Consider the following 461,373-nt stretch of genomic DNA (forward strand, 5'->3'; position numbering starts at 1 on the left):
CTTCGGGTGCGTTGATATCAATATTATTTGTCTGGTTGAGGTAATACTGATAGGTGTAAAAAGGATCATTAGAAGTTTTGATCAGTTGAGAAATGAAATCCGGATGACTAAATTCTACCAGTCCAGATTCATATAATTTGTTTGCCACTGTGAGTATATTTTCAATATTGGATACTTCTGCAGTGTACACCTCATAGTTGACTGTATCACTAATATTAACCTGATCACCGATCAATTGCTTGATTTTAGGCAATTCAGCATCAGATTTAGGTTTGAACACTATTTTTCCATTCGGCTTAAAAGGAATCTCCTGCACTTTGAAAGATGGAATTTTGGCTATAATATGCGATTTTTCAACTTTGGAAATTACATTATCAGCATCGAGATCCGTCTTACTGATCAAAATTCTTGATGTCGAGAGTACCGAGACTTTTTTGCCCCCCGCTTTGGCAACTTTTGAGACATTTGCGCTTGGCGCAAGCTGTAGGAGGTAAACACTACTATCAGGCGATAGTGCAATCTTTTGTCCGTTGGACCAAAAGTATGATCCTGCTTTGATCAATTGCTCGTCTTGTTTAGCATGGTCAATAGTCTCATTAAAGATTGTTTTCTGGCAACCTATTAGGGTAGCTAGTAATAGAAATAGGAGGATTCTTTTCATATGTTTATTACAGTTAAATAGCTTGTTTAATTTTTATCAGCCGTAATCAGTTGATTTTAATTGGCGGTTATTATATCTGTCAAATTTAATTGAGCAGTATATCAGTAAATTTAATTTAGTTAAAGTTTTAATTACTTGCTCTTAATGTTTCTAAATACTACCCAAAAGTGTCTATTTGCCAATCCATAGTTTATTAAAAACTACGCTTTCCCATAAATAACCCTACATCCAAACAAATACCTTAGCCCTGCAATTTGTAAATCTTGAAAGTTAATAGATGTAAGCATATAAAAAATTTGAACCCTAAATATCTTTACCATATACAATATTACTAATATTATTAGTAATATTGTAAAATGAAACCACTAGAGATCTTTTGCCGAAATCGGGTAATGCACGCTCAAATTACCGTGCATGATAAAAGCATGGGCATGAAAGACTATCATCTCTATAACAAAAACGGTCTTGCTTTTTATGTTTTCAGGAAATTTCAGGGCGTGTGGCAATTGGCATACGGTGTACTTGCCGATGACATCAAGGAAGCGTGCATTGACGCGCTTATACTTCGCTTTGATACGGATGTGCCTGAGTTGTTTTATCACAATGGAAAACGGCAGGTAGTGGAAGTTCGGGCCAAGGAATACAGCCTTTGGCATATTTATCTTAATAATGCTTATGTAGGAAGTATTCAATATTACAGCTTCACTAAGCAGTTCAATTACCACCTTGACGACAATTGCTTATTGACCGATGATCACGTGCAAAAGTATATTGCCATGATCCAGCGCGGGGAATTAAAGTGGATAAAGGATGATATTAGATGAAAAAGGATATAAAAGGAATAAAAAAACCTTGAGTCTGGGAGGATCTCAAGGTTTACCAATTACTACCTAAATTACTACCTATTTTTGAAAAGTACTATTAATACAATATCGAATCCTGTTTGGTTTTTAAAAAAAATTATTCCTTGATGTTGAGAATGAAGTACTAGCTGTCAAAAAGTTTTCTGTTACCGGATTTCTAACAATAGATGATCTAAGCACCAAAAATATTTTACGTTGACAGATCAGGTGTGGGTTATAATAGATAAGCTTTTTGATAAAAGACGGTTGTCATGTCGACGAGTGGGTTGATCTGGAATTTTCTTAAGACAGATAATAATATTTGATGAAGTGAAATAGCCTTTTGGAATGGAATTAATATTAGGAAGGAATTTTTGAACAACATTTTATAAGGAATGAACAACAATTATCTCAACTAATCTCGCGATCTTTACACTAGATGAATGCCCAAAGCCGGTTAACATCTAGCTCAAGCGGACATCTAGCCAAAAAAGCCTCCCTTAACGGTTATAAGGGAGGCTTTTTTTAAATTTTTACCTTCTTAAAATTGTTGAATAAATTAGCTACGTTAAGCATGCCAACATTACTCCCTTGGTCAAATATGCAATTACTGGTTGGAAATTTCATATTTTCTTCAAAGGAGTTCCCTATATGATCTAATTCTTCGCTTGTCTTAATCGCTGTATAAAATGCCAATTAAAAAATCTATTTTATTAAATTAAACCGTGCTTTTCTGCATATTCTTTGAGCCTCGCTAGTTGATGTCGATTATAATTTTCATTTGATATTTTCCTGTATTCGACTCTGGCTTTATCCAGGAGCTTTATCTCTGCGAAAAACGTCATTTTAGCGGCGGTGTGTAGTAAGGTTTCAGAAGCTTCCAGTTCGTTGATAAGCTTTTGTACTGTGTTTAACTTTTCAAAGAACGGTAAAATAAAGCCTAAAATATTATATTTCATTTCAGCAACTAGTTCGTCAGCATCTGTCGTCGTTGTTTACGGTGAAACGGATATCATCTTTGGTACTATATATACTTTTTTGAATATTAATGATGTGACCAATTTTCTCAAGCGGCAGATAAAAGTTTTTTTTGGCCTTCTTTTTAAAACCAAGCGGTTTTAAGATTTCAATAAAGCTTTCTTTTATGATTCTGTCAAATTTTTCTTGGGTTTCTGTTCTCATAAATCACTGTGTTACCATTATAATTATTCAATTTTTGAAAAGCGGAAGGCTTCAAAAATGGTAAGTCTTCAAACCCACCTTAGCATCCTCCGTAATTTACATATCTATTATGTTATTAAAGTAATATAAGCGTTTCAAGTCACAAACTGGTTTTGGATTATCGGATACGGTTTGGACGATTTCTATGTTTACAGTAGCGTTATTAATCCATTTGCTTATGATTTGGAGACGCAATATGCCAACATTCGGCCTGGTAGCAGTTTGGGCTTTAATGGCTATTGCAGTCGCAAATACAAAAAACAATAACCTTGTTTTCTTATCCGCTATTATCGCGGCTGTTATTATCTTTCTAAACGTGGTTACATATTATATTCGATTTAGAAAGGAGAAGGTTGCTTACTCTTGATCTTTTCACTGAAATTTACCGACGTTTTCTAAAATTTTGCTTGTTCATATTGTGACAACAGTTATAAAACATTACAATGGAAGCTACACTATGACGATCTTTTGTATTGACCGGAAATTACTTTACCACAAAAGCATATAATTTAGTACATTTAATTATCTTTTACTCATACATATAGTTATGCACCTTCCATTAGAAAAGCATTATGTTAATCGTGTGGGTTGGCTTCGTGCTGCGGTATTAGGCGCCAATGATGGACTGTTATCGACTACAAGTATTGTTATTGGAGTTGCGGCCGCTAATCCTGATCGGAATACCATTGTATTGGCTGCGTTGGCAGGTTTGATTGCAGGAGCAATGTCTATGGCTGCGGGGGAATACGTTTCGGTAAGCTCGCAGGAAGATACTGAAAAAGCAGATCTATTGCGTGAGCAAAAAGAGCTCGAAGAAATGCCAGAGCTAGAGTTGCAGGAGTTGGCGAAGGTCTATGAGAAGAGAGGAGTAAGTCCGGAGACAGCACAGCAAGTTGCGCGAGAACTCACCGCGCACGATGCATTAGGGGCTCATGCTCATGATGAATTGGGGATAAATGAAATAACGCAAGCCAAGCCTCTGTTGGCGGCAATAGCATCATTTGGCTCTTTTGCTCTCGGAGCCGTGCTTCCATTTATGGTATCATTATTTGCACCAATTGAGCTGATGGTCTATTTACAATATGGTTTTACGATTAATTTTTTAATGATTCTTGGGGCAATTTCTGCAAAAACAGGGGGCTCAAATATAGGCGTTGCTGTGGGCAGGATCTGTTTTTGGGGTGCCATAGCAATGGGTGTGACTGCATTAATAGGTCATCTTTTTGGAGTAAATATCGCTTAGTTCATTAACTATAAATTCTTTCAGTACTTGTTGCAGTTTCGATTACAGCATTTTTTGTATTCAGTCTTTCATATGCCGGTATAAAGTACCGAGACTTTATAGTGTGTTTTTACACAAAAAAAGCTTTACTTGCTTTTTCGGATTTTTATAGAACCCTTTTGAAAAATTTGCGTGTATTTTTGAACTACTTTGATCTTAGGTTGTTTGTCTAATCAAAAGATTGAAAATTATAATTATGAAAGACAAAAAAATATTAGTTTCGGGTGCTAGCATCGCCGGTCCTACATTGGCTTACTGGCTGGATAGGTACGGCTTCGAGGTTACCGTGATAGAGCGTGCAGCAGTCTTGAGACTGGGTGGACAGAATATAGACGTGAAAGGACCAGCAAAAGAAATTGCGCTTAAGATGGGTATTTTAGAAGAGATCCGCGCACATAATACCACCGAGATTGGGCTACGCTTCGTTAGTTCCGACAATCATACAATAGCAGAATTTCCATCTGATAGTTCAATGAGCATGACTCAGGAACTTGAGATCCTACGTGGCGATCTGGTTAAGATACTGTACGATCTCACCGCGAAGCGTGTAGAATATATTTTTGGTGATCACATCATTGATTTGATAGAAAGTGAAAATGAGGTCAAGGTGGATTTTGCAAGTGGAAAGAAGGGTGTCTTTGATATTGTGGTTATAGCTGAAGGTATCGGTTCTGCAACGCGTGATCTTGCCTTTGGCGGTCGTCCTCGTTTTAACTATTTAGGTTTATATACCGCTTATCTTACTATCCTTCGAAATAATAGCGACAGTCGATGGGCACGTTGGTATAATGCGCCAAAGGGCATTGTATTTATGTTGAGGCCTGATAATTATGGAAAGACAAGGGCTTCGGTAACTTTTCTGGCAAAAGAGAACGCGTATAAAGACCTAAGTGAAGCAGATCAGAAAAGAGCGCTTATTGATCGTATACAAGGTGCAGGCTGGGAATCTGAACGATTAGTTAATGAGATAAAAGAGAGTGAAGATCTTTATTTTGAGAGGGTCAGCCAAGTCAAGACTGATAAATGGACTAAGGGAAGGGTTGTCATTACAGGTGATGCCGCTTGGTGTGCTACACCAATTGCAGGAAAAGGTACAGACCTTGCCTTGGCAGGAGCCTATATCCTTGCTGGAGAGCTTTATAGAGCAGGTAATTATGAAGAGGCTTTCCGTAACTACGAAAAAATAATGAAACCCTACGTTCAAGAGTGTCAAAAGCTGCCTCCGGGTATTCCTCGTATAGTATATCCGGAGTCGAGAGTCGGAGTTGCACTCCTAAATCAATTGATAGCCATTGTTGGAAGCAAACCTGTAAAATGGTTGATGCGCGTTTTTTCAGGAGATAAAAAAGACAATAAGAAGAATAGAAAGAAAGAAATTATACTACCAGATTACGAATAGGTAACACTTAGCCGGAACCAGTTCAGTGTATCCATCTACAATTGACTGAATAAACAGATATAACCGTCATTCATCGGGAAATCGTTTTTTCTAACAAACCAGGTCAGACAGGTTAAATACATTTTTGGCGGAATTGGCATAATATGTTTAAAATGTCAAAATATACTTTTTGGTATATTTATGGCGTAAATAATAAAACAGATGTTGACAAAAGCAGAAAAAACAAAACAATTTATTCTTGAAACCGCCAGCCCGCTTTACAATGAGAAAGGGATATCGGGTGTGAGCATTGACGATGTTTTGGAAGCTACCAAGTTAACCAAGGGCTGTCTTTATGGACATTTCAATGGAAAAGAGGATCTTTCGGAACAGGTTGTAGATTATTTCCTAAAAAAAATAACCGAAAGAGTGGCATCTATTGTATCAAAAGGTAAAACTGCGAAAGAGAAAATCTTTTTATATCTTGATTTTTATAAGAACCCGATCGATACATATATAGCAGGAGGATGTCCCATCTTTAACACCCAAACAGGTAAGTCTACCTTATCATTTAAACATTACTTTAATTTGTGACTACCTAAATGATCTAAACCGTCAAGATATTGATGAAAAAAAATTAAATTTGTGTAAACTATTAAAATTAAGAGTTATGTCCGAACATGGTGATATTATATGGCAAGTACATACTTTAAGAGGTCTTGGGCCGATCAAATTTTCCATGTCGCGTTCGCAGGTCGATAGATTTAGTGCAGACATTGGCTCAATTCAGGCTGAAAGAAGTGATACAGTTGAAAGTCAACAAGCTGGACTGGAGGATCTTTATAAAGTTTTTCCCGATCTTTTTAATGACGAAGATTTTAAAACAGTTTCAGAAGCGATCGTAGAGTTTGGTCCTGCAATGGATGACAGGGTTGTGGAATTCAGGACAAACGGTTTATCTTTTGAATATACATCTGGCCGACTTACAGAAATCTTCGTTGATGAAAACTGTAAAAAGCTAACTTTTATGAATATTCCGGTTTTTCTGGAGGATCCTGTTACCATAATAAAGAAATTAAGCCGCAGTTTGAAGGAGCAGCCGCTCATATACGAACAGGAAGTGATATTTCCGGAACATAAAATCTATTTATTCTCATTTGTAGAGGAGATAGGTAGCTCCGGTCAATATCAGGCCGGACCGTCCTGTCATAGAAGTATGAGCTGGCGAGAAAGTGTCAGGCCAAATTCTGTCGAACTATCGGAATACCATCTCCTGGATTTGGATAGATTAGTTCCATAAGGAACGTATTATTCTAAACAATATCATATTGTAAAATTTTGCTGTAGGCTATCATGGTATTTGAAATGGATTCGTAAAAAATAAGAATATTTTGGCAGAATACTGACTCTTAATTGCCGTACTAAAACTTTTTGAAAGAAACTTTATGACGGGCCTTAGATATATTATGAAGAATAAGTTCTGGAATAAAATTATGGTTAACGGCTTGTCAGTGCTATTTTAATCCCCCATGCAACGCTAAATGGTTTATTTTTTGTATTGTTAAAAGACCTATTTTATCCCAAAAAGTTTATTAACGAATGATTCAACAGGTATTAAAATATGAATTCTTATTTAACTGGACGGAATTGGATAATGTCGAAACCTATAAACTATTTATTGAATTTGTCAAAGTAAGGATGAGTAAAGAATCATTTGATTCTATAGCTGAGTTAGAATTGGCAATATACAATAGTTGGATTAATAGAAATCGGAAATAAAAATATGATTTAGCTATTGGACTGAACAAACTGCATAGGTTTCAGTGTCGATTTAATTCAATTACATGAATTTCACATTTTATATAATCAATGTAACTTAAAAACTAGCTATGTCTAAGACATCGGAAATAAACTGGCAAGACTACGAGGCCATTACTAAATACGTATATGAGTCCCTTGGTTCGCAATATGGTATCAAGGTCTTAGGTTACGGCAATACATGTAAGTTGAGAGGTAAATCTGGTGTATTGCATCAGATTGATGTCTTGACTGAGCAATTAGATGGTACGAAAAGCATGCGCACTGCGATTGAATGTAAATACTGCAAAGAGAAAGCTAATAAGGATATTGTAATGAAACTATCTGAAACTATGCTTGACTTGGGTATAGAAAAAGGAATAATTGTATGCAAATCAGGATTTACCAAAGACACCGTATTGTATGCTGAACACAAAGGTATAAAGCTAGTTAAGCTCTGGGAAGCCGGAGAGAGTGATGTGGATTACAAAAAGGAAATAGAATTTGGAACTCTGGATATTCGTCTAAACATTACACGCACTCGTGCTAATATAACCAGTATAACCTTTGTAGATAAAACTATTCATTTTGATCCTTTGATAGGTGCGGCCTATTTATTTAATCTTCGTGATGCTTGTGGAAGAGAAGTTAACTTAAAACCGTATCTGCTAAAATTTGCTTCTGAGGTTACCAAAAGGAGAGAGGTTCTAAAGAATATTACACTTGATTATTCAACGGATAGAAAATTATTCCTGGATGTTGAAAACGGAGTACTAGCCATCGAAAAATTTTCTGTTACCGGATTTCTAACTATAGATGATCTAAGCACCAAAAAATATTTTACATTGACGGATCAGGTGTGGATGATCATGGAAGAACTTTTTGATAAACGGCGGTTTTCATTATCGAAGAGTGGGTTGATCTGGAGTGATCGTGAAAATGATAATAATATTTGATGAAGTGAAATAGCCTTTTGGAATTAAATTATTATTAGGATATAATTTTTGAACAACATTTTCAGCGAAATGAACAACTATCATCTCAAAATAATTTGCGATCTTTACAGTAGATGTATGCCCAAAGCCGGTTAACATCTAGCTCAAGCGGACATCTAGCCAAAACTGCCCCCCTTAATGGTTATAAGGGGGGCTTTTTTGTTTATTTTATTGCCTTATTAAAACGGTCGAATAAATCAGTTACGGTTTCCCGTAACCATAACTTCTTTCAAACTCATACCTTAGCCTTACAAATTGTAATCATATTGAAAATTAATATCTGTAAACATCTTAATTTACCATAAATAATGTATATTAGACTTGGTGTAATCGGTAAATCAGTATACACAACTTTTGGCAATTTAGAGTGCAGCAAAAATGGCAATAACGGTGCAGCGTTTTTGGCAATAAGGAATGCAGCATAATTGGCACTAATCAATACATAGTTCATCTTTTGGGACGCGGTGTCCCAAAAGAAAAAACAAGCTTTGTCGGAGCAAAAGACAAAGTTATTTATGAACTATTATTTAAGTAAACTTATGACCTATCATGAGGTTCACAGAATGCATCGGGAAGGCAGTTCGATTCGCAGGATTTCCGAACATCTCGGCCTGAACTGGCGTACTGTAAAAAAGCTTCTGAGCAAAGACGACCGAAGTTACCAAAAAGAACTGGAAGCGCCCCCTTCCAAGAAAAAGTTACTGGATCCCTACCGTGATTTCGTAAATGAAAAGCTGTCGCTGTATAACGATACCTCAGCGGCCCAGATGCATGACTGGCTCAGGGAGCATTACCCTGACTTTCCGCAAGTCAGCCCCAAGACCGTATTCAACTTTGTTCAGGATATCCGGGCGGAGTTCAACATCCCCAAAGAAGTGAGCACCCGCGATTTCCAGATGGTCGCGGAGCTTCCCTATGGTGAGCAGGCGCAGGTTGACTTTGGTTTTTACAACATGACCACTACGCGCGGTAAGCAGAAAAAAGTACAGTTCTTTACCTTCATCCTCTCACGGAGCCGCTATAAGTTTGTTGTTTTCAGCGATGTGCCCTTTACCACGGCTATGGTGATCGCTGCCCATGAAGAGGCCTTTCGGTTTATCGGTGGACTGCCCCGTGAGATCGTCTATGATCAGGACAGGTTATTTATGGTATCGGAAAACCTCGGTGACATCGTCCTGACCTCCGAGTTTTCCAGCTATGTACGCGATCGTGGCATCAAACTTCATTTCTGCCGTAAAGCCGATCCCCAGAGCAAAGGGAAAGTGGAGAATGTGGTCAAATACGTAAAGCAGAACTTTCTCTACAATAGGCCTTACCGTGACCTGGATACGCTCAACGATGAATGCCGGGCCTGGCTTTTCCGTACGGCCAACAATCTGCCCCATGGTACGACGAAACTTATCCCACTGGAAGAACTGCACCGCGAACAGCTATTGCTGGAAATGTGGTATGAAATAGCCCCGCAGACTCCGGTAAAAAAGCTTTACGCTGTCCATAAAGACAACAAAGTGTCGTATAAGGGCAATTTCTATAGTGTCCCCATCGGCACCTACAACGCGGGAACCATTAAAGTGCAGCTGAGCGAACTTGCGGGTAAGCTGCTCATCCGGGATCTCTGTGGAAAAGAAATATGCACGCACGATATATCCAGCCTTAAGGGCAAAAAGATCATACTGCGCAGCCATGGCCGGAACATGGAGCCTAAAATAGCAGAAATAGTTGATCGGATCTCCAATCTGTTCGAAGATCCGGTTAAGGCAAAGCAGTGGATACTGGCCATAAAACTTCACAAAAAGCGGTATATACGGGATCAGTTGCAGATGGTCGAGCGTACTGTAAAGGATAACAGTGCTGCACAGATATCGCGCGCGCTGGATTATGTACATGCCAACAACATCCTGAGCGCTACGGATTTTAAAGCCTATCTGGAATACATCCGCTCGGAAAAAAAGCAGGAGCCTGAGCTGGATACCAAGATCATACGGCTGAACCCTCTGAATGGAAACAGCAGTACACAACTGGATATTGAACCCCAGAAAAGTCACTTAGATGATTACGAGGCGCTTTTCGGCTGCAACTAAAACAATCACTCCCTGTCGTTGCTTCGACAGGGATATATAAATCTTATCAGGCAATAACTATGGACAATCAAAAACAACAGGTAAAACAACTCTGCGCCGACTTCAGGCTTTCAGCGATAGCTGCCGGCCTGGATGATATCTTATCGGGGGCAGAAAATGAGCAGATAGGCTATCTGGAGCTACTCTCCCGTCTTTTCAGAGCCGAGCAGCAGCACCGCCGGCAAAGGGATGAGAGCAGACGGATGAAATCTGCTTCTCTGCCAAAAAACAACGACCTATCGCTCTACGAAGCCAAATGTAACGGGCTTACCGACAAACGGCTCGCTGCACTACGGGAACTTAACTGGATTGACCAGCTGTTTAATCTCGTGCTGATGGGACCCAGTGGAACTGGAAAAACAATGCTTGCAGCAGGCCTGGCAAGAGACGCTGTCAAGGCAGGCTATCATGTGTATTTCAGGACGATGGAAGAGATCGTTTCTACCTTAAAGACAAGGGACTTTGTACGTTCACAGGCTGCTGAATACAAAAAAATGCTGCGGGCGAGCCTCATCGTTATTGATGATGTCATGCTGTTTCCTCTGGAAAAAAATGTCGCAGTCGCTTTCTTCAATTTCATCAACCAGATCTACGAATCTACCTCCATCATTGTAACGACAAACAAGAAGCCGACAGAATGGGCTAAAATGCTGGAGGATGAAGTTATTGCAACGGCACTTTTAGATCGGATATTGTTCCGATGCGAAGTGATAAACCTCACAGGAGAAAGCTATAGAATGCAGAATAGAAAAACGTTCTTGGACAAGTAAATTTTATAGCATACTTTTGGAATGGATTGTGTATTTATTAGTGCCGAAAATGCTGCACTCCAAATTACCAATTATGCTGCATTCTTATTTACCATTTACACTTGGGTATTAACCTTACCCTATTGAAAAGTGACAAACCATGATAGTAACCACAACCAATTCCATCGAAGGGAGAGAGATTTCACGATATAATGATCCAATAGCAGCCAATGTTGTCATCGTCACCACTGTCTTTAGCGATATAGGAGCGAGCTATGTAGATTTCTTTGGAGGTCGCTCTACCAGCTATGAGAAGAAGATGCAGGAGATGTACAAACGTGTTACCGAAACGCTCAAGCAGCGTGTACAGGCTATTCGTGCTGATGCTATTATTGGGCTTAGCGTAGATATCGACGAAATCTCAGGAAAGGGGAGTCAGATGTTTATGATTACTGCAGTGGGAACACCAGTACATCTCAAAGAGGTTACCCGCGTTCCTGTGGATATGCAGGATGATCTATTGGATGGTGAACTGATTCAGCAAAAGGTCCGAGCAGATATTATTCTGGAGAATTATAAATCGGTAGAGTCTATCAATAAGGACACCGTCGAATTTATCGCTACATCGGGCCTAAGGGAATTTGAGCCGCTTGTATTCAAAGCAATGAATGAGGATTATGGTATAGAACAAACTCCAAAAGAAAAGCTGGAAATGCTATTCCGTTATTTTGATTACTTACCAGATGAGGAAGCCATTGCTATTCTTTATGATGCTTTATCAGAAGGCAATTTGACAACCTTACAAGTAAAACGTATCAATGCGATTATCACTTCATCCAATTTTATAGATTACACAAGAGCTATTAACCTCTTAAATAGTAATATACATGCTAGACGTATTGCACTGAAAATATTCTCTTTAGACAAAGATTGGTATTCAAAGGAAGATGTCGCTATTCTGAAAAGTTTAGAACGAAATGCTTTAGCCAAGTTCTTCCCCGAAATTGTACAAGTTGAAGAATCTAAGGGGATGTTTTCAAGTGGAAAAGAAGTGTGGCGATGTGAATGTGGTCATACAAATAAGCTCGATAACTCAGACTGTAGTTCATGCACACGGGATAAGAGAGGTTTTGGTGAGAAAAGTTTGAAACCGGAAGAAGTGCAGGAAATAGTTGATAGGAAGATTCGGGTAATTAATAAGGAAGCTCTTTAACGCATATATTATGGATAGAAAAAAAATCAACAAAAAAACTCTCATCTTATATTTTGGCATAGGAATCGGTGTTGTTTTAGCTTTTTTTGCTATTGGTTTTGCCATATATTCTCATTGGAAAGGCATAATAGTTGATAATGAAAATGGATATAACGGCATTAACTCAGTGATTGCATTAATGGCTTTATTAATGAACATTATTACCGTAATATTCGTATTTGCAACCTACGATTCCCAAAGCAAACAAATATCCCAAAATAAAAGGGATACAGACTACAATAGAGCATTAGATTTAATATTCAGGCAGTTGGAACATACTAAGGCTAAATTGTCATTAGATAATAGTAATGCCTTGGCAGAGTTCATAAATAAAAATTCGGATCTTAATCGAGTTGCCTTAAATCTGGATCTTCGTTTTTTTGAATACGATAATTTTCGAATTTACTCAAGGGCTTTAAATTTTTTAGCTATCGAATTTGAGATTTATTACAATGTAATCGTCAATACAACTTTAAATAATGATGATAAGAGGTATTTATTAAGTATAGCTCCTCACAATATTAATTCAAAATTGATTCAAAGTCTGAACATTTTTCAAAATCACTATCAATTGTTTCAAGCCTCAGACGAATATCAAAAGTTCAATTCGAACCTTAAGAATAATATTGAAAATGATTTATTTCTCATTTTGGGATATTTAAGAATACCACAAGTTCAAGGTTTAGAGCTAACGGACGAATAGTTTTTGACCTTGCTAAATACTATTTTATATGGATATAGAAGAAATTAAAAGGAGATTCGATGTTGCACTCAACAATTTTCTTGAAAGCGACAATTATTTGTTGATCAGTAACATTAGTGAGCGAGCTATCGCTCATAAGTTAGCTGAAAAATTACAGATACAGTTTACTGAATATGATGTTGATTGTGAATACAATGGGGATGTAGATAATCACGATAATAAAAAACATATACATATTTTAAGAGATAGGATCGTTGAAATAAATGGATTGAAAGAAGCGGAGAGGGACTTAAACGAAGTAGAGGTATTATCTCGCTCAGTTTATCCAGACATTATTGTACATAGGCGAGGATCAAATGACTTCAATATCTTAATCATTGAAATTAAAAAAAATAATTCCTATTACGGTAAAAGCTATGACGATTTAAAATTGAAATCTTACACTTCTGAGGAACATGGAAATACGCTAAAATATTGCTTGGGGATTTTTATCGAATTTAATATCGGACACGGCGGTATAAATGGATTGTCTTTTTATCAAGAAGGAGCAGAAACTGAATAACTACAAATTTTAGTGAAATATTAAAATGGTAAATCTTCTTTTAAACAATACAAGTTCCGTTGCCTATGATGAGAAGGATGAAAACAATATCAAAGTATTTATCGACGGTAAAGAACATGATTTTGGCGAAAGTACAGAAAATAGGATTGATTATGCTCAAGCTACTAAAAGGAACAAGTATGCTTATACTCTAAATAATCAATTTGAGAATTTATTATTATTAACTGGCGCTGGATCTTCAATAGGATGGGGAAAAGGTGTAAAGAAAGGCAAATCAATGGTCGACCTCTGGAACGATGCTGAGGCGTTATTGACTCCTGCTATTTTCGATAAATTGCTTAAAACTATAAATTATAATGATCGCTGGGAGGATGGTACAATTATTAAAAATCTTGAAAGAGTTCTTTCAATGGCTACACCGGCTATTCCGTTTATACCCAAAGACGAAATAGATATTGAGGATTGTGTTAACAAGATAAAAGACTTTATAAAAGGCGCTTGTCAGTTAATTCTTCCGGACAATTCTCCACATACATTGTTGCTTAATAAAATGACCAAACGTAAGGTAACTTTACCTCGGTTTAAACTCTTTACACTTAATTATGATATGATGTTTGAACAGGCAGCATGTGAAAGCAATTTTGTAATCATAGACGGTTTCTCATATTCGTATCCGAGAACGTTCAGTGGACGAAATTATGATTATGATATAGTATCACGTAATCTTAGTCGTGTTAAGGAAGAAGATAACTTTATTCAAAAAGTTTTTCACCTATATAAATTACACGGATCGGTCAATTGGGAAAGAGAAGACGGTAGAATTCTCCAAAAGGAAGTGCCTGATAATCCCATCATGATCTATCCTCACCAATCAAAATATGAAAGCTCTTATGAGCAACCATATTTTGAAATGATGTCGAGATTTCAATCCTCCTTGCGTAAAGAGAATGTATTCCTTATCACAATAGGGTTTAGCTTCGGCGACAAGCATATAGTAACTTCAATTATCGAAGCATTGGAGCAGAATCCTAGTTTTCAACTTATGATTATTAATCGAGGCATTGATGATTCAAATGTCAATCTGGCCCCCTTTATAGAAGCTGCTAGAAAATATTCGAACATATCAATCATATCCGAAACCTTTGAAGATTTTGCAAAAAATTATCCGGATCTTAAATCATATAACCAAGATACTTCGAAGCAAATAATCATAAATATTCCAAATAGCTAAATATGGGTAATAGTCCTTTTGATCATAGTCATTTCTTAGGATATGTAAATTTTGTTTCTCCACTTTATATTAAAGTTCATTTTCCATCATCTATTTTGATGAAAACATTTATTCACCACTCAGAATCTTTACGCGGTGGGCTCGTTGGAAATTATATCGTAATCGAAGGTGAGGACCGTGGATTTTTAGGTAAATTGTTAGAGGTTGCCCTTCCTGAAAAGGAAAGGTTGGAACTCAGTGAGAGAACTTTTTCTACCAAGGAATTTCATCCAGTTGGGAGAATAGAAGTATTATTATCTTTCGATTTATTTGATCCTACAAAGATTGAAAAAGGAATAAATAGCCTTCCCTTAATAGGATCAAAGGTTTTTATATGTTCTTCAGAATTTCTTTCAACACATTTTAAGACTTTTGGAATAAAAGCTGAGAACATAGAGGATTCTCCGATATTTAGATTAGGGAGTTTAATATACGATAAATCCGTTCCAGTTGACATCTCTTTGCAGGCAATATTTAGTCGCCATTGCGCCGTCGTAGGAACAACGGGAGGTGGAAAGAGTTATACTATTAGCAAGTTTATCGAAGGAGGCATTGAAACTGGAGCTAAGGCAATTATATTTGATCCTACTGGCGAGTATTCAACTTTTGACAATCATCCTAAAGTTGAGCACGCTGTATTAATTTCAGAAAGTCATTTTCCATATAGAAATTTAACAGTCAATGATCTTTTTGTTCTCTTCAGACCATCTGGTCAGGTTCAACAGCCAATACTATTGGAGGCCATAAAATCTTTAAAAGTTGCTGAGTGCTTAATGAGCAGTATTCCAAATGCTGTACATTCTAATGATGGCGTTAACGACATTTTCACTTACAAAAATCAACCGGTAGTGATAAATAAAGGAACAATTGTCAAACAAGGAAATTTTACAGCGGCTTATAATAACGCCTACTTTTTGCATAAAGATATTATAGAGGATTTTTCAACTAACAGTTTCAATATTCAATGTCTTCATAAACAAATTGGAAACGAATGCTATCAGATCGCAAACGATAAATGGGTTAATAATAGGGACGAGAGAAATTATGGTAACGCTACCAGTCTAATTATGCGCATTAATAACGTTATTAATGATAGTAATTATTCCGGAATGTTTGGTTTCAATGAACCCAAAACAAATAACTTAATTTCTACAATTAATGAGTTTATAGATGACCCGAAATTAAATGTGTTAAGAATTGGATTTGAAAATGTACCTTATGATTTTCAGGTTAGAGAGATTGTGGCAAATTCAATAGGAAGATACTTGTTGAATTTAGCTAGGACAAAGATATTTCGAGAAAATCCATTAATATTATTTGTGGATGAAGCCCATCAATTCTTAAATAAAAAAATAAAAGATGAATATTTTGAAAGTACTGAATTAAATGCTTTCGATAATATCGCTAAAGAAAGTAGGAAATATGGCTTGTTCCTTTGCATATCTACTCAAATGCCAAGAGATATTCCAACAGGAACTTTGAGCCAAATGGGCACATTTATTACACATCGTTTAATAAATTATCAGGATAGAGAAGCGATTGCGAGCGCTTGTTCTACAGCTAATAAAGAAACTTTATCTTTTCTTCCGTCATTAGGGGCAGGAGAAGCAATTCTAATGGGGGTGGATTTTCCCATGCCAATTTCTGTGAAAATTGAATTCCCTAAGATTAGACCTATATTTGATACACCAAAATTTCGGAAAAAGAATTTATTGCCATGAAGATATTGATTTTAGCTATCGGCTTCTCTAATACTTTCTCTGAGCAGAGATTTTACACTATTCAATCTTATAAATAAGTCGCTAACACTATCATCCCTAATAAAGTGTTATTCGGATTTACAATTTAAATTATGGAACAAAATAAATTTACATATGAAGAGGTGTTTTTAGCTTATAAAAAGCTTAAGAATTACTATTATAATGACAACACTTCATTATTTATAAAGCAACGAATAGCTGAATTTGAAGAAGAAATCGAATACGGTGAAAATTTTGAAAGATCATTATCAATCAAATTCAAAAGTGTTCTCAAGATATTAAATTCTTCGAATTCCAAAATCTGTAACTATTTAAGGGAAGTAATAGGTTGCAAAGTAACGCCAAAATCTTTATTAGGTAAGAAGGGGAATCTTCTTACTAATAGAACCAATTCAGAAGATATATTATTAGATCGTATAAACTACTTTATTGATGCACCTGTAGAGGTTCATCTTATTTCTGTGTTGTGGATTACAAAGATTGGGGTACATCTTAATAAGTTGATTGATGAGGATAATTATGCTTACAAACTTGAGATAATAGAGGATGATGATGAAAAGGAAAGTCTAGTAAATGGATTCAGAATTTTTAAACCGTATTATCTCCAATACCAATCTTGGAGAGATAATGCTATTGGTGCTGCTGAAAAGATACTCTCGGAGAAGAAAGATGCAGTAATATTAAGTTTAGACGTTAAAGATTATTTTCATTCAGTGAGAATGAATTTTGACAAACTAGAAGAAGATCTATCGAAATCAGGAATTGAAGTTAGATCATCACCAAAGCTTTCGAAACTATTTGACCTGGTTCCTATGATAAATGAGGTTTATACCGATTGTCTCAATGGATTGTCAAATGATAGCTTCGATTTTCCAATATTACCGATTGGATTACTTTCGTCAGGGGTACTAGCTAATTACTATCTTAATGATTTTGATAAAAAAATAAAGAAAACATTAAATCCAGTATACTATGGTAGGTATGTAGATGATATAATGATAGTTCTAACAAATACACGAGTTTCTCAAAAAAGCATTTCTCCCGTCAATAGATTTTTAAATGATTACTTTGTAAAAAGACGTCTATTAAGTTTTGATTTGTCTGAAATTATGGATAATTTTTTCTTTAAAGATACCAATGAGACAAATGTACCTTTCTTTGTTGATGTGTCTGTTTCTGATATCGATCCGGAAAATGTCGATTATTACGTATTCTTACATCATGCTAATCAGATCAAATTTAAAATTAAGGGATATGATTCATTAAGGATACAAAGCTCTAAAGTTATGCTACAGGATTTTCATTATAATGAATCTCCTGCGTTGATAAATAAGTTTAAAAAAAATATTGAGAAAAATCGTAGCGAATTTAGGTATCTACCAAACGAAGACGAAATAGATAAAGAATTTGACGAAGAGGCATTTTCAATGCAATATAATGATTCGATAAATAAGCTTAGGAGCGTTAAAGAATTTAGGGAGGATAAATACGGAGCATCAAAGTATCTAGCGGCAAAAATTTTTACATCTAGTTTAACCGAAAAGAGTAAAAAGAATAAAAAAGATAATAATCAGATACTGACTTTTTTTAAAGGAGAAATTGGAATTGATTTTCATACTCTATGGGAAAAAGTAGCAACATTCTTTGTTGTCAATAATGAACATGAATCGTTATTTAAGTTCTTTAATAAAACACGAATCGCTATAAATAATATCAGGTATAAAAATTCTCCGAATAGTGATCTTGAACGGAAAATTCGCCAAGATTTACTTGAATATTTAAAAATATCAATTGCAATTTCAATTGCCTATCACTTGAAATTTAACCTCTTTAAATTTTCAAAAATTAATAATTGTGATGTCGATATTAGAATTTTGGCAGAAAGTTTTAGAAAGGCAAATTTGTTTAGAAATACGTGGGTGTCAATACCTGCTTTGAACTATACCAAATATTTATCAACAGAGGATTTTGGCTCCAATCTTCTAGAACGCGAAAGGAGTAAGATCAATAAGGATTTTATTGATGGTAATTTGGATCTATGCACAAGGTCAATCAAATTAGCACCTAGATATGTCCAATTTCACGAGATAAACATTTTGAAAATTTATCAAACCTTAAGTTCTATCAAAAATACAACCGATAGAGTCTCAAGTGATATAGTCGAGATTCCTAATGCTGCTTTTAATGATTACTGGCGAATAAACTTCCAATGGAAATGTATAGATTATGATCAAGTAAAAGTCGATGCTTTAAGAAAATTATATTTTGAAATTAAGGGTGATAAATTAAGGGATGAAAACAAAACTGTTCGAGTTTTTTCCACTACAGGAAAAGAAACAAAGGATAAAAAGATTGCTTTAGCAAATGTTAAAATGAATCCTCAAGATATTGAGCTTTCTTTTCGTAATAAAGCAAATGTAAAAAAGGAACGAAGAGAACAGTTGTTCAGACTAATGAATGAGGTTGAGAAAGAAGAAGCTGATATCTTTGTTTTACCTGAAGTATCTATTCCATGTGAATGGGTTACTCTCTTGTGCCATCAATCTAAGAAAAGTAATACCTGTATAATTGCAGGATTAGAGCACTGGGTAAATGATGCGAAGATTGCATTTAATTTGATGGCAGTTGTATTACCTATTGAAAAAGGACCTTATAGAACGTGTCTTATCAACTTAAGGCTGAAAAATCATTATTCACCAGAGGAGAATAAGTTGTTAAAAGGAAATCGATTATTGGTTCCGCGGGATATTTCAAAAGACTACAAAAAAGTGTATACATTGTTTAATTGGAGGGGAGTATATTTTTCGACTTATAATTGCTTTGAACTTGCCGATATTCATGATAGGGCATTGTTTAAGTCTAAAGTTGATTTTATCGTTGCTTCTGAATATAATAGAGATATTTATTATTTTTCTGATATAGCAGGATCGTGGGTTAGGGATTTACATTGCTATTTTATCCAAGTAAACTCTTCTGATTTTGGGGATTCGAGAGTATTACAACCTTCCTCATCTATAGATAGAAATATACTTCAAATTAAAGGTGGAGAAAATTCGTCTATCATCATTGGAAAGCTTAAAATTGATAAACTAAGAGAATTTCAACGAAAAGACCACTATCTACAAAAAGAAGATGGAACATTTAAACCTACCCCGCCTGATTTTGAAGTAGATAATGTTGAGAAAAGAATAAATAATGAATGTATTATTGCTTAAATAATATCATAGACAATTTATAAAAATGAGGAGTCAGTAATAAGATTGGGTTACTTACAATTATTTAAGGACGATTTGATCTTAAGAATAAAGCGAAATAATGAAACAACAGATTTTAAAACCTGAAAATTGGCAAGATTTTGAAGAATTATGTAAAGTTCTATGGGGAGAAATTTGGGATTGTTCAGAAATAAAGAAAAATGGACGGGCCGGACAAACTCAAAATGGTGTAGATATTTATGGGATTCCTAGAAATGAATCAAAGTATTTTGGAATACAATGTAAAGGTAAAGATGAATATACAAAGTCAAAGCTAACTGAAAATGAAATATGTTCTGAAATTAATAAGGCTAAAGAGTTCAAGCCAAATTTAGAAAAACTATATTTTGCGACGACAGCAAATAAAGATGAAAAAATAGAAGAATTTGTTCGGATTAAAAATGTTGAAAACCTAAAACAGGGTTTTTTTGAAGTTCATCTTTTTTGTTGGGAAGACATTGTTTATCTCATTGAGCAAAATAAAAGAGCAAACGATTGGTATGTTAAAAAACAAAATTTCAAGACTAATTTTCGAGTTGATGTAACATTATGTAATAATAAAATTCATGAAACTTTCAGTCCAATTTTAATTAAAAACCACATTCACTATAAATTTGTAGAGGAAAAAATCATTAGCAATGGGAATTTTAGAATTATTTTAAATCCGAAAGAAAAAAGAAAACAAAGACGATATATTGATACTGAAGCACAACCTGTCAGATATTTTATAACGGGAAAAAGCATCAATAAAAGTTCCTGCACATTTTCGATTAAATTAAAAAATATTGGAGATTTACAATTAGAAAATTTTAAATTATATCTTTCTTTTAGCGATGATTGTTTTAGAACAGAAATTGTTTCAAAACAAATGAAATTCCTAGATTCATCCAAGTATGAATATAACTTGAGATGGAATCAAAGTACAAGCGATTTAGAGTTCACAAATAGTAATCAAATTTTAGTTCCAAATGATGAAATAATTTCTGATAAAATATGTTTACGCCCAGATATTGAATTTCCGTTTTGTTTGGTTATTCCTTGGAAATTAGTTTCAAAAGATTTTATGAAAACAGGACTACTATATTTGGAGATGAATTCTAGGATTGAAGAGAAAGAAAGTGTTGAAACTTATTCTTCCAATTTTGAAGATGAGATCATCTTAGAAAATTATACAGTGAGTGAAGAATAATGTTGACCAAAAAGACCAGAAAATAATAGACACAATTATTATACTGGAAGCCAAGGAAAAATTAAGATCTGGAGTTAGCTAAGGGAAGATTACATAAGGATCAGACAGAAAATTATTTAAATCATTTGTTTTTATTATGAGATATAATCTTGAAGTTCTTAATGACAAAGAATTTGAGGACTTAGCAAAAGACTTACTTGAAGCAAGATTGAGTAAAGAATTTGAAATTTTTAAAGCAGGTAAGGACGGTGGAATTGATTTAAGGTATAGTGGCAAGTATTCAAACGAAATAATAGTGCAAGTTAAGCACTACATAGGGTCGAAATTTTCGGATTTAAAAAATCAATTGGTGAAGGAAAAAGAAAATTTGGATAAGTTGTCAGACAAGCCTAAAAGATACATTGTCTTTACATCAATGGCACTGAACCCACAGGAAGCAGACGAAATTAAAAAAATTCTTAAGCCTTATGTAAAAAAGACTGGAGATATTTATAATCGAAGGATAGTTGAAAACCTGATTTCAAAAAATCCGGAAATTGAGAAGAAATATTTCAAACTTTGGTTAACAAGTACAAATATTATGGAGCGAATTCTGCACAATGCAGAGATTATAAGTTCCGAATTCCAAGAAGAAAAGATCAAAAAACGCTCTAAATTTTATATTCAAACTACCCATTTGGGAAAATCATTTGAAATTCTAAATAAAAACAAATTTATCATAATTTCAGGTGAACCAGGTGTTGGCAAAACAACTTTGGCTTATATGCTTGTTTACGAATTACTAGGGAATGGGTTTAAGCTTATATATAGTGATCGTGCAATTAGAGACGCTGAGCAAATTTTATCAAAAAAAAATGAAGATAAACAAGTTATATTTATTGATGATTTTTTAGGTTCGAATTTGGCAGATTTCTATTCGCCAATTAATCCTGAATCCACAATCATAAGATTTATAGAACAAATACAATCATCAGTCAATAAATATTTAATTTTTACTTCTAGGACTACTTTACTAAAAGAAGCTAATCAACGTTTTGAACATTTTGAAAGAGAAAGAATAAAGGATATTTCTAATTATGAAATTAAAGTTGTGGCATATACAAAATTGGAAAAAGCCAAAATTTTATATAATCATCTATATCATTTTAGTATGTCGGAGGAATTTAGGGAGGTTTTCTTTACGAACAAGAATTATTTAAGAATAATTGAACATACTAATTATTACCCCCGTTTAATTGAATTTTTAACACAAGAAGGTAATTTCAACCACTCCGGATTTAGCTCGGTGGAAAAATATCTATTTGCCAATCTAGACAATCCGGAGAAAATTTGGAAAATGGCTTTTGAAAATCAGCTAAGCAGACATGATCAAATTTTTTTAGAAACTGTTTTCACGTTTGGTGATAAGGGAGTAGACTCCGAAATATTACAACACGCTTTTGATAATAGAATTGAAGTGCAGAATAGATCGAGAAAGTTGGTTGATGACGTAAATACTTTTAACAATTGTCTAATTAAGCTTCAGGATGGTTTTCTAAAAACAGAAAAAGATGCGAAAACGCGCAAGTTGCTAATTTCTTTTATTAATCCATCTATAACAGATTTTTTGCTTGATTATTTAAAGGACAATCATTCAGAAAGGAAGTTAATTTGGTTATCCAACATATATATAGAGCAATTTGAGAAACGATTTGGAAAAGATGGAAATAGATATCTTACATGTCAGGAATATGAAAAAGATATATATATAAATTATTTACTGGATAGTTCAACGTCATTACGTTCAGTTTTTGGAAACCAAAACTGTGCTTATAGGATTTTAAAAATATTTTTCAACATGTTTCCATTCCACATTAAACAAAAGCAAGAGCAGGTCATTGAACTTTTACACAGCGTTATAGAAAATAGGGCTAGGGTAGACTGGGCATTTTATTCTATTTTAGTAGATATTTCACTTGAACAATTAGATGAGTGCTTGATTTTTATTGAAGATAATTGGGATCATTTTATAGACCTCATGCTCGAAAATATTGATTCAGCCGACGAGATACGATATGTGATTGACATCCATAAGATCTATCAAAGAAATTTACAGGATTATTTGAGTGTTAATCATCATCAATTTATTTTTAATGAAGCAGTTCAAAAGGTTTTTCAAGAGATATTAGATGATCAAGATTTAACAGACTGTGTAATTTTTGATCCTGAAGGGAACTTGTATGAAGATCATTCCGAACAAAGTATAAAAGATAAAGCCTGGGATATATATCAAGGTTTTTTGGAAGATGAAGAATTATTAGATTTCGTTCCAGAAGGTGAAGAACTTTATAACGTTGATATTCAGAAAATTGTTCAACAGTATATAGATAATCATAATTACTATTACGACAATATATCTCATAGTGGAAGAACAAATGAGCAGATTTCTGCGAAAAATATTGATAATGAAATAGAGAGAATCTTCCAAAGATAGCATGACTGTATCCGCCCTATGAACTACATGTCAGGGGAGCGTAACACCAACTGTGTTATGGGATTAAAAATTTAATAACCTCTTTTCAGTTTGGGAGTGTAAATTAAACCGGGTCTAATACGGTTCTTACTTTACAGATGGATAATTAACCAAAATCTAAAAGCCTCTGTAAAGTTTGAGCCTATCCTCAAATTTAGAGAAGCGCTAAGATTAAAGTATTCGAGGCTTTAAACAACATGAAAGCCTAGTTACTAGAATCGTAAAAAATGGATGATCATTCCTCAATTATTAATCAATACGTTGAATATATAGCCGCATTTTATTCCGTATCTTTCAAATAAAAATATGGCAAATCAATTTCTTATCAAAAATACAGTACAAGATCTTCGAGCATTGTCCTCGATGGAAATATCAGATCTACAATCAGGAGTTTATGAAGGAGTGATGTTATTGGGATACTATGCTAAAGGTGATACGCCGGGTCCAATTGAATATTATATCTCTAACACTACTGATCCTGATAACGAAGGTAGCATTATAGTGTTAGATAGTATATCACTAAGGTATCAGTCTAACGGAGAATGTGATGTCAGGTACTATGGGGCTTTAAAAGGCACAGATAGTACTATCCAGATTAACAGGTGTCTTGAAAACGAGCGGATATCTGTAATATCAGAGGATTATTTTGTCGACCCTAGAGGTAGGGCTGATGGTAATTATACAGGAGGTATTAAACCTCAAAGTAATTCCACATTGATTTTTAGAAATAATTCTAAACTTAAATCTATCACAAACAGCGATGCAAGCACAGCTATACTTAATCTTACGAAGGTTAATAATGTTATAATAAATGATGCATATGTAGAAGGTGATATTGAGACCCATACTGGCACTACGGGAGAATATGGACACGGAATAGTTGTGTATGGGTGTGAAAATGTAACACTGACAAATCCAAGGGCTGATAAATGCTGGGGAGATGGTTTCGCTATAGCAACTTCACGTAACGGTGATGGGTCTATTGTTGTTCAAAATAAAAATGTAAATATATACGGAACATTATCTACTTACTACAACAGGCGGAACGGAATTTCAATTATAAGCTGTGATGCTCTCTATATTCAAAATATAGATTCAAGATACACTGGAATTATAAAGGGTACTGCTCCAATGTATGGTGTTGACATAGAGCCGAACCCAACTGGGGTGGATATCATCAATGTTGTTATAGATAATATTTATACTGCTTATAATAGGAATGGCGGAGTTGAATTTGTTCCTGCATATATGCAAAATGCAGCCTACAACAACAATGGCGTGTTTAATTGCAAAGTTAAGACAATAGTATCTGAATATGACGGGGACACATCTAATCCTAACACTGGTGGATCTGGAGCGATTAGGTTTCCTTTTGTCGATGTAACTTCTGATGGGGCCGTTGAGACAAATAGAATAATTGGGAAAATACAAATTGAAATTATAACAATAAACAACCCAGTTAAACAGGGCATTGTTTTCTCTAGAGTTGCAGACACCGGATTAACTATAAATATTGATAGCATATCGATAGCTAATCCTCAAAGTGCTACAGAATCATCAAACAGACAGGTTAAAAATGCAATCTCATTTGTCCAGCAAGCAGTTCAATCAACTTATGGGCATATCAATATAAATAATGTTTATATAAATGACTATAATAACAACCTTATAACAGGCATATATCTTGAGCCCATTAACTCGTCTACAAATAAATACAAAAACGTTAAAATAAATAGTTACACGCATATAGGAACTTGGTCAGAGCCTATTGATGCTCCTGTTTATTGCTCTGGGAGTGAAAAATCTGTAGACATAAGAATGTCAACTCCCGTAACGCTTAATGTCACTACCGCTGGCTTAACTTTATCAAATCAGACCTGTGTATCCGAATATCTAATAAATTTAAAAAATAGCTCAATAATAACTCTACCTAGTTTAGCAGTTAATGCGTGTAAGCGAATTAGTATTTATTCAGAGACTCCAAGAAAAACAGCGAGTACGGTTAACGGGAGGACTGTAGATCAGTATATTAATTTATTTCCTAGAAACAATCAAAGTATAAATATACTCGGTGAATCAGAGGTTAATCTAGAGTCTTATAGCGGTATATGGAAAGTAAATTCCAAGAAAGGTAATGTATACGCTCAAGGTTTTCCTATAAATGGAACGACTGCTTCAAGACCTGTGCTGACAACTGAATTTTCAGGGTTTCAATATTATGATACCACATTAGGTAAGCCAGTATGGTGGAGCGGGACATCTTGGGTAGAAAATCTTCAAGTTAATGCCACAACTGTAACAAAAGGTATAGTGAATCAATCCGCACCATCATCTGATAAAGCCACTAGTCCTTCCCCAACCTACACTCAATCTGAAGTGAAGGAAATTTTAACTGAACTGAGAGATTTAAAAACAAAACTACGCGCAGCAGGTATACTAGCAACTTAATTATGAAAACCAAAAGCCTAGACAAAAATTCTAGGCTTTCCCTTATTTACACGTTGGGATAATTTTACTGGGACTTCACCATATCCCAACTTTACATTAAATTTGAGGATAGGCTCAAACTTGATAGAGGCTTTTAGATTTTGGTTAATTATCCAATGACACAGTTTGAGTTATACTCCCGGCAGGGGGGCAATTAATCTTTACAACTGCCAGCATCACAATGTTGAATAAGCCCCGGTATATCCCCGAGATTTCGACCAGCCCACAATGTGCTCAGCAGTATATCGGGATCTTCTTCCATACGCTTTTTGATTTAGGGAAAGAACTTCTCCTGCGGATTACACGGCTCTGCGATATTCAGGGCTTAATTTATCATATAAAATGAATTTGTATGGGATTTTGTATGTTACAATTTTATATTTGATTCAAACATTTGTACAATTCTTTTTGTCCAAAAATATCGAATTTCATTCCTCAACAAGCAGAATGCCTCTATAATTTTACCATTATTGTTCTCTTCATTTAAATCAGGTTGCAAAATTTTATAAACTACAATGCAACGGACCTTTTTCTCACCGAAACTATTAATGTATGTTATATTATATAAATGATTTACTTTAAAATCAAACTCATACGGATAAATAAATTTATTTTGAACTAATTTAGGATGTTTGTTGAAAAAGTAATCACTAAACAATTTAGAAGGCTTACTTATTATTGGCCTCGCCTCCTCAATTAGTAATTCAATCTCCTTATTTAAAAGAATATCAAATATTACAATAATTATTGATAAGTGGTTGTATCGTACATCTACTATTCTAAAAATAGAATTCTCAATTTTCAAGTTTTTAGACTTATCAACAATAATTTTTGGCAACTCATATTCATAAATATATTTGTTATCAATTGCTTCGATAATCGCCTTCTCATCCTCATTATCTGATACTTTAGCAAGAATGCTTTTAGGCAAAATATCTTCTGAAAATAGATTAGTTTTTGGATTAAACCACTTAACTTTAAAACCTTCGTCGGAAAAGTCTTTTAATTTCTTGTTCCCTTCAATTTCAATTTCCTTTTGTTCCAATATTAAAAAAACTGGAGGAAGATGGTTTAAAGTCGAGCTTGAAGAAGATTTAGAACTACCATTATCCACTTGATAAATTGACTTTAATTTCTTTAATTCATCAACTGTTGATCGTAACGTGTATTTTGAAAAAAGTGCGAATTCATCTTGCATACAATCATCGCTTCCTTTAAATAATACTAATTCATCGACATTAAACCATAATTTTTCAAACTTATTTATGTTAGAGTTATAAAAAACGCCTCTTATTTTAGTAATGTCGGTCTTTGTATAATCCCTGTACGCAATTTCAATTACATTAATTATTGGAGAAATAAATAGAGCATTTGCACTAATTTTTATAGGGTCAATATTATGGACATATGGATGTGTTTTAAAAAGCAATAAATCACCTAACTTGATTTTTTTCATAAAAATTATTATATATTTGATAAATAAGGGGGGCGGGGTATGTCACCTGATTGGATCATCAATTACAAACGTTTTTTAAAGTAATTACTTGGTTAACTTAAGTTAGCATCGGTTAGACATTTCAATGTACTCCTCTTCGCGAAGAGTCGTACATCGTATGTAAAGATAATCAATAATATTATATGTATCCAATTCATGTTCATAAGAATTTGTGTTGTTAAGTATTCTATGATTGTAATCTTAATATATTTCGGAAATTATGCAGTGACTCAGAAGTGGGTTTCGATCCAAATTAATTGTTATGACCATCCCTAAATTACTGCTATTGCCCCCCTTTTTAAACTATATTATATGACCTTAATTAATTCTAATGAAAAACCAGATTGGTTGAAATCAAAAGGCTATATACACCTTACTCCAAGCATAAGTTTAAAAAACTGGAAATCAATTCCTAAAAAAGCTTCAAAATGAAGACTATATCAACAACTATAAGTTTTTTCCATTAATTCATCGGTTATTAAGGGAAAGAAAATATAAAAAAGTTGATTTAGAAAATCATGAACCTATAGAGTCAAAAATAAAAAAAGATCCTAACGGAGTAATTACCAAGCTTTATTGCGCACATAAACATTTTAATAAAATAGAAAAAAAAATTGAGAGAACTAGAAAGGATAGACATTTATTTTATGCTACACATTTTGATGCACTTATTTATGCATTTTACTCTCATTTAATTAATAATCTGTATATAAAAGAGTTAGAAAAAGACGAAGTTCTAAACAAAAGTATAATCGCATACAGAAAAATTCTATTAAAAGATGGTGATAATCCCAATGGACCAGGTAAAAGTACAATTCATTTTTCGAAAGAAGTTTTTGATCAGATACAACATTATTCATCAAAATTTGATGAGGTTGGAGTATTAGCTTTTGATATTAAGAATTTTTTTCCTACAATCGACCATAAAATTTTAAAAACCGCATGGACTAAGCTTGTCGGTATTGAAAGATTTTCTGCATCTCATAATAAGGTTTTCGAGGCATGTACAAACTATAGATATATTAATTACAATAATTTAAAATCTATTGAAAGTAATGATAAATGGTTTAATGAAAGTCGATTAAACGAAATTAGAAGGAATAAAGGGTACAAGTGCATATTTAAAGGCTATGACGAGTTTAGAGAATCGTTAAAACAAAAGAAACTCCGTGTGTATAATCCGTATCCGGCCTATGAACTACAGGTCTGCTGATTTTTTGAAGTTCTGAGGATATAGATCCTTTAAGTTTTTATGGTTTATTGACATGATGTTTTCCAAGGTATGCTTTAACCACTGGAAAGGGTTCACCTCATGCTTTTTACAGCTAGCAAAGAATGAGTAGATCATCGCCGCACGCTGTGCTGCTTCATGGCTTCCTGCGAAGAGGTAGTTTTTTCGTCCCAGTGCAACGGGGCGAATGGCATTCTCGATAAGATTATTGTCTATGTGCAGATTTCCATCATACAGGTATGCTGATAGCGCATCCCATCTAGCGTATGCATACGCCATAGCTTTACCGATCTGACTTTTAGGCAATGTGCTTTTTATCTCTTCAAAGATCCATTTGCCCAGCTCGTTAATAATAGGTAAGGATTCGGTCAATCGAAGTTCTTTGATCTGCTCTGCGCTTAGATTTTCGTGTTTGGCTTTCCGCTCAATGGCATAAAGCTTCTGGATCATTAGCAATGCCTTTTCAGCTCTTGCTTTATCATTATCCAATGCTTTTTCAAACTCACGGCGTGCGTGCGCCCAACAGGCCAAGTGCGTCACTTCCTTCTTTTTGCCATACTTTTCGTATACAGTATAGCCATCGGTCTGGAGATAACCCTTAAAGTTTCCAAGCATAGGCACAGCGGCAATGCCACCACGGGTAGGGCTATAATCAAACAGCACGGTTCCCTCCAATGGAGCGTGGTACACCCAATAATAGCCTTGATGGGCAGCGCCTTTTTTATCGCTGTCCAATACTTTTATTGGGGTTTCATCAACCTGTAAATAACCCTGTGATTTGGTCTGGAAGACGAGTTGTTCATAGAGTGGTTCCAGTTTCTCCAAGGCTTGTCTGGCCCATCCTTCGATTGTTGAGGAAGCTATCTGTATATTTTCTCTGGCAAAGATCTGTTTCTGTCGGTATAGCGGGAGATGATCTTGATATTTACCGGTAAGGATCATCGCAAGCAGGCTCGGCCCAGGGATTCCTTTGTCGATTACACGCTCGGGAAGCTCGGCAATGGCCACGGCAGATTTATCTTTGGCAGCATATTTATAACGGATGTAACGTTTGATATAGAACCTTGCAGGTTCGCATTCCAATTCTTCCGTAATTTCTTTACCGATATAAACCATTTGGGATAGATCACCTTCGGGATGGATTTCAACCTCTTCTACAGGGAGGTGGGCAGGTAATTTAGCACGTCCTTTATGATTAGGTCGTTTACGTACATACTCGATCTTTTCTTTGATTTCCTCCTGTTGCTGTATAACTTCGGCCGGCGCTGCTTCAAAGGGAAGCATGGTCTGATTTGGATCGCCTTCGAATCGCTCACGCTTCTGCCCGAACTGCATACGCTTGTACATAGCGAGTTGGGACTCTAGGTAATCTATCTTTTCATCTCTTTCAACAAGGGCTTGGTCACGACTGGAAATGACCTTGATAAGGTCTTCTTTTGAGAGATTTTCCAGTGCTGTTTCCATACCCTAAAGATACGGAATTACCCGCGCTCATGCAATTAAATGCCGCTTTTAAGGCAAAGTAAAACGTCTTTTTTGAATACTTTTTACGACCTGTATCCCCTCAATCATCAGCACCAGATCACTCCATGACAACTCTCCGTTTTTTATACTGGGCGGTACGAAAGTACCGCTCTCCAGCCGTTTGTAATACAGCACAAAGCCACCCTTCTCCCAATGTAACAGCTTCACGTGCGTACGGCTACGGTTTAGGAACACAAAAACCTCCCCACTGGTAGCTTGCCGCTGCATTCCTGAACTGATCAGTCCACAAAGTCCATCAAAAGACTTCCTCATATCGCAAAAACCATCATAAAGATAAAACCTATGCGATGAGCCTAGCGCAAACATCAGTACAGACGGATCAATTGAGAGAGAAGTCCAAGATCATTTTCTACCTTTATACGTACACCATTGGGATAAATTACCTCAACTTCACTTTTTCTGCAGGCCTTGTCGATGGATATAAAACTCCCCGCAGACGAAACGTTTTCTTTACTGCGCGAATACCAATAATAAAAGGTGGCCTCATTTATCCCTTTTTCTGCGCAGTATCGTTTCTTGCTTATACCGCTTTGTTGCCAGTCTGCTATCAGGGCAAACATCTGTATTCTTTTTTCTTCTTTGCTCATTTAGCAAAGCTCCGCATTATACATCGCTCAGAAAATATGTACTTGGTAGGGCGGATACTATAATCCTAATTATAAAAGAAAAGGAATAATAAAAGGAATACCACAGGGATTACCTATAAGTGCTACTCTCGCAAATTTATATTTACTTGAATTTGATAAAACCATTATTAAAGATCTTATAATTGGTAAAAGTGCTTTCTATCGTCGATACTCTGATGACATCATTATAATCTGTCCTATTGATGAAATAGCACATTATGAAGCAACAATCATGAGTTTGATTGAGAATGTTAATTTAGAAATTAGCAAACAGAAAACAGATCGGTACATATTCAAATATGTTGGTAATAATAAAAAGACTAGATTAGAATGTTTTAAGCTAGATGAGGAATATAATATTATTAAAAAAGACAGACTTATTTATCTAGGGTTTGAATATTATGGATATCAGACTTTAATAAAATCAACGAATCTAGCAAAATATTACCGTAGATTAATTAAGACGGTTGAAAGACGAGCAAAACGAATTAATAATGCCATAATTAATGAACCAACTATTCCGAAGGCAATATTTTATAGTCAAATAAAGAAAGTAATAAACAGACCCATAAAAGATGATCTTGACAAGGCTGATAGTAAAGTTCATTATAAAAATACTATAAATATCTTAATCAAAGACCCTTCTACAGGTCAATTTAAAATGAAAAAGATTCAACCAAACTCAAATAATGAAACATATAAGAAATCAACTTATATGGGGTATGTAAACAGATGTGTTACAATACACAATTCAAAGACATTTCTTCATCAGCTAAGAAAAAGAAAATATATTTTAAATACTGCAATAAAAAATAAATTAAAAAAATTCACAACCTAAGAGTAACAAACCTTGACCTGTAAAATTTTTTGAATATATTCTTTGTCCATAAATAAGGAGCTTTGAAATTATAAGTTCATTTCATCAAAAACTACATTCCAGAAATCTTCGCAAGAATTACTTTGTGTCTTATTTATAAAGACTCCTTCCTCATTGACCCCAAAATCCTCAAGTTGATCACAAATTCCTATATCTATAATTTCACAAAGGAGCGTTTTACTAGCTTCAAATATCGATGGCGATAATTTCCTAAAACCGTTTATTTCTTTTGAATAATCCATATTAGTATTACAATCACCTAATATTGAGAATAGATTACCTAAATATCCATCTATATTATTGGGGCTTACACTACGATGAAATAAATGGAAGTTATTTCCCTTCCTCAGGTAAAAATCAGATACAAATTGTTCTGACTCACCACCAATTTCAAGGTATAAATCAAAAAATAATTTATGCTCTATACAATTGGAAATATGTTGTAGGCAGTTTCTTGTAATATAATTATTTAGTTCATAGGGCATTCTCAATTTAAGAGTAGGAAAAATACCCCCGAAGACTTGATTTATATAGACGTGACATAATTCATGATTGAATGAATTTATATTCAAGCTATTCAATCGAAATTCTGTTGTATAATCGTCTGAGAAAAGTTCAGAAAAATTGTTATCCCAAATAATGATATTGATATTATCTTTATTTTCAATCTTTTCCCATAAGGGATTATTTTTTTGTGTCAAAAGTTTCTGTAAATACTTTTCTTTCATAAAATAAATTTAGCTTAACTAAATTACTAAAAATATTAGAAAAACAAAATTCCCTAGCATCGAGCTATTTTTAGGGAGATTACACTTTTATTCATCGTCCAAATTTTAAGGACGGTTTTACCAATTAAGGGAAGAAGGATCGCTAATTTTACACATTTTATTTTTTTAGGGATGAAGTTGCTATTTTGTTGCTATGGGGTTATATTTGGGTTTAACTTAATTTTATGGAATTTATCGAACCTAAGAATTCTTTGAACTTGCAGAGGTATTAACTAATGTTTTTACCGGAGCTGTGGCTGTTGTGGGGTTATTAATTGCCCTTAAAACATATGAGGTAGCAACCAAAGCATTAGGGGAGTGGAAGAATCAAAAAATTTTTGAAATCGATATTGATGGATATGCTAATACATTAGAAGCATTAAAAGTTTTAGAAGATCTAAGATTCGAACAGTACAACCCTGATTTGGTCCAAAGTCATAGTAAAGAAATACTTACGGATATTTTTAATGCAGGTGAGAAAGACGTTTACAAATCTTATATAAACTTATATTCTTACATAGGTTACTATTCTGATTTAAAGCCCAAAATATTTGAAGTTAGAAAAAAGGCAATAATTATATTTAATCAATCGGAAGATAAAGATTTGATTGATTTTTATGATCATTTCATGTCTTTTGAAGCTAATATTTTCTCTATACATCATAACTATCACACATCTATAATAAACAGATTTATAGATAAATATGAGTACAATACCATCGTAAAAGAAAGTCCAGCAGTAAACTTATACTTTAACGCTATAAAACTCGAAAATCCTAATATCGAAGATTTTGAAATTTACAAACTACTATATGAGAAATTCTTCTTACTACACGATGGAGACTGGTTAGAAAGCTTAAGGGCAAAACATACTTCATTTTTTTATAGAAATTTCAAAAGAAATGTGAATTAGAGAAAAGCCACCGACGGTAGTGTAAAGTAACATGTGTCAATGATTTCCAATTGATATTTTATGGCGCTACGGGAGTGTAACTCAAACTCATTAGAATAAAATCTTAAAAACCTCTTTCTAATTTGAGTCTTTTCCCAAATCTAATATAAAGTTGGGATATAGTCAAGCCCCAATTGTGTATCGGCATCGTCCATTTTTTTGCGATATCCTTTATGATCAGATACAACATCAATTTTATGAGCGCCTGCTCAGAGCTGAAAGCTCCTTCAGACTTAATAATTTTTCGTATCTGACGGTGCATTCCCTCGATCGGATTTGTGGTGTATATAATCTTGCGAACCTGATCCTCGTACTCAAAGAAATTAGAAATATAGGTCCAGTTATCCATCCATCCAGGAAAGACAACAGTATTATTTTTTAAGGTTTTACATTTACAAAGCTATCAAATGAAACAGATTCGCCAAAATTTTGGACTTGGAATTCAATAGTCAATTTGTTGAATTCTTTTTCAATTTTATCAGCATTTTGCTGTCTAATAACTCGCATTTTTAAACCCTTGTATTCAAAATCCTCAAAGTAGTTTTCAAACTTTTCATTAATTTGATTAATGGAAACAAAACCACTTTCTTTTACTTCTTTAAAGAGTTTTCTATATTCTTTTTGGACAATTATAAAATCAGTTGGAGGTAATATTATTGGTATATGTTTTGGCCAAACGCAAACTCTGTAAATTTGGTTATCATTTTTATTTTTTAGTAGAAAATAGCCAGGCACAAATATATCTTCGTCCAGATTTTCTTGTAAATCATTTCTATTAAAAGAATACTTCCAAACAAAGTCAGATTTATCTTTATCGTAATATTCAACGTTAAATTCAGAAAAATTTTGAATAATTAATCCTTCGTTATGTTTTATCCATTGCCTTTCTAAATAACCCTTTTCAAACCTTTGAGGATTGTTATCGTCAATTTCGTCTTGGGGATTTAATATGTAAATATCTAAATCTGAAATTATCTTTTCTAGTATTGGAAATACTTCATAGCCGAAAAAGTTGGGACGAATAAAATTTATCGTAAAATTAAAGTTTAGATTTTCAAAATCGGTGAAATTGTCCCAAATTTCAATATCTTCTGCTTCAATATTTGGTTCGTTCAAATCAATCCCAAAGTACACACCGGTTTCTTCATTAAAATAACTCCATTGTGTTTCATTTTCTTCGGTAGTTAAATATTCAGAACTATTTAGATAATTAATAATATCCTTTTCAGATTGATTACTTGATTTCTTTTTATAAAAGTATAAATCGTAACTCATAATTTTTTACGTGAGATGGGTTTTGCTAATGCCTTGGTGAAGGAGCGCAGCTGTATCTAAGATACGAAAGTGGAGCTGTTTTGCCAAGTCGGTAGTTGTAAGGCTATGTGATTTACGGTTGAATGGAGTTTAAATGTAATTCTTCGTCGCACAATCCAATTATTTGAAATTTAAAAATATCAAAATTATTTAGATTTATAGACATTTACTTCATTGCCATCAACTATCACAGTACCTGCGACAACAATGTATTTACTATTTCTTGTCATAGAGCTAGATATATATGAGCTAGAATAATTCCATCCTAAAGATTCAAAAAACTTTTTGATTTTATCAACGATCATACCTTTTGAACAAAATTCTTTATTACTCAATAGGTGAAAGGTTATTGCATAGGTAATACTTGGTCGTTTCTCTAACAAGTTAGAATACGCAACATTATTTTTATGGATGTGTTTTAGCTTATTACGTGAATCATTTTCAATCACGATCTCTTGTTCATTAAGCTCTATTAACGATTTGTCGAAAAATGAGCTTGCCACATTAATTGCATCTATATTAAATAATGACTGTCCTTTCCTTATCCTAGATAAAGTTCTAGTTGATTTCTCAATAAGATGGGCAAAATCATTATCTTCAATCCCATTACTGTCAATTAGCTTCAGGATATTTGCAGTAATTACTTCTCTATTTATACTGGTCATAAGTCAAAGATGGAACTCGACCGAATTACAAAAAGTGACATTTAATTCTTTTTTTGTAATTTGTTTATTATCTTTGTATAGGAAGAGAGCAGATGCTTTCGGAGAAAAACTTAGGTATTTAAAACAAAGAGTCTTGCGGCTACATTTTCTGACGCCGTAACGCAAGGCAGTAGTTATGAATACCCATGTCTATTCTTATATAAAAGCTTTTATTATATTTGCTTGATAAGATAGATATGGGGCTACTGTTAGTCTGTGTTACGTTAGGCGTCAGAAACTTAATTTGTGGCCACAGCATGTAGCCCTTTATCTATCAGAGCTGCTCTATGCCCCAAGACTCGTTAACCAATAACGAGTTATGATTTTAAAAAACAAACATCCGAACAATTCAATTCCCCCTTAACTTTTGAGGCATGGGGTCATTATGACCATATCCGAAGCTTGTCAGTGTATCTATATCATCTGCTGTGTAACCAATTATTAGACAACTAACTCGGAGCATTTTTTTTAAACTATTTTATGAACCCGAGCGCGTACGCGCGCGCGGGATAGGATGAGTATTGCCTTAATTTTTCGCGGTACTGATCATTTTAATGCCTCAAAAATGAACCAAAAATCAAACAATATGCTACCCTTTGAGCTAGCATGTTATGAAATATACGACAATGGATACGATCCATTAAATACCATTCGGGAGTTCTGGTCCCAACATAAAATCACCGACTGTCAGGAAAGCCTGTGGACACTCTTTGAAAACTATAGAAAGTGTGCAGTGCAGGAAGATGCTGCCGACGTAAAGCAGATGCATACCTTTTTGATGAAAGTGTGCCGTGTGCTGATCGCTTATTTCCTTGTGCACTTTCGCAAGATCGAAATCGATGCGGTACCATTTGCCTTTGCAGAATCTGTCGAAGCTATAACAGCTGATCTGGAAGCGAAGCAAAAGATCCACAGTTTCTTTAACCGTATCGCAGAATAATACCTAATCCATAAGCAGATGATAAAAAGATCAAATCTATCCACTGCCTTATTGGATAAGGTAGTCAATATTCCAGTTATACAGATTACATTTCTTGTAATCGTGTTCCTCTTAGTTTCTATGTTTAGTTTATCAGCTCAGACGCCCCGCAAGGACAGTGGGGCCGATGGGCTTCTTACTGTATCAGGGATAGTCTTATCAGCAATGGACGGTAAACCAATAGCAGGTGTATCGGTCACCATAGCCGATGAAAAGGGGAGAGCATCAACCAAAAACGATGGCTCCTTTACCATTAAAGTAATAGCTGAAAAGGGCAAGATCATATTCTCCCATCTAGGATACAATGCCCAGTCCTTGAGTTATACTGTAGGGGTATCAATGGACGTTCGGTTGATACCTATTGATAATAAACTGGATGAGGTGGAGGTATTCAATACGGGTTATCAGCGTATTTCAAAGGAAAGGACGGTAGGGAGTGTCGATGTGTTGGACCAAAAGCTGATCGACAGGTCAGTTTCTTCTAACATACTGTCGCGAATAAATGGGCTTACCACTGGGCTGCAACTGCCCAAGATCAATAGCAACGAGGGGGGCAATCAGCCCGAATTTACGATCCGGGGCAAAAGTACTTTATTTGCGAACGCGGAGCCACTAATCGTTGTAGATGGCTTTCCTTATGACGGTGGATTAAGTAGCCTCAATCCTGCAGATATTGCATCGATCTCTATCTTAAAGGATGCCGCTGCGGCTTCAATATGGGGGGCTCGCTCGGGCAATGGTGTTGTTGTTATCAGTACCAAACAGGGGAGTAAAGACCGACTTTCCTTGTCGGCCGAAGTGACCCAGAGCATCGCCGATAAACCTGATCTTTATTATAACAAATCCATATCGAGCAGTGACTTTATTGACGTGGAGAAGTTTCTCTATAAAAAGGGCGCTTATAATGCTCGATTGAAGACTGGCTATCAGCCGGTTTCACCAGTGGTGGAGCTATTGGATAAAATGAGCAAAGGTGAATTGGCAGAAGAATTAGGGAATGAAATGATTGATGCTTACCGCTTAAAAGACAGTCGTGTCCAGCGTTTGAAATACTTCTATCAGATACCGCTCGAACAACAGTATAATCTGGCGATTTCAAGACCTTTCAAGGATGGGAGTTTTTATATTTCGGGCGGTCTTAACCGACAGGATCAGGCAACTAAATATTCTAAAAATGAGCGCAAGACACTCTTGATGAAATACGACCAGCGATTTCTGAAGGATCGGCTCAACTTTTCATTTCAGACCAATTTAACAGATACAAGAGTGCAGAGTGCACAGAACAGCCCATCAATGTACCCCTATGAGGAATTGGTTACTGCTGATGGTTCGCCAGTGGCAGTAACTGGTGGTATGCGCAATAGCTATGTGGATACCGTCGGCAATGGCAACTTGCTTGACTGGTACTATAATCCATTGACCGATCTTGGTAAAGGAATGTCTACCAATTCGCTGTTCAACCTGCGATTGAATGGTACTATAGATGCCAAGATCTTTCCATTCATCACGGCCAGTGTAAAATATCAATATACAAAATCAATTGGTGACGACCTCATGCGCTATGCGGACGATTCCTATTATGTGCGCAATTTGGTGAATATCTACACGAGATATGATAAAGCTACAGGCAAGTATGTAAAGCAGATACCAGCTGGCGAACACCGGATAATCAATCGCTTACGCGGCGCATCGTATTTATGGCGAGGGCAACTGGCTTTGGATAAGAGGGTCAACAAAGATCATCATATAACAGCGCTCATGGCAATGGAACTGTCGGATGCAAGGAGTGAAGTGGATAAGAAGCAGCTGTTTGGCTATGATCCCTCCACTGCAACAGCAGCAACAATAGACCATATCAATGCCTTGCCGCGTATTTATGGGGGGAGTCAGGTCATCAATAACGGAAACTATCAGGATTGGCATGTAGACCGATACCGTTCGTATCTGTTGAATGCAGCGTATAGCTACAGAAGTATTTATAATGTATATGGAAGCATCCGTAGGGATGAATCTAATCTATTCGGTGTAGCAACCAACCAAAAGGGAGTGCCTCTATGGTCGATCGGTGGTGCTTATAACCTAAAGGTAGATTTGTTGCCAGCCGTAAATTGGCTATCCGACGTCAGGCTCCGTGCCTCCTATGGTGTACAGGGAAACGTCGACAAAACTATGTCAGCATGGCTGACAGCAAGGTATCCGACATCCAAAAACGGGTATCAGAATTTATATGCTACAATTCTTAACCCACCAAATCCGTCTTTACGTTGGGAAAAGAACAAAGTGACAAATATCGGGTTTGATATCGGTCTGTTCAACCAGAGGATAGTTATGCAGGTAGATCGCTATTGGAAAAAGGGCAATGATCTTATCGGAAATGGACCTATTGCACCGCAGACCGGGCTTACCCAATATAAAGGTAATGTGGCGGATACCGAAATTGAAGGATTTGATCTATCCCTGACCACTAAAAATAGTTTGGGTAAGCTGCAATGGCAAACGGTACTTAATTTTTCAAAAGCTAAAGACAAGGTTGTTCGTTATCTGGTCAAACAAGCAAGCAATTTTAGCTATATGACCACAAATTATCTCAACCCGTATGAGGGATTTCCACAATCGGCATTGTTTAGCTTTCCTTATGCTGGGTTGGACGGTGATGGCAATCCCATCGGCTATATGAATGGTGTAGAGAGTAAAGATTATAGTGCCATCCTCAATAATAAGGACCTGGAGAACATCCAATTCCATGGACCCCGTATACCGCCTTTTTTCGGTTCATTTAGGAATGATTTCAGCTATGGCCGTTTGTATGCTAGTTTTAATATCATGTATCAGTTTGGTGGATATTTTAGGCGCTTATCCTTAAGCAATGCAGACCTTTATAGTGCGACTACAATGGGGGCTGCGATATACGATTACGATAAGCGTTGGCAACTGCCGGGGGATGAGGCGTGGACAAATGTACCTGCACTAATCTATCCTTCAAACTCGTCGCGGAGCAATCTGTTTGCTTACAGTAATGCTCTGGTTGAAAAGTCTGACATAGTCCGTCTGCGGGATATACAGATTGGCTGGCGTTTAGTAGACTATTTCCGATGGATAAAGGCATTGGACCTCACTTTTGTAGTCGATAATGTAGGTATTCTCTGGCGGGCCAATAAACAGGGTTTGGATCCAAATGTATTCCAATCGGCCTATCCCGTTCCAAGGGAATTTAGCCTACGGCTTAAAACAAATTTTTAATGTATAAAGGATACTAACATGAAAAAACAATTTTATATATATGTATTGCCCTTTTTACTCTGCATGGGCTGTGCAAAGTCTTTTTTGGAAGAGAAACCAGATGCGAGTATAGTAAATCCAAAGACTTTAAACGATTGCCGACGACTTTTGGATAACGATGGTCAGCTGGGGCAGGGCTTAAACTATTGGTTTCCGTCTTTGGGCCAATTAGCTTCTGATGAATATTACTATAATAAGGCCACATGGGAGTCGACAGTATTCGTACAGGAGCGAAATGCCTATATCTGGGAGGATGATATCTACGAAGGTAATCCGCAGATCGGCGAATGGAACAATAGTTACTACGCTATCTATGTATGCAATGTTGTCCTCGATGTATTGAATAACATCGAGGTTACTGCCGCGAATAGGGATGAATATAATGATATCAAAGGTACGGCATTATTTTTCAGGGCAATGTGGAATTTCGCGCTTGCCGAAACCTTTTGTCTGCCATATGATGAGAAGACTGCTGCAAATGAAATGGGAATTCCGTTGCGCTACTCGCCTAATATCGATCAGTTGGAGAAGAGAGCAACACTTGAGGCCACCTATAGTAGTATCGTGCAGGATATGGAGCAGTCTGCCAAACTCTTGCAAAACAAAACTCCATCTGTTTTTAGGAATAGACCTTGTACTGCTGCTGCAGAGGCTATGCTGGCTAGGATTTATTTGGTTATGGGAAATTATGAAAAGGCTCTGCAGTATAGTGAGAATTCGTACACGACATACAATGTCCTATTGGATTATAATAAACTTACCTTAGACGGAGATGCAATTTTCGATAGGAATAACGCGGAGATTTTAGTGATGTGCACCCAGCAAGGGTACCTCTCAACTGCTGTTGGAAGATTTGCGCCCAACAGTTTTGTGGATTCGACCTTAATTGCGCTCTATCACCCCAAAGACCTGCGGTTAAAAGCATATTTCACCTTTACCCAAGATGGAAAAGCAAATAGAAAGAATCTGTATACCACAGGGCTGAATGGAACAAATTGTTTTAATGGTGCGGCTACCGACGAGGTTTTGCTGATACTCGCCGAATGTAAAGCAAGAGCTGGGGATCTTGATGGGACAAAAATATTGTTGGACAATCTCTACAAAAATCGTTTCGCCGCAGAAAACTTACCACAGCTCAATTTTAATAATAGTAACGATGCTATTCAACAGGTGTTGGATGAGCGAGGTAAAGAACTTCTTTTTCGGGGGATGCGCTGGTCGGATGTCCGTCGATTAAATGTAGAGGGAAGGGATATAAGTTTTAAAAGAATATTGGGCGAAAAGGAATATATACTACCGCCTAAAAGTTTAAAATATGCCTTTTTATTACCAATACAGGAAATTCAATTCAGTGGATTAATACAAAACAAAAGATAGCATATGAAAACAAACAAACGCAGATTATTTATGCTAGGCATAGTGATTTTTTTGAAATCGTTTACATGTCAAAATGTAACTGCAAATATAAGATTTATTGCTCCAAAGCCTGATAGTTCGATGGCTTATCCCTTTGAGTTGAAGGACAGAGATGGAAAACTTATACGCATGGCAGATTTTAAAGGTAAGGTAGTGGTAATTGATTTTTGGGTAAATCGGTGTGCACCATGTTTGGCTTTGTCAGAACCGTTAGCCAAAATAAGAAAATACTATGAATCCAATAAAGACGTCGTTTTCATTGACATCAATCTGGATGATGATGCCGATGTATGGAAAAATTGTTTAGATAATGGTGATGTTCAAAAAAATCGAACTATTTACTATACCGACTCCTTATCAATTTCTTTAAGCACAGCTCCAGAAGGTTTTTATCATCCGATCACAAGTTACTATAGCATGAAAGGAGTACCTCGGTGGATCATAATCGGCAAAGAGGGGGAAATCATAGCAAGAAATCCCCCTAGGCCGTTGCCTGAAAAGAATGGGATAGAATCCGCCGGATCGCTGAGATTTAAAGCGCTTATCAACGAATATTTACTATCCCATTCAAAAAAAGCTAAGGTGCGGTAGCAAAATCACCGTTAAATTCTCCTTGACTGACAGGCTGCGGTGAGGGAGCCTGATTTTGAGGAATTGTCAATTGGTCACTCTCAATTCTCCAGAGACAGGTGTTCGGTGTCGTAGGCTGACACTCACCGCTAGTTTCGTCTACCATACGGTATTCATTGCCTACTAATTTGTAAAGATGGGTATCCGCTTTTTTGAAGCTATTGAACCCAAAGAATGATGCGACTGCAATGGCCACAGCTACTGTGGCTTTTGCATTAAATTTGAATTGTTTCATAACATCGTTTATGAATGATAATAATTTAATAGTTGGCTCTGTTTTAAATCCTAATGGAGCGAAAGGTAAGCCAATCCTTTACATGTCTTTTGGCAGACGCGCCCTTCCACCAGGCCAGCCTAGGGCTCAGTTTCCGCTGTAGCGATTAGCACTAATATCTTTCAGGTTACCCGGGTATTAGCTCGTTTCCTTATACTATCTAATAGCAATCCGGCAATAGCAAATACAGCGATAATTCCATTAATCCAGAGATGTCCTTTCCAATCGGTAGGGAACTCCAGCGTACAATAGCATGGAATAAATCCCCACGTTCTTTTTAACACAAGCGTGATATACCAGGAGAAAGCGATCATAAGCAAGATCGTTAACAAGAATCCATACCGCCGTGTTTTTTCGAAAATAAAGAGTACAGCTGTACTAAGCTGAATTAGGGGTAAGAGGTACGACAATACAACTCCATAATTATCTTCGAACGGCTGATCTAGCATAGCTTGTCGAAACGCAGTATAGTCAAATATCTTTCTTGAGCCGACAACAATCCACAGGATTAAGAGCAAGTAAGTAAAGGATTGTACCACAAACGCGCGGGGATGATTTTTACCGAAATAGATCAGTTCAAAAAATTTTGCTTTTAAAAGTGCCAATGCTACCCAGTGCCCTCTTCCCCGGTTTGGTGCCGGAGCTGTTTGCTCAATATGATTATTAACTTTATCCATTGTATTAATGATTTACTTTCTGTATATACTTATTTCTACTCTACATAGGCGGTTTTGTTATATGCTTATCCACTACCATCCCGTCAACCATCTTATACCAAAGTTCGCCAGTAAAAATTAGGTGGGATATACAGAATCTGGACTCTCGTATATACAGAATCTGGATAATGGATGCCAATAGCTATAAAATGTATAATAGGGGCGTGTCCAATCATGGGTTAATGCGCTTAAAATATGCCGTTGGCGTCATGCCCGTTTGATTTTTAAAAAAGCGGACAAAGCTGCTGGGCGATGTGTAGCCGAGCTCGTAGGCAATTTCGTCGGTATGCATGCCATCCGCTATATACTTCTTGGCAAGGCGTAGCATAAACGCTATTTTCAGCTCCTGGGGACTCTGTCCGTAATAGCTATGTATAAGTTGATGCAGGTAGTCCTTACTGATTCCAAACCGGTCGGCAATATCTTCCAGTTTAAAATCCTGTCCATGCGCTGCCACAGCCTGTTTGATGGCTGAATAGGCCGCTTTGGACTGTGCTTGCGATTGCGATATCTTCTCGTATTCTTCAAAAATCTTTTCCTTCGATAGCTGGATCAGTTTCTTGATGGCCCAGAGGATATTGACCTCGCTATCCAGATCGCCTTTTTTGATTTTTGCCGCAATGGACTTCATCAATGAAATGGTTCGGGGGCCCACCCGAAAATCAATGCTGCAGCAGGATCGCTTGTCTCCATTTCGATAGGCATCGACCAGGTGATGCAAGAACTGGAAGGGGCGCTCGTTGCCATCCCGGAAAATACTGCCGCGGAAATAAAAGTTGACAAGCGTACAGCTGCCTGCGGGAATGTATATTTCATAATCGCCTCTGGTTAAGTAGAAATAACGACCGCGATTGCAAGCGATGCTGTAATTGGTCTGCTGGCCGATATCCTTGATCTGAATTGCAGAGTCGTCACTCAAAACATAGATGATATGCATATCGGAGCGCTTTACCCTTACCGGGATGACGATATCGCTTGATACCGCAACATCCAGCAGGTTGATGTAGCCGAGCAGCCCATCAAACTCCTGCAGGCAAGCTTGGCCAGAGGGGTGTCGGTAGTGACTGATCTTTCCATTGGATAGTGCTATTTGTGGCTGAATAGTCGATTCAGCAAGTGGGCAGGACGCGCCAAAGACAGATTCAAGATGGAGATGTAATGCTTTTTTCATTCGCTTTAGGCGTATAAGTTTCCCCCGGCCAGGATTGCGGGATGATCATGGGGAGTGATTTTTCGATAAGGTCCAATTGCTTTCCTACTGTTTTAAATTTTTATTTATCTGATTACTATTTAGTATAAATATGGCGTTTATTTGGTCACGGATGCAAGTGTAGTGTCCTAACCTCCGCTATTTTGGAGGATAATTTTCCTTTTAAAAGCCGTAAATCAGTTTTTAGTAAATTTTGTTTAGTAAATTGGGTGATTAAATAATAACATAATAACAACCTAAACCAATTAAGGGAATTTGAATGAGCTTATGAAGGGATTAAAACTAATTGCGCTGAGCCTGCTTATTGCCGTGCTTTTTAATTTGATCGGAACGAACGAAATCGGGCTAAAGCCTTTTTGGCCGCCCATGTCTTGGACCTATGTATTCCAATTTACCCTATCCATCCTCTTGCCAGTGCTGCTCACACAGGCGCTCCTGAAAGTTTTTTGGACCTATTGGCAGAAGCAATATCCCGATCTGAACCTGCTCGATAACGGCAAGATTAAGACCGAGAGCTTACCCTACACTAAGCGCATCAGGGCGATCTTATATACCGCCGCGGGGACTATATCCATCCACCTGGGTTGCATGTATGTGTTGTTTGATCGCATCGACGGTCAGGATAAGCTGTTTAGCATGTATTGCTTGTATTATTTGCCCTGGGTGAGTACGGGGTTGGTCGCAAATGTAATCGTCGTTTTCCGTCAAGGCAGGCTGTGGTGGCTAACGTCAGAAAACGTATTGGTCTTATTTGAGAAGGAGATTATGGCAAAGCAACCTACCGTTGAAAATAGACCTGAAAGCGCAGGACGCGCACAGCTGCCGACGGTATCGGATGCGTATATCGTACCCGGTTTTCTCTTTGACGTGCTCTATAATAGCAGCCCCTTCAATATCGAAAACTTGCAAAAAGATGCGGTACGGATGTTTGATGTACCCTTCTATTTTTCGCAGAAAAGAAAAAAGGAGATCATTCTGATCGACGGCAGCCGTGTGGACGGCAGTCATTTTGTGCAGGAGCTGGAACGGCTGGGGCTCGACAAATGGTATTTCCGTATCAGTAAAACGTGCCGGGTGAATATGATGCTCGTACGTTATCCTGTAGATCCGTATGCAACGCATCTCGAGTTTAGAAAAGAGGTGTTCGATTATCTGCATACAAAGATGTCGGAACTGGAAATCATGAGCCTACTGCTCGTCACGGAATGGATGCGTAAAGAAAAAAAACTAAAGGATTTTATCGATAACCTACATACACTGCGGCATGAGCACTGGGATCGCCTTATACCGCTAAACTGATGTATCCCGGAATTGTAAACTGAGATAGACCAAGCGCGGCAGCCAGCCATTGCCCAACCTTATTGGCACTTTCTCCCAACCAACTCCTGCCTTGTACAACAATCTTGCTCGTATTGGGCTCGGCTTTTCCTCGGAATAAATTCGAGCAGCGCCCGATGCCGTCCCGATGAAATCCCGATGAAAGCTGGGAGTTGATAGGGAATTGATTGCGTGTTGGCTTTGCAATGCTATCAATTTTTTTGTGCTAGAAAACTTAACGTTGAGACAAATTCGGTCTGTAATCGGTTAGATTTCTGATCCTCTTCGGTCAGCTGTAAGTCTTTAGGTGATTTGCTTTTTGTTGTTGATTTAAAGTTTTTTATCTTTTTTTAATTTCCGAAAACAACCTATCCACATCTTTCTTGGCAAACAGTCCGGTTCCCTCTGCCATCGTAGTCGCCGAGCCGCAAGCGATGCCCATTTGAAGGACCTGTTTGAGATCGCCTTGTTGGGCCAACACAGACACCATGCCGGCGACCATACTGTCACCAGCGCCCACAGTACTGCGTACTTTTACCACTGGGGAAGATAGCTGAATTCGTTCTGTTTCGGAATACAAGATAGCGCCCTGTGCACCTAGCGAGACTACGATAAGCGTTGCTTTACCCTCCGATATGAGCTGCTGGGCTGCCATGTCCAGATCAGCATGCCCCAATTCCTCTTTCCCCACAAGCGCAGCAAGCTCCCCGGCATTTGGTTTGATCAAAAACAAACCTTCCTCCAATGCGACGCGAAGTGATTCGCCAGAGGTGTCAACAATTATTTTACTGCCCTTGGTTTTGTACGTATGGATCAGTGACCGTATAAACTCAGGCGGTACACCAGCCGGCATACTACCGCTGATCACGACAAAATCCGGAATATACTTCAGTTCCGCAATCGAGGCCATGATCCCCTCCAGCTCTTTGGATTCAACGTGTTCTCCTGGAAAGCCGAATCGATATTGCTGATTGGTTGAACGTTCAACCACAATAAAATTTTCGCGGGTTTCGCCATTCACCCGGATAGGATCGACGGCAATATCTTCCAGCTTCAATAAGCTTTCGAGTAGACCGCCAGTCTTTCCACCGGAGGTAAAAAGGGCAGTAGAAGCCAAACCAAGTCTCTTCAAGGCGCGCGATACGTTAATACCGCCGCCACCTGGTTGGTATATCGGCTGTTCACAGCGCAATTTCTTTTCGGGAACGATATGCTGTACGCTGCTACTCTTGTCTACGGATGGATTCAGGGTGATTGTTAAAATAGATTTTGCCATTTTTTTACGTTATAATTGCGATTCAGAGATAAAATAGTTCATTGTCGAAATGCACTAGCCGATAATTTAAATAAAGCTACTGATTATTGTTGATAGTGTGCGGCCTTATCCACCGAACTTAAAACGAGCAGCTGACGTAAGCCGGATCTTCATTGCCGTACTCTGCGAATAATCTGCGCCAACTTTCTTGCCAGCGATAAAGCTAACAACAAACATCAACGCAAAGTAAATCACCAATGGAACAGCAATGCGCAGTACGTCGAAAGGAAGCTGGAGGATCATTTCCCCTTTAAGGCTGAACATGACGACAATGGTGAAAAGCAAAGCAATCAGCCCATACCTACGTGCCGGTCAAGAAATTTAAGTTTCGAATGCATGGGCTTAGAGTCTAATGGTATGGAAAACATAGAACATCGCTGTTGCGATCTGAAGACTCCGCTGTTCGTAAACCTGAGTCTGCTGCGGCGTTCCGTCTGATACCTTGGGATCTTCAAAAGGAAGAGGTATGCGCTTGTCTGCACCGGCAATAAAAGGACAGCCACCGTCAGCCTGGGAGCAGGTCATAATTGCCGCAAATTCAGTTGATGGGTTGAACGGACTGTCATACTTTTTTGAAAATCCGATCATGGGCACCGCATTGTCGCTGTGCTTTATAGCATATACCGGATTATCGCCCTCCGCAATCGTAAAGATCTGAAAGCCCTGGGCTGTCAACGTTTCTGCAACCTGTGGGAAAAGCGCCGTTTCTTCTGTACCACCGGAGTAGCAGCAGACATAGGGTATCTTGAAATAAGTGGCGGCAGTTTGCGCCCACACCTGCGCTAAATGACTCCGGCGCGAGTTGTGGGTACAGATAAAGTTCAGGTTTACGGGCTGCCCGGCAGTGACCTTCTGCTGGATAAAATCTATCAGGAGCTGTGAGGCGGCTTTGCGCTCTTCACCAGCGAACTGGTCCCATTTCAACTGTGCGATCGTATCGGATAATCTAGGGTACATCACGATAGTTTATGGTTTAACAGCATCCCGAACCCGGAGTGCAGCAGGATGATTGATTGACCGATAGCTCAATAAGCTTCTTTTTTTGTTTTTCAACGGGAATACCGCAGGCATCCTCAGCAAGACAGGCAGTTGTGCGGCTTTTTAAAACAAAAGTCTTCCCATTGAAATCAAGTCCATATTTACCGATGGTATCAAGCTGATATTCTACTTCGATCTCCGCATCTTCCATTCCCAACTTTTCTTCCGAAAGGTTAATAATATGGAGCAGCTTGGCTGGTTTCAGGCGGTGATCATAATCGTCGGCATTCCAAAGCTGAAAGTTTACCGTTTTCTCCTGACGGACAACACCGCCACAGTCAATAAAATTTTTTGTGATCTGGCCCACTTCGGTTACGTGGAAGTGCTCGGGAACCAATGTTCCGTTATCCAATTGGAATTCAATAGTTTCCAATGTTGGTAGGATTTCTTTGATTTCGGATAGTCTCATGGTATTGAATTTAAATTAGTATAATTATATATTGCAATATTACGATATTATTAATTAAAAAAAAGCGCTACGGACAGCAGCTATTTACTTTTACTTCCTGGTTGAAAAACGTATTGAAATTGCGCTGCACCGACTTCCATACCGCTTCGTCAATACAATAGCAAACAGACTTTCCTTCAATAGTGCCCTGAATAATACCTGTAGCTTTGAGTTCCTTTAGATGCTGCGAAATGGTTGCCTGGGCAAGTCCCAGTTCATCCACAAGATCATTGCAGATACAAGCTTTCTTATCTATAATGTACTGAAGTATGGCAATTCTTGCAGGATGGCCCAATACTTTGAACGCTGAAGCCACTTTATTCTGCTCGTCCGTAAAAATCTCTGTCTTCGTAAGTCCCATAGTGAAGCTTATTTAATATTGCAATATTACGATATTAATAGGTGAAATACAAACTGATATAAAAAATGTCACTTAATTCGGTTCGCTCGGTTTTGCCATTATTTCGCCAAAATATTCAAAAAATAGGTCCGCAAGGTATCTCAACCCAAAAGTACTGGCTCATTTTTTTTCTTGTGGTATCTCTTCTACCAGAATTTCATTTCCGGCCGCATCGTAATACGTGCAGGTCATCTTGTCGAGAAAGACCGTCCATTTTTCGATACCGCATGTCGCACACATCGCTATAAAAGTGGCGTAATCTGTTTTGCCCTGTTGATGCTCTTTTAGCGCTTTCTTAAACTGTTGCGCATCGACAGTAAGACCAAGTATTAATGGCTCATGGCTAGCTGCTGAGCTGGTTTTGAAATGATTATCCCCATAATAATCGGAATGGCCATCCGCAACAAAAACGTCGTAAGCGGTAACACCCAATTTTTTGATGTCCCGGATATAGGCCGGGAAGTCCGCGCCTGATTTTACCTTGCTATGAGCAGCATTTAGTTGTTCTATTGTAAACATGTTTTCTTAATTGTGTGCGTTAAAGACCTGTGAAATATCCTCCCATTCAGTTGTGAAGTAATGAAACGAAAGCATCAAATCGCCAAAACGGTGTTGTTGAGGTTATGTTATTTTTTAGTAACTTGATCGAACTAAAGATAAGGAAAACAGACTTAAAATAATGCTTGAACAGTTTAAAAAACACCTGGATAAATTTATAAAAATTTCCGATGATGAATTTGTCGATATCACCCAATATGTTGAGCTGCAACGCTTAAAGAAGAAAGAAAACATACTGACCGAAGGACAGATCTGCAAAGCCAATTATTTTGTGCTGGACGGAATTCTGCGAAAATTTTTCATTAACGAAAAGGGGGTGCAGCAGACCACTGAATTTGCGATCGAGAACTGGTGGATGACAGAGACCTTCTCTTATATCAATCAGACAGCCACAGAGTTTTACATCCAGGCCGTACATCCAACGCAGCTTCTGGTCATTCGCCAGCAAGCCTATGATGAACTGCTCGAGAAGCATCCGGCCCTGGAAAAGTATTTTCGCATGGTGTACCAAAAAGCGTATGCCGCAGCGCAGATGCGTATCAAGTTCCTTTATGAATACTCTAGGGAAGAGCTATACCTTCATTTTCTCAAAGACCAGCCGGCCTTTCTCCAGCGCGTACCGCAATATCTTGTGGCATCCTATCTGGGCTTTACTCCCGAATATCTCAGCGAAATACGCAAAAAAAATCTTTCTTAAACCCGTTTAAGTTTTTCCGGCTTTTCATTTCCCAATTTTGTAGAAGCAAAACAAAAAATAAGAAACATGGAAAAACGAATCAACATCAGTACGTCAGAACCACAGGGCTATAAAGCCATGTTGGGATTGGAAGGTTATCTTTCCAAAATTTACATTTCAAAAACGCTTAAAGAGCTCGTCAAAATCCGTGCATCGCAGATCAACAACTGTGCATATTGTATCAACATGCACACCAAGGATGCCATTAAAAACGGTGAAAGACCAGAGCGTATCTTTATATTGAGTGCCTGGCGGGAGGCGACCAAATTTTTTACCGAAGAGGAGCAGGCCATACTGGCAATGACAGAGGAAATAACCCTTATACACCAACAGGGATTAACTGAAGAAACCTACAGCAAGGCGGTGCAGTTTTTTACTGAGAACCAGATCGCTCAGATCATTATGCTCATCGTAACCATCAATGCCTGGAACCGTATTGCCGTGAGTACGCATCTACAAATAGAGGATTAAAGATCAGAAAAACAGGGAGCTGTAGCAATAATCGAGAAGCATTGCTTTAGCTCCCTTTATTTAATTTTGAATACACCACGGTGTCAATAAATTTTCCCTTATAAAATTCGTTCTCTTTGAAATAAGCTTCTCTTACAAAACCGCATTTTTCGAGTACGGCGCAGGAAGCTATGTTCTCCGGATCGACTAACGCTTCGATGGAATGAAGTCCCATCGCTTCAAAGCCGTAGTTGACTACCGCCGCAATTGCTTCAGTGACATAGCCCTTCCCCTGAAACTCCGGAAGCAGCATATAGCCAATCTCTGCGCGATAATGCTCAGGCTTAATGTGATAGAAGCCTATTGTGCCAATCAGGGTAGAGTCACCATTGATGCTGATCTTCCAATTGATCATTTCATTGCTGGCTATTTTCTCATCCGTCAGGCGCAGAAACTCGGCGATCTCGTCTGGCGCAGTTGCCACAGGGCGCGGAATGTACTTCATGATCTGTTCGTCAGAACGCAAGCGGTAGAGCTGCGGTATATCCGTTGCATCTGCCCGCCTGAGGGTTAGCCTTTCGGTGTGTAGCGCAGGAAATGGGGAGAAATTCAGTGTTAACATGGCTAGTTTTTTATTATAATGTTGTGCTATGCTCTAATACTTTAGACAATAGCTGATTCAACTGCAATGATAATAAAAACAGTATTAAATCCAGCTGTTAATTTAAATTTTAAAATAACTAAGCGGCCTTCTGCGCTTCTTTTTTTGAAGGCAAGCCCCTTAAATTGCTGCCGTCACTCGGACTAATTTTGAAATACTCGATTAACGATAGCATCGATAAAACGGCTATTAACTGCAGCGCCAAACTAAAATCGCGCATCTGATAAACCGTATCCTGGTAGTAACTGCTTGCCAGGTGCAGCGTCACTGCGCCCAGTGCGATACCCATACCGAGCGCCATTTGCTGCGCCGTATTGTACAGGGTATTGGCATTGCTCATCTTTTCATTCGGTACGTCAGCGTAAGCCAACGTGTTGAGACTCGTAAATTGAAGCGAGCGTGTCAGTCCGGAAAAAAAGAATACGATGGCCACCAGCCAAATCGGTGTCTGTATGGATAGCAGCGAGAGCCCGGCAGTGACGAGCGTCAGGATAATACCATTGCCGATTAAGACTTTTCGGAAATCATATTTCCGTGTGATCCACATGGCTACAGGCTTCATGCTCATACTGCCCAGCATGTTGGCCATGTAGAGCAGACCGGCATGAAATGGGCTCAGTCCAAAACCAAGCTGCAACATCAGGGGCAATATAAAGGGCGCCACATTGATCACCATCCGCGTGATCGAACCCGAATACACCGTAATCCGGAAGGTCTTTACTTTAAGGATACTGTAATCGATCAGCGGATATTTGATGTGTCTGGAGTGCCATACGGCGACGGCCATAAGCGCAAAACTTGCAACAATGGTCACAAGCGGTTTTGTATAATTGCCGGTGGCAGCACCGATCATTTCGGTCCCCAGCATAATGCCGGCTAGACCGATACCGCTGATAAAAAAGCCGACGATATCAAGCGGACGGCTACTTTCTGAATCCATCGCCGGGATAAATTGATGCACTGCCCACAGCGCAAATACGCCGACGGGTACATTGATAAAGAAAATCCAATGCCAGGTAAAATAGGAGGTGAAAAATCCGCCCAGTACAGGACCAATAATAGGGCCTAATAGTCCGGCCCAGGCAATATAACCGATCGCTTCAACCAGATCTTTCTTTTGGGTGTGCTTCAGTACGATGAGACGCCCCACAGGCACCATCAGTGCGCCGGCAGTACCTTGGCAGATGCGTGCCAGGACAAAGGCTGTTAAGCTGGTACTGAGCCCACAGGCGATCGACGACAGGATAAACCCTATAATCGCCATATTGAACACTTTTTTTGCGCCATAGCGGTCCGCAATCCAGCCACTGATCGGAATAAATACAGCCAACATAACGGTATAAGACGTAATACCCGCGCTGAGGTGCACTACATTTGTCTCAAAATCATGAGCCATTTTGGGTAAGGCCGTGGATATCGCTGTGGTGTCGAGCATCTCCATAAGCAGCGTTCCCCCGACAATGAGCGATATGATGCGTGATTCTTTCTTCATTTTGCTCTTCTTCAATCCCGAACGGGAAATATTTGCCACAAAAGTAAGCGTATCGCATCAAACAAAAGTCATGTAAAGGCTATTTTTATCCGATAGCAATGGGGTTACTTTCTCGCAGCAATCAGTTGGAAGGAATTTGGATTTTAGATTTTTATAATGATTTTTGATATTTATTGAAAAAAGTTTAAATTTATGTCACTTTACTATTACTAATCTATCTGTAGACTTGAAAACAATATCGATCACTGGTGAGGAGGATCTATTACAGAAATTACGGCGTGGCGATAGGAAAGCATTTAAAGAACTTTACGATTTATACCACCGCCGTTTAACCTTAAAGCTTGTTTACCTGCTCAAATCCGAGGAGTTAGCGCAGGATGTGCTTCAGGATATTTTTGTAAAAATATGGGAAATCCGTGAAACCATAGACCCAAGCGGTAACTTTGGAGGCTTATTGTATAAAATGGCTGCTAATTTGGCGAAAAATGTGTTTCGCAAGAGCATCTACGATCAGCTTATGCGCAGCGAGTTTGCCAAAAACGACAGCTATTCGCCTTTTGAGGATTTGGACGATGCATCCAATGCAAAGACCATTTTAAACATCGCCCTCGATAGGTTAACGCCGAGGCAGCGCGAGGTGTACTGCCTGCACAAGATTGAAGGCTTGAGCTACCGCGAAATAAGCAAATTGTTAAGCATCAGTGATTCGGCCATTAACCATCACATCCAGCAGGCCAATAAACTGCTTAAAGAAATTCTAAAGACAGATCGTTTATCAATCATGCTATTAATTTCCTTTTTTGATAGCTTTTGATGTGTTGTACGGCCGTTTTTGTTGATAATAACGGTAGACTGTCCATAATATGCAGCTCTTTCATCCGTTTTCAGCGCTAAAAAGCTGCATTTTTAAATTTTGTTTTAATTTTTTTAAAATATTTTCACTTCGGAGTGCTATTTTTCTTTTGTGGCGTGTATTCATTGTATAAGAGCCCTGGAATAGGGCTTCGAAAATAACAAGAACACCACAAATGAGAAACCTATTTCTGAAATATCTTAATAATACAATCAGTGCAGAGGAACTAAAGACCCTCTGCCACTATTGTCAGTTAGATGAAAATGATGCAGAAATTGATATCCTTCTAAAGGAATATTTCCAAGCCCAATCTTTTGCGGATGATGCAGCAGTTTATCGCAATTTGGAAAAACAACGCGAGGACTCTTGGGAAAGCATAGAAAAACGGCTGAATGATGACCGGGCTCCAAAGCGGCTGACGCGTTCCTTCAAGTTGAAATTGAGTATCGCCGCCAGTGTATTGATTTTGGGCTCTTTTTCTTTTTACATGATCGGCCGGCTAAAAGCCGACAGAACACAGGTAATCGAACTGCAGGACCTGCAGTCGAATCGGCAGCAGGCAAAACTTATTGTTTCGGATGGCACCGTTTACGATTTGAATGGAAAAAACCACGAGGTCATTTCCGATAAGAGCGGTATACGCTATAAAAATGGGGATACGCTCGCCAAGGTCACTTCCAGCAAATTGGTAACGTTATTGACGCCTAGCGGCGGGAACTATACGCTGACATTGGACGATGGTACGCGTGTATGGCTAAACGCGCAGTCGTCCTTGCGGTACCCTACATCCTTCAGTGGTGGAAAGGAACGCGTCGTCGAACTCAAAGGTGAAGCTTATTTTGAAGTTGCCCACAACAGCAAACAGCCCTTTATCGTCAATACGGCTATACAGAAAGTGAAGGTGCTGGGCACATCTTTTAACATCAATGCCTATGCAAATGAAAATAGGACCATTACGACCTTAGTAACTGGGCGTGTTCAAATCAACGATAAATCGGATCGTAAACTGCACATATTGACCCCGCAGCAACAAGCGAGCAACGACGGTACATCGGTAGCGGTGGAAAATGTGGATACCGATCTTTACACGGCCTGGAAAGAAGGGACTTTCAGGTTCAGGTCAACGCCCTTGCCAGTCGCGCTGCGACAGATTGAGCGATGGTACGATCTGGAAATTGATTATAAAGATATCCCCGAAAATATTAGAATACATGCGTCCATTTCCCGGGATAGCAATCTGTCAACCGTATTGCATGCATTGGAAAAAATCACAGGTTTAAAGTTTAATGTAAAGGGAAGGAGTGTGCGTATGATGAAATAAAGGACTATACTTCTAAAATCGGTTCTTATAAAGAATAGTTGATGGTGTGGGGACACCACCAACATAGAGATCCGATATCTGACGATATTGAAAAAACTATCAAACTATCTAATCATTACAAAATTATGAATTATTTCCTTTTCCACAAGGGTAAGGGGAGCTGTGTATTGCCTCGGAGGTATGATCAACTAGCCATTCCATATACATTTTCAAAAATTCTCACGAGAACACTGTTTATATTCATCCTATTAATGGGTGGGCTATGCGCATCACAGGCGCAGACGGTGTCGCTCAATTTAAAAAATGCCTCATTTGTAGAGGCTACAGAAACGATCAGTAAACAGACAAGATATGACTTCTCTTATAATGATCAGATCTTAAAAAAAGCAAAGCCGGTAACCTTAAAGGTCGTCAACGAACCTTTAAACAATGTGTTAAAAAAACTATTCGCGCAGCAGCCTTTAAGTTATGAGATCAAAGACCGGATGATCATTATTTTTGAAAAAAGTCCAACCGTTCCCACACGGGGCGGGTCCGTTTTATCGGTCACGCCGGTCAATGGTCGGGTAACCAATGAATCGGGCAATCCATTGATTGGTGCCACCATCAAAGTCAAGAATGAGGCGTTCTCTACACGAACGGATAAGTTTGGCAACTTTGTAATTCCGGCCCAATATGTCGACGCTATACTCGAAATACACCATTTGGGGTATGCCAAGCTGGAGGTAAATGCACAGCGGGCCCGAACGGTGACCTTACAAATGACGGCCGCTAAGCTGAGCGAGGTAAACGTTGTTGTCAATACGGGATACCAAAAAATTGATAAACGGCATCTTACCAGTGCGGTAACAACACTAAAAATGGATGATATCCTTACGCCGGGCATCAATACCATTGACAAGCTGCTGGAAGGAAGGGTACCCGGCTTGGTCTTTATGCAAAATTCGGGTCAGGTAGGGGCCGCACCTAAATTGAGAATACGCGGAACATCAACCATCTTGGGCAACAGAGAACCATTGTGGGTGCTCGACGGAATAGTGTTGACCGACCCCGTCAATGTAGACCCCCAGCAGATCAACGACCTTGATTTTGTTAATCTGTTGGGAAATGCCATTGCAGGTTTGAATCCGGAGGATATCGAACAGATTGATGTGCTCAAGGATGCCTCGGCAACCGCCTTATATGGCGCGAAAGCAGGCAACGGCGTTATCGTTATTACCACAAAGAAGGGAAAACCCGGAAAGCCAACCGTTACTTACTCGACCACGGGTACGTATACCAGAAGACCGCGCTATTCGGATCGAAATATGTATATGATGAACTCGCAGGAGCGCATGGACGTGTCGAAAGAGATGATCGATAGGGGTATGCATTATAATAATGTAACGGAATGGGCGGGCTATGAAAAAGCGCTTCAGGATTATTACAAAGGAAAGATTGATTATGCTGAGTTTAAAAGGCAGAGCGATTACTATGCCAATGTCAATACGGATTGGCTCGGATTGCTGACCAAAGATTCTTATTCACACAATCATACGCTAAGTCTCTCCGGAGGTGCGCAGGATGTACGATATTATTCATCAATCGGCTATCAGGATGAGCGCGGCGTTATTAAAGGAGAGGTCGGAAAGCGTTATTCGGCCATGATGAACATTACGGCAGATTACAAAAAGTTCATGGCACAGCTTTCTTTTAATGGCAATTATTCAAAGAGGGACTATTCTCCCACAGACCTGGGTGTAATGAACTATGCTTATAACACAAGCAGAACAGTGCCTGCCTATAATCCGGATGGAAGTCTGTTTTTTTATCCAAGAACGGATAATTCTCAAGTATATAACTACAATATATTGAAGGAACAGGAGAATAGCGGCGACGAGACAAACCTCATGGCGGCCAACATCAAGGCTTTGCTTAAGTATAAGATTTTACGTGGGCTTGATGTGGAAGGAACATTTGCCTATGGTATCAGCAACAATACCAGAGAATTATACTATACCAAAGACACTTATTACATCCATAAACTGCGCGCTGATCGATCTTTTCGTAATGACCTGAGCCCGGTCGGTGGGGAGCTGCAACGTGGCGAGTCGCGCAACAACAACTATACCGCACGCTTGCAGGCCAATTATGTCACATCGTTGGGAGCAGAAAAAAAGCATCTCTTATCTGCGACATCTGGTATAGAGATTAAGTCCAATGAATACAATGAATTTAATATTACCCGAAGAGGATATTTTAAGGAGATGGGCGGATATTTTGATATTGTACCTACAAGTTATACCGCCTATTATCAGCAATGGATGAGCACAAAACCGGCATTGGGCTACTACGGCAGGCAATTGACCAATGAGCTTGCCTGGTATGGCACTGCAGGATACTCCTGGAACGACCGCTATATATTCAATGTGCATGTACGCGGTGAACAGTCTAATCTGTTCGGAAGACGTTCCAACAATAAATTTATGCCCATATGGGCGCTGTCCGGAAGGTGGAACATGAAAGAAGATCTGCTCAGTAAGGTCGAGTGGGTCAATGATCTTGCCATGAAGGCCTCGTGGGGATGGCAGGGAAATATGCTCCCGGGCCAGTCTGCTTACATGATCATCCGGCAGTCTTTAAATACCGATCCCTATTACAATTCGACATTTTCAAATATTGTAAATTACCCGAATCCTGATTTGAAATGGGAGCGTACCTCGTCGTCCAATGTGGGTGTGGATTTCTCCCTTTTCGGAAATAAAGTAAAGGGTACGCTATCTTACTTTTACAAGAAAACGAAAGACGCTTTCCTCAATAAAACAGTATCGGAGATCAACGGATTGGAGTCTTATGTCATCAATAGCGGCACACTCGAAAATAAGGGTGTTGAAGTGGCATTAAGTATCACGGCTATCGATAATGCTGGTCTGGACAAGTCCCGCCGCGGTTTTGTGTGGCGTTTTGACCCGCAGTTGGGGCAGGTGCTCAACAAGGTATTAAACCGGGCCATAAACAACCGAAATAATGTGCTCATCGATAATCTGACCTATAATAATTTTCTGAATGGAAGTGTGCAACTGGCGGGTAAACCCATCAATACGTTTTACTCCTATAAGTTCAAAGGGCTAAGTGCTGTGGATGGATCCCCAATTTTCTATGGAACCGAAGCTGAACAGGCCGCTGCATACGAGGAGAAATATTCCCAAATGGAAAAAGAAGATGTATACCTCGAAGTGATGGATGAATCGGGGCGTCGTGAACCCTTTATACAGGGCGGACTATCGAATTACTTTGGCTGGCGCAACTTTGGATTCTCGTTCAATCTGACCTATTCTTTAGGAAACAAAATCCGTTTAATGAAAATTGCTTCGGGTTATGCATCCACCAATGTCTATCCACAACAGAATATGCGCAAAGAATTTGTCAGAAGATGGCGCCAACCGGGCGACGAAGCCTATACCGATATCCCTGGCCTGCAGGTTTCCAACAGCATCAACATGTCCTGGTGGCAGCTGTATCCGGCAACAGAATATGATTTAGGCGGCAGTGCGTATGAAATGTATGATAACTCGGATGTACGCCTGGTGAGCGCAGATCATCTGAAGCTGCAATCGGCCTCGTTGCGGTACAATTTTGCGGAGAAAATGACCAAGAAACTGGGGCTGAGCGCTGCTTATGTCAGTATTACCGGCACCAATCTGTTTATGCTCAGCAGTAAAAAACTCAAAGGCCAAGATCCGACGCAATCGGGTTCAACCCCCAATATTAATCTTTCAGTAAGGCCCACATTTTCGGGAAGCCTTAATGTATCCTTTTAAATCGAGTCTATTATGAAATTTATGTATTTAATTTTACCATTGGTTTGCCTCACAGCTTCATGTGGCAAATTTCTGGAAGAGTACTCAACAGATCAGAAATATGTCGAAACCACAGCAGATCTCAAGAGTCTGATGATCGGCGAGGCGTATATAAATAACCTGACATTTTCGATCTATAATCAGGCAACCATGGGCACATTAACCTCAGAGACGGGCATTACGGCACCCTGGTTACACGTGATGGATGATGACAGTGAACCTTTTTTAGTCGATTATGTAGCGACCGATCAAGTGACGCCATTTTATATGTTATCGAGTTTTCACAATTGGAGTCAGGAACCTGCACGCAGTATCCTTAACATGGAATGGACAGACGTGTTTTGGCGGAAGCTCTACAAACGCATCGGTGCGCTCAACGCCATTCTTTTTCAGGCGGAAAGCCTAGCGGAAAAGACGCCCGGTGACGACGAACTGAAGCACCTGCGCGGTGAGGCTTATTTTCTGCGGGCTTATTATTACTTCCTGTTGCAAAATACGTATGGTTCACCGTATCGCAAGTCCACCGCTGCTGCTGACGAAGGGGTGCCCTTAAAGGTCAGTGAAAAGGTGGAAGACCGGTATTTTAAACGCGATAAGAATGAAGCGATTTATAAGCAGATGGTAGCAGATCTCGAACAAGCTGCAAACTACCTCAGCAATTATAATCCTGTTTCCAAATTACAGGTGGGCATTGCGGCCGTCAAAATCTTACAGAGCAGGGTGTATCTGTATATGGAAGATTACGATAAGGTTGTAGCTTCGCTGGATGGCTTCGAATCGTTGGGATATGCGGTGTCCGACCTGAACCAATATGTGCAGAATTCCAGCTTTAGCGCCCGCAGTTCCAGTGAGACCGTGTTTACGATGGGTACAAATATGATTCCTACGGTTTTTTTAAACGATTCAATGGGTGCGTATGGCGGCGATGACCGCCGTGCATCGGCGTTCAAAAGTTCAGATAACCTGATGCAAACCTATGAGCAGGAGGATTTAAGACCAGCAGCTTTCTTTATGCGTTCGACAAAGAATAAAGCCTGGTTGCCTGCCAAATACCGTACATGGAAAACCTACAACGATCCTGAACAGGTGTCTTGTCTTTTTTCATTCCGCGCCGCTGAGGTTGTATTGAACCGGGCCGAGGCGATGGCCATGCTTGGCTCAGATGTACAGGCACGAAATGAGCTGCAGACGCTTCGTCAAAAGCGCTTAAAAAATGCAACAGCGGCTGCAATACCGCAGTCCAACGCCGCGCTGGTTGATTTTATCCGGCAGGAGCGCCGTCGTGAGCTGTGTTTCGAAGGCCACCGTTGGTTTGACCTGAGACGATATGCAGTAAATTCCAGATATCCGCTGCCAGCTTCATTTACCATTAAACACCCGACATACAATTACGATGCGCAATCCAATGCGTTCACACGCGCAGGGTATTATGTGCTCCAAGGTGTCCAGCAGGATGCTGCTTGTTGGCAGGTGCCTATACCGAAGTATGCTATAGAGTTTAACCGTGGCGATCTAACCAATCCTGTGCGTCCGGAACGTGCTGTTCAACCCTTGTAATTCCGTCGTTATGAAAAATATACTTTATATGATTTCGCTCATCGTTCTTGCACTGACAGGGGGATGCAGCAAAGAGGAGACCACCGTCTTTAATGACTACGATAAAAATTGGTTGGTGGTAGAAGATGATGCCAATGATGCTTCGACCCATGCGAGATATCTTTTCTTTAAAGAAACGGGCATACCGGTATTTGCAAATGACACGATTGGTTCGCAGCAGCGCATCGATGTTTTCGGAAAGGAGTATACCCATTATGAAAAGCTATCCATGAGTTATTCGCTGGGTGGGGTGCAGACTGGTGCTCCGCCGCTGGTACAGTCATTTTCCTATTGCAACAAAGCCGATGTGGTGGCGGCACTTACCTTTCTCCGGGAAGAAATAATTCCTGTGTTGCCCCAAGGAGTGCATGTGCCGAGCATTCTCTTGGTGGATAATATGACGAGCAATGCTTTTGGATCGTATGCTTTTAAGGGGTTCAATACCGTAGTGATCGCACAGGTATCTAAAATTACGGGTATGGATGCGGCTACCCGGGCAAACTACAAAGGGGCAATTTTAAGGGCAATACTGACCAATACCATTCTGGACAGCAGATTCAACAGCTCGCTGGACAAATTTTATGCAGTATCCAGAAAATATGTGCCCAACATGGATGCTTATGGCCTTTATATCTATTCATTAACCGCCACCAACGTGAAGGGACTTCCTGATGGCGTGCCCATCACATTACAAGCAATAGGCTTTTTGGGCACTGATCCCCGAAATCCCTATTATACGCCCATGTCGACATGGATGGATGTGTGTATGTACCTCGAGGCGGCTGTGGCCAATACGCAAGCGCAGTTTAAACAGAAATATGGCGATAATCAGCGCATCATGGATAAGTATGCCATCATGCGCCAGATCATGGATCAGGTAAATCTAAAACAATAAGGAAGTCTAATTACATAAAACGATAGTTAAGCAATTTTTAAAATGAATAAACAAATAAATAAAATGAGAAATATAGTAATGTTAATGTTGGGTGTTACGTTCTCGACATCGCTCGCTGCGCAGACAACAATCCGGGGGAAGTTTAGTAAAATATTGCCGAATGGTGTAGATGTTGATCGGGTATTTTTTTCCAAACCAGATGATGGTGGTCCGATTGTCGTTGAAGAAATACTAAAATCAAAGTCAGATCAAACTTTCCAGGCGACACTTAAGCCAGCTGATCTGAACGTGATCCGATATATTGGCGTTTTCGATGAGCAATATCCTGTGTATATACGCCCTGGCGAAAAATTGTCTATTGAAGCTGGTGATGGTAAAATAAGTTATTCGGGCAACGTGAGCAAAGAAAACCAGGTTTTTGCCGCTTGGTACAAGCTCATTGCGCCTTTAAGAAATTACGGCTATACAAAAAAAGGGTATACCCTTCCTACTGATCGTTATGTTTCCCTGCTTGATTCGTTGGAGAAACCGGTACAGGATTTTGTGAAAAATATTCGTACAGGCAACGATAGCTTCGATAAGCAGGTCAAATATTTACTGCCGTACAGCTATAAGTTTGACCTATTGATGCCGTTGGCTACAGGTCTTTCCTTTAGATCCAAAAACGAATATCCTGTCCAGGTAGCTAAATTGATCGAAGAAGAAAAATTTGCCGATGCGAATCTGTGGTCGCTGCCCTTGGCATATAATTATATGTCCAATTTCAGTTTCGTAAAATACATTCTTTATAATAATAAGCAAGGGATTGCCGGCGAAATGCTCGTGCCCGAAATTGCAGACGACCAGCTGCGGGCGAAATTTATATTAGCGCACGCGCAGCGCGGAGTGACACAGAGTCTAGTCAAATTTTTGGAAGGTAATCGTAAATACATGAGGGATGATGCGCAGAAAAAAGAACTAGCTTTATTGCTCCGTCGTGCCAATTTACAGATTGCCGGTGGATCGTGGATTGATTTCTCCTATCCTGATGTCAATGGTAAGATGCATAGTCTTTCCGAAAACCTCGGAAAGGTGGTGTTGCTGGATCTATGGGCAACATGGTGCGCCCCTTGTCTGGCTGAAATACCCGCATTAGAAAAATTAGAGAAAGAACTTGAAGGAAAAGATGTGGTTTTTATTAGTCTATCGCTGGATACCGATAAGGCAAAATGGCAGAATATGGTCAAACAAAAGCAATTGTCTGGTGTTCAGCTTTTTTCAAACAGCGAGCCGCGCTTTATGCAGGATTATGAAGTCACTGAAATTCCGCGTTACATTGTGTTTGACAAGAACGGTAAAACGGTCAATTTTAATGCGCCGAGGCCTTCTGATCCAAAATTGAAAACACTAATTGAGTCAAATCTTTAAAATTAGCTTAAACACAATAAAATGAATAAAATTTATACAGCGTTTCTATTCGCGTGCTTTTTATTATGGCAGGTGACTGTATCCGCACAGGGGATTAATTTTGAGCACATCACCTTAAACGAGGCCATTTCCAAAGCGGGGAATCCTGCTGAACCGAAGCTGATTTTGGTCGATTGTTATACGTCGTGGTGTATTCCGTGCATCGAAATGGCTTCGACGGAATTTCCCAAAAAGGTGGCCGGTGATTATTTCAATCCCAAATTTGTATCCGTAAAATTTGATATGGAGAAGGGGGAAGGAAAAGAGATCGCACAAAAGTACAATGTTAAAGCGTATCCAACTTTTCTACTGCTCAATGCGAAAGGGCAAGAAATTAATAGGGTGGTCGGCAAATCTACGGCGGAAGAATTTATCGAAAAGGTGACTACTGCCCTTGACCCTAAAAATTCGCTTCCTGGCCTGAAGGCCGCTTATGAGGAAAAAAAGGGTATGGATACGGGAATGCCCTATGCTTTGGCGTTATACCAAAATTCCCAAGATCCGGTTCCGGTGCTGGACGAGTTATTTGAAAACTCCCAAGATTTTGAGCGTTTTAGCAAAAACTACCTCGAACTGGCCCTGGGTACCACCAAATTTGGCAGCCCGTTCTTCAGGAAATTGATGCTGGAAAAAGTGCGGATAGACCAGGCAATAGGTTCCGAAGTGGCCAATAGAATCATCTTTGATAAAGTCAGAAAGGACATGTATTTTATTGCCAATGAAAACGGTGCGCGCTTCAATATAGCTTATACCCCAAAAGAAGTGGAGGAGGTTGCCTATACCCTCTCGCTCTTAAAGTTGGATCCCAGTGTGCCTGAACACCATATGCCCAAGGTAGCGCTATATGTCGCAAACAATGACCTGGATGGGATGATCCGCTACTACAACCGATACATCGGTCGATTGCGTTCCGATGATGTTTTTAAAGGGATGTATGACGGCATTCTGCATAGTAAGCTGACGAAGGCTTCTCCAGAGCAGCGTGCGGCTATCAAAGCCTATTTTCAGAACCTGGCTAACCGACTCAAAAAGGAATCGATGCAATATCAAGAATATACAGATAATATCAAATAGACCAGCTCCGCGCAGCTGCTGCGCGGAGAATCAAAAGCATATAGAAAATGAGTAACATAAACATTGGAAAATATCTGATTGCGGTTATTGTCGCTGCTGGATTGACCGTTGGAAAAGGGAAAGCGCAGGTTTTTACAGATGATGCAAAAATACTGGCCGGGTATGAACGTTCGATAGATTCGTTGCTGGCATCAGGCGGCTCGTTGACCAGCGAGCTGGCACAAAATCAGCTGAAGGAAGGCGGAGGTAGCGTTAAAATTAATGGTGTAAAACCTTTAAAGCGAATGCTAAAGGCTAATGCGCTTTACAAATTAGCGAAGCAGGCCACTGTCATGACAGGCTGTGCCTATCTTTGTCCCAAGTGTGATAAGGTGCACCTTAGCGAATCTTCGGGGTATATCATTGATCCGAAAGGCATCGTTGTCACAAATTATCACGTGATGGCGACCTATGCTTTTATGAAAGATGGAAACAAGCCCAAAGGGTTCTTTGTACGCCTCTCTAGTGGAAAAACGTATCGCGTAAAATCTATACTAGGTTCTTCGAAAATAGACGATCTTGCGATTTTGCAATTGGATACCCAAGGTGAAGAGCTACCCGCCCTGCCCTTGGCAGAACGTGCGGAAGTAGGGGATAAGGTTTACGTGCTGGGGCACCCGAAAGGTATGCACTACTATTTTTCACAGGGCTATGTCAATAACAAATATATGGAACAGACCGGCGAACCGAACAATAGGACGTACCGCGAAATGATGGCTATTTCGGCCGACTATGCAACGGGCTCGAGTGGCGGTCCGGTCTTGGATATCTATGGCAATGTCGTCGGAACCGTTTCCAATACAAACATGTTGTTGCACAGCGACATGAATCCGAGTGTACAGATGGTCGTCAAAAACACGGTCCCCGTAGAGTCGCTGCGGAAAATAGTGTCACCGCTGTAATTATTGAGGGGCTACGTAGAATACGTTGGCCCCTTTTATCCATACCGGCGTTGTATCAAATCAATAAACCGCTAAATCAGGGCTTCGCATAGGGCAGCCGTTCAATCCGGTTGGTGGTATGGTAGCTGTCGAGCCCGCTGCTGGTTACTGTGCCTGCTTCTTCGATATCAATATAGCCATCTTCCTTGACAAAAGTCTCCGGCACCAGCACGGTGGTGATCTGCCCAATGACCAAGGTCGTACCGTTGAGTTCAATGGCTGTCTGCTGCACAAATTTGCAGGCAAATTTTAGGGTACTTTCGCGCACAAAAGGAGCCGGGATGTTTTCCAGGTATTCGGGGCTGAGTCCAACCTGTTCAAATTCGCTCACCCCTTTTGGATATTTGGCGCTGCATTGATGCGCCTGTTTTACGAAAGCCGGTGAAACATGATTGATGGTATAATACTGCTGTTCAATAATATTATCCAATGTACTGCTAAAGGTAGTGGCCGGCCGAAGGATAAAACCACAAAGTGCAGGATCTGCGCCCAGGTGGAATAAGCTACTGAACGTAGCTAAATTTTCACTTCCGTCGCTGTTCTTGGTACCTATGAGAACCAGGCTTTTAAACCCGCCCAGTGAATTGATAAAATTGGCCCTATATCTTCTCTCAAATGCGTCGATTGCGTTTTTAGTATAAATCATCGTGTATAAATGCTTCTGTTCGATTGTTAGCGATCCTGTCTAGCAGCCCCTGCACAGGAAGCTACAGCAACCTGGTATGGCATAAGATTGCTACCTTTTGGCTGTAACAGGTCATCACCTTTAAATTGATGCATAAATATACTAAAACATCGATTGCAACATCATGTTTACAAAAACATTTTGTGGATATCAAAGAGGGGGTATCCACACATGATTCGACCGAAGTTTTTGGAAAGCTGAATAGAAGTGATCAGATCTTACTGCACGCCAATGATGAAATTAAAGAGGGAGTCAAACTGCCTTTGGAAGAGTAAGCATCAGCCACTGGCTGATCCGTATGAAAGGCCTCCACGGGGCCTTTCTATCTTTTGAAAATATAAATTGGCGCTAGCGTGTAGGAATGGGCATTTGGTTAATTTGTGACTTAAATCATACGCGCCCTGTCTATTATTTTCATACCTTTAACGTCGTTAAGATTTCTAATGATGATTCAATTTCCCTCGGCATTGGGCACCGATGCTCTCCTCAATATACTACAGCAATCCGGTGATCCGACCGCAATATATACAGGTGAGGACTTCTGCCTCCAGTTTGCAAACGACGCAATGCTCAAAATATGGGATAAAGATGAATCAATAGGTGGGAAAAAATTCGAGGAGATATTCCCTGGGCTGAAGCAAAATTCCATAGTAACACAGCTGCGCGAAAGCTGGCATTCGGGTAAGGAAGTGGTGGATGGCAAGCCCGGCACCTTGCAGTATAGCTATCAGCCTATCGTCGATAAGACCGGCAAGGTCTGCTGTATACTCCAGCGGGTGAATAAGCCGAGTTTTGATGGCATTACGCAGCTGGAGCAAACGATTCAAGCGAATGAATCGCTTGAAAACAGTCTGCGGGAGAGCGAGCAGCGGCTTAGGTCTATTTTGGAAACAATGGCAGAGGGGGTCGGTGTTACTGACGCCTCCGGACAGATGGTCTATGCCAATCCGATGGCTCAGCGCATTTTGGGATTGAAAGAAAAAGACATTAAAAAGCGTACCTACGATGATCCACAATGGCAGAATCTGCGTATCGACGGAACGCCGCTCCCCTCCGAGGAGCATCCAATGTCAATCATGATGCAGACCCAAAAGCCGGTCACCGATCACGAGATTGCCGTAAAACCGCCAGATGGAGATATCATATATCTTTCGATCAATGCTGCACCCATGTTCGATGAGAAAGGGGTGCTCACTGGGGGGATAGGAACCTTTATGGACGTGACCGAAAGACGGCTCGTCACGCAAAGTAAAGACGATTTTATCAGTATAGCCAGTCACGAACTCAAAACCCCCGTCACTGCACTCAAGGGGTCATTATATATGCTTCAAAAGAAAAGCATGGATTTGTCTGAAGAAATTAAAGTTAAACTTGTTGATCAATCGGTGCAAAGCCTCAATAGACTAACGGTTCTCATCGACGAGCTGCTAGACACAAGAAGACTGGAAAAGGGGCATCTTAAATTAGATAAAAAGCCTTTTGTACTTTCCGATTTGTTCGAACAGTGCCGTGCTAATTTTAATCATCAACTAGCAAAAAAAATCACCTTCGGAGGCGATCTACATGAACGTGTTACTGCTGATATGCAGCAGATCGGACAGGTTATGGTTAATTTGATCAATAATGCTATTAAGTATGCACCAGAATCAGATATCGCTATCAAAGCGAATAAGCTCGATGAGAAGGAGATGATGATAAGTGTTAAGGATGATGGACCCGGTATACCCGAGCAAAAACGCGCTCAACTCTTCGAGAGATACTATCGGGCAGACTATCAAGGACAAAAATTTTCAGGTCTTGGCTTGGGGCTTTATATCTGCGCAGATATTATCAAGAATCATGGTGGCACCATCGGTGTGGATAGTGAGTTGGGTCAGGGAGCGACATTCTGGTTTACTTTGCCGTTCTAGCATTTTTGGCGCTCTATTGCTTTAAGCCTCTGTTGCTTTAAACTTCTATTACTTTAAGCTTCTGGGAATTTTGGCTACACTCCTTAGGCGGACGCCTAATCAATCATTTTTATAATAATTCTGAGCACTTTTGGCACGATTATTTATCGATATTCAAACGTTAATCGCATTCGTTTGGTCGTAATGGCTATGGTTTAAAATTTTTAGAAGATTTATATTTATGCAAGGCACAATAGACAGGATAGACAGCGAGCATCACCGTTCGCAGGTGTTCCGTTTAACCTACAAAGGACAGGATTACCAGTTGGTATTGTTAAAAAAGTCTTTATCAAAGCTCGATACGGAGCTGCCAATTTTGCTGGATGGAATTGACCAAAAATTAGTTAAAAAAGGCGACAGCTGGTTTTTTGAAAATATGCATTCCGATCAGCACTTTGCTACCGAGATCTGGCGTAACCTATCGCTTCGGTACCGCCTTTAAACCCATATTTAATCGTGCCTCATCTTTCTGTAGACAATAAAGGAATTGTGCCATTTGGCCAACCTTGAGGCAATTTGTTGTAATTGTTTGATTTTCGTTATCTATTGTTTCTATTTAGTTACTACCGCCGTTAATCGATGTGCTAACTTTGTCCTGTAATTAAATTGATATGGAGACAAATAAAGTATGGTTTATAACGGGAGGGTCCAAAGGTATCGGACTGTCGTTGGTAAAAAAACTGGTTGAAAAGGGCTATCGCGTAGCAGCAACAAGTCGAAAATTGCAGGCATTAATCGACGCAGTAGGACGTGTTGACGTGGCGCATTTTTTACCTCTGGAAGTGGATTTGACACGTGAGAAAGCGATCCGTGAAGCTGTCGCACGTACCGTTACTCACTTTGGTAAAATTGACGTTTTGGTGAATAATGCAGGCTACGGCATCGGGGGAGCGGTTGAAGAAATAGATCAGGATGAAATCAAAGATAGTTTTGACATTAACGTCATGGCTGTCATCAAAACGATGCAGTCCGTTATGCCTTACTTTAGGCAGCAGCGGTCGGGCAACATCATTAATGTTTCTTCTATTGCGGGTTTTGCCCCGGGAACTGGCTGGGCAATGTATGCTGCCACAAAATATGCGGTAACAGGACTATCAGAAGTCATGGCAGAAGATGTAAAGGAGTTTGGCGTGAAGGTGACGCTGGTGGCGCCGGGAGCTTTCCGCACCGAGTTTCTGCAAGATAGTTCACTTGTTTTGGCCCAAAAGAAAATTGATGGCTACAGCGCGGTGAGGACCTCGCATCAGAGATATGCAGCGATGAACGGGACACAGATCGGCAATCCCGAACTGCTGGCTCAGGTTTTTATTGATCTGGCAGCGCATCCCAATCCTCCTGTGCGCCTCTACCTGGGAAGCGATGCCTACAAAAGGGCAACGGAAAAAATCAAGTTACTTTCGGAAGAGCTGGAAAATAATAAGCTTATTTCTTATGCGACTGATTTTAACGAAATCTCTTAAGCGACAATTAGAGACGTTGTCATTATCAGTGACCACATCTTATTTGATTTTCGTATCTTCAACACATGGAAAAATTGCAGTCGCTGGAGGAATTTTACCAATCTAAATTTGAACGTATTCCGGAGGATATCCAGCATGGGGTAGGGCATTTCAATGTCTTTACAATTGATGAATATATAGGGAAGCATACGAAGCCAGTGGTGTATAGTCGAAAAGATTATTATAAGATCACCCTAATTGTTGGTAAAAACAGGATACATTATGCCGACAAGGTGATTGAAATAAAAAAGCAGGCCTTGTTTTTTACCAATCCGCAGATCCCTTACAAATTTGAATGGATTGACGATTATAAATCGGGATTCTTTTGTGTGTTTACGGCATCGTTCTTTCATCATTTTGGTAACCTCAACGACTACGAAGTGTTTAAACCCAACGCCTTACCCGTATTTGAGCTGACGGATGGACAACTGGAAGATATTAAGCAGGTGTATAGGAAGATGCAGGATGCCTTATATTCGGAGTATGTACATAAATACGATCTGCTGAGAAATCTTGTGTTTGATCTGCTTCATTATACGCACGGCATGCAGACGGCGTCTAAAGTGGCAAAGAAGCAAGCAAATGCATCTCAACGGATAACCCATATGTTTCTGGAACTCTTAGCGCGTCAGTTTCCGATTGAGGATGCGCGCCAACGGATCGGTTTTCGCTCGCCCTCGGAATTTGCAGCACAGCTCGCCGTCCATGTTAATCACCTAAACCGCGCCGTCAAGGAAACCACCGAAAAAACAACCTCCACGATTATTGCCGACCGTCTGCTGCAGGAGGCCAAAATATTGCTGCGGCATACGGAATGGAATGTTTCCGAAATCGCTTATTCGTTAGGTTTAAAGAGGCTACTCATTTCAGAGGCTACTCGCCTTGCATTTCAGTTATTTCTTCAAAAAAAAGATGCAGATCACCGCTCCGCTTTCGGGAAATGGATTGATTATTTGTTGAGTAGTTCCAGTGCTTTTAGGATTTTCTTGTCTCTCTTGAGATTTTCAAAATTATCGCCTTGCAAAACTTCAACATCAGGCAGGATATTTCCGGTGTAAATCTTTGAATTTCTGTCAACGACATAGTCGGTGGAAAGATTTATTCCAGCTTCCTTGCTGATCGTGAAGCCCTGCACAGCGGTCGTATAGTCAGCCGTTGGTTCACCAACGATATACGTGTTTTTTCTTCCGATTAACGATATAGCCGTCATTTCACCAGCGCTGGCGGTGTAGCAACTCGTAAGGATAATCAGGGGAATATCTTTTTTTAATGGTTTTTTTAATTGTACCTGCCTAAGCAATTTAATGCCGTCAATCCGCATGTTTCCATCCCTGATTTCCCATTGCCCGGATGATAAGCCCTGTGCATTTCTAAAACCTCCGAAAACCATGTTATCACCGATAAACTCTTGCAAACCCAAGAAAATAGGATACATATTGCCACCGGTATTTGTTCTTAAGTCGATGATCCATGCCTTTATCTTTGCAGTGGATACTTTGTTGATATGGGCTGTGATATCATTGGCAATGCTGTCGACTTTCTTAAATGCAAAGTCATGATTGCCGGGTATCCTGAGGTACGCTGTTCTACGATCAATGATCTGGCTGACTACCGCCTTTTCAGTTTTTAACCTCCCTTTTAGATAAGTGTTTTCAGGTCGCTCAGCCTTGTCCCAGCCGTAGGTTCTATCCTTGTATTTAAGTGATCCGTGATGATCCCTGAGCAGGCGAAAGACCTCAGTATATAGTGGAGCTAGGTCAGATACTGTATCCAGATTTTTTGCTTTGCTATATAAGATGCTTTCAATCAGGTTGATGTTGGTCGTATCAACGGCGTTTGATCTGATGAGGTTAATGGAGTTGTCCACAAATGATTTGACGCTGTCACTTTTAAACGTTTGCGAAAAAGACGAAAGACAGAGAAATAGCAAAATTTGGAATAGAGGATACTTGATCACTTGCATCAATTAAATTAGACGATAATGATATAAAGATAAGTATTTCGCGGCAACTATTATGTTGCGCCTTCCAGAGGTGATTCCATTGCCAGTTATTTTCTGTTAACACTCGAACGCAATCGATTTATGGCTATCAAGCGCGCATAGCCTCAAATGACTAGAACGAAACGATCTCGTGATTCGATTGAACTATTTGTGGTCCTCTTGTGTTCTCTAAAGAACTGTAGATAAATTGTAACGATAAATTTAAAAACATAACTAGCAAGATATGAATGGATTGAATAAAAATATGCTGGGCGGATTGTTCGGTGCGCTCGTACTTAATATAGTCCATAGTGCTGCCAAAAGGTTCGACTCCAAAGCTCCTGAAGTGGATAAAGTGGGTGAGGAGGCGATGAAAAAAACAGTGCGCTTTGCGGGTTTTAAACCGCCAAAAGGTAATACTTTAGTCGCAGCTACATTTGGTGCGGATGTCGCTTCAAATGCGATGCTGTATACGCTTATCGGATATGGTAGTCAGAATAACCTGCTGCTCAAAGGGGCACTCCTGGGTACTTTGGTGGGGGTAGCTACATTGACTATCCCAGAGCAGGCCGGACTGGATGCCGAGCCAATAAAAAAGACCGATCGTACCAAATTAATGACCGTAGCATGGTACGTAATTGGCGGTATTGCAGCTGGAATGGCGATAAAGGCTATGGGAAAAAAATAATAAACAGTTTCATCGCTTTATGCACAGGGGAAGTACCCTGCGCGTAAAGCGATGAGTTGATAAACAGTTTTATGTGCTGGCGAAGGGGCAAAGCGTAGGCATTAGTCTAAAATAAAATTTTCCTGATCTTTCGTGAGTATAATCGGATCTGTCATTATTTTTTGCACATCACTGAAACTGGCATTCCGGAATTTCGCAACAAATTTGGCAAGGTGAAAGGGATTTTCGGGTAAAAAAGATAAGGCATTATTCTTCGCATTGTCCTGAAACTTGGTGATAACAGGCTGCATCAGGTGGTTGTATTTCTGGCAGGCGATACCCAGATCGTCTGTATTTGAAGCGATGAAATGGGCCAAAGCTTTTGCTCCGTAAATAGACAATGAAGCGCCCATGCCGGATAGCGCTGTAGGACAGTAGCCTGCATCGCCCAGCAACACCATCCTGCCATTGACCAGGTTTGACGTATGTACCATGCCCATCTTGTCAATGAAAAATAAACCTTCATCCAAAAGACTGCCAAGTAACTGATTTACTTCAGCATTGTAATTGCCAAAAGCATTTTTAAGAATGGACGCTGCGCAGTTTCTTAAACTATTCAGGTTCTCAAAACTACGTATGTAACATTGGATGGCAATCTCATCTTCTGCGATGGGATAGATCGACAGCATTTTGTCTACATCGATATAGATTTTGAAAGCACCTACTTTCTTGTGGTGATAGCGCTTCAATCTGCCGCCTACGTACAGCATATTGAAGTCCTCAAATTGAACGTCTTTAAAATACTGCTGCCGAGTAGCAGAACGTAGTCCTTCCGACACGATAATCAAATCGACACACAGGGTCTTCCCGTTTGAAAGCTTTACTTCTGCGTAATCTCCCTTTTCGTTGACTTGTACCAGCGTGGTGTCAAAAAGGATTTCGACATCGCTCTTAATGGCGTCGTGTAATACCTCGTGCAATCCGCCCCGCGATATCAAAACCGAGCGTTCGATGTTTTCATTCATTTTGTCATAAGCGATGCTTTGGATGATGGTCTCGTCGGTTTCCACAAAATCAACGGTCTCGGAAGGGGATGACGCTGCCTTGAGGGCTTGGGTAAGTCCGAGCTCGTCCATGATTTTCACACCGAAGCTTTTTAAAGATATAAGGAATCCTGCCTTGCTGAATGAGGACGAGCGATCAACGAGCGTGACACGATGGCCTTGTTGCGCCAGGAAGTTTGCTGCGGCTAAGCCGGCAATGCCGGCACCAGTAATTAAAATATGTTTTTTCATTGCACTATTTTTAAGAATTTATGCAAACTTATGTATATTTTTGAGGCTAAAATAGTTCAATAAAAAGCAAAATTAGTCCAATAAAATGAGTGGTGTCCGTAAAAATGAAGAAATGAGCTACTGGGCCGATCGCCTGGGCGTTTCGCTATCGCCCGACAGACACGAATTGGAAATGCTCGAACTGAATGAGCTCAAGATGGTCGATCTGTTGCCCGAAATGTTGCTTATGATTCGTTCGGTGATGGCCAGGCAAACCTTCTGCTTTCGGAGGGAGCCGATCAAAATTATTGAACATGGTGTATCCATTTCGTTTCAGAATATCATTCATTCGACCTCAACTCCGCAGGCACAACCCCATGTCCGCATCGTACCCCTGCACGTGGCAACCGAGTTGACATTTCCAAAAGCCGTCAATATCCAGCAGGTAACTATTCTCGTGAACCTCGATTATTTAAAAAGTTTCATTGGAAAAGCACACCGGACATTCGATTATCTGTTTGATAACGATAAAACGCTTTGGATTGAGGAATTTATGTCGCCAGAAATAGCGGCAATCGCCAATGAGCTAGCAAATTCTAGTGATAGGGCTCCGCTTTCTGATGCTTTTTATAGGTTGAAATCACTTGAGTTACTTTTTCATCTGTTTAAAAACCTTTCCGCAAGAACGCAGGTGACGCATCAGCAATTGACAAAATATGAACTCGAATCGATCTATCGGGTGCGGGATCAGCTCGCAAACTACATGGACCGGCCATTTCTGCAGGAAGAATTGGTAAAGATAAGCGGTATGAATGTCATTAAACTTCGTAAGCTGTTTACACAGGTTTTTGGAATGGGAATGTATCCTTACTACCAGCGTCTGCGTATGCAGGAGGCTGGACGGCTTTTAAAGGAAGAATTATTGTCTGTTTCTGAAACTGGCTACCGCTTAGGATTTAGCAATTTAAGTTATTTTGGCCGATTATTCGAGAGCCATTTCGGATCTAAACCGAAAAAATGGATGCAGCTTCACAAGCATGTTTCTTCCGGATCTAAAAAATTCCGCGATACATTCTGAGTCTATTTTGACATGGCTTCCAACACTTTTAAATGCGATCTAAAAGCAGTCCCAAAGCTGCGGAATTCGTTGTACTGTATTTTATATTCGCTACACGTCTGCTTGACAATCCGGTTGAGTGCTGGATAATGGACGTGGCTGATCTTTGGAAAAAGATGATGCTCCACCTGAAAATTGAGTCCGCCAAGCAACCAGGTTAGTACCTTGTTGCGGGTAGCAAAATTTGCGGTGGACTGGATCTGGTGGATCATCCATTCTTCTTCGACCTTAGACTGGTCAATGGTTTTGAATTCGGTCTCCTCAACCACATGTGCCAGTTGAAATACAGTGGCCAGACTCATCCCACATACCGCACCTGAAATTAGCAATCCGATAAGGGTGGGCAGCCACCCCACGAAGATGACCGGAATAATGACAAATAAGCTGATGTGAACAAGCTTACTGACCCAGAAAATAATACGCTCGCTGAGCGGAAAATGAAACCGCTCAATTTTATCACCCATACGGCCACGAAAATACTTCTCATAATCCTGGTAAAAGATCCATGCTAAATAGGAAATCCCATAAAGCAACGGAAAGTAAAACCGTTGATAGCGGTGGTGCTTACGCAGTTTCTGGTCGTGATGTATACGCATAAACTTGACCTCGATATCGTGGTCTTCGCCATCGATGTTGGTGTAGGTATGGTGGGCGATATTATGTTTGAGTTTCCAAAAGTAGATATTACCGCCCAATAGATTGAGCGAGTAGGAAAGTAAAGTATTGAGGCGTTTGTTGTCTGAAAAAGAATTGTGCCCCGCATCGTGCATGATATTAAAACCAATGGCAGCCAGGTTGATGCCAAAAATCAGGCATAATACGATGGCAACGCTCCAGTGCAGGGGGGCGAATACGAGCAGGCTATATAACACAATGAAGCTGATAAGCAGGATAGCCGCTTTCAGATAAATTTTACGATTCCCTGTTTTGGGTTGTAGTGAACTTTGAAAATACGTATTGATTTTTTGTTTTAGCGTTTTAGAGAACAATGTATTTACATTGCTGAATTTTACAGACTGGGACATTTGACTTTTTACGGGAGAGATATGCTTTCTTTTTTTACGATTCGATCTTGAGTGATTGAATTGGTGTAAAGGTACGCTAATTTATTCGTACGACGATCATAATAAAGTTAAAGATTGTTAAAGCCTATCGTTCTCCTAAATTCACGGGGTGAAACCGATGTCTTCTTTTTAAATAACCGATTGAGGGACTGTGGCTGTTCAAATCCAAGCTGATAGGCGATTTCGGCGACAGAAAGTTGAGAACGTGAAAGCAGATCTTTTGCTTTTTCGATCGTTCTGATCTGCTGCTTTTCCTTTTCGGATAGGAAAAGTGCTTCATTGACTTCATAGTCGAAAAAACTATAGCTACCGATGTTGTTTGCCAGATCATAGGTGCGGATAAAATCTGGATGGAAAACAACCGAATAGCCAACTTTGACATCGGAGCTCGTCGGATCTACAGTAATGGCCTGACCGGGCTTAAAGAATGTCATTAGGCCCTCCCGAAAGTCGTAGTTATGGGGGCCATAGCGCAACACGCACTGCGCATCTTCTTTGACGGAAATACAGTACAGATTGAGCAACTAAGGCATCTCGTTGATGGATAGGCAGAACGAGGCGACCGCATGGCAGCGAATGTCGGTACAGCGGCGACGAATTGTAAACGCCCGCAGTTAAATATTAAATCGCTGAACAAATCGATCATAAAAACGCTTAAATTACATCAAAATTGAGCGCATGATAGGCTTCAATGGATAATTTAAATAATCATGATGAGAAAATATTGTTGTATACTGCTTCTTCTAGCAGCGTTAGTCGGAAATGTAGAGGCGCAAATAGTAACGACTAAACTGCTCCCGCAGCGCATACCCGCAGGTTTTGACCGTGTGAGGGAAGCGGTTTCCGACATATCCGGCAGGAACGGAGATAGCAAAATACAGGTCACACCGCTTGCAGCAACCGAGACGACGGCTACCTTTGAAATTGAAGAACAGGGTTTAAGTATCGAAACTGTGGTGGACGACGAAAAGAAGTTTAATAAACTAGTCGCTGAAGCCGCAAAGGACGTTTCCAAACCGAGTATTCATATCTTGCATACCTATACGTTGAAGGATAAAAAATTCAAAGTGCCACCCCCAAGAAAGATCTTTTTCTCTCCGGAGTACGGGGTAACCTGGACGTTGACCCTAAAAAAAATAGCAGACAAGGAAACGGAGCTCGTACTTAACTATAAATCGATAGCGCCCGCATTTGCCAAGAAGATTGAGCTTGAATTTGAAAGTGATACCTATTACAACAATAAGATCGTTAAAATTGCTGTCGATGATATCCGGATGCGTCATCTGATCCGTGAAATTTTAATCAATCAAATGCATGTCGACCGGGATTACCCTGCACCGACATATCCGGCGTCTAACTAAAAGGATTTGCTCAGCAATTTGCTAGATAAAATAATGGCCGAACCCCAGGTTCGGCTTTTTTAGTATAGGCTATTTTACATTGGAACACGACCCACTTTGCTCGTGGCAGTAGCTAATTAAGATGGTCGTCAAAGCCCGATAAAGTTGCCAACTTTTGTAGGAATTCATCTGTTACAAAAATTGTAATACTAATAATATTATAAATGTGTACCTTTACCACGGTTCATAAGAGCCGCTAACTTTAATCAACTGTATGATTAACTTGTATGGTGCGGATTCTACTTTTACAGTATCGCAAAAACATCTTGCTCAGGCGCTTGAACAAGCCCGTATGGGCTTTTGGGAAGTAAGTCTCGTAGAACAGAATTATATGTCTTGCACCGATCAGTGCAAAAGAAATTTTGGGTGGGACACGACCAAGGAATTTAGTTACAGTGATATGCTGGGCTGTATTGTCGCAGAAGACCTCGAGGCGATGCAAGCTTGCGTGGCACGATCTATCGAACTTCAAATTCCCTATAATGCACAATATCGTGTACGTCACAACGATAATAGCATACATTGGATTGAAGCCCGTGGATGGGTCACCTATGACAACGCCGGTTATCCGCAAGTTATATCGGGGACAACGCTCGATATCACAGAAAAGAAAGAACTGGAGATTTTGCGCGATGAAATGTTGAGCATTGCCATGCATGAAATCAAGACTCCGCTGTCATCTGTGAAAGGAACACTGCAAATGCTGGAAAGGAAATTGGAAGTGCAGGAAAACACACTATCGAACAAGCTGGTTCAGAATGCGCTTAAAGCTACCGAGCGTATCAACCGGTTGCTCAATGAAATGGTTGCACCCGTGATGGTTATGGCCAGGGGAATTACTTTGGATAAGACCGAAATAAATCTCTCGCAACTCATACTCGAAATAAGTCAAAACGCTGGGCTGGTGTTCCCTGAAAGTGATATACAAGTCCATGTACCTAGTCAAGATGTCTTTTTAGAGGCCGATGGATACCGTATCGGACAGGTCATCACCAATCTGATCAATAATGCGATTAAGTATAGCGATGGAAAATCGCCCATAAACATCAAGATGGTAGTCCTTCAAGATGAAGTATCCATTGTTGTGAGCGATCTGGGGATGGGCATAAAATCAGAGGATCGGAAAAAAGTATTTGAGAAGTTTTATCGGGCCAATCGTGAGGGGCATATCGAAGGACTTGGTATTGGACTTTTTCTATGCGCCGACATCATATTGCGGCACGGTGGTCAGATCAAGATCCTTGAAAAGGAGGGACCGGGTACGGATATCTCTTTTACACTTCCTTACAATAATTAAGGCCGAAACTCTTCAATAAAACACCCGCTATATATACACCTGACTTTTGATAAGTAATGAAGTTTTACAATCAACTTTAACGTAGCGTGTAAAGACGGAATATCTATTTTCATTTATTTAAAACTATTGTTGTTGAATGCAAGTTCTGATTTAAATGATCGGAACAATAAATTGCTTTTTTCTGTTCATTTAAAGATGGAAAAAGATGAAAAGAAAAATAGTGGTTTGCGATGAAAGCTCAATGGTATTGGAAGCTCTTTCATTGGTTTTAACGGATAAGTATGAGGTGTATACCATTTCCCAGTCAAAAAAGCTGATAGGTGCAGTGGAAAGCATTTATCCCGATATCGTGCTTATGAGTGCTGAAATGCATTGGCAGTTTGACGGCAATCAAATTGTAAAAAGTCTTTTTGCTAAAACCTTCAAAACTATTCCGGTGATCATGATGTCTGCCAATCCGGCGGATAGTGAGTCAGCAAAAGCATGGGGTGCTGATAGCTTTTTACCAAAACCTTTGGACTTAAATGAGCTATACTATCAGCTTGAGAAATGTACAAAAATGACATGCCGATCGACTGCTTAATGCGCAGCAAATGCAGGTACAGCCGTCACTTTTTTGTATGAGAAACGTGCAGCATATTTGATGGATTAAAATCCATGGGGTATGGTAAACCAAAAGTCACTGCCTTCGCCCGGTGTGCTGTCAACGCCGATTTCACCGCCATGCCGACGCACGATTTCAGCAGAAATATACAGCCCTAGCCCAAGACCAGAGTATTTCTTTCCGTCCGGATAGACGCGGTAATAGCGTTCGAAAATTTGATGCTGCAGTTCGGGGGCAATGCCTTCGCCATAATCCCTGACGTGTATTTTGATACAGTCAGCATTATTTTCGATCCGCACATCAATTTTATAGGATTCGGGGCCATATTTGATCGCATTATTGATCAAATTTGAAATAACTTGTTCAATACGCTGCTCATCGGCATTGATCAGAGCGTCGAGATCACCGACCAAGTTGAGCTGATGCTTTCCAATTATATTGATATCCTGGAAGCAAGAGTTGATCAATTTAGCCGCTGAAATAGGTATTCTATTCAGTTTTAGTTGCCCCAAACTGATACGGTGCATATTGAGCAGATCATCTACAAGCGCTGTTATTTTTTTGATACTGACGCCCGACATGTCGATCAATTTGCTGATGGTAGCATCTGCAGATTTATGTTTGAGCATTTCCAGCATCTGTATTGTACCACGTAAACTTGTAATGGGAGTTTTGAGCTCATGGCTGGCGATACTGAGAAAATCCTCTTTCTGAGCTTCGTAATTTTTGCGTTTGGTCACATCTACGGTCACGCCGATCAAGTCTAACGGTTTTCCTTCGGCGTCATAACGGGTCAACCCTGACGAATTGATCCAATGTAGCGAGCCATCGGGCCAACGGGTAAGATATTCAGCCTGATAGGTTATATTTTTAGCAATGGCTTCCTGAACTTTTTGTTCTACCGCCTCACGATGCTCTGGAACAATGGCATGTATAAAGTCTTTAAATGCAAAGTCTTCTGCTGGTGGAAGACCAAAATGACTTTTGCAGGTGGATGATGCGTTGTTTTTCCAGGTTTGGATATCCAGGTGATAGGTACCCAATTCTCCCGCTTTTAATGCGATTTCCAACTGCTGGTTGAGCCCCTCAAGATGTTCTTTCTGCAGTATACGCTCGGTTACCTCATTGGCGATGACAATGATCGATTCTGTGTTTCCATCTTCGCCCTTAACGGGTTCGTATATAAAATCAAAATAATGTTGACTAATCACTCCTTCATAATCAAACAGCACTGGCGCTGTATCACCAATGTAGGTTTCGCCACGCATAAATACGTTATCGAGGATTCCAAGGTAGGGCTGATCGTGTAATTCTGGCAATGCAATGGCCAGCGGCTTCCCGATTACAGCAGTTGTTTTTCCCCAGATTTTGAGCACCATATCATTGGCCACTTCAATGGTCATTTCCCGGCCTGTTAAAATGGCGAAAGCAATCGGTGCTTTGGTAATAAATGATTTTAAACGCTGCTCGCTCCTTTTTAGATTCTTATTGAGCAATAAGGTGGTGTCGTAGGATTTATACAGCTTGCTGTTGCTGAGTGTGAGCTGTTCATTGGTAGCCTCCAGCTCGCTGTTAAGGTCGAGCAGCCGCTGCTGCATATTGGCGAGGTTGGTGTTGGTGGAAGCCATTTCTTGTACGTTTTCAATGGCTGTATAACGTAGATCGACCTGATCCATTGCAGTACGGGCAAAGGACGCCAGCATGCGCACTTCGGAAGCACTAAATTCGCGATGTTGATAATCAGCAATACTGAATGTACCGATATGAAATCCATCGGAAGTGATCAATGGCGCGGCAGCATAGAAGCGCAGTCCGTGTACCTCGCCAAAATTAGCCTCTGGTCTGACCAGCACTTCGCCTTGCTGGATGATGTGCGATAGCAGGCTATCCGTACGGCTAACCTGTATAGGATCGATGCCGATGGCTGACTTAACAAAGATACGTTCTGCGTCAATAAAGGATAGCAGCAGTACCGGCGTCTGGAAAACCTGGGCCGCAATTTCCAATAGGCCATCAAAAATGCTTTCGGAAGGGCTATCCATAATTTCGTAACGCTGCAGTGCGGCAATCCTTTCAATTTCCCTGCGTGGTGTAGCCGCTTCGCTGAATACATCTTCTGTCATATGACCTGATTATCTTTACGTAAAGATAATTCAATCTTAGCAGATATGCTATGCCGATGCCATAAAATTAATTTTTGTGTTAATAAAGCTGTTCAAAGTTGTCAGTTAGCTATGCTGGTACATTAATGAATATGGTTTAATACTTCCACCTGCTGAAATGTGAAACCTACGCGTATGGCTTTCAAACCTATCAGACCTTGTAGGTCTTCCACCTCAAACTGTTCGATATCAGCCTCAAGCAAGCCTTTGTGCTGAAGCAGTTTTATATAGCCCAGATATTCGGTTTCTTCGTGAATGGTGGAATATACTATGACCAGTTTTCCTTTTTGGGTAATGCGTTCCGATTTTCCTTTAATCTTCGCCTTGTCAATACGTTTCTTGGCAATTTCATACCGTACATTGTAGGAACCATCGATATCAAACTGTTTTTCGTCCATCCGGAAACGGATAGAAATAGGTGTTGCAAAGACCAGTACAAGGGAGGTCACCTCCAGTTGATGTGGAAGTGAGGGCTGCAGCAACTTAAATTCGTGTTCCATTGCACACATGACCTGCAGTTGCCATAAGCGTAAGTTGCGCAGGTAATACAGCTCAAAATTGCGATCGGGCGCAATGGATGCACCGATATACATATTGTGCTCGATACCATCGGTTTTGTAGCGTTCGTAATAATGAGGGAAATATTCCTGGGCTTCGACCTGTTTTTCGTCCAACAAGGCCACGAGCTTTTTGTTGATCAGCGTGATGGAACTGTCATAATCGCGACGTGCCTCATAAAAACCGCCGATTGCGGCGTTGATACGTTCAAAATACCGATCAATTGCATCGACAATGTGGGCATCTCGGGTGCTTTTACGGAAATTCTCCAGTATAGGATGGATGTCAGCATGAAAATAATCGAGCATCTGTTGTTCGGTATCCGTCAGCAACGCATGCTGAAGTGCCGCCAGATTTCTTTCCAGATCGAAAATCTTCTGCTCAAACAAGGGTAATTTTTGTGTTTGATTGACGGCTGTGAATAGGGTGATCAGTTCGTTGTTTTGGTTGAACAGATCCTGCCGTATAGCTTGGTTGCGCGATTCTGACGAGCCCTGTACGTCGATCTGTCCGTAAAGCGGATAGACATGATCGAAGACAATCTCCTGCAGGGCATAGTCTTTTCCGAAAGCGCGGTCGTTCAGAAAACGGACAGCTTCTTCCTGAAACCGCCATTTGACACTCGGGTGGATGGAGGTATATTCCTTTTGAATCACGGCCTCGATCTGATTTTCCGTTTCAGAAAATGCTTTCGACACTTTATCTTTGATAAACGGCAAAACAAAGTTCAGCTTGTTGGCATTGACCGAATTGAGTTCGCGTACCCGAGAAGATGACATCTCGAGCAGTCCCAAAACTTTTCCACCTTCGATAAGGGGCACAAAAATAAAGCTCTTGACCTGCTGTTGTTTCAGCTTATGGATAAAATAAGCCTGTTTCGGATCAGTGATGGGCATCTTATCGATATCGGGCACGACAAGATATTCATCTTTTGTAAGCATACTCTCGAGGGTATCGCTGCAGAGCATCTCTTCACACTCGGTGATGGTGGAATCGTAGAGCAGATGACTGTAAAGCTGTTTTTCGACAATGCGTAAGTTGTATTCGTTTCTGACCTTTTCAAATGAGGTGAGCCCGATGCGCAGGTCACTAATTTTGTAGATAGACCTAAAAATAGTTTCAATTTCTGCCAGCTGGATTGCACTCTTCTCGCGGAGTAGATTACTCTTAAAGCTCGATACCGCATTTTCAATGGTGGCGTCAAAAAGAGTCATTATGGCAAAGCCTTTTAAGATCCAGCTCCGTTCTGGGAATTTGGATTTCCATAAGGCAATATCCGAAAAATTGTCGATCAGTTCAACAATATCTTCTTCTGAAAGGTGTACAGCACGTTCAGTGGGGATGATATCCATAAAATCCGCATTGAACAATACGCGGTAATGATGGATAATATTATTTTTATCTGGAATATCCAAAAATTGGGGTGCATCCATGGCGTCTACCTTAAAGCCATAATACTGGCTGATAATAACGCAGCAATTGAGAATATAGTAGGTTTCGGCAGAGATGTCGCGAAGACTGAATTCAAAGTGATCGCCAGCATCGTTTAAGATTTTTTCGAGCCTTGCGGTGTGATTGAACGTGTAGAGATGAAAGGGAATAGTAACGGCCTTGATCTCATTGTGTGTTAGTGAACTTGGGAACAGATCGGCCAGCAGTACCCTGATGATAGGTTCGTAACCCAACAGCTCGTCAGTGTTCTCCACACCTTCGATCAGTTGGGGATACTTCTTGATTTCGTCCAGTAACGCCCGTGCGTAAACGGCCTGAAAATCGACCGGCGATAAGGCGGCCTTTTCAAAGGCGGGTATAATCTTGTGAAAAGCGATCAGGGTTTTGAACGGACTGGAATCAAAGGAGAAGTTATACTGCATAATGGTTGTTCCTGACTAAATTAGATGACTGCTGGAAGATGTACAAAATTAAAAAATAATCGGCGATTGCGGGATGGATTTTTAATACATTTTTCCGTAAAACCATCAAACTGTATGGTCATGCGCTTGTTCTATACGTAAAAAAGCTTAAGCTGTCGTAACAGATCGGAGCGAATGGATGACATGAAATCGCTTAAAGCAGTGTTATACTTTAGCTTATCGATCGGAAAACGCAGATAGGGGTCCAACGGATGCTACAGCAACAAGAATATAACAACGTAAATGAAAATTAAAAACTAATACCATGGAAGAGAGAACTACTTTTACCGGGATTCCCGTGACCAACGACCAAGGAACAGAAAAATATTTTGATTTTGAAGTTGGTCAGGAGGAAGGCCAAAACGAATATGCACGCATTACAATGGATGGCTGCCAGCTCATCTTGGATGAACAACTTGCTTATCTCAGCGGTGATTTGCCGGAAGAATGGCACAGGCCAGCGATCGATAAACTACTCTTTCTATTGTCTGTAGACCGTAATACTGATAATAGTGCGGAGGCGTAATAGGTGAAAGAGCGCAAATTTATGATGGATTTGTCTTGACGAATAGATTTTTTTGGAAAGAAACTTGAAGGTAAAAAGATCATGCAATGGGGTGGAAAGCAGCATAGAAGCACGATTTAAAGCGGAAGCAAAAAAATGTTTCATTCTTAGCTTGAAAACCGTATACTTGCTGAACTACCAATTGAAGGATCTAAATGACAAAGAGATATGTCCGTTGTATCGTTATCATTACCTTACTTTACAGTTTTATCGCATTTTCCGTGTGGTCGCAGCCCCACTTTGGAAGTCTAACTTACGATAAAGGTCTGTCCAATAGTACGGTGTTGAGTATATGCCGCGATCAAGCTGGTTTTCTCTGGATCGGCACCCGGGATGGGCTGAACCGATATGACGGACATCAGGTGAAACAATACCGTTCAGATAATCGGGATATCCATACGATATCGACCAATAATTATATCTATGCTATTGCCGAACATCCTCAACTAAAAATGCTATGGATAGGCACACAGCAGGGATTGAACCTCTATGATCCAAAGCGAGACCGATTTCAGCGGATCAGGCACCTGGAGCGCGTTCCTAAAAATGGGAATCACTTTGCTGTGTTAACGATCCAATTTACGCCGTCTGGCGCTTTGTTGGGCACCAACAATGGGCTGATGGTAATTCAGGATGCAAATAAGCCATCAATAGTGGGAGCTGATGTACTGCAGGGACTTGAGATCTTTTCCCTATTGCAGCTAGGCAATGATATACTCATAGGTAGTAATAAAGGATTGTACTTGTGGCGTGACCAGAAGCACGTGCTGCCGATTGCGCTTGGTCCTATGGGTGCCGCAATCAAAGATATCCGGCGCGTAGCTGCGGGTAAAATCTGGATCGCTACCGATGGGCAGGGCATTTTTGAGATTGACGACAGCTATAGGCTCAGTGCGCATTACGGTACTAAGACCGGGCTGACAAGCGACTACGTACGCGCCATCGCTGTCGAAAGCACAGCAACGATTTGGATTGGGACGATGGATGGGGGCAGTTTGCTGCAACCCGATGGTCACATCTTGCAACAGATCCGCTCTAGCGCAAGTCATCCATTCAGTATTAACGACAACTCGATCAAAACTATCTATATCGACCGGCAAGGTATCGTCTGGATGGGAACCAACTTTGGCGGGGTCAATTATCACCATCCTGCTGCGTATCCTTTTCGTGTCGATCTGGCAGATGGTCATTACAAGCATCTTAGTGGAAATCTTGTCAGCGCCATTGCCATGGACAGCGATGGCAATACCTGGGTGGGGACGGAACGTGATGGTCTTAATCTACGACGGAAAGGGAGCGAGGAATACGAGAAGATTCCGCTGCGTTCCAATACCATCAAATGCATACTGACCGATAAAAAATACATCTACGTGGGAACATTTGGTGCGGGGCTGGCACGGATAAACCGCCGTAACATCAAGGATATCATTTACTACAATAGCAGTGGCGAACACGGTCTCACGTTGCTGCAGAATTATATTGGGAGCATCAGTCAGGACCGGCAAGGTCAGCTATGGATCGGTACGGGAAATCGTGGCGTGCAGCGCATAAACAGCCAGTTTAGCGAAGCCATGCAACCCCGTGTGGCCTTCACAAAAAATACAGCCAACAATTACGTAAAAGATATCTTGGTCACTAAGGTCGGTACTGTATTTATTGGTACAGCCCAAGGACTGGGCGAGCTACAGCGGCGTAGTCGGCAGCCTGGCCGGCGCAACAGTAGGGAAGCTCATGGTAGTAGGCAAACAGATGGCTACGGCAGTGCAAGGGATCCTGATGGAGGCAAGCTAGGTCAAGATAGTCCGCGCTCAGACGACAGTAATAGCGCAACAGATAACAGTTTAAAGGACAATACATGGAGTGAGCTAGATACGGAACGAGGGGATGACTATATTTCGCGCGATATTTTGAGAGATCATTATGTCAATACGCTCTTGGAGGATGAGTCGGGGACAATCTGGATTGGAACGCAGGAAAAGGGCCTTTTCAGCTATCATCCGCAGACGGCAAAGCTCACCCGTATCGAGCTGTTCCCTAGCCGCAGCTATTATCATGTGCTCGGCATAGCCGAAAACAAACACAATGAAATTATTGTCAGCACCAACAATGGCTTGGTCTTTTACCATACGATTACGGGAAAAAAGCGGTATATGAATATTGAGGACGGTTTTCCGACGAATGAGTTTTTGCCCAATGCCATGCTCAGCTACGATGGACAGCTGCTTGTAGGTTCACATAAAGGTCTGATTACCCTTAACCTATCGCGCCAGGGGGCCAATACCGGTATGCCCAATGTGCTGATCTCAGGTTTCACCATCAATGGGCAGGATCGGGCAAGTACCGATCAGATCCTGGGTCTTAAAAATCCAAACTACTTGACAACGATCGATCTGAATTATGATCAAAATACTTTTACCATCGATTTTAGTTCAGACAACCTTATTAATCCGCAGAAAAACACTTATGCGTATCAGATCGAGGAGATCGATCAAGACTGGAACCTGACAGACAGGCCCAACATTACTTATACCAACTTAAGCCCGGGCAAGTATACCCTGAAACTTAAAACAGCCAATGACGATGGTGTATGGAGCACGGTGGTCAGATCTCTTGAGATTCGTATCGCGCCGCCCTTTTACAAGTCGATCGGCGCATATACGCTGTATGCTGTGCTACTGATTGCCGGCATCTTATATGTTTATCGGTATAATCTGGAAAAAAAGCAATTGAAAACCAAGTTGTACTACGAAGAAAAACACCACCAGGATCAAGCGGCTCTGATGCAGTCCAAGCTTGATTTCTTTACCAAGATTAGTCATGAAATCCGTACACCGCTAACCTTGATACATGCTCCGGTGGAAAAAATACTGGAGGAGAGCAAGCTTGATAATCAACTGGGTGAGCAGCTGCAACAGGTCCGGCGTAATATCAAGCGGCTGCTCCAGTTGACTCAGGAGCTGCTGACCTTCAATAAAATGGATGCCCGTAAGCTTAGCCTTGACAAGCAGGTCATCGACTCGTCGAGATATTTTGAACCGATATATCGCTCTTTTGATCCGATAGCCCGTAATCTAGGTATTGACTACAGACTAGAAAACCGCTTTGAAGGCCACTTTCTGGCCGATCCTCAGCAATTGGAGAAAGTGTTGCTCAATTTGCTTTCCAACGCATTTAAGTTCAGGAGAGAGCACAACGCCTCGATAAGGATATTGGTGCTTCGGAACAACAGCGATCTGCTGATCCATGTGATCGACAATGGTCTAGGGATCAAACCTGATGAGCGGGATCGTATATTTGATACTTTTTACCAGGGGGATGAAGGGCATACCAAGGAAGGCTGGGGGATCGGCCTGGCCTTCGCCAAAGAACTGGTCGAGCTGCATCAGGGACGTCTCTATCTAGACGATGCGCAGGCTTTTTCCGAAAGAAAGGATACTGTCTTTACAATCGCCCTTCCGCTTGGTATCATTCCGTCGGAGCAGCAGGTAGGCAGCGGCGTGCTGCAACCCCCTGACGACACGACCGATGGCCGTCCTGTCTATAAAGTGTCAGAGCCAACGCGCGACTTTCATATACTAGTCGTGGAGGACAATGCTGAGCTACGTTCCTTTTTGGTGGGGCACCTGCAACGACGATATCGAGTCAGCGCAGCGGCCCACGGCAAGGCGGCACTTGTCGTGGTGGCAGAATGTATGCCCGATCTGATCATAACCGATATTGCCATGCCCTATATGGACGGCTATACCCTTGTGAGGGCGCTCAAAGCTGATGCGGATACAGCGCATATTCCGGTGATTATGCTCACGGCAAAAAGCGAGGAGCAGGATAGTGTGTCTGGTTACCAGACTGGTATCATAAATTATGTGACAAAGCCGTTTAACCTGCAGGTGCTCGATATGCAGATATTCAATACAGTATCTGCACTGGAGCAGGCCAAAGAGCGCAACCGTAGCTACCTGCTGTTGTCCAAGCGCGACGAGATCATATCCGGTGCCGAAACGGCATACCTAGATAAGCTGCGGTCTACAGTGGAAGCATATATGGCAGATCCGATATTCTCCGTAACAATGCTGGCTGATAAGATGGGACAGAGCCAAAGCGCATTACTGAAGAAGGTCAAAGGACTGACAGGACTCAGCGCTACTGAACTGATCAAAGATATTCGGCTCAACGAAGCCGCCAATCTGCTTATTCAGTCGGATCAGGTAGCATCAGTTGCCTATGCCGTCGGATTTAATGACCGGAAGTATTTCAGTAAAGAGTTTAAAAAGAAATTTGGGGTAAATCCGACACAATATAGAGAAAACAAGAGCAGGTAAAGGATTTTACCCCTAAATTTACGTTTTTTTACCCCTATTGGGTCCCATGAGTTCTACATATTTGTGAAGCTATTTGCTCGATCGCTAACACAACAGCTTCGCTGTGTCCTGCGGTCGTTAGACAGTACCAATATAAATGCCAACAATATGAATAGACTCCTATTAATTCTTATTATGCCGCTACTGTGCGTGCAGTCCTTTGCTCAGGCTGATTTTCCTTTTGGAACGATCAGCAGACGGGTGGTGGACGATGAGCTTGCTCAGCTATCTACGAAAGATCATCTGCTCAAAACATACAGAAGTACCCTGGGCAAAGATGGTGCCTGGCCCGACATAGACTATACTGACCGTGCGGTTACCGAATGGAAGCCTACCGCACATCTGGATCGGGTCAGACAGCTGATCGGCGCATATGTGCACGAGGATAGCCCGCTCTACCAAAATAGGGCACTATATACGCAGATTATCAGCGCCCTGAATTATTGGGCACAGCATAATTTTACCAGCACCAACTGGTGGCACAATGAGATCGCTACACCCAAAGCTATTGGGGTGGCCCTGATCTTGATGAAGACTGGTAAAGAACAGGTTCCGAAGCAGCTGGAAGATGCCTTGGTTTTGAAAATGACTAAGGGTGATCCATACAAGATGACAGGAGCCAATAAGAGCGACATCGCTATCCATTACTTTTATCGCGCGCTGATAACGCAGGACAAGCATCTGCTGACTTCTTCGCTGGAACAGCTCTTTTATCCCGTTCAACTTGTTGATGGCAAGGAGGGTTTACAGTATGATTTTTCTTATCTGCAACATGGCCCGCAGCTGTATATTGCCGGCTATGGGGAGGAATTTTTAAAAGGTATATCTACTATCATGTATTATGTACGCGATACGCCCTATGCAATTTCTGAGGAGAAGAAGCAGCTTTTTATACGCTTTCTGAAAGAAAGCTACTTGCCCATCATCCGTGGCGGCTACATCGATTTTAATGTGCAGGGGCGTGGTATATCCCGGCCAAACATACTGAAAAAGAACGCGGGTGTAACGATGTTGCAGCATATGCTGGCGATCGATCCCCAGCAGCGGCAGATGTGGATGCATGAAATCGCCAAACTGGACAGCACGAGTCCATACGATACGCCCAGATCTCCATTACATAGACATTACTGGAAGGGCGACTACAGTACACATATCCGCGAAGGCTACCAGGTCAATGTGCGCATAGCAAGCGCACGAACGAATCGATCTGAATCGGGAAATGGCGAAAATATATATGGAAAGTATATGACGGATGGGGTGACCAATATCCAGGTATTCGGACCTGAATATATGAACATTATGCCGATTTGGGAGTGGGATAAAATTCCGGGTACCACGACGCAGGATAGAACAGCCGACCCTGTGCTCACAGCGCAGTGGGGCGAGTTGGCTAGCAACCAATTTGCAGGTGGTGTATCGGATGGCCAATATGGCTGTACAGCCATGGTGCTCGACTATGATAGCATTAAGGCTCATAAAGCCTGGTTTTTCTTTGACAAGCAGGTGGTCTGCCTTGGTGCTGGCATAACCTCCAACAGCAACGCGCCAGTGGTGACAACGCTCAATCAGACCTGGAAAAAAGGTAAGGTAAAATGGGGTGGGAAGGCCATGCCTGCAGTCGATTCTTTGGAGCGCACGGTAAACCCGGGCGAGTACGTCAGCCATAATCAGGTGGCCTACCTGTTTAACGATCGTGCAGGGGTCACCTTGACGAACAAAAAGCAGACGGGATCATGGTATCACATCAATCGCTCACGATCTAAGGAAAGTATAACAGGTATGGTGTTTAAGCTATGGATCAACCACGGCGTCAGACCAGTGGATGCAACTTACGCTTACAGTCTATATCCTGGAACCGAATCACCAAACAAACTTGAAGCTGAAAAAGTCAGGATCATTACAAACACCAAGGCGGTACAAGCCGTAGAACACCGTGGGCTAGACTGCATACAGGCTGTATTTTATCAGGCAGGTCAGCTAGAAACGGATCAACTGTTTGTTGAAGTTGATCAACCTATTATTTTGCAGATCAATAAAGAAGCTTCCGGCTATACGCTATGTGTAGCAGATCCCAATCAGCAGATTGATGCTGTGCGGGTCAATGTGCGCGACAAGCGGTCTGGTCAGTCGAAAGAGGTTCGGATCGCACTGCCACAAGGAGCCTATCGGGGAGCAACAGCAAAGTCTGCTATACGTTGACGGCTCGCAGCAGAACCTGTACATGGGGAAATTCTGCCATAGCACCGATATATTGTCGATGCTATGGCAGAATTGGACAAAGCAAAGAACGAAATCCTAAAATCAATTAATCAATCATTATGATACCTTATGTAAAAACAATTGTCTTGGGGGCCACCTGTATGATGTATGGGACGCAGCTCTATGCACAACAGCGGCAGATGACAGGCGTCGTAACCGATGCGACCACGGGTAAACCGCTGCCAGGCGTAAGCATCTCGCAGAAGGGGGGCGGCACAAAAGGCGCGACGGATGTGAATGGCCGTTTCTCGATCAAGATCGCGGCAACGACGGGAACGCTCATCTTTAAATTTATCGGTTATGATGAACAAGAAGTTGCATTAAGTGATAGTAAATTATTAGCTATAAAGCTATTACCTAAAAGTAAATCGTTGGATGAGGTTGTCGTAATCGGTTACGGTGAGGTGCAACGCAAAGATCTGACCGGATCGGTAGGGTCGGTGAATATGCAGGATATTAAGAAAGCGCCTGTTGGTTCAGCCCTGGAAGCTTTGGCCGGTCGTGTGGCCGGGGTGCAGGTGACCTCCGAAAGTGGTAAGCCAGGCAGTGAGATGAATATCGTCATCCGTGGTGCCAACTCCCTCACACAAGACAATTCACCGCTGTATGTCATCGACGGCTTTCCGATCGAAAATGCCAATAGCAATGTGCTCAATCCGGACGAGATTGCTTCTATCGAAGTACTCAAAGATGCTTCAGCAACGGCGATATATGGTGCGCGGGGTGCGAATGGGGTCATCCTGATCACCACCAAGAAAGGGGAGAGCGGCGCCCCACAGATCAGTTATACAGGCTATGTGGGGTCGCAGCAGATCATCAACAGCATGCAGTTGATGAATGGGTATGAATTTGTCAAGCTACAGGCAGAGCGCGATCCAGTCGGTTCGCAGCTGACTTATTTTAGCGATGGCAAAACGCTGGAGGATTACAAATCCATCCCCAGCCACGACTGGCAAGATGATATCTTCCGTGATGGCGTTATGCACAATCATAGCCTTTCCATTATGGGGGGCAACAACAATACCAAGTATGCTGTTTCGGGCAATATTTTCGGGCAGCAAGGGATCATTATCAACTCGGGCTTCAACCGTAAGCAAGGGAAAATTGCCTTGGATCAGAGTTTTCAAAAACTAAAAGTCGGCATCAACACCATATATACAGGGACACTAACCGATGGTAGTAATCCTGCTGCCCCAGAATCGGCCTTTTCGGCTATGAACTACCTGATGTATAGTGTATGGGGATACCGCCCTATTGCTTTTCCAGATGAGGATCTGCTGAACGATCCGACAGACGATCTGGCCAATCCGACTAACGACTATCGTTTTAACCCTATCTTGTCAGCACAGAATGAACTGCGCGAAAGTTATAACAATCGTCTTATTGCCAATGGTTATGCCGAATACGCGTTTTCACCCGCGCTTAAATTACGTATCAATGGCGGTATCAACAATTCGGATACACGGCTGGATGTCTTTAACAACTCCCGCACACGTTACGGATTTGCGGGCAGTACCAACGGTGTGAACGGATCGGTCTTATATACACAGAGCAACACCTGGCTAAATGAAAATCTCTTGACCTACGCTAAAAAAATCAAGAATCATACGCTTAATGTGGTCGCAGGTATCACCTTTCAGGGTAACAAATACCACCGATACGGTATGTCGGCCATTCGGCTGCCCAATGAGATTAAAGGTCTGGCGGGCCTGAGCGAAGGTATTCCTCAGCCCGTCACATCGGTGAAATCCGAATGGACCATGCTCTCCTACCTAGCTCGCGTAAACTATAATTACAAGAGCCGCTATCTCTTGACGGCATCATTTCGTGCGGATGGCTCTTCCAAGTTTACGGGTACGAACAGGTACGGCTATTTCCCCTCGGCAGCATTTGCATGGCGACTGATTAATGAATCGTTTATGAAAAAGCAAAGCTTGTTTTCGGATGCGAAAGTTAGGCTGGGCTATGGTATAACGGGCAATAACAGGGTAAACGAGTACGCATCTTTTTCACCGGTTTATTTTGAGAATACCAGTGTGAGCACCAATGGTTATTACTCCTGGGGCAATAATCTGCTGCAAGGCATGTTTTTGGGCATAGGTACGCCCGACCTGCGCTGGGAAAGTACAGCGCAGAGCAATGCGGGTATTGATCTGGGACTCTTTAAAAACAGGCTATTGCTGACAGCAGATTATTACCACAAACGCACGTATGACCTGCTGCTCTATGCGGCACTGCCTTCGACCACTGGCTATAGCAACGCATTTAAGAATATTGGCGAAACGAGCAATAAGGGGATCGAACTTACGGTGGCCGGCGATATCATTCAAAAGCCTAATTTTAGCTGGAACAGTTCTTTCAACATCTCTTTTAACCGCAATAAAGTGATTGAGCTTACCGAAAATCAGGAGAGCCTCACCACGGCGCTGGCCTGGGATCAGGATTATCGAACCACACCGTTGTATATTGCTAAGATTAATCAACCGCTGGGGCAGATGTACGGTTACCTTTGGGAAGGGGTTTATCCATACGAAGACTTTGACCAACAGCCTGACGGTAGCTATCTGTTGAAGCAGACGGTTGCCACCAATGGCAATACGCGCAGTTCCATCCGCCCCGGTGATGTCAAGTACAAGGATCTCAATGGCGATATGGTGGTGGATAATCTGGACAGAACGGTGATCGGTCGGGGATATCCCGTCCATCAGGGGGGATTGGCCAATACGTTTAAGTATAAGAACTTTTATCTGCACCTGTTTTTGCAATGGTCCTATGGCAATGATATCGTCAATGCCAACAGGTTGCTGTTTGAAAACGGTAGCAAGGCTCACCTTAATCAGTTTGCCAGCTTTGCGGACCGCTGGACTCCGGAAAATACATTATCGAACATGCCGCGAGTCGCTGGACAGGGACCCAATGTCTATTCGAGCCGAATCATTGAGGATGGATCATATCTGCGGCTGAAAACGGGTTCGATCGGCTATACTTTTGATCGGGCGCTACTGGCCAAATGGAAGGTCAAGAGCCTGCGTGTATATGCTTCGGTGCAGAATATATGGACATTGACTAGCTACTCGGGCTACGATCCGGAGGTGGCGGTGTATTACTCGGCGCTGACCCCAGGGTTTGATTATTCCTCATACCCAAGACCCAAGACCTTTGTGTTTGGTATTAACCTCAATCTGTAACCCTATTACGAAAACAAGATGAAACAATTAGTAACAATATATAGCAGCGGACTACGGCTAGCGGCCTTCTTGGCATCCATGACGCTGCTAGGGGGTTGCTCCAGCTTTTTGGACAGGCAACCTTACGATGTGGTCAAGGAAAACTATTATCAGAATGAAAAAGAGTTGATGACAGGGTTGGTGGGCGTGTACGATATATTGGGTAGGGAAGATTTTTACGGGTCGACATACTCCACGTATTTAACCTTGGGTGATGAGGGAGCCTACTTTCGCTCTTCGTACCTCGCCGGACCGGAAATCTACAGCTATGACGCCTCGAATCCTAAAATCAATGATATCTGGCGATTTTTGTATGAAGGGATCGAGCGGGCTAACTTTTTACTGAGCAAAGTCGACGCCGTATCAATGAACGATGCGGATAAGCAGTCGGTCAAAGGGGAAGTAAAATTTTTGCGGGCCTACTACTATTTTATACTGGTTAGTAACTGGGGCGCTGTACCCTTGAAAACGGAGCCGACAAGCTCTGTCAATAATGTGAATATCGTGCGTACGCCGGAGGCTGATGTCTATGCCTTTATCGTGCAGGAGATGGAAGCTGCGGAAGCCATGGTCAAAGATATTCAGTCCTATGGCCATGCGGGCCGCGTCAGCAGATCTGCGGTGCGTGGTATACTGGCCCGTGTATACCTCAAGATGGCTGGTGCTCCGCTCCATGCTGTGTCCAACTACCAGAAAGCACTAGAATGGTCCAGTAAACTGGTCTTTCCGCAAGACGGAGACTACAGCCACAGCCTAATGGGCAGCTATACGAAGATCTTTACAGATATGGCGGCAGACCGCTACAACATCGGTGAGAGCATTTGGGAAGCAGAATTTTATGGTAATCGTACTGGCGATTTTGAAGCCGGCCGTATCGGCAACCAGAGCGGTATTCAGACCAGTGATGAAAGCAAGGGCTTTAGTTATGGTCTGCTGGCAGCTACGCGCAAGCTGTTTGAATCGTACGAGGCTACTGATCAGCGTAGGGACTGGAACATCGCAGGATACCGATACAACCATGTCAACAATCTGGTCACAGATTCGGTATTCTACACATCGGCGGAAATCGAGCGCCGGCATGTCGCCAAGTTCCGCCGCGATTATGAAATCCTAAAACCCAAGAACAGAAATTATACACCCATTAATTTTCCGCTGCTGCGCTATGCCGATGTGCTGCTGATGTTTGCCGAAGCGGAAAATGAGGTGAATGGCCCGACAGCCCGAGCTAAAAATGCACTGCAGCAGGTCCGCGATCGTGCAAAAGCGTCCAATCGAAACAACCTGATAAGCAATGAAAGCGAAATGCGGACGGCTATACGCGAGGAGCGATTTCGGGAACTTTGCTACGAGGGTCTCAGAAAATTTGACCTCGTGCGCTATGGTACCTTTGTCGCGGAGATGAAGTTAGTCGCCCAGCAATATACACAGCTGGCTCCATCCGACTACCGCTACTTAGCGCTGGCATTCAACAATGTGAGTGAACGGGATATTTATTTACCCATCCCGATTAGCGAACTATCACTCAATAACCTAATGACGCAGAACCCCGGATGGTAACTACATTTAATACGTAAACATGATGAAAAGATCGATCAAATTATTTCTATTTCTTGCCCTATATAGCTTACAGTCCTGCGAAAAAAAGGAGGTCACCCCTTTACACCTCGAAATCAGCACGGCCAAGAGCAGCTACAAAGTGAACGAACCGGTGGTGTTCCAGATCGGTGGCAACCCCGACCAGCTTACGTTTTACTCAGGAGAGGAGGGGCATAAATACAGCTACCGCGAGCGTACCAAGGCAGTGCCAATGGCGGTGACGGTAGAGTTTGCCAGCAATCGTCGCTATGGTACCGATGCACAGCAGCCACGCTCGCTTCGACTGCTCGTATCGCAACGTTTTTCGGGCGTCTATCAGGCCGATGCAATTGTCGAGAGTGAATGGGTGGATATCACTCCGGCGTTTAGCTTATCCGGTATCCAGTCGAGTGATGCCGTATACGTGCCCTCCGGCCAGGTAGACCTCTCCAAATTGAGCAACCTCGGTTTTACATTAGACCCCAATGCACTGGTTTACTTTGCTTTTAAATATACAGGAAGTACGGGCTCCACGCAGCCCCGCTGGTGGATCAATCTTTTTAACCTGAATACCATGACGACTGAAGGTATTACCTTGCCTATCGCAACGCTACAGGGGGCGGAATGGCGATCGATCGGGCTACAAGGTTCGTCCGTCTCTTGGCTGCTCAGCAGCAGTGGTCTGCGTTTTCAGGGAGGTGGTGCAGCTACATCCTCCAATCTGGTGTGGGCTGTGTCCAAACCGCTCGATCTAACCAGCGTAACGCCAGACAAAGGGGTAGCCTTAAAGAATATGAGCACCCGCATAAATTTCTACGCCTACACTTTTCGGACGCCGGGAACTTATGAGGTCACCTTTGTCGGTAATAATGTAAACGCCTATGGCGAAAACCTGGTAACGAAAACAATACCATTAACGATTACGGAATAGAACAACACAATAACTTAATTAAAATAGTCTAGTAAATTATACAATATGAAGCAGATACAGTGTGCATTTGATCTTAAAATTATTTTTTTATTTCTAGTGGTAACGCTTTTTTCTTGTCAGCAGAATAACGCCCAGAATCAGGTGGCATCTTCAGATTTTGTCGCATCAGACTTTGCCTTGGCGAAAGACCAATACCAGCTGCTGCTTGGCAGCCGTGATTTTCCACGCACTTTGGATACGGCAGGCCGGCTTGTGGGTACGGATGAATGGGACTGGACGGGAGGATTTTTTCCTGGCGCATTGTGGTATATCTACGAATATACGAAAGACCCAGGGGTGAAGGCCAATGCCACGGTATGGACCCAAAAGCTTGAAAAAGCAAAAGACCTTACCCAACATCACGATATCGGTTTTGTAATGTATTGTGCCTACGGCAATGCCCTGCGCCTGGAAACTAACCCGGATAAAATAAAGCAGTATCAGCAGATTTTGATTCATTCGGCCCAATCTGCCCTAAAAAGGTTTGACCCGAAGGTAGGGCTGATTAAATCGTGGAATGAGAAAGCTTCTTGGGACGGTAAGACGGTCTGGAAATATCCGGTCATCATCGATAATATGATGAACCTTGAGCTGCTGTTTTTTGCTTCCGAGCTGACTGGTGATCCGAAGTACAAGCAGGTAGCCATTAGCCATGCCGATCACACTTTGAAAAATCACTTCAGATCCGACTATAGTACGTACCATGTTGTGGACTACGATCCTAACACGGGCGCAGTTGCTCATCAGCAGACCAATCAAGGTTATGCGGACAATTCAACTTGGTCTAGGGGGCAAGGATGGGCCATCTATGGCTACACTTTACTATACAGGGAGACCAGGGAAGCCAAATACCTTAAAGCGGCAAAGAAAGCCGCTGATTTCTACATGAATCATCCCAACCTGCCGCAAGATAGGGTTCCCTATTGGGATTTTAATGCCGGGCAGCAGGGATATTGGCCAGACGTAGATTATTCAAATCGAAAGCTGAAGGAGATACCAAGGGACGCATCGGCAGCGGCAGTGGTATCTTCAGCCTTGCTGGAGCTTTCCACCTACACTTCGGGAGCGGATGCAAAGCGCTATTTCGACTTTGCTGAAGGTACGTTAAAGACGCTTTCTTCCAGCGAATACTTAGCAAAACGCGGTACCAATGGGGGCTTTATCCTCAAGCATTCGGTCGGAAGCATGCCACATCAAAGTGAAGTGGATGTGCCGCTGATCTACGCGGATTATTACTTTTTGGAAGCCCTATTGCGCTACAGAAAATTAGCTAAAGCGCTATAACAGCATAATAATAGTGCTTAAATAACATACAAAAACTCCACACCGATGAGAAGAATAGTATATCTGTGCTTTTTGCTCGTTCTTACGACAACTGCACTGTGTCAGCAACTACAGCATCGAAGTCATACTGTCACGGATAAATTAGCCTGGTGGTCGGCAGCCCGATTTGGGCTGTTTATCCATTGGGGATTATACGCCCAGACTGCAGGTGACTGGAATGGCAGACCTACGCGCGGGGGTGAACATTTTATGTTGTATGAGAAGATTCCGCTCCACAGTTACGCACAGATTGCCAAAGATTTTAACCCGACTTCTTTTGATGCCGATAGCTGGGTAAAAGCAGCAAAAGACGCAGGCATGAAATACATAGTCATTACGGCCAAGCACCACGACGGATTTGCCATGTTCCGTTCCCCAAGTAGTGACTATAATATCGTGCAGCAAACGCCCTGGCAAAGGGATCCGATGCAGGATCTGGCTGCGGCCTGCAAAAAATATGATATAAAATTGGGCTTCTACTATTCGCTGGGCCGTGACTGGGCCGACCCAGATGTGCCAACCAACTGGCCGACCAGAGGGGGCAGAAGCAACTCATGGGATTATCCGGACGAGGATGCAAAGGATTTGACGAAATATATAGCGCGTAAAGTAAAACCTCAGTTGCGCGAACTACTGACGCAATATGGCCCTATTGGTCTCATCTGGTTTGACACGCCTGAACTGTTCAGCAAAAGACAGAGCGAGGACATTCGACGTTTTATAAATGATCTACAACCGCAATGTATCGTGAATAGCCGGATCGGGAATAATTTAGGTGACTATACGGTGGTGGAGCAGTCATTGGTCAGTAAAACACCTGAAAACTGGGAAGCCTGTATTACCATGAGCGCCAATTGGGGGTATAATCGGCATGATACGATCTGGAAAAGCCCGGAGATATTGGTGCGAAACCTGGTTGAAGTGGTGAGTAAAGGAGGGAACTTACTCTTGAACGTGGGACCAAAAGGTGATGGTACCTTTCCGCCAGAAAGCATAGCGCGGTTACGGAACATCGGCGATTGGATGGTTATGAATGGGGAAGCGATCTACGGATCCCGGGCGTGGAAGGTCAGCGGCGAAGGAAACCTGCTTCTTGGTGAACAGGAACAGCTTCTTACAGGGCAAACTGCTGGAAAACAAGTTGATGGTAAAGAGAATATCAAAGATGCTGTAAATGATGCAACCTCGAAAGAGGTGGTCCCCGATATCCGCTTCACAGCAAAAGATAATTGTGTCTATGTATTTATTAGAAGTCCAAACAAACGGTTTGCGATGATCAAGAGCCTGGCCGCAGGGCAGGCTAAAATCGATAAAATCTCCTTGCTGGGCAGTCGGGAAAATATACCATGGACACAGCATGCTGCAGCACTGCAGCTGCCCATACCTCAGGCGAACAATGGAAATATACCAGTGTATGTATATAAGGTTGCACTAGTAAACTAAACCTCTTGTATTATGTAAATAATCTAACGATAAACTGATGAAAAAAAACTTTTTAAACGGATTTATTCTTGCTTTGATCGTAAGCTCCTGCTCCAGTCCCTTGGAGGATCCTGCGCTTGACCCTGTAGGTAAAAATATAAATAAGCGTGCGGCAATAGGCAAAGCCAGCCTCGCGGGATCAGCTATGGTGACTGCAGGCATGACACTGGCCCAGATCAATGCAGTGATTGCAGGGACAACTGCTGGCGATACGGTATGGGTGGAAGCCGGGACCTATCACATCGATGGAGTGCTGGCCATGAAGCCGGGCATCACGATGATGAAAAGCGGAACGGTCAATCCCGTATTTGATGCGCGCTCATCGACGGCGCAGCTGTTTCGGCAAAACTACAGTGCGGCGGCAATTGCTAATTGTACTTTTTCGGGAATCACATTCTGGAACCTGACCTTCTACATCAATAATGCTTCGAACGTAACTTTCAAATGGTGTATCTTTGACTATGGTGTCAAGAAAGCAGGTAGCAACAAGTCAAATGATCTGCACGACGCTTATATACGCCTGCTTGGAACAGATCAAGCTACTATCAGCAATTGTGTGTTTGCCCGCAGGCAGGGTCATAGTGGCAGAGCAGTATGGAATGGATCAGGCAGTACAAACAGCAAGATAATCAATAACACATTTGGCAATGGTGGCACCACAGGGTACTTTATTACGGCTATAAACGACAATTCGAAAAGTAATAGCCTGATTGCCGGTAATACCATCATGCGAAATGAATCTTTTAATAGTGAAGATGCCAATACCGACCATGGTATTTATGCGCATAGTTTCAATGGCCTTACCATACAGCACAATGTAATTAAAGGCTGGCCGGCCAACGGCAGTGGAGGGGCTATTAAAGCGAGAAATGGGCAGAACTTAGTGATTAATGCCAATCAAATGCATACCTCGGGTGTATTATTGTATATCTATATCGAACCTTCTGCTTACCAGTTCCTCAAAAATGTACAGGTTACCAATAATAAAATCTATATGGATACACTGGTCGGTGGAATGTATGGTGGAATTGGATATTGGCGGCAGGCCAGCGTAACAGGCCAGGAGGAATCCTTGCTGATTTCGGATAACGTGATGCCCAACGGGTCGATCAGCATATCGGGTTCGAATGGATTTAGCAGCGCACAGTTTAACATGGGGGGCGGGGGCGTCTTTAATAATGATCTGCAGATGCCATTTTTGTCCCTGGCAGCGGGGATCAATCAGTCCGGCAACTATTAGTCTTTTTTATTTTTATCGCCGTCCTTATCTGTCTCATAAAATTCGCGTGCTTTTTTGAGACCGGTTGCGATAGCGATACCCTCGTCTGTCCCTTCGGCCAATATCGCATTAGCGATTTCGATGGCTTTCTTGCGGATTTTGGCTGGCTGATTTTTATAAGATGTTGGGTAATCTCTGCTGTTCCAGGGCATAGTTCCTCCTTTTTTAGGACGGAACAATTGTGGGTAATGGATCGTTTGATGAAGGTAGTGGTTTAAGGCTGTAAAAGCTGATTCCTTTTTACGTAGGGGAAGAGCTTTGCGTTTTGTTTTTTGGATAAGGGGCGAAATACATCATAAACAAAAAAAGCTCATCGTATGATGAGCTTTTTTTGTACCTAGGGCGGGAATCGAACCCGCACTCCCTTAACGGGAACAGGATTTTAAGTCCTGCGTGTCTACCAGTTCCACCACCTAGGCAGGTGAGCGAAAAACGAGATTCGAACTCGCGACCCCAACCTTGGCAAGGTTGTGCTCTACCAGCTGAGCTATTTTCGCATTGGAATTATTATTCTTTCAATCTGTCAGAACCTTGCGTTCTTCTTTTTCGGTGGTGCCAGCTGGATTCGAACCAGCGACACAAGGATTTTCAGTCCTTTGCTCTACCAACTGAGCTATGGCACCTTTTCAATTGAGCTGTCTGCCTTATTGATGATGCAAATATAGACGGATTATTTGAATTACAAAAGTCAAAAGCGCTTTTTTTTGCGTTTAAACGCCAACCTGCTGATTTTTAAGGAAAAAAAATAAGGGGCTATTCGTATGGAATAGCCCCTGTATAGTTTGTTAATGCTGTTGATTACGACAATTTGCCAACTTCTAAGACCAAGTCAACGATTTTGTTTGAATAACCCCACTCGTTGTCGTACCAAGATACCACTTTAACGAAGTTGTCATTCAATGAAATTCCAGCTTTAGCATCAAAGATCGATGTACGTGCATCACCTAAGAAATCGGAAGAAACAACTTCGTCTTCTGTATAACCCAAGATACCTTTCAATTCGCCTTCAGAAGCTTCTTTCATTGCAGCTTTGATATCTTCGTATGAAGCACCTTTGTTCAAACGTACTGTTAAGTCAACAACCGAAACGTCTGCTGTAGGAACACGCAATGACATACCAGTCAATTTACCTTTCAATTCTGGAAGAACCAAACCTACTGCTTTAGCAGCACCTGTAGATGAAGGGATGATGTTTTGGTATGCACCACGGCCACCTCTCCAGTCTTTTACTGAAGGACCATCCACTGTCTTTTGTGTTGCCGTTACCGCGTGAACTGTAGTCATCAAACCTTCAACGATACCGAATTTATCATTCAATACTTTAGCGATAGGCGCTAAACAGTTTGTTGTACATGAAGCGTTTGACACGATGTTCTGATCAGCTTTTAATTCTTTATGGTTTACACCCATTACAAAAGTAGGGGTGTCGTCTTTTGCTGGAGCAGACATCACCACTTTCTTAGCACCTGCATCGATATGTTTTTGAGCCAACTCTTGAGTCAAGAAGAAACCTGTAGATTCGATGATCACCTCAGCACCTACTTCATTCCATTTCAAGTTTGCTGGATCTTTCTCAGCTGTAACGCGAATAGTTTTTCCGTTAACAACCAAATTACCGTCTTTTACTTCTACAGAACCGTCAAATTTGCCATGTGTTGAATCATATTTCAACATATAAGCCATATAGTCTGGTTCAACTAAGTCATTGATACCAACAATTTCAATTTCTGGACGATTGATTGCTGCTCTGAATGCTAAACGACCAATACGGCCAAATCCGTTAATTCCAATTTTCATATTCTTAATTTTTATTGATATAATATTTAATTAAATTGTGTATTGGTTCTTTAACTACAGTTCCAATACTGATATTAAATTCTTCTGTGGCAACTTCCCGGAGGATGTTCTCATAATTGAACGCTACTGAACCCGTAAAGTTTACATCATTGTCGGGATATTCTTTCATGAGCGGTTTGATGTAAGTTTTTATAAACGTGCGAAGCCCGTTTTTAACCAATTGATTGATGAATAAATGATCTTTGTTGTCAAGGACAAAATCGGTGAAGGAATTCAGAAAATTTGTCGGTTGAGGCGCAAAATACACCCGCTCCAAAATCATCTTCTTATCGATATTAAATTGTCTTTCCAATTTGTCCCGAAGATCAATAGGAAGAGACTCCGTCATATAATGTTTGAGCAGCTGTTGGCTGTTCCAATTTGTCGCCCCCTCATCGGCTAGGATGTAACCTAGACCATAGTTATTATCAATGATTTTTTTTCCTGTATAATAAGCTGCATTCGATCCACTGCCTATAATCCCAATGATGCCTCTTTCGTCTCCAAATGTAGAAATCGCCGAAGCGATTACATCATGGTCTACGCGCACACGAGCGTTGACAAAAAAACGTTCCAGGACATTCTTTATTTTATCCTTACGCTCCTTGGACGATGACCCCGCACCGAAAAAATAAATCCGCTTTATTTTCTCTGCATTGTTGATCAGATTGGTGTTCTTGTGCAGGTGCTGTAGTATGGAACGCTCATCTTGAAGATAGGGATTGATCCCGTTCATGCGGAAACCAGTGGTTATACGGCCTTTATCGGCCAATCTCCAGTCCGAAAATCGCGATCCACTATATACTACTGCTATCATGTCTGTTCAATTTATGATTATAAAATCTCAGCCATTTCCAATAAATCAGGGCTAAGTTTGATTTCCTTATTGCTGATTGCTTCTTCAATTGGAGTTGTTTGGATTTCATTGCCACGGAGTCCAACAGTAACGCGTGTATTCCCTGCCAACAATTCATTGACAGCAGCAAAGCCCAATCGACTAGCAAGCACGCGGTCGAAACTCGTTGGAGCACCACCACGCTGCAAATGCCCTAATATACTAACTTTCGTGTCGTAATGATCAAACTTTTCTTTTACTTTTTTTGCTACATAATAGGCGCCACCGTTTTGGTCGCCCTCAGCAACAATAACGATAGAGGAGGATTTCTTCTTAATTGCGCCATCTTCCAGGTGGCGGATCAGATCGTCGATAGCCGTTTCTTTTTCAGGAAGTAAAATGGCTTCGGCTCCGCCTGCAATACCAGCATTTAAAGCGATGCAGCCTGAATCTCTACCCATCACCTCCACAAAGAAAAGACGTTCATGTGAAGCAGCCGTATCTCTGATTTTGTCAATTGCTTCGATAACGGTATTATTGGCTGTATCATACCCAATGGTATAATCCGAACCATACAAATCGTTGTCTATCGTTCCAGGTATGCCGACAACAGGAATGTCGAATTCTTTGGAAAAAAAGTTTGCACCGGTAAAGGATCCATCACCGCCGATCACCACCAAAGCGTCAATACCGGCAGCTTTCAGATTGTCGTAGCCTTTTTGACGACCTTCTGGAGTTTTGAACTCCATGCAACGCGCCGTTTTCAATATTGTACCGCCACGTTGGATGATATTGCTGACCGAGCGCGTATCCATTTCTATAAAATTGGCATCGATCAGGCCTTGATAACCTTGGTAAATACCAGTTACTTCCAATCCTTTATGTAATGCTGTACGAACTACAGCACGTATACAGGCATTCATGCCCGGAGCATCACCTCCAGATGTTAAAACGCCTATTTTTTTAATTTCTTTTATCACACGCAATATTTTAGGTGATACGAATATAAGATTTTTATAGTGTATATTCTACACTTTGAGTAAATTTTTCAATATTTTTTTGCGCATCACGTTTAGGAAGCGTATAATTGTTACAGATAACCCAAAGATTAGTAACCGCTAAATTTAGCTCAGTATATTGCACATAAATTGATTTAGAAGTTTTGTATAGTAATTTTACCGTAGACTGTGTCATATTAGGCTTTCACGAAGGAGAATTAAAAGTTCTTCTGGCCGAAAGAAATGAATATCCTTTTAAGGATTGGTGGGCATTGCCAGGCTTTTTCGTGGACAACGATGAAGAGATGGAAGATGCTGTAAAGCGGATTTTGTATGAAAATACAGGGTTGAAAGATGTGTTTATGGATCAGCTCCATTCCTTTGCAGGTTTAAAAAGGCACCCAAAAGGAAGAATTTTGACCGTGGCTTATTACGCACTCATTCAATTGGACAGTACCAAACTAAAAACTAAGCCTGTTACAAATTACATGAAACAGGCCAAATGGTTTCCTGTGCGTAATGTACCCGAACTGGCCTTTGACCACAAGCAGATCTTGGACCTCTGTCTGGAAAGATTGCAGCGTCGACTTGCTTATAAGCCGATCGCTTTTGAATTGCTTCCCGAAAAATTTACCCTCACGCAACTGCAGCTGGTCTATGAGGGGATATTAAATAAACAACTCGACAAACGCAATTTTAGAAAGAAAATGCAAAACTATGGGTTCCTAAAAGAACTCGACGAGGTACAGACCGGGGTGGCGTATCGCGCAGCAAGGCTCTATAAATTGGACAAAAGGAAGTTTCTAAAACATTTCCAAAATACGGTCGCATTTTGATCGCACGGTTTATAATATTAAAGGCAAACTTATAAAGTTTGCCTTTTTTGTTGTCAGCCCAATATCAAAATTATTACAATTTCAAAATATATTTTGTACAGCATGTTACTTTTTATATTTTTGAACAATTTCTGATAAAAGTCAGAAAGTTGAAAGGAGTTTTTTGAAGAATGGAAGATAGAAAAGATCAAATCATCGAGGCGGCGATACGGCGCTTTATGCATTACGGTTTTAGTAAGACTACGATGAATGAAATTGCGGAGGATATAAAAATTACTAAAGCGAATTTGTATTACTATTATTCAGAGAAGAATGCACTGATACGCGATGTGATTGTGCGTTTGACAGATGAGTATAGGGAAATGGAGGAAAGGGTGGCGGATGCACATGAAGGTACAACGTACGAACTGATCATCAAGATTTTGGAGCTGCGTGATGCATTTGTGCGGAAATACTATATGTTGCACATGAACGAAAATCTGGAATGGATAAAGGGTCTTTCGATGCAGGATTTTTTTCAGTGCCTGCATGACCGGGATGTGAAAGCGTTGTTTGAGATTTTGCAGGTAGGTGCAGAAAAGGGCGAAATCGATGGGGAACACCTCTATGAAACTGCCGAAATATATGTGGAATTGATGAAGAGTCTCTCGCTGATGTGCAATATTTCGGATATCATTTCGGGCATACCAAACCAGGACCGTTTTGATGAAGTATTACAAAAGCAAAAGTTGGCTACCAAGCTTTTTTTTAATGGTATAGGTAAAAAGTAGATATAAAATTAGGATAAACAAATTAGGAATGAAAACAATCAGAATACTAGCCAGCCTTTTATTAGGTACGATGGTTTTCCAAAGTCATGCACAACAACAGTTAACCTTAAGTGATGCCATTAAATTTGCATTACAAAATAAGGCGGATGCAAAAAAGGCAGGTCTTGATGTCGTCAATGCCGAGCATAAAATTGCGGAAGTTAAGTCGGGAGCATTACCACAGGTGAATTTTAACGGTGGAATTACCTATAACCCGATGATCCAAAAGGTTGCTTTACCCGGAGAGCTTGTTAATCAGCCCGGAACAACGGTGATGGCGGCTTTTGGACAAAAATGGCAATCTACCAATACCATCAGTTTAAACCAACAGCTATTTAACCAAACGGTGTTTACAGGATTGAAAGCCGCGAAAACTACACGCGAATTTTATGTGATCAATAAGACTTTGACCGATGAACAATTAATTGAAAAGGTCGCAAATAGTTATTATGATGTTTACCAGTCTAAACTGCAGTTGAAAACCGTAGATAATAACCTGGAAAGTACGACCAAGACAAGGGATGTCATTGAAGGGTTGGTGAAAAACGGATTAGCGAAGAAAATTGATCTTGATCGTACCAATGTATCCGTAACCAACTTGAAAGCGTCCAGACAACAGCTGATCAATGCGGTGGAACTGAAAGAAAATGCCTTGAAATTTGTAATCGGCATGCCGATGTCCGAGCAAATTACAATGCCTAGTTCAACTTTTGAAACCGTTGCGCTGGATGCGATATATGACCCGCTTGATGTGTCGAGTAGAACAGAAATTCAGGTGCTCTCAAAACAGAATGAATTGCTTGAACTAAATAAAAAGGCAGAGATCTCCAAATATTATCCGACGCTTTCTCTGACAGCGAACTATGGAAGACAGGGATTGGGACCTGTATTTCCGATATTTTCTAAGGCACAGGGGGTAAATTGGTCTGGCTTTTCTGGTATCGGACTGAACCTTACCGTTCCTATTTTTAACGGTTTCCTTACACGCTCCAAAGTGCGTCAGGCGCAGATTGATATCGATAAATTGCAGATCGATATTGCCGACACCAAGCTGGCATTGAATATGGCAGCTGAGAATTCACGGGTACAGATCAAAAACTCATTATTGACAATCGAATCGAACCGTAAAAATGTGGATCTGGCAAAATCAGTCTTAGATGATACCAACAACAATTATAAAAATGGCCTAGCGACATTGACTGATCTGCTGGATGCTGAAAATGCGTATGCAGATGCGCAAAATAATTTAAATACTTCTTTGCTGGATTATAAAATTGCAGAGGTGCAGCTGATCAAAGCGAATGGAAAACTTAAATCATTGATTAACGAATAATTGACTAATACAATATGAAACGCGGAATTATTACCCTACTTATTATTGCTGCTGGTTTAGCAGGAATATTTTTTGTGTTAAATAAAAATAAAAAGAAAAATGAAGCCGAAACAGCGGAGGTTGCCAAAAAGAATGCAGCAATCGCTGTACGTATCGATACAGCGAAAGTGTCTTCCATGGATTTACGCTATACCGCAAATGGCACATTCTCGCCCAAACAGGAAGTAACCGTTTCGGCTCAAACTGCCGGCAGAGTTGTGAGAGTATTGGTGGATGAAGGTTCCCGTGTGAGCGCCGGGCAGACCTTGGCGATCATTGAAGGCGATAAGCTGAATGTCAATGTAGCCAATGCCCAAGCCGCATATACCAATGCGCAGGCCGATCTGCAACGCTTTGAAAGTGCTTACTCAACAGGGGGGGTGACCAAACAACAGTTGGATCAGGTAAAATTACAGTTCGAGAATGCGAAGAATAATCTACAGGCATCCAAATTGAATGCAGGCGACGTAACCATCAAAACATCGGTGTCGGGTATTGTCAATGCGCGTAAAATCGAACCAGGTACTTACCTGAATATTGGAGCTCCGGCCTTTGATATCGTCAATGTGGCTACGTTGAAATTGCGCGTTAACGTCGATGAAAAGAACGTTGCAACGTTAAAGATCGGTCAGTCTGTGGACGTGAGTGCAAGTGTGTATGCCGATCAGCGATTTACAGGGAAGATAACGTTTATTGCCCCTAAATCGGACGGTAGTTTAAATTTTCCTGTAGAGATAGAGGTCAATAATGCATCCAATAAACTGCGCGCGGGTATGTACGGTACAGCGATCTTTGGTGAAGGCGTAGCCAGCAATACCTTGATCGTGCCGCGCAATGCTTTTGTCGGTAGTGTGAGCGACAATAAGATTTTCGTGCTCAAAAATGGTAAAGCAATCGAAACAACAGTCAAATCGGGTAGAAACTTTGGTGATAACATCGAGATTTTAGGTGGTTTGCAAGATGGTGATCAGGTGATTGTATCGGGTCAGATCAATCTATTTGACCAAAGCCCTGTAGAAATTATTAAATAGAGAATACTGTAATCAATAGCCGATGAAACGCTGTCTTTGTACGGCTATTTAAAATAAAATATTCTAATGAAAATTACCGAAATATCGATAAAACGCCCCAGTATCATTATCGTATTATTTATAATACTGACATTGGGTGGGTTGTTTTCTTATACGCAATTGGGCTACGAGCTTGTCCCTAAGTTTGAAATTAACGTAATCACGGTGCAAACAGTCTACCCGGGGGCGTCGCCTGCGGAAGTGGAAAGTTCGGTCACCAAGAAGATAGAAGATGCAATTTCTTCGTTGGAAAGTATTAAAAAGGTGGAGTCGACCTCGCTCGAAGGGGTTTCGATTGTGATGGTTACCCTCAATAACGGTGCAGATGTCAACTTCCTCCTTACAGACGCCCAACGAAAAATCAACGCTGTTGTCAACGATTTGCCGGACGATGTGAAGACGCCTTCGCTCTCCAAATTCTCATTTGATGACGTGGCAATCATGAGTCTGGCCGTTACATCCAACTTGTCAGAGAAAGAGCTTTACGACTTATTGGACAATAAAATCCAACCGGTCTTTGCCCGTATCAACGGGGTTGCCAAGGTGGACATGATCGGTGGGGAGGAACGCGAAATACAGATTTCCGTAGATCCCAAAAAAATTGAAGGTTATGGACTCACAATTTCGCAGGTGCAACAGACAATTGCATCGTCCAACCTGGATTTTCCTACAGGTAACGTCAGTACCCGCGACAACCGTACAACGATTCGTCTTGCAGGTAAAGTAACCTCTATCGAAGAGTTGCGCAATCTGCCTATCACTACACCTGCAGGCGTGCAGATCTATCTGCGCGATATCGCCGATGTGCAGGATGGAATCAAAGAGATTGAAAAGGTGGCACGTTTGGACCGCCAAAACACGATTTTGCTCCAGGTATTTAAACAGTCTGATGCGAATGCCGTGGCTGTGTCTGAGGCTGTAAAGAAAGTGATCGCTGTACATGATAAAGATGGAAAAGTGATTAGTGGGGTAGAGAAAGATTATGCGGCACAGAATATTAAAATTCTGGTGGCCAATGACTCTTCTGATTTTACATTGAATGCGGCTGATAACGTTATCCACGATTTGATGATCGCCATTGCTTTGGTGGGTTTTATCATGCTGTTCTTCCTGCAAAGTTTGCGTAATGCTGCCATTACCATGGTGGCGATCCCGCTCTCCTTGATTGCAACTTTTATCGGTTTGCTACTGATGGGGTATACTTTAAACCTCATGTCCTTACTGGGACTGTCATTGGTGGTAGGTATCTTGGTGGATGATGCGATCGTAGTGATCGAAAATATTCACCGCCATATGGAGATGGGAAAAAATAAAGTACGCGCAGCGTATGATGGGGCGTCTGAAATTGGATTTACGGTAACGGCAATCACCTTGGTCATTGTCGTCGTGTTCCTTCCAATCGCCATGTCAACGGGATTGGTGGCCAATATCCTTGCACAGTTCTGTGTGACTGTCATCATCTCGACGCTATTGTCCTTATTGGTATCCTTTACGGTCGTACCTTGGTTGTATTCACGCTTCGGTAAATTGGAGCATCTGAGCAAGAAGTCGCTGTTTGGTCGTGTTATCCATGGTTTTGAAAGTGGTCTGAACAGCTTTACACATTGGGTTGCCGGTTTGTTAACCTGGTCATTGAAGAATGTCAAAACCAAATTGGCCACCTTAGGTTTGGCAATCGGTTTACTTATTGCATCATTTGCACTCGTGGTTAAAGGTTATATCGGTTCGGATTTCTTTCCGAGTGTAGACCGAAAAGAATTTTTTATCCAGCTGGAACTCGATAAGGATGCTTCTTTGGAAAAGACGAACTTGTTAACGCAGAAAGCCGAGGCATATATCACGGCGAAGCCAGACGTCAAGGAAATCATTACCACAGTAGGTCAGTCCTCCGATGGAATGGCGTCGACAACAGGCTCGCGTTATAAATCGGAGATCCATGTAATTCTCGACAAAGAAAATTTTGAAGGCAACTCGCAGGTGTATTCGGCGACCTTAAAACGCGAACTGGAAAATAAGCTGATCGGTGCCAAAATCAAAACGGTAAACGTGGGTATCATGGGAGCGGAACAAGCGCCATTGAAATTGACCATCATTGGTGCCTCAGTCGAAGATGCGCAGGAATTTGCTGAGAAAGCAGCAGATCTATTGCGTAAAATTCCAGGATCTGCCGGGGTTAAGTTGACTTCCGAAGCGGGTAATCCGGAGATCAATGTGAAGATAGACCGCGATAAAATGACTTCGTTGGGATTGAACGTATCTACCGTAGGTATGACTATGCAGACAGCATTCTCCGGTAATACGGATAATAAATATAGAGCAGGGGATAACGAGTACGACATCAATATACGCTATAACGAAAGTGGTCGTGCAACGATCGACAACGTGCGAGGCCTTAAATTTATCAACGATAAAGGTGCTTCCATTTCATTGGATCAATTTGCTGAGGTGACTTATGGTTCGGGGCCTACTTTGTTAGAACGACGCGACAAATCGCCAGCCGTATCTATCCAGGGACAGGCTATCGGTAGACCAATGGGTACTGTCGCTCAAGAGTGGCAGGCGCAGTTTGAGAAATTGCCGCGTAAACCGGGAATTGTATTTGTATGGGGTGGTAATATGGAAAACCAAAGCGAAGGTTTCGGTACATTGGGAATTGCTTTGTTAGCATCCATCATCTTGGTATACCTTGTGATGGTCGCACTGTACGACAGTTTTATCACGCCGTTTGTCGTGTTATTCTCGATCCCATTGTCGTTTATTGGTGCATTGTTGTTCCTGGCATTAGGAAATCAGACCTTGAACATCTTTACTATTTTGGGTATTATCATGTTGATTGGTCTAGTTGCTAAAAATGCGATCATGCTGGTCGATTTTGCCAATCACCGTAAGGAAGCCGGCGATAATACACATGACGCTTTGGTGGCTGCCAACCATGCGCGTCTTCGTCCGATCCTGATGACGACAATTGCGATGGTTTTCGGTATGATCCCTATTGCAATCGCTACAGGCGATGGTGCAGATATGAACAGAGGGCTCGCTATTGTCATCATCGGTGGTCTATTGTCCTCCCTATTCTTGACGTTAGTTGTAGTACCCGTGGTGTACTCAATTTTTGATAGTCTTCAACGTCGTTTTGGAAAGAAAGAGAAGACTGACTATGAAGCCTTGATAAAGGAAGATTATGACCATGTGGACGTGGCAGAACATTAAAAAATAAGTAAATGTAATAGCCAAAAAAGGCGGTAAACATATGTTAACCGCCTTTTTTGTATTAATTTTAGGTTAATCAATCGATTGCATAAATATTTTTTATTACATTGCGTCGCATTAACAAAATATACACTTAAAATTGAGACAAGCATGTGTGGAATTGTAGGATACACAGGTTATCGTCAGGCGTACGGTATCGTCATTGACGGATTGAAAAAGTTAGAATACCGTGGATATGACAGTGCTGGGGTGGCATTGCATAAAGGTGATCAGATCGATGTTTACAAAAAGACAGGTAAGGTCGCAAACCTAGAAGAATTTGTGTTTGGTCATGATCTCCAATCCACTACAGCTATCGGCCATACACGTTGGGCAACACACGGTGAGCCTTCGGACAGAAATGCACACCCCCATTATTCTAATAGTGGACGCATAGCCATGATCCATAACGGGATTATCGAAAACTACGCTTCTTTGAAGTCGGAGTTGATCAACAAAGGATACACATTTAAGAGCGATACGGATACAGAGGTGCTCGTCAATTTTATTGAAGAGATTCAATCTCAGAACGAATGCTCGCTAGAAGAAGCTATTCGTATTGCCTTGAAACGGGTAGTAGGCGCTTATGTGATCCTCGTATTGGAGGCGGGTCATCCAGATCGTATTATTGCAGCGCGCAAAGGAAGTCCTTTAGTTATCGGTATCGGTAAAAATGAGCATTTTTTGGGTTCAGATGCTTCGCCGATGCTGGCCTATACCAAAGAGGTGGTATACATCAACGATTACGAATTGGCGATCATTACGCCAGATGAGCTGATCTTAAAAAATCTGGGTAACGAGCGCATCACACCTTACGTTCAAAAATTAGATTTGGAATTGTCAGCGATAGAGAAAGGCGGTTATGACCACTTTATGCTAAAAGAAATATTCGAACAACCCGATACTATTTTTGACTCCATGCGTGGTCGCCTAGACCTGCAGTCACATCAGATTACCCTGAGCGGTATCGAAAAGTTTGCAAATGAAATCAGTAATACCAACCGCATTGTGATTGTCGCTTGTGGAACAAGCTGGCACGCCGGACTTATCGCAGAATATATTATTGAGGAACTGTGCCGAATTAATGTGGAGGTCGAATATGCCTCGGAATTCCGCTACCGTAATCCGGTTATCCATCCTGGAGATGTAATTTTGGCCATCTCACAAAGTGGGGAGACTGCTGATACGTTAGTCGCTTTGGAAAATGCCAAAAAACAAGGTGCTATTATTTTAGGTGTTGTCAATGTGGTGGGTTCTTCTATTGCCCGTCTTTCGGATGCTGGTGCCTATACCCACGCAGGACCTGAAATCGGCGTGGCAAGTACCAAAGCGTTTACGGCACAACTAACAGTACTAAACCTCATTGCTCTAAAAATAGCTTCATTAAAGGGATCAATCAGCGACGAACGTTATCAGATACTTGCTCAGGAATTAAATGAAGTTCCGAAGAAAGTAGAATGGATCTTAGATACGCAGGTGGAGAAAATCAAGCAGATTGCCAACAAGTACAAAGATGCCCGCGACTTCCTATTCTTAGGTAGGGGATATAACTTTCCGGTTGCCCTCGAAGGTGCCCTGAAGTTGAAGGAAATTTCATATATCCATGCCGAAGGTTATCCGGCAGCAGAAATGAAACACGGTCCTATCGCCTTGGTCGATGAAAACTTACCAGTTGTATTTATTGCCACTAAAGATGCTTATCACGAAAAGATTGTATCGAATATCCAGGAGATCAAAGCACGTAAGGGCAAAATTATCTCGGTTGTCACCCAAGGCGATACTGTCTCTGAGAACTTATCGGATGATTTTATGGAAATACCAGCAGCCGATGAAATCATTGCACCATTGATTTCTGTTGTGCCATTGCAACTCCTATCGTATTATATTGGCGTAGAACTCGGGTTGGATGTGGATAAACCACGTAACTTGGCTAAGTCCGTAACTGTAGAGTAAGGAGGCTGATGAGTATATTGAAGAAAAAACCTTTGGAACAGTTGGGATATGGATTTATCCCGGCTGAATTTATTCCAGCAGGACAGGACGAATATACCCTTCGTTTTCAACAAAATCCGCGTAATGACTTTCGGGATCTGACCGATGAAGAGGTTCAGCAGCTAATCAAAAACGGCAACTGGTCCAGCGACTGGTCCAAAGTTAAAGTATCGGCGGTCTTTGATCCAAATCAGATCCAGCATTGTAAATTCTATGGTCTGGTCCGTATCGGAAATCTGAGCCCAAGTTACCTGGACTACCGCAATTTGAAATTGCCTATAGGCCTGTATCATTCGACGATTGTAAGTTCGGATTTTGGCGACGATGTTGCTGTCCACCACGTGGGTTTTCTGTCTTACTTTATCGTTGGTAATGAGGTGCTGTTAAGCCAGATTAAGGAAATGGAAACAGGCAGTACAGCGAAATTTGGCAATGGTATTCTCCGCGATGGCGAAGAGCCCGAAAAGCGCATACAACTGGAGCTCTGCAATGAAAATGGTGCCCGCTCGGTCTATCCTTTTGATGGCATGCAGTCTGCAGACGTGTACCTCTGGACCCGCAATCGACAGGATGTTGCGCTGCAAAAGCGCTTTGGAGAATTAACTGATCAAAAGTTTGGCAGTCAACGTGGCTTTTACAGTCAGATCGGCGACCGTTGTGTCATCAAAAATACCTTCACGATCAAAAATGTAAAGATCGGAACCGATGCTTACATCAAAGGGGTCAGCAAACTGAAAAATGTGACGGTAAATTCCTCGCAGGAATCGTATACGCAGATTGGCGAAGGCTGTGAGCTTGTCAATGGTATCATAGGCTACGGCTGCCGCATATTTTACGGTGTTAAAGCCGTACGTTTTATCTTGGCTTCCTATTCGCAGTTAAAGTACGGCGCCCGTCTGATCAACTCTTATCTGGGAGACAACTCCACGATTTCCTGTTGTGAAGTATTAAATTCTTTGATCTTCCCAGCACATGAGCAGCACCATAATAATTCTTTTTTATGTGCGGCGCTTGTAATGGGCCAAAGTAATATGGCTGCAGGAGCTACGGTAGGATCCAATCACAACTCCAGAGCAGCGGACGGTGAAATTATTGCGGGACGTGGTTTTTGGCCCGGACTCTGTGTCAGTTTAAAACACAACTCCAGATTTGCATCGTATTGTCTCATTGTCAAAGGAGATTTTCTGCACGAATTGGACATTAGATTGCCTTTTACGTTGGTGAGCAATGATGTGCAGCATGATCAGCTGGTGTTGATTCCGGGCTATTGGTTTATGTACAATATGTACGCGCTGGTGCGTAATGCCAATAAATATGAGGCTAGGGATAACCGACATTTCAAAAACCAATATTTTGAATACGATATGTTGGCACCGGATACGGTGAATGAAATGTTTGAAGGAATGGATCTGTTGGCTTTGGCTGTTGCAGATAGTCTTCATACCGCAGCAGGTAAGGATGTGCAAGAACGTATTATTGCCGGTCGTGCACTGCTCGCCAACAATATGGATCTTAAGAATCAGACCATCGTGCTCCAAGGAGCAGAGAATTCCCGAAGACCTACCGTGATTCAGAAAGTTGGTGAGGCGTATCATCTGTATCGTTCTTTTATCAAATATTACGGTGTGTTGCATCTGATGGATGCATTGGAGGACGGTCTTTCGCTACAGGACATCATTGAATCCTTAGCGGATAAGGCGCGTACAAGCTGGCAGAATATTGGTGGACAGTTGATCGAAAGCAATGCGTTGCAAGCTTTTCTGAATGATATTAAGTCTAAAAAAATAGATTCTTGGGATGAAGTCCACGAATTCTATCATGATAAAAGTAAAACTTATGCCTTGGATAAACGTGAACATGCGCTCTTGTCTTTAATGGAGATTCTAAATTTAGAAGGGATGGCTTTATCAGCAGATAAAATTGTATCTTTGTTGGATCAGGCACTCGGACACCGAATCTGGATTGGTGACCAGATTTACAAATCGCGCGCTAAAGACTATAAAAATCCATTCAAAAACATGGTGTATGCCAATGATGAAGAACGGGATATTGTGGTCGGAAAGCTGGAGGAGAACTCCTTTATCAATCAACAACAAAAAGAATTAGAGACATTTAAGATAAGGGTTGCTAATTTGAAAGGGCAATTTTAAAAGAAAGGCTTCCGCTCGGAAGCCTTTTCTTTTTGAAACTCCACACTGCCTGAAGAAGCTCCACACCGCCCGAAAATCCAAACTGCTCCCGAGCGTGCGTTACAGTTCTTTAATCATTAATCTTATCAAGAGGTTTGCGTTTATTCTCTTTGATCTGTTTAAAGTGACTCGGTGTAAGTCCGGTAACCTTTTTAAATTGATTACTTAAATAGGCAACACTGGAGTAATTGAGTTTGTAAGCAATTTCACTCAGCGTGAGTTCGTCATAAACCAATAACTCTTTGACATATTCAATTTTTTGGCCAATGAAATATTTTTCGATGGTCATGCCTTCCACTTCTGAAAAAAGATTGGAGATGTAGTTGTAGTCGTGATGTACTTCCTTGCTAATAATTTCGGAAAGATTGAGGTTAGTATCATTATGCTGGTTGCGGATGAGATCCAATACAAGATGTTTGACCTGCTCGATGATGACCGTCCTTTTATCGTCAATCAGTTCAAAGCCAAGGCTGGAAAAGGTCGTAGCAAGTTGCTCGGTCTCCGCTTTGGTTAGTTCTTCATCGATTTCAACCTGACCCAAGGAAATATGTTTGATATGGAGATTGAGCTTGGCCAATTCATTTTCAACGACCATAATGCACCGATTGCACACCATATTCTTTATCGCAAGTTTCATATGTAAATTATTTTAAATACAAGTTACCAATGTAAACCCAAAAATCGATAATTTATTGGACATGGGGTTGTAAGATTTAGAGATTATCTTGTAGTATTTTTTAAAGCGTTACGGTTTGATTTCAATTGGAGTGCCAATTGGAACTGCTTTAAAAAGTTCATCAATCTCCGCGTTCGTTAGCGCCATACAACCTAAAGTCCAGTCCATGTGCCGCTGCAACTTGCCAATAAAGCCCATACCATTTCTAAGGCCGTGTATCTTAATGTCGCCGCCGGCTTCCTTTCCTAAGCCTTTAGCATGGACTACCTCTGCTTGATTGGGATAGGAGACCCCAAGGTTTTTGTGGTAGTCGCTATATCGATTTTTATCATTGATCGTATATAGACCCTCAGGTGTTTTTAAATCGCCTTCAAACTTTTTGGCACCGATAGGTTGCCTACCCAATGAAATCCGGTAAGTTTTTAAAAGCCTTCCATCACTATACGCTAATAGGGACCTTTTTGATTTGTAGACGACAAGCTTATCAACTTTAGCGTTGTTCCCTAATGTAGGTTCCGGATAGCTGTTGTAGCCCAACAGCGCCACAACAAGAAGGATAAAGATAGCGATAACCGTTTTTAATACTATTTTACGTTTTTTATGTCGCTTCATCTTTGTAGCATTTTAAAAGTGTGTAAATGAGTAAACGAAGTGCCAGGCAGTGCGCTGGCACTCGGTTTATTTTTATGCTTTCGTTTTCCGGAAGATAAAGTATAATCCGACTAATATAAAAGGTATACTCAATAACTGACCCATGTTTAAAGCCATACTCTGCTCGAAAGCTTCCTGGTCGATTTTAAAATGTTCCAGAACCATACGCGCGCCGAACAACAAGACCATAAAAATGCCGAATAGCTGACCTCGCTGACGGTTGGGATTTGACTTGAATAGGGAACCGATGATGATAAAGATCAAAATATAAGCGATAGCCTCATAAAGCTGCCCTGGATGACGGGGTATATTGTCTACACGTTCGAAAACAATAGCCCAAGGGAGATCGCTAGGGGTTCCAATGATTTCGGAATTAAAGAAATTCCCAATACGGATAAGTGCGCCGGCAATAGGGACAACGACGACGAGTCTGTCTGCAAGCCACAGAAAATCGGTTTTCGTCTTTCTGCAAAATAAATAAAGAGCGACAAGAATCCCCATGGCGCCACCATGGGAAGCTAAGCCTGCAAAGCCCGTGATATGAAACCCTGTATTATCCCACTTGAACGGTAGGAAAATCTCCAGGATATGATCTTTATAATACTCAAAATCGTAAAACAGGCAGTGTCCCAATCGTGCGCCGATCAATGTGCCCAGAAAAATATAAATTGATAGTTGATCTAGCTGCTCCTGTGTACGGCCTTCTTTTTTGAAAATACGCAACATGATGACGTACGAAACAAAAAATGCCAATAGCCAGCACAACGCATAATAACGCAGGGCAAAGGCGCCGAAGTTGAACATTTCAGGGTCAATATTCCAATGTATTGCACTTAATATTGAATTCATAAATTTATAGCTGTTTAAATTACTTTGGAGTAAAGATAAGCTTTAATCTCATTTTTTTGGGGTATAATTTACTTAAACAAGAGCAACATGATCATGGCATTTGTTATTTCAGGTAGGCAGGCCTTCTTTCTACTATAATTTTCCAAAAAACATTTTTACTTTTGCAATTCATTGAAATTTTCATATTTTGACGAAAGTAAATAGAAAAGGAAAAGATGGCAGAAAAAAACAAGAAAAAAGAGCCGAAACACAATACGATTGTGACTAAAGATTCGCTTTCATTTTTTGAAAAATATATCAACAACGCTTCTCCGACAGGATTTGAGTGGGATGGACAGCGTTTATGGCTGGATTATTTAAAGCCTTATGTCGACGAAACGTTTGTAGACAACTACGGTACTGCCGTGGGTGTAATTAACCCCAAGGCGGAGTACAAAGTGGTGATAGAGGCTCATGCTGATGAGATTTCTTGGTTTGTCAATTATATAACAAAAGACGGGCTGATCTATGTGATCCGCAACGGTGGTTCGGATCACCAGATAGCGCCCTCTAAGCGCGTGAATATTCATACCGAAAACGGTATCGTTAAAGCCGTATTCGGCTGGCCGGCTATTCATACTCGTTCGGGCGAGAAAGAAGAGAACCCAACATTAAAAAATATCTTTTTGGATTGCGGTTGCAGCACCAAAGAAGAGGTTGAGGCCTTGGGTATCCATGTCGGTTGTGTGATCACTTACGAAGATACATTCTCTATCCTGAATGACCGTTACTATGTCGGACGTGCGATGGACAATAGGGCAGGTGGATTTATGATCGCTGAGGTGGCACGCTTGCTAAAAGAGAATAAAAAGAAATTGCCATTTGGATTATATATCGTAAATTCGGTGCAGGAAGAAATTGGTTTACGTGGAGCAGAAATGATTGCAGACCGGATCAAACCAAATGTAGCTATCGTTACCGATGTAACGCATGATACGCAGACTCCGATGATTAATAAGATCACGCAAGGAGACCTGTTCTCAGGAAAAGGCCCGGTATTGTCGTATGCACCAGCAGTGCAGATCAATCTGAATAAGCTGTTGGTGAAGGTTGCTGAAAAGAATAATATACCTTTCCAGCGTCAGGCTTCTTCCCGTTTTACTGGAACTGACACGGACGCATTCGCCTATAGTAATGGTGGTGTACCCTCGGCGCTGATTTCTTTGCCACTGCGCTATATGCATACGACAGTAGAGATGGTCCATAAGGAGGATGTCGACAACGTGATCAGACTGATCTATGAGACATTATTGAATATAGAGAATGGACAAGATTTTAGAACATTTACAAAGTAGAATTTAGAATATATTAACTTATCATTAGAATTATTATGGAAAATAACCAAAATCAAAACGAATTGAGCATCGAGTTGACAGAAGAAGTAGCAGAAGGAATCTACTCAAATCTTGCGATTATCACTCACTCTAATACTGAATTTGTGGTTGACTTTATCCGTGTGATGCCAGGAGTGCCAAAAGCAAAAGTGAAATCAAGAATCGTTTTGACTCCGGAGCATGCTAAACGCTTGTTAGGTGCATTGGTTGATAACGTGAATCGTTTCGAAGCGTTGAACGGACCGATTAAAATGGATGTAGGCGCTGTTGAACAACCTCAACAAGGTGGTGACCCTACTGTAGCATTTCCTTTCGGAACTCCACAAGGTCAAGCATAGTTGATAAAAGCGATCCCTAAGATATAAAAAGCGTCAATGATCCCATTGACGCTTTTTTTTGTCCTTAATTTAACAATTACTGTTGTTTCGCCCTTAAGAACGAGCTTCAAAATGTACTATAGCAACGTTTTATCGCGCCTTCTGAAATCCTATCGTACCTAATCTTTTCGGATTTTCTCCATATAAACGAACTTATGTACTCAAAAGTTGTTATCTATGGATGCTGGCCATTTTAGTGCATGCGACATACTCGGATATTACCTATGGATAGCCCTTGTACCAGGCCTTTACTTTTACTAAATTTAGATAACTAATTTCAAAAAGGAGAATGATATGGATATTCAAGTGCGGAACTTGACAAAGAAGGATTATGTTGATTTGAAAAAATCGATGGAACAGGCATATGATGGTGTAGGTGAAACCTGGTCGAAAGAAAATATTCAAGACCTGATCGATTTATTTCCAGAAGGACAATTATGTGTGGAGATTGATGGGCATGTTGTCGCTTGTGCCCTGTCCATTATTCTGAATTCAAAAAAGAATAATATCTACGATAGCTATTATGAGATTATTGATAATGGCAAGTTTACCAAGCATAGTGATGATGGCGATACCCTCTATGGGATAGAAGTTTTTGTGCATCCCAGTCATCGGGCTCTTCGACTTGGACGCCGGCTTTATGATGCACGTAAGGAGCTGTGCGAACAGATGAACCTCAAAGGTATCATTGCTGGCGGTCGGATACCCAATTACCATAATTATGCAGATAAAATGAGTCCGCGGGTGTATATTGAAAAGGTCAAGCGCAAAGAAATTTTTGACCCCACTTTAACGTTTCAGCTTTCAAACGATTTTCACGTCAAGAAAATCCTCAAGCATTATCTTCCTGAAGATGCTGAATCGATGGAGTTTGCTACGCTCCTCGAGTGGAACAATATTTATTATGAGGCCGAGACGCGATCGATTTCGACAACAAAGCAAACCATCCGTCTGGGATTGGTGCAATGGCAGATGCGCTTATTTGATAATCTGGACGCATTTTACGATCAGATTGAATTCTTTGTGGATACCGTAAGTGATTATGGAACCGATTTTATTATGTTTCCCGAGTTTTTCAATACGCCGCTCATGAGCCCGTACAATGATCTTCCGGAACGCTTGGCAATGGAAAGGCTTGCGCAGCACACTGCGGAGATTATTGATCGCATTCAGCAATTTGCCGTTTCCTATAACGTGAACATTATTGCCGGCTCTATGCCTCTGGTAGAAAATAAAAAACTCTACAATGTTTCTTACCTCTGCCATCGCAATGGTAAACTGGATCAGTTTAAGAAAATCCATATTACACCGAACGAATTTAAATACTATGGTATGGTTGGGGGAAGTGAAGTGAAGGTTTTTGATACCGACTGTGGTAAGGTAGGGTTGTTAATCTGCTACGATGTCGAATTCCCTGAGTTGAGCCGAATTTTGGCAGACCAGGGCATGCAGATTCTCTTTGTCCCTTTTATGACTGATACACAAAATGGTTATATCCGTGTGCGTACCTGTGCGCAGGCCAGAGCGATAGAAAATGAATGTTACGTAGCTATCGCTGGTTCTGTGGGCAATTTGCCGCGTGTGAACAATATGGATATTCAATATTCGCAGTCTGCTGTCTTTACGCCCTCAGACTTTGCCTTTCCAAATAATGCCATAAAAGCGGAGGCAACACCAAATGCCGAAATGGTACTGATCGCCGACGTTGATCTGTATGCGCTTCGGGATCTACATGAATATGGTACGGTTAAAATCAAGAAGGATCGGCGCAAGGATCTGTATGAAGTAAAACTGCTAAAGTAATTTTATATATGCTTTTAATTTATTAAAATATGATACAAAAAGTCAAGTGGGGAACGCTGTCGATGGTTTTCATGATGATGTCATGTCAGTCAAATAAGAAAAGCGATACAGCTCAAGAGATCCGGACCAGTTTTTTTGACGTTTCGGGAATGGATACCACGGCGCATCCAGGGGATAATTTTTTTGAGTATGCGAATGGAGCCTGGATGAAAAATACCCAGATCCCGGCATCAGAAACAGGATGGGGGTCATTTTACATTCTCGAGAATGAAAATTTGGAGAAGCTCAGATCTGTTTTGAAAAACGCAGCAAAATCAGCTGACAAGAAGGGATCCGATCAGCAAAAGGCAGGCGATTTCTATGCCAGTGGCATGGATACCGTGACCATCGACAAATTGGGAGCAAAGCCGATCGAAGGAGCAATCCAGAAAATCAATGGGTTGAAAAGCATCGAAGAACTGATCGCTTATGCTGCAGATGGATTTAAGGAGGGTGATGGAGACCTCTTTACATTTTATGTCGCTGCGGATGATCGGATCAGTACGAAAAATGCATTGCAATTTTTTCAGGGCGGACTTAATCTACCTGAAGCAAGTTATTACCTCGATCAGGATGATAAAGCAAAGAAAATCAGAAAGGCTTATGTGGCCTATCTGGTTAAATTGTTTGGACTGATCGGAGAGGGTGCCAACGCACAAAGATTGGCAGAGGAAGTACTTCAACTGGAAACCGCTATCGCCAAATCTCATGCGACTCCGGTAGAATTGCGTGATCCCGTTAAAAATTATCATAAATTTGCGGTGCAGGATTTCCAAAAACAGACGCCAAATCTTAACTGGAGGGATATCCTAAGTCGTTTGGATATCAAAACCGATACCATGCTCGTGCAGCAACCTAAGTTCTATCTTGCTTTAAATAATCTGTTGAAATCACAATCGCTAGCGACCTGGAAGACAAAGCTCAAAGCAGATTTAGCAAATGCATCGGCTAACGCTTTGAGCAAGGAATTTCGAGAAGCTAAATTTGAGTTGTTTGGAAAAATATTGAATGGTCAGCAGCAGGAGAAAGAACGTTGGAAATTAATGGTGAGCTCCGCAGATCAAAACTTGGGGGAGATTGTGGGAAAGTTATATGTGGATGAATATTTCAAACCTGAAGCAAAGAAACGAATGCTTCAACTGGTCGACAACCTACAAAAGGTGTATAAAAGCCGCATCGAGAAATTAGACTGGATGACACCGGAGACCAAGAAGAAAGCGATCGAAAAATTGGAGGCCTTCACCAAGAAAATCGGTTACCCTGAAAAATGGAAAGATTATAAAGACGTGGAAGTGTCCAAAGATGCCTACTATGCCAATTTACAGTCTGCAGCCAAGCATGCTTATAAAGAAATGGTAGGAAAAATCGGTAAACCGGTTGACAAGTCGGAATGGCTGATGACAACACCTACGGTAAATGCATACTATAATCCGCCTTACAACGAAATTGTATTTCCAGCCGGGATATTGCAATTTCCATTTTTTGATGTGAACGCAGACGACGCCATAAATTATGGCGCTATTGGCGCCGTTATCGGTCACGAGATGACCCACGGCTTTGATGATCAGGGACGTCAATATGATAAAGATGGTAATTTGACAGATTGGTGGACTGCGGTGGATGCAAAGCAGTTTACAGAAAGGGCCAATCAGGTAGCAAAGTTATATAGTAGTTTCACATTGTTGGACAATCAACATGTGAATGGTGAGCTCACGTTGGGCGAAAATCTCGCTGATATCGGAGGACTCAATATTGCCTATGACGCCTTTAAATTGACCAAGCAAGGGCAGGGGCAAGAGAAAATCGATGGTTTTACACCGGATCAACGCTTCTTCCTGAGTTTCGCGCAGGTGTGGCGCGTAAAGAGTAGCGATGAAAGAATGCGGTTGCGTTTAAAAGTCGATCCGCATAGCCCCGAACAATTTCGCGTAAATGGCCCCGTGTATAATATGGTGGCTTTCTACAAGGCATTTAATATACAGCCCACGGCAAAAATGTATGTAGCACCCGAGAAGAGAGTTTTGGTTTGGTAATAACTTTTGGGGACGAATGGTATTGTCTTGATGCTCCTTAGGGCAATACTATGCAAAAAATAACGTTTAAGTAGAAATGAAAATATAAATTTGTCTTTGAATTGTGAGAAAAACTGATTACTTTTGCCCTTCATTTAATAACACATTTAATTAATTAACAATGTACGCAATAGTAAATATAGCAGGACAGCAATTTAAAGTTGCAAAAGACCAGTTCCTTTTTGTACACCGTTTACAAGGAGATGAAGGCGCTAGTATTGAATTTGACAATGTATTGTTAGCAGAAGACGGTGGTAAATTTACCATTGGTACACCTAGCGTTGCTGGTGCAAAAGTTTCGGCTAAAATTTTGTCTCATTTAAAAGGCGATAAAGTTATCGTTTTCAAGAAAAAACGTCGTAAAGGCTACAAAAAGAAAAACGGTCACCGTCAACAATTTTCTAAAATCCAGATCACTGGTATTACGTTATAATTGAATTTTTAATCAGACAAACAGTCTTAAATTAAGATAAAGAAATGGCACACAAAAAAGGTGCGGGTAGTTCGAAGAACGGCCGTGAGTCACATAGCAAGCGTTTAGGTATCAAAATCTTCGGTGGTCAACAAGCAATCGCTGGTAACATCATCGTACGCCAACGCGGTACACAACACAATCCCGACACAAATGTTGGTATTGGTAAAGACCACACATTGTTCGCTTTAGTAGACGGTAAAGTAGTTTTCCGTAAAAAAGCTAACAATAAATCTTATGTATCTGTAGTTCCTACAGAACAAGCATAAGGTTTTGCAACAATATTGGAAGAGGCATCAAGAAATTGATGCCTTTTTTCTTTTTACTACTTATCTGCTTATCCTTCATGCCTGCGGCTGCAACTCGCCGGCTCTACCGCTGTCGCAATAGTGCATTAACACCATCTTAAAACGTTTGGTTGCAGCATCGCGCTATTCAAATGTCTCATCCCGCTGTAGGCTATATCGTCTGGCTTGATAATGAACAGTTTAAATTATTAAACAGATTTAAATTGTTATTTTCTGTTAAATGTAACTGCTTTGGTACAATTTTTATAAACTATTAGTGTTTTTAAAATATACGCCCATTGACAGGATATCGACACAGATTAAATAGAAATTTACAAGCAGTAGCAGCGAAGCCCGCTTGGTTTATATATGTGGATACGATATGCGTGTGTAGACGAGATGATATAGCTATCGATATAAGAGCGTAATATGATGCATTCATGTGTCCATATCATGCAGACAAGAACGAATAAATACTTACATATGAAATACAATAAGTTGGGATATGCTATGTGCGCTGGATTATTTGCCTGTTCATTCTATTCCTGTAGTTCCATTTATATGCCCAATGTGCCATCCGCGCCAATGTTTACAGAAGCGGGGGAAGTGTATGTTTCGGGTAATATTAATACCAAAGCTAATGTATCGGCCAACCTCGGTGTAGCGGTCACAGGTCACGTGGCGGTGATTGCCAATGGTTCTTATGTGGACAATAAATCCAATATCAAAGACTATGCGCAAAAAATGGGAGAAGCGGGAATAGGTTATTATACACGTTTTGGCCGTAAAAATAACCGCGTATTTGAGGTTTATGGCGGTTATGGGGTGGGAAATACGAACGTAATAGATAAGCGTTCATCGACCATGGGACAGGCTATTGTAGAAACGAAGGATATGGATTTTGACAAAATATTTGTGCAGGTCAATTTTTCATCAGAAAAAAAGGATGCCCTGAAACTATTTGGTTACCGGCATGACATCGATTATGGTACCATTATCCGTCTCAGTAATATGCGCATGAAAAGTTTTGCTATCGATGGCCTTCCGGCAGAAAAAGAAGAAAATATGCTGGTCGAACCTGTATTTTATACCCGGGTGGGGCTTGGAAAAGGGTGGAAGCTGCAATATACAAATGGTATGGTCTTCGGTCTCAAAAGTAATACCTATTTAAAAGCAGGATATCCATTGTTTACGTTGGGAGTTTTATATAAATTTGGAGGAAAATAGCGGCTATGAACAAGAAAATATTATTAGTGTTTTTTGTGGTGCTGGGTTTGTTTATTTCCAGCTGTGGGGTAAATCGACAAAAAGCGCAGATCGAGAACTTGGCGAAATGTAAGTTCGATGTAGAATCGGTGGATAGTATCCGCTTGGCAGGGACATCGCTGCAACGACTGATCAGAAATAATCAGATTGACTTAGGGGCAGCACCAAGCTTAGCATTGGCGTATTTGCGGAAGGATATCCCCTTAGACGCCGTAATCCGGCTTAAGATAGATAATCCGACGCTTAAGAAAGCTTCTATTAATAAATTTCAATATATCATTCTTTATGGTGGGCAGCAGCTTGTTGAGGGTATTGTCAATCAATCCTTACAAATAGAACCCGGAGAATCTACGGTCGCTAATGTACGTATAGCAACCAATATCTACGATTTGTTGAAAAATTCGGATCTACAGGATTTTTTAATGTCAAGCGATGAAAATAAAAAAGGAATATTCACGTTAAAAGTGAAACCTTCAATCAATATCGCCGGTCAATCTGTTTTCTATCCAGGCTATATTACCATAGATAAAGCGGTAAGCCGTAAGATCTTGCTTTAGCGCATAATCGTAAGCAATAAGATAAAAAGATTTTTCACGAAAGTGGAAAACCTTTTTTGTTTATTCGGCGGGCAACGGATCGGTCAGAGGCAGTTTAACGGTTGCTTTCAATACTGTGGGCCTAGTTCAAATTGGGAAGATTTTAGGTGATAATTTTTTCATTATTGCGATTTTTAGCTTGTAGTGAGCGATTTTGCTAAACCGGTATTATAAATCGACTAGTATATGAAGAATTAAACTGTAATAAAAAAGTTATAGTGCCAAAGTGTAAAGTATACACCTTATTTTATATTTTAGTCCTCAATTACAAACCTAAATATGTTTAAAAAAATCTTTATTCCTATTCTATTATTTACTGGCGTGCATGCTATGGCGCAAAAGTCCTTTGAGCCTTACGAGCAGTCTATTGAAGGAACTAATTTGACATTCAAAATGCTCGCCATCCCAGGTGGTAGCTTTAAAATGGGAAGCACGAGTGGAGGTAAGGAGGATGAAAAGCCTGCACATGAAGTGAAGTTGGATCCGTTTTGGATGGGTCAGTATGAAGTAACATGGGATCTGTTTGAGCCATTTCTGTATAAAGACTATGAGATTGCAAAGAGCAAGGACGGCCAAATAAGTAAAGAAATCGATGCTGTTACCCGACCAACCAAACCGTACTTGGATATGACTTTTGGTTTTGGGAAAGAAGGACATCCAGCTTTGGCAATGACGCATTACAATGCCATCCAATTCTGTAAATGGCTATATGTGCGCACTGGAGTGTTTTATCGTTTGCCCACAGAGGCGGAGTGGGAGTATGCTGCCAGAGCAGGTTCCAAGACGGCGTATTTTTTCGGTGATCAAGCAACGCAACTAGCAGATTACGCTTGGTTTAAGGAAAATGCGGAAGAGAAAACGCATGTGGTCGGACAAAAGAAGCCAAACCCCTGGGGGCTTTATGATATTTATGGCAATGTAGCCGAGTGGACTTATGACCAATATAAAGCCGATAGCTACAGCGAAGGTGCGGGAAAGGCGTTGACCAACCCGGTAGTGGTGCCGACTACCCTTTATCCACATGTCGTCCGTGGTGGTGCATTCGATAGCGCGGCTGATGACCTTCGTTCGGCGGCTCGGGGAGCATCAGACCCAGTATGGAAGCAACTGGATCCACAAGTACCAAAAAGTAACTGGTGGTTTCCAGAAGCACCTTTCGTCGGATTGAGATTGGTCAGACCAGCTAATCCGCCTAGCCATGAAGAGATTATGGCGTATTATGATAAAAAACCAATTAAAGATTTTTAAAAATAAAATAATCAATATAAAACTGTTATGGAGAATCTAGAAAGAAGAGATTTTATTAAAACTTCTGCTGTAGTGGCCGGTGGTGCAATGTTGAGCTCGTTACCGCTATCGGGTGCATATGCCGCAGGTTCAGATGTCATCAAGGTTGCCTTAGTCGGCTGCGGGGGCCGGGGAACAGGAGCTACTTTCGATGCACTGAGCTCGGGAATGAACATTAAGGTTGTGGCGTTGGCCGATGCCTTTAAAGATAATTTAGATAGTACATATAATACACTCAAAGAGAAATGGCAAGATAAGATCGATGTGAGCGACAACCATAAATTTGTCGGATTCGACGCTTATAAAGATGCGATTCAATTGGCAGATGTGGTTATCTTAGCCACGCCGCCGGGATTTAGACCGGCACATTTCGAAGAGGCAGTCCGTCAGGGTAAGCATGTTTTCATGGAAAAACCCGTCGCCGTCGACATCCCGGGGGTGCAGCAGGTGTTGCGGGCAGCGGCAGAAGCCAAGCGCAAAAAACTGAATGTTGTTGTGGGGTTGCAACGCCGTTATCAAACAAATTACCGGGAGGCTATCAAACGTATCCAAGAAGGTGCCATCGGTGATGTGACATCGGGACAAGTGTATTGGAACTCGGGCGGTGTATGGGTGCGTCCACGCAAACCGGAACAGACAGAAATGGAATATCAAATGCGTAACTGGTATTATTTCAACTGGTTGTGCGGTGACCATATTGTCGAACAGCATGTGCACAATATAGATATTGCCAACTGGGTAAAAGGAGCATATCCGGTATCGATTCAAGGCACAGGAAGTAGGGCCCATCGTACCGGTAAAGAGTATGGCGAAATATACGACAATTTCGCGTTAGAGTTGACCTACGCGGATAACAGTGTAGTCTATAGCCAGTGTAGACACTTTGAAGGCATTCATAACCGGGTTGACGAACAATTTCAGGCAACCAAAGGACGTGCTTATCTCTCTGCTGGTGGACAGGCTGTATTGTATGACTGGAAAGGAAAAGAAATCTATCGGCATGATGCTAAAGGGAATCCAAACCCCTACCAACAAGAACATAAAGAACTTTTTGCGGCCATTTCTAAAGGCGAATATAAATTTGATAATGCTGAATACGGTGCTTACAGTACATTGACCGGTATTATTGGACGTATTGCTTGTTACACGGGTAAGGTAATCAAGTGGGACGAAGCATTGAAATCGACGATTAAACTGGGTCCGGATGTACTCGCGTGGGATGCTAAACCAAAATTACTTCCAGATGCCGAGGGCTTTTATCCAGTCGCAGTGCCCGGCCAAAATACAAACCTTTATATTTAAGCTTTTGGGCTGATGGGATTAAAGTGGTATGTGCGTCTCCTATTCTTTAGTATCGTTTGTCGCATGCACGTACAGGCGCAAACTCCATCGCCTGAATTACACAAAATTAGGCTGGAAGGTCCCGCACAGGGGACACAATTCCATATCACTTATTTTGCTTCCGACAGTCTTTTGCGACGGTCGGAAGTTGATAGTATATTAACGGCGATCGATTTTTCGATGTCAATATATCGCAAAGACTCGAAAATATCTCAGTTCAATACCGATTCGGTTAAGTCTATTGTCATGGATAACCACATGGCGAAGGTGATAAAAGCTTCTTTTAAGTATCATAAATTATCACATGGTCAATTTGATATTACGATTGCCCCGTTGGTCAACCTTTGGGGCTTTGGTGCCGATAAGAGTCCGGTAGCTCCAGATTCGGCGACGGTATTGAAAGTGAAGGAACTTGTTGGCATGCAGTATTTGAAGGTGAGCGGGAATCGGCTGATCAAGAAGAAAAAGGGCGTTAAAATCGATGTCAATGGTATTGCACAGGGCTATACGGTAGATGTTTTGGCGGACTATCTTGAGCGAAAGGGAATTGCGAATTATATCGTCGAGGTCGGTGGTGAAATCAGGGCTTCGGGTACGCCGCCTTCGGGACAGGGATTTTCCATTGGCATTGTTCAGCCAGATGATGCTGGCGGTGAAGAATTGATTACTGCTGTGGCGCAGCTGAGAGCAGGAGCGCTGACCACGGCAGGTAGTTTCGAAAAGTATATTCAATATAAAGGGAAAAAATTGGGACACCATATCGATCCCGTTTCAGGTTTTCCATATACGAGCGATATCCTAAGTGTCAGCGTCTATGCAAAAACTGCTATGGAAGCAGATGCACTGGATAATTATTTTATGGGCATGGAACCCGATAAAGTGATGACAGAAGCCAAAAAATTAAAAGGTGTGGCAGTATTTGTCATTTTTAAAAATAAAAATCAAACCATTCAAGCGATTTATTCGGAGGGATTTGGTAAATTATTTAAAAATTAATCAATTATAAAATAAAATGAAGAGATCGGATTTTATTAAAGGTAGTCTTTTGGCCGCTGGAGCCGGACTGGCTGGTCAGACTTTTGCGTCAACAACTCAACATACAGCAAATACGATGGATAAAGGTAAAACATTCAACCTAAATTATGCCCCGCATCAGGGGATGTTTAAAAACCATGCTGGGGACAATTTTCTCGATGAAATTCGTTATATGCATGATTTGGGTTTTCGTGGTATAGAAGATAATGGTTTTTTAGGGAGAACATTGGATGAGCAGAAAAAGATCGGTGATTTGTTGGCTAAGTTAGGCATGACCATGGGGGTATTTGTGGTGGACGGCGGCCAAAACTGGATGCCATCATTGGCGACCGGCAAACAAGAGTATGTGGACAAGTTCGTCGAAACCTGCAAGAAGTCTGTTGAAGCTGCCAAATATTGCCATGCAAAATGGGTCACTGTAGTGCCCGGATTTTATGAACGTAAACTTCCCTGGGGCAATCAGTTTAGCAATATCCTAACAGCGATGCGCAAGGGTGCAGAGATCTTTGAGCCGCATGGTTTGGTGATGGTATTGGAAACCTTAAGTGATACACCAGATTTGTTTTTGCAGCAAACACATGAGACGTATGCCTTATGTAAGGCTGTGAACAGTCCGTCCTGTAAAATTTTATATGATATCTATCATATGCAACGTACTGAAGGTGATTTAATTGCCAATATGAATCGTTGTTGGGACGAAATTGCCTACATACAGATTGGTGATAACCCGGGAAGAAAAGAGCCAACTACGGGCGAAATTAATTACAAAAACGTATTTAAACATATTCACAGTAAGGGATATAAGGGGATTATGGGGATGGAACATGGTATATCCATGCCAGGTAAAGAAGGCGAGGATCGTTTGGTGGCAGCGTATCGCGAGGTGGATAGCTTTTTGTAATATTTTAATAGTGTACTATTGACAATTAGATTTAATTTCTTAAATTGAGCAGGTAAAACCAATTAGTAGTATTGTAAAACACCATTTTTTTTATGATTTCATCAACAATAAAATTTAAACTATCCTTCATGATGTTCCTCGAATTTTTTATTTGGGGGGGATGGTTTGTCACATTAGGTACTTTCTTGAGCAAAAATCTACATGCAACGGACTTTGAAATGGCCAATGTATTTTCAACACAATCATTGGGAGCAATTATCGCCCCTTTTATTGTCGGAATGATTGCCGACCGCTATTTTAATGCGGAGCGTATTTTGGGTGTTTTACACTTGGTGGGCGCAGTATTAATGTACCAAATGTATGGTGCTGCAGACATGGCTACTTTTTATCCGTATGTATTGGCTTATATGGTGCTTTATATGCCAACATTGGCTTTGGCTAGTTCAGTTTCCTTTAGGCAATTGACCAATCCGGAAAAGCAATTCTCAGGTATACGTATCTGGGGAACAATTGGTTGGATCGTAGCAGGCTTAGCAATCAGTTATATCTTTAGATGGGATGCAGCAGCATCAGAGGGTGCTTTGAAAAATACATTTTTAATGTCAGGGGTTGCTTCATTGGTACTTGGGGTATTCTCGTTTGCATTGCCTAAAACGCCTCCGGTTAAATTGGATGAAGGCGAAAAACCTTCGTTTGCATCAATCATTGGCCTGGATGCGATTAAATTATTGAAAGACAGAAACTTTTTTATATTTTTCATTTCTTCGGTATTGATCTGTATTCCATTGGCCTTTTATTACTCAAATGCAAATTTATTCCTTTCGGAGATAGGTTTGGAAAATCCAACGGGTAAGATGACTATCGGTCAGGCATCGGAAGTATTGTTCTTATTGGCTTTGCCAATTTTCTTTACGCGATTTGGCTTTAAGAAAACAATCCTTGTGGGGATGCTTGCTTGGGTAATCCGCTACCTGTTATTTGCTTATGGCAATGCGGGCGAGTTATCGTTCATGTTGTTGATCGGTATTGCATTGCACGGTATCTGTTATGACTTTTTCTTTGTTTCCGGTCAGATTTATACAGATAGCAAAGCGGGTGTTAAATACAAATCGGCTGCTCAGGGCTTAATTACTTTGGCAACGTACGGTGTTGGACAGCTGATCGGTTTCTGGGTTGCTAGTTATGTCGGAGACAAGTACAAAGATTTGAAGGCAACTGACCTGGCGGCATTTTGGAATCATACCTGGGTCGTACCAGCAATTATCGCAGCGGTGGTATTCTTTATCTTTCTAGCCCTTTTTAAGGACGAAAAGATTGATAGTACAAATGCTGCACACTAAACAGAAAAATAACTATTTAAAAAAACAAATAATTAGAAGAGAGATGGCAACAAATACTTATGACGCAATTGTAATCGGTTCGGGGATAAGTGGTGGATGGGCTGCGAAAGAATTGACAGAGAAAGGGCTGAAAACAATTATGCTGGAGCGTGGTCGTAACATCGAACACATCAAAGATTATACTGCGCCAAATAAAAATCCATGGGAATGGCCACATGCTGGCGGTCGTACGCAAAAAATGATCGAAGAGTATCCGGTTTTGCGTAGAGATTACCCATTGAACGAAAAAAACCTGGATTTTTGGGTAAATGAAAAGGAAAGCCCTTATACCGAAGTCAAACGTTTTGATTGGTACCGTGGGTATCATGTCGGCGGTAGATCGCTGATGTGGGGAAGACAATCTTATCGTTTAGGCGATTTAGATTTCGAAGCGAATTTAAAAGACGGTCACGGTGTGGATTGGCCGATTCGTTATAATGAAATTGCCCCTTGGTATAGTTATGCTGAAAAATTTGCTGGTATCTCGGGTAATCGTGACGGTGTACCATCTTTGCCAGATGGAGATTATATGCCTGCAATGGCGATGAATATTGTTGAAAAAGACTTGGCGGAGCGTTTGAAAAAACAATACGGCGGTCAACGTCATTTCATTATGGGTAGAACAGCAAACATTACTGTTCCGCATCACGACCGTGTAAATTGTCAATATCAAAATCAATGTTGGTTGGGGTGTAACTTCGGTGCCTACTTCAGTACACAATCGGCGACTCTTCCAGCAGCGAAAAAAACAAATAACTTGACCTTACGCCCTTTTTCCATCGTAACTAAGATTATCTACGATAAAAACACGAAAAAGGCAAAAGGTGTAGAAATTGTCGACGCTGAAACAAATCAAACCTATGAATTCTTCGCGAAGGTCATCTTCGTTTGTGCATCTGCATTGAACTCCACATGGGTGTTGATGAATTCGGCCACCGATGTATGGGAAGGCGGTCTTGGTAGCAGCAGCGGTGAATTGGGCCACAATTTGATGGATCACCATTTCCGTTGTGGTGCTGGTGGTAAAATAGATGGTTATTTGGATAGCTATGTGTATGGCCGCAGACCGACAGGTTTGTATGTACCTCGTTTTGTAAACGTAGAAGGTGATACCAAAAAGCGTGATTATGTCCGTGGATTCGGATATCAGGGTGCTGCAGGTCGTGGACGTTGGTCTGGTGCTGTTGCCGAGATGGAAGTGGGTGGTGCATGGAAAGATGCCATCTGTGAGCCAGGTGACTGGACCGTAGGTTTTACCGCTTTCGGAGAAACACTGCCTTATCACGAAAATAAAGTTACGCTCGATAAAAGCAAAAAAGATAAATGGGGATTACCTGTATTATCATTTGACGCGGAGATCAAGGATAATGAATTGAAGATGCGTGGTGACATGCAGAACGAAATGAAAGAAATGTTGGAAAAAGTTGGCGTGAAAGATATCTATACCTACGATAATGTATATGGCTTCGGTCAAGGTATCCACGAAATGGGAACCGCTCGTATGGGACGTGATCCAAAAACTTCCGTTTTAAATGGTAACAACCAAGTGTGGGATGCATTGAACGTCTTTGTGACTGATGGTGCTTGTATGACTTCTGCAGGTTGTGTCAACCCTTCATTAACGTACATGGCCCTTACTGCTCGTGCAGTTGACTTTGCAGTAAGTGAATTGAAAAAAGGTAACATCTAATAGCTAAAGATTCATAACAATGGAAAATAACGCAAATAAGACGAGTAGAAGAGGTTTTATAAAGAGTGCTGCAACCGCTGCGGCGGCTTTTATGATCGTCCCTCGCCATGTATTGGGCGGAAATGGCTTTACAGCTCCAAGTGACAAATTACAAGTAGCAGGTATCGGTGTAGGAGGCAAAGGTTTTAGCGACATCAACGCGTTTCATGATTCAGGGAAGGCAGATTTGGCTTTCTTGTGTGATGTGGACGACCGTCGTGCAGCCGGTGCATTAAAACGTTACCCGAAGGCAAAATATTATAAAGACTATCGTGAGATGTTGGATAAGGAGCACAAACGCATTGAAGCTGTTTCTGTTTCGACTCCAGATCATCAACATGCAATTCAGGCGCTTGCAGCTATGCAGTTGGGTAAGCACGTGTACGTTCAAAAACCGCTGACACACGATGTTTGGGAAGCCAGAGCTTTGACGCATGCCGCTAAGAAATATAAAGTAGTGACCCAAATGGGAAATCAAGGGGCATCGAATGATGGACCACGTTTTGTGCGTGAATGGTACGAAGCTGGTCTTATTGGTGATGTACATACTGTATATTGTTGGACAGACCGTCCGGTATGGCCTTCGGGTATTGCTTGGCCTACAGGTAAAGCTGAGATTCCGAAAGAATTGGATTGGGATCTTTGGTTAGGGACTGCACCTTACAAAGAATATGTCGACAAATTGGTGCCTTTCAACTGGCGTGGCTGGTGGGATTATGGTACCGGTGCATTGGGCGATATGGGCTGTCATTTGTTGGAAGTGCCTTTCAGTACCTTAGGGCTCACCTATGTACAAGATGTACAAGCTACTGTAGGTTCTGTATATGTGGATGAGTTCAAACGCGGATATTTTCCGGAAAGCTGTCCGCCATCAAGCCACGCAACATTAACATTCCCGAAAACACCGCGTACTAATGGCCCTGTCACATTACACTGGATGGACGGTGGTATTCAGCCCGCTCGTCCGGATGAATTAGGTCCAAACGAAATTTTTGGTGATGGTGGTAACGGAATCTTACTTGTCGGTACAAAGGGAAAAATCCTTGCTGATACTTACGGACAGAATGCACGTTTATTACCAACGTCGAGAAAAGAACAAATTGCCCAAAAGTATGCGCGTGTACCCGGACAAGAAAGTGGACACTATGCACAATGGGTAGAAGCTTGTCAGGCTGGATACGGTAAGAAAGAGGTGAGTTCGCCATTTGAAATCGCCGGTCCATTGACTGAAGCTTTATTGATGGCTAATTTGGCAATCAGAGGAGCTGATTTACGTATCGATGGCAAATATCCTGGACGTAACCTGAAATTGCTGTGGGATAACAATAATATGCGCGTTACAAACTTCGATCATGTCAATCAGTATGTAAAACGTAATTACAGACAAGGTTGGGAAATGAAATATAATTTCTAAAATTAAGATATTTAGTAGTATGAATAGAAGAGAAGCATTACAACGAGTTGCCTTAATTTTAGGAGGTACCGTTATTGGCGCTAATTTATTTTTGGAAGGTTGTACACGTTCAGCAACGAAAGATGTGCAAGCATTATTTGAAGCGAAAACGACCGACTTGCTAGGTGATCTAGCGGAGGCTATTTTACCTAAAACTGCTACTCCGGGGGCGAAAGAAGCAGGGGTAGGAAGTTTTATCCCTGTCATGGTGCGTGACTGCTATACAGAGAAGCAGCAAAAAGCATTTTTAGATGGTTTGGGCAGTTTGGACGACAAATCGAAAGAAGTGAAAGGGAAACCATTCCTGGAACTTTCGGCGGAAGATAGAACGGCTGTCGCTGCGGCTTTGGATAAAGAAGCGAACGAGTTCAACAAAAAACAGGCTGAAGATCAGAAAGATAGTCGCGAGAAAAATAGAGAGAAACAGAATGAATTGTACAATTATGTGGATAATGATCCACCTCATTGGTTCACCATGTTTAAGCAGTTAACGTTGACCGGTTTCTTTAACTCTGAACTGGGCTGCACAAAGGCATTACGCTATGTGAAGATTCCTGGAAAATTTGATGGTAATCTTCCATACAAAAAAGGAGACAAAGCATTTGCTTAACAAAGCTTGCAAAAGTAAAGATAAAAAGGAGACCAAGGTCTCCTTTTTATTTTGTCTCGATTGCCAGAGCAAAATGGATCCGCTGTTGTTTAGTAACGGTCATAAAATATCCCTGATCGGTAGAATCACCATTAATTTCTACGGTATCATTATAGCGCAGTTCACGAAGGTAGTTCATCTCCAACGACCGGATCTGATTAGTTAATACGAGCTCCATAGGCAATCTGTCCATACACCAGTCGAGATATTTAACATTGTTGGCGTGGTTGACAATATCCAGATCGGAGAGTTTTACACTATATTCATCCCTATTTTTGACCGGACTGGTGATATCGAGTTTCGAAAAAGGCCGCTGGGTGGCTGGACGGTCGGGATATGTCACAAAATCTTCGGTCGAAATGGCCAGTGTTTCGGAACTTCTTTTTACTGTATTGATGACGGCCCAATAACTGCTTGCTGTCACATAAGGCTGCCCATTCACTGTAATTTCAAAATTTCTGGTCGAGCGTGCGCCTGCCAATTCCTGCACCCAGGTTTTCACCTTGACAATATCCATCCATTTGGGTAATCTCGTAATCTCAATTCGTATACGGCTTAGTACCCACGTTTGGTTATGTTTGGCCATTTCTTTAAATCCAAAACCCGCTACATTGGCATGCTCTCCAGCGGTGAGCTGCAAGATATTAGATAAATCGGAGAAGCGGATGCGACCATTGGAGTAGCACTGTGTGAAATTAATTTCCCACTCTTTTTCGAAAACAGATGGTTCCATATAGTATATATTTTCCGCAAAAATAGAGAATAAGAATCATTTGTGCCATCCCCACAAGCTGAAATGACACGCTATTCAGATAACGTGGAATCTTCCTAAGGTACAAACGTTTTTTTATTGTAAAATAAATGATAGTTTTTAATTATTGTATTGATTATTATACGTGGAATTGGTAGATTTAGATAAGCCAATGGCAGAGGAAGATAAAATAAGATTGGCTTAAAAGCGTTATTGATTATGTAACGCAAACACTATTGTTAAACATTAAATGCTCGTATTATGGTTGGACAACTAATAGCTAAAGAGGAAATTCCTCAATTTAAATTTATCCCGGCGATTGAAGATAAGACAGCGACCTTTATGGATAAATTGAAAGGTGCACTTCGGTTGGGAAATGAGTTTAAATCCAAAACCGAAATTGCCTTTCAGACAGATTCCGGACCAAAACGTATCGAAACCACGGTGTGGTCGTTGACCGATAGATATATTCAGATTAAAAGTGGCGTTTTAATACCATTAAAGTCTATTATTGCAATTGATTATTAAATAGACAAAGAAAGGCTCCTCATGTAGTTAAGGAGCCTTTCGCTTTTAATGATAGATGCTGTTAAATGATAGATGCTGTTAAATGATAGATGCTGTTAAGAAGCGCATCAGTACTGTTTCCCTTTCCAAGAGGACCTCTTGCAAAAAGAAATTTCTAATACGTTTCGCCTGTTAATTCTTTTAGGCGTATCTCGGATACCTTCGCATCGTATTGTGCAGTATAGCTACGTGTCATTGCATTGATGTAATTTAGCTGCGCTGTTCTTACTTCCAACGTGGTGATGGTACCTATCCGGAATTTATCCATGGTGATGTTTAAATTTTCTTTTGCCAGTTCCTCGTTTTGCCGTTCTACATTGGCCAATTCGATGTTGGTAATGTAGGTTTGAAACAAAGTCCTTACCTGAGCCTGTATATCCTGTTTTTGCTGTTTGATCTGTATTTCAGCACTCTTAATCTGAAATTTCGCAATACGTTCGTTTCTATTTTGCAAAAAGCCGTTGAATATGTTAAGGGATGCCGATACACCGTAGGTGAGTCCTCTATTTTTGTTTTCTGTAGAGAAACCAAGAGAGGAGTGAGATTCGTTCCAATTATACCCGCTATTTAAACCAATTTTGGGATAACGTTCGGCTTTGACTGTCTTTAGGTTAAGTTCGGCGACACGGTTGTTGATGATGGCAAGCTGAATTTGAGGATTTTGTTGATCAGCAATTTCGATGAGATTACCCAGTTTAAGATCCGTATCCAGTTTCATTTCATCTTCAACGTCAAAGTTTAGACTCAAATCTCTTGTCATCAATTGGTTGAGGTAAGTTTTGGTGTTTTTAAAGCTTTCGAGCTGCCTAAGCAGGTTTGTCTGATCGGTATTTAGATCGACTTTAGCATTTAGTAGATCGAGCTTGGAACCTTTTCCGATCTGCAGGCGATTTTCCGCCAGAGTAACCCGATATTGAGAAAGTGTAATGGTTGTATCTAATGCGTTGATCAATCGTTTTTGCTGCACAAGATTATAATAGGTAGCCATGACTTCACTGAGTTGCGTAATGACCTCATATCTAATCTCAGCCTCGCCCTGACGCTGTATCTCTTTAAATCGATCCCTACGCGCAAACATACCCAGTCCGTCAAATATCGTCCAGTTTAAGTTAACACCATACGACATATTGTCATTTTTTGCATTGGAAACCTGCTGTACCTGTCCATCGGCCCTAACCTGTCTTGAATTCTGGACCGAATTACTTCTGCTAAATGTACCGGTTACTGCGGGAAGCATACCTGCGCTGCCTAAACTGGTATACTCGATATCAATGTTGTTGTCATTTTTAGCCAAAAGAATATTGAAGTTATTGCTCAACGTTGTTTTTAGCGCATCTTCCAAGGTCAATATCTCTTGGGCACGAGCTTGAAACATGATGGAGCAAAGCCATAGTAGTAGGGTGAAATTTCTCTTCATGTTTTAATTATTCGTAGCTTTTAATGTTATCAAATTCTGGTCTATGTTTTTTTTGTCGTGACCACATATAATAGATGGCCGGGATGATGAATAACGTCAGAATAAGGGAAAATATGGTGCCTCCGACGATTACTACCCCCATCCCAATTCTGCTGGTCGAAGCAGCACCGAGCGACATGGCAATCGGCAAAGCGCCTAACGCAATGGCCAAACTGGTCATTAAGATCGGTCTAAGCCGCGATTCAGAAGCATGCATAATGGCCTCCAATTTTTCCATTCCCTCTTCCCGCATCTGGTTGGCAAATTCAACAATCAGGATACCATTTTTGGTGACGAGGCCGATCAGCATAATCGTTCCGATCTGGCTGAAGATATTCCAGGTCTGATCAAATAACCATAAACTGATCAGCGCACCGGCTACAGCCATGGGAACAGTCAGAATGATGATAAAAGGATCAAGGAAGCTTTCAAATTGAGCCGCTAAGATCAAGTAGATTAGTAATAGAGCCAAACCAAATGCAAATAGGGTGTTGGAGCTACTTTCAACAAAATCACGCGATTCTCCGCTTAGATCGGTCGTAAAGCTCTGATCGAGCACTTTTTCCTTTATCCGATCCATTGCAGCAATACCATCGCTCATACTCATCCCAGGAGCCAGGCCGGCGGAAACGGTAGCGGACATATAACGGTTGTTGTGATAGAGTTGGGGCGGACTGCTTTCTTCTTTCACGCTAACAACGTTGTCCAATTGGATAAGCTGCCCCATGTTATTACGTACATAGATGGAAGAAAGATCCGTTGGAGTCGCCCGACGGTCATTCTCAACCTGTCCAATAACTTGATATTGTTTTCCGTCGCGCATAAAGTACGCAAAACGTTGACCGCTCAGCAACAGTTGTAAGGATTGCGATACATCCAGTACAGAAACGCCTAGGCTTAGCGCCTTTAGCCGGTCAATTTCAACATGAAGTTCTGGTTTGTTGAACTTGAGGTTGATATCTGTTGTGGAGAACGTAGGGTCGCTGTTGACCTCACTCATAAATTGCGGTATTTTTTCCTGAAGCTTTTCAAAATTCTGCGCCTGGATAATATATTGAACGGGCAATCCACCTCTACGATTCATGGATATTGTGGGCGACTGTGATACATTGACCCGAACAGCATCGTATTGTTTAGTCCATTTGGTCAGTTCCTTCGCAATATCATCCTGGGATTTCTGGCGTTCGCTTGGGTCAACCAACGTCATCCGGATGCGTCCGGAATTGACAGACGCGGCTCCGAAGCCAGGTGAAGTGATGTTAAGACTGATTTTATTCTCCGGAATCGAATCATACACCAGTTTGTCCAGTTCCTGCATGTAACGATCCATATATTCGTAGGTAGCACCTTCTGGACCTGTTACATTGACAGAGATATTGCTTCGGTCGTCGTACGGTGCAGTTTCTTTTTTAATGGATGAAAAAAGGATTCCAATAACCACAAAGCAGATGATTAGGATCGGAAAACTGATCCATTTAAATTTCATGAATTTGTCAAGGGCATTGGCATACCCCTTGTTCATCTTGACAAACATGGGTTCGGTCCAATTATAAAATTTTGTTTTTTTGTGTCCACCACCTTTAATTAGGTAGGCATTGAGCATAGGGGTGAGGGTCAGCGAAACAAATGCAGAAACTAATACGGCCGAAGCGATAACGACTCCAAATTCGCGGAACAACCGGCCTACAAAGCCTTGAAGAAATATGACAGGTAAGAATACCGCTGCAAGTGTGATTGAAATCGAGATAACGGCAAAGAAGATTTCCTTCGAGCCCTTCAAAGCAGCCTCTATGGGAGACATACCTTCTTCCACTTTCTTAAAGATATTTTCCGTCACTACAATCCCATCGTCGACGACAAGGCCTGTCGCGAGTACGATGGCGAGCAGCGTAAGTACATTAATTGAAAATCCGAAAATGTACATAATAAAAAAGGTTGCAATCAGTGAGACGGGAATATCCAGAAGAGGCCGCAATGCGATACCCCAGTCGCGGAAGAAAAAGTAAATGATCAAGGTAACCAAGATAATTGAAATCAGCAGTGTCTCGGCGACTTCCTCCACCGATTTTTTAATAAATGTGGTGTTGTCAGAAGCAATGTTAAGGATAATATCTTCGGGTAGATCTTCCTTGATCTGATCGAGCATTTTATAAAAATTATTGGCAATTTCGAGGTAGTTTGTTCCGGGTTGAGGGATAACCGCTATACCAACCAATTGCTTTCCATTGCTGACCATTTTTGTTTCCAGATTTTCCGCATCTATCTCTGCCCGGCCAATGTCGATGAATTTGACAATACGGCTACTATCGGATTTCAGAATGATATCATTAAACTGCTCGGGTGTAGAAAGGTTTCCTACGGTTTTTACAGTGAGTTCGGTGGTATTTCCAACAATTTTTCCAGAAGGCAATTCAACGTTTTGATTATCCAGAGCCGCGCGGATATCAGAAGCGGTGATCCCGTAAGCAGCCATGCGGTCGGGGTTGAGCCACAACCGCATGGCGTAGCGCTTTTGACCGTAAATTTGGGTACTGCTGACACCTGGAATTGTCTGAAGTCTTTCTGAGATCACATTTTCGGCGTAGTCGCTCAGCGAAAGTTTATCGCGCGTTTCACTTTGCAGCGTCAACGTGATAATAGGATCGGAGTCGGCATCTGCTTTAGAAACCACTGGCGGAGCATCGATATCCTGAGGCAAGCTACGGATGGCCTGAGAGACCTTATCACGGACATCATTTGCCGCTTCTTCAAGGTTTTTCTGCAGACCAAACTCGATGGTGATGTTACTGGACCCCTGGTTACTGGAGGATGATATATTCCGGATGCCATCGATGGAGTTGATGGCTTTTTCCAACGGTTCGGTAATCTGAGATTCAATGATATCTGGATTTGCACCGGCATAGTTTGTTCTTACAGAAACAATAGCCGGGTCAATGGAGGGGTATTCGCGGACGCCCAAAAAACTAAAACCAATGTAGCCAAATAATATAATGGTTATATTGACGACAATAGTTAGCACCGGACGTTTGATAAAAATAGCTGATAAATTCATGTACAGTTAGTTAGCTAATGATACCTTAACTTTTGATCCATCTTTTAACGACAGCACACCTGTGGTTAAGACGGTGTCACCAACACTGATTCCAGATAAAACGACAATATCTTTGTCCGTACGTGCACCAGTTTCAACCTTCACTTCTTTGGCTAGGCCATGCTGTAATACAAACACCTTCTTTCCGTCCTGAACAGGTACGATGGCTTCAGTTGGGATCGATATGGCATCGTTTTCTACCTCGATTGGAACGCTAACGTTGACAAATGATCCTACTTTCAATTTTCCCTGCTCATTCGTTGCGCGGGCTCTGACTGTCAGTGTTCGGGTGTTAAGTGATACTTGAGGTTCTATAGCGTAGATAGTTGCTTTCATGACGGTTGGATCATTGGCAACACTAAACTCGATCGGCATATTGATTTTAACGATACTGCTGTATTTTTCGGGGACTGCAAAGGTGATTTTTACCAGGTTGTCCTTGACCAGATTTGTGATCAGCGTGGTGGGTGAGACAATGGCTCCTACAGATATATTCCGTAATCCGATCATTCCACTAAATGGCGCTCTTATAGTGGTCTTTGATATTTGTGCCTGGATCAACTGGATCTGTGCGGCAGATGTTTTTAAGGCCGCGCTGGCAATATCAAACTCTTCCTGACTGATAGCACCTTTTTGCAACAGCAATTTTGCCCGACGTTCATTTTCTGCATTGAGCTGATTGGTCGTTTGGGATTGTCTTAATTGCGCCTGCAGTTCTATATCATCAATCTTGATTAAAGGTTCGCCCTGCCTGACACGCTGCCCTTCTGCAAAATATATTTTGGTAATTCGACCACTGACTTCACTTCTGACCTCGACCTGCTCTTCTGCGTCAATGCTTCCCGAAAGATTGATCGATCTATCGGCAACAGAAGATTTGGCAATGATCGCCTGTGCCGGAACAGGCACATCTTTTTTCTCCTTTGGCTTATCGGTGCCCACTTTGTCTTTTCTAGCGGTCAACAGAAAGTATGCACCTCCAAAAACAGCGCAGGCCAAAAGAAGGTAAATGATCGATTTTTTATTCATGTGGTATAGTATCTTATGTACTTCTTACTTTTAACGGGTAAATATAGGTTTATTATAATGCGGATACGGGTTGTCAAAAGGATTTTACAATATGCACGGAACTTAAGCAAGAAACTGCACTGCGCGTTACATGGAGCGAAGGGAGATAAAAAAAGCTAGAAATAATTTTCTAGCTTTGCGTCTACTATTTTTTTGATTTTGTCTTTTGTTCCACTTCTTTTGGAGCCTCATCGTTAATTTTCGGCTTGATTGCAGCTCTTGATAAATGCGGTCTTCTTTTTCCAAAAGAACCATTTGATATTTTTCCTCTTCTGGTTTTGATGTCACCTTTTCCCATAGTGTAAAATATTTTGGTTTTAAAAATGATATATAACCTAAATATAGGGATTTGTTTTGAAAGATTCAACTGCTTTGTATTCAAATGATGGGAAAAATACGTTTTTGGACATCAATTTTGAAGTTTTTGGTAATGGTATCAAAAAACAAATTGTTGACCGGTTTGTTTTCAGCAACCAAGTAGGGGATTTCCAATATGTTATTTTTTAATTTAATACGGTAATAACCATACAATAATCCTCTAGTCGTCTGAATCGATTCGATTTTCTGCACGGCTTCGATATCCTTAAAAAGGTTAAAGCTATAATTTTCTCCTTTTAATTGTTCAATAAAAACTTCATCAGTTTTGGCATTATACCATATTTGCTGGCTTTTTACCTTGCTAAAATGGTTGTTGAATAAAAAGAGGTAACCCAAAAGAAAGATTGCAATTGGAAGTAAGAACAGTACGATTTTTATCTTTATGAAAAGCAATACGACAATCAGAATCAGGATAACCCCCATAACGACATTGGAAATGGTTTTTTTTAAATTCGCCTGAATGACTGCGGGGGAAGCCTCAATCAATTGAAAGCCTGTTCTTAAATACTTGGATACATCGGAAGCAAACCCAAAAAAATTTAATTTCTTGCGTATCACCAGATAAGCAATAAGAAGGATAAGTCCAATGATCAGAAACCGCATATTTTCTATTTAGTATTGTTCGTCTTCGTTTGGGTATTTTACTGCTTTCACTTCAGCCACATAGTCGCTTACTGCGGTGATAATTTGCTCATGCAAGTTAGCAAAATGACGCATAAATTTAGGTTTGAAATCTGCATTCATGCCCAGCATATCGTTAATGACAAGTACCTGCCCGTCGCAATCCGCACCAGCACCGATACCTACGGTAGGAATTGTCAATGTTTCGGTTACTGCCTTGGCCAATTTTGCAGGTATCTTTTCCAACACAATGGCAAAACAGCCGGCGTCCTGTAAAGCAAGCGCATCTTCGATTAGTTTAGCTGCCTCTTGCTCTTCCTTCGCGCGGACACCAAAATTACCAAATTTGTTGATAGATTGGGGAGTGAGGCCCAGGTGACCACATACGGGAATACCTCCCGAAATGATTTTTTTAATGTTCGCTATGATTTCAAGTCCACCTTCCAGCTTCAGTGCGTGTGCACCAGATTCCTTCATCATACGGACGGCTGCGTTATAGGCCTCATCGGCAGATCCCTGATAAGATCCAAACGGCAAGTCTGCCAGCACCATGGCGCGCTGCGTGCCCCTTGCAACAGACGCCGCATGGTAAATCATATGATCAAGGGTAATAGGCAAGGTAGTTTCGTATCCAGCAAATACATTGGCGGCAGAATCTCCAATCAAAATAACATCAACACCAGCCTGATCGACCATTTTAGCCATGGAATAATCGTAGCTGGTCAGCATAGAAATCTTTTCCTGACGGTCTTTCATGGCTTGTAGCATGGCGGTGCTAACGCGTTTCATTTCTTTGTTTACAGACATCTTAACTTTTATTTTGTGTCCAAAAGTAAGCTTTTTATCATACATTGACCAATATTCTGCCTGGTGTTTTGTATTTTTGCCAAATGATACAAAATGAGAATCGTCTATTTAAATTTCCCAAATTTTCAGAATTAATCATTCATGAGGATGAAAATTTGATTGTTATCAATAAACCACCGTTTGTAGCTTCTTTGGATGAACGTGAGGGCGGAGAGGTCAATATCCTTCGATTGGCGAAAAAATACCATCCGGATGCGCAGGTGTGCCACCGTTTGGACAAAGAGACTTCGGGTATTTTATTAATTGCCAAAAACCCCGAAACGTATCGTTCAATTTCTATTGCATTTGAAAAAAGAAGAGTGAATAAGACCTACCATGCGATCATAGGCGGTACGCATACTTTTCAGAATTTACTGGTTGATTTACCGATCTTGAACCAGGGTAATAAAAATGTATCTATTGACCGTGCCAATGGCAAAGCAGCAGAAACCATTTTCAATTCGATCAAATATTACAAGAATTATACATTAGTGGAATGTAAACCCATTACCGGACGGATGCATCAAATCCGTATTCACCTCGCGACACAACATGCAGCAATTGTTGGCGACGATATGTATCGCGGCAAACCGGTCTATTTATCCCAAATCAAAAAACGAGGCTATACGTTGTCGAAAGATGAAGAAGAACAGCCTATCATGAAGCGTTTTGCGCTACATGCCAAACATATCGAATTCGAACTGAATGGAGTTAAAATGGTTTTCGATGCGCCCTATCCAAAGGATTTTGCGACATTATTGAAACTGTTAGATAAGTTTGATTCATAAATAGCCCGGTTACAGATGAATCCGAAGACAAAAAAAATAGTCGGAAACGTTGTATTTGTACTGGTTATTGGCTTGCTGATTTGGCCAACAAGTCGAAGTTATTTTCAGCAAGCCCTAATGAAAATAGGCTTCTTTAAACTAAAGTTAGAAGTTACGCCGGACGCTAAAAAATCTTTTGCGACTTCGCCCAGGTTAGGCACTGAGGTATCTTTTATAAACCAGCAAGGCGTGCCTGTAAAGGTGGCTGATCTCAGAGGAAAAGTGATTTTTATCAATTTTTGGGCAACTTGGTGTGCCCCTTGCCGGGCCGAAATGCCCTCGATTAACAAACTTTATAATACGTATAAGGATAACGCCCATGTTGTGTTTTTGATTGTTGAGGTAGAGGGTGATCGAGCGAAGGCCGAAGCGTTTATTAAGGGAGAGGGTTTGAACTTACCACTAAGCTTTCCAAACAGTGATATTCCAAAGGAGTGGCTTTCTGGGCCTATTCCAACAACGCTCATATTGGATAAGGAAGGAAATCTTGCCGCACGGCATGAAGGACTGGCTGACTATTCCACTCCAGAGGTGACCACATTTATTCAAGATTTAATCAATAAATAATTTTTTAAGATTTCTAAAATAAGCATGACAAGAGCAGAACTTATTCATCAAATAAAAGCGAAACGCTCATTTCTATGTGTCGGACTGGACACAGACCTAGCCAAAATCCCTGATCATCTTTTAGACGATGAGGATCCGATCTATAGCTTTAACAAAGCCATAATAGAAGCAACAGCTGATCTTTGTGTAGCCTACAAACCGAATATAGCATTTTATGAATGTTATGGAATAAAAGGTTGGCAATCGCTTCAAAAAACCTGGGCCGCCTTGCCAAAGGACTGTTTTAGTATTGCTGACGCAAAAAGAGGGGATATCGGTAATACATCCGGGCGTTACGCAATGGCATTTTTTGATGAAAAAGCTTCTGGTCTCGGATTCGATAGTATCACCATTGCCCCGTATATGGGCAAGGACTCGGTAACGCCGTTTTTGGAGTTTAAAGACAAATGGGCTATCGTGCTTGCTTTGACATCAAATGCGGGCAGCTTAGACTTTCAGAATTTTGAGAATAAAGAAGGGCTGCAATTGTTCGAACAAGTGATTGACAAAGTCAACACCTGGGGCACGCCAGAAAATATCATGTATGTGGTAGGAGCAACCCGAGGTGAAGGATTTATCAAAATTAGGGAGCATGCGCCAGATCATTTTTTATTGGTTCCGGGAGTGGGTGCTCAGGGGGGCTCGCTCGAAGATGTTTGTAAATTCGGTATGAACAAAGATTGTGGACTTTTGGTAAACAGCACAAGGGGCATTATCTATGCTTCGAAAGGGACTGATTTCGCTGAAAGAGCACGGCAGGAAGCCTTAATTCTTCAAAAAGAAATGGAAGTAGAGCTGTTAAAAGCGGGTATTATTTCCTGATTTGACATTTAATAATTCATTCGTAATACTTACCTTTGCAGCATGCCAGAAAAAATTATAATTCTAGACTTCGGGTCTCAATACACACAGTTGATCGCAAGACGTGTCAGAGAGCTAAATGTGTATTGTGAGATACACCCGTTCAATAAATTGCCAGATTTTGACGACACCGTAAAAGGTGTTATCTTTTCGGGCAGCCCTTATTCTGTTAGACAAGAAGATGCGCCACAAATTGATTTTGTCGCTATTCAGGATCGTTTCCCACTCTTAGGCGTATGTTACGGAGCCCAATACATTGCTCAAAAATCAGGCGGTGAAGTGTTACCTTCTGAAATTCGTGAATATGGTCGTGCAAATCTGCAGTTTGTCAATAGTGAGAATGAATTATTGGCAGGCATACCCACGCAGTCACAGGTATGGATGTCTCATGGCGATACCATTAAAGAAGTACCTGCAAATTTTGAAATTATAGCGAGTACAGATAAAGTTCGCGTAGCAGCGTATCAAGTGAAAGGTTCCCGTACCTACGGTATACAATTTCATCCAGAAGTAACCCATAGTACAGACGGTGCTATCGTATTAAAAAACTTTGTTGTCAATATCTGTGGTTGTGCACAGGAATGGACACCAGACGCTTTTGTAGAAACAACAGTATCTTCTTTGAAAGAGCAACTAGGTGATGATCATGTTATTATGGCTTTATCTGGCGGGGTAGATTCGACAGTTGCAGCGGTGTTATTGCATCAGGCAATCGGAAAGAAACTCCATTGTATCTTTGTGGATCATGGTTTGCTTCGTAAGGACGAATATGAGCAAGTATTGGATTCTTACAAAAATATGGGCTTAAATATCAAAGGAATCAATGCGAAAGATTTATTTTATGGTCGATTAGCTGGAGTTTCCGAGCCAGAAGAAAAACGCAAGATCATTGGTAATTCGTTTATTGATGTCTTCGATGAAGCAGCAAAAGAGATTCAAAAGGAATTGCCTGAAGGCATTGAAGCGAAGTGGTTAGGGCAAGGGACAATTTACCCTGATATCATCGAATCAGTTTCAGTGAAAGGGCCTTCGGCGACTATCAAATCACACCATAACGTTGGAGGCTTACCTGATTTTATGAAGCTGAAAGTTGTGGAACCACTTAAAACGTTGTTTAAAGATGAAGTCAGAAGAGTAGGGAAAGCGCTGGAAGTTGATCAGTCAATTTTGGGCAGGCATCCATTTCCTGGTCCGGGCTTGGCAATTCGTATTTTGGGTGATATTACACCCGAGCGTGTACGTATTGTGCAAGAGGCTGATGCGATCTTCATCAATAATCTGAAAGAATCCGGTTGGTATGACAAAGTATGGCAGGCAGGCACAATTTTCTTACCCGTCCGTTCAGTAGGCGTAATGGGTGATGAGCGCACTTACGAGCACGTCGTTAGTTTGCGCGCGGTGGGTTCGCTAGATGGAATGACTGCGGATTGGATACATTTACCATATGATCTGTTGGCAAAGATTTCAAATGAAATTATCAACCATGTGAAAGGAATAAACAGAGTTGTGTATGATATCAGTTCAAAACCACCCGCTACAATTGAGTGGGAATAAAATATGGGTTGCGGCGCTTGTAGCGTTATGCCTTGCCAGCTGTACAACCAAAAAAAGCACAGTATTGCGTTCGCCGTCCTCTGGTCATGGCGAACAGCAAACTGCTGTTACTAAACCTCCTGTTGACAAAGAAAGTACCATTACCAAGATGGGCGATACCCAACGTGTCAATGGCTATGCTGTGAAAAATAATCGCATCGCACTGCTGTTGCCGTTCGAGTTAAGTAATATTGCAGGTACAGTTAAGAAGGAAGACGTGGAGCGCTCTTCCTTGGCGCTGGATTTTTATCAGGGATTTCAGTTAGGTCTTGACAAAATTGCGAAGGAAGGTGCCTTGTTCGATTTGCAGGTGATTGATTCCCGAGACAATGTTGCGTATAATGCAACATTGGGTACAGCGGTCAATGTCAAAGATGCTGTGCTCGTGGTGGGACCCGTATATCCGCGTGAGATTAAGAGCTTTGGGCAGACCTTTGCAAACAAGAACGTTCTACAGGTTTCTCCATTAGCAGCAACCATGGCTTCTGAATTTAGCCTCCCCAATTTGGTTTCGATAACACCATCTATTCGTACACACGCCGAAACATTGGCGAAGTATGTTGCAGAGCAATATTATAATGGGGATCAGATTGTTATTTATGATGCTGGGGATGATGACAGCAAACAGTTTTTGATCAATTTTGCAAACGAGATTACCAAAGCTAACCCGCAGGCTAAAGTAAAAACGGTTATGAGCATCAATGAGCTTAATAACAGTCTTGTGTTGGCAGGCACCAATCATATCATTTCAGGGACTGCCAATAAAAATTTAGTAAAGGGCCTTTTGGATGCTATGGATGAACGCTTTCTGAATCCAGGTAATCAGTTTAAATTATATGGACACCCCAACATGGCCAAGCTTTCGTTTGAGAATTTCGAAAACATGGATTTTTACGCATTGACCATTACTTCTTCCAACTTGGTCGATGAGACGGATGGAGATACCAAAAAGTTTATTGGAAATTACAAGGCTGCTTATAAAGTTGATCCGTCCGAGTTTTCTTACAAAGGGTATGACGCGGCATTGTATTTTGGTCGATTGATACATCAGTATGGAGTGGATTATGTCAGCCGAATGACGCAGGAAAAGTTTTCGGGATTGAATAGCGATTACAGATTTGAATTTTACCCAAAATGGGGCTATGCAAACAGATCGTTGGGCATGTTGGTCTATCACGATAAAAAATTTGAAAGAAAATAATCTTTGAATGGCTGAATTCAGTGAAAAACGTGTTCATCAGCAAATACGTAATTTTGAGCGAGCAATGGATGGTTTTGAAGCTGATCAACCATTTTCACGTTATTTAACAACTTTTTTTAAGCTAAATAGACAAATGGGATCTTCAGACCGAAAGGCCGTCTCCCGTTTGTGCTATAATTATTTCCGTCTAGGGACTGCAGCTCCGCAGTTATCGCAACAACGTAGGTTGGTACTCGCCGAATTTTTATGCGAACAGGAAAGCCCCTTGGTGGCGGTTCTTGAACCTGCTTACGCCGATAAACTCCATCTTTCAATCCGTGACAAAATTACATTTTTGGAGTCCGAAGGCTTTTTTAAATTGGAAGACCTATTTCCTTTTACGGAGCATATTTCTGAAAAAGTGAATTTAACTGCCTTTTTGGAAAGTCAGTGTATTCAGCCCTATTTATATATTCGGGTAAAACGAGGAAAGACAAATTTCGTGCGCGCCATTTTAGATGGTAGTCAGATTCCCTATACCACTATCGGCGAGCAGACCATTGCCTTAAATAATGGTACTTCCTTACAGCGATTTGATGCCTTAGATGGCATTATTGAAGTACAAGATCTTTACTCGCAACGTACGTTAGCGTATATGGAGCCAGGAGAAAATGAATCCTGGTGGGATACATGTGCAGCTTCAGGTGGCAAATCTCTTTTATTGATGGATGCTTGTCCCACCGTAAATTTGTTGGTGTCGGATATTCGTATGAGCATTCTTCGGAATCTCGATGAGCGTTTTGATCGTGCTGGAATAAAGCATTATCGCAAGAAAATAATTGATCTTGCCAAAGATACTTTTCCGCTCCTTGGAAGCGAACGATTTGATGGAGTATTATTGGACGCACCGTGTAGTGGATCGGGGACTTGGGGGCGTACACCCGAAATGATTCGGCATTTTAGGGCTGATAAGATTGGCGAATTCAATGCACTACAAAAAAATATTGCAAGTAATGTAGTAGGACATGTTAAAGTGGGAAAGCCTTTGATTTATATAACCTGCTCCATTTTTAAAGCGGAAAATGAAGATGTGGTCAATTACATTGTGGATAATTTTGGTTTTGAAATAGCACGCATGGATTATCTGGAAGGGTATACCGAAAAGGCCGATAGCATGTTTGTCGCGCGTTTGATAAAAACGTAATTTCTGATCGTAGAAAGCATATAGGCTATTTTTTCCAAACGGAAAAAATAGCCTTTTTCATGACTATAAATGTTTTTTTGTTGTATTCGTCAGTCACATTTACTGGGGATCACCAGCACCGGGCATGTGGATTTACGAATAACCGATTCAGAGACAGAACCAGATATAAAATGATCAAAACCGGTCCGCCCGTTAGACCCCATGATAATCAGATCGGCAGACCATTCGTGCGATGCAGCCAGAATTTCTTCTTTAATAGATCCTATTCGATTAAACAAATAGACCTCACCAGCACCAGTAAACTCGCGGCTTATCTTCTCAAGATACTTTTGCGCATTGTCCTGTTCCATTTCCGAAACCTCCGGAACGATGATAGGCTGCTGCCCCAATAAGGGATCTGCGCCAAAATTGGCAGGAGAAGTAGGGGGGATAACGGTGACAAGTGCTACGGAGGCTCCAAATACTTGGGCCATTTCTTTCGCATAATGTATTGCCTTTTCAGCGCATGGCTCGTCGTCAACAGCGACTAATATCCTTTTGAATTTTGAATTTGTATTCTCCATATCTGCTATTATTAATTTATCTTCGTCATATAATATATAATCATAGATTGGACGATTTTGTTTTATTAGCATATGAAATATGGTATTTGTACACTTGCTCTCGTACCGTTACGTCTAGAACAGGCACATCGTAGCGAGATGGTTTCTCAGGTATTGTTTGGAGAGCTTTTTGAAATCGTGGACGAGCAGGCGGATTGGACATCAATACGCTTATTGGAAACGGATTATTTGGGTTGGATTCAAAACGGGCAGTTTCAGCAACTCACCGACTTGGATAGGCAACATTATCTGAATGGAGAACCTACTATCGTTGGCCGTGAGGGTGGAGTTCTTTTTAACGATACAACACAATTGCAGCTCTGTCATGGCACCAAGCTTTATCTTAATGCAGGGAACCGGATTAATCTGCCACTATTGGACTTGACTTATCAGGGTAGCATAAATTTATTTTCGAAGGAATTAGTCGAAAGTGAGCTCCAGCAACTCGCTTTGAGTTACAAAGATGTACCATATTTGTGGGGCGGCCGTTCGGAGTGGGGAATTGACTGCTCGGGTTTCTCGCAATTGATTTATAGGTGTTTCGATTTATCTTTACCACGGGATGCTTACCAGCAGGCAGAGATAGGGCAGACTGTAGACTTTGTTTCGGAAATACAGGTAGGGGATTTGGCATTTTTTGACAATGCGCAAGGTAGGATTACTCACGTAGGCATTATGCTGGATCGCGATACGATTATCCATGCTTCTGCAAAAGTCCGCGTGGACCGGATGGATTCAGCAGGTATTTTTAATGCAGAACTGAATTGCTATACACACAAACTCCGCATTGTTAAACGGTATAATTAGCATAACAAAGGGCGATAAAATAGTTTATCGCCCTTCTTTTTCTATGTTTTTCGTTGAGACTAGAATTTGAATGTCAAACCAAATTTAGCAGTATCAAAGAAGTTATTAAAGCTATTGATGTTTGCATTAAATTCATTAGATGATTTAGCACCATCAACATCAACTTTTGAAGTTTTGAACGACAATAAGTCAGTTAGACCAAAATTGATCGCAATCTTAGGTGTCACAAAATAGTTGATCCCCAAACCAGCGTTCGCACCGAAACCTTTTGTTTTAGCGATATCAGTTGTGGTAGTTCCATTATTGATTTTTCCATCTTCTTGCGCATAACCAGCACCAAGTTGTGCATACGTTTTGAATCTTGAACCTAACTCAAGGAAGTAGTAACGTCCAAATGCACCTATACCGAATTGGTTGTTTTTTACATAGGATTCATTCGACTGATCTACGTTCTTTGTAGCTTTTTCATTACCAACGTTCACATCTAAACCAACAGCGATCTTGTCAGAAACAAAGTAACCAACAGAAGGGTTGAAGTTAAATGAATTTGTCTTTGTTTGATTAGTCTTGTCGTTTGAAGTATTAGCGGATAGGTTACCTTCAACAATAACATCGCTCTTTTTGAATCCGAATTCTTGTGCTTGTGAAGCCAATGTCAAACCAGCTACAGCTGCTAATGTTAGTAAAACTTTTTTCATGTCTTTTTTATTTAAAAGTTGTTTTAATATGTCAGTGTTTAATTCCTGACTTTTTAAATTTGTTAGTCAAATATCGAAATCCTATTCCATAGTTTTGTCACTGGATTGTCTATATATTTGTTATAATCGTAAATTATAGTGGATCAATGCCTTAAAATTTGTTATAATTTTATTTTTACTGTTTCTATTTAACGATAATGATATTAATCTGACTTTTTGTTTTTAATTGTCAATTTTAAGTAAGAAGATAAAAAAAAGCCATTTGTCAAGTACTGACAAATGGCTTTTTTTCATTATAAAATTAAATTTTATTCGAAATATTCTTTAATTCGTTCGAAGAATGATTTTTCACTTTTACCTGGTTGAGGTTTGAAGTTTGGTGATTCTTTCAGTTTGTTCAGTAATTCTTTTTCTTCAGTAGACACAGCTTTTGGCGTCCAAATATTAACATATACAAGCTGGTCTCCCTTATGGTAAGAATTAACTTCAGGAATACCTTTTCCTTTTAACCGTAAAATTTTACCACCTTGTGTGCCGGGTTCAATTTTGATTTTCGCTTTTCCGTCTATTGTCGGAACTTCCACGCTGGTCCCTAACGTAGCATCTACAAAATTAATATAGAGATCATAGATGACATTGAGTCCGTCGCGTTTTAAACTCTCGTGTGCAATTTCTTCAATCAATATAATTAAATCTCCTGGTACACCACCACGTGGGGCTGCATTTCCCTTTCCGCTCATGGATAGTTGCATGCCTTCACTTACGCCTGCCGGGATATTGATGGAGATTGTTTCCTCGCCACGTTCAAGACCTTCACCTCGACACGTTGTACATTTTGCTGTAATTTCTACACCTTCACCATTACAGGTAGGACAGGTGCTTGTAGTTTGCATTTGTCCTAAAATCGTATTGGTAACTCGTCTAACTGATCCCGATCCACCACAGGTTTTACAGGTATGGAAAGAAGATTTATCTTTGGCACCCGATCCGTCACAGGTATGACAGACGACTTGTTTGTTGACTTTTACCTTTTTCTCAACGCCTTTGGCGATTTCCTCAAGTGTTAACTTGACTTTTATGCGTAAGTTGCTTCCTCTTGCTACACGGCGTCCGCCACGCTGGCCACCGCCACCGCCAAAGAAACTTTCAAAGGGATGTCCTCCACCGAAGATATCACCAAATTGACTGAATATGTCATCCATATTCATGCCACCGCCACCGCCGAAACCACCACTGGCAGAATTACCAGCATGGCCAAACTGGTCATAACGTTGACGTTTCTGTGGATTGCTCAAGATATCGTATGCCTCAGCAGCTTCCTTAAACTTTTCCTCAGCCTCATGGTCACCAGGATTTTTGTCCGGGTGATACTTTATCGCTAGCTTGCGATACGCTGATTTAATCTCCTTCTCGTCCGCTGATCGCGAGACACCAAGTATATCGTAATAATCTCTTTTTGACATCGTCTTAATATTATTGACCTATAACTACCTTTGCGTGACGGATAACTTTGTCACCTAAGTAGTAACCTTTTTCGATCACGTCCACCACTTTATTCTTTAATTCTTCTGTAGCGGCAGGTATTGCTGTGATAGCCTCTTGTAATTCAGGATCGAAATCTTGGTCTTTAACGTCCATTTCCTTTAATCCTAATTGCGATAATGTTTGTCTGAATTTATTGTTGACAATATCCATTCCCGTTTTGACCGATTCAACATCAGTTGCAGTTTGCATGGCTGTTAATGCTCTGTCAAAATCATCCAATGTAGGTAACAGCTTGCTGATGACATCTTTTCCAGCTGATTGAATCAATTCAACACGTTCTTTGCTTGTACGTTTTCTATAATTGTCAAATTCGGCAGATAGACGAATGTACTTATCCTTTGCCTCTGCCAATTCTGCAGCCAGTTTATCTTCAGTAGACAGTTCTTCTGCTAGATTATCAGCAGGTAGTTCTTGTTGTTCAGAAGAATTCGTTTCTACTGGATCTTGGCTTTCATCGTAATAATTATCTTGCTCATTCATATCTTCAATGCTAAAATTAGATTCAAAAATTTACTCTATGCTTCGTTTGTCAAAGTTTTTGCCAAACAATAAAATTCCGACAGCTTGTCAGAATTTATTAAAAAAGCCTAACAATTTGTCGGAATCGGTATTTTTATATGTCAGTTTTCCGCCTAGATACTGACATTGTCCTGTAATATACCATCGCCGGTTTTAATGATACGCGAAGGCATATTGCGGATAATGGTATAATCGTGTGTCGCCATCAATATAGCTGTTCCTGAGCTGGCAATGTCTCTTAGCAATAAGACAATTTCTTCAGACGTTGCAGGGTCTAGGTTACCTGTTGGCTCATCTGCTAAAATAATTTCTGGATTATTTAACAAGGCACGGGCAATCACAATACGTTGCTGTTCACCGCCGGAAAGTTCATGAGGCATTTTCTTTAATTTGGAGCGAAGTCCAACTTTTTCCAAAACGTCCAATATACGGCTATCGATCATTTTTTTGTCCTTCCAACCTGTTGCTTTAAGGGCAAATTCGAGGTTTTTCTCGATACTTCGATCCGATAAAAGATGAAAGTCCTGAAAAACGATTCCCAGTTTTCTACGCAGGTAAGGTACATCATTTTCGTGCAGTTTTTTTAAATCAAAACCAGCGATCATGCCCTCTCCATTCCCGATGTATAAGTCGCCGTAAATTATCTTTAACAAGCTACTCTTTCCACTACCGGACTGACCGATAAGGTAGATAAACTCGCCTTTGCCGATATTTAAATTTACATTAGACAATACCAAATGTTTCTGTTGGAAGATGTCAACGTTTTTTAATGTAATAACTTTATTTTCAATCATGGAAGCTAAAATTCTAATTTTTTAATTTGTCCAAAAGGCATTTCTCTAACCAGTTGCATGATATACGCTGCCTTTTCTCCTAATCCGATCTTATCAAGTGATTTGTCCGGTCGGTCGACTCTAAAATATGCAAGCAAGGTGAAGGCATCATCTCTTAGTTGTACATAATCAGGGATTTTGGCGACACCTTTTACTTTAATGATATACATAGATTCAAAGTTAGTATTTTTAATGCAATTTCTTTACTACGAATTTAAAGGAAGCTTAACGGTTGGCAAATAGAAAATCGAGCGTATTCACCCCATCAGCGTAATCGTCCAGCGATGGACACTGGCTTTCGCCAAAATGAAATAGGGGAGACGGCACTGTTAATGCCATTTCGGATACAATGCATTGAATGTTTTCTTGCGCTAATGTGAGTTTATTTTCGACTTCAGCAACTGTTTCATAGGTTTCATAATAAACCACGGCGAGGGGAGAAGCTGTTTTCTCGTCTTCTTTGAGCAATAAAAATCCATTATCAAAATGCTTGTCGCCATTGATCAGATAGATGGATTTGTTGTAATCGTAATTGTTGGTATATTTAAAATGCGCTGTCACATCATTGAATACCGATATACCCTCAAAAAAATGCGCTATTGGGTAATCTTTTGGTATAAATAGTTTGGATATAGAGCGGCAACCCAGTCCAAAATAATCGAAAATATCATGACCGAGGGCTTCTAGCTGGCTAGGAGATTCCGCTCCCCCCAACACAGCAACACTATTTCGATTACGGCGGATAATATGTGGCTTGGTACCAAAGTAGTAATCGAAATAGCGGGCGCTATTGTTGGATCCCGTTGCGATGACCAAGTCGAAATCTTTTAATCGGTCAACAATTTCAAAAGCATCGCCAAAATACGGGTCAATTTTATGCAGCAGACCCAGTACATAGGCCGTCAGTCCCGCATCGTCAGATGATACTTTTATCTTGGCTTTAAAGCCACTGATCAAAACAGCGAGGATATCATGGAATCCGACTAAAGGTATATTGCCGGCAAGAATTAATCCTACAGTTTTTGTTGAATGTATATCTGGGTATGGCGCCAGCCAATGCGTAAGTTTCTCTATGGTAAGATTTTGTGCAATTGCCTGCAGCGCGCGTTCAACATTTTGTGGGGTATACCAGGGGTTTTTATGTTGGGCAGATTGGATGATCTGACTGGATTCTTCAGATGGCAGTTGAAGCTGCTCGCCTAATTTTACAAATGCATTTATTCGTTGTTCCTTTGTCAAAATATTAAAATTTTAAAAGATGAATACACAAATTTGTGTTATATTTGTGCTGTTAACATTAATCAACGTGAATCAACTAGCCTTATTGTACAATTCGACTTTGTTTCATATTGATAATGCAAAAATAGTTTATTTATCATAATTGTGAGGTTATAAATGGCGATTAAAATTACAGACGAATGCATTAACTGTGGTGCTTGCGAACCGGAATGCCCAAATAATGCAATATACGATGCTGGTGTAACTTGGAAATTCTCAGATGGGACGGCTTTGGACGGGATTATTGATTTTGGCGACGGTGTTACACTCGATGCCAATGAGTCTCAGGAAGCAATCTCAAATGAAGTCTATTATATTGTTTCGGACAAATGTACAGAATGTGTAGGTTTCCATGATGAGCCTCAATGTGCAGCGGTTTGCCCTGTAGATTGTTGTGTGGATGACGAAGATGTGCGTGAATCTAACGACGAGCTTTTAGCAAAAAAATCTTGGTTACACGCGGAATAAGTTTATTGCTCCGTAAAAAATATTGGGCAGGAGAAGAAATTTTCCTGCCTTTTTTTGTGGGCTCGAATTTAGAGGATTCGATATTTTGTTGCGAAACATGGCTATTTGGAATAATAATATTTGCAAAAGCATAGTATTTTTTTATTTTTGTTCTTTTGACCATTAAAATCTTTTAAATGTTAAAAACCAAAATAGGGTTGATGACCCTAATCACAGTTACATTAGCTTGTATCATTGCTGTATTATACGAATTTGATGTTGTAGGCTTTTCCCATGAATTTCTGATGGCTGTCCGTTGGATAGTTGCTACCGTTTTGGTTGTCAATGCGCTCTTTAAGAAAAATTTGACTACCTGGATTTTGACCTGTATGATTATCGGGATCTTCGTTGGGTTGGATTTTCCAAATCTGGCAATTTCCTTGCAACCTTTAAGTAAAGGATTTATCAAATTGGTCAAGACAATTGTTGGACCGATTCTCTTTGCTACCCTTGTTTATGGAATTGCAGGACATTCCGATTTGAAGCAAGTGGGACGTATGGCATGGAAATCTATGTTGTATTTCTTCTGTGCAACAACCTGCGCTATTTTTATCGGTTTAGGTGCTATTAATCTGACTCGGGCAGGCGTGGGGGTTGATGTTGCCCATATGCCGCATGAAGAACTTCCTGCTCCCAAAGAAAGTATGGATGAGCATATTCTCAAAACACTTCCTGACCATGTGCATCCCGTTTATAAATTCACTTCTTTTATACGTGACCTGTTTCCAGAAAACATTGTAAAATCTGTGGCTGATAATCAGGTTTTGCAGATTGTAGTCTTTTCGGTTTTATTCGGTATCGGATTAGCGATGGTGGATGAAAAGAAGCGTAAACCTTTGGTAGATTTTACCGAGAGCATGTCTGAAGCGATGTTTAAATTTACAAACATCATTATGTATTTTGCCCCAATAGGGGTTGGGGCGGCTATGGCCTATACCGTAGGGCATCTTGGTGTCGATATCTTGAAGAATCTCTTCATGTTATTGGCTACGCTTTATTTCGCTTTGATCTGCTTTTTATGTCTGGTACTTCTCCCTGTCGCGCTTTACTTGAAAATCCCTGTCAAACGGTTTATCAATGCAATTAAAGAACCTGTTTCAATTGCATTTGCGACAACGAGTTCAGATGCTGCGTTACCGAAAGCAATGAGTGCGATGGAAAAATTTGGTGTCCCCCGTAAAATTGTGTCATTTGTCATTCCTACCGGATATAGCTTTAATCTGGATGGCACATCCCTTTACCTGTCATTGGCAGCAATTTTCGTGGCCCAGGCTGCAGGGATACATTTGTCGTTTGGCCATCAACTAATGATTGCCTTTACATTGATGATCACATCAAAGGGCGTTGCCGCCGTTCCAAGAGCTTCATTAATTATTTTGATTGCTACAGCTGATCAGTTTGGATTGCCTACATTTGTTATTGCTGCAATTTTGGGTATTGATGAATTGATGGACATGGCCCGCACCTCGGTAAATGTTGTGGGAAACTGTCTTGCAACGGTTGTTGTGGCTAAATGGGAAGGAGAGTTTGATGAAGAAGCCCCTTATCGCGAAGATACAGAAGAACTGGTCTAGAAAAGTATAGGGACTGGTAAACTAGTCTACTACTAAAAAAGGCAGTTTTAACCTTAGTTAAAACTGCCTTTTTTAGTATTTCACTGTGCCCTCTACATAATACCAGAGGTCACCTTGTTTTTTGAAGGTAGACTTTTCATGGTGAACTTGCACTTGCATCTGTGCATCGAGATAATGTGCTTCGAACTCAACGGTATGGAGCGTAGATTTAAGAATATGAAGCTGCATCCATTTGTTCTCCACTGCCCATTGTCCGATGGCCTGTTTATTTTGGAACCTCCTTGTTGAGGGATGAAATGTATGGTATAAAAAATCGATTTCTTTTTTTACAAACGCACTATAACGAGCGCGCATTAACGCCTCTGCCGTATTGGCCTTGGCATGGAAACGATGTACTTGTTGGCAGCATTCAGCATAGGTAATGCCCGTTCCACAGGGGCATAAATCGACTGATTCCATCACTTTTTTAAATTTTACCAGCCTTTAATCGCACCATTTTTAAATACCTTTTTAGCCGTTGCTTCTACTTCGGGCGACTGATAAGCTTGAATAAACTGTTGTATCTTCTCATCGTTTTTATTGTCTGCGCGGGCAACAATCAGATTCACATAAGGAGATTCCTTGTCTTCTGTAAACAAACCCTGTTTTTCTGGATCCAGTCCAGCTTGAGCGGCAAAACTATTGTTGATGATGGCAACCGTCACTTGCGGATCATCAAGAACGCGGGGCAGCTGCGGAGCTTCCATTTCGATGATTTTAATCTGTTTGGGGTTGCTCACGATATCGGTTACTTTAGGCTGTATACCTACATTTTCTTTTAGACCGATAATGCCTTCTCGTTGGAGAAGCAACAGTGAGCGTCCGCCATTGGTGGGATCATTAGGGATAGCTATAACTGCACCAGGCTGTAAAGCAGTGATCGTTTTTATTTTGTTTGAATAGGCAACTATGGGAAATACAAAGGTATTTCCAACGATGGTTAGTTTAGTGAAACCGCGTTGTTTGGATTGCTCCTGTAAGTAGGGCTGATGCTGAAATACGTTCACATCGATATCACCCTGATTTAATGCCTCATTCGGAACCACATAGTCATTGAATGCCACCAACTCCACATCGAGATTAAACTTTTCTTTCGCAACCTTCTTAGCCGTTTCTGCAAGCTCTTTTTCCGGTCCTGACACCACACCCACTTTAAGGATATGTTCTTTTTTTTCTTTGTTATTGCATGCCACAACCGTGAGGAGACTGAGGGCTAAGATTACAAATGCATAGTTCAATTTTTTCATATCATCCAATTTATGTTATCGATGGTTTACTTTTTTTGAGATGTAATCTCCTGTGTATTGCAACAGGAATACGATTAAAATTAATAAAATTAAAACAGAATTCATGATAAAAGTATCGTATCCGACATAACCATACTGATAACCAATCTGTCCCAGTCCACCAGCACCTACAGCGCCACCCATTGCCGAGTAACCAACAAGAGTGATCAACGTAATTGTTGCATTGTTTACCAGCGATGGTAGAGCCTCGGGAAGCAAAACTTTAAAAATCACCTGTTTTGCGTTTGCGCCCATTGCTCTTGCGGCCTCAATCAGGCCATTCGGAATTTCAAGTAGACTATTTTCCACAAGTCGTGCAATAAAAGGCGCCGCACCTATACTCAATGGAACCAGTGCCGCGGACATCCCGATTGATGTCCCTACGATATGACGTGTAAACGGAATCATCCATACAATAAGTATGATGAATGGGATAGACCTAAAAATATTCACGAACAAGGATATGAGTTGGTGCATACCTTTGTTTTCGAGCAACTGATGTTCTCGGGTTAAGAAAAGATATATTCCAAGTGGTAGCCCTAGTAAAAACCCAAAGAAGCCCGACAGAAAAGTCATGGCTAAGGTCTCTAAAGTACCTGATAACAGCAGTGTAAATACCTGATCAGACATAGCCTAATATTTTTGTTTGTGCGTGTTTTTCTTTTAAGAAAGATAGACTGTTTGTTATATTTTCTTGTTCTCCGGATAGTTCAGCCAATATAACACCAAATTTTAGTTCACCAATATAGTCGATTTGTGCCGTAATAATATTTGTTTTAACGCCAAATTTGTGTTCCAGCTGCGCTATAAAAGAGATGGATTCTTCATTTGAAGTGAGGTAGATTTCTACCAGTGGATTCCCCATAGTTTTCAATCGTTCCTGAAAACTCAGCGGAATTTCCACTTCAAGTGAAGATTGAATAAAATTCTTGGTGGTCATTTCTTTTGGATTGGCAAATATTGCCTCTACCGGGCCTGTTTCGATCAGTCTTCCCTGGTCTAATACGGCCACCTGATCACAGACACTTTTTATAACATCCATTTCGTGTGTAATCAGCAATATTGTCAGGTCAAGTTGCTTATTTATTTTTTTTAGCAGCTTGAGGATGGATTTTGTTGTCGCTGGATCGAGCGCGCTTGTGGCCTCGTCGCAAAGAAGGATGTAGGGGTCGTTGGCTAAGGCTCTTGCAATGGCAACGCGCTGCTTTTGACCGCCTGAAAGATTCGCAGGATAAACCTCGGCCTTGTCTTCCAATCCTACCAAGTGCAGTAGTTCTAGCACCTTTTGACGGATAAAATCTTTTGATTTTCCCTCCAGTTCAAGTGGAAATGATATGTTTTCATATACCGTTCTTGAAGATAAGAGATTGAAATGCTGAAAAATCATTCCAATTTTTCTCCTTTTTAGCATAAGACTACTGGCTGATAGCGACATCAAGTCTTCCTTTTCTATCATTACTTGACCACAATCTGGTCTTTCCAGCAGGTTGACACAGCGGATTAATGTACTTTTTCCAGCCCCAGAGGCACCTATAACGCCGAAAATTTCCCCCTTGCCAATAGACAGTGAGACATCTTTTAAGGCATCAATACGCGCGGCTTTTACTTCAAACGATTTGGATATGTTGTTTAGTTGAATCATTGACTCTGTCAGGAGTTAAATGTTTTATTTGGACAAATGTATGATGATGCCATAAATGTACACAAATGCCACGGATAAAAAAGAACCCATTACACCCTTTTTTATATCGTTTTGTAGGCCGAAATTACTTGCTTTGCCGATCCGAGTCCATCAATGCCGTATTCGATAATATCACCATCTCGAAGGAATCTTTGCGGCGATTTTCCCATTCCAGATCCTGCAGGCGATCCTGTAGAAATAATATCACCTGGAAGTAAGCTCATAAATTGACTTAAATAGGAAATTAACTTGGGAACGCGATAGATAAAATCGCTGGTATTGCCATCTTGCATAAGCTCACCATTGAGCTTAAGCCATATCCTTAAATGATCAACATCCTTTATTTCGTCTTTTGTTGCTATAAACGGACCGATCGGTGCGAAGGTGTCACATCCTTTACCTTTATCCCAGGTTCCGCCGCGTTCGATCTGAAACTCACGCTCCGTAACATCGTTGTGCAGCACGTAGCCAAATACATGATCCAGTGCCTCTTCCTCCGTCACATAGGAGGCCTTTTTTCCTATAACAATGGCAAGTTCAGTTTCCCAATCTGATTTCACAGAGGATCTAGGAAGAGTAATTCCATCAAAAGGACCGTTGAACGCCGATACAGATTTCATAAAGACAATCGGTTCTGAAGCTTGCTCCAATTTCGTCTCTTTCACGTGATCATCAAAATTAAGTCCCACGCAGAGAATTTTGGAAGGGACTTCCAATGGTGTTCCGATACGCTCGTCATCTGCTATCTCCTTAAGCTTGTCGCTATTCTCAAGGACATAGGTTTGTAGTCTTTCCAAATTCGAGACATCCGCAAAGAAATCGCGGTTATATTGGAAATTTCCTACTGAAACATCGTATCTCTTTTCGTTTAAAATGACTCCCGCCTTTTCGGAGCCCTTTGCGCCATATCTAAAAATCTTCATAAGCCGCAAATATACGGATTTTGTCCCAAAAAGGGCGGAAAGTAACAGCAATTAACCATTAATCGATATGTAAATTGTCTATACAATTATTATCCAAAAGCGGATATTTAAACGGAAATTTCTCCTGAACAATCTTTTTGTTACTTACCCATGTGCCATCAAGCACCATTTCTTGTCCTTTTTTACCAAGCATCCACCTGATCAAAAATGACGGGGTAGGCAGCCTTAGGTAGAAAGGACCATATTTACGCCTGGCGATTCTTTTGGTAAATTCGGCAAGGGGAAGCGGTTCAGATGAGCAAGCATTGTAAATGCCTGCGAGGTTATTATTTTGTATGCCAAATAACAACATACGACAGAGATCATCCATATGGATCCAACTGAGCATCTGTTTACCCGAACCCAATATTGGAATTGAACGGAAGGGGAGGAAGCGGCCGACCTCCTTTAACAATCCCTGGTCCTTGCTGATCACAACTCCAAAGCGGAATACAACAAGTCTTTTTCCCAACGTTTCAATAGGCTTAACACTGCCTTCCCAAAGGTTGCAAACCCAGGATAGAAAATTGCCGCCTTGGGGGTCTCCTTCTATAAAAGGCCTCTTCTGGTACGGGTCGTCTGCTCCATACCAACCAATAGCGGAAGCGGATAGGACAGCTTTAACACGATTTGGCAGCTTTTTTAAAGTTTGATAAAGCAACTGCCCACTTTCTACGCGGCTGGCAATAATTTCTTGCTGATACGCTTTTGTCCACCGCTTGGCGTTGAGGTTTGCACCAGCCAGATTGATGATATAGTCAGCTTCTTGAATCGATTTGACATCTACCTCCTGTTTTTTAGGATCCCAATGTACATACTTAACCTTGGCTTGCGCAGGATACGACTTGGGATTTCTGGTAAAAATAATCACGTCATAGTGATTGGCAACCAATAGCTTTGTTAAATGGAGACCAATAGCTCCAGTACCACCCGTAATAACCACTTTCTCCATGAATCGAACGTTGATTTTAATAAATTAATTTGATCATTTCACTCCTCCCTTTACTACTGATACTAAATATACTGTTTTGGTTTATAAAAATCATGAATTGACGTGTAATCATCAAAAAAAGGTTTATTTCTTTACGAGATAAACCTTTATAAAACAGTTATAAGTTTTACTAAAACGATGCAATATGTTAAAGCGTGTGAATCGTGCTGCCGCATAAAATGCTAGTTGGATGTCGGAACCTTTTGAAAACTTGTACCACGCCATTGGAACTCTTCCTGCTTTTTTGTGATTTTAAAATTTGGATTTTTTGCATTTTCGTCCAAAGCTTCCCCTTCTTCGATGTACTTATAGATAGTCTGATTGTTTTTGCCATGTTCAGAAGGAAATAGCATCTTTTCATCGTAATAATAAATACCCGCATCAGCGACCGAATACCGACTCGGTAGATCGATAAGTTGCTTTCCTGTCCAGGCCATATAGTAATATTCCGATGGTATGCCGCAGGCTTCACCCAAGAACTCCATACGCAGAATTTGCTTGACGTTTTGCAGACCCATTGCCGGAAGCAATTTACTTTGAGCGAAGGTTTGCCCAGAGTAAGTGAAAGGATAGGTATGTTCTGCTAGAAAGTCTCCATTTGCATCGAGAATTTTGACACCTGTTGAGAAATGATTCTGTTCGTCGCTAATTTCGGTTAAACGTTCAAAACCGTATATGTATTGCGAGCCATCTGAGGCACTTTGTTTTCCAAGCGCCAAGAGCCCCAGCCAAATAAAGCCAGTTTTTTTGATGCCATCTTTAGTATAGGTTATTTCATGCCAAGGCGCATAAAAATTTTTTATGGTATTTCCTTTAAATGGTGGACTAGTTATCGTAACGACATTTCCAACAGATAGCGAATCTACCATGGCAGCTTTAAGATTAGGTTGTTTGCGCACGTAAGCTTTTGCCGCAAAGACGGTGGCCTGCTGACCAGCCCGAACATTCCATAAGTTGAAGTTATCGTCGAATTTTAAATTTTCCTGCGCTTTTGTGTAAATTGGCTCTACAAATAGTATAACTAAACAGTATCCAATTAATTTTCTCATATTTCACCGTTCTTTATTGCAAAAATAGACCAATTGGTCCTAAACTTGATCACTGGTTTCAGGTATTTTTTAGCAGTCGTAGGGCCAATTTTTATCTATTCCACAACTTCAGCTATGCTATCGTTCTATTAACTCTTCTCAAACTTTTATGCTCCCCAAGTGCAAACTATCTGTATTACCTTCGCCATAGCTTTCTAAAAAGAAGATAAACATTTCATAGGTCACTTCATTTTTATTTTTCTTGATCTTAATGTTTTGTTTTCCAGAAGATAAGGTACTCTCTAAGTCATTGGTTAACATCTGAAAGGGCACTCCTTCATCTGCCGCACTATACAAAACTAAGAAGGAGTTGTAGTGCTGGGTTTTAAATTTTTCTTCCAGATAAGTGTCATATTCCCAAGTAACTTCAAGTACTTGATTTTCCTGATCATATTCGATGCTATAAGAACTGATGGGATTTGGACTTCCTTTCGCGATCATAAACTTCTGCCAGTCAATCGCAAAGCCATCATCTTGGCGAATAAGAGCTTCTTTCAAATTATACGACATCGCGGCGTCGTATGGCCTTTTAGGAGCGCTATATGTCTTATACCCCAATTTGATTATCGGATTGAGCATAATGATATGTGATCTCACCATTTTGAAACGTGTTCTATAAAGCAACTGACCAGCACTGGGCTTTCGCTTTTTTACGCGAGGAAGAGAGCGTACATAATTTCCTGCTTTAGTCAAAACAAATACAACAGAACCTGCCTTTCCCGAGACCGATCCATTGACGCCATTTTTAATGATTGCCATAATTGCTTTATTAAGTTTATAAACATTTAATATAAGCATTAAAGCTGGAAAAACCTAATACCAATTTATCCCTATAAACAAAATTTATTCATTTTTTAGCCAGTAATTAGTCACTACTTCGTCACTACTGACTGAATGATGACTGAGTAATCACTGAACGAGCACTGAACAAGCACTGTCTAAACGGAAAATTTGGTTAGCAATTGATAAGGTTTTGCTGGCCTTAGAAATTAGCAGATTAAAAGTTTGGATGAGCTATGCCTTTGTAACAAAAATTTCGTCAAATCATAGCTGATAGTTATGTCGTTGCTTTGTTGATAAAAATGGATTTTACTTTTTTGTAAATATACTACTAAGTATATAGATTTTATTGTGAAATAGTTTTATATTTGGGTAGTCGTTAACGATTGGCGTTGGCAACGATTATAAAATTATCTCATTAAATATTTTACAAGTATGAAAAACGACTACTTTTTCCATCGAGAGAGCAATTGCTTCATTACATCTAATTACTATCTATTTATTGGTCGAATGCGCATGTGCTGAAGAGCACACCTTCCTTCTGCTTATTGTTCAATAAGCATTCCATCTTATTTATAACAAGCGTACAAATGGCGTTGGCACTTGTTTGCATTTTCACATTAAATAGAATTTACGATGAAAAAACACAGAGTACTTTGGTATTCTCTTTTAGTGGCGCTTTTTCTGTACGCAATTGGAAGTGTACAGGCACAAGAACCCAGACCAATTATTAATGCATCGTTAATCGGTAAAGTTATCGATGCGAAGACCCAAGAACCCCTTACAGGCGTTACGGTACAATTGGAAGCTGTAACACATAGTGTACAAACGGATAACCAAGGTAATTTCCAGTTTGTGACAGGGCAGAAGCTCCCTTTTACGCTAATCGTCAGTTTTGTAGGCTATGAGAAAAAACAGGTGGTTGTCAATTCTTCACCGACTGTAATAGCGCTATCGCCCGTCTCAACAGACTTGGATGAGGTTGTGGTCTTGGGTACGGAACCCAGAACGTCGCGATCTCACTGGGGCTGTGGCGACCTTGCCTGAGAAGCTTCTGAGACAGCCCGTATCCTCGCTTGATCAGGCGTTGAAAGGAGGAATCTCGGGCGTTCAGGTTACGCAAACTTCGGGACAACCCGGCGGAGGTGTGAGTATTCGAATTCGCGGTGGAGCATCCATACAAGGGGGAAATGAACCCCTCTATGTGATTGACGGATTCCCGGTATATAATCAAACTGAAAGCACAGGAGTAGGGAGCGGTACACCAGTTAACCCATTAGCAAGCATCAGCCCAACTGATATTGAAAGTATTGAAGTTTTAAAAGACGCTGCTGCAACTGCGATCTACGGATCCAGAGGTGCTAATGGGGTAATTTTGGTAACAACAAAAAAAGGTAAAGCAGGACAGGTACAATTAAACTATGATGGGAGTTTTGGCGCACAAAATGTATTGAAGCAAATCGAGGTACTGAATGCTCACGATTTTGCAATCTTAAGAAACGAGGCTTTGTACGATGCGAATCCCAATCTCGGAGCTTTTCAATACCGCAGTCAAACTGAAATCGATCAGCTGGGTGTTGGTACAAATTGGCAAACAGAAGCATTTCGTACTGGGAAGATTTATAATCAGCAGCTCTCTTTATCGGGAGGAGCTGAAAAGGTGAAATACTATTTAGGAGCAAATTATTTTGATCAGCAGGGTGTCATTGTCAACACGAATTTCAAGCGTGTAGGATTCAGATCAAATATCGACGCAAATCCTTTCGACCGGTTACAGGTTGGTGCAAATTTATCCATCAACAAAACTTATGCGCAAATAGCGCCTACAGGAATTGTCAACGCTCTGCTTATAATGCCTTCGACGGCAACTGTGTATGACGTCAACGGTGCTTATACATTACGAAATCCTTTTGAAAACATCTTTGCCAACCCAATAGCGACCTTAAAAGAAACGACAAATTCATCCAATGGACTACGGATACTGGGAACTTCTTTTGGACAATATCGTATTTTAAAAGGTCTACAAGCGAAGGTATTGGTTGGCGTTGACCTAAATGGCCGAAATGATAAGTTTTATTTGCCATCCTATATCTATGAAGGGGCAGGTTCAAAGGGGAAAGCAAGCTTAGGGAATTGGGATGGAACCTCATGGCTGAATGAAAACACATTAAACTATTTGGCGAACACAGGAAAACATACGTTCAATGCTTTACTTGGATTTACGCAGCAAGAATCCAAAAATACGATCTTCAATGCTGGAGCAGAAAATTTTGTGACCGACGACTTACTGTTCAATAACCTACAGAGTGGATCCTTCATTGTACGTCCGTCTTCTGACAGCTACGCATGGGTATTGCACTCTTATCTTGCCAGGGTAAATTACAATTACGCAAATAAATATTATATTTCGGCAAGTCTCCGTCGTGACGGTAGTTCCCGCTTTGGGGCAGACAACAAATGGGGGAATTTTCCGTCGATAGCACTTTCTTGGCGCGCTGGCAATGAGTCTTTTTTTAAGGAAGTATTTCCTGGAGTAGATGATTTTAAGATTCGTACAAGCTTTGGAACCACAGGTAATCAAGAAATCGGGCAATATCAATCATTATCTACCTTATATAGCCTAAATTATCTGTTTGGAAACAACGTGGCCACTGGTTTTGCCCCGCAACGTATTCCCAACAAAAACCTCGGTTGGGAAAGCACTGTACAATATGATGGCGGGTTTGATATCAGTTTATTTAATAACCGTATTCAATTTACAGTTGATTATTATTATAAAAAGACAAAGGATCTCCTGCTTAATGTGGAAATACCTTGGACCTCCGGTTATGCCTCTTCCCTTCAGAATTTTGGGTCTGTATCAAATAAAGGAGTTGAATGGGGGTTGAAATCGCGGAATATTGAGGGATTGTTCAGCTGGAGCACAGATGTAAACTTTTCCCTGAATCGCAACACCGTACTGAAGATTGGTGACGGCGCCAGTTCTTATATTTTTGGAAATTATATCATTAAAGCTGGAGAGTCTTTAGGCACCTTCTATGGTAATGTTACCGACGGTATTCTGCAGTCGGGAGAGGAGGTTATTAAGGGTAAGTTTACAGGGAATGCGAGTCCTAAAGCGGGTGACCGTCTTTACAAAGATATCGATGGTGATGGACAATTTACGACTGCAAATGATAGAACGATTCTAGGTAATGCACAGCCGGATTTTATTTTTGGATTGACCAATAGTATGTCCTATAAAGGTTTTGATCTTTCGTTTCTTATCCAGGGCACCGTCGGGAATGATCTTCTGAATATCAACAGGCAGAATTTGGAGATGTTTACCGGTCAACAGAATGCATCAATTGAGGCATTGGAGCGCTGGACTTCCTCAAACCCGAGTCATTCTTATCCCCGGGCGAAGTTGGATCCGGCTCCTGTATTTTCGGACCAGTTTGTAGAAAGCGGCTCTTTTGTACGGCTAAAATCATTGCATTTCGGGTACAGTCTTCCTAAAGAGTGGCTTCAACACGCTAAAATAAAGGGACTGAATCTCTATCTAACAGCTCAAAATGTTTTAACCTGGACCAAATATACTGGTTTTGATCCGGAGGTTACTTCGGGCAGTAATGTACAAATAGGTACCGATCTGGGCATTTATCCTGCCTCCAGGTCTTTTTCTGCAGGAGTTTCATTGACCTTTTAATAGCTCGCTAAATAGGAATAGTGAGAAGTACTGAGTTTAGCTCATGATCAATAAAAAGCAATTTATTCAAATGAAAAAAATACATGTTTTATTCACTGTCATTCTGATTTTTCTAACGGCAATTTCCTGCTCGAAATTGGAGGAGGATCCAGCAAGCGCTTTGGTTTCGGAGCAATATTATCTAAATCAAGATCAAGCCATAGCTGCAGTGACAGGAACTTACAGGAAGTTATATGAAACTGGGCAGTCTTTGTACAACAGCTTGCTCCAGATTGGTGTCGAAATGGCCACAGATGATTATGAAGCAGGGCCGAGGGCTAGAAATGCACATGTTAGAGCGCTGAGCAATCTAACCCATGATGCATCCAATGACCGTATGGAACAGCTCTGGAAGCAGAGCTACGATGCGATCAATGCATCAAATGTCAATATTGCTAAAATAAGTGTGCTGTCTGCAAGCCAGATCGATCCAACTCTCCAACAACGTCTGATCAACGAAGTAAAATTTTTGAGGGCACTCCATTATTTTAATTTAGTGCGTTGGTTTGGACCAGTTCCACTGGTAACGAGCCCAGTAGAGTCTTTATCTCCTCAAGAACTCTATGTGGCCAAAGCGACAGAGGATGCGGTGTATGGATTGATAATAGCAGATTTAAAATCTGCTTCGGCGCTGCCTAACTATAAGTATTATTCGGAATCAGATAAAGGACGCGCCACTGCTGGAGCAGCCAAAAGTCTTTTGGCTAAAGTCTATCTGACGCGAGGGGATTGGGCCAATGCAAAATTATTAGCCAAGGAAGTTATCGATAAAGAAGGTTATGCGCTTTTCCAAGATTTTGCCGATGTCTTTAATATTGGGAAGAAAAATGGTGTTGAACATATATTTTCAGCTCAATTTAAAGGCAACAGTGGCTATCAGGGAAATTCTTTGGCCAGTAGGTCTGCGCCAGCCGATATTCCAGGCATAAACGGGGATTACGCAGATGCGCTTCATAGCGAGGGTGGTTTGTATAAAAGCTTTGCGGTAAATGACAAACGGCTGCCCGTGACCTTTACAACGGGGATGGTGTCGCCAACAGATAATAAATACTATGCCCTAAACAAACCGCAATTCAGTAAATATTATGATGAAACGGTTGTAGGAAATCAGGGACAGTCTTCCAAGAATACGCCGATCATCCGTTATGCGGAGGTATTGTTAATTTTTGCAGAGGCCGAAAACGAGTTGAACGGGCCGACTTTAGAAGCGCGTAATGCGATTAACGCGGTACGTCGTCGTGCAGGAATAGACGAAGTATCCGTTATGGAAACGAAGGATGCTTTTAGAGAATTGGTTTTTGAGGAGCGCAGAAAGGAGCTTGTTTACGAATATCAACGATGGTTTGATCTGGTTCGCAGGGGAGCTACCTACTATGTTGCTAAGCTGAAAGCTGCCGGCAAGACGAATGCATCAGCCCGCCATATTCATTTTCCGACGCCACAACGGGAACTGAATCTCAATCCTAATCTCTCGCAACACCCCGATTGGATCAATCGATAATGTATTAATTAAATTTTAAATAGATGAAAACGACATACTTATTAATTACACTTTGCCTAACCATCTTACCAAGGATAAGCTGGGGACAGGATAATCGGCCAAATATCGTATTGATTTTGGTTGATGATCTGGGTTTTTCGGATATAGAGCCCTATGGAGGAACGGACTTACAGACCCCCAATTTGACTGCCTTGGCCAAAGAAGGAACGAGATTTCAGGAATTTTATAACAATTCCATTTGTGCCCCTACGCGTGCTTCTTTATTGACTGGGCAGTATGCGCATCGCGCAGGTGTAGGTTATTTTAACGTGAATCTTGGACTGCCTGCTTATCAAGGTTTTTTAAATCGGGAGTCACGGACGCTGGCTGAGGTATTGAAACAGGCTGGATACTCCACTATTATATCGGGGAAATGGCATGTGGGTGATGATTACGATCAGTGGCCGGCACAGCGTGGGTTTGAGCGGTCTTTCAATTTTGTTGGTGGGGCGTCCAATTTTTATGAAGTAAGTGGGCCTGAACAGCCAATAGTACCGCTCTTCCGGAATAATAAACCCTTTTATTTGCCAAAGGGGCGTTATCTGACAGATGAGATTACGGATCAAGCCATCGGCTTTCTAAAAGAACAGCAGAAAGATAAAAAGCCTTTTTTCTTGTATTTGGCATTTAATGCCCCGCATTGGCCCCTGCAGGCACCGGAAGAAGAAACTCAAAAATATAATGGAGTGTATCGTGAGGGATGGGATAGTCTGCGTACGCAGCGTTATGAAAATGCGCAGCAAAAAGGTGTGTTCTCGCTAGGGCAGGGCATTGCAAAAAAAGGACTCGACCGTACAAAACTGGGATAAATTGACCTATGATGAGCAGCAGTATTGGCAACGTCGGCAACAGGTCTTTGCCGGCATGATTGATCGCATGGATCAGAGTATCGGCCGCATAAGAAAAACGTTAAAAGAGCTAAAAAAAGATAAGAATACACTAATCATTTTTTTGTCGGATAACGGTGCCCAGGGCGGGGATCGTACACGCGTGTATACGGCAAGGAATACAGAGACTGTCGGATTACCAGGTTCCTATGATGTGCAAAACAGCAATTGGTCCCAAACCGGAAACTCACCTTTGAGAAGTTACAAAGATAATCCGTATGAAGGTGGCATTGGTGCCCCCTTCATTGTGTGGTATCCAAAAGAGGTGCGGGCAAACGTGATTAAGAAGGGGGTAGGCCATCTTATTGATATCGCTCCCACCTTGTATGACTTTGCAGGTGCCACCTATCCGGAACATGTCGGCGACACGGCGATAAATACACTTCCGGGGCTGAGTTTGAGACCGCTCTTGCGTTCAGATAGCAATCAGGTCGATCGGCATGTTCCGCTGTTTTGGGAACGTGCAGGCAATCGTGCCGTGCGATATGGTAAGTGGAAATTAGTTTCTTTATTTAAGGATGGTAACAAACCCGAATTATACAATATCGATGAGGACCGGGGCGAAAATAACAATCTCGCCAGTCGTTATCCAGCTATCGTGAAAGATCTCGAGGCAAGGTATAAAGCCTGGGCTGAAGAGAATTCTGTTGTGGATTACAAGCGTTTAAAAACAACCAATCAATTTCGTTAGGAGTGAAAAAGAAAAGATATGAAGAAGATAATTTTGACATTATACTTTGTGGTTGCTACACTAATAGGTTATGCACAACAAAGAAAGCCAAACATCATTTTGATTTTGGCCGATGATTTAGGCTATTCCGATATTGGAGCATACGGTTCGGAAATTTCTACACCCAATTTGGATCGTTTAGCCAACGAAGGGCTAAAGCTGACGCAATTTTATAACAATTCGATATGTGCGCCGACCAGGGCCTCCCTAATCACAGGGCAATATCAACACAAAGCTGGCGTTGGGTATTTTTCCAACGATCTTGGACTGCCTGCCTATCAGGGTTATATTAATTCGGAATCACTGACCATTGCCGAAGTCCTCCGGTTGAATGGTTATATCACGGCAACCTCGGGTAAATGGCATGTGTCTGGAAAAGGGAAAAGTTTGCCATGGGAGCGCGGTTTTGATTTGGTATTTCCAAGAGTGGAAAAAAATGCAGATTCAGGCGCGCCGACTTTTCAAGAACAAACCGATTCTGAAGGCTATCCTTTGGAAGGTTCATTTTCGACAGAGGTAATCAATCGTCAAGCTGAGGCGTTTTTGGATCAGATCAAAACGCAGGATAAACCTTTTTTTCTCTATTTGGCACATACAGCCCCACATTGGCCATTAGTAGCGTTGCCGCAAGATATCGCCAAATATAAAGGTCGGTATGACAGTGGGTGGGAGGCGATACGTCAAGAGCGCTTTGAACGCCAGAAACAATTAGGACTGGTGTCCCAAGCGACCCAACCATCGCTTGTTGATGCGGATATTTACGATTGGTCACGATTATCATTTGATCAAAAAAAACTGTGGTCAAAAAAAATGGAAGTGTTTGCGGCTATGGTCGACAGATTGGATCAGACTATAGGAAAATTGCTAGATAAGCTAAAAGACAATGGACAATTGGACAATACACTGATTGTTTTCTTGTCAGACAACGGTGCGCCGGCTGAAGATCTTGTTCGCTGGTATCATGGCGCCCGGATAAATAAAGGACCGGTTGGGACACTGTGTTCTTATGAATCGCAGGGTAAAAATTGGTCATATGCCTCCAATACACCTTTTAAAGCATTTAAAGATTATACCTATGAAGGTGGGATTAATACCCCATTTATAGCTTGGTTTCCCGGTAAAATCGCGAAAGGCGTCAAACAGGGTACTGGTCACGTCATTGATCTGGCACCGACTTTCTACGATTTGGTTGGCGCAGTATACCCAAAAGAATATGGGGGGCATAAGGCGAATGCTTTACCAGGAAAAAGTTTGCTTCAGGTTTTATTCCAGGATCAAGATACCGTTCGGAGACAAGAAGGCTTATTTTGGGAGCGTGCCGGTAATCGTGCTGCCCGTATTGGAAAATGGAAACTGTTATCGACCTGGCCGTCCTATAAATGGGAACTTTACGATCTTGAACAAGATCCTACTGAACGGAACGATGTTGCCGGACAGCATCACGAAGTTGTGTCCCGTTTGTCTATTGCTTATTTCCGGTGGGCAAAAGAAAACGGGGTTGTGGATTTTGCAGAATTGGAAGCTAAGGAACCCAAAAGTATGAAGGATTTTAGGGAAAGTAAAGTGCAGGAAATTCCGGTGCCGCGCAATTTTTAACTGCTTAAATGTAAAAAAGCTTTCTGATTTATCAGAAAGCTTTTTTTGTCTTTGGCGGAAGAGGCGGGATTCGAATTTCACGTTTCTTCATAAAATTGTCCTATATTTTATATGAATACATTTTTTAGCGGAAGCATTAGCGGTTTTCTTGCGCATATTCTGCAAGTTGCGACGCCTCCTCAGTAGAAAATAATAGAATCTAAAATAAGACGGGTCACCCATATTATTTTTAACGCTTTCTCTATACTTTAACTGCCGATCTGATCTGTTTGAATAGAATCTCTTTGAAATCAGCATGCGAATGATTTGTAAGTATCTGAGCTGTATTAAAAACATTTGTATGGCACAACGTTCAGGCGAATTCATTGAAAGATTGGCCACTAATTGTTATTTTATCCCATATAACTATACTAGACGCGAAAATATATAAATAGGGCTTATATTAAAAAAGCTACCTTGATTATTTAACGATAATAAATTAATAGAAATATGGTGAATATTGGTAGAAAATAGATTATATTATAATAGGATATTAATTTCTGCGTCAATATGTTTCAGATATGGTATGAATAGATCTATAAAATTTAATCTAGGTTCATTAGAAATTTACAAAAGTAGTAAGTCATTCACAGATAATAATACATTCAAAATTCCATTTGCCGATTCGCTATATCATGAATTTGTTGGCGGAAAAGCTGTGTTTCAATGTTACAGTAATTTTTTATATTTCATGGAGCTTATCGAATTCAGTTCTGAAAATCAGCACACAATATATTCTGAGGTACTGGAGCCCTCCCTGTTTATGTTCTTCATATTTGAGGGTGAGGCTGAATTCAGTAGCCCTGAAGGAAACATTCTATCCTGTCCAGCGCGGGGAACATATTATGCAACTTTCTGCGATCAAGGTATTTATAAGAAAACGTTTAAGCCGGGTTGCAATATTATTCTTTACATATCCCTGCGCATAGAATGGATACAGCGAAAGGCATCTGCTCTACCTAACCTTTCTAAATTTTTATCTTTTTGCCTAAAAAGTAATGTTTCAGTATCGTATATGGAGAAGCTTTTCATGAGTCGATCACTTGCAAAAGAACTTATCAAGATATGGCATTTACCTATACTGGACAATATTGATCTCGAAACGACTCTCCTTCCGATGATCAAGAAAATTTTAAGGATCTATGATCGGGCTCAAGATTACCGGATCCATCTCTCTGAAATGTCCAACTCCGAAAAAATACATGAAATAAAAGAGTATCTAAAATCAGGTTGCCTTTCTACGGAGATAACCGATATTGAGGCTCTATGTAAACGTTACTTCATAATAGAGCGAACGCTGAGAAGACTGTTTTTCAAACTTGAAAAAAAGACAATCATCGATTTCGTTACAGATCACCGTCTTGAACATTCAAAGCTCCTTCTTACCAAAAGGATATTGTCTGTTAAAGAGATTTCAGAACAGTGTGGTTTTGCTAGTCCCAGTTATTTCTGTAGGCTGTTCAAGAAAAAATACGCTATGACCCCAAAAAGATACAGTTTAAAAGGATTATAATAGATCTTTTTCACCTGTTAACTAACTGTTTTTATAATAAAACTCACTTGTCTTCTTTGTGTAGCACAATTCGGCCAAATGCTGTATAAAAAATATTTTTTTGTCTGAATAGTGATATAATTTGAAGTTAATTTAGATTATAACATTCTCATAGTTTTTTGCGGATAAATCTTTCCGCGTATGCGGATTCTTTGAGAACATAAATCAATAAATTATGAAAAAGAAGTCTATTATCAATATCAGTCTGTCTTGGGGATCATGGAGTTTCATCATTTTCTTTCTTGTTTCCATTTCGATGACATTTTCTACGCATGCATTCTCACAAAAACTCACCTTCACTTTCGATGCGTCTGGAAATCAAACAAAAAGGTTATGGATATGTATTAATTGCCCCACGGTCAGTGTTTTAAATTCTGATAGCATTGCCTTTGGAGACAGGTTAAAACCTGATATAATAGAAATTGGGAATGGTTATAGCCTCTACCATAATAGAAAAGAAAAAGTAATAAAGATCTATTCAGCTGATCTAATTAAAAATGCTTTTCCAATTCTCTCACTAGTGAATTTCGGAGATAAAAATAAAGTGGCTATTGAATCCTATAAAAAGGAAGATTCCGTTGAATTTTCTACAGATCAACTTATGGCGGGAACCTATCTCCTTCGTATTTCGGTTGGAGATGATAAGTGGGTAGAGCTAATTATAGAAAAAGTAAAGGAGGCCTAACATGAAAAGATTGATATTTTTAGTGTCATTATTTTGTGCGATCAGTATTGATTGTATTTCACAGAACAGAATCCAGACCGATACAATAGGTTTAAATAAAAGTAATTCGTCAAATTGGAGCTTATTGGATTCGATTGTCAAGGTTAACGCAACTTTTCCTTCAACGTTCTCAATAGATACCCTTAAAACGGCAGTGTCAGATTCGTCTTCATCTACAAAGGCTTCAAAATCAAGACTACAAGTTTTAGCTGCGACTTTAAGTCCGGGAAGAACAGAAGTTAATTTGGATGTGTCTGCAACTGGATCGACAAATTACACTATTCCCTTTATAATACCTCCAGGTATTGATGGGTTTGTACCAGAACTAGGCTTAATCTACAATAGTCAGAGTAGCCGGGGAACCGCTGGATACGGATGGAATGTTTTTGGACTATCGTCCATATCTAGGGTTGGTGCCGCCATGTACTCTGACGACCGGGTTGGAGGTGTTAACTTTGACCTTAATGATCGATTTTCATTGGATGGTCAGCGGCTTCTTTTAAAGAGCGGATCTTATGGTGGAGACGGCGCTGAATATCAGACCGAGCAGTATTCCAATATAAAGATAGTTTCAAGAGGGGTGTCTTCTTTTGGAGCTTCATTTGGACCAGCATATTTCGAGGTGTTTTATCCAAACGGCACAAAGGCTTTTTATGGACAAAATACTAATTCAAGATCCAGATTACAATACGGGCTCACCTATATAGAAAATTCACAGGGAGTCCGTATCAGTTACGAGTATACAACCTTTAATAATAATCTTTTTATAAGCAAAGTCTTATATGGACGTCGGGGAACGGGAACTGCCCTAAATAGGGTAGAATTTAGCTACGGTGCGGCTAGCAGGGCTGAACAGAATTATGTTGCTGGCACAGGTTTTTATTCAGATAAAAGGATCAGTAAGATCAGCGTTGTTGCAAATGGTACGAATTATAGGCATTATATCCCAACTTATTCTACAGTGAGTACCCTCGATTATGATCGAATGACGGAGATCCAGGAATTTGACGGTACTGAAACCAATGCTTTTGCACCAGTTAGGTTTGAATATCATAACACAACAAATATGCTTACTTCATCCGTTATCTCAAATTTAAGCCTAACGGGAATTGCAAGTAATAATTCGCAGGTTCTCTCCGCAGACTTTACCGGAAATGGAAGCATGGATTTTATATTATATCCGACAGGCAAGAACAAATTCTATGCTTTTTACGATCTTGATCCAGGTTCACCATATATACAATTGGGCTATGAAGTAAACAGTGGGAACTTTTTAGATATTTTTCCGGTAACATGGCTATCCAGTACAAGCAAAATCCTGCCAGGTCAAGGAATGCTACTTAGCAAGCGATACGGATTAAATGGGTTTAAATTTGATGTCTATTCATCGGGTACTGTAACCCCGGTTTATTACCAATATACCAAACTCTGGGAGAATCCGCCCGAAAACCAAACTTATTTTTCTGAATGCGATATGATGATGCATTCTAACGGACCTCGTGCTTACAAAATAGTATCGGGAGATTTTAACGGTGATGGGTTAAGTGATGTAGTAGCATTAAGTTATAATGAAACAATCGTTTCATACGAATGGGCAAATCCCTGTACCAAACAGTTTCAGGAATCTGGTTCAATTGGAATATTCATTGATATGGACCGCAGAAAGACGACCGACTATATTTCTCCGATGAGTTATCTTCAAAAACCGATCAATACCTATGATAAAATATATACATCAGATTTTAACGGCGACGGAAAAACGGATATTCTCGTTGTCAAAGAAGGAAGTATGGACGTGTATTCACTGAATGAACAATCGCTCCAGCTTAGTTTTACAATTTCTGATACCAGGATAACAAACAATAGTGCTCGTCCCACATTATTGGGGGATTTTAACGGAGATGGCAAAATGGATGTTATGTTTGCTACTGGCTATAACAACCTGTTTGCAACATTTATGTCTACTGGTAAAGGCTTTATTAAACATGAAAAAAACGAACCTTTTTCCCATGTGCAGAACACATGGGATGGTTCAAATACCATGAAGCAATATGTATTGATTCCAACTGATGTAAATGGTGATGGGAAAACGGATATCATATACAGTGCTACAACTACTTATAATTCTACCGCGACAGGAAACATTGCTGTCACAATTTACCATAACATTGGAATAGACGTTAGTAATAGGCCAATTTATGGAAATTCGGTTTCCAGTAACAGGAGTACAACAGTACGCCATAATCCTATTCCGATCTTTTTGAACCCGGACCAGCAGAATCCTAATCTTGAATATGGTTATATAAGTGATAATTCAATTTCATTGTTCCGCTCTGACAAGGATATGATGAAGGAGGGACATCTAACGACTATTTTTCACGATGGCGTAAATCATTACATTGACTACGCAAGATTAATGGAAGGTGCAAATGGGAACGGATTGCCACTTTATAATTCTTCATACGATCAGACATTCCCTTATATAGACATTCACTTTGCTCCCCAGTTATATGTTACCAGTGCGATTGCAAGAGATGCCGCAGGACAGATCGGTTTACAGACTTTTGGTTATGCGAATGCAGTCACAAATGCTGACGGTCTGGGATTTCTTGGATTCGGTGAAAATATCCGGAGCAATGTGCATACAGGTGCATCTGACGTTAACCGTACATACACCATCGGCATTCAGAGTCCACAATTGCGCGGAGCAAATCTCCGTACCTTTGTCTCCAAGAATAGCTATATAAACAATACGATTAAGAATATGTCTGTATCTAATCCTCCTCCTGCGGGCGGTGCTCCTGATGGGGCTACGCTCAGCGATTATATCAGCCGGGAAGACCATATCTATCAGACAAGCATATTGACTAACAAAACTTTTGTCAATGTACCTATTGCCTTCTCATTGAAGGACAAACTTTTAGGGACTTATAGGAATCAACGCTTCACTTATGATGGATATTACAACGTGACATATCATAAAACTGATGTTAATGGTCAGGGATCAGATAGGTCAGCCCAAACGTATTTAAATAGTACTGGAACAACTTATTATATCGGGCGGCTGACTAATCGAAAAGACACAACACAGGTTGGCACAGAGATCTATACAGCAGAAAAACAGCTTGTATATACCGGTTATCTCCCAACACAGGTAAAAAACAAAGGACATAACACATCGTTTATTACTCAGGCTTTAACTTATGATGCCTTTGGTAATATAATAAAACGTATTACAACTACTCCGGCAGACGGTTCACGTACCGAAACTATGGTGTATGAAGCAACAGGAAGATTTAAGACAAAATATACTGATCCAGATGGATTATTTGAGAGCTTTGTAAATAGTTCTGTCTCTGGGATGCTAACTTCATATATCGACAAATATAATAGAAATACCGCTTACACTTTCGATAGCTGGAACAGGATCAAAACCACAACTGATTACTTAGGAAAAGTTAAAACAAATACGTATACCAAGGATATGTTTAACACTATCATTACAGCGACAGGAGATGACGGTTCTTCATCCGTTACCACGATAGATCAGCTTGGCCAGAAATTAGAACAGCGTGATAAAACTGTCCTTGGGACTTTTGAGGGCCGGTCTTGGAAATATGATGTATATGGAAGAGAATATCAGGTTAGTGAACTTTCGCAGCCAGGTAATTATACCCTTTGGAACACATTGTCATTTGATAGTTATGGACGCATCTATCAATCTACAAAATATACGGGAAGGGTTCAAACATATAGTTATAATGGACTGAATATGACCGTTAATGATGGCATAAAAGCTGTTACAACTTCCCGGAATGCATTCGATATGGTCACAAGCCTACAAGATCCAGGTGGAACAGTTACCTATACTTATTTTGCAAACGGCAATCTCAAAACTGCTGATTTTGGTGGTAGTATCCAAACAATCGAACAGGATGGTTGGGGACAAAAAACAAAACTAATAGATCCAAGTGCGGGGACTTACCAATATACTTATGATGGATGGGGACAGGTGAAACAGGAAACCTCTCCAATTGGCCAATCGCAATTTGTATATGACCAGGCTGGGAAACTGTCGACCAGAAATTTTACCGGTACCGGAACGAATATGCAATGGACATATACGTATGACCCTACTTCGAAATTGCTTGCCCAAGTAGCATTGGTAAATGAAGATGGCAATAATTCGACTGATGCTTATGTTTATGACACGTACAAACGCCTTTTCTCTCAGACCGAAGATAATTCCTATGCGCAGTTCAGCAGAACATTTCTATATGATGCTTTTGGAAGAATAAATAATTCGAAGATTAAGGCCACACATAAACCGACATCTACATCGGTTGAAAAGTCAGTATTGACACAATATCAGAACGGTCTTAGACGACAGCTGAATCTTCCGGCAACACCCGACGGGGGACACATTTTATGGCGAGTGGACTCGCTTAGTCTTCGCGGAGAGTTGGCAGCTGCTACCCAGGGAGTTTCGAGAACCTCATTAAAATATGACACTTATGGATTTCCACAGCAACGTAGATTATATCGTACCTCTGGGACTCCAACTACTCTTATGACCTTAGGAACAACATTTAATGTCCAGAGAGAGTTCCCTACGAGTAGGACCAATAGTTCATTTAACTGGTCCGAATCTTTTGGGTATGACAATTTAGATAGATTGACGACATTCAATGACAATAATGGTAGCCAGAGTCAACAGTATGATGCTAGGGGGAGAATTACTCAAAATACCAGACAAGGTACATATAGCTATAGCGGAGTCAGTTATAAACAACAGGATCTGACATTAAATACATCAGCAAGCGCATACTATCAAACCAGAACTCCACAGGATGTCAGCTTCAATGCATTTAAATCGCCTATTGAAATCAGTGAAACTGGAATTGATCGAATAAGTTTTCAGTATAATTCTTCACTTGGAAGGGCCAATATGTTCTATGGTGGTGTTCAAGCTGATAAAATGTTGAGAAGATTTCGGAAGCATTATGCCGGTGATGGCAGTTCGGAGATAATCCATGATACCCAGACAGGTCAGGTCTCCTTTATCCTATACCTTGGTGGCGATGCTTACTCAGCACCAGCTATCTGGAAAGAGTCTAAAGGAAGTCTACCCGTAGCCGGGGCTTTATATTACCTGCACCGTGATTATTTGGGAAGTATTGTCATGATAACAAACCAAAGCGGAGGAATCGTTGAAAAAAGGCAATTTGATGCGTGGGGAAATATTGTGAAAATTACTGATGGCAGCAACAATAATCTTACTAAGTTTGGAATCTTAGACAGAGGATTTACTGGACACGAACACCTTTTAACCGTTGGACTGATCCATATGAACGGTAGACTATATGATTCAAGAATGGCGCGGTTCCTTTCTCCGGATGGTAATGTGCAAGATCCTTTCAACACACAGAACTACAACAGGTTTGCCTATGCATTGAATAACCCGCTGATCTATGTTGATCCTAATGGAGAAGTTCTTTTTGGTATTCCTATACTCGCAGGTATTATTTGGGGAGCTATAATTGGAGCCGGCGTTGGCGCAGCTGCATATTCAATAAATGCAGCAATAACCGGTGACTGGAGCTGGAGCGGATTTGGAAGTTCGATTGCTATGGGGGCAATTGGCGGCGCCATCGGTGGAGGTGTAAGTGCGATTGGCTCATCCGGCCTTTTGGGATCTTTTGGTAATACATTTGGTTATAATATGCTTTCTCAGACAGTGAGCTCCGTGGTAACAACATCTATGTACGGAGGAGAAATAAATCTTGCCTCAGTTGCGGGAATGGTTGCCGGTGGCCTAGTTGGTTCAGCCATACCTAAATTCAATCCAATAAAAGGGTCAGGCTTTGGAACTGGTGTTAAGAATTCACTTTTGGAATTGTCTTATTCAGCGGGAAAAGGAGCATTGACAGGAGCAACTTCAGGAGCTGTTCAAAAAGTTTTGGGAAATGACGATAAAAACATAATTTTGAATAGCGCTATAGGGGGCGCAATTGGCGGATTTTCAAACACTTTGTTCAATATCGGGATGATGGGGCCTGCAATGAGCTTTGACGACAGTTATATTCCTCATGGGAACGATAGACCTATTCATAGAGGGGGTGGACTGGCTGACTTATTTAATGGAACAGGGGTGTCTTTAGGTAGAAATGCTTATGGTAGTTTTTTAGAGGGGCCTGATACACGGATTGAGGAAAGCTTTCATTATTTTCAGCAGAAACAATTGGGATTTGCTCGATTTTACGGAAGAATTATTTCGGAAGCTTTACGTTTTGGATTCGCGGGAGCATATTTTACAAAAGGAACCTTAGAAAATGATGCTCAAATTGTCAGAGGGAATTATAATAATAGATCTCCCTTTCCCTTTTAAACTTAAATAACCAGATTTAATATGTTAATGGTCAGATTTATTTATGTTAGTAATTAACAAACCTTATAATTAAGTGATATGAAAGTTTTAAGAATATTGGCATTTATGTCCCTAATTGTTTTAATTTCCTGTGATCCTATATGGTCTGTATCCATAAATGGCAAAAAAGAGCTAATTCTGAAAAAAGATGTGGGCTGTAATGCAAAATTGATAGTTGAAAACTCTCACGGTACTCGATTTAGATTCATATTTTTAAATGAAAACTCTTTTATCAAGGTCGAGAATGTAAAGTATCTTATTTCGGTCCTTGAGGCAAATAACAATTCCTTTTCTGACTTTTTCCCATTCTATAGAGATAAAGACACTGTAATGTTGGATGATAAAGGAAGATTTTTATTTCAGGCTCAATTGAAAGATAACAATGATCTTAAAAAAGATGTTGAATTTATAATCCCCCCAAATAAATATCTGCTTTGCAAGGATTTACCGTTGATTTCAGATACTGTAAAGATCATTTTGAATGTTGGGAAAGTTAAAGTGGGGCCAAGAAGTTATTAAGAATAAATACAATTTTATTGAATGATTTCAATGGCTGAACGTTTTCAGAAACTTAAATTGAGGGGAAATCATATAATAGAAACATTCGAATAACAATTTCAAAAATATTTTTGCGATTATAGTGAGAGACGGCCTTTAATCCAACTCCTTTAAGATAATAAACAAGATAACTAGCCATGAAAGATAGATTATTGATATTTAAAGTCATCTCTATTTTAATCTTTATAACATTGCTTTCGTGTGAAGCTAATAAATCTGTCCTTATTAATGGTGAACGTAGTATTCTATTAGATACTAATTCAGAATGTAAGCTGGAGATAGGGTCACATTTTATAAGAGAGGCGTTCCTTATTTTTGAATTAAGTCCTAAAGGATGTAATCTTGAAATAAACAATGTTGATGAGTGGATAGATAATTTAACAAGAGCCAATGGATTGGATTCTGGGGCAATTCAATTAAGTAGTAAGATTGTGGTATCAAATCGTAAAGTTTCAATTTCGAAAGGTCAAATTTACGATTTGACCTTGTAAAAACTTCAAGCACCTGGGATAGAGGAAGACTAAACTTTATTTTTCCAAAAGATTGTAGTATGCTAGTCAATGGAAGTCCTTTTTTTTCAGAAACAAAAACATTATCCTTAGAAATTGGCAAGATGAGGTTTATCTTTTAGCTCTCTTTCTGTTTTTATTAGGCGTGCCTAATGGATCACGACTTGAATAATAAAAATTAATAAATATGAGTACTCGACAATTAATTCTGTTTACCTACTTCATTGTTTACTCATCAATTATTTTATCATGTGAACCATATCGATATATTAATATTAATGGAAAGAAAAAATTCTTGGCTACTCCTAATCATAATTGTGAAATAGAAATTAGTGCTGGAATTTTGCAGATAAATAATGTGGATTTTAAGATAATTTCAAATATTCTAAACGCTGGTCCTTGATTATTTCGCAGCCTTGTTTTAGGTAAAAGTTTAGTGGTGACACGTAAGGTTTACCATTCACTTTAATGTCTTTGTCATGGTCAATCACCCAGCCATATAGTAAGGATTAGTGAGCTTTAATATGATCGATCAACTTTAAACCGATGTATTGTCCATTTATGGAACTAGAAAGGATTATGACAAACCATTTTTCTCGATCTCTAATGAATTTTGTTGCCCATCTAACAATTTCATTATTTAATCTAACAAGAATATGTATCGGGCTATCCATTCCATTCAGATAGTTGTCAAAATTCTCTGCCTTATCATAGCTACTTTTGCTTACGAGTTCGGCACATTCATTTGCGTCCTTTTCATTGTCACAAAAGTAATAGGACTGTGGCGTTTTTAAACCGCTATATTCGGGAATTTTATTTTGAAATTCTTTCCAAAAACTATCTATCATATTTCTCTGATTAACCTATAAGCTATTGCAATTTACATAATAAACTTAGGAAATATGTGACCATATTCATCCAATACCGTCATTTGGTATCCCCATTTTTTTAGGATGGCTTTATTATCCCCATTTTTAACTTGTAAACAATGGCTAGCGGCAGCAAAGGTGAGATTAAAAGTGCGTGTGATTTGGCAAGACGATCAGGTATTATTAAATTGAAGAATGCTATCGGTGATATTAACTTTTACAAAAGCAGAGATGGCTATTTGGCTAAACAAAAAGGAGGCATTGATAAGGAATGCTTCCATAACGATCAGAAGTTTCAAGGGACTAGGGAAAATTCCGCGGAGTTAGCACGAGGTGGCAAAGCCAGCAAGGTATTGTGTACTGTGATCCGACTTATCTTGAACAAAACTCAGGATTCGCCCATGATCCTGTATATTTCTTGTAGATGCAATTTATAAAATTCCGGTGCCGCGCAATTTCTAACTGCTTAAATGTAAAAAAGCTTTCTGATTTATCAGAAAGCTTTTTTTGTCTTTGGCGGAAGAGGCGGGATTCGAATTTCACGTTTCTTCATAATATGCCTTTATTTTGTTTAAATCTATTTTTCAGCACTAGTATTAGCGAATATTTTGCGCAAATTTGGTGCTGTTTTGGGTGCTGTTTTTATGTTTAATTTCAATTTAAGCATTTACTTTCAAAGTTCCAAAATGAAAAGAATATTAAGCTTATCAGTAGAAGGGAAGGCTAGTTATATAACCTATTGGATAAACAGTCCATTTTTTTATGCTTAGTTGTAACAAAGTATACCAATGTGTATACTAAAAAATAGCTTAATGCTATTATTCAGCGGACGGAGTATACCCGGAGGATACTCAGAAATTTATTTGCAACGCATGAGGCAAGAGGAGTAGGGGTCTGCCCAACTTCTGCTTGCTCTAATGCTTGCTCTAATGCTTGTAATCCATTGGGGCTGAGGGATTTACCTCAGCGCCAGCTGCCAGGTCTCCTGGACTTTGCCCCGGCTTTTGAGCAGCTCCAACTGTTCGCCCGTGGCCGCTGCCAGTAGCTTGGGCAGGCTGCTGTACTTGTCAAATTCGGGCGGGTACTTTTCGAGCACCCGGAAGCCCTGATCGTAAAAGAACTGCCCGGCCTGGTCGAAAGACTCGAAGTAGTTGGCGTGCACATTGTTTTTCCGGAAGAAATCGCTCCATTGTCCGTCTCTGTCGCTGCCCACGGCCCGGGTCTCATGCCGGATATAAATATCGGCGGTGGTCCAGGTGCCGCCCTGCCGCTCGAGCAGCCTGCGGATATGTTGCAGGATCTGTTTTTTGGCCGCGTCGTCGAAATACAGCAGCAGCCCCTCATTGATGATGGCGAGTTCGCTGCTGCTCTCCGGATAGCTTTCGGTGTGTAGCACGTCGAGCGGCTTCAATTGCAGGTTTTGCGGGACAGCCTGCTGCATGGTACGCAGCATTTCACTCTTCTGGCTGATGATGGCCGGCAGGTCCGTGTCGATGTAGCTGGCGTCGGGGTGCTTGCGGGCGTAGTCCAGACCACGCAACGAGAAGCCTGCGGAGAGCTCGAGTACGGTAGGTGCTGCGGTCTTTTCCAGAAAATAATCCAGGGAGCGGTACCGCATTTCGAAGTGCAGCACGCTGGCCCAGAAACCAAAATCCTGTTGTGGAGCGGCAAGGCTTTCGATGCCGAAATAGGCGGCTACCTCCTCCGCAAAGGGAATGGAGCCTGCGGCCGCTTTGAAGGCCAGCAAGGCGCTGGCGGTATCTGTTACGTGTTTTAATCGCATGATTGTGTGTTTTTTTCTGCAAAGTAACAGCACCCCGGGATGGCAAAATAGGAAAAAGTAGACCTATCGTTTTTTGTTGAAGGCATTGCCCAGCTGGTTTGGGGCGCGCATAAACTGCCGTGGCCGCTGTGTGAATACCTTGCGGAAGTCTTGCAGGAAGTGGGATTCGTCATAGTAAAGGTCATACAGATGGTCTTTGTTTTCCCTTTGCTGATCACGGATATAGAGGTTGTACATCGCCTGCAGGCGCACGATGGAAGCATATTCTTTCGGTGTCAAGCCGACCTGCTCCTTGAACAGCTTATTGAGATGCCGCTGCGAGCCGGGAATATTTTCGAAGACCTCCCGGATGCGGATATTGCCCTGATGCTGGTCGATGGCATCCACTGCGCTGATGACGCGCCCATCGGCTGCAAACTGTATCCGCTCGGCCAGCAGCTGCAGCAGCGAACCGATACTGTCCGCAGGCACCCCAGTGCAGGAGTCCAGTACCATGCTGCCGTCCTGCTTCAGGCGGGAGATGGACGCTACTTCGTTGACTAATGTGGGCATGGCAGCACCTGCGATGGCATAATAGCCATAGGGTCTGAAGGTGATGCCGATGGAGCTGACCGGGGCAGAACCGCTGAGAGCAATATTTTTGTTGTGAGGGCCCACCAGATGCAGGTCGTACAGCGGATGATGGAACACTTTGTCCTCCACGACATGCTCGTAAGTACTTTTATAGTTCCACAGCAATACGCATTTACCGGTCGGGATCACCAGGGCCTGCTCACGCTCCGGGAGCTGCTCTGGGCTTTCGAACGACCAGATGGATTCAATCAATGGAGATAAACTGTGAGGTACGGGATAATACTGCATGCTGGCATGTAAAAAAGCAAATATCGGAATAATGGGCCAATCGCGCAACAGGGGTTTCGTGAATTCTGATATCGGTACGTTAACTTATTTTTTCCAACCTTTTTGTGTACAGGAGATGTTCAGACCGTAGCAATCATTCCCGACAGGGATTAATATCTCGCTTCTTCGGCAAAATTTTTAATGTCAGTTGACAAAAAGATGAACTGAAAAAAACATGTAAACGAAGAAAGGTAAGAATGGTGTATGTAACCCCGCATCATCATTATCCCACAACAGTTTCACTACGTATTGACCGAAGATTGGAATTATTACGTTTAGCCAATGAATATGGTTTTATAATTTTTGAAGATGACTATGACTTTGATTTTCATTACAATCATCGTCCATTATCTCCACTTGAAAGAGCAGACGAAAACGGAATGGTAATTTACTGCGGTTCTTTCAGTAAAAGTTTTTCCCCAGCATTTCGCATGGGGTATCTGGCTGCTTCCGAAAATGTAATTGAGCACCTTGCTAATGTTCGGGTATTGCTTGATAGACAAGGTGACCACATTTTAGACTGTGCCATGGCGGAACTGCTAAACGACGGCACTATACAGCTTTACCTTAGAAAAACTTTGTCTATTTATGAAGAAAAAAGAAATCATTTTTGTGACCCATTGCATGATAAGTTAGGCAATGCTGTGAATTTTTCTGTTCCTGATGGTGGTATGACAGTATGGACTGAATTTGACAAATCCATTAATCTTGAAACCTTGTCTCAAAAAGCCTACTCCAAAGGACTATATATATATCAGATGGCAAGGTGCATCAATATCCTGATTATAATGAAAACGGTATTAGGTTAGGTTTTGCTTCTTGTTCTATGGATGACTTAACAAAAAGTGTAGATATCCTGAAGAGAATTTTATAATAACTCTTTGATTGCCTTTCGATCTTTTGAGAACAGGATTACATAAAAGATTCATACTACTTTTTGCATTTAGGATGGCTTCATAATCTTCAATAAGGTCAGACTTTCCTCAACTGCACTCTATTAAACAGATGAACCTCGTTAATTAATTATTTTTATTTCGAAAAGGAGGCTTTTTGGTCTATCCTGACTTGAATTTAACGTCTAAATTCCTTATCTTTAATTGATAAAAGCAATTGCAGCTAAAACGTATGTCAAACCAGTGAGCGATTCGGTGAGTAGGGAAATCGAGGGTTTGTAAAATTCTGATAAAGAGACTGATGTCAAAAGGGTGTTATTCCCCTACGGAATTTATATGTTGAATTTATGAGTATAAAGATTCAGGAATACACTCATTCGTACATGAAAAAAAGAAATAAATTGTGAAAGAAATTTTCAGATCAACGCCTCCAATAAATTCTTCAAATCTTGCTCAAAATGATGTAAAAAAATATGCTGACAACACTTTAGATTCCACATATTTTTTTGGTTGTTGCTGCGCGAACAGTTTTTTTCCCTCTGGTCGGGGATCTGATATTCGAAAATTACTCTTCGGTCTCAATCTGTGGTTTTGACGGTCCGTGCGTCCTTGAATTTCTTAGACCTCATAAAGCGCCTTTGGCTGGATTTTAAATTGGTGCTGTTTTTGGTGCTATTTTCCACCTAAAATGAGAAAACGCCTACTGATTTCTCAAAAACGTTTTTGTCGTGTCAGAAGAGGCGGGAGACGAATTTCACGTTTCTTCATGATATTGCCTTTATATTATCTTAATGCACTTTTCAACCTGTGAATTAGTCGGTTTCTTGTCGAAATTTGGTGCTGTTTTTGGTGCTGCTATTTATTTATTGAAATTCTAATTTAAGAATTTATTTACAAGTTTCCTAAATCAAAATATCGTATATATAAGCCAAGGTAATCTAAAATACTTTCGCTTCTAATCTCCTGCTGGAACTTCGTGATAATGGGTTGTTTGCCAAAAGTTTTGCTTACCTTAATAAAGTTCTCAAACCTTTTGCAAACGATATCATTTATTATCCCATAAATGGAACAAATCAAGGAACCATTTCATTGGATTTAGTCTCAGCTGATGAGCAGTACTTGGGCGGAAAAAGAACGATAATTAAAGAAATTCACCTGAATGCCAAAAATATGACGGACAACATCACAGCCGTAACAGGCACTTCAATAGAGTCTCCCGATCGTTTTAAACAAGCGTTAACTGCATTAAACATCCCAATATCACTCATCAGCCTTAACTCGCTAATAGAATTAAAGGATTTAAATATAAGGCAGCATCCGAACACAGAGGTTTCTAGTGACTTTTAATTAAATTGAACTGGCTACCCTAAATTCGTTGGAAGGCTCATGCAACTATAGGAAATAATTTGAGTAGTACGAACTCTCAATATAATACTCAAACCGTTTTCTCAGTACCTCTTTTGGAACGCCCAAGTGTTTTAGAATAAGATAATTGATCAAAGCACGGCAGGCTAATGTCAATGCCTCCAATTCCTCTCCGGCAGCTGCTTTAGCTTTCAAATTGGGATTATAATGGGTGTAATAGTTTCTGGATTGCTTCACTTTCCGCTTAAATGTCTCATCATAGGTATAGTCAAAACCAAGCTTACCATTTTCTACTTCTGAAAACAGCTTCGTTAGTCTTTGATCTAGGTTAAGCTCGTTTTTAAAAGCAAGGTGCTCTTTAACCTCTTTTTTATGCGCATCCGGCACACCTGCAATAATCTCACCCAATTTGATCTTGAAATCGGTATCCGGCATCAGCTTTCCCGGAAACATATAAATATGGTATATCTCCAGGACCCGGATCAAATTCAGGAAATTATTTTCGTCAAAGGCCCCGCGAAAAAAGTAGTCAAGGAATATCAATTTAAGGATATGCTGCCCTTCTGCGGCGAAACTAAACCATTTACCAAAAAAAGCTTCTAGACCATCATCCACATCGGCCCTGCTGACCAGGTATTTCCGGTGACGGTCCTGCAACGGATACTCAAACTTGTTGAACGGTACTCCACCATAGACCATTGTTCCCAGAAACTTATTTCTGGTATACTGCTCAACAGAAGTATATACACGGGCGGCGGAAACATTTGCGCCATCCTTCGACAAAAAAGAAACAAGTTGCTGAAAATACAGCAGGTATTTCATAAATTCCGAAATATGAATGCCTTCCGCATCCTTCGCGATGAAGTTGACAAGGGCAAATTCATGCAGGGTAATTTTATTGCGGTTTTCGGTAGATGGTTGGAAACACTCAAAATCGATATTGATATCTAAACTATCGCTGAGTGCCATTTTTAACTTCTCAGGTGCGGTATATTCAATCGAAAATCCAGCACTTTTGTAGCTATTTTTAAAAAAAAAACTGTCGCTGCTAATCCAGCCATCGAACGTGGGTATATGAACGCCTAGAATTTTAAATTTTTGCTCATTGAATGCGCTGTAATATTCATCGCCATATAGCATCAATTTGGCGTTGAAGATATCTATAACGCCGGAACAATCGTAAAGTGTAATTTTTTCACCATAATTTCCCAGGCCATATATCACCGGGTATCTCAGCTCTTCATTAACGCTTGCCGCTTCTTCTTCAGAAAGTTTGCGGTTATTGGGATCTGTCAGGTGAAGTTCGATAATAAAATCGGTCACAGTCAGGTGCCCCATGACTGTAATTTGGCTATTTGGTAAAAACCATATGCCGTGATAAGTTTCTTCTTTGGTCTCTACCATTTCTTAACTAAAAAGCGATTATCAAAAGTCAGGAAAAAAACAATCAAAAAGAAATTGATCTCAATAGCCGGTCTTATAAAACACTTATGCAACGCCAAAATCATATTGCAGGCTCCAAAGCTGCATTCTTCGATATTATGATAGATTTAGCAGAAAAGGAATATAAAATTGATGTAAGAAAAAACTCTTTACCCGCACAGTCGATACTTTTAAGAAAGAAAAACAAGAAAGCCTAAGTTTTACTTGTTGGATTGTTCGAGGTGGATAGGCAACTTTATTATAGAGGGATTCACTGTGTGAAACAGCGTTGAAACATTGCACAGCAAGTGGTAAAACTTGTGGCAAATATACTTGTTCGCCAAAAACGAATAGGTACACGAAAGCTTTATTATCTATTACAAAATGAGCTCCAGGTAATAAAAGTAGGAAAAGATAAGTTCTTTGACATACTACGTGCAAATCATTTGTTAATCATTCCCAAACGCAGTTACCAAACAACCTCAATGTCACATCATCGGTTTAGAAAATATCCAAATTTGATTAAGAATCTGACAATCAATCATCCTAATCAAGTCTGGGTGAGCGATATTACTTACATCGGTAAACGAGAAAAACCTTGTTATCTAAGTTTGATTACAGATGCTTACTCTAAAAAGATTGTTGGTTTTCAGGTATTAAATACGATGTGTGCTAATCATATGGTTAAAGCACTAAAGATGGCCCAAAATCAAAGAAATACAAAAGAAGCTCTAATTCACCATTCTGATAGAGGGGTTCAATATTGTTCGGATGAATATCAAGAGTATTTGAAAAAGTATAACATAACTTGCAGTATGACAGAAAATGCTGACCCTTATGAAAATGCTATTGCTGAATGAATTAACGGAATTCTAAAACAAGAATTTATGATTGACACCTATCATTTAGAACTAGCAATAATGAAGGAAGTAGTAAAAAAAGCTATTCGAATTTACAGCGATGAAAGACCACATTGGTCTAACCACATGTTTACTCCTTCAGAAATGCATACAAAACCATTAATGAATTACAGAAACTATAAAACAAAAAATAGCAGCAACCTAGTGGTTACTACTGTATAATTTTATGTATTTTTATCTCTGAAAATCTATATCACTACTTCAGGACTAGTCAACTATGCAGAGTTTGAAAAGAACCACGCAGTGATCATTTCATAGCTAAAAGAAATGCGTTTTTTTATCAGTATACAGGCAATTAATTATATATTTTATCTAAACGACACAAAATATGTTTAGTAGACTGGGTGTTTTAAGTTCCGATGCTTTAAATCGAGACGGGTATGTAATTGCTTTCGAGACATTGGAACAAATGATTGCAAAAAATGCACTTATTGGTTTACCACAGTTAATCGATCACGATTTCCACAGACCTTTGGGCTGGATTATGCCTTATGGTATCCTGATAGAACCCAAGATCAGCAAAACCGTAGGCAAGTTTTATTTCTGCGATACCGATGAAGATCGGGAAAACATCCACCCGAAAATACAGAGCCATTGGCAACGACATAACTACGAAGCGTGTAAGCCTTATGTAGATGACTTCAAACGACTTTTGCAATCAGAGTTTTCTGATAAAGGCAGATTTTATGAAAAAGGGGCGGTAGCCTATCATCTGGATGACATTGTTACCAAGTTATATCCAAAACTCTTCAGCAACACCGATAAATCAGGACTGATCTATCTCCAGGATATATTAGATGATTTTGACTATGCGGGTTCGGGCATTTTCAAAGATAAAAAATCGGAGTTATGTATCTTCTGTCATCAATTTTTTAATCGGAGCTTATCACTGTTCAACAATTTCAACACCTACTTCATTGATGAGTTTATCCGTTTAAACTCGAGAACCGACATCACCTTACGGATTGCTATTGACCCTAATTTGATTGGTCTATCCAAAACGATGAAAGGCTTCCTGGAACTGGATTATTGGTGGGGACCTAAATTTGACGACGATATTTCCAATCTTCCTGATCAGGTCACTAGATATGAATGCAATGATGAACAAAAAATGTTCAGCAATGTCACGGGCACGGAATTTTGGTGGAAATCTGATGGAAACGAGAAAAGTCTAGAAATTGAAGAAATCAGAGAAAGACCTTCATTTGGTGTTGGTGCAGACGCCTATGGATGCCGGTATATTCATTCCATTTACGATAAGCAAAAGGAAGAGTTTATGCATTTTGATGGTGCAGTACGCATGTACACCGAAGAGCAAATACTTGAAAGATGGGATGTAAACATCAATAAGGCCGGAAAAAACACTGATTACACTAAACTGTTCAGGATTGACGGTAAGCTTGGATTGGACGATTGGAAGAAACTGTGCATTCTGTACTATAAAGGCAACCCGCTTTTATTTGAATATTTCGGGGCAAAGGAAGAATATGATAAGCTGAAAAATTCTACCATAGAACAAACCCCTGGTGCAGATTTTTTACCAAACAAGATCACATCAGAAGATGGCATCAGGATATTTGTATCCTATTTTCAAAAGAGTGGAGACTATCATTCTTTCGAGCGAAAAGCCATCAATCCGGACATTATTTAGTTCCGTAATGGAGAGATCATAAATGTCCTCGAATACGATATCATAGAACTTGAAAAATTTCTTAAGAGAAAAGGCGGAGTACTGAAGTACCCTGATGAAGTTCAGTTTGTTAAGCCCTTCGATTTTTACACGAATTATCCTATAATTATACACGGTTCAAACAATACCGAGCAGCTGGTAAGCGACACACTGAGTTCCTACCGGTCGATATTTGAAATTCAGAATAAGAAACTTAATAAGACCCTCAGTATGACTATTGGTTGGGAGATGGCCGATTTCGAAGTTAGATTTTCAATTTTTGGTAAATCAAGCGAAATTACCAAATGGCTGAATATCAATAAACAAATTCCGATTGAGTATGCATCCTTTAAAGACTGGTTGGTAAAACAAAGAAAGTGGATATGCGGGAATTATCAGTATAAGGAAAGGGATTTCATGCATTTGGTGAAAGATGATGGCATGTTTTATATGAAACGCACCGCAATTACGCCAGAAATGATTTCATTCCCTGATGAAGAGGACCACAATTATTACGAGATAGATGTCCGTGGCGATAAGTCGTTGATCAAATTACTGGATGAAAATGCTGTCTACCCATCTCAATTGGGACTAATACAGAAAATTACCTGTACAAAGACAGGTGAAAACTACCTCACTTCTTACACTTCCAAATATCTCGATGATGATGTAGCGATGGCGATCGAGAAAATAGACGTGATCGGATTTTTTTGGACTGATGAGCAATACCATTGATTTATTTACAGGTAATAACGAGACTTAATATGTAAAAATACAAGTAAATGCCTGGTATTCTGGTAAGCTTAGTAATCCTGGTATGGCTAGTAATCACCCTAATGCTATTAGGAGGTGGTTCGAAAATAGGTCATGGACAGGCGATGCTGGTGCAGATCAAAGAGCAATACAGAATGGACTGAATGATTCAGGAAGTTATTGGAAGTTAAAAAAAAGAACACTTAATAAACTATGGGAATGAAGATTTGGATATTAATAGTATTATCATTAACGATGTTTAGTTGCAATCAAAAGACTCTTAATGAAGATGAATTATGCCGTGCGTTCCACACTTTAAATAAAAGTGGCAAATTTGATTTTCTGTATAATGTTAGCATAGGAAAAGGTCGCGTGGAAAACGTGTGTAATGATAAACTTAAGTAATATGAGTTACGCTTCAAAAGTTTAGATGTTTATGACTCTGAATTGAAGAGATATATTAATCTGCCTGTTTATAATATTGTCGCGACTTTAAATAATAAATAGTTGATGTTTGAGAAAAGAGATCTGGATGTGAAAAATTATATTTCAAGAAAAGTTAGCTCATCTGATCAGATCAAACTTTTCGATTTAATATTTCTCATTTTTTTATCTTATTGATATCCTTATGAATTTCTGGATTTAAGTTTTTTCCAGCTAAACGATTTACATATGAAGAACTATTATATTTGTTGGAATTTTACTTAAGGGTTTGAAAAGTAAGTTTTTTTTAGCAAAAATGCTATCAGATCCAAATTAGTTGATAAAAAACCATATTAAATTAAACTTATTCTTTGCAAGCTATCAAATATAAATTTTATGAATAAAATTGATATTAATGAAAAACTCCAAAAATTCCCTATACGCGTTAATCATCAAGTACAATTAAATAGTCCGAATCAAGAGGTTGAAATTTGGAACGGACGGTTCAACTTATATTTTAAGGAAGTGAGTTTAACTATAAACGGGGAAATCTATTATTCTTGGTTTCCTGATTCTGGGGTAAAATTTAAAGGAGAAATCCAAAATAGAACTTCTTATGTCAAAGACTTGTTTACAGAACAATACATAGTTAAAGTAGATGATCAAAAGGTAGGTAGCGGATATCTTCAAGGAGTAATTCTAGAAGAAGAAATTAATGTATGTGAGGGGAGTTTAAATGAATTCTGGAAGGGGAATATTGAGATTCCAGTTGAAGAGATTAGATTTTGTTTACCTAATATGCGCTCTTTTGTTGGTGAAATTATAAGATCTAACAGCAAAAACAAACTTCCTTACCATGGAAGACTGACTTTTATAAGTAAACCATATGAACTCTATTTGGATCAGATCGAAAATTATAATTACTTGCTTTTTGAATTGAGGAAAAAAGGAGGATATGCTATTTTTTATGAAGGTAAAATTTTTAAAGAAGGCGGTCTGATAAGTTTGTCAGAATTTTTGAACTGGCATAATCGATTTCATACTTTTCTTACACTCTTAAATGGAAGAATTGTAGCACCTTTATTTTATTCGGGATTTAAAAATAATAAAAATTTATGGTCTCATTATACAGATTATTATAAAAGTCAATTCAGAGATGTGAATTCTTGGTCTGAAGGGCTTGATTTTAAAGATATTAATAACTTATGGATGGAATTTGATAATTTATGGCAGGACGAGAATGACCGAGATTTTATTAGTACTTTAACCCATTGGTATGTCGAAGCTAATTCAAAAGCGGGGAAAATTGAGGGTGCTATCATCCTTATTCAAACTGCATTAGAGTTACTGTTTAATTGGTTAATAATCGAAAAAAACAAAGAAATTACTCGTTCTAAAACTCGTAAAATGAATGCCATAGAAAAATTAGAAAAACTGATTGATAAATTACAAATTGACACTAAAATTCCTGAAAATTTAGATAACTTAAAAAAGTTTAATGATAATGGTCCAATGGCTATTGTTAATATTAGAAATGCTCTTGTGCACGGAGATAAAAAAGGTCGAACTACATTAAATAGAATTTCTGAGGAAGTTATGGATGAAGTTCTACAATTGGGAATTTGGTATGTCGAACTCTCTTTCTTAAAAATATTCAAATACTCTGGAAGATATTATAATCGTACTAGCGGGAGGAAAAATGAAATGATACCATGGAAGGATATCTAAATTTTTAAGGATTAAACATAACAGAGAATTATGAACGATTAGAAAAAATGGATGTGGGGTTGGTAGTTCAAAAATAAGTTTTTCAAGAATACTTTTTATTATATTAAGTCTAGCTAATAAAAACAATAATAATACATTAGTTTTAATTAACAATTCTGATTTCAAACAGATCTTATAAGCCAAAATTTTGTTATTATTTGATAATACCTATTTTTGAATGAGTCTATTCGTTCATATTATAACAAAATTTAAAAATGCAGTTTCAATTACCTAAAATTAGAAAAGATTTTATCTTAGTTGTGAATTATGATAAACCTGATCTTGTTGCTGCAATATTATCCTACTTATATGTTGAAAATGAATATCTTCCAATATTTAGTTTTCACAATGTAAGCATTGCGAAAACTACTCCTGTTATTAGGCATGACCCTTATGTAATCCAGAGAAGGAATGCAAATCAATTCAATAAGTTCCTTGAAGATGCAATCGAAGGAAATGGTGGCTGCGATACTCTTATTTATGTTGGTTTAACCCCTAATCAATTATCATTTCTCAATGTGCATAATATATATCCAACAATAGAATTAGATGATATGGGGGATATTCCTACTTATTTAGGTGGTTACGGAATTGATAAAACTGGAGAATTGATCTGTTCAGAAGGACAGTTGGGGAATGGTCTAATTCATGCTTTAACAGATAACCAGATTTTGTCTGTAGATAATATTGCAGTTGTTATTGATAATATTTCTCAGGAAGGATTTGAAGGTGTTGTTTTAATTGAAGATTATCCTAATTCTGATAAAGTTGTTGCTATAAATTACGCACTATCTGTCAATGCCTGGCCATTACTTATTGCTCCATTAGAAGATAGAGAAGATGAAGAAATTCTATATCTATTAGAACAATGGAACAGTACAAAAGCTTCCGGTCGAGACATTTTATTAGATAAAATAAGTAGGAGAATCAATCACATTGATTTTTCAAATTTGAGCTTTGCAACTTTTTTTACTAGAGGTTTGCCTTATCCGCTTTTGGTTACTGAAATTCCGGCATCTATGGTTAATTTAATTATGCGTCCAGATTTCTTTATATTCAATGCGCTAATTGCTGAAACTAAGACACAACTTGGATCTGCAGCAATCTTTTCTCCTTCAATATTTAAGGATGAAGAGACTGATGATCTTATTAACCTATTGGAATTTGAAAATTATTATCAACGAAAAATGATTGGAAAAAGCGCAACAACTTATAATCTTAAAAATACAATTGAATCTTATCCTTTTGGATTGATGCATATATGTAGCCATGGAGGAAATGTAAAAGGAAGGGATTGTGAGTTAGTTTTTCGGGGGATTGACGGAATTGTGCACAAGATTGAATTTAAGCTTGTATTAAGTATTGCGTTTTCACCGTTTGAAGATTCTCATCACGTTGAGACGGTATATTATTTCAGGAAATTGGATAATCTTTTCTGGCGGAGTGATGAATTGAAAGCAAAAGGATATTCTCATGAATTTTATGCAAGTCTTTCCACGATAATTTCACAAGCTTTCGATAAAAAATTAGTTGTCCAGTCCAAGGAAAAGGTAGATGTACCAAATTCAAGATCTATTCAATGTTATAATAACTGGAACTATCTTGCAAATTTTAATCAGTTTTCATCCCCTTTAATTTACCCATTCATTTTTAATAATACCTGTTGGTCCTGGTCGAAGGTTTCCACTAGCTTTTTAGTTTGTGGCTGTAGAGCATATATCGGTACATTAAAAGAAGTAAAGAATACTTTTGCAGTAAAATTTGCTCAAATATTTTATGATAATGTGTTTTCTACTAACATTATTAATGCATTTCATCTTGCAAACCAAGCATATTTGGCGTATAATGACTATTCGGTCTATATATTTTGGGGACTTCATTTATCTACATTGAAAAATAGACAACCAGTGAACACTAATAAGACCGCGGTTTTAAAACATATCTCCGGAAACTTTAATTATTTGAAAAGAAAACTTGAAGAAGTTCGTTTTTATAAAGATAAGAGTGATCTTAAAGACATCAGTTGGTTATTAATGGATGTTTTAAAATCGGATACGAATCATATCCCAAGATCATCTCCCTAAAAGTATATTCACTTTGGACTAGCAAATATCCTATGTGTATTAAATTTTAAATTTCAATTCGAATTGTTTTAAAGTCTGTATATTTAGTAACATTCGGAAGCAGAAAAAGTGAGCTAATTAAGAATAGCTATCCGAAGGATGAATATTTAGTTTAGAGTGCCATATTATGAAAGATATTAATAAAACGACAGGAAAAGATGTGGGATATGCTGCAATTAAAGCATTGGTAGGTTTAGTTCCAGTGTTGGGGGGTGCTGCCTCCGAGTTATTCGGGTTGATAGTGACACCGCCTCTGGAAAAAAGACGTCAGCAGTGGATGGAAGAGATTGCTGGCAAGTTAGCGGAGTTGGAACAGCAGGGGAGGATTGATTTCAGTAAATTAAGCGATAATGAAGAATTTATAGATGTGGTGTTACAAGCTACAAGTTTGGCAATCAAAACGAGTGAAACAGAAAAATTGATAGCCCTGAAAAATGCAGTCATTAATACGGGAATTAATGAGGGCCCGGGAAAGACCAAAAGCCATATCTTCTTGGATTTGGTCAATGAGTTCACGATATGGCACTTAAAAATACTTACATTATATGATGACCCCAAAGGATGGTTTGATGCCAATGGGAAAACCTTTCCAAAACCTATGATGGGAGGTTTGTCATCAGTGCTTAAGGAAGCTTATCCTGAAATTGCTTCAGAAGGTGAGCTGGTGAAACTAATTTGGAAGAAGCTTTACGATGCCGGGTTTCACAATTCAGCTGAGCTGAGTACTATGATGTCGGGAGACGGAATGCTTTCCTCTAGGACAACCCGCCTTGGAAAGGAATTTCTGGAGTTCATAAGAGAGCATTCATAGATATATCACATTCAATATAAAAAAAATCTGATCAGTGAAATTCAAAACATGTCTATGAGCTTTTGATTGCTTCATCAAACCATGTTGTTTTCTTTTGATTATATCCAAATTTGACGGCAGTACGATATAAAAATTTATTAAAAGATATAATTTCATCAAAATTATTTTTTGTTTTAAAATTGATGAAATCGTCAATAACTGTGTTTAATTTTACACGATTACTTTTGAAAAAGTCTTCAAGAAGGATCAACGTGTTAATATTGACCATAACGAAATCTTTTAAGCAATATCTTGGTAATAATGTAATTCTTCCTTTAATGCCAGATAACGTTGATTCAAAAGATGATTGATCCCATCAATGTCGAAGTTATTATCAGTATACACTAGTATGGGGTAGATCTGTAATTTGTTGTATGATGTTTTATCTATTTTTTCGTGTATAATAGGCAGTTTAGTCGATATTACGTTTAAAAGTTGCTTTACTGCCTTCTTTTGTGGAGGTATCTTTTTTCCTGTCGTTTTATTTATAGTGGATTCTACAAAGAGTTCGTTGATATCTTCCTTAATTTTTGAAATATCTCTAGAGTATTTAGTTTTGCTCGTTAAGATTGAATCTTTACATTCAAATAAAAGTACACAATCATCAATCCGAATATAATAATCTGGTTCTCCATCTTTTATTTCTGGTTTAAATGATTCCCCATCAATCATGGAATCAGATTGCCCTTTGAAGCATCGAGCTATAATTTCATAAAACAAATATTTTTCGGTAAACTGTTTGCCAAGGATTTTTTTTAATGAAGGAAAACCATCTATGCTTGATTCTTTGCTTGAAGAAAGTATCCTTGAAAAGTCAAATAAAAAGCTAGAAAATAGTTTATCTATAAAAAACTTAATAAATAAAACAACAAATCGATTCTCAGAAACTTTAAGAATAGGTTTTTCTCTTATAAATCTAAAATCCTCGGAACTTTTATATTCGTTTATATCGAATGACAAAATATCCATAAAACTTTTTATGGCGTCATCATTATCACTGTAAACAATTGGTGACATTCCATTTTCATTTGTTGTAATTAATAAGTATAACTTTAAAAGTCTTTTGAAGTAATCATTTGCCGTAATACCGTAATATGATTCGAAAATGAGCATATTTTTAGAAAAACTAGGATCATTCTTGCAAAAGTTAATGAAATTATAAATCTTAATAAATTCTACACGGTAATCTTTTGGATAGTATATATCATTAAGTGGAAGTTGGCTTGGAATGTATGTTTCAATAAATTGTTCATTATTCTGGATATTTGGTATACTTGAGTTAACAAACTCATTAGATAATACCCAATAAGCTTTCATTAAATTTTTATAATTCTCACTATCCAAGGGTGTGGTGGATTCATTATAATTTATAAGAAGCTTCTCCGTTAATAGTAATAAAGGATAAGCGTCTAAAAATATATATTCATTTATAGGAATAGAATTGAGGTATTTAAAGACCGGAAGTAAGACATCTTTTTTTAATTTAAAAAGGATTGGTGAAAAAATATCAAAATTACTTTCGCTCGTGATTTTATAACAAAGTTTTAAATTATAGTATGATATAAATTCAATTGCTTCTATTGTAGAAATTTTATCTAAATAGCTTTCAATTTTATCAGGAGTCTGTTCAGGAAAAATACACGAAAAGGTCATCATTCTTTTGCATTGCATATAGCTCTTTTTCATACGTTAGTTTTGATTTTTGCATGTATCTATTAAGATCTTAATAAAATTAATGCTTTGTTTCCAGTTAAACACACTATTAACTTTTTTATCTTTTGATAGTTTTCTAAAAAGCATCATCTTGTCAATTGTATTTATAGGGTTAATAGCTGATGTTTATGTTTAAAATTTCAGAAGCTATTTAGCTTTCATAGACTACTTTCCCTTGAAATTTATCGACGGGTGCTATTTTGTCTGTTGAAAGTGGAATTCAAACTATGAATATGCAACCAAAAAATTATTTTGCGACCAAGTGAGTTACAAGTGTATTGAAACACAAATTTTAGAAATATGAATGATTATAGCGAAAAAATACGGAAGATCCTTGAGAAAGAAAGGGGTGGGAATGTTTCTGAGATGGAAGTGGAAGAGTGCGAAAACTTCTTAAAGCTTCTTTCCGAAATAACAATGAACAACTTAGAAACAGAGATGGAATGGGAACTAAAACTGAAGCAGTTTCCGGAAGGATTTCAGCTCGATGGCGATGGACGTAACTGCGGCATCTGTAATCAACCTATGGGAAAAGGAAAAGGCTGGTATGACAGATATGGCCTGAAATGCATTGTATGCCAAAAAGCTCTGACGGATCACGTCATACCTGCATCATTACTCAAGAATAAGGATAGTTTCTATACTGAGACAGAGCTGAATATATTCTTTAATATGAAAAGGAGGGTGTTAGACTGCTGGATCAAAAAAGGAATTGTAAGCGTTCGTGTTATAAAAGACATAGATAGTAGGATACATATGCGACTATTTCTGCTAAGAGACAACAAAAATTTTTTTCCACCCAAAAAGCTATTGCGGGGAGGCATGCATATTGAAGAAAAAGAGGGACGGCAGTTTTACGTTTTTGGCCCGTGGTATGACTATTGTGATCCCCTTGAGGTAATAGGAAAATATGGCATTGCCGTATCCGCCCTACGAACTACATGTCAGTTGATTTCTTGAAGTTTTGGGGATAAAGGTCTTTTATATCCTTATGGTTTATCGATTCTATATTTATTAAAGTATGCCTTAACCACTTAAAAGGATTTACTTCATGCTTTTTGCAGATAGCGAAGAAAGAATATATCATTGCCGCACGCCCGGCGGCTTCATGACTGCCGGCGAAGAGCCAGTTCTTGCGACCGAGCGCTACGGGTCTGATAGCATTTTCCACCAGATTGTTGTCTATCTGTAGGTTTCCATCATGCATATAAGCCGAAAGCGCATCCCAACGTGCATAGGTATAGGCCATAGCCTTTCCGATCTGGCTTTTAGGGAGTATATTTTTTATCTCTTCGAATATCCATTTACCCATATCGTTGATAACCGGCAGCGACTCTTTCAGCCGTAGCTCCTTGACCTTATCAGGCAATAACTTTTCTTCCTTAGCTTTTCGTTCAACTTTATAAAGATCCTGTATCATCAGTAAAGCCTTTTTGGCTCTTTGCGGGTCATTTTGTAGGGCTCTCAAATAACGTTTTTTCTGTATACTCTTCACAACATGTATACCCTCTACCATCAGTACCAGATCGCTCCAGGACAGCTCACCTTTCTTAAGTTCAGATGCACCAAAGGTTCCCTGCTCCAGACGTTTGTAGTAAAGTACAAAACCACCACTTTCCCAGTGTAATAGTTTTATATGCGTGCGGCTACGGTTTAGAAATACAAAGACCTCTCCGTTGGTAGGCTGGCGTTGCATCACAGAAAGCACCAGTCCGCAAAGTCCATCAAAACTTTTTCGCATATCGCAGTAGCCGTCGTAAAGATAGAATCTGTGAGAAGACCCAAGCGAAAACATATTAGTAAAGACGGATCAGCTGGGACAGAAGACCCAGATCGCTTTCCACTTTCAGAACAACCCCGTTAGGATAGATGATCTCTATCTCCTTACGCACAGATCTGTCAATCGGTGTGAAACTTCCACTAGCACCATCTTGCTCCCTGCTCCGAGAAAACCAATAATAAAACTTCGCCTCATTGATCCGTATCCGCCCTACCAAGTACATATTTTCTGAGCGATGTATAATGCGGAGCTTTGCTAAATGAGCAAAGAAGAAAAAAGAATACAGATGTTTGCCCTGATAGCAGACTGGCAACAAAGCGGTATAAGCAAGAAACGATACTGCGCAGAAAAAGGGATAAATGAGGCCACCTTTTATTATTGGTATTCGCGCAGTAAAGAAAACGTTTCGTCTGCGGGGAGTTTTATATCCATCGACAAGGCCTGCAGAAAAAGTGAAGTTGAGGTAATTTATCCCAATGGTGTACGTATAAAGGTAGAAAATGATCTTGGACTTCTCTCTCAATTGATCCGTCTGTACTGATGTTTGCGCTAGGCTCATCGCATAGGTTTTATCTTTATGATGGTTTTTGCGATATGAGGAAGTCTTTTGATGGACTTTGTGGACTGATCAGTTCAGGAATGCAGCGGCAAGCTACCAGTGGGGAGGTTTTTGTGTTCCTAAACCGTAGCCGTACGCACGTGAAGCTGTTACATTGGGAGAAGGGTGGCTTTGTGCTGTATTACAAACGGCTGGAGAGCGGTACTTTCGTACCGCCCAGTATAAAAAACGGAGAGTTGTCATGGAGTGATCTGGTGCTGATGATTGAGGGGATACAGGTCGTAAAAAGTATTCAAAAAAGACGTTTTACTTTGCCTTAAAAGCGGCATTTAATTGCATGAGCGCGGGTAATTCCGTATCTTTAGGGTATGGAAACAGCACTGGAAAATCTCTCAAAAGAAGACCTTATCAAGGTCATTTCCAGTCGTGACCAAGCCCTTGTTGAAAGAGATGAAAAGATAGATTACCTAGAGTCCCAACTCGCTATGTACAAGCGTATGCAGTTCGGGCAGAAGCGTGAGCGATTCGAAGGCGATCCAAATCAGACCATGCTTCCCTTTGAAGCAGCGCCGGCCGAAGTTATACAGCAACAGGAGGAAATCAAAGAAAAGATCGAGTATGTACGTAAACGACCTAATCATAAAGGACGTGCTAAATTACCTGCCCACCTCCCTGTAGAAGAGGTTGAAATCCATCCCGAAGGTGATCTATCCCAAATGGTTTATATCGGTAAAGAAATTACGGAAGAATTGGAATGCGAACCTGCAAGGTTCTATATCAAACGTTACATCCGTTATAAATATGCTGCCAAAGATAAATCTGCCGTGGCCATTGCCGAGCTTCCCGAGCGTGTAATCGACAAAGGAATCCCTGGGCCGAGCCTGCTTGCGATGATCCTTACCGGTAAATATCAAGATCATCTCCCGCTATACCGACAGAAACAGATCTTTGCCAGAGAAAATATACAGATAGCTTCCTCAACAATCGAAGGATGGGCCAGACAAGCCTTGGAGAAACTGGAACCACTCTATGAACAACTCGTCTTCCAGACCAAATCACAGGGTTATTTACAGGTTGATGAAACCCCAATAAAAGTATTGGACAGCGATAAAAAAGGCGCTGCCCATCAAGGCTATTATTGGGTGTACCACGCTCCATTGGAGGGAACCGTGCTGTTTGATTATAGCCCTACCCGTGGTGGCATTGCCGCTGTGCCTATGCTTGGAAACTTTAAGGGTTATCTCCAGACCGATGGCTATACTGTATACGAAAAGTATGGCAAAAAGAAGGAAGTGACGCACTTGGCCTGTTGGGCGCACGCACGCCGTGAGTTTGAAAAAGCATTGGATAATGATAAAGCAAGAGCTGAAAAGGCATTGCTAATGATCCAGAAGCTTTATGCCATTGAGCGGAAAGCCAAACACGAAAATCTAAGCGCAGAGCAGATCAAAGAACTTCGATTGACCGAATCCTTACCTATTATTAACGAGCTGGGCAAATGGATCTTTGAAGAGATAAAAAGCACATTGCCTAAAAGTCAGATCGGTAAAGCTATGGCGTATGCATACGCTAGATGGGATGCGCTATCAGCATACCTGTATGATGGAAATCTGCACATAGACAATAATCTTATCGAGAATGCCATTCGCCCCGTTGCACTGGGACGAAAAAACTACCTCTTCGCAGGAAGCCATGAAGCAGCACAGCGTGCGGCGATGATCTACTCATTCTTTGCTAGCTGTAAAAAGCATGAGGTGAACCCTTTCCAGTGGTTAAAGCATACCTTGGAAAACATCATGTCAATAAACCATAAAAACTTAAAGGATCTATATCCTCAGAACTTCAAAAAATCAGCAGACCTGTAGTTCATAGGCCGGATACATTGATCCCCCTTGAATCACAGTACTGCTTCTTGCTCATACCGCTCTGCTGCCAATCTGCTATCATCGACAGCATCTGATCTCTTTTTTCCTTTGAACTCATTAAGCAAACCTCGGAATTATAAAACGTTCATAAAATATGCACTTGGTCGGGCGGATACATCTATTCAGATATAGTGGTGGATTTTATAACCTATTTGAAACAATAGAGGTAATTAATTCAAAAAAATTAGACGACACAATTGAAGCGTTTTTATTAAGAAAATTTGAAAACGAACCTTATATCTATAATCTTCCTAAAATTTGTAAAGAGTCGTTGGTTTATCTTGTACGAAAGCGCCCCGAATTCCTCGAAAGGATTATCTCACTGGAGACGTTTTTAAACTCTAATGATGAAATAATTAGATTACTGGCTAAGCACTTAGACCTTAAGAATTTTAAGATGATAGAAAAATTCTTGGAGGATCATAGAAGTAGTTGGAGAATGGAAAGGATGATTAGCTTAAGTAAACTGGAGCTTGAAAATGATAAGAAGAATCCTATTTATATTTATATTAACAAGAATTATCCTGTTAAAACTCCCAAAGTTCTCAAATCATCCAAATCAATAATACAAAAAAGCAAATTAGAAGAATTTCGACGATTCTATTTGGACTATGAAGATTATTACTCCCCAGAATTGATCCCATTTTTAGTTCATAACTTTGAGGAACTTGAGCGTCAACTTATAGAGAGCGATTTAAAGTATGTAAAGCATGTTTTAGTTATGATTCTTGAAAACTATAATCCGGATAATTTCAGGATAATTATTGATGAAGTTAGTAAAAACCGAATCACTTTTAGTTTAAATCAAGAAACCTGGTTCCAAATTGAACTGTATTTTAATGCAGCATATCTTATTGGTGAAACAGGTCTGATAATGCAACATAGAGATAAGCTGCTTAAAACACTTCCAAGAATCGATGTTTCTGAATATCAACAAAAGGATGTACTACAAAATATAATCAGACTAATTGCCCCTATAACCACGGAGGATGAAGGAATCATTTATAATTTCTGTATTAAAAGAACAGATGATATGCTAGCATTGAGCTCTCATACCTTAGCAGAGGTAGCTATACATTTTAAACTACATCTACTCAATCCAGTACTTCTAATGCTTATAGAGAATCAGAAGATCCAAATTTTTGAAAAAGAAGAAGTATTGAGAGCATTTGGCTCCCTTTCTAAGGGAGAAAATGATTATAACGCTTTAAAACGTATTGTTAAATTGCGAAAATATGATTCCAGTCTTAAAGATATTGCTAATGCTGCATTAATCACTAATTACCAAGACCGAAATGCAATTATTTGGCGATTTAATGAATTACAAAAGAGGTTGAGGCCTTTTGACATGGATTTCAGATATAATGGTGCAAGACCTGTAAGTGAATTTGAGAGAGAAATGGATCGTCCTGAATTTCCTAAATGTTTTTATGGAATCATAAATGACTTAATCTATAATAATATGCTTAACCTTCTGACATTTTCATTCTCTATAAGAAATGATAAATTAAAAGTCAGATACAGTAATTATTTACAACAGATAGTATATAATTATTTTAAAACGTTTATAAATACTAAAGTACTCGCTGATCTAAAAAAGACAGTATCTCAATTTCCTGAAGTTTCACAAACATATTCCTTTAATTTCCATATAGATGAATTAATCAAGGATTTCTCTAGTCAAAGTAAGAAGCAAGAACCATTTATCACTGCAGTGCATAGCTTAAATCATATTTTGAAAAAGATCTACTTACCAGTAAATAGTAATGCAGAACTGCGAGAAATAATTTTAAACGTTGTTAATACGGATATCAAAAATCTTATAGAAAATGAGGGGTTTTATAAATTGGCAGGAGAAGTTAATGAAAAAAAAGTAGGAGAGGTGACTATCCAAAAAACTTTGAAGATAGCTTTAGAGAAGGCTTTGATGGATAGGGGGCTAAGAAAGTCAGATATTTTTAGAGAGGTAGAAAGCTATGATGGATTAAAATATGATTATCTTAAGTATAAAGTTAGCCTAACCCTATAGCAACCTCAAACGTGCATAAACCCAATGTGGGAAATTCCGAAAAATCGAGCTTAAGTAAGACAGCAGATACGTTATAAATGCTCAAACCTTGTTGATAATAATATTGAAGGGTAAATTCATCATCAGAATTTGCCATATTTAAATTTGACAGCATATTGGCTTCTTGAGCTGTTTCAGGCAACAACTTGATCAATACTTTGGTGTTTGCGAGTGTTTTATGTTGGTATTTCATATTTTTTACATAAATGTAAGAAATTCAAATTATTTTAACGATTATAATTTGAAGGATGAAAACCTAATCTAGTTTGGCTTTCATTGACTCTTTATTGCCCGAATTTCATTTTCCTATGGAACTCCTAATAAAAATGAAGGGGGTTCTTTTTTTCTATATTGGACCCGAAAAGGTTAACTCTATTATTATTGTTCTGGTTTTAAGATATAATGAAGTGAATAATGTAATAAGTTCTTTAACCTTTTATTTCGGCTTTAGTTGACATAGGATTATATTGCTTATTTATTTCAGTGGTTCAATACCTTTTATTCGATGCCATATAGATTAATTATTGGTATGGATAAACCTTTGTTTTTAAGATGGGGAATGAGTATCTCCTCAGCTTTTACAAAAAATGATTTGACAGAAAACCCTATTAAATTGATTTTATATTTTTCATCAAACCACTTAAGATTCGATTTTATCTATTTAGGTCTTGTATCAGGTGTGTCTAACTTTATCATCAAACTTTCGATTTCCTTTTTCAACCATTTCTCTAAAGTCACGGCTTGGAGACAGATTTTTATATTCAAGGCTGTAAAGTATTTTTTCGTTTTGATAGATGATTATTACATGATAATATATAGGTGTGGGTTTCGACTACCTGAGGCAGATACTAAACACTTCAGGTTTGTTTTAATCCTGCGGGTTATCTTCCAGATATAGTAGCCTGCTTAGTAAAATCATGTGTCTGTTTAATCTTCATGGCGAAATGTCATAGTTTTCAAATCCCTCAGTATTAGTTTCTATACCTTTTTTCCAAAGTGCTAAAATTTAATTGCAACGTCAAAATCATTGCTTGAAAATGGTCTCTCAATAGTTTTGACCGATTTAAATAATTCCGCATTACTTAATGCATCATAAGGTGTATTTTGCTTAAATGAAATAATACCTATGGCATTAATAAAGCCGCCAATTCTAGTGGATTAAATATTGATCTCTTGCGGAAAAACTTCAGCAACATTCCTGGGTGCATCCTTTCTTTGCTCTTCATTACCAGTAGAAAATGCTTTTGGAATGCATCCAAAGAATGTTTGACCTGCCCCTTTATCTTTTTTTTGTGAAATGGAAGCAATATTAAATTAACATCTTCTAGATGTTAATCTATCCAACGATCCGCGGTTAAATGTATTTTTGTGTCAATTAATTCATTTTTTCAACATTATTAAAACCGCACTATTTGGAGATTTCGGCATTATTAATCATTCAGTTTAGAAAATCGGTAACGATTTAATTCGGGTAATATTGACTATTTGAATGTTAAAATGATAAGCCTCAAATCAATTTTTTTTTGTTTTCATGGTTGTGGTCAAAGTGGTCAATTCGCCTTGGATTCGAATAGTCTCAATTCCCGAATTCTCCATCTAAGCATAGATTAGGCATTAAGGAAAAACGAGTTGCCATTTTATATTTAACGTGAACTTTTAAAAGATATTGGGGATTAGACAAACAAATACTCCTCTAATAGCAGAAAATAATTAAATTTACTGTATGATTAGTGTTTTTAAAAATTTTTACGATAGACCTGTTTCTCTTAACATAAAAGAGTTGAATATTTTTTATAAAGACCTTTCGGTATTTATAGAAACAAATCCTACTATGAAACTCAAAGATTTTCCTAATTCCATTGTTAAGAAATACTCTAAGCCAGACGTGAAAAAGGCATTATCTCAACTGTATAATCATAAATGTGCATATTGTGAGCAAAAAACTGATCTAACCATAGAACACTATCGACCAAAGACGAAATATTCATGGTTGTCTTTAGAGTGGAGTAACATGCTCCCCGTATGTTATAACTGCAGCAGAAATCGAACAGATAAGTTTTTGATTAAAGGCAAAGAGATAAATATGGCACAAATTCAATTTGTTGACAATTCTTTGATTGCTAATATGCCAATTTTCAAAAATGAACAACCCTTGCTACTTCATCCTGAAGTTGATTCTCCTGAAAATCACATCTCATTTGACTCAAATGGAAATGCTGTAGGACGTACAGAAAAAGGGCGTTATACAATCGACGTGTACTCTTTAAATCGTGATTTACTTATACAGAAAAGAAGCTCAATCGTTTCTACTTTACAAGATGAATTAAGAGAATTAGTAAAAGATTTTTTTCAGAGCACTTTTGTATTAAATGGTGATTATTTTGTTTCCAAAATTGGTAAAGATTTTGAAAATTTTTATAAAAGACTTTACAAATTGCAGAGTCCTACATCTGAATTCACTTCGCTTTATAGATCTATTTGGGAGAAGGATTTAATTGAAAATGTATCCTTTGTAGATGATCAGGAGTATAATAATCATATATATCACCAATTGCTCATATGGAAGAAGATTTTTGTCCTTAATAGAAATAAACTAATTAAAACTAAATTCAAATCAGCAATAGTGGGATTTGAACTTCAGAATTTTGAAGGTATTAGACATATCTCTTTATCAGAAATTGACGCTTCTACTCGGTGGATATTTCTCACTGGAGAAAATGGCTATGGGAAAACTTCAATTTTAAAAGCAATAGCTGTTGGGTTAGTAGGAAGACAGAAAGCTGATGATGAGGCACGATTTAAAATTGATGTGCTGTCACCTTCCACAGTTCGGTATCGAAAAAGTGTTGATGATAAAGATTATTACGATATTAACCAATTTATTTGGCAAAATGATATGTATAAACCTTATACAAGTCTAGCGGTATATGGCGCAAATAGAACTCAGATGTCGGACAATTATAAAAATCCTAGTGAGGAAAATGTTCTAGATAGTATTTTTGGTGAGAAAACTGAACTTCTCAATGTTGAACGTTTTTTAATTGATACTTATGATAGACCAGAATTAAAAAGAAAATTTGAGTCAATTGTGATTGCATTGAAGAAAGTTGTACCACAGCTTTCCGATATATTTATAGATACTAGCAGGGATATTTTAGAAGTTAAATATAAGGAATGTACAGAAGAGGGAGACAACTTTCTTCCTGTATCATTTAATGAATTAGCAACTGGTATGAAGGCCGTTTTAGCTATGGTGGGTGATATTCTTTGTAGATTTATGATTAATAAACCTATTGATGATACTCGAGATATAAAGGGTATTGTAATTATTGACGAAATTGACATTCATCTCCATCCGAAATGGCAAAAAGCATTGCCTACATTGCTTTCAGATGTATTTCCAGATGTTCAATTTATCGCTTCAACTCATAGCGCAATTCCTTTACTTGGTGCACCAAAAGATAGTGTATTTTTAAAAGTAAATAGGAGTTTAGCTTTTGGAGTCCAATTAGAACGCCTTAGTTGGTTCGAAGAGAATTTACCTAATATGCTTCCTAATGTAAATTTATACATCTGAATTATTTGGCATGGAGAGTATTAGCTCGGTTGCTAATGTTAATGATGTGGATATTATGACACAGGATGATATTAACGATGCAAACGAATTTAAAAAAAATAAAGAGAAATTTAAAGTATCTGATATCGATGACGAAATTTTTCTCAATGAATTAAAATCTCCGCTTCGGAAATGAGAAAAGTGAATAAGAATTTTTTGATTCGACCAAAGAGTTTGGGTGCATTCGGGGCTCCTTATCGAAAAGCATTAGGAATACTCAATCGTAATCGTAGTTGGTCTAATCAATCAACAGCATTGTATTCGTCGCCTTCTATACTTGAAAGTCTTAATAAAATCTATGATGGAAAATGTGCATACTGTGAGTTGATTCCTCAGGGAAGCCCTCTGCAGGTTGAACATTTCCGTCCAAAGGATAAGTTAGCGGAAGATACTAGTCATACGGGTTATTATTGGTTAGCATATGAATGGTCGAATTTATTGTTAGCTTGTTCGAATTGTAATAGTCGCAAAGGAAATCATTTTCCGATTAGATTTGTACCCAATCGAGTTATTACTCCAACATTCAAAAATGGAGAAATTTGCGAAAGGCATAACTATATCTTGAATGAGCCTCTTAAGGTTGAAAGTGGGATGTTATTAAATCCTGAGATTGATGACCCGCAACAACATTTGGTGTATTCACCTGTTGGTAAAATTTTGGATCTTACCGATCGGGGAGGTATAAGTATTGAAATATATGACCTTAACAGAGATGAGCTTTATTTGAACGGAAGAAAAAAGATCATTGATGAAATTTATTCAAAATTATTTAGAGTTCTTAACCGATATTTGAAGAATAATCGACACCCAGAGATTGTGATAGAAGATATTGAAGATATAATAAATGATATGATTGTACAACCAATTGTTGAAAAAAGCTCTTTTACAGCTTTTTTCAAATCATTGTTATTGCGATTTGATTTATATATAATAGATAGGTTTCCTCAACATAATATAAAATTTCTTTTAAGGAGGGCATATCGGAACGTTATAAGTGAATAGCATCGATATATTCTGATCATTAACAATCTATTTCATATCTTTTCTGCTTAACGGCCAGTTCCTTTTCCTTAGAATTTTCGATGTAAATGATAACAGTGAAACATCTTTTGATTTGAACGTTGATCTTATATCTTAGAAAAATACTAGAGAGAATTCGCTTCATGGTGGTAAATTTGAAGTCAGTAATAATGTCTGGGATGTATTTGGTAGTACCGATAAAAAAACTACGCACACATCTATCTCTGATAAAGAGGCGGGGTATCCCGAACCAGTGAAAATGGAGGTAATCTATATACTTGAGGATAATTATGGATTATCTTTTGTTTGTAAGGTAACAACGGATAAACAAAGAGTAATTAATCTGTTCAATCATGCGTATTTTAACCTTAACGGTGCAGAGGATCTTCAATTTAGGATCGTGAACGCAAATTAATGTAAATTTCATAACTGAAGCCGATAATACTTTGATTCCAAGAGTAAAGAAGTTTTCCGTTTGAGGAACAGTATTTGATTTTGGACACCCAAAACTAGTGGGTGCTTGTATTGGAAAAGACAACCCACCGTCAAAGATGGGAGAGGATACGACCGGAATTTTGTCCTCAACAAAAAAGATGGCCTTTAACAAGTTGCTTTGTTGTAGCGGTGAGAAACCTTAGTCGGATTTTTTCAATTTGAACAATAGTGATAAAATAAAGGAATTTGAGGACAATGAATTGAATATCGATAACGTTATGGTAAATATAATATTAATACATAATAATAAGTTGGTGCATAGAATAATAAGTTGGTGCATAGAAATTGAAAGCTAAATTTTTCCATTTTAAAGAACGTTTGAGGTATTCTTTGTAAATTTGAGTGCCTTAAAATTTCTATATCGAATTGTTATTATCTATCTAATAGAATGTTCCATTTCTTTTTCATAAATGAAGAAATGATCGTCGATGTTAAAGTTGATATGCTCATTCAAGAAATGAATTTTTCTTAATTTATCATCTTCCTTTCTTTTTAAATTGTCGATAGTCTTGAGAATAGTCGCTGGGGCATTAGGAAAATATTTAGGAAATTTGAAAAGAAATTCTTTGGTATTAACTAAAAGCTTATAGCGATCTTTAATAAGAAGCCCAATTTGATTCATTTTTGCTTCAATTAATTTTGTTTGCGGTTTTATATCTTTAATTGGTCTGCTAAAGAAATCTAATGGGGGATCATGTAGCAGCATATTTAAGCTTATATTAAACTCTTGTGCGAAGTTAACAAAATCTTTCTCAAGTTTTTTTAGCATGCTAATTAGATCAATGTTAGTAAGAACTTCCTTGTACATGAAATCTTCGTACATCACTTTAACAGAAGCTAGTTTTTTGTTATTTTCAATTTCTTCAAGAAGATTTAGAATGGCCGCAAAATTGCCGATATTTTTTATTTGATGATAACCTTGTCTGATTAATTTGGAGAGTTTACTTATTGGTGTATCCATATCAATACAGATATTCAGTAAATATTCGATGTCTATCAATAGATGGTAGCATTTCTCCTTCGGATTTTCTATTTTACCTGTGTGGGAGAAACTATTTCTAAGATTTGCTAAATTAAACTCATAATAATCCATGGTATAATCGCTATTCTCGTAATAAGTTCTTATTATTTTGGCTTTGTCAGTTAATGAATTTTTCGATTTTTTATTGTCAGTTATTAGGAGCATTTCTGTGAAAATCCCTTCAACCTGTGGTAATGCTAGTGCATAAAGAGAATACCATTTTTTCTGCTTGAGGAGATATTGCATTTCTTTAAAAATTTCTTTACGTTCTTCAATAAGAGGTAGTCCTTTCAAACATTGCAACAACCGCTCAAAGAAATGCCCCGGCTTAATTTTTTTTTCAAAGCCAATATTTATAGTTTGTGTATAATTATGAGAATTAAAGTGCTTTGGATCGATATAGGCTACTTTGTTTCTAAGTGGATTAATTAGTCTATAATCAATCCTTTCAAGATTTAAATCGTAAACTACCTTGTTTGTATGACTAAGTAATTCTGTATAGGGGAAATCTTCATGAAAATCTACTTGCTCAAATATTTTGCTAATGCTTTCTAGCCTTGAAGATCTATTTTTTACAGATTTTTCTTTGGCTCTATATAGTAAACCACGTAAAATATATTCTACAATCTCCTCCTTTTTAGCATTGGCTCTTTTGTAAAATTCCAACTGCATCCTTTCATGATTGTTGCCCGGTTTGACAGGATCAGCTATATATTTTATTATAAATGGTTGCGTTTTGTAAAAGGCAAGAATTTCTTCAACTTTGGAAAGATGTTTACGTGCCTGTTGTTCTAGAATATTTTTAATATTCAGTATTTCCTTGCCAATATCCATAAAAATCAATAGAAAATGAACAATAGCATTATTGGAACTCCTTAAAAACTTTGTTTCAAATAGAATTTTTTGACAATATTTGGTAATTGAGTCCTTATTGTTTTCAAGTTTTCTGAAATTAAAATGCTGTAAAGCTTTGTATGCAAGTTCAGTTGGTGTTAAGCTAAAGCAGTCTTCAATAGGTATTTTTGAATTAAGTATTTTTGAAATTTCCTTTGTATCAATGCGCCCTTGGGAATAATCTTTTAGATTAATCAGTGTGCCTTTCATTCTATTATTATTAAAATGGTTGTCTAATATATTGACGTTTTTTTTGTTAACGCTTTTTATTCCAGATTTTTCCTTTACCATCATTTAGGTGGTCATTGTTATTAAATATTAAAGTTTGATTTAGTTAAATCTTACTTAAAATATCATTTTTAATTATTGGAGACAGATCTAATTGATCTATATTCTGTTTTCTGATCCAGAGTAGGGATTCTTCCCTGTTCATATTTGTATCTGTAATATATTTTGTAAGTTCAACTACTGTATTTCTGGTTAGGCCCAAGGATAGGAGAGATAGATGGGTTTTCTGCGAAACGCCGAACTCTAACCATAGGTTCAATTGAGGAATTTGTTCTACTAGATCATCTCTTTTTATTTCTTTTAAAAAATATCTCAATATATCTATATAACAGCTAGAATCCTTGGCAAATCGGAACCTGGCAAAAGTTTCTACGTTATCCATTACCTCCCGAATAACTACATGTATTGTTTTTTTTGTTGCATATTTTTCCTTTTTTTGATAAGAATTGTACGTTGCTCTTATTATATATGACAAAGGTTTGCCTGCCATCCAGTTAATGAGTAAAATAGCACGGGGACTGTTTAATTGATATTGATAATTAGATATGGTTTTTCCAATTCTCGCCACTAATTTTGTGTATTCGTCAAATGCATTAGCATCCTCTGGATATACAGGAACAAGTTCTTCAATTACGTTTGATTTCGATTTAAAGTAATTTAGTAGATTTTGCTGCGCAATGGGGGAGATGCCCGGATTGTGTAAAATAATTTCATTCGGTAAGTCAATATTTTTTTGAATGCCATCAAAAAGTCTCGAGAGCTGCTTAGTTATTGTTCGTTCCTCGGGTAAACGTTGCGTAATGAACTTGCCATAAAAATAACCAAATGCAAATTCAAGATCTTGTCTTGATTCTGCTAGTTCCCGAGGTGTCCCTTCATCTATGTATTGAATTAATTCATCTATATTCTGTTCGACAACATCCAATGCACGAACAATTTTTTGTTTCTTTTTTTCAGGTGTTGGCGGATTTGGCCAATTAAGAGGTTCTATGCAAATGATATTACCGCTGAATTCCTTTCCCCAACGTCCCGCGCGACCTGCTAAATTCCAAAAATCATTATGGGAAAGCGGTTTATTTCTCCCTCGATTTGGTTTTCTGATAAATATAGACTTTGCAGGTAAGTTTACACCTTCTAAAAGTGTTGACGTACATATTAAATATTTAATTTCCCCTGTTTTAAAAAGTTTCTCAATTTCTTGTCTGATTATTAATGGCATGTTTCCATAATGAAATGCAATTCGACGTTCCAAGACCTTTGCTAATCTATAATCATTATGGACAGTTTTTTTGACTAGATCAATTAAAAGTTTGTTATTAGATAGTATTGGTTGGTTTTCTTCTAAACTATCAAATAGAATCAGGGCAATTTCTTCCGCTTCAGCAGCTCCGTTAGCATATATAATATTTCCCCCTTCATTAGCAGAGAAGGCGATCGAAATAAAAGCCATTTTTTTCATTTCTGTTGTCGGCCGATCAGGTAATTGGATTGTGCCAAGACGGAACTGTTTATTAGAAAATGAAAGCTTTAATTCCCATTGGTTAGACTTCATGGGTACCTGGGTACAAAAAAGAAGATTTTGATTCACAGATATAAACTGCGTATTAATTGGTGCAGATACTTTTGAAGAGGGAAGGTCTTCTAAAAGAATTTCAGGGTTTTCTGTAAAGGGACTTGAAAAATAAACTTTTATAGCTGGATTTCTGATTATTACCTCTTCAATTTTTTGTTGTAAAAGAATTCCTCTGTAAGAATCTTCAATTTTATGCGCTTCGTCAACTATTATCATATGAAGTGGTAGATCTGAATGTTCTATCATGAACCAGTGTAGACGTTCTTGTGTGAATATAAATACGTTCGATTCAGTATTTATAGCATCATACTGTGGAACAGTAGATAAGTTTATATTCTGAAGATCAAATCTTGCAAACAATGATATCAAATCGTCTTCCACCTGCGCGATCAGCGCCCTTGTAGGAACAATGTATACTACGTTTATTTGCCCCTTTAGTAATTCTTCTGCAATTATATTACAAAGGATAAATGATTTACCGGCTGATGTTGGCGCAGATATACTAATTGCATCATTTTCTAAATGGCCATTGTACACTCTACTTTGAAACTTATTTAAAGAAACAAGATTGTTTCCAATGTTTACTGAATGTTCAAATTCAGTCTTGATATTTTGTAATTTAAATGGTAATGGCAAGTGATTTTCAAAGTCGGGAGAAAGGAATTCTCTTTCTATTGCTAATTTAATAGCTGGTCTATTCGTTAGACTTTGTAATATAACTGCTGCTGCTTGCTTTTGTGTTGGAGTGGTAGTACTTTCACTTATCGCAGATTGAGAAATTCTTAAAGCGGCATCTAAATGGTCATTGATATCGGAATAACTAAGCGCACTGGCAATTCCGATAACATTATTCCAATCAATTTGTAGTAATAATTCTTCACGGGGAGTTGACCAGGTCAAGTCATTGATTGTAGTGCTTACACTTAGAATTAGAATTGTATCGTATTGTCTTTGGAAGCTTGTAAGATTGAATAGTTTATCAGCCAACATTACTTTATTGTATTTAAATAAATTTTTCTAAACTCTGCTACAGAAGGAAATGGAAGTAAGAAAACAAGGATTTCTTTTAATTTTAAATTGTCATGCTCTTTTATCTTATTTATTAGCGTTTTATGCCAATTTTCGATATCTTTTTGCAGTTCTTCTATAATGGTTTCGGTTGATTTTATTACTCCTGGTATTGGATAATTACTGATATCAAAACCAATAAAACATAATCCCTTGTAAACGATCTGGTTTGACATGTCGTCATCTTTATCAAAATACCTCACTAAAGCATTTTCAAGTTCTGGGTCATTAACATTTTGCGTTATGTTAGCTGTTATAAGTTGTAGATCTCTTTCTTGTACTGAATTTGCTGAAAGGGGATCCAGAAGATAAGATTTTAGACTTTTCATACATTGGCTCATAGCATCATTCATGTTGCTATACATTTTAGACTCTCCCCAATATAAATTTAGCGTTGATGTTTTATTGTCATATTTAACATGAATACCATCCGCGCCTTGATAATGAAGTTGCCCAGAAGTTTTAAGTGACATTTTGCTTATTAATTGTGGAATTTTTAAAAATTCTTGAACCAATATATATAGTAGAATTTCTCCACCCTCACCAGTTCTCTCCAAATTAGTAAATAATCCTTCTGCCTTTTTTCGAAGTCTCATTATTTTACTTGTTGATCCAGTACATTTAAAATATTCCTTTGCATCATCAATCTCTTTTTTAGGAATTGCGTAGTCTAGGATCTTTTCATCTATAAAATCTACTAAATCATTTACTCTTAGATTATTGTTGGCGTCAACTTTTAAGCAATAACAATGGCACGTCGTTGATGTATCTAAAAGAGATACGTTGGCTTGAACTACGCTTACACGCGAATTTATTTCGCCTCTTGAGGAAATTAAAAGCCTGTCGATAGCGTCTTCAAAACGTTTATTCATAATATGGCAAATTAGTAAATTATAATAAGTAGGTCATATGATTCACTAGCTGGAAATTTAATAATTATACAAGTAAAATCTATCGGTTAAATATAATTAAAAAAGAAGAGGATACAAAGAAACTATTTCTGTCGATAATTAGCTGTTAATTTACAATGACTGCAGATAATTCAAGAGTTGGAAGCTATTTTTTGTTTTCAATTTGTTGATTTAATTTCTTTAGCTCAGTGGTACAAAAATCTTCAATTACTTATTATTAGTGATGTCCCCGTGCTATCGACCCCGAGAATTCTATATTTAGTTTAGACCATTGGATCAGTAAGTCAATCCGATTTGATATATAATTAACGCTAATCATTTTACAAAATTTCTTTTACCACAAAATGATAATTAATCCATTGGGGATATAACGGATTCTAATGCTTTAATATTCATTTGTAATGCAACTTTGGGCCTAAGGAATGATGTTTATTTATTTGATATATGTAAAGCATATGATAAAATTGATTATCTTAAAATATTCAAAGAGCCAATTTATGACAGAATCTGAATTTTTATTGACGAATATTAATAATAGTGTCTTTTTTAAGGAATTTACATTTTCCCAAAATGAATTGCGGCATCCCTCTGGGAATACCAAAGAATTGGCCGATAACGTGGTATGGATAGACGACTTACTGATTGTTTACCAAGTTAAAGGGCGAGAGCGATCTCATATTAGGGATACTAATAGCGAAGAGAAGTGGTTTGAGAAAAAGGTTGAAACGGTGGCAAAAAAGCAAGTGAGAGATACAATTTCTTTTTTCAAAACCTATAATTCTCTTCCGGTTAAGAATGATAGGGGGCAGGAAATTGACATTGCCGAGGCGAAGGTTCATCAACTCATCAAAATGATAGTTTATGATCCTAAAAGTGAGTTGTTGGATCATAAACGAAAACTTAAGTTTTTGGAGAGTCGAACTGTTGGTATGATTCATTTATTTCATATTGACGACTATGCAATGATTTGTAAAAAATTGGTAACGCCTTCTGAATTATCAGAATATTTAGAATTCAGAGAAGAGATGTTTTTGAAACATAAAAGCGCTATTGGAGCAAGGAGGGAGGAGTATTTGTTGGGACATTTTATAACTACTACAAATACTCTTGAGATCAACGATGAATACACTAAAAACATAGATAAAATCTCCCCTTTAACACCATCGTCAGATGTATCTTGGATCTTGAACAATTTTTTTAAGAATCTGGTTACATTTAGCGGTGGAAAGGAAACAGATTATCACCATGTAATTAAAGAAATTGCTAAGCTTAATCGAGAAGAGTTAAAAGCGTTTAACGAACGTTATTATTCAGCTATTGAACAGGTACGTAAAAATGATTTTGGATTTCCATTTAGGTTTACATCTTCAAAAACAGGCTGCGGTTTTGTATTCATCGGTCTTCAATTGACTCAGAAGGCATATTGGGAAAATGCACTTTTTAATTTTACAGAGATATATAAATACAAGCATAAATTGAACAGATGTATCGGGGTTGTGGTATACAAAGACGAAGAATATATCCAGATTAATTGGGCCTTGTTAAGGGGATCTTGGATTTATAATAAAATATTAGAAGAGTATGTGAATAGTGAAAGCGAATATTACCCAAAGAGTGAGATTAATTTTCTGCCTAGATATCCATTAGAACCGTAGGAATAAACAGTTGGCAAATTTTTTGAAAAATAGCTTGTAAATTGTTTAAGTGATCCCATTCAAAATTAGAATTTTGAATGGGAGAGTTTCTAGAAACCTCTCTGATGGAGAATAATTTGGTTGTCTGTTGTTCGAAAAAAGATTTACGAAGAGATAAGATAAAAGAACCAATATTCAAACTAATAATATCGCTGAATTTAATATTAAAGATAGAAAAGCATTTTTTGTAAAGCATTTTATGAGAATCTAGGCGGTTAAATAGTTATTTACATTTTATGATTTGTTTGAGTTTTGTTTTCGTACAAGCGCCACCTCAATTCTTGCATTCTTAGATTTGAAATAATTTTCATTTTTGCAGATTATATTTGGATCTGAATAATGATGGCGGGGCTTATACAACGAGGTTTATTTTTTAATGGATTATATTTCTATTTTCTCTATCTAAGTAATTGATTAACAAAAGAGAGGGATTAAAGAAGCTATTGATTTAATATCATATGTTAAATCAAGCGTAAAATGATTAAATTTAAAGTAGCTAAATATTAAAAAGTGAAAATTTCAATTCAGGTATTTCCCGCAAAAAATGGCGATAGTTTCTTAGTAAGTTATGGAAGTGAAGTTTATAGAAATATTTTGATCGATGCTGGTTATTCCCATACATTTAATCATTGTATTCAAAGGGAATTGGAAAGGTTAGCTGCTCAAAATGAATCGCTGGATTATTTAATAATAACCCATATTGATTCTGACCATATTTTAGGTGCTATAGCATTATTGAAAAGTAATTTCAAAGAGAATTTTATTAATATTAAAAATATATGGCATAATGCATTTCGGCATTTACATAATCTCAACGATCTACCTGAAACTATCGATCATCGATCAAAAGGCTTATTAAATCGTGTCATATCTCGTGGATTCAAAAAATCAGAGGTAGATCATAATAATGGAGAGGTTAGCGCAAAGCAGGGAACGACATTGGCGGCACATATCCTGAAGGGGAAATATCTCTGGAACGCTGAATTTAATGGTAGAGCTGTATGTATTGAAAATTCGAGAAGAATTCAGTTAGACGAAAACTCATCTATTTTTTTACTATCACCGGATTCCACTAAACTTGAAGCATTAAAAAAGTATTGGACAGGGAAGTTAGCAGAGTATGGTATTGATTACTCTCAATCTGCCAAGGAGTTATATGATGATGCTTTTGAAATGCTAATGAGCTGGGAGAAAAAAAAAGGTGTTTCAACTGAGGGACCAAAGTCTTCGACGTCAGAAACAGTTGAAACCTTGTTGCAGGAAATAGATATTTGTGATACTACCCCTACAAATGGTAGTTCTATCGCATTTATAATTAATATCCAAGAAAAAAAACTTCTATTTCTTGCTGATGCTCATCCGGATATCGTTCTTAAATCCTTAAATGAATTTCAATCTGCCGGATTAATTTTATTTGATGTAATCAAAGTAGCCCATCATGGAAGCAGTGCAAATACAAGCAAGGCATTGTTGGAAAAAATAGATGCAAAGAAATATATATTTTCAACCAATGGATATAAAGATAAGCATCCTGATAAAAGTACAATAGCACGTATTATATCTAGACCAACCGGTTTTCGACGAGAACTGATATTTAATTATATTACAGACAATTCAAGATTTTTTGATAATCTCGAATGGAAAGAGAAATACAATTATTCTATAACCTATCTTACAGAAGAACCTTATACACTAAGACTTAATGGAGAAAATTTTTAATTTTAAATCTGCAGAGCACGCAGTTGTTCGAATTTCTTGTGGTGATAAAAACGGAACAGCTTTTTTTATAAATTCTGACGACGAACGTTATCTGCTTTTAACATCATTTCATACAATATCCAACTTCTTAGAAGAAAAGATTTATCTAGAGTTTGATGATGGAATGAAGACCGTTGCTTCTGTGATTACCAATATTAAAGAAAGAGATGTTTCCCTAATTGAAATTTGCAAAGTTCAACAAAAGTTTGAAAGTTTTCCTTTGGAAGGTCGTCTTCTGGCATATAATGCTGATTGGGAAACTTTTGGATATCCAGCAGAACGTATTACCGCTGGAATGAGATTAAGTGGGAAAGTATCACGAATCAATCAAGGTACAAAGTGGGACATTGATTTACAATGTGATCAATACAATAATCTTTCAGATTTTGCTGGAGTATCTGGCGCTCCTTTAATTGTCGATGGTTTTGTCGCTGGTGTAATAGGATATGATATATCTGGAGGGCTTGCAGCGACAAGTATAGAAAGTATTAAAGACGAACTTTTGAAATGTGCTGTCATGCTATCGACAGGGGAACAGGGAGGTATTCCATCTTCGATTGAAGACGAACTGCCTGTCACCACTCCAAATTTAGATGTCGTTGAAAATATTGAAGCTACGATTTTAAACCAAACATCAAGTTCCTATTTTATACTTACTGGTAATCCCGGTTCAGGGAAGACAACAATCGCTGCACAGTTTGGATTCAGAAATTCAACTTATATCATTTGTGACAGGTACTTTATCAAAGTGCCAGAAAGAGAGAATATTCCAACTGAAATCCGAGCTAAGCCCGATTATTTCCTTAGATGGATCGAAGAAGTCTATAACAGGGTACTTTATAACGCACCTCCAGAAAAGTCTAAGGAAAAAGAAGAAGAAAAACCTTATGAAAAACTATTAAAAGTTAAAGAAGGTCTCTCTTTACTTGCGAAATTTTATAGAACAAGAGGAAAAACCGGTTTAATCATAATTGATGGTCTAGATGATATTCCAATGGGTTTAAGAGAAGAATTCTTATCCATATTGCCAGTTAAATTGGATGATGGTTTGAAAATTTTATTTAGTTGTACGTCAAAGCAGATTCTCACATTGACATTTCAGTCAGAAATATCTGTTGATGATGAAATAAGAGTCACACCATTGTCTCTTGAAAAATCCATTTATTTCCTAACAGAGAAACTAGAGGGAAAAGGTATTACTCAATCAAATATCCAGGAGCTTGCAGTTAAATCAGAGGGACATCCATTATATTTACGATATTTAGTAAAATATATTCTTGGCCAGGCCGATATGTCATTTCTGGATAACTGGATAGATTCAATTCCATTGATAGAAGGTGAAATAGAGAAATATTACAATAAAATCTGGCAGCTGATTGAGCATGAGGTTAGCGAGATTTGGGTTGCCGGTACTTTATCTAGGCTTCGGGTTGGTATTGAAAGTGAAGAACTTTATGATTTGGTTCCTGAAGCTACCAAAATTTCTTTTCCAGTAGCCTTAAATAAAATTCGACATCTTCTAAAGGACGATGATAATCTCATTATTTATCATACATCTTTTTCTGATTTTGTAAAGAATAAAACTTCATCGCTGGAGAAAGATATTCATGATAATATAGCGAAATATTGCGAACGAAGTGACGATTCTTTTTTGACAGTATCTGAACTTGTCTTTCATCTTTCCAAGGGTAAAAATAGGAACCAATCGGTTATTAAATGTGACCAAGAATGGGTTGATAAATGTACACTATACGGCATTAGCCCTGATTTAGTCCTTTCGGATATTAGAAGGATAATTTCTATTGCTGCATCGGAAGGCATTGCGCATAAAGTGATTGATCTTTTGCTGTTATCCCAACGGGTTAGTTTTAGATACAATACACTTTTTGATGAAAATGCTACATTTTTGGTTAATGCGTTACTTGCTCTTGGAAAATTTGAAGAAGCTCTTCATTATGTTGTAAGAAATAAAACATTAGTTGTTGCTGATGGCGATGCCCTCTATCTTTTACAGAAGTTCTACGAATATGGTGCCGATCTTCAGGCAGAATCACTATTGCATGCTATAAAAAGAACCTGCATCTCAATTATTGAAAAGGGAATGGATTCTGAGTCTTTTGCCCGGTTTGTCAGACTTAAGTTTCGTTCTCTAACTCTTTCTTACAATAGTGACTTTGATAAAGTTTATAAAGAATTTGAGGAACTTGAAAATAGAACAATTAGAATATTAAGGGATAGTAACCATCCAGAATCAGTAATCCATAATTTTAAAGACGATATTGGTTCATACAATATGGGGTATTGTATATCGCGATTTAAATTTCCTCCTTATACAAAATATTTAGAAGAAAATAACCTTTTCAAATTTAATTCAAAGTCTGCTGGATATACTGCACTATGTATTACGCAAGCCCATATATTTAACGAAATCAGCCCAATAGAAAATTCCAATGATAATATACTTAAATGGGTTTCTGATCTTGAATATCAAATTGATACCTATGGAGTGGATACGAAATATAATTTAATTATTTTGGATGTATTGATTCGTTATTCGAATAGAGTGGACATTCTTGACAGTATTTTCAGTGAATTGTTTAAAGTTGCTCCGACGATTAATTTTAGGAAATCAAATGGCGTGGATTTTAATAAATCATCTGTTGAAGAATTCATGTTATTTTCAGAGACGAACGGATTTTTACATGAAGAATATCCTTTACCAAAGATATTACCGTACAGTTTTATAAACTGGGAAGAAGCAATTGCAAGTCGGTTTGATTGCCTTGGTACGATAAGTGGTAAAGCCAAAAGAGCTTTCGGAAATTTTTCTTTGATTGAGTCACTCAATGCGGATATTAAGAATTTTCTAGCCGTTATTAGTCCTAATTTAATAGATCGGATAGATTGGGAAAGATCTTATGATCTACCAGAAAGCATATTACCTGTGCTATATGATAAAACAATAAAAATTCTTGTCGAATTCTTCCCTGATTTATTAGATCCTTTTATAAATAAAATAGTTGAAAAGAAGAATTATCAATTAGGATTATACACAGAAGGATACATCGATATCCTTTTCTCCATAAGTAATGTGCTAGCTAAAAAATCATTATACGAAGAAAACACTTTCCAGATTTTAAGAATTTTGGAGGATCATGTTATAAGCACTGTAGAAAATCGATGGGAAAGGAATGAATATCTTTTGAGATTGGTCGAACTCTATGCAAAAATAGGAAACATCGGTAAAGCAAATATGATGTTTTCTCAGATGATAAATTATTCTATGGGACCATCTTGGTATAAAGAGGCACAGTTAGGAATAATTAATAGTGCTGTTTCAGCTATGGGTTCAGTTGGGGGAAAGATGGAAGTAATGAAGAAATTCGCTTCACATTTACATCATGCCTCTGGAGAAATGACCTTTCAACGATATGTGAAGCAGCAGCAGGAGCAATTTGTTGGAGATTTGACAAAAGTTGGTCTAATAGCTAAAGCAATTGATTATTTTAGATTCTTACTATTTCCCGATTATAAAACAATAATTGAAAATGCCGAAAGTGGAGTTGTCGATATGCCTGAAAAAGGGGTGGGATATGTTTTAGGTGCTCGGTCTATAGAGGAACAAGCTGGCATTTTGGACATGTTAATGAGTGTGGATCTAAGAAATTCAAATGTTATTTATGCTTTCACGGAACTATTCATGCTCGGAGATGACAGATATATGGATGGATATGTTAAGATCCAATCTCAGATTTTAGACACTACTGCATTATCGGACGATAAGAGAATGCAAGCGGTCGTTAGACGGATGATAAGATTTTACATTGCCGAACTTACGGGAGAATTAAGAACTGCATATGTAAATGCTTTAAAAAAATATGTGAATGAGGAAATCTTGAACGTTTTAAAAGATGAATTTCGATATTTCGGCGTAGAATTAGAATTTAATAAAAAAATAGAACAAGAAAGGTCATATGAACCTACGGATTTCCTTAGCAAACTTCCTCAAGTAAAAAAACAGGTAGAAAGTAAACTTAGAGTAGAAAATAAATCTGCTGCTCGAAGACTAATTGTTGACGCACTTGAAAACGTACAAAAGAATAGGTATCCTATTTGGCCTTCTTATTATTCTTCGACTATTAATGAATTAAGAAATCTGTTAAGCGATTCCTATGACAAGCATGAGGATCTTATAAAAGATATCCAGAACCTGATTGTTAATGAAGCCACGCATGAAGAATGGGTAATTGCAGATCAAATCATTAATCTACTCAGAAGTATGGGTGATAATATTGAGCAGCAGAAAATATTGGAAGTAGTCGAGCACCATATTTCTTTAATGGTTAGGACTCCGTCTGAGGTAGAAAACCAATATAATTTTTTATTGGAGCCACTCGTAAAGGACAAAAGTGAAGAAGAACAGTTATTACAACTTCTAATCTGGTTCCTAAACCACCCATCATTGGTTTTAAAAAGTAGAACAATGGAAATTATTACATGGCTTGCAATTGAAGAACCTAATCTGATTTTAAGAAGTTTAATCGATGAAATACTTTCAGAGGGATTTCAGCTTTCGAAAGAGCTTTCTGCTGCAGTGATTCATCAGATAGCAGATGCTAAACCTGAAGAATTCTATTGTGTTTTCCAACAAATACTTAAGGAAAAAGGGGAGGCCCTTCTTGAGGTTAGACATCTAATGATCCAAAATTCACTTATAGAAGCACTTCAAATTGTGAGGGATCGAACCAGTCTAGATTCTTCAGGTTGGCTAACACGTTTTCAGAATTGTTTCATAGAAAATAGCAATGTAAGCTTTGATATCGAAATTGAGGAGGATTATCTTAGTGCCTTCGAGTCTGAATTATATTCATTGAACGAAATCGGTGTCCTGAACCATCAATTTGAAGCGGATCTAAATGCGCTTATTGACGTATTATGTCCTTTGCCGATAGAGGATTGTCTGACAGCGAATTTTTATATAAACAGGAGCTTTAATAACTTCAATGAAATAGAGTTAGTCTCAGATTTTGAAAATATTGTTAGGTATGCAATAAATACGGTAATTTGTCCAAAGGTACCGAAGTCCTTATTAAGAGATGTTGCAGATGTCCTTCGTTTCTATCAGCCGACTTTTCCTGAAAATAGATTGGATCTTAAGTTGAATGAAAGCAAAAATATAGGTAAACATATTAAATCCCTATTTTCCCCGGATAACGCTTTATTTAGGCAGATTTTTAATGATGAAAACAACATTGTGTTAAGTTATTATGAAAGCCAACATACCGGTCCGAATTTGAATTACCGATATGATCAGGTAGAAATTTCAGCATATCTTGTCCACTTCACTTTGTTCGAAAAAAATAAATATAATTTGCGCCCTGAAATCTATAGAGCGAATGGCTACCCTGAAAATGGAAATTTTATTGATAATAAAGGCGTAATCCCGTTAGTAATTTCAAAAGGATACTCAGATCCTGTACCTGGGAGTGAAGTCGTTCCATCGTACCCGAATATGGCGTTTTTTAGTGGGCTCCATCTGGGTGATGGTGAGATGCCAAGTTGCAGATATTGGCGGTTTGGTAGGATTTGGGAACAGAAAGAACAAGGGTCGTTTCAGAAAAGTGGATATTCTGTTATTGTACCTAAATATGTCCTTGACAAATTTAAAGATGAATATAAGTTGATATGGAAAGTTAGGCACAATATGAAATCAGTCCTAATAGATGTGTTTAATAAAGATATTTTAAAATAATGAAAGCTCCGATTAATCGAATAGAGTACGAAAGAAATATTAATATTTTGCTTGAGAGTATTAAAAAAGGACGATTTCAAACCGATTTTAAACCGCACATAACAAGTTTGATAAATATTAAAAAATCACCTAATCGCCGTTTTGAATTCAAAACGATCGACGAAAATGTAAGATTGCTTGCCAATATGGAAGCTCACTTGAATAGTAAAAATAAGATTTAAATTATGCCAATCAATAGAAATGAATTTGAACATAACATCTGGCTTTTGTCAGCGGTAAAAATCAATGTTACTAGAGAAAGTGTCAAAGTAATGCAAGGACTTAGGGAAGCTAAGTTTGCACCTAATAAAAGAGTTAATTTGCACACTGTCAGTGAATCTGCTCGATTAATGGCAAACAGCATATTTAGTTTGATGATCAATCAGGAGGAAAATAATGCCAAATAGCAGACGAAGCCTCGAACGAAACATGTATCTTCTAAATGAACTTCTTTCTAGAGGTAAAATCAAGATCAATGTAAATGAGCGAAATATCACCCATGGGATCCAAAATGTTAGGCGAGCTCCAAATCGAAGGAGTTATCTCAATTCTATTAGTGAGTCTGCAAATGCTATAGCAAACCAGGGAGTTGCTATGGCCAAACGTTTTGGAGATAAGTTTTATGAGGATGACTAGTACTAACTAGATTTTTTTGATTACATTTCCATTCAATGCCCAATTTCGCAACTATGGATATTAAATTGTATTCATTGAAATTAATAAGAAATAAATGATGACTAAGAACACAAATGAGCACAAAATAATATCAACAAAAGAGGATTTAGATTATTTAATATGTCGAATTGCCTCGAAAGATCCTTTTGCTCATACTTTTAAGTTTGACGTTAGAGCGTTGTTTGTTCAACTAATTAAATCCCTTGGAATTAATTATGAAGATTTTGTCCAACATTATTTTTATTACGATGAGAATAGAAACTTACATATTTCGGAAAGTGAACGTGGTTTCGTATGGATTAGCACCTATGGTTTAGTTGCTAAAGAAAAAACGACAGATAATAGTATGGTAAATGCCTGTGCGGTACAATACTATATTTTATCTCTTCTAATAAATAAAGCTATTGAAGTCATCGAAAAGAAATCCGTTTATGATGTAGACTCATATGATTTTGGACAATTGACTGAATTAACACCAGCGCTTTTCCAGAACATTATATTTTATATTGAAGTATTTTGTAAAGCCTATATTAATCTGAATGGAAAAGTGCCCAAATTTGATCATAAGTTAGCAAATGTATACTCCGATTTAAAACGGATTATGTACGAAAAAAGGCATAACAATACACATTTTCAAGCGAGAATTGTTGACTATTTAGCTAAGATTATTGTATATGTGAACTCCATCCCGGGAGATTTCAAAGAACAATTTGTCAAGTATGATCACAATAAAGAAGATCATACTATTATTAGTTTTAGTCTAGTAAATTTAAAGGAAATGAAATATGTATTTTCTTTATGTGAAGATTTCATTATGGATTTTTACTATGAAAAGGGAAAAAGTCATTATTTAGTATCTGGTCTTTTTGAATCTTTGATAGATATGTGTAAAAATAAAGAACAGGAGGATGCAATAAAAAATTCATATAAACATCTTCTTTATGAGGACATTTGATAAATAATAATATACATTTTTATGTCCTAATAGCTAGTAAATTAATATACTTAATTAGAGTGGATATCTAGACTAAAGCCTCCAACAAATTCTTCAAATCTTGCTCAAAATGATGTGAAAAAAGTATGCTGACCGGCACCATAGGTTACTATTTTGCTGATAGTTTGTTTTATAAGTTCTACGTCTAAAAGTTCTAAACTACACAATTTAAATACATATGTTTTATTCAATTAGTGTAGAAATCGATGAACGGAAATAATAAGAATCTAAAAATTAATTGTCTTTTTCTTCATTACAGTATTGTCGATCACCAATTCTCTCTTATAAGCTTCAAAGCCAGCCCGATCTCTATGACCTGTAAGCGTCATAACCTGATTGTCATCAAACCCTGCAGCTATCAGTGAAACAACTCTTGTATGCTTCCATGAGTACAAGGTATAGTTATAGTCCAATTTGAGAAGATCCTTGATCTTTTGATATCTGCGTCTGAAATAATCCTCATAGACCTGTTCAGGTGCAATATTTTGCCCTTTTCCGAAAACAAAGTAATTGAGATCGGCTCTTTCAATTCTCATTTCCTGTATAAGTTCATGGAGTTCATCACAGATAGGGACAAAGCGGTCACCGGTTTTCCCATTAGGTCCAGGTACCTTGATCTGGCGTGACGATAGGTCAATATCCTGAACTTTCAAACAGCGAATTTCTTTAGGGCGCATACAGGAGTAGAAGATCCATTTGGAATAGTTATAAAGCTCAGGATCTTTTGCAAGTTCCATCTTAACTTTCTCGGCCACTATTGGAGAGTAGTATCTGTTTTTCTCTGCCCGGTCCTTTTTGAAAATCAGGTCCGTCAGGTCAATTTCATATGCGATGTTGCGGTTATGCTTCTTTTCAAGTTTCGCTGCACGGCCAAAAAACTGGCTCATGAACTTGGCGTGGTTGTTATAGGTTCTCGGTGTCCATTCTTCCTCAAAAAAATAATAATCCAAAAATTCCTGAATATGCTGGTCGGTAAGGGCAGAACAGGGGATATGGGGATTATCCATGGATTCGACGTATTTTTTCAGATTGTTCAGAAACGATATATAGGTCCGCACGGTGTTCTCGCTCAGTTCGCATTTTCGGCAGTATTCTAAGAACTTTTCTACAGTTTCCGGCACGGTCCATGGTTTTTGTGCTTTTCGTTCCTTCTCGGCCTTTAAAATGGTCTGCTGTTCATCCATCTGCTGAAATAGGATTTCCTGTGGCAGGAAAGGGTTGAATCCGAAGGACAGTGCGTAATCTATGTCATCCCTGAGCTGCTGCGCGGCCAGTTCCTTTTCCTCAAGGTTGTGGATGTAATTGATTCCGTCCCTGACATAGAATTTTCTGAATTTTCCCGTCTGGCCGGGGATCTGGTATTCATATACCACTCTCCAGTCCCCGTTTGCTGCCCTGACGATCCGCGCGTTCTTGAACTGTCTTGTCCTCATGAACCGCTTTCTGCTGGATTTTAAACATGGTGCTGTTTTTGGTGCTGCTTTCCCACCAGAAACAAAAAAAGCGCTTTCTGATTCCTCTGAAAGCGCTTTTGTCTGCGGAAGAGGCGGGATTCGAACCCGCGGTACCGTTTCCAGTACGACAGTTTAGCAAACTGTTCCTTTCGGCCACTCAGGCACCCTTCCTTGTTTTGACATTGCAAACATAAGGCAATTATTTGATTCTGCAAAGTCTAAATAATAAAAAAAATGCAAAAAAAATGTAACGTTGCAATAAGCGTTTGACAGTCAATTTGTTGTTTGACAATTAAAATTACATTGTTTTTTTGCTTAAATCGTAATCCACCCGAACATGATAGATACTTTTGAGCATGGCCTTAAAAATAACCGCAGATTCGGTGATATCTTTTAAGGTAATGTTACTATTGTTGAACTGTCCACGCATCAATTTGTGTTCAATAATCTTATCGACAAGATTATTGATGGACTCTTCGGATGGCTCTTTTAGTGCGCGGGACGCAGCTTCGACGGAGTCTGCCATCATGAGCACTGCTGTTTCCTTTGAAAAAGGAATGGGGCCTGGATAGGTAAATAACGACTCGTCAACCAATTTATCCGGATTGTTCTTCACGAAAAGGTTATAGAAATAATCTACACGGGTAGTGCCATGGTGGGTGCGGATAAAATCAAGGATAACGTCCGGCAATTGATGTTTTTTAGCAATATCAACACCCTTTATAACGTGCGAAATAATAATCTGCGCGCTTTGCTCAGGGGATAGTTCATCGTGAGGATTCTTTTCTGTCTTTTGATTCTCGATGAAAAATTGAGGATTAGTCAATTTGCCGATATCATGATAGAGTGCTCCGGCACGTACCAGTAGTGGATTTCCACCAATTTTATAAATTGCCGCTTCCGCAAGATTAGCCACCTGTAAAGAGTGCTGAAAGGTGCCCGGGGCTTTGAAAGAAAGTTCTCTTAGCAATTTGGAATTACTGTTGGTAAGCTCCATGAGCGTAAGGTCAGACACAATACCAAACAATTTTTCAAAGGCATAAATCATGGGGTAGGCAAGGAGCGTAATCAATACGCTGACGAAGAATGGAAGGAGGTCGGACCAATAGATCGTGTCAATGGAACCATTTCTGGTCACCACCAATCCAATATAGGCAATCCAGTAGGTTCCCAGAATGATTGCCGATGAAATAAACAATTGCTCTCTTTTAACCAATGTTTTGATACTGTAGATCGCAACTATACCCGCCATAAATTGTAAAAAAACAAATTCAAAGCTATTTGGGACAAATAATCCTGCTAACAAGACCATCAATAGATGGATATTGAGCGCCACACGCGTGTCAAATAGTATACGAATGATAATGGGAACCGCACAAAACGGTATATAATAAAGGTTAGGTATTTTGATTTTAATGGCCCAGGATAACACGGCAAGCATACCGATGATGACGATCATGATAATGACGAGCAGTCTGTTATTAAAGTAGATGTCTTTTCGAAACAGAAATAAGAACACCATCAAAATAGAAAGCGCCAGCGAAATAATCAAAAATTGACCTAAGGTCACATAATTTTGGTTGCCGCTGATCTTGCCTTCATCTTCATATACCTTACGTAATGACTCAAGCTTTTGGTAGGTTTCATTGGAAATTATTTTATCTTTTTCGGCTATGAGTTCCCCTTTTTGGACAACGCCACGCGTAGCTGATATGTTGGCAATTGCGTTTTGTTCCAAAGCCTCTGTCTGCTGGTCATTATAAATGTAGTTAATGGTGATATAGTTTTTTAGTGTCTCCACCAGCCAGCTCTTCTGCTTTATTTTGGTAAGTTTGGGCATGATGTCGTCCATATAACTATAGGAGCTTTCGATCGTATAGCAGTCGGCCGTATTTTTTTGGCTGGCGACTTTGTCTTGAATGAGCGTAAAATTATAATGCTTAGAGGCTGGAGATTTGTCGTTACTACGGTTTTGAAACCGATTATTCAAGGATAGGATACCCTTGCTATAGAGATGATTGAGGATGGCATTACCGGCATTTCTATAATCCGCTATATTTTCATGTGTAGTATCTAATTTGCTGCTCTGCCACTTTTCGGCCAGATCGGTGTTGAATTGGTCAATTTGCTCTTTGCTGGTGGTCGTATTGGCATTGTAGATAGGCTGAATGGTATTTAATATACTTTTCTTGTCCGCGTTTAATTCTTCTTGCGTTTTTAATATGGCAAAATTATAGGGGGATATTAGATTTTCGTGGTTCCATACTTTACCTTTTTGAAATTCATAGCGGAAACGGGGTTGTTTGGGAAGAAATATACAGATCAAAAAGATGGTAATAAGTATCAATCCAATTTTGCGGACAAGGTTTTCCGTTGTATTTAATTCTCTTCTGTATTTTATTTTTAGTCTTCCCACTGCGAGCTTTATTTTTATGTTCTGTAAATATACAAATGTAGTCATAATTTATTTTCTGCAGCTTCTGCCAATTTTCGTTTATGGGTATTAAATAGGGTAAAGGCTGTGATGAACAAAAAATACTTGTTATCTTTGCAGAAAAAATACAACATGTCAACAAAATCACATCTCATTGCACCATCCGTTCTTGCTGCAGACTTTGCAAAATTATACGATGATATCATCATGGTAAACAACAGCGACGCAGATTGGTTTCATATTGATATTATGGACGGTGTTTTCGTTCCGAATATCTCTTTTGGATTTCCAGTTATGCAGGCTATTGCAAAACATGCAACTAAACCGTTGGATGTACATTTGATGATTGTTGATCCAGACCGTTATTTGCAAGTATGTAAAGATTCAGGCGCAGCAATCATTACTGTGCATTACGAGGCCTGTACGCATTTGCATCGTACGCTGGCTGCTATTAAAGAGTTGGGGTGTAAAGCTGGGGTTGCATTGAATCCACACACGCCGGTGGCTCTTCTGAAAGATGTGCTAGCGGATTTAGACTTGGTTTGCATCATGTCGGTCAATCCCGGATTTGGTGGTCAAAAATTCATTAATAATACCTATGCCAAAGTCCAGGAGTTACGAGCGATGGCTGCGGGTGTGAACGATGGCCTGTTGATTGAAATTGACGGAGGAGTGACGACTGCAAATGCAGCGCAGCTATTAAAAGCCGGGGCAGATGTGCTGGTGGCTGGTTCATTTGTGTTTAATGCAACAGATCCTCTGGAAACAGTCAAAACATTGAAGGACATTGATATACATGTAGAAACGATATAAAAAGGATAGGTGGTTTAGTCAAATAAATCACCTATTTTTTTGAAAGTCAGGCAGTATAAATAGCGGATAGGAAAAAAACGGGCATAATTGCAAAAGGCTGTTTAGAACAATTCCAAATTGATTTAAATAGATGTAACGCATGCGTTTAAAGCTGTATTTTCACTATTTTTGTATTTAGTCATAGGAGTTGATTTACGACAAATAAGTTAACTTCAAACATGAAGTGGAAGGGCTAAATTGTGATTTGTTCGGGAAACCGATAGATGGCTTATTAGCTTAATTATATTACAGTCAAGGTGGTTTAGCAAGACATCGTGTCTTTTTGGCTACCCTTAAAATAGAAAGATAGATATCTATGAGTATTTACAACGATTACGTACAAGAGGTTGTAGAACGAGAAGGCCAGGGTTTACATCCTAAGCCAATTGATGGAGCAGAATTACTAAGTGAAGTAATTGCTCAGATTAAGGACTTAAACAACGCTAATAGAGCAGATTCTTTACGATTGTTCATTTATAATACACTGCCGGGCACGACCCCTGCTGCTGGCGTTAAAGCTCAATTTTTGAAGGAAATTATTTTAGGCGAATCTGTTGTTGCTGAAATTACACCTGACTTTGCTTTTGAGTTATTGTCCCATATGAAGGGTGGGCCTTCTATTGCGGTGTTATTAGATTTAGCTTTGGGTGACGATGTAGTGATTGCAAAGCAAGCTGCAGAAGTGCTTAAAACACAAGTTTTCTTATACGACGCAGATACTTCTCGTTTGAAAGAAGCTTTTGAACAAGGCAATGAAGTTGCGAAAGATATTTTAGAAAGCTATGCAAAAGCGGAGTTTTTTACGAAGCTACCTGAGGTGCCGGAAGAAATTGAAGTGGTTACTTTTATTGCGGGTGAGGGCGATATCTCGACAGATTTATTATCTCCGGGAAATCAGGCGCACTCACGTTCGGATCGTGAATTACATGGTAAATGTATGATCACACCTGAAGCGCAACAGCACATTCGTGAATTGCAGGCGCAACATCCAGGTAAAAGTGTCATGTTGATTGCTGAGAAAGGAACGATGGGTGTAGGCTCCTCTCGTATGTCGGGAGTAAATAATGTGGCACTTTGGACAGGTAAACAAGCAAGTCCTTATGTTCCTTTTGTGAATATTGCGCCGATTGTCGGTGGTACGAATGGTATTTCGCCAATTTTCTTGACAACGGTAGATGTGACCGGTGGTATTGGTATCGACTTAAAAAACTGGGTGAAGAAAGTGGATGAGCAGGGGAATGTTGTTCTTAACGAAAAAGGCGAACCCATTCTTGAAGAAGCTTACTCAGTTGCGACGGGCACTGTTTTAACCATTAATACGAAGACAAAGAGATTATATCATGGCGAGCGTGAGCTGATCGATATTTCGAAAGCTTTGACTCCCCAGAAAATGGAATTTATTAAAGCCGGTGGCTCTTATGCGATTGTTTTTGGTAAAAAGATCCAAACATTTGCTGCAGAAACCCTGGGCATTCAAGCGCCTACGGTATTTGCTCCTTCAAAAGAGATTACTATTGAAGGGCAAGGCTTGACAGCAGTAGAGAAAATCTTTAACAAAAATGCGGTCGGTGTTACACCTGGTAAGGTCTTACACGCAGGTTCTGATGTTCGCGTTAAAGTAAACATTGTAGGTTCTCAAGATACAACCGGTTTGATGACCGCACAGGAGTTGGAAGCTATGGCTGCAACAGTCATTTCGCCAACAGTGGATGGTGCTTATCAATCGGGTTGTCATACCGCATCTGTATGGGATAAAAAAGCGCAAGCAAATATTCCCAAATTGATGAAATTTATGAATGACTTTGGGTTGATTACTGCGCGTGATCCACAAGGCGTTTATCATTCCATGACTGATGTTATTCATAAGGTTTTAAACGATATCACTATCGACGAATGGGCCATCATTATTGGTGGGGACTCCCATACGCGGATGTCCAAAGGTGTCGCTTTTGGTGCTGACTCTGGTACGGTTGCATTAGCGTTGGCTACCGGGGAGGCTTCGATGCCAATTCCTGAGTCGGTAAAAGTTACCTTTAAAGGGAATATGAAAGAGCATATGGATTTCCGTGATGTGGTTCACGCTACCCAAGCGCAGATGCTGCAGCAATTTGCTGGAGAGAACGTGTTCCAAGGTAGGATTATAGAGGTCCACATTGGTACGCTTTTGGCTGATCAGGCGTTTACATTTACTGACTGGACAGCAGAAATGAAAGCGAAAGCGTCCATTTGTATTTCTCAAGATGATACGTTAATCGAATCCTTGGAGATCGCGAAAAAGCGTATTCAAATCATGATCGATAAAGGTATGGAAAACAAAAACAATGTTTTGCATGGCTTGATCGAAAAGGCAAATAAACGCATCGAGGAAATCAAAACAGGGGTTAAACCTGCATTAGCTCCAGATACGAATGCGAAATATTATGCTGAGGTGGTGATTGATTTGGATATCATTGAAGAGCCCATGATTGCTGACCCGGATGTAAATAATGTGGATGTTTCTAAACGTTATACGCACGACACCATTCGCGATCTTTCGTACTACGGCGGAAGCAAAAAGGTAGACTTAGGTTTCGTAGGTTCATGTATGGTGCACAAAGACGATCTGAAGATCGTTTCTCAAATGTTGAAGAACATTGAAAAACAAAAAGGCGCAGTTACTTTTGAGGCTCCTTTGGTTGTTGCAGCCCCCACGTATAATATTATTGATGAGTTGAAAGCAGAGGGCGATTGGGAATTCTTGCAAAAATACTCTGGATTTGAATTTAGCGATGCATTACCGAAAAGTACTGCACGTACAGAATATGAGAATATTATGTATCTAGAGCGCCCAGGTTGTAACCTCTGTATGGGTAATCAGGAGAAAGCCGCAAAAGGGGATACGGTCATGGCGACTTCAACACGTTTATTCCAAGGTCGTGTCGTGGAGGACAGAGACGGTAAGAAAGGAGAGTCTTTGTTGGCATCGACTCCTGTCGTTGTGTTATCAGCTATCTTGGGTCGTATTCCGAACATTGACGAATATAAAGCTGCTGTCGAAGGTATTAACTTGACAAAGTTTGCACCTATTCCAACAAAGTAGTAATAATTAGTGTTTAGTAACTTAATTAAACAAATAAATTAGAGAGATATGGCTTTTGATATTGATATGATTAAAAAGGTCTATAGCCGTTATGACGAGCGCATTGCTGCTGCTCGTCAGGTGGTTAATAAACCTTTGACTTTATCTGAGAAAATATTGTATGCACACCTTTGGGATGGCAATGCTACTGAGGATTATAAGCGTGGCGTTTCTTACGTTGACTTCGCACCAGACCGCGTGGCTATGCAGGACGCTACTGCTCAGATGGCATTATTGCAATTTATGCAAGCTGGACGTCCTAAGGTTGCAGTTCCTTCTACCGTTCACTGTGATCACTTGATTCAGGCGAAAGAAGGAGCAGATAAAGATTTAGCGCGAGCTAAAAACGAAAGCTCTGAAGTATTTAACTTTTTGAGTTCTGTGTCCAATAAGTATGGTATCGGTTTTTGGAAACCTGGAGCTGGTATTATTCACCAAGTCGTTTTGGAGAACTATGCGTTTCCAGGCGGAATGATGATCGGTACAGACTCACATACGGTAAATGCCGGTGGATTGGGTATGGTTGCTATTGGTGTCGGCGGGGCTGATGCCTGTGATGTGATGGCTGGATTACCTTGGGAGCTGAAATTCCCGAAATTAATCGGTGTTAAATTGACTGGTAAGTTAAGCGGATGGGCTGCTGCCAAAGATGTTATCCTTAAAGTTGCTGGTATCTTGACCGTCAAAGGTGGAACTGGAGCGATTGTGGAATATTTTGGCGAGGGAGCAGAGTCGCTATCTTGTACAGGTAAGGGAACCATTTGTAACATGGGTGCTGAAATTGGTGCGACAACGTCGACTTTCGGTTATGACGAATCCATGGAGCGCTACCTACGTGCTACGGGACGTGCCGAAGTCGCTGACGCGGCAAATGCGATTAAACAACATTTGACAGCGGATGCTGAAGTTTATGCTAATCCAGAACAGTATTTTGATCAGCTCATAGAGGTTAATCTATCCGAATTAGAACCATCTCTTAACGGTCCTTTTACACCAGACTTGTATACGCCAGTGTCTCGGATGCGTGAAGAGGCTGAAAGAAATTGCTGGCCTTTAAAAGTTGAATGGGGATTGATCGGTTCGTGTACGAACTCGTCCTATGAAGATTTGTCACGTGCTGCCTCTATAGCAAAACAAGCGGTGGATAAAGGTTTAATTACTAAAGCTGAATTTGGTATCAATCCGGGGTCAGAACAAGTTCGTTTTACAGCTGATCGTGATGGTTTGCTGAAAACATTTGAAGACCTGAATGCAACGATATTTACGAATGCCTGTGGTCCATGTATTGGTATGTGGGATCGCGTAGGCGCTGATAAACAAGAGAAGAACACCATCGTTCATTCATTCAATCGTAACTTTGCGAAACGTGCAGATGGTAATCCGAATACCTACGCATTTGTGGCTTCTCCGGAGTTGGTGGCGGCAATTGCGATTTCTGGTGATCTGGGCTTCAACCCAGTGACAGATACGTTAACGAATAGTAAAGGTGAGCAAGTAAAATTGGATCCACCGGTAGGGGACGAATTACCTACCAAAGGATTCGCGGTAGATGATCCGGGTTACCAAGCACCGGCTGTCGACGGTAGTTCCGTCGTCGTTGATGTGGCGCCTACTTCTGACCGTCTTCAATTGTTGCAGCCTTTTGCGGCATGGGAAGGTACTGATTTGAAGGGTTTGAAATTATTGATCAAAGCAAAAGGGAAATGTACGACAGACCATATTTCGATGGCTGGCCCTTGGTTGAAATACCGTGGTCATTTGGATAACATCTCAAACAACATGTTGATCGGTGCGGTGAATTTCTTCAATGAGAAAACAGATAACGTAAAAAATCAATTGACAGGCGAGTATGGCCCTGTGCCAGCAACACAACGTGACTATAAAGCACAGGGTATTGGTTCAATTGTCGTTGGCGACGAAAATTATGGGGAAGGTTCATCCCGTGAGCATGCTGCAATGGAGCCTCGTCATTTGGGTGTTCGAGCAGTATTGGTTAAGTCTTTCGCCCGTATTCACGAGACAAATTTGAAAAAGCAAGGAATGTTGGGATTGACTTTTGCAAATAAGGATGATTACGATAAAATTCAGGAGAACGATACGATCGATATTATCGGTTTGACTGAATTTGCTCCAGGTAAGCCCTTAACGCTGGTATTGCACCACGATGATGGAACACAAGAGGAGATCTTGGCAAATCATACGTACAATGCACAACAGATTGAGTGGTTTAAAGCTGGTGGCGCCTTAAATATAATTCGAAAAAATCAAGCACAATAGTATTGATGACCATACAAAAAAGCCGCTTTCGTATAAAGCGGCTTTTTTATTTTGTTTTGGAATGACATTTCTGTGATCTTCGTCATATTTTACTAATTCTCATTGAATTTATTTGCTTATAAAATAGAATGCCGGTACTTTTGCGCAACGTTTTTAGCACTGATATGAGAAAAATATTTTTAACAATTGGAGCGCTTGCCCTGAGTGCTTCTGCTTTATTTGCACAAGAAAACCCCGAAATAGGAAAGAGTATTTTCAAACCAAAAAATTTGAGAACCGAAAGTAATAAAGGGAAATTCTTTTTCTTTTGGGGGTATAACTTCTCTTCATATGCAAAATCTGATATTCATTTTACAGGTCCCAATTATGATTTTATTCTTCACGATGTAAAAGCTGCTGATCGTCCAACTAAATTTGGTTCGACTTACTTTGATCCAAGTCGATTGACGATCCCGCAATTCAACCTTCATTTTGGTTATTATATCAAAGATAATTATTCCATTTCATTGGGTTGGGACCATATGAAATATGTCGTCGATATACCTCAGCAGGTAAAGATTTCAGGTTTTATTGGTGAAGAGATTTCTAATCCAGGTATTCCGACCGGAAACCGTGCCGGTCAATATAATGGTGAATTGATTACAGTAGATTCCGCGATGCTAACATTTGAACACACCGACGGTTATAATTTTGCTTCGGTAGGCTTGGAGCGTTATGATGATATCATCAATAATCGGAAGGGCCAACAGGTGCTAACCATGGAATCTGGTGTAGATGTAGGATTACTAATTCCGCGTTCGGATGTTCATCTTTTTGGTGAGGGAGCAAACCACTTCTGGAACATTGCAGGTTATGGCGCTTCGGCGAAAGTTGGGTTGCACTACCGTTTTTACAAAGGGCTGTATCTGCAAGGAAATTTTAAAACTGGATGGACTGATCTGACCAACATTCGTACCACTGGAAGGAGAGGGGTGGACAAGGCGTCGCAACAGATCTGGTTTTTTGAAAACTACTGGGCTTTGGGCTTTAGGTTTTAAACTATAAAGGATAACAAACTATATAGAATAACAAACAGGCTACTTTAAGGTAGCCTGTTTGTTTATTTGAGTTTTTATTATTTTCAAGATACACCTTAAATTTCATCCAAATTAAAGATATCTTTTACCCGTATCCCTTTCTCGGTACGTTGTAGTGTGCAGCATTCGTGAACTGAATCGTGTTCGAAAAACAGGATATATTCGTTGTCTACTATTTCGTTCCAGTAGCTATGACGTTCTTCCATAGTAACTAAAGGACGTACATCATATCCCATGACATAGGGAATAGGTATATGGCCTACCGATGGGAGCAAATCAGCCATATACAGTATCGTCTTTCCTTTGTATTCGACCTGTGGCAACATCATGGATTCGGTGTGGCCATTAGCATAGCGCATGCTGATATCGCTTCCGAATGGATTTTTTACATCTTCAACAAATTTTAATTGTCCGCTCTCTTGTATCGGTAGAATATTTTCTTTTAGAAAAGAAGCCTTCTCCCGGGGGTTGGGATTAGTTGCCCAAGACCAATGGTCTGCATTACTCCAAAAATGAGCGTTTTTAAAGGCCGGAACAAGTTGATCACCTTCGCGCGCTATGGCACCGCCACAATGATCGAAATGTAGGTGGGTAAGAATAACATCGGTGATGTCATTTCTGTGAAATCCAATATTTTTTAATGATCTGTCTAATGTTGCATCACCATGAAGATAATAATAGCTAAAGAATTTTTCATTTTGTTTGTCTCCAAGGCCCGTGTCGACTAACATTAATCGATTACTATCCTCGATGAGCAGCAGACGATTTCCCCAGGTACACATATTGTTTGAATCTGCCGGGTTTGTTTTATTCCAGATGCTTTTAGGGACCACACCAAACATAGCACCACCATCGAGTTTAAAGAATCCCGTTTCTATAGCATATAATTTCATCTTCTTATTTTGTATTTACTTTTTGACCAGTACGCATAACCATTGTTTGCTGTTTTGTGTAATCAACGTTTGCTTAAGCTAAAAATTTTCGCTTATTAATATTTGTAAAGAATGGAACAATTTACGAAAAATAAATTATATTTTTTAATTGGCATAAGTTGAGTTGCTAAAAAAATATGCTAAAAAATGTAATTTTTTTTAACCTTGTAAGGTGCTGATAGTTAGCGCTTTGATTACGTGTTTTTTGTACAATAAGCTTGATTTTTAGATAATTATGTTTTGTTTTTAGCGAAAATTGCCTTTAAATTTGAGCACATTTTAAAACAAACAAAAAATATGAAAAAGGGTAACATTGGAAACGCGCCTGATTTGAAATATTTGAAAATTGATAGCACGAAAAGTGTATTTTATCAATTACCCGTTTCTGAATTGGTTCAACATGCTTTGGTAAATCAAGAGGGGAGGCTTTCTGATACAGGAGCGCTTGCTGCTGATACGGGAAGATTTACGGGGAGGTCCCCCAAAGATCGCTTCCTGGTGGAGGACTCTTTAACTAAACACAGTGTATGGTGGGGGGAAGTCAATCAGCGGATGTCTCCAGATCATTTTGAGGCGCTATTTTCGTTGGTAGCCTCGCACCTGGCTGAGCGAAATATCTACATCAGAGATTGCGCTGCGGGTGCCGATCCGATTTATCAGATTGGTATACGTGTTGTTACAGAGACAGCTTATCAAAGTATATTTGCCAACAACTTATTCTTACGTCCGGAGCCCAATCCAGAAGTTCGGCCACCTTGGTCTATCTTGGCTGCTCCGACCTTGTCTATTAAAGAACCACATGCATATGGTATCCTTAACGAAAATTTTGTTGCAATTGATTTTACGAAGAAAATTGTATTGATTGCTGGGACGGGTTATACGGGGGAAATTAAAAAGAGTATTTTTTCGATCTTGAATTTTATTTTACCATTCGAGCATAACGTCCTTTCTATGCACTGTTCGGCCAATACTTCCGACGATGGAGATACTGCACTGTTTTTTGGGCTTTCGGGTACTGGAAAGACGACGCTGTCTGCTGACAAAAACAGGCGGTTAATTGGGGACGATGAGCATGGGTGGAGTGAACGGGGAGTTTTCAATTTTGAAGGAGGTTGTTATGCCAAATGTGTTGGTCTATCAGCTGATAAGGAACCGGAGATCTATCATGCCATTCGTTTTGGTTCGCTGCTGGAAAATGTGGTTTTGGATGAGCAGGATAAACCTGATTACAATGACATCAGTAAAACCGAGAATACGCGCGTGTCTTATCCAATAGATTTCATGGAAAATGCCGAAATAAGCGGTATTGGCAATGAGCCGGCTCATATTTTTTTCTTGACAGCGGATGCTTTTGGTGTACTTCCGCCCATTTCATTGTTGTCTACTGACCAGGCTGTCTATCATTTTGTAAGTGGCTATACCGCAAAGGTTGCGGGTACAGAGGTGGGGGTAAAGGAACCTATGGCTGCATTTTCAACTTGCTTTGGACAGGCATTTTTACCACTGCATCCCGGGAAATATGCGGCGTTACTTCGGTCAAAACTAGAACAGAATCGTAATATTAAAGTCTGGTTGGTGAATACGGGCTGGATTGCAGGTCCTTATGGAATAGGACGGCGGATTAAACTCGCCTATACGAGAGCGTTAATCCGAGCCGCAATGGATGGTTCGTTATTAGAATCTCAATTTAATAGACACGATATCTTTGGGTTAGACTATCCGACCAGTTGCGGAGCGTATGTTCCCGAGCAAATCATGGATCCCCGGGGCTTATGGAATAACGATGAGGCCTATGATATGCAGGCAAAACGCTTGGCGAAACTATTCATAGCAAACTTTGAAAAATTTAATAACGAAATGCCAGCGACCGTTCTCGCGGCAGGCCCTAAAATTGAGCCCACTGTCGTCGTTTAATTCATTTTGCATTCGTACAACAGAAAGAGTGAACATGGGATCTCTCTTTTTGTTGTACGAATTTTTTTGTGGGGATGAAAATCTTTAATCGTGTTTTTTAATGAAAGAATCTACTTGCTCCTGCTCGGTTCCGACAAGGGCATTAATGATAACCTTAAAAGCTGCCAATCGTGCTTTTTTCTTATTGTCTTTAACAATTTCAAACCAGGGTGATTTTTTTGATCCTGTTTGCTTAAAGAGGTTTTCAATATAATCGGTGTAAATATCCCATTTTTCCTGTGCCTGTTGGTCGAGCGTTCCTATTTTCCATCGCTTGAGAATATCTTCCTGACGCTCTTTCAATCTTTCGGCCTGTTCTTCTTTGCTGATGCTCAGAAATAACTTGATGACAATGATGCCATCGTCAATTAATTGTTTTTCAAATTCTGGAACCTGACTCATAAATAATTCATGTTGTTCTTTAGTGCAGAATCCAAATACGGGTTCCACTACAGCACGGTTATACCAGCTTCTATCGAAGATGACAATTTCTCCGGCATTAGGAAGCTGTTTGATATAGCGTTGAAAATACCACTGTCCAGCTTCTTCATCGGTTGGTTTCGGTAAAGCGACAATGCGAACCTTTTTAGGATTTAAATATTGGGCTACGCGGCCTATTGTGCCGCCTTTGCCGGCAGCGTCCCTGCCTTCAAAAATAATGAGCACCCGCTTCCCTTTTTCAATGATTTCGTATTGGAGCTCCAACAACTTGACCTGTAGTCCATAGAGCTCTTTTTCATAATCGTAAACATCGTTGAACTTTTTTATTTCAAGAATGCCCTGTTGCTCCAGGTAATTTAAAACATCTTTGTTTTCGTGGATCTTCTGAAGTTCATTTAAATCGTATTCTGCCATAGGATATTTATTTAAGCGATCGTTTTTATTAAAGTTACTTATTGAATTGTTAAAAAATGTCAAATTTGAAATAAAACTTACGTTTCAAATACTAATATGTGGTTAGATTACGTTTCTTAATCAGAGCACCAAATGGATGTTCAACATAGATTAGACTTTTCATAAATTTAGGTTAATAATTGGTAAGGTTAGCTCGGAGTTCCCCACTTCGAGCTTTATTTTATGCTAACCATTAGGCGGAATATGGGAGACGTAGTGTCTGAACTATCTTGCGGATGCCCTGAATGTTAAAAAATGTTAAACGCATGTTGTGGATATAATGATTAGCGAATAGTAGCGTTTTTACTACAAATACTTTTCATAAATAGGTTAATATATGGCTAACGAAAGCTCAGAGTTCCCCGCTCTGGGCTTTCTATTTTAATTATAACTTATCAATCGCCGCATGATAGCATTGTTGGATATGTTGAGGTATTGCATTGATGGTCCTTTTGAATAGATGCGGGGTGTTAATGCATCTGAAGATTAATAAAAACAAATGGCCAAGATTTATAGTCTCGGCCATCTTTTTAAGCTATTGTTTTGCGTGGTCAGGCCACTTCCCGTAGATCCACAGCCACTACGCGCGATACACCTTGTTCTACCATGGTCACTCCATATATGATATCTGTGCTTGCGATTGTTTTCTTATTGTGCGAGACTACTATAAATTGGGAATTTTTAGAGAAATCCCGGATAATATTGTTGAATTTATCAATGTTGGTATCATCCAAAGGAGCATCCACCTCATCGAATATACAAAATGGCGCTGGCTTAGAAAGATATAGTGAAAACAGCAAGGCTGTAGAAGTCAATGTTTTCTCGCCACCCGATAGCTGATTAATAGACAATGGTCTTTTTCCTTTTGGTCTAGCGATAATATCGATGTCTGAATCCAAAGGATTGCTTGGGTCTGTCAAGATCAGATCACAGCTATCTTCTTCGTTAAATAACGAACGGAATACTTTGACAAAGTTATTTCTCACTGCATCGAATGTAAACATGAACTGCACTTTAGCGGTGTCGTCGATTTCCTTGATCGTCGCCATCAAAGATCCTTTTGCTTCGATCAAATCTGCTTTTTCTTTATTGATGAAATCATAACGTTCGTTCATCTCATCGAAAGCCTCTTTGGCCATCAGATTGATGGTACCGAATTCGTCTAGCTGTTTCTTAAGTTTACTGCATTTTGCCGTCAGTGTAGCTTGGTCTTCTGTAAGCTGAGGAATCTCCTCTCGATCGATTAAGTCTTTAAGTTCAATGTTAAATTCGACGGAAAGACGTTCTTTTAATGCATTCAGGTCAATTTGAAGGCTTGTTTTTTTATCTTTAATTTCGGAAACAAGGAAATCGCTTTGTTCTTTCGAACGCCGTAATTGGGTTAACGAATCTTCCAGGTTATTGATTTTTTGTTTATCTGCATAATAGCTGTCTTCCAATTCTTTGAGTCCATCTTCTAAGGCGATCTTCTGCTCGTACATGGCGATAAGATCTTGATCTTCATCGTCCTCAAATGGAATGGTGGTACGCAATGCAGCTTGCACTTCAATCAGTTCTGCACTATTTTTTTCGATACGGATTTCGTGATCGTCTTTTTGTGTTTCTCTAAATTCCAGATCTTTGGCGATATTGGAAACTTTGTTTAACTGTTGGTGGTAAGCAATATTCTCTTGATTATATCTAGTCGATTCTTCGTTGAGTATTTCAGAGATTTCATGAAATTGGTCTTGCAGTAGCGCTAACTCGATAACGCTCTGTTCCTTTTCTAGTCGTAACTCTTGGATTTGAGGCTCAGCAATTTTTAAATTCGACTCGATAGCAGTAATTTTCTCTTCAATATCTTTTTTGCGTGTTTGGGAGTTGTTGATGAAAGTTTGATATTGCTCTTGCTTTGTTTTGACAGTAATTAATTCGTTATTGAGCCGATTGAACTGAAAACGCAACTCATTGATCAGCTCTTTCTGGGAGTTGCCCCGTAAGGTTTCCAGACGCGCTGTTTCTGCCGTTATTTTATTTTCAAGTTTTCCAATTTCTTGGTTGATCGTCTTGATCTCTTGGGACAACACTTCGAGGTTTTTAGCTCTACCAATACGTTTGCCTTCAAACAGTCCTACAGATCCACCTGACATACCCAAATGATGTTTTGCATACCCTCCGTTTTTTTGCAAAATTACCTGTCCTGATTCGGGAAGTTTCTCATCCAGATCTTTTTCATGCTCCTGTTTAAGGATGAAAACCTGCTGGAGTAGTAAGGTGCACAAAGACTTGTACTTTTCGTCTACTGTAATCACATCCAAGGCCGACATTAAATTATTATTCGGTATAGGAGGTGGGGTAGGAGTCGTCGTTATTGCATCTAGAACAAAGAAATTTGCGCGTCCTTTTGCGGCGTCGCTTAGTAGCTGAATGGCTTGAACAGCATCCTGTTGTGTATCGACAACATAATGGTTCATAATGGGCTCAAGGTAATTCTCGATAGCGACTCGGTAATCTTCCTGACAAAACAATACATCTGAAAGCAGCGGTGGTTGTTTTTTCCAGCCTGCATTTTTCCTCAAAAAACGGATGGAGTCTGGAAAACCTTCCAAATTGTCAACCAGAGATTTTGTCAGATTATATTCGTTTTGTTTGGCATCTACCAGACGAAGATCTTTGGCAAGTTGGGCTTTGAATTCTTCTAAGTTTGCTTGACATTGACTGATCTGCCCCTGGAGCTCTTCTTCCAGTTGATTTGCCGAATCGTACTGTAATTGCTGTGCTTCCACACGCCCTTCCAGCTCTACGACAGCGGAATTGAACTGTTGTAATTCATTTTCTTTCGCTTCGGTATCCTCACTATTGCGAATTAGTTCTTGTAAAAGAGCCTCTTTCTGTATCGTAAATACGGCAAGATCTTTTTCCAATTTATAGATCTTTGCCTGTAAATCGGCATTACTTTTATTAAAAATATCGAGCTTTCCTTTTGCAGATTGTTGCTGCCCTCTTAGTTCTTCAACTTCTGATTTATTCGACTCCAGGTTACTTTTTAATCCGTCCAGTTTATTTTGTTCGTCAAATAACTCTTCGTTTAATCGCTTAATGGTATAGACTACGTGATTAAGTTGTTGTTTGTCGCTGGTAATATCGATGCTTAGACGATTTTCTTTATCTTGGAGATTTTTAACCTTTTCGTTTTTGATCTTTTTTTCAGATTCGTAACCACGAATTTTATTTACGAATTCCTGGGTAGTTTTCTGCTGTACCGACAGGTTTTTTTCCTGCTCTAAGTTTGTTTGACGGAGCGATTGGAGTTCATTTTCCGCATGCAAGATACTCTGTTGTGCATTTTGCGCATCTTTTTGGACTTTAGATTCTTGTGTCTGAAGCCGTTCTAGTTCTGTCGAGAAATCAGCGATTTTATAATAGGCCAGATCGATACTGCTCTGTCGGTATTCTGATTTGAGTAAGGTGTATTTCTCTGCTTTTTTAGCTTGATTTTCTAACGATTTAAGGTTCTTTGTAATTTCAAAAAGCAGGTCGTCCACACGACTAAGATCGGCTTCTGTATCTCTTAATTTCGCTAGGGTCTGTTTTTTACGTACTTTATATTTTGAAATTCCGGATGCTTCTTCAAATAGGTTTCGACGAGAGTTATCTTTATTATTGATGATTTCATCAATCATTTTCAATTCAATAATGGAATAACTATCGGCGCCCACACCAGTATCCAAAAACAAATCAGTAATATCTTTTAAACGACATTTCACATCATTCAATCGATATTCGCTATCGCCGTTTCGGAATAATTTTCGGGTGACAGTAACTGTGGAGAATTCAGTTGGTAAAATATTATTGTTATTATTGAAGGTCAGCGATACCTCTGCAAGATTTGCGGGCTTTCTATTTTTCGTTCCGTTGAAAATAATATTTTCCATTTTATCTGAGCGCAACATCTTCGTACTCTGCTCTCCGAGTACCCAGCGTATTGCATCGACCACATTGGATTTTCCACATCCATTGGGGCCAACAATTGCTGTGACACCGTCATTGAAGTTGATCGTGATTTTATCTCCGAAACTCTTAAATCCTTTAATTTCTAGTTTGGTTAACTGCATTTATACCAAATTTGTTTGTCGTTATAAGCTTGCGAAAATAGTAAAATTAAACAAGATTTTTTTCTTTCTTTATTCACATTTTCCTGTTTCAGGATCACATGAAGGGCCTTCTTCACCTCTTTGTTGCAGCGGAGCAGATTGGCTCGCTAAGCATTCATTTATGGTATTATGAAAAACTTCCATGGGCTGTGCTCCGGGGATGGCATATTTTCGGTCGAATACAAAGAAAGGAACACCTCGCAGTCCTAAATTAACGCCTTCTTGGATATCTTGCGCAACATCGTAAGCAAAATCATCCGATTCGAGCAAGTTTTGAATTTCATGAGCAGGAAGTTCGTATTGAGTCGCAATATGCGTAAGAACTTGGTTGTCATTGATATTTAGGCCGTCGGTGAAATGCGCTTTAAACAACGCTTTCTTAATTGGTGTACCTTTTTGATAGCCTTGGGCAAAATGGATCAGGCGATGCGCTTTTCGTGTATTTACGACAACTGCTTTATCAAAATTCAGGGCAATTCCCAGCTCCCTTCCCTGTGCACTGAGTTGTGATGTCATAGCAACCACATCATCCATACTCATTCCTTTCGTTTGTACAAGATAGTCATAAGTCGGTATCGCCGGCGCATCTTCGGGATAGTCGGGGTTAAGCTGATAAGATTTCCAGATAATTTCAGCCGCAGGCTTATTTGCGGATTCATGAAGTGCCATTTCGAGCTTTGTCAGGCCAATATAACAAAATGGACAAATGATGTCCGACCAAATTTCTATTTTCATATTTCTTTTTTTACTGCGTATATTGTAATCAAAAATACATATAATAACGATGATAATGAGTTTACATTGTTTTTGGAATGTCAACAGATTATTATTTAATGTTTATCCATGTTAGAGAAATCTTTTTTGAATCGTAAAGTTACACTCGTCCTGGGCGGCGGTGGTGCTAGAGGACTGGTACATATTGGCATTATCAGGCGGTTGGAAGAGTTGGGTTTTGAGATCAATGAGGTCGTAGGGTGTTCTATAGGAGCACTCGTTGGCGGAATTTATGCGCAGGGAAAGATGGATCTTTTGGAAGATTGGATGCTTCGCTTGACAAAAAAGTCGGTCTTTAACATGATGGATTTTAGCTGGAGAGGATTGGGCATGATGAAAGGGGTAAAGGTGTTTAACGCATTAAAGTCCGTTATCCCCGATGGTAATATAGAAACATTTCCAATTTTGTTCAAAGCTGTGGCTACGGATCTCAATTACGAAAAGGAAGTCGTACTGGATTTTGGGAGCATGTATGATGCTATTCGCGCTTCTATCGCCATTCCTGCAGTGTTTACGGCGGTGGAGGAAAACAAGCATGTGTATGTTGACGGTGGTGTTTTAAATCCATTACCCATCAATCATGTAACAAGGAAAGAAAACTTGATCATTGCGGTTAACCTTGAGTCGAAACCAGACAAACAATATTCTGTCATCAAAAAACTCGATCCGAAAACGTCGAATTCATTGGATATTCTGCAGGCGTCTTACTATGTGATGCGCAGGAAAATGAGTCAGATGATAGTCGACTTATATCGCCCGGACGTCGTTGTTGACATACCTTATAATATCTGTAACCTATGGGATTATCATCGGACTGAATTTTTGGTTCAAAAAGGAAAGGATTATATAGAGCAGGCACTAAAGGAAACAGCGTCCGGGTAAAATCAATTTTGATCCGGACGTTGTTTATTTGTGAAAATCATCGTGCGCTCAATTTTATCTATTATTTTATGTGAGCAGTTGATCTATTTATTAAAACAAATTTGGGTAATCGCTGATGATGCCATCCACTTTCATCGTTTTTAATTGCGCTATTTCTTCTTTAGTATTGACCGTCCAAGGAATTACTTTAATACCGGCCTTATGACATTGCTTAATATAATCGTTTGTCACGATTGTATACTGTGGGCTTATACTATAGGGTATAAAACCGAGCTCAGCAATTGTTTGTTGGACATCTTTACGTTCTTTTCCATTTATGAGGTAGGACACCCTGATCTGAGGGTAAGCCTTGTGTAAGTATTTAATTGCCCTACTGTCAAATGACTGAATGATTGTCCTTGCTGCGATTTTCTTATCGGTAATAACCTGAATGATGAGGTCGACAAACTCTTCTACTCGAGGATGCAATATGCCATCTTGACCGTCTTTACTTTTAACCTCGATATTGTAGAACATCGGAGCGTTTCTTTTATGTTGAGCATATGCTTCCGTACTATCAATAAGGTCCGACAGTTTTGCGATACGTGTAACTTGTTTTTTCTGCTGCGGAAAGGCTTTATAAAATTTAGAACCAATATCATACTTAATCAAATCACGATAGAGCATGTTATAAACCTTTAAAGATTTATCTTTTTCTGAAATTTCAGCACCATTGGGTTTCAATACAAATTGGGGATTGAGATAGTCATCATGAAAAACGACCACTTTGCGATCTTTGGTGATATGGCAATCCATTTCTAACGTGGTCACTTTGTCGATGTCTATCGCATTTTTCATTGCAGCGATAGACTCTTCAGGATAGAGTCCTCGCCCCCCCCGATGGGCTTCCAAACTCAATTTAGGGAAATTGTCTGAATTTGCTTTCAACGATTCTTTCCTGGCTGAACAAGATAAAAATGGTAATAATGTGCCCAAAATGGCAAATTTGAGAAAACTACTTTTCATTGTCGATCATATTTAAAAAAATAGGGAAGGTTGTTGTATTGCCCTTTCGAAGATGCAAATATACGGATATATCTTATTTTTTGTGTCTTTTGCTTTCAGCGGGATTTGGTGATTATTGCTATGAAATCTATTTTTTTTGTCTTTTTTGCAATAAATTATTGCCATTCCTTTTAGAATTGCCTTTATTTGCACAAATCTCAAATTAGATGGCGAAAAATTTATTGATAGTTGAGTCTCCAGCGAAAGCGAAAACGATAGAAGGATATTTAGGAAAGGATTTTTTGGTGAAGTCGAGTTATGGACATATTCGCGATTTGGTGAAAACCGATGATGCGATTAATACCGAAAATAATTTCGAACAAAAGTATGAAGTTCCGTCCGATAAAAAGGCTGTTGTCAGTGAACTGAAGAAATTGGCTAAAGCTGCTGAAACTGTTTGGCTAGCGTCCGATGAGGACCGCGAAGGAGAAGCGATTTCATGGCATTTATTTGAGACATTAGGATTGAAAGATGAGAGCACGAAAAGGATCGTTTTTCATGAAATTACGAAGCCAGCTATTCTGAAAGCTATTGACAATCCGCGTAAAATAGACTATAACCTTGTTAACGCTCAGCAGGCTCGGCGCGTGTTGGATCGGTTGGTTGGTTTTGAGCTATCTCCGGTGCTTTGGAAGAAAGTTAAACCTTCATTGTCTGCAGGACGAGTACAATCTGTTGCCGTCCGTTTAATCGTAGATCGTGAACGTGAGATTAATAAATTTGAGCCCGAGGCTGCCTTTAAGATTGTAGCGTTCTTTCATACTGGAAAAGTTAAAGATAGTTTCAAAGCTGAGCTTCCACAGCGTTTTGCTACGGAAGCGGAGGCTACCAAATTTTTGGAAGATTGTAAATCAGCCCTGTTTTCTGTTAAAAATTTAGAAACAAAACCTGCCAAACGTTCGCCCTCGGCTCCGTTTACAACGTCAACTTTACAACAGGAAGCCAGTAGAAAACTTGGGTTTTCTGTGGCGCGCACGATGCAGGTCGCTCAAAGACTATACGAATCGGGGCGAATTACCTATATGCGTACCGATTCTGTTAATTTGAGCGATACAGCAATTGAAGCGGCTGAAAAAGAAATTAAATCTGCTTACGGCAACCAATATCATAAGGTCAGAAAATATAAAACGAAGACATCAGGTGCACAGGAGGCGCACGAAGCTATCCGCCCGACGTATTTTTCTGAGCATACCATCGATGGGGATGCTTCTGAAAAGAGGTTGTACGAACTTATTTGGAAAAGAGCGATCGCATCACAAATGAGTGAGGCTGAGTTTGAACGTACGTTGGCAAAGATTGCCATATCGACCCGTTCAGAAGACTTAAGTGCTTCAGGGGAAGTGATGAAGTTTGATGGATTTTTAAAAGTCTATATGGAATCTTTGGATGATGATCAGGAAAATACTGTGGATGAAGATAGTGATAATGCTATCCTTCCACCGTTAACTACTGGTCAACCATTGACTCTGAAAAGTATGTCGGCAACGGAGCGGTTTACACGGCCTCCTGCACGATATACAGAAGCCGCTTTGGTGAAAAAATTAGAGGAATTAGGAATTGGTCGTCCTTCAACCTATGCACCTACGATTTCCACAATTCAGAATCGCGGTTATGTCGTAAAAGAAGAGCGTGAAGGCAAGTCACGTGATTACCGGGTATTGACATTGAAAGATGCTGAATTAACGGCAGTCACAAAAACCGAAATTACGGGTGCTGAGAAAGGAAAAATGTTTCCAACGGATATCGGCGTTGTGGTAAATGATTTTTTGGTCGAACATTTCAATGGTATTGTAGATTTTCACTTTACCGCGAATGTGGAAAAGGAGTTTGACGATATTGCGCATGGTTTGACGGAATGGACAAAAATGTTGCATGATTTCTATGGACCCTTTCATTCTGAGGTAGAGGATACTTTAGAGCATGCTGATCGTGCGAATAATGAGCGCGAACTCGGCATCGATCCGGTTTCGGGAAAACCCGTTTCAGTTCGCATCGGTAAGTTTGGTCCATTGGTACAGATTGGTTCTCCGGATGACGAGGAGAAGCCTCGCTTTGCTTCGTTACGTAAAGGGCAGATGATTGAAACCATCACTTTTGAGGATGCTATGGAGCTCTTTAAATTGCCTAAAAAAGTCGGTTTATTTGAAGATAAGGAGATGACTGTTGCAGTGGGTCGATTTGGCCCTTATATTCGCCACAATTCGGCATTTTATTCTATACCGAAAGGATTGGATCCTTTGGACGTGACTGAAGAAGAGGCAATACAGATCATTAAAGACAAGCGTCAAAAAGATATAGAAAAAGTCATTCGTGTATTTGATGAAAATGAGGAAGCTCAAATTGAACAGGGAAGATGGGGACCATTCATTCGATTTGGTAAGCAAAACCTGAAAATTCCTAAGGGGACGGAAATTGAAAAAATAACGTATGCTGATGTGTTGAAATGGGCTGAGGCTGATGCACCAAAAGGTAAAGCCGCCAAAGCAAAAGCAACAGAAAAGAAAAGCGTAGCGAAAAAGGCTCCCGCAAAGAAGGCTCCGGCTAAGAAAACTACAAAGTCTAAATAAGGATGAAAGCAGATTTGCCTGAAAATATTGTCAAAGACATTATGATCGCCGTTGTTCTGGAAGGCGAGACCATAGAGACAAAAAACTGGACCGTTTATGTCATCAATGATAAGAACATCGCGATTCAGAATGTATTGATCAGCTCAAAAGGCTATGGAGAAAAGGATGGACGTCAGGTTACTACCACTACTTTACGTCATTTTATAGGTAATATAGCCGCTAAATCTTTCGATCGTGTGGAAGCAATAGACGAGCAGGTCTTCGGTCTGACAAACGAATATTGGGTGAGTTTCTACATTGACAACATCATTTACGATAAGAAATACATTTTCTTGCCCGAAAGCATAGTAGATGGCAACCTGATGAAAGTTCCTTTGGTGAATAAGCCGGGTGTAATTATAGGAGGAAACGAATAATGAGTGGGCGTCACAATTTCATTATCGCAATAGATGGATTTTCATCGTGTGGTAAAAGCACATTAGCCAAATCTTTAGCAAAGAAACTGAAATTTGCATTTATTGACAGCGGTGCAATGTATAGAGCCGTTACGCTCTATTTTATCCGTCATAACATTGCCCTGGATGACCAAGAGACTATTGAAAGTGCGCTGAAAGATATCCATATCGACTTTATACCCAATGCATTAAAAACGGAAATTCATTTAAATGATGAGGATATCTCTGAAGAGATTCGTCAGATGTATATTTCGGATAAAGTGAGTGATGTGAGCGCAATTAAAGCTGTTCGCGTGGCGATGGTTGCGCAGCAGCAAAAGCTAGGAAGCAGAAGGAACATTATTATGGATGGCCGCGATATAGGGACTACCGTTTTTCCCGATGCTGATCTCAAGATTTTTATGACAGCTGATCCTAAAGTTCGGGCTGCGAGGCGTTACCTTGAATTAACCGAAAAAGGGGAAGATGTGACTTTAGAAGAAGTCGTTGAAAATTTAGCGACACGTGACCGTATCGACAGTACACGTGCTGAAAGTCCCTTACGACAAGCAGAAGATGCAATTGTATTGGATAATTCCAATTTAACACCTGAGCAGCAATTGCAATTTGTTGAAGAAGAATATTTGAAAGCGAGAGCTGCAAAAACTCAAGCATAGAAGAAAAAAAGCGGGGGAGATTCATAAATCTCCCCCGCTTTTTTTCTTCTATGTGTTTTTAATTTTACTATTTCACACTATTGATTTGCTGTTGTTCTAATAATTTGCTCACATTATTTTTTTCTCCGAATTCCTCTGTTTGTTCTTGAAATGATTCCAGAAGAGCTTTTATAGCATCGGAATTATCTGCTGTACGTTGATAGATATCAGGAATTGTCTTTTCAATATTTTTATCGCCCAGCTCGATGTTATCAACTTCGATTTTGCCTATTTTTTCTAAAACAGCTTGTTGACTATTCCGGACATCTTCTAATTCTCTTGCTATTTTTTCCATCAATTGGAATTTCTTCAATTTATCCATATGCAATATCTTTTAGTTACTACAATAAGAACAAGGTGCTTCAAAAATTTGTTTTGTTTTTTTTAAAAAAGGACACGGGGCATTGTTTTAAAGGAATGGATATATGGCTAAAGGAGAAGGCGGACCCAAACTGGTCCGCCTTTCCTAATTGCTTAATTTCCTTATTAATTTGTTCGTCCTGGATAAACTTCAAGTGCTTTTTCTAAACAAATCAAAGCATTGTTAAGATCAACTTGATTAAGCACGTAGGCGAGTCTCACTTCATTTATACCAGCTCTCTCTGTGCTATAGAAACCCGTAGCTGGAGCCATCATGACTGTTTCATTGTTATACGAAAATTCTTCCAACATCCATTGACAGAATCTGTCTGCATTGTCAATTGGTAGTTTGGCGACGACGTAAAATGCTCCTCCAGGATTTGGGGAATAGATACCTTCAATGGCATTAAGTCCTTTCACGAGGGTATCTCTGCGCGCTGTGTATTCCTTCGACACAGCTTCAAAATAGCTGTCGGGTGTATCGACAGCTGCTTCGCCTGCAATCTGTCCTTCTAAAGAAGGGCTTAAGCGAGCTTGAGCAAATTTAAGTGCGGTTTGGTATAGTTCTTTATTTTTTGTAATGATACATCCAATACGGGCACCGCATGCAGAGTAACGTTTGGATACCGTATCGAAGATAACGACATTATTTTCGAGCCCTTCTAAATGCATTGGAGAAATAAACTCTCTACCGTCATAGCAGAATTCGCGATAAGCTTCATCCGAAAATAGGTAAAGATCATATTTTAAGCAAAGCTCGCGTAAAGCCTCTAATTCTGCTCTGGAATAAAGATAACCCGTAGGGTTATTTGGGTTGCAGATACAGATCGCTTTGGTTTTGGACGTAATTACTTTTTCAAACTCAGCGATAGAAGGGAGGGCAAATCCGCTTTCGATATATGACATGATAGGTTTGATCACCACACCTGAGGAGCAGGCGAAACCGTTATAATTCGCGTAGAATGGTTCTGGAATAATAATTTCTTCGCCTTCATTCAAGCAGGCTTGCATGGCGATTGTAATGGCTTCCGAACCACCGTTTGTTACTAATATATCTGTAGGCTCGACATTATAATTCAGTTTATTATAATATTCAGCTAATTTGTTCCGATAGGAAGCAGTACCTTCAGATGGCGTGTAGGCCCATACTTTGAACTCTATATTTTTCAAAGCATTGAGCATAACTTCAGGCGTCTGGATATCAGGCTGTCCGATATTAAGGTGGTATATCTTCTTACCTTCTTTTTTTGCTTGATCAGCATACGGCGTCAGTTTTCTAATTGGTGACGCAGGCATATTAAGCCCTTTTTCTGATAGTACTGGCATTATAGTTTTTTTAAAATTAGTCGTGCAAATTTAACCAAAATAAAACGAAAAAAGCCACATCATGATGTGGCTTTTTTCGTTTTATATTTCCAATGTTATTATTCTACTATACCCTTAATATAGAGGGTTTTTACAGGAGTCTTGGTGTTTGATTGTACCGTAAAGCTCTTTGTGAATGGAGCTTTGGCAGCTGCGTTATAGGTCACTTTGATGGTGCCACTTTCACCCGGTTTAATCGGGGTTTTTGTGAATTCTGCTACAGAACAACCACAAGTTGGAACAACGTTTGAAATGATAATTGGCTCACTACCAGTATTTGAAAATTTGAAATTATACGAAACGGGTGTGCCTGCTGGTATTTTTCCAAAATCGTGGGTTTCTTTTTCGAACTTAAATTCCCCTTGACCGGCCTGCATAGACGAAAAACCGATAAAGGAAATGATCACTGCTAAAATTGTTATATACTTTTTCATGCTTCTAAGATATTACTTTATGATTGAAATAGAACAACTGATATGCCAAATGTAGTATTTATTGCCCATTAATCTCCTATCTAACAACTTTATTACAGTTATATTATCCCTTCTTTAAGTAGGTCCTGAATATGAATAACGCCGGCATAATAATTTTTGTCGGACACCAATAGCTGCGTAATGTTATTTTCACGCATAATATGAAGAGCATTTGCCGCAAGCTCATTTTTATCAATGATTTTAGGTGATTTTCCCATAATATCTCCGGCGGTAATTCTCGCTAAATCGGTATGTTTTTCCAACATTCGTCGTATATCGCCGTCGGTGATAATGCCAACAATACGATCTTCGTCCAATACAGCCACCGCACCCAGTCTAAACTGTGTAATGGTAATGATAATATCACTGACAGTCGCCTGTTGTTGGACGCTAGGTTTTCCGTTCTGATCAGACAGGTCGCCCACCCTCAAATACAATTTTTTGCCTAATGCTCCTCCAGGATGGTATTTGGCGAAATCTCTGTCCGTGAAATCGCGGCATTCCTGTAATACAACCGCAAGTGCATCACCCATGGCTAATTGCGCCGTTGTACTCGATGTGGGAGCCAGATTGTTGGGACACGCTTCTTTTTCGACCGTGGTGTTCAAGATGTAGTCGGCATTTTTTGCCAAATAGGATGCTGTATTTCCAACCAAAGCAATCAGTACATTCTTTGTTTGCTTTAAAAAGGGAACCAACACTTTAATCTCAGGTGTATTACCGCTTTTGGAGATGGCAATAATTAAATCATTTTGCTGGATGATCCCGAGATCGCCATGAATAGCATCAGCTGCATGCATGAAGATTGATGGTGTTCCGGTCGAATTTAGGGTTGCTACTATCTTCTGTGCAATAATAGCACTTTTACCAATCCCGGTAACGACAACTCTTCCCTGCAGATTTAATATGCGATTAACAATGGTAACAAAATCATCATCAATATATTGGGCTAAGGCAGCTACTGCTTTGGCTTCTTCTTGAATAGCTTGAATAGCTATATTTTTTATTTCGTAGTTGTTTTTCACAAAAAATACTCTTACTTTTATGTATTAGAATAGATTGCAAAAATAGATTATTTTTCAAGATTATTTCTTCATTTATCTATCTTATTTTTGCCCAAGGCGCAATGGAAATAGAAAAATCACTTTTCGACAATTTACAAGATTTTTTTGGTTTTGATACTTTTAAAGGAGATCAAGAGGCTATTATAACGAGTATTCTTCAACGAAGAGACACGTTTGTAATTATGCCGACCGGTGGGGGAAAATCAATTTGCTACCAACTTCCTGCACTCATGAGTGAGGGGACGGCAATAGTTATCTCGCCGCTGATAGCTTTAATGAAAAACCAAGTAGATCAACTTCGTGCATTCGGTGGCGAAGACAGTATCGCTCATTTTTTGAATTCTTCATTAAATAAGAGTGAGATTACCAGGGTTAAGGATGATGTAGTTGCTGGAAAAACCAAGTTGCTGTATGTTGCTCCTGAATCGCTTGCCAAGCAAGAAAATTTGGAGTTTTTACATCAGATAAAAGTATCCTTTGTTGCTGTTGATGAAGCGCATTGTATTTCCGAATGGGGGCACGATTTCAGACCAGAATATCGTAAAATTCGCCAGGTAATTAATGAAATAGGGCCGAATATTCCAATTATTGCGCTCACCGCTACTGCTACACCGAAGGTACAGTCGGATATTCGTAAAAATTTACAGATGAATGATGCTGTTTTATTTAAATCATCGTTTAATCGCAGTAATTTATATTATGAAGTAAGGCCAAAAAAAGATGTGGTCAAAGAGATTGTTCGCTTTATCAAGACAAAATCCGGAAAGACTGGCATCGTTTACTGCTTAAGCCGTAAGAAAGTGGAGGAGATTAGTGAGGTTTTAAACTTAAATGGGATTAAAGCTTTACCTTATCACGCGGGCTTAGATGCTAAAACCAGAGCGGATACGCAAGATAAATTTTTGATGGAGGATGTCGAAGTGATTGTGGCGACAATTGCTTTTGGTATGGGGATTGACAAACCGGATGTTCGCTATGTGATTCATCACGATATTCCTAAATCTATGGAAGGATATTATCAGGAAACTGGGCGTGCCGGACGTGATGGGGGAGATGGTTACTGTTTGGCTTTTTACTCCGAAAAGGACGTGGAAAAACTCACTAAGTTTATGAAAGATAAGCCTGTGGCTGAACGGGAGATTGGTACACAGATCTTGAAAGAAGTTATTGATTATTCCGAGTCTGCCGTTTGCCGCCGTAAACAGATCCTTCATTATTTCGGAGAAAATTTCGATGAGCAGGGGTGTAACAACATGTGCGATAACTGCCGGTCCGCGAAGGAGTATTTTGAGGCTGAGGAATCGTTGCGTGATGTGTTGGGATTTATACAGGAACAGGGAGAGAAGTTTGATGATCATCACGTGATCAACGTAATGATGGGACAAAATAATCAACCCGTGTCTTCCTATAAGCATGATGAGCATCGCTTATTCGGAAAGGGGAAAGACAAAGGTGTTATCTATTGGAAATCGTTGGTTAGACAGGCTGTTCTCGATAATTTTATTGAAAAAGATATTGATCATTATGGTCTTTTAAAACTGACGGATATTGGTAGACATTATATAGCCAATCCTTATCAGCTAAAATTTGTCTTAAACCGTCCAATAGCAGGTGGCGACCCTACAAATTCGGACGATGCGGGACATGGTACAGGAGCATTAGATACCGTGTTGTTGGGTATGTTAAAAGACCTTCGGAAGAAAATAGCAAAAGGAAAAGCTTTACCTCCGTTTGTCATTTTTCAGGATCCTTCGCTCGAAGAAATGTGTACGCATTATCCGATTAGCATAGATGAATTGAAACAGATTCAAGGTGTAGGAAATGGCAAAGCGATTAAATTTGGGCCGCCCTTTATTGCTTTGATTAAAGAGTATGTGGAGGAAAATGAAATTGACAGACCAGTGGACCTTGTCATTAAGAGTACAGCGAATAAATCCGCATTAAAGGTATCTATCATTCAAAATATTGATCGTAAAATAGCTTTGGATGATATTGCTTCGGCTAAGGGTATTACTTACGAGGAAATATTGAAAGAAATTGAGACCATCGTAAATGCGGGTACCAAAATAAATATCAATTATTTTATTGACGAGATTATTGATGAGGATCGTCAGGATGAGGTGTATGACTATTTTAAGACGGCGGAGACTGATTCAATCAATAGTGCATTGAAAGAACTTGGAGGCGATGATTATAGCTATGAGGATCTCCAATTGATGCGGATAAAATTTTTATCAGAGCTTGGCAATTAATTTTTTATAATGATATGATTAACAAATACATTCCTCAAATTAAGAACGGAACATCTCAAAATTTCTTTTTAATGGCGGGACCTTGTGCGATTGAAGGAGAAGAAATCGCTTTGCGTATTGCTGAAAAGATTGTTACTATTACAGATAAACTTCATATTCCCTACATTTTTAAGGGATCTTATCGTAAGGCCAATCGATCTCGCCTTGATTCCTTCATGGGTATTGGTGATGAAAAGGCATTGAAAATTTTGGAAAAGGTTGGTAAAACTTTTGGTATTCCGACTGTAACGGATATTCATGAAAGTCATGACGCAGAAATGGCTGCTGCATATGTTGATGTTCTTCAAATCCCGGCGTTTTTATGCCGGCAAACTGATTTGTTAGTTGCTGCGGCAAAAACAAATAAGGTCGTTAATGTTAAAAAAGGACAATTTTTGAGTGCGGCATCCATGAAATTTGCGGTTGATAAAATTTTGGAATCGGGCAATGAAAAGGTTTTTTTAACTGATCGCGGCAACACATTTGGTTATCAGGATCTTATTGTAGATTATCGTGGAATTCCGGAAATGCGTGCTTTTAATGTGCCGACAGTAATGGACTGCACACACTCTTTGCAACAGCCCAATCAGACTTCTGGTGTAACTGGAGGGAAGCCAGCTTTAATTGAAACAATAGCAAAAGCTGCAATTGCCGTGGGAGCTGACGGTCTATTCATAGAGACCCATCCCGATCCAGCAAATGCAAAGTCTGATGGAGCGAATATGTTGCATTTGGATTTGCTTGAAGGTTTGATGGAAAAACTGATACGAGTAAGACAAGCTATTTTGTAGTATAATAAATAAATCGCAACAAAAGGGAGCCAATAGGCTCCTTTTTTAATAATCAATTACATCAAACTTAAAACTCAATTATTGTATGTTCTCAAGATTAGTGTTGACAGTATTCTTACTGTTATCTTTTTCTGCTATCAAATCGCAGGAAAATTATCGTTGGTTCTCACCGCTTGAAGATAGGCATGTACAGGGTAGATTGGCAAATATGAAACTCTCAGCCTTCAACAGGCTTCCGGATGAATTGGAAAGTCAAGTACGCAAACCTGTATGGGAGTTGGGTAAGAACAGTGCGGGTTTCTATATCGATTTTCAGACATCTGCTCCAGAGATAATTGTTCAGTATCAAGTGGAAGGCGGACTAAATATGCCACACATGCCAACAACTGCTGTCAGCGGCGTCGATCTTTATGCTTTTGATACAGCAAAACAGGAATGGAAATGGGCGTATGGCAACTATGATTTTTCGGACACCGTCTCTTATAAATGGAAGAATATCGGCCGTAATGAAAAATTTAATTATCGGTTATATCTTCCATTATATAATACTGTTAAATGGTTAAAAATTGGTGTTCCAAACACAGCTAAATTCGCATATACGCACACTAGTCCAAAAAAGCCAATTGTCGTCTATGGAACATCAATTGGCCAGGGGGCCTGTACGAGCCGGCCAGGTTTGGCTTGGACCAATCAAGTAGGCCGTGCGTTTGATCACGAAGTAATCAACTTGTGCTTCTCGGGTAATGGCCGATTGGAAAAGCCAATTTTGAATGTGATGAATAGCGTGGATGCTGCCTGTTATGTACTGGATTGTATTCCGAATCTTGCTATTTCGAAATCGTTAACAGAGAAGCAGTTGGATTCTTTGTTGGTCTATGCGGTAACGTTTTTAAGAAAAGAACATCCGGCGACGCCTATTATTTTGACACAGCACAGTTCTGGAAATATTGAACAGGTCTTTAATGAAGATAAAAATGCTGAATATCAGCAAAGCAGCCGGGTTTTGAAAGCCACGTTTAGCAAATTAAAGTCAAAGGGTGTTCGACAGCTTTTTTTGTTATCGAGCCAAGAGCTTAATTTGGATCTGAATTCTACGGTTGACTACGCACATCCAAATGATGAAGGGATGGAAAGAATTGCAAATGCTTATATTAAGTTGTTGAGAAAGGTTTTAAATTACAACTAAAAAGGGAAGTCGAAGCTTCCCTTTTTAGTTGTAATTCTTTTTGAATTTCTATTTCTTTTTCATTTTCATAGTCATTTTCGCTTTTTCACCGCCGCCATAATTAAAGGTTTTGGCATTGCTTTCTTTCTTTTGGTGAAATGCTCCTCCACGAGAAATATCTGTCTGATCTTCTTCTTTATTGACCTTTTTCTTCTTATCGGTGGTGGAATTATATATGGAAACATCCTCGGGTAACGCTAATATGTCCATTCTTTTACCAACGGCCTGTTCGATTTTTTTCACCATAGGTAATTCCAGGTCTGTCGCAAAAGTCAGTATTACAGTTTCTTCATTCTCTTCATGCTTAAGGAGATGATTTAAGAATTGTTCCTTTTCATTTGGTAATTCAAATTGGAAAACGAATGGAATAGCGGAAAGATCAATATCATTTGTATTTTCTCTCGCAATGATCAATACACGTGACAGACTATTGTCTTTGAAGTCTTCAATGTCTTCATAACCGAAATCGTCGTAAAATAATGGATTGAGTACTGCAATTTCTTCTTTATTCTTGCTGAATAAGTGGCTGGCTAATTTCTGGGCCGTAAGTTTGGTGTTTACAAAAATTACTACTTTCTGAAATACTTCTTTATCTAGCAGCAGATGATTTAATAAATTGATTTTCGTTGTAAAATTAGGGACATGGTATACGAACAAATCCAAGGTGTCAACAGTATCGTTTTCGAGTTCGTCTACCTCTATGACGGCATAGTCTTCATTCATGAAATTCTCTATCATGTCATAAAGTTTCTGGTGTTCAACCGTGCTAAATATCATATGTTGCACTTTACCACAGCTTTCTGCCAATTCACGTACGGGTGTTTGCATCCCTTGTTTGATAATCTCCTCCGCATCATCGATAATTAACGTCTGAATTCGATTGAGATTTAGTGCTAGTTTAAGATAAATCGCTCTAGCACGATTTGGTGTAGCTACAACAATATCCTTTCCGTCAACTAATTCCCCGATTTCCTCTTCCATACTGCCTGAAGCGCGTAATCCAATGATGCGAAGGTCTCTATTTTTGCTCAGTTGGTAGAACTTTTCAACAATTTCGTCGATACGTTCTTCATTTGGCGCCAAGATTAAAAACTTTGGAGCTTCATCTGTTGTGAATTTCAACTTCATCAAAGTGGTTAAGACATAAGTTGTGGTTTTGCCAGCTCCTTCAGGAGCGATGGCAATGACATCCTGTCCACCAAGAATTCTGGAAATGCACCGACTCTGAATTTCCTTTGGAGCCAGATAACCGAGCTCAGTCATCGTAGCAGTCAATCTTTTGCTAAGTTTTAGTTTCTCTAACGACACGTATCCTTTAATTTATGTAAGTTACAAAAATACAAATTTAGATCTTACAACAGCTAATGTGTTCCCATTTTTGAAAACAGATTGATAACGATGACTCCAGCGATGATTAAAACCATACCAACAATGGCCGCTGTATCGGGAATCTGTTTAAATAAAAACATACCCACCAAGGTAATCGCTACAATTCCAACTCCTGACCAAATTGCGTAGGATATACCCACAGGTAAGTATTTCAGTGTAATACTCAAAAAATAGAATGCAATGATATACCCGACAATACTGATAATAGTAGGTTTTATCAAGGTAAAGCCTGCAGACTTTTTAAGGAAAGTTGTTGCGAAGATCTCAGCAGCTATAGCAAGAAATAAATAGAAGTACTTCATTGTAGCAAAGGTATGATTTTTTGTTTAGCAAGCTCCGTCATATTTGCATACCGATAGCATTCGTTTAACTTGTATGTACGATAATTTATTGTGTATAAAGCCAAATTTATCTAAGTTTGGACTATTTACATAGCGAGATATAATAATTGATTTTATGGGGTACGTTCAGAATCTTTGGCTTTCTATTCTACTATTTTTTCTTTTTCTATGTCCATGTTTTGCCGTGTTGGCTCAAGAACAGTTGCAGGAGTTAAGGAAATCGTATTACAGTCTTCCTTTGGGAAGCAAAGAGCGGTTTGTACTGACCGGAAAATACGCTCAGGCCCTGTATTTCAATAATGAGAAAGCACTGGCTGGTCAACTACTGCATGACAATATTCAGTTGGCTAGAAACTATCCGGACAAGCAGTATTATGCGTATTTAAATTGCATTGCTGCGATGAATAGCTTTAATGATCATGCTTTTGAAAAATCGAGATTTTATTTGGAACACGCTAAATCTGTGCTCCCGATTGTCAATGAAAACGGAACAAAGGGATATGTACATTACTGTGATGGGTGGATTATGACGCGACAGAATAAAGAAGATGAGGCAGTTGCTCAATTCCATAAAGCGATTTCTTATTTAGAGAAGGCACCGCAGACGGAGGCAAATATCGCTCGTAAATTGGCTGTTTATAAAGAACTCACAGCAATCTACGCCAATCAGCGTAATTATGCTTTTCAAGAAAAGTATACTTCATTATTGTTGGAAACGGCTAAAGCAGGTGGGAATGTCAATAGCTTATTTGATGCGTACATGCAAGCTGGTTATTTGTTTGAAGAAGAGTATAGGTTAAATAGGGGGAATTTTGATCTACTGCGTAAAGCTGAACAACACTATCTTGATGCGTATAGCTTGGTTAACAAGAATGATAAACATCTTATCAATCCGACAGATCTAGCCTATGTTTCCGTTAATCTTGCAAATTTATACCACGAGTTTTATTTGGATAGTGGTGCTAAAAAAGCAATAGCCTACGCTAAACAAGCTTTGGATATCGCTGCTGAAACTGGACAATATGCCATCACAGTCCCCCCTATGGTATCCTCGCGGATGAAGCTTTCAAAGTTGGTAGCCGTGATGAAGGTAAGAAATACCTGCAAAAAGCTTTGGATAACCTTAATAGAGAGCCACATTACGATTATCAGGTGGGATTAAGTCTATTTAGCAGACTGGCTGAAGTAAGTGTTGAAGAAGGAAAATATGAAGAAGCGTTCAACTATCAGAAAAGCTATATAGATGTATTTGAAAAGGCTTTCAACTCGGATAAACTAGATAAGACCAAACAGTTGGAACTGAAGTTTGAGCGCGAATTGCAGAATCAAAAGTTAATGCGTCTTCGTTTGGAGGGGGAGAAAAAGGAACAGCAGATTAAGTTGATGAAAGCGTTGAATGACAGACAGCATCAACTGGTTGAGAATTTGAAATTGAATGAACTGAATCGCACCCAACAGCTCAAAGTATTACAACTTGAAAGAGATAAAAAGGAGCAAGATTTGCACTTAAGCCGACTGGAGAATACACAACGTCTACAAGAACTTGACGTGTCAAAAAAGAAAATTGCTTTTAAGTCGCGTATGAATTCAATTTACATTTGTTTATTTATTAGTTGTTTGGTTGTTATCGTTTTGTTATTCTACGCCTATTGGCAGCGTTCCAATGCATTGAAACAGCGGGAGCATCTGCATCAATTAGAAATCGAAAAAAATAATCAGCAACATGCGATCGAAAGCCTGACAGCAATGCTTGCCGGGGAAGAGAAGGAGCGGACGCGTCTTGCCCGTGACTTACATGATGGCTTGGGTGGTTTACTATCTAGTACGAAGTTAGGTTTGTCGGAGCTTAATAAAGCTACTTTAGAAAAGACATCCGTAAAGGAAGGAATAGATCGAAGCATTGATCTCTTGGATGGGGCGGTAGATGAACTTCGTCGGCTTGCCCATAACCTTATGCCTGATCTCATTGTGAAATATGGTTTGAAGGAGACTTTAAGAGACTATGCAAGTCGTATGAGCCAGGTTACCTGTGTCGTTGAATGCGAATTTCTGCAATTTGAATCAACGTTGAGTACTGAACAGGAAATTTCTTTGTATCGAATTATTCAAGAATTAGTAAATAATGCGTTGAAGCATGCCAGTGCTTCCAATATTTTAATACAGCTTTCTTCACATAATAAGCGTTTACATATCACAATTGAAGATGATGGCAAGGGTTTTGATATAAAAAGTGTCGATTTGCAGCATGCAGCTGGGATGCATAATGTGCGTTCAAGACTTTCATTTTTAAACGGCGAAATGAAGCTCATATCTGATCACGGCTTGGGTACTACGATAGAGTTGGAAATACCCATGGTTTAACTTTTAGAAAAAATGATTAAAATAGCGATTACAGACGATCACCCTTTGTTGCTTGAAGGATTGAAAAATATTATTAACGCGCATGAAGATTTTGACGTTGTCGGGATGTATTCTAGTGCGACAGAGCTGTCTAAGTCTATCGCGGTAGACATGCCAATGGTCCTGCTCCTCGATATTAATCTACCCGACGCCAACGGGATAGATTTAGTTAAAGGACTGAAAGAGAATAATAATGACCTGAAAATAATCGCATTTAGTGTACACAATGAATTTGCTGTCATCAATAGTATTTTAAAAGAGGGTGCCGATGCCTATTTACAGAAAAATGCAAATGGCGATGAAATACTGACTGCTATTTCAGATGTTATTGCTGGAAAGCGCTATATCTGTGAGAAAACCCGTACTATTTTGAACAAGAAGTCGGAAATAGGGCTGAAGCAGGTGCCAAAATTGACACGTCGTGAAAAAGAAGTGCTCAGTTTCGTAGCGAAAGGTATGACAACTCATCAAATTGCTGACGCTCTCTTTATTAGTTCGCACACGGTCGAAAGTCATCGTAAAAATCTAATGGAGAAGTTTCAAACGAAGAGTGTTACTGCCGCTGTCAAATCTGCCCTTGAATATGGTTTAATTCGAGAATCATACATGGAATGACCAATTCCCTGATTTCAGGGGTGAAAAAGGCGCTATTTGGTTGATATTTTTGATCCTGTTATTTTAAATTTCTTTATAGACTGAATCGATATGATAAAAAAGACAATAGTTTGGACGATAGGGATTGTTATACTTTTGATGATTACCGTATGGGGAATTTATATACTCAGGCAGCATGAGTCATACAAATCATTGGTGCATAAAGACAGTAAAGCATTATTAACGGTATCATTGGATGATATTTTATTGAATCAGTTTTTTAATAAATGGCAGCTATCGCAAAAAGAGCATCTGAATTTCGATAAAAGGCTCAGTAAACTTCAAGATAATGGTATTGACATCAAAGCGAATATTTTTCTTTTTGCATTGGAGGAACAACCAAAAAATTTTTATGCTTTTTTTCAGCTAAAGGATAAACAGCAATTTTTATATTTTCTAAAGGAAGTCATACATGTTGATCCTATTGAAAAGGGCGGGGCGTCTGGGATAAGCTATGCGTATGATCCGACGAATAAAATGGCATTTGTGTGTAGAGGAAATGAATTATTGATTGGTGTGGGTTTTGATCTTGATAAGAAGAAGGAAGAGATGCTTCAGCTTATTCAATCAAAAGGCGATATGGTAACTATTAAACAATTTATCGCCGATCCGAGCACACTTACCGGTCAATCGGTGCGCTACAGTGATTTATCAACTAACAATTATATTGAACTGACATTGAAGGGTGATCAAGTTGATATTTATGGTGATTTTACCTCAAAGAATTGGAACTTTCCGAAAGAGTTCCTTGTCAGGGAACTTGAATCGACAAAATATATTGCAACATCTTGGGTCAACATTCCTACCAATCAACTGAAAAATAAACTAAAACAAGCGTTCGAAGAATTTCCGATGATGACAGATTCTCTCATCACACATTTGGACGGTAATTATATTGATATTGAAATATTAAAAAATAAGGTAACTCAGACTGATACTATCATCAATTATGCGGTTGATGAGAATTTCGAAACGGTCGAAGAGAAAACGCTGTACAATACACACGTTCCAGAGGTGAGGGTTACCATGCGGGGAGATAGTAACCTCAACAAGTTTCTGCCAAATAAGCTGTTCTACCAATGGTTTAAAAAACAAGATAGGGGATTCAGTATGTTGTCGACATCAAGGGACGTATATAGATTAAGTGCGAGTTATAAGCATACTGATGAATTATCTCATGTTGCGATTCATTTGGCTGACTGGCCAAATGAATTTAAGATTACGCCCATTTTAGCACTGAAAGCCATTGCTTCAGATATCATTCTTAGTCTAAAGGTCGTAAACCGGGATCGAATGGTTCTGGAAGGCACTCTAAAGGACTATTCGCATTAAAACATATAAAAGACAAACTTTCTCCACTACTTAATGGTTTGTTGTTGAGATAAAATGTAAAAATATGGATATTAGAACTAAGAGTAGCAGTAAAATAAAAACCTATTGGCGAATTTTGAAAAGTACTGTTGCGGGATTTCTCAATGAGGATTCAATGAAGTACAGTGCGTCTCTATCTTATTATACTGTTTTCTCGATCGGTCCAATATTCGTTCTAATCATTGCTTTGGCTGGAATTTTTTATGGAGAGGATGCCATTGAGGGGAGGGTATTTATGGAGTTACGAGGTTTTGTGGGGAATAGTGCTGCCAAGCAGATTCAGGAGGTTATTCAGAATTTACAATTGTCAGGAAAGTCAAATCTGGCATTGCTGGTGAGTAGTGTTACTTTAGTTTTAGCCGCAACAACAGTTTTTGGGGATATCCAAAATTCCATCAACAAGATTTGGCACGTACGTGCGAAGCCAAAGAAAGGATGGCTAAAGTTAGTTCAGGATAGACTTTTGTCTTCATCATTAGTTATAGGATTGGGATTCTTGCTGGTTGTTACACTTATTATTAATGGGGTGATTTTGACCTTGATGGACCAGCTGCAGCGATATTTTCCAGATATGACAGTGATGTTAGTAAACGGAATCAACTTTGGTTTATCCTTTGGAACTATTTTTCTTTTGTTCAGTGTGATATTTAAGATACTGCCAGATGTCAATATTCATTGGCGAACGGTCCGTGCAGGCGCTTTATTTACTTCCATTTTATTTGTGTTAGGCAGGTACTTAATTGGGGTCTATTTGGAACATTCGGCTACACAAGATACTTATGGTGCAGCGGGCTCGTTTGTATTGATCTTGTTATGGGTTTATTATACAGCCGCTATCCTATACTTTGGCGCAATTTATACCAGAGAATACGCGACTGTAATGGGAATTCCAATAGAGCCTTCACCATACGCTGTTCATGTGGAAATTCAGGAAATTGAAAGAGATGTTGATGAAATTCCTCCAGCTCCACTAACACAAGAAGAACAAACTATAGTGATAGAGGAAGCTCCAAATTATCCCAAAAAATGATAGCTATTGAATTGAAGACCTTCTATATAGACCAAGCAAAATCGGACGAAGCGTATATGCAAGAAACTTTATTCAAATGCTGAAAACTATTTATATCTGCTGTGGTAAAAATGCGAATTCGCGAAAAATAGCAACCAATGTGGTGTCTCCTGCCGGCGGAGAAACCACATTGGTTTTTTACTTTATTACCTTAGGAAGTCAGTCCATTTTTGTTCGGACGCTGCCGAAGCAAGTACAGTCTCCAAAAACTTCATGCCCCGGACACTATCAGTTACGGTCGGGAAGTCAGTCTCTTCTTCTGTAGGAACTTTACCTTGCATGGACGCTAAAAGTGTAGTTGCAAAATTTCTATAGATATTGGCAAATGCTTCAATGTATCCTTCTGGGTGGCCAGCTGGTAAGCGTACATTATGTTGTGCGAGTGGCGAAAGGTATGGTTGTCCGGCTCTAAAGAGCTGTGTCGGCTGATCGACAGGTTTGACGATTAGTGTATTGGCATCTTGTTGGTTCCATTCTAAACCGCCTTCTTCACCATATACTCTAATTTTTAAGGCATTTTCCTCTCCGGCAGCGACCTGCGAGGCAGATAGCACTCCCGTTGCACCGTTTTCAAATCGCAGTAAAATATTGCCGTCGTCTTCCAGTTTTCTCCCGTCGACGAAAGTTTGTAAGTCGGCACACATTTTAGTTATTTTCAGGCCTGAGATATATTCTGCTAAATGTGCCGCGTGGGTTCCGATATCACCCATACATCCGCTTTTCCCGCTTTTTTCTGGATCGGTGCGCCAGAATGCTAGCGAGAGACCGTTTTCGATAAGTTTACTGAGCCAACCTTGTGGGTATTCGACCATAATCTTTCTGATTGGACCTAGTCGACCTTCTTTCACCAGTTGACGGGCCTGTTTCACCATAGGATAAGCAGAGTATGTATATGTCACACAAAGGGTTAATCCGGTTTCTTCTACTTTCTCTTGAAGTAAACGCGCTTGTTCAAGTGTGAGAGTCATGGGTTTTTCAAGGACGACATGAAAGCCATGGTCTAAAGCCATCATCGCCGGTTCGAAATGAGCAAAATTAGGGGTGACGATGCTGACGAAGTCCATACGTTCTTGCGCCGGGCGCTTACTTTCTTCTAAGATCATTTCCTGATAACTCCCATAACTTCTGTCTTTTGGAAGTCCTAAAAGTAATCCAGATTCTTTGGCAACAATAGGGTCAGCGCTTAGTGCTCCGCAACATAATTCAATATGGCCGTCGATTCCGGCAGCCATACGGTGAACAGCACCTATAAAAGCATTCTTTCCTCCGCCTATCATACCCATTTTAAGTTTTTTAGTGCTCATAAAGTTAATTTTATAATGATGAGATCTTCTGTTTTACAAACCCAATAGTTTGCGATTGAGGTTATCGTTGGTTTCTACTGCAGCGAAATTATCGAATGCCTTATCGGTAACCCGTATGATATAGTCTTTAATATGCAGGGCACCTTCCCGAGCACCATCTTCAGCATTTTTAAATGCACACTCCCATTCGAGTACCGCCCAACCTTTAAAATCATACTGTGTAAGTTTGGTAAAGATGGCTTTAAAGTCCACTTGTCCATCGCCAATTGATCTAAATCGACCAGCTCTAGCTTGCCAGTTTTGGTAGCCACCATAAACACCCTGACGGCCGGAAGGTGTAAATTCAGCATCTTTAACATGAAACATCTTAATTCGCTCGTGATAAATGTCAATAAATTCGAGGTAATCGAGGCATTGAAGGACAAAATGGGAGGGATCATAAAGGATGTTTGCCCGTTTGTGATTATTGACATTTTCGAGAAACAGGTCGAAAGTAGCACCATCGTGGAGGTCCTCGCCCGGATGTAATTCATAACAGAGATCAACATCATATTGCTCGCATTCATCGAGTATGGGTAACCATAGTTTAGCAAGTTCCGCAAATCCTGTTTCAATCAAGTTGGCTGGCCGTTGTGGCCAAGGGTATATAAATGGCCACAATAATGCGCCACTAAAGGTTGCTAATGCTTTCAGTCCAAGATTGTGCGAGGCCTGTACGGCATATTTTAATTGTTGTATGGCCCACTGTTGCCGTGCTGCGGGATCTTTATGTACGTACTGTGGTGCGAAGGCGTCAAATAGATCATCAAAACTTGGGTTTACAGCAATTAGTTGTCCTTGGAGATGGGTTGAGAGCTCGGTGATTTCCAATCCATAGGACTGTACTTTAGCTTTTAAGCCGAGTGCATAGCTTTTGTCGCATGCCGCTTTTTCTAGATCAATAAAACGGGAATCTAAAGTTGGCAACTGAATGCCTTTATAGCCGAGCGCTGAGGCCCATTGGCAGATATTTTCTAAGGAATTAAACGGAGGTTCATCGCCGATAAATTGTGCGAGAAAGATGGCAGGACCTTTAATTGTTGTCATATTTATTACGTTTTAAAAAGACCATATTTCAGACTGAAAAGATTTATATTCCGATTAGTCTGAAGCAATGATTTGGTCTCTGGTTTATACTGTTATAATCTGGTTATTCAAGTTACGAACTTGCCTTATACAATATTACAAAAATTTGCAACCGGTTGCAATTAAATCAAAAAAAAAGCTTAAACTTGTTTAGGGGATGTATTCTACTTCGGTGTAGAGGTGGATAAGCCCTAGGTGCAGGGTAAGTTTATGGACAAACTTTGCCATGTTTTATGTTGGAAAATAACTTATTTTCATAAGGGAGTTTTGCAACAATTAATAACCAATTAAACCAACTACAACTACATGACTAACAATGTATATGATGCTATTGTCGTCGGGTCTGGAATCACTGGTGGCTGGGCAGCGAAGGAACTAACAGAGCGGGGACTTAAAACCATTATGTTAGAAAGAGGACGCAATATTGAACATATTAAAGATTATCCATCCCCCAACAAAGATCCATGGGATTTTCCGCATGGTGGACGTGTACCGTTGGATATTGCGCAACACTATTTACCATTTGGAATTAAAAATCAATGGATAAACGAAGGAAATATTGATTTCTGGACTAACGAAACTGAAAGTCCATATAAGGAAATAAAACCCTTTAATTGGTTCAGAGGTTATCACGTTGGTGGGCGTTCGCTTATGTGGGGGCGGCAGAGTTATCGTTTGTCAGATATTGATTTTGAGGCTAATAGCAAAGATGGTTACGGTATAGATTGGCCTGTACGTTATCGGGAGATAGCGCCCTGGTACAGTTACGTTGAAAAGTTTGCCGGAATCTCTGGTAATAAAGACGGATTAGCGGTGTTGCCAGACGGTGACTTTATGCCGCCGATGGAAATGAATGTTGTAGAAAAGGATCTTGCTGCACGACTAAAATTGCGTTACCAGGGCAAGCGGCATTTTATCATTGGCCGGGTTGCCAATATAACAGTTCCGCATCATAACCGCATCAATTGCCAATACCAAAATAAATGCTGGCTGGGCTGTAATTTTGGCGCTTACTTTAGCACACAATCTGCCACATTACCTGCTGCGATGAAGACAGGAAAGTTGACGTTACGTCCGTTTTCCATTGTAAAGAATATTATCTATGATCCTGATACGCAGCGAGCTAAAGGAGTTGAAATAGTTGATGCAGAAACGAATCAGACGTATGAATATTTTGCCAAAATTGTTTTTGTTTGTGCGTCGACGTTAAATTCCACCTGGTTATTAATGAATTCCGCTACTGATATATGGGAAAATGGTCTCGGTAGTAGCAGCGGGGAGCTGGGGCATAATTTAATGGATCACATGTTAAATAGTGGTGCCGGCGGAACTGTAGAGGGATTTGAAGATAAATATATTTTTGGACGAAGGGCTAATGGATTATATGTTCCGCGATTCGTTAATGTTCCCGGAGATAATAAGAAGCGAGATTATGTCCGTGGTTTTGGCTATCAGGGCGGTGCTTCACGGCCACAATGGACAGGAGAGGTCGACAATATGAGCGTGGGCGGGGCCTGGAAAGATGCTATTACTGAGCCCGGCGGCTGGAAAATTGGATTCACTGCTTTCGGGGAAATACTGCCATACCACGATAATAGCGTGGTATTGGATTCGTCTATTCGCGATAAATGGGGACTTCCTGTATTAGCAATAGATGCAGCGATCAAGGAGAACGAGCGGAAGATAAGACGTGATGCCAGTAATGAAATGGTGGAAATGTTAACATCAATTGGTGTCAAAGATGTAAAGACCTACGATAATGGGTTCAGTATGGGGCAGGGAATTCACGAAATGGGCACAGCACGAATGGGCAACGATCCAAAAACATCGGTGGTGAACAAATTTAATCAAGTATGGGACGCAAAAAATGTTTTTGTGACAGATGGGGCATTTATGACTTCTTCATCGTGTGTGAATCCATCACTAACGTATATGGCATTTACCGCAAGGGCGGTAGATTTTGCGGTAAATGAGCTAAAAAAAGGTAATCTTTAATATGTTAAAATTTTATCGATGGCGTTGCCCTAATTGACTGCGGGATCAATTAGGGAAGTGGTTAAACTCATAAATTTCAAAAGATTTTTATTATCAAAGATTAGCGTGGTAAAATGCGCTCCCGTTTTCATGGTCAGGCTAGTACCACCAGGGTAAGCGCTTCCATCATCAAGCTTCTTCTGTTTGACTTCGTGACGACTGAATTTTGAGAGCGCGTCCTTTAGGGTTGTTTTATTCATTGCTAGATCGAAAGGTAGCCCCTCGACAACCAAAAACTTATCTTCAGGAATATCAAAAAAAAGTTCATTAACAGTTTTGTCATCGCCGTAATTGCTATACAGTTCTAAACCAGATTCCGTGATCCATTTTGCATATTTTTCCGCATTGGCGTCTTCATAAAAGTCCGTTTTGACATGCAACGCCGCCGCAATCTTATCCACTGTCTGCGGAAATATAAATTCTCGATTTTTATTTAACATTGCCCTTAGATCCACTTTGTTTTGGGCAAAAGCAGTTGTCGCAAGCAGTAGAAGAATTATGTTTAATGCGAAGCCTTTTATTTTTATCATCATCTTGTTGTGTATTTGAAGTTTTGTATTCCAATGTAATTAAAATAATCAAAAGGATAAAAATACACAATAGTATACTATATCTTTTTTTTTAACATCCACTAAACGTTCACCTATGGGCATTCAGATCGCTAAGGAGATTGTATTCTATTATTTTAATGTAACCCCAAAAGTGAATATAGTTGGTCTTTCTTATTGCTGGCGATAGGAATAATTTTTCCATTCGAAAGCTGAACGATATTTCCATTTAACGACTGAATATAATCCGTATTGACGATAAATGCTCTGTGAATTCGAAAGAAACTGGAGTTGTGTAAAATTTCTTCCATGGCTTTCAAGGTAGATAATGTCTGGTTCGTACCGTTAAGCGTGACCATGGTCAAGTAATTGCCCTGAGCCTCGATATAAACAATATCCTTCAGCATTAATCTGATAAACTTGCTTTCACTTTTTATGAAAATGCGTTCTGTTTTTATAGGATTGTTTTTTAGCTTTTTAAGCGTATCAAGTTGTTCCTTTGCTCTATTTACAGCTTTTAAAAACCGATCGAAACGAACGGGTTTAATGAGGTAATCCGCGGCGCCTTTTTCAAATCCGTCAATGGCAAAATGCCGGTGTGCTGTGATAAAAATAAAGATGGGTTGCTGCGCTAGACTTTCCAATAGGTCTAAGCCGGTCAACTTGGGCATTTCAATATCACTAAACACCAAATCAATGGGATTATCTTGCAAGAAGGTCATGGCCTCGATTGGCTTTCCGAATGTTTTTCTCAGTTCCAGAAAGGGTATTTGATTGACGAAATCTGTAATGAGTTCAATTCCTAAAGGCTCGTCGTCGATGACGATGCAGCTATACTTTTCAATCATGCTGTAATGTGATATTTAATACAACTTTAAATTCTCCGCCAGTATCTGTTATTTGGAGATCGCTCTTTGTCGGATAAATGAGATGGAGACGTTTTCTTAAATTTTTAATACCGATACCTTTAGACGGAGCTATTTTTGTGCTATCTAAATTATCATAGTCATTTTTAATTTCAAAAATAAATTGATCTTGGGAAATGCTAATAAAAAGTTGGACAAATGAGTCCTCTTCATTTTTAAGTCCGTATTTAAAAGCGTTTTCGATTAGATTAAATGTCAATAACGGTGCAATTGTGAGGTAAGCAGCATGCTCTCGGCCTTCGATTTTCAATTCAATTTTATAGGTTTTTGGATGTCGCATTTTTTCCAAAGAAAAGTAATTCTCAATAAAATCGAGCTCTTTCCCTAAGGAGACATATTCTGTATCCGAGTCATATAACGTATATCCCATTATTTCGGATAAATTTAAAACAACCTCTGGCGCTGTTGGATCTTTTTTCATGGTCAAACGATAGAGATTATTTAGCGTATTGAATAGAAAATGTGGATTAAGTTGAGCCTTTAGAAAGTCTTTTTCTACTTGGATGTTTTCTAGTGACAGTTTTAACTTCTGCTCTTGAATTCGCATCCTGTCTTTGTTTAATCTCCTCATATCAATTAATATTTTGGTGAAAAAAAAAGGAGACATCGAATAGATGGCAGATAATGCATTCAATGCAATCACCTTGATACTTAAAACAGACCACAGATTTGGAATAAAGTTTTTCTCTTTGCCCATTAATGGGTATAGATTTGATAGGTCATAATCATATCTGTAGGCTAGTACATAAAAAAGATTATTGATAAATAACCAAATAAAAATACATACAGGTGATGCTATAAACGGTAATATCCATAAGTTTGAATTTCGCGCATAGGGTATGATGCAATAGAAAAAGAGATAGAATACCACAAGTGATGAAGCTAAAACGCGGAGCGATAAAAACAAGGATTGGTTCGTCGGGATTCTCAACACATAGTAGTAGTTGCAGAATAGAAGTACCGTAAATATCGACCACATACCAAAATGCAGTATGATGCGCACACTAGGTGTATACAATGTTTTAACGTCCTTTGTTGTGACGAATGGATCTACCTTGGCGATAAATTTGGCAAGCTTATACTTTTTCATAGACCATTATTTATTTTAATTTAGCAGACCGTTGCGCTGCAAAGATAAAAATTGTTAACATTTATAGTCTTCCGTTTTCCTCCATATTACTAGATTCCATTTTTTTCGCCTTAAACGCCGTGCCCTTTTTGAAATTATATATTAAGGAGATGGAGCAAACGCGTGATTGTTCTTGATGACTTATCCAAATTTTAGTGTCGTCGAAATAACTTGTTGCCGTATAGTTATTCGTATAAAATATATCACTGATGCTCGCCTTAGCTACTAATTTATCTTTAATGAATTTTTTCTGGATTCCTAAATCGACCGACCCTATGGCCTTAGTTACAATATTTCCGATTAACATTTGAGGTGTATAGAATGCATTTATATTCATACTATAGCCTTTACCACAGGTTATTTCCTGTTCCGTCTGTACAAGGAAAGAGGCTTTTTTTATATTAAAGTTTGGAGAAGCGGAACGGGTATTTGTGAACAGAACGGTATTCGTGCTTGACCAGAAGGAAAAGAAGTTTACAGGCACGCTGATGGTAGCGGTCCATACCTTTTGGGTACCAACGTTGTCTTTAATGACGGTCAACAGCTCTTCTTGTGCCTGGTTGCGTATGATTTGTGATATGGCGTTTTTTGTCTGTGAATAATTTAATGCGCTATAGTATTTTTCCTTCCACAGCCCCCCAATTTCTATTGAATTTGTAAATTGGGGTATCAAATAGGGATTTCCTGTCTGCACGGAATAATTATCGATATAATATTTATATGGATTTAAATCGAAGTATGAAGGACGTCTAATTCTTCTATTGTAGGAAAAAGTAAGGTAATTGCTTCCTTCCATATTTAGATCTTTCTTTAAAAAGATGCTTGGAAACCAATTGAAATAATGTTGTGAAAGATCTGCCTGCTGTGCTCCCCAAAGTCGCCCCTGAACGATGGATTTCTCTCCTCTAAGCCCGAATTGATAATCAATTTTTGCCCATTTTCCTGCGTAATTTGCATATGTCGCATAAATTCTTTCTTTATAAGCGAATTCGAAATCCAGCGCTGGACTTGGTGTCCAATGTTGATCGAAGACCTGATAATTATTGGTGTTTATGATATCTGTCGCTGTAGACTTTAAACCAATAGACAAATTGTTTCCCTTTTTTACGATCCAGTTGTATTTTGCTTCGCCCGTAAATATTTTTGCTGTACTTGGATAATCCAATCTGAACAACGTATCGCTCATTACGCTACCCGTTGTATTCCAATCCGTGGTGCTGCTGATACTATTTCCAGTTCGTTTATTATGCGTGTAATCGGCGATTATAGTAACTTTAGAGTGCAAACTGTCTGTTTCCCTTGCATAATTTAATCCAAGGTTTTGATAATTGGATTTCGATTCGGAAGGAAAGCTGCCCGCCGAAATGATATTTTTAGCTGGATCTTGGTAGTTCACGGTCGCATGGGCAACGGAGGGACCAGTAAAATTACTGTATTGGCTCGTGTAGGCTAATCCGAAAGATTCCTTCTTTGAACGATCGTATGTCACGGCTGTTCTTATCCGGCTATTGCTGTTTGTTTGTGTATTGTCTGTTGTTTGACTATATAAACCATTATTGGGAAAATTTCTCTGTTGTTTTAGTTCTTCATAGGATTTAGCGTGAGTGTAGGCATAGCTTGCCGTTAAACCAATTTTGCCCTTTCGATAATTTAAAGCGGTGTAAGGATTGTATGCGGCATATTTTCCGAGGCCTATTCCATAGTCATTGCCGATATAACCATTGATTCCTTGCTTATCATTTTTCTTAAAAATAATATTAATTATGCCCCCACTGCCTTCTGCATCAAATTCCGCTGAGGGATGCGCCATAATTTCAATGCTTTGGATCTCACTGGAACGTAATGACTGAAGGTAATTCTTAAGATCACTTCCTGCGAGATTAATACTTTTTCCGTCTACCAGAATGCGTGTGCCCATTATCCCGTTAATTGAAATTTGGCCGTTATTGACAAACACTCCTGGTGCTATTTGAAGTAAATCTAAGGCTGACTTTCCAACAGCATTGGCTGTTTGTCCAACATGCATGATGAGACGGTCGATTTTTCGCTGTATGATCGGTCTGCGATTATTTACCGTCACTTCATCCAAAACGAGGTCAGTTAAGCGTGATTTGGGAACGACCAATGCCATGGTTTCATTCGATTCTTTGATATCGATTTTTTGCTGCGTTTTCAATACTTTTTCAATAAGAACTGAAGCGAGGTAAGTTCCTTTTTCGTAGATGAGCAACTGAAAGTTCCCGTACTCATCAGTTATTTTCACTATTGATGTATCTTTCATCGCATGTAATGGCTGAAAAGAAACGGTGGCGTAGGGGACTGGACTTCCAGATTGATCGGAAACCTTTCCGATGACTGTGCTTTGAGCGAATAGCAAACTGTTAGTAAAAAATATGATCAGAGTGACTACTATTAATTTGTTCATAAGTTTCGAATAATTACCCAAAGCTATATTCGACGATGTTTTTATTCAATTTTTTGGGATATATGTTGGTTTTTTGGGGATGAAAGGAGTAAATTTAGTGATAAGCTATTTTGAAATCTAAACCTTTAGTTTTGATAACAGGGCAAAGGTTTAGAAATAATTGCCTCGAAAACAAATTGGTGTATTGAACAGTTATAAATTAAATGTACTTTCACAGCGTTTATTAATAATGTAAGATATCCATTCTTTATGATCACTACCAAATATTTCAACTATAGGCAAATATTCAATTTAGCTGGGGCACATTTGATATGGCTCACGCTTTGGTGTTCGCTTGTGGCGGTTATCTATTATTTTTTTAACTGGCAATGGATGATAATTCCATGGGTTCCTTTAGCATTGATCGGGACGGCCGAAGCTTTTTACGTTGGTTTTAAAAACAATCAGGCCTATGATCGACTTTGGGAAGCCCGAAAAATTTGGGGTGCAATTGTTAATTCTAGCCGGTCATTCACAGCCATGTTATATGCGTTTAACACCGAAAATGGTGATTCTATCGATCTAGTAGAACGGAGAAAAAGGATCGCTTACCGTCATATTGCCTGGCTGTATACGTTAAGGGAGCAATTGTTGGTCCCAACGGAATGGGAGCACATTAGTTTGAAAAAATATATTGGTTCTATGAATGTGAAAAGAAACAGACTTATAAAGGCTGGCTTTCCTGATTACAGTAGGACATCGATCTTTTTAAATAAATATCTTTCTACAGCGGAATATAATGCACAGCGTGAATACAAGAACTTTGCGACTTATCTGATTTCCCAACAAGCTAGGGAGGTAAATGCCTTGAAAAATGATAAGGTCATCTCTGATTTCAATCAAACTCAATTACAGAACTGTTTAAATCAATTTTATGATTATCAGGGGCAGGCAGAGAGAATTAAAAAATTTCCTTCGCCACGGCAGTTTGCGAGTACGGCATTTGTGTTCAATGTTATTCTTATCATTCTGCTTCCATTAGGTTTAGTGAATGAATTTGCGAAATTGGGAGATTGGGGTATATGGACGAGTATTCCTTTTTGTGTGGTCATAGGATGGATTTATATTGTGATGGAACTGGTGGGTGATTACACGGAAAATCCTTTTGGAGGACTGATGTTTGATATCCCGATGCTATCGATCTGTAGAACCATTGAGATTGATATGTTGCAGATCATGGGAGACGAAGATATTCCAGAACCTATTGCTTCAAAAAATGGAGTTTTAGTTTAAGTTTCTACAGCATGATAGCTATGGTATTCTTGACTTCGGCGATCATAAATGAGCTATGCGTGCTTGCGATATGTTTTAGACTCGTCAATTTCGTTAACATAAAATTGCGATAGTCTGCCATGTCCTGTACACATATTTTTAATATATAGTCGAAATCCCCACTCACATGAAAGCATTCTGTCACTTCCTGGAGGTTCATCACTTCTTTTTCAAAATGTAGGATAAATTCTTTTTTATGTTGCACTAATTTAACGTGGCATAAAACCAAGAAATCTTTCGCTATTTTGTGTTTATCAAGTACTGCAACATATCCTTTAATAATTCCCGTATTTTCGAGTTTACGTACACGTTCGTAGACTGCTGTTGCTGATAAGTTAAGTTTTTGGGATAGCTCTTTGGTTGTTTGTTTAGCGTCTTGCTGTAGGAAGAGCAGTAGTTTTCGGTCAATTTCGTCGAAATGCATAGATTTATTTTTGGTTTAATGATTCTTTTTTTTAAATCAAATAGATTTTTTCACTAATTATTCTTTATATAATAGATTTATACTCTAATATAGCTATAATCTATTGTAATCTAATTTAAAATTTCTCAATTTTAAGGATAAAAACATGGAAGATTTTAACGCAGCAAATGAAATTCAAGATTTGCAATATTTTGGTGAGTTTGGAGGTGTGAATCCGTCGATATCGGACAGTTCTACTTATACATTTCTTTCGGCTAAAACGATGTTTGATACGTTCGAAGGAAATGGGGAAGGATGTTATCTTTATTCGAGACATTCATCTCCAATGAATGTATACTTAGCGCAGGCATTGGCAAAAATGGAAAATACCGCTGCAGCTAATGTAACATCTTCTGGGATGGGCGCCATAACTACGGTTCTCCTACAGCTCTGTAAAAGTGGCGACCATATTATTTCAAGTAGGACAATCTATGGGGGAACGTATGCTTTCCTCAAAAATTTTCTCCCACCTTTCCAAATTGAGACGACATTTTTGGATATTGATGATTTCGAAGCATTAGAAAATTCGATAAGACCCAATACAAAAATTTTGTACTGTGAAAGTGTGAGCAATCCGTTGTTGCGTGTGGCGGATCTGAGGAGGTTATCGACTCTCTGTAAAAAGTATAAGCTAAAATTGATTGTTGACAACACCTTTTCTCCTTTGTCAATTTCACCGATACGGTTGGGTGCTGATATTGTCATTCATAGCTTAACAAAGTTTATCAACGGTAGCAGCGATAGCGTTGGTGGTGTGTATTGTGCAAGTCAGGAATTTATCGACGAAACCAAAAACGTGAATAGCGGAGCTTGCATGTTGCTGGGACCAACAATGGACAGCTTACGCTCGGCGAGTATACTGAAGAATTTACGCACACTTCATATACGGATGAAACAACATAGCTGTAACGCGCTTTATTTAGCCGAGCGGTTTGAGCAAGATGGTTTAAAGGTTTCTTACCCAGGACTGATATCTCACCCCAACCACGAGTTAATGAAGAGCATAATGCATGAAGCGTATGGATTTGGCGGTTTAATGACAGTGGACGTGGAAACGACGGAAAGAGCTAATGAGCTGATGGAGTTGATGCAGGCTGAGAATTTAGGATATCTTGCTGTAAGTTTAGGCTTTTACAAGACATTATTTTCTTGCTCGGGCAGTTCGACGTCATCTGAAATCCCTGAGGAGGAACGTTTAGCGATGGGGATTTCCGATGGATTGATCAGATTCTCTATTGGTTTAGATGACGATATTGAGCGGACTTATCGTAAAATGAGGGCATGTATGCAAAAGGTTGGCATATTGAAATGATTATCAATTTGAAAATAAATTAAGGACATTATGTCATTTTTTGAATAAATTGGAGGAAATTTCGCTATCAAATAGGGCCGAAATAGAATCAATTGTCACGAGCACATCAGTATTTCGAAAGTAAGTTGCTAGCGGTGCAACCTTATATCTTTTGGCATATCATTAGCGGTTTGACATATGTATTTCGTTCAATATGGCAAAAAGACTTCTATTCATTTTATTCCTATTCATTGTAGGGGATTTCTATTTTTTTCAGGCTTTCATTACCGTTGCTAAAAGTTCAGTTTTTCAGAGCATATATTGGTGTTTGGATTTACTGTTGCTTCTGGGCGTTTTCGCTTATATTTTTCTTGCGAAAGGCACGTCATGAGATCCAGCGGTCTGCAACAAGTTTGATTACGGCATTCTTGATTGTTTTTATACCTAAATTGATCGCTATTCCATTTTTACTGCTCGAAGATCTTACACGTATTTTCCGCTCTTTTCCGCCGCGCAGTATTCTTTTGAGCGAGATTGTCCTACTCTTTGCGGCGATTATGGTACTCATTATTTTTTTTGGGCTAACGAGAGGTCGTTATTTTTACAGAGTTCGAGAAGAAATTTTGAGTTTTCCAGATCTCCCCGTGGCATTTAACGGCTTTAAAATTACCCAGCTATCGGATATCCATTCCGGGAGTTTATCCGATAGGAGAAGAGTGCGTAAAGGGATTGAGTTAGCAAATGCTCAGAACAGTGATCTTATATTATTTACTGGCGATTTGGTCAATAATAGGGCTTCTGAAATGGAGCCATGGGTTTCAGAGTTTAATCGATTGCAAGCGCCTTTCGGCAAGTTCTCGGTTCTTGGAAATCACGATTATGGGGATTATGTGCAATGGGATAGTGTCGAATCAAAAATCTCAAACCTAAATAGGCTTAAGGAAATTCACCATGAAATGGGATTTAAATTATTACTAAATGAATCAATAGCAATTGAAAAGCAAGGAGATCGTATTTCTATAATTGGTGTTGAAAATTGGGGTAAGGGTGGTTTCCATCAGTATGGCGATCTTGCTAAGGCTACCATTGGTTTGAACAAGGATGCTTTCAAAATTTTGATGTCTCATGATCCTTCCCATTGGGATCATGTTACCTTGGGTCACGATCAGCATGTGCATTTGACCCTCGCTGGGCATACACATGGTATGCAGTTTGGGATCGAATTATTTGGATTTAAATGGAGCCCAATTCAATATTTTTACAAAGAATGGGCGGGGCTGTATCAAAAGCACGGAAAATATCTTTATGTTAATCGTGGATTTGGGTTTCACGGCTTAAGAGGGCGAATAGGGGTATGGCCTGAAATCACTGTTGTTACCTTGAGAAAAAGCGATTAAACGCAAGAGATGGTCAAAAAAAAAGAATAAGATATGTGTTCTAATTGGCTCATATCTTACTAATGGAAATACTACTGATGACCTCAAAATCTGAAATTCTATAATCGTCGTCAAAGAATAGACCATTTATATATCGTTGTATGGGGTAGAATAAATCTGCTGGAGCGTTACCGAAAAAAGTTTTAAAATCATTCGGAATAGAGTACAATTTATTGTATTGACCTTTCCCTAAACTGATACCACCGATTTTTTTCAAATAGCCGGTTATCTTGTGTTTATGTTTATCAGAAAATATTTCTGTTGTTTCGACAAAATAATCTTCAATATAAAAATTACGGATGTCATGAAGTTTGAGGGCACTTTTTGGGTCTGGTTTAATGCGTCTAGCGTAGGAGACATCCACTAAAGTGCAGCTGGCTTTCTGTACCTTTGAAACATCAATAAAATACCCTTCATCAACCATCAGATGTTTACTATCTTTATATATCCCTAACAACATCTCATTGATCTCTCTGTCGGAGTAATCCGATATATTAGAAGATCTTCCTAACTTCTCAAATGCAAGGCCACTATTACTCCAATTTTTTCTAATTCTATTAAGCTCGTGCTGTTGAAAAGTTTTTATTTTCTCCATAAATACTTTGTATAATTTATCATTAGGAATTTTAAAGATAAATCTAAAACTTCACTTTCGTTAATTTTCGAGTATGTTATGTGTAATTTGAAACAAATCTAATTTAATAGAATTCATGTTCCATACAGTTGAAAAATATTAGCGATCAAATTTTAGTGCCCTTGGAGACCGAAAAGAGTCTTATTAGCAGCTGTTTATTGAGTCGCTCTCCTGCATGAGCTATTTTGTTCCTTTAATCTGTATATCCAATGTGAACTCGTCGTCTATGGCGCGGTTGCCTAAATCGGAGAAGAAACTCGCAGAACGGTACTGTATATCAAAATCCAAACGATTTACTTTTACGCCTACTGCTTCTGCAGCTAGACCATCTGCCGTCGTGGTGACTTTCGCAGGAAATGATATTGATTTTGTTTTATCCTTGATCGTAAGATTCCCTGTTATGATTGGATTTGCTTTACTATTGTCAACTTTACTGATGACAAATTTCGCGGTGGGATAGCTCGGGACATTAAAAAAGTCTTCATTTTTTAAATGTCCTGTCAATTTGGGAGCATCAGTACATGCCATGGAATTCATATCTATTGTAAAGCTACCGGCTATGATTTTTCCTTTATCGGTTTGTACACTACCATCTTGTAGATTTATAATTCCTACATGTCCACCTACGACCTTTTTGGCGCTCCATTTGACTTTCGAGGATTGGGAATTCACTCTATAATTGATTTTTTGGGCAAAAGCCATCGCTGTAAAGCAAAGAATAGCCAGCGTCAAATTGATTCTTTTCATTGAAATGATTTATATGTATTCAAATATACACTGTCCTATGCTTAATCTATATGTTGAAACTTACTTTTTTGTTTGTCGAATGTCAATATTCCGATTCGACTTCTTCATTCATCAGCAATACCTATTAACTTTACGCAAGTTAAAATGAGGATCGAAGTCATTTTCGTATCCAAATGTGGTCTATAAAAAAAGATGATATGATTAAATCGAAAGGTTATGCGGCAAAAGACAGTAGTTCTCCACTTGAATACTGGGAATTTGAAAGAAGGGAGCTGGGTGCGAACGATGTATTAATAGATATCTTGTATAGTGGCATCTGTCATTCAGATATTCATCAAGTGCATGATGAATGGGGCGGTACACACTACCCGATTGTACCAGGGCATGAGATTGTTGGCCGAATTAGTGCAGTTGGTGCTGACGTGACAAAATTTAAAAAAGGTGATCTTGCCGGTGTAGGCTGTATGGTTGCTTCGTGCGGTACTTGCGAAAACTGTAAAGCAGATCAACAGCAGTTTTGTTCTGAAAAGAAGACCGTTTGGACCTATAATAGCAAAGATGTGATGCATGATCACAGCTATACCTTTGGCGGTTACAGCAATAATATTGTGGCGGACGCAAATTTCGTGCTTCATGTGCCAGAATCATTGGATATTAAAAAGGTAGCCCCATTGCTTTGCGCCGGTATTACAACGTATTCTCCATTAAAAAGATGGAATGTCAGCAAAGGTCATAAAGTTGGTGTATTGGGGTTAGGTGGATTAGGGCATATGGCTGTCAAAATTGCGGTAGCAATGGGTGCAGAAGTTACCATGATTAGTCATTCGCCACGTAAAAAAGACGATGCGGCTTTGCTTGGCGCGCATAAGTTTTTAAATACGCATGAGGCCAATGAGATCAACGAGTTTTCATCGTATTTTGATTTTATTATTGATACAGTATCGGCTCCCCATGATTACAACCTCTATTTAGCCCTGCTAAAAACCAAAGGGGTTTACATTTGTGTTGGAATTCCGGCTGCTCCTATGGAGATTAATGGCCGGTCCATTATGGGGGGAAATAAAGTTCTAACGGCATCCAGCATTGGTGGAATACAGGAAACGCAAGATATGCTCGATTTTTGTGCAGCGCATAATATCCTGCCCGAGACAGAAATGATCGATATTGACTATGTCAATGAGGCTTACCAAAGAGTATTGGACAGTGATGTTAAATATCGATTTGTTATAGACATGTCATCCATCGAAAAGTAAGATATAAAAGGGTCGACTTTCATTAAGAGTGGCCCTTTTTGCTACACATCATTCGTTACTCCTTCACGCACAAATATTCATTTTTCACTATATTGTCGAACCATAGACCTCAATGTTGGGGCACTTATTATTTGACTATTAAATCAAATGATTCTTTGATTTTTCTTCCAGAATTACGCTATTTGTAATTCGTTGGAAGATTATATTGCTCGCGGCAGTGCCAGCTTCGCCGACTTCGTTTTATGACAATTTTGTGTGACAGGTTTTTGCGCTAACGCGCTGCTAATAATGTAACTTTAATTTCTATAGAGCGGTTTGATCCTGTTTTAAGAAATGGAACAATACATAAATTAAATGAAAAAGATAGAAATACAACACACAGATTTGCAGATAGCACCCCTAAATTTCGGCGGAAATGTTTTTGGATGGACGTTGGACGAACCACAGTCGTTTGAGATTTTAGACCAATTCGTAGGCGCAGGATTTAATTTTATTGATACGGCGGATACCTATTCTTGGTGGGTAAATGGCATAGGGGGGCAATCCGAGGAAATAATTGGTAAATGGTTGAAGAGCCGCGGCAATCGACAGGATATGGTAATTGCTACCAAAGTTGGCTCAGAGACTCAAGAGCATGGTTACGATATTTCGAAAAAACATATTTTAAAATCTGCTGATGATTCGTTGAGACGATTGGGAGTAGATCATATTGATTTGTATTACACTCATTTTGATGATAAGGTAACACCAGTGGAAGAGACACTATCGGCTTATGATGAACTGATTAAAGCGGGTAAGGTTCGCTACATTGCTGCATCTAATTTGTCGCCAACAAGGTTGATTGAAAGTTTTGATGCTGCCGAGAAGAATGGTTTGCCAAAATATGTGGCCTTGCAACCACATTACAATCTCGTTGAAAGATCAGGTTTTGAAGCGGATTATGCCCCATTGGTTGAAAAGTATGGTTTAAGTGTATTTCCCTATTGGTCACTTGCGGCTGGTTTTTTGACTGGTAAATACCGAACAGAAGCTGACTTCGACAACACTACTCGCGGTGGTGGGATAAAGAAGTATTTCGATAATAAGGGAAAAGCTGTCCTTAAAGCCTTAGATTCGATTGCCGACAAACATGGCGTACAACAGGCTACCGTTGCATTGGCTTGGTTGTTGGCCAAACCTTTGATCACGGCACCAATCGTAAGTGCAACAAGTGCGTCTCAATTGGAAACATTATTTGCTGCTCCAACGCTCAAATTGGATACAGAAGATATTCAATTGTTGAATGAAGTAAGTAAATGATAACAGTTGGCTTATCTTTTATGATCGCCTTTAGTTCCCAAGTAATCTGTTAAAATCTCCATCATCCGTGGAGATTTTTTATTTTTTTTGCTCGGATTGCAAAACATTAATGAGCAGGTTATTTAAAAAAAATATTGCGCTTTGTTTTATTAAACGGTATAACTGACTATAGTTTTATTTAACTTCGTTTTTTGATCTTTGTTATGGATTTTAATGCGCTATTTTCGAAAAAAAATGCACTTGACCGTCTTTCGGAAAGGGATATCTTACAGACCCATGACTATCTTGAGTTTGTAAAAGCTTTTTCGCGGATTACCTATCAAAGTATTTACCTGATAGATTATCAAAGTAAAAGCTTTGAATATGTGTCTGATAATCCCCTTTTTTTAGCGGGTTTGACCGCTAAGGAGGTGATGGAAATGGGATATGCTTTTTATGAGAAATATGTTCCTGCTGACGATTTTCAGATGCTTATCAATATCAACGAAGCAGGGTTTAGCTTTTACGAAAAATTGCCCCTTGAAGAGCGGAAATCATACGTTATATCTTATGATTTTCAAATACAACATGCTTCAAATAGACCGGTTTTGATTAATCACAAGCTGACGCCTGTTTTTTTAACAGAAGAGGGGAAAATTTGGAAAGCCATTTGTATCGTTTCGTTGTCAACCAATGTTTCTTCTGGTAATGTAGTAATCGAAAAACTTCAGGCTGATTTATTATGGGAACTTGATCTGTTGACAGGTAGATGGATATCCCGTAAAAAGATAAATCTCACAGCGCGCGAAATAGAAATATTGCGCTTTTATCATCGTGGACTCAGTATTCAGGAAACGTCCGAACGAATTTTCGTTTCCATCGATACGGTGAAATTTCACCGGCGGAAATTATTTGAAAAGCTAGGGGTAAGTAATATGAATGAGGCACTGGTCATCGCATTGAACAACCGGTTATTGTAATGATGAATGTAGTTGTGATCTCCAAAATAGTTTAATAGTGCCTCATAACGAGGCACTATTAAACTATTTCTTTACCAGTAGCGGCAGATATTTTTCATAGCCTTGTTCTTTCATTTTATCCTTTGGAATAAATCGGAGTGAAGCACTGTTGATACAATATCTTAATCCTCCTTTATCAGCCGGACCATCATTGAAAACGTGTCCAAGATGTGCATCTCCCGTTTTGCTACGGACCTCAGTTCTGCGCATTCCGTAAGAATTGTCAGATAGTTCGTCAATAACACTATCACTGATTGGTTTAGAAAAGCTCGGCCATCCACATCCAGATTCAAATTTATCAGTAGACACAAATAAAGGTTCTCCTGTGGTAATATCTACATAGATACCTTCTCTAAATTCGTCATTATATTCATTATCAAATGCGCGTTCAGTAGCAGCATTTTGTGTTACATTATATTGCAATGGCGTAAGCACTTTCTTTAGCGCCTCTTTATCTGCTTTTTTATAGGGTTTTTCGTTTTCCTGGATCACTTTTTGCGGATTTGCTTTGCGAGCCAGCTCAAATAAATCAGGACTTATGTGGCAGTAACCGCCGGGGTTTTTATCTAGATATTTTTGATGGTAGGCTTCAGCATCATAAAAATTCTGTAAAGGCTCTACTTCTACGACTATTTTTTCGGAATATTGACTTGCAAGTGTGGCTACGCGTTCTTTGATAATAGGGGCGTCACTTGTATTGGTATAATATATACCCGTGCGATATTGTGTGCCAATGTCATTACCCTGTTTATTCAGCGAAGTGGGGTCTATCGTTTTGAAGAAAAGGTCGATTAGTAAGTTGAGATTTACGATGTGAGGATCGTAAATCACCTTAACGGTTTCAGTAAAGCCAGTTGTTCCAGTGGAAACTTGTGTATAAGAAGGATTTTGAAGGTTTCCATTGGCGTAGCCAACCTCGGTTGCGGTGACCCCGCGGATCTGTTTAAAAAAATGTTCGGTTCCCCAAAAACAACCTCCGGCGAAATAAATTACGTGATCTTTTTGATTTATAGTATTCATAGTTTTTTGTTTTGTCGATTTTAGATCATTCCCCTTTTGCGAAAAACACACCTTAACAATTAGAAATAGACCAAAGGCTATCGTAAGGAGTATGATGAAGTTTTTCATAAATATGAATCTTTAGCTGTGAAACAACATTGTTTGTTATTTATAGTGAACAAAGACCGTACCTCTATGAAGTAGGATATTGTTGGATTTTCATTTGTATAGATTCTATAGGATCTTTTTACAATTGTAAGACTAAGCGTATCAGGTCACGCTAAAATCTGACAAAATGATAGTAAAGAATAGATTCACTCGCAGCGCAGTTGGCAGGTCATTTCAATTACATCTTCGATGTTGGTTGTTATCGACGTTCGAAGTGTATGATGTATTCCCTTATAAACAGTTAGTTTTTCTACTAACAGCATGAGGGTAATTCTACCTTAGTTTGGGTAATATGAGCTGGAGAGGAGGGTAGTCCAACGCTAAAAATAGATCCCTTATTGGGTGTGCTTTGAATGTTTACAATGCCCTTATTTCTCTCAATCAGATCCTTGCACAATACGAGTCCAACACCCGATCCAGGTTCATGTTCGGTTCCAAAGGACTTTTGCTGAACTTCATTAAATAGGGCGGCAGATTTTAATGGATTTATACCTATACCTTCATCCTGAATATGAATATGTGTATAGAGCTCGTCCACACTGACATAAATGTTGATATTGCCATTGACATAACTAAATTTTATCGCATTACTGATTAAGTTTCGCAAAATGATTGTCATATGATCTCTATTGGCAATTATTTGTGTATCAGGCGGTATATCCAGATTGATTTTGAGTTGTTTAGATTGCGCATTATCGTTGAAGCTTTTAATAATGTGTTGGATAATGGGTTTAATCAATAGTTTTGATGTGCTACAATTCATTCCTTGCATATTGCTGCTGCCCCATTGCAGTAGGTCATCTAACGCCTGATTCTGTTGCGCAATCTGTTGATAGATTTGTTGAATATATTCCTGTGACGTGGTACTGTTTAGCATTTGGTTACGGAACATAAACACCAGCGCTTCAAGGTTGGCAAAAGGACTTTTAATGTCGTGAGCAATAATTGAAAATATTTTTTCCTTGTCGCGATTCATAGATTCTAAATTAAGGCGCTGCTGCTCGATCTTTTTCATATTCTTATAGATGATATCAAGAAAGAAGTTGACCGCAACGACGATAAAAGCAAGCGCATTAATAATATTGAACACCGATCTTGACCGCGGAACTTGCTGGCTTGGTGGCAGTATATCGGGTAGCAGATATAAAAGTGAAATTAGAAAAGCTATCGTAATACAAAGAACTATATGAATCTTTCGGTTTTCATACATCAACATCGCGACGATCAATGTGCACAATAAAAAATATTCTCCACCATTTCTATAAAGCAGAGCACCTGCAAAGAAAAATACAGAATTACTTGTTAACAACGTGGCCTTAGCGATGTTGTATTTCCCGTAATATTGAAGAACAAGCACTGTAAAGGCACATGTTGAATTGGAAAAATTGATAGCAGATAAAATATAACGTTGATCGATAAGATTAAGGATTGCAAAAAATATTGTTGGAAATAAACATAACAATGCAATCAGATTGATCATGTACACGCGTTTGAAATCGATGTATGACATGCCAGGATGTGCACCAATATGGGAAAATAGTTTCCAATATTTACGAAATTTATTCATAAAGACGCGTCGGATTATCTTATAATGTCTTATTATTCAAAATTAACATAAATCAGGAGTTCAACAATGATTTTTCAATATTTCATTGTTTCTATATTACGCTATTTGTTTCCCATATTGATTGCAGATAATCCTTAATCTAGCCGCTGTTGATAATTAATCTTGTGATGGTAATTTTTCAGCCATTCTTAATACGCCCCAAAATCAGCAAGATGCGAATAGAAGAAATCGCCCCAAGAGCTGGTAGATTCTATTTTAAGATAACGCGTGCTAATGGATGCGTTGAGATCGACATTAATCCAAGAACCTGAAACTTTTGTCAATTGTGCCGTTTTGATTAGGGTCCAGCTCGTACCGTTTGCACTTGAATAGATATTGACATCTTTCATTGCTCCATTTAAATTATCGCGATTACGAAATGCAAGCCCCTTAATGGTGCGTAGATCTCCCATATTCACGGAGAAGAAATGTGGTTGAGGTGTTTGTGTTGATGACCATGGCGTATGCCAGACAGTGCTTCGGTTCATATCCAGGACATTACTTGCTGTTGATCCAGGCTCATTGCTATCACTTCCGACGATGGACCAGCCTGTCGTCGGCAATAGTTTGTAAGTAACAACTTTGGATAGATCGGGGATATTGTTGTTAAAGTTATAGGCGTAACGTATGGTTGTACGAACACCGTTGATGTGCATAAAGCCAATTCTCATTTCATAATTTCCTGTGAGGTCATAAAAATCAGCGAGTGGACATTCGAATCTAAAGCTATCCTGACCGATGATTTTTGTTGCCCACTGCACGGCATCATAATCGTTGTTTCCACCGAAGGGTTCTCTATCATGCCAAACAACAATATCATTGACAGGCTTGTTCGCTGTAAATTTTCCGGATATGATAATTGTATTGTTTGTAAAGCTCGAAGACAAAGATATAATTTCTGCTGATGCAGATGCATACCAATCACTTCTAGTCACAGAACTGAATACTTGACTATTATTAAATGTCGCCGCAGTGCTGCTTGTGAGGGAGGTTGTTGAGATTCCATAAGTGGAATTTCCTGATCCCATTAAAGCTGTACCTAAAGTTGGTGCCAATGTCTTATTCATTCTGTTGTGGCTGGCATTCAAGCCATGACCCAATTCGTGAATCATACCACCAATCCATACCGTTGCCTTCCACCCAATATCGCCGCCAATTCCCAAATTTTTAGCGTCAAGATTCACATAGTCCAATGCATAACAACTGGTGCCGGTACCGTAGAATGGCGGGCCGCCAGGATTTGCAGGATCGGTGTTGTAAGTCGGAATAATAATGAGGTTATGCTCGCTTTTCTTTCATTGCTATTTGCAATTATTCCTTTTCGCTGAAGTCTGTTGAAAGTTTTGAAGTCGAGTCGTTCAGCAAATTCTAGCCCTATCTTTTTTATTAGGATCATACCGAAAGTTTGGGGGGGTAATCATTTTTAAGCATACAATTTCATTACCCTATATAGGAAAAATGTGGTGTCTCTTACGCCGCGGAATACGCTCCTGAAAGCTTTGAGTTTTGCATTGAAGGACTCTGCGGATGCATTGGTGCTTCTATTGTCAAAGTAGTGAAGAATGTATTGATGATGCGCTGCAATGGATCTTGCGACACTCTCGAATGAAGCAATACCCGCGTTCTAAACCTGGTTGTGCCACAATCCTAACTTTGTGAAAGCAACTTTTTTATCGCTGCATTTATTGAAGATATCACCTAAGGCAATTCCAAGATCATAAGCCTGTTTTAACTTGGGGAACCTGATAAACAGCAGTTCTGCACGGCGTTTTTGGCTTTCTGACCATCGGCTTGAATGCTGGAACAGCAGGTATCTCGATCTAGCTAATAGCTGTTTGAGCGTATCACCATTAGGTAACAACTCGGGCTCATATGGAATACCTCGTTTTCGCAATTCCATTATTTTCTTGCTTTCTGCATCCAAGACTTCCCATCGATATTTGATACGGAGTTCCTGCACGGCATCATATGCAAGCTTTTGGACATGGAAGCGATCGACTACACGTCTAGCATTCCTGAAACATCTACGGATTGCCTTAGCCATGTTCGGCGCCATATCCATGGTCACTTCTTTTACCTTATTCCTTGAGCGCAGGGGAATCCATTCAAGAACAGTGATAATATCTTCGGCCTTTGTTCCCTTGATAGTTGCCAGAATAGTCCCTTTTCGGCCTTTAGCCGACTTACTGCTTATGATCGTGTAAAGTTCACCGTTACTAAAGCTGGTCTCATCAATGCTTAGCTGTTCGGAGATGTTTTCTGCAAACAATGTCCAGCTCTCGGCATGCGCCTTCTGGTTCCAGTCATGGAAATCACTGAGATGGTTCTTGTATTGATCCTGTAGCTGTTTACCGTCCATCTGGAAGAATAATCCTACCAGTTGGGCACTTACAGGATGGTTATCCAAATATCTTCTTTAAAAAAAGCCCGAATTCCGTAGTCATTCGAGCACCCTCACGTACTAGGTTCCAATTTCTTGTGATGATCTCTCCGGTATCAAGGACTGTCCATCGACGGCGGCGGATATGTAGCGTAACTTTCTGACCTCGAATGGGAAAGTCTGAAATCTCAGTGGAAGGAATGAAGCCCTTTGACTCCAACTTGCTGTTCTCATAGCCTGTCGGTGCAATATTAAGCTCATCTAAATAAATGTGGAGCTGATTGTCAACCTGATCGACTGCTAAAATCTGAAAGTATTCCAAAAGCCCTTCGGGCATCAATAGAGACAGTAATTTACGTTCCGCTTCTTCCAAGAGATATCTGTATTAAAAACGCTAAACTAAGAAATTTTTGACATTCCCCCCAAACTTTCAACTTGATCCTTTTATTATTCCAACCCGACCGACTTAAATTTCGAGTGTTTAAGTATTGAAACAACAAAAGCTAATCGAAAGATTAGCTTTTGTCTGTGATCCCGCTGGGATTCGAACCCAGGACCCATACATTAAAAGTGTATTGCTCTACCAGCTGAGCTACGGAATCGTACTTCGTTTTAGAACTATTGTTCGTTGTTTGAAGTGATGCAAAAGTAGGGCTTTAATCCTATTCCTGCAAATATTTTTGGCTTAAAATCACGTTTAAACAGATAATAACCTGATTTTAAGTCGAAAAAATTAATCGTTTTCCAAATCCATGATTTCTTCTGCCAACTGTTCCCAGCTTTCCTGAAATTGTATCAATAATGCTTTCGCCGAGTTGTATGAGCGCGTAGTGTCCTGTAATTTAGCGGCATCCGAATAAACAGCTTCATCGGCAAGCTTTGACTCTAACGTTTTGACTAAAATTTCCTGTTCTTCTATTTTTTGTTCAAATGATGTAAGTTCTTTATTCTTTTTGCTTAATAAACGCGTTTTATCTTCCGTAAGCGGTTGCTTTTCTTTCTTTGCTTTCGGTTCTTCCTTTGCTTTCTTTTCCGTCTTACCGTCAGGTTTGACAATCCGTTTTGCCGCCCATTCTTCATATTCCTGGTACGTTCCGGGGTATTCTTTGATTTGTTTATCTTCTATGTACCAGATTTTATTCGCGACATTATCCAAGAAATAACGGTCGTGGGATACGACAATAAAGGTTCCTTCGTATTGTTGTAAAGCCTGGATCAGAATGTTGACCGACTGCATATCCAAATGGTTGGTGGGCTCATCGAGTGCCAAGAAGTTGGCATCTGCCGTTAATGCTTTAGCAAGCGCAACACGTGATTTTTCGCCTCCAGAAAGGACTTTAATTTTCTTGAAGGCATCATCCCCTGTAAAAAGGAAGCATCCTAGGATAGAACGTAATTCAGTCTCTGTATGTTTTGGTGCAAAGGCTTGTAATTCGGCAAGGATGGAATTCTCCAGGTGTAAGGCCTCAAGCTGGTGTTGCGCAAAAAATGTTTGCGACACATTATGGCCTTGCTCTGCCTTTCCTTCAAACTCGTGATCCGCGTCAGCTACAATGCGTAATAGTGTCGATTTACCTTTACCATTGGCACCAATCAAAGCGATTTTATCACCCTTTTCAATAATTGCTGAGGTGTTTCTCAATATCTCTAGGTTAGGGTAGGATTTGGAGATATTTTCCAAAGTAACGACATGACGGCCGGAAGGTTTTGAAAATTTAAAACTAAAGTTTACCGTTGGATTATCATCATCCACGTCGTCTATTCTTTCCAAGCGATCCAAAGCCTTGATGCGTGACTGAGCCATTTTTGCTTTCGATGCCTTGGCTCGAAAGCGCTCAATTAAGCGTTCTTCCTGTTTTATTTTTGCCTGTTGGTTTTTAAATTGATTCGCCTGAAGTTCATTTCGTAGTTCTTTTTCTTCAAGGTAAAAACTGTAGTTACCCGCATAAAGTGTTAATTTCCCTTTACGCGATTCGACCGTTTTCTTAATGATACGGTCCAGGAAATACCTATCATGGGAAACAATCACAATGGCACCATCGAACGCCTGAAGATAGTTTTCAAGCCATTTAATTGAAGGTAGGTCCATGTGGTTGGTAGGCTCATCGAGCAATAAAATATCCGGAGTCTGTAAAAGGATACGGGCTAGCATGACCCGCATTCGCCAACCCCCGGAGAACGTAGCTAGCGGTCTTTTTTGCTCTGCTTCAGAAAAGCCAAGACCCGCTAGAATTTCATGAGCTTTGAATTCAATGTTATACCCATCTAGCGCTTCGAATTCTACCTGTTTATCACTCAACTTATTTAGAATATCATCGGAGTAGTCTGTTTCTAATTTACCAAGTAACTCTTCGATTTCGGTATGTAATTGATTTTGGCGTTCGAAAGCTTCCATTGCAACATGCAAAATGCTTTTATCAGAATGGTATGATAATAAATCCTGGTTTAAATAGCCAATCTTCAGATCCTTCGCCATAGAAATCGATCCTGATGTCGGTGTGTATTGACCTACAATAAGCCGAAGCAAAGTAGATTTACCTGTACCATTAGCGCCGATCAGGCCAACTTTATCTCCTGGTTTGATATGCCAGTTTGCTTCATCATATAGGGCGCGAGATCCTATTTCAAATGTTAAATTATTTATTGATATCATTTCAACTGCAAAAGTACAAAAGTAATGAATATTTCTTCTTGTTTGAGTAACTTTGCGATTATGTATAAATTAGTCAAGCCAATATTCTTTACAATGAATCCCGAGACGGCTCACCACAAAGTGACCGGAGGATTAAATGTTTTCTCAAAAATTTGGGGTGCAAAACAATTATTGAATGCTTTTTTTACAGTCGAAGATCCACGTTTGGAGCGCGAAGTTTTTGGATTGAAGTTTAAAAATCCAGTAGGTCTTGCAGCAGGATTTGATAAGAATGCGGAGTATATCGCTGATATGGCTAATTTGGGATTTGGTTTTATTGAGATTGGAACAGTAACTCCTAAACCGCAACCCGGTAATGATAAACCTAGAATGTTTCGTCTGGTACCGGACGAGGCGCTGATCAATAGGATGGGATTCAATAATCAGGGGGCTGATGTCGCTGCAAATAGATTAAAAAACTTGACAGATCGTAAGGGGGTATTGATAGGTGGGAATATCGGGAAGAATAAGCTTACGCCTAATGAAGACGCCGTTAATGATTATATCTATTGTTTCAATGCACTATTTGACCATGTGGATTATTTTGTCGTCAACGTCAGTTCTCCCAATACGCCTGGTCTACGCGATTTACAGGAAAAGGAACCGCTAAAACACATCCTGAATACTTTACAGGGATTGAATAATAGCAAATTAACTCCGAAGCCTATTCTACTTAAAATTGCTCCTGATTTAACAAATAGTCAATTGGATGATATCGTGGAGATTGTTATGGAGACGCAGATTGCTGGCGTTATTGCAACCAATACCACCGTCTCAAGAGATGGATTGAAGAGTGCAACGGCATTAACGCAAGAAGCAGGGGGAGTGAGCGGACGTCCTTTGACCAAAAGGTCTACGGAAGTTATTCGGTACCTAAGTCAAAAATCGAATAAGGCTTTTCCAATTATTGGTGTTGGTGGGATTCATTCGGCTAAAGATGCCATTGAAAAATTAGATGCAGGTGCAAGCCTTGTTCAGGTTTACACTGGCTTTATTTATGAAGGGCCTGGTTTGATTGCCAGTATCTGTAAGGGTATACTCCAGACAGGAAGGTAATAATGACGGTAGCAGCTGATTTTGATCTGAAAGATTTTTTGGATAAGAAAGTTGAGGAATATAACCAACCTAATTTTATACCCAATGATCCGATAGTTATTCCACATCAATTTTCTGCCAAGCAGGATATTGAGATCATGGGTTTCCTGGCCTCAATAATGGCTTGGGGCCAAAGGAGGACGATTATCAATAAATGCAAAGAGCTCATCGTTCGAATGGATGGTCAGCCATATGATTACATCATGAATCATCAAGAACAGGATCTAAAAAGTTTATTGGGATTTAAGCATCGCACGTTTAATGACACCGATATTCTATATTTCGTTGCGTTCTTTAACTACCATTATCGTCATTTTGAATCTTTGGAAGATGCTTTTCTGGTAGGTCAGGAGAACAGAAAGGAGATTGATCTGGAACTGGCTCTTAATACCTTTAAAACGTATTTTTTTTCACTGCCAGATTATCCTGCGCGTACACGTAAACATATTAGTAGCCCCGCACAGAAATCCACTGTTAAAAGGATTAATATGTTTTTACGCTGGATGGTTAGACAGGATAACAAAGGTGTGGATTTTGGTATCTGGAATCGCCTTTCACCAAAAGATCTGATCTGCCCTTGCGATGTTCATGTGGAGCGTGTGGCGCGCAAATTTGGTTTAATTACACTTCATAAAGTCAATTGGAAGACAGCGCAGGAGTTAACAGCAAACTTACGTTTACTTGATCCTCTGGATCCCGTCAAATATGATTTTGCCTTATTCGGTCTGGGAGTAGAAAGGGAACTATAATAAAAAAGCCTGTACAAAATACAGGCTTTCTTATTATATGCCACTTCTAATCAAATAAATCAGAATTGCTGTCTTTCATCGCCGTAGCGGAAAGTAGTTCATTTAGGCAAAAGATTTTTCACTTAAATGATCAATCTTAATCAGTAAATCAACCAATCGATTGGAATAACCAAATTCATTATCGTACCAACCTACCACCTTGACCAATCCCCCAACAATAGAAGTGAGCTGGGCATCAAAAACACAGGAATAAGGGTTATTGATGATGTCAACGGAAACGATTGGATCTTCTGTGTAATACAGCACTTCCTTCAATTCATTTTTTGCTGCCCATTGAAAGGCCTTATTAATTTCTTCAACTGTGGTTTGCTTTTCAAGTGTACAGGTGAAGTCAGTTAATGAGCCATTCAGGACAGGAACGCGTATTCCAGCGCCACCGAGCTTATTCTGTAAATGTGGAAAAACGTTGGTGATAGCTTTAGCTGCACCTGTTGTTGTTGGAATGATTGCAGATGACGCCGCCCGCGCTCTCCGTAAATCTTTATGTGGTGCATCATGAAGATTTTGATCGCCTGTCATGGAGTGCACCGTAGTGATATAGCCATCTTTTATGCCCCAATGGTCATCTAAAATTTTTACTAAGGGAGCAACATTATTAGTCGTGCAAGAGGCATTGGATAAAATGGATGCCGAAAGATCGATAGTCTGATCATTAATACCGAGCACTACTGTCGGAATATCCTTGTCTTGTGCCGGTGCCGAGATAATGACTTTCTTTGCACCTGCTTCTAAATGTAAAGCTGACTTGGCACGTGTCGTAAAATGCCCTGTTGATTCTATCACAACATCGATACCTAATTCTCTCCACGGGAGCATCGAAGGATCTTTTTCATTAGTAACGCGGATTGCTCTGCCATTGATAATAATGTGATTTTCATCGTGGCACACAGTGCCATGAAAAGGGCCGTGCACCGAATCATATTTAAATAAATGGGCAAGCGTCTTTGTATCTGTCAAATCATTTATTGCAACGATCTTTATCTCATCAGAAGCTCCGCGAAGAAAAATATTACGCAATGTATTTCTGCCGATACGGCCGAATCCGTTGATTGCTATGTTGAGCATTTCAGATTATTTATGAAATTGGCTTATTGCTTCGTTGATATTTTTTTCGCCCTCCCAATGTGCTTTCAGTTTTCCATCTGCTCCATAAACATAATTCGCAGGGAATTGTGTCGGCACATGGATTTTTTGAATAAATGTCTGATCTTTATCGATCAATACTTCAACATTCGATGCTTTGGATAATTTTGGAGCAAAACTGTCAAAAAAGCCCAATACTAAAGCCGGGTCATTCATGGAGATATAATATATATTGACATCCTTTAAACGATCCATGTTTTTTTCTAACTCGACAGCCTCATGCTGACAATGGCTACAGCCTGGATCAAAAAGGATAAATACCGTATTTTTATCTTTGGCAACATTATCGTTTGTAACTCTTATCCCGGAACGAAGTTGATAAAACGTAAAATTAGGTAGAATTCCAGCTGGTTCGGAAGATTGGGTAGGAGCCTTCTGCCCGTGATCATGTCCCGCATGGTCGTGGTTTTCTGAAGCAACCTCCTGTGTGGGCATTGTTGTACCCTCAGATTTTGATTTGTTATTATCGCCGCATGAGTATAGGATTCCAGCCACGAATACCGCTGTTAATCCTAAGACTATTTTTTTGTTCATAGAATACATTTGCTTTTAAATCAGTATCAATGATTTGATTTTTCTTTCGTTTGCATCCAAAATTAGATTTTTAAATAAAATCAGCAATACTCAAATACATTAACGAACCAAAACTATGAAAAAAAGCGGATTTTATACCTTACAATTTTATTTATGACAGTTTACTGGATATCCAGTTTGATCGTTAGATACATTTCAATAGACCTACTTCAATCGTTTAGACTTGCTTATTCGATGATATTCGGTTTCTCATCTATGGACTCAGGTGCTATTAGGGATGTTGACTGAATAATTTCAGGTGTGCTTTTTCCGAATTCGATACTGTAAACTTTGAGAAGTACACCGACACAGGATAGAATTAAAGGACCAAATATTAGTCCCAGCATACCGAACAAATTTAGACCAAGTAATACACCAAATACCGTAATTAGGGGGTGTACATCACCCAGCTTTTTTAAAATGGTAAAGCGGAGAACATTATCTATACTCCCTATAATAATGATTCCATACAAAGCAAGGCCTATAGCACTTCCGGATTGTCCGTTGGCGAGTAGAAATAGTGCGGCTGGTAAATAGACCACCATTGTTCCCAAGATTGGAATTATTGTGGAGACAGCCGTTAATATTCCTAGGAATATAGGACTTTCGAGTCCAAAAAACCAATAGCCAAGCCCGGCAACAATACCTTGACACATGGCTAAAATTGGAATACCAATAGCATTGGATTTCACCATCATGTCGAACTCTTTCCATAACTCAGCCTTACTTGCTTTGGTAAAAGGAATGGCGTTATAGATTGTTTCTTCCAGCTTCTTGCTGCTTACAAGCATAAAATAAAGTACAAATAATGCAACAAGTAAATTGACGCCAACTTCTGCGACGGAGTTAAGGATATTGGGTATAAATTTAGCAGCTCGCTGGAGTGTTTGCATCAATGCAGAATCTGAAAGGTCAATATTACTGAAGTAGGGACTGGATTTTAAATAGCTCTTTACAGAATCAAATTTCTGCATCAGTTGGTCTTTGTTGCTAACGACATCTGTAACCTGGGGCACCATGTAGTTGATTAGCAGATAAAGCGGGCCAACTAAAAAAACAATTGTCAGTAAGATTAATAGAATACTTGCCGCCGACTTATTCCACCTTTTTTCTTCGGTAAGCTTATAGTTGATTTTTCTAAATAGAATATACAGCGTTATCGCCCCCAAAAAACCTGGTAAATAATAAAATAAGCTCGTAAAGATCAATATGCATATCGCTAGTATGATAAGGATAAGCATAATTTGATTAATGGAATTATTGTTGATTTGTTTGTATTTCATATAGTTGACAAATATACTGTCTTTTTGACCTGTTTTATCGTATGACAATATTTCTTTAGAAAAGTTTTATAATGCTCAATTATACTTTTTTTTGAATCTTAGTTTTGGTTGTGCGGCATAAGAATATCTCTTAAGATCGTCAGGATATCATAGTGCTTGATAAATAGCATGCACTGTTGAATGTTAGGGGAATCGGAACCGCTTCCAGACTGGATAGCATTGCTGTTCGTTTTGCTTCCCTTATGAAAAAAAGGATGAGACCCTTTCCCTTTTTTGCTGTTTGAAAATAAGCCCATAATCTTTGTTTTTTGGTTATTGCGGCCTTTTTGTAACGGATATGACCGCAACAACTAATATACAAAATAACTTTTGATCTTAATTAATAAAAATTTGACTACCGTGCTCTTCATCCCTTTCTATGGAAAGGGATATCGGAATTCTTTCTTTAAGCTCCTCAACATGAGAAATGATTCCTACAATACGATTTTCGCGGCGTAGCTCTAACAGGGTTTCAAAAACAATATTGATTGAAGCGTTGTCTTGTGTGCCAAAACCTTCATCAATAAAGAAAAAGTTTTTGCTTGCTTTCGTACTCGACTGCACGCTCTCCGCGAGCGCGAGCGCCAAGCTTAGCGATACTTGAAAAGCCTGACCTCCGGATAAGGTTTTTACACTACGGCTCTTCCCTTCATTCAAATAATCTATAATCTCAAATTCATTGTTTTCGTTTATCTGCAGACTAAGTTGGTAGTTTTCGCGTCATACGGTGAAAACGGATATTGGCGTGATCGCACAATTGACGTAGATAAATTGAAGAAACATACTGTACAAAACCAGCTCCTTTAAATAGATTGAAAAGCTGTTTCAAATTTTCATTACGTAAGTTTAACTTCATTTGTTGTTGCAGAAGAATTTCTTTTTTATCGTAAGAAATCATCAATTGATTGAGCTCCTGCCTCAGCTTGGCAACATTTTCAGTACTTTCTTTCAATTGTTGAGCGCTTTCTTTCAACGCCTTTTCCTGTTCAATAAAGATTGTTTCCTCGTACACTTGGTCAACGAGCTTATGTTCCAGTTGAGCAATCTGCGCCTTTACAGATTCAAAATCAATTTGAAACTGCTCCAGCTCAAGTCGGATCTGCTGTACAGGCAAGTTTTGGGCGAGTATCTGCTTAACCTCCTCGATCGCATTAAACGGCGAAGCTAAAAGATGCTGCTGCAACGTGTTGTCAACTTCCAGAATTTCAATTTCAATTGTTTGGAGTCGTTCCAAAATGGCATTCACCACACTGTTTTGCCCTGCGAACTGACTCTTTAACTCGCTTAACTTATCGTTTATCGAAACAAACTCTTTTTCTACCGTAACATTTGAGGTTTTGATCGCGTTATATTCTTCTTCTACAGTTTGGGCGTCTTTCGATTGGTAATCGAACCAGCTGAGGAGTTTTAGATTGCCAATATTTTGATTGATCTGTGCTTCCTTGCTTACTTCGTCGCGTTCAAATTGTCCCAGGGCTTTGTTGTATTTCTCCAGATTTTCCTCTACAGACGCTAAAGCAGTCTGATCGTTTGCAAGCTGATTTTCGAGGGCCTGGATTAGGGTGTCAATTTTGGAAAGCTCCTGTTTTTTGGAAGCATAGATCGATTCATCTGTACTGCTATAGCCTGTCCATACAAATTCATTGATATGGGCCGTTTTTATGGACTGATGCAATTGAATTTTTGTATTTAGTTCATGTTTTTGATCTGTCAATGATTGCAAACGAAGAACAAGTTTCTCCACTTGGAATTTTTGATTCTGTTTTAGTTTTAGGAGTTCAGTTGTGTCGGTCATCAATTTTTCATGAGCAAGGATTTCTAGCGAAATATCCTGCCCATGGTTGACCATAGGATGTTCAATTGCACCACATAGGGGGCAAGGCGACCCTTCTTTCAAATTTTTAGCATATTGGGTTAGCCGCTGCTGTAATAGCAGGTGGGCCTTTTCGTCCTGTAGCTTATTGAGTTTTTGTTCCAATTCCTGAACAACATGGGCATGGGTTGATTGAAATTCCTCCAGGTTGCCGCTGAAATTCTGTAATTCTTGTCTGATGTCGCTGGCATTGTTTTCTAAATCGACCAATTGCCTATTAAGATCGTTCTCTTGTTGTTGTATGCCCTGTTGTCTAGTATACCATTGGCCTAATTCCATCAATTCATGCGGCGAAGGTTTAGCACGCTTTAAATTTAAAATCTCACTTTCAGTCCCCTGGATTTTTGCTTTATAATGTGTTTGTTGTTTTTTTGCTTCTGAGACAAAGTGGCGGCCTTTTTCTGCGCGATCTTGCAAGCCTTTAATTTCCTTGGAAAATGTAATCAATTGCTTTATCAATTCAAGATCCAATTCCTGAATACGGCGTTGCGGCAGTAGTTCATATTTCGGTTTTAACACATTTATCCGGGATTGGTGTTGCTGTATAAGCTGTTGTATTTCTGCTTTTTTTACTTCGGCGTTCGCCAATTTTCTTTGCGTTGATCCCTTATCAAGATCTAATTTTTCTTTGGATCTGAGGCTGTGTAAAAATTTGGCTTGCGCCTCCTCAAACTGGCTTAATTGTAGCCTTAAACTCTCCTTTGGTCCTTTCTGTTCAAGTAATTCTTCGTAGCGTAATTTGATCTGGTTCAATTCAAGGAAATCCGCTTTAAGTTTTTGCAGATGCATGAATTTTTCATGCTGTAATTTATGTGAAGATTCTATAGATGCGAAAGACTGAAGTTCAACCTGTAACTTTGCGCTGGTGGCTGATACAAGGTCTGAAGTGATCTCCTCAAATCCAGATAATTGACCATTCAAGTGATCTAATTCGGATTGATTTTTCTTATATAGCGTGGAAACTTTATCCTGTAGGTCGAACCGATGCAATTGAAAAATCTCTTTCATCATATCGGTGCGTTCCCTGGCGCCAAGTTCTATAAATTCCTTGAATTGTCCTTGTGGAATGATGATTGTTCTTTTGAAGTTTTCATAGCTTAGTCCTATAATTCGTTGTGTATTGCTGCTTTCCAATGGAACCCATGTATCATTTAATTTTTCATAGAGCACGACCGTTGGCGATTTTACGTCATCGAAGTTTTTGGAGTTCCGTTTAAATTCGCGAGTAACTCTAAATGTGCGCCCTTCAAAGTTGACAAAATCAAGTTCGATATATGACTTGTTCGACTTCAGATTCATCATGTTATATCCACGTTTGTCGCGTGCATTCAAACGTTCTGTTTCACCATATAACGCATAAGTAATCGCTTCTAATATGGACGATTTACCAGAGCCCACTGCGCCGAAAATACCAAAAAGTCCAGCTTCGAGAAGTGCGGTAAAATCGATCGTCTGGCGATCCTGATAGGAATAGATCCCCTCTAATATGAGCTTTAACGGAATCATGCAATTAAGAATTTAAAATTTCGCGAAATAGATCAAGGATATCATCACTGGGCGCTTGATTAGCATTTCTGGATTTGAAATAATCTTGAAACAATGCCGATATGTCTTGCTTAAGATTGATTTCTTTGGTGTCTATAGATTCGCCATCCGGCTGTTTAACCACTGGGATCAAATAGATTATTCCTGAATGCGCCTGATAGATCCGCTTTCGCTCTTCTGCTTTTAAAAAGGTGTCGGATTTCAATGTCAATTCTACCAAGGCGTCTGGATTTGCTTCTAGCCAGGAAATGCAACTTTCAATATCCTCAAATGTTTTTCTAAATAATGGTTTACCTTGTGTCAGTGGAATTGGGGTGACGGCTGCCTGCGTATTGGGCGATATATCTACTAGCGCTACAAATTTGGTTTTTCCAGCCTCTGAAAAACTATAGCATAGGGGAGATGATGCATAGATAACTGGTTTCTCTGGAGAGCCTATATTTTGATAACCATGTAGATGTCCTAGTGCGGTATATTGGACTTGTTCCGGAATAGCTTGTGAATAGATTAAGTCTGCATTTCCTATTTTGACCGGCTTTTCACCATCCGGTTCTTCCAAAAGTGGACGACCCAACTTATTCATATAAAGATGGGCAATGAGGATATTAATGCCTTTCCCATCGCAATAGGTCTCGGCAATTTTTTTCCATTCGGAAGACAAAACCTCATTTAACTTACTTTCTTTATCTTCGCCTAAATATTGTTTTAAGCGGATCTCATTCGCATAAGCGGTATGAAGGACTCGAATCGGATGCTCATAATGAGGTAATTTTAAGATGATAATACCTTTATCTGCATGTACGACGGCGAAGCCTTCCGTAGCAAAAGGAGAAACGATGGCGCGCGGATGGCCGATTAAGATGATACCGGATGCCCTTGCCAACGGATCAGGAGCATCAACCAAATGTGGTGAGTCATGATTGCCAGCAATAGCAATTACAGGACGCATGCCATCCTTGCTAAGACGTTTGATTGTTTTATAGAACAGCTCAATTGCTTCGACGCCCGGGTTAAAAGCATCAAATAGATCTCCGGCGATGATCACTAGGTCGACATTTTCCTGATCGGCGATCTGAACGATCTCATCCATCACCAGGACCTGTTCTTCTATTCGAGAGAAGCTTTCCAGTCGCTTTCCAAGGTGCCAATCGGCGGTATGTAATATTTTCATGTAAGAGCTTCGATTTGCGTCAACAGTTACAAACTAAGATAAATTTGATCTGAAATCCAATTATAATTGGATGGAATCGTATAAATTACTGCTCGTTCGTGACTTTAGATTTAGCTATTTAGCGATAGTTTGCGTAAACTGCATCGTGCTGAAAATGTTAAAACTTGTTAAATACGGTGGTCAAAAATCATTTAATTGTATTTTTAATGCTCCAAATTAAGCTAAATTTTATATACATCAAGTATGCGAAGAGTTTATTTATACCTATGTTTTTTCTGTATGCTATTGATGCGTGTAAATGCGCAGGAAGTACAGGCGATTAGAGGAGAAACGACCTATCCTTTTTTATTGAAAAATTCTGGACCCGATTCTTCCGATACGGAGAAGCAACCTGTTTTTGTATTTCTTCATGGGAGGAGTCTTTCCGGTACAAATTTGGATCGTGTAAAGCGCTATGGTATCCTTTATGCTATCAATAAGGGGCAGGAAGTTCCAGGGATTATTGTTGCTCCACAGTCAAAGGGTGGCTGGGATGCAGATAAAGTAATGGAAATTGTGGACTATGTCATCGGACATTATAATGCTGATCCGGACCGTATTTATGTATGTGGGATGAGTATGGGGGGATACGGTACTATGGATGTGGCTGGTAAATATCCGGAAAGGGTAGCGGCAGCTGTGGCCATATGTGGTGGTGGATCGAGTGAGTATGCGTCCAACTTGACTCAAGTGCCCATTTGGTTGCACCATGGTACGGCCGATCGGGCGGTTCCAATTTCAGAATCTAAAAAGATTATGCGGGCTATAAAAAAAGAAGATCCAGATGCTAATGTGAGTTTGAATGTAATAAAAGGAGGTACACATGGAAGTGTAGAACGATTATTTCACGACGATGCAATTTACAATTGGATGTTGAAATTTAGGAAAAGGCATAAGTCTTGAGGGACTTGTCAGCCGGCATAACTGCTTTGAATAAAAAAACCTGATGAGTCACCATCAGGTTTTTTTTATTAACCCTCATTGTTAAATGTAGGCTGCCTTTTTTGAAACTGGGCCATCAGCATATTCGGTTGATGGATCAGGTGAGTTTTGCTTAAATAGTCAGCGTTATCTGCGTAAATAAACAATAATGTGCCATCTTTGATGGTATTAATGATAGGGACTGCAAATTCTCTCGGCACGGCAGGACAGCCGTAACTTTTTCCGAGTCTACCTAAACTCGCTATTGTTCCATTGCTACAATAATCTGCACCATGCATCACGACATATCTCGCTTTGGCATTATCATTTATCCCTTTCTCAAGACCATTCAGTACCAATGAATAGCCGTTCTCACCATTGTATGTATTTTCAGTCGTAAAGAAACCTAAGGAACTTTTGAGTGATTCCTGTTGATTTGAAAAATTTACCGCGTAATTCTCGCCGCTATTTTTCCCATGCGACACTAACGTATTAAACAGTACCTTTTTTTGCGCAAGATCTAACACTACTAGCCTCTTTTCAGTGGACGCCAGCGAGAAATCGATGACCGTCATAATATCTTTATTGTGGATAGGAAGGGCTTTCCTACCTTCCATTGCTTGACGAAACGCTTCGTATTGTAATACTTGAGCTAGGTTCATTTCATCGTATAAGGAATCAACTTCTGTACGTTGACGCTCCACGTTTATACGATGCTTGCTGGCTTCTTGTTGTGTTGTTTTTAATTCTTCTTGTGATGAAAGTGCTGTATTCAGTGCCATCAAAAGAAACATAAACGTATTTCCCATTCTACTCCTTTTCTGTATAGATGTTTACAAAAGTAATAATTAAAATTAATACATATTTGATTTACAGAATGTTAAATATTGTTAATCAATAACTATAACGAGTGACGAAAAGTCTTTTGACCGTTTATAGACAAATTGAGCATGAGATGACGCATTTCTGACGCACATGTGTGACTTTGGAATAGTTCCAAGAGTTTCGCTATATTCGATGATATTGCCATTTGGGTCATTTACAGGAATACCGTGTATATATGCACCTGCGGTAAACCGGGTGGCATAAGGCGCAAATCCGCCGTAAATTTTGGTTCCATCTTTGTAATAAAACATCTTCGATTTATGTTCTTGCACCACAAAAAGACCAGTAGGAGTTTCCTGGGCATGCGGAGGCTTATGTCGCCCACTGGTTGCTGGATTCATGCTTCTGACGATCCATTCATATCCAGCTTTTTCCAATGTACAGATATTTTGGTTTTTAATATCTACAATTGTAACGAATTTAAATTCAATCGTGTCGCGAATAATTTTAAGATAACGCTTTGGCACCCTGTATTTCCCTTCAAACGAAATACCTTCGACCGGAATCCTGTCTAGGCTGTCGGGTCCCTGCACACGGACCAGCCAACCATCGCGCCCATAACGCACCGCTTGATTGGTGGTTAGATCATAGAGTGGTGCGGCCTGATAACGCTCCACATTAAAGCTGTCAGAAACCCGTTTATAAGAGTCCCGTTTGTAGCCCTGAATTGTTGGCGCTTCACCTTTCTCATTTTGATAGTTTTGAAGTACAGCGTATAGCGACGGAGTTTGTTGAAAATTCGTAACAAATGCTAAGCGTTCTTTAATTTTGTGCCATTGGAAAGTTCGTGTAGTAGCCTTATAAGGATAGGTATCTTCCAAGGTATATTTTTTATACTGCAGCTCTTTTTTGATAATTATATCTTCGACTGTGATTAGCTTTGGTTTTTCATTTAACTTTTCAGGAACCTCTTTTTTTTGTTGCCTATTGGGCGGTTGCGGCTTTGTTCTATCTTTTTTACCCTGTTGGCATCCAGTCAACAGGAAAATTAGACTTAGTACTAGACATGCTAATCTTGGACTCATATATGGATTTATAAATTATTGCTTTATGGTTTAAACATAGATAAATTGTTGGTGATTTGCAATTTTATTGTGGTTGAATAAGAACACTTTATGTGAATATTGTCAATCATAGGTGTTTTTAAATAACGTGATGGGAACGAATGACTATTGTCTTTTTTGAGTGCTAAATCGACCTGAACCTGTTCAATTGCTGACTTAATGAAAGTCAGGTTAAAGAGATACATGTTTTTCATGAGCAATAAAAACCCTAGTTTTGTAAGTTGAAATACACGATATGGATAAAATTGTTATTTGTTCGGCGGCAATCCTCAATCCGAATGGTGATTTGTTGATGGTTCGAAAAAAAGGCTCCACTTATTTCCAGTTACCCGGAGGTAAGGCAACGCCGGGAGAGAGTCAGGAGGAAACATTGATTCGTGAGCTTCGCGAAGAGCTACGGTTCGATGTCCTTGAAAAGGATTTAGAATTTTTAGGTAGCCATACAGCATGTGCCGTAAATGAGGTAAGTACACTGGTAGAGGGTAATATTTACGTGATTAAATTGATGGCGACTCAGTCTTTTCAAGCTTATGAAGAGCTGGTAGAGGTGGTTTGGATCGAACAGGACAATTGGCAAAGTTTTAAGCTAGCGCACCTGGCGGCAGAGTTTGTTGTTCCCCGTTGGCTGTCTGGAAAGCTGTAAATTTAAAGGAATGATTTAATGTTACATTGTCCATATTTTTGGATAGCTGTCCGGCTAAAATAAAAGAGCGGAGCTCCAGCTGAATTCCGCTCATTTATTTTTTGATGAATATTCTTTTTAGAAACTGTAGACGCAGGCTAATAGAAATTGTCCGGCAGATTTCGTTGGACTTAAATCATTTTTAATGAATCTTTCTGTACTTCCTTTATCAATTCTGATCTCTGGGATAAATTTGAAGCCGTGATAACTGTATTCTGCTGTTAATGTTGTAGCTAGAATATTAGCACTTGGGATACCATTCTCCTCTTCCTTATGTGTTTGGAAAAATTCTTCACGTAATCCTAATCCAAAATTTTCCGAAAAGTGAACTCTTGGATAGAGAGCGACGCCCGAATATCCGCCACCATCTCTCTTTTTATAATTTGTTGCATTTAAACCAAGGAAAAATTTGGGTGTGAAATCATAGTTAGCAACGAGGTCAACCAAAGTTCCTGAACTGTAATTTGTTTTTCCGCCTGCTGAGGATCCAGTGAGAAAGTTAAGATAAAAGCTACTTTTATCATTGGGTGTGTAAGCTAGCTGGGAACCTACGTGCGACACACCGTTCATATCTTGGTAGACGTTCCAGTCGTTGAATATTCCGACCATCAAAGCCACTTTGTCTGAGAAACTATACGTTGCTTTCAGTCCCGCATCTTGAAAAGGTCCTGCACCAAAAAGATAAGATGTTGAATAATGAAAATTGTAGGTGGGAGATATCACTTCAAAGCCTACAAATGTTCCCATAAAACCTGCAGTAAGATTAAGTTTTTCAGTGAGGTCGTAGCCTACATAGAGATTTTGTATGTGAAAGCTATTTTTATCATCACCAGCTTGACCGTCTCCATTCATGATAGAGCGATATTGACCGCGAGGTCCAAAAGATAACTCACCTACAAATGAAGCCTTTTTAAACTTCTTTTTAACAGCTAAATCTACCATTCCGATGGAAACGGAATTGTTGTCTTCTGTAAAATAGGTGTTAATATTTGGTTTGTTTTGGAAGTCATATTTCCAATAGGTGTCGACAGAACCAGATATTTCGATTCCCTTTTCTTTGTTTTCTTCTTGTGATATCGCTGTATTTATAAGAAATACAGATAAAATTACTGTTGTAAGAAGTTTTTTCATGCTTTTGGAGGTTTAAGTTTGATTTGTTTGGTGTTTTTTTCTGTTTTGATTTTATAATTTCTACTTTCTGAGGCTTATAAATTGTTTTTTTTGTGGTTTAATAATGGTTTTTGTCTTTGTTATTGTGAAATTATATAAAAAAAATCATAAAAAATATATTTTCATAGTATTTTTTTAATAAAAAGACTTTATATTTGATAAAAATATAAATGATAATAGGTTTTTGTTTTGTTTTTGTATTTTTTCAACAATTTTATTAAAGTAATAATAAACACTAATCAGTTTAAACACATGAAAAAAATTATTCCACTTATTGTTCTAGTTCTTTTAGGAGTATTAGGACTTGTATTTCCTTCAATTGACTTGTCTGATCTGAATAAGGCAGAATTTGATACAGGGGACACAGCCTGGTTATTAACTTCTTCTGCATTGGTGCTGATTATGACACCGGGACTTGCATTTTTTTATGGTGGTATGGTTAGCAAAAAAAATGTGATATCAACCATGATGCAAAGTTTCATTTGTATGTGCCTGATGACAATTCTTTGGGTCATCGTTGGTTTCAGCTTAGCTTTCGGTGACGATATCGGTGGCATTGTGGGCGATCCACGTACATTTTTTATGATGAAAGGTACATTGGGAAATGTTGCATGGGGAGCGCTACCAACTATACCTTTGGTTTTATTCGCTATGTTCCAGCTGAAATTTGCGATTATCACACCGGCGCTAATCACTGGTGCTTTTGCAGAACGTATTCGCTTCAATTCATTTATGCTATTTATTATTCTTTTTAGCATCTTTATCTATATGCCATTAGCACACGCAACTTGGCATCCAGAGGGAATTTTAGCCAAGTTTGGCGTTCTTGATTTCGCCGGTGGTACTGTCGTGCATATGTCGGCCGGCTGGGCAGCATTAGCGGCAGCAATCTACTTAAAAGGACGCAAAATACAAGTCCATAACCCTGCACGTATCAGTTATGTGATATTAGGTACTGCTTTATTGTGGTTTGGCTGGTTTGGATTCAACGCAGGTTCTGCAGGAGGCGCAAATTCCTTAGCGGCTTATGCTTTTGCGACAACAACTACTGCCTCGGCTATGGCAGCTATGGCGTGGATATTTGTTGATATTATCCGCGGAAAGAAACCTTCTGCAATGGGTGCATGTATCGGTGCTGTGGTTGGGTTGGTAGCGATTACTCCGGCAGCCGGCTTTGTCAGCATCCCACACGCAATGATTATTGGTCTGGTTGGCGCATTGGTCAGCAACCTTGTTGTTTACCTCAGAAGTAAAACGAGTATTGATGATACATTGGATGTATTCCCTTGTCACGGAGTAGGCGGTATGGTGGGTATGGTACTTACAGGTGTATTTGCACATCATAACATCAACCCAGTGGTGGTAGACAACGGACTGTTTTTTGGCGAAACCAAATTATTCTTTGTCCATATGGTCGCTTTATTTGCCGTGTCATTTTTTGCTTTCGTCGGCTCATTGGTTTTATTAAAAATTACTGACCTTATTGCTCCGCTTCGTGTGGAAGAAACGGACGAAGAACTTGGTTTGGATGTGACCCAACATGCCGAAGCCTTGTAATTAAGATACAGTACACCGTTTATATCTTATCCCAAACAATCTTTTGCTTAGCAGCTGTATTGTTTGGGATATTTTTTGCACTTTTGCCCAAATTCACATAAATGCAGTATATCAAGCAAAAATTTCTAAAAGTGAAAGTATGAGCACGGATACGAAAGAAACATTGCGTTCTGATTTTGAAAAAATGATGCGTTATTGCATACAGACAAACGGAGATTTTGGATTCAATCTGTTTGGCGAATATGCAGTATCGGCGTTAAATTTCTACGTTGGGAGTTCTATTCTTACAATAAGTGAAAAGCGTGAGGCAGCTTTGTTTTTGGCTAACCTTTACAACGCAGGAATCAGAAATGTCATCAGTGACAAAGACCTTCAAGAAATTGCAGACGTTATTGCACAGGACGCAACATTAAATTACCAGTTGCTCGCTCCGCTTTTCAATTAGTGTTTTGTCCATACAAGATCACCAGTCTTATAGCCACATTGAAGAGCATAGGTTAAAAACTCATTTCTAACTTTATCTGGAATAACTGTATCTCTGCCTAAAATCCACATATAATCGAGATTTTCTCCAAAGATAAGCGCATATTTGTAATCCGATGTTATTTTCACAACATTATAGCCACTATAAAACGGGCCAAAGAAAGATACCTTAAGTGCTCCTTCATTCGGACTGTTGACAAGTTTAGCTTTTCCGATAGATTGTTTCCATCGTCCTTTCTCTTCGGAATATCCCTGATTGTTTACGCGGATCGTACCATTTTTATTCATACTATACTCGGCGGAAACCTGACTTAAGCCAGTTTCCCAACGAAAGTCTAGCCGGGCTATTTCATACCACTTTCCAAGATATTTATCCAAATCGAATGGATCGACAACATCGGGCCGCGAAATGACCGGTTTCAGGGCATTGTATGCGACTGTTCCTAGTGCTACTGTGGCCAAAAGCAAGAGTGATTTTTTCTTATCCATATTCATTTTTTTCAAAATTATTTGTTAGTAAAACAACAATTTTAATACCAATAAGGTTTAGAGAAACCGGGCTATTTTATTAATTTTGCTGACTTAAAAATTGTATTGGTGTATTCAAGGGAAGAGATAAAACAATTAAAACATTCGTTCTGGACAAAGTTTGGTCAGTTTATGGCATTACATTTATCTTCGGATGGCGAAAAAGCAAATTGGATTAACTACAAAACAGGCGTTAAGCATTTGTATTTTAAAATGGATGCTGATAAAAATGAAGCGAAAATCGCGATACAATGGTCGCAACCGGATGCGGGTATCAGAGCATTGATGGCTGAGCAGTTTCTTCAGTTTAGAGTTTTGCTGCATGATCTGCTCGGAGAGGAGTGGATTTGGGAGATGGATGGAAGAGATGAATATGGAAAGCCAATTTGTCAGATTTATACCACGATGCAAGGACATAGTATTTTTAGAGAAGTGGATTGGGCCGAACTTATTTCTTTTTTTAAGCCCCGAATAATTGCGCTGGATGAATTTTGGTCATCCGCAAAATATGCGTTCGATTTATTTAAATAATTTTAATTTAATTATACAAAGATGGGTTTAATACAAATTCAAATTAACATTTTAAAAATCGGCTAAATTACGCTGGAAGTTAATTTGAGAAGGAAAAACCGCATCATTTAAAACAACTATTCAATGAGAAAAATTATTAAGTGTTTACTCGCGTTGACTTTGTGTTTTCAGCTTTCATCGGTATTTGCTTGGGGAACGATCGGACATCGTGTAGTCGCTGAAATTGCAGAACGTCATTTGACTAAAAAAGCGAAAAAGAATATCGGAAAAATTATTGGTCAGCAAAAGCTTGCTTATTGGGCCAATTGGGGTGACTTCATTAAGTCGGATCCTAATCCCGAATTTAAAAAATTGGGCAATTCACATTTTATCAATTTAAATTCCAATTTACCTTGGGCAGAGTTCCAGTTGGGGCTTGAACACTCTGCCGATGAAAATTTGTATAAGACTGCTATCCGTATCGAACAGTCTTTTGCTGATAAGACTATCGCTATGGATCAGCAGAAGCAAAATCTTTATTTTTTGATCCATATTTTGGGGGATGCGCATCAACCCATGCATGTAAGCCGTGCTGAAGATCAGGGGGGAAATAAGATTGAAGTAAGCTGGTTCGGAAAAAAATCGAATATCCACCGTGTATGGGACAGTGACTTAGTGGATAACGAAAAATATAGCTATACGGAGTACGCAACAGTGCTCGATGTAAATAGTAAAGAGCGAAACGAACAATTGGCTGCTGGAGAGCTTTCAAATTGGCTCTATGAATCCAACCAATTAGCAGAAAAAATTTATGCTGATGTAGCAAATAATGCCAATTTATCCTATTCGTATGTTTATCAAAATAAAGATGTGATGGAACAATGTATGTTGAAAGGTGGCTTACGCTTGGCTAAAGTCTTAAATCGGATCTTTGGTTAAGATATCGCTTATAAATTTTATAGAACAAAGGCTGTATAGTAAACAAATTTCGAGTAGACATCTGAATTGATTTAGCGAGACAGCTTCAACGGATTAATTCCAAAAAAAGACCAAAATCAGCTAGAATTTGGTCTTTTTTTATGTAAGCTTCATAAAACTTAAAAAGTTATTTGTTACCAAGTTGAAGAGATAGACTTTTAATACAGCCTCTTTTTTCTTGGCAAATGCTACCTTTTGAAGCCCGAAAAATGGTTTTTATGTTTAGATTTAAACAATGCCCAAAGATCATTTGTTTTATTGGTAATAAATCAAAGTTTGATGACTATTTCCCAATTGCTTAAAAAAATTGTACCATTTGCCAAACCTTATCGGCGATTGATCTTTTACACCTTACTTTTGACTGTCGTGGGATCTTTTGCAGCGCAAATCAATGCTTTTATCTTACGCTATACCGTCGATCGAATTAACGATTTGATGGTCGCCAAAGAGCCTCTGTCCAAGGGGATGTATATCGTTGGAATGATCAGTATCATTCTGCTGGCTAAAGAGATTATCTACGCGATTGTTCAGTTTGGTCAGAAATTTTATGGTGAGAAACTTCGTATTTATATCGCAAGGGATTTTTCTCAATCTATTGTCAATCGGATCTTGACGTATAAATTAGCATTCTACACCTCTTCAGATAATGAAAGCGGCAAATTGGCCACTCGGATAGATGCGGGAATCAGTTCATTAACGCGGTTGGTACAGAATTTTTTCATTGATATCTTACCATTATTTGCAAATGCAATTATTGCGCTTATCTGTATGTTTTACGCGAACATATATGTAGGTTTGGTTGGGGTTGCTGTTATTCCCTTATACCTGTACATTGGGCAAACCCAGGCATCAAAACTGACCGGATTTAGACGGCAAATGCGGAAATATCGGGAATCCAAAAATAATCGAATTATTAGTTTGATCGATTCGATACTAGTGATCAAATCATTCGTTCGCGAACCGGAAGAGGCCAAGCGGCATGAGACGATCCAATACGAAATGACTGAAAATCAAATGGCCACTCGGAAAACTAGTTTTCTATATGATAGCATTAAGAATTTTGTCGAACAGATTGCAGTTGTTATTATTATTGTTTTAACATCGTATTTAGTGCTTTCGGGGCAGATCACCATTGGGGCAATCATGTTTCATATTATGTTGTTTAACAATGTTTCTGCGCCAATACGTCAGCTTCATCGTATTTATGACGAGGTCAATGATGCATTGATCTATTCGGAGTCTTTTTTTGACATCCTAGAGTCCGATGAGCAGATTGAATCCAGAGGTGACTATAGACCGGCGCAGATTAAAGGGCATTTGGAACTTAGGAATGTGTTTTTTGAGTATCCAAACGGTACCGTGGCTTTGAAAGATGTAAGTTTCGAAATCAAACCGAATGAAATTACAGCTTTGGTCGGTCTAAGTGGAGCCGGGAAGAGCACGATTATCAATTTATTGGATAAATTTTACGAACCTGCTGAAGGACATATTTTTTTAGATGGAGTGGATTTAGCAAAATATGATACCACCTATCTACGTCAACAAATCGGAATGGTATTGCAAAAAAATCACATTTTTAAGGGAACGATTTTGGAGAATATTGAATATGGAAAAATTGGGAGCTCAAAAGATGAAATTATAGAAGCCGCTAAGAAAGCCTATATTCATCAACAGATCATGGAGCTTCCAAAAGGTTATGATTCAGATGCGCAATCTTTATCAGGTGGTCAACAGCAACGTATAGCCATCGCACGGCTGTTCCTAAAAAATCCTCCAATTATCTTTTTGGACGAGCCAACGGCTAATTTAGATGCTATTGCTACCGAGCAAATCAAGAATAGCCTGGATGCCATAAAGAAGGATCGTACAGTAATCATTGTTTCTCATAGTATCTCTCAGATCATTGATTCCAATGCGATTGTTGTGATGGAAAAAGGTCGCGTGGCCGAAAAGGGCAAACACGAGGATCTTTATGCGCATAAAGGCCCGTATCACGCTATTTTTTCTGCGATGGCCAATAGTTTGAATCTGCGTAAAATAAGTAAGACATTGCAGGCTAACGAACGATAAAATCTAAGGTCAGGTTGACCGGCTGTGTAGGATCATTCCCATAACCACCATAACAATGCCAATAGAGGAATAGCCATTTGGAAGCGCTGCATGTAAGATAAGGACTTCGCCAATTAAAGTAAAAATAACTTCCATCGCCTGGGTGGCTTCTACGGCAGCAAGTGCCTTATGGTCGTGATGAACAAGATCGGTCGCTGTAAAAAATAAAAGTGTCGCTATCACGCCCGAACATAGCGCCACTAGGAAGGTTTGTAAAAGCTGACTATCTGTTGGTAAGCCATTTTCTAAATAGCCAAATAAACTAAGCACGATCCAAAAAGGCATGCTACAGATTGTCATCCCTAACGTGCGCTGAAAAGCATCTAGTCTATTCCCTGATATTTTCATCATCTTACGGTTGCCTAAAGGGTAAGCGATTGCGCCAACTAATACTGGAATTGTTCCTAATAGCATGGTATTTAGCGAAGTAGATTGAGCCTCTGCAATTTGCATTAGGACGATGCCGATAAAAATAATAATAGAAAAGAGGAGGGAAGCTTTTGAAATCGCTTTTCGGTGCCCCCTTTTCTCGATTAACGGACCAATGAACATACCTGCAATGATAGTAAACTCAAAGGTACTCGCGACAAGCCAGGAGGGGCCATAACTTGCACCAAAGGTTAGGGTTGCATAAAACAAACCGAAACCAATTGTACTCCACAGCAACCATTGTACTACATTTGATTTTATTTCTTTCAGTAAGCTACTGAGATTTCCTCTTATAGCGACAATAATGAACAGTATGGGTAACATCCAAATAAAACGTAAGGAGGCCGTCCATTGCCAGCTTCCGCCTGACACTGCCATAATGCGATTGAGAACAAAAGTAGTGGCAAAGAAAAGCGCTGCTAAAGTTCCTAGCAGGATGGCGGTCTTTTTATTCTTTTTTAGCGTAAATTGGAAAAGCATAATTAAAGTGAAAAGGATGTATACATCAATTTGTGAAAGTAAGCAAATGCCTCTTTAATTGAAAATGAAACAAAAAGTAATTGATTTTTATCACGATTTTCTCATTTAAAATTCCTTATTTTGCCTAATCAATAAAGCAAGTAGTAAGAAAATTAATCAAGATGATTATACAACCAAGAACTAGAGGTTTTATTTGTTTAACCTCGCATCCACAAGGGGCTGCGCAAAACATTAAAAATCAAATTGAATACGTAAAATCCAAAGGTGAAATCGCGAATGGACCAAAAAAAGTATTGGTAATCGGCGCTTCAACTGGATTTGGTATTGCATCTCGGATTTCGGCAGCATTTGGTTCTGGAGCTGCTACAATCGGTGTATTTTTCGAAAAACCTGCAGCGGAAGGTAAACCAGGTACCGCCGGATGGTACAATTCTGCAGCTTTTGAGAAAGAGGCGCATGAGGCTGGATTATATGCCAAAAGCATTAATGGTGATGCTTTTTCTGATGAAGTGAAAAAGCAAACTATTGAACTTATTAAACAAGATTTAGGACAGGTTGATTTAGTGGTTTACAGTTTGGCTTCACCACGCCGTACTCACCCCAAAACTGGTGTCGCGCACGCTTCTGTTTTGAAACCGATACAAGAGCCATTTACCAATAAGACTGTAGATTTTCATACAGGCGTAATTTCAGATATTACTATCCAACCTGTCGAAAATGGAGAAGATATTGCCAATACAGTAGCAGTAATGGGAGGAGAGGACTGGAAGTTTTGGATTGAAGATCTTAAGGCTGCTGGCGTATTGGCTGAGGGCGCGAAAACCGTCGCCTACTCTTATATAGGACCTGAACTTACTTATCCGATTTATCGTAATGGTACTATTGGCCGTGCCAAAGACGATTTAGAAGGAACTGTGCCTGCAATTAACGCTATTTTGAGCGATATTCATGGTGTTTCTTATGTATCGGTTAACAAGGCCTTGGTTACGCAATCAAGTTCGGCTATTCCCGTTGTTCCTTTGTATATTTCTCTTTTGTATAAAGTGATGAAAGAAAAAGGTATCCACGAAGGCACCATTGAGCAAATGCAACGTTTATTCGCTGAGCGCCTATACACAGCTGACGGAAAAGTTTCCCTCGATGAAAAAGGCCGAATCCGTGTTGACGATTTGGAGATGCGTCCGGATGTCCAGGCAGAAGTTGCAGCATTATGGGAAAAAGCAACTACTGAAAATTTAGCAGAAATTTCAGATATTGAAGGCTATCGCAATGAGTTTTTCAATTTGTTCGGTTTCAATTTCGATGGTATCGATTACAACGCAGATACAAATGAAGTTGTTGGTGTGCCGAGCATTGAAAGCTAAAATGCACGAATTCGCATAAAAAAGGCGGCTGATAAGTGAAAATTCAGCCGCTTTTTTATGAAATCTATCTTCTGTAAACTACCTTTATGAGCCCGTGCTGTCGCTAAATAAGTGCTTTTCTTTTCGTATAGATGAGGTTTCCAACCACCGCAAAACCAATAGCTACCATGATCGAACTAAAAGGATAGATGGCGCCCATTCCCATATTGTTTGCCACAAAACCGATCAGGGGTCCTGTAATTCCCAAAGAAATATCAATAAATAGACCATAGGCTGCTAAAGCCGAACCCTGTTGGCTTTGGTCGACTCTTTTAATCGCTTCAACACCGAGCGCAGGAAAGACGAGTGAAAAACCAAGACCAGTCAATGCTGCTCCCAATAAGGTCCAAATGGGGTTAATAACTGTAGCAATTAGTAATAATCCTAATGATTCAACAAAAAGACTCAGGAGTGCAACTTTTAAACCACCATATTGATCAATAACTTTATTGAATACAAGTCTGGTCAAGATGAAGAAAATTCCAAATACAGTTAAACATGACGCTCCGTTTTGCCAGTCGAAATGCTCATAATAGAGTGTCATGAAAGTCGAGATACTTCCGAAACCAAGTCCACCCAAAGCAAGACAGATTCCAAACGGCGCTACTAAAACTAATACCCGTTTGAAGCTGATTTTTTCCGTCCTTTTTCGAACAATCCGGTAAGGCGTTTTGGAGCGGCAATATACATAGCCAAATATACCAACAACAATTGTTAGCACGCCTAACGCTTCGTAACTGATATGATTTACCATCAGGACACCTAAGGGAGCGCCAATGGCCAACGCGCCATAACTCGCTATACCATTGAACGAGATCGCTTTAGCCGCATGCTCATCACCAAGTTCCATAAGTGCCCAATTTATGGGACTGGCACCGACCATACCCTCTCCAATTCCAGTTAATAATCTGGTGATTAGCAACAGTCCTAAACTGATAAAGGGCTGTGATTTAAATAGGAAAACAAGGAGAAGCAGGATACCAGACATGGCAAAAAATAGCATACTGCGCAAAACAGAAACTTTCGGTCCCTTCGTATCGACTATTTTTCCGGCATAACCGCGAAGTAAAAAAGTAGCAATGTATTGAATGCTAATGACCAGTCCGGCGATAATAGTGTTAAATCCCAAAGTCTGGTGAATAAAAATGGGTAGGGTAGCAAGTGATAGGCCGATAGTGAAATAACCGAGAAAGGTTAAAGAAACGTAGCCTAAAATCTTTTGATTGACCTCCCGAAGAGCAACTGTCATTTTAAAAATTTTAGGCAAAAATACGTCTTAAAGCTTGTTATTTAAAATTAAATCAATAAACAACTGTCTCTTTAACATCACAATTCTTTTCGAGCCATTGCTGATCAAATTGTTTCGGGGAAACTCTTTTACCCTGATAGATGTAATAAATTTTTTCGGACTCGCCTTTTACTGGTGGGCCAGGTATTTTGTTTACTATTTTTTCTTCGGGACAGTCTTGTATTAAAACCTGTTGCTCAAGTCGACGGGTTCTGCAGGAGAAGAGCATAGGTACAACGATAAAAATAAAGGATAGTTTGTTCATGAGTTTAGTTTTAATACGATAGTTAACGTATCAATTGGTGGGAATGCGACATGAATTTGTGAAATGAAATACAACTTTTTGAACAGGCATTTGTTATATAATGGTACCTGAAGGGCTGGAATAGCCGACGAGGTAAATTTATGTTATAGAATTAGTTCAAAAATTATCGTAGAAACATGAAAAGAAAAGCAACAGCCCAATGGAATGGCAATCTTAAAGAAGGAAAAGGTAGTTTGACTACCGATAGTAAAGTGTTAGATCAAACACAGTATTCATATTCAACACGGTTTGAAAATGGTGTCGGAACAAATCCTGAAGAGTTATTGGCTGCAGCGCATGCAGGATGTTTTACGATGCAATTGAGCGCCTATCTTTCGGAAGAAGGTTTTGTTCCTGATGAGTTGACCACTGTATCGACCATTATGATGGAAAATGGGTCAGTTGTACGGTCTGAACTGAAGTTGAAAGCGAAAGTTCCTTCAATAGACGAATCTACTTTTCAAACAATAGCGCAGAAAGCTAAAGAAAACTGCCCCGTAAGTAAGGCATTTACGTTTGAAAAAACGTTAAATGCCGAGCTGTTATAACCGATTTTCTATCATGAACAAAAACGTACTCTTTCTTTTTAAAAAGAACAAAAAGATGTTACTTTGCGTATAAAATCATATTGAATTTAATCAATCAAGTTTTGGTTCAGAAAAAGAAAAACAAGTTAAATGCCACAGAACTGGCAGAGAGAAATATTGAGGCGGGAAAGACATTTTTAGAAAAGCATGCACAGCAAGAAGGTGTAGTTGTATGCCCTTCGGGCCTGCATTATAGGGTATTGACAACAGGCGGCGGGCAGGTACCCAAAAAGTCTGCAAAGGTTATTTGTCATTACAAGGGTGAACTTCTAGACCGCACTGTATTTGATAGTTCCTATAAGCGAAAGCGGCCCGAAACGTTTTACATCAATGAACTGATCGTGGGCTGGCAAGAAGCAATTTCAATGATGCCTGTAGGGTCTATTTGGGAGGTATGCCTTCCACCAAATTTGGCTTATGGAAAAGAGGAGTTGGTTCCTGGAAAAGGAGGGCAATGTACTTTATTATTTCAGATTGAGTTAATTGCCATTTTAGCTTAGCGCAGATAAACATTCATAAAAAAACCGCATCTTATATGCGGTCTTTTTTTATGAATGTTTATTTTTTATTCTACTTCCTTGATTTTAGCATTGATTTCGGCAGTTTTAGCCTCATCCTGCATAAAGATATAATAGTTTTTCAAATTTGTTAATGCATCTACATTTTTAGGCTGCAAAGAAACTGCTTTTTCTAAATAAGGAAGCACTGGCTTTAATTCGGCTTTAATCTTATTTAATTCAGCATCATACTGTGCCTGTGTTAACTTCCTATTATTATTGACAACATTTAATTTTTCACGTGTTTTATTCATCAACGTGATCGCCAAATTTGTATTTGCCTCAAAAAAGTTTGGATCGATTTCCAATGCCTTCTTATATGCTGCAACCGCCGCCTCATCATTCTTTGCAGAAGATTGAGCGATACCTAGGTAATAATTTAAACTTTTATTATTAGGATCTTTTGCTAATTGAGCCGTAATGGCATCGATTGTCTCCTTTTCATGACCTGTAATTAAATTCAGCTCAATATTTTGGGTCATTGCTGCATTGTCGTCAGGATAAGCTTCAGCTGCTTTTTTTGCATATTCCAGTGCAGATGTCGTATCTTGCATCGAGAGATACAATTTAGGTAAGTCTACCATAATTGTCTTATGCGAAGAGAAATCTTTTCTTGGAATCAATTCTTTGTAGCGTTCAATTGCATTTTTATAATCTTTGTTCGATAATGCCGCAACTCCACTGTAGTAAGTTACTAACGTATCGCCAGGAAGATAAGTCAATGCTTTTGTAAAAGAGCTATACGAATCAGCATATTTTTGAGCTTGATATTCTTCTGCACCTAAATTGAAGTTATATTGTCCTAAGATTTGTTCTGCAACCGTAATATTAGCTTTATTAGTACCATCTGTATCCAATTGTTTTGCTTTAGTAATTCCATCTTCAGCCAATTTAGCCAGTTCAGCAGATTTATCAATTGTCGAAAGATTAGCATTTACTAACGCATATACTGTCCACGCCTCGGCGTTATCTTTCGTTTTTTCGTTGACTACAGCAGCATCAATAGCTTCCTTTGCAGATTTCAAGTTGGGCAAACCCAACTGCACCGTTCCAGCATCTTTCAATTCCTGAAATTTTGCCAGGCCAGTTTTCGCCTTTTTTATATTACCGGTTTGCGCAAAGGAAACTGAGGTACATACAGTACCCATTGCGGCTAATAATAATAGAGATTTTAAATTCATATCTATTTAACTGTTAATTGATTCAATAATAAGTTCACCCTGTCTAATTGCGAAGCATCGTCAATGAGCGTATAATATTTAGCCAAGGCTTTGAGCGCATTGACATCATAAGGTTTGATTTCATTCGCTTTCAACAGGTATTCAATAGTTAATTCTTGTATATCCTGATTTGTAGGTTCCTTTAATAAAGTTTCCAGATTGATCAGCCCCAAGGCAAGATTAGACTCGTAATTATTCGGGTCCAATCGCAATACATTATTATAATATTCCTTCGCCTTTTTGATATCATTGGCATTTTCGTACGAATAGCCAGCGATATAGTTCAATTCCACATTTTCTGGCTCCAAACGGATAGCATCAGCGATAACGTTCAGAATTGCATCATAAGAATGATTAGCCGAGTAGACATCAATCAACCTAAAAAGTATCTGCTTATTTTCAGGAAATGCAACATGTCCTTTTTCAAGAACGTTTAAAACATCCTGTTTAGTACCTCCGAGAGAATAAATATGGGCCAGTTCAAGAAAGTAATTGGGCTTAGGTTGCTCACTCTTAATAAGCTCATTATAATATTTGATCGAGTTCATATAATCTTTATTCTTACCCGAAAGTACGGCGAGATTATATTTAAGATCATTATTTTTGAATCCAAGAGAATCTATTCGAAGATATGCTTTATAAGCTTTATCAAATTTACCATCCTTTAAAGCCATGCCCGCTTGATAGGAGATGGCTCCAGCGAGATTTTGACGAACATAATCCATTTCAGCAGGAAAATTTCGGCGTGCTTTTTTTTGATCCAGAAGCTTAAGCGATTTAATGGATATATCAATAGGATCCATCTTATATTGCTGCTTCCTTGTTGAGTCTGCAACTGCCAAGGAACTATACACCAAAGCTCTTAAGAGATTATTGTTGACAGAAGCAGAATCTTTCTTTGACTGAAAAGCCGCGTCTGCAAATTTTCGTGCGTTTTCAAGATTTTTAAATTCGCCGGTTTTGGTATATAAAGCAAAACTGTTGCTGCCCTCTTTTAAATTGGATTGGGCAACAACAGTTAAACTACTTGCAGATATTAAAAATGATATCAGTAAGTTTTTCATTAGTCAATTATTCTTCGTTTGGTTCCGTGCTTTCTTCGGAGTTTGATTCCTTGTTCTCTTCCGATGTAGAATCGTCGTTATCGGTTAACTCTTCAGTTAAGCCAGACTCTTCTAGTTCTTCTTCACGATCGACTTTTGTAATAGAGGCGATCTCATCGTTATCTTTCAAATTAATGAGCCTTACACCCTGCGTGGCTCGACCCATCACCCTTAATCCTTCAACCGCAATACGGATAACGATGCCAGATTTATTGATAATCATTAAATCCTCGGCATCTGTTACGCCCTTTATGGCAACGAGTTCGCCTGTTTTATCAGTAACGTTGATCGTTTTTACGCCTTTACCACCACGATTGGTCACCCGATAATCTTCGATGTCTGTACGTTTTCCATATCCTTTTTCTGAAACGACCAGTACCGTTGTTTCAGAATCATTCACACTAATCATGCCAATCACTTCATCACTTTCAGTTGATAATGTGATACCATGTACCCCAGTCGCAGTTCTTCCCATTGGTCGGACAGTGGACTCGTTAAAACGAATGGCTCTACCAGAACGAAGCGCCATAACGATTTCACTGCTTCCAGTAGTTAAACAAGCTTCGATCAACTGGTCTCCTTCATTGATATTAATGGCGTTGATACCGTTAGCTCGTGGACGAGAATACGCTTCTAAAGATGTCTTTTTGATGGTACCTTTCTTCGTACACATAATGATGAAGTTGTTTTCCAGATATTCTTGGTCTTTCAAATTCTTCACTAATATAAACGCCTTTATTTTCTCCTCTTTTGGAACGTTGATAATATTCTGGAGTGCACGACCTCTCGAGGTGCGGCTTCCTTCCGGAATTTCAAAAGCTCTCAACCAAAAACAACGCCCAGCCTCGGTGAATAGGAGCATATAATTATGTGCAGATGCTGTAATGATGTGCTCCGTAAAATCCTCTTCACGTGTATTCGTACCAATCGATCCACGACCGCCGCGGCCCTGCCGCTTGTATTCGGATAGTGGAGTACGTTTGACGTAACTATTGTGGGAGATTGTAATCACGATTTCTTCGTCATCAATAAAATCTTCCATACGCATATCTTCAGCTGAGTGTACAATCTGTGATCTACGTTCGTCTCCATATTTCTCTTTGATCTCAATCAACTCATCTTTGATAATCTTCATTCGAAGATCTTCATCTTCTAAAACTGACTTTAAATAGTCGATTGTTTTCATCAATTCAGCATATTCTTCTTTGATCTTATCCCGTTCCAGTCCCGTAAGACGGCGTAAAGTCATATCAAGAATTGCACGGGCCTGAAGATCAGAAAGACCAAATTTCTCCATTAATCCAACGCGAGCATCTTCAGGTGTTTCGGAGTTACGGATTAATTTGATTACCTCGTCCAAATGATCCAACGCAATCAAATATCCCTCTAAGATATGCGCACGTTTTTCTGCTTCAGCCAATTCATAGCGTGTACGTCTGACGATAACATCATGTCTATGTTCCACAAATTCATGAATCATATCTTTCAGATTCATGAGGACAGGCCTTCCTTTAACTAGAGCGATGTTATTAACTGAGAACGAGGTTTGTAGTGCAGTATATTTAAACAGGTTGTTTAAAACAACGTTTGCGTTTGCATCACGTTTGATATCATATACAATGCGCATACCTGTCCGGTCAGATTCATCACGGATGGCTGATATACCTTCTAATTTCTTTTCATTCACTAACTCGGCCGTACGCTCGATCATGTTGGCCTTGTTCACCTGATAGGGAATTTCGGTTACAATAATCTGTTCCCGCCCAGATTTAGTTGTTTCTATCTCTGCTTTTGCCCGCATGACAATCCGGCCGCGTCCTGTATTACAGGCATCCTGAACACCCGCATAACCATAGATAAGTGCACCCGTAGGGAAGTCAGGGCCTTTGATATGTTGCATCAGTTCGGCTATCTCGATATCACGGTTCTCAATGAACGCTACCGTACCATCGATAACCTCAGTAAGGTTATGTGGCGCCATATTCGTAGCCATACCGACTGCAATACCAGATGCCCCATTGACGAGCAGATTGGGAATACGAGTAGGGAGAACAGTTGGCTCTTGTAAAGAGTCATCAAAGTTATTTTGAAAATCAACAGTATCTTTGTTGATATCGGATAGCATTTCTTCAGCAATTTTCTTTAATCTTGCTTCGGTATAACGCATAGCCGCAGGAGGATCGCCGTCAATAGAACCGTAGTTACCTTGGCCGTCTACTAACGGATAGCGTAAACTCCAATCTTGAGCCATACGGACCATGGTGTCATAAACGGATGAATCACCATGGGGGTGATACTTACCTAATACGTCACCAACGATACGGGCAGACTTTTTGTAAGGCTTGCCACTGGTAACCCCTAAGTCCAGCATTCCATAAAGAACACGTCTGTGTACTGGCTTCATGCCATCACGTGCATCAGGGAGCGCTCTTGATACAATGACAGACATGGAATAGTCAATGTAAGCAGACTTCATCTGATCCTCGATGTTAATTGGGATAATCCGGTCGTTTGCCGGAACAAGATTGTTGTCGTTTTCTGTTTCTTCAGCCATATGAATTTGGTTTCAATAAAACTAGTAAGCAAGCCCAATAAACTGGCTTGCTACGCATGCGAAGTTACAAAAATTTAACCTCAAAAGCGAAAGTTTGAGACGCTATTATGTATAAAAAAGACAATCAACGATGGAATGTCATGGTACTGATGAACTACCAATTTTATTTCAATTTCTTAAAGCGCAGACGGGCCGAATTGCCGATTACAATTAAGTTCGAAAACGCCATGCTTAGGGCTGCCACCATAGGACCGAGGAAACCAAGGGCAGCGAGAGGGATGGCGACAATATTGTATGCAAAAGCCCAAAAAAGATTTTGTTTAATTGCCAGTAAGGTGTGGTGACCGATCTTGAGTAGCTTTTCAATGGACCGGAGATCACTATTCAGTAGGATGACTTTGGCTGACTGAATCGCAACATGAGTCGAATCCCCGAGAGAAATGCCCACATCTGCTGCAGTAAGTGCGGGCGCATCGTTGATACCATCACCAACCATTGCCGTTGGGCCTTTCTTTTTAAGCTTATGTAAGATTTCTAACTTTTCCTCCGGTGATTTATCCCAATATACGTCGGCAATACCAAGCTTCTGCGCTGTGCGCTCACATTTACTTTGACGATCGCCGCTCAACAGAATAGGGCGTATACCCTTATCTTTGAGATATTGGATTAGTTCTTTTGCGTAAGGTTTTAGTTGATCCTCAAGTACAATACCCGCTATAACCACTTCGTTAATTGTTAATGTAAGGTCATAACGGTTTGAATAATCCTTTGATCCAAGTTTAGCATTGCAAATGGAATAACTATTTCCATTGGTATCTGTGGCAAATATCCCCTTTCCTCGTATCTCATGGACTTCCTTGAAGATAATACGGAAGGGTTTGATTTCCTTCAGCTGCTTTCGGATCGACTTCGCTATAGGGTGGCTAGAATAACTTTCCAACTGTGCTATGATCGATTCGACCTGAGATTGTTCAATACCAAATGTTTGAATTGCTTTGATATTAAAATCGCCAGTTGTTAGTGTGCCAGTTTTGTCAAATACCATTTGTTTGAGTTCGGACATTTCCTCCATAGTGCTTCCACCTCTGATTAGTATACCTTTTTTTGCCGCTCTACCCAATCCGACCATAACAGCCGTAGGAGTTGCTAGTCCCATTGCACAAGGGCACGATACAACCAGGGTGGCTATTGCATTCATCAAAGATTGTTGCATTGGTAGCTGTGCGATAAAATACGTGATAAAAAAAGTGAAGAACGAGATACTGACAACGATCGGTACAAAATAAGCGGCTACCTTATCGCCGAATTTTTGAATAGGAGGTTTTTTACTTTGAGCGTCTTTGATCAACTGGATGATTTGATAGAGCACACTTTTAGATCCCACTTTGGTTGCGACAATTCTGATATTACCCTCGGTCAGCAATGTGCCGCCAATCACAGCATGATACTTCAGTTTTTCAACGGGCATACTTTCTCCTGTTAACATTGACTCGTCTACCCAGCCTTGTCCTTCCAAAATATCGCCGTCGACCGGGATCTGATTTCCTGTGTTCACCTTTAGAATATCACCAGATTTAATTTCTTTGGCCAATATGGTTATTTCCTGATCCCCATCGATCTTAATCGCATCCACGTTCTGGTACTTAATCAGATCTTTGATTGCAGAGGTGGTTTTCTTTACAGCCCGTTTTTCCAATACGTTTCCTAAAAAAACCAATGTAATGATTGTAGCACAGGTTTCGTAAAATTGATAATCGTGCCCAAGATTGTAGCCTGTGCCAATCAGACTATAGATAAAAGCAGCAGTAGATCCGACTAATATGAGCACATCCATATTTGGCATCTTATTCCAAAGGGATCGTAACGCACTGATCCCGAAATAGGAAAAGCCGATAACATATACAGGTATACAGAAACAGAGCTGGATATATGGATCATGGAGTAAAGGATACGCCGTAAACATATGGCTCCATAGCGGTACAGTAAAGATCAAACAACAGAAGAACTTAAATTCAATGGAGTGCCAAAAGCCAGGCTTATCATCCTGATCATCGATTACTTTGTATCCTAAAGACTCAATCCCTTCAATCAGCATAGGTATTTGTTCCTGAGGAATATCGGAAAATTTGACTTCATCAGCGGCAAAATCAACATTGATGTCTTTAGCTCCGTTTTTTTCCAGGTATTTGTGGATTGAAATAGCACAATTTGCGCAGTGCATTCCGGTTACATGTAGTTCAGTATGCACGTTGGATTCCTTCATTTAATCGTCAGTAATGTCTTTACGCAAAGATAGGTATTTCCTCATAATGCTTTTTGCGTAAAGTAAAATTGTTTAGCTTAGCGTGCCGGTTTTATTCCCCTTTTACATAGACAATCTGGTGTGGAAGGTATTGAAGCATCACGTTTTGAAGGATTGAAACCGTTTTAAATTTAGGGTAAAAATGAGCAAGTCAATTTCAATTTCTTTTTTTATACGGACGATATTGCTCGTTGCATTGACGGCATCATTTGTTCAATTTGAAAGCTTCTATAAGCAACGGGAGATTATTCGAAATATCTCATACGGATTAAACACATTTTTAACCGCTAGTGTTTTGATCTCAATTGGGCATTTTATACTTGTAAAATTATACAACAGTAGAAATGAACAACAGATTGTCCGTGGTAATTTTGTACTTGGAATTACACGCGTCGCTACTGTCGGTAATGTGTTTTTCATTATTGTCAGCCTAATGATTGCCGTTGGTATTAATCCCAAAGATTTTATTACCAGCATGACAATCGTTGCCATGGCGATTGCTGTTATATTTAGAGAGTATATCACCAATATGATTTCTGGTTTGATCATCATGTTTTCCGATCAATTTTCGGTGGGAGACCGGATAAAAATAGGCGAGTACCAAGGAAAGATTGTCGATATCACATTGGCCAATCTGGTTGTACGAGATGAAGATGACGACGCAGTAATGATTCCAAATAATTTAGTTTTTACGGCAACGCTGGTCAATAAAACTTCTCAAAAATCAAATAAAATCGTTGTTAAGTTTGAATTACCGATCGATGTTGCTGTCGCTGTAGAAGAATTGGAACGCTATTTAACACCTCTATTTCAGCAGAATCCGAATTTGGACCACGCCCAAGGTTTTATTATTAAGGTGGCCGATCTCGCTAAAGATTACATCAAGTACAAAGTTGAAGTTAGTACAATTTCTTCCAGCAACAAGATACATCAGCAGGTGCAGAGCAGAATATTGAATGAAATTTTGCAATTTCAGCGCGGCAAAGGTTAAATTTTTCTGACTTTGATATTTTTAACGAAGTGATGGCCCCCTTTTTCCAGAATCAGATCTGCGCGATATCTTGTTGGCAGAATATTCTTAATTAAGTTAGGCTTATTGATTTCATTCCAGATACTTACAGCCATAGACTGGCTTTCTTCAGTGGTCATATTTGCATATTTGTGGAAAAATGACGCTGGGTTTTGGAATGCAGTTTCACGGAGGGACTCAAATCGGTTGGTGTACCATTCGATCAAGTTTTTTTCGCTGGCGTGCACGTAAATCGAGTAATCAAAGAAATCGGAAACGAAGACGCTATGACCTTTTCTCGGCCGCTGAGAATTGACTTGTAACACATTAATTCCTTCTACAATGAGAATATCGGGCTGTTCGATGATTTGTTGCTCCTCGTCTGGCAGTACATCATAGATCAAGTGGCTGTAGACAGGGACTGCTATCTTTGGAGAACCGGATTTCACAGCGGAAAGGAAATGGATCAATCTTTTGGCATCATAGCTTTCCGGAAAACCTTTCCGGTTTAGAATACCGAGTTCAATGAGTTGTTTATTTGGGTAAAGAAAGCCATCTGTGGTCACCAGATCTACTTTTGGCTTTGAGGGAAGTAGACTGAGTACACGCTGCAAAACCCTTGCTGTAGTACTTTTGCCCACGGCAACCGATCCGGCGATACCGATGATGTATGGAAGTTTGCTTTCTTCCTTACCAAAGAAACGATTTGTTCGCTGATGAAGACTTTGGAAACGATCAATATGAATTTCAAGGAAATGACTCAACGGGACATAGACTTCTTCTATCTCCTGATTTGTCAGGGGTTCATTCAGTGCATGGAGGGTTTCCAAGTCTTCGACACTGAAGTTGTGCAAGACTTTCCCGTTTAAATTTTTCCAGTCTTCACGTTTGATCGATCGAAAAGGCGAGTCTATTGCTATTTGTGGATCCAATTGCATCGTTTGCTTTATTTTTAATACAAATATCTTTGTTTCAGCATAAGTGACCTTTCCTATTCGATTTTAACGATTTTAAAGGCCGTTTTTGCGCGGGCAAATATAAATACTGTTATTCGTTATCCCAAGAAACGCTACAAATGATTCGACGTTATTATAATAGGATTTGTTACTATTTTATGGACGGGGCACTTCTCAGCAATTTTAAATAGCCGCTGCTTTTGGACTTCGTCTAAATCTCCTTTAAAACTAATATAGCATTGTATATAGGTGGTTTGTTGTTGCTCACTCGTTTGTACTTCATGAGTTAGACGAACCAATACTTCTTCTAGGGGCCAGTCCTTCCTGTCAGCATACATTTTTACGGTAATGGCCTTGCAGCTCCCTAAGGAGGATAGTAGTAAGGGAATGGGATTGATGCCCTCATCTTCACCCCCTAAATCTTTTGGTTCATCCACTGTTAGCTGATGCTTTCCGTAGTGTACTGTGGTTGTATAGGGAATTTTCCCTATTGAAACGATTACTTCATTGTCCATACAATTTATAATTAAGCTTCAGCATCTTCCAATAGGCCTTCAATAATCAGGCTTCCTGTTGCTGGATTTGTTGCCAATGGCACATTATAAAGATCACATACACGCATAAGCATTTGAATATCCGGTTCATGTGCGTGTTTTCCTAGTGGATCGCGAAAGAAAATGATTCCATCAACCTTTCCTTCAGCAGCTAATGCCGCAATCTGTGCATCGCCGCCCATTGGGCCACTTAGTTTCAATTCTACCGGGAGCCCAGTTTGTCTGACATATGAACCCGTAGTTCCCGTGGCGATGATATCGGCGCGTTCTAACAAATCTTGGTGATCTTTGACAAATGCAACCATTTCTGGTTTCTTGCCGTCATGGGCTATCAATGCAATTGTTTTTTTCATCAGTATATATTTATGTGTTAAGCGATTGGCTTATATATGGAAAAGAACCATTCTGATCCTAATTTTCAAGCTATTTAAAAAATATATAGGATATAATGATTGCAGCGATCACTCCCGCCAATTCAGCTAGTAGAGCACATGGAAGCGCATGTCTAGTGCGTTTAATTCCTACGGCTCCAAAATATACTGCAAGGACGTAAAAAGTGGTCTCTGTGGATCCTTGAATAACACATGCAACCCGAGCCGCGAAGTCCATTGGACCTTTTGCATTCATCAAATCAACCATCAGTCCACGTGCGCCAGAGCCACTTAAAGGTTTCATAAAAGCAACAGGTAAGGCATCCACAAAGGATGTATCCAACCCGCATAAGGCAATGCCTTTAGCAATTCCCGCTACCATATAATCCATTGTCCCGGACGCCCTAAAGACGGCAATTCCAACAAGCATGGCAACCAGATAAGGTATTATTTTAACGGAAACCTCAAAGCCTTCTTTGGCGCCTTCAATAAAAGAATCATAGACATTTACCTTACGGAAAAGTGCCAACCCTATAAAAGAAGTAAATAAGCTAAATAAGATAACATTTCCAAATACTTTGCTGAATATTTCGATCTCCGATTGTTGTAGTCCAGAAAAGTAATAAAGCAGGCCTCCGATAAACAGGCACATCGCGCCCAAATATCCCAAAACTACACGATTCAACAGATTGATTTTTTGATAAATAGCCACAAGTATCAATGCAACCAGAGTGGAGAAGAATGTCGCTATTAAAATTGGTAAGAATACATCTGAAGGATCTGGTGCTCCTGCTTCTTTTCGATAGGCCATGATAGAAATTGGCAAGAGTGTCAAACTTGATGCATTGAGCACAATAAACATGATTTGGGCATTGGATGCAGTTTCTTTGTTTGGATTTAATTCCTGTAGTTCTTTCATCGCTTTAAGTCCCAAAGGCGTTGCAGCATTATCTAAACCAAGCGCATTGGCCGAGAAATTCATTAGAATAGAACCAAGTGCAGGGTGATTTTTTGGTATTTCAGGAAATAATTTATGAAAAAAAGGGCCTACGATTTTCGCGAAGATATTAATCATTCCCCCTTTTTCACCAATTTTCATGATGCCAAGGGCAAAACTCATCATGCCGATAAGTCCCAAGGAAATTTCGGCACCTGTCTTCGCACTATCAAAGATTGAGTTTACAATTTGCTGGAAAATTTCAGTATCCCCAAAAAAGATGAGTTTTACAAGGGCTACGGCAAATGTGATTAAAAAAAATGCAACCCAAACGTAGTTTAATGCCATATCGATTTAAAATATGCGTAAAAGTAATCTTTTAGAATTTATCCATCAACCTGCTCCATGGATTTTTCTTCTCCTTTTGATTCTTTTCTTTAATTAAATGAGCAACAATATAATCTAGCGTATCTTCATTCTCACTAATCAATTTATCCGATAAGGAGATCAATTTCTGTATATTATTAGTCGAGGCCGCGTCCAGCGATGCATTGATGCTAGCAAGATTAGCAGGTTCTATGCGGAGATAATTTTGCTGCTTGCCGTTACTTCGAAATAATTGCCTTATAAAAAATTCAGTGCTTTCAGATGACGCACTTGTCATAATGTCCACTAGTGCTGGACCGATTTGAATGGCAAGATTTTTCTTAAAATGCTCGTAGTTATAGGCGGTTTTTGAGACACCTGTTCCCAAAGATACCATAAACATATCATTTATCTGCGTGCTATTAAATGCCTTTAGGACTTCGAGTAAAGCGCATATAGACGGATTTTGGGCAAAGACGCCACCGTCAATCAAAGGGTATCTGGTTTTTGAAAGGGAGTAGATCTCAGCGACAGGGAAAAATGTGGGTGCGGCAGAAGTCGCTCTACAGACATCCCTGAGGTAGAAATCTCTCGCTTCACCATGTGTAATTGCTTTCTGTTGTCTGAAAAAATGATTTTTTCGTAATTCGATATTATATGCTGTGATAATACAGGGCTTGATTAAATGACTCAATCTCGCATTTTGAAAATATTTTTCCAGTACGTTTGATAAAGGAATAGGGGAATATAGCTCACTGACCAATCCAAAACCGCCTAAAAAATGCCGCCATTTGGAAGCGTTGAAAATTTCAGTACCATGATTGACAAATAAATTTAACGCGTCTCGCGCAGAAAATTTTGGTTGGGAGGGATTCCCTTCTTCTGGATAGAGCAGAATACTGGTCAGAATTCCACCGCTACTTGTACCTGCAATGAAGTCAAAATACGAGGCGATACGTGCATTTGTATCCATCGTCTGCTTTTGTAGTTTTTCTTCTAGAGCTACAAGTAGCATTGCGGGAATGATGCCTCTTATACCACCACCGTCAAGCGCGAGAATATTTTTCATACTAAAAGCTGATTTCGTTTATGCTATGTAAATATAATAAATGTATACAATTGGCCGGTCCATTTTCTTGGAGGTAACCAGGCCATTAGCCACTATTCCCAAAAGCTTTATCTGTGTTTTTGGCCATATCCTCTCCATTCATCTTGTCGATGGCTCAATACCAACTCCCAACTTAATAGGGAGTCAATACTACTTTTGTAAGGATATAACAGGGATTTACCCCTGTTATACCCCTGTTAACCCCCTGTAATTCCGCTGTTATTGGCAGAGGTGGTTGCGTGTTGATATTATTATGACCCTATTAAGCATGTGAGCGATATCAAATTAAGTTTTCCAATTCAGGCTGCACATTTGGTAATTCTCTATAAGTTCTTATAAAATAAAAAAAGCTGTCTCAATTTTATTGAGACAGCTTTTTTGTTTAGATTGGATCGATTTAATTGAACCAAGCAAATACCTCGTCTTTTGTGGGCATATTGATATCTAGTTTAAGTTTTTTACGCATACCGCCAAGGTCGTTAAATACCTTATTTGGATTTGCCTCTTTTAAAGCTTCAATGGTTGTAAAACCCATTTTTTGCAGTGCTGGTACCCATACCGCAGGAATACCTAGCTGCTCGTAATCTTGTATTTCGGCCACTCGAGCAACTTTTTCTGGCCGCATTTGTGGAAAGAAAAGAACTTCTTGAATGGAGGCATTGTCTGTCAGGAACATAATCAAACGATCCATTCCAATACCAAGTCCAGAAGTAGGTGGCATACCATATTCGAGTGAACGTAAGAAATCCTGATCAATAAACATTGCTTCGTCATCCCCCTTTTCGGAAAGGCGCAATTGTTCTTCAAAACGTTCACGTTGATCAATCGGATCATTTAACTCCGAATACGCATTGGCGATCTCTTTTCCGCAGACCATCAGCTCAAAACGCTCTGTTAAATCAGGATTATCTCGATGTTTTTTGGTCAAAGGAGACATTTCTTTAGGATAATCCGTGATGAAAGTAGGTTGAATGTAGTTGCCTTCGCACTTCGCACCAAAAATTTCGTCTATTAATTTACCTTTTCCCATCGTTTCATTCACATCAATACCCATTCCTTTAGCAGCGATACGAATTTCATCTTCAGATTTTCCAGTAATATCGAATCCAGTAAATTCTTTGATAGAATCTGTCATCGAGATACGTTTATATGGGGCTTTAAAGTCAATTTTATGGGTACCGAACGTAACTTCAGTTGTTCCGTTGACGGCTGATGCACAGTGTTCCAAAAGACGTTCCGTAAAATCCATCATCCAATTGTAGTCTTTATACGCTACATAAATCTCCATCGCTGTGAATTCGGGATTATGTGTGCGGTCCATTCCTTCGTTGCGGAAGTTTTTAGAAAATTCATACACACCGTCAAATCCTCCTACGATCAATCTTTTTAAATATAACTCGTTAGCAATGCGAAGGTATAATGGAATATCCAACGCATTGTGGTGGGTTATAAATGGACGCGCTGCTGCTCCACCGGGAATAGACTGTAAAACTGGTGTTTCTACTTCCATGTAACCTGCATCGTTAAAGAACTGACGCATTGCATTGAAGAGTTTGGTCCGTTTTATAAATATATCTTTATTACCTGGATTGACAATCAAATCGACATAGCGCATTCTATAGCGTTGTTCAGGATCTGTAAAGGCATCGAAAGTTTTTCCTTCAGCAGATTTGACAACGGGTAGCGGTCGTAGCGATTTGGATAAAACAGTAAGTTGTTCTACGTGCACTGCAATCGCTTCAGTTTGCGTTGTGAAGACATAGCCTTTGATACCGACGATATCACCAATATCCAACAGTTTTTTAAAAACTACGTTGTATAAATCCTTATTCTCGTCCGGGCAAATGTCATCCCGTTTAATATAAGCTTGAATACGGCCAGTAGAATCTTGAATTTCAAAAAATGAAGCACTTCCCATGACGCGACGGCTCATAATGCGACCAGCTAGGGTAATGTTCTTGTAATTCAATTTATCTCTATCGTAATTTTCTAAAATATCAGCAGCATGTGCATTAACGACAAATTCATTCGCTGGAAATGGGTCAATTCCCATGTCCAACAACGATTGCATCGCTTGTCTTCTAAGTTGTTCCTGTTCGGATAATACAGTACTCATTCGGTATGAATAATATTTAAAATGTGAAAATCAAGCAAAAATAGCCATTTTTTTCAATTCTTTTTATTGATTTTTTTATGAAATCGCTGTAGCGAAAATGCTTAGCGTATCGTTAAAGAGTAAAAAATAGTTAGATAGTGATATTACAAGGGGACAATTGGCTATTTAGTTTTAAGTTTTATGATTTTAATTCGGTTATTTCCTCAAAAAAAGATTTTATTTACCGGGGGAAATTTGATGAATTGTCGCATAGGTAATGTAATTCATTGCATATCAAAGGCAATTTGTCTAAGTTTGAAACTTGATAATTAAATAGTTTAAGTGGGTATAATTCGGTCATATTTTTATAACAAGAAGTTATCATCTTTAGATGATGCCTTAGCACGTTGCTTGCTAGATCGCGAGGACGGGAAGGCCTTCGTTTATAAGAAATATTATGGATATCTCATGGCAATTATTATCCGGTACGTAAAACAGGATGTGGATGCTGAAGAACTTGTGAATGAGAGTTTTGTTAGAGTGTTTCGAAAATTAGAGTCTTTTAATCGAAATATAGACGATGAAAATCTTGAAAAATCTTTTCGAGCATGGATAGGTCGAATAGCGGCCAATATTTCCATTGATTTTTTACGAAGTAAGAAGCAACTTTATTCGGTTGAAGATCTGGGAGAAGGTGACATGCACACACCAGCGGTTCAACTGGAAAGTCGTTTGGAAGTCAATGAGATTATGCGGCTGTTGGATCAGCTTCCTGACATCCAAAAAACTATTTTTAATCTCTATGAAATTGAGGGTTATTCACACGATGAAATTGCCCAAATGCTTAATATACCTGATAGTACTTCACGTACTTATCTGACTCGAGCGAAGCAAAAACTTAGGAAATTATACTTGAATTATACAGGCGTAGTTCAAGAAATAAGATAAATATTGTTGTTACGATGAAAGACAATAAGAAAAAGGAATTGATAGATGAGATCATTGGACAATTAAAAGACCATGAACTTCCTTATAAAGAAGGTTCGTGGGAAAAATTTGCTTCATCATATGACTCAATACCGCAGCGTCCGCCGAATTGGAAGTATTGGAGCGCAGCGGCTGCCTTACTCGTGTTTGCTGGTGTTGGCTATTGGGGCATGAATAACGATACGCCTAAGGATGCGCCGGCTGTGGTCATAGTAAAGAATCAGCCAACTGATGTTGTGATCGGAAATAATAAGGATTTGAAAGAGTCCATGCAACGTTCGCTGTCGGATGCTATTCGTGATGATGATTTAGTCAGCGAGAAATTATTCCGAACGACACCGTTTGCCTACGCAGGAGTGGCAAACCATCCAGTTCAACATAGCGACAATAAGCGTGTAATATTAAGTTCTGGACGGCTAATGCCAGCTACTGATTTAACTTTTTCGAAGGAAATTGCCAGCCTACAATCAATCCCGTTAAAGAATAGTAAGTTCTCAGCGAATATTGATTGGGACGAAGATGATGGGGAAGGTGTTGCAGCTCAATCTAATTCGATAGCAATTTCTTCTGGCAATATGACACAGCGTGATGCGGCGAAACTCTCACAGCTATACGCTATGCAACAAGGGAATACAAGAACCAGCATTATCCAGAATGAAACCAGTCGAGAAAAAAAATGGGAGATGGGGGCTTTTGTTTCTCCAGCTTCAACCTCGGAGAGTATAACACTTGGCGGTGGTGTTGCACTGGCTTATAATATTTCGAGCAAAATAAGTCTTCGGTCCGGAGCCTCTATTCAACATTATGGTGCTGTTTCTGGGAATACACCTATTACTCCAGCAATGGCATCAAACTCATTTAGTTTAGATGCTCCAAATTATATTTCGCAGTCAAATAGCAGTAATTCATTTATTACGCGGACTGCGGATGCAAAAGATGCGAAGAGCAATGAGCGAGTATCTGGTAAAATCTTAACAGTGGACATTCCTGTGGATGTGAGGTATGCGATTACGAAGAACTTTTACACGTCTGTGGGCGTGTCTTATGTAGGTGTATTGGATCAGGAGCGCGCAATGATTTATGAGACTAATAATACGGAATATAAACAAAAATCGACAGATAAAAATGTAGATGACAAAGGTGTAAATGGCTTTGTAAATTTTTCAGTTGGTAGGAAACAGAAAATTGGTAAACTATCGATTTCTGTAGAGCCTTATTATAAAGCCCCCATTGGAGGACTAAAATCCTCCGATTTGAACTACAGTAATGGTGGAGTGAAAATAATTACGAGTTTTTAACCCCCACCAAATAATCAAGAGCCGCAATAAGTGTGTAATTTATTGCGGCTTTTTTATCGGATTCAGTTGTATTAAATTTCATCTACCCGAACCCAACCCATTCCTGCAGCTTTAGCACCTTCAACACCCGGAATACCATCTTCATAGACTAAGCATTTTTTGGGATCAATATTTAATTGTGAGGCTGCCAAAAGAAAAGGCTGCGGAGATGGCTTCCCTTCGGGAGTATCGCCTGCACACACTAATGCTTCCAAATCATCCCATACACCAATTGTATTCAATGTCATCGATAAAGTCGATCTCGTTCCTCCAGATACAGCTGCAATATGTTTTTTGCCTTTTTGATATTTTAGATGTTCAACGACATAATCTACCGGCTGGGTTTTAAATACATACTCATCGCGAAATATAGTAGATTTAAGCGTGGAAAATTCTTGATAATCGAAATCCACTTGATAGCGTTTGCTGATTTCTTCTGCAACGGCAACAGTTGGCCATCCAGCAGTTTCGTCGATCAAATTAACATCCAATTCAATTCCATAGTGTTCTGCCGCAGCTTTGTATGCTTGTTTATGCGCGTGCATATTATCTGCCAAAGTACCATCGACATCAAACAATAGCGCATCGTAGGACTCGGCGAGAAGGTTTAGTAATTCAAATTTACGTTGTGATTCAGGTGACATATATTTTCAATAGTGAATGGTAAAAATAAAGAAATATAATTGGACAAGCAAAAAAGAAGCCTTCCCTGAATTTTAGGAAAGGCTTCTTTGCGATTAGCTCGGTATTGATTTTAACACCGGAGGCTACATATAACTAGTGAGCACTTAAATTTTTAGCTTTCTCCGCATCGAAATTAGCTTCCAATTCCGCTAGTTTTTTCTTACCATAAGCCATGCGTGTAATCACGACGAACAGAACGGGAACGATAAATATCGCAAGGAGCGTAGCGGCCGTCATACCGCCAAATACGGTCCAACCAATTGTTTGGCGAGATATAGCACCAGCACCATGGGATAGCATCAATGGAATAATCCCCAGAATAAATGCAAAAGATGTCATAATGATTGGGCGTAAACGCAATTTTACTGCATCTAAAGTTGCCTCATATAGGTTCATTCCAATATCAACCCTTTCCTTGGCAAACTCTACAATCAGAATCGCATTTTTGGCTGCTAGACCAATAATTGTAACCAGACCGATTTGTGCATAGATGTTATTATCCAAGGTTGGAATCAGCGTCAATGTTAGGATTGCTCCAAATACTCCCAAAGGCACAGATAATAAAATAGAAAAAGGTACAGACCAGCTTTCGTACAATGCTGCTAAAAGTAGGAACACAAATAGAATACACAACGCAAAAATTTGAATGGTCTTGGATCCTGATTGCATTTCTTGTAACGATAGACCGGAAAACTGATAGTCAAAACCTTCTGGCAAAGTTTGGGCTGCAACTTCCTGTAAAGCTTTTAGAGCATCCCCTGAAGAATAACCCGGAGCAGAGCTACCGTTGACCTCAATACTTCTAAAGATATTGTAGTGATTGATGATTGAAGGCATTGTCGTCAATTCATAGCTAACCAGGGTACCCATCGGTACGGGGTTTCCTGAGATATTGTTGACATACAACTTATTAATATCTTCAATATTCATGCGGTATGGTATATCGGCCTGTGTAACAACCCGATAACTACGACCATACTTTGTGAAGTCATTGACATAGCTACTACCCAAATAGGACGATATTGTTGAATAGATACTTGAGATCGGCACACCCATACGTTTTGCCTGTTCACGGTTTACCTCCAATTTGTAGTTTGGCGAATTGGTGTTAAACAATGTGTAAGCCATTCCAATTTCCGGACGTTGGTTGGCAGCCATCAAGAATTTACCGACTGTGGCCTCGAAGTCTTTTATGTTGACAGTTTGCAAATCCTGTACCTGCATCGAGAAGCCCCCAGATGTACCTAAACCTGGAATTGCCGGTGGCGTTACCGCCAATACTCTGGCCTTGGTATAGCCTGCATACTTGCCCATAATCATCCCGGCAATATCGTTTGCAGTGCGTGAACGCGTTTCCCAAGGTTTAAGCGAAACGAATACTGTCGCCCCGTTGGATTTAAATGCACGGTTCAGGATATTGATACCGGAGATTGCAGTAACATATTTGATTTCGGGGAAAGTCTTATGTAGATCAGCTTCAATTTCTTTTAGCACTTCATTTGTACGCGCAGAGGAAGAACCTTCGGGCAACGTTATACCTGCAAAAAATGCACCACCATCCTCAGAAGGAATAAATCCAGTGGGTTTGGTTGTAAACATCCAGCCTGTTCCAATAAAAATACATAAGAGAATAATTAACACCAGGGGTGCTTTTTTGATCGCCTGTTTTACACCATTAGCGTATTTTATCGTTACTTTTTCAAACCAAACATTAAATTTATAGAAAAATTTGTTCAATCCTCTTGCGCCTTCATGTACTGCTGTAGGCTTCAATAAAATTGAACATAATGCTGGGGTTAAAGAAAGTGCAATAAATGCAGATAACATGACGGATACGGCAATTGTGATGGCAAATTGTTGGTACAATTTACCGACCATACCTGGTATAAAACCGACTGGTACAAACACGGCTGCTAAAATCAATGCAATTGCAATAACCGGAGCGGTAATATCGCCCATAGCGCGCCGTGTTGCTTCTTTTGCATCCAGCTTATAGTGGTCGATGTAATGCTGTACTGCTTCCACAACAACAATGGCATCATCCACCACAATACCGATAGCCAATACAAAAGCAAGCATCGTCAGGTTGTTGATTGAAAAACCAAACATGAGGAAGAATATGAAGGTACCAACGATGGATACTGGAATGGCCAGTACAGGAATTAATGTTGCCCTCCAACTTTGAAGAAAGAAAAACACCACAACCGTAACTAGGATTAACGCTTCAACTAGCGTGTGTATAACGGAAGAAATTGAGGCATTTACAACGGATACAGTTTCGTAACTGATCGTATAATCGACATCGGTTGGAAAAGATTTCTTCAATTTTTCCAAAGCATTAACAATACCCTCAGCCGACTCGACTGCATTACCGCCAGGCGTCTGGTTGATCATCATGGCCGAGGAGGTCATCCCGTTTACAGTAGACGATGTACCATAATTGAACTGACCCAATTCTACACGTGCAACATCCTTTAAGAGTACAATTGACCCATCCTTATTGGTTTTTACAATGATGTTTTCAAAATCCTCTGGATTGGAAAGGTCACTATCGGTAATCACCGGGTACTCAAATACCGTTGAAGACTCTTGCGGACGTCCACCGACACTACCACCAGGTATACGGGAGTTTTGTTCTGCAATTGCAGTCGATACATCGGCGGGAGTCATGCTCAGGTTGGCCAATTTGTTCGCATCAAGCCATACGCGCATAGAGAATGGCTGACCAAAGGCGGTTACGTCACCGACACCTTTCACACGTAAGAGCGCGTCTTTTACGTATAAGTTGTTGTAATTAGCTAAGAAATTTTCGCTTCTCGTTCCTTTTGGAGAAGTTAGCGCAACTAACATGAGGATATCGTTATTGGCTTTACGCGTCGTAATCCCGAGACGTCTAACAGCTTCAGGGAGGGCTGGCTCAGCAATTCCCACACGGTTTTGTACATCTAGGGTAGCTATATCGATATCCGTACCTACTTCAAATGTCACCGTAATTGTTGCTTGACCATTGGATGTGCTATTAGACGACATATAAATCATGCCAGGTGTACCATTGATCTGACTCTCGATAAGAGTTGTCACGGTTTGTTCAACCGTCTGTGCATCCGCTCCGGTGTAATTTGCTGTAACCGTTACAGTTGGAGGTGCAATAGAAGGATACTGGCTAATTGGCAACGTAGATACTGCAATAATCCCGATGATTGAAATCAAAATCGAAATAACGATTGCGGTAACTGGCCTCTTAATAAATACTTCTGAAATCATTCTATATTTTTTAGATTCTCTTTAAAAATTAGTGGTGTTATTTTCCCTGAGGAGCTCCTTTCGCAGCCTGTTGAGCTGCCACGGCAGCATCCACTACTTTAACTCCATTTTGGACATTCATAGTGCCATCGACGATAATTTTCTCGCCGTCTTTGACACCTTCTTTGATCACGACTTTGTCGCCAGCTTTGATACCCAGTTTTACTTGATGTATCTCCGCTTTACTGCTGTCGTTGATGGTATATATATTGAAAACACCTAACTGCTCAAATACCGCTTTGTAGGGAACAACAATTTCTTCTTTGGAAGAGGTTGTTGATACATTCATAGTGATATTCATACCTGCACGAAGTTCATTGGCATTGTTCGGAAATGTCGCCCGTACTTTGATGGTTCCAGTTGCAGGATCGACTGCGCGGTCAATGGTTGTGATCGTTCCTTTTCCCTCATAAGTGCTTCCATTGGGTAGCATAAGCGAAAGATCTGAAGAGGAACGGCTACTTTGTAATTGGCTAAATTTGCTAATATCCTTTTCGTTTACCTGAAATTCTACAGCAATTGGGCTGGTAGAAGATAAGGTATTCAATAGGGTGGTACCGGGATTAACTAAAGCGCCCAACCGTACTTGTGATATTCCTACAGTGCCACTAAAAGGAGCCCGAATAGTCGATCGTGATAAATTGGTATTTGCTGTGACTAGCGCTGCGCGAGCAGACTCTACCTGAGCTTGAGCAGCAGCAACGCTTGATTGCGCATTATCAAAGGTCTGTTTTGCGATTGCATCCTTATCTGCCAGTGTTTGATATCTTCCTAAATCTCTTTTTTGGCGGTCCAACTCTGTCTGTGCGACTTGGAGGCTAGCTTTGGCTTGTTGAACCGCAGCATTATAGCGTGTACCATCAATTTCATAAAGGGCTTGTCCTTTCGTAACTGCTGCGCCATCTGAAACATATATTTTGGTGATATAACCGCTCACTTCTGCAAATAGGTCTGCTTCATTCAGCGGTTTAACTGTCGCAGGATAGCTTATTGTACCTGTTACAATCTCATGTGATGCTACACCGAAAGTAACTGGGACGACTTTCTCGGCTTGCGCCTGTGGCGGCCCTTGCTTTTTAGCATCTTTATTTCCACAAGAGGTCCATACTAAAGCTGTCCCTAGGAAGAAAGCGAATAATAATTGTCTTTTATTCATGATTTGTATTAGTTTCCTTTTTAATTGATTAATTTGTTTGAATTGATCCGATAGCTTTTTGTACATCAAGCTTACTCGCTAACAAGGCATAGAGTGCATTCAAATAATTCAGTTGTGTTGTTTTTAAATCAGTCTCAGCTGTCATCAAATCCAGATATGTTTTGATCCCCTCATCATATTGTAGTTTGATTGTCTCATAAACTTCTTTGGAGAGTGTAACGTTTTCCTGGGCTGTCTTCCAGTCGCTTAAATTGGCATTATAAGTGGCACGTGCCATAGAATATTGCGTATTGACCGAAGTCTCTAAGTTCTTAATATCCCAATCAATGCGCTCTTCCTGAAGTCTGGATTTATTGATTTGATTTTTACGCTTAAATCCTTGAAAAATAGGGAGCGATAGATTTAAGCCTGCGATCGAACTTGGAATATTATCATTGTACAACTTTCCAAAACTATTGTTTCTGTAGTTAAATGCGTAATTATAGAATGCACTGATGTTTGGAAGATAAGTCCACTTATAATATTGCGTGTTTAATTCTTGAATCTTTTTGGAAGTCTGTAATTGTTGAAATTCAATGCGATTGGTCACATTCAATCCGGAGGTCGTATCCAATAAGATTTGACTTTCCATATCAGCGTTATTGAAAGATAAGGTCAAATTTTGACTTTTATCCAATGCCAAAAGCTGTTTTAAATAGTCATATTTATATTTGCGCATCTCAACGGTACGCTTTTCGTCAGCTCTGGCATTAGCCAAGGCGATCTGTGCACGCTTGTAATCGGTCTTATCCACCACACCAACTTCATAACGTACATGTGAATCGTTGTATTGCTTTTGAAGACGGGCGATATTTTCCTGAACAATTTTAATTTGTTCTTCCGAAGTCAAAATGTCGTAATAAGCTTTGCTGACATCGACAACGGCGTCGATTTTCTGACTTTCGGTATTTTGTCTGTTACTTAGCCGAAGCAGGTCAGCCCCTTTTTTGGCTTGCATTAACGCCGGGTTTAGAATTTGTTGGTCAGCCTGCAACGTTAATGCACTACTATTTTTAGTTCCCAGAGGGATATTAGCACCATTAAAGAACATCGTAGGCAATTTGACGTTGTGATTGAAATTGCCGGTTAAACCCAGCTGCGGATACCAACCAGAAAGTGAAATATCAATATCTCTTTCCCCGATGGTTTCATCAAGCTCGGCTTGCTTAATCGAAATTTTATTCCGTAAAGCATAATCTATCAGCTGCTGAAGTGTCGCATTTGGCGGCAAGCTTTCAGGTTGCTGTTGTGCAAATCCTGTATTACTCAGAAGCGAAAGGGTCGCTAAAGAATAAACGATTTTATTAAACTTCATATATGTAATTAATTATTATTTTCTTTATTAATAGCTCCGTCCCAAATAATCCCAACCAGTGTCTCCACATTTTGTTCAGAAAAACTGAGATCTTTAAATTTGATACTATGAACTGTCGATAATGCCACTCCGATATAACTGGCCACTAACAGATGGACATCTACCTGCTTTAAAATTTTCCGATCGATACCCTCTTGCAGGAAGTCGACAACTTTATTTTGCCCGCCCAAGGGCTCTTGTATCTCCGCTTTATTTTTTTCGTAGTAAGGGGACGAAAAAAATTGCTCAAAAAAACTGAAGATGGGCCCATTCTCGAGATAGAATTTGACAAAGTTGCGCCAAATATGAAAAAATGAATCTCTATACTCGAAATCATCTCTTATACCATCAAAAATATAATCATTTAACAGTGTTCTACAGTGTTTGAACAGCGCAAATATCAGATCATCTTTTGAAGGGAAATAATGGTAGATAGTTCCTATAGCTACATCAGAGTCTTGTGCGATTTTGCTCATCGGCGTTCCATGGAAGCCGTTGGTCTGTATCAGCTTTAGCGTACTCGCCAATACAGCCGCAATTTTTTCATTATAATTCATCAATCGAACGTTCATTCGGTTGCAAAATTAGCGATTAATTTGATTCCAAAATGTCAGAATATTGTTATAAATCAATAAATCAAAAATCTTGAAATATTGGATCAATAATACAATAAGAGAAAATAAATAAAATTGTTTTTTATTTTTTTTGGGTAGCTTGATGGGCTGTATCCAATAATAGCAAATTAATGGTTACTATCAGCCTAGTGTATAGGCACTAGCTGGATTGGAGATGGCGTAGAAAAGAGCAGAAGCGGCGTTTTTCATCTAACGGCCGCTTCTTCTAATTGCATTTTTTTAAGTTCTTTTCGACCTTTTCAAGGGAATAAATCTGTTTCCCTTTGTTAATTTTAGTATTAATGTAGGTCAACACATAAGCGATATCGATTGAAGAAAGGTTTGAGGCAGGCATCGTATTGTTAAAGTTCCTACCTGCAACTTCAAGTTCTCCTGAAATTCCGTACTTGATGATACAAGCTAGTTGATCGCTATTTTTTTGTAGAAATGTAGTGTCAGTTAATGGAGGATAGAGATTGCCCAATCCTTCACCCTTATCGCCGTGACAATTTTGGCAATGTGTCCGATATACTTTTTGACCATTGACTGCATATTGTGCAGTTCTGATATCAACTTCTTGCTGACAGCCTATCAATATTGATAAGATAACACCAATTATTACGACGGTTGTTAAGAGGATGCGCATGTCACTTTTTACTCTCGCTCAATAGTAACGGTAAGTCATTCATTAGTTTTTTCACCTGCTCATCATTGGTGCCGTCATAGGCTCCTCGAATTCTTTTGTCTTTATCTATTAAGACTAGATATCCCTGATGATCATAACCTCCAGGTGCGTTCTTATCCTCGGCTGTATAGACTAGGTATTGATTGGCTAGACCATAAATGTCGGCTTTAGTTCCAGAAACAAATTGCCAGTGATTATTGGTTACGCCCAATTTTGTTGCGTAGTCTTTCAACACATAAGGTTGATCATATTTAAAGTCGATACTATGCGATAAAAAGCGAACTTCCTCATTATCCTTATATTGTTGATATATTTTTAATAGGTTGCGGTTCATCGTCGGACATATACTTGGACAGTGCGTAAAGAAAAAATTGGCAATATACACCTTTCCGTCAAAATCCTTATCCGAGATCATTGCACTGTCCTGATTAAGCAGATTAAAGGTCGGAATGGTATGATAAATAGTATCTATAATGCTTTTTCCATCAACTTTTTTTTCTATAGCTTCTCTTTCGCCATAGATGGGTAAAGTTGTCTGGTCATTGTTTTTGCAGGAAAATAAACCGAGTAAAAGGCTAGCTGCGGAGTAAAATTTAGTTATGGATCTCATGAGTCTACTCTTTTTTTAGCTGGATCATTTTTTCGCGAACACGCTAATGTTCATCCTTTAAAATGTCGGGCTTATTCAAATTGAATGTATTCGTTTAAAAACTCTTTAATTTTTCGTTGCTCTCTTTCGAAACATTGTCAAATATCTTTTTCATATCACTTACCTTTTGAAGTTCAGTTTCAAAGTATTTAGCATCTGTAGAATCAGGATTATATCCCTTCATCCAGTCCATCATATGTTCTGTAGCACTCTCCAAATTAGCTTTCAATATACTGAGCTCTTTTCTTGTCGAACTAGTATCCAGATCAGGTTTAGCTGTCTTCATAGTTTTTAAATTGTCCAAAATGGAATCTATCTTGACAGCATCGCGGTCGAAATGAGCAATTTGAGGCATGATCTCGTCATGTATTTTAATTGTTGAATCCTGCAGGGCCTTCACGGTCGTTTCACCATTCCCCTGAGTTCCACATGCTGCAATTGCCAACGATGCGATAGCTACAAACGCGATTTTATTCATGTTATTATCTTTTGGTAATTTGACAAAGATATTAATTTCTTATGGCTCAACATTTCGATTTCTCGAAGGGAATGTAAAATTCAAGTCACGAATATAGGTTTCGCAACGTACAGTAGCGCATAGGTCGCCCGATTTGTCTTTAATTTCTAAGGAAAAGTCTTTTACTACCCGTCCTTTTGTCCGGATGATATGTGCACATTCTTCAAGAATTTCATCGGAAAGTTCCACACTATACTCTACACTAGTTTTACCTGGCTTTTTAAAAACAATTTGCGATGATTTTAACCAGGCAACGGTTTTCTTAAAACCGATTTTTTGAAGATATTGATCAATTAGGATAGGGAAGATCGGGTCGGCTGCAGAGAATATCGTTCCTCCAAATAATGTTTTGTTGGTATTGATATTGAAGGGTGTCTTATATATTTTTACTTTAGCACCCTGAAAGCCAGGGCTAATTTTTTTAACCCAGATTCCCTGAAATAGAAAAGGGGGGTAAATGCGTAATAGCCATGTTAAGGCAAGTGGACTATATCTCATGATACAAAAATAGAATAATGTGTCGGATTATTGTTTGAAATCTTGGTTTTATAGCTCCACTATGGTATTTTTACCACCTAAAGAAACCTAAAATGTCCAAAATAAAAGGAAAACAGGCCGACAGAAAAGTATGGTTACTCATTATGATCGCTTCATTGGGCTACTTCGTCGATATTTATGATTTAGTTATTTTCTCCATTGTCCGTATTCAGTCCTTTACTGATATTGGTGTTCCAGCAGCGGATATGCGTGTTCAAGGTGAATTTGTATTAAATATGCAAATGGGAGGGTTGCTATTAGGGGGAATTATCTGGGGGATTATCGGCGATAAATTTGGGCGTTTAAAAGTACTATTCGGATCGATTCTTTTATATTCCTTGGCAAATATCGCAAATGGCTTCGTACAGGATGTACTGATATATGGCATTATCCGTTTTATAGCGGGTATTGGTTTGGCTGGGGAATTAGGGGCTGGAATTACGCTGGTTTCCGAAAGCATGCATAAATCAAAACGTGGTTATGGCACTATGTTGGTTGCTGCTGTGGGTGTTATTGGGGCGGTATTAGCCTATTTTGTTTCGGAAGAGTTTGATTGGCGGACGGCCTACTTTGTCGGTGGGGGAATGGGCCTGCTGTTATTACTCTTGCGTATTGGATCTTTTGAGTCAGGTTTGTTTAAAGAGCAAAATGAATCGGATATCACAAGAGGAGATATCCGGATGCTATTTACCGATAGGAGCCGTTTAAAAAGGTATATTAATTGCCTATGCATCGGTCTTCCCATCTGGTTTGTTGTGGGTGTTTTGGTTACACAGGCTCCTGAAATAGGTACTGCTTTAGGCGCTATCGATACACTAAGTGCCGGCCAAGGGGTGATGTTTACCTATATTGTTATTTCTATCGGGGATGTATTAGCCGGAGTATTTGCACAAGTTTTAAAATCCCGTAAAAAAGTGGTCTTTATTTGTCAGTTAGTTATTATTGGAAGTTCACTCGTGTATTTGCTGAGTAATGGTATTACAGCTACGAAGTTCTTAACTCTTGCCTTTATAATGGGATTAGGAGTGGGGTATTGGGCTACATTTGTAACGATTTCAGCGGAACAATTTGGCACGAATCTCCGGGCTACTGTTGCAACAACGGCACCAAATTTTGTCAGAGGTGCACTCATTCCCTCCACTATGCTCTATGGATATTTGGTAAACGCGTTTGGAATTGCACCAGCAGCGATTACTATGGTTTTACTCCTTTCGGGAATAGCAATTTATTCACTAACCCAGTTAGAAGAAAGTTTTGATAAAGATTTAAATTATCAGGAGAAATAATGGTGCAATACACTATTTTTTCCGGCCGGGACATTTCTTACAGCGTTTACCTTCTTTGTATTTCTTGCAACACTTTTTAAAGCAAGCACAGGAAAAATCAGAAAATGGGTTCATTGCAGTGTTTCTAAACTGAAACAAACCACCTTTGCTGTCTGACTCATCTGACTCTATCGCAGTTTCAATAATTTCGTTCATGCCACGAAGTTACAATTTGTTTAAAACAATTCTAAACAATGCCGTAGTTTTTACATTTTTTTGATGAGATTTTCGATGACTTTGGGGAAGTGTTGATGTTCCAGTTGCTGCCCTTTAAATTTTATGGTGTCGAGGGTATCATTTGAATCTACTTTGAACCGTGCTTGATAGATAATTTCTCCTTCATCGAAATGCTCATTCGCGAAGTGAATCGTAATCCCGTGCTCTTCTTCTTTATTTGCTAGAACAGCCCGATGAACATGGTCGCCATACATTCCTTTACCCCCGTATTTTGGCAGCAGAGCAGGATGAATATTAATGATTTGATTCGGAAAAGCTTTCAGAAGATTATTGGGCACAAGCCATAAAAAACCAGCTAAAACGATCAGATCAATATTTAAGTTTTTAAGAATATTGACAACATTGTCGGTGTTGTAAAATTCCTCACGATCAAAAATATGTGCAGGTATTTCGAAATTGTCAGCTCGTTGAATAACGTAAGCATCTGGGTTATTGGATAAAATCAAGGCGACCTCAGCTTCGTCCGAATACTTGAAATGTTCCATTATTTTTTGCGCATTGGAGCCTGAACCTGAAGCAAAAATAGCAATTCTTTTTTTCACGATTGATGAGTATTAATTAGATTTGATCGATTTAAAAATTAGCCCAAACTTACGGAATTTTTGTAAAAAAACTAAAACAATAGTCGAATAAACGATATTTTTAGGTATTATTAATCGAAATTAATTGAACGGTTACTATTGGTTTAAAATTTTTTAACATGAAATTCCTCTATTCCCTAATTTTTGTCAGTATTTATTTTTTGTTTCAACCGGTCTTTGCGCAGGCTCCCAAAACACTTCCGACGTTTACATTCGAAGAGGTCTATCACACCGGCAAATTTGATTCTGGTAAACTCCCGAAATCTGGATTTATTGTTTTGAATTTTTACGACCCCGGTTGTGGACACTGTCAGAAAATGGGCGCTGGAATTGCGCAGAACTTGACCAAATTAAAGAATACATCATTTTATTTTATTTCAATGAATGATAAACAATATGTCGATGGCTTCATTAACATGCACGCAAAGGCCTTAAAAAATGCCACAAATGTTAAATTCTTATTTGATAGCGGTACGCAATTTATTGAAAAATTTAAGCCAAGCAATTATCCTTCGCTTTATATCTATGATGCAAAAACCAAAGTATTGGTACAGCATTTGGACGGCGAAGACGATGTAAACAAGTTGTTAAAAGCTTTAGGTATTACAGGTTAAATGTTTAAAAATTAGCAATAAAAAAAAGAAGGTCCGATACTATCGGACCTTCTTTTTTTATTGTTCTTGTTTATTGATGAACACAAATTTACCGTCGAATACATCCAGACGAATAATCGAATCGCGATTTACTTTTCCAGATAAAATTTCCTTCGAAAGTTCATTTAGAATTCGTTTTTGAATGACACGTTTTAAGGGTCTCGCTCCATAAATAGGATCGTAACCAAGTTGTGCCAACCAATCCATTGCTTCATCAGAAGCCGTAATGAATATATTTTGTTCGGCCAGTTGTTTCTGAACATGTGCAAATTGTAAACGAACAATATCTCCAATTTCATCTCGACTTAATGGCGTAAACATAATTACTTCATCGATACGGTTCAAAAATTCGGGACGAATCGACTGTTTCAAAATATCAAATACCTCGTTTCGGGTTTTAGCAACAATTTCATCCCTATTATCGTCAGTCAAGTGACTGAAATTTTCTTGTATAATGGCCGAACCTGTATTTGAAGTCATGATGATAATTGTATTTTTAAAGTTCACCGTACGGCCCTTATTGTCTGTCAGGTGCCCGTCATCCAATACCTGAAGTAAAATATTAAATACATCGGGATGCGCCTTTTCAATTTCATCTAGTAATACAACAGAGTAAGGCCTTCTTCGCACAGCCTCTGTCAACTGTCCGCCTTCATCATAGCCTACATATCCCGGAGGCGCACCTATTAAACGTGATACGGCATGCCTTTCTTGATATTCCGACATATCAATACGAACCATCGATTGCTCGTCGTCAAATAGAAATTCGGCTAGCGCTTTTGCAAGCTCGGTCTTTCCGACTCCAGTAGTACCGAGAAATATAAAAGATCCTATTGGTCGTTTTGCATCATTCAGACCTGCGCGTGAGCGGCGAATCGCATCGGAAATTGCTTCAATAGCCTCATCCTGACCGGCGACACGTTTATGAAGCTCTTCCTCAAGATTCAATAATTTTTCGCGTTCTGATTGAATCATTTTGCTCACAGGTATTCCCGTCCATTTTGCAACAACATCGGCAATGTCTTCTGAAGTAACTTCTTCTTTGAGCATACGCTTGCTTTCTTGTTTTTCTGCGAGTTCAGCCTTTAGTTTGTCAACTTTTTCTTGCGCTTCTTTAATCCGTCCATAACGAAGCTCTGCTACCTTGCCATAGTCTCCGGAACGTTCGGCCTGCTCCGCTTCGAGTTTGTAGTTTTCAATATTCTCAATCTCTTGATTGACATTGTCAACAAGACTCTTTTCTTCTTGCCACGATGCTCTCAACGTATCTCTCTCTGCCGATAGATTGGCGATACTTTCCGATAATTCGGCGACTTTTTTGTCATCATTTTCACGTTTCAAAGCTTCACGCTCGATTTCCAATTGCATGATACGACGTTCAAGCTCATCGACAGCTTCCGGTACAGAGTCCATCTCAAGGCGTAATTTGGATGCTGCCTCATCAATTAAATCAATCGCTTTATCTGGTAGAAACCGATCGGCAATATAGCGCTGTGACAATTCCACGGCGGCAATGATAGACTCATCCAGAATGCGTACTTTATGGTGTGTTTCGTATCGTTCTTTTAAACCTCTGAGGATCGAAATTGCATCTTGCGTGTCTGGTTCTTCCACCATAACTTTTTGGAATCTACGTTCCAGTGCTTTATCTTTCTCAAAGTATTTTTGGTATTCATTTAGCGTTGTAGCACCAATAGCACGTAATTCACCTCTTGCCAATGCTGGTTTAAGGATATTGGCCGCATCCATCGCACCTTCACCACCTCCTGCGCCTACCAATGTATGTATTTCATCGATAAATAGGATAATGTCTCCGTTGGAATCTGTAACCTCCTTTACAACCGCTTTTAAACGTTCTTCAAATTCTCCTTTGTATTTTGCACCTGCAACCAACGCACCCATATCCAAAGAAAAAACAGTTTTAGATTTTAAATTTTCGGGAGCATCGCCTTTGATAATTCTGTAAGCGATACCTTCCGCAATAGCCGTTTTACCGACCCCAGGTTCACCGACAAGTATTGGGTTGTTTTTGGTGCGACGGGAGAGGATCTGCATCACCCGTCTGATTTCCTCATCACGACCGATAACTGGGTCCAGCTTTCCCGACTCCGCATATTCATTTAAATTTCGTGCATATTTTCCTAACGCATTATAGGTGGCCTCAGCATTCTGATCCGTTACTCGACTATTACCACGCAACTCTCTGATAGCTGTCTTTAGGTCTTTCTCCGTTACTCCCTGTGATTTTAATAATGTCGACGTCTTGCTGGAACTTGCCAAGATTCCTAGCAATAGATGTTCAACAGACACAAATTCATCATTAAATTCCTTTAAATAACCTTGTGCTTTTTGCAGCGCATTGTTTGCATCACTACTTAAATAAATATTACTACCGCTAACCTTAGGAAAACCCTCCACTTGCTTGTCAAGTTCAGTTCCGAGATAGCTGATGTTAACATTTAATTTTTTCAATAAGTGGCTGACAACATTTTCGTCGACGGAGAGTAAAGCTTTTAAAATATGAGCTGTCTCAATCGCCTGTTGCTGATGGCCAGCAGCGATTTCGGACGCTTTTTGTATGGCCTCTTGCGCTTTAATTGTATAGTTGTTAAAATTCATTTTATTGTCTTAATTAAAGTTTTGTTGATATGTTGAATTATAACAATTGAAGTGCCATTTGGGTTTTTAGCTGGATTTCGGAAAAAATGGCAATATTATTTATTGAATCATGTCAAATTTACAGTCCTTAAAAATAATGCGCTTGATTTTTAAATATTTGCCTTATTGCTGTAGAAAATTCTTGTTTTTGACTTGCAATTTTGATGTAGGGTTTCGATATTTGCAACATCTTAAAACGGTGAGCCGTAATTAAGATTGAAAAGAAGTAACGCCTCTTTAGCTCAGCTGGTAGAGCAACTGACTTGTAATCAGTAGGTCATTGGTTCGATCCCGATAAGAGGCTCTATTTATGCCACAGGTATTGAAACTTCTTTAAAAAGCCTCTTTAGCTCAGCTGGTAGAGCAACTGACTTGTAATCAGTAGGTCATTGGTTCGATTCCGATAAGAGGCTCATTGAGCGACACTCATTAAAATTCAATTGAAAGCCTCTTTAGCTCAGCTGGTAGAGCAACTGACTTGTAATCAGTAGGTCATTGGTTCGATCCCGATAAGAGGCTCATAAAAAAGATCCCCAAGATTTCTTGGGGATCTTTTTTTGTTTAGTCTAAACTAAGTTTTGCAGCTGTAGCGATTTTCTTTGGTATATCTGTGTTATCCATTTTCTGATTGAATTGTTCGGAACCAACACCGATGGCATAAACCGGTGCATAGGCTGCCGAATGGTTGTTAGAGGCCCAGCTTATTGATCCCATCCGATTTAAGATTGAAATACTCAGTGCGGCAATCTTGTCGTCGCTTGCGTAAAGGCTTTTTGCGGTTTCATTTTGATGATCGACAAAGCTTTTTTGATAGGCAGCTTCTAAAGCACTACGATCAGTTTCATGGATTGTAATTTTGGAAAACAAACCTGTTTGAGCAGCAATGAGATTCTTGAGATCGCCCCATGTTGCATTTGGATTATTCTTACGAAGGTTGCCAATTGCGTTCGAAAGTTCTGCATGCGAGATTTTTTGGTGGGACAAGAATTTTGTTTTCAGCGAAGAACTTCCATTACCGACACCTAATCCGCCCGTTTCATGGTCCGCTGTAACGACTATAAGTGTTTCATTTGGAAATTTTTTATAAAAATCATAGGCGAGTTGTACGGAGTTATTGAAATCCAACACTTCCTGAATCGTAGTAGCCGCATCATTTGCATGGCATGCCCAATCAATTTTTCCACCTTCAATCATTAAAAAGAAACCATTTGTATTATTTTTATGCAGTGAAGTGATAGCTGCAGATGTGATATCTGCCAGTTTTAAATCACTTGGCTTTTGGTCTATGGCATATTTAAGGGCATCTATAGGGCTGCCATCTGAATTCATCAATATGATCTTATCTGATTTATTTGGTAGTTGTGCATAAGCATCTTTTCCTTTAAGCACCTTATAGCCGGCTTTTTCTAATATGGGGAAAAGCGATGGCGCCTTTTTATGATCAAATGTTGTTTCGGGTTTGAGAAAATTGGATCCGCCAAAAAAATCAAAATTCGAAGTGACAATTTCTTTACCGATTTCATAATACATGTCGCGGTCTGCTTGGTGTGCATAAAATGAAGCCGGGGTAGCGTGGTCTATGCTGACGCTTGTAATAATACCGACTTTCTTTCCTTTTTGCTTTGCGGCATAAGCTATACTCTTATAGGGGACTGTTCCCGTACTGTCCATACCGATAACGCCATTTTTGGTTTTTTTTCCAACGGCTAATGCGGTACCTCCAGCGCCTGAGTCCGTTACGCCATTCGAGAGTGAATGTGTGGAGGCAAATCCAACATGAGGAAATTGCGTGAACACAAGTGGAATTGGGTTATCTTTATGCTGTACTTCAGCTTGATGAATTTCGGTGAGATTAACCTGGTTGAGGCCCATGCCATCACCAATTAAGTAAAAAATGTATTTTGCTTCTTGGCCAAAAGAGGGGAAAACTTGTACAAAAACGAGGAGGAACAGAAATAAAACGTGTTTTTTCATTTGAATGGTTGTTATTTTAAAAAAACACAAATTACAGCCTTAGGATTAGCTTACTGTTAATTCAATATTATGAATTGTTTTTTTACTTGTTTCAACTGGTTTCTGCTGCTAATTTCTGGATATCTTTCACGGTTACAGTATGGATACCTGTTGTGTAATGATTGATCGCCTGTAACATTGCCATAGCAACTTGTCCTACTGAAAGAGGTTCGTATGTTTTGAATAATCCTATTGTATTAAAGATACGAAGGGCAGCTATGGCTGTTTTTTCACCCAAGCGATCTGTATTTGGTCGGATTAGTCCTCCAGGTTGGAAAATAATAAGCCGATTGAAATCAAGTGCTTTAACATCCTGTTCAAGGCTTCCTTTCATGCGGTTATAAAAAATTTTTGATGCAGGATCCGCAAGAACAGCCGATAATAAGAGAAAGGTAGGAAAACCATTTTTTTTAGCCAATGCCGCAAATTGCAAATTAAGATCATGATCTATTTTCCATTGTGCATCTTTACTGCCTGCGTCTTTTAATGTGGTGCCAAGGCAGGAAATTGCGACATCGCCTTGTATCACTTGCTCAAAATCCGTTAGATTTTCAAAGTCTACGATAACCTGTTTCAATTTAATGTGCTCCTCAAACGAGACACGTCTTAAAAGCACAACGATTTCCGTAATTTCCTTAGATTTTAACATCAATTGAACGAGCGCTCTTCCTGTAGCGCCAGAACCACCTATTAAAACTACCTTCATTATTTCCTTACTTATTTTCTTTACTAATTATCTTGATTTAATTGCTTTACTGATAGTTATTTATCCGTATGATTGAGCATGCAATTAATCTTTATAATTGGGCTTGCCCGGAGTAAAGCGCACAATAGATTGATTCAATCGGAGGGTGTCTGCTACAGTGATTAGATCTTCTTCGACAATAAAATTTTGATCAATAGCGGTCTTTATTGTTGTAAAATCCTCTTGATCGGCATCCTGAAAATAGAGGAGGGATTGGATAGTCGATACAGCTACCAGTTCGAGTAATTCATCTTCACCCTCGCGTCCAACATAAAAAAAATCTGCCATAATTATTATAAATGATGTTATACGAAGATACTTTTTTATTTTTGAAATTCGTCAATTAACGCGACAACTTGTTGAGTTGCGAAAGCGAATATATAAAAAGTTAACTGAAATTTTAGTTTCCTTGGTAGCCATTGGAAAATACATTATATTTGATAGAGACATTTTAAGATAACTAACAACAAGTTTTTATAAAGATGGATAAAGAGCAGATACAAAATTGGTTGGATAATGGATATGACCTCATTCATCATGGCAGGCCAGTAAAGGTTGAAGGTGATTTGTGGGAATACATTGATGGGTTAGGAAGCTATGAAAATGTATATGTCTTGCGAGAATTGATTTACTGGACAGAAGAAGAGTTGGCGAATATTGGTAGGTAACGTGGAGACCCTGAAATACGTATTCAGGATCTCGAAGCTATCTCTCCGTAATCAGAATATCATATTACGTTTGAAAGCACAACCTAACTCAATGATCGAATCCGTTTTTGCAATCCCAGGAATGCTATCAATCTTTTCATACAGTAGTTGTCGCATATGTTCGTGATTTTTAGCAATAATTTTCACATATAACGTGTAGTTGCCCGTAATATAGTAGCATTCTGTTACTTCTGGTATTTTCTTCAGTTCTTCAATTATTCGGTTTGAATCATGATCTTTTTCTAAACTTAACCCTGTAAAAGCTCCCCAATCATAGCCTAGCTTTTTTTCATTTAGCAGCGGCTTTATTCCTGTCAATACTCCTTGCTCGGTCAAGCGGATGATCCGTTGATGGATCATGGTATTGGAAACGCCCATAGCAGTCGCTATTGCAGAGTAGGCCATTCGTCCATCTTGTTCTAAATATTTCAAAATCTGCCGGTCGAATTCATCAATGCTATTCATTTTATATACATTTAAAAAGGTGATTTTACTATTTTATGGCCAATTTAGTGTAAAATTTATTTTTTTCAATAATAAAATAGTGAATTTGTATATTTGTTTTTATTTTAAGAGTCTGAATTATGAGTACAGTTGTTAAACACGGTAAGGGCGATTTTTTCATTGCCAAAGAAGAAAAATACGGAGCGCACAATTATCATCCTCTTCCAGTCGTATTGGAACGCGCTGAAGGCGTCATGGTTTGGGATGTTGATGGAAAGGCCTATTTTGATTTCCTTTCCGCATATTCTGCAGTTAATCAGGGACACTGTCATCCAAGAATAATTCATGCCTTAAAAGAGCAGGCGGAGCAATTGACACTTACTTCGAGAGCGTTTTATAATAATAAATTGGGCGATTTTGAAGAAATCCTTTGCCAGCTATTTGGGTTTGATAAGGCTTTGGTGATGAATTCGGGCGTTGAAGCGGTAGAAACGGCAATGAAGCTTTGTCGTAAATGGGCCTATCAGGTGAAAGGTGTAGCAGCCAATCAAGCGAAAATTGTCTTTGCCAAGGATAATTTCCACGGTAGGACAATCTCTGTTATATCCGCATCGAATGATAATACAGCAACACATGAATTTGGCCCCTTTTTAGATGGCATAGTACTCGTTCCCTATAACGATGTTGATGCGCTAGAACAGTTATTCAAAGCAGATAATAATATCGCCGGTTTTATCGTTGAGCCAATTCAGGGAGAAGCGGGTATTGTCGTTCCTGATGAGGATTATCTGATGCGCGTGAGACAATTATGTACAAAATACAATGTATTGTTTATTGCAGACGAAATTCAAACCGGTATTGCTCGGACGGGAAGTATGTTGGCATCCTATGCTATTGATGATCCGCAAAGTCAAAGCAAACCCGATGTTCTGATTTTAGGGAAAGCTTTATCGGGTGGTGTATTGCCGGTATCGGCAGTGTTGGCAAATGACTCCATTATGTTGTGTATTAAACCGGGCGAGCATGGTTCTACCTATGGCGGGAATCCCTTAGCCTGTGCAGTAGCTATGGAAGCGCTAAATGTTGTGCGGGATGAAGATTTGGCGCAACGGGCGTTTCAGATGGGGGCCTTGTTTTTGGATGGATTGCGTCAGATTGCTGCTAAGTGCACGTTAATTACAGAAGTGCGCGGAAAGGGGCTCTTGACTGCCATTGTAATTGATGCGGATGAAGAAAGTGATTTGGCCTGGAATATCTGTCTCAAATTTAAAGAAAACGGACTTTTAGCGAAGCCTACACATGGGAACAAAATTCGATTGGCTCCGCCGCTGGTTATTACCAAAGAGCAAGTCGAGACTTGCTTAGGGATCATTGAGCGATCGTTGACTAATTTGAAATAGTGTATGGAGAAAATGATTGAATTGATCAAAAACAGATCGGATATAGGAGCAGGGACTAGGGGTTCAGATCTGGGCATCGACGCCATCGAGATAGCTGCAATTAATAAAGGAAGTCAATATTTCATTAACTATCCATTTGTTGATGTGCCTACTCGAAATAGCTCCATTTATCAGAATGATAATCATCCTTTTGCGAAACATATTCAGCAGGTTTATGAACAATGCAAACAAGTAGCTTCCACCGTTGAGGATAGCTTATCTTCCGGCAATTTTCCATTGGTGTTTTCAGGGGATCATTCCTCCGCAATGGGGACGATCAGTGGTATAAAGTCCGCTTATCCGGATAAGCAACTCGGTGTGATCTGGATGGATGCGCATGCGGATATTCATTCTCCGCACACAACACCTTCTGGTAATATGCATGGAATGCCTTTAGCGGCGATGTTAAATGAGGATAATATCCCATGTAAAATCAATGAAATAGACGAATCTACACAAGAATTTTGGAATAAACTAAAACGAATAGCTGGCCCAGTAGGTAAAATACTATCCAATCATTTGATTTATTTTGGTGTAAGGGATACGGAAGAACCGGAAGATCTGGTCATTGAACGACTTGGGATTAAGAACTATCGTGTGGAAGAGACGAGACAGCGCGGAATAACCGACTGTGTGGCTGAAGCATTGAAAATCCTGGAAGCATGTGATATGGTTTATATCTCTTTTGATGTGGATAGCATGGATAGTGAATTGATCTCGGATGGCACGGGAACACCAGTGCCTAAGGGGTTTTTGCCAAGGGAGATTGTGTTGATTTTAGAAGAGATCATCCGATCTGGAAAGGTAATTTGTTTTGAAATTGTTGAAGTTAATCCGTTATTGGACAATAAAGGTAATAAAATGGCAGAGGTGGCATTTGATATATTAGAACGGATCACTCCGCTCATTGAATTGAAATCGGGTAATTAACCGGTTTTGGGATGGTCTATTTTCAAGCCCTTTTATTGATGTGTATCGTCAATAAAAGGGCTTTTTTAATAGTATATTGTTGCGCTTGGTGTATAAAAATAAGTCAGCCTTCCTGATGTTAAAACTCGTATTACTTTATGTGATTTAATATTGTGTTAACATGTTTCATGTACATTTGCAATTCGATTATTTACATGAAATATGAGGATTTCTGATAAAATTATTTTGTTTCTACTTTTTTTTATACAGCTTTTTTTGTGGCAGCCAGGTACTGCGCAGGTTGAATCCTTTAAGGATATTAGAGGATTAAGTCAAAACCATCCTGATTCTGCAATTATGCTCGTCAAAAAACGTTATGCAAAAGCTGTTACGGATAAAGACTTATTATTACAAGCCAATTGTTTACAGGCGATTGGATGGTTATGTGTTAATCAGGGGCATTATGGACAGGCGCAGGACTACTATTTTCAAGCCGATCGAATCTATACGCAATTAAATTCAAAACAGCATCTTGCTTCGAATTGGAGTGATATCGGGGAGCTCAATATCTTTAACAAACAACATGATGTGGCGAAAGTTTATTTTAACAAGGCGCTACATTCTTTCCGAACAGAAGGGGATAAAAATGGAGCGGCAGGTACATTAGGGAATATAGGTCATTTATTTGAAAAGGAAGCGAACTACGACTCCGCCTTTGTCTACCAGAATCTTGCTTTGTCCATTTATAGCAGTATTGGGGATAAAAATGGAGAAGCTAAGATCCATGAAAATTTAGGCAGTATTTATGAAGATCTTGCAAGATATGACAGCGCTTTTTTTCATTTTGAAAAAGCACGTACCCTCTATACGGAAACAAAAGACAATTATGGAAAAATTGTGGTCATAAATAATATGGGCGATATTTTTAGGAAGACCAATAAATATCCACAAAGTATCAAACTCACGCAATTGGCTTATCAGATGGCGGAAAATTTGGGTGATGTGTATCAAATGGCTGCTACGACAAAAGATTTGAGTAGGACCTACGCCTTGCGCGAGCAGATGGATAGCGCCTATTTTTATGCAGAAAAGAGCCGTAAGTTAGTGCTTGAACTGTATAGTGTGGATGGTGCTCGCCATACTGCTTTTTTTCAGGCACTCTACGATATGAATCAACAAGCCGAAGAGATCGAGAAATTACAAGTAACCAAAAGAATCAACTTAATCATGCTCTGGGGAACAATCGTGGTTTTAATTTTGTTAATTGTGTTATCCTATGTATTGCATAGTCGCCAGAAAATTAAGATTAAAAACCAGATTTCCGATTCCCGAAAACAGGAGGCCGAACGCGAGTTGACCGAAATTGCACTTAAAAACCAGTTGCTTGAAGATAAGCAGCTCAAACAAGAACTGTCGCTCAAGCAAAAGGAATTGACATCCCATACCTTAAATTTAATCCGTAACAATCAATTTTTGGAAGAACTTCGTGATGAATTAAAAGGAATGGTTAAGGACGAACGCCGGGATCAAAAACGACAGATGCAGAAGTTGGTGTTGCAGATCAATGAAAATATCACACAGGGTATTCATTGGAAAGAGTTTATGGGAACTTTCGAAAAGGTACATCACAGCTTTTTTGAAAAACTTATTCAACGATTTCCAGATTTGACGGCCGCGGATATGCGGTTAATCGCATTGCTTAAAATAAATTTGAATAATATCGATATTGCCGTCTTATTGGGCATATCACAAGATAGCCTTCGTGTTGCCAGACATCGATTGCGAAAAAAACTAAGACTGGAACAAGGAGAGGACCTCGCGGGCTATCTCGTTGGTATTTCATAATTTTTTAACACAGGAATAATAGAATGGTAATGGCGAATGTGTTTCTTTTAAATTGCTGTTTATTAGTATTTTAAATATCGTTGTTTCCTTGCTGTATAGTGCTCTTTTGACCTTGTTTCCTCATTGTAACGCTCGATATTTTGTGTGATTAAAATTGGCTGCCATCTTTGCTACAACAATCAAAGATTCATAATAATCTAAGCAAAATGAAAAACTTTTTAACAGTATTACTTGCCTCCAGTATTTCGGTCAGCGCTGCTTATGCGACTAAAATCAAAGGTAAGGTATTGGATGGTCAGACTGGTGAAGCTATTGCTGGTGCAACAGTTTTCTTGGAACAAAGTGGGCTATCGACCAAAACACAATTGGATGGTTCGTTTGAATTCAAAGGATTATCTGCAGGTGTGGATAAGGTCCATATCAAGCATATGGCTTATGCCGAATTAATTAAAGAAATCGAGATTCAAAAAGAAAATACCCCTCATTTTATTTTTCAGCTGACATCGACCGAACAAACATTAATGGAAGTAACTATAAAAGGACGTCGAAACGGTGGGGATGACGATCCTAGCGCGCGGCGTTTAGAAAAGAATGCGTCACAAATTATGAATGTTGTTTCGGCGCGCGCAATAGAGATTTCTCCCGATATCACCGTCGCAAATGTTATACAGCGTGTTTCGGGTGTATCCATAGAAAGAAATTCGAATGGCGAGGGGCAATACGCAATTCTGAGAGGGATGGATAAACGTTACAACACGACTTTGGTGAATGGCGTAAAAGTTCCGAGTCCAGATAATAAATACCGTTATGTGCCTTTGGATTTATTTCCTTCAGATATGTTGGAACGCTTAGAAGTCTACAAGTCGCTAACACCAAATATGGAAGCCGATGCGGTGGGTGGGGTTGTCAATATGGTTATGAAATCGGCGCCGACAAAGCTATTGCTTCAAGCAAATTTGGCAACAGGTTATAGCCAACGTTATTTTAATCGGGATTTTGGAAGCTTTTCAACAAGCGGAACCTCGGCAAAATCTCCCTATGAACAGCATGGGAAGAATTACAATGCAACTGCTGCTGATTTTAATAAGGGTGCGTTAGATTATACTTATAAAAAGCCCCTTCCAGACCTTGTCGGCAATTTGACAATAGGCAATCGGTATTTGGATGATAAATTGGGCGTTATTTTGGGTGCGAGTTATCAAAATTTACATCGTGGCAGTCGTTCTATTTTCTACAAATCGGCTGTCGTTGGCGTAAATCCCAATGCGGTAATTACTGAGCAGAGTGATCGTCAATATGATGAACAGCAACAACGCTTAGGTTTGCATAACAAGGTCGACTATCGATTTAATCCAAATCATCGGATTAGCTTTTATCAAATGTATGTGAATTTAAATAACATGCAATTGCGTGATGCGGTAAATACGATATATAATGGTCAGTATGATCCCAGTATTGGTAAAGCCGAACTGACCTATGTGACAAGAAGCCGAAAAACACAGCAACAGATCTACAATGGTACCCTACAGGGGGATCATCATTTTTTAGATAATCGGCTGAATGTCCGTTGGTCAGGTGTGCTTTCTTCAGCGCGCAATCAATTGCCACAAAATACGATGATCAGTCTGGATGGCGTAGAAGAAAATTTTGAACGTAAAAGGACTTCTCTCGTCAATAAATCTCCCGTAACCTATCGTTGGGAGCGGAATACCGATAATGATCATGCAGGCTATTGGGATGTAGCTTATAAAGTTCCAATGGAAAACAGTAAGCTGGAGCTATCGACCGGAGGTCTGTATCGTGATAAACAGCGTAGTAGTTTTTACAATAACTACAACTTATCACCAGCTTCTGCAGAAGAGGCAAAGTATAAATACGGTGTGGATTTTCAGCGCTATACCGATCTCAATCTGACTGTCACCAATCCTACTGGAGCTGTCGCAAATCCACTAACTTACGACGCTGGTGAGAAGACCACAGCATTGTATGGCATGTTCAATTATGAGAATGACAAATGGCAGATGATCGGTGGAATCCGGATGGAACACAGCAATCAGAATTATAAATTATTGTTTCCTGCAGGAGAAAAAAGACCGGAGGGATCACAAATTTATACAGAATGGCTGCCAAGTTTGACCATGAAATATCATTTGGACGAAAAACAACAGCTTCATGCGGCTTATTATCGCGCGTTAAACCGACCTGGATTTTATGAAATTGTACCCTCAAGTGTGGTTAATGAAGAGTTTTTAGAAAAAGGAAACCCAGATTTAAAACATGCCATAGCAGATAATTTCGATTTAAGGTATGAATTATTCCCTGAAGCTTCCTCACAATTTCTTGTCGGTATGTTTTATAAGAAAATCAAAAACCCAATTGAATATACCTTTCAACCGGATGAGGTTCGTAAGCAAGATGTATACTACACTCCAGGTAATTTTGGTAATGCCAACAACTTTGGTGTCGAGGTTGATTACATCAAGTATATCCAGAAATTTGGTGTTAAGGCCAATTATACCTATACACATTCACGTATAACGACCGCTAAGATGTCGCGTCGAATCAATGAAACCACACAGGACCCAGAAGCGATAATCGTGGATCAAACTAGACCATTATATGGGCAAGCTGCACATGTGGCCAATCTATCATTGCTTTACAAAGATGCTAATAATGGCTGGGAAGGACAGTTGGCTGGATCTTATACCGGCTCACGGATCAATACAGTATCGCAATTTTTGAACGATGATTTATGGCAAAAGGGATTTGTTCAGTTAGATGCTTCTATTGAGAAAAAATTTAAAGCAGGTTGGGCCGTTTTTGCCAAAGCCAACAACATCTTGAATACACCCATGGAATTGTATGTGAAAGGAACAAATCCCGAAAATGAGAAGATCGCTGAAAAGCTTATTGAAGGCGGAAATACATTGATTAGAAAGGATTTGTATGGACAGAACTATATCCTTGGTTTACGTTATTCGTTTAGTAAATAATAGACCCGCGTAAAACACAACATGTTTTAATCTGAACATGTACGGTGTGAAATAACAACAGTTTGTTTCGGTGAAGCTTTCCCTTTTTTGGAACGATCAAGTTTTGAACAAGTATGATTCGCTTCATCATTAAAATTAAATATATATAGATGAAAAATAAATGTATTTTATCGTTTCTAGCATTTTTTATCGTGGTGTTAAGCGCCTGTGAAAAAGCAAATATTGATGTTGATACTTCTGATGCCGATGGAAGTGCTATCGGCGAGGTCTCCGGTGTGTGGAGTAAGGGGAGTGTGCAGCATATTAAGGGGGATATTATTATTCCCGAAGGTAAGACACTAACGATTGAGGAAGGCGTAACTGTATTGATGGATTCTGTCAATAAGCCTGAAATTGTTGTTTTGGGTAATTTATATGCGTTAGGTACAGCTGAAAATCCTGTCAAGTTTACGGTTGAAGATGGGTATAAGACGAAGACGAATGAATTTGGCAAATTATGGGGAGGAATTTTAGCCGCTCCAAGCTGTCAGGAACTTGTTTTGGACAATACCATCATAGAGTATGGGGGTGCAATTACATCAGACGCGTCGACTTCTGTAAAGATGGGCTTGTATAAAAAAGTGTCTGGTGAAGCTTTACCAGCGCTATGGTTTTCTAATCCAAATGGAAAACTAGTGGTTCAAAATAGTACGGTAAGTCATTTTCACGAAGACTGCACGTATATTGAAGGCGGAAAAATCATTTTTGCTAACAACCGTTTCTTTTCCAATGGGGTGACAGGTGGCGAAGCGATGAATTTCAAATCCGGATGTCTTGCAGATGTTGCTTATAACCTAGTGTATAGTGTAAATACCAATGCATTAAAACTGTCAAATTCAGGAGACCGTACACCCCAGGCTTATATTATTGTTTACAATAATACCATGCTCAACACGGGATGGCGCAGACCGACAGCCAAAGGAGGTTCGATTTGGTTAGAAGCATCTGTCAGAGCCGAGATTTACAATAATCTTTTTGCTAATACGCGGTTTGGAGTCAAGCGCGATCCGAAAAAGCCAGAAGATAACCGTTCTGTGTCAAGTAATAACTGGTACTATGGTTACAGCCAATTGAATGTAGATCAGTTTCAGGTCGGCAAAAATGATATTGTAGGGGGGAGTAATGATGTTAGAGGTAAAGTGGCAGGGGAGAATAATCCTAAATTTGTTTCTTATCCGTTAGAAACATCAGTTGACAATTACGTATTTGATTCAACCTGGGATTTTCATCTCCATGGGAATTCACCTGCATTAAAGGCCGGTACTTTGGCTTTTAAACCCCATTTTACGAGTGGCCTGGTGATGTCAAACGGCTTAACATATAATTCTCCTCAGCCTGCAGCTTATGTTGGGGCATTTGGTTCCAAATTCTAATTTACTTCATATAATGACAAATTTAAAAACAATACTAACACTAACTTTTGGAGCATCAACCCTGCTTCAAATGGCATGCAAAAATGCGCAAACAAATACGGTAAACGCAGTTAAACCCGTTATTGTGACCGATGCTGTACGTTATGATTCGGATGATCCTGCAATTTGGATCAATAAGAGCGATCCGAGCAAGAGTTTGATTATAGCAACGGATAAAGATGCCGATGGAGCTTTATTCGTGTACGATTTGCAGGGTAAAATAGTCAAAGAAAAAGTGGTTTCCAATTTAAAACGACCAAACAATGTGGATGTAGCCTACGGTTTGGTATTGGGGGGGAAACCTGTCGATATCGCCGTCACAACAGAGCGTATGACCCATAAATTGCGTATTTTTTCACTACCTGACATGAAGCCGATCGATCAAGGGGGATTAGATATGTTTGTTGGTGAAACTGAGTCTGAATTCAGAGATCTAATGGGGATTGCCCTATATACTTCCCCAAAAGGAGAGATCTATGCTATTGTTGGACGGAAAAACGGACCAAAAGAAGGCTATTTGGGACAATATTTATTGGAGGATAATGGTTCTGGTACGGTAAAAGCTACATTGGTTCGCAAATTTGGTTCATTTAGTGGGAAAAAAGAGATCGAGGCAATAGCGGTGGACAATGAGCTTGGGTATATTTACTATTCGGACGAACAAGTTGGCGTAAAACAATACTATGCCGATCCAGCAAAGGGAAACCAACAGTTGGCATTGTTTGCTACAACAGGTTTTAAAGAAGATCATGAAGGTATTTCGATTTATAAAGTGACCGACAGTACTGGATATATATTGGTGTCGGACCAGGGGGCAAATCGTTTTCAGGTTTTTAGTCGGGAAGGAACCAAAAGCAATCCTTTCGAACATAAATATCTGAAGACTGTACCGGTTATGGCAACACAAAGTGATGGTTCAGAAACGACCTCTTCTAATTTAAATGAAACCTTCAAACATGGCTTGTTTGTTACTATGAGCGACGATAAAACATTCCATTACTACCGATGGGAAGATATTGCCGGAGCGGATTTGAAAAAGAAATAGGGTATAGAATAAGTGGTAGATCAACAGTTGTGATTTGATTTGCAGCTGTTGCTCTTTTTTGTTCGAATTGATCCGTGAGCAGAAATTTGTATCTTTATTCTGTTGATGTATTTTATTTCTTTTTTATTCCAAATCATGAAATAGTGTAGACCGTCATTTTGATAGAGGTTTGGAAGTGTAGAAAAGCGAATATTTATTTAAAAGCTTTAGAAAATGAATACGGTTAAAATACTATTGGTTGAAGATCATATGGTCGTGCGTAATGGTATTAAATTACTTTTAGAATCTCATGGAGAATTTAAAGTAATAGGAGAAGCGTCCGATGGCACGGAAGCATTGGCTCAGTTGGCGGACGGAGTAGTGCCAGATATTGTTTTGACGGATGTAAGCATGGAATTAATGGATGGGATGGAGCTGTTAAAGAATATCAGACAAAAATATCCGTTTGTCAAAGTTGTGATATTGTCTATGCTAAGTCAAATTCGTTATGTTGTTGAGGGTTTTAAGAATGGATTGTCAGGATACTTGCTAAAAAATATCGATTACAATGAATTACTTTTTGGATTAAAGCATGTCGCCGAAGGTGGTCGGTATATCAGTGAAGAAATTAGCTTAGCGTTGCTTGAGCAAGTATCTTCGCATCGACTGGATAATGATGATGGTGTTAATATCATCCTGGAGCTGGATCTAAATGAGCGAGAGCTAGAAGTGCTCGAATTGATTGCGGATGGTCTTACAAATCTAGAAATTGCCGATAAAATTTTTTTGAGTAAGCGTACTGTAGAAGGGTATCGTCAGAACTTGCTCGATAAAACAAAAGTGAAAAATACAGCAGAACTGGTAAAATTTGCTTTTCAGCATGGTTTATTAAAAAAATCATAAATATATTCTTCAAATGTGTTTCACAAGAGAACGTATGGATTGTATTAATCTACTTTTAATGATTTCTTAAAACGATTGTAAATAAATACACATAGTCCAATAACAATAAAGGGTACGCTCAGTATTTGCCCCATATTGATGAATAAAGAGTCTTCAAAATGTTCTTGATTTACTTTCAAAAATTCATCCAAAAACCGGAATGAAAACAGCAATATCAACAATAGGGAAAAATAGTTGCCGTCTTTAATTCGAAACTGTTTTTGCTTCCACAATCGATATAACACTATAAATAACAAGAAACAAAACAATGCTTCATAAAGTTGTGCCGGGTGTCGAGGTATGGCATCAATATGGGTAAATACAAAAGCCCAAGGTAAGTCAGTGGCTTTCCCGATCATTTCGGAGTTAAATAAGTTGCCGAGACGGATACAGGCTCCAGCTAAGGGAACAACCAAAGCAATACGGTCTGCAACATGAAGAAATGGAAGTTGCTGTTTTTTTGCAAATAAATAGATTGCAATAACGATGCCTATACCTCCACCATGGCTTGCTAGGCCACCTTCCCATATCGCAACTATTTTTAAAGGATTATTTAAGTAATAGCTCGGATCGTAAAAAATTACATGCCCCAGTCTAGCGCCAATAATGGTACCCAAGACAATGTAGATGCTGAGCTGATCTAAAAATTCGATTTTACGGCCTTCATTTTTTAATATTGATCTTAATACCCTATAACATAAGATAATACCCAATAGCCAAAATATACCATACCAGCGAATTGGATGGTCAATAATTGGAATGACGAAGATATCAGGATCTATCTTCCAAGTTATATCATTCAATGTTAGATTACTTACCATATGGTGATTTATCGTGATGTTTTAGGAGATAAGTGTGTGGTAAAGCTTTTTCGTTACACTTATCATAAAAAAAATAAATATAATTGTAGACAGATCGTTATATAAAGAATACTGATGACACAGAATTTGGAAAGATTTATTTTTTGTTTTCTATTGTTCCTATTGATGGTACAGATGTTTTCCTGCCATCAAAATGGCCCCCAGACATCTAAAAATAATAAAGAACAGGAAGATAATTCACTTACGTTAACCTATCAGGATACGTTACTAAAATATCTCTCTTTACAGGATTTTAAGGATCAGACTATCATCACTAAGAAAGTACATGAATTTGGGAAAGATCAGTATTTCAATAAATCTGGCTATAATTGGATTTTTTTGGCGTATAGCTATCTTTTGCAAGATAAAATTGATTCTATTGAAATTGCATTGGATTATTTGGATGGGAAAGTGTCACCAGATTTGCGTGTGCTGAAAGATTATTTTAGAATTAGAGCTAATTTTAGTTTTGATCATGTCACGAATATAGGTACGATGGAAAAAATGATCGATGCTAAGGAATATGCGTTAGAAAATAAAAGTAGGTTTAGCTTTCTTTTTTTCAATCTGTTGGCTAATGCAAACTATCGTCGAGCGGATTACAGACAAGCATTAAGAGATAATGAATCATGGTACTCTTATCATCCCAATAAATACGATCCACATGTTGCCCAAGCGTACCAGGAAATTAAATTTATGCAGTACATTGAATTACATGATGATAACAAATTAAAAGAAACATTGGATAGCTGTAAATATTACGCTAATAAAACGGCAGATTCAGCGATAATCATGCGTATGTATAATCTGCAATCCCAATATTTCTTTAGCATCGGTAATAATCGAAAAGCTGTTGAGGCATCCCAAATGTATTTTAATTATTTATCTTCGAGCAAGATGCTCAATTCCTATGCTTATGCTAATTTGGCAAAAAATTTCTTAAATAATCGTCAGATTGACTCGGCCATATATTATTTTAATGCAGGATTACAGTTTATACGAACGCATAAAAGCAAGCAAAACAAATTGTTTTATTATCAGAATTTGCAATTAGCCTATGCATTAAAAGGAGATTATGAACAGGCTTATTTTACATTAGATTCTGCTTATCAAGATTATAAAAATAGTATAAAAAACATTGAAAATAATCGGATAAATGAGATTAATACGCGATATGAAACCGATAAAAAAGACCAAGCTATAAAACTTTTGAAAACGACCAATGCTTTTAACTATCAGATTATGGTTCAACAACGGTGGATATTTGTTATTTTATTTGCCCTTATCTTTAGCCTTGCATTTTTCATCTATTATCGAAATAAGCAGAAATTATTGACAAATATAAATCAGCGTATTATTGCGGAAAATAGACAATTGATTTTAGAACAAAAAACACGGCAAAATCAGTTAAATCCACATTTTATTTATAACGCAATTGCTAATTTGCAAGGTTTGATCAGTAGCGAGCAAAAATCAAAAGCAAATCAATACCTCATTCTCTTATCCCGTCAAATTCGAGATATACTGGAATTAAATAGAGAAGAGTATATTTCTTTGGACCAAGAAATTAAATCATTAAAGAATTATATACTTTTACAGCAGATGCGTTATCAAGATCTATTTGATTTTGAAATCGAGAGCGGTAATATTGATGTGGATGATGTCATGATTCCACCTATGTTAATACAGCCGTTTGTTGAAAACGCTATTGAACATGCTTTTAAAAATTTAGATTATCGTGGTTACTTACAGATTCTTTTCAGTCAGACGTCAGATCAATTGCATATTGTTGTCAGTGACAATGGCAGGGGAGTGCAGTCTGACAAGATAAATGCTGGACATAAGACTTCCTTATCACAGATTATTACTAAAGAGCGTCTTGAGCTTTTGTTTAATGATCTAAAGCAGAAAGCAACGATTGAAATAAAACCCAATTATAGGGAAGATAATAGAGGATATCGTGTAGAAATCCATATCCCACTTGTTTTTACATTTTAATTAATACATGAAATGATTAAAGTTTATATTCTTGAAGATGAGCATAATATCTATTTGTATATTAAGTCTTTATTAGATGCGATACCCTATGTTCAAATAGTAGGGTATAGTCCATCCATTGCTCAGGCAGAGCGCGAATTGCCCACATCCAATCCGGATCTTATTTTAGCTGATATTCAACTGAAAGACGGATCAAGTCTATCCTTCCTTTCAGAGCTGAAATTAGACATTAATACCATTTTTATAACGGCCTTTAACCAGTATGCCATAGAAGCACTCAACATAGGTGCAATTGCTTATTTATTAAAGCCTCTTGTTCCAGAGCAATTTATCGAAGCAATTGAAAAATGTTATAAAAAAAGTACAGAATTTAGATTCAACAGTATGCAGTTAAGCATGGCTGAAAGCTATCTAAAGTCGCCTAGCAGGCCTCGGAAAATAGCGTTGCGTACATTTGAATATACCCAGATAGTCAATATTGAGGATATTCTATATTGCCATGGCGACAAAGGTTATACCACATTTTATATCAAAGACAGCAAACCTATGATGGTTTCAAAAGTCCTAAAACATTTTGAAACCATGCTTCCAGAATCAGATTTTATCCGCTGCCATCAATCTTATTTAGTACATGCAAACTATATAAAAAAGTATTATAAAGATGGGCAGATTGAAATGTCTGATGGTAAAATGATTCCAGTTGCGACAAGAAAAAAAGATGTTATCCAACAATTCCTGAATGAAATATAAGCCCTAAGCTAGCACATACCATTTACATCAGCTTTATTACTAAAAAATGTAGTAATATTCTTCTTTACTAAAATAATTAGTATATATTTGTTTGTTATTAAATGGGAGGGGCTATGATGTTAGAAGATAAACAGGCTTTGATCAGCAAGCTTAAAAGAGATCTGCTTGTCTGGCAGGGGGTACCTGAAGGGTCATGTGATGAAATTGCTATGGATTTGGGACCTTTGGAAAAAACTTTTCCAAATGGTACCTTTCCCAAAGGTGTAATACATGAATTTGTTAGTTTTAGCCGTATGGATAGTGCTGCATCCTGCGGTTTTATCGTTGGTATCCTTGGAAAACTAATGCGAAATGCTGGGATTTGTATTTGGATAAGCTCCGTACAAACCGTATTTCCGTCTGCAATCAGCACATTTGGGGTAGACCCTTCATCGATTGTTTTTGTTTCCATGCAGCAACAAAAAGATGTTTTATGGGCGATGGAAGAAGCGTTGAAATGTCCTGGTATAACAGCAGTAATAGCCGAGATACATCAGCTGGATTTTGTTCAATCAAGACGGCTTCAACTTGCTGTTGAAAAAAGTAAAGTTACCGGTTTTATACTTCAACATAATCCGAAGCTATTGCTGGCCACCACTTGTGCGGCACGTTGGAAAGTCACTTCTTTGCCTAGTCAATCGGATGAGGGGTTACCAGGTATTGGCAACCCCTGTTGGAATGTCGAGCTTCTTAAAGTAAGAAATGGTAAAGCAGCCAAAGGAAAAATAGTTTGGACGCCGAAGGGCTTTAAAATATTCTCCAACAAGGAGGTCGAGTCAAAAAATTGGAACTATAATTATCAAAATCTTGGTTAATCATGAAAAAGAGATTTGCGTCATTATGGTTTCGTTACTTAAAAACAGATTGGTTCACTGTGTGTAAACCACATTTGCAAGATATTCCCTTTGTTTTGTCGATCGCAGTTCAAGGAAAACTGATCGTTAGTGCGCATAATTTACCAGCAGAGCAAGCGGGCGTATATTCAGGTATGGCCATAGCGGATGCGCGGGCATTTATTCCATCACTTAAAATTATCCATGAACATGCAGGACTGTCTGAGAAATTGCTCCATTTTATTGCTGGTTGGTGCATAAGGTATACACCACAGGTTTCTATAGATGAACCCGACGGGATTATGTTAGATATTAGTGGTTGTACCCATCTTTGGGGCGGAGAATTAGCCTATTTAACACATATTGCTTCTACATTTAAACACCATGGTTATACTGTTCGCATAGGTATTGCTGATACCATTGGTGCCGCCTGGGCGATAGCGCATTTTGGAACTGATAATAGTATTATAAGAGAACAGGGCCAATCGGAGGCTCTTCTGCCTTTACATCCAGCAGCATTACGATTGGAAGATAATCAATTGAAGAGGTTGCAAGCGCTTGGATTACAATCCATAGGAAGTTTTGCTCACATGCCCCGGACAGTTTTGCGTAGGAGGTTTGGCGCTAGTCTGCTGCTTCGCCTAGATCAGGCTATGGGATTAGAGGACGAATTTATTACTCCTATAAAGTCTATTTTACCATATGAACAGCGTTTACCTTGTCTGGAACCAATATGTACACCAAATGGTATTGCTCTGGCATTAGAAGATTTAATAAATAAGTTGTGCAAACGATTGTCTGCAGAGGGTAAAGGATTACGTACAGCCAAATTAGACTGTCATCGGGTAGATGGAAAAATAAAGACAATTACTATTGAAACAAGTCGTGCTACAGCTCAGGTAAAACATATTCTTCAGCTATTTGAACTAAAAATTTCACAAATTGAACCCGCATTGGGCATTGAATTATTTACGCTGGGTGCATCCAAAGTAGAGGCCGCAGACCCTGTTCAGGAAAATCTTTGGGACAATCGAATTGGACTAAAAAGTCCATTGGTTACCGAACTTTTAGATCGTTTAAAAAGCAGAGATTCCAGTTGTGAAATATTACGATATGTTCCATCTGCGCACTATTGGCCTGAACGATCCATGAGAATAGCTGCTTCCACCGATGAGGTCGCATCTCCTGACTGGCAAACCGAGCGTCCACGTCCGACACGACTATTAAGGGTTCCCGAGCGTATTATAGTCACAGCACCTATACCCGATTATCCTCCCTTACTGTTCCGTTATAAAGGAGATACCTATACTATCAGAAAAGCAGATGGTCCTGAACGTATTGAGCGTGAATGGTGGATTGATCCAGGTGAACATCGGGATTACTATGCTGTGGAAGATATAGAAGGCCGGCGGTTTTGGCTGTATCGATCTGGACATTACGGCGGTCAGGCAGACGAATGGTTTTTACATGGTTTTTTTGCATAAAGATGAATTATTGTGAATTACAGATAACAAGTAATTTCAGTTTTCTCGAAGGTGCCTCACATCCCGAAGAATTGATTGAACAGGCGGCTCAATTGGGCTATCATGCTGTCGCAGTAACAGACCGTAATAGCCTTGCTGGTATTGTTCGCGCACATATAGCGGCCAAAAAAGCCGGTATACGACTTATTCCTGCCTGTCGCTTGGACTTACAAGATGGCCCTAGCTTACTCGCTTACCCGACAGATAAAGAAGCTTATGGTCGACTTTCAACATTGTTAACCGTTGGGAACTTAAGGACTGAAAAAGGCAAATGTGAGTTGTATAAAAAAGATGTATTTCAATATGCTGAGGGAATTATGTTTATTATTTGTCCACCTGAAAAATTGGTGGCTGGTTTTGAGCTAGATCCTTTTTTTATTGAATTTGTACAGCAATGTCAACAGTTCCTCCAGGGCTTTCTTAGTCTAGGTATTAAAAAACTTTATCGGGGAGATGATTCAAAACTATTGTTTAGAATAAATCAACTGGGTAACCAATTCGATATCCCACTTGTTGTTCTCGGCGATGTATATTATCATATACCCGAAAGACGTGAATTGCAGGATATTTTAACTTGTATCCGTCAAAAATGTACGATACAAACTGCTGGATTTAATTTGTATCCCAATGCAGAGCGCTACCTAAAGTCAATCACTGAAGTTGAACGTTTGTTTAGGGGGTACCCAGAGGCTATCGAACAGAGTGTAAAAATTGCCAACGCTTGTCATTTTTCCTTAGATGATTTGAAATATGTATATCCCGATGAGTTATCTTCTAATGGGCGAACGACGCAGGAGGAATTAACCTATCTAACTTGGGAAGGAGCCAAGAAAAAATTTGACGGTGATATACCCGATAGCATTCGGGAAACGATTCAAATGGAACTCGATTTTATCGAACGTAAAAATTATGCTTCTTATTTTTTGACGGTATACGATTATGTTCGATTTGCCAAAGAAAAAGGAATTTTATGTCAGGGGCGAGGTTCAGCGGCAAATTCTACGGTTTGTTACTGTTTAGGAATTACTTCGGTGGATCCCTCTAAATATAGGCTTCTTTTTGCACGATTTATGTCCGATGCCCGCGATGAACCACCAGATATAGATGTCGACTTTGAACATGAGCGTCGTGAGGAAGTAATCCAGTATATTTATGAGAAATATGGACGCAACCGGGCTGCCATTGTGGCCACAGTTACACAAGTACGTTCAAAAGGAGCTATACGTGATGTTGGTAAGGCCATGGGACTATCTTTAGATGCTGTAGGGCGTTTAGCAGGCATAGTAAGTAGCCATTGGGATGATGTTATCAATTTAGAGCGTTTGGTTGAACAGGGCTTTAATTCCGAAGACCAGCATCTGAGAAAAGTGCTGGAATTGACGCATCAATATATTGGATTTCCGAGGCAACTGGGCCAGCATACTGGTGGGTTTGTAATTACACAAGGTAATTTACATGAACTCTGTCCTGTAATAAATGCTCGAATGGATAATCGCACCAATCTCGAATGGAATAAAGATGATCTGGAAGCACTTGGTTTTCTGAAAGTAGATGTATTGGCTTTGGGAATGTTGACCTGTATCCGAAAGGCTTTTCAACTCGCAAGAAAACATTACGGAAAAGAGCTTACACTCGCCGACATTGGAGCCGAGGACGATCCAAAGGTTTACGATATGATCTGTCATGCAGATACCTTAGGTGTATTTCAAATTGAAAGCCGGGCACAGATGTCGATGTTGCCGCGATTAAAACCACGAAAATTTTATGATTTGGTCATTGAAGTGGCTATCGTACGTCCGGGACCTATACAAGGGGATATGGTGCATCCCTATTTACGTCGTCGAAATAAAGAAGAAGAAGTTGATTATCCTAGTCAAGAGATCGAAGCTATTCTTAAAAAAACCTTAGGAGTTCCTCTTTTCCAGGAGCAGGCCATGGAAATTGCTATAGTTGCAGCAGGATTTACGCCTGCGGAAGCCGACGAATTGAGGCGTAGTATGGCAACATTCAAATCCAAAGGGCAGGTATCTTCCTTTCACCAAAAAATGGTCGATGGCATGGTCAAAAAAAACTATTCAGAAGAATTTGCCAATCGAGTCTTTAAGCAGCTGGAAGGATTCGGTAGTTATGGTTTTCCAGAGAGCCATGCAGCATCTTTTGCATTACTAGTATATGTGTCCTCATGGCTTAAGTATTATTATCCAGATATTTTTGCTGCATCCTTATTGAATAGTCAGCCGATGGGCTTTTATCAGCCCGCTCAAATTGTTATTGATGCACAGAAACATGGTGTACTGGTACATCCTATTGATGTAAATCATTCAACTTGGGACAATACGTTAAAGGGTGAGATGGGTAAACCGCATGCCCTTCAATTGGGGGTACGCCAAATTAAAGGATTTTCTGTTGAAGAGGCCGTTGTGCTAACTACTGGTCGGCACAAGGGCTATTCATCCATTGCAGCAATGATGGACGTTGGATTATCGCTTGCTACCTTAGAAAAGTTAGCGCATGCAGATGCGTTTAGGTCGCTGAATATGGATCGTCGACAAGCACTTTGGGAAATTACAGCATTAGGTGATCGGCCAATTGAATTATTTAAAGGGCAAGCTTCTGAAAGTATAACAGAGGGACAGATCCAGTTACCATTGCTTACGGAAAGTCAGCATGTAGTTGCAGACTATGCGAAAACATCGCTATCCATTAAAGCACATCCGGTGAGCTTTTTGCGTGGAAAGCTAGATCTTCTCCATGTAGTGCCGACAGCAAAATTGGGCGGGATAAAAAATGATATGCCAGTAAAGATATGTGGATTAATTACCGTTAGGCAACGTCCAGGAACCTCTAAAGGTGTTTTATTTATCACCATTGAAGATGATACAGGTTTTGCAAATATTGTGGTTTGGAGTACTGTGTTTGAAAAATATCGGAAAGAGATCCTTCGGGCAAAGCTCCTTATGATCGCTGGTAAAATTCAAGCTGAAGGAGAAGTTATTCATGTCATTGCTCAGCGCTGCTTTGATATGTCTGGATTGTTAAAGGATCTAACAGCAGAAAATGATAATGCTGCAGGCGTTTTTCATAAAGGAAGAAATTTTCATTGATCTCACCCTTATTAATCTCATTTTTGAAGTAAATGCATTTAATCCGCGTAGGTAGCAAGCATTCTAATCTATGCGCAACTTGCTTTAATTCAACTAATAAATGGACATTTGGCCGATGTTGCTGAACAAATTATGTTCTATTTTACTTTTTAGAAGGTAAACATGCCACTGCACACACGACACTCAACAGCAATATGACCGATAGTGACATTGAGTAGCCATAGGATGAGGAGATATGCTGCCAACCAAAAAAAATGCTTTCTTTTTGATGGAGAAATACACCAACAATACAAGCAATGCCTAGGCAGATCGATAATTGTTGTATGGTAAGATAAACGGCAGTGCCGTCAGCAATTAATGTCTCATTGAGATCTTTTAAAGCAAGTGTCATTAATGCGGGCAATACACTGCCACAGCCAATACCATAAAAAAAGAAGAGCACGTGCAATTGATCATTATCTAAAAACTGTGTATTAAAAATAAAAAGATGAAACAACAAACCCAAAATCATAATTGCTAATCCAGTAAGTATAACTATTTTTCCATAACGCTGTATTAATCTACTTACAATAACGCTAGCGAGTACATAACCCATGCCTTGGTAAATGAAAGCAATGCCAGTCATTGTAGACGTGTAATTTTTTTGATTTTGAAGGTAATTTGAATTAATGATAAAGTAGGCATCCTGAACCATATAATAAGCTAATGCAGCGAGAAGCCCTATGTTGAAAATCCTATTTTTGAATAGCATGAAATTTAGTAGGGTAGGATAACCTTTTTGTTGTTGTTTTCGTTGCTTTTTTAGAAACAATAAAACGAAAAAAAGTGTTCCTACTAACAGGAATTGTGACCACAATGGCCATTTCAACTCCGGACCCATGATTAATGGAAAAATTATCCCCATCAAAAGCGCAAAAAATGTGAGCATTGGCATAAAGGAGATCGAAGATTTTACACTGGAATCATCTTTAGGCGTATACCGATAAACAGATAAGAAGGCAAGAAATCCAATAGGTACATTGATTAAAAAGATAAGGCGCCAGCTTTCGTTTATCCAGATTTGATCGGGGAGTATTCCACCCAATAACTGACCTATCACCGAAGCAATACCCGCTATACTTCCATAGATGCCCAATGCCATGGATCTCTTTTCTGGATTTTCAAATAGTAAAGTAATCAGTGCAATACCTTGTGGAACCATCAATCCGGCACTAATTCCCTGGGCCAGCCTTCCGAGCAATAAGGCGTAGAGATTGCTTGAAACACCACATAAAAAAGAAGCGAGGGTAAAACCGGCCATTCCAACTAAATATAACTTTTTCTTTCCATAGCGATTTCCGGCATTTCCGGCATAAATCAAAATACTTGCGTAACCAACAATATAAAGTACAATAATCCATTGCGTATCACTATTACTTAAGTGGAGCGCATGCTGAATGTTCGGAAGGGAAACATTCAAAATAAAAAGGTCTATGACGAAAAGAAATACAGCAGTTGAAAGAAACAAAATATGAAGTAGATCTTTAATTTGAAAGCTCATATAGAAAGTTTTTAATAATTTTACGGGTAAAAATAGTTTGGATATTTTTTTAAGTCAAGTAGTTGCAAATTATGTACTTGGTATGTTTTTGTGAACTAATGTTTAGTATCAGGTGATTATGAATGAAAAAAAAGGTGAAAATTTTGGCTCTTGTTGTGATGTCAATGGAATTTTTAAGATCATAGGTGGAAAATGGAAGGTACTGCTCATTAAAGCTATAGCGAAACAATGTCCCAAAAGATTTGGTGAGCTTAGGCGTGAAATGGAAGATTTGGCGCAAACGACATTGACTGTCCAGTTGCGTGAGCTCGAACGTGACGGAATTTTATGTAGACAGATTTATGCCGAATCTCCGCCACGGGTAGAATACAAACTCAGCGAGTTGGGAAAAACTTTATTGCCGGTCATCGAAAGACTTGATGAGTGGTGGGCAAGTTACCAGAGTAAAAGGGGATAGATGGAAAACGAATACAATAATCTAATCAATTCCAACTGCCTTTTTGAGCACGTATATACCGGCATGATTTGAAATGCTTACGACGTCTTGCTTATAGCAAGACGTCTTCATCCGTGATTCCTTTAGACAATAAGTCGGAAATACTTCGCAGTGTTCTTTGAGAAATTTCTGTTAGCGCTTCAGTGGTGAAGAAAGCCTGATGTGCGGTTACCAAAACATTAGGATAACTCATTAATAGTTGTATGGTCTCATCTTCAATAATTGTCGTTGATAAATCTTTAAAAAACAATTTTTCCTCTTGTTCATAAACATCAATACCCAGTAATCCGATTTTGCGCTCTTTAAGCGCTTTGATAACATCATTGGTATGAATTAAGTTACCTCTACTTGTATTAATGATTGTAACCCCATTCTTCATCTTATCCAATGATTCCTTATTAATCAAATAGTGGTTTTCAGGAGTGAGCGGACAATGTAGCGAAATGATGTCTGATTCCTTAAAGACCTCATCCAACGATTTATAATCGACGCCTTTTGCTGTAAGCTCAGGATCTGGATATAAATCATAGGCAATGACATGCGCGCCAAATCCTAAGGCGATTTTGATAAAAGCCTTTCCAATTTTTCCAGTGCCAATTACCCCAATCTTTTTCTGATAAAGATTGAAGCCCAAAAGCCCATGCAATGCGAAATTTTGCTCCCTAACCCGATTATAAGCTTTATGCGTTTTACGATTTAATGTCAATAACATGGCCATTGTATGTTCAGCAACTGCTTCGGGAGAATAAGCAGGAACTCGACACACTTTTATTCCAAACTCCCGTGCCGCCTCTAAATCAATATTATTAAAGCCCGCACAGCGCAAGGCTATCAATTCAACACCTTTTTCAGCCAGTACTTCGATAACTTGTCGGTTAAGTTTATCATTGACAAATGCACAGATTACCTTCTCGTCTTCAATAGCATTCACAATGTGTGGCCCTAAATGTGTTTCGTAAAAATTAAACTGAAAGCCATACGTCCTGTTTTCTTTTTCAAAGAATAATTTGTCATATGGTTTTGTGGAAAAGAAGGCGATTTTCATAAATTGTTTGCTACGTATTAGTATACTATAAATATACAGTATAAATTAGTTAATCGGGGTATATACCAGCGGTTTAATTTAGTCCAATCACATTAAACTATGCAGTAGAGTCTTAAGACTATTAAATAATAAGTTGAACAATATCGTGGTGAATACACGAAACCAACATGCTAAAGCATGCGATGAATTGAAATCAGTGCTAATTAATTTTTGCAGTCTTGTAGTTGTGCGTCTACAACGAATTCTGTTTTTTTTTCTAAACTTTGTCGTACTATGAAGTACTAAAATTAAAGCTCCTATGAAGAACGAAAAGAAGAGAATGACGATAATAGTATTTTAGCAGGATTTAAGGTAGGCGCCAATGATTATATTAAAAAGCCTATTTCTCCGCACGAGCTGATATCACGTGTACGGTTAAGGATAGGTCATGCTTAATCAACGATTGTGAGCTATTTTGCTCGTATCTATCCGTATGATAAATTTTTATATGATGTGGAAGTGTATTTTAAGTCTATTGTCATTAGTAACGATAGTGCAAGCACAAGAGCGAATTACATTAGTTGAGTATGGGAAAACGGCTTATATCATTCAAGCGGATATAGAGAATCCTGTTTCAATGCAAGCCGCGCATGTTATCAATTCCTTCACAAAACAAAGTACGGGTGCAGACTATGCTATACAAGCTAAAGTTGATGTTTCGGATGCTATTATCCTGGAAAGCCTACCCATAACGGAATCCTTTCCCGAGGATAGTTATGCTATTGATGTTGTGGGAAAGACTATTTGGATTAAGGGAAGTGGTAGAGGAGTGTTATTTGCGGCATACCGTTATGTAAGGGATATCATTGGTGGAAGGAAATGGTATATAGGTAATGAAAATACTTACATTCCTAAGGCTACAGATTTGTATGTCGCTGCAGATCTAAAAATTTTTTCAAAACCAAGTTTTCAGTATAGAGAGGTCTATTTCCCAGTAGAACTGGATCAGGAATACATGGATTGGTATGGTCTACATTATTTGGAAGATAAGTGGGGGGATTGGGGACACACTGCGAGTAAAATATTGCCACCATCGATTTATTTTAAAAGTCATCCCGAGTATTATTCCCTGTTTAATGGAAAGCGACAGCCGGTTCAGCTTTGTCTATCTAATGAAGATGTCTTTACACATACCGTTGCTTACTTTAAGCGCAGGATGCTTGAAAATCCGGAGGCTATTTATTGGTCTATTGCGGCTAATGACGATAGGGGAAGCTGTACTTGCGATCGTTGTCAGGCTATAGATAAGCGCGAAGGGGGACCGCAAGGCTCATTAATACACTTTGTGAACAGGGTAGCCGCAATCTTTCCAGATCAGAAATTCACGACATTGGCTTATCTTGAAACGGCCAATGCACCTGCACATTTACGTGTGGCAGATAATGTATCAGTAATACTAAGCAATATTGATGCTTTCCGCAAAAATGATGTCACTGTTGAAGCCTCAGCTGCAACTTTCAGAAGGCAATTGAGCGCTTGGAAATCCAAAGCGAAGCATGTGTTTGTATGGGATTATTTGACTCAGTTTACCAATTATCTTGCACCATTTCCAATTCAAGGAACGATGCAGAAAAGTCTAGATTATTTGAAAACACGAGGTGTAGAAGGCATTTTTTTACAGGGCGGTGGAGCGACTTATAGTGATATGGCGGAACTAAATGCCTATGTTTTGGCCAATCTTGCCTGGGATACGAACGTTCGCTCAGAAGATCAGTTGATGAATGAATTTATCGAGGGCTATTACGGTAAAGCCGGCCCGTTTGTGAAGGCATACCTGAAACAGCGAAGAGGTCTTTTGCCGGGGCCGTCCTCTGCTTTGTCGATTTATGGAAATCCAATTGATAATAGAATTGATTTTTTAAGTCCAGAAGCCATGGATCACTATAGGACGTTATTAGAAAAGGCAGAAACTGTCAGTAAGGATAACCCCTTATTGGCATCACGGGTTAGACGTATCCAATTAGGGCTGGATTACACTTACTTGCAGCAAGCAAGATTTTACGGTTCCCATGATCATGGTATATTTGTGCGCGATGGTAATCGGTGGGTGGCGAAAGCGGATGTAAAGCGCATGGTTGCTCAATTCGTTGAAGATGCCAAAAGGCTAGGGGTAATTGAACTCGCCGAGGCTGGAGCATCGCCTGATAGTTATGCAAAAGAATGGACTGACATCTTCAATGCCGGAGTTAGAATAAACAAAGCTTCAGAAGCAAGTATTACATCGAAAAATCCATTTGATCCATCATTCCCTGCAAATGGATTAAAAACACTTACGGATAGCGTTCCGGGCTATTTGGATTATAGTTACAATTGGCTATTGTGGAATGGTAAGGTAATGGATATTACTTTCGACTTTAAACAACCAACACAGATAGATACAATCGAACTCAATTTTCTGAAAGATGCCCGGCATTGGATATTTCCGCCAAAGGAATTACATATTTTGCTCTCTATAAATGGGAAAGATTTTCAAGAAGTATCCGTTCAGAAACATGCATCCATGAAAGAAGATTATAAGGTGGATAAAGTTCGATATCAAACATCAATAAATAGTAAGGTTACTGCTATTCATATTTATGCTGTCCCGTTTAGAAAATTACCGCTATGGCGTAATCATCCCACAAAGCATCCACTGATCGCGTGTGATGAAATTTGGCTATATTGAAAGGATGTAATACTTTACTTAAGTTCCAGTTGTTTTCGATATGGTTGTTTATCGTTGCAATACTCTTCGGTGCCATCGCCGCCGCAGCATTATGGGGAGTTTTAAAGCCTAAAAATTACTTTATGCCACTTTTATTTAACGAGTTTTATAAGCATCCATCTACGTATGATACTCGTTAAATAGAAGTGGAATGTTGCTGGCAAAAAAAAGCTATCTGAAAGTTTTTAGATCATCAATAAAGTTTACCACCTGTTCCTCTTCGGTAGCCCAAGAGGTTATTAGGCGAATAGCAGCATAATCATGATCTATTTCTTTCCAAATATAAAACTGATATTTTTGACTCAATACCTGAATGAGAGACTTTGGTAAAATAGGGAATAGCTGGTTTGTTGTGGAATCAGTTAAAAACGAATACCCCTTTTCTTTAATTGCTTTGGCGATTTGCATTGCATATGAATTTGCTTTTTGCGCTAGTTGAAAATACAAATTATCTTTAAACAATTCGAGAAACTGAACGGATAATACACGACCTTTGGCTAGTAAGGCACCTTTTTGTTTGACCGCATATTCGAAATCCATCGCCAATTCGGGCTTATTGAAAATGACAGCCTCACCTAAAAGCGCACCGTTTTTTGTACCTCCAATATAGAATACATCACAATACTTTCCAAGATCTGATAGCGATAAATCATTGTTTGCCGCTGTCAATGCATGTCCTAAACGGGCACCATCCAGATACAGTAGCAAGTGATTTTCCTGACAACATCCATATAACGCCTGTAGTTCTAATAAGGTATAAATTGTCCCAATTTCTGTAGAATTTGAAATATAAACTATTCGTGGTTTTACCACGTGTGGCGCCAAAGCATGCTCATTCAATGTTTTTATGATATCGTCAGGAGTTAATTTTCCATTTATAGTGTCTATGCTAATAACTTTATGCCCGGTTGCTTCAATAGCACCCGTTTCATTGGCATATATATGTCCAGTCTTTGCACTAATTACGGCTTCATGAACGCGTAAGAGAAACGATAGTACCAATAGATTAGTCTGTGTCCCCCCCGATAAAAAATAAACGGAGGCTAGTTCATTAGCTATCTTTCTCTTTATAATGGCTTTTGCTTCTTTGGCATATTCATCCTCTCCATACCCAGGTTGCTGTATGAGATTTGTTTCAATAAGTTTATCTAAGATGCGGGGATGCGCCCCTTCTGAATAATCGTTTTTAAAACTATACATAAATTTATTTTTTAGTTGACCTGCCCATAACTATTTTGTTCTCAATGTTACTAACATTAGCAATGAATCTTGACCGAATCAAATGTATAAATACAATATCGTTTTTTTATAATCTTAAACTTGAAAAAGATTCCTTTCTGAACCACTATTGCTGCATGATTAAAAAAGAAAGGATAAATTAGTTAGTGGCTTTAAATCAATCGTTTATCTATATTAAATTATGAGAAGACTTGTAATTGCTGAAAGTATCTTGCTGGTATTTGGAATGGACTACACTTTCAATACCTTTAAGCATTTAACTAGGGGAAATTTTTTCATATCATGGATATTGATGGAAGCAAAATAGCGCTTTGGCAACTGAATGATATGGTTTACGAAAAGATCGGAATTGTTATGGGAGTCATCACTATAAACTAAGTTATTTTAGTCCCGTACAGTAAGAACCGATTTTAACATGAGATGCCTAACGCAATCAAGAGCGGTAGCTGAGATAGCCCCCAAAAAATAAGCGGCTAGATCTGACCATACAAATCCCTGGCCAAATACAAGACGTAACAGCACATTGGTTCTTATCCATACAAAGAACGGAGATTGTATGAGTTGTAAAAATTCGATCGTAAAACAGAATAAAACCGTGATGATGCTGGAAAAGAGTAATGATTTTTTAATAAATAGAAATCGTGCTAGCCAGTACACCATCACAGCATAGAGGACATCACCGCATATTGGTGGTATTGCCACTATTTTTCGGGACAACAGACCGAGAATGGTAGTTGTTATGGCTAAAACGAGGTACTGAATCTTTGTAATGCTTTTCATCACGATAATGGAAGCTTGGTTTATTGCCTTAAATAGGAGACCGTTGGAACAGCATTCCCGAAAATCTTCTTGTTTCCTTTTGTCGCTACAAATTCACCATGTTGTGCTATCGTACTGGCAATTGAAAAAATCACATTGGTGTCGGTTTGAGGATGTATTGTAGCGAGTAGTTGTTTGTTTTGATCAAATATCTGAAGCTGGTTGACCAGCGTTTGGTTGATTTCCATGGAATGAATTGTCGCTAATGGAATAGTTTTGGGATCTTTTTTCGAGTTCTTAATGGATAAATTCTTACTGTCAACCTGTATATCGATCTTAGGATTAATGAATTGTAAGAGGATAATCAGTGGTCCAATTACAACTACCGCGACCAATATGCCTAAACCTTTAGCGGAACCAAAATTGTTTGCTGCATCAGCAAGCCCATTTATACCACCAAAAAAGACATAAAGAAGCACAAATACTACTGCTAAATAACCTAATCCGAACATTAAACCCTTTTTTACATTATGTGATTTAAATTGAAAAGTCTTCATAAAATGCGTATTTAATTTTTCGATGTTTTTTTGTTAAAGATATTTATATTTATGTAATCAGACTGATTAGTTATACATATTTTTTAATTTTATCATAGGCAACATTGGAGAGTATCATTGAGATTAAGCGAGCTAACTTGTTAAAGAAGTCAGATTACTTTCTATTATTGAATTATACAGTATTCTCAACCCTTGGGATTGTCAGTATATTTTGGGATTGGCAAGCAAGTATTGGTCCTTTGATAGGTACGATTTTGATTTTAATAATCATTCGTAAAGTAGATATTTGGTCCTATATAATCTGGTTTATTTTTGGATTTATTAGTTTAAGCTTTTTTTTATCGTGGATATTTAATCTGTCTTTCGGGATATTTTTGCTGCAAACTACCTGTTTTACAGCAGTTAAGCCTGCGATTTCTACATTCAAGGAAATTGGACTTCACCGTACCCATATTGTATTTTCGTTGAATTCTACTGAGTTTACGTGTCTATGCCCAGAAGATAGTGATTACAAAGGGTACTCAATGAATCCCATGGGCTATAAAAAACGGTTTAAGATAGCCGACATCATCTTTGTGAAACGTGATCGACAAAATTTAGTTATTGCCCTAAGAGAGTGCCTCATTCGTCCTCGTGAACTAAATACAGAAGATATAGACCTCATCCTAAATTTTTTTCAGGAGCGCATGCCTCATCTTACCAATACTCTTGAACTGGAAAGTGTTCGCCAAGGAGAGGAAAGAATAGCTTGGGTTAAATTAACGGTTATTGCTATACCTGCTATTTCCGCGGGACTTGCAATCTATTTTTTTGCCGATAACGGAAGAAATTTTTATAGCACAATTTTGGCCTTCGTTTTGGCAATACTTCTTTCAGTAATTTTATTAAAAATTACTGATAAGTCTCATCACCATCCTAAAAATGACTAGCGTTGTTATTTAAGAAATTTGCGTACCATTGCCCAGAAGATTTTATAATACGCCTTTGATTTTTGAAATCAACATAAACAAGTCCAAATCTTGGACGATAGCCCTCTGCCCACTCGAAATTGTCAAGAAAAGTCCATACAAAATATCCTTTAATATTTACATTTTCCTGTTTTGCACGATAAACTTGTTTTATAGCATCCTGTAAATAGGTAACTCTTTTTGCATCATGAACCATACCATTTTCAACTTGATCGGCAAACGCAGCTCCATTCTCAGTGACTATTAAAGGGGGCATATTAGGATATGTACTAAATTTTTTAAGCATATAGTAGATGGAAGCTGGGTAAACCTCCCAATTCATTTCGGTCATTTCCACTTTACGCTCTTTCGCAGATACTATTTTCGCCCGAAGATAAGGAACAAACATTGCGTACCGTATAACTTCCCGTGTATAATTTTGTACCCCTATGAAATCCATATTAAATTTCAAATCTTTTTCATCATTCCCTTGAATGTACTTTTCGATTCTATTCAGGATTTTAATCTCTTCGGTAGGATAGCTCATACCTAAAAGCGGCTCTATAAAGAGACGATTTAGCAATACATCTGCTTTTTTTGCCGCTACCATGTCCTTATCCCTTGAAGAAAAAGGTTCTACGTGAGAACAGGAGAATGTGGTGCCAACATGACTATCAGCTTGTATTGATTTAATGATTCGCCCTCCATGTGCCTGTGCTAAAGCAGCATGATGGACTGCAGCCAAAAAATTGCCCAAGCCTCTTCTTTCCGGCGCATGTACACCAAAGAAATAGCCCGCGGCAGTGAAGACAGTAGGCTCATTGAGCACCATCCAGTTCTTGACACGATCGCCATAGGTCTGCACACATTTGGAAACGAATTCTCCAAACCATTCTTTCACCTCACGGTTTACCCAACCACCTTTTTTCTCTAATGCATGCGGTAGATCCCAATGATACAATGTAATCCATGGCGTAATTCCAAGTTCAAGAGATAGATCAATTAGGCGGTCATAAAAATCCAGACCTCTTTGATTTACTTCGCCTATTCCGTTTGGAAATATACGGCTCCATGATAAAGAAAATCTGTAATTAGGAATATGCATTCCCTTCATTAGATATAAATCCTGGACATACCGATTGTAAAAATCACAGGCTTCATTGCCATGTTGATTTTGGAATACGCGATTCCTTTTTTGTACGAACACATCCCATATTGACGGACCTTTCCCATGCAAGTCATGAGCCCCTTCAATCTGGTAGGCAGCTGTAGAAACTCCCCAAATAAAATCTTCGCCAAAGGCGTCTTTGGTTAAAAGCATGTATGATAATATAATTATTGGACCTTAATGTCAATTCTTTTAAACCATTAAGTTTTGTAAAATCTTAACGGTGAATAAAAGGAACTGAATTGACCCAAAAAGATTCTAAATAAAATCCGCTCGACAAAATAGCTTATTGTTTTCATAATACATACGTTAATCTCTTTTAACTTTGGTAACTATCGTACTATAAAATAACAAAACTTATATGAAGTCGATGTGAACGAAAGATTAAATATCAAGACAATAAATGATTCGATGAGCTGGCAGAAAAGAACTATTTGATTTCAAATTCCGTATATATCGTTCTCTTGAATTCTAAAACTTCTGGTATAATTTTGAAGCCATCACCACCATATCCCTTATTGAATGTATCTAAAGCCATTCCTGTTCAATATTGGTTTGATTCGTTTGACGCGCTGTGTCGACAGCCCATTCTAAAAGTATAAATGAATTTCTTTTTCATACATTTTGATGTTCAATATGATGTTTATAATTAAGTAATCGCTTAAATATAATAAATATATAGAAGACACCTATTCGAAACATCAATTGGAGGAATTGGTTGCAGAGATAAATTTAATAGGCTAATAAAATTGTTTGTATAAAAATGGCCAGAATTCTTTCCGGCCATGACTGCTTTGTAAACTGTTTTTTCAAGTATCGATTATGCTAATCAACGCTCTTTGAATAGATCTTAAGCTGCTTTTGCAATGACTTTCTAGCCATATGTATCCGTGTTTTGACGGTACCCTCCGGAATTTGAAGATGCTCTGCGATCTCATAATATTTAAATCCTTCTAAGAACATTACAAAAGCATTGTAATAGTCCTTCGAAAGACTATTTAATGCGTGTTGAATATCCGATGCAACAAAATTACTTTCTCCACGATTCGTTGTCATGTCATTTCGATAACCAGTGCTGATATATTCACTTCTATAGTTCTCCAGTCGTTTATTACGCGTATATTGATTGATATACGTATTTTTCATAATGATATATAGCCATGACATCAATTTAGGATGTTTCAGGAACTTTTCGATAGATGCTAGTGACCTAACCATGGTTTCCTGCACCAAGTCCTCCCGCTCATCCGGATCATTTGTAAATTGCGCTGCCAAATATTTCAATGTAGGTCTTTTTTCCTTAAAGAGTTGATCGATTGTTGTATTTTCCATTTTATCAAATTTTAAGTGTCTATCTTATTGCTTTTACTGCAATTAGGATGCTAGAAAACAGTGTTGAAATTGTAGCTGAGCGAGTATTTAAGTTTAGGATAAAGTTTATGTTTTTTTTAAATAATTGTAAATCAGTTTTTTAATTTATTTTTTTATGGTGTCAAAGTCTTTTTAGTCAGTCTATTTTGCTTAAACAATGAGTGTTTTCCTGCTTAATTTCCCCTTTTTATCTACAGCTTATACGTATTTATACGCAGTGCGTTAATTTGTACATTTTATTTACAGAAATAGATATTAATTTTTAAAACTGTTGTACCATTTAAATGGTTATAGGTACAACATGACGTGGAAAGCAATATGGGGAACGACAACAAAAAGATATATTTCGACGTATCGGACGGAGAGAAAGAACACTGCGAAAGTTTTGAAGATCATACGGAATTGAAGCAAGCATGGGACGGTAGTCAGGAGGACTTCTATAAATCGATTATCAAAAACCAACAGGATGATCTAGGAAAAATAGGACGGTATTTTCGAGATGAATTGGCTCAGGAGCTTTATGGAATGCGTATATCACTTCAGAATTTTACAAATCGCTATGGTGATTTCGAAGAATTACGTAGTTTACGTGATTCATTAGGGACCTTGGTTATAGAAATTCGCAATAAAGCAATTTTACTTTACAATCCGATTTTAAATGACTTAGGAATTTTTCATGCGGTAGACGAATTGGTAGGGAATTATAAAAATCAATCTGGTTTTACAATTGATACGTTACTTGATCCGCATTTGAGCGAGTTGCACCGCGAGACACAAGTCCATCTATTTAAATTCATAACAGCTTTATTTCAATATTTAAATGACGAGGTAGCTGCTCAGGCTATTGCAATTTCATTACAGGTGATTGAATGTGAGATCTTAATTAAAATTTCTCCCTTTTTTAGACAGGGAGATGCATTCTCAAAAACACCGTCTGTAAGTAATCCTATGCGTTTAATAAAGATTGCTGAGCTTTACAACGCACGCATTGTGAATGACTCGCTGGCGACGGGTATTATAATTAAATTGACTATTTAAACAGATAATAATGATAAAAATCCTATTGGTTGAAGACCACATGGTTGTTCGTAACGGAATAAAATTACTATTGGAATCGCAAGATGGATTTGATGTTGTTGGGGAGGCATCAAATGGAAAAGAGGCACTCCAATTCCTAGCTTCAAATCCTGTCCCAGATATTGTATTGACCGACATCAGTATGAATGAAATGGATGGGATGGAACTATTGCAGGTGATAAAAAAGCAGTATGAAACGGTTAAAGTGGTTATATTATCCATGCTTAATCAGATCAATTATGTTATTGAAGCTTTCGAATCTGGTCTTTCGGGTTACTTGGTTAAAAACGTAGGCTATAGCGAATTACTGTTTGGATTAAATCATATCGCTGCTGGTGGTCGGTATCTGAGTGAAGAAATCGCCATGCTATTATTGGATCAAGTCAGCTCCGGACAGAGCTATACGCAGCTGCGGGGAGAAATCTATGAAGATTTCGACATCTCAGATCGAGAGCTTGAGGTATTAAAACTAATAGCTGAGGGGTATACCAATGTGGAAATTGCAGACAAGATTTTTTTAAGCAAGCGTACGGTCGAGGGCCATAGGCAAAACCTAATTGATAAAGCCGGAGTCAAAAATACCGCGCATTTGGTTAAATTTGCTTTCGAAAGAGGTATTCTAAATTAATAGGACGTTCAATTCATTCCTGTATTGATGACTAATCATATCCAATACAGATTGACGTAATGGTCAATCTGTATCTTTTGGGATAATTGGATTTTCGACATCGTCAGCACAATATGATTTTTTTCGTCCTCTTCTCTTATTATGGTTTTCCTCTGTTAAATCTTGATGTTTATAATTGATGTCTTCCTCTTCGTTGGGATCGATTTCGTCTAAGTCTGGTGCAGGGTGCTCAATAGCATCAGTGTCATTTGGATCCGGTGCTGTTCGGTTACCAAGTAATCCTTTTCCATACCATATGTTACTAAAATAGTAGGCAATAATAATACCTCGTTTTACTACTGCACTTTGTGATAATATTTCTTCCATTTCGATTTTGCTTAGTTGATTACATATCATTTTAATGGACGCTATTCTCTCTATAAATAAACAATGTCTGGTAGAAAATAGTTTGACAGATTTCAGTATTCAAGATCAGGGATCAATTGACCAACATTTGTTCAGGGAATGGTTCAACAATAGGGAAATACAGGTGGACAGTAGTGCCTTGGCCGACTTCAGATTCAATTTCTATTGTTCCGCCTAACCGTTCCATTATTCTTTTGACAAGTGACAGGCCAATGCCGGTACCAGGTATTGAACCTACATTATTGGCCCTGGTGAACATTTCATAAATATGTGGCAATTGTTCACTTGGAATTCCAATACCGTTATCCTGAATTTGATAATGCGTATGGTCATTTTCATGGCAACTATCAATTGTTACTATTGGCCTATCAGATTGTGCTGAATATTTTATTGCATTAATAATCAAGTTTGAAAAAATTTGATATGCTGCACTTTTTTCGCCCCATATAGGTAATAGCGTTCCAAAACAGGGCTGACAATTATTAACATTATACAGCATGCTATTTTCCTGAAATATACGCTGTATTGTGTATGCCATCGAAATTGGTTCTTTGTCTAAAATGCTAGAGCGATGTTGGCTTATTTGAACCATATTATTAATGATATCTTCTATGTTTGTAACACTACGGTTGAAATTCTGATACCATCTGTTGATTTTTGTTAAGTCAATATTGTCCGGGTGCTGTTGTAGGAATTGTATTCCCATTTTTAAGATGGACAATGGATTCTTCAAATCGTGTGATAAGGTATGGGTAAACATTTCCAACTCATTATTTAAACTGAGAAGCTCCTCATTCAGCAATTGGCGTTCTTTTAATTTAGCGAAAATAGACTCTTTGATGATTTGATTTAGGCGAAGAACGAAATTGATTTCAGCATCATTCCAAGGTTTGGCGACATCATATCGTATATCCTCCCAAATTTTGAGTCGTTTGTTTTCACGTTCTGTATTTTGCAACATCATCTGCATCACCTGACTACGGTTTTCAATTCTAAACCAAACGATATAATAATCGCTTTCCAGACCGACTTTTAAATACATTAAACCTGCAAAACCAAGTTTATCGTTAAACTTATCCTGATGATTCAGGCGAAAATTGTAATCTTTAAAGACTGCCTTATCGGTATGATTTTGGAGAAATTGTATAATTTCATAAAATTGGGTTTTATTGGGGGCATGCCCATAGTTAAAAATATCACCATGGTTGAATATAGCCAAACCATCTGCATGTACCAGTTGGGTTAAAATATCCATATGCTGAATGAGAGCACAATTTACCATCTTATTTTCAGCTAAGCTTCTCTTCAGCTCTTCTTCAGCATTTTTAAGAAGTTCCGTTCTTTCCAAAAGATTCTGTTTGATATAGCTTTCATATTTGCTGGCTGCTGCCTGGATGGCGAATGTACATAGTTTTCGCTGTTGCAGATCAACTAAACATTTTTCTTTGTTCTGGGCAACTACAAGTCCCCAAAAGTCTTCATCGATACAAATGCGAAAAAACAAGGCGCTTTGCACACCTATTTTTTTTAAAAAGAGACGATGAAGTTCCGGTAATGGAGATAACAAACTCGATAGAGAATCAATACTATCGTCCGTAGAATAAAATTCTTGCCCCTCGATTTCAATATGTGGGGCATATCGATATGAATAGCTTTTATAGTATTCCAAAGCTTGCTCGGGCATAAAATCTTTTGAGAATTCCTTTCCTTTGAAATGAGATTTTCCATTTACAGTATGCTCGGCAACCACTGTACTATAACCTGTTTCCTGAATGTGTAAAACAAAAACCCGATCGTAATTTAGTAATTTGCTCACTGCAGCACATACGAGATCCCAATTATTGGGTTGAATGCTATCGAGCAGAAAATTTAGTTCATTAATTTTTTTGGCAGCGATGTTTTTTTTGTGCTGTCTTTCCCATTCTAAATAAATGAATGGATCATGTTTTCGCAATTTTACGTAGATACGCTCTTTATTTACTTTAATGGTTAAATTATGGCTTGACTGTTGGCTATCAATAAAACCAGTCAATGCATTTTTGACCTTCATGTATGATTCACCAAACAGATCGCTTACACTATGAAAAAAATTCGTTCCTAAGATACTTTCTTTTGAAAAATTCGCATATAACGCAGATTCTGATATTCCGACAACGATAAAATCCCGGTTTAGAACGACGAGGCTTCCAAATGATTGAAGCTTATTGACCAATTGGCTGTTAGATTGATAAGTATGATTCATGCTACACCAAGATTCCTTATGACATAGCTAATATACGGATAAATTACTGTAATTCAGCCAAAAATTACTGTGTTAAGGTCATAAAAAAAATTGTTTTGAAGTGCTCCAAAGCAATACAAGAAAGTATAGAACCTTCTTTTCGGAAAAATTAACTAAAGTTGCACATCAAACTTTTTCGCCACGGCGTTGGCCATACCTTTAATAAGTGATTTCCATTGTGGATAGGAGGCACCCAATTTGGCCGCTAAACCAACGAAATAATTTCGAATGTTGTCGCTTAAGTTCTCGTTGTCTACGTTGATGATCTCATTTCTACCAGCATATTGAAACAGCAAGCTGTTTCTACGTTGTTCGATCAGAAAAGTAGATGATGAAATTCCTTCAAAAAAGTGGGCTGTATTTTTATCATCTGGATGACTTGGATCGGGGCAGGGTTTCAGTGTGATTGCAAATACTTTATAGTCCGCAGTTTTCTCGGACATAATATTAACTACAGTTACCCAGTCGTAACCACCGCTAGATGGAAGTCCAGGACCAGGAATATCTAGTCTAATGTAATCATGCAATTCCAACAAGCGTTCGATGGGCGTGCCGTAGCCCGAAGTGAGCTGAAATACTGCAGCCGGAAGCTCTGCCAGCTCATACCACTGATTCACGTTCTTTAGATTATCTACCGCTAAATCAAAAGCCATACTAGCAATAGCCTCACTTGGAAACTCCAGCGACTCAAAACAATCTAGGCGTTTGCCATCTTTCTGTTCTGGAATGATATTTTTCATATTTCCTCCTTTTCTTTGAATAATAAAACCTTCTGTTATTTTTAGCTTTCTAGATATTACTATCAATTTAACGTGTAACGCTATTTATGCAGCATGAAGTTAGTTGGAATTTATCCTATAATTGACCTCACTGTGGCCATTGCGGCTCGATGCCACCTCCTTCGATTAGCCTAAACTAGCTTTAAGTTTTGCAAGCAAATCATCCGCCTTTGTATGCTTAACTTTCATCTTTCGAATGGTTGGTCGCTTACCCTTATCTTTTTGTTTAATTATTTTTAAAAGGTCGTCCATATATTCATTTTTATAGCTACTAATATCAAAAGATGTGCTATGTTGTTCAATTAGCTGTGTTGCCATGTCCATCTCTGCTTTTTGAATTTTTATCTTATTCGGTAGTTTTAGCCCATCGAGCGTTCTGATCTCTTGTTGATAACGAATTTTATTCAATACTAATGCATTTTCATAAGGCTTTATAATCGCTAGGTGTTCAACGTTCCGCATAACGAAAGATCCTAAACCGGCCATCTTTGTTTTTTGAAGGGCTTTTATCAAGAGTTGGTACGCCTTTTCACCACCTTTCTGTGGCTCTAAATAATAGGGCATCTCAAAATACACACTATCAACATCCGCTACCTTTACAAATGCATGTAAATTGATCAACTTTGTTTTTTCTGGACTTGCATCCTCAAAATCTGCATCTTCCAAAACGATATAATGATCTTTCATAAAATATCCTTTGACAATATTGTCCCATTTCACCTCTTTGCCAGTGTTTTCGTTTACGCGCTTAAATTTAATATTGGCTAAATCTTTCCGATCGAGCATATCTAAATCTAACGAAGCACTTTCAGTTGCACTGTATAATTTAATTGGGATATTGACCAAACCAAAACCAATAGCTCCTGTCCAAATTGCACGCATAAATAATCTTTTTAGTATTATGAGCAGAACCTCGATGCGCATGAAATGGTTTTAAATTTCATAAAATAGCTTTCTCAGATCAACTGCTAAGAAATATGATCACAGATTATGTAGCTGTTGCAACGCCTGCTTGACTATTCTTCCGCAGAAAACGGAATAATTTATCTTCGAGCTTAGCTAACGGTAATTTATCTTTAATCGTTGGAAACTGTCCCTCCATAAACATGCGCTGTATTGCCGGATGCACATAATATTTCTGTGACACTGTCTTGGTATTACCAAGTTGTTCAGCAACACTTTTAATCACGTTATTGAGTTGTCTTTTCCGTGCATTTATAGCCTCAGCCGGTTTGGTTTGCGCAAGCTGATAGAACGCTTCTCTACTAGCTCCCCAAATGCGAATACTTTTGCAGCTGATCTGACCTTTCGAATTTTCCCGCAGATAGTGATTAAAAGCGGAACCACAGAAGCTACTTTCGCAATCTGCGCTATCAATCTGAAATATCCTTTTCCCTTTTATTTTTAGAAGTTCTGTCAATAGCTTTGCCTGTTGACTATTGGACCATGATTTTTGTTGAAAAACACCCTTTTTGCCTTTGTAAGCTAAGGATATCGTGTTGTTTGCAATAGTCACGTGTCTTTTTTCCAATGTGCTCAGGCCATAAGACTTATTGGTGAGGGTGTAGCGCTTATTGCCGATACGTATGAGCGTACTATCCATTATTTTAAAAGCAATTGCACACAGTTTATTCATATCCCACTGCTCTCGCTTAAGATGTTTTGTGCTGATTTTTCTCAATTCCTGCAAATATTTACCCATAAAGAGGATGGTGCTAAATTTAGCCGCTTGCCTTTCGTCAACAAACTTCGAATGATAAATGTACTGTTTACGCTCTTTCTGGTCGAACCCAAAAGCCTGCAAATCGCTTTTGGCACTTTTAGCAATCCAAACATCCTTCCAATTGGGTGGAATTACTAGCTTCGAAATTCTATCTAAAATCTTTTGATCCGAAACTTCCTTTCCGGACATATCGAAATATTTAAAAGATTTGCCTATTTTCTTTCTGGTATATCCAGCCTTTATTTTCATATTACTCTTTAAAGTAGACGTGATCCATTATTTAAGATAGCTTGGTCCTGTTTCCAAGCATCTTGATATACTCCTGCGCTGCTATAGCCCATTAAAATATTTATATTTCCATTTGTTTTTCTTGTTGAGTGAATAATTATTTTCGGTTAATAGAACGAAATAAACATCAGTTCTGTTTTATCAAACCAGCAATATTATTTTAACACAACAGCAGTGATTTAAACGCTGGTATATCCCGTACCGTCAATCGTAAAAAACTCCATTAAAAAGGCCGCTTTAAGGCAGCCTTTTTAATGGAGTTTTTCTATTTATTTTCTCGATCAGCATAGAAGGTCTTTTTATCTTTCTCATTATCTGTTTTGATCGGTTTGTTGCCTGATCCATTTAAAGTTTGTCCCTGCTCAATGGCTTTGACAGTTCCTTTTCCAATAGGACCACCGCAAATAATGAGCGCAATGACCGTACCTTGCTGATTTGTGATTTTAACTCGTGATTTCATACCGTTTATTTCTATTAATTTGCGAATCATTATATCTATTAGGATCTTGGTAATAAGATAACCTTAGCATATTAAGTTTGTTTTAGTTTAATGTTGAGTCTCAAGCCGCCTTTTTATACACCTTGAGTTGCTTTTGCAGCTTCTTCCTCGTCATGTGTATTCTCGTTTTGATTGTTCCTTCTGGAATGCCAAAATAGGATGCTATTTCATGATATTTATACCCTTCAAGGAACATCTGGAACACCTGGTAGTTCTCTTCTGATAAACTGCACATGGCTTTTTCAATGTCGTCCGCAATGAATTTATTCTCGCTTTTATTGGCTTCAACCGTATTGCTGCTCTCTAGACCGATATACGTGTCGTGGATATCGGTAATTCGTTTAGCCTTGCGATATTGGTTGATATATACATTTTTCATGATAACATATAGCCAAGACATTAATTTGGGATGGCGGATAAAATCATCAATCGATTTTAATGCACGAATAAGTGTTTCTTGAATTAAATCCTCTTTTTCATCTGGATCATTCGTAAATTTACCAGCAAAATGTTTCAAAAGGCTTCTCTTTTCTTCGACTAATAAATTTAAATTGTAATTGCTCATAGTACCGTTTGTTAAATTGATGGATGTTTTATTTGGGGAAGTAAGTGCAATTAGAGTGCTAATTTTTCGATTTTAATTCTTCTATAACTTCTTTCAAACAGCTATATGGGAAAAATACGTATGACCAGAATAATTGTTTTTGTAGCAGAAAAACTACAATAAGGCAAACTTCACGCAATCTTAATCATCAATCAGCATCAATTGACCTGATTTTGAAAGGGTATTTGTTCCCTGAAGAAATGTCTAAATTACGGGGTGCTACGTTTTTAATTGAACGTGATGAACGTCTATTTTCATCCACGGTATCCAAAAGTCTTTTTTGTCTTTTTGTTAAACTAATTAGTTTTGATTGTGGTTCTTAGATAAATATTTAATATAAAAACAATTAGACTATGAAGAAGACTAGAAAATTTGCATTAGTTGCATCGACATTAATGGTGGGGGGCGTAATGTTATTCTCCTGTCAAAATTCCAAAAACAATACTTCTGGAGGAGCGGGTCAATCGGACAACATTGCGCCGACTGATGCGGATGAGACACGGTATAATTTAAGCGAGCAGCAAAAGATGAGCATGCAGAAAGATACGAGTCTAGCAGATACACTAAGAAAGGACAGTATTAGCGGTAAGTAGTATTGTTGATAACAGTGATTAGGCCTATAAAGGATAAGCTTTATAAATTTGTTACAGCGTTTGTCTAAAAAAACTCCCTCAACCGAGGAAGTTTTTTTTGTTTTTAAATCGATTCCAAATCATCATCATCTTGTTCAGAACGATTTGGATGTGCTCCGTCGTGATCTTCTTCTGTCTGGATTTTTTCCTTATTGTTGCGATCACGCTGTTCTTCCTCACTTGGGTCAGGTCCATCGCCATTTTCTGGATAATATAGATCAGGAGTTACATCATCAAGATCGGGTACCTTCGGGGGAGTATACGTACGGCCACCGTCATGTGTCGATGGATCGTTGTCTAAGGGGTCTATCCCGTTTAGGAATAGCGCATTGTTGTTAAGATACTGTGTATACGTATCATTAAATCGAATTGCTGCATTCATAATTTTTTTTTTAAAGAGAACATGTATGAACTCTTATTGGTTGATTCTTTTTTATAAAATGTATCGCGTAAAGTTTAATAAAAAATTCAAAACTTTTCATTTACCGATCTTGTTATTAATTCAATTAACGTTATTTATAAATTATAATATAGAGATGCAATGAGAAAATTTACACTTCTTTTATTAATAACAGCGGGTATTGGTTATCAAGCGCACGCCCAAAAAATTGAGACAACTCCTCAGATGTCTTCAGATGTTGGTATTGAACCGATACGTCAGGGAAACTGGATGGTTGGTGGATCGATCGGCAATTTAGGTTATAGTTTTGAAGGAAAGTCATTTAATGTAGCACTTCAACCGAGAGCAGGTTATTTTGTTTCCGATGGTTTAGCCATTGGGGCGCAGGCTAATCTTGGCCTTACTACTATCAAGGATGCCGATAATGATTGGACTTACGGCATTGCGCCATTCGTAAGATATTATTTTCCAAATGCTGGATCAACCACAGGAAGATTTTTTGGGCAGGGTGATATCGGTATTTCGGGAAGTTCAAAGGGTAATGATGTTGCTCTTGCCGTAGGGGCAAATGTTGGTTATGCTCATTTTATAACTAGAACAGTTGCATTGGAAACGACGTTTGGCTATAACTATAGTAAAGCGAATATCAATACCGGTAGTGGGGCAAGCGGATTAGGCTTTGGCGTAGGTTTTCAAATCTATTTACCAGGTAAGCGGTAAATAGGGAAATTAATTTCCACTTAGAAAGGCATGTCTCTAAAATAAATTGGAAACATGCTTTTTTTGTGAACGTATTATTACGTACGCTTTTGTATAAAAGACTTTTTCTTTTCAAAAGAATAAAATTCAGAAAACAAATAGGGTGCAGTAGATGTTTCTTCAAAAACAAGCGAAACGATGACAGCAACAAAGAATATTGGATTGGTACTTAAAGATAGGATGGGTAAATGGTCTTCTTACAATATTCCATTACTTAAAGAGTGCCATCTTAACGACAAGTTAGTGAAGAGCAATGCATTTGAGGGTATTTTTATTGTCGGAAGTTTGGCGACAGGATTTTATATATTTTCATTGTACAAAAATCGTTTTATCGATTTGATGGGTAAGCGAATTGAGATGGAGGAGATCTGTGAACATTTCAATCAATACAAGCAGGCATTCATTTAAATCACTAAAGGATTTAAACTAGACATACAAGACAGTCATCTGTCTCGACTGCGTATATATTTAAATATCAAGATGTGCGATTAACTTTTATTAATCGCACATCTTTGTATTAATGAAAAATTGGCTTATCTAACTTTATCGCTAAACGATACACAGCATTCATCAATCCGACATGGCTGTATGCTTGAGGAAAGTTACCCCACTGACTTCCATTTTCCTCAGTAACATCTTCACTGAATAAACCGAGGTGATTACTGTAGGTCAGTAAACGCTCTAAAATCTCTTTTGCCTCATCGACCCTTCCAACACAGGCCAGCGCTTCGACATACCAAAATGCACAGACCAAAAAAGTCGATTTAGGTTTACCGAAATCATCCTGATGTTTATACCGATAGAAAAGGCCATTTTCTCCCTTTAAATCTTTCTCCAGCATTTCGAGATGATGTCGTGCCTTTTCAGATTTTGGATCTAAGTAGTCCATTACGATCAGCTGCAACGTGCTGGCATCCAGATTACTGCTATTTATTGCATTTTGATACACTTTACGATTATCATCATAACAAGCCTCAATATATGCTTCTGCCTTTTTTAGGAGAATATTTGCGCGATCTTCCATGTCTTGGTAGCCATTTTGACGCGCAATAAGTAGGGCCGCTTTGCAACCAACCCATTGAAATAAGTTAGAATAGCAATGGTGGTTTGCAAAATTTCTGAATTCCCAGATGCCCGCATCCTTTTCCTCTATCGTCGCCTCAATTTTTTCGAGGATGAAATTCACCCATCCCAAAACGTTTTTATTCTCATGAATTTTAAAGCGCTGATCAGTGAAGAGTGGCAGTAATGCAATCATTGCTTGACCATAAACGTCATTTTGAATATGTTCAAAAGCTTGATTTCCAATTCGCACAGGGCCACTTCCTTGATAACCTTCCAAGTAAGGTAAGATATGTTCTGTAAGCTCTGTGGTGCCAAGAATACCGTAAAGCGGTTGGAGTCTTCCGGGATTACGATGAGTGATGCCAGCAATGTAATTCGCGAAGCTTTCCATTTCTTCAAATTGGCCAATATGTGTTAGAGCCGTCAGTACATAATAGCTGTCGCGTACCCAGCAATAACGATAGTCCCAGTTTCTTCCAGAACCTGGATATTCAGGTAAACTAGTGGTTGAGGCGGCGATAATTGCTCCCGTGTCCTCATATTGGTGAAGCTTGAGCACCAACGCTGATCGGATAACCTCTTTTTGGTAAATATTGGGAATACTGCATCGTTTGATCCAACGTTGCCAATAACTGATTGTCTTTTGCAGAAAATCTTCACAAGTACTCTCAATGGCCGATTCAAAGGCCGAATCATAGGTGAGTACAAGATATCTGTTCTCACTTATGATGGTCCAGCTGTCATCCTGGAAGAAGTGAGAAATGGGCATGTCAGTAGTTAACCGAATTCGTTCTCCTATCTGGTCACTGGTATAAAGAATGTGATTGCTTCCGCGTGTAGGCTTGAGCGTCACACGGCCATAATCGCCCGTCGGCTGACACTTGATGTTGACACTTGGAGCCCCATAGAGGGGTTCGATTTTGCGTATCAACATTAGCGGCTTAAAATACCGGCCAAATTGTTCGAACCGTGGTGCAAAATCTGTTATACGGTAACCATAGGAATCGGTATGGATTTCTGTACAGAGTACATTGGAATTTTTGATATAATATTGTTTCGTTTCAACAATAGGCTCTTCAGAACTAATCCTGAATGTTCCGCCTTGATTTTTATCAATCATGCTGCCGAATACAAAGCTGTCCTCAAAAGACGGCCAGCACAGCCAGGATATGTTTGTGTCGATGCCGACGTGTGCAATATAAGAACAGTTACCAATGATTCCAGATTGATAGGTATGTCTTTTTTCAGTAATGTTTTCGCTCATTATTTTATAATAAGTTGATCTAAAAATTGAAGAACATCTTCTTGTTCATCTAAATAATATTTTGCTGCAGATTTATTACTGCCTACTTTGATACTTATGGTCGACTGAGGTAGGTAACGGAATAAATCCTCATCGGTAATATCATCACCAATTGCCAACATAAAATCGGGCTTTATATGGCCGGCGATTTCCAATGCAGCCTTACCTTTGTTAACTTCTGTATTTTTAACCTCAATCACAGCATTTCCATCCAACAACTGTAATCCATATTCGTTCAACATTGGATTCAATACCTCTTTAAGTTCAGTTGCCTTTAGTTCTCCCAATCCGAGTTCGACTTTGCGATAATGCCATGCTAATGAATATGGCTTAACTTCCACGAAGGCACCTGGGGTTTGATCGGCTAATTTTTCCATCAGCTTTTTTACTTCGGGCATCCAATGAAGCGCTAATCCTTTTTTATATGACCAGCTGAAATTGGGGAAATTAGACCAAATGCCGTGTTCCGCAACGAGATAATAGGACCGGCCATCAAACCAAGAAGATAAACTCTCCTGAGAACGGCCGCTTATGATAACTAACGTATTCAGGGGATCTGAAATAATGTTATCCAAAAGGTTATAGAGTAGCGTTGTGGGCGTTGCCTTTTGCGCATGATTCTGAAATTTGACCAGTGTGCCGTCATAATCCAGAAAGAAAAGTCTATTGCTACTTTTGCTATAGCGCTCAGAAATACTGTTAAATACCTTGTCCGAAATTCTTCTGGCCCATTCGTCACGCTGTATAGCCTTAGTTTCAGCTAATCGATTAGTAAAGAGCTGGACCCAATGCTGCACATTAAACTTCTTGATAATTTGCATATTGGAGTCTGCCCGTTCCTGAATCTCTTCAGGAGCCATTGTTAGCGCCATATAAATACTATCTGCAGTTTCCATACGATTAAATGGATTGATTATCAATCCATCAACGAGTTCTTTGGAAGCACCTGCAAATTCGCTTAATATCAATACACCTTTCGATAATGTTTTACTGGCGATGTATTCTTTACTGACCAAATTCATTCCATCCCGAGTGGAAGTAATCATACAAATATCTGATGCAACATATAATGCAACCAGCTCTTCGAATGGAAGCGATTTGTAGAAATATAATACTGGTGTCCAACTAAGGTTTCCATAAATGGAATTGATTTCACTTACTGTTCGATTAATCTCATCTTTCAACTTTTTGTATTGCGATACCTTATCTCTAGATGGTACGATCAGCATATATAAAACAACCTTGGCGTGCCATTCAGGGTATTTTTGGAGGAAGGTCAGGTAAGCACGCAGTCTTTCTAAAATACCTTTACTATAATCGAGCCTGTCGACTGAGATTATTATTTTTTGATCAGGAAAGTGACTTCTAAATTGGGTAGCTACAGCCTGAACTTTAGGTTCAGTACTGACTTCAACAAACTTTTGAAAGTCGATACCCATGGGAAAAGACTCTATAAAAATGTGTCGGTCTTTATATTTTAACTGATTATGTCCCGAAGAAACGTGGAGAATTTTTTTGCAGGCATTTAGAAAGTTTTGGCTATCAGCAAAGGTATGAAATCCGATAAGATCTGCTCCGAGCAAGCCTTCAACTAATTCTTTTCGCTGTGGGATGTTCATAAACAATTCCTCAGAGGGGAAGGGAATATGATGAAAATAACCGACGTTGAGTTCTTGATTTTCTGAGCGCAGCAACTGTGGGAGTAGCATAAGCTGATAGTCCTGAACCCAGATGAAATCGGACAGCTGATCGATAGAAAGAGCCGCTTCACAAAACTTTTTATTCACTGCGACATAGGTAGACCAATATTCGGGATCAAAATGGATGTAGCTCGGTTGATAGTGACAGATAGGCCAAAGCACCTCATTGGAATATCCTTCATAGAAATTGCGAATTTCGTCTTTCGATAAGAAGACAGGAAGTAAATTCATCGGTTTTAGAAGCTCAATAATTTTTTCCTGTTCCTCTTCATCTTTAGGCACAATTCCCGGCCATCCAACCCATAAGATCGCATCTGTTTCAAAGGCTGAATTTAAACCAGTTGCCAGTCCTCCTGCACTGGGTTTGATGATTAATTTTTCTTTTTTTCGTTCTATTTGTATCGGCAGTCTATTTGAAATTATTATTTTCTTCTTTTTTTTCATAAGAATATTAGATCGATTTATTTGTCGTGTAGAAGAGTTATATCGAATATAACGGTGGGTATTTAATCCATTGTTTTAACAACCTTGGCGGAAAATAGTTTGGATAAATTCAAATTACCAGGGTCAATTGGAACGAAGGCGAAGCATATTTTGGCTTATTTTAATATCTGACGAACAATCTTTGGTGCATTTATATTCAGAATAGTAAGTAAAGAAATAGCAGAAAAAAGGCCTGTAGTTTTTACAGGCCTTAACAGGGTATTTTCAATTGGATTACGATAGGCTGGCTGGAGCTTTTTCTGCGTCCAGATTTTTCATGAATTGATGGAGTATGTTACCTAGTCTACCTGAAATTTCTCCTAAAATACTTTCCCAATCTTTCACTGTGCCATCACAGTTGTCTGAAACGATTTTAATACTATGAAAGGCAAGATTCTTTTGGAAACAGAAATTTGCTAGCGCATAAGATTCCATGTCAAAAGCCATAGGGTTTAAATGTTTAATATCTTGATAAAAAGATGAATTTACATGGATAAAACGATCTGATGTCAAAAGTGCATCTTCGTAATTAAATTCATCAACCGATATTGATTCCAATACTCCCCGCCCCTTAAAAAATAATGTGTTCTCTAGAAAAAATCCATCCGTATAAGCGTCTCCTTGTGCATAATAGGAAGGATAAAGAACGTGACCAATCGGATACCGTGTACAGCCTACTGTACCAACATTGAGAACAATTGGATTAATTTCCAGTGTTTTAATGTCTTCGTAAAGTCTGGCGGCAGACAAGAGCGCATTTACTTTGCCAACACCAATTTCATAGATGTAAGTGGATTTACTTGGCGAAGGAAAAGATAGTTCGTTCTTATTTGCTACCAAGATTATTGTTTCAATATCTTTATTCAGGATCATTTAATTTTCTTCAATATATGGGTATTCAAATTCCAATTTTCCAGCAGTGATTAAATTTAAAAAGTTAACACAAGCTTGTTTTGAGGAATCAAAATCCATGAAAGTATAATTTCCACAACTAATAGGATTTTGGAAAGGAACTTCATATCCAGCTGTAAGAATTATTTCAAGAACCTCCTTCATCAACTCCGCTACGTTTTGAGGAGTTCGCTCTGTTCCGGCCAATACAACATAAAATCCTGTGCAGCATCCCATCGGGCCCACATAAATGACTTCATCACCTAAAATCGTTCTAATTTCCGTTGCAAAGCAGTGCTCCAGTGTGTGCATCACTTCAGGAGACAACATACGCTCAGGTGAATTCGGCCTAATCATTCGAATGTCGTAAGTTGTATAGTTTTCGACATTGCTGTTATTGGTCGTAGAAGCTTTCGCGTAGATCCCTTGTTTCAATTTGGTATGATCTACCGTAAAACTATTTACTTTTGCTTTTTCTTTTGTGTACATCTTAATCTGTTCAGTGCTACAAAGCTTGTGGCCTTATAGGGGGTTAAAAGTTAAATGTTAAAAATTTCTACAAAGATACTAGATTATTATAGAATAGGGCTAAAGAACGACTATTTTAATACTTCGTAATGTTCGACTGTTGGAAATGGATCGTAGTAGTGATGTAAAAGTTTCTCCCATTCCTTAAATAATGCAGACTCCTTGAAACCGATGGTATGGTCCTCTAAAGTTTCCCATTCCACCAACAGGATGTACTGATTATCCTTTTCGATGCATTTACGGAGAGAATGCGTGATATAACCTTTACTTGCACTGATATACTGGCAAGCAGTTTTATAATCTCTCTCAAAATTGGATTGTTGCCCTTCAATAATTTGTAATACAGCTACTTCTAAAATCATAATTTCGTTTTGTATGTAAGTTTAGTAATATATCAAACTTAGAGAATTTGTTTTTTATATGCAATACAGTGACAATCTTATCCAGGAAATTTATTCTATATGCAATTTAAAAAGGATTTAGGTCTTACCAATGTATCAGATGTATTTATGCATTGTTGACTCGTAAATTCATAAGCTGGAGGACTAAAGGAATTCCAGGATTACGATTTTGGGCGTTCCAAACTAATGAAAGTGTTGTTCGCTGTGGTAGATCATCCAGTTCCAAAAACGAAACATCAACATGGTATCCATTTTTTAAGGAAGACGGAACAATTGCAACACCGAGCCCCTGAGCCACCATATTAAATATAGTCAATGCATTGACTGTACGAAGCGTTACTTTGGGAATAAACTTATGATCACTGAAAATACTCATGACCAGATCGTAATAGGAGTAACTATAGTTTTTGGAAAACAAGATAAATGATTCGTCTTTTAAGTGATCCAGACTTGGATGTTGAGACGTCAAAAGCGGATGGTTATTGGGTAATACAAGACTGAAATGCTCCGTATATATCGGCTGGCTACTCAGTCCAAGCGGGGCTTCGGAGAGTCGGACGAATCCCAAGTCCAATTCTTTTTTTTCCAGCAGATCGAGCTGCGTTTCGTTTGCCAATTCGTGAAGAGATAACTCAATGTCGGGCTGCTGTTTTTTTAGTTTTATCAGTAATTCAGGCAAAATAGTCTGAACAGCTGATCCGATAAAACCGAGCTTTAAGGTACTTATTTTTCCATTGGCATAGCTCTGAAGTTGAGTTTCTATTTGTGTTAAATGTCTAAATAACTCCTGTGCCTCTTTAAAGAGATACATTCCGGCCTCTGTTAACACGACACTCCGCTTAGTACGTTCAAAAAGTAATACCCCATAACATTCCTCCAACTGCTTAATTTGCCTGCTCAAACCCGGTTGTGCAATAAATAATTTTTCCGCCGCCCTCCGGAAATGTAATTCTTCGGCCAATACTTTGAAATATAATAAGTGTCTAAACTCTATTTGATAATTCATGGTTATCAATTGATGATGAAAATGGTATTTCTGCTTATCAAATATAGCAAGTACTTTTGAGTAAAGCAGATTGGGAGATGGATAAATTTTTATATGGCAGTGGGCATTTGACTTGTTCCACAGCCTTAGCAATAGCGAAAGGATTGGTTCGGGGAGTGATATCGTCGGACGTCAGGGAAAAGATCGATCAAAGCGCCAGTTATGTCAGCAAAATAGTTGGGCGCGGCGAGGTCGTCTATGGGATCAACACGGGTTTCGGTCCGCTCTGTACCACACGCATCGATGCCGGTCAAACGCAATTATTACAGGAAAATATTCTTAAAAGCCATGCGGTCGGTGTGGGTGAACCTATAAGCGATGATTTAGCTAAGTTGATGCTTATTCTTAAAATTCACGCGCTTTCTAAAGGATTTTCGGGTGTTCAATACAATACAATTGAGCGGATGATTTGGCATGTTGAGAACGATATCATTCCTATTGTGCCAAAACAAGGATCTGTGGGAGCGTCAGGTGATTTAGCCCCTTTGTCTCATTTATTTTTACCATTAATTGGTTTAGGAAAAGTCAGGGTGAAAGGGAATGTTGTGCATACAGCCGCCATTTTGGAAAAATACGGTATGGCTCCGATTCAATTAGGCGCAAAAGAAGGGCTGGCGCTGATCAATGGGACTCAATTTATGGCAGCGCATGGCGTTATCGGCGTCATTGAACTATATCGCATGCTTCAAAATGCCGATATTATTGCCTCTTTAATGATTGAAGGGTTAAATGGCTCTATAAAACCCTTCTTTTCGGAGCTACATGAATTACGACCACATAAGGGAAATCGTTATGTTGCTGCAAGCATCTTCCATATGCTTCATGGATCAGCTATTTTGGAAAGTCACAAACACTGTTCCCGTGTGCAGGATCCTTATTCTTTGCGTTGTATTCCTCAAGTCCATGGCGCATCACGGAGCGCTTGGTTTCATTTAAAGGACACCATCGAAATTGAAATAAATGCAGTGACTGATAACCCTGTGATTATTAATGATGAACTTACGATTAGCGGTGGTAGCTTTCATGGGCAATCTATTGCATTACCTTTGGACTATGCCACACTGGCAGCGTCTGAAATTGGGAATATTTCCGATCGGAGGGTCTATTTGTCTTTAGAAGGCCAAACCAACGCTGTACCCAAATTGTTGATGAAATCAACTGGACTTAATTCAGGATTTATGATCCTTCAATATAGCACGGCCGCCCTCGCAAGTGAGAATAAAGGACTCTGTTTTCCGGCGAGTGCCGATAGCATTCCAACTTCTTTAGGTCAAGAAGACCATGTGAGTATGGGATCTGTCTCCGGACGAAAACTTTTGCAGGTGATTGACAATGTTGACAAAATATTGAGCATTGAACTGTTGTGTGCCGCCCAAGCCAAAGATTATCATCAACCGTTAACATCAACTGCTGCACTGGAAGCTATCCATGAGAGCATCCGTCAGTCCATACCACATATTGAATCGGACCAGCCAATGGAAGAGCTGCTGACCGAAGCGTTAAAATTGGTAAAATCAGGAGACCTTATTGCATTGCATGCTCAATATGCTGCTGGAGATATTGCTGCAGAACTGAAACAGCAATTTGAGTTGTTTTAAACTAAGAATGATGAAAAAGGAGTTAAAATTAGTTGGGCCTTTTAGGCAAATATTAACCCTGTCAAATATGCCGATAAAGGGGCCAATTGACGATAGCCAATTGTTTATTATTGATGAGGGGGGAATTTTAATTGCAGGAAACACGATAATGGATGTGGCAGCTTTTGATCAATTACAACAACAATGGGGGGCAGCAGGTGGATCTTATCCATATCGAGGGAGATCAGGTCGTTTTGCCAGGCTTTATTGACTGCCATACACATATTGCTTTCGCAGGCAGTCGTGCAAATGATTTCGCCCTTCGAAATGCCGGTTCAAGCTATCTGGAAATCGCGGCGGCAGGAGGGGGGATCTGGAGTACCGTATCCCATACAAGGGATTGTGATGCCCGAGAATTGGTAGGCCTCACCATAGGGAGGGCACATTTACTATTGAAACAGGGGATCACAACGATCGAAGTTAAAAGCGGTTATGGACTTGACGTTGAACAAGAACTTAAATTATTGCGTGTCATCCGCGAATCAGATCGACAAATACAACCAGACCTTATCCCAACTTGTTTGGCAGCACATATGCTTCCGCGCGACTTCAATGGGTCTGCAAAAGATTATCTCCATATGCTGGCTGAAGTTCTGTTTCCGGCATTAAAATCCGAAAGGCTATCAAATCGGATAGATGCATTTATCGAAAAAGCAGCTTTTCAGGGAGAAGACATTGTCGCTTATTTACAGAGAGCAAAAAATATGGGTTTTGATCTGACAATTCATGCCGATCAGTTTACGACTTCTGGAAGCCAGATTGCGGTGGAACTGGGTGCTATATCTGCGGATCATCTTGAAGCATCAACAGCTTTTGAAATTGAACTTATCGCACAGTCGGACACTGTCGCGGTGGCTTTACCTGCCGCTTCTATCGGATTGGGTTGCGGTTTTACACCTGCTAGAAAACTGTTAGATGCAGGCGCATGCCTAGCCATAGGTAGTGATTGGAATCCGGGGTCTGCTCCGATGGGGCAGTTATTGACAAGTGCGACGATTTTGGCAGCAGCAGAAAAATTGACCAATGCTGAACTACTCGCGGCATTAACTTACCGTGCGGCGAAGGCATTGAACTTGTCTGACAGGGGAATTTTGGTGAAAGGAATGCGTGCAGATTTTAGTTTATTTAATACCGACAATTATCAGGATATTACATATTACCAAGGAAGTTTGCAGCCTACAGCGGTATGGAAAAATGGTATGGAAGTATTATCAATATAACATCATGAAAGATACATTTAAGCGAGAGGTTGCGGAAGGCATTCCTACCACACTACCTCCAACGGTAGAGCGTGATCACACAATCAGCCACGCTCCCCGACGAAAGAATATTCTTACGAAATCAGAAGAGATGCTAGCTATACGTAATGCTTTACGCTATTTCCCTAATCTCTGGCATGCCATTTTAGCGCCTGAATTTTTACAGGAGCTTCGCGACTATGGGCGAATTTATATGTACCGTTTTAGACCACAATACACAATGTATGCCCGACCAATAGCTGATTATCCGGCCTTAAGTAAGGAGGCGGCGGCAATTATGTTGATGATTCAGAACAACCTCGATCCTGCGGTCGCACAGCATCCGCACGAATTGATTACTTATGGTGGGAATGGAGCCGTATTTCAAAATTGGGCTCAATATCGTCTTACTATGCAATATCTATCTCAAATGACTGATGAACAAACATTACATCTTTACAGTGGTCATCCGATGGGACTTTTTCCATCTTCAAAAGATGCTCCTCGTGTTGTGATAACCAATGGCATGATGATTCCAAACTATTCGAAACCGGATGACTGGGAACGTTTCAACGCGTTGGGCGTTACGCAATATGGACAGATGACAGCCGGCTCGTACATGTATATCGGCCCGCAGGGTATTGTGCATGGAACGACTATTACGGTTATGAATGCATTCCGGAAACATTTGGCGGTAGATGATACCATACAAGGTAAGGTTTTTTTGACTTCTGGACTGGGGGGAATGAGTGGAGCCCAGCCTAAAGCGGGTAATATTGCGGGATGCATAACGGTATGCGCTGAAATAAACCCTGACGCAGCAAGAAAACGACATGAGCAGGGATGGGTTGACCAATTGATAGTGAGCATACAGGAGCTCGTTAGACAGGTAAAACGGGCAGTGGAACAAAAGAAAATAGTATCCTTTGCCTATATCGGTAACATAGTTGAAGTATGGGAGGCTTTCGATCGTGAAAATATCCACATTACCGTAGGGTCTGATCAGACATCATTGCATAATCCGTGGTCCGGGGGATATTATCCCATGGGATTAACCTTTGATGAAGCAAATGTTTTATTGGCGAGTGAACCGGACAAATTTAAGCAATGTGTGCGAGAAAGCTTGGTACGACATGTTGATGCGATCAATAAGCATGTGTGCAAAGGAACGTATTTCTTCGATTACGGAAATGCATTTCTTTTGGAAAGTAGCCGTGCCGGCGCAGCAGTCTGGAATGATAAAAAGGACCAATTCCGCTATCCGTCGTATGTGCAGGATATTCTTGGTCCCATGTGCTTTGATTACGGTTTTGGGCCATTCCGTTGGGTTTGCACCTCAGGGAGGGCTTCGGACCTGAGAAAATCTGACGAAATCGCCATGACCGTTTTAGACGATCTTCGAGCAGAAGCCCCCTTAGAAATTCAGCAGCAGCTGCAAGATAATATACAATGGATTAAAGAAGCTGAGAAAAATAGACTCGTCGTCGGTTCTCAGGCGCGCATCTTATATGCCGATTCCATTGGACGTATTGCTATTGCAAAGGCCTTTAACGAAGCGGTAAAAACTGGTTTATTTGAAGGGCCGATTGTTTTGGGTAGAGACCACCACGACGTTAGCGGAACAGACTCCCCTTATCGGGAAACCAGCAATATTTATGATGGAAGTCAATACACAGCGGATATGGCTATTCATAACGTCATTGGAGATAGCTTTCGAGGCGCGACTTGGGTTTCTATCCACAATGGCGGTGGCGTCGGGTGGGGAGAAGTAATCAACGGTGGCTTTGGCCTCCTGTTAGATGGTTCAGACGAAGTGGTTGTTAAATTGGAAAAAATGTTATTTTTTGATGTGAATAATGGGATTGCTAGACGTGCCTGGGCTAGAAACAAGGAGGCAAACCAGGCGCTAGGCCGTGCGATGGAAGGAAATGTTAAATTATTAGTTACCCGTGCGCATCTTGTTGATGACCAAATTATTGAACAATTATTTGATGTGAACGAATGAAACGCTTGTTGAATGATCCTGAAATATATAGCAAAGGCGACCAAGCTGTTTGGAAAGGACGTGTAGATGGTCAGAGTCGCGAATGGATGCGCTGGCATCAAGTAATGAATTGTGTTGACCTTCATGAACCATCCGATTTGGAACAAGCCATCGCTTTTCTTGGATGCTGTAGTGATGAAGGCGTTGCACGAAATCAGGGACGAGTAGGAGCAAAAGATGGCCCTGCCGTACTTCGGAATGTATTGGCCAACCTTCCTGTTTATTTTCCAGATAAACTTAAACTTAATGATTGCGGTGACATCATATTAAAAGACAATGATTTAGAATCATGTCAGGAACATTTGGGGGCTGCTTTGAAAATTATTCTCGAACGAGAAGGATTTCCCGTCATATTAGGCGGAGGTCATGAAATTACCTACGGCCATTATCTAGGGGTTAGTCAATATCTAAAAAACGTGAATGAAAGTTTAGGTATCATTAATTTGGATGCGCATTTAGATATTCGTGCCTTACAGGATGGCAAAGGAAATTCTGGAACGGGATTCTATCAAATTGAACAGGATCAATCGGCAGCAGGTCTGCCTTTTCATTACTTAGCAATCGGAATTCAGGAAATAAGCAATACCAAGGGATTACTAAATTATGCTTGCGAAAAGAATGTAAAGATTATAGAACGCGATAGTTTGGTCAATGAGAAACTTGATGAGATTCGGGACAAAATAATTGGTTTTTCCAAATTGGTGGATTATGTGTATTTAACCATAGATCTTGATGCCTTTTCTTCAGCCTATGCCCCTGGAGTGAGTGCATCGGCATATAATGGCATAGTCCCAGATCAGCTATTTTTTATGATCTACGATTTTCTTTTGGATCTACCTAATCTGCGATCTGTCGATTTGGCTGAATTAAATCCGCATTTTGATATTGATTCGAGGACAGCCAAATTAGCGGCTGATCTACTATTTAAGCTGGTAAATAAATTAGCAGCGAAGATTGAATAAACACCGTAAAGCACGTTAGACAGTTACTCTCACGGTAGTCTAAGGAACGGCCGGGCCATAAAGATATATCCTGTTTTGTAAAAGTTTACGGATATTATTTTCTGTAGCTAATATTTTTAGTATATTTGCTTTGTGTTATGAGTGTAAATCAAAGCAAAAAACAAGAGTTTGCCATCGTGGATATAGAGACTACAGGTGGCCATGCAAAATCGAGTCGGATCACAGAGGTTGCTATTGTTATTCATGATGGTAACCAAGTTCTTGAACGCTGGGAAACATTAGTAAATCCAGGAAAGGAAATTCCTAACTCCATTTTTGCGCTTACTGGCATCAATAATGACATGGTAAAGGATGCTCCAACATTTGAGGAAGTTGCCGAGCGCATTTATGGAATGCTTAAAGACCGTATCTTTGTTGCGCATAATGTCAATTTTGATTACTCATTCATCCGTTTTCAGCTGCATGAATCGGGATTCGAATGGTCAGCGATAAAATTATGTACAGTACGCTATGCGCGAAAAATAAAGCCGGGGTTATTATCCTATAGTTTGGGACGTCTATGCGATTATTTAGATATACCGATAGAAAATAGGCATCGTGCAGGTGGCGACGCCGATGCAACTGCTATTCTTTTTGCTTATTTGAAAGTTCTGGATACTGAACAGATCTTTCAGGATATGATTAAACACAAGGCGATAGATCAACGTTTTCCGCCACACTTAAATCCGTTAGCGTATGAACAATTGCCGAATGAGGCTGGAGTCTACTATTTTCACGACAAAGATGGAAAAGTAATTTATGTGGGAAAGGCTGTAAATATCAAAAAACGGGTATTATCCCATTTTACTGGAAATAACATTCAAGCCCAAAGGCAAAATTTTTTAAAGGAAATTCATCATATCAGTTACGAATGCTGTGGGACAGAGCTTATGGCGCTACTTTTGGAATGCGCGGAGATTAAACGGTTTTGGCCAAAATACAATAGGGCACTGAAACGGTACGAACCTAAGTTCGGATTGTTTTCCTATGAAGATCAAAACGGATACCTTCATCTTGCCATTGGTAAGACAAATAGGGGACAGACATGTATTCAAGTCTTCCAGCGTGAATACGATGCAATTCAGTTACTCCAAACATTTATCCAACAAGATGCTATTAATCCGCAATTCTGTCAGTTTGGGCAAGCCAGTTTGTCAACAAAGTCCATTAAGAAGGATGTATTGCCCGATCGCGACTTACACAATACCAGAATTGAACGCTGTATTGAGGAGTGGTTGGTGCAACGTCCATCGTATGTACTGATCGATAAGGGACGTCATTGTGAAGAGAAAAGCTGTATTGTTATTGAAAATGGTACTTTCTATGGCATGGGCTATATTGATCAATACTATCAAAATTATGGTTTTGAAGATTTAAAAGCACATGTTAAAAGATATCCGAGTAATCATTACATGCTGGAATTAGTCAAAATGGCAGCAGCAAGGCATCCTGCTAAAATACATTTTTTAACAGAATCGACTTTTTTACCAAATACTGCTGCCGAACCGGATTTCCATTATGAAAAGTTAGAGCCAAATAGTCTTTTCAACTTTAGCTAATTGTCTATACTTGGTATCGTAGTCATTTTCTTAGATTTTGGTCATCTTAATCTCAATTATTTGTTAAAGAAATGTGAAATAAAAAATTGTAGATTATAATGGTCCGATAATTGAAATGTGTTTATTAGTAAAGACTTTTCATAATTTAGGTTAATAATTGGTTAGTTAAAACCTGAGGTTCCCAACCTCAGGTTTTTCTTTTTTTACTCCTTTTGGAACTAGCATTCATTTAAAACATGCAGGAGGATACGAGCTACGAAATTTGACCTTTCGACACTACTTGTTCAGTGCTTGTTCAGTGCTTGTTCAGTGATGACTCAGTATCCACTGTATAATCATTGACTGATTACTGTCTAAAAATTGAATTAAAAATGAGCCAAGGGACAAGGTGTAGTTTTTTGCGTCAAACAACTTTTTATTTAATACAAAAAGGTTTTAATCGCATGTATGTCAGTTAAATAACATTTGTCCCCGTTTTGTCCCCCTAAGTTTTTTCTCTATATAGTTAGTTTAAGCTACTTTAGTATTCGTATACTGTAACCGGCGAAATAGTAAAACAAAGATGGGGCGTTTTCTTAAAGTAGCTGCGGTATATCTTATCCATATCTTTATATATAAAAAGGGCCTTGGCCCTTTTTTTTATTTCTAATCCAGATCGCTTATTTTACCCTAAAGGTACCTTGACCTAGATTTTGATATAGATCTTTTTCTTTCGTAAGTAATAGGCGATCAACCAATTCAAAGCGACAAATAGCAATGCAAATAGGGCGGAGGATAATTGTTGATTCTGCCAACTGCCAAACAGGATATTGTAGCTAAAGTCCCAGAGATTTTGCTGGGAGACCCCTATGAGGATAAATGAGCAAATCGTTGGGATCAGCCCACTTATACAGTAAATAAGTAGTGTATTCTTGCCGAAATCATCAAAGATAATATAAAATAATCTGTTGACTTTTTGAAATTCAATAAGGTATATCAATATACATAGGAAGGATAGAGCAATACCAGTGGTAAATAGGCAATAACTACTTGTCCAGATTTTCTTATTGAGTGGGAAGAAGAACGACCAGATATAACCGGCAAAAATAAAAGATAGACCGACCAACAGTAGCACGTTCAGCTCCCTCTTACCCCTCAATTTTTGAATAATGTATTTACCTGCGATATAACCAAATAAGGTTTGACTTATGGCTGGGAATACGCTCCAAATGTCTTCAGGATCAAACGCTGTTCCTTCACCATGATAGAGATGAGAGGCTCCGAACATACTAATATCAAGTTTGGTTCCGAACCAACCGTCCAAACTATAAGGGTCTGATGGATTACTATAGTAGCAAATCAGCCAATAGCACAAAAGAAATACCGCGCTGACTATTAACGCACCTTTATCTTTAAAATAATATACTAACATAGCGCAACTGAAATAACAGATAGCGATACGTTGCAATACGCCGAAATACCTATACTTGGCAAATGGAATCCACTCGAGCTGGTGAAGACTATTCCATTCTACAAAAGGAAAAACATTTAAAAACAGACCGAGTAGAAAAAGGATGATTGTTCTTTTGACAATTTTATTCCAGTATAGTCCTGGTGCCAGCTGATCGCTATTTTTTAAAGAAAATGCCATCGAGTTTCCAACAGCAAATAAGAAAAATGGAAATATAAGATCTGTAAACGTACATCCATGCCAGATGGAGTGTTCAAGTTGCGGAAACACATGATGATAGTTGCCGGGATTATTGACGAGAATCATAGCCGCGAGTGTAAACCCACGGAAAATATCCAGTGATTTAAAACGAGTCATAATAAAGTATATTTGTAAAGAAAGGCTGTTCAAGGAATTAATCCTTTGAACAGCCTATGCTTGGTCTAATTAATAGCCTGGATTTTGAGTGAGGCTCGGGTTTGCCTGCAATTCCAATAATGGTATAGGGAGGAGCAGGCTATTTTGGTTAAAATTATACTTAATTTGTGTGGCATTACTCTGAGTGCCATTATCGCATGTAAATTTAATCTCATTCAATTTATTCATGACTTCCACTGTGACACCATACCGATTCAGATCATCCCAACGTTGACCTTCGAAAGCAAGTTCCAATCGGCGCTCGTTGAGAATGATGGCCTTTAATGCAGTGGAGCTGACACCGGATAAATCTGACAGCCCTGCGCGATGCCGTATGATGTTTATAGTGTTTATCGCACCAGAAGCATTTCCCAATGCGTTTTGAGCCTCTGCTTTAAGCAGAATGATGTCCGCAAGCCGCAAAAGGTAAAAATGATCGCCACTTTGGAAGCTGTTGGCATGTTTTTGCTTTACATTAAATGGGATTTCTGTATCAGCATCTCCACAAGGGTTCCAGAACTCATCTGCCCAAGGAACAGAGAAAAACCAGATGTTGGCATTCTTTCGTTCAGTGTCGCCAGCGTTGTCATAAGCTTCGACAAGATCTTTTGATGGTGTTCCATACCGGCGCCATTCGTTTTCGTTGATTTGGCCATTTTCATCAAGATCCGGGAAAAAGAATGCGCCACCCCAACAGCTTAGATTGGGACTGCCAGCGATATAGGGAATCTCTATGATAGATTCACTGTTATAGTTATGTTTACCGTCAAAAAGATCCGCATAGTTTTGAAGGAGCTGATAGCCACCTTTTCCAGTAATCACTGCATTGGCGTATTGCAATACCTTATTGTAATCGCGATCAGGGCGTTGTGCCCATATTTTGGTCAGCAAGGCATTTGCAGCACCTTTTGTAGCTCTAACCTTGTCAATAGAGGGCTGTCCAAACCCATCGGGAAGATTGTTTGCTGCCACTTGTAGATCCGAATCTATAAAATCATAAACCTCCTCTACAGTTGATCGCTTGATGCGTAATACCTCCGAATCTGTACTGTTGGAGTGTTTTTCCAAGGGGACACCACCGTAAAGTTTGACCAATTGATAATAATGGAAGGCTCTTAAAAATGAAGCTTCTCCAAGAATTTGTTTGCGTCTTTCATCCGAAAAAGTAGGATCTGTGACTTTATTAACATTGTCGATAACGATATTGCATTTTGAGATTGCTCCATACAGTTCTTCCCAATCCCTGCGTACCATTTCATTGGTATTGGTAATCGTATTATAGTCAATTTGTGCAAAGTCTATCTCACCACCACCGGCCGCATGCGCATTGTCCGAACGGATATCGGTCTGTAAAATCATCTCCCATTGATAATAATTGGCATTGCTTCCCGGGCGGGTACCATTGCCTATAAAAGAATTATAGGCCCCGTTTAATGCTTTCTCAATATTGTCTCCGGTGAGATAGGCATTTTCACTCGTTACCGTGGAGGTAGGCTGAAGATCTAAAAACTTTTTGCAGGAATTTAGAGCAAGAGAAGCCAATAAGGCGATGGCTAATGACGTATATCTATTTGATTTCATTGTTTGTAAGCTAAAAGGTTAAAAAGTTAGGTTTAAACCAACAATAAAGGTGCGTGCCTGCGGCGAAGTACCAAAATCGATGCCCGGCGCCATATTGGAGCTCACGGTTTCCTGGTTAGTTCCCCCATACATGCTTACCTCAGGATCTAGACCTGAGTATTTTGTGAATGTTAACAGATTCTCGCCTGTCACATAAAGACGGACCTTATTGAGATTCCATCGTTCAAGCACTTGTTTAGGTAGGGTATAGGCCAAGGTCATCGATTTTACCCTGAGGTAGGAACCTTTCTCTACAAAACGGGAAGAAATCTGTGAATTGTAGTTGTCATCTGTATTATTTAGATCCGGACGCGGCATAGTACTATTTTTGTTATTGACTGTCCATCTGTTTAATACGGCAGTACTTTGGTTTCTCGGTTCCCACATACCCTCTGTATAAATACGTGTCGCATTAAGGATATCATTTCCCTGTACACCCTGTAAGAAAAAAGACAAGCTGAAGTTCTTATAACTAAAATCATTTGTCATGCCATAAGAGAATTTTGGTGTAGCATTACCAATGATAGCCATATCACTCGTTTGAAGACCTGCTTCCGGATCAGCCATCTGATAGATCATATCTCCGGTCTCTGGATTGACGCCTTTCGCGACGTAACCCCAGAATGATCCCAATGCAACCCCTTCTTTTGCAATCGTACTATTGCCACGGCCATCAATATTTCCGTCATAATAGGTTCCGCCATCAATATTCAGGACTTTATTGCGATTGAGCCCAAAGGTCACAGTTGTATTCCATTTGAAATCGTGAACGAAATTTCGGCTACTCAATTCGAATTCGAAACCTCTATTTTGTAGGTCGCCTAAGTTTTTCAGCGCAGTTCTATAGCCCGAACTGTACGGAACCCTTGAGCTGAGAAGTAGGCCTACAGTCCTTTTTGCATAATAATCTGCACCAAATATCAATCTTGAATTAAAGAAACTGGCATCCACACCAATATCGGTCTGATTTGTTGTTTCCCATTTTAAATTGGGATTGTCCAAGGTAGAAGGTGTATACCCCGGTACAACCTGATCGCCGATATTGTACGATCCCGTGACGTCAACTAAACCAAGATAGGAAAAGGCCGGGATTTGGCTATTTCCAACCTTACCCCAACTCGCGCGGATTTTCAAATCGTTTACCGTGTTTTTCAGCGAACTAAAGAAATCTTCATTGGATAAACGCCAGCCGGCAGAGAAAGAAGGGAAGTAACCCCAACGGTTATTAGGCCCGAATACAGATGACGCGTCAGCTCTCAGATTGGCTGTAAATAAGTACTTGTCGTTATAATCATAACCGATTTTTGCAATGCCAGAAACAGTGGATACAGCAGCATCTATCGCTGTTGGCATCGCCGTAATCATCGAACCTCCATTAACGGTGTGAATTGCTGGATTAGCAAAATTCTGGGTAGCGATATTTGAGATTGTTGTTTGTGTTTTAGTGGCAATATAACCTAGTAAACCTGTGAAGTGGTGCTTGTCACTAAAAGTTCTGTCGTAGTTTAATGTATTTTCGGACATCCAATACTGATTGTCCTGCTGCTGGAGCGTCGCCATCCCTTTATATTTTCTACCCTCTGTCGTGCGGAACGGATCCACAAAAGTACGGTACTGGTTGTTAAATTTCTCATACCCAAACAGCGATTTGAACTTTAGTCCCGGTAGGATATTGGCTTCCACAAAGGCATTTCCTGTAAATCTGTTGTTGATATAGCTATGCTCGTTGCCTGTTGCCAATGCAACGGGGTTGTCAAGATCTGTATAGAATGGATCCACTGTGAAAGCACCTTTATCGCCATATATGCCGATTACTGGAGAGCCCACGTAAGCATTCATGATAACTCCATTTCGGGAGTTCTCGGTAATGTCCACGTCGTACCAACGGTTGTAAGATAAGCTTGTTCCAACTTTAAAGATTTTGTTGATCTGATGATCCAAATTAACCTTGAAATTGAACTTGTTTACTGTATTTGTGATGACTGTACCATTATCTTTTTGATAAGATCCAGAGATGTAAAATCCTGTCTTTTCATCTCCACCGCGTACTGAAGCCTGGTATTTTTGGCTGTGACCGGTGCGGAATAGCTGATCTGGCCAGTTCGTATCAGCGGTATATTTCGACCAATCTAAGGCTTCTCCCATCTCAGTCATTAATTCTCTATATTGTACCGCATTTAGAACGCTAGGCTTTTTTCTGATGGCTGAAAATCCTTGATAGGTTTCGAGATTTACCATTGTCTTACCGTTTGTTCCTCTTTTGGTCGTAATCAACACCACGCCATTGGCTCCAGAAGACCCATAGACAGCGGCAGAAGCAGCATCTTTTAAGACCGAAATGCTTTGAATATCGGAAGGGTTTAGTTCTGCTATATTTTCTGTAGGAACTCCATCTACAATATATAAAGGGTTGCTACCTGCAGTGATTGTTGAGGTCCCGCGAACCCGAATGGAAAAGCCTGCTTGTGGCTGTCCCGATGATTTTACAATTTCTACCCCCGCCATTTTACCTTCCATGGCACTCGCCAATTGGGTCACAGGGCGATCTTCAATATCCTTTGTGCTCATGGTTGCAATGGCTCCCGTGATGTCCTTTTTTTTCTGTGTTCCAAAACCGACCACAACGATCTGCTCCAGTTGGTTGTTGGCAGTTTTCATCTGTATATTGAGGTAACTATTGGAACCTACCGTACTACTGATAGTCTCATAACCTATCGAACTAAAGCTCAGTTGATGTGTAGAGGTTGCTTCAATCGAGAATTCACCTTTACTGTCTGTTTCCGCTTGTTTACCTGTTGTTGTATTGCGGATTGTGACCCCTGTTAATGCGTTACCATCGCTATCGGAAACGCGCCCTTTGACAAGCTGTTGTACATTCATCGTGTTTCTTAAGGGCATATCATCTGTTTTCCTTTTTAGGACAATGGTGTTGTTGACAATTTTATAAGAATACGAGAGCTTTTTCAGGTTGTCATCCAGAATTTCAACAATAGAACCATCTTTATGGTTTATTCGGATTTTTTGGTTATCATTAATCTGCGAGTTATCGTACAGAAACACATAAGAACTCTGACGTTCGATTTCTTTGGCGAACTTTGCCAACGTGTATTCTTCGTGTTGTAATTTGATTTTAGACTGGCTCACATTTGCCAGCGCAACATTATTTGCATGGGAAATGCACTGGATAGCTAGTAAAGCCGCAAATAACTTTGCTCTTTTGCCAGCCTTTTGAATGGGTATACGTTTATTCATAATCAGTTGGTTAATTAGATTTTATATTGATAAATTTAGAGTTCCACTTCAATTTTATTGTTGCGTAATTGGCACTTTATATCAAGGAAATTGAGCGTCTCAACCAATTCTTTTGCTGTGGAATTGCGTTTTATTTTTCCGGTCAATTCACGCTTCAAGTTTGTCCCTTTGTAGACAACATCTACATTATACCAGCGTTTTATAGCAGCGAGTGCATCTTTGATCGGTGTTGATTCAAAATAAAAAATGCCATTTCTCCAGGCCATTGCTTCTTCGATATTAGCTTCTGCTACGATAAGATTCCCGGCTGTGGTAAATGCTGCTTGACCAGGTTTCAGCATTTTTGACTTGCCGAATTGCGAGACTTGTACAGAGCCTGCTATAAGTGTGGTTTTATTGTTTTCATTTGGATAGGAGCTTACATTAAAATGTGTTCCGAATACGCGAATGGTTTGTTCATTCGATCGCACATAGAATGGTCGCTTACTATCGTGGCTGACTTCAAAATAGGCTTCACCAGATAATTTTACTTCACGGCTATTTGACGAAAAAGATTCAGGAAACGTTAGCACGGAGCCAGCGTTTAGCCATACCTTACTGCCATCGGCCAAAATTATCGTATACTCTGTTCCAATCGGCGTTTCAATGGTATTGGTACGGCTAGTATCAGTATTCTTACTGGCTGTAAATTGATATTGCACGGTTCCTGAAGCAGTGGTAATTACTTTCACCTGTTCATCCTGATGGAGAACGCTCTGTTGCTGGGCAGAAAGGTCAATTTTAGTTCCGTCGGCTAAAGTTAATACCGCTGCCTTAATACCCGGATGAACTTGCTCTTGCGTCTTCACGGCTACCTGCGGGCTATCTTCGGTTGTTCTTTTAACAAGGTAAAGGGGTAGTATAAATAACAGTGCTAAAGCAGCAGCTATTCCACTTAATTTCACCCATTTTGGAATTCGCTTGATTTTTGACGCTTGGATTTCCTGCTTTATATGTAAGAATAACAGCTCTTTGAGTTGTTGTTCATCCGTTGCGAGCTCCTCGGGGATAGGGAGTGGTTCGCCATCACTTGTTTCATACCACTCTTGCAATTCGACTTCCTCTTCAGGGGTACATGTGCCTTGAATCCATTTGTAAGCCAATTTCTTTATCCGGAATTGATTATGATCAACCATATTTAGGAGTTATTTTTTATATAGAGTCCCTAAATTGGGCTGATACCCTGACAAGAAGAGAAAAAAAATTACAAAGTAATCAGAAAGCGCTGAATACCAGCGCGTATTTTTTTTAAGGCACGGCCTAATTGGGTTTCGACCGTTTTCACAGAGATGTTCATGTGCTCAGCGATCTGTTTATAAGTAAGTCCTTCTTCGCGGGATAATTTGAAAACAAGCTGGCATTTTTCGGGCAGTTCGGAAACAAGCTGATCTAACCGAACACGAAGCTCTTCAAACTGGAGCCAATTTTCCGTCGAGTTATCAAAATCCACCCATTCCGTATCGTGCTTAAAAGCCTCCTGTTTGTATTGTTGTGCCAGATATTTAAATACTTTGTATTTAACGGCCACAGCGAGGTAGGAAGCAAGATTGCTTTCAATTTTGAGTTGATGGCGTCTCAGCCAAAGTGAAGTAAAGATATTTTGTACAATTTCCTGCGCATCTTCCAGTGAATTTGTTTTGCGGGCAGCCTGGTAATAAAGCGTTTTCCAATAGCGATCATACAAAGCTTCGAAAGCTAAGCTATCGTCTTGTTGAATCAACACGATTAGCTCCTCATCTGAATGGGCTCCAAAATCTTTCATACACGTCAATACTATGTTTTTCTATGGTTACGCTAGCTAATAGCGGAGTAAATGTAATGACTAAATGATTAATAATATAACTTTAATTAATAAATGCGATGCTCACGAACAAATTTGATGCTTTCCTAAAATATTACCTGCGCGATAGGCATAAAAAAAGAGCATCTGTTAATTCTCAGATACTCTTTTTTTTCAAAGTAACTACTTTTTAGAAGTTTGGCTTCAACAGGTACTTGTCGTAGAATCGGAAAATATGGTCAGCAGCCTCCTCCGCAGTATCGACAATACGGTATAGTTTCAAATCTTCTTCGCTGATATATTTGTTAGGAATCATTGTATTCTGAACCCAGTCCATCAACCCTTTCCAATAATCAGAGCCCACCAATACGATTGGAAAACGTGCGATTTTGCCCGTTTGGATCAATGTGATTGCTTCAAAAAGTTCGTCCATCGTTCCAAAACCTCCTGGCATAACAATATAGCCTTGAGAATACTTCATAAACATCACTTTTCTCACGAAGAAGTACTTAAATTCTAGGAGCTTATCTCGGTCGATATATTTGTTGTGGAATTGTTCAAAGGGTAGTTCAATGTTCAATCCAACAGATTTACCCCCTGACTCATAAGCACCTTTGTTCGCTGCTTCCATGATACCTGGCCCGCCGCCCGAAATAATACCGTAACCACGTGCTGTCAATAAACTTGCAATTTCTACCGCCATTTGATAATATTTGTGTTCACGCGGGGTACGCGCAGATCCAAATATTGACACACAGGGCCCAATTTTTGCCAATTTCTCAAATCCATCCACGAACTCTGACATCACTTTAAAAATCTGCCAAGAGTCTTTTACTTTAATTTCTTGCCATGTTTTGTTCTCAAATGCACGGATAATTTTATCTTCTTTTGTAATGTCCATATATAACGTTATACCTTAAATTTCTAAATTCAATTTTCCAAAAAGGAATACAATATAGGTATTTTTTTAATAGTAGCTACTTTTTCCGATTATTCTTACATTTGCATTATGAATTTTTCTTCTAAGCTTCTCGAGAACGCCGTTGCCGAATTTGGAAAACTGCCTGGCGTGGGACAAAAGACATCATTGAGGTTAGTTTTGCATCTACTGAAGCAATCGGATGCGGATGTAGCTCGTTTTACGGCCTCTATCGATCGCTTGAAAGAAGATATTCAGTATTGCCAGGAATGTTTCAATATTTCTGACCACAGTATATGTGAGATATGCGCCTCATTCAAACGCGATAAAAATTTGATCTGTGTTGTAGAAGACACGCGAGACGTGATGGCCATCGAAAATACAAATTCATATCAAGGCGTATATCATGTATTGGGGGGATTAATTTCGCCTATGGACGGCATCGGTCCCGCTGATCTAAAAATTGAAGGGTTAATCAATCGAATCCAAAGAGGTGAGGTGGAAGAAGTTATTCTAGCGTTGTCAGCAACGATGGAGGGAGATACAACCATTTTTTATTTGTACCGTAAGTTGCGGGAGTTTGATGTCAAAATTACAACCATCGCGCGCGGGATCGCATTTGGAGGCGAATTGGAATATGTTGATGAGTTGACTTTGGGTCGATCCATTGCCACGCGCGTTCCTTATGAGCGCAGTGTCGGGTAATTGTACTTTAGATAGATTCCTTTAACCCCTTCGTGTATTTTTCTGCCTTTATCAATTTGCTTTTTTCGCCATAAGCTGTCGGTAACCATACGATTTGCTTTTTTATTTTTTAAGATATTCACATAAGCAATTTTACCGAGTACCGTCTTTTTTAAACCCAATAGTGAACACAGTAGTCTCCCAATAGATAATGATTGTAGTAGAGGTGAATTTCGCGCATGAGCTTTCGTCCCCATTTGTTTGTGGGGTAGGCCGCTTTAATGGGCTCTTCCATGAGTGATTTTGCTAAAGCTAAACTATCCTGATCTCCTGGTTGTTGTGTCATGGTCCAATAATACAAAGCTTCAATGGCTTGCTCCTCTGTGTCGGGGAGAAGTTGCAATGGAATACCCAGCAATGTTCCGATAAACTTCCAGACATGGAATAAACCTTCTACCTCGTTTTCCAATACATTGAATTTCATACGATTTAGCCCTGTTAGGTAAACAAGAGAAAATCCGAGATTGGTTGCAAGCATATCCCACGTATTTAATGGAATACCCCATTTTTCTGTTTGCCACTGACCGTGCTTTAGAATGTTTAATCGCGCATACGAATGGATACATCGGGTAAGTAGAATGGCCTCTATGCCAATATTACCCTTTTTCAGCGCATCATCGCCTGTGATATCAACCCAAAAGGTTACCGTTTCGGTGAGTCGTTTGACAGCCCCTTTTTTTAGCGCTCCCGTAAAGATCAAAGGTTTGTTTATCGCGCTGGATTCATAGCCACCCATGAGCACATAATCACGTAATACAATTAATCCAGATAAGCCCGATCGTTGACTGAGTTCAATTCCCTGTTCGATTTTATCCCAATCCAACCAAGGTGGAGTAAAATCCACGGTATTGAGAAACTTGATCAATACCTGCTCGTAGGCAGGTTCAATAGGTCTACCAGCAAGCGCATCTTTGAGTAACTGTTGACCTTGATAAAAACCAATTTTTAGATGTAGTTGTTCGACAAGCTGGTCGCAAGCCCTGTCGTATTGATACAGTAAAGGTGCAAATTGACCAGCATCCGCTATCACTGGTTTCTTGGACAGTTTGCGAAGCAGATCAACACCAGGGCCCTTTGACCAATAGAAAGAGAATGAGCTTGTATTAATTTGAAAACGTTCGGGTATACGCATAGGTTCTATTGAATTGTCCAATCTACATAGGATCCATGAATCGCGATGGTATCGTTGGAAATATTAAATTTAAAGTCGATATAATCCATTTGACAGGATAATAGATCGCTGCAGCAGAATTGACGGTCAATTTTAAAATGCATTCTGAAACTACCACCGGTATGATCATTATAGAAAGACAGTCTGCTGATACTAAAGTCGCTTAAATATGGTCCACCATCTTTATTCTCCAAGCAGTCAACAACATAGTCGTTGATTTCCTTCATGTGTGAGGCCATGGACTGATCAAGATCCTGGATATTGAAAGGTATGCTGAGGTGCTCTTTTGTTATTGAAATTTTTATGTTTATCGCTGTCATTGTATTATATCTTGCATGTTAATGAAGGTCTTTCCAATTTGGAATAAATACGTCGAAAATAGCCTCTGTTTCTTTACGGGATTTCTGAGCAAATTTACAGAATGCCTTGAGTACAATTCGATTTATATGTTCTTTTTCTAAATTGATGAGTCGATTTGAAAAATAAATTCCACGCTCAACAATCGTAAATTCGCTTTTTGATAATTTTTTGATGGCAACGCTGGAGATAGTGTAGATGTCCAGCTGTTCTTCCCAGTAGGACATCTGCTTTATAATTTCATTATAAAGTAGTTCTTGACTCCACTTAAAGAGTAATTTCAATGTATTTGTGCGCTTGTTTTGATAAATAGCTATGCTGGTTGCTGTTAGACTAACGTTCGTTGAGGTTGAGTTATCATAAGTTTTAACCAAATAAGGTTTTCCAAATAGGATAAAAGGATTGTCGAGATATGCATACGATTGAAGATCCGTTTCGCTTGTTGGCGGATTCAACTTAATATATTCTTTAACAGAAGCCATATCCCAATGTGCCGGAGCATATACACGATAAGGAGATAGACTGCCTAAAACTTGAATATAGTTTTTATTCCAAGGAATTATTTCGTAAAATGTATTAGCGATTTCGATTTGCATTGCTCGATTTTAAATTACAAATGCCCACGTCAACGTTGAGAAGGCACGATACCCCATAAGTTGTGTTAAAGTAACGTTTTTTATGATATACTACAGCTATAACGGCAATAATTTCTTTTATATTAAGGAGCCCCATCAATAAGGCTTTCGTCTGACCAAATGATGCTTTCTTGGTAACCCACTTCTAACTGTAAGTACGATATTCCCAAAGCGGACTCATTTTGAAAGTACATGTAAAATGGTAAACTTAACGTGAACTCATGGTGTACTCTCTGTACATACAGTTGGAAGTTGCCCAAGAATTGGTAATAACTTTTTAGCATTCTTATCAGCTATCAATACCATATAATATCTACAAAAACCATGATAATTCTTACAAAGAAATTACCTCAAATCACTTAGTTTTGTTATAAATGTTATCGGCATGAATAGACTTACGCAAAATCAAGATACATATTTGTTAACGAATGTATTGCTAGAAACAGGCTTTCTTTATGAAAACGGGGAAGTTGTTGCTACTAAAACAGCATTATTTGATATACAAATTGCGGGAAATAAAATAAGAAGTGTTGAGCCTGCGCAATCTACACCGGATGTAAAAGGCTTTGACATCAAAGGTAAATTGGCGTTACCACCATTTCGTGATATGCACATTCATTTGGACAAAACCTTATTTGGCCTTCCTTGGAAGGCAGTGTTTCCAAAAAATAGGACTGTAAAAGATATGATTGACAAAGAGCGGATGATCATCCCGGAGCTATTAAAAACCTCGGTTGAACGGGCCGAAAAGCTAATTTCACTCTTGCAGGGCTACGGAACCAATTTTGCGCGCACGCATTTTAATATTGATCCGACGTCTGGCACAGCGTCATTGGAGCACTTGTTACAGGCTCTTGAACATTTAAAGGATTCATTTTCTGCCGAATTGGTCGCATTTCCGCAGCATGGGCTATTTTATACAAAATCTGCGGAGCTGATGGAGGAGGTCGCAAAATGGGAGCAGGTGGACTTTATCGGTGGTCTAGACCCCTTTAGTATTGACGGTAGTATTGAGAAGCCTGTGGACTTGACCATTCAACTTGCATTGGACAATAACAAAGGTATTGATATCCACTTGCATGAAGGTGGACAATCTGGCGTTAAAACGATTCATTATTTAATTGATAAAGCTTTCGAAAATCCAGCGTTGCAAGATCGTACCTTTATCAGCCATGCTTTCGCTTTGGGCTACATGGCAAAAAGGGATTTGCAATATACGGCCGAACGCCTCGCGGCAGCGAAAGTTGGTATTTGTAGTTCGGTGCCTTTCCGCAACATGTTAATGCCATTTCCGGAACTGGAAAAGGCAGGAGTGGAAGTTTTTATAGGGAATGACAACGTTCAAGATCACTGGAGTACGTTTGGTAGCGGTAATATGCTTCAAAAGGCCAATCTCGTTGCACAATTATACGGTTATGAAACGGAATTTGAGCTATCCCGGAGCCTACGTTACGCGACTAATGGTCGCATTCCACTTGATGACCATGGGAAAATCGTATGGCCAAAAGTAGGAGATGATGCTAGCCTTATTTTTGTTGATGCAAGTTGTTCTGCAGAGGCTGTCTCCCGCATCTCAACCGTCAATGGATTTGTTCATCAGGGAAATAGCTCATCTATCATAGCATAGAAATGCCGATTTATGGTTTATAAAATTGGCGTTTTTTATTTCGATGCATTCGTTTAATGTAGGAAAGTGGTTTTGCAGTAATCTATTTTATAGGAACCTTCGTTGTGTACCAGTTGAACCTCATTTTTGGTTTTTACATCATGGCCGTAATCGACAAATACAATAAATTTACTGTCTGATACTTTTTCAATTTCAACATCCTGAATATCCAATGCGTCATCATTCCCGCGTCCAAATAGCCAGGTCTCCTGGGTATACAATGGATAGATTTTGCTCCATTTGGCTTTGTAAGCTGCCTCGGCCTTGGGTAGTTCCTCATCAGAGAGGTTTGATGGCCCGTAAATTTGATTGGCGTCTTGTAAAAATGCACGAAATCGCGGTGTACATAACGCATCTTCTTTGTCTAGGTAGTAGCAATATTTTCCAGTTGAGGAGCCTTCGCACTGAAAAATTCCTTTCAACCAAGCTTCTGCTTGCTGATGCTGACCTACTGCCGTGTCTTGCTTCGCTGTCCTTGTGCTGTCTTTGAATGGTATTTCCTTTGCAGGATGATTTGCAGTAGCGCTTTTATGGTCTTGCGCCGAATTTGTACAGCTTGCTAGCATGCAAAACAGCCCTATTGTTGCATATAAACTTTTCATTTTTTGATATCGTCTTAAAACTGGAATAAAATTAGGATATAAATTGCATAACATGATCACGGATTACCACTATATTCAACAGAATATTCATCAAAAAATCTAATTTTCCATTCTTTTTGAAATAATGCAGCGGGCCGTAAGTCTACCGTGTCGAGTAAAGACGCAATGAATCTGGCGTAGTTCAGGACTTTTAATTTTTGTTGATACCAATTATTTATTTTTTATTGTCTGTATATCAGTATTTTATATTTTTTTTATAAATTTTCTTATTTCTTTTTATTGTTACGCAACCTCCCTGCGTATTAAGCCGACGATATTTGTAATGTCAACAGTGACAAACGTTCTTTGATGGAAATTATAGCGAAAAGCTTTAAGATATTTACTTCATTATGAAGTATAAAAGAGCCTTTCTTCTTCAGATGGCATCCTGGTCACCTGTTTCAGTATAGCAGGTTAGTATTGTTCTCGATGAGGTTCAATATACTGATAAAACGAGAAGTTGAAAGGAAAGTGCTTGTGTTAGAGGTTCGAATCCTCTCCTGTAAAAAAGGTAGCTCAAGGGTAGAGCATAGCATTTAGTTGTTGGTCGTAGGTTCGATTCCTACTCCTGAGCAATCAGGATAGTTCAGTCTGGTTAGAATAACAACACAATCGTGTGGGTTCGAATCCCACTTCCATTTTCGGATGGAATAGCATAAGGGTATTGCATCGAACTGTCCATTCGGACATTCAAAGTTAAGACTTTCTTCAAAAAGGTCATTTGGTAGAAGCTTGCTATCTTTTATCCTGCTTATGCGCTGTTTTTCATGCGATTGAGCAATTGATTGATGGCCTGAGATTCCTAAGTGAGGTATCTGCATTTATCATAAAAGGTCATGACGATAAGATGGGGTATTTGTTCATCGACTTTTGATTTAAAAAAAATGTACCAGGACTTTCGAATCCCGCTTGAGGTCAAGGGATAAAAAATAGCAGGTTTTATAATAGAAATAGGAGAATTTAAAAGAATATACAATGAAAAGAGTACAGCTAACTACAGACGAAATCGGATTGGTTGTTAAGAACAATGCGGTGATCCGTGTTTTGAAATCCGGTAACTACTGGTTGGGATTTGGTGAAAAACTGGAGAAGTACACGACGACTCATCCATTTCCTTCCGGTCGCAATGTCGATGTACTGTTGCAGTTGATAGGTTTTCGCGAATTGGTCGATATCGTTGAAGTGGGTGATACGGAAATCTGTCTTGTTTTTTTGAATGGTAATTTTGAAAAGACGTTAGCGTCTGGCAGACATGTTTTTTGGAAGGAATTGCGCGAACGCAGATTTCAATTGGAAGACATTACGGAGATTGAGATCCCTACATCTGTTAATCGTCAATTGCTGGAGAAGCAAAGCTTAAGCTATTATGTACGTCAATATAAGATTGAACCAAATGAGAAAGCGCTGCTTTTTGTAGACGGTGTGTTTGTGGATATTTTGAAGTCTGGAACGTATTGTTGGTGGAAGAATGCGAAAACCATAGCAATTTCAAAAGCTGATATGAGAGTCTTGACGTTGGAGGTGGTAGGACAGGAGATCTTGTCCAAAGATAAGGCACAGATCAGAATCAATTTCACGCTACAATATCAGATTGTGGATATTGTTAAAGCGCTATTGGATAATAAAGAATATGAAAAGCAATTGTATTCGTTGATGCAGTTGACCTTACGGTCCTATATTGGCCAGATGACTTTGGACGAGTTGATGGAGCGAAAGACTGAAATACAAGGCTATGTCTTAGAAAACACATTGCCACAAGTCGCGGGCTTGGGTATAACACTGTTGACCTGCGGCGTTAAAGATGTTATTTTACCAGGAGATGTGCGGGACATCATGAACCAGGTGTTGATTGCAGAGAAGAGGGCACAGGCAAATAGCATCATGCGTCGTGAAGAGACTGCTTCGACACGGAGTTTGTTGAATACAGCAAAGCTGATGGAAGAAAATAGTATGTTGTTTAAATTGAAGGAAATGGAATATGTCGAAAAGATTGCTGAAAAGATCAATACGATTTCGGTTTCCGGAAATGGACAAATTGTTGACCAAATCAAGCAATTGTTTGTGAAATAAAAGATTAATAAGTTGAAAGAGGTGCAGGTAGCAACGTAAAGAGATGTTGTTACCTGCTTTGGAGAAGTTGTATGGCTGCTCCATCAAAAAAGAAAGTAAAAAATGGAAAATAAAAGAATAAATGGCAATGATTTAATTGCATTAGGATTTAAAGAAAATCATACGTTGGGTGTTGCGTTGAAAATCAACAGTAAAAGACACGGTTATACACGCGAAGAAATGTTGGAAAAGTTTAGATCTGTCTTGGAAGACCCGATGAGCTATTCAGAAGATGCTGTGTTTGGTATCTTGTCCAGTGCTATGCTCGGACAAGACGCCGTTGATAAGTCATTAATCGTGTTGAATGAAACACCAGTAGATTATGCGATCTATGGCGCTTCTGAAATCGAAACCGGGGCGAAAGCACAAATGAATGTTGCCATGAAATTACCTGTTGCCGTTGCCGGTGCATTAATGCCTGACGCACATCAAGGCTACGGATTACCAATCGGAGGCGTATTAGCGACAAGTAATGCGGTAATCCCTTATGGAGTTGGTGTAGATATTGGATGTCGTATGGCGTTGTCCATCTTCGATTTACCGGCCTCATTTCTGGAAGAAAATGTAATGTTGCTCAAAGATGTTATTCTGCGTAATAGTAAGTTTGGTGCTGGCAATGGATATTTGAGACACGAACGTGTAGATCACGGGGTACTAGATAACAAATTGTTTACCGAGAATAGCTTGCTTTCGTCCTTAAAGGATAAAGCCTGGACACAATTGGGATCTTCGGGTGGTGGAAATCACTTTGTGGAATTTGGTGTCGTCGAATTTGAGGAGAAAGATGAGGTTTTAAATATTGAACGCGGAACTTATTTGGGCTTATTAACACATTCAGGTTCAAGAGGAATGGGCGCTACCATTGCGGCACATTATACCAAGTTGGCTAAATCCTTGTGTAAGTTGCCTTACCAGGCTGAAAATCTGGCCTATTTAGACTTAGATACTCATGAAGGGCAAGAATATTGGCTAGCGATGAATCTCGCCGGCGACTATGCGTCAGCTTGCCATGAAGTGATCCATGAAAAGATTACGGTGGCTTTAGGGGCCGAATTGTTGGCGAAGGTTGAAAATCACCACAATTTTGCATGGAAGGAAACGTGGAATGGTCAAGAGGTTATTGTCCATCGAAAAGGTGCTACGCCAGCTGCAAAAGGGGTTATGGGGATTATTCCAGGCTCCATGGCTACACCAGGATTTTTGGTTCGTGGAAAAGGGGAGTCGAATGCGATACAATCGGCATCTCATGGGGCAGGTCGACTGATGAGCCGTACACAAGCAATCAAAACGTTCTCTGCACATGACCTCAAAGAGATGCTTACTGATAAAGGTATTACGCTGCTTGGAGCCGGCATGGATGAAGCGCCAATGGCCTATAAAGACATTCATGCCGTGATGGCTTCGCAAAAGGATCTCGTTGATGTCGTAGCTAAGTTTTCTCCAAAGATTGTACGCATGGCAGACGATGGAAGCCGAGAAGAATAATGGTCAAAAAGCGCCTAAACAATACGTTTTAGGCGATTTTTGACTGCTAGTTTGTTCAATTATGTCAATCAAAACGAGCGATTAAATCGGTTTGACCGTCGCAACTTCTTTGTAGGTGTATACGTTATATGGATATAGTTTTTTTGCTAATACTTTTGCTATAGAACTACTGATAAGTAGTGGCACTAATAATAGATATCCTGAAGGAACGAGGCTTGCAATAATAAAAATAGCGGTAAAAGGTGCGTGTATGGCTGCAGAAAGCATTGCCGCGGCACCAAAAAGAGCAAAATTAATGACGATTAACTGTGTTCCGAGGTAACGATTGCAAAGCTGCGCAAACAAAACGCCTAATAAAGCTCCTGTTACTATGCTTGGCGCAAAAACACCACCATCGCCACCCGCGCCAAGGGTCAAAGATGCTACTAGTGGTTTTAGAAGAATAAGCAGAATCAATGGAAGAAAGTAGCTCAAATTTACGGAGTCATGGAGACTGCCTTTTAGAATCTCACCAAGTCCGTGATAACTATCGCCATAAAGTGCTGGTAGGAAAAAGATAAATATTCCTACGGTGATGGCCCCTAAATTGACCCGTATAAAGTTACTTTTTATACCTGCAAAATAGGATTTTGCGTAAATAACAATCTTCGTAAAATATAAAGCTAAAATCCCGCCAATCAATCCTAAAAGGATGACAAAGGGGACTGTCTGCCACTGCCATGCCTTTGCCTCAACTATAAATAATGGACTGGCGTCAACGTAATAAACAAATACATATGCCACCGCCATGGAAGTGATTCCGCTAATGAGCAAAGTCTTATTATATTTCCGTGCAATGACTTCAAAAGCAAATAGAAAGCCACCTAGGGCGCTTCCAAACAAGAGCGTCACTCCGGCGATTACACCGGCGCAGATCAGTTCGGTTTTATAGGCCCAAGCGGCATGTAATCGTTTATATGCCTGGTTCCCTACTGTCGCGGTAGAAACAACGGTAGAGACCTCAACGCCCGTCGATCCACCGAAAATGACGGTCAGAAAACCGTTAATGTAGTGAGATGGAATTTTAAAAAAAGGCAAATGGTCTTTTCTTGTTTCCAAAGTTGTATAGATTTCTTTTATCCCTTTGTTTTTTCTATTTTTAAAAGCATGCTTTCGTAAGAAGTAAATAGCTGTAATACCTATGCTGGGTAGAATAATAAACAGTTTAGGATTCCAGGAAGATACTCTTTCAAACAACTCTTCCTGTACATAACCTGTGCTGTGCTTGAGACTGTATGCCAATAAGCAACAAATGATACTGACAAATACTGAACTTCCAATTAATTTTAAATAGCTATATCGAACAACTTTTTTTCTATATGCCGTATTCCTTTGCATAATGTTCTTTTTTTAATCGGCACAAAGGTAAGCGATATTTAATTTAAAATAAATGGGAATACTGAATGACATATGTTTTGTTACGATATACACCCTAATAGATACCGATGAAAATATCTACTTTTGCATTTGCTGGATCCTGTGCTTTTTCTCCGTAGCTTTCGAAATCTGCTGTATAGGTTCTTGATAAATCAGAATTCCAGATCTCTTGCCAAGTTTGATGGACAATGCCATCTTCCAGATTTCCTTCTGCCGTAAATTGCTGGTATTGATTTTCAGCGATCTGAAGACCGTCCATGTCTTCCGGCACTTCTTCAAGACTTCTTACTTTGCAGCCCAGTAACGTTGTATAAGGCAAGGTATGATCTCTTTCATATTCTGTATAAATACAATAGAGTTCGCTGGATATCTTGTTGGGAATACGGTTTAATACATCTTCTTTAAAAAAGCGGGCCCAAAGTTCGGGAATGTCCTTAGCTGATTGTCCATCTTGATTGCTTGTCCGAACAGCTAGTCCAATTATACTGAATGAAGGAATTGTCTTATTTTTCATGAGTCTTAGTTTTCCTCAAAGTTAGCTTAGCGAATGACAGCTGTATGTCACGAAAGAGAAAATAATGCGTTTATTTTGCGATGGATGTATAGGGTATTTAAGAATAGCGGAGTTGATATTTGTTTTGCTTTAGGCCTTATATTTTTGGTAATTGAGTGCTTTTATTTAAAGAAAAAGTATGGTGCGAAAACCGCGTGCTGCGTAATAGGAGATGGCTCCATTATGATACGTGAAAACTCGGTTGTAGCGTCGATCACAGAATAAAGCGCCACCAAGTTTGCGGATAGCTTCTGGCGTTTGTATCCAGCTAGAAGTTTTCAAATCAAATTCACCGAACATCTGTAGCTGACGATACTGTTCTTCAGAAAGGAGCTCAGTCCCCATCTTTTTAGCCTCTTCCAATGCACTTCCAACAGGCTTGTTTTCTTTTCTATCATTTAGGGCCTTTTGGTCAAAACAAAGACTTCTCCTTCCTTTGGGGCTTTCCTCCGCACAGTCTACGTAGGCATATACCTTTGTTTCTGGATCAATAATAACGATATCAGGCTCACCGGCACTCTTTTTCCATCTGGTGGAGGCTCCACAATTTTTGGGGATTGTCACGTAATTTGTCAGCAACCTCATTCCAACTGATCTGTGGATGCCTATTCGTAAATTTATTAAATCTTTTTTCTAAAGTCTCCAGCAGTAATAACTGCTCCTCTTGTGCAAGTGAATGTTTCATCAATGGTTATCCTCGTTTAATTAAAAGTAAGCATTTAATTCAATACTTGTGAAGCTTCGCGCATGTATTGAATTAAATATCTTACTCCTAAATTGAATTAAATTTATATTTTTACGTTCAATTTTTATATAAATATGGCTTCAGGAATATTTGCAATATTAGATGATATTGCAGCTTTGATGGATGATGTGGCAGTAGCGAGCAAAATCGCGACTAAAAAAACTGCTGGAATCTTAGGTGATGATTTAGCAGTTAATGCCGAGAAAGCAACTGGCTTTTTGGCGTCGCGTGAGCTCCCTGTTCTCTGGGCGATTACCAAGGGATCACTGCTTAATAAATTGATTATTGTTCCAATCGCCTTATTATTGAATGTTTTTTTTCCAATCGCTATTAAGTACATTTTAATCTTGGGCGGTTTCTATCTTGCTTTCGAAGGGGTAGAGAAGATTATGGAATACCTATTCCATCGAAAGGATACCAACGATGAGGGTAAAGTGGAGGTGGTAGTTGCTGAAGACTCGGTTGCCGCTGAAAAGGCTAAGGTCAAATCGGCTATTACAACAGATTTCATTCTTTCTGTGGAAATTGTCATTATCGCCTTAGGAACAGTTTTAGGAAAGAGCTTATCCTTACAGATCATTACGGTGTCGGTTGTGGCTTTTCTAGCCACTGTTGGAGTTTATGGAATTGTAGCACTTATTGTTAGGATGGATGATGCGGGATATAAGTTGATTAAAACATCACGTGAGAAGGGTCCTATTGCAAGTTTAGGCCGATTTTTAGTACGTGCACTGCCGTTTGTCATCAAACTACTGGCCATCGTTGGAACATTTGCTTTAATTTTGGTTTCGGGTGGGATATTTGCTCATTATATTGATTTTTTACACCATGCGCTACCAGCCCTGCCAGGAATGATAAAAGAGCTGTTGTTTGGACTAGGAGGAGGTATTATCGTGGTGATTTTATTTACGATTGGCAAAAAGCTGTTTAAAAAGAAAAAATAAACACCTATTGATCTTTGATGATCGGCAACCGTATAACAAAAAAGGCAGCAGGTATACCTGTTGCCTTTTGTCGTTTCTGGTTCTTAAATTGTATCTGTTGCCTCTGCAGCGGCATCTATTTCTACACGTTCACCTTTTGTATTAATCAAAATTACATCGTCCGAATCCGCTAATGAGACAGAAGCTACACCATCACTGAAAGAGGTAGCCCCGCTGTATATAAATGGTATGGCCACTTTTCCCTGGCCATCTAAATAACCATATTTTCCATCTTTACTAGCAAGGAAAAGATTAGGTTCTTCTGTAACTGAAATTAAATCGTAGTCTGGAGCAACGATTTTATTGGTTTTTATTTCAGTAAGATTATACGTGTCGTTTTCGATACTGATGAAATGCGTTGAATTATTTTCAGAAATATAGCTATAGGTCGCCGGGACAATTATTTTGCCCGCCTGATTCAATATACCATATTTATTTTTCTGCTGAAATACGGCATAACCACCGTTAATGAACGATATCATATCATAATTTGCGGAAATTAAAATTTTGCCGGATTTATCCATGACCCCATATTTTTCGTTTAGTCCAAAAACCAGTTGTCCAAGGTAATCATCGTAACCTAAATAATCGTATTGGAAGGGGATGACTGGTTTACCGGCCAGATTAATGGCACCATATTTTTCATTTTTATATTGAACTATACTAAGATCGCCAACAAATGGTGCGATGTATAGGTATTGTGCTGGTACAATTGTTTTTTCTTCACCGTCTTGTACCCCTAGGAGATTAGTTGCAGCATCTTCAAATAAATAGAGGTTTTCAGCAATCTGATTGATTTCTTCCGAATCATCCTCGTCGTCATAAATGGATGTTACTTGCTCATAATCCTCAGGAACGATAAAATCTTTATCGTCCAGTTGGCTATCGGCGATGTTCTGGGCAATCATATCCATTCCAAGAGGTGTTGTTAACTGCAGCACCGCCCCGGGGATTTTTTTGAACAGATCAAATCCCTCCCAATAGGTGGCTGGCAATTTATCGCTATACCAAATCGACAAGGTACTGTTTTCATCATTATCTTCTGAAATTGGCATTTCGACCTGAGCTAGTTTGCAGGGATAACCGGCAATCATTTTCGTCTGGTTCGGGACGAATTTGATCGCATATGGGCTGCGCGCATTTTCTTTAACGACGTATTTTGCCAGCGCAGGGTACAATATAATGGATTGTTCTTCATTTTTTTTAAGGAGAAAGATTGACTCTTCGCTGTCTCCTGAAGCTGATATAACTTTAATTTTATCATTGTTAACATACGCTTCGTAAACAGAAACTGGAGCTGCTTGTACTTTTTCGCTGGGATCGACAGCATACGTAATGGCATAGTTGATCTTGAATGCTTTATTGATCTGTGCAAACGACATTGTGCTGGCCGCTAAGATAGCTGCGAATGATAGGGATATTTTTTTCATCTTATTAAACTTTGAATGACAAATATCCTGATCCAAAGTGGGGAGTTTTATCCCTGAAATCCGTTATTTAACGATAAATCAACATGTTTTAACTGAATACATTGATTTTGGGAGTAAGCTGAACGACCTTTTCCATATTTAATCAATAATCAGCTGATATTTAAGTAGTAGGCCAGGTAGTTGTTCCGGGCCAAATTTACTTTTTTTCATACGATTGGCCTCTGGATCTAGCTCGATATTGATCGAAGACCGAAAATCGCAGCCTTCGAGATTGCATTGTACAAAACGGGCATTTAGCAAATTCGTTTTTTTAAACAGCACCTGTTGAAGGTTGGCTCGTTCAAAATCCACGTGTTGCAAAGAGCAGTTTTCAAATTGAAACTTCTTTAGGTTTCTTTCAAAAAAAGAGGAGTAATCCAGAACCGAGTTGCTGAAATTGGCATGAAAGGAAAATGAACTACATTCATTAAAGAGTATGCCTAGCATTTTGCAGTCATGAAAAACAACATGATCTAATTGTGTGCCCTTTAGACTTACATTAGAAAGATTACATGATTTAAAGTCACAATTTGTGAATAGAAGATCTACGAGTTCTGCGTCCTGGAAATCACATTGCTCAAAGGTGCATTTGTAGAATTCCTGAACTTGCTTCAGTTCAGCTGTAAATGTCTGTTTAGTGATTGTTTGTTCGACAAGTTCTTCCATTCTGTATCGTGTTGGCATTGATTTTAGCGAAAATAAGCAATTCTCCCAAATGATTTTACTTTAAAATAAAGTCAAAGGCGCTATTTCCGCTTGCGCACAAAATACCTGATTTCATGGATAAAAACGGGGATTTTTTATAGCTATTTTTGATTTAGCCATTAAAACATAATTCTTGGGCTGCTGGGGCATAAGACTGAAGTATTGTAGAACTCTGGTAAGTTTTTATATAGTTAGTTAAAGGGCACTGATCAGTGCCCTTTACTTTTTTAGATATTTTGATGCGCTAATTTGGACAATGTTAGTTGTTCTTTAAATATTGACGCAGCACATATTGTAGAATCCCGTCATTCTTGAAATACTCAATTTCGATCGCTGAATCAAGCCTTGCTTTTACCTGAAATGTGGTGACTTTTCCTGTTTCATGTACAGCCGTTACCTCGAGCAGTTTATGGGGTGTTAAGTCGGTTTCCAGTCCTGTGATAGTATAAACTTCTGTTCCATCTAGTCCTAATTTCTCTGTATTTTCATCATTGATAAAAACCAGTGGTGCTACGCCCATGCCGACCAGATTGCTTCGATGGATACGCTCGAAGCTTTCAGCAATTACGGCCCGGATGCCAAGCAGAAAAGTCCCCTTTGCCGCCCAATCTCTTGAAGAGCCCGAACCGTACTCTTTTCCAGCCAATATAATCAGCGGCGTATTGTCATTACGGTAATCCATAGCAGTTTCATACACGGTTTTTACCTCATTCTTCGGAAAATAGCGACTAAATCCACCTTCGCGATCGACGATTTTGTTTTTGATACGTACATTGGCAAATGTTCCGCGCATCATGACCTCGTGGTTTCCACGTCTGGATCCATAGGAATTAAAATCTTCTTTACTTACCTGATGTGAACTGAGGTATTGTCCCGCTGCCGTGTCTTCTTTAAATGAGCCTGCAGGAGAGATGTGATCCGTTGTTACCGAATCGCCGAGATAAAGAAGCACTCTTGCGTTTTTAATATCCTGTATCGGGTTAGGAACAGCTTGTAAATTTTCGAAAAAAGGTGATTCCTTGATGTAAGTGGAAGTGTTGTCCCATTGGTAATTTTGGTCAAGATTTACTTCAAGTTCTTGCCAATCTGTTGACCCGTCGAAGATCACATCATAAACTTCTTGAAAGTCTGACTGTTTGACACAGGCATTGACGGTTTGCATAATATCTTCCCGAGTGGGCCAAATATCTTTAAGATATACAGGCTCACCGTTGGGGTCGTAATCAATTGGCTCTTCCAATAGATTGATATCAACTCTCCCGACGAGGGCATATGCAACAACTAGCATCGGCGACATCAAAAAATTCATTTTGACCTGCGGATGTACGCGTGCTTCAAAATTTCGATTTCCAGATAATACTGAGGCGACAATCAGTTCACCCTTTTCTACCGCTTCTGCGATTTGGGGCGGGAGGGGGCCTGAGTTTCCAATACAGGAGGTACAACCATAGCCCACGGTGTGAAAACGTAAGGCGTCAATGTCTGCTTGGAGTCCAGATCGTTCTAGGTATTGCGTAACGACCTTTGAGCCTGGTGCTAAGGAAGTTTTTACCCAAGATTTGGTGCGAAGTCCGCGTTCGATCGCGTTTCGAGCCAATAAGCCAGCGCCGATCATGACGGTAGGATTCGAAGTGTTGGTACAGCTTGTGATGGCTGCAATGGCAATACTACCATCACTAACAATATACTCCTTATGATTATGTTTTATGCGAACCGCATGTATAGACTCCTGAATAACTTCATGTGGCGAAGCATGGTCGACAGGTACTTTTCCAAAGGTAAACTCTGTGCCTGAACCGCCATCGGCGAGCCATGCTGATTCAGATCGCTGCAGCACAGGAACATATTGTCGATGGTGTTCGCTGTCTAACAGTGCTGAAAATGTAGCTTTTAAATCTTTTACCAAAATCTTATCTTGAGGACGTTTGGGGCCTGACACGGTAGGCTCTAGACTGGACAAGTCGAACTCTACCACCGACGAATACTGAATATCCTCCTTACCCGTGCGCCAAAGTAGGTTGTCTTTGCAATAATCTTCGACAATTTTAATTTGTTCAGCACTTCGATTGGTACTATGCATGTATTCGAGGGTCCGGTCATCAATTGGGAAATACGTAACCGTACAGCCAAATTCCGGAGACATATTTGATATTGTTGCACGATCTGTTACCGATAGGCTGTCTAATCCCTCTCCAAATACTTCAACAAATTTTCCGACAACGCCTTTTTCGCGTAGCACTTTTGTTATGGAAAGCACCATATCCGTGGCGGTGCACATACATGGTATTTTTCCACTGAGCTTGAGACCGATAACTTCCGGGCAGGTGAAAAAGATGGGTTGTCCCAGCATGGCTGCTTCAGCTTCTATGCCGCCAACTCCCCAGCCTAACACGCCAATACCATTGACCATTGGCGTGTGCGAGTCTGTCCCTACTAATGTGTCTGGAAAAAGCCAATTGTCACGCGCTATAACGCCTTTGGCTAGATATTCCAAATTGACCTGGTGACAGATACCCATACCGGGTGGAACGACAGTAAAATTTTCTAATCCTTTCTGCGCCCATTTTAGAAGTTCATAACGTTCGCGGTTACGTTCATATTCCAGCGCGACATTTTTATCATAAGAATATTCAGTGCCAAAGTAATCTACCTGAACGGAGTGGTCAACCACGAGATCCACTGGTATGGCGGGATTTATCTTCTGTCCATCCTTGCCATGACGGATAAATTCTGCACGCAAAGATGCCATATCGACCACTGCAGGTACTCCTGTAAAATCTTGCATTAAAATCCGGGCCGGTTTGAAGGGAATATCTTTATCTACAGGCTGGGGCGACCAGTTGATCAGTGTATTAACATGATCATTCGTGATACTGAATCCATCGTGGTTACGCAAAACATTCTCCAATAATATACGAATGCTAAAAGGTAAGCGATTGATGCTACCTTCCGGAAGGTCCTTAATGGAACTGTAATGGTAAGATCTTCCGTTAATTTCAATTTCGCGTATTGATTTCTCTTTGCTCATATTCATCTACGTATTTTTATTAGTATATAATACGCATAGGCCCAAATTTGTTTGTAATATCTTTTACACACATCTCTTTACCTAGTTTATGTAAAAAGTTTATTGTTTTTTCGGCACCGCTAGAATCAGACTTTGGATAGATGCTAGGATTATTAAAGATAGCAAGGTAATGGAAGATAATTTATGTTTCATTTAGTATTTTCGGCATTTTCTTGCTAATATTGCATGCTAATTGTATAAGGAGAAATTATCTATGCCCGTCAAACTTCCTAATAACCTTCCTGCTATTGAGCTGCTGAAAAAAGAAAATATATTTGTCATGAGCGATTTAAGAGCAAATGAGCAAGATATTAGACCACTACGTGTTTTAGTACTTAATTTAATGCCTCTTAAAATTACCACTGAAACAGATTTTATCCGTTTGCTGTCCAATAATCCCTTGCAGGTGGAAATGGAGTTTTTACGACTTGAAACACATGTCTCCAAGAACACACCAGAAGAGCACTTGGAAATGTTTTATAAGAGTCTGACTGAGGTAAAGGAAAACTTCTACGATGGAATGATCATTACGGGTGCTCCGGTTGAAATGGTTGCTTTTGAGGAGGTGACCTATTGGAATGAAATCAAGACGATCTTTGATTGGGCGAGAACGCATGTTACCTCCAGCTTGTATATCTGCTGGGCTTCCCAAGCAGCACTATATCATTTTTATGAGGTAGAGAAGAAGCCGTTAAGGGAGAAACTTTTTGGTGTATTTAAGCATACCGCTTTAGATAAAAGACACCCTTTGTTCCGGGGGTTTGATGATGAATTCTATATCCCCCATAGCCGCCACACGACTGTTGAAAAGGATGATCTTTTAACGAAGGATGGTTTGGAAATTCTTTCAGAATCTCCGGAAGCGGGTATTGCTATCGCTTCATCCCGTGGGGGGCGAGAGTTTTATTTGACTGGACACTCGGAATATGCACCTTTTACATTGGACGAAGAATATAAACGAGATTTGGAAAAAGGTCAGCAGATTGCAATGCCGGTCAATTATTATATCGATGATAATCCTGAAAATCGCCCTTTGGTTCGCTGGACAAGCCATGCAAATCTGTTGTTCAATAATTGGTTGAATTACTTCGTTTATCAAGAAACACCTTTTGACCTGAAAGATGTTATCCATTTGGGGGAAATCAAACAGGGATAATCTGAGTTGCTTTTTGAAACTTATTTGTTGCATCGACAATAGCATAACTTTTCTTAAGTTTGTAGATAGCGACAAACAAACTCAATTTTATATGAAGAAAAACATACTCTTAGCAGCCCTGCTAACCTGTGGCTCATTGATAAGCAACGCGCAAAACAATGCAATTAATGTGACTTACATGGATAAAAGCGTGCGCCCTCAAGATGACTTTTACAATTTTGTGAATGGACAATGGATGAAAACAGTCAAGATTCCTTCCGATAAGGCGCGGTGGGGATCATTTGATGAGCTTCGTGAAAATACAGATATTGCTACGTTAAAGGTACTGCAAGAGTCACTTTCAGGCGATTTTCAGAAAGGAACAGACAATCAGAAGATCGCAGATTTGTATAAATCGTTCGTTGATATGAAGACGCGTAACGAACTTGGATTGGAGCCAGTTAAACCATATCTTGATAAAATCGCTGCGATTAAAAATTTCGAAGATTTATATCAGTATCTTGTTGAAGTGGCGCCTATTGGCGGAAATCCTTTTTTCAGTGGTTATGTTTATGCACATCTTAAGAATTCAGCTGTCAATACGGTATATTTAGGTGGGGGAAGTCTTGGGTTGGGAAGATCCTATTATCAGGTAAATGACAAGAAGAATGAAGAGACGTTAAATGATTATTCCACTTATATCTCTTCACTTTATGCCAAATCAGGTCAACTTACAAGGGATCTAAAGGGGCCGAAAATTGTTGCCTTTGAAAAGCAGTTGGCCTCAAATCTTAAAACTGTTGAGCAATCAAGGGATGCCAATGGCCGGTATAATCCCATCGCTGTTGCGGATCTGAAAAAAATCGTGAAGAATATCGATATTGCAAAATACTTAAATGACGTCGGTTTTAAGGCTGACACGGTTATTATACCGGAAATAAAATACTATGAAAATCTTGACAAAGTTTTCAATCTTCAAAATCTACCGGTGATTAAAGAGTTATTGACATTTCATGTGCTAAATAACGCGGCGTCTTACACTACGCAAGAATTAAACGATCTGTCTTTTGATTTTTGGGGGCGTAAGTTAAAAGGACAAAAAGAACAACGTGCGCTAGACAAGCGCGGCGTAGAGTTTGTTAACTCCATCGCGGGAGAGCTATTGGGTAAATTATATGTGAAAGAAAGCTTTCCTCCAAAGGCTAAAGCCGAGGCTGAGGAGCTTGTAAGCTATCTGATTAAAGCATTCGGCCAGCATATCAAGGACCTGACCTGGATGTCTGACGACACAAAAGTAAAGGCTTTGGAAAAACTGGCTAAGTTTAAAGTTAAAATTGGTTACCCAGATAAGTGGAAAGATTATAGCAAACTTGAAGTGGGCATGTCGTTGTATGCAAACGTATTGGCATCAAGCAAATGGGCATTTTATCAAAATTTGGCCAAACAAGATAAGCCAGTGGACAAGTCTGAATGGGGGATGACCCCGCAAACTGTAAACGCTTATTATAGTCCATTGTTTAACGAAATTGTCTTTCCCGCGGCTATTCTTCAACCTCCGTTCTATGATTACAAGGCCGATGCAGCTGTTAATTTCGGTGGTATTGGTGCGGTAATTGGTCACGAACTTTCACACGGCTTTGACGATCAGGGTGCTAAATATGATGGGAATGGAAATCTGAACAACTGGTGGAGCGATAGTGATAAGGCAAAATTTGAAGCCGCTGCAGATGCATTGGTCCGTCAATTTGAATCTTATGAGCCTGTCCCAGGAGTTTTTGTAAACGGTCGTTTCACATTGGGCGAGAACATCGGTGATTTGGGCGGCTCATCTGTCGCTTTTGATGCCTTGCAGCTTTATTTGAAAGATAAGGGCAATCCTGGATTGATAGATGGGTTTACACAAGATCAACGCTTCTTCCTTTCTTGGGCAACTATTTGGAGGACCAAAACAACGGATGAGTTTGTGGTCAATCAAGTGAAGACCGATCCCCATTCTCCAGCGCAGTATCGTGCTTTTGCGCCGATTATTAACCTGGACGCTTTTCACAAAGCTTGGAATACCAAGGAGGGAGACAAAATGTTTGTTCCTGTGAATAAGCGGATTAAAATTTGGTAGTTTGTTCATGAGATCAATTAAAAAAGGGCGTATTGCAAAATGGAATACGCCCTTTTTCTTGACTTATTTTAAGTTATTTCATCCATTTCAAAACCAAATAGAACCCAATGGCTGTAATGGATAAACTCAATGCAATGGCCCACCATAGCGTTGTGAAACCAAAGGAATCGACAATACTTGTGCCCAAGATTGGCGAAAAAATATTTGCAGCTGAAAAGGCTAGCGAGTTGAAGCCCATGTAGGCTCCTTGCGTTTTTGGGGAAGACCTATTAACAGAAACGGTTGCCATAAAAGGCAATGTGAGCATTTCTCCCAATCCAAAAATAAAGAATGTGAAATATAACCAAGCAAGTCCGCCAGTAAAATTTAGCATGGCATATGAAATGGCACATAGAAATGTTCCAAAGACGAGTGTGCTAATTAATGAAAATCTCTTCTCGGCAATATGAACAATAAACATTTCTAACAACACGATGACGAAGCCGCTCCATCCAAGCAGAAATCCAATTTGGTGATCATTCAAATGGTGAACTTCTCGGTAGAATATCGGTAAGGTAGTGATCAGCTGAAAAAAACAAAAAGAGAAGATACAACAAAAGATATTGAATAGGACAAATGGCACGTCGGTATAAGGATTTTGCCCTTTTTTAGACATTTCATTATCAGGTGTAATATCTTTTTTTGATCTGATATCGCTTCTTTTTTGTCTTTTATGAAAAAAGACAAAGAAAATTATTGCTGCACAGAGAACGGCAAGGGAATTTCCATAAAATATCCAATTGAAAGAGATGGCTGCCAAAAAACCTGCCACCGCTGGACCGATTGAGAAGCCCAGATTTATAGCCAAACGATTCAATGAAAAGGCGCGGGTGATATTTTCAGGTTTAGCGTAACTTGCTACTGATACGGAGTTTGCAGGTCTAAAAGCATCAAAAATCAAGCTTAACGTAAAAATCATTATGGATAGCGACTGTACCTCTTTAAAGTATGGTATCAGTAGGAATAAAGGAGCGGCCAACACAAGACTTCCAAACTGAACCTTGAAACTACCAATCCGATCGGTCAGCCAGCCGCCTATATAAGATCCACAGACGGAGCCAACGCCATAACACATCAAAACAATTCCGACTTGTTTTATATCGAAGTGCAAAACTCTGGTCATGTAAAGGCCTAGAAATGGAATCACCATGCTTCCCATTCTATTGATCAGCATGACGATAGCAAGCAGCCATGCAGCTTGTGAGAGTCCTCTAAAGGAGTCTAGGTATATTGATAAAATTCTTTTCATTAAAGGGTAAATCAGCTTATATAAACCTCGTGTTTTAAGTCTATAAGTCTTCTTGTTGTCTTGAAAAAAAATGCCAAATTGATTAGTCAATTTGGCATTTATGAATAGTGAATCAAATTATGCCAACATGGACGCTGGAATTGTAGGATCGACTTGATAGGTGCTCGCCACCATTTGTTTCTTTTTGGAACCCGGCTCCATAATGAAATCAATCCTCCCCAGATTAATCCCTGCAAAACCGACTTGATTCACAACGGTCTTCGTACCTTTTAAATTGGTAACTAATGTGGGTTCATTTAAAAATGTATGCGTATGCCCGCCTATAATTAAGTCGATATCTGATGTTTTGGCGGCAAGCACCAAATCCGACACTTTATCGTTTTCATATTGGTAACCTAAATGCGACAGACAGATGATGAGATCGCATTTATGTTTTTCCTTGAGTATCTTTACCACCTTTTTGGATACCTCAATTGGATCCAGATATTTCATTCCCTTAAAGTTATTGGGATCTACCAATCCCTCGATATCTACACCGAGCCCGAATACACCGATTTTTATACCACCCTTATGAAATATGGTGTAATCGTTGGTTTTTCCTTCCAATACTGTTCCTTTAAAGTCGTAATTGGCCGTTAAAAACGGAAATTTAGCATGGTCCAGGTATTTCACAAGTCCGTCCAGTCCATTGTCAAATTCGTGATTTCCAAATGTCCCAGCGTCATACCCCAATTTCGTCATGAGATCCAGCTCCAGCTTCCCTCCAAATAGATTAAAATAGGGAGTACCTTGAAACATATCGCCCGCATCTAATAATAGGAGGTGTTCTTCTTCTTTGCGAATTTTATTGATAAGCGTGCTCCGGCGTGCCACACCACCCAATCCTTGATATTTGCCACCATCCATAGGAAAAGGTTCAATTCGGCTATGCACATCGTTGGTATGTAAGATTGTAAGTTTTACTTTTTTGCTCTTAGCGTTAGCTTGAAAAGGAAGTGACCCCAATGCAACTGCAGCAGAAAATCCACCAACTTGCTTGATAAATGATCTTCGGTTAATTGATTTTAATTCTTCCATCTAATTCTGCATTTACTTTTTTGCCTTCTTTCGTTAATTCACTCACGTATTCAATCAGTCCTTCACGCATCCGCTGCGGATAATTTGCCCGCGATACAGATTGTGTCAACAGCGTCAGGTTGTCGCCACCATTAGCGAGATAATCATAGGTTACCAATTTATACAACTTATTGTCTTCAATTGCTAGACCTTTGATTTTAATGTCCTGGGCTTTGTTGCCTGTAATGGTCAACGTCATCCCAGCGATGGGTTGACCATGTGTTGAGGCGATATAGTCTGCAAGTTGACGAATTTGAGTTCCCTTGAGTTCGAGAACTGTTAAAGTGTTTTCGAAAGGCATCACCTCGAAGATATGTCCAACGGTAATATCGCCTGCTTTCAGATCATTTCGGATTCCACCCTTAGTAGCAAATGCTATATCCGCAGGGTTATGGGCATTGTGTTCACTCATCCACAACAAGGCTTCACAAAAAAAATTGCCCATTAATGTTTCTGCCGTCTTCTCTTTTGTCAACGCTTTGTCTGCATGTCCTATAACTCGATTCATCTCCACTTCCATTTTATGTTTGAAAGGCTCGTAGATTGATACGACTGTAGGATCAGCTTGCATATCGCTATTGATATGATATTGTTGGAAATCTTTCTGCGTTGGATGGAGCTGCTTGCTACAACTGGCAACCATCAAAAGCGAACCGAATCCAAGGCTACCAATAAAGGCAATTTGCTTTGATATCTTCATTCTTTTTTCGTTTAACCAAATATTGGGCAAAGTTAGCCAATTATATATGAACAAATCTTATCCAATGTTAGCTAATTTTTAAAAACAACAAAAGCTTAACATCGTATGTTAAGCTTTGTCCATATAATTAGAAAAATAACAACCTAGTGTACTAATTCCGACTCGGCGATAGGGTTGGTATCCAACTTACTCTCTGGTTGGAGAACTTTTCTACTTTTGCTACGCGCGGACAGTTTGGCTCGATACGCTTTCCAGTTCATTAATAGGACTGAAAATAAGATCACAGCTAGTCCGAAAATCTGCAATGAGGTCACTACATGCGAAGTGAAAAAATGACTTAAAATAAGTGCAATGATTGGATTCACATAGGCATACGTACTAACTTCCATTGCGGGGCGAACCTGTAGTAACCAAATATAGGAGCTAAAGGCGAGGATTGAGCCAAAAGTGATTAGGTAGCCCAAATTGAACCAGTCCACCGGTGCCACGCTACTTAGCGAAAATGTTGTATACTCACCGGTGAAAAGGGCGGTGATATTAAAGAGTATACCTGCAGTAACCATTTGCCAAGCGGTCTTCACCATGACATGTAAATCCTCTTCCTCTTGTTTCTCAGATTTTTTGAAATATTTGGAAATTAGAGACCCTACGGTCCAAGCGATAGAACCCAATACTAAAATAGATAGGGCGATCACCTTAAGTGTTCCATCGGTATTATCATTGGTTGACATAATCTGTTCAGCGAATAACATCACCACTCCACAGAAGCCTAACGCGACACCTAAAACCGTGCTAACACTGCTGAAATTTTCTTTCCATTTGGGTTTATCCAATAAAATAAACCAGATCGCTGCTGCTGCAGCAATAATGGCGGCAACACCACCTGAAACATATTGTTCGGCCCAGATAACCCCAGCCATATCGACAAAAAGCAATAGAAATCCTACGATCGCTGCTTCCTGAACGGATCGCTTATTAAACAATTTATAACCTTTCATTGCGCAATATGCCATTAGAATTACGCTGGCTGTAACAAATCGAAACGAACCTAATATAAATGGTGGAAAACTATGTAGTGCCTTTTCTATAAAGAAAAAGGTCGATCCCCATACAACATAAATAATGATATAGGCGACAACAACCATCAACGGGTTAGCGGCCTTTTTTTGTCCTTGCAACATGATTAAACTTCCTTTCTATTACTCAGGTATTACGACCTGCTGATCTTCCTTAACCGTTTGAAGTACAATTGTAGTACGGGTGGAGATGATCCCTTCCACTTTACTTAAAGTATTTCGCATCAGATCAACTAATCCGGTCGAATCTGCAGTTCTTACTTTAATCAGGTAACCATCATCACCTGCAATGTCATGTACTTCCTGTACTTCAGGAATTTCGGCAAGTGCCAATCCAACTGTTTGTTCACCAATGATATCATTGGCTTTTATGAAAATAAATGATAAAAGTTTTTGATCGACCGCTGCAGGATTGATCTTGGCACTGTATTTTAAAATTACCTCTTTTTGCTCGAGCTTTTTTACCCGTTCTAGAATCGCAGAAGGTGCCATTCCCAGCTCTCTGGCGATATCCGCGTTGTTGATACGTCCATTATCCTGCATTAAACGCAAGATTCTATAGTCGACCTGATCTAAATTATATTCTACTTTTGTCATTTCGACTGCAAAGGTACGTATTTAAGTATAAAATTCAAAATATTATAACGAATAATGAATATAATTCTGTTAGATTGTTGGTGTTGGTGAATATTGTTCGTGTATGATAGTGCTTTGATTTGATCGGATATGCTAATGGGTTGAAAATAAATATATTGCCTTTTAGTAAGCAGCGTTTGTGATTAAAAAATGTATCTTTTTCTTAATTTCAAAATAATATTTCTTGTAGAAAGTATGACGCCCAGTCCGATCAAACAGCCTAAACAAACACAACCAAAGCGATCTAAGGCAGCGAAGTAGGAGCGGCTTTCCTGTTCATGCAGATAGACTATAATTAGCGCAACCATCGATGTCCTCGCTACAGCTATAATGTTGAGTAGTTTACAAGTAATCAACGAGGCCAGGATACCGATTACCATTGCGTAAAGTTGCTGGATCGGAACAAAATATAAGCTCAGTCCAATGGCGGATCCTATGAAATTGGATTTGGCCCGATCGATCGCTATTTTTTTTGACTCATTCTCTTGTGGAGAAATCACCAGTATAATCGAGATAAGGGTCCAAGAAACAGAATATTGGGGAAAGGATACAAATAAAGGATAACCGATAAGGAAGCCAATTAGTACGCGAATCGTATATATAATAAAATCTGAATGGAGCGTATAGCGAAGGAATAGATTACGCATATAAGAAATCAATCGTTAATTTAAATGATGTAGTGCTACAAAAATACAAGCATTGTTTGAAGGAACGAAATAAAATCATCATTTATGGCAAATGTTCCTGTTTGCGTTTTTGTGCGTTTTTTGCTTTTGATTTGGTTATTTCTTGCATTCTTCTCTTTTACCAATGCATAAATTTAACTAGATTTGTTTTATACTTTAAATGCAGATTAAGTGAAAGATCAGAATCAATTAGCCTTATTAGCTTCACAACTCAAAGGGGAGCTCTATTATACCCATGAAACTAAGGACCAAACGATGTTGCTAGCCTATTCGACCGATGCGTCTGTCTATCAGGAAAAACCGTTGGCCGTAGCGATACCCGCAGATATTGATGATATTAAAAAATTAATTGATTTTGCGCGCCAGAATAAGGTCACTATCATACCACGTACTGCTGGCACTTCCTTGGCAGGCCAGGTAGTCGGCCATGGTATTATTATGGATATTTCCCGTTATTTTAACCATATTATTGAGCTTAATGTTGAAGAGCAGTGGGTTCGAGTTCAACCGGGGGTGATTCGCGATGACTTAAACAACTATCTTAAGCCTTTTGGGCTGATGTTTGGTCCTGAAACTTCAACGGCGAGCCGTGCTATGGTAGGTGGAATGATTGGTAATAACTCTTCGGGTCTGCATTCTATTGTTTGGGGCGATACAAGGCACAATTTGATTTCAGCCAATGTACTGCTGGACGACTGTTCTGAAGTAACCTTTGAAGCAGTTGATGAAGCAGCCTATTTTAAGAAATTATTATTAGCCGGCCGTGAGGGGGATATCTATCGTAATATGAATGAATTATTGACAGATCCACAGCATTTAAGCGCAATTGAAACCGGCTATCCGAAGCGATCGATCACAAGAAGAAATACAGGTTACGCGCTGGATATTTTAAGTGATCGTTCGGCTCCTTTTAATATGTGTAATTTATTGGCCGGTTCTGAAGGTACGCTGGCTGTCGTTACAGAAGCTAAACTTAAATTAATGCCCTTGCCTCCTCCTGAATTAGGTTTGCTCTGTGTTCATTTTGCCGACATGGTAGAATGTATGCATGGTAATGTTGTGGCTTTAGCGCACAAGCCGGAAGCTTCCGAATTAGTGGATAAATACATCATGGATTTTACAGTTGGGCATCCAACGTACAAGTATAATCGCTTTTTTATAGAAGGCGATCCGCAAGCGCTATTGATTGTGGAGTTTAGGGGGCATACAGCGGCCGAAACAGCAGCGAAAGCGATGGCATTGAAAGCCGATCTCGTTGCGCGTGGCCTTGGTTATGCTTATCCCTATATTACGGGTATGGAACAGACGAATTTAGTTTGGGATGTGCGCAAAGCGGGACTCGGTTTAATCCGTAATTTGCCTGGGGACAGTCAGCCCGTAAATTTGATTGAAGATTGTGCTGTTTCGCCTGAGGACCTACCTGCTTATGTGAGCGATATTCAAAAGCTTTTGATGGAAGAGGGCGTGCATGCATCATATTACGCGCACGCGGGAGCGGGAGAGCTGCATATTGAACCGTTCGTGAATTTAAAAACAGCAGCAGGGAAGCGTACTTTTCGTTCAATCCTCGAAAAAACCAGCGATCTTGTATTAAAATATAACGGTTCACTGAGTGGTGAGCATGGTGATGGTCGTTTGCGCGGAGAGTTTATTGGCAAAGTGCTTGGCGAAAAAGTTTACAAATTGCTTGAAGATGTAAAATATATCTTTGATCCACAGGGCGTTTTTAATGCTAATAAGATTGTCAACACGCCGCCAATGGATGCTCATTTACGTTATGACAACGATAGTAACCGAACAGAAATAAAGACCTATTTCGATTTTTTTAAAGATGAGTCTATTCTTCGGTTGGCAGAGAAGTGTTCTGGTTCGGGAGATTGCCGAAAGACTGAAATTACTGGTGGAACAATGTGTCCTTCGTTTATGGCTACGCGTGATGAAAAAGATACAACACGCGCACGGGCGAATATGTTAAGACAGTTTTTGACAAATTCCACCAAGAAAAACCGTTTCGATCATGAAGAGATTAAGGAGGTCATGGATCTGTGTCTAAGCTGCAAAGGCTGTAAAACGGAATGTCCCTCGAGTGTAGATGTGGCCAAAATGAAAGCCGAATTTTTACAGCACTATTATGATGAGCATGGCGCAGGGTTTAGAACAAAACTAATTGCTAATTTCACGCAGTCTCAGAAGTTGGGGTCGTGGGTCGCACCCCTTTATAATTTTGTTGTAAAAAATGATTTTCTGTCTGGCTTGGTCAAGAAAACTGTCGGGTTTGCACCGAGACGTTCGCTGCCTACAGTAAATGGAACAACCTTGAGCCAGTGGGTAAAAACACAAGGTCCTATCAGGGATGCCAAGCGTAAGGTCTATCTTTTCTCGGATGAGTTTACCGAATATAATGATGCAGAAATCGGTATTATAGCGTATAAATTGCTGAGTGCCTTGGGCTATGAAGTGATTATTCCAAAACATGTGCAAAGTGGACGGACATACCTTTCTAAAGGTTTTGTGAAAGAAGCAAAGAAAATTGCTAATAAAAATATACATTTTTTAAAGGGATTAATCACCGACGAAACCCCGCTTTTAGGGGTTGAACCATCAGGTATCATTACGTTTAGAGATGAATATTTAAGCCTGGTGGATGACGATATTCGTATTGAGGCGCAAAACATCGCTAAAAATGCATTGATGATCGATGAATTTTTACTGACAGAGATGAAAGCAGGACGTATTCGTCCAGAACAGTTTACAACGGCAGCAAGAAAAATCAAGCTTCATGGTCACTGTTACCAAAAGGCTTTCCATCTGGTTACTGTTACGGAACAGGTATTATCATTTCCGACGAATTTTAGCGTAGAGACAATTCCTTCTGGCTGCTGTGGTATGGCGGGTTCATTTGGTTATGAGGCCGAGCATTACGACGTTTCAATGAAAGTGGCCGAGCTGGTTTTGTTACCAGCTGTACGGAAAACGGAAGCCGATACTTTGATTGCCGCAGCAGGTACCTCTTGTAGACATCAAATCAAAGATGGGGTCGGAAGAAAATCTTATCATCCTGTGGAAATTTTATATGATGCTTTATTGAAATAAAATAAAAACATTGCTAATAGTTGTTTGTTATCTGTAATAATGGTAATATTATAAGAGCAATAATCATTGATAACTGATAACAAACAATTCATTATGTACAAGATTAAATCTATAGCATTTCTTGCAACCGCTACGATGCTGATGGCTGGTTGCGGAAACTCCAATCAGAAGAAAACTGATGGAAGCGATACCACAGCAACGAACAAAATTGATGGCGTGAAAATTGAGCAGTTTACAAATGGTGCTCCGGGAGCTGAGAAAAAGAATTTTTTCTTACGTATTACTGATGAAATTAAAACGGATTCAAGCCGTATTTATATCACGCAATCTCTTTACAAGCAAGATACGGTGGGAGCGAAGTTTGAGGTTGTAGATTTTATACCCGCAGGTATAATAGATGGCCAGCCAAGTGATGACGTTGGTTTTACCAAAGGTAAAATCAGAATCTCGTCGTCAGGTCAACAGTCTGATAATTTAATTAAAGCTTTAGGTGAATTATTTCAGACACCAACGACTGATTCTTTTACAAAGGATGTGATTCTTCCGAACGTATTTTCATCCAATAAAGTGAATGCGGACCTATCTAAAAAAACGGCCTATAGCTTTAAATTATTCTTTGATAATAAGAAAGCTGAACCGGCTGAGCTCTTCTTTAACGTTGATACGTACAAACATTCTATTGAGTTTTCGGAGAAGGATCCTTCGTTCCGCGTTGGATTATTGTCGGCGCTAACGGGTAAGTAGTGGAAATGTTATATACTGTGCGGTAACGATGAGCAGAAAGCGATAGTTGTCGCCAACGTATCATTATTCATACAATAAAAAGGCTAGATAAATTCTAGCCTTTTTCGCTTTTTAAAAATAAAAGAAATAAATTTGTGCTAATAAATTTAGTTTAATATGAGGAAATCCGGTACTGCAGACCTTCCATTGCATTTTGGTAAAGTACCTGCGTGGCTTTACGAGCGTATGGCTTCTCTAGGGCGTTCAATCGTTGAAGTTATGCTCATGGATTATGGAAGGGATGAGGTTTTAAGGAGGCTTGCTGATCCATTTTGGTTTCAAAGCTTTGGAGCTGTTCTTGGCATGGACTGGCATTCCTCGGGGATTACAACGGCTGTTATGGGTGCATTAAAACGCGCTATTAATCCTGACGCCAAGTCATTGGGACTCTACATCTGCGGTGGAAAAGGCAAGTTGTCCATGCAAACCCCACAAGAACTGCTTCAGGTTTCTGATCGTATTGGATTAAATGGTAGCGACTTGATTCGCAGTAGCAAGCTTGTTGCGAAGGTGGATAACACAGCCGTTCAAGACGGTTACCAATTGTATTTACATAATTTTATCGTGGCAGATAATGGCAATTGGTCAGTCGTGCAGCAAGGTATGCATGAAAAAGATGGGACTGCCCGTCGTTACCATTGGCATTCTGAAAAGATTAAATCGTTTGTAGAGGAACCGCATGCGGGTATCACCGGTCCTTCACAGGGTATGATCTTCAATTTAACGGCTACTGAAGCGGCGGCAAACAGAGCGGGTATTATGACGTTGGTGGGAGAGGATTCGTTTAAAGTTATACAAGAATTCGCTAAATTGGCCATGCCATCTCATCACGATGTACGTGCCTCGGATGTCAATCTAAAAAGGTTGGGCGCTATGTTATACGTTGCTCGGGAAAGTCCACTTATTGATTTTGAAGATCTACTTCTTTTAAAGGGAATTGGCCCCCGTACGTTGCAATCATTGGCCTTAGTCAGCGAAGTAATTCATGGTGCACCATCCCGATTTAAAGATCCGGCTCGATTTTCTTTTGCTCATGGGGGAAAGGATGGTCACCCGTTTCCGGTTCCATTAACTATTTACGATGAAAGTATTCAGATTTTGAAAAAAGGCATTGAAAAATCTAAATTGGGTCATAGTGACAAATTAAAGTCCGTCCAGAAATTACATCAGTTGGTGTTGGATAGTGAACGAAATTTTGAGCCACAGTTTGATATTCAGCAAATTATTGCAGAGGAAAAGCGAGATTCCTGGAAATACGGTGGACGGACAGTTTACGGGGATGCAGCACCTCAAAGAAAGAATGCACATGGATTGCAACTCAGTCTTTTCTAGGAGGATCTTTCAATTGTAATTGTTTTGTTAAAATTTGTTAAAGATCGATAAAATCGTTTTTACGCTAGTATATTTGCTCCCGCAATGAAAGCGGTTATTACAATATTCTTTTTCTTATGCTTCTTAATTATAAGAAGCAGTAATAGCCATGCAGTTCTCATTGAATCCGATCGGCCGACCGTTAGTTTTATGTATCAGCACAATCACGTCGATTTACAGCAGTATATTGATGCATCGGCTGAACACATTGATCCGCTGTTTTATGGTAGTGTACATGACGATAACCCTGTCATAGCTGAATTTGATTACGAGAATTTTCAATTGACCAAAGATTTGCATGCCACATCCCAACTTATTGCGCTGCTTCTCTTTGCAATTGTCCTTTTTATTTTTGTTTTTCGATTTGCAAAGAAAATTCCTTTTTGCAATTTCATAGCCTATCTTTTCCCTCAAAGATACGTTCTTCAACAAAACTGGAGAATTTAAAATATATCCTTCGAAATTTCATATGCTTTGGTGGATATCCTAAGGGATGCTCCGCTTAGTCGTAATCGATTTATACAATCTATTAACAAGTCGGAACGACTATAAACCAAAGTAGAGGTCATTTCACCAACCAGCACAACAAACAATCAAACTTATTTTTTTAATTAGACGCTTACAAATGAAAAGAGTATTTATGCTCGCTAGTTTGGCTATTACCTTATGCCAAATCGGGTGTACTTCCAAAAAGGAAGAAAAGGAAGAAAAGGAGAAATTTACAGCGACCTCTCCGGTGCAAATGGACACCACTATCCGTAAGGACTTTGTTTCCCAGATTAGGTCTTTCCGAAATATTGAGCTTCGGGCTCAGGAGAAAGGCTATCTCGAGCAGATCTTCGTAGATGAAGGACAATTTGTCCACAAAGGGCAACTACTTTTTCGGATTATGCCGAAGATGTATGAGGCCGAATACCGTAAATCTTCGGCAGAGGTTAATGTGGCAGAAATTGAAGTTCAAAATACAAAAACGCTAGCTGATAAAAACGTCGTATCGCCCAATGAATTAGCGATGGCTAAAGCAAAGCTTGAACAGGCTAAGGCGGAGGCTGCGATTGCGAAATTGCATCTTTCCTTTACAGAAATCAGAGCACCTTTTGACGGAACTATCGACCGTATTCCGTTGAAACTGGGAAGTTTGGTGGATGAAGGTGAATTATTAACCAGTCTTTCCGACAATAGCGAGATGCTGGTTTATTTTAATGTTTCCGAACCAGAATATTTGAGCTATCAAACTAACGTTAGTAAACGCGGGGATACCCATGTGGGCCTGTTACTTGCCAATAATGAGCTATTTTCGCAAAGCGGTATGGTGGAGACGATAGAAAGTGAATTTAATAGCGAAACTGGAAATATTGCTTTTAGAGCGAAGTTTCCCAATCCAAACCGTCTTTTAAAACATGGGGAGAGCGGCAAGGTCGTCATGAATTTTCCGTTGAAACAGGTTTTAATTATACCACAGAAAGCGACATACGAAATGCAGGACCGTAAATATGTGTATGTCGTCGATAAGGATGGTAAATTAAAATCGCGTCATATCACAATTGGTAACTCCCTACCAGATTTGTATGTGGTAACGAGTGGGCTTCAAAAAGATGATAAATTTTTGTTGGACGGTATTCAGAAAGCGAAGGAAGATGAGAAGGTCAGTTACAGCTTTGTACAACCTAAAGACGCCATTTCCAATTTAAAATTAAAAACAGAATAGCCCCTTACACTTAAATTCTTATGTTTAGTCGTTTTATAAATAGACCAGTGCTTTCAATCGTTATATCACTGATTATTGTGTTTTTGGGTGTACTATCTATGGTGCAGCTTCCTGTAACACAATTCCCCTCGATATCGCCACCGAAGGTCAATATTACAGCCGAGTATCCAGGAGCAAATGGTGAGTTGATGATTAAATCAGTTATCATTCCTTTAGAACGGGCAATTAATGGAGTTCCGGGCATGAAATATATGGCTTCTGATGCCGGTAACGACGGTGAAGCCAGTATCCAAGTGGTATTCAACCTAGGTACCGATCCCAATCAGGCATCCTTAAATGTGCAGAACCGTGTAGCTTCTGTGGTCAATAAACTTCCACCAATTGTGGTGCGTGAAGGAGTGAAGATTACACGCGAAGAATCCAATATGCTCATGTACATCAATCTTTACAGTAAAGATAAAGAACTGGATGGAAACTTTATGTATAACTATGCGGACATGAACATTGTCTCCGAATTGCGCCGCGTGGACGGTGTTGGGGTGGCAAATATACTTGGAACCCGTGAATTAGCCATGCGTATTTGGTTGAAACCCGATCGTATGACGGCTTACAAAATATCTGCAGAAGAGGTAATGAAGGCCTTATCTGAACAGAGTTTAGAAGCTTCACCGGGTAAAGCTGGTGAATCGTCCGGTATGACCTCCCAATCTTTCGAATATGTATTGAAATACCCTGGACGCTTTACCACAACTGAAGGTTATGGCAACATCGTTTTACGTGCGGGCGAAAATGGCGAAATGCTACGTTTAAAAGACGTTGCGGACATCAAATTTGGCTCGGCGATGTACGATATCTATTCGACACTGAACGGAAAGCCATCTGCGGCGATTGTCTTGAAACAATCTTATGGAAGTAACGCATCTCAGGTCATTCAAGATGTAAAAAGCAAAATGAAAGAGTTGAAGGCATCTTTTCCGAAGGGACTCGATTATGAAATTAGTTACGACGTTTCCAAGTTTTTGGATGCATCCATGGAAAAAGTAGTTCATACGTTATTGGAAGCATTTGTGCTTGTCGCTATTGTCGTTTTTCTATTCTTAGGAGATTGGCGCTCAACGTTGATTCCCACCATTGCAGTGCCGGTTTCATTGGTGGGATCGTTTTTATTCATGCAGTTTTTTGGAATTACCATCAACTTGATTACACTGTTTGCATTGGTGCTTGCCATTGGTGTGGTTGTGGATGATGCGATTGTGGTTATTGAAGCCGTCCATGCCAAGATGGAAGAGCTTCATATTTCGGCTTATAAGGCAACCAAAAAAGCGATGCATGAAATCAGTGGTGCCATTGTTGCGATCACCTTCCTTATGGCGGCGGTTTTTATCCCCGTTGCCTTTATGTCCGGTCCCGTGGGTATATTCTATCGGCAGTTTTCTATTACCATGGCAACTTCAATTATTTTGTCCGGGGTTGTTGCATTGACCCTGACTCCTGCATTATGTGCGATCATGCTGAAGAATAATCATGGCAAGGCAAGAAGGAAATCCATTATCGATAAGTTTCTGGATTCTTTCAATAGATTGTTCGATAGGATGTCCAACAAATATGTTTACTTGTTGAAAGGGATAGTAGATAAACGGACGTTTACATTTTTAGTATTAATTGGCTTTTGTATTGGAGCCTATTTTTTGAACAATGCTGTTCCTGCAGGTTTTATTCCCAATGAAGATCAGGGGATGATTTATGCCATTATTCAAACGCCGCCAGGATCAACATTGGAACGAACCAATTTAGCGGCCCAGACATTGCAAAAAGAAGCTGAAAACATTGATGGTGTACAATCGGTATCGTCGTTAGCGGGTTATGAAATCCTGACTGAAGGAACTGGAGCAAATACAGGTACTTGTTTGATCAACTTGAAAAGCTGGGAAGAACGTAAAGAATCCTCACAAGAGATTATTGAGCAACTTGAGGCTGCTGCCAAAAATATCCCAGGGGCGTCTATCGAGTTTTTCCAACCACCAGCCGTACCGGGCTATGGTGCCGCGGGTGGATTTGAGCTTCGTCTTCTGGACAAAGCAGGTTCTGGCGACTACAAAAAAATGGAAACAGTAAGCAAGGATTTTGTGCGTGAGTTGAACAAGAGACCTGAGTTATCGTCTGTATTTACCTTCTATAGCGCGAGTTTTCCACAGTACATGTTGCATATAGACAATGATCTAGCGCAACAAAAGGGTGTTACGATTGACAATGCGCTGAATACGCTTTCGACTTTGGTTGGTAGTAACTACGAAACGAACTTCATTAAGTATGACCGTCAATATAAAGTTATGGTTCAGGCTTTGCCGCAATACAGGGCTTTGCCGGAAGATATCTTAAAGCTGTATGTGAAGAATGAAAAGGATGAAATGGTCCCATTTTCAGCATTTATGCATATGGAAAAGGTCTATGGTCTTTCTGAGATCACGCGCCACAATATGTATTTGGCCTCTGAAATTTCAGGTTCTGCCGCGTCCGGCTACAGTAGTGGTGAAGCAATCCAGGTGATTAATGAAGTCGCCGCCAAAACGTTACCTCGAGGCTATGGTATTGACTGGGCTGGTATCTCCAAGGATCAAGTAGGGCGTGGAAATCAGGCGATTTACATCTTTTTGATCTGTCTCGGCTTCGTTTATTTAATTCTTTCTGCTCAATATGAGAGTTTTATTATGCCTTTCGCGGTACTACTTTCTTTACCAATCGGAATCTTTGGTGCCTTTCTATTATTGAAGTTATTGGGATTGGAAAACAACATTTATGCACAGGTCGCCTTGGTCATGCTCATAGGTTTACTTGGTAAAAATGCCGTGTTGATTGTTGAGTTTGCTGCTCAGCGGCATTCGCAAGGATTGAGTATTATTGAAGCTGCCTTGGATGGGGCAAAAGTTAGGTTTAGACCTATTTTGATGACGTCTTTTGCCTTTATCGCTGGCTTGATTCCCTTAGTTATGGCGTCTGGCCCAGGTGCAATAGGAAACCGTACGATCGGTACGGCAGCAGCGGGAGGTATGTTGTTTGGAACAGTGTTTGGTATTTTAGTGATACCAGGCTTGTACTATATCTTCGGAACTATTGCCTCTAAACGTAAGCTTATTAAACATGAAGATGAAAATCCATTAACTGAAGAACTTGATAATAATGACTAATCTCAGCAAAAAACAATGGGTCATTGCAATTTCGCTTTCAGCAGCAGTGACGGGATGTAAGGTTCCGAAAGCGACACAAATACAGGAGAATAAATTTGTTCCACAGCAATTTACAGACGTAAATAAATCTGACACAACGAATTCAGCATCGGTTAAGTGGCGCGAATTTTTTACAGATCCAAATCTAGTTGTATTAATAGATACAGCGTTAAAAAACAATCAGGAACTGAATGTTACTTTGCAGGAGTTGGCAATCGCAAAGAATGATATTCTTTTACGAAAAGGGGCGTTGAAACCTACTGTTGGTTTACGTGCCGGAGGAGGTGTTGAAAAAGTTGGGCGATATACCAGCCAGGGTGCAGGTGATGCAAGTACAGAAATTGCGCCTGGAAAAGAAATGCCCGATCCGCTAGGAGATTTGACCATTGGCGCGTACGCAAGTTGGGAAATTGATGTTTGGAAAAAACTAAAAGATGGCGAGCAAGCTGCGCTCAATCGTTATCTTGCTACAGTAGAGGGGAAAAATTTTGTATTGAGTAGTCTTATTGCTGAAGTTGCACGCTCGTATTATGAATTATTGGCATTGGACAGTCAATTGACTATTATCAAACAGAATATTGAATTACAGGACAACGCGCTTGCGGTAATCCGATTGCAGAAACAGGCTGCTCGTGTAACAGAATTGGCTGTTCAAAAGTTTGAGGCTGAGGTTTTAAAAACCAAGGGCATGGAGTTTGAAACTAGACAACAGATCAAGGAAACTGAAAATCGTATTAATTTCCTATTGGGACGTTTTCCGCAGGAGATTAAACGCAATCAAAGTAGTTTTGTAGATTTGATCCCGGCGAAAGTTCAGACAGGTTTACCTAGCCAACTCTTAAGCAACAGACCTGACATCCGAGAAGCAGAATATGAACTCACTGCAGCCAAATTGGATGTAAATATTGCACGGAAAGAGTTCTACCCCTCTCTGGAGATTTCGGCTGCTTTGGGTTTGCAGGCATTTAAACCTTCTTACTTGTTTAAAATGCCGGAATCGGTTTTATACAATTTAATTGGGGAGCTTGCGGCACCATTGATCAATAAAAATGGGCTTAAAGCAGAATTTAGTACGGCTAACGC

At 39.4% G+C, this 461,373-nt stretch carries 384 protein-coding genes, 8 tRNA genes and 6 pseudogenes (2 of these 398 running past the window's edge); 208 read left to right on the plus strand and 190 right to left on the minus strand.

The features are described from left to right. Positions 1-661, minus strand: the beginning of a protein-coding gene (locus tag QE382_RS11305; protein ID WP_307185983.1) for a S8 family peptidase. It extends 1,430 nt beyond the left edge of the window; 661 of the gene's 2,091 nt are visible here — the first part of the coding sequence; the start codon lies at positions 659-661; its stop codon lies beyond the left edge, outside the window. Positions 662-1,017: 356 nt separating this feature from the next. Here QE382_RS11305 and QE382_RS11310 point away from each other — a divergent pair, with 356 nt between their 5' ends. After that, positions 1,018-1,485, plus strand: a complete 468-nt coding sequence (locus QE382_RS11310; RefSeq protein WP_307185984.1) for a hypothetical protein — start codon at positions 1,018-1,020, stop codon at positions 1,483-1,485. A 731-nt stretch (positions 1,486-2,216) separates the two neighbouring features. On the opposite strand, the gene QE382_RS11315 is transcribed toward QE382_RS11310, so the two are convergent. Beyond that, positions 2,217-2,462 (minus strand): hypothetical protein, encoded by a 246-nt coding sequence (locus tag QE382_RS11315; RefSeq protein WP_307185985.1) that lies wholly within the window; start codon positions 2,460-2,462, stop codon positions 2,217-2,219. A 16-nt stretch (positions 2,463-2,478) separates the two neighbouring features. After that, positions 2,479-2,685: a DUF4304 domain-containing protein gene (locus QE382_RS11320; RefSeq protein ID WP_307185986.1), complete on the minus strand. Its 207-nt coding sequence runs from the start codon at positions 2,683-2,685 to the stop codon at positions 2,479-2,481. A gap of 157 nt (positions 2,686-2,842) precedes the next feature. On the opposite strand from QE382_RS11320, the pseudogene QE382_RS23660 reads away from it, so the two are divergent. From QE382_RS23660 to QE382_RS11400, 17 genes and pseudogenes are all read left to right on the plus strand, one after another. Beyond that, a pseudogene (locus QE382_RS23660) lies at positions 2,843-3,091 on the plus strand (TspO-related membrane protein); the annotation flags it as partial. Between the two features lie 180 nt (positions 3,092-3,271). Then, on the plus strand, positions 3,272-3,967 hold the full coding sequence (locus tag QE382_RS11325; RefSeq protein ID WP_307185987.1) for a VIT1/CCC1 transporter family protein: 696 nt from the start codon (positions 3,272-3,274) through the stop codon (positions 3,965-3,967). A 235-nt stretch (positions 3,968-4,202) separates the two neighbouring features. After that, positions 4,203-5,405 carry an FAD-dependent monooxygenase gene (locus QE382_RS11330; RefSeq protein ID WP_307185988.1) on the plus strand — a complete coding sequence of 401 codons (1,203 nt, stop codon included), beginning with the start codon at positions 4,203-4,205 and terminating at the stop codon, positions 5,403-5,405. A 201-nt stretch (positions 5,406-5,606) separates the two neighbouring features. Next, positions 5,607-5,978, plus strand: a complete 372-nt coding sequence (locus QE382_RS11335; protein ID WP_307185989.1) for a TetR/AcrR family transcriptional regulator — start codon at positions 5,607-5,609, stop codon at positions 5,976-5,978. Positions 5,979-6,054: 76 nt separating this feature from the next. Further along, a complete protein-coding gene (locus tag QE382_RS11340; protein ID WP_307185990.1) occupies positions 6,055-6,684 on the plus strand; it encodes a hypothetical protein in 630 nt (209 codons plus the stop codon). Between the two features lie 589 nt (positions 6,685-7,273). Then, positions 7,274-8,137 carry a restriction endonuclease gene (locus tag QE382_RS11345; RefSeq protein ID WP_307185991.1) on the plus strand — a complete coding sequence of 288 codons (864 nt, stop codon included), beginning with the start codon at positions 7,274-7,276 and terminating at the stop codon, positions 8,135-8,137. A gap of 554 nt (positions 8,138-8,691) precedes the next feature. Continuing rightward, the gene (istA, locus tag QE382_RS11350) at positions 8,692-10,257 is read left to right on the plus strand and encodes an IS21 family transposase (RefSeq protein ID WP_307185992.1); all 1,566 of its coding nucleotides are present in this window, start codon (positions 8,692-8,694) and stop codon (positions 10,255-10,257) included. A gap of 59 nt (positions 10,258-10,316) precedes the next feature. After that, on the plus strand, positions 10,317-11,066 hold the full coding sequence (istB, locus tag QE382_RS11355) for an IS21-like element helper ATPase IstB (RefSeq protein WP_307185993.1): 750 nt from the start codon (positions 10,317-10,319) through the stop codon (positions 11,064-11,066). Positions 11,067-11,205: 139 nt separating this feature from the next. Further along, positions 11,206-12,258: a YbjQ family protein gene (locus tag QE382_RS11360; RefSeq protein ID WP_307185994.1), complete on the plus strand. Its 1,053-nt coding sequence runs from the start codon at positions 11,206-11,208 to the stop codon at positions 12,256-12,258. 10 nt (positions 12,259-12,268) lie between these two features. Beyond that, positions 12,269-13,000 carry a hypothetical protein gene (locus QE382_RS11365; protein WP_307185995.1) on the plus strand — a complete coding sequence of 244 codons (732 nt, stop codon included), beginning with the start codon at positions 12,269-12,271 and terminating at the stop codon, positions 12,998-13,000. A gap of 28 nt (positions 13,001-13,028) precedes the next feature. Then, complete coding sequence (locus tag QE382_RS11370; RefSeq protein ID WP_307185996.1) at positions 13,029-13,562, plus strand: hypothetical protein; 534 nt, start codon at positions 13,029-13,031, stop codon at positions 13,560-13,562. A 25-nt stretch (positions 13,563-13,587) separates the two neighbouring features. Then, positions 13,588-14,793: an SIR2 family protein gene (locus QE382_RS11375; protein WP_307185997.1), complete on the plus strand. Its 1,206-nt coding sequence runs from the start codon at positions 13,588-13,590 to the stop codon at positions 14,791-14,793. 2 nt (positions 14,794-14,795) lie between these two features. Then, complete coding sequence (locus tag QE382_RS11380) at positions 14,796-16,553, plus strand: ATP-binding protein (RefSeq protein WP_307185998.1); 1,758 nt, start codon at positions 14,796-14,798, stop codon at positions 16,551-16,553. 131 nt (positions 16,554-16,684) lie between these two features. Continuing rightward, positions 16,685-19,807 (plus strand): reverse transcriptase domain-containing protein, encoded by a 3,123-nt coding sequence (locus QE382_RS11385; RefSeq protein ID WP_307185999.1) that lies wholly within the window; start codon positions 16,685-16,687, stop codon positions 19,805-19,807. A gap of 100 nt (positions 19,808-19,907) precedes the next feature. Further along, a complete protein-coding gene (locus tag QE382_RS11390; protein ID WP_307186000.1) occupies positions 19,908-21,035 on the plus strand; it encodes a restriction endonuclease in 1,128 nt (375 codons plus the stop codon). Between the two features lie 136 nt (positions 21,036-21,171). Then, positions 21,172-23,508: an nSTAND3 domain-containing NTPase gene (locus tag QE382_RS11395; protein WP_307186001.1), complete on the plus strand. Its 2,337-nt coding sequence runs from the start codon at positions 21,172-21,174 to the stop codon at positions 23,506-23,508. A gap of 345 nt (positions 23,509-23,853) precedes the next feature. Then, positions 23,854-25,995: a hypothetical protein gene (locus QE382_RS11400; protein WP_307186002.1), complete on the plus strand. Its 2,142-nt coding sequence runs from the start codon at positions 23,854-23,856 to the stop codon at positions 25,993-25,995. Between the two features lie 406 nt (positions 25,996-26,401). On the opposite strand, the gene QE382_RS11405 is transcribed toward QE382_RS11400, so the two are convergent. The 4 genes from QE382_RS11405 to tnpA (QE382_RS11420) all read right to left on the minus strand — a co-directional run bounded on the left by QE382_RS11405 (position 26,402) and on the right by tnpA (QE382_RS11420) (position 30,892). Continuing rightward, positions 26,402-27,490, minus strand: a complete 1,089-nt coding sequence (locus QE382_RS11405; RefSeq protein WP_307186003.1) for an EVE domain-containing protein — start codon at positions 27,488-27,490, stop codon at positions 26,402-26,404. A gap of 1,237 nt (positions 27,491-28,727) precedes the next feature. Continuing rightward, the gene (gene tnpC, locus QE382_RS11410) at positions 28,728-30,224 is read right to left on the minus strand and encodes an IS66 family transposase (protein WP_307185126.1); all 1,497 of its coding nucleotides are present in this window, start codon (positions 30,222-30,224) and stop codon (positions 28,728-28,730) included. 48 nt (positions 30,225-30,272) lie between these two features. Further along, positions 30,273-30,611 carry an IS66 family insertion sequence element accessory protein TnpB gene (tnpB, locus tag QE382_RS11415; RefSeq protein ID WP_307185127.1) on the minus strand — a complete coding sequence of 113 codons (339 nt, stop codon included), beginning with the start codon at positions 30,609-30,611 and terminating at the stop codon, positions 30,273-30,275. Beyond that, a complete protein-coding gene (gene tnpA, locus QE382_RS11420) occupies positions 30,611-30,892 on the minus strand; it encodes an IS66 family insertion sequence element accessory protein TnpA (RefSeq protein WP_307185128.1) in 282 nt (93 codons plus the stop codon). The genes tnpB (QE382_RS11415) and tnpA (QE382_RS11420) overlap by 1 nt, the downstream gene beginning before the upstream one ends. Positions 30,893-30,977: 85 nt before the next feature. On the opposite strand from tnpA (QE382_RS11420), the gene QE382_RS11425 reads away from it, so the two are divergent. Next, positions 30,978-31,769, plus strand: a complete 792-nt coding sequence (locus QE382_RS11425; protein WP_503167761.1) for a reverse transcriptase domain-containing protein — start codon at positions 30,978-30,980, stop codon at positions 31,767-31,769. Positions 31,770-31,837: 68 nt separating this feature from the next. Here the strand turns inward: QE382_RS11425 and QE382_RS11430 are convergent, their stop codons facing one another. Then, a complete protein-coding gene (locus tag QE382_RS11430) occupies positions 31,838-32,536 on the minus strand; it encodes a hypothetical protein (protein ID WP_307186004.1) in 699 nt (232 codons plus the stop codon). A 292-nt stretch (positions 32,537-32,828) separates the two neighbouring features. Between QE382_RS11430 and QE382_RS11435 the strand changes: the two genes are divergently transcribed. Further along, on the plus strand, positions 32,829-33,488 hold the full coding sequence (locus QE382_RS11435) for a hypothetical protein (RefSeq protein ID WP_307186005.1): 660 nt from the start codon (positions 32,829-32,831) through the stop codon (positions 33,486-33,488). Between the two features lie 103 nt (positions 33,489-33,591). On the opposite strand, the pseudogene QE382_RS23550 reads toward QE382_RS11435, so the two are convergent. The 3 genes and pseudogenes from QE382_RS23550 to QE382_RS11445 form a co-directional block, all read right to left on the minus strand. After that, positions 33,592-33,879, minus strand: a pseudogene (locus QE382_RS23550) (transposase); the annotation flags it as partial. Positions 33,880-33,905: 26 nt separating this feature from the next. Then, entirely contained in the window at positions 33,906-34,802 is an 897-nt protein-coding gene (locus QE382_RS11440) for a hypothetical protein (RefSeq protein WP_307186006.1), read from the minus strand. Between the two features lie 185 nt (positions 34,803-34,987). Further along, positions 34,988-35,506, minus strand: coding sequence for a hypothetical protein (locus tag QE382_RS11445; RefSeq protein ID WP_307186007.1), 519 nt, complete (start codon positions 35,504-35,506; stop codon positions 34,988-34,990). Positions 35,507-36,110: 604 nt separating this feature from the next. Between QE382_RS11445 and QE382_RS11450 the strand changes: the two genes are divergently transcribed. From QE382_RS11450 to QE382_RS11465, 4 genes are read left to right on the plus strand one after another with little or no spacing between them, the layout of a single operon-like run. Then, positions 36,111-36,485 carry a hypothetical protein gene (locus tag QE382_RS11450; protein ID WP_307186008.1) on the plus strand — a complete coding sequence of 125 codons (375 nt, stop codon included), beginning with the start codon at positions 36,111-36,113 and terminating at the stop codon, positions 36,483-36,485. Positions 36,486-36,503: 18 nt separating this feature from the next. Beyond that, a complete protein-coding gene (locus QE382_RS11455) occupies positions 36,504-39,764 on the plus strand; it encodes a SusC/RagA family TonB-linked outer membrane protein (protein WP_307186009.1) in 3,261 nt (1,086 codons plus the stop codon). Between the two features lie 18 nt (positions 39,765-39,782). Further along, positions 39,783-41,180 carry a RagB/SusD family nutrient uptake outer membrane protein gene (locus tag QE382_RS11460; RefSeq protein WP_307186010.1) on the plus strand — a complete coding sequence of 466 codons (1,398 nt, stop codon included), beginning with the start codon at positions 39,783-39,785 and terminating at the stop codon, positions 41,178-41,180. Between the two features lie 3 nt (positions 41,181-41,183). Next, positions 41,184-41,810, plus strand: coding sequence for a TlpA family protein disulfide reductase (locus tag QE382_RS11465; protein WP_307186011.1), 627 nt, complete (start codon positions 41,184-41,186; stop codon positions 41,808-41,810). On the opposite strand, the gene QE382_RS11470 is transcribed toward QE382_RS11465, so the two are convergent. The 3 genes from QE382_RS11470 to QE382_RS11480 all read right to left on the minus strand — a co-directional run bounded on the left by QE382_RS11470 (position 41,797) and on the right by QE382_RS11480 (position 44,010). Continuing rightward, positions 41,797-42,084: a hypothetical protein gene (locus QE382_RS11470; RefSeq protein WP_307186012.1), complete on the minus strand. Its 288-nt coding sequence runs from the start codon at positions 42,082-42,084 to the stop codon at positions 41,797-41,799. The two genes, QE382_RS11465 and QE382_RS11470, sit on opposite strands and share 14 nt — an antisense overlap. A gap of 161 nt (positions 42,085-42,245) precedes the next feature. Next, a complete protein-coding gene (locus QE382_RS11475; protein ID WP_307186013.1) occupies positions 42,246-42,800 on the minus strand; it encodes a MauE/DoxX family redox-associated membrane protein in 555 nt (184 codons plus the stop codon). Between the two features lie 211 nt (positions 42,801-43,011). Then, positions 43,012-44,010, minus strand: a complete 999-nt coding sequence (locus QE382_RS11480; protein ID WP_307186014.1) for a helix-turn-helix domain-containing protein — start codon at positions 44,008-44,010, stop codon at positions 43,012-43,014. A gap of 306 nt (positions 44,011-44,316) precedes the next feature. Between QE382_RS11480 and QE382_RS11485 the strand changes: the two genes are divergently transcribed. Continuing rightward, positions 44,317-45,348: a hypothetical protein gene (locus QE382_RS11485; protein WP_307186015.1), complete on the plus strand. Its 1,032-nt coding sequence runs from the start codon at positions 44,317-44,319 to the stop codon at positions 45,346-45,348. A gap of 358 nt (positions 45,349-45,706) precedes the next feature. On the opposite strand, the gene QE382_RS11490 is transcribed toward QE382_RS11485, so the two are convergent. From QE382_RS11490 to QE382_RS11515, 6 genes are all read right to left on the minus strand, one after another. Next, positions 45,707-46,642 carry a 1-phosphofructokinase family hexose kinase gene (locus tag QE382_RS11490; RefSeq protein ID WP_307186016.1) on the minus strand — a complete coding sequence of 312 codons (936 nt, stop codon included), beginning with the start codon at positions 46,640-46,642 and terminating at the stop codon, positions 45,707-45,709. A gap of 105 nt (positions 46,643-46,747) precedes the next feature. Next, positions 46,748-46,945 carry a hypothetical protein gene (locus tag QE382_RS11495; protein WP_370877876.1) on the minus strand — a complete coding sequence of 66 codons (198 nt, stop codon included), beginning with the start codon at positions 46,943-46,945 and terminating at the stop codon, positions 46,748-46,750. Positions 46,946-47,023: 78 nt separating this feature from the next. Then, complete coding sequence (locus tag QE382_RS11500) at positions 47,024-47,458, minus strand: protein-tyrosine-phosphatase (RefSeq protein WP_307186017.1); 435 nt, start codon at positions 47,456-47,458, stop codon at positions 47,024-47,026. A gap of 196 nt (positions 47,459-47,654) precedes the next feature. Next, the gene (locus tag QE382_RS11505; protein ID WP_293887947.1) at positions 47,655-48,128 is read right to left on the minus strand and encodes a DUF6428 family protein; all 474 of its coding nucleotides are present in this window, start codon (positions 48,126-48,128) and stop codon (positions 47,655-47,657) included. Positions 48,129-48,195: 67 nt separating this feature from the next. Next, positions 48,196-48,528 carry an ArsR/SmtB family transcription factor gene (locus QE382_RS11510; protein WP_293953878.1) on the minus strand — a complete coding sequence of 111 codons (333 nt, stop codon included), beginning with the start codon at positions 48,526-48,528 and terminating at the stop codon, positions 48,196-48,198. 159 nt (positions 48,529-48,687) lie between these two features. After that, positions 48,688-49,086, minus strand: a complete 399-nt coding sequence (locus QE382_RS11515) for a DUF1398 domain-containing protein (RefSeq protein WP_307186018.1) — start codon at positions 49,084-49,086, stop codon at positions 48,688-48,690. 160 nt (positions 49,087-49,246) lie between these two features. Between QE382_RS11515 and QE382_RS11520 the strand changes: the two genes are divergently transcribed. Both QE382_RS11520 and QE382_RS11525 read left to right on the plus strand, forming a co-directional pair. Next, complete coding sequence (locus tag QE382_RS11520; protein WP_293887950.1) at positions 49,247-49,822, plus strand: Crp/Fnr family transcriptional regulator; 576 nt, start codon at positions 49,247-49,249, stop codon at positions 49,820-49,822. 66 nt (positions 49,823-49,888) lie between these two features. Next, positions 49,889-50,332, plus strand: coding sequence for a carboxymuconolactone decarboxylase family protein (locus QE382_RS11525; protein WP_307186019.1), 444 nt, complete (start codon positions 49,889-49,891; stop codon positions 50,330-50,332). Between the two features lie 46 nt (positions 50,333-50,378). On the opposite strand, the gene QE382_RS11530 is transcribed toward QE382_RS11525, so the two are convergent. Both QE382_RS11530 and QE382_RS11535 read right to left on the minus strand, forming a co-directional pair. Continuing rightward, positions 50,379-50,933, minus strand: coding sequence for a GNAT family N-acetyltransferase (locus QE382_RS11530; protein ID WP_307186020.1), 555 nt, complete (start codon positions 50,931-50,933; stop codon positions 50,379-50,381). A gap of 118 nt (positions 50,934-51,051) precedes the next feature. Beyond that, the gene (locus tag QE382_RS11535) at positions 51,052-52,464 is read right to left on the minus strand and encodes a DHA2 family efflux MFS transporter permease subunit (protein WP_307186021.1); all 1,413 of its coding nucleotides are present in this window, start codon (positions 52,462-52,464) and stop codon (positions 51,052-51,054) included. Positions 52,465-52,690: 226 nt separating this feature from the next. Here QE382_RS11535 and QE382_RS11540 point away from each other — a divergent pair, with 226 nt between their 5' ends. From QE382_RS11540 to QE382_RS11575, 8 genes are all read left to right on the plus strand, one after another. Continuing rightward, the gene (locus tag QE382_RS11540) at positions 52,691-53,278 is read left to right on the plus strand and encodes an RNA polymerase sigma factor (protein ID WP_307186022.1); all 588 of its coding nucleotides are present in this window, start codon (positions 52,691-52,693) and stop codon (positions 53,276-53,278) included. Between the two features lie 214 nt (positions 53,279-53,492). Beyond that, positions 53,493-54,638, plus strand: a complete 1,146-nt coding sequence (locus tag QE382_RS11545; RefSeq protein ID WP_307186023.1) for a FecR family protein — start codon at positions 53,493-53,495, stop codon at positions 54,636-54,638. A gap of 125 nt (positions 54,639-54,763) precedes the next feature. Further along, positions 54,764-58,438: a SusC/RagA family TonB-linked outer membrane protein gene (locus QE382_RS11550; RefSeq protein WP_307186024.1), complete on the plus strand. Its 3,675-nt coding sequence runs from the start codon at positions 54,764-54,766 to the stop codon at positions 58,436-58,438. Between the two features lie 12 nt (positions 58,439-58,450). Beyond that, complete coding sequence (locus tag QE382_RS11555; protein ID WP_307186025.1) at positions 58,451-60,034, plus strand: RagB/SusD family nutrient uptake outer membrane protein; 1,584 nt, start codon at positions 58,451-58,453, stop codon at positions 60,032-60,034. Between the two features lie 10 nt (positions 60,035-60,044). Further along, positions 60,045-60,968: a hypothetical protein gene (locus QE382_RS11560; protein ID WP_307186026.1), complete on the plus strand. Its 924-nt coding sequence runs from the start codon at positions 60,045-60,047 to the stop codon at positions 60,966-60,968. 63 nt (positions 60,969-61,031) lie between these two features. Beyond that, a complete protein-coding gene (locus QE382_RS11565) occupies positions 61,032-62,375 on the plus strand; it encodes a TlpA family protein disulfide reductase (protein ID WP_307186027.1) in 1,344 nt (447 codons plus the stop codon). A 21-nt stretch (positions 62,376-62,396) separates the two neighbouring features. After that, positions 62,397-63,488, plus strand: coding sequence for a thioredoxin family protein (locus QE382_RS11570; RefSeq protein ID WP_307186028.1), 1,092 nt, complete (start codon positions 62,397-62,399; stop codon positions 63,486-63,488). 47 nt (positions 63,489-63,535) lie between these two features. Then, the gene (locus QE382_RS11575; protein WP_307186029.1) at positions 63,536-64,429 is read left to right on the plus strand and encodes a S1 family peptidase; all 894 of its coding nucleotides are present in this window, start codon (positions 63,536-63,538) and stop codon (positions 64,427-64,429) included. A 76-nt stretch (positions 64,430-64,505) separates the two neighbouring features. Here QE382_RS11575 and QE382_RS11580 read toward each other — a convergent pair whose 3' ends face one another. Then, positions 64,506-65,114 (minus strand): flavin reductase family protein, encoded by a 609-nt coding sequence (locus tag QE382_RS11580; protein ID WP_307186030.1) that lies wholly within the window; start codon positions 65,112-65,114, stop codon positions 64,506-64,508. Positions 65,115-65,242: 128 nt separating this feature from the next. Here QE382_RS11580 and QE382_RS11585 point away from each other — a divergent pair, with 128 nt between their 5' ends. The 5 genes from QE382_RS11585 to QE382_RS11605 all read left to right on the plus strand — a co-directional run bounded on the left by QE382_RS11585 (position 65,243) and on the right by QE382_RS11605 (position 69,659). Further along, a complete protein-coding gene (locus QE382_RS11585) occupies positions 65,243-65,428 on the plus strand; it encodes a hypothetical protein (RefSeq protein ID WP_307186031.1) in 186 nt (61 codons plus the stop codon). A gap of 168 nt (positions 65,429-65,596) precedes the next feature. Further along, entirely contained in the window at positions 65,597-67,063 is a 1,467-nt protein-coding gene (locus QE382_RS11590; protein WP_307186032.1) for a sensor histidine kinase, read from the plus strand. A 220-nt stretch (positions 67,064-67,283) separates the two neighbouring features. Beyond that, complete coding sequence (locus tag QE382_RS11595; RefSeq protein ID WP_293887977.1) at positions 67,284-67,544, plus strand: hypothetical protein; 261 nt, start codon at positions 67,284-67,286, stop codon at positions 67,542-67,544. Positions 67,545-67,713: 169 nt separating this feature from the next. Then, on the plus strand, positions 67,714-68,562 hold the full coding sequence (locus tag QE382_RS11600) for an SDR family NAD(P)-dependent oxidoreductase (RefSeq protein WP_293937124.1): 849 nt from the start codon (positions 67,714-67,716) through the stop codon (positions 68,560-68,562). 65 nt (positions 68,563-68,627) lie between these two features. Beyond that, complete coding sequence (locus tag QE382_RS11605) at positions 68,628-69,659, plus strand: helix-turn-helix domain-containing protein (protein WP_307186033.1); 1,032 nt, start codon at positions 68,628-68,630, stop codon at positions 69,657-69,659. Here the strand turns inward: QE382_RS11605 and QE382_RS11610 are convergent. Next, on the minus strand, positions 69,551-70,558 hold the full coding sequence (locus QE382_RS11610) for a S41 family peptidase (protein WP_307186034.1): 1,008 nt from the start codon (positions 70,556-70,558) through the stop codon (positions 69,551-69,553). The genes QE382_RS11605 and QE382_RS11610 overlap by 109 nt on opposite strands. Before the next feature lie 268 nt (positions 70,559-70,826). On the opposite strand from QE382_RS11610, the gene QE382_RS11615 reads away from it, so the two are divergent. Further along, entirely contained in the window at positions 70,827-71,270 is a 444-nt protein-coding gene (locus QE382_RS11615; protein ID WP_307186035.1) for a hypothetical protein, read from the plus strand. Positions 71,271-71,371: 101 nt separating this feature from the next. On the opposite strand, the gene QE382_RS11620 is transcribed toward QE382_RS11615, so the two are convergent. Beyond that, on the minus strand, positions 71,372-72,544 hold the full coding sequence (locus QE382_RS11620) for an FAD-dependent monooxygenase (RefSeq protein ID WP_307186036.1): 1,173 nt from the start codon (positions 72,542-72,544) through the stop codon (positions 71,372-71,374). 85 nt (positions 72,545-72,629) lie between these two features. Here QE382_RS11620 and QE382_RS11625 point away from each other — a divergent pair, with 85 nt between their 5' ends. After that, positions 72,630-73,601: a helix-turn-helix transcriptional regulator gene (locus QE382_RS11625; protein ID WP_307186037.1), complete on the plus strand. Its 972-nt coding sequence runs from the start codon at positions 72,630-72,632 to the stop codon at positions 73,599-73,601. 2 nt (positions 73,602-73,603) lie between these two features. Here the strand turns inward: QE382_RS11625 and QE382_RS11630 are convergent, their stop codons facing one another. Further along, the gene (locus tag QE382_RS11630) at positions 73,604-74,665 is read right to left on the minus strand and encodes a fatty acid desaturase family protein (protein WP_293953928.1); all 1,062 of its coding nucleotides are present in this window, start codon (positions 74,663-74,665) and stop codon (positions 73,604-73,606) included. 107 nt (positions 74,666-74,772) lie between these two features. Continuing rightward, positions 74,773-75,228: a helix-turn-helix domain-containing protein gene (locus QE382_RS11635; protein ID WP_307186038.1), complete on the minus strand. Its 456-nt coding sequence runs from the start codon at positions 75,226-75,228 to the stop codon at positions 74,773-74,775. A 186-nt stretch (positions 75,229-75,414) separates the two neighbouring features. On the opposite strand from QE382_RS11635, the gene QE382_RS11640 reads away from it, so the two are divergent. The 3 genes from QE382_RS11640 (at position 75,415) to QE382_RS11650 (ending at position 77,984) form a co-directional block, all read left to right on the plus strand. After that, positions 75,415-76,065, plus strand: a complete 651-nt coding sequence (locus QE382_RS11640; protein ID WP_307186039.1) for a transcriptional regulator — start codon at positions 75,415-75,417, stop codon at positions 76,063-76,065. A gap of 253 nt (positions 76,066-76,318) precedes the next feature. Continuing rightward, positions 76,319-77,401, plus strand: a complete 1,083-nt coding sequence (locus QE382_RS11645) for a PAS domain-containing sensor histidine kinase (RefSeq protein WP_307186040.1) — start codon at positions 76,319-76,321, stop codon at positions 77,399-77,401. A 205-nt stretch (positions 77,402-77,606) separates the two neighbouring features. Continuing rightward, positions 77,607-77,984 (plus strand): response regulator, encoded by a 378-nt coding sequence (locus QE382_RS11650; protein WP_307186041.1) that lies wholly within the window; start codon positions 77,607-77,609, stop codon positions 77,982-77,984. 65 nt (positions 77,985-78,049) lie between these two features. Here the strand turns inward: QE382_RS11650 and QE382_RS11655 are convergent, their stop codons facing one another. Then, positions 78,050-80,128, minus strand: coding sequence for an ATP-binding protein (locus tag QE382_RS11655; protein WP_307186042.1), 2,079 nt, complete (start codon positions 80,126-80,128; stop codon positions 78,050-78,052). A gap of 122 nt (positions 80,129-80,250) precedes the next feature. Next, the gene (locus QE382_RS11660; protein WP_307186043.1) at positions 80,251-82,599 is read right to left on the minus strand and encodes a GAF domain-containing protein; all 2,349 of its coding nucleotides are present in this window, start codon (positions 82,597-82,599) and stop codon (positions 80,251-80,253) included. Positions 82,600-82,903: 304 nt separating this feature from the next. Between QE382_RS11660 and QE382_RS11665 the strand changes: the two genes are divergently transcribed. The 9 genes from QE382_RS11665 (at position 82,904) to QE382_RS11705 (ending at position 99,637) form a co-directional block, all read left to right on the plus strand. Then, entirely contained in the window at positions 82,904-83,164 is a 261-nt protein-coding gene (locus QE382_RS11665; RefSeq protein ID WP_307186044.1) for a hypothetical protein, read from the plus strand. A 194-nt stretch (positions 83,165-83,358) separates the two neighbouring features. Next, on the plus strand, positions 83,359-87,522 hold the full coding sequence (locus QE382_RS11670) for a hybrid sensor histidine kinase/response regulator transcription factor (protein WP_307186045.1): 4,164 nt from the start codon (positions 83,359-83,361) through the stop codon (positions 87,520-87,522). A gap of 147 nt (positions 87,523-87,669) precedes the next feature. Beyond that, positions 87,670-89,760, plus strand: a complete 2,091-nt coding sequence (locus tag QE382_RS11675; protein WP_307186046.1) for a polysaccharide lyase 8 family protein — start codon at positions 87,670-87,672, stop codon at positions 89,758-89,760. Between the two features lie 119 nt (positions 89,761-89,879). Further along, positions 89,880-93,008: a SusC/RagA family TonB-linked outer membrane protein gene (locus tag QE382_RS11680; RefSeq protein ID WP_307186047.1), complete on the plus strand. Its 3,129-nt coding sequence runs from the start codon at positions 89,880-89,882 to the stop codon at positions 93,006-93,008. 18 nt (positions 93,009-93,026) lie between these two features. After that, positions 93,027-94,604 (plus strand): RagB/SusD family nutrient uptake outer membrane protein, encoded by a 1,578-nt coding sequence (locus tag QE382_RS11685; protein WP_307186048.1) that lies wholly within the window; start codon positions 93,027-93,029, stop codon positions 94,602-94,604. Between the two features lie 19 nt (positions 94,605-94,623). Continuing rightward, on the plus strand, positions 94,624-95,553 hold the full coding sequence (locus QE382_RS11690; RefSeq protein WP_307186049.1) for a DUF5017 domain-containing protein: 930 nt from the start codon (positions 94,624-94,626) through the stop codon (positions 95,551-95,553). A gap of 45 nt (positions 95,554-95,598) precedes the next feature. Beyond that, entirely contained in the window at positions 95,599-96,876 is a 1,278-nt protein-coding gene (locus QE382_RS11695; RefSeq protein ID WP_307186050.1) for a glycoside hydrolase family 88 protein, read from the plus strand. Between the two features lie 45 nt (positions 96,877-96,921). Further along, a complete protein-coding gene (locus tag QE382_RS11700) occupies positions 96,922-98,358 on the plus strand; it encodes an alpha-L-fucosidase (RefSeq protein ID WP_307186051.1) in 1,437 nt (478 codons plus the stop codon). A gap of 37 nt (positions 98,359-98,395) precedes the next feature. After that, positions 98,396-99,637 (plus strand): right-handed parallel beta-helix repeat-containing protein, encoded by a 1,242-nt coding sequence (locus QE382_RS11705; RefSeq protein WP_307186052.1) that lies wholly within the window; start codon positions 98,396-98,398, stop codon positions 99,635-99,637. Here the strand turns inward: QE382_RS11705 and QE382_RS11710 are convergent. The 7 genes from QE382_RS11710 to pfkA form a co-directional block, all read right to left on the minus strand. Continuing rightward, positions 99,634-99,828 (minus strand): DUF2188 domain-containing protein, encoded by a 195-nt coding sequence (locus QE382_RS11710; RefSeq protein WP_307186053.1) that lies wholly within the window; start codon positions 99,826-99,828, stop codon positions 99,634-99,636. The two genes, QE382_RS11705 and QE382_RS11710, sit on opposite strands and share 4 nt — an antisense overlap. 182 nt (positions 99,829-100,010) lie before the next feature. Then, positions 100,011-100,095, minus strand: a tRNA-Leu gene (locus QE382_RS11715). A 5-nt stretch (positions 100,096-100,100) separates the two neighbouring features. After that, positions 100,101-100,173 (minus strand) — tRNA-Gly (locus QE382_RS11720). Between the two features lie 53 nt (positions 100,174-100,226). Next, positions 100,227-100,299: transfer RNA gene (locus tag QE382_RS11725), tRNA-Phe, on the minus strand. A gap of 175 nt (positions 100,300-100,474) precedes the next feature. Beyond that, entirely contained in the window at positions 100,475-101,473 is a 999-nt protein-coding gene (gap, locus tag QE382_RS11730) for a type I glyceraldehyde-3-phosphate dehydrogenase (protein ID WP_293953961.1), read from the minus strand. A 4-nt stretch (positions 101,474-101,477) separates the two neighbouring features. Further along, complete coding sequence (locus tag QE382_RS11735; protein ID WP_307186054.1) at positions 101,478-102,329, minus strand: hypothetical protein; 852 nt, start codon at positions 102,327-102,329, stop codon at positions 101,478-101,480. Between the two features lie 17 nt (positions 102,330-102,346). Beyond that, on the minus strand, positions 102,347-103,324 hold the full coding sequence (gene pfkA / locus QE382_RS11740) for a 6-phosphofructokinase (protein ID WP_370877893.1): 978 nt from the start codon (positions 103,322-103,324) through the stop codon (positions 102,347-102,349). Between the two features lie 185 nt (positions 103,325-103,509). On the opposite strand from pfkA, the gene QE382_RS11745 reads away from it, so the two are divergent. The 7 genes from QE382_RS11745 (at position 103,510) to QE382_RS11775 (ending at position 114,823) form a co-directional block, all read left to right on the plus strand. Then, the gene (locus tag QE382_RS11745; protein ID WP_209581110.1) at positions 103,510-104,181 is read left to right on the plus strand and encodes an NUDIX hydrolase; all 672 of its coding nucleotides are present in this window, start codon (positions 103,510-103,512) and stop codon (positions 104,179-104,181) included. 170 nt (positions 104,182-104,351) lie between these two features. Then, positions 104,352-104,951 carry a TetR/AcrR family transcriptional regulator gene (locus tag QE382_RS11750; RefSeq protein WP_307186056.1) on the plus strand — a complete coding sequence of 200 codons (600 nt, stop codon included), beginning with the start codon at positions 104,352-104,354 and terminating at the stop codon, positions 104,949-104,951. 28 nt (positions 104,952-104,979) lie between these two features. Beyond that, positions 104,980-106,323: a TolC family protein gene (locus tag QE382_RS11755; protein WP_307186057.1), complete on the plus strand. Its 1,344-nt coding sequence runs from the start codon at positions 104,980-104,982 to the stop codon at positions 106,321-106,323. Between the two features lie 14 nt (positions 106,324-106,337). Beyond that, positions 106,338-107,393 carry an efflux RND transporter periplasmic adaptor subunit gene (locus QE382_RS11760; RefSeq protein ID WP_307186058.1) on the plus strand — a complete coding sequence of 352 codons (1,056 nt, stop codon included), beginning with the start codon at positions 106,338-106,340 and terminating at the stop codon, positions 107,391-107,393. A 66-nt stretch (positions 107,394-107,459) separates the two neighbouring features. Continuing rightward, on the plus strand, positions 107,460-110,642 hold the full coding sequence (locus tag QE382_RS11765) for an efflux RND transporter permease subunit (protein ID WP_307186059.1): 3,183 nt from the start codon (positions 107,460-107,462) through the stop codon (positions 110,640-110,642). A gap of 150 nt (positions 110,643-110,792) precedes the next feature. Beyond that, entirely contained in the window at positions 110,793-112,634 is a 1,842-nt protein-coding gene (glmS, locus tag QE382_RS11770) for a glutamine--fructose-6-phosphate transaminase (isomerizing) (RefSeq protein ID WP_307186060.1), read from the plus strand. A gap of 8 nt (positions 112,635-112,642) precedes the next feature. Then, positions 112,643-114,823, plus strand: a complete 2,181-nt coding sequence (locus QE382_RS11775; RefSeq protein ID WP_307186061.1) for a DUF4954 family protein — start codon at positions 112,643-112,645, stop codon at positions 114,821-114,823. Between the two features lie 109 nt (positions 114,824-114,932). Here the strand turns inward: QE382_RS11775 and QE382_RS11780 are convergent, their stop codons facing one another. The 3 genes from QE382_RS11780 to lgt (QE382_RS11790) all read right to left on the minus strand — a co-directional run bounded on the left by QE382_RS11780 (position 114,933) and on the right by lgt (QE382_RS11790) (position 117,038). Continuing rightward, a complete protein-coding gene (locus QE382_RS11780; protein WP_307186062.1) occupies positions 114,933-115,499 on the minus strand; it encodes a helix-turn-helix domain-containing protein in 567 nt (188 codons plus the stop codon). A gap of 108 nt (positions 115,500-115,607) precedes the next feature. Beyond that, on the minus strand, positions 115,608-116,150 hold the full coding sequence (locus tag QE382_RS11785) for a L,D-transpeptidase family protein (RefSeq protein WP_307186063.1): 543 nt from the start codon (positions 116,148-116,150) through the stop codon (positions 115,608-115,610). Between the two features lie 72 nt (positions 116,151-116,222). After that, positions 116,223-117,038 carry a prolipoprotein diacylglyceryl transferase gene (gene lgt, locus QE382_RS11790; RefSeq protein ID WP_293884492.1) on the minus strand — a complete coding sequence of 272 codons (816 nt, stop codon included), beginning with the start codon at positions 117,036-117,038 and terminating at the stop codon, positions 116,223-116,225. A gap of 215 nt (positions 117,039-117,253) precedes the next feature. Here lgt (QE382_RS11790) and QE382_RS11795 point away from each other — a divergent pair, with 215 nt between their 5' ends. The 16 genes from QE382_RS11795 to QE382_RS11870 all read left to right on the plus strand — a co-directional run bounded on the left by QE382_RS11795 (position 117,254) and on the right by QE382_RS11870 (position 135,058). Continuing rightward, positions 117,254-118,372: a M42 family metallopeptidase gene (locus tag QE382_RS11795; RefSeq protein WP_209581071.1), complete on the plus strand. Its 1,119-nt coding sequence runs from the start codon at positions 117,254-117,256 to the stop codon at positions 118,370-118,372. 35 nt (positions 118,373-118,407) lie between these two features. Then, the gene (locus tag QE382_RS11800; RefSeq protein ID WP_209581068.1) at positions 118,408-118,749 is read left to right on the plus strand and encodes a DUF3467 domain-containing protein; all 342 of its coding nucleotides are present in this window, start codon (positions 118,408-118,410) and stop codon (positions 118,747-118,749) included. Positions 118,750-119,082: 333 nt separating this feature from the next. Next, positions 119,083-120,591, plus strand: a complete 1,509-nt coding sequence (locus QE382_RS11805) for a carbon-nitrogen hydrolase family protein (protein WP_307186064.1) — start codon at positions 119,083-119,085, stop codon at positions 120,589-120,591. Positions 120,592-120,620: 29 nt separating this feature from the next. Beyond that, positions 120,621-122,663, plus strand: a complete 2,043-nt coding sequence (locus QE382_RS11810; RefSeq protein WP_307186065.1) for a M13 family metallopeptidase — start codon at positions 120,621-120,623, stop codon at positions 122,661-122,663. Between the two features lie 160 nt (positions 122,664-122,823). Then, positions 122,824-123,135: a 50S ribosomal protein L21 gene (gene rplU / locus QE382_RS11815; protein WP_028068281.1), complete on the plus strand. Its 312-nt coding sequence runs from the start codon at positions 122,824-122,826 to the stop codon at positions 123,133-123,135. Between the two features lie 44 nt (positions 123,136-123,179). Continuing rightward, a complete protein-coding gene (gene rpmA / locus QE382_RS11820; protein ID WP_046672918.1) occupies positions 123,180-123,443 on the plus strand; it encodes a 50S ribosomal protein L27 in 264 nt (87 codons plus the stop codon). 501 nt (positions 123,444-123,944) lie between these two features. Continuing rightward, positions 123,945-124,688: a hypothetical protein gene (locus tag QE382_RS11825; protein WP_307186066.1), complete on the plus strand. Its 744-nt coding sequence runs from the start codon at positions 123,945-123,947 to the stop codon at positions 124,686-124,688. 5 nt (positions 124,689-124,693) lie between these two features. After that, entirely contained in the window at positions 124,694-125,284 is a 591-nt protein-coding gene (locus QE382_RS11830; RefSeq protein WP_307186067.1) for a hypothetical protein, read from the plus strand. A gap of 318 nt (positions 125,285-125,602) precedes the next feature. After that, entirely contained in the window at positions 125,603-126,571 is a 969-nt protein-coding gene (locus QE382_RS11835; protein WP_307186068.1) for a formylglycine-generating enzyme family protein, read from the plus strand. 27 nt (positions 126,572-126,598) lie between these two features. After that, positions 126,599-127,912 carry a Gfo/Idh/MocA family oxidoreductase gene (locus QE382_RS11840; protein ID WP_307186069.1) on the plus strand — a complete coding sequence of 438 codons (1,314 nt, stop codon included), beginning with the start codon at positions 126,599-126,601 and terminating at the stop codon, positions 127,910-127,912. Between the two features lie 12 nt (positions 127,913-127,924). Continuing rightward, positions 127,925-128,947 (plus strand): FAD:protein FMN transferase, encoded by a 1,023-nt coding sequence (locus tag QE382_RS11845; protein WP_307186070.1) that lies wholly within the window; start codon positions 127,925-127,927, stop codon positions 128,945-128,947. A 16-nt stretch (positions 128,948-128,963) separates the two neighbouring features. Then, positions 128,964-129,887, plus strand: coding sequence for a hydroxypyruvate isomerase family protein (locus tag QE382_RS11850; RefSeq protein WP_307186071.1), 924 nt, complete (start codon positions 128,964-128,966; stop codon positions 129,885-129,887). 95 nt (positions 129,888-129,982) lie between these two features. Continuing rightward, the gene (locus QE382_RS11855) at positions 129,983-131,227 is read left to right on the plus strand and encodes an MFS transporter (RefSeq protein ID WP_307188024.1); all 1,245 of its coding nucleotides are present in this window, start codon (positions 129,983-129,985) and stop codon (positions 131,225-131,227) included. A 43-nt stretch (positions 131,228-131,270) separates the two neighbouring features. Further along, positions 131,271-132,956 carry a GMC oxidoreductase gene (locus QE382_RS11860; RefSeq protein WP_293954004.1) on the plus strand — a complete coding sequence of 562 codons (1,686 nt, stop codon included), beginning with the start codon at positions 131,271-131,273 and terminating at the stop codon, positions 132,954-132,956. 19 nt (positions 132,957-132,975) lie between these two features. Continuing rightward, positions 132,976-134,409 carry a Gfo/Idh/MocA family protein gene (locus QE382_RS11865; RefSeq protein WP_209581027.1) on the plus strand — a complete coding sequence of 478 codons (1,434 nt, stop codon included), beginning with the start codon at positions 132,976-132,978 and terminating at the stop codon, positions 134,407-134,409. A 19-nt stretch (positions 134,410-134,428) separates the two neighbouring features. Next, positions 134,429-135,058 (plus strand): gluconate 2-dehydrogenase subunit 3 family protein, encoded by a 630-nt coding sequence (locus tag QE382_RS11870; protein ID WP_307186072.1) that lies wholly within the window; start codon positions 134,429-134,431, stop codon positions 135,056-135,058. Between the two features lie 46 nt (positions 135,059-135,104). On the opposite strand, the gene QE382_RS11875 is transcribed toward QE382_RS11870, so the two are convergent. Further along, positions 135,105-135,830: an acyl-[acyl-carrier-protein] thioesterase gene (locus QE382_RS11875; RefSeq protein WP_307186073.1), complete on the minus strand. Its 726-nt coding sequence runs from the start codon at positions 135,828-135,830 to the stop codon at positions 135,105-135,107. A gap of 279 nt (positions 135,831-136,109) precedes the next feature. Between QE382_RS11875 and QE382_RS11880 the strand changes: the two genes are divergently transcribed. Further along, positions 136,110-136,376 carry a hypothetical protein gene (locus QE382_RS11880; RefSeq protein WP_293884505.1) on the plus strand — a complete coding sequence of 89 codons (267 nt, stop codon included), beginning with the start codon at positions 136,110-136,112 and terminating at the stop codon, positions 136,374-136,376. 154 nt (positions 136,377-136,530) lie between these two features. Here QE382_RS11880 and QE382_RS11885 read toward each other — a convergent pair whose 3' ends face one another. The 6 genes from QE382_RS11885 to panB all read right to left on the minus strand — a co-directional run bounded on the left by QE382_RS11885 (position 136,531) and on the right by panB (position 143,836). Continuing rightward, positions 136,531-137,832 carry a TolC family protein gene (locus tag QE382_RS11885; protein ID WP_307186074.1) on the minus strand — a complete coding sequence of 434 codons (1,302 nt, stop codon included), beginning with the start codon at positions 137,830-137,832 and terminating at the stop codon, positions 136,531-136,533. Positions 137,833-137,839: 7 nt separating this feature from the next. Next, positions 137,840-140,923: an efflux RND transporter permease subunit gene (locus QE382_RS11890; protein ID WP_307186075.1), complete on the minus strand. Its 3,084-nt coding sequence runs from the start codon at positions 140,921-140,923 to the stop codon at positions 137,840-137,842. Between the two features lie 6 nt (positions 140,924-140,929). After that, positions 140,930-141,991, minus strand: coding sequence for an efflux RND transporter periplasmic adaptor subunit (locus QE382_RS11895; protein ID WP_307186076.1), 1,062 nt, complete (start codon positions 141,989-141,991; stop codon positions 140,930-140,932). Positions 141,992-142,175: 184 nt separating this feature from the next. Further along, complete coding sequence (locus QE382_RS11900) at positions 142,176-142,328, minus strand: 30S ribosomal protein THX (protein WP_294184815.1); 153 nt, start codon at positions 142,326-142,328, stop codon at positions 142,176-142,178. 80 nt (positions 142,329-142,408) lie between these two features. Further along, the gene (locus QE382_RS11905) at positions 142,409-143,011 is read right to left on the minus strand and encodes a hypothetical protein (protein WP_307186077.1); all 603 of its coding nucleotides are present in this window, start codon (positions 143,009-143,011) and stop codon (positions 142,409-142,411) included. Between the two features lie 9 nt (positions 143,012-143,020). Next, positions 143,021-143,836 (minus strand): 3-methyl-2-oxobutanoate hydroxymethyltransferase, encoded by an 816-nt coding sequence (gene panB, locus QE382_RS11910; protein ID WP_307186078.1) that lies wholly within the window; start codon positions 143,834-143,836, stop codon positions 143,021-143,023. Positions 143,837-143,919: 83 nt separating this feature from the next. Here panB and QE382_RS11915 point away from each other — a divergent pair, with 83 nt between their 5' ends. From QE382_RS11915 to QE382_RS11940, 6 genes are read left to right on the plus strand one after another with little or no spacing between them, the layout of a single operon-like run. After that, the gene (locus QE382_RS11915) at positions 143,920-144,663 is read left to right on the plus strand and encodes an RluA family pseudouridine synthase (protein WP_307186079.1); all 744 of its coding nucleotides are present in this window, start codon (positions 143,920-143,922) and stop codon (positions 144,661-144,663) included. Between the two features lie 15 nt (positions 144,664-144,678). Next, positions 144,679-145,269 (plus strand): TlpA family protein disulfide reductase, encoded by a 591-nt coding sequence (locus QE382_RS11920; RefSeq protein ID WP_307186080.1) that lies wholly within the window; start codon positions 144,679-144,681, stop codon positions 145,267-145,269. 24 nt (positions 145,270-145,293) lie between these two features. Then, a complete protein-coding gene (gene pyrF / locus QE382_RS11925; RefSeq protein WP_307186081.1) occupies positions 145,294-146,130 on the plus strand; it encodes an orotidine-5'-phosphate decarboxylase in 837 nt (278 codons plus the stop codon). A gap of 42 nt (positions 146,131-146,172) precedes the next feature. Further along, positions 146,173-147,723, plus strand: a complete 1,551-nt coding sequence (gene guaA / locus QE382_RS11930) for a glutamine-hydrolyzing GMP synthase (protein WP_307186082.1) — start codon at positions 146,173-146,175, stop codon at positions 147,721-147,723. Then, entirely contained in the window at positions 147,680-148,963 is a 1,284-nt protein-coding gene (locus tag QE382_RS11935; RefSeq protein WP_293884515.1) for an ABC transporter substrate-binding protein, read from the plus strand. Before guaA ends, QE382_RS11935 begins: the two co-directional genes overlap by 44 nt. Before the next feature lie 7 nt (positions 148,964-148,970). Next, positions 148,971-150,146, plus strand: coding sequence for an RsmB/NOP family class I SAM-dependent RNA methyltransferase (locus QE382_RS11940; protein ID WP_307186083.1), 1,176 nt, complete (start codon positions 148,971-148,973; stop codon positions 150,144-150,146). An 89-nt stretch (positions 150,147-150,235) separates the two neighbouring features. On the opposite strand, the gene QE382_RS11945 is transcribed toward QE382_RS11940, so the two are convergent. Then, positions 150,236-150,781: a universal stress protein gene (locus tag QE382_RS11945; RefSeq protein WP_293884517.1), complete on the minus strand. Its 546-nt coding sequence runs from the start codon at positions 150,779-150,781 to the stop codon at positions 150,236-150,238. Between QE382_RS11945 and QE382_RS11950 the strand changes: the two genes are divergently transcribed. Next, positions 150,782-151,555 carry a C40 family peptidase gene (locus QE382_RS11950; RefSeq protein ID WP_307186084.1) on the plus strand — a complete coding sequence of 258 codons (774 nt, stop codon included), beginning with the start codon at positions 150,782-150,784 and terminating at the stop codon, positions 151,553-151,555. Positions 151,556-151,614: 59 nt separating this feature from the next. Here QE382_RS11950 and QE382_RS11955 read toward each other — a convergent pair whose 3' ends face one another. The 6 genes from QE382_RS11955 to QE382_RS11980 all read right to left on the minus strand — a co-directional run bounded on the left by QE382_RS11955 (position 151,615) and on the right by QE382_RS11980 (position 156,389). Then, complete coding sequence (locus QE382_RS11955) at positions 151,615-152,253, minus strand: outer membrane beta-barrel protein (protein ID WP_307186085.1); 639 nt, start codon at positions 152,251-152,253, stop codon at positions 151,615-151,617. A gap of 308 nt (positions 152,254-152,561) precedes the next feature. Beyond that, positions 152,562-153,716 carry a molecular chaperone DnaJ gene (gene dnaJ, locus QE382_RS11960; protein ID WP_307186086.1) on the minus strand — a complete coding sequence of 385 codons (1,155 nt, stop codon included), beginning with the start codon at positions 153,714-153,716 and terminating at the stop codon, positions 152,562-152,564. Positions 153,717-153,726: 10 nt separating this feature from the next. Then, the gene (locus QE382_RS11965) at positions 153,727-154,278 is read right to left on the minus strand and encodes a nucleotide exchange factor GrpE (protein ID WP_307186087.1); all 552 of its coding nucleotides are present in this window, start codon (positions 154,276-154,278) and stop codon (positions 153,727-153,729) included. A 152-nt stretch (positions 154,279-154,430) separates the two neighbouring features. Further along, a complete protein-coding gene (locus tag QE382_RS11970) occupies positions 154,431-155,111 on the minus strand; it encodes a cell division ATP-binding protein FtsE (protein ID WP_209580971.1) in 681 nt (226 codons plus the stop codon). A gap of 5 nt (positions 155,112-155,116) precedes the next feature. Beyond that, positions 155,117-155,320 (minus strand): fructose-6-phosphate aldolase, encoded by a 204-nt coding sequence (locus QE382_RS11975; protein ID WP_209580968.1) that lies wholly within the window; start codon positions 155,318-155,320, stop codon positions 155,117-155,119. A 55-nt stretch (positions 155,321-155,375) separates the two neighbouring features. Beyond that, a complete protein-coding gene (locus QE382_RS11980; RefSeq protein ID WP_307186088.1) occupies positions 155,376-156,389 on the minus strand; it encodes an aldehyde dehydrogenase family protein in 1,014 nt (337 codons plus the stop codon). A gap of 156 nt (positions 156,390-156,545) precedes the next feature. Here QE382_RS11980 and QE382_RS11985 point away from each other — a divergent pair, with 156 nt between their 5' ends. Together QE382_RS11985 and QE382_RS11990 are read left to right on the plus strand one after the other, a co-directional pair. Beyond that, the gene (locus QE382_RS11985) at positions 156,546-156,896 is read left to right on the plus strand and encodes a 4Fe-4S dicluster domain-containing protein (protein ID WP_209580961.1); all 351 of its coding nucleotides are present in this window, start codon (positions 156,546-156,548) and stop codon (positions 156,894-156,896) included. Between the two features lie 176 nt (positions 156,897-157,072). Further along, positions 157,073-158,509: a dicarboxylate/amino acid:cation symporter gene (locus tag QE382_RS11990; RefSeq protein WP_307186089.1), complete on the plus strand. Its 1,437-nt coding sequence runs from the start codon at positions 157,073-157,075 to the stop codon at positions 158,507-158,509. Between the two features lie 72 nt (positions 158,510-158,581). Here QE382_RS11990 and QE382_RS11995 read toward each other — a convergent pair whose 3' ends face one another. From QE382_RS11995 to QE382_RS12030, 8 genes are all read right to left on the minus strand, one after another. Further along, a complete protein-coding gene (locus QE382_RS11995) occupies positions 158,582-158,968 on the minus strand; it encodes a YchJ family protein (RefSeq protein ID WP_307186090.1) in 387 nt (128 codons plus the stop codon). A gap of 14 nt (positions 158,969-158,982) precedes the next feature. Next, a complete protein-coding gene (gene metQ / locus QE382_RS12000) occupies positions 158,983-159,795 on the minus strand; it encodes a methionine ABC transporter substrate-binding lipoprotein MetQ (protein ID WP_307186091.1) in 813 nt (270 codons plus the stop codon). 15 nt (positions 159,796-159,810) lie between these two features. Next, positions 159,811-160,464, minus strand: coding sequence for a methionine ABC transporter permease MetI (gene metI, locus QE382_RS12005; protein WP_307186092.1), 654 nt, complete (start codon positions 160,462-160,464; stop codon positions 159,811-159,813). Next, complete coding sequence (locus QE382_RS12010; RefSeq protein ID WP_307186093.1) at positions 160,457-161,476, minus strand: methionine ABC transporter ATP-binding protein; 1,020 nt, start codon at positions 161,474-161,476, stop codon at positions 160,457-160,459. Before QE382_RS12010 ends, metI begins: the two co-directional genes overlap by 8 nt. 101 nt (positions 161,477-161,577) lie before the next feature. Then, positions 161,578-162,438: a fumarylacetoacetate hydrolase family protein gene (locus QE382_RS12015; protein ID WP_307186094.1), complete on the minus strand. Its 861-nt coding sequence runs from the start codon at positions 162,436-162,438 to the stop codon at positions 161,578-161,580. 58 nt (positions 162,439-162,496) lie between these two features. Beyond that, a complete protein-coding gene (locus QE382_RS12020) occupies positions 162,497-163,429 on the minus strand; it encodes a TIGR01777 family oxidoreductase (RefSeq protein WP_307186095.1) in 933 nt (310 codons plus the stop codon). 221 nt (positions 163,430-163,650) lie between these two features. Further along, entirely contained in the window at positions 163,651-164,517 is an 867-nt protein-coding gene (locus QE382_RS12025; RefSeq protein WP_307186096.1) for a hypothetical protein, read from the minus strand. A 138-nt stretch (positions 164,518-164,655) separates the two neighbouring features. Beyond that, positions 164,656-165,315, minus strand: coding sequence for a DUF6266 family protein (locus QE382_RS12030; protein ID WP_307186097.1), 660 nt, complete (start codon positions 165,313-165,315; stop codon positions 164,656-164,658). Positions 165,316-165,972: 657 nt separating this feature from the next. On the opposite strand from QE382_RS12030, the gene QE382_RS12035 reads away from it, so the two are divergent. From QE382_RS12035 to QE382_RS12085, 11 genes are all read left to right on the plus strand, one after another. After that, positions 165,973-166,383 (plus strand): carboxypeptidase-like regulatory domain-containing protein, encoded by a 411-nt coding sequence (locus tag QE382_RS12035; RefSeq protein ID WP_307186098.1) that lies wholly within the window; start codon positions 165,973-165,975, stop codon positions 166,381-166,383. Continuing rightward, positions 166,313-169,024 (plus strand): SusC/RagA family TonB-linked outer membrane protein, encoded by a 2,712-nt coding sequence (locus tag QE382_RS12040; RefSeq protein WP_307186099.1) that lies wholly within the window; start codon positions 166,313-166,315, stop codon positions 169,022-169,024. Before QE382_RS12035 ends, QE382_RS12040 begins: the two co-directional genes overlap by 71 nt. A 70-nt stretch (positions 169,025-169,094) precedes the next feature. Then, on the plus strand, positions 169,095-170,564 hold the full coding sequence (locus QE382_RS12045; protein ID WP_307186100.1) for a RagB/SusD family nutrient uptake outer membrane protein: 1,470 nt from the start codon (positions 169,095-169,097) through the stop codon (positions 170,562-170,564). Positions 170,565-170,587: 23 nt separating this feature from the next. After that, positions 170,588-171,412 (plus strand): sulfatase-like hydrolase/transferase, encoded by an 825-nt coding sequence (locus QE382_RS12050; protein ID WP_307186101.1) that lies wholly within the window; start codon positions 170,588-170,590, stop codon positions 171,410-171,412. Then, the gene (locus QE382_RS12055; RefSeq protein ID WP_307186102.1) at positions 171,375-172,181 is read left to right on the plus strand and encodes a sulfatase-like hydrolase/transferase; all 807 of its coding nucleotides are present in this window, start codon (positions 171,375-171,377) and stop codon (positions 172,179-172,181) included. Before QE382_RS12050 ends, QE382_RS12055 begins: the two co-directional genes overlap by 38 nt. Positions 172,182-172,199: 18 nt before the next feature. After that, entirely contained in the window at positions 172,200-173,816 is a 1,617-nt protein-coding gene (locus QE382_RS12060) for an arylsulfatase (RefSeq protein ID WP_307186103.1), read from the plus strand. 565 nt (positions 173,817-174,381) lie between these two features. Beyond that, a complete protein-coding gene (locus tag QE382_RS12065) occupies positions 174,382-175,368 on the plus strand; it encodes a helix-turn-helix transcriptional regulator (RefSeq protein WP_307186104.1) in 987 nt (328 codons plus the stop codon). 214 nt (positions 175,369-175,582) lie between these two features. After that, complete coding sequence (locus QE382_RS12070; protein ID WP_307186105.1) at positions 175,583-176,092, plus strand: hypothetical protein; 510 nt, start codon at positions 175,583-175,585, stop codon at positions 176,090-176,092. Position 176,093: 1 nt separating this feature from the next. Continuing rightward, the gene (locus QE382_RS12075; RefSeq protein ID WP_307186106.1) at positions 176,094-182,519 is read left to right on the plus strand and encodes an FG-GAP-like repeat-containing protein; all 6,426 of its coding nucleotides are present in this window, start codon (positions 176,094-176,096) and stop codon (positions 182,517-182,519) included. Between the two features lie 78 nt (positions 182,520-182,597). Next, positions 182,598-183,077 (plus strand): hypothetical protein, encoded by a 480-nt coding sequence (locus tag QE382_RS12080; protein WP_307186107.1) that lies wholly within the window; start codon positions 182,598-182,600, stop codon positions 183,075-183,077. A gap of 176 nt (positions 183,078-183,253) precedes the next feature. Continuing rightward, positions 183,254-183,607, plus strand: coding sequence for a hypothetical protein (locus tag QE382_RS12085; protein WP_307186108.1), 354 nt, complete (start codon positions 183,254-183,256; stop codon positions 183,605-183,607). Positions 183,608-184,134: 527 nt separating this feature from the next. Here QE382_RS12085 and QE382_RS12090 read toward each other — a convergent pair. Next, on the minus strand, positions 184,135-184,473 hold the full coding sequence (locus QE382_RS12090) for a hypothetical protein (protein ID WP_307186109.1): 339 nt from the start codon (positions 184,471-184,473) through the stop codon (positions 184,135-184,137). A gap of 140 nt (positions 184,474-184,613) precedes the next feature. On the opposite strand from QE382_RS12090, the gene QE382_RS12095 reads away from it, so the two are divergent. Continuing rightward, entirely contained in the window at positions 184,614-184,931 is a 318-nt protein-coding gene (locus QE382_RS12095) for a hypothetical protein (RefSeq protein WP_307186110.1), read from the plus strand. Positions 184,932-185,452: 521 nt separating this feature from the next. Here the strand turns inward: QE382_RS12095 and QE382_RS12100 are convergent. Further along, entirely contained in the window at positions 185,453-186,277 is an 825-nt protein-coding gene (locus QE382_RS12100) for a hypothetical protein (protein ID WP_307186111.1), read from the minus strand. 63 nt (positions 186,278-186,340) lie between these two features. Next, entirely contained in the window at positions 186,341-187,138 is a 798-nt protein-coding gene (locus tag QE382_RS12105; protein ID WP_307186112.1) for a helix-turn-helix domain-containing protein, read from the minus strand. A 203-nt stretch (positions 187,139-187,341) separates the two neighbouring features. On the opposite strand from QE382_RS12105, the gene QE382_RS12110 reads away from it, so the two are divergent. Together QE382_RS12110 and QE382_RS12115 are read left to right on the plus strand one after the other, a co-directional pair. Continuing rightward, positions 187,342-187,986, plus strand: coding sequence for an aminotransferase-like domain-containing protein (locus QE382_RS12110; protein WP_307188025.1), 645 nt, complete (start codon positions 187,342-187,344; stop codon positions 187,984-187,986). Positions 187,987-189,057: 1,071 nt separating this feature from the next. Beyond that, the gene (locus QE382_RS12115) at positions 189,058-189,417 is read left to right on the plus strand and encodes a hypothetical protein (protein ID WP_307186113.1); all 360 of its coding nucleotides are present in this window, start codon (positions 189,058-189,060) and stop codon (positions 189,415-189,417) included. 45 nt (positions 189,418-189,462) lie between these two features. Here the strand turns inward: QE382_RS12115 and QE382_RS12120 are convergent, their stop codons facing one another. Continuing rightward, positions 189,463-190,839, minus strand: coding sequence for a HEPN domain-containing protein (locus QE382_RS12120; RefSeq protein WP_307186114.1), 1,377 nt, complete (start codon positions 190,837-190,839; stop codon positions 189,463-189,465). An 86-nt stretch (positions 190,840-190,925) separates the two neighbouring features. Here QE382_RS12120 and QE382_RS12125 point away from each other — a divergent pair, with 86 nt between their 5' ends. The 8 genes from QE382_RS12125 (at position 190,926) to QE382_RS12160 (ending at position 199,323) form a co-directional block, all read left to right on the plus strand. Next, complete coding sequence (locus QE382_RS12125; protein ID WP_307186115.1) at positions 190,926-191,075, plus strand: hypothetical protein; 150 nt, start codon at positions 190,926-190,928, stop codon at positions 191,073-191,075. Between the two features lie 90 nt (positions 191,076-191,165). Continuing rightward, entirely contained in the window at positions 191,166-191,717 is a 552-nt protein-coding gene (locus QE382_RS12130) for an IS3 family transposase (protein ID WP_307186116.1), read from the plus strand. A 388-nt stretch (positions 191,718-192,105) separates the two neighbouring features. After that, complete coding sequence (locus QE382_RS12135) at positions 192,106-193,428, plus strand: hypothetical protein (RefSeq protein WP_307186117.1); 1,323 nt, start codon at positions 192,106-192,108, stop codon at positions 193,426-193,428. Between the two features lie 249 nt (positions 193,429-193,677). Then, a complete protein-coding gene (locus QE382_RS12140; RefSeq protein WP_307186118.1) occupies positions 193,678-194,181 on the plus strand; it encodes a hypothetical protein in 504 nt (167 codons plus the stop codon). A gap of 47 nt (positions 194,182-194,228) precedes the next feature. After that, positions 194,229-194,363 (plus strand): hypothetical protein, encoded by a 135-nt coding sequence (locus QE382_RS12145; RefSeq protein WP_307186119.1) that lies wholly within the window; start codon positions 194,229-194,231, stop codon positions 194,361-194,363. Positions 194,364-195,018: 655 nt separating this feature from the next. Continuing rightward, complete coding sequence (locus tag QE382_RS12150; RefSeq protein ID WP_307186120.1) at positions 195,019-196,350, plus strand: YopA family protein; 1,332 nt, start codon at positions 195,019-195,021, stop codon at positions 196,348-196,350. A 254-nt stretch (positions 196,351-196,604) separates the two neighbouring features. Further along, positions 196,605-198,473 (plus strand): hypothetical protein, encoded by a 1,869-nt coding sequence (locus QE382_RS12155; protein WP_307186121.1) that lies wholly within the window; start codon positions 196,605-196,607, stop codon positions 198,471-198,473. A gap of 166 nt (positions 198,474-198,639) precedes the next feature. Continuing rightward, positions 198,640-199,323 carry a hypothetical protein gene (locus tag QE382_RS12160; RefSeq protein ID WP_307186122.1) on the plus strand — a complete coding sequence of 228 codons (684 nt, stop codon included), beginning with the start codon at positions 198,640-198,642 and terminating at the stop codon, positions 199,321-199,323. Positions 199,324-199,375: 52 nt separating this feature from the next. On the opposite strand, the gene QE382_RS12165 is transcribed toward QE382_RS12160, so the two are convergent. Beyond that, positions 199,376-199,591 (minus strand): hypothetical protein, encoded by a 216-nt coding sequence (locus QE382_RS12165; RefSeq protein WP_307186123.1) that lies wholly within the window; start codon positions 199,589-199,591, stop codon positions 199,376-199,378. 11 nt (positions 199,592-199,602) lie between these two features. Then, positions 199,603-201,048 carry a hypothetical protein gene (locus QE382_RS12170; RefSeq protein ID WP_307186124.1) on the minus strand — a complete coding sequence of 482 codons (1,446 nt, stop codon included), beginning with the start codon at positions 201,046-201,048 and terminating at the stop codon, positions 199,603-199,605. A gap of 327 nt (positions 201,049-201,375) precedes the next feature. Between QE382_RS12170 and QE382_RS12175 the strand changes: the two genes are divergently transcribed. Further along, positions 201,376-202,035, plus strand: a complete 660-nt coding sequence (locus tag QE382_RS12175; protein ID WP_307186125.1) for a hypothetical protein — start codon at positions 201,376-201,378, stop codon at positions 202,033-202,035. On the opposite strand, the pseudogene QE382_RS12180 reads toward QE382_RS12175, so the two are convergent. From QE382_RS12180 to tnpA (QE382_RS12190), 3 genes and pseudogenes are all read right to left on the minus strand, one after another. Continuing rightward, positions 202,013-202,555, minus strand: a pseudogene (locus QE382_RS12180) (IS66 family transposase); the annotation flags it as partial. The gene QE382_RS12175 and the pseudogene QE382_RS12180 overlap by 23 nt on opposite strands. Before the next feature lie 24 nt (positions 202,556-202,579). Beyond that, positions 202,580-202,870 (minus strand): annotated as a pseudogene (gene tnpB, locus QE382_RS12185) (IS66 family insertion sequence element accessory protein TnpB); the annotation flags it as partial. A gap of 1 nt (position 202,871) precedes the next feature. Then, the gene (gene tnpA / locus QE382_RS12190; RefSeq protein WP_307186126.1) at positions 202,872-203,078 is read right to left on the minus strand and encodes an IS66 family insertion sequence element accessory protein TnpA; all 207 of its coding nucleotides are present in this window, start codon (positions 203,076-203,078) and stop codon (positions 202,872-202,874) included. 36 nt (positions 203,079-203,114) lie between these two features. Here tnpA (QE382_RS12190) and tnpA (QE382_RS12195) point away from each other — a divergent pair, with 36 nt between their 5' ends. The 3 genes from tnpA (QE382_RS12195) to tnpC (QE382_RS12205) are packed head-to-tail and all read left to right on the plus strand — an operon-like array spanning position 203,115 to position 205,279. Beyond that, positions 203,115-203,396 carry an IS66 family insertion sequence element accessory protein TnpA gene (gene tnpA, locus QE382_RS12195; protein ID WP_307185128.1) on the plus strand — a complete coding sequence of 94 codons (282 nt, stop codon included), beginning with the start codon at positions 203,115-203,117 and terminating at the stop codon, positions 203,394-203,396. Next, on the plus strand, positions 203,396-203,734 hold the full coding sequence (tnpB, locus tag QE382_RS12200; RefSeq protein WP_307185127.1) for an IS66 family insertion sequence element accessory protein TnpB: 339 nt from the start codon (positions 203,396-203,398) through the stop codon (positions 203,732-203,734). The genes tnpA (QE382_RS12195) and tnpB (QE382_RS12200) overlap by 1 nt, the downstream gene beginning before the upstream one ends. A gap of 48 nt (positions 203,735-203,782) precedes the next feature. Further along, the gene (tnpC, locus tag QE382_RS12205) at positions 203,783-205,279 is read left to right on the plus strand and encodes an IS66 family transposase (RefSeq protein WP_307185126.1); all 1,497 of its coding nucleotides are present in this window, start codon (positions 203,783-203,785) and stop codon (positions 205,277-205,279) included. Position 205,280: 1 nt separating this feature from the next. Here the strand turns inward: tnpC (QE382_RS12205) and tnpA (QE382_RS23635) are convergent, their stop codons facing one another. Then, entirely contained in the window at positions 205,281-205,397 is a 117-nt protein-coding gene (tnpA, locus tag QE382_RS23635; RefSeq protein ID WP_442475967.1) for an IS66 family insertion sequence element accessory protein TnpA, read from the minus strand. Between the two features lie 339 nt (positions 205,398-205,736). On the opposite strand from tnpA (QE382_RS23635), the gene QE382_RS12210 reads away from it, so the two are divergent. After that, positions 205,737-207,368: a hypothetical protein gene (locus QE382_RS12210; RefSeq protein ID WP_307186127.1), complete on the plus strand. Its 1,632-nt coding sequence runs from the start codon at positions 205,737-205,739 to the stop codon at positions 207,366-207,368. On the opposite strand, the gene QE382_RS12215 is transcribed toward QE382_RS12210, so the two are convergent. After that, positions 207,352-207,600 (minus strand): hypothetical protein, encoded by a 249-nt coding sequence (locus tag QE382_RS12215; RefSeq protein WP_307186128.1) that lies wholly within the window; start codon positions 207,598-207,600, stop codon positions 207,352-207,354. The genes QE382_RS12210 and QE382_RS12215 overlap by 17 nt on opposite strands. 1,530 nt (positions 207,601-209,130) lie before the next feature. Here QE382_RS12215 and QE382_RS12220 point away from each other — a divergent pair. The 4 genes and pseudogenes from QE382_RS12220 to QE382_RS23555 form a co-directional block, all read left to right on the plus strand. Next, positions 209,131-210,984, plus strand: a complete 1,854-nt coding sequence (locus tag QE382_RS12220) for an AAA family ATPase (RefSeq protein WP_307186129.1) — start codon at positions 209,131-209,133, stop codon at positions 210,982-210,984. Positions 210,985-210,994: 10 nt separating this feature from the next. Then, complete coding sequence (locus QE382_RS12225; RefSeq protein ID WP_307186130.1) at positions 210,995-211,159, plus strand: hypothetical protein; 165 nt, start codon at positions 210,995-210,997, stop codon at positions 211,157-211,159. Further along, a complete protein-coding gene (locus tag QE382_RS12230; RefSeq protein WP_307186131.1) occupies positions 211,156-212,025 on the plus strand; it encodes an HNH endonuclease in 870 nt (289 codons plus the stop codon). The genes QE382_RS12225 and QE382_RS12230 overlap by 4 nt, the downstream gene beginning before the upstream one ends. A 151-nt stretch (positions 212,026-212,176) precedes the next feature. Further along, positions 212,177-212,458, plus strand: a pseudogene (locus QE382_RS23555) (aldose epimerase family protein); the annotation flags it as partial. Between the two features lie 456 nt (positions 212,459-212,914). On the opposite strand, the gene QE382_RS12235 reads toward QE382_RS23555, so the two are convergent. From QE382_RS12235 to QE382_RS12245, 3 genes are read right to left on the minus strand one after another with little or no spacing between them, the layout of a single operon-like run. Further along, positions 212,915-214,747, minus strand: a complete 1,833-nt coding sequence (locus QE382_RS12235) for a hypothetical protein (protein ID WP_307186132.1) — start codon at positions 214,745-214,747, stop codon at positions 212,915-212,917. Positions 214,748-214,787: 40 nt separating this feature from the next. Continuing rightward, positions 214,788-217,304, minus strand: coding sequence for a DEAD/DEAH box helicase (locus tag QE382_RS12240; RefSeq protein ID WP_307186133.1), 2,517 nt, complete (start codon positions 217,302-217,304; stop codon positions 214,788-214,790). Beyond that, positions 217,304-218,254, minus strand: coding sequence for a HamA C-terminal domain-containing protein (locus QE382_RS12245; protein ID WP_307186134.1), 951 nt, complete (start codon positions 218,252-218,254; stop codon positions 217,304-217,306). Before QE382_RS12245 ends, QE382_RS12240 begins: the two co-directional genes overlap by 1 nt. A gap of 536 nt (positions 218,255-218,790) precedes the next feature. Here QE382_RS12245 and QE382_RS12250 point away from each other — a divergent pair. From QE382_RS12250 to QE382_RS12275, 6 genes are all read left to right on the plus strand, one after another. Further along, entirely contained in the window at positions 218,791-219,948 is a 1,158-nt protein-coding gene (locus tag QE382_RS12250) for a hypothetical protein (RefSeq protein WP_307186135.1), read from the plus strand. A 549-nt stretch (positions 219,949-220,497) separates the two neighbouring features. Then, complete coding sequence (avs1a, locus tag QE382_RS12255; RefSeq protein WP_307186136.1) at positions 220,498-221,706, plus strand: AVAST type 1 anti-phage system MBL fold metallo-hydrolase Avs1a; 1,209 nt, start codon at positions 220,498-220,500, stop codon at positions 221,704-221,706. Further along, positions 221,690-227,497 carry a serine protease gene (locus tag QE382_RS12260; protein WP_307186137.1) on the plus strand — a complete coding sequence of 1,936 codons (5,808 nt, stop codon included), beginning with the start codon at positions 221,690-221,692 and terminating at the stop codon, positions 227,495-227,497. The genes avs1a and QE382_RS12260 overlap by 17 nt, the downstream gene beginning before the upstream one ends. 224 nt (positions 227,498-227,721) lie before the next feature. After that, the gene (locus QE382_RS12265; protein WP_307186138.1) at positions 227,722-227,943 is read left to right on the plus strand and encodes a hypothetical protein; all 222 of its coding nucleotides are present in this window, start codon (positions 227,722-227,724) and stop codon (positions 227,941-227,943) included. Continuing rightward, positions 227,933-228,172 (plus strand): hypothetical protein, encoded by a 240-nt coding sequence (locus QE382_RS12270; RefSeq protein WP_307186139.1) that lies wholly within the window; start codon positions 227,933-227,935, stop codon positions 228,170-228,172. Before QE382_RS12265 ends, QE382_RS12270 begins: the two co-directional genes overlap by 11 nt. Positions 228,173-228,266: 94 nt before the next feature. Continuing rightward, complete coding sequence (locus QE382_RS12275) at positions 228,267-229,166, plus strand: hypothetical protein (RefSeq protein ID WP_307186140.1); 900 nt, start codon at positions 228,267-228,269, stop codon at positions 229,164-229,166. A 266-nt stretch (positions 229,167-229,432) separates the two neighbouring features. On the opposite strand, the gene QE382_RS12280 is transcribed toward QE382_RS12275, so the two are convergent. From QE382_RS12280 to QE382_RS12290, 3 genes are all read right to left on the minus strand, one after another. Continuing rightward, positions 229,433-230,638 (minus strand): tyrosine-type recombinase/integrase, encoded by a 1,206-nt coding sequence (locus QE382_RS12280; RefSeq protein ID WP_307186141.1) that lies wholly within the window; start codon positions 230,636-230,638, stop codon positions 229,433-229,435. A gap of 105 nt (positions 230,639-230,743) precedes the next feature. Then, positions 230,744-230,830: transfer RNA gene (locus QE382_RS12285), tRNA-Ser, on the minus strand. 127 nt (positions 230,831-230,957) lie between these two features. After that, on the minus strand, positions 230,958-233,120 hold the full coding sequence (locus QE382_RS12290) for an HD family phosphohydrolase (RefSeq protein ID WP_307186142.1): 2,163 nt from the start codon (positions 233,118-233,120) through the stop codon (positions 230,958-230,960). Between the two features lie 105 nt (positions 233,121-233,225). Here QE382_RS12290 and rpe point away from each other — a divergent pair, with 105 nt between their 5' ends. The 4 genes from rpe to QE382_RS12310 all read left to right on the plus strand — a co-directional run bounded on the left by rpe (position 233,226) and on the right by QE382_RS12310 (position 240,377). After that, on the plus strand, positions 233,226-233,906 hold the full coding sequence (gene rpe / locus QE382_RS12295) for a ribulose-phosphate 3-epimerase (RefSeq protein ID WP_307188026.1): 681 nt from the start codon (positions 233,226-233,228) through the stop codon (positions 233,904-233,906). Between the two features lie 355 nt (positions 233,907-234,261). Next, positions 234,262-237,024 (plus strand): bifunctional aconitate hydratase 2/2-methylisocitrate dehydratase, encoded by a 2,763-nt coding sequence (locus QE382_RS12300; protein WP_307186143.1) that lies wholly within the window; start codon positions 234,262-234,264, stop codon positions 237,022-237,024. Positions 237,025-237,072: 48 nt separating this feature from the next. Beyond that, positions 237,073-239,340 carry an aconitate hydratase gene (locus QE382_RS12305; RefSeq protein ID WP_307186144.1) on the plus strand — a complete coding sequence of 756 codons (2,268 nt, stop codon included), beginning with the start codon at positions 237,073-237,075 and terminating at the stop codon, positions 239,338-239,340. A gap of 164 nt (positions 239,341-239,504) precedes the next feature. Then, entirely contained in the window at positions 239,505-240,377 is an 873-nt protein-coding gene (locus QE382_RS12310; protein ID WP_307186145.1) for a hypothetical protein, read from the plus strand. Positions 240,378-240,472: 95 nt separating this feature from the next. Here QE382_RS12310 and QE382_RS12315 read toward each other — a convergent pair whose 3' ends face one another. Then, positions 240,473-241,309: an MBL fold metallo-hydrolase gene (locus tag QE382_RS12315; protein ID WP_307186146.1), complete on the minus strand. Its 837-nt coding sequence runs from the start codon at positions 241,307-241,309 to the stop codon at positions 240,473-240,475. Between the two features lie 336 nt (positions 241,310-241,645). Between QE382_RS12315 and pckA the strand changes: the two genes are divergently transcribed. Next, the gene (gene pckA / locus QE382_RS12320; RefSeq protein ID WP_307186147.1) at positions 241,646-243,262 is read left to right on the plus strand and encodes a phosphoenolpyruvate carboxykinase (ATP); all 1,617 of its coding nucleotides are present in this window, start codon (positions 241,646-241,648) and stop codon (positions 243,260-243,262) included. 84 nt (positions 243,263-243,346) lie between these two features. On the opposite strand, the gene ppk2 is transcribed toward pckA, so the two are convergent. The 3 genes from ppk2 to QE382_RS12335 all read right to left on the minus strand — a co-directional run bounded on the left by ppk2 (position 243,347) and on the right by QE382_RS12335 (position 249,063). Then, entirely contained in the window at positions 243,347-244,156 is an 810-nt protein-coding gene (gene ppk2, locus QE382_RS12325; RefSeq protein WP_307186148.1) for a polyphosphate kinase 2, read from the minus strand. 590 nt (positions 244,157-244,746) lie between these two features. Next, positions 244,747-248,289, minus strand: coding sequence for a chromosome segregation protein SMC (gene smc / locus QE382_RS12330; protein WP_307186149.1), 3,543 nt, complete (start codon positions 248,287-248,289; stop codon positions 244,747-244,749). A 69-nt stretch (positions 248,290-248,358) separates the two neighbouring features. Next, entirely contained in the window at positions 248,359-249,063 is a 705-nt protein-coding gene (locus QE382_RS12335) for a DsbA family oxidoreductase (protein ID WP_307186150.1), read from the minus strand. Between the two features lie 108 nt (positions 249,064-249,171). Here QE382_RS12335 and QE382_RS12340 point away from each other — a divergent pair, with 108 nt between their 5' ends. Continuing rightward, positions 249,172-249,984, plus strand: coding sequence for a patatin-like phospholipase family protein (locus QE382_RS12340; RefSeq protein WP_307186151.1), 813 nt, complete (start codon positions 249,172-249,174; stop codon positions 249,982-249,984). A gap of 90 nt (positions 249,985-250,074) precedes the next feature. On the opposite strand, the gene QE382_RS12345 is transcribed toward QE382_RS12340, so the two are convergent. Next, positions 250,075-250,989 carry a glycerophosphodiester phosphodiesterase family protein gene (locus QE382_RS12345; RefSeq protein ID WP_307186152.1) on the minus strand — a complete coding sequence of 305 codons (915 nt, stop codon included), beginning with the start codon at positions 250,987-250,989 and terminating at the stop codon, positions 250,075-250,077. 206 nt (positions 250,990-251,195) lie between these two features. On the opposite strand from QE382_RS12345, the gene topA reads away from it, so the two are divergent. Genes topA through cmk form a run of 3 tightly spaced genes read left to right on the plus strand, consistent with a single transcriptional unit; the run spans position 251,196 to position 254,706 of the window. Further along, a complete protein-coding gene (topA, locus tag QE382_RS12350; protein WP_307186153.1) occupies positions 251,196-253,595 on the plus strand; it encodes a type I DNA topoisomerase in 2,400 nt (799 codons plus the stop codon). A 2-nt stretch (positions 253,596-253,597) separates the two neighbouring features. After that, on the plus strand, positions 253,598-254,011 hold the full coding sequence (locus tag QE382_RS12355) for a hypothetical protein (RefSeq protein WP_307186154.1): 414 nt from the start codon (positions 253,598-253,600) through the stop codon (positions 254,009-254,011). Next, positions 254,011-254,706: a (d)CMP kinase gene (gene cmk, locus QE382_RS12360; protein ID WP_307186155.1), complete on the plus strand. Its 696-nt coding sequence runs from the start codon at positions 254,011-254,013 to the stop codon at positions 254,704-254,706. Before QE382_RS12355 ends, cmk begins: the two co-directional genes overlap by 1 nt. Before the next feature lie 67 nt (positions 254,707-254,773). On the opposite strand, the gene QE382_RS12365 is transcribed toward cmk, so the two are convergent. From QE382_RS12365 to QE382_RS12380, 4 genes are all read right to left on the minus strand, one after another. Then, on the minus strand, positions 254,774-255,067 hold the full coding sequence (locus tag QE382_RS12365; protein ID WP_209579163.1) for a hypothetical protein: 294 nt from the start codon (positions 255,065-255,067) through the stop codon (positions 254,774-254,776). Positions 255,068-255,231: 164 nt separating this feature from the next. Next, positions 255,232-256,431: a pyridoxal phosphate-dependent aminotransferase gene (locus QE382_RS12370; RefSeq protein WP_307186156.1), complete on the minus strand. Its 1,200-nt coding sequence runs from the start codon at positions 256,429-256,431 to the stop codon at positions 255,232-255,234. Positions 256,432-256,529: 98 nt separating this feature from the next. Continuing rightward, a complete protein-coding gene (locus tag QE382_RS12375) occupies positions 256,530-256,904 on the minus strand; it encodes a DUF1573 domain-containing protein (protein WP_209579165.1) in 375 nt (124 codons plus the stop codon). A 98-nt stretch (positions 256,905-257,002) separates the two neighbouring features. After that, complete coding sequence (locus QE382_RS12380; protein WP_307186157.1) at positions 257,003-257,968, minus strand: KpsF/GutQ family sugar-phosphate isomerase; 966 nt, start codon at positions 257,966-257,968, stop codon at positions 257,003-257,005. 101 nt (positions 257,969-258,069) lie between these two features. On the opposite strand from QE382_RS12380, the gene recQ reads away from it, so the two are divergent. From recQ to QE382_RS12395, 3 genes are all read left to right on the plus strand, one after another. Continuing rightward, positions 258,070-260,259: a DNA helicase RecQ gene (recQ, locus tag QE382_RS12385; protein WP_307186158.1), complete on the plus strand. Its 2,190-nt coding sequence runs from the start codon at positions 258,070-258,072 to the stop codon at positions 260,257-260,259. Positions 260,260-260,273: 14 nt separating this feature from the next. Next, positions 260,274-261,089, plus strand: a complete 816-nt coding sequence (kdsA, locus tag QE382_RS12390) for a 3-deoxy-8-phosphooctulonate synthase (protein ID WP_307186159.1) — start codon at positions 260,274-260,276, stop codon at positions 261,087-261,089. Between the two features lie 85 nt (positions 261,090-261,174). Then, entirely contained in the window at positions 261,175-262,275 is a 1,101-nt protein-coding gene (locus QE382_RS12395; protein ID WP_307186160.1) for an SGNH/GDSL hydrolase family protein, read from the plus strand. A gap of 48 nt (positions 262,276-262,323) precedes the next feature. Here QE382_RS12395 and QE382_RS12400 read toward each other — a convergent pair whose 3' ends face one another. Together QE382_RS12400 and QE382_RS12405 are read right to left on the minus strand one after the other, a co-directional pair. Further along, a complete protein-coding gene (locus QE382_RS12400; protein ID WP_307186161.1) occupies positions 262,324-263,622 on the minus strand; it encodes a DEAD/DEAH box helicase in 1,299 nt (432 codons plus the stop codon). Positions 263,623-263,675: 53 nt separating this feature from the next. Then, positions 263,676-264,005 (minus strand): DMT family transporter, encoded by a 330-nt coding sequence (locus tag QE382_RS12405; RefSeq protein ID WP_307186162.1) that lies wholly within the window; start codon positions 264,003-264,005, stop codon positions 263,676-263,678. A 154-nt stretch (positions 264,006-264,159) separates the two neighbouring features. On the opposite strand from QE382_RS12405, the gene QE382_RS12410 reads away from it, so the two are divergent. From QE382_RS12410 to QE382_RS12430, 5 genes are all read left to right on the plus strand, one after another. After that, positions 264,160-265,206 (plus strand): hypothetical protein, encoded by a 1,047-nt coding sequence (locus QE382_RS12410; RefSeq protein WP_307186163.1) that lies wholly within the window; start codon positions 264,160-264,162, stop codon positions 265,204-265,206. After that, on the plus strand, positions 265,158-266,405 hold the full coding sequence (locus QE382_RS12415; protein WP_307186164.1) for a sensor histidine kinase: 1,248 nt from the start codon (positions 265,158-265,160) through the stop codon (positions 266,403-266,405). Before QE382_RS12410 ends, QE382_RS12415 begins: the two co-directional genes overlap by 49 nt. A 12-nt stretch (positions 266,406-266,417) precedes the next feature. Continuing rightward, positions 266,418-267,059 (plus strand): response regulator, encoded by a 642-nt coding sequence (locus QE382_RS12420; protein WP_307186165.1) that lies wholly within the window; start codon positions 266,418-266,420, stop codon positions 267,057-267,059. Positions 267,060-267,149: 90 nt separating this feature from the next. Continuing rightward, a complete protein-coding gene (locus QE382_RS12425; RefSeq protein WP_307186166.1) occupies positions 267,150-268,430 on the plus strand; it encodes a hypothetical protein in 1,281 nt (426 codons plus the stop codon). A 64-nt stretch (positions 268,431-268,494) separates the two neighbouring features. Further along, positions 268,495-269,499, plus strand: coding sequence for a YihY/virulence factor BrkB family protein (locus tag QE382_RS12430; protein WP_307186167.1), 1,005 nt, complete (start codon positions 268,495-268,497; stop codon positions 269,497-269,499). A 185-nt stretch (positions 269,500-269,684) separates the two neighbouring features. Here the strand turns inward: QE382_RS12430 and QE382_RS12435 are convergent, their stop codons facing one another. Both QE382_RS12435 and QE382_RS12440 read right to left on the minus strand, forming a co-directional pair. After that, the gene (locus QE382_RS12435; protein ID WP_307186168.1) at positions 269,685-270,842 is read right to left on the minus strand and encodes a Gfo/Idh/MocA family protein; all 1,158 of its coding nucleotides are present in this window, start codon (positions 270,840-270,842) and stop codon (positions 269,685-269,687) included. A 33-nt stretch (positions 270,843-270,875) separates the two neighbouring features. Beyond that, positions 270,876-271,928: a sugar phosphate isomerase/epimerase family protein gene (locus QE382_RS12440; RefSeq protein WP_307186169.1), complete on the minus strand. Its 1,053-nt coding sequence runs from the start codon at positions 271,926-271,928 to the stop codon at positions 270,876-270,878. 345 nt (positions 271,929-272,273) lie between these two features. Here QE382_RS12440 and QE382_RS12445 point away from each other — a divergent pair, with 345 nt between their 5' ends. After that, positions 272,274-273,962: a GMC oxidoreductase gene (locus QE382_RS12445; RefSeq protein ID WP_307186170.1), complete on the plus strand. Its 1,689-nt coding sequence runs from the start codon at positions 272,274-272,276 to the stop codon at positions 273,960-273,962. A 29-nt stretch (positions 273,963-273,991) separates the two neighbouring features. On the opposite strand, the gene QE382_RS12450 is transcribed toward QE382_RS12445, so the two are convergent. From QE382_RS12450 to QE382_RS12465, 4 genes are all read right to left on the minus strand, one after another. Then, positions 273,992-274,534 (minus strand): hypothetical protein, encoded by a 543-nt coding sequence (locus tag QE382_RS12450; protein ID WP_307186171.1) that lies wholly within the window; start codon positions 274,532-274,534, stop codon positions 273,992-273,994. 152 nt (positions 274,535-274,686) lie between these two features. Further along, positions 274,687-275,397: a LytR/AlgR family response regulator transcription factor gene (locus tag QE382_RS12455; RefSeq protein ID WP_307186172.1), complete on the minus strand. Its 711-nt coding sequence runs from the start codon at positions 275,395-275,397 to the stop codon at positions 274,687-274,689. Then, positions 275,390-276,565 (minus strand): sensor histidine kinase, encoded by a 1,176-nt coding sequence (locus QE382_RS12460; protein ID WP_307186173.1) that lies wholly within the window; start codon positions 276,563-276,565, stop codon positions 275,390-275,392. The genes QE382_RS12455 and QE382_RS12460 overlap by 8 nt, the downstream gene beginning before the upstream one ends. A gap of 61 nt (positions 276,566-276,626) precedes the next feature. Beyond that, positions 276,627-279,029 carry a TonB-dependent receptor gene (locus QE382_RS12465; RefSeq protein WP_307186174.1) on the minus strand — a complete coding sequence of 801 codons (2,403 nt, stop codon included), beginning with the start codon at positions 279,027-279,029 and terminating at the stop codon, positions 276,627-276,629. A 249-nt stretch (positions 279,030-279,278) separates the two neighbouring features. Here QE382_RS12465 and QE382_RS12470 point away from each other — a divergent pair, with 249 nt between their 5' ends. Beyond that, a complete protein-coding gene (locus QE382_RS12470) occupies positions 279,279-280,301 on the plus strand; it encodes a bestrophin family protein (RefSeq protein WP_307186175.1) in 1,023 nt (340 codons plus the stop codon). 4 nt (positions 280,302-280,305) lie between these two features. Here QE382_RS12470 and QE382_RS12475 read toward each other — a convergent pair whose 3' ends face one another. Further along, positions 280,306-280,764, minus strand: coding sequence for an Lrp/AsnC family transcriptional regulator (locus QE382_RS12475; protein WP_307186176.1), 459 nt, complete (start codon positions 280,762-280,764; stop codon positions 280,306-280,308). Positions 280,765-280,909: 145 nt separating this feature from the next. Between QE382_RS12475 and QE382_RS12480 the strand changes: the two genes are divergently transcribed. After that, positions 280,910-282,115 (plus strand): aminotransferase class I/II-fold pyridoxal phosphate-dependent enzyme, encoded by a 1,206-nt coding sequence (locus QE382_RS12480; RefSeq protein WP_307186177.1) that lies wholly within the window; start codon positions 280,910-280,912, stop codon positions 282,113-282,115. A 350-nt stretch (positions 282,116-282,465) separates the two neighbouring features. Further along, positions 282,466-283,491 carry a metallophosphoesterase gene (locus QE382_RS12485; protein WP_307186178.1) on the plus strand — a complete coding sequence of 342 codons (1,026 nt, stop codon included), beginning with the start codon at positions 282,466-282,468 and terminating at the stop codon, positions 283,489-283,491. Positions 283,492-283,540: 49 nt separating this feature from the next. Here the strand turns inward: QE382_RS12485 and QE382_RS12490 are convergent, their stop codons facing one another. Then, positions 283,541-284,125: a hypothetical protein gene (locus tag QE382_RS12490; RefSeq protein ID WP_307186179.1), complete on the minus strand. Its 585-nt coding sequence runs from the start codon at positions 284,123-284,125 to the stop codon at positions 283,541-283,543. A 219-nt stretch (positions 284,126-284,344) separates the two neighbouring features. Next, the gene (locus QE382_RS12495) at positions 284,345-284,911 is read right to left on the minus strand and encodes a YceI family protein (RefSeq protein WP_307186180.1); all 567 of its coding nucleotides are present in this window, start codon (positions 284,909-284,911) and stop codon (positions 284,345-284,347) included. Positions 284,912-285,108: 197 nt separating this feature from the next. Between QE382_RS12495 and QE382_RS12500 the strand changes: the two genes are divergently transcribed. From QE382_RS12500 to QE382_RS12510, 3 genes are all read left to right on the plus strand, one after another. Then, positions 285,109-286,164, plus strand: coding sequence for an NAD(P)-dependent alcohol dehydrogenase (locus QE382_RS12500; protein ID WP_307186181.1), 1,056 nt, complete (start codon positions 285,109-285,111; stop codon positions 286,162-286,164). A 354-nt stretch (positions 286,165-286,518) separates the two neighbouring features. After that, the gene (locus tag QE382_RS12505) at positions 286,519-287,463 is read left to right on the plus strand and encodes an aldo/keto reductase (protein WP_307186182.1); all 945 of its coding nucleotides are present in this window, start codon (positions 286,519-286,521) and stop codon (positions 287,461-287,463) included. A gap of 203 nt (positions 287,464-287,666) precedes the next feature. Beyond that, entirely contained in the window at positions 287,667-288,422 is a 756-nt protein-coding gene (locus QE382_RS12510; RefSeq protein ID WP_307186183.1) for a response regulator transcription factor, read from the plus strand. A 63-nt stretch (positions 288,423-288,485) separates the two neighbouring features. Here QE382_RS12510 and msrB read toward each other — a convergent pair whose 3' ends face one another. From msrB to QE382_RS12545, 7 genes and pseudogenes are all read right to left on the minus strand, one after another. Beyond that, positions 288,486-289,481, minus strand: a complete 996-nt coding sequence (gene msrB / locus QE382_RS23640; protein WP_307186184.1) for a peptide-methionine (R)-S-oxide reductase MsrB — start codon at positions 289,479-289,481, stop codon at positions 288,486-288,488. Positions 289,482-289,881: 400 nt separating this feature from the next. Next, complete coding sequence (locus QE382_RS12520) at positions 289,882-291,195, minus strand: sensor histidine kinase (RefSeq protein ID WP_307186185.1); 1,314 nt, start codon at positions 291,193-291,195, stop codon at positions 289,882-289,884. 188 nt (positions 291,196-291,383) lie between these two features. After that, on the minus strand, positions 291,384-292,418 hold the full coding sequence (locus QE382_RS12525) for a discoidin domain-containing protein (protein ID WP_307186186.1): 1,035 nt from the start codon (positions 292,416-292,418) through the stop codon (positions 291,384-291,386). A 239-nt stretch (positions 292,419-292,657) separates the two neighbouring features. Next, positions 292,658-293,593, minus strand: a pseudogene (locus QE382_RS12530) (ISAon1 family transposase). A 40-nt stretch (positions 293,594-293,633) separates the two neighbouring features. Next, positions 293,634-293,987: an ISAon1 family transposase N-terminal region protein gene (locus QE382_RS12535; protein WP_307184523.1), complete on the minus strand. Its 354-nt coding sequence runs from the start codon at positions 293,985-293,987 to the stop codon at positions 293,634-293,636. A 156-nt stretch (positions 293,988-294,143) separates the two neighbouring features. Beyond that, positions 294,144-294,216, minus strand: a tRNA-Lys gene (locus QE382_RS12540). A 131-nt stretch (positions 294,217-294,347) separates the two neighbouring features. Next, positions 294,348-296,267 carry an ABC-F family ATP-binding cassette domain-containing protein gene (locus QE382_RS12545; protein ID WP_307186187.1) on the minus strand — a complete coding sequence of 640 codons (1,920 nt, stop codon included), beginning with the start codon at positions 296,265-296,267 and terminating at the stop codon, positions 294,348-294,350. A 60-nt stretch (positions 296,268-296,327) separates the two neighbouring features. On the opposite strand from QE382_RS12545, the gene QE382_RS12550 reads away from it, so the two are divergent. Next, the gene (locus tag QE382_RS12550; protein WP_307186188.1) at positions 296,328-297,362 is read left to right on the plus strand and encodes a quinone-dependent dihydroorotate dehydrogenase; all 1,035 of its coding nucleotides are present in this window, start codon (positions 296,328-296,330) and stop codon (positions 297,360-297,362) included. Positions 297,363-297,364: 2 nt separating this feature from the next. Continuing rightward, positions 297,365-298,150, plus strand: a complete 786-nt coding sequence (locus tag QE382_RS12555) for a TIGR02757 family protein (RefSeq protein ID WP_307186189.1) — start codon at positions 297,365-297,367, stop codon at positions 298,148-298,150. 102 nt (positions 298,151-298,252) lie between these two features. Here QE382_RS12555 and gap (QE382_RS12560) read toward each other — a convergent pair whose 3' ends face one another. The 7 genes from gap (QE382_RS12560) to QE382_RS12590 form a co-directional block, all read right to left on the minus strand. Then, complete coding sequence (gene gap, locus QE382_RS12560) at positions 298,253-299,275, minus strand: type I glyceraldehyde-3-phosphate dehydrogenase (RefSeq protein WP_307186190.1); 1,023 nt, start codon at positions 299,273-299,275, stop codon at positions 298,253-298,255. Between the two features lie 6 nt (positions 299,276-299,281). Further along, the gene (locus QE382_RS12565) at positions 299,282-299,887 is read right to left on the minus strand and encodes a TlpA family protein disulfide reductase (RefSeq protein WP_307186191.1); all 606 of its coding nucleotides are present in this window, start codon (positions 299,885-299,887) and stop codon (positions 299,282-299,284) included. Positions 299,888-300,114: 227 nt separating this feature from the next. Next, positions 300,115-301,209, minus strand: coding sequence for an AI-2E family transporter (locus QE382_RS12570; protein WP_307186192.1), 1,095 nt, complete (start codon positions 301,207-301,209; stop codon positions 300,115-300,117). Between the two features lie 98 nt (positions 301,210-301,307). Further along, on the minus strand, positions 301,308-301,505 hold the full coding sequence (locus QE382_RS12575; protein ID WP_307186193.1) for a hypothetical protein: 198 nt from the start codon (positions 301,503-301,505) through the stop codon (positions 301,308-301,310). Positions 301,506-301,584: 79 nt separating this feature from the next. Continuing rightward, positions 301,585-301,947 carry an SbcC/MukB-like Walker B domain-containing protein gene (locus QE382_RS12580; RefSeq protein ID WP_307188027.1) on the minus strand — a complete coding sequence of 121 codons (363 nt, stop codon included), beginning with the start codon at positions 301,945-301,947 and terminating at the stop codon, positions 301,585-301,587. A gap of 1 nt (position 301,948) precedes the next feature. Beyond that, positions 301,949-304,627 carry an AAA family ATPase gene (locus tag QE382_RS12585; protein ID WP_307186194.1) on the minus strand — a complete coding sequence of 893 codons (2,679 nt, stop codon included), beginning with the start codon at positions 304,625-304,627 and terminating at the stop codon, positions 301,949-301,951. Positions 304,628-304,631: 4 nt separating this feature from the next. Continuing rightward, positions 304,632-305,837, minus strand: coding sequence for a metallophosphoesterase family protein (locus QE382_RS12590; RefSeq protein WP_307186195.1), 1,206 nt, complete (start codon positions 305,835-305,837; stop codon positions 304,632-304,634). 243 nt (positions 305,838-306,080) lie between these two features. On the opposite strand from QE382_RS12590, the gene QE382_RS12595 reads away from it, so the two are divergent. Next, a complete protein-coding gene (locus tag QE382_RS12595) occupies positions 306,081-306,779 on the plus strand; it encodes a carboxylesterase family protein (protein ID WP_307186196.1) in 699 nt (232 codons plus the stop codon). Positions 306,780-306,847: 68 nt separating this feature from the next. Here QE382_RS12595 and QE382_RS12600 read toward each other — a convergent pair whose 3' ends face one another. After that, a complete protein-coding gene (locus tag QE382_RS12600) occupies positions 306,848-307,606 on the minus strand; it encodes a murein L,D-transpeptidase catalytic domain family protein (RefSeq protein ID WP_307186197.1) in 759 nt (252 codons plus the stop codon). 81 nt (positions 307,607-307,687) lie between these two features. Further along, positions 307,688-308,707 carry a L,D-transpeptidase gene (locus QE382_RS12605; RefSeq protein ID WP_307186198.1) on the minus strand — a complete coding sequence of 340 codons (1,020 nt, stop codon included), beginning with the start codon at positions 308,705-308,707 and terminating at the stop codon, positions 307,688-307,690. Positions 308,708-308,981: 274 nt separating this feature from the next. On the opposite strand from QE382_RS12605, the gene QE382_RS12610 reads away from it, so the two are divergent. Then, positions 308,982-309,389 (plus strand): NUDIX hydrolase, encoded by a 408-nt coding sequence (locus tag QE382_RS12610; RefSeq protein WP_307186199.1) that lies wholly within the window; start codon positions 308,982-308,984, stop codon positions 309,387-309,389. Positions 309,390-309,506: 117 nt separating this feature from the next. Here the strand turns inward: QE382_RS12610 and QE382_RS12615 are convergent, their stop codons facing one another. Continuing rightward, entirely contained in the window at positions 309,507-310,559 is a 1,053-nt protein-coding gene (locus QE382_RS12615; protein WP_307186200.1) for an outer membrane beta-barrel protein, read from the minus strand. Between the two features lie 291 nt (positions 310,560-310,850). On the opposite strand from QE382_RS12615, the gene QE382_RS12620 reads away from it, so the two are divergent. Beyond that, complete coding sequence (locus QE382_RS12620; protein ID WP_293957664.1) at positions 310,851-312,155, plus strand: ammonium transporter; 1,305 nt, start codon at positions 310,851-310,853, stop codon at positions 312,153-312,155. A 139-nt stretch (positions 312,156-312,294) separates the two neighbouring features. Further along, a complete protein-coding gene (locus QE382_RS12625; protein WP_307186201.1) occupies positions 312,295-312,600 on the plus strand; it encodes a hypothetical protein in 306 nt (101 codons plus the stop codon). Here QE382_RS12625 and QE382_RS12630 read toward each other — a convergent pair. Next, positions 312,597-313,127, minus strand: coding sequence for a lipocalin family protein (locus QE382_RS12630; RefSeq protein WP_307186202.1), 531 nt, complete (start codon positions 313,125-313,127; stop codon positions 312,597-312,599). The genes QE382_RS12625 and QE382_RS12630 overlap by 4 nt on opposite strands. Positions 313,128-313,235: 108 nt before the next feature. Here QE382_RS12630 and QE382_RS12635 point away from each other — a divergent pair, with 108 nt between their 5' ends. The 3 genes from QE382_RS12635 (at position 313,236) to QE382_RS12645 (ending at position 316,724) form a co-directional block, all read left to right on the plus strand. Continuing rightward, positions 313,236-313,697, plus strand: a complete 462-nt coding sequence (locus tag QE382_RS12635) for a DUF4268 domain-containing protein (protein ID WP_307186203.1) — start codon at positions 313,236-313,238, stop codon at positions 313,695-313,697. Between the two features lie 123 nt (positions 313,698-313,820). Beyond that, positions 313,821-314,615, plus strand: a complete 795-nt coding sequence (locus tag QE382_RS12640) for a S1/P1 nuclease (protein WP_307186204.1) — start codon at positions 313,821-313,823, stop codon at positions 314,613-314,615. Positions 314,616-314,933: 318 nt separating this feature from the next. Continuing rightward, on the plus strand, positions 314,934-316,724 hold the full coding sequence (locus QE382_RS12645; protein WP_307186205.1) for an ABC transporter ATP-binding protein: 1,791 nt from the start codon (positions 314,934-314,936) through the stop codon (positions 316,722-316,724). Positions 316,725-316,733: 9 nt separating this feature from the next. On the opposite strand, the gene QE382_RS12650 is transcribed toward QE382_RS12645, so the two are convergent. Beyond that, positions 316,734-317,672 carry a DMT family transporter gene (locus tag QE382_RS12650; protein ID WP_307186206.1) on the minus strand — a complete coding sequence of 313 codons (939 nt, stop codon included), beginning with the start codon at positions 317,670-317,672 and terminating at the stop codon, positions 316,734-316,736. A gap of 161 nt (positions 317,673-317,833) precedes the next feature. Here QE382_RS12650 and fabV point away from each other — a divergent pair, with 161 nt between their 5' ends. After that, on the plus strand, positions 317,834-319,036 hold the full coding sequence (fabV, locus tag QE382_RS12655; protein WP_307186207.1) for an enoyl-ACP reductase FabV: 1,203 nt from the start codon (positions 317,834-317,836) through the stop codon (positions 319,034-319,036). Between the two features lie 103 nt (positions 319,037-319,139). Here fabV and QE382_RS12660 read toward each other — a convergent pair whose 3' ends face one another. Continuing rightward, positions 319,140-320,324 (minus strand): MFS transporter, encoded by a 1,185-nt coding sequence (locus QE382_RS12660; RefSeq protein ID WP_307186208.1) that lies wholly within the window; start codon positions 320,322-320,324, stop codon positions 319,140-319,142. A 52-nt stretch (positions 320,325-320,376) separates the two neighbouring features. Then, positions 320,377-320,628, minus strand: coding sequence for a hypothetical protein (locus tag QE382_RS12665; protein ID WP_307186209.1), 252 nt, complete (start codon positions 320,626-320,628; stop codon positions 320,377-320,379). 176 nt (positions 320,629-320,804) lie between these two features. On the opposite strand from QE382_RS12665, the gene QE382_RS12670 reads away from it, so the two are divergent. Both QE382_RS12670 and QE382_RS12675 read left to right on the plus strand, forming a co-directional pair. Then, on the plus strand, positions 320,805-321,215 hold the full coding sequence (locus QE382_RS12670; protein ID WP_307186210.1) for an OsmC family protein: 411 nt from the start codon (positions 320,805-320,807) through the stop codon (positions 321,213-321,215). 80 nt (positions 321,216-321,295) lie between these two features. Then, the gene (locus QE382_RS12675) at positions 321,296-321,754 is read left to right on the plus strand and encodes an FKBP-type peptidyl-prolyl cis-trans isomerase (RefSeq protein ID WP_307186211.1); all 459 of its coding nucleotides are present in this window, start codon (positions 321,296-321,298) and stop codon (positions 321,752-321,754) included. 65 nt (positions 321,755-321,819) lie between these two features. Here QE382_RS12675 and QE382_RS12680 read toward each other — a convergent pair whose 3' ends face one another. From QE382_RS12680 to QE382_RS12695, 4 genes are all read right to left on the minus strand, one after another. Beyond that, positions 321,820-322,992 (minus strand): tetratricopeptide repeat protein, encoded by a 1,173-nt coding sequence (locus tag QE382_RS12680; RefSeq protein WP_307186212.1) that lies wholly within the window; start codon positions 322,990-322,992, stop codon positions 321,820-321,822. A gap of 2 nt (positions 322,993-322,994) precedes the next feature. Beyond that, complete coding sequence (locus QE382_RS12685) at positions 322,995-324,095, minus strand: tetratricopeptide repeat protein (protein ID WP_307186213.1); 1,101 nt, start codon at positions 324,093-324,095, stop codon at positions 322,995-322,997. Between the two features lie 7 nt (positions 324,096-324,102). Continuing rightward, positions 324,103-326,688, minus strand: a complete 2,586-nt coding sequence (gene gyrA, locus QE382_RS12690) for a DNA gyrase subunit A (RefSeq protein WP_307186215.1) — start codon at positions 326,686-326,688, stop codon at positions 324,103-324,105. A 163-nt stretch (positions 326,689-326,851) separates the two neighbouring features. After that, positions 326,852-328,951 carry a heavy metal translocating P-type ATPase gene (locus tag QE382_RS12695; protein ID WP_307186216.1) on the minus strand — a complete coding sequence of 700 codons (2,100 nt, stop codon included), beginning with the start codon at positions 328,949-328,951 and terminating at the stop codon, positions 326,852-326,854. Positions 328,952-329,132: 181 nt separating this feature from the next. On the opposite strand from QE382_RS12695, the gene QE382_RS12700 reads away from it, so the two are divergent. Further along, on the plus strand, positions 329,133-329,981 hold the full coding sequence (locus QE382_RS12700; RefSeq protein WP_307186217.1) for a mechanosensitive ion channel family protein: 849 nt from the start codon (positions 329,133-329,135) through the stop codon (positions 329,979-329,981). Here the strand turns inward: QE382_RS12700 and coaA are convergent. From coaA to lysS, 6 genes are all read right to left on the minus strand, one after another. Then, on the minus strand, positions 329,978-330,937 hold the full coding sequence (gene coaA / locus QE382_RS12705) for a type I pantothenate kinase (protein ID WP_307186218.1): 960 nt from the start codon (positions 330,935-330,937) through the stop codon (positions 329,978-329,980). The two genes, QE382_RS12700 and coaA, sit on opposite strands and share 4 nt — an antisense overlap. Positions 330,938-331,068: 131 nt before the next feature. After that, the gene (locus QE382_RS12710; RefSeq protein ID WP_307186219.1) at positions 331,069-331,470 is read right to left on the minus strand and encodes an OsmC family protein; all 402 of its coding nucleotides are present in this window, start codon (positions 331,468-331,470) and stop codon (positions 331,069-331,071) included. An 11-nt stretch (positions 331,471-331,481) separates the two neighbouring features. Continuing rightward, positions 331,482-331,862, minus strand: a complete 381-nt coding sequence (locus tag QE382_RS12715) for a methylglyoxal synthase (RefSeq protein WP_294350507.1) — start codon at positions 331,860-331,862, stop codon at positions 331,482-331,484. A 70-nt stretch (positions 331,863-331,932) separates the two neighbouring features. After that, a complete protein-coding gene (locus QE382_RS12720; protein WP_293884597.1) occupies positions 331,933-333,165 on the minus strand; it encodes a spore maturation protein in 1,233 nt (410 codons plus the stop codon). A 31-nt stretch (positions 333,166-333,196) separates the two neighbouring features. After that, on the minus strand, positions 333,197-334,252 hold the full coding sequence (locus tag QE382_RS12725; RefSeq protein WP_307186220.1) for a patatin-like phospholipase family protein: 1,056 nt from the start codon (positions 334,250-334,252) through the stop codon (positions 333,197-333,199). A gap of 436 nt (positions 334,253-334,688) precedes the next feature. After that, positions 334,689-336,407 carry a lysine--tRNA ligase gene (gene lysS / locus QE382_RS12730; protein WP_307186221.1) on the minus strand — a complete coding sequence of 573 codons (1,719 nt, stop codon included), beginning with the start codon at positions 336,405-336,407 and terminating at the stop codon, positions 334,689-334,691. A gap of 321 nt (positions 336,408-336,728) precedes the next feature. Between lysS and QE382_RS12735 the strand changes: the two genes are divergently transcribed. Continuing rightward, entirely contained in the window at positions 336,729-337,334 is a 606-nt protein-coding gene (locus QE382_RS12735) for an RNA polymerase sigma factor (RefSeq protein ID WP_307186222.1), read from the plus strand. 14 nt (positions 337,335-337,348) lie between these two features. Beyond that, on the plus strand, positions 337,349-338,671 hold the full coding sequence (locus QE382_RS12740; protein WP_307186223.1) for a hypothetical protein: 1,323 nt from the start codon (positions 337,349-337,351) through the stop codon (positions 338,669-338,671). 71 nt (positions 338,672-338,742) lie between these two features. On the opposite strand, the gene QE382_RS12745 is transcribed toward QE382_RS12740, so the two are convergent. The 9 genes from QE382_RS12745 to QE382_RS12785 all read right to left on the minus strand — a co-directional run bounded on the left by QE382_RS12745 (position 338,743) and on the right by QE382_RS12785 (position 348,209). After that, positions 338,743-339,354: an HAD family hydrolase gene (locus QE382_RS12745; RefSeq protein ID WP_307186224.1), complete on the minus strand. Its 612-nt coding sequence runs from the start codon at positions 339,352-339,354 to the stop codon at positions 338,743-338,745. A 133-nt stretch (positions 339,355-339,487) separates the two neighbouring features. After that, the gene (locus QE382_RS12750) at positions 339,488-342,658 is read right to left on the minus strand and encodes an efflux RND transporter permease subunit (protein ID WP_307186225.1); all 3,171 of its coding nucleotides are present in this window, start codon (positions 342,656-342,658) and stop codon (positions 339,488-339,490) included. A 37-nt stretch (positions 342,659-342,695) separates the two neighbouring features. Continuing rightward, complete coding sequence (locus tag QE382_RS12755; protein WP_307186226.1) at positions 342,696-343,853, minus strand: efflux RND transporter periplasmic adaptor subunit; 1,158 nt, start codon at positions 343,851-343,853, stop codon at positions 342,696-342,698. Between the two features lie 28 nt (positions 343,854-343,881). Next, complete coding sequence (locus tag QE382_RS12760) at positions 343,882-345,207, minus strand: TolC family protein (protein ID WP_307186227.1); 1,326 nt, start codon at positions 345,205-345,207, stop codon at positions 343,882-343,884. Positions 345,208-345,215: 8 nt separating this feature from the next. Then, on the minus strand, positions 345,216-345,803 hold the full coding sequence (locus QE382_RS12765) for a TetR/AcrR family transcriptional regulator (protein WP_307186228.1): 588 nt from the start codon (positions 345,801-345,803) through the stop codon (positions 345,216-345,218). 283 nt (positions 345,804-346,086) lie between these two features. Continuing rightward, positions 346,087-346,506: a c-type cytochrome gene (locus QE382_RS12770; protein ID WP_307186229.1), complete on the minus strand. Its 420-nt coding sequence runs from the start codon at positions 346,504-346,506 to the stop codon at positions 346,087-346,089. Position 346,507: 1 nt separating this feature from the next. Beyond that, positions 346,508-347,155, minus strand: coding sequence for an SCO family protein (locus QE382_RS12775; protein ID WP_307186230.1), 648 nt, complete (start codon positions 347,153-347,155; stop codon positions 346,508-346,510). A gap of 94 nt (positions 347,156-347,249) precedes the next feature. After that, positions 347,250-347,672, minus strand: coding sequence for a transposase (locus tag QE382_RS12780; protein WP_307186231.1), 423 nt, complete (start codon positions 347,670-347,672; stop codon positions 347,250-347,252). Between the two features lie 39 nt (positions 347,673-347,711). Next, positions 347,712-348,209 (minus strand): PaaI family thioesterase, encoded by a 498-nt coding sequence (locus QE382_RS12785; protein ID WP_209579240.1) that lies wholly within the window; start codon positions 348,207-348,209, stop codon positions 347,712-347,714. Between the two features lie 92 nt (positions 348,210-348,301). On the opposite strand from QE382_RS12785, the gene QE382_RS12790 reads away from it, so the two are divergent. After that, positions 348,302-349,534, plus strand: coding sequence for an MFS transporter (locus tag QE382_RS12790; RefSeq protein WP_307186232.1), 1,233 nt, complete (start codon positions 348,302-348,304; stop codon positions 349,532-349,534). A 245-nt stretch (positions 349,535-349,779) separates the two neighbouring features. Here the strand turns inward: QE382_RS12790 and purN are convergent, their stop codons facing one another. After that, positions 349,780-350,352, minus strand: a complete 573-nt coding sequence (gene purN, locus QE382_RS12795) for a phosphoribosylglycinamide formyltransferase (RefSeq protein WP_293957630.1) — start codon at positions 350,350-350,352, stop codon at positions 349,780-349,782. A gap of 158 nt (positions 350,353-350,510) precedes the next feature. On the opposite strand from purN, the gene QE382_RS12800 reads away from it, so the two are divergent. Beyond that, positions 350,511-351,005, plus strand: coding sequence for a peroxiredoxin family protein (locus QE382_RS12800; RefSeq protein ID WP_307186233.1), 495 nt, complete (start codon positions 350,511-350,513; stop codon positions 351,003-351,005). A 57-nt stretch (positions 351,006-351,062) separates the two neighbouring features. Here the strand turns inward: QE382_RS12800 and clpB are convergent, their stop codons facing one another. Further along, a complete protein-coding gene (gene clpB / locus QE382_RS12805) occupies positions 351,063-353,663 on the minus strand; it encodes an ATP-dependent chaperone ClpB (RefSeq protein ID WP_307186234.1) in 2,601 nt (866 codons plus the stop codon). A gap of 270 nt (positions 353,664-353,933) precedes the next feature. Here clpB and QE382_RS12810 point away from each other — a divergent pair. The 3 genes from QE382_RS12810 to QE382_RS12820 all read left to right on the plus strand — a co-directional run bounded on the left by QE382_RS12810 (position 353,934) and on the right by QE382_RS12820 (position 354,221). Next, positions 353,934-354,006, plus strand: a tRNA-Thr gene (locus QE382_RS12810). A 36-nt stretch (positions 354,007-354,042) separates the two neighbouring features. Continuing rightward, positions 354,043-354,115: transfer RNA gene (locus QE382_RS12815), tRNA-Thr, on the plus strand. 33 nt (positions 354,116-354,148) lie between these two features. Continuing rightward, positions 354,149-354,221 (plus strand) — tRNA-Thr (locus tag QE382_RS12820). Positions 354,222-354,263: 42 nt separating this feature from the next. On the opposite strand, the gene QE382_RS12825 is transcribed toward QE382_RS12820, so the two are convergent. The 3 genes from QE382_RS12825 to QE382_RS12835 form a co-directional block, all read right to left on the minus strand. Further along, entirely contained in the window at positions 354,264-355,676 is a 1,413-nt protein-coding gene (locus QE382_RS12825) for an alkaline phosphatase (protein ID WP_307186235.1), read from the minus strand. A 91-nt stretch (positions 355,677-355,767) separates the two neighbouring features. Next, positions 355,768-356,421, minus strand: a complete 654-nt coding sequence (locus tag QE382_RS12830) for an NAD(P)H-binding protein (protein ID WP_088161678.1) — start codon at positions 356,419-356,421, stop codon at positions 355,768-355,770. Positions 356,422-356,505: 84 nt separating this feature from the next. After that, on the minus strand, positions 356,506-356,748 hold the full coding sequence (locus QE382_RS12835) for a hypothetical protein (protein WP_307186236.1): 243 nt from the start codon (positions 356,746-356,748) through the stop codon (positions 356,506-356,508). A 194-nt stretch (positions 356,749-356,942) separates the two neighbouring features. Between QE382_RS12835 and QE382_RS12840 the strand changes: the two genes are divergently transcribed. Beyond that, the gene (locus QE382_RS12840; RefSeq protein ID WP_209579247.1) at positions 356,943-357,128 is read left to right on the plus strand and encodes a hypothetical protein; all 186 of its coding nucleotides are present in this window, start codon (positions 356,943-356,945) and stop codon (positions 357,126-357,128) included. Positions 357,129-357,179: 51 nt separating this feature from the next. On the opposite strand, the gene QE382_RS12845 is transcribed toward QE382_RS12840, so the two are convergent. Beyond that, complete coding sequence (locus QE382_RS12845) at positions 357,180-357,632, minus strand: Lrp/AsnC family transcriptional regulator (RefSeq protein WP_307186237.1); 453 nt, start codon at positions 357,630-357,632, stop codon at positions 357,180-357,182. A gap of 119 nt (positions 357,633-357,751) precedes the next feature. Between QE382_RS12845 and rocD the strand changes: the two genes are divergently transcribed. The 7 genes from rocD to QE382_RS12880 all read left to right on the plus strand — a co-directional run bounded on the left by rocD (position 357,752) and on the right by QE382_RS12880 (position 368,175). Next, positions 357,752-359,011, plus strand: coding sequence for an ornithine--oxo-acid transaminase (gene rocD / locus QE382_RS12850; RefSeq protein ID WP_307186238.1), 1,260 nt, complete (start codon positions 357,752-357,754; stop codon positions 359,009-359,011). A 3-nt stretch (positions 359,012-359,014) separates the two neighbouring features. After that, a complete protein-coding gene (locus QE382_RS12855; protein ID WP_307186239.1) occupies positions 359,015-359,980 on the plus strand; it encodes an arginase in 966 nt (321 codons plus the stop codon). A gap of 201 nt (positions 359,981-360,181) precedes the next feature. Further along, positions 360,182-361,804 carry a tetratricopeptide repeat protein gene (locus QE382_RS12860; protein ID WP_307186240.1) on the plus strand — a complete coding sequence of 541 codons (1,623 nt, stop codon included), beginning with the start codon at positions 360,182-360,184 and terminating at the stop codon, positions 361,802-361,804. A gap of 206 nt (positions 361,805-362,010) precedes the next feature. Further along, positions 362,011-364,797 carry a TonB-dependent receptor gene (locus QE382_RS12865; protein WP_307186241.1) on the plus strand — a complete coding sequence of 929 codons (2,787 nt, stop codon included), beginning with the start codon at positions 362,011-362,013 and terminating at the stop codon, positions 364,795-364,797. A gap of 149 nt (positions 364,798-364,946) precedes the next feature. Beyond that, positions 364,947-366,209, plus strand: a complete 1,263-nt coding sequence (locus QE382_RS12870) for a right-handed parallel beta-helix repeat-containing protein (RefSeq protein WP_307186242.1) — start codon at positions 364,947-364,949, stop codon at positions 366,207-366,209. Between the two features lie 70 nt (positions 366,210-366,279). Continuing rightward, positions 366,280-367,293, plus strand: a complete 1,014-nt coding sequence (locus QE382_RS12875) for a phytase (protein WP_307186243.1) — start codon at positions 366,280-366,282, stop codon at positions 367,291-367,293. 213 nt (positions 367,294-367,506) lie between these two features. After that, on the plus strand, positions 367,507-368,175 hold the full coding sequence (locus tag QE382_RS12880; RefSeq protein ID WP_307186244.1) for a response regulator: 669 nt from the start codon (positions 367,507-367,509) through the stop codon (positions 368,173-368,175). A gap of 44 nt (positions 368,176-368,219) precedes the next feature. Here QE382_RS12880 and lgt (QE382_RS12885) read toward each other — a convergent pair whose 3' ends face one another. After that, the gene (gene lgt / locus QE382_RS12885; RefSeq protein WP_307186245.1) at positions 368,220-369,035 is read right to left on the minus strand and encodes a prolipoprotein diacylglyceryl transferase; all 816 of its coding nucleotides are present in this window, start codon (positions 369,033-369,035) and stop codon (positions 368,220-368,222) included. A gap of 114 nt (positions 369,036-369,149) precedes the next feature. Between lgt (QE382_RS12885) and QE382_RS12890 the strand changes: the two genes are divergently transcribed. The 5 genes from QE382_RS12890 to QE382_RS12910 all read left to right on the plus strand — a co-directional run bounded on the left by QE382_RS12890 (position 369,150) and on the right by QE382_RS12910 (position 377,321). Continuing rightward, positions 369,150-371,072, plus strand: a complete 1,923-nt coding sequence (locus QE382_RS12890; protein ID WP_307186246.1) for a sensor histidine kinase — start codon at positions 369,150-369,152, stop codon at positions 371,070-371,072. Between the two features lie 12 nt (positions 371,073-371,084). Next, a complete protein-coding gene (locus tag QE382_RS12895) occupies positions 371,085-371,822 on the plus strand; it encodes a LytR/AlgR family response regulator transcription factor (RefSeq protein WP_307186247.1) in 738 nt (245 codons plus the stop codon). A gap of 113 nt (positions 371,823-371,935) precedes the next feature. Further along, the gene (locus tag QE382_RS12900) at positions 371,936-372,676 is read left to right on the plus strand and encodes an ImuA family protein (protein ID WP_307186248.1); all 741 of its coding nucleotides are present in this window, start codon (positions 371,936-371,938) and stop codon (positions 372,674-372,676) included. 2 nt (positions 372,677-372,678) lie between these two features. Further along, positions 372,679-374,178 (plus strand): Y-family DNA polymerase, encoded by a 1,500-nt coding sequence (locus QE382_RS12905; protein ID WP_307186249.1) that lies wholly within the window; start codon positions 372,679-372,681, stop codon positions 374,176-374,178. 2 nt (positions 374,179-374,180) lie between these two features. Next, the gene (locus QE382_RS12910) at positions 374,181-377,321 is read left to right on the plus strand and encodes an error-prone DNA polymerase (RefSeq protein WP_307186250.1); all 3,141 of its coding nucleotides are present in this window, start codon (positions 374,181-374,183) and stop codon (positions 377,319-377,321) included. 142 nt (positions 377,322-377,463) lie between these two features. Here the strand turns inward: QE382_RS12910 and QE382_RS12915 are convergent, their stop codons facing one another. Beyond that, entirely contained in the window at positions 377,464-378,861 is a 1,398-nt protein-coding gene (locus QE382_RS12915; protein WP_307186251.1) for an MFS transporter, read from the minus strand. A 118-nt stretch (positions 378,862-378,979) separates the two neighbouring features. On the opposite strand from QE382_RS12915, the gene QE382_RS12920 reads away from it, so the two are divergent. After that, entirely contained in the window at positions 378,980-379,318 is a 339-nt protein-coding gene (locus tag QE382_RS12920; RefSeq protein ID WP_307186252.1) for a winged helix-turn-helix transcriptional regulator, read from the plus strand. A 91-nt stretch (positions 379,319-379,409) separates the two neighbouring features. On the opposite strand, the gene QE382_RS12925 is transcribed toward QE382_RS12920, so the two are convergent. Then, entirely contained in the window at positions 379,410-380,402 is a 993-nt protein-coding gene (locus QE382_RS12925; RefSeq protein ID WP_307186253.1) for a 2-hydroxyacid dehydrogenase, read from the minus strand. Positions 380,403-380,889: 487 nt separating this feature from the next. Between QE382_RS12925 and QE382_RS12930 the strand changes: the two genes are divergently transcribed. Beyond that, a complete protein-coding gene (locus QE382_RS12930; protein ID WP_307186254.1) occupies positions 380,890-383,106 on the plus strand; it encodes a glycoside hydrolase family 20 protein in 2,217 nt (738 codons plus the stop codon). Between the two features lie 210 nt (positions 383,107-383,316). Here QE382_RS12930 and QE382_RS12935 read toward each other — a convergent pair whose 3' ends face one another. The 3 genes from QE382_RS12935 to QE382_RS12945 form a co-directional block, all read right to left on the minus strand. Next, positions 383,317-384,345, minus strand: coding sequence for a threonine aldolase family protein (locus QE382_RS12935; protein WP_307186255.1), 1,029 nt, complete (start codon positions 384,343-384,345; stop codon positions 383,317-383,319). Positions 384,346-384,768: 423 nt separating this feature from the next. Further along, positions 384,769-385,164 carry a ribosomal maturation YjgA family protein gene (locus QE382_RS12940; RefSeq protein WP_307186256.1) on the minus strand — a complete coding sequence of 132 codons (396 nt, stop codon included), beginning with the start codon at positions 385,162-385,164 and terminating at the stop codon, positions 384,769-384,771. A gap of 20 nt (positions 385,165-385,184) precedes the next feature. Beyond that, the gene (locus QE382_RS12945) at positions 385,185-385,700 is read right to left on the minus strand and encodes a YdbT family protein (protein WP_307186257.1); all 516 of its coding nucleotides are present in this window, start codon (positions 385,698-385,700) and stop codon (positions 385,185-385,187) included. A gap of 167 nt (positions 385,701-385,867) precedes the next feature. Here QE382_RS12945 and QE382_RS12950 point away from each other — a divergent pair, with 167 nt between their 5' ends. Then, positions 385,868-386,629 (plus strand): hypothetical protein, encoded by a 762-nt coding sequence (locus QE382_RS12950; RefSeq protein WP_307186258.1) that lies wholly within the window; start codon positions 385,868-385,870, stop codon positions 386,627-386,629. Here the strand turns inward: QE382_RS12950 and QE382_RS12955 are convergent. Beyond that, a complete protein-coding gene (locus QE382_RS12955) occupies positions 386,616-387,968 on the minus strand; it encodes a GH1 family beta-glucosidase (protein ID WP_307186259.1) in 1,353 nt (450 codons plus the stop codon). The two genes, QE382_RS12950 and QE382_RS12955, sit on opposite strands and share 14 nt — an antisense overlap. Before the next feature lie 672 nt (positions 387,969-388,640). After that, a complete protein-coding gene (locus tag QE382_RS12960) occupies positions 388,641-389,147 on the minus strand; it encodes an RNA polymerase sigma factor (RefSeq protein WP_307186260.1) in 507 nt (168 codons plus the stop codon). A gap of 357 nt (positions 389,148-389,504) precedes the next feature. Here QE382_RS12960 and QE382_RS12965 point away from each other — a divergent pair, with 357 nt between their 5' ends. Both QE382_RS12965 and QE382_RS12970 read left to right on the plus strand, forming a co-directional pair. After that, positions 389,505-390,224: a hypothetical protein gene (locus tag QE382_RS12965; RefSeq protein WP_307186261.1), complete on the plus strand. Its 720-nt coding sequence runs from the start codon at positions 389,505-389,507 to the stop codon at positions 390,222-390,224. Between the two features lie 10 nt (positions 390,225-390,234). Beyond that, the gene (locus tag QE382_RS12970) at positions 390,235-390,891 is read left to right on the plus strand and encodes a response regulator transcription factor (protein WP_307186263.1); all 657 of its coding nucleotides are present in this window, start codon (positions 390,235-390,237) and stop codon (positions 390,889-390,891) included. 63 nt (positions 390,892-390,954) lie between these two features. Here QE382_RS12970 and QE382_RS12975 read toward each other — a convergent pair whose 3' ends face one another. From QE382_RS12975 to QE382_RS13005, 7 genes are all read right to left on the minus strand, one after another. Continuing rightward, on the minus strand, positions 390,955-391,257 hold the full coding sequence (locus QE382_RS12975) for a hypothetical protein (protein WP_307186264.1): 303 nt from the start codon (positions 391,255-391,257) through the stop codon (positions 390,955-390,957). A gap of 112 nt (positions 391,258-391,369) precedes the next feature. Beyond that, the gene (locus tag QE382_RS12980; RefSeq protein ID WP_307186265.1) at positions 391,370-393,538 is read right to left on the minus strand and encodes a GAF domain-containing sensor histidine kinase; all 2,169 of its coding nucleotides are present in this window, start codon (positions 393,536-393,538) and stop codon (positions 391,370-391,372) included. Between the two features lie 152 nt (positions 393,539-393,690). Beyond that, entirely contained in the window at positions 393,691-394,317 is a 627-nt protein-coding gene (locus QE382_RS12985) for a hypothetical protein (RefSeq protein ID WP_307186266.1), read from the minus strand. Between the two features lie 165 nt (positions 394,318-394,482). Then, positions 394,483-395,238 (minus strand): non-homologous end joining protein Ku, encoded by a 756-nt coding sequence (gene ku, locus QE382_RS12990; RefSeq protein ID WP_293957588.1) that lies wholly within the window; start codon positions 395,236-395,238, stop codon positions 394,483-394,485. A 106-nt stretch (positions 395,239-395,344) separates the two neighbouring features. After that, positions 395,345-396,328: a DNA topoisomerase IB gene (locus QE382_RS12995; protein ID WP_307186267.1), complete on the minus strand. Its 984-nt coding sequence runs from the start codon at positions 396,326-396,328 to the stop codon at positions 395,345-395,347. Positions 396,329-396,632: 304 nt separating this feature from the next. Then, on the minus strand, positions 396,633-396,827 hold the full coding sequence (locus tag QE382_RS13000) for a hypothetical protein (protein WP_307186268.1): 195 nt from the start codon (positions 396,825-396,827) through the stop codon (positions 396,633-396,635). A gap of 100 nt (positions 396,828-396,927) precedes the next feature. Further along, positions 396,928-397,431: an RNA polymerase sigma factor gene (locus QE382_RS13005; RefSeq protein WP_209579282.1), complete on the minus strand. Its 504-nt coding sequence runs from the start codon at positions 397,429-397,431 to the stop codon at positions 396,928-396,930. Positions 397,432-397,823: 392 nt separating this feature from the next. On the opposite strand from QE382_RS13005, the gene QE382_RS13010 reads away from it, so the two are divergent. After that, a complete protein-coding gene (locus tag QE382_RS13010; RefSeq protein WP_293957585.1) occupies positions 397,824-398,063 on the plus strand; it encodes a hypothetical protein in 240 nt (79 codons plus the stop codon). Positions 398,064-398,166: 103 nt separating this feature from the next. Here QE382_RS13010 and QE382_RS13015 read toward each other — a convergent pair whose 3' ends face one another. Continuing rightward, entirely contained in the window at positions 398,167-398,484 is a 318-nt protein-coding gene (locus tag QE382_RS13015) for a hypothetical protein (protein WP_307186269.1), read from the minus strand. Between the two features lie 159 nt (positions 398,485-398,643). Between QE382_RS13015 and QE382_RS13020 the strand changes: the two genes are divergently transcribed. Together QE382_RS13020 and QE382_RS13025 are read left to right on the plus strand one after the other, a co-directional pair. Next, a complete protein-coding gene (locus tag QE382_RS13020; RefSeq protein WP_293957583.1) occupies positions 398,644-399,222 on the plus strand; it encodes a hypothetical protein in 579 nt (192 codons plus the stop codon). A gap of 177 nt (positions 399,223-399,399) precedes the next feature. Further along, positions 399,400-399,669, plus strand: coding sequence for a hypothetical protein (locus QE382_RS13025; RefSeq protein WP_293957582.1), 270 nt, complete (start codon positions 399,400-399,402; stop codon positions 399,667-399,669). Positions 399,670-399,778: 109 nt separating this feature from the next. On the opposite strand, the gene QE382_RS13030 is transcribed toward QE382_RS13025, so the two are convergent. The 6 genes from QE382_RS13030 to QE382_RS13055 form a co-directional block, all read right to left on the minus strand. Beyond that, positions 399,779-401,590 (minus strand): glycoside hydrolase family 15 protein, encoded by a 1,812-nt coding sequence (locus QE382_RS13030; RefSeq protein WP_307186270.1) that lies wholly within the window; start codon positions 401,588-401,590, stop codon positions 399,779-399,781. Beyond that, positions 401,590-403,773, minus strand: a complete 2,184-nt coding sequence (locus tag QE382_RS13035) for a bifunctional alpha,alpha-trehalose-phosphate synthase (UDP-forming)/trehalose-phosphatase (RefSeq protein WP_293957580.1) — start codon at positions 403,771-403,773, stop codon at positions 401,590-401,592. Before QE382_RS13035 ends, QE382_RS13030 begins: the two co-directional genes overlap by 1 nt. Positions 403,774-404,046: 273 nt before the next feature. After that, positions 404,047-404,685: a 5'-methylthioadenosine/S-adenosylhomocysteine nucleosidase family protein gene (locus QE382_RS13040; RefSeq protein WP_307186271.1), complete on the minus strand. Its 639-nt coding sequence runs from the start codon at positions 404,683-404,685 to the stop codon at positions 404,047-404,049. Next, positions 404,686-405,192, minus strand: a complete 507-nt coding sequence (locus QE382_RS13045; protein WP_307186272.1) for an S-ribosylhomocysteine lyase — start codon at positions 405,190-405,192, stop codon at positions 404,686-404,688. It lies immediately after the preceding gene. 110 nt (positions 405,193-405,302) lie between these two features. Continuing rightward, positions 405,303-405,593 (minus strand): antibiotic biosynthesis monooxygenase family protein, encoded by a 291-nt coding sequence (locus QE382_RS13050; RefSeq protein WP_293937736.1) that lies wholly within the window; start codon positions 405,591-405,593, stop codon positions 405,303-405,305. Positions 405,594-405,738: 145 nt separating this feature from the next. Then, complete coding sequence (locus tag QE382_RS13055; protein WP_307186273.1) at positions 405,739-406,638, minus strand: LysR family transcriptional regulator; 900 nt, start codon at positions 406,636-406,638, stop codon at positions 405,739-405,741. A 77-nt stretch (positions 406,639-406,715) separates the two neighbouring features. Here QE382_RS13055 and hutH point away from each other — a divergent pair, with 77 nt between their 5' ends. From hutH to QE382_RS13080, 5 genes are all read left to right on the plus strand, one after another. Next, positions 406,716-408,275: a histidine ammonia-lyase gene (gene hutH / locus QE382_RS13060; RefSeq protein WP_307186274.1), complete on the plus strand. Its 1,560-nt coding sequence runs from the start codon at positions 406,716-406,718 to the stop codon at positions 408,273-408,275. A gap of 152 nt (positions 408,276-408,427) precedes the next feature. Further along, entirely contained in the window at positions 408,428-409,534 is a 1,107-nt protein-coding gene (gene hutI, locus QE382_RS13065; protein WP_307186275.1) for an imidazolonepropionase, read from the plus strand. A gap of 4 nt (positions 409,535-409,538) precedes the next feature. Beyond that, the gene (gene hutU / locus QE382_RS13070; protein WP_307186276.1) at positions 409,539-411,557 is read left to right on the plus strand and encodes a urocanate hydratase; all 2,019 of its coding nucleotides are present in this window, start codon (positions 409,539-409,541) and stop codon (positions 411,555-411,557) included. After that, complete coding sequence (gene hutG / locus QE382_RS13075) at positions 411,554-412,558, plus strand: formimidoylglutamase (protein WP_307186277.1); 1,005 nt, start codon at positions 411,554-411,556, stop codon at positions 412,556-412,558. The genes hutU and hutG overlap by 4 nt, the downstream gene beginning before the upstream one ends. A gap of 137 nt (positions 412,559-412,695) precedes the next feature. Further along, entirely contained in the window at positions 412,696-414,156 is a 1,461-nt protein-coding gene (locus QE382_RS13080; RefSeq protein WP_307186278.1) for an exonuclease domain-containing protein, read from the plus strand. A 685-nt stretch (positions 414,157-414,841) separates the two neighbouring features. Here the strand turns inward: QE382_RS13080 and QE382_RS13085 are convergent. The 6 genes from QE382_RS13085 to QE382_RS13110 all read right to left on the minus strand — a co-directional run bounded on the left by QE382_RS13085 (position 414,842) and on the right by QE382_RS13110 (position 423,588). Beyond that, a complete protein-coding gene (locus QE382_RS13085; protein ID WP_307186279.1) occupies positions 414,842-415,963 on the minus strand; it encodes an acyltransferase family protein in 1,122 nt (373 codons plus the stop codon). Positions 415,964-416,032: 69 nt separating this feature from the next. After that, complete coding sequence (locus tag QE382_RS13090; protein ID WP_307186280.1) at positions 416,033-417,583, minus strand: RagB/SusD family nutrient uptake outer membrane protein; 1,551 nt, start codon at positions 417,581-417,583, stop codon at positions 416,033-416,035. Positions 417,584-417,601: 18 nt separating this feature from the next. After that, positions 417,602-420,874 carry a TonB-dependent receptor gene (locus QE382_RS13095; RefSeq protein WP_307186281.1) on the minus strand — a complete coding sequence of 1,091 codons (3,273 nt, stop codon included), beginning with the start codon at positions 420,872-420,874 and terminating at the stop codon, positions 417,602-417,604. Positions 420,875-420,909: 35 nt separating this feature from the next. Further along, positions 420,910-422,049 (minus strand): FecR family protein, encoded by a 1,140-nt coding sequence (locus tag QE382_RS13100; protein WP_307186282.1) that lies wholly within the window; start codon positions 422,047-422,049, stop codon positions 420,910-420,912. A gap of 68 nt (positions 422,050-422,117) precedes the next feature. Then, the gene (locus QE382_RS13105; protein WP_307186283.1) at positions 422,118-422,675 is read right to left on the minus strand and encodes an RNA polymerase sigma-70 factor; all 558 of its coding nucleotides are present in this window, start codon (positions 422,673-422,675) and stop codon (positions 422,118-422,120) included. A 208-nt stretch (positions 422,676-422,883) separates the two neighbouring features. Then, positions 422,884-423,588: an LOG family protein gene (locus QE382_RS13110; RefSeq protein ID WP_307188028.1), complete on the minus strand. Its 705-nt coding sequence runs from the start codon at positions 423,586-423,588 to the stop codon at positions 422,884-422,886. A gap of 114 nt (positions 423,589-423,702) precedes the next feature. On the opposite strand from QE382_RS13110, the gene recR reads away from it, so the two are divergent. Beyond that, complete coding sequence (gene recR, locus QE382_RS13115; RefSeq protein WP_307186284.1) at positions 423,703-424,317, plus strand: recombination mediator RecR; 615 nt, start codon at positions 423,703-423,705, stop codon at positions 424,315-424,317. A 151-nt stretch (positions 424,318-424,468) separates the two neighbouring features. On the opposite strand, the gene QE382_RS13120 is transcribed toward recR, so the two are convergent. Genes QE382_RS13120 through QE382_RS13130 form a run of 3 tightly spaced genes read right to left on the minus strand, consistent with a single transcriptional unit; the run spans position 424,469 to position 426,480 of the window. Next, positions 424,469-425,488: an oxygenase MpaB family protein gene (locus QE382_RS13120; protein WP_307186285.1), complete on the minus strand. Its 1,020-nt coding sequence runs from the start codon at positions 425,486-425,488 to the stop codon at positions 424,469-424,471. A 5-nt stretch (positions 425,489-425,493) separates the two neighbouring features. Continuing rightward, on the minus strand, positions 425,494-425,847 hold the full coding sequence (locus tag QE382_RS13125) for a hypothetical protein (protein ID WP_307186286.1): 354 nt from the start codon (positions 425,845-425,847) through the stop codon (positions 425,494-425,496). A gap of 18 nt (positions 425,848-425,865) precedes the next feature. Further along, on the minus strand, positions 425,866-426,480 hold the full coding sequence (locus tag QE382_RS13130) for a hypothetical protein (RefSeq protein WP_307186287.1): 615 nt from the start codon (positions 426,478-426,480) through the stop codon (positions 425,866-425,868). Positions 426,481-426,904: 424 nt separating this feature from the next. Here QE382_RS13130 and QE382_RS13135 point away from each other — a divergent pair, with 424 nt between their 5' ends. After that, a complete protein-coding gene (locus QE382_RS13135) occupies positions 426,905-428,146 on the plus strand; it encodes an amidohydrolase (RefSeq protein ID WP_307186288.1) in 1,242 nt (413 codons plus the stop codon). A gap of 53 nt (positions 428,147-428,199) precedes the next feature. On the opposite strand, the gene QE382_RS13140 is transcribed toward QE382_RS13135, so the two are convergent. Next, positions 428,200-428,787 (minus strand): hypothetical protein, encoded by a 588-nt coding sequence (locus QE382_RS13140; protein WP_307186289.1) that lies wholly within the window; start codon positions 428,785-428,787, stop codon positions 428,200-428,202. Between the two features lie 575 nt (positions 428,788-429,362). Further along, positions 429,363-429,647 carry a hypothetical protein gene (locus QE382_RS13145; RefSeq protein WP_307186290.1) on the minus strand — a complete coding sequence of 95 codons (285 nt, stop codon included), beginning with the start codon at positions 429,645-429,647 and terminating at the stop codon, positions 429,363-429,365. 154 nt (positions 429,648-429,801) lie between these two features. Here QE382_RS13145 and QE382_RS13150 point away from each other — a divergent pair, with 154 nt between their 5' ends. Beyond that, positions 429,802-430,896 carry a slipin family protein gene (locus QE382_RS13150; RefSeq protein ID WP_307186291.1) on the plus strand — a complete coding sequence of 365 codons (1,095 nt, stop codon included), beginning with the start codon at positions 429,802-429,804 and terminating at the stop codon, positions 430,894-430,896. 102 nt (positions 430,897-430,998) lie between these two features. Next, positions 430,999-432,420: an RtcB family protein gene (locus QE382_RS13155; RefSeq protein ID WP_307186292.1), complete on the plus strand. Its 1,422-nt coding sequence runs from the start codon at positions 430,999-431,001 to the stop codon at positions 432,418-432,420. An 81-nt stretch (positions 432,421-432,501) separates the two neighbouring features. Here the strand turns inward: QE382_RS13155 and QE382_RS13160 are convergent, their stop codons facing one another. The 4 genes from QE382_RS13160 to QE382_RS13175 form a co-directional block, all read right to left on the minus strand. Then, a complete protein-coding gene (locus QE382_RS13160; protein ID WP_307186293.1) occupies positions 432,502-433,797 on the minus strand; it encodes a chloride channel protein in 1,296 nt (431 codons plus the stop codon). Positions 433,798-433,891: 94 nt separating this feature from the next. Further along, positions 433,892-434,350 carry a GyrI-like domain-containing protein gene (locus tag QE382_RS13165; protein WP_307186294.1) on the minus strand — a complete coding sequence of 153 codons (459 nt, stop codon included), beginning with the start codon at positions 434,348-434,350 and terminating at the stop codon, positions 433,892-433,894. 165 nt (positions 434,351-434,515) lie between these two features. Continuing rightward, on the minus strand, positions 434,516-434,974 hold the full coding sequence (locus QE382_RS13170) for a DUF4256 domain-containing protein (protein ID WP_307186295.1): 459 nt from the start codon (positions 434,972-434,974) through the stop codon (positions 434,516-434,518). Next, a complete protein-coding gene (locus QE382_RS13175) occupies positions 434,898-435,074 on the minus strand; it encodes a DUF4256 domain-containing protein (RefSeq protein WP_307186296.1) in 177 nt (58 codons plus the stop codon). Before QE382_RS13175 ends, QE382_RS13170 begins: the two co-directional genes overlap by 77 nt. Positions 435,075-435,208: 134 nt before the next feature. Between QE382_RS13175 and QE382_RS13180 the strand changes: the two genes are divergently transcribed. Beyond that, on the plus strand, positions 435,209-436,078 hold the full coding sequence (locus QE382_RS13180) for a DUF808 domain-containing protein (RefSeq protein ID WP_307186297.1): 870 nt from the start codon (positions 435,209-435,211) through the stop codon (positions 436,076-436,078). A gap of 83 nt (positions 436,079-436,161) precedes the next feature. Here the strand turns inward: QE382_RS13180 and QE382_RS13185 are convergent, their stop codons facing one another. From QE382_RS13185 to acnA, 3 genes are all read right to left on the minus strand, one after another. Continuing rightward, on the minus strand, positions 436,162-437,547 hold the full coding sequence (locus QE382_RS13185) for a WG repeat-containing protein (protein WP_307186298.1): 1,386 nt from the start codon (positions 437,545-437,547) through the stop codon (positions 436,162-436,164). A gap of 138 nt (positions 437,548-437,685) precedes the next feature. Next, positions 437,686-438,270 (minus strand): pentapeptide repeat-containing protein, encoded by a 585-nt coding sequence (locus tag QE382_RS13190; RefSeq protein WP_307186299.1) that lies wholly within the window; start codon positions 438,268-438,270, stop codon positions 437,686-437,688. A gap of 280 nt (positions 438,271-438,550) precedes the next feature. Continuing rightward, entirely contained in the window at positions 438,551-441,325 is a 2,775-nt protein-coding gene (gene acnA / locus QE382_RS13195) for an aconitate hydratase AcnA (protein ID WP_307186300.1), read from the minus strand. Between the two features lie 247 nt (positions 441,326-441,572). On the opposite strand from acnA, the gene metA reads away from it, so the two are divergent. Together metA and QE382_RS13205 are read left to right on the plus strand one after the other, a co-directional pair. Continuing rightward, entirely contained in the window at positions 441,573-442,514 is a 942-nt protein-coding gene (metA, locus tag QE382_RS13200) for a homoserine O-acetyltransferase MetA (RefSeq protein WP_294188017.1), read from the plus strand. A gap of 91 nt (positions 442,515-442,605) precedes the next feature. Further along, positions 442,606-444,609 carry a M13 family metallopeptidase gene (locus QE382_RS13205; RefSeq protein ID WP_307186301.1) on the plus strand — a complete coding sequence of 668 codons (2,004 nt, stop codon included), beginning with the start codon at positions 442,606-442,608 and terminating at the stop codon, positions 444,607-444,609. A gap of 73 nt (positions 444,610-444,682) precedes the next feature. Here QE382_RS13205 and QE382_RS13210 read toward each other — a convergent pair whose 3' ends face one another. The 6 genes from QE382_RS13210 to QE382_RS13235 all read right to left on the minus strand — a co-directional run bounded on the left by QE382_RS13210 (position 444,683) and on the right by QE382_RS13235 (position 450,072). After that, the gene (locus QE382_RS13210; RefSeq protein ID WP_307186302.1) at positions 444,683-445,897 is read right to left on the minus strand and encodes an MFS transporter; all 1,215 of its coding nucleotides are present in this window, start codon (positions 445,895-445,897) and stop codon (positions 444,683-444,685) included. Positions 445,898-446,014: 117 nt separating this feature from the next. Then, entirely contained in the window at positions 446,015-446,974 is a 960-nt protein-coding gene (locus QE382_RS13215; protein WP_307186303.1) for a bifunctional metallophosphatase/5'-nucleotidase, read from the minus strand. Then, positions 446,952-447,713 carry a 5'-nucleotidase C-terminal domain-containing protein gene (locus QE382_RS13220; protein WP_307186304.1) on the minus strand — a complete coding sequence of 254 codons (762 nt, stop codon included), beginning with the start codon at positions 447,711-447,713 and terminating at the stop codon, positions 446,952-446,954. The genes QE382_RS13215 and QE382_RS13220 overlap by 23 nt, the downstream gene beginning before the upstream one ends. A 143-nt stretch (positions 447,714-447,856) precedes the next feature. After that, complete coding sequence (locus tag QE382_RS13225; protein WP_307186305.1) at positions 447,857-448,894, minus strand: EamA family transporter; 1,038 nt, start codon at positions 448,892-448,894, stop codon at positions 447,857-447,859. Positions 448,895-448,912: 18 nt separating this feature from the next. Further along, the gene (locus QE382_RS13230) at positions 448,913-449,386 is read right to left on the minus strand and encodes an Lrp/AsnC family transcriptional regulator (RefSeq protein ID WP_209579461.1); all 474 of its coding nucleotides are present in this window, start codon (positions 449,384-449,386) and stop codon (positions 448,913-448,915) included. A 182-nt stretch (positions 449,387-449,568) separates the two neighbouring features. After that, positions 449,569-450,072, minus strand: a complete 504-nt coding sequence (locus QE382_RS13235; RefSeq protein ID WP_307186306.1) for an FUSC family protein — start codon at positions 450,070-450,072, stop codon at positions 449,569-449,571. 210 nt (positions 450,073-450,282) lie between these two features. Between QE382_RS13235 and QE382_RS13240 the strand changes: the two genes are divergently transcribed. The 7 genes from QE382_RS13240 to QE382_RS13270 form a co-directional block, all read left to right on the plus strand. Continuing rightward, positions 450,283-453,204, plus strand: a complete 2,922-nt coding sequence (locus QE382_RS13240) for an FAD-binding and (Fe-S)-binding domain-containing protein (RefSeq protein WP_307186307.1) — start codon at positions 450,283-450,285, stop codon at positions 453,202-453,204. A 93-nt stretch (positions 453,205-453,297) separates the two neighbouring features. After that, positions 453,298-453,948 carry a hypothetical protein gene (locus QE382_RS13245; RefSeq protein ID WP_307186308.1) on the plus strand — a complete coding sequence of 217 codons (651 nt, stop codon included), beginning with the start codon at positions 453,298-453,300 and terminating at the stop codon, positions 453,946-453,948. A gap of 156 nt (positions 453,949-454,104) precedes the next feature. After that, positions 454,105-455,319 carry a DUF763 domain-containing protein gene (locus tag QE382_RS13250; protein WP_307186309.1) on the plus strand — a complete coding sequence of 405 codons (1,215 nt, stop codon included), beginning with the start codon at positions 454,105-454,107 and terminating at the stop codon, positions 455,317-455,319. An 84-nt stretch (positions 455,320-455,403) separates the two neighbouring features. Further along, positions 455,404-455,805: a hypothetical protein gene (locus tag QE382_RS13255; protein WP_307186310.1), complete on the plus strand. Its 402-nt coding sequence runs from the start codon at positions 455,404-455,406 to the stop codon at positions 455,803-455,805. A gap of 178 nt (positions 455,806-455,983) precedes the next feature. Further along, positions 455,984-457,066, plus strand: coding sequence for an efflux RND transporter periplasmic adaptor subunit (locus tag QE382_RS13260; RefSeq protein WP_307186311.1), 1,083 nt, complete (start codon positions 455,984-455,986; stop codon positions 457,064-457,066). Positions 457,067-457,086: 20 nt separating this feature from the next. Then, entirely contained in the window at positions 457,087-460,251 is a 3,165-nt protein-coding gene (locus QE382_RS13265; RefSeq protein WP_307186312.1) for an efflux RND transporter permease subunit, read from the plus strand. Continuing rightward, positions 460,244-461,373, plus strand: partial view of a TolC family protein gene (locus QE382_RS13270; protein ID WP_307186313.1) — the 5' portion only. Its footprint extends 310 nt past the window's final position; 1,130 of the gene's 1,440 nt are visible here — the first part of the coding sequence; the start codon lies at positions 460,244-460,246; its stop codon lies off the right edge, out of view. The genes QE382_RS13265 and QE382_RS13270 overlap by 8 nt, the downstream gene beginning before the upstream one ends.

Origin of the sequence: Sphingobacterium zeae (genome assembly GCF_030818895.1) — a bacterium.
Taxonomy (GTDB): Bacteria; Bacteroidota; Bacteroidia; order Sphingobacteriales; family Sphingobacteriaceae; genus Sphingobacterium; species Sphingobacterium zeae.

Excerpts from the sequence above, each read along its gene's own strand:
- QE382_RS11310 (WP_307185984.1), top strand. The coding sequence starts at position 1,018 with ATGAAACCACTAGAGATCTTTTGCCGAAATCGGGTAATGCACGCTCAA.
- QE382_RS11315 (WP_307185985.1), bottom strand. The coding sequence starts at position 2,462 with ATGAAATATAATATTTTAGGCTTTATTTTACCGTTCTTTGAAAAGTTA.
- QE382_RS11320 (WP_307185986.1), bottom strand. The coding sequence starts at position 2,685 with ATGAGAACAGAAACCCAAGAAAAATTTGACAGAATCATAAAAGAAAGC.
- QE382_RS11325 (WP_307185987.1), top strand. The coding sequence starts at position 3,272 with ATGCACCTTCCATTAGAAAAGCATTATGTTAATCGTGTGGGTTGGCTT.
- QE382_RS11330 (WP_307185988.1), top strand. The coding sequence starts at position 4,203 with ATGAAAGACAAAAAAATATTAGTTTCGGGTGCTAGCATCGCCGGTCCT.
- QE382_RS11335 (WP_307185989.1), top strand. The coding sequence starts at position 5,607 with ATGTTGACAAAAGCAGAAAAAACAAAACAATTTATTCTTGAAACCGCC.
- QE382_RS11340 (WP_307185990.1), top strand. The coding sequence starts at position 6,055 with ATGTCCGAACATGGTGATATTATATGGCAAGTACATACTTTAAGAGGT.
- QE382_RS11345 (WP_307185991.1), top strand. The coding sequence starts at position 7,274 with ATGTCTAAGACATCGGAAATAAACTGGCAAGACTACGAGGCCATTACT.
- istA (WP_307185992.1), top strand. The coding sequence starts at position 8,692 with ATGAACTATTATTTAAGTAAACTTATGACCTATCATGAGGTTCACAGA.
- istB (WP_307185993.1), top strand. The coding sequence starts at position 10,317 with ATGGACAATCAAAAACAACAGGTAAAACAACTCTGCGCCGACTTCAGG.
- QE382_RS11360 (WP_307185994.1), top strand. The coding sequence starts at position 11,206 with ATGATAGTAACCACAACCAATTCCATCGAAGGGAGAGAGATTTCACGA.
- QE382_RS11365 (WP_307185995.1), top strand. The coding sequence starts at position 12,269 with ATGGATAGAAAAAAAATCAACAAAAAAACTCTCATCTTATATTTTGGC.
- QE382_RS11370 (WP_307185996.1), top strand. The coding sequence starts at position 13,029 with ATGGATATAGAAGAAATTAAAAGGAGATTCGATGTTGCACTCAACAAT.
- QE382_RS11375 (WP_307185997.1), top strand. The coding sequence starts at position 13,588 with ATGGTAAATCTTCTTTTAAACAATACAAGTTCCGTTGCCTATGATGAG.
- QE382_RS11380 (WP_307185998.1), top strand. The coding sequence starts at position 14,796 with ATGGGTAATAGTCCTTTTGATCATAGTCATTTCTTAGGATATGTAAAT.
- QE382_RS11385 (WP_307185999.1), top strand. The coding sequence starts at position 16,685 with ATGGAACAAAATAAATTTACATATGAAGAGGTGTTTTTAGCTTATAAA.
- QE382_RS11390 (WP_307186000.1), top strand. The coding sequence starts at position 19,908 with ATGAAACAACAGATTTTAAAACCTGAAAATTGGCAAGATTTTGAAGAA.
- QE382_RS11395 (WP_307186001.1), top strand. The coding sequence starts at position 21,172 with ATGAGATATAATCTTGAAGTTCTTAATGACAAAGAATTTGAGGACTTA.
- QE382_RS11400 (WP_307186002.1), top strand. The coding sequence starts at position 23,854 with ATGGCAAATCAATTTCTTATCAAAAATACAGTACAAGATCTTCGAGCA.
- QE382_RS11405 (WP_307186003.1), bottom strand. The coding sequence starts at position 27,490 with ATGAAAAAAATCAAGTTAGGTGATTTATTGCTTTTTAAAACACATCCA.
- tnpC (WP_307185126.1), bottom strand. The coding sequence starts at position 30,224 with ATGGAAACAGCACTGGAAAATCTCTCAAAAGAAGACCTTATCAAGGTC.
- tnpB (WP_307185127.1), bottom strand. The coding sequence starts at position 30,611 with ATGTTTGCGCTAGGCTCATCGCATAGGTTTTATCTTTATGATGGTTTT.
- tnpA (WP_307185128.1), bottom strand. The coding sequence starts at position 30,892 with ATGAGCAAAGAAGAAAAAAGAATACAGATGTTTGCCCTGATAGCAGAC.
- QE382_RS11430 (WP_307186004.1), bottom strand. The coding sequence starts at position 32,536 with ATGAAAGAAAAGTATTTACAGAAACTTTTGACACAAAAAAATAATCCC.
- QE382_RS11440 (WP_307186006.1), bottom strand. The coding sequence starts at position 34,802 with ATGAGTTACGATTTATACTTTTATAAAAAGAAATCAAGTAATCAATCT.
- QE382_RS11445 (WP_307186007.1), bottom strand. The coding sequence starts at position 35,506 with ATGACCAGTATAAATAGAGAAGTAATTACTGCAAATATCCTGAAGCTA.
- QE382_RS11450 (WP_307186008.1), top strand. The coding sequence starts at position 36,111 with ATGAACCAAAAATCAAACAATATGCTACCCTTTGAGCTAGCATGTTAT.
- QE382_RS11455 (WP_307186009.1), top strand. The coding sequence starts at position 36,504 with ATGATAAAAAGATCAAATCTATCCACTGCCTTATTGGATAAGGTAGTC.
- QE382_RS11460 (WP_307186010.1), top strand. The coding sequence starts at position 39,783 with ATGAAAAAACAATTTTATATATATGTATTGCCCTTTTTACTCTGCATG.
- QE382_RS11465 (WP_307186011.1), top strand. The coding sequence starts at position 41,184 with ATGAAAACAAACAAACGCAGATTATTTATGCTAGGCATAGTGATTTTT.
- QE382_RS11470 (WP_307186012.1), bottom strand. The coding sequence starts at position 42,084 with ATGAAACAATTCAAATTTAATGCAAAAGCCACAGTAGCTGTGGCCATT.
- QE382_RS11475 (WP_307186013.1), bottom strand. The coding sequence starts at position 42,800 with ATGGATAAAGTTAATAATCATATTGAGCAAACAGCTCCGGCACCAAAC.
- QE382_RS11480 (WP_307186014.1), bottom strand. The coding sequence starts at position 44,010 with ATGAAAAAAGCATTACATCTCCATCTTGAATCTGTCTTTGGCGCGTCC.
- QE382_RS11485 (WP_307186015.1), top strand. The coding sequence starts at position 44,317 with ATGAAGGGATTAAAACTAATTGCGCTGAGCCTGCTTATTGCCGTGCTT.
- QE382_RS11490 (WP_307186016.1), bottom strand. The coding sequence starts at position 46,642 with ATGGCAAAATCTATTTTAACAATCACCCTGAATCCATCCGTAGACAAG.
- QE382_RS11495 (WP_370877876.1), bottom strand. The coding sequence starts at position 46,945 with ATGTTCAGCCTTAAAGGGGAAATGATCCTCCAGCTTCCTTTCGACGTA.
- QE382_RS11505 (WP_293887947.1), bottom strand. The coding sequence starts at position 48,128 with ATGAGACTATCCGAAATCAAAGAAATCCTACCAACATTGGAAACTATT.
- QE382_RS11510 (WP_293953878.1), bottom strand. The coding sequence starts at position 48,528 with ATGGGACTTACGAAGACAGAGATTTTTACGGACGAGCAGAATAAAGTG.
- QE382_RS11515 (WP_307186018.1), bottom strand. The coding sequence starts at position 49,086 with ATGTTTACAATAGAACAACTAAATGCTGCTCATAGCAAGGTAAAATCA.
- QE382_RS11520 (WP_293887950.1), top strand. The coding sequence starts at position 49,247 with ATGCTTGAACAGTTTAAAAAACACCTGGATAAATTTATAAAAATTTCC.
- QE382_RS11525 (WP_307186019.1), top strand. The coding sequence starts at position 49,889 with ATGGAAAAACGAATCAACATCAGTACGTCAGAACCACAGGGCTATAAA.
- QE382_RS11530 (WP_307186020.1), bottom strand. The coding sequence starts at position 50,933 with ATGTTAACACTGAATTTCTCCCCATTTCCTGCGCTACACACCGAAAGG.
- QE382_RS11535 (WP_307186021.1), bottom strand. The coding sequence starts at position 52,464 with ATGAAGAAAGAATCACGCATCATATCGCTCATTGTCGGGGGAACGCTG.
- QE382_RS11545 (WP_307186023.1), top strand. The coding sequence starts at position 53,493 with ATGAGAAACCTATTTCTGAAATATCTTAATAATACAATCAGTGCAGAG.
- QE382_RS11550 (WP_307186024.1), top strand. The coding sequence starts at position 54,764 with ATGAATTATTTCCTTTTCCACAAGGGTAAGGGGAGCTGTGTATTGCCT.
- QE382_RS11555 (WP_307186025.1), top strand. The coding sequence starts at position 58,451 with ATGAAATTTATGTATTTAATTTTACCATTGGTTTGCCTCACAGCTTCA.
- QE382_RS11560 (WP_307186026.1), top strand. The coding sequence starts at position 60,045 with ATGAAAAATATACTTTATATGATTTCGCTCATCGTTCTTGCACTGACA.
- QE382_RS11565 (WP_307186027.1), top strand. The coding sequence starts at position 61,032 with ATGAGAAATATAGTAATGTTAATGTTGGGTGTTACGTTCTCGACATCG.
- QE382_RS11570 (WP_307186028.1), top strand. The coding sequence starts at position 62,397 with ATGAATAAAATTTATACAGCGTTTCTATTCGCGTGCTTTTTATTATGG.
- QE382_RS11575 (WP_307186029.1), top strand. The coding sequence starts at position 63,536 with ATGAGTAACATAAACATTGGAAAATATCTGATTGCGGTTATTGTCGCT.
- QE382_RS11580 (WP_307186030.1), bottom strand. The coding sequence starts at position 65,114 with ATGATTTATACTAAAAACGCAATCGACGCATTTGAGAGAAGATATAGG.
- QE382_RS11585 (WP_307186031.1), top strand. The coding sequence starts at position 65,243 with ATGCATAAATATACTAAAACATCGATTGCAACATCATGTTTACAAAAA.
- QE382_RS11590 (WP_307186032.1), top strand. The coding sequence starts at position 65,597 with ATGATGATTCAATTTCCCTCGGCATTGGGCACCGATGCTCTCCTCAAT.
- QE382_RS11595 (WP_293887977.1), top strand. The coding sequence starts at position 67,284 with ATGCAAGGCACAATAGACAGGATAGACAGCGAGCATCACCGTTCGCAG.
- QE382_RS11600 (WP_293937124.1), top strand. The coding sequence starts at position 67,714 with ATGGAGACAAATAAAGTATGGTTTATAACGGGAGGGTCCAAAGGTATC.
- QE382_RS11605 (WP_307186033.1), top strand. The coding sequence starts at position 68,628 with ATGGAAAAATTGCAGTCGCTGGAGGAATTTTACCAATCTAAATTTGAA.
- QE382_RS11615 (WP_307186035.1), top strand. The coding sequence starts at position 70,827 with ATGAATGGATTGAATAAAAATATGCTGGGCGGATTGTTCGGTGCGCTC.
- QE382_RS11620 (WP_307186036.1), bottom strand. The coding sequence starts at position 72,544 with ATGAAAAAACATATTTTAATTACTGGTGCCGGCATTGCCGGCTTAGCC.
- QE382_RS11625 (WP_307186037.1), top strand. The coding sequence starts at position 72,630 with ATGAGTGGTGTCCGTAAAAATGAAGAAATGAGCTACTGGGCCGATCGC.
- QE382_RS11630 (WP_293953928.1), bottom strand. The coding sequence starts at position 74,665 with ATGTCCCAGTCTGTAAAATTCAGCAATGTAAATACATTGTTCTCTAAA.
- QE382_RS11640 (WP_307186039.1), top strand. The coding sequence starts at position 75,415 with ATGATGAGAAAATATTGTTGTATACTGCTTCTTCTAGCAGCGTTAGTC.
- QE382_RS11645 (WP_307186040.1), top strand. The coding sequence starts at position 76,319 with ATGATTAACTTGTATGGTGCGGATTCTACTTTTACAGTATCGCAAAAA.
- QE382_RS11650 (WP_307186041.1), top strand. The coding sequence starts at position 77,607 with ATGAAAAGAAAAATAGTGGTTTGCGATGAAAGCTCAATGGTATTGGAA.
- QE382_RS11655 (WP_307186042.1), bottom strand. The coding sequence starts at position 80,128 with ATGACAGAAGATGTATTCAGCGAAGCGGCTACACCACGCAGGGAAATT.
- QE382_RS11660 (WP_307186043.1), bottom strand. The coding sequence starts at position 82,599 with ATGCAGTATAACTTCTCCTTTGATTCCAGTCCGTTCAAAACCCTGATC.
- QE382_RS11665 (WP_307186044.1), top strand. The coding sequence starts at position 82,904 with ATGGAAGAGAGAACTACTTTTACCGGGATTCCCGTGACCAACGACCAA.
- QE382_RS11670 (WP_307186045.1), top strand. The coding sequence starts at position 83,359 with ATGACAAAGAGATATGTCCGTTGTATCGTTATCATTACCTTACTTTAC.
- QE382_RS11675 (WP_307186046.1), top strand. The coding sequence starts at position 87,670 with ATGAATAGACTCCTATTAATTCTTATTATGCCGCTACTGTGCGTGCAG.
- QE382_RS11680 (WP_307186047.1), top strand. The coding sequence starts at position 89,880 with ATGATACCTTATGTAAAAACAATTGTCTTGGGGGCCACCTGTATGATG.
- QE382_RS11685 (WP_307186048.1), top strand. The coding sequence starts at position 93,027 with ATGAAACAATTAGTAACAATATATAGCAGCGGACTACGGCTAGCGGCC.
- QE382_RS11690 (WP_307186049.1), top strand. The coding sequence starts at position 94,624 with ATGATGAAAAGATCGATCAAATTATTTCTATTTCTTGCCCTATATAGC.
- QE382_RS11695 (WP_307186050.1), top strand. The coding sequence starts at position 95,599 with ATGAAGCAGATACAGTGTGCATTTGATCTTAAAATTATTTTTTTATTT.
- QE382_RS11700 (WP_307186051.1), top strand. The coding sequence starts at position 96,922 with ATGAGAAGAATAGTATATCTGTGCTTTTTGCTCGTTCTTACGACAACT.
- QE382_RS11705 (WP_307186052.1), top strand. The coding sequence starts at position 98,396 with ATGAAAAAAAACTTTTTAAACGGATTTATTCTTGCTTTGATCGTAAGC.
- QE382_RS11710 (WP_307186053.1), bottom strand. The coding sequence starts at position 99,828 with ATGCCCTGGAACAGCAGAGATTACCCAACATCTTATAAAAATCAGCCA.
- gap (WP_293953961.1), bottom strand. The coding sequence starts at position 101,473 with ATGAAAATTGGAATTAACGGATTTGGCCGTATTGGTCGTTTAGCATTC.
- QE382_RS11735 (WP_307186054.1), bottom strand. The coding sequence starts at position 102,329 with ATGATAGCAGTAGTATATAGTGGATCGCGATTTTCGGACTGGAGATTG.
- QE382_RS11750 (WP_307186056.1), top strand. The coding sequence starts at position 104,352 with ATGGAAGATAGAAAAGATCAAATCATCGAGGCGGCGATACGGCGCTTT.
- QE382_RS11755 (WP_307186057.1), top strand. The coding sequence starts at position 104,980 with ATGAAAACAATCAGAATACTAGCCAGCCTTTTATTAGGTACGATGGTT.
- QE382_RS11760 (WP_307186058.1), top strand. The coding sequence starts at position 106,338 with ATGAAACGCGGAATTATTACCCTACTTATTATTGCTGCTGGTTTAGCA.
- QE382_RS11765 (WP_307186059.1), top strand. The coding sequence starts at position 107,460 with ATGAAAATTACCGAAATATCGATAAAACGCCCCAGTATCATTATCGTA.
- glmS (WP_307186060.1), top strand. The coding sequence starts at position 110,793 with ATGTGTGGAATTGTAGGATACACAGGTTATCGTCAGGCGTACGGTATC.
- QE382_RS11775 (WP_307186061.1), top strand. The coding sequence starts at position 112,643 with ATGAGTATATTGAAGAAAAAACCTTTGGAACAGTTGGGATATGGATTT.
- QE382_RS11780 (WP_307186062.1), bottom strand. The coding sequence starts at position 115,499 with ATGAAACTTGCGATAAAGAATATGGTGTGCAATCGGTGCATTATGGTC.
- QE382_RS11785 (WP_307186063.1), bottom strand. The coding sequence starts at position 116,150 with ATGAAGCGACATAAAAAACGTAAAATAGTATTAAAAACGGTTATCGCT.
- lgt (WP_293884492.1), bottom strand. The coding sequence starts at position 117,038 with ATGAATTCAATATTAAGTGCAATACATTGGAATATTGACCCTGAAATG.
- QE382_RS11795 (WP_209581071.1), top strand. The coding sequence starts at position 117,254 with ATGGCAGAAAAAAACAAGAAAAAAGAGCCGAAACACAATACGATTGTG.
- QE382_RS11800 (WP_209581068.1), top strand. The coding sequence starts at position 118,408 with ATGGAAAATAACCAAAATCAAAACGAATTGAGCATCGAGTTGACAGAA.
- QE382_RS11805 (WP_307186064.1), top strand. The coding sequence starts at position 119,083 with ATGGATATTCAAGTGCGGAACTTGACAAAGAAGGATTATGTTGATTTG.
- QE382_RS11810 (WP_307186065.1), top strand. The coding sequence starts at position 120,621 with ATGATACAAAAAGTCAAGTGGGGAACGCTGTCGATGGTTTTCATGATG.
- rplU (WP_028068281.1), top strand. The coding sequence starts at position 122,824 with ATGTACGCAATAGTAAATATAGCAGGACAGCAATTTAAAGTTGCAAAA.
- rpmA (WP_046672918.1), top strand. The coding sequence starts at position 123,180 with ATGGCACACAAAAAAGGTGCGGGTAGTTCGAAGAACGGCCGTGAGTCA.
- QE382_RS11825 (WP_307186066.1), top strand. The coding sequence starts at position 123,945 with ATGAAATACAATAAGTTGGGATATGCTATGTGCGCTGGATTATTTGCC.
- QE382_RS11830 (WP_307186067.1), top strand. The coding sequence starts at position 124,694 with ATGAACAAGAAAATATTATTAGTGTTTTTTGTGGTGCTGGGTTTGTTT.
- QE382_RS11835 (WP_307186068.1), top strand. The coding sequence starts at position 125,603 with ATGTTTAAAAAAATCTTTATTCCTATTCTATTATTTACTGGCGTGCAT.
- QE382_RS11840 (WP_307186069.1), top strand. The coding sequence starts at position 126,599 with ATGGAGAATCTAGAAAGAAGAGATTTTATTAAAACTTCTGCTGTAGTG.
- QE382_RS11845 (WP_307186070.1), top strand. The coding sequence starts at position 127,925 with ATGGGATTAAAGTGGTATGTGCGTCTCCTATTCTTTAGTATCGTTTGT.
- QE382_RS11850 (WP_307186071.1), top strand. The coding sequence starts at position 128,964 with ATGAAGAGATCGGATTTTATTAAAGGTAGTCTTTTGGCCGCTGGAGCC.
- QE382_RS11860 (WP_293954004.1), top strand. The coding sequence starts at position 131,271 with ATGGCAACAAATACTTATGACGCAATTGTAATCGGTTCGGGGATAAGT.
- QE382_RS11865 (WP_209581027.1), top strand. The coding sequence starts at position 132,976 with ATGGAAAATAACGCAAATAAGACGAGTAGAAGAGGTTTTATAAAGAGT.
- QE382_RS11870 (WP_307186072.1), top strand. The coding sequence starts at position 134,429 with ATGAATAGAAGAGAAGCATTACAACGAGTTGCCTTAATTTTAGGAGGT.
- QE382_RS11875 (WP_307186073.1), bottom strand. The coding sequence starts at position 135,830 with ATGGAACCATCTGTTTTCGAAAAAGAGTGGGAAATTAATTTCACACAG.
- QE382_RS11880 (WP_293884505.1), top strand. The coding sequence starts at position 136,110 with ATGGTTGGACAACTAATAGCTAAAGAGGAAATTCCTCAATTTAAATTT.
- QE382_RS11885 (WP_307186074.1), bottom strand. The coding sequence starts at position 137,832 with ATGAAGAGAAATTTCACCCTACTACTATGGCTTTGCTCCATCATGTTT.
- QE382_RS11890 (WP_307186075.1), bottom strand. The coding sequence starts at position 140,923 with ATGAATTTATCAGCTATTTTTATCAAACGTCCGGTGCTAACTATTGTC.
- QE382_RS11895 (WP_307186076.1), bottom strand. The coding sequence starts at position 141,991 with ATGAATAAAAAATCGATCATTTACCTTCTTTTGGCCTGCGCTGTTTTT.
- QE382_RS11900 (WP_294184815.1), bottom strand. The coding sequence starts at position 142,328 with ATGGGAAAAGGTGACATCAAAACCAGAAGAGGAAAAATATCAAATGGT.
- QE382_RS11905 (WP_307186077.1), bottom strand. The coding sequence starts at position 143,011 with ATGCGGTTTCTGATCATTGGACTTATCCTTCTTATTGCTTATCTGGTG.
- panB (WP_307186078.1), bottom strand. The coding sequence starts at position 143,836 with ATGTCTGTAAACAAAGAAATGAAACGCGTTAGCACCGCCATGCTACAA.
- QE382_RS11915 (WP_307186079.1), top strand. The coding sequence starts at position 143,920 with ATGATACAAAATGAGAATCGTCTATTTAAATTTCCCAAATTTTCAGAA.
- QE382_RS11920 (WP_307186080.1), top strand. The coding sequence starts at position 144,679 with ATGAATCCGAAGACAAAAAAAATAGTCGGAAACGTTGTATTTGTACTG.
- pyrF (WP_307186081.1), top strand. The coding sequence starts at position 145,294 with ATGACAAGAGCAGAACTTATTCATCAAATAAAAGCGAAACGCTCATTT.
- guaA (WP_307186082.1), top strand. The coding sequence starts at position 146,173 with ATGCCAGAAAAAATTATAATTCTAGACTTCGGGTCTCAATACACACAG.
- QE382_RS11935 (WP_293884515.1), top strand. The coding sequence starts at position 147,680 with ATGATATCAGTTCAAAACCACCCGCTACAATTGAGTGGGAATAAAATA.
- QE382_RS11940 (WP_307186083.1), top strand. The coding sequence starts at position 148,971 with ATGGCTGAATTCAGTGAAAAACGTGTTCATCAGCAAATACGTAATTTT.
- QE382_RS11945 (WP_293884517.1), bottom strand. The coding sequence starts at position 150,781 with ATGCTAATAAAACAAAATCGTCCAATCTATGATTATATATTATATGAC.
- QE382_RS11950 (WP_307186084.1), top strand. The coding sequence starts at position 150,782 with ATGAAATATGGTATTTGTACACTTGCTCTCGTACCGTTACGTCTAGAA.
- QE382_RS11955 (WP_307186085.1), bottom strand. The coding sequence starts at position 152,253 with ATGAAAAAAGTTTTACTAACATTAGCAGCTGTAGCTGGTTTGACATTG.
- dnaJ (WP_307186086.1), bottom strand. The coding sequence starts at position 153,716 with ATGTCAAAAAGAGATTATTACGATATACTTGGTGTCTCGCGATCAGCG.
- QE382_RS11965 (WP_307186087.1), bottom strand. The coding sequence starts at position 154,278 with ATGAATGAGCAAGATAATTATTACGATGAAAGCCAAGATCCAGTAGAA.
- QE382_RS11970 (WP_209580971.1), bottom strand. The coding sequence starts at position 155,111 with ATGATTGAAAATAAAGTTATTACATTAAAAAACGTTGACATCTTCCAA.
- QE382_RS11975 (WP_209580968.1), bottom strand. The coding sequence starts at position 155,320 with ATGTATATCATTAAAGTAAAAGGTGTCGCCAAAATCCCTGATTATGTA.
- QE382_RS11985 (WP_209580961.1), top strand. The coding sequence starts at position 156,546 with ATGGCGATTAAAATTACAGACGAATGCATTAACTGTGGTGCTTGCGAA.
- QE382_RS11990 (WP_307186089.1), top strand. The coding sequence starts at position 157,073 with ATGTTAAAAACCAAAATAGGGTTGATGACCCTAATCACAGTTACATTA.
- QE382_RS11995 (WP_307186090.1), bottom strand. The coding sequence starts at position 158,968 with ATGGAATCAGTCGATTTATGCCCCTGTGGAACGGGCATTACCTATGCT.
- metQ (WP_307186091.1), bottom strand. The coding sequence starts at position 159,795 with ATGAAAAAATTGAACTATGCATTTGTAATCTTAGCCCTCAGTCTCCTC.
- metI (WP_307186092.1), bottom strand. The coding sequence starts at position 160,464 with ATGTCTGATCAGGTATTTACACTGCTGTTATCAGGTACTTTAGAGACC.
- QE382_RS12010 (WP_307186093.1), bottom strand. The coding sequence starts at position 161,476 with ATGATTCAACTAAACAACATATCCAAATCGTTTGAAGTAAAAGCCGCG.
- QE382_RS12015 (WP_307186094.1), bottom strand. The coding sequence starts at position 162,438 with ATGAAGATTTTTAGATATGGCGCAAAGGGCTCCGAAAAGGCGGGAGTC.
- QE382_RS12020 (WP_307186095.1), bottom strand. The coding sequence starts at position 163,429 with ATGGAGAAAGTGGTTATTACGGGTGGTACTGGAGCTATTGGTCTCCAT.
- QE382_RS12025 (WP_307186096.1), bottom strand. The coding sequence starts at position 164,517 with ATGAGAAAATTAATTGGATACTGTTTAGTTATACTATTTGTAGAGCCA.
- QE382_RS12030 (WP_307186097.1), bottom strand. The coding sequence starts at position 165,315 with ATGGCAATCATTAAAAATGGCGTCAATGGATCGGTCTCGGGAAAGGCA.
- QE382_RS12035 (WP_307186098.1), top strand. The coding sequence starts at position 165,973 with ATGAAAAAACACAGAGTACTTTGGTATTCTCTTTTAGTGGCGCTTTTT.
- QE382_RS12040 (WP_307186099.1), top strand. The coding sequence starts at position 166,313 with ATGAGGTTGTGGTCTTGGGTACGGAACCCAGAACGTCGCGATCTCACT.
- QE382_RS12045 (WP_307186100.1), top strand. The coding sequence starts at position 169,095 with ATGAAAAAAATACATGTTTTATTCACTGTCATTCTGATTTTTCTAACG.
- QE382_RS12050 (WP_307186101.1), top strand. The coding sequence starts at position 170,588 with ATGAAAACGACATACTTATTAATTACACTTTGCCTAACCATCTTACCA.
- QE382_RS12060 (WP_307186103.1), top strand. The coding sequence starts at position 172,200 with ATGAAGAAGATAATTTTGACATTATACTTTGTGGTTGCTACACTAATA.
- QE382_RS12065 (WP_307186104.1), top strand. The coding sequence starts at position 174,382 with ATGAATAGATCTATAAAATTTAATCTAGGTTCATTAGAAATTTACAAA.
- QE382_RS12070 (WP_307186105.1), top strand. The coding sequence starts at position 175,583 with ATGAAAAAGAAGTCTATTATCAATATCAGTCTGTCTTGGGGATCATGG.
- QE382_RS12075 (WP_307186106.1), top strand. The coding sequence starts at position 176,094 with ATGAAAAGATTGATATTTTTAGTGTCATTATTTTGTGCGATCAGTATT.
- QE382_RS12080 (WP_307186107.1), top strand. The coding sequence starts at position 182,598 with ATGAAAGTTTTAAGAATATTGGCATTTATGTCCCTAATTGTTTTAATT.
- QE382_RS12085 (WP_307186108.1), top strand. The coding sequence starts at position 183,254 with ATGAAAGATAGATTATTGATATTTAAAGTCATCTCTATTTTAATCTTT.
- QE382_RS12090 (WP_307186109.1), bottom strand. The coding sequence starts at position 184,473 with ATGATAGATAGTTTTTGGAAAGAATTTCAAAATAAAATTCCCGAATAT.
- QE382_RS12095 (WP_307186110.1), top strand. The coding sequence starts at position 184,614 with ATGGCTAGCGGCAGCAAAGGTGAGATTAAAAGTGCGTGTGATTTGGCA.
- QE382_RS12100 (WP_307186111.1), bottom strand. The coding sequence starts at position 186,277 with ATGCGATTAAAACACGTAACAGATACCGCCAGCGCCTTGCTGGCCTTC.
- QE382_RS12105 (WP_307186112.1), bottom strand. The coding sequence starts at position 187,138 with ATGCAGTATTATCCCGTACCTCACAGTTTATCTCCATTGATTGAATCC.
- QE382_RS12120 (WP_307186114.1), bottom strand. The coding sequence starts at position 190,839 with ATGGTAGAGACCAAAGAAGAAACTTATCACGGCATATGGTTTTTACCA.
- QE382_RS12125 (WP_307186115.1), top strand. The coding sequence starts at position 190,926 with ATGCAACGCCAAAATCATATTGCAGGCTCCAAAGCTGCATTCTTCGAT.
- QE382_RS12135 (WP_307186117.1), top strand. The coding sequence starts at position 192,106 with ATGTTTAGTAGACTGGGTGTTTTAAGTTCCGATGCTTTAAATCGAGAC.
- QE382_RS12140 (WP_307186118.1), top strand. The coding sequence starts at position 193,678 with ATGACTATTGGTTGGGAGATGGCCGATTTCGAAGTTAGATTTTCAATT.
- QE382_RS12145 (WP_307186119.1), top strand. The coding sequence starts at position 194,229 with ATGCCTGGTATTCTGGTAAGCTTAGTAATCCTGGTATGGCTAGTAATC.
- QE382_RS12150 (WP_307186120.1), top strand. The coding sequence starts at position 195,019 with ATGAATAAAATTGATATTAATGAAAAACTCCAAAAATTCCCTATACGC.
- QE382_RS12155 (WP_307186121.1), top strand. The coding sequence starts at position 196,605 with ATGCAGTTTCAATTACCTAAAATTAGAAAAGATTTTATCTTAGTTGTG.
- QE382_RS12160 (WP_307186122.1), top strand. The coding sequence starts at position 198,640 with ATGAAAGATATTAATAAAACGACAGGAAAAGATGTGGGATATGCTGCA.
- QE382_RS12165 (WP_307186123.1), bottom strand. The coding sequence starts at position 199,591 with ATGGTCAATATTAACACGTTGATCCTTCTTGAAGACTTTTTCAAAAGT.
- QE382_RS12170 (WP_307186124.1), bottom strand. The coding sequence starts at position 201,048 with ATGAAAAAGAGCTATATGCAATGCAAAAGAATGATGACCTTTTCGTGT.
- QE382_RS12175 (WP_307186125.1), top strand. The coding sequence starts at position 201,376 with ATGAATGATTATAGCGAAAAAATACGGAAGATCCTTGAGAAAGAAAGG.
- tnpA (WP_307186126.1), bottom strand. The coding sequence starts at position 203,078 with ATGTACTTGGTAGGGCGGATACGGATCAATGAGGCGAAGTTTTATTAT.
- tnpA (WP_307185128.1), top strand. The coding sequence starts at position 203,115 with ATGAGCAAAGAAGAAAAAAGAATACAGATGTTTGCCCTGATAGCAGAC.
- tnpB (WP_307185127.1), top strand. The coding sequence starts at position 203,396 with ATGTTTGCGCTAGGCTCATCGCATAGGTTTTATCTTTATGATGGTTTT.
- tnpC (WP_307185126.1), top strand. The coding sequence starts at position 203,783 with ATGGAAACAGCACTGGAAAATCTCTCAAAAGAAGACCTTATCAAGGTC.
- tnpA (WP_442475967.1), bottom strand. The coding sequence starts at position 205,397 with ATGAGTTCAAAGGAAAAAAGAGATCAGATGCTGTCGATGATAGCAGAT.
- QE382_RS12210 (WP_307186127.1), top strand. The coding sequence starts at position 205,737 with ATGATAGAAAAATTCTTGGAGGATCATAGAAGTAGTTGGAGAATGGAA.
- QE382_RS12215 (WP_307186128.1), bottom strand. The coding sequence starts at position 207,600 with ATGAAATACCAACATAAAACACTCGCAAACACCAAAGTATTGATCAAG.
- QE382_RS12220 (WP_307186129.1), top strand. The coding sequence starts at position 209,131 with ATGATTAGTGTTTTTAAAAATTTTTACGATAGACCTGTTTCTCTTAAC.
- QE382_RS12225 (WP_307186130.1), top strand. The coding sequence starts at position 210,995 with ATGGAGAGTATTAGCTCGGTTGCTAATGTTAATGATGTGGATATTATG.
- QE382_RS12230 (WP_307186131.1), top strand. The coding sequence starts at position 211,156 with ATGAGAAAAGTGAATAAGAATTTTTTGATTCGACCAAAGAGTTTGGGT.
- QE382_RS12235 (WP_307186132.1), bottom strand. The coding sequence starts at position 214,747 with ATGATGGTAAAGGAAAAATCTGGAATAAAAAGCGTTAACAAAAAAAAC.
- QE382_RS12240 (WP_307186133.1), bottom strand. The coding sequence starts at position 217,304 with ATGTTGGCTGATAAACTATTCAATCTTACAAGCTTCCAAAGACAATAC.
- QE382_RS12245 (WP_307186134.1), bottom strand. The coding sequence starts at position 218,254 with ATGAATAAACGTTTTGAAGACGCTATCGACAGGCTTTTAATTTCCTCA.
- QE382_RS12250 (WP_307186135.1), top strand. The coding sequence starts at position 218,791 with ATGACAGAATCTGAATTTTTATTGACGAATATTAATAATAGTGTCTTT.
- QE382_RS12260 (WP_307186137.1), top strand. The coding sequence starts at position 221,690 with ATGGAGAAAATTTTTAATTTTAAATCTGCAGAGCACGCAGTTGTTCGA.
- QE382_RS12265 (WP_307186138.1), top strand. The coding sequence starts at position 227,722 with ATGCCAATCAATAGAAATGAATTTGAACATAACATCTGGCTTTTGTCA.
- QE382_RS12270 (WP_307186139.1), top strand. The coding sequence starts at position 227,933 with ATGCCAAATAGCAGACGAAGCCTCGAACGAAACATGTATCTTCTAAAT.
- QE382_RS12275 (WP_307186140.1), top strand. The coding sequence starts at position 228,267 with ATGATGACTAAGAACACAAATGAGCACAAAATAATATCAACAAAAGAG.
- QE382_RS12280 (WP_307186141.1), bottom strand. The coding sequence starts at position 230,638 with ATGAGGACAAGACAGTTCAAGAACGCGCGGATCGTCAGGGCAGCAAAC.
- QE382_RS12290 (WP_307186142.1), bottom strand. The coding sequence starts at position 233,120 with ATGACTACATTTGTATATTTACAGAACATAAAAATAAAGCTCGCAGTG.
- rpe (WP_307188026.1), top strand. The coding sequence starts at position 233,226 with ATGTCAACAAAATCACATCTCATTGCACCATCCGTTCTTGCTGCAGAC.
- QE382_RS12300 (WP_307186143.1), top strand. The coding sequence starts at position 234,262 with ATGAGTATTTACAACGATTACGTACAAGAGGTTGTAGAACGAGAAGGC.
- QE382_RS12305 (WP_307186144.1), top strand. The coding sequence starts at position 237,073 with ATGGCTTTTGATATTGATATGATTAAAAAGGTCTATAGCCGTTATGAC.
- QE382_RS12310 (WP_307186145.1), top strand. The coding sequence starts at position 239,505 with ATGAGAAAAATATTTTTAACAATTGGAGCGCTTGCCCTGAGTGCTTCT.
- QE382_RS12315 (WP_307186146.1), bottom strand. The coding sequence starts at position 241,309 with ATGAAATTATATGCTATAGAAACGGGATTCTTTAAACTCGATGGTGGT.
- pckA (WP_307186147.1), top strand. The coding sequence starts at position 241,646 with ATGAAAAAGGGTAACATTGGAAACGCGCCTGATTTGAAATATTTGAAA.
- ppk2 (WP_307186148.1), bottom strand. The coding sequence starts at position 244,156 with ATGGCAGAATACGATTTAAATGAACTTCAGAAGATCCACGAAAACAAA.
- smc (WP_307186149.1), bottom strand. The coding sequence starts at position 248,289 with ATGCAGTTAACCAAACTAGAAATTAAAGGATTTAAGAGTTTCGGAGAT.
- QE382_RS12335 (WP_307186150.1), bottom strand. The coding sequence starts at position 249,063 with ATGAAAATAGAAATTTGGTCGGACATCATTTGTCCATTTTGTTATATT.
- QE382_RS12340 (WP_307186151.1), top strand. The coding sequence starts at position 249,172 with ATGTTAGAGAAATCTTTTTTGAATCGTAAAGTTACACTCGTCCTGGGC.
- QE382_RS12345 (WP_307186152.1), bottom strand. The coding sequence starts at position 250,989 with ATGAAAAGTAGTTTTCTCAAATTTGCCATTTTGGGCACATTATTACCA.
- topA (WP_307186153.1), top strand. The coding sequence starts at position 251,196 with ATGGCGAAAAATTTATTGATAGTTGAGTCTCCAGCGAAAGCGAAAACG.
- QE382_RS12355 (WP_307186154.1), top strand. The coding sequence starts at position 253,598 with ATGAAAGCAGATTTGCCTGAAAATATTGTCAAAGACATTATGATCGCC.
- cmk (WP_307186155.1), top strand. The coding sequence starts at position 254,011 with ATGAGTGGGCGTCACAATTTCATTATCGCAATAGATGGATTTTCATCG.
- QE382_RS12365 (WP_209579163.1), bottom strand. The coding sequence starts at position 255,067 with ATGGATAAATTGAAGAAATTCCAATTGATGGAAAAAATAGCAAGAGAA.
- QE382_RS12370 (WP_307186156.1), bottom strand. The coding sequence starts at position 256,431 with ATGCCAGTACTATCAGAAAAAGGGCTTAATATGCCTGCGTCACCAATT.
- QE382_RS12375 (WP_209579165.1), bottom strand. The coding sequence starts at position 256,904 with ATGAAAAAGTATATAACAATTTTAGCAGTGATCATTTCCTTTATCGGT.
- recQ (WP_307186158.1), top strand. The coding sequence starts at position 258,070 with ATGGAAATAGAAAAATCACTTTTCGACAATTTACAAGATTTTTTTGGT.
- kdsA (WP_307186159.1), top strand. The coding sequence starts at position 260,274 with ATGATTAACAAATACATTCCTCAAATTAAGAACGGAACATCTCAAAAT.
- QE382_RS12395 (WP_307186160.1), top strand. The coding sequence starts at position 261,175 with ATGTTCTCAAGATTAGTGTTGACAGTATTCTTACTGTTATCTTTTTCT.
- QE382_RS12405 (WP_307186162.1), bottom strand. The coding sequence starts at position 264,005 with ATGAAGTACTTCTATTTATTTCTTGCTATAGCTGCTGAGATCTTCGCA.
- QE382_RS12410 (WP_307186163.1), top strand. The coding sequence starts at position 264,160 with ATGGGGTACGTTCAGAATCTTTGGCTTTCTATTCTACTATTTTTTCTT.
- QE382_RS12420 (WP_307186165.1), top strand. The coding sequence starts at position 266,418 with ATGATTAAAATAGCGATTACAGACGATCACCCTTTGTTGCTTGAAGGA.
- QE382_RS12425 (WP_307186166.1), top strand. The coding sequence starts at position 267,150 with ATGATAAAAAAGACAATAGTTTGGACGATAGGGATTGTTATACTTTTG.
- QE382_RS12430 (WP_307186167.1), top strand. The coding sequence starts at position 268,495 with ATGGATATTAGAACTAAGAGTAGCAGTAAAATAAAAACCTATTGGCGA.
- QE382_RS12435 (WP_307186168.1), bottom strand. The coding sequence starts at position 270,842 with ATGAGCACTAAAAAACTTAAAATGGGTATGATAGGCGGAGGAAAGAAT.
- QE382_RS12440 (WP_307186169.1), bottom strand. The coding sequence starts at position 271,928 with ATGACAACAATTAAAGGTCCTGCCATCTTTCTCGCACAATTTATCGGC.
- QE382_RS12445 (WP_307186170.1), top strand. The coding sequence starts at position 272,274 with ATGACTAACAATGTATATGATGCTATTGTCGTCGGGTCTGGAATCACT.
- QE382_RS12450 (WP_307186171.1), bottom strand. The coding sequence starts at position 274,534 with ATGATGATAAAAATAAAAGGCTTCGCATTAAACATAATTCTTCTACTG.
- QE382_RS12455 (WP_307186172.1), bottom strand. The coding sequence starts at position 275,397 with ATGATTGAAAAGTATAGCTGCATCGTCATCGACGACGAGCCTTTAGGA.
- QE382_RS12460 (WP_307186173.1), bottom strand. The coding sequence starts at position 276,565 with ATGAAAAAGTATAAGCTTGCCAAATTTATCGCCAAGGTAGATCCATTC.
- QE382_RS12465 (WP_307186174.1), bottom strand. The coding sequence starts at position 279,029 with ATGAACAAATTAATAGTAGTCACTCTGATCATATTTTTTACTAACAGT.
- QE382_RS12470 (WP_307186175.1), top strand. The coding sequence starts at position 279,279 with ATGATCACTACCAAATATTTCAACTATAGGCAAATATTCAATTTAGCT.
- QE382_RS12475 (WP_307186176.1), bottom strand. The coding sequence starts at position 280,764 with ATGCATTTCGACGAAATTGACCGAAAACTACTGCTCTTCCTACAGCAA.
- QE382_RS12480 (WP_307186177.1), top strand. The coding sequence starts at position 280,910 with ATGGAAGATTTTAACGCAGCAAATGAAATTCAAGATTTGCAATATTTT.
- QE382_RS12490 (WP_307186179.1), bottom strand. The coding sequence starts at position 284,125 with ATGGAGAAAATAAAAACTTTTCAACAGCACGAGCTTAATAGAATTAGA.
- QE382_RS12495 (WP_307186180.1), bottom strand. The coding sequence starts at position 284,911 with ATGAAAAGAATCAATTTGACGCTGGCTATTCTTTGCTTTACAGCGATG.
- QE382_RS12500 (WP_307186181.1), top strand. The coding sequence starts at position 285,109 with ATGATTAAATCGAAAGGTTATGCGGCAAAAGACAGTAGTTCTCCACTT.
- QE382_RS12505 (WP_307186182.1), top strand. The coding sequence starts at position 286,519 with ATGAAAAAGATAGAAATACAACACACAGATTTGCAGATAGCACCCCTA.
- QE382_RS12510 (WP_307186183.1), top strand. The coding sequence starts at position 287,667 with ATGGATTTTAATGCGCTATTTTCGAAAAAAAATGCACTTGACCGTCTT.
- msrB (WP_307186184.1), bottom strand. The coding sequence starts at position 289,481 with ATGAATACTATAAATCAAAAAGATCACGTAATTTATTTCGCCGGAGGT.
- QE382_RS12520 (WP_307186185.1), bottom strand. The coding sequence starts at position 291,195 with ATGAATAAATTTCGTAAATATTGGAAACTATTTTCCCATATTGGTGCA.
- QE382_RS12545 (WP_307186187.1), bottom strand. The coding sequence starts at position 296,267 with ATGATATCAATAAATAATTTAACATTTGAAATAGGATCTCGCGCCCTA.
- QE382_RS12550 (WP_307186188.1), top strand. The coding sequence starts at position 296,328 with ATGTATAAATTAGTCAAGCCAATATTCTTTACAATGAATCCCGAGACG.
- QE382_RS12555 (WP_307186189.1), top strand. The coding sequence starts at position 297,365 with ATGACGGTAGCAGCTGATTTTGATCTGAAAGATTTTTTGGATAAGAAA.
- gap (WP_307186190.1), bottom strand. The coding sequence starts at position 299,275 with ATGCTCAACATAGCAATCAACGGATTCGGCCGTATCGGCAGAAATACA.
- QE382_RS12565 (WP_307186191.1), bottom strand. The coding sequence starts at position 299,887 with ATGAACAAAAAAATAGTCTTAGGATTAACAGCGGTATTCGTGGCTGGA.
- QE382_RS12570 (WP_307186192.1), bottom strand. The coding sequence starts at position 301,209 with ATGAAATACAAACAAATCAACAATAATTCCATTAATCAAATTATGCTT.
- QE382_RS12575 (WP_307186193.1), bottom strand. The coding sequence starts at position 301,505 with ATGGGCTTATTTTCAAACAGCAAAAAAGGGAAAGGGTCTCATCCTTTT.
- QE382_RS12585 (WP_307186194.1), bottom strand. The coding sequence starts at position 304,627 with ATGATTCCGTTAAAGCTCATATTAGAGGGGATCTATTCCTATCAGGAT.
- QE382_RS12590 (WP_307186195.1), bottom strand. The coding sequence starts at position 305,837 with ATGAAAATATTACATACCGCCGATTGGCACCTTGGAAAGCGACTGGAA.
- QE382_RS12595 (WP_307186196.1), top strand. The coding sequence starts at position 306,081 with ATGCGAAGAGTTTATTTATACCTATGTTTTTTCTGTATGCTATTGATG.
- QE382_RS12600 (WP_307186197.1), bottom strand. The coding sequence starts at position 307,606 with ATGGGAAATACGTTTATGTTTCTTTTGATGGCACTGAATACAGCACTT.
- QE382_RS12605 (WP_307186198.1), bottom strand. The coding sequence starts at position 308,707 with ATGAGTCCAAGATTAGCATGTCTAGTACTAAGTCTAATTTTCCTGTTG.
- QE382_RS12610 (WP_307186199.1), top strand. The coding sequence starts at position 308,982 with ATGGATAAAATTGTTATTTGTTCGGCGGCAATCCTCAATCCGAATGGT.
- QE382_RS12615 (WP_307186200.1), bottom strand. The coding sequence starts at position 310,559 with ATGAAAAAACTTCTTACAACAGTAATTTTATCTGTATTTCTTATAAAT.
- QE382_RS12620 (WP_293957664.1), top strand. The coding sequence starts at position 310,851 with ATGAAAAAAATTATTCCACTTATTGTTCTAGTTCTTTTAGGAGTATTA.
- QE382_RS12625 (WP_307186201.1), top strand. The coding sequence starts at position 312,295 with ATGAGCACGGATACGAAAGAAACATTGCGTTCTGATTTTGAAAAAATG.
- QE382_RS12630 (WP_307186202.1), bottom strand. The coding sequence starts at position 313,127 with ATGGATAAGAAAAAATCACTCTTGCTTTTGGCCACAGTAGCACTAGGA.
- QE382_RS12640 (WP_307186204.1), top strand. The coding sequence starts at position 313,821 with ATGAGAAAAATTATTAAGTGTTTACTCGCGTTGACTTTGTGTTTTCAG.
- QE382_RS12645 (WP_307186205.1), top strand. The coding sequence starts at position 314,934 with ATGACTATTTCCCAATTGCTTAAAAAAATTGTACCATTTGCCAAACCT.
- QE382_RS12650 (WP_307186206.1), bottom strand. The coding sequence starts at position 317,672 with ATGCTTTTCCAATTTACGCTAAAAAAGAATAAAAAGACCGCCATCCTG.
- fabV (WP_307186207.1), top strand. The coding sequence starts at position 317,834 with ATGATTATACAACCAAGAACTAGAGGTTTTATTTGTTTAACCTCGCAT.
- QE382_RS12660 (WP_307186208.1), bottom strand. The coding sequence starts at position 320,324 with ATGACAGTTGCTCTTCGGGAGGTCAATCAAAAGATTTTAGGCTACGTT.
- QE382_RS12665 (WP_307186209.1), bottom strand. The coding sequence starts at position 320,628 with ATGAACAAACTATCCTTTATTTTTATCGTTGTACCTATGCTCTTCTCC.
- QE382_RS12670 (WP_307186210.1), top strand. The coding sequence starts at position 320,805 with ATGAAAAGAAAAGCAACAGCCCAATGGAATGGCAATCTTAAAGAAGGA.
- QE382_RS12680 (WP_307186212.1), bottom strand. The coding sequence starts at position 322,992 with ATGAATTTAAAATCTCTATTATTATTAGCCGCAATGGGTACTGTATGT.
- QE382_RS12685 (WP_307186213.1), bottom strand. The coding sequence starts at position 324,095 with ATGAAAAACTTACTGATATCATTTTTAATATCTGCAAGTAGTTTAACT.
- gyrA (WP_307186215.1), bottom strand. The coding sequence starts at position 326,688 with ATGGCTGAAGAAACAGAAAACGACAACAATCTTGTTCCGGCAAACGAC.
- QE382_RS12695 (WP_307186216.1), bottom strand. The coding sequence starts at position 328,951 with ATGAAGGAATCCAACGTGCATACTGAACTACATGTAACCGGAATGCAC.
- QE382_RS12700 (WP_307186217.1), top strand. The coding sequence starts at position 329,133 with ATGAGCAAGTCAATTTCAATTTCTTTTTTTATACGGACGATATTGCTC.
- coaA (WP_307186218.1), bottom strand. The coding sequence starts at position 330,937 with ATGCAATTGGATCCACAAATAGCAATAGACTCGCCTTTTCGATCGATC.
- QE382_RS12710 (WP_307186219.1), bottom strand. The coding sequence starts at position 331,470 with ATGGACAATGAAGTAATCGTTTCAATAGGGAAAATTCCCTATACAACC.
- QE382_RS12715 (WP_294350507.1), bottom strand. The coding sequence starts at position 331,862 with ATGAAAAAAACAATTGCATTGATAGCCCATGACGGCAAGAAACCAGAA.
- QE382_RS12720 (WP_293884597.1), bottom strand. The coding sequence starts at position 333,165 with ATGGCATTAAACTACGTTTGGGTTGCATTTTTTTTAATCACATTTGCC.
- QE382_RS12725 (WP_307186220.1), bottom strand. The coding sequence starts at position 334,252 with ATGAAAAATATTCTCGCGCTTGACGGTGGTGGTATAAGAGGCATCATT.
- lysS (WP_307186221.1), bottom strand. The coding sequence starts at position 336,407 with ATGAGTACTGTATTATCCGAACAGGAACAACTTAGAAGACAAGCGATG.
- QE382_RS12740 (WP_307186223.1), top strand. The coding sequence starts at position 337,349 with ATGAAAGACAATAAGAAAAAGGAATTGATAGATGAGATCATTGGACAA.
- QE382_RS12745 (WP_307186224.1), bottom strand. The coding sequence starts at position 339,354 with ATGTCACCTGAATCACAACGTAAATTTGAATTACTAAACCTTCTCGCC.
- QE382_RS12750 (WP_307186225.1), bottom strand. The coding sequence starts at position 342,658 with ATGATTTCAGAAGTATTTATTAAGAGGCCAGTTACCGCAATCGTTATT.
- QE382_RS12755 (WP_307186226.1), bottom strand. The coding sequence starts at position 343,853 with ATGAATAAAAGACAATTATTATTCGCTTTCTTCCTAGGGACAGCTTTA.
- QE382_RS12760 (WP_307186227.1), bottom strand. The coding sequence starts at position 345,207 with ATGAAGTTTAATAAAATCGTTTATTCTTTAGCGACCCTTTCGCTTCTG.
- QE382_RS12765 (WP_307186228.1), bottom strand. The coding sequence starts at position 345,803 with ATGAATTATAATGAAAAAATTGCGGCTGTATTGGCGAGTACGCTAAAG.
- QE382_RS12770 (WP_307186229.1), bottom strand. The coding sequence starts at position 346,506 with ATGCGCATCCTCTTAACAACCGTCGTAATAATTGGTGTTATCTTATCA.
- QE382_RS12775 (WP_307186230.1), bottom strand. The coding sequence starts at position 347,155 with ATGAGATCCATAACTAAATTTTACTCCGCAGCTAGCCTTTTACTCGGT.
- QE382_RS12780 (WP_307186231.1), bottom strand. The coding sequence starts at position 347,672 with ATGAATAAAATCGCGTTTGTAGCTATCGCATCGTTGGCAATTGCAGCA.
- QE382_RS12785 (WP_209579240.1), bottom strand. The coding sequence starts at position 348,209 with ATGAGATATAGTCCACTTGCCTTAACATGGCTATTACGCATTTACCCC.
- QE382_RS12790 (WP_307186232.1), top strand. The coding sequence starts at position 348,302 with ATGTCCAAAATAAAAGGAAAACAGGCCGACAGAAAAGTATGGTTACTC.
- QE382_RS12800 (WP_307186233.1), top strand. The coding sequence starts at position 350,511 with ATGAAATTCCTCTATTCCCTAATTTTTGTCAGTATTTATTTTTTGTTT.
- clpB (WP_307186234.1), bottom strand. The coding sequence starts at position 353,663 with ATGAATTTTAACAACTATACAATTAAAGCGCAAGAGGCCATACAAAAA.
- QE382_RS12825 (WP_307186235.1), bottom strand. The coding sequence starts at position 355,676 with ATGAAAAAACACGTTTTATTTCTGTTCCTCCTCGTTTTTGTACAAGTT.
- QE382_RS12830 (WP_088161678.1), bottom strand. The coding sequence starts at position 356,421 with ATGAAGGTAGTTTTAATAGGTGGTTCTGGCGCTACAGGAAGAGCGCTC.
- QE382_RS12835 (WP_307186236.1), bottom strand. The coding sequence starts at position 356,748 with ATGGCAGATTTTTTTTATGTTGGACGCGAGGGTGAAGATGAATTACTC.
- QE382_RS12840 (WP_209579247.1), top strand. The coding sequence starts at position 356,943 with ATGGATAAAGAGCAGATACAAAATTGGTTGGATAATGGATATGACCTC.
- QE382_RS12845 (WP_307186237.1), bottom strand. The coding sequence starts at position 357,632 with ATGAATAGCATTGATGAATTCGACCGGCAGATTTTGAAATATTTAGAA.
- rocD (WP_307186238.1), top strand. The coding sequence starts at position 357,752 with ATGAGTACAGTTGTTAAACACGGTAAGGGCGATTTTTTCATTGCCAAA.
- QE382_RS12855 (WP_307186239.1), top strand. The coding sequence starts at position 359,015 with ATGGAGAAAATGATTGAATTGATCAAAAACAGATCGGATATAGGAGCA.
- QE382_RS12860 (WP_307186240.1), top strand. The coding sequence starts at position 360,182 with ATGAGGATTTCTGATAAAATTATTTTGTTTCTACTTTTTTTTATACAG.
- QE382_RS12865 (WP_307186241.1), top strand. The coding sequence starts at position 362,011 with ATGAAAAACTTTTTAACAGTATTACTTGCCTCCAGTATTTCGGTCAGC.
- QE382_RS12870 (WP_307186242.1), top strand. The coding sequence starts at position 364,947 with ATGAAAAATAAATGTATTTTATCGTTTCTAGCATTTTTTATCGTGGTG.
- QE382_RS12875 (WP_307186243.1), top strand. The coding sequence starts at position 366,280 with ATGGCATGCAAAAATGCGCAAACAAATACGGTAAACGCAGTTAAACCC.
- QE382_RS12880 (WP_307186244.1), top strand. The coding sequence starts at position 367,507 with ATGAATACGGTTAAAATACTATTGGTTGAAGATCATATGGTCGTGCGT.
- lgt (WP_307186245.1), bottom strand. The coding sequence starts at position 369,035 with ATGGTAAGTAATCTAACATTGAATGATATAACTTGGAAGATAGATCCT.
- QE382_RS12890 (WP_307186246.1), top strand. The coding sequence starts at position 369,150 with ATGACACAGAATTTGGAAAGATTTATTTTTTGTTTTCTATTGTTCCTA.
- QE382_RS12895 (WP_307186247.1), top strand. The coding sequence starts at position 371,085 with ATGATTAAAGTTTATATTCTTGAAGATGAGCATAATATCTATTTGTAT.
- QE382_RS12900 (WP_307186248.1), top strand. The coding sequence starts at position 371,936 with ATGATGTTAGAAGATAAACAGGCTTTGATCAGCAAGCTTAAAAGAGAT.
- QE382_RS12905 (WP_307186249.1), top strand. The coding sequence starts at position 372,679 with ATGAAAAAGAGATTTGCGTCATTATGGTTTCGTTACTTAAAAACAGAT.
- QE382_RS12910 (WP_307186250.1), top strand. The coding sequence starts at position 374,181 with ATGAATTATTGTGAATTACAGATAACAAGTAATTTCAGTTTTCTCGAA.
- QE382_RS12915 (WP_307186251.1), bottom strand. The coding sequence starts at position 378,861 with ATGAGCTTTCAAATTAAAGATCTACTTCATATTTTGTTTCTTTCAACT.
- QE382_RS12920 (WP_307186252.1), top strand. The coding sequence starts at position 378,980 with ATGAATGAAAAAAAAGGTGAAAATTTTGGCTCTTGTTGTGATGTCAAT.
- QE382_RS12925 (WP_307186253.1), bottom strand. The coding sequence starts at position 380,402 with ATGAAAATCGCCTTCTTTTCCACAAAACCATATGACAAATTATTCTTT.
- QE382_RS12930 (WP_307186254.1), top strand. The coding sequence starts at position 380,890 with ATGATGTGGAAGTGTATTTTAAGTCTATTGTCATTAGTAACGATAGTG.
- QE382_RS12935 (WP_307186255.1), bottom strand. The coding sequence starts at position 384,345 with ATGTATAGTTTTAAAAACGATTATTCAGAAGGGGCGCATCCCCGCATC.
- QE382_RS12940 (WP_307186256.1), bottom strand. The coding sequence starts at position 385,164 with ATGAAAAGCATTACAAAGATTCAGTACCTCGTTTTAGCCATAACAACT.
- QE382_RS12945 (WP_307186257.1), bottom strand. The coding sequence starts at position 385,700 with ATGAAGACTTTTCAATTTAAATCACATAATGTAAAAAAGGGTTTAATG.
- QE382_RS12955 (WP_307186259.1), bottom strand. The coding sequence starts at position 387,968 with ATGCTTTTAACCAAAGACGCCTTTGGCGAAGATTTTATTTGGGGAGTT.
- QE382_RS12960 (WP_307186260.1), bottom strand. The coding sequence starts at position 389,147 with ATGGAAAATACAACAATCGATCAACTCTTTAAGGAAAAAAGACCTACA.
- QE382_RS12965 (WP_307186261.1), top strand. The coding sequence starts at position 389,505 with ATGGGGAACGACAACAAAAAGATATATTTCGACGTATCGGACGGAGAG.
- QE382_RS12970 (WP_307186263.1), top strand. The coding sequence starts at position 390,235 with ATGATAAAAATCCTATTGGTTGAAGACCACATGGTTGTTCGTAACGGA.
- QE382_RS12975 (WP_307186264.1), bottom strand. The coding sequence starts at position 391,257 with ATGGAAGAAATATTATCACAAAGTGCAGTAGTAAAACGAGGTATTATT.
- QE382_RS12980 (WP_307186265.1), bottom strand. The coding sequence starts at position 393,538 with ATGAATCATACTTATCAATCTAACAGCCAATTGGTCAATAAGCTTCAA.
- QE382_RS12985 (WP_307186266.1), bottom strand. The coding sequence starts at position 394,317 with ATGAAAAATATCATTCCAGAACAGAAAGATGGCAAACGCCTAGATTGT.
- ku (WP_293957588.1), bottom strand. The coding sequence starts at position 395,238 with ATGCGTGCAATTTGGACAGGAGCTATTGGTTTTGGTTTGGTCAATATC.
- QE382_RS12995 (WP_307186267.1), bottom strand. The coding sequence starts at position 396,328 with ATGAAAATAAAGGCTGGATATACCAGAAAGAAAATAGGCAAATCTTTT.
- QE382_RS13000 (WP_307186268.1), bottom strand. The coding sequence starts at position 396,827 with ATGAAATCACGAGTTAAAATCACAAATCAGCAAGGTACGGTCATTGCG.
- QE382_RS13005 (WP_209579282.1), bottom strand. The coding sequence starts at position 397,431 with ATGAGCAATTACAATTTAAATTTATTAGTCGAAGAAAAGAGAAGCCTT.
- QE382_RS13010 (WP_293957585.1), top strand. The coding sequence starts at position 397,824 with ATGAAGAAGACTAGAAAATTTGCATTAGTTGCATCGACATTAATGGTG.
- QE382_RS13015 (WP_307186269.1), bottom strand. The coding sequence starts at position 398,484 with ATGAATGCAGCAATTCGATTTAATGATACGTATACACAGTATCTTAAC.
- QE382_RS13020 (WP_293957583.1), top strand. The coding sequence starts at position 398,644 with ATGAGAAAATTTACACTTCTTTTATTAATAACAGCGGGTATTGGTTAT.
- QE382_RS13025 (WP_293957582.1), top strand. The coding sequence starts at position 399,400 with ATGACAGCAACAAAGAATATTGGATTGGTACTTAAAGATAGGATGGGT.
- QE382_RS13030 (WP_307186270.1), bottom strand. The coding sequence starts at position 401,590 with ATGAGCGAAAACATTACTGAAAAAAGACATACCTATCAATCTGGAATC.
- QE382_RS13035 (WP_293957580.1), bottom strand. The coding sequence starts at position 403,773 with ATGAAAAAAAAGAAGAAAATAATAATTTCAAATAGACTGCCGATACAA.
- QE382_RS13040 (WP_307186271.1), bottom strand. The coding sequence starts at position 404,685 with ATGATCCTGAATAAAGATATTGAAACAATAATCTTGGTAGCAAATAAG.
- QE382_RS13045 (WP_307186272.1), bottom strand. The coding sequence starts at position 405,192 with ATGTACACAAAAGAAAAAGCAAAAGTAAATAGTTTTACGGTAGATCAT.
- QE382_RS13050 (WP_293937736.1), bottom strand. The coding sequence starts at position 405,593 with ATGATTTTAGAAGTAGCTGTATTACAAATTATTGAAGGGCAACAATCC.
- QE382_RS13055 (WP_307186273.1), bottom strand. The coding sequence starts at position 406,638 with ATGAATTATCAAATAGAGTTTAGACACTTATTATATTTCAAAGTATTG.
- hutH (WP_307186274.1), top strand. The coding sequence starts at position 406,716 with ATGGATAAATTTTTATATGGCAGTGGGCATTTGACTTGTTCCACAGCC.
- hutI (WP_307186275.1), top strand. The coding sequence starts at position 408,428 with ATGTGGCAGCTTTTGATCAATTACAACAACAATGGGGGGCAGCAGGTG.
- hutU (WP_307186276.1), top strand. The coding sequence starts at position 409,539 with ATGAAAGATACATTTAAGCGAGAGGTTGCGGAAGGCATTCCTACCACA.
- hutG (WP_307186277.1), top strand. The coding sequence starts at position 411,554 with ATGAAACGCTTGTTGAATGATCCTGAAATATATAGCAAAGGCGACCAA.
- QE382_RS13080 (WP_307186278.1), top strand. The coding sequence starts at position 412,696 with ATGAGTGTAAATCAAAGCAAAAAACAAGAGTTTGCCATCGTGGATATA.
- QE382_RS13085 (WP_307186279.1), bottom strand. The coding sequence starts at position 415,963 with ATGACTCGTTTTAAATCACTGGATATTTTCCGTGGGTTTACACTCGCG.
- QE382_RS13090 (WP_307186280.1), bottom strand. The coding sequence starts at position 417,583 with ATGAAATCAAATAGATATACGTCATTAGCCATCGCCTTATTGGCTTCT.
- QE382_RS13095 (WP_307186281.1), bottom strand. The coding sequence starts at position 420,874 with ATGAATAAACGTATACCCATTCAAAAGGCTGGCAAAAGAGCAAAGTTA.
- QE382_RS13100 (WP_307186282.1), bottom strand. The coding sequence starts at position 422,049 with ATGGTTGATCATAATCAATTCCGGATAAAGAAATTGGCTTACAAATGG.
- QE382_RS13105 (WP_307186283.1), bottom strand. The coding sequence starts at position 422,675 with ATGAAAGATTTTGGAGCCCATTCAGATGAGGAGCTAATCGTGTTGATT.
- recR (WP_307186284.1), top strand. The coding sequence starts at position 423,703 with ATGAATTTTTCTTCTAAGCTTCTCGAGAACGCCGTTGCCGAATTTGGA.
- QE382_RS13120 (WP_307186285.1), bottom strand. The coding sequence starts at position 425,488 with ATGCGTATACCCGAACGTTTTCAAATTAATACAAGCTCATTCTCTTTC.
- QE382_RS13125 (WP_307186286.1), bottom strand. The coding sequence starts at position 425,847 with ATGACAGCGATAAACATAAAAATTTCAATAACAAAAGAGCACCTCAGC.
- QE382_RS13130 (WP_307186287.1), bottom strand. The coding sequence starts at position 426,480 with ATGCAAATCGAAATCGCTAATACATTTTACGAAATAATTCCTTGGAAT.
- QE382_RS13135 (WP_307186288.1), top strand. The coding sequence starts at position 426,905 with ATGAATAGACTTACGCAAAATCAAGATACATATTTGTTAACGAATGTA.
- QE382_RS13140 (WP_307186289.1), bottom strand. The coding sequence starts at position 428,787 with ATGAAAAGTTTATATGCAACAATAGGGCTGTTTTGCATGCTAGCAAGC.
- QE382_RS13145 (WP_307186290.1), bottom strand. The coding sequence starts at position 429,647 with ATGCAGATACCTCACTTAGGAATCTCAGGCCATCAATCAATTGCTCAA.
- QE382_RS13150 (WP_307186291.1), top strand. The coding sequence starts at position 429,802 with ATGAAAAGAGTACAGCTAACTACAGACGAAATCGGATTGGTTGTTAAG.
- QE382_RS13155 (WP_307186292.1), top strand. The coding sequence starts at position 430,999 with ATGGAAAATAAAAGAATAAATGGCAATGATTTAATTGCATTAGGATTT.
- QE382_RS13160 (WP_307186293.1), bottom strand. The coding sequence starts at position 433,797 with ATGCAAAGGAATACGGCATATAGAAAAAAAGTTGTTCGATATAGCTAT.
- QE382_RS13165 (WP_307186294.1), bottom strand. The coding sequence starts at position 434,350 with ATGAAAAATAAGACAATTCCTTCATTCAGTATAATTGGACTAGCTGTT.
- QE382_RS13170 (WP_307186295.1), bottom strand. The coding sequence starts at position 434,974 with ATGAGGTTGCTGACAAATTACGTGACAATCCCCAAAAATTGTGGAGCC.
- QE382_RS13175 (WP_307186296.1), bottom strand. The coding sequence starts at position 435,074 with ATGAAACATTCACTTGCACAAGAGGAGCAGTTATTACTGCTGGAGACT.
- QE382_RS13180 (WP_307186297.1), top strand. The coding sequence starts at position 435,209 with ATGGCTTCAGGAATATTTGCAATATTAGATGATATTGCAGCTTTGATG.
- QE382_RS13185 (WP_307186298.1), bottom strand. The coding sequence starts at position 437,547 with ATGAAAAAAATATCCCTATCATTCGCAGCTATCTTAGCGGCCAGCACA.
- QE382_RS13190 (WP_307186299.1), bottom strand. The coding sequence starts at position 438,270 with ATGCCAACACGATACAGAATGGAAGAACTTGTCGAACAAACAATCACT.
- acnA (WP_307186300.1), bottom strand. The coding sequence starts at position 441,325 with ATGAATATGAGCAAAGAGAAATCAATACGCGAAATTGAAATTAACGGA.
- metA (WP_294188017.1), top strand. The coding sequence starts at position 441,573 with ATGCCCGTCAAACTTCCTAATAACCTTCCTGCTATTGAGCTGCTGAAA.
- QE382_RS13205 (WP_307186301.1), top strand. The coding sequence starts at position 442,606 with ATGAAGAAAAACATACTCTTAGCAGCCCTGCTAACCTGTGGCTCATTG.
- QE382_RS13210 (WP_307186302.1), bottom strand. The coding sequence starts at position 445,897 with ATGAAAAGAATTTTATCAATATACCTAGACTCCTTTAGAGGACTCTCA.
- QE382_RS13215 (WP_307186303.1), bottom strand. The coding sequence starts at position 446,974 with ATGGAAGAATTAAAATCAATTAACCGAAGATCATTTATCAAGCAAGTT.
- QE382_RS13220 (WP_307186304.1), bottom strand. The coding sequence starts at position 447,713 with ATGAAGATATCAAAGCAAATTGCCTTTATTGGTAGCCTTGGATTCGGT.
- QE382_RS13225 (WP_307186305.1), bottom strand. The coding sequence starts at position 448,894 with ATGTTGCAAGGACAAAAAAAGGCCGCTAACCCGTTGATGGTTGTTGTC.
- QE382_RS13230 (WP_209579461.1), bottom strand. The coding sequence starts at position 449,386 with ATGACAAAAGTAGAATATAATTTAGATCAGGTCGACTATAGAATCTTG.
- QE382_RS13235 (WP_307186306.1), bottom strand. The coding sequence starts at position 450,072 with ATGCGTAATCTATTCCTTCGCTATACGCTCCATTCAGATTTTATTATA.
- QE382_RS13245 (WP_307186308.1), top strand. The coding sequence starts at position 453,298 with ATGTACAAGATTAAATCTATAGCATTTCTTGCAACCGCTACGATGCTG.
- QE382_RS13250 (WP_307186309.1), top strand. The coding sequence starts at position 454,105 with ATGAGGAAATCCGGTACTGCAGACCTTCCATTGCATTTTGGTAAAGTA.
- QE382_RS13255 (WP_307186310.1), top strand. The coding sequence starts at position 455,404 with ATGAAAGCGGTTATTACAATATTCTTTTTCTTATGCTTCTTAATTATA.
- QE382_RS13260 (WP_307186311.1), top strand. The coding sequence starts at position 455,984 with ATGAAAAGAGTATTTATGCTCGCTAGTTTGGCTATTACCTTATGCCAA.
- QE382_RS13265 (WP_307186312.1), top strand. The coding sequence starts at position 457,087 with ATGTTTAGTCGTTTTATAAATAGACCAGTGCTTTCAATCGTTATATCA.